Annotated in this window: 422 protein-coding genes, 12 tRNA genes, 3 pseudogenes and 1 riboswitch (2 of these 438 cut by a window edge); of the genes and pseudogenes, 161 read left to right on the top strand and 276 right to left on the bottom strand. The window is 58.0% G+C overall.

All coding sequences use genetic code 11. The features are described from left to right. A protein-coding gene (locus ACZ5RG_RS06525) for an alpha/beta fold hydrolase (RefSeq protein WP_464448081.1) crosses the window boundary here: on the top strand, nt 1-20 show its final stretch. Its footprint begins 793 nt before the window's first position; 20 of the gene's 813 nt are visible here — the last part of the coding sequence; its start codon lies off the left edge, out of view; it ends in the stop codon at nt 18-20. A gap of 10 nt (nt 21-30) precedes the next feature. Beyond that, nucleotides 31-246 (top strand): DUF3820 family protein, encoded by a 216-nt coding sequence (locus tag ACZ5RG_RS06520; protein WP_298597082.1) that lies wholly within the window; start codon nt 31-33, stop codon nt 244-246. Nucleotides 247-279: 33 nt separating this feature from the next. Here ACZ5RG_RS06520 and serB read toward each other — a convergent pair whose 3' ends face one another. Then, the gene (serB, locus tag ACZ5RG_RS06515; RefSeq protein ID WP_464448080.1) at nt 280-996 is read right to left on the bottom strand and encodes a phosphoserine phosphatase SerB; all 717 of its coding nucleotides are present in this window, start codon (nt 994-996) and stop codon (nt 280-282) included. A 30-nt stretch (nt 997-1,026) separates the two neighbouring features. Continuing rightward, the gene (mfd, locus tag ACZ5RG_RS06510) at nt 1,027-4,521 is read right to left on the bottom strand and encodes a transcription-repair coupling factor (protein ID WP_464448079.1); all 3,495 of its coding nucleotides are present in this window, start codon (nt 4,519-4,521) and stop codon (nt 1,027-1,029) included. A gap of 166 nt (nt 4,522-4,687) precedes the next feature. Between mfd and ispD the strand changes: the two genes are divergently transcribed. Next, complete coding sequence (gene ispD / locus ACZ5RG_RS06505) at nt 4,688-5,410, top strand: 2-C-methyl-D-erythritol 4-phosphate cytidylyltransferase (protein ID WP_464448078.1); 723 nt, start codon at nt 4,688-4,690, stop codon at nt 5,408-5,410. Further along, the gene (gene ispF / locus ACZ5RG_RS06500; RefSeq protein WP_298597848.1) at nt 5,407-5,886 is read left to right on the top strand and encodes a 2-C-methyl-D-erythritol 2,4-cyclodiphosphate synthase; all 480 of its coding nucleotides are present in this window, start codon (nt 5,407-5,409) and stop codon (nt 5,884-5,886) included. The genes ispD and ispF overlap by 4 nt, the downstream gene beginning before the upstream one ends. 22 nt (nt 5,887-5,908) lie before the next feature. On the opposite strand, the gene ACZ5RG_RS06495 is transcribed toward ispF, so the two are convergent. From ACZ5RG_RS06495 to ACZ5RG_RS06485, 3 genes are read right to left on the bottom strand one after another with little or no spacing between them, the layout of a single operon-like run. Beyond that, nucleotides 5,909-7,294, bottom strand: coding sequence for an ATP-binding protein (locus ACZ5RG_RS06495; protein WP_312260609.1), 1,386 nt, complete (start codon nt 7,292-7,294; stop codon nt 5,909-5,911). Further along, nucleotides 7,291-8,022: an osmolarity response regulator transcription factor OmpR gene (gene ompR, locus ACZ5RG_RS06490; RefSeq protein WP_312260610.1), complete on the bottom strand. Its 732-nt coding sequence runs from the start codon at nt 8,020-8,022 to the stop codon at nt 7,291-7,293. The genes ACZ5RG_RS06495 and ompR overlap by 4 nt, the downstream gene beginning before the upstream one ends. 4 nt (nt 8,023-8,026) lie before the next feature. Then, complete coding sequence (locus ACZ5RG_RS06485; protein ID WP_298597841.1) at nt 8,027-8,797, bottom strand: 3-hydroxybutyrate dehydrogenase; 771 nt, start codon at nt 8,795-8,797, stop codon at nt 8,027-8,029. Between the two features lie 100 nt (nt 8,798-8,897). Here ACZ5RG_RS06485 and ACZ5RG_RS06480 point away from each other — a divergent pair, with 100 nt between their 5' ends. From ACZ5RG_RS06480 to ACZ5RG_RS06470, 3 genes are all read left to right on the top strand, one after another. Continuing rightward, nucleotides 8,898-9,839: an alpha/beta fold hydrolase gene (locus ACZ5RG_RS06480; protein WP_298597838.1), complete on the top strand. Its 942-nt coding sequence runs from the start codon at nt 8,898-8,900 to the stop codon at nt 9,837-9,839. A 100-nt stretch (nt 9,840-9,939) separates the two neighbouring features. Beyond that, nucleotides 9,940-12,123 carry a RelA/SpoT family protein gene (locus ACZ5RG_RS06475; RefSeq protein WP_464448077.1) on the top strand — a complete coding sequence of 728 codons (2,184 nt, stop codon included), beginning with the start codon at nt 9,940-9,942 and terminating at the stop codon, nt 12,121-12,123. A 65-nt stretch (nt 12,124-12,188) separates the two neighbouring features. Next, nucleotides 12,189-12,265, top strand: a tRNA-Val gene (locus ACZ5RG_RS06470). 154 nt (nt 12,266-12,419) lie between these two features. Here the strand turns inward: ACZ5RG_RS06470 and ACZ5RG_RS06465 are convergent. From ACZ5RG_RS06465 to ACZ5RG_RS06445, 5 genes are all read right to left on the bottom strand, one after another. Next, nucleotides 12,420-12,803, bottom strand: a complete 384-nt coding sequence (locus ACZ5RG_RS06465; protein WP_312260612.1) for a DUF2237 family protein — start codon at nt 12,801-12,803, stop codon at nt 12,420-12,422. A gap of 89 nt (nt 12,804-12,892) precedes the next feature. Further along, nucleotides 12,893-14,932 (bottom strand): M3 family metallopeptidase, encoded by a 2,040-nt coding sequence (locus ACZ5RG_RS06460; RefSeq protein ID WP_464448076.1) that lies wholly within the window; start codon nt 14,930-14,932, stop codon nt 12,893-12,895. A gap of 217 nt (nt 14,933-15,149) precedes the next feature. Then, nucleotides 15,150-16,001: a bifunctional methylenetetrahydrofolate dehydrogenase/methenyltetrahydrofolate cyclohydrolase FolD gene (gene folD, locus ACZ5RG_RS06455; protein ID WP_312260614.1), complete on the bottom strand. Its 852-nt coding sequence runs from the start codon at nt 15,999-16,001 to the stop codon at nt 15,150-15,152. 77 nt (nt 16,002-16,078) lie between these two features. Next, a complete protein-coding gene (locus ACZ5RG_RS06450; RefSeq protein WP_019428964.1) occupies nt 16,079-16,705 on the bottom strand; it encodes a response regulator transcription factor in 627 nt (208 codons plus the stop codon). After that, complete coding sequence (locus ACZ5RG_RS06445; RefSeq protein ID WP_298600328.1) at nt 16,702-19,233, bottom strand: PAS domain-containing sensor histidine kinase; 2,532 nt, start codon at nt 19,231-19,233, stop codon at nt 16,702-16,704. The genes ACZ5RG_RS06450 and ACZ5RG_RS06445 overlap by 4 nt, the downstream gene beginning before the upstream one ends. 173 nt (nt 19,234-19,406) lie before the next feature. Here ACZ5RG_RS06445 and aceE point away from each other — a divergent pair, with 173 nt between their 5' ends. From aceE to lpdA (ACZ5RG_RS06430), 3 genes are read left to right on the top strand one after another with little or no spacing between them, the layout of a single operon-like run. Beyond that, nucleotides 19,407-22,127 carry a pyruvate dehydrogenase (acetyl-transferring), homodimeric type gene (aceE, locus tag ACZ5RG_RS06440; protein ID WP_464448075.1) on the top strand — a complete coding sequence of 907 codons (2,721 nt, stop codon included), beginning with the start codon at nt 19,407-19,409 and terminating at the stop codon, nt 22,125-22,127. Nucleotides 22,128-22,142: 15 nt separating this feature from the next. Next, nucleotides 22,143-23,795: a dihydrolipoyllysine-residue acetyltransferase gene (aceF, locus tag ACZ5RG_RS06435; protein WP_464448074.1), complete on the top strand. Its 1,653-nt coding sequence runs from the start codon at nt 22,143-22,145 to the stop codon at nt 23,793-23,795. A 57-nt stretch (nt 23,796-23,852) separates the two neighbouring features. After that, nucleotides 23,853-25,700 (top strand): dihydrolipoyl dehydrogenase, encoded by a 1,848-nt coding sequence (gene lpdA / locus ACZ5RG_RS06430; protein WP_464448073.1) that lies wholly within the window; start codon nt 23,853-23,855, stop codon nt 25,698-25,700. Nucleotides 25,701-25,820: 120 nt separating this feature from the next. Here the strand turns inward: lpdA (ACZ5RG_RS06430) and ACZ5RG_RS06425 are convergent, their stop codons facing one another. From ACZ5RG_RS06425 to ACZ5RG_RS06400, 6 genes are all read right to left on the bottom strand, one after another. Continuing rightward, complete coding sequence (locus ACZ5RG_RS06425) at nt 25,821-26,720, bottom strand: hypothetical protein (protein WP_464448072.1); 900 nt, start codon at nt 26,718-26,720, stop codon at nt 25,821-25,823. 82 nt (nt 26,721-26,802) lie between these two features. Further along, entirely contained in the window at nt 26,803-27,417 is a 615-nt protein-coding gene (locus tag ACZ5RG_RS06420) for a 3'-5' exonuclease (protein WP_464448071.1), read from the bottom strand. Continuing rightward, entirely contained in the window at nt 27,414-28,340 is a 927-nt protein-coding gene (ylqF, locus tag ACZ5RG_RS06415; RefSeq protein ID WP_298596718.1) for a ribosome biogenesis GTPase YlqF, read from the bottom strand. Before ylqF ends, ACZ5RG_RS06420 begins: the two co-directional genes overlap by 4 nt. Nucleotides 28,341-28,464: 124 nt before the next feature. Beyond that, a complete protein-coding gene (locus ACZ5RG_RS06410; RefSeq protein ID WP_464448070.1) occupies nt 28,465-29,052 on the bottom strand; it encodes a hypothetical protein in 588 nt (195 codons plus the stop codon). Between the two features lie 190 nt (nt 29,053-29,242). Next, on the bottom strand, nt 29,243-29,524 hold the full coding sequence (locus ACZ5RG_RS06405; RefSeq protein WP_100171317.1) for an HU family DNA-binding protein: 282 nt from the start codon (nt 29,522-29,524) through the stop codon (nt 29,243-29,245). A gap of 290 nt (nt 29,525-29,814) precedes the next feature. Continuing rightward, nucleotides 29,815-30,714, bottom strand: a complete 900-nt coding sequence (locus tag ACZ5RG_RS06400; protein WP_053176218.1) for a DNA-binding protein — start codon at nt 30,712-30,714, stop codon at nt 29,815-29,817. Nucleotides 30,715-30,838: 124 nt separating this feature from the next. On the opposite strand from ACZ5RG_RS06400, the gene ACZ5RG_RS06395 reads away from it, so the two are divergent. The 9 genes from ACZ5RG_RS06395 (at nt 30,839) to arsH (ending at nt 38,029) form a co-directional block, all read left to right on the top strand. Continuing rightward, nucleotides 30,839-31,912 carry a site-specific integrase gene (locus ACZ5RG_RS06395; RefSeq protein ID WP_464448183.1) on the top strand — a complete coding sequence of 358 codons (1,074 nt, stop codon included), beginning with the start codon at nt 30,839-30,841 and terminating at the stop codon, nt 31,910-31,912. 130 nt (nt 31,913-32,042) lie between these two features. Further along, a complete protein-coding gene (locus ACZ5RG_RS06390; protein ID WP_464448069.1) occupies nt 32,043-33,086 on the top strand; it encodes an ArsJ-associated glyceraldehyde-3-phosphate dehydrogenase in 1,044 nt (347 codons plus the stop codon). Next, the gene (gene arsJ, locus ACZ5RG_RS06385; RefSeq protein ID WP_464448068.1) at nt 33,086-34,366 is read left to right on the top strand and encodes an organoarsenical effux MFS transporter ArsJ; all 1,281 of its coding nucleotides are present in this window, start codon (nt 33,086-33,088) and stop codon (nt 34,364-34,366) included. The genes ACZ5RG_RS06390 and arsJ overlap by 1 nt, the downstream gene beginning before the upstream one ends. Nucleotides 34,367-34,375: 9 nt before the next feature. Then, a complete protein-coding gene (locus ACZ5RG_RS06380) occupies nt 34,376-34,720 on the top strand; it encodes an ArsR/SmtB family transcription factor (RefSeq protein WP_464448067.1) in 345 nt (114 codons plus the stop codon). Beyond that, on the top strand, nt 34,717-35,277 hold the full coding sequence (locus tag ACZ5RG_RS06375; protein WP_464448066.1) for an ArsI/CadI family heavy metal resistance metalloenzyme: 561 nt from the start codon (nt 34,717-34,719) through the stop codon (nt 35,275-35,277). The genes ACZ5RG_RS06380 and ACZ5RG_RS06375 overlap by 4 nt, the downstream gene beginning before the upstream one ends. Nucleotides 35,278-35,288: 11 nt before the next feature. Next, nucleotides 35,289-35,783 carry an arsenate reductase ArsC gene (locus ACZ5RG_RS06370; protein ID WP_464448065.1) on the top strand — a complete coding sequence of 165 codons (495 nt, stop codon included), beginning with the start codon at nt 35,289-35,291 and terminating at the stop codon, nt 35,781-35,783. A 67-nt stretch (nt 35,784-35,850) separates the two neighbouring features. After that, a complete protein-coding gene (gene arsB, locus ACZ5RG_RS06365) occupies nt 35,851-36,864 on the top strand; it encodes an ACR3 family arsenite efflux transporter (RefSeq protein WP_464448064.1) in 1,014 nt (337 codons plus the stop codon). A gap of 15 nt (nt 36,865-36,879) precedes the next feature. After that, entirely contained in the window at nt 36,880-37,302 is a 423-nt protein-coding gene (gene arsC / locus ACZ5RG_RS06360) for an arsenate reductase (glutaredoxin) (RefSeq protein WP_464448063.1), read from the top strand. Next, on the top strand, nt 37,295-38,029 hold the full coding sequence (gene arsH / locus ACZ5RG_RS06355) for an arsenical resistance protein ArsH (protein ID WP_464448062.1): 735 nt from the start codon (nt 37,295-37,297) through the stop codon (nt 38,027-38,029). Before arsC ends, arsH begins: the two co-directional genes overlap by 8 nt. 25 nt (nt 38,030-38,054) lie before the next feature. Here arsH and ACZ5RG_RS06350 read toward each other — a convergent pair whose 3' ends face one another. The 4 genes from ACZ5RG_RS06350 to ACZ5RG_RS06335 all read right to left on the bottom strand — a co-directional run bounded on the left by ACZ5RG_RS06350 (nt 38,055) and on the right by ACZ5RG_RS06335 (nt 42,219). Beyond that, on the bottom strand, nt 38,055-38,519 hold the full coding sequence (locus ACZ5RG_RS06350) for a cation diffusion facilitator family transporter (protein ID WP_464448061.1): 465 nt from the start codon (nt 38,517-38,519) through the stop codon (nt 38,055-38,057). Between the two features lie 84 nt (nt 38,520-38,603). Further along, nucleotides 38,604-39,911, bottom strand: a complete 1,308-nt coding sequence (locus tag ACZ5RG_RS06345) for a sigma-54-dependent transcriptional regulator (protein ID WP_464448060.1) — start codon at nt 39,909-39,911, stop codon at nt 38,604-38,606. Further along, nucleotides 39,908-41,311 (bottom strand): sensor histidine kinase, encoded by a 1,404-nt coding sequence (locus tag ACZ5RG_RS06340; protein ID WP_464448059.1) that lies wholly within the window; start codon nt 41,309-41,311, stop codon nt 39,908-39,910. Before ACZ5RG_RS06340 ends, ACZ5RG_RS06345 begins: the two co-directional genes overlap by 4 nt. 41 nt (nt 41,312-41,352) lie before the next feature. After that, a complete protein-coding gene (locus ACZ5RG_RS06335) occupies nt 41,353-42,219 on the bottom strand; it encodes a PhnD/SsuA/transferrin family substrate-binding protein (RefSeq protein WP_464448058.1) in 867 nt (288 codons plus the stop codon). Nucleotides 42,220-42,387: 168 nt separating this feature from the next. Between ACZ5RG_RS06335 and ACZ5RG_RS06330 the strand changes: the two genes are divergently transcribed. From ACZ5RG_RS06330 to ACZ5RG_RS06295, 8 genes and pseudogenes are all read left to right on the top strand, one after another. Then, nucleotides 42,388-42,912: an arsenate reductase (azurin) small subunit gene (locus tag ACZ5RG_RS06330; RefSeq protein ID WP_464448057.1), complete on the top strand. Its 525-nt coding sequence runs from the start codon at nt 42,388-42,390 to the stop codon at nt 42,910-42,912. A gap of 10 nt (nt 42,913-42,922) precedes the next feature. Continuing rightward, nucleotides 42,923-45,406 (top strand): arsenate reductase (azurin) large subunit, encoded by a 2,484-nt coding sequence (locus tag ACZ5RG_RS06325; protein WP_464448056.1) that lies wholly within the window; start codon nt 42,923-42,925, stop codon nt 45,404-45,406. An 89-nt stretch (nt 45,407-45,495) separates the two neighbouring features. After that, entirely contained in the window at nt 45,496-45,786 is a 291-nt protein-coding gene (locus ACZ5RG_RS06320) for a c-type cytochrome (protein ID WP_464448182.1), read from the top strand. Between the two features lie 9 nt (nt 45,787-45,795). Continuing rightward, on the top strand, nt 45,796-46,488 hold the full coding sequence (locus tag ACZ5RG_RS06315; RefSeq protein WP_464448055.1) for a nitroreductase family protein: 693 nt from the start codon (nt 45,796-45,798) through the stop codon (nt 46,486-46,488). A gap of 66 nt (nt 46,489-46,554) precedes the next feature. After that, nucleotides 46,555-47,700 carry a GTP 3',8-cyclase MoaA gene (gene moaA / locus ACZ5RG_RS06310; RefSeq protein WP_464448181.1) on the top strand — a complete coding sequence of 382 codons (1,146 nt, stop codon included), beginning with the start codon at nt 46,555-46,557 and terminating at the stop codon, nt 47,698-47,700. 5 nt (nt 47,701-47,705) lie between these two features. Then, nucleotides 47,706-48,326 carry a molybdenum cofactor guanylyltransferase MobA gene (gene mobA / locus ACZ5RG_RS06305; RefSeq protein WP_464448054.1) on the top strand — a complete coding sequence of 207 codons (621 nt, stop codon included), beginning with the start codon at nt 47,706-47,708 and terminating at the stop codon, nt 48,324-48,326. Between the two features lie 36 nt (nt 48,327-48,362). Then, nucleotides 48,363-49,649, top strand: coding sequence for a molybdopterin molybdotransferase MoeA (moeA, locus tag ACZ5RG_RS06300; protein WP_464448053.1), 1,287 nt, complete (start codon nt 48,363-48,365; stop codon nt 49,647-49,649). Nucleotides 49,650-49,732: 83 nt separating this feature from the next. Further along, nucleotides 49,733-49,978, top strand: a pseudogene (locus ACZ5RG_RS06295) (transposase); the annotation flags it as partial. Between the two features lie 257 nt (nt 49,979-50,235). Here the strand turns inward: ACZ5RG_RS06295 and cadR are convergent. After that, nucleotides 50,236-50,685 (bottom strand): Cd(II)/Pb(II)-responsive transcriptional regulator, encoded by a 450-nt coding sequence (gene cadR, locus ACZ5RG_RS06290; protein WP_108354073.1) that lies wholly within the window; start codon nt 50,683-50,685, stop codon nt 50,236-50,238. A gap of 89 nt (nt 50,686-50,774) precedes the next feature. Between cadR and ACZ5RG_RS06285 the strand changes: the two genes are divergently transcribed. The 8 genes from ACZ5RG_RS06285 to ACZ5RG_RS06250 all read left to right on the top strand — a co-directional run bounded on the left by ACZ5RG_RS06285 (nt 50,775) and on the right by ACZ5RG_RS06250 (nt 60,764). After that, the gene (locus ACZ5RG_RS06285) at nt 50,775-53,021 is read left to right on the top strand and encodes a heavy metal translocating P-type ATPase (RefSeq protein ID WP_464448052.1); all 2,247 of its coding nucleotides are present in this window, start codon (nt 50,775-50,777) and stop codon (nt 53,019-53,021) included. 103 nt (nt 53,022-53,124) lie between these two features. Further along, nucleotides 53,125-53,478: a cation efflux protein, CzcI family gene (gene czcI, locus ACZ5RG_RS06280; protein ID WP_315138585.1), complete on the top strand. Its 354-nt coding sequence runs from the start codon at nt 53,125-53,127 to the stop codon at nt 53,476-53,478. A 152-nt stretch (nt 53,479-53,630) separates the two neighbouring features. Next, nucleotides 53,631-54,911, top strand: coding sequence for a TolC family protein (locus ACZ5RG_RS06275; RefSeq protein WP_089957647.1), 1,281 nt, complete (start codon nt 53,631-53,633; stop codon nt 54,909-54,911). Between the two features lie 32 nt (nt 54,912-54,943). Then, nucleotides 54,944-55,480 (top strand): hypothetical protein, encoded by a 537-nt coding sequence (locus ACZ5RG_RS06270; protein ID WP_291913187.1) that lies wholly within the window; start codon nt 54,944-54,946, stop codon nt 55,478-55,480. Between the two features lie 11 nt (nt 55,481-55,491). After that, the gene (locus tag ACZ5RG_RS06265) at nt 55,492-56,622 is read left to right on the top strand and encodes an efflux RND transporter periplasmic adaptor subunit (protein WP_108353990.1); all 1,131 of its coding nucleotides are present in this window, start codon (nt 55,492-55,494) and stop codon (nt 56,620-56,622) included. Nucleotides 56,623-56,634: 12 nt separating this feature from the next. After that, nucleotides 56,635-59,754 carry an efflux RND transporter permease subunit gene (locus ACZ5RG_RS06260; RefSeq protein WP_291913185.1) on the top strand — a complete coding sequence of 1,040 codons (3,120 nt, stop codon included), beginning with the start codon at nt 56,635-56,637 and terminating at the stop codon, nt 59,752-59,754. A 49-nt stretch (nt 59,755-59,803) separates the two neighbouring features. Beyond that, complete coding sequence (locus tag ACZ5RG_RS06255; RefSeq protein WP_053176209.1) at nt 59,804-60,178, top strand: hypothetical protein; 375 nt, start codon at nt 59,804-59,806, stop codon at nt 60,176-60,178. A 58-nt stretch (nt 60,179-60,236) separates the two neighbouring features. After that, nucleotides 60,237-60,764, top strand: a complete 528-nt coding sequence (locus ACZ5RG_RS06250; RefSeq protein ID WP_133239944.1) for a hypothetical protein — start codon at nt 60,237-60,239, stop codon at nt 60,762-60,764. Between the two features lie 223 nt (nt 60,765-60,987). On the opposite strand, the gene ACZ5RG_RS06245 is transcribed toward ACZ5RG_RS06250, so the two are convergent. The 8 genes from ACZ5RG_RS06245 to mltG form a co-directional block, all read right to left on the bottom strand. After that, nucleotides 60,988-62,841, bottom strand: coding sequence for a hypothetical protein (locus ACZ5RG_RS06245; protein WP_464448051.1), 1,854 nt, complete (start codon nt 62,839-62,841; stop codon nt 60,988-60,990). 4 nt (nt 62,842-62,845) lie between these two features. Continuing rightward, nucleotides 62,846-63,859: an ATP-binding protein gene (locus ACZ5RG_RS06240; RefSeq protein ID WP_100120316.1), complete on the bottom strand. Its 1,014-nt coding sequence runs from the start codon at nt 63,857-63,859 to the stop codon at nt 62,846-62,848. Continuing rightward, nucleotides 63,859-65,928 carry an integrase core domain-containing protein gene (locus ACZ5RG_RS06235; RefSeq protein ID WP_464448050.1) on the bottom strand — a complete coding sequence of 690 codons (2,070 nt, stop codon included), beginning with the start codon at nt 65,926-65,928 and terminating at the stop codon, nt 63,859-63,861. The genes ACZ5RG_RS06240 and ACZ5RG_RS06235 overlap by 1 nt, the downstream gene beginning before the upstream one ends. Before the next feature lie 208 nt (nt 65,929-66,136). Continuing rightward, nucleotides 66,137-66,865 carry an ankyrin repeat domain-containing protein gene (locus tag ACZ5RG_RS06230; protein ID WP_464448049.1) on the bottom strand — a complete coding sequence of 243 codons (729 nt, stop codon included), beginning with the start codon at nt 66,863-66,865 and terminating at the stop codon, nt 66,137-66,139. 6 nt (nt 66,866-66,871) lie between these two features. After that, entirely contained in the window at nt 66,872-67,678 is an 807-nt protein-coding gene (locus ACZ5RG_RS06225; RefSeq protein WP_464448048.1) for a TatD family hydrolase, read from the bottom strand. A gap of 3 nt (nt 67,679-67,681) precedes the next feature. Further along, a complete protein-coding gene (locus ACZ5RG_RS06220; protein WP_464448047.1) occupies nt 67,682-68,686 on the bottom strand; it encodes a DNA polymerase III subunit delta' in 1,005 nt (334 codons plus the stop codon). Continuing rightward, nucleotides 68,683-69,324, bottom strand: a complete 642-nt coding sequence (gene tmk, locus ACZ5RG_RS06215) for a dTMP kinase (RefSeq protein WP_464448046.1) — start codon at nt 69,322-69,324, stop codon at nt 68,683-68,685. Before tmk ends, ACZ5RG_RS06220 begins: the two co-directional genes overlap by 4 nt. A gap of 85 nt (nt 69,325-69,409) precedes the next feature. After that, nucleotides 69,410-70,411, bottom strand: coding sequence for an endolytic transglycosylase MltG (gene mltG, locus ACZ5RG_RS06210; protein ID WP_464448045.1), 1,002 nt, complete (start codon nt 70,409-70,411; stop codon nt 69,410-69,412). Nucleotides 70,412-70,481: 70 nt separating this feature from the next. Here mltG and ygfZ point away from each other — a divergent pair, with 70 nt between their 5' ends. Further along, entirely contained in the window at nt 70,482-71,438 is a 957-nt protein-coding gene (gene ygfZ / locus ACZ5RG_RS06205) for a CAF17-like 4Fe-4S cluster assembly/insertion protein YgfZ (protein WP_464448044.1), read from the top strand. Nucleotides 71,439-71,538: 100 nt separating this feature from the next. Here the strand turns inward: ygfZ and ACZ5RG_RS06200 are convergent, their stop codons facing one another. Continuing rightward, the gene (locus ACZ5RG_RS06200) at nt 71,539-72,399 is read right to left on the bottom strand and encodes a YbgC/FadM family acyl-CoA thioesterase (RefSeq protein ID WP_464448043.1); all 861 of its coding nucleotides are present in this window, start codon (nt 72,397-72,399) and stop codon (nt 71,539-71,541) included. A 4-nt stretch (nt 72,400-72,403) separates the two neighbouring features. Continuing rightward, complete coding sequence (locus ACZ5RG_RS06195; protein WP_464448042.1) at nt 72,404-73,375, bottom strand: alpha/beta hydrolase; 972 nt, start codon at nt 73,373-73,375, stop codon at nt 72,404-72,406. Nucleotides 73,376-73,584: 209 nt separating this feature from the next. On the opposite strand from ACZ5RG_RS06195, the gene ACZ5RG_RS06190 reads away from it, so the two are divergent. Continuing rightward, a complete protein-coding gene (locus ACZ5RG_RS06190) occupies nt 73,585-74,721 on the top strand; it encodes an iron-containing alcohol dehydrogenase (protein ID WP_312260146.1) in 1,137 nt (378 codons plus the stop codon). Nucleotides 74,722-74,782: 61 nt separating this feature from the next. Here ACZ5RG_RS06190 and ACZ5RG_RS06185 read toward each other — a convergent pair whose 3' ends face one another. From ACZ5RG_RS06185 to ACZ5RG_RS06170, 4 genes are read right to left on the bottom strand one after another with little or no spacing between them, the layout of a single operon-like run. Beyond that, nucleotides 74,783-75,178 carry a TfoX/Sxy family protein gene (locus ACZ5RG_RS06185; protein WP_464448041.1) on the bottom strand — a complete coding sequence of 132 codons (396 nt, stop codon included), beginning with the start codon at nt 75,176-75,178 and terminating at the stop codon, nt 74,783-74,785. A gap of 24 nt (nt 75,179-75,202) precedes the next feature. Then, complete coding sequence (gene trhO / locus ACZ5RG_RS06180; RefSeq protein ID WP_298596683.1) at nt 75,203-76,156, bottom strand: oxygen-dependent tRNA uridine(34) hydroxylase TrhO; 954 nt, start codon at nt 76,154-76,156, stop codon at nt 75,203-75,205. Nucleotides 76,157-76,212: 56 nt separating this feature from the next. Further along, the gene (locus ACZ5RG_RS06175; RefSeq protein ID WP_464448040.1) at nt 76,213-77,304 is read right to left on the bottom strand and encodes a patatin-like phospholipase family protein; all 1,092 of its coding nucleotides are present in this window, start codon (nt 77,302-77,304) and stop codon (nt 76,213-76,215) included. Between the two features lie 5 nt (nt 77,305-77,309). Further along, nucleotides 77,310-79,682, bottom strand: a complete 2,373-nt coding sequence (locus ACZ5RG_RS06170) for a Tex family protein (protein WP_464448039.1) — start codon at nt 79,680-79,682, stop codon at nt 77,310-77,312. A gap of 385 nt (nt 79,683-80,067) precedes the next feature. Between ACZ5RG_RS06170 and ACZ5RG_RS06165 the strand changes: the two genes are divergently transcribed. Next, complete coding sequence (locus tag ACZ5RG_RS06165) at nt 80,068-80,289, top strand: hypothetical protein (RefSeq protein ID WP_298596671.1); 222 nt, start codon at nt 80,068-80,070, stop codon at nt 80,287-80,289. Nucleotides 80,290-80,343: 54 nt separating this feature from the next. Here the strand turns inward: ACZ5RG_RS06165 and ACZ5RG_RS06160 are convergent, their stop codons facing one another. The 15 genes from ACZ5RG_RS06160 to ACZ5RG_RS06090 form a co-directional block, all read right to left on the bottom strand. Then, nucleotides 80,344-81,249, bottom strand: coding sequence for an SDR family oxidoreductase (locus ACZ5RG_RS06160; protein ID WP_464448038.1), 906 nt, complete (start codon nt 81,247-81,249; stop codon nt 80,344-80,346). After that, on the bottom strand, nt 81,246-82,181 hold the full coding sequence (locus ACZ5RG_RS06155; protein ID WP_298596665.1) for a glutathione S-transferase family protein: 936 nt from the start codon (nt 82,179-82,181) through the stop codon (nt 81,246-81,248). The genes ACZ5RG_RS06160 and ACZ5RG_RS06155 overlap by 4 nt, the downstream gene beginning before the upstream one ends. 10 nt (nt 82,182-82,191) lie before the next feature. Next, nucleotides 82,192-83,208 carry an NADP-dependent oxidoreductase gene (locus ACZ5RG_RS06150; protein ID WP_298596662.1) on the bottom strand — a complete coding sequence of 339 codons (1,017 nt, stop codon included), beginning with the start codon at nt 83,206-83,208 and terminating at the stop codon, nt 82,192-82,194. Between the two features lie 32 nt (nt 83,209-83,240). Then, entirely contained in the window at nt 83,241-83,663 is a 423-nt protein-coding gene (locus ACZ5RG_RS06145; RefSeq protein ID WP_298596659.1) for a PaaI family thioesterase, read from the bottom strand. Nucleotides 83,664-83,682: 19 nt separating this feature from the next. Continuing rightward, a complete protein-coding gene (locus tag ACZ5RG_RS06140) occupies nt 83,683-84,474 on the bottom strand; it encodes an SDR family oxidoreductase (protein ID WP_298596657.1) in 792 nt (263 codons plus the stop codon). 13 nt (nt 84,475-84,487) lie between these two features. After that, nucleotides 84,488-84,793: a Dabb family protein gene (locus ACZ5RG_RS06135; protein ID WP_298596655.1), complete on the bottom strand. Its 306-nt coding sequence runs from the start codon at nt 84,791-84,793 to the stop codon at nt 84,488-84,490. Then, nucleotides 84,793-86,622 carry an acyl-CoA dehydrogenase gene (locus tag ACZ5RG_RS06130; protein WP_464448037.1) on the bottom strand — a complete coding sequence of 610 codons (1,830 nt, stop codon included), beginning with the start codon at nt 86,620-86,622 and terminating at the stop codon, nt 84,793-84,795. Before ACZ5RG_RS06130 ends, ACZ5RG_RS06135 begins: the two co-directional genes overlap by 1 nt. 160 nt (nt 86,623-86,782) lie before the next feature. Further along, nucleotides 86,783-87,958, bottom strand: coding sequence for an acetyl-CoA C-acyltransferase (locus ACZ5RG_RS06125; protein WP_019428999.1), 1,176 nt, complete (start codon nt 87,956-87,958; stop codon nt 86,783-86,785). A gap of 60 nt (nt 87,959-88,018) precedes the next feature. Beyond that, nucleotides 88,019-90,130 carry a 3-hydroxyacyl-CoA dehydrogenase NAD-binding domain-containing protein gene (locus ACZ5RG_RS06120; RefSeq protein ID WP_464448036.1) on the bottom strand — a complete coding sequence of 704 codons (2,112 nt, stop codon included), beginning with the start codon at nt 90,128-90,130 and terminating at the stop codon, nt 88,019-88,021. Between the two features lie 120 nt (nt 90,131-90,250). Continuing rightward, a complete protein-coding gene (locus tag ACZ5RG_RS06115) occupies nt 90,251-90,946 on the bottom strand; it encodes an ABC transporter ATP-binding protein (protein ID WP_298596840.1) in 696 nt (231 codons plus the stop codon). Continuing rightward, nucleotides 90,946-91,722, bottom strand: a complete 777-nt coding sequence (locus ACZ5RG_RS06110) for an ABC transporter ATP-binding protein (protein ID WP_019429002.1) — start codon at nt 91,720-91,722, stop codon at nt 90,946-90,948. The genes ACZ5RG_RS06115 and ACZ5RG_RS06110 overlap by 1 nt, the downstream gene beginning before the upstream one ends. After that, a complete protein-coding gene (locus ACZ5RG_RS06105; protein WP_312260136.1) occupies nt 91,719-93,011 on the bottom strand; it encodes a branched-chain amino acid ABC transporter permease in 1,293 nt (430 codons plus the stop codon). The genes ACZ5RG_RS06110 and ACZ5RG_RS06105 overlap by 4 nt, the downstream gene beginning before the upstream one ends. Nucleotides 93,012-93,014: 3 nt before the next feature. Continuing rightward, complete coding sequence (locus ACZ5RG_RS06100; protein WP_298596956.1) at nt 93,015-94,049, bottom strand: branched-chain amino acid ABC transporter permease; 1,035 nt, start codon at nt 94,047-94,049, stop codon at nt 93,015-93,017. 205 nt (nt 94,050-94,254) lie between these two features. Further along, complete coding sequence (locus ACZ5RG_RS06095; RefSeq protein ID WP_298596959.1) at nt 94,255-95,487, bottom strand: branched-chain amino acid ABC transporter substrate-binding protein; 1,233 nt, start codon at nt 95,485-95,487, stop codon at nt 94,255-94,257. Between the two features lie 125 nt (nt 95,488-95,612). Then, a complete protein-coding gene (locus ACZ5RG_RS06090) occupies nt 95,613-97,241 on the bottom strand; it encodes a 3-(methylthio)propionyl-CoA ligase (protein ID WP_464448035.1) in 1,629 nt (542 codons plus the stop codon). A gap of 134 nt (nt 97,242-97,375) precedes the next feature. Here ACZ5RG_RS06090 and ACZ5RG_RS06085 point away from each other — a divergent pair, with 134 nt between their 5' ends. From ACZ5RG_RS06085 to ACZ5RG_RS06060, 6 genes are all read left to right on the top strand, one after another. Continuing rightward, entirely contained in the window at nt 97,376-98,923 is a 1,548-nt protein-coding gene (locus ACZ5RG_RS06085) for a protein adenylyltransferase SelO (protein ID WP_464448034.1), read from the top strand. Next, entirely contained in the window at nt 98,920-99,327 is a 408-nt protein-coding gene (gene msrB, locus ACZ5RG_RS06080) for a peptide-methionine (R)-S-oxide reductase MsrB (protein WP_464448033.1), read from the top strand. Before ACZ5RG_RS06085 ends, msrB begins: the two co-directional genes overlap by 4 nt. Before the next feature lie 56 nt (nt 99,328-99,383). Continuing rightward, a complete protein-coding gene (locus ACZ5RG_RS06075) occupies nt 99,384-99,926 on the top strand; it encodes a septation protein A (protein WP_298596967.1) in 543 nt (180 codons plus the stop codon). After that, on the top strand, nt 99,923-100,201 hold the full coding sequence (locus ACZ5RG_RS06070) for a BolA family protein (protein WP_464448032.1): 279 nt from the start codon (nt 99,923-99,925) through the stop codon (nt 100,199-100,201). The genes ACZ5RG_RS06075 and ACZ5RG_RS06070 overlap by 4 nt, the downstream gene beginning before the upstream one ends. A gap of 83 nt (nt 100,202-100,284) precedes the next feature. Next, the gene (locus ACZ5RG_RS06065) at nt 100,285-101,058 is read left to right on the top strand and encodes a peptidylprolyl isomerase (RefSeq protein WP_464448031.1); all 774 of its coding nucleotides are present in this window, start codon (nt 100,285-100,287) and stop codon (nt 101,056-101,058) included. Nucleotides 101,059-101,262: 204 nt separating this feature from the next. Then, nucleotides 101,263-103,236, top strand: a complete 1,974-nt coding sequence (locus tag ACZ5RG_RS06060) for a peptidase U32 family protein (protein WP_464448030.1) — start codon at nt 101,263-101,265, stop codon at nt 103,234-103,236. Here the strand turns inward: ACZ5RG_RS06060 and ACZ5RG_RS06055 are convergent, their stop codons facing one another. Together ACZ5RG_RS06055 and purL are read right to left on the bottom strand one after the other, a co-directional pair. Then, nucleotides 103,237-106,674 (bottom strand): DEAD/DEAH box helicase, encoded by a 3,438-nt coding sequence (locus ACZ5RG_RS06055; RefSeq protein WP_464448029.1) that lies wholly within the window; start codon nt 106,672-106,674, stop codon nt 103,237-103,239. Nucleotides 106,675-106,713: 39 nt separating this feature from the next. Next, nucleotides 106,714-110,736 carry a phosphoribosylformylglycinamidine synthase gene (purL, locus tag ACZ5RG_RS06050; protein WP_464448028.1) on the bottom strand — a complete coding sequence of 1,341 codons (4,023 nt, stop codon included), beginning with the start codon at nt 110,734-110,736 and terminating at the stop codon, nt 106,714-106,716. A 198-nt stretch (nt 110,737-110,934) separates the two neighbouring features. Here purL and ACZ5RG_RS06045 point away from each other — a divergent pair, with 198 nt between their 5' ends. From ACZ5RG_RS06045 to ACZ5RG_RS06030, 4 genes are read left to right on the top strand one after another with little or no spacing between them, the layout of a single operon-like run. Beyond that, the gene (locus ACZ5RG_RS06045; protein ID WP_464448027.1) at nt 110,935-111,195 is read left to right on the top strand and encodes a CopG family ribbon-helix-helix protein; all 261 of its coding nucleotides are present in this window, start codon (nt 110,935-110,937) and stop codon (nt 111,193-111,195) included. Continuing rightward, complete coding sequence (locus ACZ5RG_RS06040) at nt 111,188-111,457, top strand: type II toxin-antitoxin system RelE/ParE family toxin (RefSeq protein ID WP_315235418.1); 270 nt, start codon at nt 111,188-111,190, stop codon at nt 111,455-111,457. The genes ACZ5RG_RS06045 and ACZ5RG_RS06040 overlap by 8 nt, the downstream gene beginning before the upstream one ends. Nucleotides 111,458-111,508: 51 nt before the next feature. Further along, entirely contained in the window at nt 111,509-112,324 is an 816-nt protein-coding gene (gene map, locus ACZ5RG_RS06035) for a type I methionyl aminopeptidase (RefSeq protein ID WP_298599147.1), read from the top strand. Between the two features lies 1 nt (nt 112,325). Then, nucleotides 112,326-114,974: a [protein-PII] uridylyltransferase gene (locus ACZ5RG_RS06030; RefSeq protein ID WP_298599149.1), complete on the top strand. Its 2,649-nt coding sequence runs from the start codon at nt 112,326-112,328 to the stop codon at nt 114,972-114,974. 6 nt (nt 114,975-114,980) lie between these two features. Here the strand turns inward: ACZ5RG_RS06030 and ACZ5RG_RS06025 are convergent, their stop codons facing one another. Beyond that, entirely contained in the window at nt 114,981-115,697 is a 717-nt protein-coding gene (locus ACZ5RG_RS06025; RefSeq protein WP_464448026.1) for a GntR family transcriptional regulator, read from the bottom strand. A gap of 89 nt (nt 115,698-115,786) precedes the next feature. On the opposite strand from ACZ5RG_RS06025, the gene ACZ5RG_RS06020 reads away from it, so the two are divergent. Genes ACZ5RG_RS06020 through ACZ5RG_RS06005 form a run of 4 tightly spaced genes read left to right on the top strand, consistent with a single transcriptional unit; the run spans nt 115,787 to nt 119,188 of the window. Next, nucleotides 115,787-116,944, top strand: coding sequence for an LLM class flavin-dependent oxidoreductase (locus ACZ5RG_RS06020; protein ID WP_464448025.1), 1,158 nt, complete (start codon nt 115,787-115,789; stop codon nt 116,942-116,944). After that, entirely contained in the window at nt 116,941-117,867 is a 927-nt protein-coding gene (locus tag ACZ5RG_RS06015) for an aldo/keto reductase (RefSeq protein WP_464448024.1), read from the top strand. Before ACZ5RG_RS06020 ends, ACZ5RG_RS06015 begins: the two co-directional genes overlap by 4 nt. An 11-nt stretch (nt 117,868-117,878) precedes the next feature. After that, nucleotides 117,879-118,412, top strand: coding sequence for a flavin reductase family protein (locus ACZ5RG_RS06010; RefSeq protein ID WP_312260119.1), 534 nt, complete (start codon nt 117,879-117,881; stop codon nt 118,410-118,412). After that, on the top strand, nt 118,409-119,188 hold the full coding sequence (locus tag ACZ5RG_RS06005; RefSeq protein WP_312260118.1) for a sulfite exporter TauE/SafE family protein: 780 nt from the start codon (nt 118,409-118,411) through the stop codon (nt 119,186-119,188). Before ACZ5RG_RS06010 ends, ACZ5RG_RS06005 begins: the two co-directional genes overlap by 4 nt. 14 nt (nt 119,189-119,202) lie before the next feature. On the opposite strand, the gene ACZ5RG_RS06000 is transcribed toward ACZ5RG_RS06005, so the two are convergent. Then, nucleotides 119,203-121,596, bottom strand: a complete 2,394-nt coding sequence (locus ACZ5RG_RS06000) for a YgiQ family radical SAM protein (protein WP_464448023.1) — start codon at nt 121,594-121,596, stop codon at nt 119,203-119,205. A 154-nt stretch (nt 121,597-121,750) separates the two neighbouring features. Here ACZ5RG_RS06000 and ACZ5RG_RS05995 point away from each other — a divergent pair, with 154 nt between their 5' ends. From ACZ5RG_RS05995 to ACZ5RG_RS05985, 3 genes are read left to right on the top strand one after another with little or no spacing between them, the layout of a single operon-like run. Then, a complete protein-coding gene (locus ACZ5RG_RS05995; protein WP_464448022.1) occupies nt 121,751-122,350 on the top strand; it encodes an IMPACT family protein in 600 nt (199 codons plus the stop codon). Nucleotides 122,351-122,363: 13 nt separating this feature from the next. After that, on the top strand, nt 122,364-122,969 hold the full coding sequence (locus ACZ5RG_RS05990; RefSeq protein WP_298601315.1) for a chromate transporter: 606 nt from the start codon (nt 122,364-122,366) through the stop codon (nt 122,967-122,969). Further along, entirely contained in the window at nt 122,966-123,568 is a 603-nt protein-coding gene (locus tag ACZ5RG_RS05985) for a chromate transporter (RefSeq protein WP_298601312.1), read from the top strand. The genes ACZ5RG_RS05990 and ACZ5RG_RS05985 overlap by 4 nt, the downstream gene beginning before the upstream one ends. A 16-nt stretch (nt 123,569-123,584) precedes the next feature. Here ACZ5RG_RS05985 and ACZ5RG_RS05980 read toward each other — a convergent pair whose 3' ends face one another. The 3 genes from ACZ5RG_RS05980 to ACZ5RG_RS05970 form a co-directional block, all read right to left on the bottom strand. Next, on the bottom strand, nt 123,585-123,935 hold the full coding sequence (locus tag ACZ5RG_RS05980) for a hypothetical protein (RefSeq protein WP_298601309.1): 351 nt from the start codon (nt 123,933-123,935) through the stop codon (nt 123,585-123,587). A 107-nt stretch (nt 123,936-124,042) separates the two neighbouring features. Further along, nucleotides 124,043-124,777, bottom strand: coding sequence for a 23S rRNA (guanosine(2251)-2'-O)-methyltransferase RlmB (gene rlmB, locus ACZ5RG_RS05975; protein ID WP_298601306.1), 735 nt, complete (start codon nt 124,775-124,777; stop codon nt 124,043-124,045). A gap of 60 nt (nt 124,778-124,837) precedes the next feature. After that, nucleotides 124,838-125,527 (bottom strand): ABC transporter ATP-binding protein, encoded by a 690-nt coding sequence (locus tag ACZ5RG_RS05970; protein ID WP_464448021.1) that lies wholly within the window; start codon nt 125,525-125,527, stop codon nt 124,838-124,840. On the opposite strand from ACZ5RG_RS05970, the gene ACZ5RG_RS05965 reads away from it, so the two are divergent. Together ACZ5RG_RS05965 and mnmH are read left to right on the top strand one after the other, a co-directional pair. Continuing rightward, nucleotides 125,526-126,176, top strand: coding sequence for an arylesterase (locus ACZ5RG_RS05965; RefSeq protein WP_464448020.1), 651 nt, complete (start codon nt 125,526-125,528; stop codon nt 126,174-126,176). The genes ACZ5RG_RS05970 and ACZ5RG_RS05965 overlap by 2 nt on opposite strands. Beyond that, nucleotides 126,173-127,246, top strand: coding sequence for a tRNA 2-selenouridine(34) synthase MnmH (gene mnmH, locus ACZ5RG_RS05960; protein WP_464448019.1), 1,074 nt, complete (start codon nt 126,173-126,175; stop codon nt 127,244-127,246). Before ACZ5RG_RS05965 ends, mnmH begins: the two co-directional genes overlap by 4 nt. A gap of 40 nt (nt 127,247-127,286) precedes the next feature. Here the strand turns inward: mnmH and ACZ5RG_RS05955 are convergent, their stop codons facing one another. From ACZ5RG_RS05955 to ACZ5RG_RS05850, 22 genes are all read right to left on the bottom strand, one after another. Next, nucleotides 127,287-127,496 (bottom strand): hypothetical protein, encoded by a 210-nt coding sequence (locus ACZ5RG_RS05955; RefSeq protein WP_298601297.1) that lies wholly within the window; start codon nt 127,494-127,496, stop codon nt 127,287-127,289. 10 nt (nt 127,497-127,506) lie between these two features. Next, nucleotides 127,507-128,379 (bottom strand): DUF2189 domain-containing protein, encoded by an 873-nt coding sequence (locus ACZ5RG_RS05950; RefSeq protein WP_464448018.1) that lies wholly within the window; start codon nt 128,377-128,379, stop codon nt 127,507-127,509. 120 nt (nt 128,380-128,499) lie between these two features. After that, on the bottom strand, nt 128,500-129,750 hold the full coding sequence (locus ACZ5RG_RS05945; RefSeq protein WP_464448017.1) for a PLP-dependent transferase: 1,251 nt from the start codon (nt 129,748-129,750) through the stop codon (nt 128,500-128,502). A gap of 72 nt (nt 129,751-129,822) precedes the next feature. Next, a complete protein-coding gene (locus ACZ5RG_RS05940) occupies nt 129,823-130,347 on the bottom strand; it encodes a phosphoribosyltransferase (protein ID WP_019429037.1) in 525 nt (174 codons plus the stop codon). Nucleotides 130,348-130,406: 59 nt separating this feature from the next. After that, entirely contained in the window at nt 130,407-131,735 is a 1,329-nt protein-coding gene (locus ACZ5RG_RS05935) for an adenylosuccinate synthase (RefSeq protein WP_298601290.1), read from the bottom strand. Between the two features lie 17 nt (nt 131,736-131,752). Beyond that, a complete protein-coding gene (locus ACZ5RG_RS05930; RefSeq protein WP_464448016.1) occupies nt 131,753-132,913 on the bottom strand; it encodes an ATP phosphoribosyltransferase regulatory subunit in 1,161 nt (386 codons plus the stop codon). A 66-nt stretch (nt 132,914-132,979) separates the two neighbouring features. Further along, the gene (locus ACZ5RG_RS05925) at nt 132,980-133,165 is read right to left on the bottom strand and encodes a DUF2065 domain-containing protein (RefSeq protein ID WP_464448015.1); all 186 of its coding nucleotides are present in this window, start codon (nt 133,163-133,165) and stop codon (nt 132,980-132,982) included. A 3-nt stretch (nt 133,166-133,168) separates the two neighbouring features. Next, a complete protein-coding gene (gene hflC, locus ACZ5RG_RS05920; protein ID WP_312260111.1) occupies nt 133,169-134,068 on the bottom strand; it encodes a protease modulator HflC in 900 nt (299 codons plus the stop codon). Nucleotides 134,069-134,079: 11 nt separating this feature from the next. Further along, entirely contained in the window at nt 134,080-135,456 is a 1,377-nt protein-coding gene (gene hflK, locus ACZ5RG_RS05915) for an FtsH protease activity modulator HflK (protein WP_464448014.1), read from the bottom strand. Between the two features lie 56 nt (nt 135,457-135,512). Next, nucleotides 135,513-136,709: a GTPase HflX gene (gene hflX, locus ACZ5RG_RS05910; RefSeq protein ID WP_298603229.1), complete on the bottom strand. Its 1,197-nt coding sequence runs from the start codon at nt 136,707-136,709 to the stop codon at nt 135,513-135,515. A gap of 43 nt (nt 136,710-136,752) precedes the next feature. Then, complete coding sequence (gene hfq, locus ACZ5RG_RS05905) at nt 136,753-136,998, bottom strand: RNA chaperone Hfq (RefSeq protein ID WP_019429044.1); 246 nt, start codon at nt 136,996-136,998, stop codon at nt 136,753-136,755. 89 nt (nt 136,999-137,087) lie between these two features. Beyond that, a complete protein-coding gene (der, locus tag ACZ5RG_RS05900) occupies nt 137,088-138,428 on the bottom strand; it encodes a ribosome biogenesis GTPase Der (RefSeq protein WP_298603233.1) in 1,341 nt (446 codons plus the stop codon). Nucleotides 138,429-138,447: 19 nt separating this feature from the next. Beyond that, nucleotides 138,448-139,581: an outer membrane protein assembly factor BamB gene (gene bamB, locus ACZ5RG_RS05895; protein ID WP_464448013.1), complete on the bottom strand. Its 1,134-nt coding sequence runs from the start codon at nt 139,579-139,581 to the stop codon at nt 138,448-138,450. Further along, a complete protein-coding gene (locus ACZ5RG_RS05890) occupies nt 139,581-140,252 on the bottom strand; it encodes a YfgM family protein (protein ID WP_464448012.1) in 672 nt (223 codons plus the stop codon). The genes bamB and ACZ5RG_RS05890 overlap by 1 nt, the downstream gene beginning before the upstream one ends. A gap of 21 nt (nt 140,253-140,273) precedes the next feature. Beyond that, nucleotides 140,274-141,569, bottom strand: a complete 1,296-nt coding sequence (gene hisS, locus ACZ5RG_RS05885; RefSeq protein ID WP_312260170.1) for a histidine--tRNA ligase — start codon at nt 141,567-141,569, stop codon at nt 140,274-140,276. A gap of 38 nt (nt 141,570-141,607) precedes the next feature. Continuing rightward, nucleotides 141,608-142,879 carry a flavodoxin-dependent (E)-4-hydroxy-3-methylbut-2-enyl-diphosphate synthase gene (ispG, locus tag ACZ5RG_RS05880; protein WP_464448011.1) on the bottom strand — a complete coding sequence of 424 codons (1,272 nt, stop codon included), beginning with the start codon at nt 142,877-142,879 and terminating at the stop codon, nt 141,608-141,610. After that, nucleotides 142,876-143,769: a helix-turn-helix domain-containing protein gene (locus ACZ5RG_RS05875; RefSeq protein WP_464448010.1), complete on the bottom strand. Its 894-nt coding sequence runs from the start codon at nt 143,767-143,769 to the stop codon at nt 142,876-142,878. The genes ispG and ACZ5RG_RS05875 overlap by 4 nt, the downstream gene beginning before the upstream one ends. Beyond that, complete coding sequence (rlmN, locus tag ACZ5RG_RS05870) at nt 143,762-144,913, bottom strand: dual-specificity RNA methyltransferase RlmN (protein WP_298603245.1); 1,152 nt, start codon at nt 144,911-144,913, stop codon at nt 143,762-143,764. Before rlmN ends, ACZ5RG_RS05875 begins: the two co-directional genes overlap by 8 nt. A 33-nt stretch (nt 144,914-144,946) precedes the next feature. Further along, nucleotides 144,947-145,372 carry a nucleoside-diphosphate kinase gene (gene ndk / locus ACZ5RG_RS05865; RefSeq protein ID WP_019429052.1) on the bottom strand — a complete coding sequence of 142 codons (426 nt, stop codon included), beginning with the start codon at nt 145,370-145,372 and terminating at the stop codon, nt 144,947-144,949. Nucleotides 145,373-145,495: 123 nt separating this feature from the next. After that, the gene (locus tag ACZ5RG_RS05860) at nt 145,496-146,704 is read right to left on the bottom strand and encodes a pseudouridine synthase (protein ID WP_298603248.1); all 1,209 of its coding nucleotides are present in this window, start codon (nt 146,702-146,704) and stop codon (nt 145,496-145,498) included. Beyond that, on the bottom strand, nt 146,701-147,453 hold the full coding sequence (gene scpB / locus ACZ5RG_RS05855) for an SMC-Scp complex subunit ScpB (protein WP_298603251.1): 753 nt from the start codon (nt 147,451-147,453) through the stop codon (nt 146,701-146,703). The genes ACZ5RG_RS05860 and scpB overlap by 4 nt, the downstream gene beginning before the upstream one ends. Nucleotides 147,454-147,593: 140 nt before the next feature. Further along, nucleotides 147,594-148,595, bottom strand: coding sequence for an RluA family pseudouridine synthase (locus tag ACZ5RG_RS05850; protein ID WP_464448180.1), 1,002 nt, complete (start codon nt 148,593-148,595; stop codon nt 147,594-147,596). 52 nt (nt 148,596-148,647) lie between these two features. Here ACZ5RG_RS05850 and ACZ5RG_RS05845 point away from each other — a divergent pair, with 52 nt between their 5' ends. Beyond that, entirely contained in the window at nt 148,648-149,454 is an 807-nt protein-coding gene (locus ACZ5RG_RS05845) for an outer membrane protein assembly factor BamD (RefSeq protein ID WP_298603254.1), read from the top strand. Here ACZ5RG_RS05845 and ACZ5RG_RS05840 read toward each other — a convergent pair. The 9 genes from ACZ5RG_RS05840 to ACZ5RG_RS05800 form a co-directional block, all read right to left on the bottom strand. Continuing rightward, a complete protein-coding gene (locus ACZ5RG_RS05840; protein WP_298603300.1) occupies nt 149,432-151,432 on the bottom strand; it encodes an ATP-dependent DNA helicase in 2,001 nt (666 codons plus the stop codon). The two genes, ACZ5RG_RS05845 and ACZ5RG_RS05840, sit on opposite strands and share 23 nt — an antisense overlap. A 95-nt stretch (nt 151,433-151,527) precedes the next feature. Further along, a complete protein-coding gene (locus ACZ5RG_RS05835; RefSeq protein WP_298603257.1) occupies nt 151,528-151,746 on the bottom strand; it encodes a DUF465 domain-containing protein in 219 nt (72 codons plus the stop codon). Further along, entirely contained in the window at nt 151,743-152,081 is a 339-nt protein-coding gene (locus tag ACZ5RG_RS05830) for a hypothetical protein (RefSeq protein WP_298603258.1), read from the bottom strand. The genes ACZ5RG_RS05835 and ACZ5RG_RS05830 overlap by 4 nt, the downstream gene beginning before the upstream one ends. After that, nucleotides 152,078-153,175 carry a cell division protein ZapE gene (gene zapE, locus ACZ5RG_RS05825; protein ID WP_312260104.1) on the bottom strand — a complete coding sequence of 366 codons (1,098 nt, stop codon included), beginning with the start codon at nt 153,173-153,175 and terminating at the stop codon, nt 152,078-152,080. The genes ACZ5RG_RS05830 and zapE overlap by 4 nt, the downstream gene beginning before the upstream one ends. 113 nt (nt 153,176-153,288) lie before the next feature. Further along, a complete protein-coding gene (lpdA, locus tag ACZ5RG_RS05820; RefSeq protein WP_312260103.1) occupies nt 153,289-154,716 on the bottom strand; it encodes a dihydrolipoyl dehydrogenase in 1,428 nt (475 codons plus the stop codon). A 59-nt stretch (nt 154,717-154,775) separates the two neighbouring features. After that, a complete protein-coding gene (gene odhB, locus ACZ5RG_RS05815) occupies nt 154,776-156,032 on the bottom strand; it encodes a 2-oxoglutarate dehydrogenase complex dihydrolipoyllysine-residue succinyltransferase (RefSeq protein ID WP_464448009.1) in 1,257 nt (418 codons plus the stop codon). Nucleotides 156,033-156,076: 44 nt separating this feature from the next. Beyond that, on the bottom strand, nt 156,077-158,944 hold the full coding sequence (locus ACZ5RG_RS05810; RefSeq protein WP_298603270.1) for a 2-oxoglutarate dehydrogenase E1 component: 2,868 nt from the start codon (nt 158,942-158,944) through the stop codon (nt 156,077-156,079). A gap of 209 nt (nt 158,945-159,153) precedes the next feature. After that, complete coding sequence (locus tag ACZ5RG_RS05805; protein WP_464448008.1) at nt 159,154-161,052, bottom strand: propionate--CoA ligase; 1,899 nt, start codon at nt 161,050-161,052, stop codon at nt 159,154-159,156. A gap of 174 nt (nt 161,053-161,226) precedes the next feature. Further along, complete coding sequence (locus tag ACZ5RG_RS05800; RefSeq protein ID WP_298603275.1) at nt 161,227-161,832, bottom strand: isochorismatase family protein; 606 nt, start codon at nt 161,830-161,832, stop codon at nt 161,227-161,229. A 90-nt stretch (nt 161,833-161,922) separates the two neighbouring features. On the opposite strand from ACZ5RG_RS05800, the gene ACZ5RG_RS05795 reads away from it, so the two are divergent. Next, on the top strand, nt 161,923-162,630 hold the full coding sequence (locus ACZ5RG_RS05795; RefSeq protein WP_298603278.1) for a VOC family protein: 708 nt from the start codon (nt 161,923-161,925) through the stop codon (nt 162,628-162,630). Nucleotides 162,631-162,640: 10 nt separating this feature from the next. Here the strand turns inward: ACZ5RG_RS05795 and ycaO are convergent, their stop codons facing one another. From ycaO to ACZ5RG_RS05775, 4 genes are all read right to left on the bottom strand, one after another. Further along, the gene (gene ycaO, locus ACZ5RG_RS05790; protein WP_312260099.1) at nt 162,641-164,386 is read right to left on the bottom strand and encodes a 30S ribosomal protein S12 methylthiotransferase accessory factor YcaO; all 1,746 of its coding nucleotides are present in this window, start codon (nt 164,384-164,386) and stop codon (nt 162,641-162,643) included. Continuing rightward, on the bottom strand, nt 164,383-164,898 hold the full coding sequence (locus ACZ5RG_RS05785) for a hypothetical protein (protein WP_315235382.1): 516 nt from the start codon (nt 164,896-164,898) through the stop codon (nt 164,383-164,385). Before ACZ5RG_RS05785 ends, ycaO begins: the two co-directional genes overlap by 4 nt. 101 nt (nt 164,899-164,999) lie before the next feature. After that, on the bottom strand, nt 165,000-167,099 hold the full coding sequence (locus ACZ5RG_RS05780) for a RecQ family ATP-dependent DNA helicase (protein ID WP_464448007.1): 2,100 nt from the start codon (nt 167,097-167,099) through the stop codon (nt 165,000-165,002). Between the two features lie 208 nt (nt 167,100-167,307). Further along, a complete protein-coding gene (locus ACZ5RG_RS05775) occupies nt 167,308-168,489 on the bottom strand; it encodes a YbfB/YjiJ family MFS transporter (RefSeq protein WP_464448006.1) in 1,182 nt (393 codons plus the stop codon). Nucleotides 168,490-168,790: 301 nt separating this feature from the next. Between ACZ5RG_RS05775 and ACZ5RG_RS05770 the strand changes: the two genes are divergently transcribed. Beyond that, nucleotides 168,791-169,411: an excisionase family DNA-binding protein gene (locus tag ACZ5RG_RS05770; RefSeq protein ID WP_464448005.1), complete on the top strand. Its 621-nt coding sequence runs from the start codon at nt 168,791-168,793 to the stop codon at nt 169,409-169,411. Between the two features lie 17 nt (nt 169,412-169,428). On the opposite strand, the gene ACZ5RG_RS05765 is transcribed toward ACZ5RG_RS05770, so the two are convergent. From ACZ5RG_RS05765 to aceA, 8 genes and pseudogenes are all read right to left on the bottom strand, one after another. After that, a complete protein-coding gene (locus tag ACZ5RG_RS05765) occupies nt 169,429-170,340 on the bottom strand; it encodes an LD-carboxypeptidase (protein ID WP_464448004.1) in 912 nt (303 codons plus the stop codon). A 15-nt stretch (nt 170,341-170,355) separates the two neighbouring features. Continuing rightward, nucleotides 170,356-171,726 (bottom strand): tRNA adenosine(34) deaminase TadA, encoded by a 1,371-nt coding sequence (gene tadA / locus ACZ5RG_RS05760; protein ID WP_464448003.1) that lies wholly within the window; start codon nt 171,724-171,726, stop codon nt 170,356-170,358. Further along, nucleotides 171,723-172,073 (bottom strand): hypothetical protein, encoded by a 351-nt coding sequence (locus ACZ5RG_RS05755; protein WP_464448002.1) that lies wholly within the window; start codon nt 172,071-172,073, stop codon nt 171,723-171,725. The genes tadA and ACZ5RG_RS05755 overlap by 4 nt, the downstream gene beginning before the upstream one ends. A gap of 3 nt (nt 172,074-172,076) precedes the next feature. Next, nucleotides 172,077-172,733: an FMN-binding negative transcriptional regulator gene (locus ACZ5RG_RS05750; protein WP_464448001.1), complete on the bottom strand. Its 657-nt coding sequence runs from the start codon at nt 172,731-172,733 to the stop codon at nt 172,077-172,079. A gap of 206 nt (nt 172,734-172,939) precedes the next feature. Further along, nucleotides 172,940-173,695: a hypothetical protein gene (locus ACZ5RG_RS05745; RefSeq protein WP_464448000.1), complete on the bottom strand. Its 756-nt coding sequence runs from the start codon at nt 173,693-173,695 to the stop codon at nt 172,940-172,942. A gap of 53 nt (nt 173,696-173,748) precedes the next feature. Continuing rightward, nucleotides 173,749-173,976, bottom strand: a pseudogene (locus tag ACZ5RG_RS05740) (isocitrate lyase); the annotation flags it as partial. Between the two features lie 148 nt (nt 173,977-174,124). After that, entirely contained in the window at nt 174,125-174,763 is a 639-nt protein-coding gene (locus tag ACZ5RG_RS05735) for a nuclease-related domain-containing protein (protein WP_464447999.1), read from the bottom strand. A gap of 170 nt (nt 174,764-174,933) precedes the next feature. Continuing rightward, on the bottom strand, nt 174,934-176,265 hold the full coding sequence (aceA, locus tag ACZ5RG_RS05730) for an isocitrate lyase (RefSeq protein ID WP_298601473.1): 1,332 nt from the start codon (nt 176,263-176,265) through the stop codon (nt 174,934-174,936). Nucleotides 176,266-176,838: 573 nt separating this feature from the next. On the opposite strand from aceA, the gene ACZ5RG_RS05725 reads away from it, so the two are divergent. Beyond that, nucleotides 176,839-177,240 (top strand): SWIB/MDM2 domain-containing protein, encoded by a 402-nt coding sequence (locus ACZ5RG_RS05725; protein WP_298601484.1) that lies wholly within the window; start codon nt 176,839-176,841, stop codon nt 177,238-177,240. An 89-nt stretch (nt 177,241-177,329) separates the two neighbouring features. Here ACZ5RG_RS05725 and ACZ5RG_RS05720 read toward each other — a convergent pair whose 3' ends face one another. The 3 genes from ACZ5RG_RS05720 to clpB all read right to left on the bottom strand — a co-directional run bounded on the left by ACZ5RG_RS05720 (nt 177,330) and on the right by clpB (nt 183,058). Beyond that, complete coding sequence (locus tag ACZ5RG_RS05720; protein ID WP_464447998.1) at nt 177,330-179,030, bottom strand: thiamine pyrophosphate-binding protein; 1,701 nt, start codon at nt 179,028-179,030, stop codon at nt 177,330-177,332. A 66-nt stretch (nt 179,031-179,096) separates the two neighbouring features. Further along, the gene (locus tag ACZ5RG_RS05715; protein ID WP_464447997.1) at nt 179,097-180,317 is read right to left on the bottom strand and encodes an MFS transporter; all 1,221 of its coding nucleotides are present in this window, start codon (nt 180,315-180,317) and stop codon (nt 179,097-179,099) included. Between the two features lie 134 nt (nt 180,318-180,451). Next, the gene (gene clpB, locus ACZ5RG_RS05710) at nt 180,452-183,058 is read right to left on the bottom strand and encodes an ATP-dependent chaperone ClpB (protein ID WP_298601464.1); all 2,607 of its coding nucleotides are present in this window, start codon (nt 183,056-183,058) and stop codon (nt 180,452-180,454) included. A gap of 86 nt (nt 183,059-183,144) precedes the next feature. Between clpB and ACZ5RG_RS05705 the strand changes: the two genes are divergently transcribed. Then, complete coding sequence (locus tag ACZ5RG_RS05705) at nt 183,145-183,699, top strand: hypothetical protein (RefSeq protein ID WP_464447996.1); 555 nt, start codon at nt 183,145-183,147, stop codon at nt 183,697-183,699. 13 nt (nt 183,700-183,712) lie between these two features. Here the strand turns inward: ACZ5RG_RS05705 and ACZ5RG_RS05700 are convergent, their stop codons facing one another. The 6 genes from ACZ5RG_RS05700 to ACZ5RG_RS05675 are packed head-to-tail and all read right to left on the bottom strand — an operon-like array spanning nt 183,713 to nt 189,788. Then, the gene (locus ACZ5RG_RS05700; protein ID WP_315137653.1) at nt 183,713-184,201 is read right to left on the bottom strand and encodes a molybdenum cofactor biosynthesis protein MoaE; all 489 of its coding nucleotides are present in this window, start codon (nt 184,199-184,201) and stop codon (nt 183,713-183,715) included. A gap of 4 nt (nt 184,202-184,205) precedes the next feature. Continuing rightward, nucleotides 184,206-184,457: a molybdopterin converting factor subunit 1 gene (moaD, locus tag ACZ5RG_RS05695; protein ID WP_298601455.1), complete on the bottom strand. Its 252-nt coding sequence runs from the start codon at nt 184,455-184,457 to the stop codon at nt 184,206-184,208. Continuing rightward, nucleotides 184,454-185,713, bottom strand: coding sequence for a molybdopterin molybdotransferase MoeA (locus tag ACZ5RG_RS05690; protein ID WP_315137656.1), 1,260 nt, complete (start codon nt 185,711-185,713; stop codon nt 184,454-184,456). The genes moaD and ACZ5RG_RS05690 overlap by 4 nt, the downstream gene beginning before the upstream one ends. A gap of 5 nt (nt 185,714-185,718) precedes the next feature. After that, the gene (gene thrC, locus ACZ5RG_RS05685; protein ID WP_464447995.1) at nt 185,719-187,164 is read right to left on the bottom strand and encodes a threonine synthase; all 1,446 of its coding nucleotides are present in this window, start codon (nt 187,162-187,164) and stop codon (nt 185,719-185,721) included. Further along, nucleotides 187,164-188,486, bottom strand: a complete 1,323-nt coding sequence (locus ACZ5RG_RS05680; RefSeq protein ID WP_464447994.1) for a homoserine dehydrogenase — start codon at nt 188,484-188,486, stop codon at nt 187,164-187,166. Before ACZ5RG_RS05680 ends, thrC begins: the two co-directional genes overlap by 1 nt. A gap of 60 nt (nt 188,487-188,546) precedes the next feature. Continuing rightward, complete coding sequence (locus ACZ5RG_RS05675; RefSeq protein ID WP_298601446.1) at nt 188,547-189,788, bottom strand: pyridoxal phosphate-dependent aminotransferase; 1,242 nt, start codon at nt 189,786-189,788, stop codon at nt 188,547-188,549. 132 nt (nt 189,789-189,920) lie between these two features. Between ACZ5RG_RS05675 and ACZ5RG_RS05670 the strand changes: the two genes are divergently transcribed. The 3 genes from ACZ5RG_RS05670 to ACZ5RG_RS05660 all read left to right on the top strand — a co-directional run bounded on the left by ACZ5RG_RS05670 (nt 189,921) and on the right by ACZ5RG_RS05660 (nt 192,787). After that, on the top strand, nt 189,921-190,298 hold the full coding sequence (locus tag ACZ5RG_RS05670; protein ID WP_312260871.1) for an Mth938-like domain-containing protein: 378 nt from the start codon (nt 189,921-189,923) through the stop codon (nt 190,296-190,298). A 157-nt stretch (nt 190,299-190,455) separates the two neighbouring features. Beyond that, the gene (locus tag ACZ5RG_RS05665; protein WP_026036456.1) at nt 190,456-190,941 is read left to right on the top strand and encodes a peroxiredoxin; all 486 of its coding nucleotides are present in this window, start codon (nt 190,456-190,458) and stop codon (nt 190,939-190,941) included. A 157-nt stretch (nt 190,942-191,098) separates the two neighbouring features. Next, complete coding sequence (locus ACZ5RG_RS05660) at nt 191,099-192,787, top strand: PhoH family protein (protein ID WP_464447993.1); 1,689 nt, start codon at nt 191,099-191,101, stop codon at nt 192,785-192,787. Nucleotides 192,788-192,814: 27 nt separating this feature from the next. Here ACZ5RG_RS05660 and dnaB read toward each other — a convergent pair whose 3' ends face one another. The 9 genes from dnaB to uvrC all read right to left on the bottom strand — a co-directional run bounded on the left by dnaB (nt 192,815) and on the right by uvrC (nt 201,675). Beyond that, the gene (gene dnaB / locus ACZ5RG_RS05655) at nt 192,815-194,233 is read right to left on the bottom strand and encodes a replicative DNA helicase (RefSeq protein ID WP_312260877.1); all 1,419 of its coding nucleotides are present in this window, start codon (nt 194,231-194,233) and stop codon (nt 192,815-192,817) included. Between the two features lie 173 nt (nt 194,234-194,406). After that, nucleotides 194,407-194,482: transfer RNA gene (locus ACZ5RG_RS05650), tRNA-His, on the bottom strand. Between the two features lie 26 nt (nt 194,483-194,508). Next, nucleotides 194,509-196,440 carry a SurA N-terminal domain-containing protein gene (locus tag ACZ5RG_RS05645; RefSeq protein ID WP_464447992.1) on the bottom strand — a complete coding sequence of 644 codons (1,932 nt, stop codon included), beginning with the start codon at nt 196,438-196,440 and terminating at the stop codon, nt 194,509-194,511. A gap of 62 nt (nt 196,441-196,502) precedes the next feature. After that, nucleotides 196,503-196,578: transfer RNA gene (locus tag ACZ5RG_RS05640), tRNA-Val, on the bottom strand. Nucleotides 196,579-196,594: 16 nt separating this feature from the next. Next, nucleotides 196,595-196,867 (bottom strand): HU family DNA-binding protein, encoded by a 273-nt coding sequence (locus ACZ5RG_RS05635; RefSeq protein WP_298599400.1) that lies wholly within the window; start codon nt 196,865-196,867, stop codon nt 196,595-196,597. A gap of 167 nt (nt 196,868-197,034) precedes the next feature. Next, nucleotides 197,035-198,120 carry a tartrate dehydrogenase gene (locus ACZ5RG_RS05630; RefSeq protein WP_298599403.1) on the bottom strand — a complete coding sequence of 362 codons (1,086 nt, stop codon included), beginning with the start codon at nt 198,118-198,120 and terminating at the stop codon, nt 197,035-197,037. A gap of 94 nt (nt 198,121-198,214) precedes the next feature. Further along, a complete protein-coding gene (locus ACZ5RG_RS05625) occupies nt 198,215-199,123 on the bottom strand; it encodes a DMT family transporter (RefSeq protein ID WP_298599406.1) in 909 nt (302 codons plus the stop codon). After that, the gene (gene pgsA, locus ACZ5RG_RS05620) at nt 199,120-199,689 is read right to left on the bottom strand and encodes a CDP-diacylglycerol--glycerol-3-phosphate 3-phosphatidyltransferase (RefSeq protein ID WP_026036455.1); all 570 of its coding nucleotides are present in this window, start codon (nt 199,687-199,689) and stop codon (nt 199,120-199,122) included. Before pgsA ends, ACZ5RG_RS05625 begins: the two co-directional genes overlap by 4 nt. A gap of 54 nt (nt 199,690-199,743) precedes the next feature. After that, nucleotides 199,744-201,675 carry an excinuclease ABC subunit UvrC gene (gene uvrC / locus ACZ5RG_RS05615; protein WP_464447991.1) on the bottom strand — a complete coding sequence of 644 codons (1,932 nt, stop codon included), beginning with the start codon at nt 201,673-201,675 and terminating at the stop codon, nt 199,744-199,746. Between the two features lie 91 nt (nt 201,676-201,766). On the opposite strand from uvrC, the gene earP reads away from it, so the two are divergent. The 5 genes from earP (at nt 201,767) to ACZ5RG_RS05590 (ending at nt 205,516) form a co-directional block, all read left to right on the top strand. After that, nucleotides 201,767-202,870, top strand: coding sequence for an elongation factor P maturation arginine rhamnosyltransferase EarP (earP, locus tag ACZ5RG_RS05610; RefSeq protein WP_464447990.1), 1,104 nt, complete (start codon nt 201,767-201,769; stop codon nt 202,868-202,870). Nucleotides 202,871-202,964: 94 nt separating this feature from the next. Next, nucleotides 202,965-203,447 (top strand): YeeE/YedE family protein, encoded by a 483-nt coding sequence (locus ACZ5RG_RS05605; RefSeq protein WP_298599418.1) that lies wholly within the window; start codon nt 202,965-202,967, stop codon nt 203,445-203,447. Then, nucleotides 203,444-203,884: a DUF6691 family protein gene (locus tag ACZ5RG_RS05600; protein ID WP_464447989.1), complete on the top strand. Its 441-nt coding sequence runs from the start codon at nt 203,444-203,446 to the stop codon at nt 203,882-203,884. Before ACZ5RG_RS05605 ends, ACZ5RG_RS05600 begins: the two co-directional genes overlap by 4 nt. A gap of 96 nt (nt 203,885-203,980) precedes the next feature. Beyond that, complete coding sequence (efp, locus tag ACZ5RG_RS05595) at nt 203,981-204,535, top strand: elongation factor P (protein WP_019428864.1); 555 nt, start codon at nt 203,981-203,983, stop codon at nt 204,533-204,535. 102 nt (nt 204,536-204,637) lie between these two features. Further along, nucleotides 204,638-205,516 carry an LOG family protein gene (locus ACZ5RG_RS05590; protein WP_464447988.1) on the top strand — a complete coding sequence of 293 codons (879 nt, stop codon included), beginning with the start codon at nt 204,638-204,640 and terminating at the stop codon, nt 205,514-205,516. A 31-nt stretch (nt 205,517-205,547) separates the two neighbouring features. Here the strand turns inward: ACZ5RG_RS05590 and ACZ5RG_RS05585 are convergent, their stop codons facing one another. The 5 genes from ACZ5RG_RS05585 to pncB are packed head-to-tail and all read right to left on the bottom strand — an operon-like array spanning nt 205,548 to nt 211,644. Next, nucleotides 205,548-206,720, bottom strand: a complete 1,173-nt coding sequence (locus ACZ5RG_RS05585; protein ID WP_298599426.1) for an MFS transporter — start codon at nt 206,718-206,720, stop codon at nt 205,548-205,550. Between the two features lie 28 nt (nt 206,721-206,748). Continuing rightward, nucleotides 206,749-208,134 carry a DNA recombination protein RmuC gene (locus ACZ5RG_RS05580; protein WP_298599429.1) on the bottom strand — a complete coding sequence of 462 codons (1,386 nt, stop codon included), beginning with the start codon at nt 208,132-208,134 and terminating at the stop codon, nt 206,749-206,751. Then, nucleotides 208,131-209,117 carry a 2-hydroxyacid dehydrogenase gene (locus tag ACZ5RG_RS05575; protein ID WP_464447987.1) on the bottom strand — a complete coding sequence of 329 codons (987 nt, stop codon included), beginning with the start codon at nt 209,115-209,117 and terminating at the stop codon, nt 208,131-208,133. Before ACZ5RG_RS05575 ends, ACZ5RG_RS05580 begins: the two co-directional genes overlap by 4 nt. A gap of 31 nt (nt 209,118-209,148) precedes the next feature. Beyond that, nucleotides 209,149-210,432, bottom strand: a complete 1,284-nt coding sequence (gene nhaD / locus ACZ5RG_RS05570; RefSeq protein ID WP_312260902.1) for a sodium:proton antiporter NhaD — start codon at nt 210,430-210,432, stop codon at nt 209,149-209,151. A gap of 18 nt (nt 210,433-210,450) precedes the next feature. Then, complete coding sequence (gene pncB / locus ACZ5RG_RS05565) at nt 210,451-211,644, bottom strand: nicotinate phosphoribosyltransferase (RefSeq protein ID WP_464447986.1); 1,194 nt, start codon at nt 211,642-211,644, stop codon at nt 210,451-210,453. A gap of 173 nt (nt 211,645-211,817) precedes the next feature. On the opposite strand from pncB, the gene ACZ5RG_RS05560 reads away from it, so the two are divergent. Beyond that, nucleotides 211,818-213,083, top strand: coding sequence for a putative Na+/H+ antiporter (locus ACZ5RG_RS05560; protein ID WP_315235668.1), 1,266 nt, complete (start codon nt 211,818-211,820; stop codon nt 213,081-213,083). 7 nt (nt 213,084-213,090) lie between these two features. Here ACZ5RG_RS05560 and ACZ5RG_RS05555 read toward each other — a convergent pair whose 3' ends face one another. The 6 genes from ACZ5RG_RS05555 to ACZ5RG_RS05530 are packed head-to-tail and all read right to left on the bottom strand — an operon-like array spanning nt 213,091 to nt 218,571. Further along, nucleotides 213,091-213,726 carry an ABC transporter ATP-binding protein gene (locus ACZ5RG_RS05555; RefSeq protein ID WP_298600244.1) on the bottom strand — a complete coding sequence of 212 codons (636 nt, stop codon included), beginning with the start codon at nt 213,724-213,726 and terminating at the stop codon, nt 213,091-213,093. Continuing rightward, nucleotides 213,713-214,567, bottom strand: a complete 855-nt coding sequence (locus ACZ5RG_RS05550) for an ABC transporter ATP-binding protein (RefSeq protein WP_464447985.1) — start codon at nt 214,565-214,567, stop codon at nt 213,713-213,715. The genes ACZ5RG_RS05555 and ACZ5RG_RS05550 overlap by 14 nt, the downstream gene beginning before the upstream one ends. Further along, entirely contained in the window at nt 214,564-216,429 is a 1,866-nt protein-coding gene (locus ACZ5RG_RS05545) for an ABC transporter permease (protein WP_464447984.1), read from the bottom strand. The genes ACZ5RG_RS05550 and ACZ5RG_RS05545 overlap by 4 nt, the downstream gene beginning before the upstream one ends. 29 nt (nt 216,430-216,458) lie before the next feature. After that, on the bottom strand, nt 216,459-217,196 hold the full coding sequence (locus tag ACZ5RG_RS05540; protein WP_464447983.1) for a nitroreductase: 738 nt from the start codon (nt 217,194-217,196) through the stop codon (nt 216,459-216,461). Then, the gene (locus ACZ5RG_RS05535) at nt 217,193-217,645 is read right to left on the bottom strand and encodes an acyl-CoA thioesterase (protein ID WP_298597073.1); all 453 of its coding nucleotides are present in this window, start codon (nt 217,643-217,645) and stop codon (nt 217,193-217,195) included. The genes ACZ5RG_RS05540 and ACZ5RG_RS05535 overlap by 4 nt, the downstream gene beginning before the upstream one ends. Then, nucleotides 217,642-218,571 (bottom strand): histone deacetylase family protein, encoded by a 930-nt coding sequence (locus tag ACZ5RG_RS05530; RefSeq protein WP_464447982.1) that lies wholly within the window; start codon nt 218,569-218,571, stop codon nt 217,642-217,644. The genes ACZ5RG_RS05535 and ACZ5RG_RS05530 overlap by 4 nt, the downstream gene beginning before the upstream one ends. Before the next feature lie 193 nt (nt 218,572-218,764). Between ACZ5RG_RS05530 and ACZ5RG_RS05525 the strand changes: the two genes are divergently transcribed. Beyond that, complete coding sequence (locus ACZ5RG_RS05525) at nt 218,765-219,298, top strand: phasin family protein (RefSeq protein ID WP_298597068.1); 534 nt, start codon at nt 218,765-218,767, stop codon at nt 219,296-219,298. A gap of 14 nt (nt 219,299-219,312) precedes the next feature. Here the strand turns inward: ACZ5RG_RS05525 and ACZ5RG_RS05520 are convergent, their stop codons facing one another. Together ACZ5RG_RS05520 and ACZ5RG_RS05515 are read right to left on the bottom strand one after the other, a co-directional pair. Beyond that, entirely contained in the window at nt 219,313-219,468 is a 156-nt protein-coding gene (locus ACZ5RG_RS05520) for a hypothetical protein (RefSeq protein ID WP_162131420.1), read from the bottom strand. Nucleotides 219,469-219,674: 206 nt separating this feature from the next. After that, on the bottom strand, nt 219,675-220,607 hold the full coding sequence (locus ACZ5RG_RS05515; protein WP_464447981.1) for a patatin-like phospholipase family protein: 933 nt from the start codon (nt 220,605-220,607) through the stop codon (nt 219,675-219,677). Between the two features lie 78 nt (nt 220,608-220,685). Here ACZ5RG_RS05515 and ACZ5RG_RS05510 point away from each other — a divergent pair, with 78 nt between their 5' ends. After that, on the top strand, nt 220,686-221,729 hold the full coding sequence (locus ACZ5RG_RS05510) for an extracellular solute-binding protein (protein WP_298602190.1): 1,044 nt from the start codon (nt 220,686-220,688) through the stop codon (nt 221,727-221,729). 239 nt (nt 221,730-221,968) lie between these two features. Next, nucleotides 221,969-222,415: pseudogene (locus ACZ5RG_RS05505) on the top strand (TonB-dependent receptor plug domain-containing protein); the annotation flags it as partial. Between the two features lie 352 nt (nt 222,416-222,767). On the opposite strand, the gene ACZ5RG_RS05500 reads toward ACZ5RG_RS05505, so the two are convergent. The 3 genes from ACZ5RG_RS05500 to ACZ5RG_RS05490 form a co-directional block, all read right to left on the bottom strand. After that, nucleotides 222,768-223,094 carry a LacI family transcriptional regulator gene (locus ACZ5RG_RS05500; protein ID WP_194944739.1) on the bottom strand — a complete coding sequence of 109 codons (327 nt, stop codon included), beginning with the start codon at nt 223,092-223,094 and terminating at the stop codon, nt 222,768-222,770. 80 nt (nt 223,095-223,174) lie between these two features. Then, nucleotides 223,175-224,596, bottom strand: coding sequence for a heavy metal sensor histidine kinase (locus ACZ5RG_RS05495; protein WP_089957701.1), 1,422 nt, complete (start codon nt 224,594-224,596; stop codon nt 223,175-223,177). Further along, entirely contained in the window at nt 224,597-225,280 is a 684-nt protein-coding gene (locus ACZ5RG_RS05490; protein ID WP_089958025.1) for a heavy metal response regulator transcription factor, read from the bottom strand. It abuts the gene before it with no gap. A gap of 210 nt (nt 225,281-225,490) precedes the next feature. Between ACZ5RG_RS05490 and ACZ5RG_RS05485 the strand changes: the two genes are divergently transcribed. Genes ACZ5RG_RS05485 through ACZ5RG_RS05460 form a run of 6 tightly spaced genes read left to right on the top strand, consistent with a single transcriptional unit; the run spans nt 225,491 to nt 229,993 of the window. Beyond that, nucleotides 225,491-225,757 (top strand): hypothetical protein, encoded by a 267-nt coding sequence (locus tag ACZ5RG_RS05485; RefSeq protein WP_228769235.1) that lies wholly within the window; start codon nt 225,491-225,493, stop codon nt 225,755-225,757. Then, entirely contained in the window at nt 225,754-227,187 is a 1,434-nt protein-coding gene (locus ACZ5RG_RS05480; protein ID WP_464447980.1) for a TolC family protein, read from the top strand. Before ACZ5RG_RS05485 ends, ACZ5RG_RS05480 begins: the two co-directional genes overlap by 4 nt. Before the next feature lie 15 nt (nt 227,188-227,202). Next, entirely contained in the window at nt 227,203-228,615 is a 1,413-nt protein-coding gene (locus tag ACZ5RG_RS05475) for a multicopper oxidase family protein (protein WP_089958022.1), read from the top strand. A gap of 22 nt (nt 228,616-228,637) precedes the next feature. Then, complete coding sequence (locus ACZ5RG_RS05470; protein WP_089957691.1) at nt 228,638-229,132, top strand: cupredoxin domain-containing protein; 495 nt, start codon at nt 228,638-228,640, stop codon at nt 229,130-229,132. A gap of 26 nt (nt 229,133-229,158) precedes the next feature. Next, complete coding sequence (locus ACZ5RG_RS05465) at nt 229,159-229,641, top strand: DUF411 domain-containing protein (RefSeq protein ID WP_089957688.1); 483 nt, start codon at nt 229,159-229,161, stop codon at nt 229,639-229,641. Between the two features lie 7 nt (nt 229,642-229,648). Beyond that, nucleotides 229,649-229,993 carry a copper-binding protein gene (locus tag ACZ5RG_RS05460; RefSeq protein ID WP_089957684.1) on the top strand — a complete coding sequence of 115 codons (345 nt, stop codon included), beginning with the start codon at nt 229,649-229,651 and terminating at the stop codon, nt 229,991-229,993. Between the two features lie 708 nt (nt 229,994-230,701). Here the strand turns inward: ACZ5RG_RS05460 and ACZ5RG_RS05455 are convergent. After that, on the bottom strand, nt 230,702-231,445 hold the full coding sequence (locus ACZ5RG_RS05455; protein WP_089957680.1) for a hypothetical protein: 744 nt from the start codon (nt 231,443-231,445) through the stop codon (nt 230,702-230,704). A 573-nt stretch (nt 231,446-232,018) separates the two neighbouring features. Between ACZ5RG_RS05455 and istA the strand changes: the two genes are divergently transcribed. From istA to hemP, 9 genes are all read left to right on the top strand, one after another. Beyond that, on the top strand, nt 232,019-233,557 hold the full coding sequence (gene istA / locus ACZ5RG_RS05450) for an IS21 family transposase (RefSeq protein ID WP_464447979.1): 1,539 nt from the start codon (nt 232,019-232,021) through the stop codon (nt 233,555-233,557). Then, on the top strand, nt 233,554-234,306 hold the full coding sequence (gene istB, locus ACZ5RG_RS05445) for an IS21-like element helper ATPase IstB (RefSeq protein WP_100117900.1): 753 nt from the start codon (nt 233,554-233,556) through the stop codon (nt 234,304-234,306). Before istA ends, istB begins: the two co-directional genes overlap by 4 nt. A gap of 135 nt (nt 234,307-234,441) precedes the next feature. Continuing rightward, entirely contained in the window at nt 234,442-236,253 is a 1,812-nt protein-coding gene (locus tag ACZ5RG_RS05440; protein ID WP_464447978.1) for a TonB-dependent receptor, read from the top strand. A gap of 13 nt (nt 236,254-236,266) precedes the next feature. Next, entirely contained in the window at nt 236,267-236,956 is a 690-nt protein-coding gene (locus ACZ5RG_RS05435) for a Fe2+-dependent dioxygenase (protein ID WP_464447977.1), read from the top strand. Nucleotides 236,957-236,991: 35 nt separating this feature from the next. Next, nucleotides 236,992-238,095 carry an alpha-hydroxy acid oxidase gene (locus ACZ5RG_RS05430; RefSeq protein WP_464447976.1) on the top strand — a complete coding sequence of 368 codons (1,104 nt, stop codon included), beginning with the start codon at nt 236,992-236,994 and terminating at the stop codon, nt 238,093-238,095. 20 nt (nt 238,096-238,115) lie between these two features. Further along, on the top strand, nt 238,116-238,853 hold the full coding sequence (locus ACZ5RG_RS05425) for an energy transducer TonB (RefSeq protein WP_464447975.1): 738 nt from the start codon (nt 238,116-238,118) through the stop codon (nt 238,851-238,853). Between the two features lie 58 nt (nt 238,854-238,911). Continuing rightward, entirely contained in the window at nt 238,912-239,640 is a 729-nt protein-coding gene (locus ACZ5RG_RS05420; RefSeq protein ID WP_464447974.1) for a MotA/TolQ/ExbB proton channel family protein, read from the top strand. Between the two features lie 28 nt (nt 239,641-239,668). Then, nucleotides 239,669-240,082: an ExbD/TolR family protein gene (locus ACZ5RG_RS05415; protein ID WP_298599162.1), complete on the top strand. Its 414-nt coding sequence runs from the start codon at nt 239,669-239,671 to the stop codon at nt 240,080-240,082. Further along, complete coding sequence (gene hemP, locus ACZ5RG_RS05410) at nt 240,079-240,303, top strand: hemin uptake protein HemP (RefSeq protein WP_315235644.1); 225 nt, start codon at nt 240,079-240,081, stop codon at nt 240,301-240,303. The genes ACZ5RG_RS05415 and hemP overlap by 4 nt, the downstream gene beginning before the upstream one ends. 72 nt (nt 240,304-240,375) lie before the next feature. Here the strand turns inward: hemP and ahpF are convergent, their stop codons facing one another. The 3 genes from ahpF to ACZ5RG_RS05395 form a co-directional block, all read right to left on the bottom strand. Continuing rightward, nucleotides 240,376-241,926 (bottom strand): alkyl hydroperoxide reductase subunit F, encoded by a 1,551-nt coding sequence (gene ahpF / locus ACZ5RG_RS05405; protein ID WP_464447973.1) that lies wholly within the window; start codon nt 241,924-241,926, stop codon nt 240,376-240,378. A 192-nt stretch (nt 241,927-242,118) separates the two neighbouring features. Then, nucleotides 242,119-242,682, bottom strand: coding sequence for an alkyl hydroperoxide reductase subunit C (gene ahpC, locus ACZ5RG_RS05400; RefSeq protein WP_298599154.1), 564 nt, complete (start codon nt 242,680-242,682; stop codon nt 242,119-242,121). Between the two features lie 137 nt (nt 242,683-242,819). Further along, nucleotides 242,820-243,242: a DUF423 domain-containing protein gene (locus ACZ5RG_RS05395; protein WP_464447972.1), complete on the bottom strand. Its 423-nt coding sequence runs from the start codon at nt 243,240-243,242 to the stop codon at nt 242,820-242,822. Between the two features lie 128 nt (nt 243,243-243,370). Here ACZ5RG_RS05395 and ACZ5RG_RS05390 point away from each other — a divergent pair, with 128 nt between their 5' ends. Further along, complete coding sequence (locus ACZ5RG_RS05390) at nt 243,371-243,499, top strand: DUF3149 domain-containing protein (protein WP_019428843.1); 129 nt, start codon at nt 243,371-243,373, stop codon at nt 243,497-243,499. A 10-nt stretch (nt 243,500-243,509) separates the two neighbouring features. Here ACZ5RG_RS05390 and cfa read toward each other — a convergent pair whose 3' ends face one another. Further along, entirely contained in the window at nt 243,510-244,679 is a 1,170-nt protein-coding gene (cfa, locus tag ACZ5RG_RS05385; RefSeq protein ID WP_464447971.1) for a cyclopropane fatty acyl phospholipid synthase, read from the bottom strand. A gap of 217 nt (nt 244,680-244,896) precedes the next feature. On the opposite strand from cfa, the gene ACZ5RG_RS05380 reads away from it, so the two are divergent. Continuing rightward, nucleotides 244,897-245,655 carry a 3-hydroxyacyl-CoA dehydrogenase gene (locus tag ACZ5RG_RS05380; RefSeq protein ID WP_298599575.1) on the top strand — a complete coding sequence of 253 codons (759 nt, stop codon included), beginning with the start codon at nt 244,897-244,899 and terminating at the stop codon, nt 245,653-245,655. A gap of 87 nt (nt 245,656-245,742) precedes the next feature. Next, nucleotides 245,743-247,548 carry a gamma-glutamyltransferase family protein gene (locus tag ACZ5RG_RS05375; protein ID WP_464447970.1) on the top strand — a complete coding sequence of 602 codons (1,806 nt, stop codon included), beginning with the start codon at nt 245,743-245,745 and terminating at the stop codon, nt 247,546-247,548. A 99-nt stretch (nt 247,549-247,647) separates the two neighbouring features. On the opposite strand, the gene acs is transcribed toward ACZ5RG_RS05375, so the two are convergent. After that, entirely contained in the window at nt 247,648-249,609 is a 1,962-nt protein-coding gene (gene acs / locus ACZ5RG_RS05370; RefSeq protein WP_298599569.1) for an acetate--CoA ligase, read from the bottom strand. Nucleotides 249,610-249,777: 168 nt separating this feature from the next. Between acs and ACZ5RG_RS05365 the strand changes: the two genes are divergently transcribed. Genes ACZ5RG_RS05365 through murI form a run of 3 tightly spaced genes read left to right on the top strand, consistent with a single transcriptional unit; the run spans nt 249,778 to nt 252,878 of the window. After that, nucleotides 249,778-250,389 (top strand): TIGR00645 family protein, encoded by a 612-nt coding sequence (locus tag ACZ5RG_RS05365; RefSeq protein ID WP_298599565.1) that lies wholly within the window; start codon nt 249,778-249,780, stop codon nt 250,387-250,389. A gap of 39 nt (nt 250,390-250,428) precedes the next feature. Further along, nucleotides 250,429-251,982: a fumarate hydratase gene (locus tag ACZ5RG_RS05360; protein WP_298599563.1), complete on the top strand. Its 1,554-nt coding sequence runs from the start codon at nt 250,429-250,431 to the stop codon at nt 251,980-251,982. Nucleotides 251,983-252,026: 44 nt separating this feature from the next. Further along, on the top strand, nt 252,027-252,878 hold the full coding sequence (gene murI, locus ACZ5RG_RS05355) for a glutamate racemase (protein WP_315235633.1): 852 nt from the start codon (nt 252,027-252,029) through the stop codon (nt 252,876-252,878). Here murI and ACZ5RG_RS05350 read toward each other — a convergent pair whose 3' ends face one another. The 5 genes from ACZ5RG_RS05350 to ACZ5RG_RS05330 all read right to left on the bottom strand — a co-directional run bounded on the left by ACZ5RG_RS05350 (nt 252,879) and on the right by ACZ5RG_RS05330 (nt 255,664). Beyond that, nucleotides 252,879-254,180, bottom strand: a complete 1,302-nt coding sequence (locus ACZ5RG_RS05350; protein ID WP_298599556.1) for an MFS transporter — start codon at nt 254,178-254,180, stop codon at nt 252,879-252,881. 11 nt (nt 254,181-254,191) lie between these two features. After that, nucleotides 254,192-254,821, bottom strand: coding sequence for a DUF6806 family protein (locus ACZ5RG_RS05345; protein WP_298599553.1), 630 nt, complete (start codon nt 254,819-254,821; stop codon nt 254,192-254,194). Between the two features lie 19 nt (nt 254,822-254,840). Further along, nucleotides 254,841-254,933, bottom strand: a tRNA-Leu gene (locus ACZ5RG_RS05340). A gap of 39 nt (nt 254,934-254,972) precedes the next feature. Beyond that, nucleotides 254,973-255,365: an MAPEG family protein gene (locus ACZ5RG_RS05335; protein ID WP_298599550.1), complete on the bottom strand. Its 393-nt coding sequence runs from the start codon at nt 255,363-255,365 to the stop codon at nt 254,973-254,975. Between the two features lie 128 nt (nt 255,366-255,493). Next, a complete protein-coding gene (locus ACZ5RG_RS05330; RefSeq protein ID WP_019428833.1) occupies nt 255,494-255,664 on the bottom strand; it encodes a hypothetical protein in 171 nt (56 codons plus the stop codon). A gap of 128 nt (nt 255,665-255,792) precedes the next feature. On the opposite strand from ACZ5RG_RS05330, the gene ACZ5RG_RS05325 reads away from it, so the two are divergent. After that, a complete protein-coding gene (locus tag ACZ5RG_RS05325) occupies nt 255,793-256,326 on the top strand; it encodes a hypothetical protein (RefSeq protein WP_312262336.1) in 534 nt (177 codons plus the stop codon). Then, nucleotides 256,323-257,108: a hypothetical protein gene (locus ACZ5RG_RS05320; RefSeq protein WP_464447969.1), complete on the top strand. Its 786-nt coding sequence runs from the start codon at nt 256,323-256,325 to the stop codon at nt 257,106-257,108. Before ACZ5RG_RS05325 ends, ACZ5RG_RS05320 begins: the two co-directional genes overlap by 4 nt. Nucleotides 257,109-257,146: 38 nt before the next feature. Here the strand turns inward: ACZ5RG_RS05320 and ACZ5RG_RS05315 are convergent. From ACZ5RG_RS05315 to ACZ5RG_RS05270, 10 genes are all read right to left on the bottom strand, one after another. Continuing rightward, nucleotides 257,147-257,220 (bottom strand) — tRNA-Cys (locus tag ACZ5RG_RS05315). An 80-nt stretch (nt 257,221-257,300) separates the two neighbouring features. Further along, a tRNA-Gly gene (locus ACZ5RG_RS05310) sits at nt 257,301-257,376 on the bottom strand. Nucleotides 257,377-257,559: 183 nt separating this feature from the next. Beyond that, nucleotides 257,560-257,635 (bottom strand) — tRNA-Gly (locus tag ACZ5RG_RS05305). A gap of 96 nt (nt 257,636-257,731) precedes the next feature. Further along, nucleotides 257,732-260,155, bottom strand: coding sequence for an endopeptidase La (gene lon, locus ACZ5RG_RS05300; RefSeq protein WP_312261864.1), 2,424 nt, complete (start codon nt 260,153-260,155; stop codon nt 257,732-257,734). 100 nt (nt 260,156-260,255) lie between these two features. Beyond that, nucleotides 260,256-261,521, bottom strand: coding sequence for an ATP-dependent Clp protease ATP-binding subunit ClpX (gene clpX, locus ACZ5RG_RS05295; protein ID WP_019428829.1), 1,266 nt, complete (start codon nt 261,519-261,521; stop codon nt 260,256-260,258). A gap of 108 nt (nt 261,522-261,629) precedes the next feature. Then, nucleotides 261,630-262,238 carry an ATP-dependent Clp endopeptidase proteolytic subunit ClpP gene (gene clpP / locus ACZ5RG_RS05290; RefSeq protein WP_026036449.1) on the bottom strand — a complete coding sequence of 203 codons (609 nt, stop codon included), beginning with the start codon at nt 262,236-262,238 and terminating at the stop codon, nt 261,630-261,632. 122 nt (nt 262,239-262,360) lie between these two features. Further along, complete coding sequence (tig, locus tag ACZ5RG_RS05285; RefSeq protein WP_298596184.1) at nt 262,361-263,674, bottom strand: trigger factor; 1,314 nt, start codon at nt 263,672-263,674, stop codon at nt 262,361-262,363. 64 nt (nt 263,675-263,738) lie between these two features. After that, a tRNA-Leu gene (locus ACZ5RG_RS05280) sits at nt 263,739-263,825 on the bottom strand. Nucleotides 263,826-263,940: 115 nt separating this feature from the next. Further along, nucleotides 263,941-267,096, bottom strand: a complete 3,156-nt coding sequence (locus ACZ5RG_RS05275) for an efflux RND transporter permease subunit (protein ID WP_298596186.1) — start codon at nt 267,094-267,096, stop codon at nt 263,941-263,943. A gap of 4 nt (nt 267,097-267,100) precedes the next feature. Next, on the bottom strand, nt 267,101-268,276 hold the full coding sequence (locus ACZ5RG_RS05270; protein ID WP_409418276.1) for an efflux RND transporter periplasmic adaptor subunit: 1,176 nt from the start codon (nt 268,274-268,276) through the stop codon (nt 267,101-267,103). An 81-nt stretch (nt 268,277-268,357) separates the two neighbouring features. On the opposite strand from ACZ5RG_RS05270, the gene ACZ5RG_RS05265 reads away from it, so the two are divergent. Together ACZ5RG_RS05265 and hpnD are read left to right on the top strand one after the other, a co-directional pair. Continuing rightward, nucleotides 268,358-269,440, top strand: a complete 1,083-nt coding sequence (locus tag ACZ5RG_RS05265) for a phytoene/squalene synthase family protein (protein ID WP_464447968.1) — start codon at nt 268,358-268,360, stop codon at nt 269,438-269,440. A 31-nt stretch (nt 269,441-269,471) separates the two neighbouring features. After that, nucleotides 269,472-270,311: a presqualene diphosphate synthase HpnD gene (gene hpnD, locus ACZ5RG_RS05260; RefSeq protein ID WP_464447967.1), complete on the top strand. Its 840-nt coding sequence runs from the start codon at nt 269,472-269,474 to the stop codon at nt 270,309-270,311. 25 nt (nt 270,312-270,336) lie between these two features. Here hpnD and ACZ5RG_RS05255 read toward each other — a convergent pair whose 3' ends face one another. Continuing rightward, on the bottom strand, nt 270,337-270,987 hold the full coding sequence (locus tag ACZ5RG_RS05255; protein WP_464447966.1) for a glutathione S-transferase family protein: 651 nt from the start codon (nt 270,985-270,987) through the stop codon (nt 270,337-270,339). 67 nt (nt 270,988-271,054) lie between these two features. Then, nucleotides 271,055-271,753: an HAD family hydrolase gene (locus ACZ5RG_RS05250; RefSeq protein WP_298596195.1), complete on the bottom strand. Its 699-nt coding sequence runs from the start codon at nt 271,751-271,753 to the stop codon at nt 271,055-271,057. 18 nt (nt 271,754-271,771) lie between these two features. Between ACZ5RG_RS05250 and hemH the strand changes: the two genes are divergently transcribed. Continuing rightward, nucleotides 271,772-272,872, top strand: a complete 1,101-nt coding sequence (hemH, locus tag ACZ5RG_RS05245; RefSeq protein WP_464447965.1) for a ferrochelatase — start codon at nt 271,772-271,774, stop codon at nt 272,870-272,872. Between the two features lie 54 nt (nt 272,873-272,926). Here hemH and ACZ5RG_RS05240 read toward each other — a convergent pair whose 3' ends face one another. The 12 genes from ACZ5RG_RS05240 to ACZ5RG_RS05185 form a co-directional block, all read right to left on the bottom strand. Then, on the bottom strand, nt 272,927-273,556 hold the full coding sequence (locus ACZ5RG_RS05240) for an HAD-IA family hydrolase (protein WP_464447964.1): 630 nt from the start codon (nt 273,554-273,556) through the stop codon (nt 272,927-272,929). 14 nt (nt 273,557-273,570) lie between these two features. Continuing rightward, the gene (locus ACZ5RG_RS05235) at nt 273,571-274,626 is read right to left on the bottom strand and encodes an ABC transporter ATP-binding protein (RefSeq protein WP_464447963.1); all 1,056 of its coding nucleotides are present in this window, start codon (nt 274,624-274,626) and stop codon (nt 273,571-273,573) included. 17 nt (nt 274,627-274,643) lie between these two features. Further along, the gene (locus tag ACZ5RG_RS05230) at nt 274,644-276,845 is read right to left on the bottom strand and encodes an ABC transporter permease (protein WP_464447962.1); all 2,202 of its coding nucleotides are present in this window, start codon (nt 276,843-276,845) and stop codon (nt 274,644-274,646) included. Between the two features lie 13 nt (nt 276,846-276,858). Beyond that, complete coding sequence (locus tag ACZ5RG_RS05225; protein ID WP_298596205.1) at nt 276,859-277,881, bottom strand: ABC transporter substrate-binding protein; 1,023 nt, start codon at nt 277,879-277,881, stop codon at nt 276,859-276,861. A gap of 121 nt (nt 277,882-278,002) precedes the next feature. Next, nucleotides 278,003-278,863 carry a substrate-binding periplasmic protein gene (locus tag ACZ5RG_RS05220; RefSeq protein ID WP_464447961.1) on the bottom strand — a complete coding sequence of 287 codons (861 nt, stop codon included), beginning with the start codon at nt 278,861-278,863 and terminating at the stop codon, nt 278,003-278,005. Further along, nucleotides 278,823-279,206, bottom strand: a complete 384-nt coding sequence (locus tag ACZ5RG_RS05215) for a hypothetical protein (protein ID WP_298596209.1) — start codon at nt 279,204-279,206, stop codon at nt 278,823-278,825. The genes ACZ5RG_RS05220 and ACZ5RG_RS05215 overlap by 41 nt, the downstream gene beginning before the upstream one ends. A gap of 20 nt (nt 279,207-279,226) precedes the next feature. After that, nucleotides 279,227-279,616 (bottom strand): hypothetical protein, encoded by a 390-nt coding sequence (locus ACZ5RG_RS05210; RefSeq protein ID WP_298596211.1) that lies wholly within the window; start codon nt 279,614-279,616, stop codon nt 279,227-279,229. Between the two features lie 88 nt (nt 279,617-279,704). Beyond that, entirely contained in the window at nt 279,705-281,318 is a 1,614-nt protein-coding gene (guaA, locus tag ACZ5RG_RS05205) for a glutamine-hydrolyzing GMP synthase (protein WP_464447960.1), read from the bottom strand. Nucleotides 281,319-281,388: 70 nt separating this feature from the next. Then, entirely contained in the window at nt 281,389-282,858 is a 1,470-nt protein-coding gene (guaB, locus tag ACZ5RG_RS05200; protein ID WP_019428804.1) for an IMP dehydrogenase, read from the bottom strand. 96 nt (nt 282,859-282,954) lie between these two features. Continuing rightward, the gene (locus ACZ5RG_RS05195; RefSeq protein ID WP_464447959.1) at nt 282,955-283,863 is read right to left on the bottom strand and encodes a class I SAM-dependent methyltransferase; all 909 of its coding nucleotides are present in this window, start codon (nt 283,861-283,863) and stop codon (nt 282,955-282,957) included. Nucleotides 283,864-283,871: 8 nt separating this feature from the next. After that, nucleotides 283,872-284,240 (bottom strand): RnfH family protein, encoded by a 369-nt coding sequence (locus ACZ5RG_RS05190; protein WP_298598546.1) that lies wholly within the window; start codon nt 284,238-284,240, stop codon nt 283,872-283,874. Continuing rightward, nucleotides 284,233-284,673 (bottom strand): type II toxin-antitoxin system RatA family toxin, encoded by a 441-nt coding sequence (locus tag ACZ5RG_RS05185; RefSeq protein WP_464447958.1) that lies wholly within the window; start codon nt 284,671-284,673, stop codon nt 284,233-284,235. Before ACZ5RG_RS05185 ends, ACZ5RG_RS05190 begins: the two co-directional genes overlap by 8 nt. A 94-nt stretch (nt 284,674-284,767) precedes the next feature. On the opposite strand from ACZ5RG_RS05185, the gene smpB reads away from it, so the two are divergent. Beyond that, nucleotides 284,768-285,262 (top strand): SsrA-binding protein SmpB, encoded by a 495-nt coding sequence (gene smpB / locus ACZ5RG_RS05180; protein ID WP_019428800.1) that lies wholly within the window; start codon nt 284,768-284,770, stop codon nt 285,260-285,262. A 97-nt stretch (nt 285,263-285,359) separates the two neighbouring features. On the opposite strand, the gene ACZ5RG_RS05175 is transcribed toward smpB, so the two are convergent. The 12 genes from ACZ5RG_RS05175 to ACZ5RG_RS05120 form a co-directional block, all read right to left on the bottom strand. After that, nucleotides 285,360-286,442 (bottom strand): enoyl-CoA hydratase/isomerase family protein, encoded by a 1,083-nt coding sequence (locus tag ACZ5RG_RS05175; protein ID WP_464447957.1) that lies wholly within the window; start codon nt 286,440-286,442, stop codon nt 285,360-285,362. Then, nucleotides 286,435-287,319, bottom strand: coding sequence for a DMT family transporter (locus ACZ5RG_RS05170; RefSeq protein WP_464447956.1), 885 nt, complete (start codon nt 287,317-287,319; stop codon nt 286,435-286,437). The genes ACZ5RG_RS05175 and ACZ5RG_RS05170 overlap by 8 nt, the downstream gene beginning before the upstream one ends. Nucleotides 287,320-287,332: 13 nt before the next feature. Next, a complete protein-coding gene (gene typA, locus ACZ5RG_RS05165) occupies nt 287,333-289,150 on the bottom strand; it encodes a translational GTPase TypA (protein ID WP_298598555.1) in 1,818 nt (605 codons plus the stop codon). Between the two features lie 13 nt (nt 289,151-289,163). Further along, entirely contained in the window at nt 289,164-290,144 is a 981-nt protein-coding gene (truB, locus tag ACZ5RG_RS05160) for a tRNA pseudouridine(55) synthase TruB (RefSeq protein ID WP_298598558.1), read from the bottom strand. A gap of 2 nt (nt 290,145-290,146) precedes the next feature. After that, complete coding sequence (gene rbfA / locus ACZ5RG_RS05155; RefSeq protein ID WP_298598561.1) at nt 290,147-290,521, bottom strand: 30S ribosome-binding factor RbfA; 375 nt, start codon at nt 290,519-290,521, stop codon at nt 290,147-290,149. Next, on the bottom strand, nt 290,522-293,521 hold the full coding sequence (gene infB / locus ACZ5RG_RS05150; protein WP_464447955.1) for a translation initiation factor IF-2: 3,000 nt from the start codon (nt 293,519-293,521) through the stop codon (nt 290,522-290,524). 23 nt (nt 293,522-293,544) lie between these two features. Continuing rightward, nucleotides 293,545-295,029 carry a transcription termination factor NusA gene (gene nusA, locus ACZ5RG_RS05145; RefSeq protein ID WP_298598566.1) on the bottom strand — a complete coding sequence of 495 codons (1,485 nt, stop codon included), beginning with the start codon at nt 295,027-295,029 and terminating at the stop codon, nt 293,545-293,547. Between the two features lie 70 nt (nt 295,030-295,099). Beyond that, nucleotides 295,100-295,663: a ribosome maturation factor RimP gene (gene rimP, locus ACZ5RG_RS05140; RefSeq protein WP_298598569.1), complete on the bottom strand. Its 564-nt coding sequence runs from the start codon at nt 295,661-295,663 to the stop codon at nt 295,100-295,102. 151 nt (nt 295,664-295,814) lie between these two features. Next, nucleotides 295,815-297,428, bottom strand: a complete 1,614-nt coding sequence (locus tag ACZ5RG_RS05135; RefSeq protein WP_464447954.1) for an ABC transporter ATP-binding protein — start codon at nt 297,426-297,428, stop codon at nt 295,815-295,817. Continuing rightward, nucleotides 297,425-298,480, bottom strand: coding sequence for an ABC transporter permease (locus ACZ5RG_RS05130; protein WP_298598574.1), 1,056 nt, complete (start codon nt 298,478-298,480; stop codon nt 297,425-297,427). The genes ACZ5RG_RS05135 and ACZ5RG_RS05130 overlap by 4 nt, the downstream gene beginning before the upstream one ends. Next, entirely contained in the window at nt 298,477-299,514 is a 1,038-nt protein-coding gene (locus ACZ5RG_RS05125; RefSeq protein ID WP_464447953.1) for a microcin C ABC transporter permease YejB, read from the bottom strand. Before ACZ5RG_RS05125 ends, ACZ5RG_RS05130 begins: the two co-directional genes overlap by 4 nt. A gap of 3 nt (nt 299,515-299,517) precedes the next feature. Beyond that, on the bottom strand, nt 299,518-301,437 hold the full coding sequence (locus ACZ5RG_RS05120; RefSeq protein ID WP_464448179.1) for an extracellular solute-binding protein: 1,920 nt from the start codon (nt 301,435-301,437) through the stop codon (nt 299,518-299,520). Between the two features lie 49 nt (nt 301,438-301,486). Here ACZ5RG_RS05120 and fabI point away from each other — a divergent pair, with 49 nt between their 5' ends. Beyond that, nucleotides 301,487-302,302, top strand: coding sequence for an enoyl-ACP reductase FabI (fabI, locus tag ACZ5RG_RS05115; protein WP_464447952.1), 816 nt, complete (start codon nt 301,487-301,489; stop codon nt 302,300-302,302). Between the two features lie 425 nt (nt 302,303-302,727). Here the strand turns inward: fabI and ACZ5RG_RS05110 are convergent, their stop codons facing one another. Next, nucleotides 302,728-305,001, bottom strand: coding sequence for an arginine/lysine/ornithine decarboxylase (locus ACZ5RG_RS05110; protein ID WP_298598580.1), 2,274 nt, complete (start codon nt 304,999-305,001; stop codon nt 302,728-302,730). A 197-nt stretch (nt 305,002-305,198) separates the two neighbouring features. Here ACZ5RG_RS05110 and ACZ5RG_RS05105 point away from each other — a divergent pair. After that, nucleotides 305,199-305,289, top strand: a tRNA-Ser gene (locus ACZ5RG_RS05105). Between the two features lie 105 nt (nt 305,290-305,394). Here the strand turns inward: ACZ5RG_RS05105 and ACZ5RG_RS05100 are convergent. The 4 genes from ACZ5RG_RS05100 to ACZ5RG_RS05085 form a co-directional block, all read right to left on the bottom strand. Further along, nucleotides 305,395-306,561 carry a branched-chain amino acid ABC transporter substrate-binding protein gene (locus ACZ5RG_RS05100; RefSeq protein ID WP_464447951.1) on the bottom strand — a complete coding sequence of 389 codons (1,167 nt, stop codon included), beginning with the start codon at nt 306,559-306,561 and terminating at the stop codon, nt 305,395-305,397. Between the two features lie 119 nt (nt 306,562-306,680). Next, entirely contained in the window at nt 306,681-306,944 is a 264-nt protein-coding gene (locus ACZ5RG_RS05095) for a hypothetical protein (RefSeq protein ID WP_464447950.1), read from the bottom strand. Further along, nucleotides 306,941-307,375 (bottom strand): DNA polymerase III subunit chi, encoded by a 435-nt coding sequence (locus ACZ5RG_RS05090; RefSeq protein ID WP_464447949.1) that lies wholly within the window; start codon nt 307,373-307,375, stop codon nt 306,941-306,943. Before ACZ5RG_RS05090 ends, ACZ5RG_RS05095 begins: the two co-directional genes overlap by 4 nt. Before the next feature lie 10 nt (nt 307,376-307,385). Next, a complete protein-coding gene (locus tag ACZ5RG_RS05085) occupies nt 307,386-308,873 on the bottom strand; it encodes a leucyl aminopeptidase (RefSeq protein ID WP_464447948.1) in 1,488 nt (495 codons plus the stop codon). Between the two features lie 23 nt (nt 308,874-308,896). On the opposite strand from ACZ5RG_RS05085, the gene lptF reads away from it, so the two are divergent. The 5 genes from lptF to ACZ5RG_RS05060 are packed head-to-tail and all read left to right on the top strand — an operon-like array spanning nt 308,897 to nt 313,673. Beyond that, nucleotides 308,897-310,006 carry an LPS export ABC transporter permease LptF gene (lptF, locus tag ACZ5RG_RS05080; protein WP_464447947.1) on the top strand — a complete coding sequence of 370 codons (1,110 nt, stop codon included), beginning with the start codon at nt 308,897-308,899 and terminating at the stop codon, nt 310,004-310,006. After that, on the top strand, nt 310,003-311,109 hold the full coding sequence (gene lptG / locus ACZ5RG_RS05075; RefSeq protein WP_298598592.1) for an LPS export ABC transporter permease LptG: 1,107 nt from the start codon (nt 310,003-310,005) through the stop codon (nt 311,107-311,109). Before lptF ends, lptG begins: the two co-directional genes overlap by 4 nt. Further along, on the top strand, nt 311,106-311,498 hold the full coding sequence (locus ACZ5RG_RS05070; RefSeq protein WP_312260367.1) for a sirohydrochlorin chelatase: 393 nt from the start codon (nt 311,106-311,108) through the stop codon (nt 311,496-311,498). Before lptG ends, ACZ5RG_RS05070 begins: the two co-directional genes overlap by 4 nt. A gap of 44 nt (nt 311,499-311,542) precedes the next feature. Then, complete coding sequence (locus ACZ5RG_RS05065) at nt 311,543-312,484, top strand: CysB family HTH-type transcriptional regulator (RefSeq protein ID WP_312260368.1); 942 nt, start codon at nt 311,543-311,545, stop codon at nt 312,482-312,484. A gap of 19 nt (nt 312,485-312,503) precedes the next feature. After that, entirely contained in the window at nt 312,504-313,673 is a 1,170-nt protein-coding gene (locus ACZ5RG_RS05060; protein WP_312260369.1) for a pyridoxal phosphate-dependent aminotransferase, read from the top strand. Nucleotides 313,674-313,738: 65 nt separating this feature from the next. Here the strand turns inward: ACZ5RG_RS05060 and def are convergent, their stop codons facing one another. Genes def through smc form a run of 4 tightly spaced genes read right to left on the bottom strand, consistent with a single transcriptional unit; the run spans nt 313,739 to nt 321,011 of the window. Continuing rightward, nucleotides 313,739-314,278 (bottom strand): peptide deformylase, encoded by a 540-nt coding sequence (gene def / locus ACZ5RG_RS05055; RefSeq protein WP_464447946.1) that lies wholly within the window; start codon nt 314,276-314,278, stop codon nt 313,739-313,741. Continuing rightward, nucleotides 314,275-316,404, bottom strand: a complete 2,130-nt coding sequence (gene ligA / locus ACZ5RG_RS05050; protein ID WP_464447945.1) for an NAD-dependent DNA ligase LigA — start codon at nt 316,402-316,404, stop codon at nt 314,275-314,277. The genes def and ligA overlap by 4 nt, the downstream gene beginning before the upstream one ends. Nucleotides 316,405-316,421: 17 nt before the next feature. After that, complete coding sequence (locus tag ACZ5RG_RS05045) at nt 316,422-317,459, bottom strand: cell division protein FtsZ (RefSeq protein WP_464447944.1); 1,038 nt, start codon at nt 317,457-317,459, stop codon at nt 316,422-316,424. A gap of 24 nt (nt 317,460-317,483) precedes the next feature. Beyond that, nucleotides 317,484-321,011, bottom strand: a complete 3,528-nt coding sequence (gene smc, locus ACZ5RG_RS05040; protein ID WP_464447943.1) for a chromosome segregation protein SMC — start codon at nt 321,009-321,011, stop codon at nt 317,484-317,486. Between the two features lie 198 nt (nt 321,012-321,209). Here smc and dapC point away from each other — a divergent pair, with 198 nt between their 5' ends. From dapC to ACZ5RG_RS05020, 4 genes are all read left to right on the top strand, one after another. After that, nucleotides 321,210-322,424: a succinyldiaminopimelate transaminase gene (gene dapC, locus ACZ5RG_RS05035; RefSeq protein ID WP_464447942.1), complete on the top strand. Its 1,215-nt coding sequence runs from the start codon at nt 321,210-321,212 to the stop codon at nt 322,422-322,424. Nucleotides 322,425-322,427: 3 nt separating this feature from the next. Next, nucleotides 322,428-323,597 (top strand): succinyl-diaminopimelate desuccinylase, encoded by a 1,170-nt coding sequence (gene dapE, locus ACZ5RG_RS05030; RefSeq protein WP_298597647.1) that lies wholly within the window; start codon nt 322,428-322,430, stop codon nt 323,595-323,597. Further along, complete coding sequence (gene prmB, locus ACZ5RG_RS05025; RefSeq protein WP_464447941.1) at nt 323,594-324,472, top strand: 50S ribosomal protein L3 N(5)-glutamine methyltransferase; 879 nt, start codon at nt 323,594-323,596, stop codon at nt 324,470-324,472. The genes dapE and prmB overlap by 4 nt, the downstream gene beginning before the upstream one ends. A gap of 162 nt (nt 324,473-324,634) precedes the next feature. Beyond that, nucleotides 324,635-326,653, top strand: coding sequence for an ABC-F family ATP-binding cassette domain-containing protein (locus ACZ5RG_RS05020; protein WP_312260376.1), 2,019 nt, complete (start codon nt 324,635-324,637; stop codon nt 326,651-326,653). A gap of 106 nt (nt 326,654-326,759) precedes the next feature. Here ACZ5RG_RS05020 and ACZ5RG_RS05015 read toward each other — a convergent pair whose 3' ends face one another. From ACZ5RG_RS05015 to ACZ5RG_RS04990, 6 genes are all read right to left on the bottom strand, one after another. Beyond that, the gene (locus ACZ5RG_RS05015; RefSeq protein ID WP_019428767.1) at nt 326,760-327,011 is read right to left on the bottom strand and encodes a hypothetical protein; all 252 of its coding nucleotides are present in this window, start codon (nt 327,009-327,011) and stop codon (nt 326,760-326,762) included. A 372-nt stretch (nt 327,012-327,383) separates the two neighbouring features. Next, on the bottom strand, nt 327,384-327,824 hold the full coding sequence (locus ACZ5RG_RS05010) for a DUF6641 family protein (RefSeq protein ID WP_464447940.1): 441 nt from the start codon (nt 327,822-327,824) through the stop codon (nt 327,384-327,386). A 185-nt stretch (nt 327,825-328,009) separates the two neighbouring features. After that, the gene (locus tag ACZ5RG_RS05005; RefSeq protein ID WP_464447939.1) at nt 328,010-329,215 is read right to left on the bottom strand and encodes a serine hydrolase domain-containing protein; all 1,206 of its coding nucleotides are present in this window, start codon (nt 329,213-329,215) and stop codon (nt 328,010-328,012) included. Between the two features lie 133 nt (nt 329,216-329,348). Further along, on the bottom strand, nt 329,349-329,528 hold the full coding sequence (locus tag ACZ5RG_RS05000; protein WP_464447938.1) for a hypothetical protein: 180 nt from the start codon (nt 329,526-329,528) through the stop codon (nt 329,349-329,351). Between the two features lie 53 nt (nt 329,529-329,581). After that, nucleotides 329,582-330,781 carry a serine hydrolase domain-containing protein gene (locus ACZ5RG_RS04995; protein WP_464447937.1) on the bottom strand — a complete coding sequence of 400 codons (1,200 nt, stop codon included), beginning with the start codon at nt 330,779-330,781 and terminating at the stop codon, nt 329,582-329,584. 84 nt (nt 330,782-330,865) lie between these two features. Beyond that, nucleotides 330,866-331,318 carry a hypothetical protein gene (locus ACZ5RG_RS04990; protein WP_464447936.1) on the bottom strand — a complete coding sequence of 151 codons (453 nt, stop codon included), beginning with the start codon at nt 331,316-331,318 and terminating at the stop codon, nt 330,866-330,868. Between the two features lie 792 nt (nt 331,319-332,110). Between ACZ5RG_RS04990 and ACZ5RG_RS04985 the strand changes: the two genes are divergently transcribed. Then, nucleotides 332,111-332,677, top strand: coding sequence for a tyrosine-type recombinase/integrase (locus ACZ5RG_RS04985; protein WP_464447935.1), 567 nt, complete (start codon nt 332,111-332,113; stop codon nt 332,675-332,677). Between the two features lie 5 nt (nt 332,678-332,682). Here ACZ5RG_RS04985 and ACZ5RG_RS04980 read toward each other — a convergent pair whose 3' ends face one another. Next, nucleotides 332,683-333,696 (bottom strand): hypothetical protein, encoded by a 1,014-nt coding sequence (locus ACZ5RG_RS04980; protein ID WP_464447934.1) that lies wholly within the window; start codon nt 333,694-333,696, stop codon nt 332,683-332,685. Nucleotides 333,697-333,844: 148 nt separating this feature from the next. On the opposite strand from ACZ5RG_RS04980, the gene ACZ5RG_RS04975 reads away from it, so the two are divergent. The 5 genes from ACZ5RG_RS04975 (at nt 333,845) to ACZ5RG_RS04955 (ending at nt 337,280) form a co-directional block, all read left to right on the top strand. Continuing rightward, complete coding sequence (locus ACZ5RG_RS04975) at nt 333,845-334,810, top strand: hypothetical protein (RefSeq protein WP_464447933.1); 966 nt, start codon at nt 333,845-333,847, stop codon at nt 334,808-334,810. A 58-nt stretch (nt 334,811-334,868) separates the two neighbouring features. Next, nucleotides 334,869-335,519 carry a hypothetical protein gene (locus ACZ5RG_RS04970; RefSeq protein WP_464447932.1) on the top strand — a complete coding sequence of 217 codons (651 nt, stop codon included), beginning with the start codon at nt 334,869-334,871 and terminating at the stop codon, nt 335,517-335,519. Nucleotides 335,520-335,536: 17 nt separating this feature from the next. Then, nucleotides 335,537-335,854, top strand: a complete 318-nt coding sequence (locus ACZ5RG_RS04965; protein WP_464447931.1) for a hypothetical protein — start codon at nt 335,537-335,539, stop codon at nt 335,852-335,854. A gap of 743 nt (nt 335,855-336,597) precedes the next feature. Further along, nucleotides 336,598-336,957 (top strand): DUF6876 family protein, encoded by a 360-nt coding sequence (locus ACZ5RG_RS04960; RefSeq protein WP_464447930.1) that lies wholly within the window; start codon nt 336,598-336,600, stop codon nt 336,955-336,957. 59 nt (nt 336,958-337,016) lie between these two features. Next, entirely contained in the window at nt 337,017-337,280 is a 264-nt protein-coding gene (locus ACZ5RG_RS04955) for a hypothetical protein (protein ID WP_464447929.1), read from the top strand. 149 nt (nt 337,281-337,429) lie between these two features. Here the strand turns inward: ACZ5RG_RS04955 and ACZ5RG_RS04950 are convergent, their stop codons facing one another. The 9 genes from ACZ5RG_RS04950 to tolB all read right to left on the bottom strand — a co-directional run bounded on the left by ACZ5RG_RS04950 (nt 337,430) and on the right by tolB (nt 344,527). Beyond that, nucleotides 337,430-337,870 carry a hypothetical protein gene (locus ACZ5RG_RS04950; RefSeq protein WP_464447928.1) on the bottom strand — a complete coding sequence of 147 codons (441 nt, stop codon included), beginning with the start codon at nt 337,868-337,870 and terminating at the stop codon, nt 337,430-337,432. Between the two features lie 49 nt (nt 337,871-337,919). Next, entirely contained in the window at nt 337,920-338,345 is a 426-nt protein-coding gene (locus tag ACZ5RG_RS04945) for a hypothetical protein (RefSeq protein WP_464447927.1), read from the bottom strand. 112 nt (nt 338,346-338,457) lie between these two features. After that, nucleotides 338,458-339,723 carry a tyrosine-type recombinase/integrase gene (locus ACZ5RG_RS04940; RefSeq protein ID WP_464447926.1) on the bottom strand — a complete coding sequence of 422 codons (1,266 nt, stop codon included), beginning with the start codon at nt 339,721-339,723 and terminating at the stop codon, nt 338,458-338,460. A 116-nt stretch (nt 339,724-339,839) separates the two neighbouring features. After that, a tRNA-Lys gene (locus tag ACZ5RG_RS04935) sits at nt 339,840-339,915 on the bottom strand. A gap of 44 nt (nt 339,916-339,959) precedes the next feature. Next, nucleotides 339,960-340,748: a tRNA threonylcarbamoyladenosine dehydratase gene (locus tag ACZ5RG_RS04930; RefSeq protein ID WP_464447925.1), complete on the bottom strand. Its 789-nt coding sequence runs from the start codon at nt 340,746-340,748 to the stop codon at nt 339,960-339,962. Continuing rightward, on the bottom strand, nt 340,745-341,860 hold the full coding sequence (locus ACZ5RG_RS04925) for a YeeE/YedE family protein (protein WP_464447924.1): 1,116 nt from the start codon (nt 341,858-341,860) through the stop codon (nt 340,745-340,747). Before ACZ5RG_RS04925 ends, ACZ5RG_RS04930 begins: the two co-directional genes overlap by 4 nt. A 19-nt stretch (nt 341,861-341,879) precedes the next feature. Continuing rightward, entirely contained in the window at nt 341,880-342,653 is a 774-nt protein-coding gene (gene ybgF / locus ACZ5RG_RS04920) for a tol-pal system protein YbgF (RefSeq protein WP_298599792.1), read from the bottom strand. 5 nt (nt 342,654-342,658) lie between these two features. Then, a complete protein-coding gene (gene pal, locus ACZ5RG_RS04915) occupies nt 342,659-343,195 on the bottom strand; it encodes a peptidoglycan-associated lipoprotein Pal (RefSeq protein WP_315136046.1) in 537 nt (178 codons plus the stop codon). Between the two features lie 39 nt (nt 343,196-343,234). After that, on the bottom strand, nt 343,235-344,527 hold the full coding sequence (gene tolB / locus ACZ5RG_RS04910) for a Tol-Pal system beta propeller repeat protein TolB (protein ID WP_315235577.1): 1,293 nt from the start codon (nt 344,525-344,527) through the stop codon (nt 343,235-343,237). 99 nt (nt 344,528-344,626) lie between these two features. Between tolB and msbA the strand changes: the two genes are divergently transcribed. Further along, complete coding sequence (gene msbA, locus ACZ5RG_RS04905; RefSeq protein ID WP_464447923.1) at nt 344,627-346,399, top strand: lipid A export permease/ATP-binding protein MsbA; 1,773 nt, start codon at nt 344,627-344,629, stop codon at nt 346,397-346,399. Nucleotides 346,400-346,418: 19 nt separating this feature from the next. On the opposite strand, the gene rng is transcribed toward msbA, so the two are convergent. The 9 genes from rng to ACZ5RG_RS04860 form a co-directional block, all read right to left on the bottom strand. After that, the gene (gene rng / locus ACZ5RG_RS04900; protein ID WP_298599803.1) at nt 346,419-347,891 is read right to left on the bottom strand and encodes a ribonuclease G; all 1,473 of its coding nucleotides are present in this window, start codon (nt 347,889-347,891) and stop codon (nt 346,419-346,421) included. 92 nt (nt 347,892-347,983) lie between these two features. Beyond that, nucleotides 347,984-348,586, bottom strand: a complete 603-nt coding sequence (locus ACZ5RG_RS04895) for a Maf family protein (RefSeq protein ID WP_464447922.1) — start codon at nt 348,584-348,586, stop codon at nt 347,984-347,986. Beyond that, nucleotides 348,583-349,050 carry a 23S rRNA (pseudouridine(1915)-N(3))-methyltransferase RlmH gene (rlmH, locus tag ACZ5RG_RS04890; protein WP_019428759.1) on the bottom strand — a complete coding sequence of 156 codons (468 nt, stop codon included), beginning with the start codon at nt 349,048-349,050 and terminating at the stop codon, nt 348,583-348,585. Before rlmH ends, ACZ5RG_RS04895 begins: the two co-directional genes overlap by 4 nt. A gap of 6 nt (nt 349,051-349,056) precedes the next feature. After that, entirely contained in the window at nt 349,057-349,851 is a 795-nt protein-coding gene (gene rsfS, locus ACZ5RG_RS04885; protein ID WP_315235573.1) for a ribosome silencing factor, read from the bottom strand. Next, the gene (gene nadD, locus ACZ5RG_RS04880) at nt 349,851-350,492 is read right to left on the bottom strand and encodes a nicotinate (nicotinamide) nucleotide adenylyltransferase (RefSeq protein WP_312260382.1); all 642 of its coding nucleotides are present in this window, start codon (nt 350,490-350,492) and stop codon (nt 349,851-349,853) included. Before nadD ends, rsfS begins: the two co-directional genes overlap by 1 nt. After that, a complete protein-coding gene (gene hemF, locus ACZ5RG_RS04875) occupies nt 350,483-351,403 on the bottom strand; it encodes an oxygen-dependent coproporphyrinogen oxidase (protein ID WP_315136034.1) in 921 nt (306 codons plus the stop codon). Before hemF ends, nadD begins: the two co-directional genes overlap by 10 nt. Before the next feature lie 22 nt (nt 351,404-351,425). Next, the gene (locus ACZ5RG_RS04870; protein WP_298599818.1) at nt 351,426-352,082 is read right to left on the bottom strand and encodes a 1-acyl-sn-glycerol-3-phosphate acyltransferase; all 657 of its coding nucleotides are present in this window, start codon (nt 352,080-352,082) and stop codon (nt 351,426-351,428) included. A gap of 15 nt (nt 352,083-352,097) precedes the next feature. Next, nucleotides 352,098-353,378 carry a phosphoribosylamine--glycine ligase gene (purD, locus tag ACZ5RG_RS04865; RefSeq protein WP_464447921.1) on the bottom strand — a complete coding sequence of 427 codons (1,281 nt, stop codon included), beginning with the start codon at nt 353,376-353,378 and terminating at the stop codon, nt 352,098-352,100. Nucleotides 353,379-353,387: 9 nt separating this feature from the next. Further along, nucleotides 353,388-354,113, bottom strand: coding sequence for a YebC/PmpR family DNA-binding transcriptional regulator (locus ACZ5RG_RS04860; protein WP_298599823.1), 726 nt, complete (start codon nt 354,111-354,113; stop codon nt 353,388-353,390). Nucleotides 354,114-354,184: 71 nt separating this feature from the next. Between ACZ5RG_RS04860 and ACZ5RG_RS04855 the strand changes: the two genes are divergently transcribed. Further along, nucleotides 354,185-355,708 carry a helicase HerA-like C-terminal domain-containing protein gene (locus ACZ5RG_RS04855; protein ID WP_464447920.1) on the top strand — a complete coding sequence of 508 codons (1,524 nt, stop codon included), beginning with the start codon at nt 354,185-354,187 and terminating at the stop codon, nt 355,706-355,708. Between the two features lie 72 nt (nt 355,709-355,780). On the opposite strand, the gene rplI is transcribed toward ACZ5RG_RS04855, so the two are convergent. The 6 genes from rplI to ppsA all read right to left on the bottom strand — a co-directional run bounded on the left by rplI (nt 355,781) and on the right by ppsA (nt 361,833). Next, nucleotides 355,781-356,233: a 50S ribosomal protein L9 gene (rplI, locus tag ACZ5RG_RS04850; protein ID WP_019428751.1), complete on the bottom strand. Its 453-nt coding sequence runs from the start codon at nt 356,231-356,233 to the stop codon at nt 355,781-355,783. A gap of 11 nt (nt 356,234-356,244) precedes the next feature. Beyond that, nucleotides 356,245-356,526: a 30S ribosomal protein S18 gene (gene rpsR, locus ACZ5RG_RS04845; RefSeq protein WP_019427495.1), complete on the bottom strand. Its 282-nt coding sequence runs from the start codon at nt 356,524-356,526 to the stop codon at nt 356,245-356,247. A gap of 14 nt (nt 356,527-356,540) precedes the next feature. Next, the gene (gene priB / locus ACZ5RG_RS04840; protein WP_464447919.1) at nt 356,541-356,828 is read right to left on the bottom strand and encodes a primosomal replication protein N; all 288 of its coding nucleotides are present in this window, start codon (nt 356,826-356,828) and stop codon (nt 356,541-356,543) included. Between the two features lie 17 nt (nt 356,829-356,845). Next, nucleotides 356,846-357,211, bottom strand: a complete 366-nt coding sequence (gene rpsF / locus ACZ5RG_RS04835) for a 30S ribosomal protein S6 (protein WP_019428749.1) — start codon at nt 357,209-357,211, stop codon at nt 356,846-356,848. A gap of 94 nt (nt 357,212-357,305) precedes the next feature. Next, a complete protein-coding gene (locus tag ACZ5RG_RS04830; protein ID WP_464447918.1) occupies nt 357,306-359,408 on the bottom strand; it encodes a VC_2705 family sodium/solute symporter in 2,103 nt (700 codons plus the stop codon). A 34-nt stretch (nt 359,409-359,442) separates the two neighbouring features. Further along, a complete protein-coding gene (ppsA, locus tag ACZ5RG_RS04825) occupies nt 359,443-361,833 on the bottom strand; it encodes a phosphoenolpyruvate synthase (RefSeq protein ID WP_312260386.1) in 2,391 nt (796 codons plus the stop codon). A 144-nt stretch (nt 361,834-361,977) separates the two neighbouring features. On the opposite strand from ppsA, the gene ppsR reads away from it, so the two are divergent. After that, nucleotides 361,978-362,799 (top strand): posphoenolpyruvate synthetase regulatory kinase/phosphorylase PpsR, encoded by an 822-nt coding sequence (ppsR, locus tag ACZ5RG_RS04820; RefSeq protein WP_026036438.1) that lies wholly within the window; start codon nt 361,978-361,980, stop codon nt 362,797-362,799. 45 nt (nt 362,800-362,844) lie between these two features. Here the strand turns inward: ppsR and glmM are convergent, their stop codons facing one another. The 4 genes from glmM to ACZ5RG_RS04800 all read right to left on the bottom strand — a co-directional run bounded on the left by glmM (nt 362,845) and on the right by ACZ5RG_RS04800 (nt 367,897). Beyond that, on the bottom strand, nt 362,845-364,173 hold the full coding sequence (glmM, locus tag ACZ5RG_RS04815) for a phosphoglucosamine mutase (protein WP_312260388.1): 1,329 nt from the start codon (nt 364,171-364,173) through the stop codon (nt 362,845-362,847). Between the two features lie 87 nt (nt 364,174-364,260). Then, nucleotides 364,261-365,148 carry a dihydropteroate synthase gene (gene folP / locus ACZ5RG_RS04810; protein ID WP_464447917.1) on the bottom strand — a complete coding sequence of 296 codons (888 nt, stop codon included), beginning with the start codon at nt 365,146-365,148 and terminating at the stop codon, nt 364,261-364,263. A 63-nt stretch (nt 365,149-365,211) separates the two neighbouring features. Continuing rightward, nucleotides 365,212-367,128 (bottom strand): ATP-dependent zinc metalloprotease FtsH, encoded by a 1,917-nt coding sequence (ftsH, locus tag ACZ5RG_RS04805; RefSeq protein ID WP_464447916.1) that lies wholly within the window; start codon nt 367,126-367,128, stop codon nt 365,212-365,214. Nucleotides 367,129-367,234: 106 nt separating this feature from the next. Next, complete coding sequence (locus tag ACZ5RG_RS04800; protein ID WP_298600092.1) at nt 367,235-367,897, bottom strand: RlmE family RNA methyltransferase; 663 nt, start codon at nt 367,895-367,897, stop codon at nt 367,235-367,237. A gap of 31 nt (nt 367,898-367,928) precedes the next feature. On the opposite strand from ACZ5RG_RS04800, the gene ACZ5RG_RS04795 reads away from it, so the two are divergent. Beyond that, the gene (locus ACZ5RG_RS04795) at nt 367,929-368,402 is read left to right on the top strand and encodes a YhbY family RNA-binding protein (protein ID WP_019428741.1); all 474 of its coding nucleotides are present in this window, start codon (nt 367,929-367,931) and stop codon (nt 368,400-368,402) included. 70 nt (nt 368,403-368,472) lie between these two features. Here ACZ5RG_RS04795 and greA read toward each other — a convergent pair whose 3' ends face one another. The 13 genes from greA to bamA form a co-directional block, all read right to left on the bottom strand. Beyond that, on the bottom strand, nt 368,473-368,949 hold the full coding sequence (gene greA / locus ACZ5RG_RS04790) for a transcription elongation factor GreA (protein ID WP_298600097.1): 477 nt from the start codon (nt 368,947-368,949) through the stop codon (nt 368,473-368,475). Nucleotides 368,950-369,052: 103 nt separating this feature from the next. Next, a complete protein-coding gene (carB, locus tag ACZ5RG_RS04785; protein ID WP_464447915.1) occupies nt 369,053-372,313 on the bottom strand; it encodes a carbamoyl-phosphate synthase large subunit in 3,261 nt (1,086 codons plus the stop codon). Nucleotide 372,314: 1 nt separating this feature from the next. Beyond that, nucleotides 372,315-373,478 (bottom strand): glutamine-hydrolyzing carbamoyl-phosphate synthase small subunit, encoded by a 1,164-nt coding sequence (gene carA / locus ACZ5RG_RS04780; RefSeq protein ID WP_298600103.1) that lies wholly within the window; start codon nt 373,476-373,478, stop codon nt 372,315-372,317. Nucleotides 373,479-373,678: 200 nt separating this feature from the next. Then, on the bottom strand, nt 373,679-374,452 hold the full coding sequence (locus tag ACZ5RG_RS04775; RefSeq protein ID WP_464447914.1) for a TrmH family RNA methyltransferase: 774 nt from the start codon (nt 374,450-374,452) through the stop codon (nt 373,679-373,681). Then, entirely contained in the window at nt 374,449-375,066 is a 618-nt protein-coding gene (rnhB, locus tag ACZ5RG_RS04770; RefSeq protein WP_464447913.1) for a ribonuclease HII, read from the bottom strand. Before rnhB ends, ACZ5RG_RS04775 begins: the two co-directional genes overlap by 4 nt. Then, on the bottom strand, nt 375,038-376,219 hold the full coding sequence (gene lpxB / locus ACZ5RG_RS04765; RefSeq protein ID WP_464447912.1) for a lipid-A-disaccharide synthase: 1,182 nt from the start codon (nt 376,217-376,219) through the stop codon (nt 375,038-375,040). The genes rnhB and lpxB overlap by 29 nt, the downstream gene beginning before the upstream one ends. Continuing rightward, complete coding sequence (locus ACZ5RG_RS04760; protein WP_464447911.1) at nt 376,219-377,319, bottom strand: DegT/DnrJ/EryC1/StrS family aminotransferase; 1,101 nt, start codon at nt 377,317-377,319, stop codon at nt 376,219-376,221. The genes lpxB and ACZ5RG_RS04760 overlap by 1 nt, the downstream gene beginning before the upstream one ends. A 25-nt stretch (nt 377,320-377,344) precedes the next feature. Beyond that, entirely contained in the window at nt 377,345-378,286 is a 942-nt protein-coding gene (locus tag ACZ5RG_RS04755; protein WP_298600117.1) for a Gfo/Idh/MocA family protein, read from the bottom strand. Nucleotides 378,287-378,338: 52 nt separating this feature from the next. Then, complete coding sequence (gene lpxA / locus ACZ5RG_RS04750) at nt 378,339-379,154, bottom strand: acyl-ACP--UDP-N-acetylglucosamine O-acyltransferase (protein ID WP_298600120.1); 816 nt, start codon at nt 379,152-379,154, stop codon at nt 378,339-378,341. A 6-nt stretch (nt 379,155-379,160) separates the two neighbouring features. Next, on the bottom strand, nt 379,161-379,601 hold the full coding sequence (gene fabZ, locus ACZ5RG_RS04745) for a 3-hydroxyacyl-ACP dehydratase FabZ (RefSeq protein ID WP_298600123.1): 441 nt from the start codon (nt 379,599-379,601) through the stop codon (nt 379,161-379,163). A 2-nt stretch (nt 379,602-379,603) separates the two neighbouring features. Then, nucleotides 379,604-380,590: a UDP-3-O-(3-hydroxymyristoyl)glucosamine N-acyltransferase gene (gene lpxD / locus ACZ5RG_RS04740; protein WP_464447910.1), complete on the bottom strand. Its 987-nt coding sequence runs from the start codon at nt 380,588-380,590 to the stop codon at nt 379,604-379,606. Nucleotides 380,591-380,613: 23 nt separating this feature from the next. After that, nucleotides 380,614-381,132: an OmpH/Skp family outer membrane protein gene (locus ACZ5RG_RS04735; RefSeq protein WP_315235553.1), complete on the bottom strand. Its 519-nt coding sequence runs from the start codon at nt 381,130-381,132 to the stop codon at nt 380,614-380,616. Beyond that, a complete protein-coding gene (gene bamA, locus ACZ5RG_RS04730; RefSeq protein ID WP_464447909.1) occupies nt 381,132-383,450 on the bottom strand; it encodes an outer membrane protein assembly factor BamA in 2,319 nt (772 codons plus the stop codon). Before bamA ends, ACZ5RG_RS04735 begins: the two co-directional genes overlap by 1 nt. Between bamA and ACZ5RG_RS04725 the strand changes: the two genes are divergently transcribed. Then, nucleotides 383,449-383,610: a hypothetical protein gene (locus tag ACZ5RG_RS04725; RefSeq protein WP_298600132.1), complete on the top strand. Its 162-nt coding sequence runs from the start codon at nt 383,449-383,451 to the stop codon at nt 383,608-383,610. The genes bamA and ACZ5RG_RS04725 overlap by 2 nt on opposite strands. Before the next feature lie 59 nt (nt 383,611-383,669). On the opposite strand, the gene dxr is transcribed toward ACZ5RG_RS04725, so the two are convergent. The 6 genes from dxr to rpsB form a co-directional block, all read right to left on the bottom strand. Beyond that, nucleotides 383,670-384,863: a 1-deoxy-D-xylulose-5-phosphate reductoisomerase gene (gene dxr / locus ACZ5RG_RS04720; protein ID WP_464447908.1), complete on the bottom strand. Its 1,194-nt coding sequence runs from the start codon at nt 384,861-384,863 to the stop codon at nt 383,670-383,672. A 16-nt stretch (nt 384,864-384,879) separates the two neighbouring features. Continuing rightward, nucleotides 384,880-385,728: a phosphatidate cytidylyltransferase gene (locus tag ACZ5RG_RS04715; RefSeq protein ID WP_464447907.1), complete on the bottom strand. Its 849-nt coding sequence runs from the start codon at nt 385,726-385,728 to the stop codon at nt 384,880-384,882. Between the two features lie 73 nt (nt 385,729-385,801). After that, nucleotides 385,802-386,362: a ribosome recycling factor gene (gene frr, locus ACZ5RG_RS04710; RefSeq protein WP_019428724.1), complete on the bottom strand. Its 561-nt coding sequence runs from the start codon at nt 386,360-386,362 to the stop codon at nt 385,802-385,804. A gap of 24 nt (nt 386,363-386,386) precedes the next feature. Next, nucleotides 386,387-387,109 (bottom strand): UMP kinase, encoded by a 723-nt coding sequence (pyrH, locus tag ACZ5RG_RS04705; RefSeq protein ID WP_019428723.1) that lies wholly within the window; start codon nt 387,107-387,109, stop codon nt 386,387-386,389. Between the two features lie 59 nt (nt 387,110-387,168). Then, nucleotides 387,169-388,062 carry a translation elongation factor Ts gene (gene tsf, locus ACZ5RG_RS04700; protein ID WP_298599705.1) on the bottom strand — a complete coding sequence of 298 codons (894 nt, stop codon included), beginning with the start codon at nt 388,060-388,062 and terminating at the stop codon, nt 387,169-387,171. A gap of 78 nt (nt 388,063-388,140) precedes the next feature. Further along, nucleotides 388,141-388,890, bottom strand: coding sequence for a 30S ribosomal protein S2 (rpsB, locus tag ACZ5RG_RS04695; protein WP_019428721.1), 750 nt, complete (start codon nt 388,888-388,890; stop codon nt 388,141-388,143). A gap of 210 nt (nt 388,891-389,100) precedes the next feature. On the opposite strand from rpsB, the gene ACZ5RG_RS04690 reads away from it, so the two are divergent. Beyond that, nucleotides 389,101-390,456, top strand: a complete 1,356-nt coding sequence (locus tag ACZ5RG_RS04690) for an amidase (RefSeq protein WP_464447906.1) — start codon at nt 389,101-389,103, stop codon at nt 390,454-390,456. 5 nt (nt 390,457-390,461) lie between these two features. Then, complete coding sequence (locus tag ACZ5RG_RS04685) at nt 390,462-391,958, top strand: NAD(P)H-hydrate dehydratase (protein WP_464447905.1); 1,497 nt, start codon at nt 390,462-390,464, stop codon at nt 391,956-391,958. Between the two features lie 106 nt (nt 391,959-392,064). Here ACZ5RG_RS04685 and rnr read toward each other — a convergent pair whose 3' ends face one another. Beyond that, nucleotides 392,065-394,341, bottom strand: a complete 2,277-nt coding sequence (rnr, locus tag ACZ5RG_RS04680) for a ribonuclease R (protein WP_464447904.1) — start codon at nt 394,339-394,341, stop codon at nt 392,065-392,067. A gap of 18 nt (nt 394,342-394,359) precedes the next feature. Between rnr and ACZ5RG_RS04675 the strand changes: the two genes are divergently transcribed. Then, nucleotides 394,360-394,444: transfer RNA gene (locus tag ACZ5RG_RS04675), tRNA-Leu, on the top strand. A gap of 186 nt (nt 394,445-394,630) precedes the next feature. Here the strand turns inward: ACZ5RG_RS04675 and rimO are convergent. Beyond that, nucleotides 394,631-396,028, bottom strand: a complete 1,398-nt coding sequence (gene rimO / locus ACZ5RG_RS04670) for a 30S ribosomal protein S12 methylthiotransferase RimO (protein WP_298599691.1) — start codon at nt 396,026-396,028, stop codon at nt 394,631-394,633. A gap of 57 nt (nt 396,029-396,085) precedes the next feature. Next, nucleotides 396,086-396,628: a polyhydroxyalkanoate synthesis repressor PhaR gene (gene phaR, locus ACZ5RG_RS04665; RefSeq protein ID WP_298599710.1), complete on the bottom strand. Its 543-nt coding sequence runs from the start codon at nt 396,626-396,628 to the stop codon at nt 396,086-396,088. Nucleotides 396,629-396,842: 214 nt separating this feature from the next. On the opposite strand from phaR, the gene ACZ5RG_RS04660 reads away from it, so the two are divergent. The 9 genes from ACZ5RG_RS04660 to tolA are packed head-to-tail and all read left to right on the top strand — an operon-like array spanning nt 396,843 to nt 403,381. Beyond that, the gene (locus ACZ5RG_RS04660; protein ID WP_298599688.1) at nt 396,843-397,493 is read left to right on the top strand and encodes a riboflavin synthase; all 651 of its coding nucleotides are present in this window, start codon (nt 396,843-396,845) and stop codon (nt 397,491-397,493) included. After that, nucleotides 397,490-398,617 (top strand): bifunctional 3,4-dihydroxy-2-butanone-4-phosphate synthase/GTP cyclohydrolase II, encoded by a 1,128-nt coding sequence (ribBA, locus tag ACZ5RG_RS04655; RefSeq protein ID WP_298599685.1) that lies wholly within the window; start codon nt 397,490-397,492, stop codon nt 398,615-398,617. Before ACZ5RG_RS04660 ends, ribBA begins: the two co-directional genes overlap by 4 nt. 2 nt (nt 398,618-398,619) lie before the next feature. Further along, a complete protein-coding gene (gene ribH, locus ACZ5RG_RS04650) occupies nt 398,620-399,126 on the top strand; it encodes a 6,7-dimethyl-8-ribityllumazine synthase (RefSeq protein ID WP_315235544.1) in 507 nt (168 codons plus the stop codon). Next, complete coding sequence (gene nusB / locus ACZ5RG_RS04645; protein ID WP_298599680.1) at nt 399,126-399,662, top strand: transcription antitermination factor NusB; 537 nt, start codon at nt 399,126-399,128, stop codon at nt 399,660-399,662. Before ribH ends, nusB begins: the two co-directional genes overlap by 1 nt. Before the next feature lie 16 nt (nt 399,663-399,678). Beyond that, a complete protein-coding gene (locus ACZ5RG_RS04640) occupies nt 399,679-400,866 on the top strand; it encodes a pyridoxal phosphate-dependent aminotransferase (protein WP_464448178.1) in 1,188 nt (395 codons plus the stop codon). After that, nucleotides 400,863-401,303 carry a tol-pal system-associated acyl-CoA thioesterase gene (locus tag ACZ5RG_RS04635; RefSeq protein ID WP_464447903.1) on the top strand — a complete coding sequence of 147 codons (441 nt, stop codon included), beginning with the start codon at nt 400,863-400,865 and terminating at the stop codon, nt 401,301-401,303. Before ACZ5RG_RS04640 ends, ACZ5RG_RS04635 begins: the two co-directional genes overlap by 4 nt. Further along, nucleotides 401,300-401,998 carry a protein TolQ gene (tolQ, locus tag ACZ5RG_RS04630; RefSeq protein ID WP_019428708.1) on the top strand — a complete coding sequence of 233 codons (699 nt, stop codon included), beginning with the start codon at nt 401,300-401,302 and terminating at the stop codon, nt 401,996-401,998. Before ACZ5RG_RS04635 ends, tolQ begins: the two co-directional genes overlap by 4 nt. An 11-nt stretch (nt 401,999-402,009) precedes the next feature. Further along, nucleotides 402,010-402,429, top strand: coding sequence for a biopolymer transporter ExbD (locus tag ACZ5RG_RS04625; RefSeq protein ID WP_108313180.1), 420 nt, complete (start codon nt 402,010-402,012; stop codon nt 402,427-402,429). Between the two features lie 25 nt (nt 402,430-402,454). Then, nucleotides 402,455-403,381: a cell envelope integrity protein TolA gene (gene tolA / locus ACZ5RG_RS04620; RefSeq protein ID WP_464447902.1), complete on the top strand. Its 927-nt coding sequence runs from the start codon at nt 402,455-402,457 to the stop codon at nt 403,379-403,381. A gap of 13 nt (nt 403,382-403,394) precedes the next feature. Here tolA and dnaE read toward each other — a convergent pair whose 3' ends face one another. From dnaE to ACZ5RG_RS04600, 4 genes are all read right to left on the bottom strand, one after another. Continuing rightward, nucleotides 403,395-406,919, bottom strand: a complete 3,525-nt coding sequence (dnaE, locus tag ACZ5RG_RS04615) for a DNA polymerase III subunit alpha (protein WP_464447901.1) — start codon at nt 406,917-406,919, stop codon at nt 403,395-403,397. Between the two features lie 59 nt (nt 406,920-406,978). Further along, a complete protein-coding gene (locus ACZ5RG_RS04610; protein ID WP_298599663.1) occupies nt 406,979-407,674 on the bottom strand; it encodes a DUF599 domain-containing protein in 696 nt (231 codons plus the stop codon). A gap of 163 nt (nt 407,675-407,837) precedes the next feature. Continuing rightward, the gene (locus tag ACZ5RG_RS04605; RefSeq protein WP_298599660.1) at nt 407,838-408,371 is read right to left on the bottom strand and encodes a flavodoxin family protein; all 534 of its coding nucleotides are present in this window, start codon (nt 408,369-408,371) and stop codon (nt 407,838-407,840) included. 188 nt (nt 408,372-408,559) lie between these two features. Next, on the bottom strand, nt 408,560-409,261 hold the full coding sequence (locus ACZ5RG_RS04600; RefSeq protein WP_312260023.1) for a pirin family protein: 702 nt from the start codon (nt 409,259-409,261) through the stop codon (nt 408,560-408,562). 107 nt (nt 409,262-409,368) lie between these two features. Here ACZ5RG_RS04600 and ACZ5RG_RS04595 point away from each other — a divergent pair, with 107 nt between their 5' ends. The 5 genes from ACZ5RG_RS04595 to ACZ5RG_RS04575 all read left to right on the top strand — a co-directional run bounded on the left by ACZ5RG_RS04595 (nt 409,369) and on the right by ACZ5RG_RS04575 (nt 414,131). Next, nucleotides 409,369-410,307 carry a LysR family transcriptional regulator gene (locus ACZ5RG_RS04595; protein ID WP_312260022.1) on the top strand — a complete coding sequence of 313 codons (939 nt, stop codon included), beginning with the start codon at nt 409,369-409,371 and terminating at the stop codon, nt 410,305-410,307. Between the two features lie 75 nt (nt 410,308-410,382). Further along, nucleotides 410,383-411,429, top strand: a complete 1,047-nt coding sequence (locus ACZ5RG_RS04590; RefSeq protein ID WP_019428700.1) for an NAD(P)/FAD-dependent oxidoreductase — start codon at nt 410,383-410,385, stop codon at nt 411,427-411,429. 8 nt (nt 411,430-411,437) lie between these two features. Then, entirely contained in the window at nt 411,438-412,379 is a 942-nt protein-coding gene (gene gluQRS, locus ACZ5RG_RS04585; protein WP_464447900.1) for a tRNA glutamyl-Q(34) synthetase GluQRS, read from the top strand. Nucleotides 412,380-412,477: 98 nt separating this feature from the next. Next, nucleotides 412,478-413,218 (top strand): tRNA (guanosine(46)-N7)-methyltransferase TrmB, encoded by a 741-nt coding sequence (trmB, locus tag ACZ5RG_RS04580; RefSeq protein WP_464447899.1) that lies wholly within the window; start codon nt 412,478-412,480, stop codon nt 413,216-413,218. A gap of 1 nt (nt 413,219) precedes the next feature. Continuing rightward, complete coding sequence (locus ACZ5RG_RS04575; RefSeq protein ID WP_315236609.1) at nt 413,220-414,131, top strand: pseudouridine synthase; 912 nt, start codon at nt 413,220-413,222, stop codon at nt 414,129-414,131. On the opposite strand, the gene ACZ5RG_RS04570 is transcribed toward ACZ5RG_RS04575, so the two are convergent. The 3 genes from ACZ5RG_RS04570 to alaS form a co-directional block, all read right to left on the bottom strand. Beyond that, nucleotides 414,132-415,250: a transglutaminase-like domain-containing protein gene (locus tag ACZ5RG_RS04570; RefSeq protein ID WP_464447898.1), complete on the bottom strand. Its 1,119-nt coding sequence runs from the start codon at nt 415,248-415,250 to the stop codon at nt 414,132-414,134. It lies immediately after the preceding gene. 162 nt (nt 415,251-415,412) lie between these two features. Further along, complete coding sequence (locus ACZ5RG_RS04565) at nt 415,413-415,961, bottom strand: TlpA family protein disulfide reductase (protein WP_464447897.1); 549 nt, start codon at nt 415,959-415,961, stop codon at nt 415,413-415,415. Continuing rightward, nucleotides 415,961-418,612, bottom strand: coding sequence for an alanine--tRNA ligase (alaS, locus tag ACZ5RG_RS04560; RefSeq protein WP_464447896.1), 2,652 nt, complete (start codon nt 418,610-418,612; stop codon nt 415,961-415,963). Before alaS ends, ACZ5RG_RS04565 begins: the two co-directional genes overlap by 1 nt. A 146-nt stretch (nt 418,613-418,758) precedes the next feature. Between alaS and ACZ5RG_RS04555 the strand changes: the two genes are divergently transcribed. Continuing rightward, nucleotides 418,759-420,237, top strand: coding sequence for an NAD-dependent succinate-semialdehyde dehydrogenase (locus ACZ5RG_RS04555; RefSeq protein ID WP_464447895.1), 1,479 nt, complete (start codon nt 418,759-418,761; stop codon nt 420,235-420,237). 79 nt (nt 420,238-420,316) lie between these two features. Here the strand turns inward: ACZ5RG_RS04555 and ACZ5RG_RS04550 are convergent, their stop codons facing one another. Beyond that, a complete protein-coding gene (locus ACZ5RG_RS04550; protein ID WP_298597042.1) occupies nt 420,317-421,339 on the bottom strand; it encodes a tripartite tricarboxylate transporter substrate binding protein in 1,023 nt (340 codons plus the stop codon). A gap of 174 nt (nt 421,340-421,513) precedes the next feature. Here ACZ5RG_RS04550 and ACZ5RG_RS04545 point away from each other — a divergent pair. From ACZ5RG_RS04545 to ACZ5RG_RS04535, 3 genes are all read left to right on the top strand, one after another. Then, nucleotides 421,514-421,587 (top strand) — tRNA-Gly (locus tag ACZ5RG_RS04545). 75 nt (nt 421,588-421,662) lie between these two features. Further along, the gene (locus tag ACZ5RG_RS04540; protein ID WP_464447894.1) at nt 421,663-423,105 is read left to right on the top strand and encodes a site-specific integrase; all 1,443 of its coding nucleotides are present in this window, start codon (nt 421,663-421,665) and stop codon (nt 423,103-423,105) included. Continuing rightward, nucleotides 423,102-423,359, top strand: coding sequence for a hypothetical protein (locus ACZ5RG_RS04535; RefSeq protein WP_464447893.1), 258 nt, complete (start codon nt 423,102-423,104; stop codon nt 423,357-423,359). Before ACZ5RG_RS04540 ends, ACZ5RG_RS04535 begins: the two co-directional genes overlap by 4 nt. Here ACZ5RG_RS04535 and ACZ5RG_RS04530 read toward each other — a convergent pair. After that, nucleotides 423,356-423,532, bottom strand: coding sequence for a hypothetical protein (locus ACZ5RG_RS04530; protein WP_464447892.1), 177 nt, complete (start codon nt 423,530-423,532; stop codon nt 423,356-423,358). The genes ACZ5RG_RS04535 and ACZ5RG_RS04530 overlap by 4 nt on opposite strands. 338 nt (nt 423,533-423,870) lie before the next feature. On the opposite strand from ACZ5RG_RS04530, the gene ACZ5RG_RS04525 reads away from it, so the two are divergent. Continuing rightward, nucleotides 423,871-424,356, top strand: coding sequence for a replication/maintenance protein RepL (locus ACZ5RG_RS04525; protein ID WP_464447891.1), 486 nt, complete (start codon nt 423,871-423,873; stop codon nt 424,354-424,356). 125 nt (nt 424,357-424,481) lie between these two features. Here ACZ5RG_RS04525 and ACZ5RG_RS04520 read toward each other — a convergent pair whose 3' ends face one another. Further along, a complete protein-coding gene (locus tag ACZ5RG_RS04520; protein WP_464447890.1) occupies nt 424,482-424,823 on the bottom strand; it encodes a helix-turn-helix domain-containing protein in 342 nt (113 codons plus the stop codon). A 140-nt stretch (nt 424,824-424,963) separates the two neighbouring features. Between ACZ5RG_RS04520 and ACZ5RG_RS04515 the strand changes: the two genes are divergently transcribed. Together ACZ5RG_RS04515 and ACZ5RG_RS04510 are read left to right on the top strand one after the other, a co-directional pair. Continuing rightward, entirely contained in the window at nt 424,964-425,272 is a 309-nt protein-coding gene (locus tag ACZ5RG_RS04515; protein ID WP_464447889.1) for a hypothetical protein, read from the top strand. A gap of 3 nt (nt 425,273-425,275) precedes the next feature. Next, nucleotides 425,276-425,572, top strand: coding sequence for a hypothetical protein (locus ACZ5RG_RS04510; protein WP_464447888.1), 297 nt, complete (start codon nt 425,276-425,278; stop codon nt 425,570-425,572). Nucleotides 425,573-425,834: 262 nt separating this feature from the next. On the opposite strand, the gene ACZ5RG_RS04505 is transcribed toward ACZ5RG_RS04510, so the two are convergent. The 3 genes from ACZ5RG_RS04505 to ACZ5RG_RS04495 are packed head-to-tail and all read right to left on the bottom strand — an operon-like array spanning nt 425,835 to nt 427,692. Beyond that, entirely contained in the window at nt 425,835-426,218 is a 384-nt protein-coding gene (locus ACZ5RG_RS04505; RefSeq protein WP_464447887.1) for a hypothetical protein, read from the bottom strand. 57 nt (nt 426,219-426,275) lie between these two features. Next, complete coding sequence (locus tag ACZ5RG_RS04500; protein WP_464447886.1) at nt 426,276-427,433, bottom strand: site-specific integrase; 1,158 nt, start codon at nt 427,431-427,433, stop codon at nt 426,276-426,278. Beyond that, on the bottom strand, nt 427,417-427,692 hold the full coding sequence (locus ACZ5RG_RS04495; RefSeq protein WP_464447885.1) for a hypothetical protein: 276 nt from the start codon (nt 427,690-427,692) through the stop codon (nt 427,417-427,419). The genes ACZ5RG_RS04500 and ACZ5RG_RS04495 overlap by 17 nt, the downstream gene beginning before the upstream one ends. A gap of 282 nt (nt 427,693-427,974) precedes the next feature. On the opposite strand from ACZ5RG_RS04495, the gene ACZ5RG_RS04490 reads away from it, so the two are divergent. Both ACZ5RG_RS04490 and ACZ5RG_RS04485 read left to right on the top strand, forming a co-directional pair. Then, a complete protein-coding gene (locus ACZ5RG_RS04490; RefSeq protein ID WP_464447884.1) occupies nt 427,975-428,892 on the top strand; it encodes a hypothetical protein in 918 nt (305 codons plus the stop codon). A 279-nt stretch (nt 428,893-429,171) separates the two neighbouring features. Further along, the gene (locus ACZ5RG_RS04485; protein WP_464447883.1) at nt 429,172-429,960 is read left to right on the top strand and encodes a plasmid replication/partition related protein; all 789 of its coding nucleotides are present in this window, start codon (nt 429,172-429,174) and stop codon (nt 429,958-429,960) included. 62 nt (nt 429,961-430,022) lie between these two features. Here ACZ5RG_RS04485 and ACZ5RG_RS04480 read toward each other — a convergent pair whose 3' ends face one another. The 3 genes from ACZ5RG_RS04480 to ACZ5RG_RS04470 all read right to left on the bottom strand — a co-directional run bounded on the left by ACZ5RG_RS04480 (nt 430,023) and on the right by ACZ5RG_RS04470 (nt 432,493). Then, entirely contained in the window at nt 430,023-430,976 is a 954-nt protein-coding gene (locus ACZ5RG_RS04480) for a helix-turn-helix domain-containing protein (RefSeq protein WP_464447882.1), read from the bottom strand. Between the two features lie 166 nt (nt 430,977-431,142). After that, complete coding sequence (locus ACZ5RG_RS04475) at nt 431,143-431,784, bottom strand: CoA transferase subunit B (protein WP_298598022.1); 642 nt, start codon at nt 431,782-431,784, stop codon at nt 431,143-431,145. Between the two features lies 1 nt (nt 431,785). Further along, nucleotides 431,786-432,493: a CoA transferase subunit A gene (locus tag ACZ5RG_RS04470; protein ID WP_298598019.1), complete on the bottom strand. Its 708-nt coding sequence runs from the start codon at nt 432,491-432,493 to the stop codon at nt 431,786-431,788. A 95-nt stretch (nt 432,494-432,588) separates the two neighbouring features. On the opposite strand from ACZ5RG_RS04470, the gene ACZ5RG_RS04465 reads away from it, so the two are divergent. After that, entirely contained in the window at nt 432,589-433,149 is a 561-nt protein-coding gene (locus ACZ5RG_RS04465) for a LuxR C-terminal-related transcriptional regulator (RefSeq protein WP_312260002.1), read from the top strand. A 7-nt stretch (nt 433,150-433,156) separates the two neighbouring features. Here ACZ5RG_RS04465 and ACZ5RG_RS04460 read toward each other — a convergent pair whose 3' ends face one another. After that, nucleotides 433,157-433,828 carry a nitroreductase gene (locus ACZ5RG_RS04460; protein WP_464447881.1) on the bottom strand — a complete coding sequence of 224 codons (672 nt, stop codon included), beginning with the start codon at nt 433,826-433,828 and terminating at the stop codon, nt 433,157-433,159. Between the two features lie 83 nt (nt 433,829-433,911). Continuing rightward, nucleotides 433,912-434,337 carry a carboxymuconolactone decarboxylase family protein gene (locus ACZ5RG_RS04455; protein ID WP_464447880.1) on the bottom strand — a complete coding sequence of 142 codons (426 nt, stop codon included), beginning with the start codon at nt 434,335-434,337 and terminating at the stop codon, nt 433,912-433,914. Between the two features lie 139 nt (nt 434,338-434,476). Between ACZ5RG_RS04455 and ACZ5RG_RS04450 the strand changes: the two genes are divergently transcribed. Continuing rightward, on the top strand, nt 434,477-435,073 hold the full coding sequence (locus tag ACZ5RG_RS04450; RefSeq protein WP_464447879.1) for a peroxidase-related enzyme: 597 nt from the start codon (nt 434,477-434,479) through the stop codon (nt 435,071-435,073). A 112-nt stretch (nt 435,074-435,185) separates the two neighbouring features. On the opposite strand, the gene ACZ5RG_RS04445 is transcribed toward ACZ5RG_RS04450, so the two are convergent. After that, on the bottom strand, nt 435,186-435,872 hold the full coding sequence (locus tag ACZ5RG_RS04445) for a TetR/AcrR family transcriptional regulator (protein WP_312260000.1): 687 nt from the start codon (nt 435,870-435,872) through the stop codon (nt 435,186-435,188). Nucleotides 435,873-435,972: 100 nt separating this feature from the next. Between ACZ5RG_RS04445 and ACZ5RG_RS04440 the strand changes: the two genes are divergently transcribed. Beyond that, a complete protein-coding gene (locus ACZ5RG_RS04440; protein WP_464447878.1) occupies nt 435,973-436,869 on the top strand; it encodes a metal-dependent hydrolase in 897 nt (298 codons plus the stop codon). A 53-nt stretch (nt 436,870-436,922) separates the two neighbouring features. Here the strand turns inward: ACZ5RG_RS04440 and ACZ5RG_RS04435 are convergent, their stop codons facing one another. Continuing rightward, on the bottom strand, nt 436,923-437,705 hold the full coding sequence (locus ACZ5RG_RS04435) for an SDR family oxidoreductase (protein ID WP_464447877.1): 783 nt from the start codon (nt 437,703-437,705) through the stop codon (nt 436,923-436,925). Nucleotides 437,706-437,851: 146 nt separating this feature from the next. Between ACZ5RG_RS04435 and ACZ5RG_RS04430 the strand changes: the two genes are divergently transcribed. The 7 genes from ACZ5RG_RS04430 to ACZ5RG_RS04400 all read left to right on the top strand — a co-directional run bounded on the left by ACZ5RG_RS04430 (nt 437,852) and on the right by ACZ5RG_RS04400 (nt 445,110). Further along, on the top strand, nt 437,852-439,543 hold the full coding sequence (locus tag ACZ5RG_RS04430) for an electron transfer flavoprotein-ubiquinone oxidoreductase (protein WP_464447876.1): 1,692 nt from the start codon (nt 437,852-437,854) through the stop codon (nt 439,541-439,543). Between the two features lie 195 nt (nt 439,544-439,738). Further along, nucleotides 439,739-440,710 (top strand): TRAP transporter substrate-binding protein, encoded by a 972-nt coding sequence (locus ACZ5RG_RS04425; RefSeq protein ID WP_464447875.1) that lies wholly within the window; start codon nt 439,739-439,741, stop codon nt 440,708-440,710. A gap of 74 nt (nt 440,711-440,784) precedes the next feature. Next, nucleotides 440,785-441,279 (top strand): TRAP transporter small permease, encoded by a 495-nt coding sequence (locus ACZ5RG_RS04420; protein WP_464447874.1) that lies wholly within the window; start codon nt 440,785-440,787, stop codon nt 441,277-441,279. Beyond that, nucleotides 441,276-442,553, top strand: coding sequence for a TRAP transporter large permease (locus tag ACZ5RG_RS04415; protein WP_464447873.1), 1,278 nt, complete (start codon nt 441,276-441,278; stop codon nt 442,551-442,553). Before ACZ5RG_RS04420 ends, ACZ5RG_RS04415 begins: the two co-directional genes overlap by 4 nt. A gap of 65 nt (nt 442,554-442,618) precedes the next feature. Further along, nucleotides 442,619-442,990 (top strand): glycine cleavage system protein GcvH, encoded by a 372-nt coding sequence (gcvH, locus tag ACZ5RG_RS04410; RefSeq protein WP_298597988.1) that lies wholly within the window; start codon nt 442,619-442,621, stop codon nt 442,988-442,990. A gap of 85 nt (nt 442,991-443,075) precedes the next feature. After that, nucleotides 443,076-443,170: riboswitch (glycine riboswitch) on the top strand. 170 nt (nt 443,171-443,340) lie between these two features. Next, nucleotides 443,341-444,624 carry a D-amino acid dehydrogenase gene (locus ACZ5RG_RS04405; RefSeq protein WP_464447872.1) on the top strand — a complete coding sequence of 428 codons (1,284 nt, stop codon included), beginning with the start codon at nt 443,341-443,343 and terminating at the stop codon, nt 444,622-444,624. Nucleotides 444,625-444,627: 3 nt separating this feature from the next. Then, on the top strand, nt 444,628-445,110 hold the full coding sequence (locus ACZ5RG_RS04400) for a GNAT family N-acetyltransferase (RefSeq protein WP_298597982.1): 483 nt from the start codon (nt 444,628-444,630) through the stop codon (nt 445,108-445,110). A 6-nt stretch (nt 445,111-445,116) separates the two neighbouring features. On the opposite strand, the gene ACZ5RG_RS04395 is transcribed toward ACZ5RG_RS04400, so the two are convergent. Beyond that, complete coding sequence (locus ACZ5RG_RS04395) at nt 445,117-446,313, bottom strand: hypothetical protein (protein ID WP_464447871.1); 1,197 nt, start codon at nt 446,311-446,313, stop codon at nt 445,117-445,119. A 162-nt stretch (nt 446,314-446,475) separates the two neighbouring features. Between ACZ5RG_RS04395 and ACZ5RG_RS04390 the strand changes: the two genes are divergently transcribed. Further along, nucleotides 446,476-448,401 (top strand): B12-binding domain-containing radical SAM protein, encoded by a 1,926-nt coding sequence (locus ACZ5RG_RS04390; protein WP_464447870.1) that lies wholly within the window; start codon nt 446,476-446,478, stop codon nt 448,399-448,401. Between the two features lie 143 nt (nt 448,402-448,544). On the opposite strand, the gene ACZ5RG_RS04385 is transcribed toward ACZ5RG_RS04390, so the two are convergent. The 6 genes from ACZ5RG_RS04385 to ACZ5RG_RS04360 form a co-directional block, all read right to left on the bottom strand. Continuing rightward, the gene (locus tag ACZ5RG_RS04385; protein ID WP_298597972.1) at nt 448,545-449,174 is read right to left on the bottom strand and encodes a LysE family translocator; all 630 of its coding nucleotides are present in this window, start codon (nt 449,172-449,174) and stop codon (nt 448,545-448,547) included. A 72-nt stretch (nt 449,175-449,246) separates the two neighbouring features. Further along, nucleotides 449,247-449,945: an SDR family NAD(P)-dependent oxidoreductase gene (locus ACZ5RG_RS04380; RefSeq protein WP_464447869.1), complete on the bottom strand. Its 699-nt coding sequence runs from the start codon at nt 449,943-449,945 to the stop codon at nt 449,247-449,249. Continuing rightward, nucleotides 449,942-450,739: a formylglycine-generating enzyme family protein gene (locus tag ACZ5RG_RS04375; RefSeq protein WP_464448177.1), complete on the bottom strand. Its 798-nt coding sequence runs from the start codon at nt 450,737-450,739 to the stop codon at nt 449,942-449,944. The genes ACZ5RG_RS04380 and ACZ5RG_RS04375 overlap by 4 nt, the downstream gene beginning before the upstream one ends. A 5-nt stretch (nt 450,740-450,744) precedes the next feature. After that, a complete protein-coding gene (locus tag ACZ5RG_RS04370; RefSeq protein WP_026036419.1) occupies nt 450,745-451,128 on the bottom strand; it encodes a thiol-disulfide oxidoreductase DCC family protein in 384 nt (127 codons plus the stop codon). Next, nucleotides 451,125-451,757, bottom strand: a complete 633-nt coding sequence (locus ACZ5RG_RS04365) for a histidine phosphatase family protein (protein WP_464447868.1) — start codon at nt 451,755-451,757, stop codon at nt 451,125-451,127. Before ACZ5RG_RS04365 ends, ACZ5RG_RS04370 begins: the two co-directional genes overlap by 4 nt. Before the next feature lie 18 nt (nt 451,758-451,775). Further along, nucleotides 451,776-452,435, bottom strand: a complete 660-nt coding sequence (locus ACZ5RG_RS04360; RefSeq protein ID WP_464447867.1) for a DsbA family oxidoreductase — start codon at nt 452,433-452,435, stop codon at nt 451,776-451,778. A gap of 210 nt (nt 452,436-452,645) precedes the next feature. On the opposite strand from ACZ5RG_RS04360, the gene ACZ5RG_RS04355 reads away from it, so the two are divergent. After that, nucleotides 452,646-454,622 carry a YhgE/Pip family protein gene (locus tag ACZ5RG_RS04355; RefSeq protein WP_298600710.1) on the top strand — a complete coding sequence of 659 codons (1,977 nt, stop codon included), beginning with the start codon at nt 452,646-452,648 and terminating at the stop codon, nt 454,620-454,622. On the opposite strand, the gene ACZ5RG_RS04350 is transcribed toward ACZ5RG_RS04355, so the two are convergent. After that, a complete protein-coding gene (locus ACZ5RG_RS04350) occupies nt 454,555-455,511 on the bottom strand; it encodes an alpha/beta fold hydrolase (protein ID WP_464447866.1) in 957 nt (318 codons plus the stop codon). The two genes, ACZ5RG_RS04355 and ACZ5RG_RS04350, sit on opposite strands and share 68 nt — an antisense overlap. Continuing rightward, nucleotides 455,508-455,586, bottom strand: the 3' end of a protein-coding gene (locus ACZ5RG_RS04345) for an MFS transporter (protein WP_464447865.1). It continues 1,100 nt past the right edge of the window; only the last 79 of its 1,179 coding nucleotides appear in the window; its start codon lies beyond the right edge, outside the window; it ends in the stop codon at nt 455,508-455,510. Before ACZ5RG_RS04345 ends, ACZ5RG_RS04350 begins: the two co-directional genes overlap by 4 nt.

Below are 455,586 nucleotides of genomic sequence, written 5' to 3'. Positions count from 1 at the left end.
GGCTAGGCGGCCAAGGATGAGGTGTTCAGCATGAAACCCGAAGACTTGGAGAAGCTGGTCACCCTGCCCATGCCCTTTGGCAAACACAAGGGCGTGCTGATCGCCGACTTGCCCGGCAACTACCTCAACTGGTTTGCGCGAGAGGGTTTCCCCAAAGGCGAAGTGGGGCAATTGCTGCGCTTGATGCAAGAGATCGACCACAACGGCCTCAGCGACCTGCTCAAGCCACTGCGCCAGCGCAAGTAGATCGGGGCTTTAGCCCCGACCTGTGGCCATCATTCAGGGCAGCACCACTTCCAGCAGGCGGTCGAGCCCGCCATCTTGAATGGCCACCATGGCCTGCTCACGCACCTTGGGTTTGGCGTGGTAGGCCACCGACAGACCTGCCGCGCCCATCATGGGCAAATCGTTGGCCCCGTCGCCCATGGCGATGCACTCGTGCGCCTCGATGCCCAGCAAACTGGCCACCTCCAGCAATGTCCGGCGTTTTTCGGCGCCATCGCAAATGTCGCCCCAGCTTTGCATGACCAGGCCACCCGTGAGTTCGCCACCCACGATCTCCAGTTGGTTGGAGCGGGCGAAGTCGATGTTCAGGCGGTCTTTGACCCGGTCTGCAAAGAAGGTGAAGCCACCCGACACCAGCAGCACCTTCATGCCCGCCTTTTGGCAAGCGGCGATCAAATTGGCTGCGCCGGGGTTGATCTGCAGGCGCTCGGTGTACACGCGCTCCATGTCGGCCAGCGTCACGCCCTTGAGCAAGGCCAGGCGGCGGCGCAGGCTTTCTTTAAAGTCGCTGATCTCGCCGCGCATGGCGGCCTCGGTGATGGCCGCCACCTCGGCCTTGCGGCCCACGGCATCGGCAATTTCGTCGATGCACTCGATGCTGATGAGCGTGGAGTCCATGTCAAACGCGATCAGCTTGAACTGGGACAAAGACAGCGGGGCGGTGAATCCCTGAATGGCAAGGCCGGGGGCGAATTCGGTGGCGGTGGTCATGGGCAGGATTATCGAAGATCTTGATGGGGCTCAGGCAGCTGCTGTTTCGGTCTTGGGTTGGCCCAATGAGCGCAGCACATCCCGCACCATCTGCGCCCGCGCCTTGGGGTCGGGCAGTTCGCGCTCAATCCGCAGTTTGTCGTTACCCGCCAGCTTGATGTGTTTGTTCTTTTGGATCAGGCCAATGATGGCCATGGGGTCCACGGGTGGGTTGGATTTGAAGGTGATCTGGATGACGCCCGGGGCGGCGTCGACCTTGATCACGCCGTAGGGCTGGGTCAACACGCGCAGGCGGTGCACGTCCACCAAGGTTTGGGCCTGCGCTGGCAATTTGCCAAAACGGTCCACGATTTCTTCCAGCAGGGCGTCGATCTGGTCGCTGGTTTTGGCAGTCGCCAGTTTTTTGTAGAAGCTCAGGCGCAAGTGCACATCGCCGCAATAGTCGTTGGGCAGAAGGGCGGGGGCGTGCAGATTGATGTCGGTGGTGACCGACAAGGGGCTGAGCAAATCGGGCTCTTTGCCTGCTTTGAGGCTGCGCACCGCTTCGGACAACATTTCGTTGTAAAGCTGAAAGCCCACTTCGAGCATGTTGCCGCTCTGGTTTTCGCCCAGCACTTCGCCCGCACCGCGAATTTCCAGATCGTGCATGGCCAGGTAAAAGCCGCTGCCCAGTTCTTCCATTTGCTGGATGGCGTCCAGTCGCTGTGCGGCCTGTTTGGTCAGGCCTTCGATCTCGGGCACCATCAAATAGGCATAGGCTTGGTGGTGTGATCGGCCCACGCGCCCGCGCAGTTGGTGCAACTGGGCCAGGCCAAATTTGTCGGCGCGGCTGATGACGATGGTGTTGGCCGTGGGCACGTCGATGCCGGTCTCGATGATGGTCGAGCACAGCAAGATGTTATAGCGCTGGGCCACAAAATCGCGCATCACGCGCTCCAGTTCGCGCTCGGGCATTTGGCCGTGGGCCACGGCAATGCGGGCTTCGGGCAAGATTTCTTCAAGTTTTTGCTTGCGGTTTTCGATGGTCTCGACTTCGTTGTGCAAAAAGTAGCACTGGCCGCCGCGCTTGAGTTCGCGCAGCACCGCCTCGCGGATCACGCCCGTGCCTTCGTTGCGCACAAAGGTTTTGATGGCCAAACGCCGTTGCGGCGCGGTGGCGATCACGCTCAGGTCGCGCAGACCTTCGAGGGCCATGCCCATGGTGCGGGGAATCGGGGTGGCCGTCAGCGTGAGCACATCGACCTCGGCCCGCAGGCCTTTCATGGCCTCTTTGTGGCGCACGCCAAAGCGGTGTTCCTCGTCGATGATGAGCAGGCCCAGGTCGTGGAATTTCGTAGATTCGCTCAGCAGTTTGTGCGTGCCGACCACGATGTCCACCGTGCCATCGGCGATGCCTTTGAGGGCGGCAGTGACTTCTTTGCCTGAACGAAAGCGCGAGACTTCGGCCACCTTGACGGGCCATTTGGCAAAGCGGTCTTTGAGGGTTTGGAAGTGCTGCTCGGCCAGCAGCGTGGTGGGGGCCAGCAGGGCGACTTGCTTGCCACCGGTCACGGCCACAAAGGCGGCGCGCAGCGCGACCTCGGTTTTGCCAAAGCCCACATCGCCACAGACCAGGCGGTCCATGGGGCGGGGGCTGATCATGTCCTGGATCACGCAGTGGATGGCGGCCTTTTGATCGGCGGTTTCTTCGAAGCCGAAATCATTGGCAAAGGTTTCGTAGTCCTGCGGGCTGTAACGGAAGGGGTGCCCCTCACGCGCGGCCCGACGGGCGTAGATGTTCAGCAGCTCGGCGGCCGCGTCGCGCACCTGTTCGGCGGCGCGGCGTTTGGCCTTTTCCCACTGGCCGCTGCCCAGTTTGTGCATCGGCGCTTCGTCGGCGCTCACGCCCGTGTAGCGGCCAATCAGCTGCAACTGGCTCACGGGCACATAGAGCGTGGCCTTGTCAGCGTATTCAAGGTGCAAAAACTCTTGCAGGGCGGGCGTGCCGTCTTCGTTTTTCTGCCCCATGTCCATGTTGACCAGGCCCCGGTAGCGGCCGATGCCGTGCGCGCTGTGTACCACCGGGTCGCCCACGTTCAGCTCGCTCAGGTCCTTGATCAGCGCTTCAACGTCGCTGACTTGCTCCTGCTTTTTTCGGCGGCGTGTGGTTGGGCCTGCAGCAAACAGTTCGGTTTCTGTGACCAGGTCGACGTCGTGCTCGAACCAATGAAAACCACTGACCAGCGCTGCGGTGGCCATGCCGATTTTTTCGGCGCTGTCCAAAAACTCCTGCAGGCTGTCAAAAACCGGAGGCGTGAGGCCGCTGGAGCGCACGAAGTCCAAAAGGCTCTCGCGGCGGCCATCGCTTTCGGCCAGGATCAGCACCCGGCTGGCACTGCTGCGGATGTGCGCTTGCAGTCGCGACAGCGGGTCTTCGGCACCACGCACCACGGTCAGCTCGGGCAGGTTTTGGGCCAGGGTGTTGTCGGGCACGTCGGCTGTACCTGAGCGCAGCGCCAGTTGCGCGTGGCCGTTGGTCAGCGTGTAAAACTGCTCGGCGCTCAAAAACAGCGCATCGGGCGGCAGCACCGGCCGCTCGGGGTCACCCTGCACCAGCCGGTAGCGGTCGCGGGTGTCTTGCCAAAAGCGCTGAAAGGCCGGTTCAAGATCGCCATGCAACACGACAGTGGCGGCATCCGCTTGACCCACGCCCAGGTAGTCAAACACCGTGGCAGTTTCTTCAAAGAACAGCGGCAGGTAGTACTCGATGCCCGCCGTGGCCACGCCGTTGCCCATGTCCTTGTAGATACGGCTTTTGGTCGGGTCCCCTTCGAGCAGTTCGCGCCAGCGGCTGCGAAAGCGCGCACGGGCGGCCTCGTCCATCGGGAACTCTCGCCCGGGCAGCAAGCGCACTTCGGGCACGGGGTAAAGGCTGCGCTGGCTGTCGGGGTCAAAGGTGCGGATGGAGTCGATCTCGTCGTCAAACAAATCCACCCGGTAAGGCACCAATGAGCCCATGGGAAAGAGGTCGATCAAGCCGCCACGCACCGCGTATTCGCCGGGGCTGACCACTTGGCTGACGTGCGAGTAACCTGCCAGCGTGAGCTGGGCCTTGAGCTGGGCTTCGTCCAGCTTTTGTTTGACTTTGAACTCGAAGGTATAGCCCGCCAAAAAGGACGGCGGAGCCAGCCGGTACAAGGCGGTGGTGGCGGGCACCAGCACCACGTCGGCGGATTCTGCATGGTCGCGTTGGCGAATGCGCCAGAGCGTGGCCAGGCGCTCGCTGATCAAGTCCTGGTGCGGCGAGAAGGTGTCATACGGCAGGGTTTCCCAGTCCGGAAACATCACGCAGCGCAGGTCAGGTGCAAAAAACACCAACTCGTCCATCAGGCGTTGGGCATCAGCGGCATCGCTGGTGACGATGGCGGTCAGCTTGCCGGCCTTCTTCTCGCGCTGGGCCAGCTGGGCCAGCAGCACAGCGTCCGCCGATCCGACGGGGCAGGGCAGGGTGAATCGTTTGCCGATGGTGAGGCTGGGGAGTTGCATGGCGGGGCGACCGGAAAAAAGCAAAACACCCCCCGCCGGGATGGAGGGGGGTGGAAATGATCAACAGACATTGTCATTGTAGAAGCGAGGCCAGAGAGCCCCCTTGCTGGCCGTGGGCATGGGTGCAGGCTTCGGCCGCCGAGGGGACCTCCTACAATTCAAGCCCATGTCCAAGACCTCTGCCTCCTGTTTCCATACTTTGGTGCCTTGTGCTGGCACGGGCAGCCGTGCGGGCACCGCCCAGCCCAAGCAATACCAGGATGTGGCCGGCCAGCCCATGGTCATGCACACGGTGCAGGCCCTGGCCCGGGTGCCGCAATTGACGAGTGGCTGGGTGATTTTGTCGCCGGTCGATGATTTCAGTTGGCCCGAGCAGGCTTGGCCCAGCCATTTTCGGCGTGTGTCTTGTGGTGGTGCAAGCCGAGCCCAAAGCGTGTTCAATGGCTTGCATGCCATGCGCCAAGCCGGTGTGCCCGACAGTGACTGGGTTTTGGTGCACGATGCAGCGCGGTGCCTGATCACGCCCGAGGCGGTGTCGCAACTGATCGAGGCCTGCCGGGATGACGCCGTGGGCGGTTTGTTGGCATTGCCATTGCCTGACACTTTGAAATCACATGCACTCGACGAGCAGGGCGCACGGGTGGCCAGCACGGTGCCTCGTGCCGACAAATGGTTGGCACAAACGCCACAGATGTTCCGTTTGGGCGCTTTGCACGAGGCTTTGGCCAGCGTGTCGGCCAGCGGTTTTGAAGGCATTACCGACGAGTCCAGCGCGATGGAGCGCCTCGGATTGTCTCCGCGCTTGGTGCCAGGTTCGGCCCAAAATTTGAAAGTCACTTACCCGGCAGACTTTGCGTTTGCCGAGGCAGTCCTGAAAGGCAAAGCATGAATATCCGCATTGGCGAAGGCTGGGACGTGCATGCCCTGGTGCCCGGTCGCAAGTTGATTTTGGGCGGCGTGGAGATTGCCCACACGGTGGGTTTAATGGGCCATTCAGATGCCGATGTGCTGTTGCACGCCATCACCGACGCGGTGTTGGGTGCAGCGGGCTTGGGCGACATTGGGCGGCATTTTCCGGACACGGACGCGCAATTCAAAGGGGCTGATTCGTCAGTGCTGCTGGCAGAAGCCATGCGCAGAGTCCGGGCCCAAGGCTGGGAACTGGTGAATGTGGACAGCACCATCGTGGCCCAGGCACCCAAGCTGGCCCCGCACATGTCCGCCATCAACTCAGGGGTGGCCAAGGCGCTGGGCGTGCAAACCGATCAGGTGAATGTGAAGGCCAAAACGGCCGAAAAATTGGGGCCGGTGGGCATGGGCCAAAGCATGGAGGCGCGTGCGGTCGTGCTGCTCAAGAAGGTTTAAGCGGCCGAATGCCTGAGGTGCCTTACGCCTCGTTTTGTGCCTGCCGGAACTTCATCAGCGCCATCAAACCACCTGAGCTGTTGTTGAACACTGAAAACGTGCCGCCCATGCGCTGCACCGAGCGCTCCACAATCGCCAGACCCAAGCCGGAGCCTGTGGCCGATGTTCTGGCGGCATCGCCGCGAAAAAACGGTTGCGTCAGGTTTTTCAGGGCTTCTTCGGACACGCCGGGCCCTTGGTCGCGCACGCGCAGCAAGACCCAACCTTCGTGCAGCCGGGCCACGATCTCGACCCGTGTCACGCCGTCGCTGGGGCTTTGGCCATAGCGGCGGGCATTTTCCAGCAGGTTGGACAGCACACGCACCAGCTCCACCTGCTCGGCTTTGACTTGCAGGTCTTCGGCCACATCCACATTGATTTCAAAGCGCGGGTTGTTGCGCCAAGGCGCAATGCTGCGGCTGATCACGCCAGACAACAGCACAGGCCCCAAGTCGGTGGGCTCGGGCCGTGCGTAGTCGAGAAATTTGTCGATGATGTCGTCAAGCTGGGCAATGTCAGCCGCCATCAAATCACGGGTTTCAAGGTCGGCAACGCTCAACTCGGTCTCTAGCCGCAAGCGGGCCAGTGGCGTGCGCAGATCGTGCGAAATGCCAGCCAACATCAAGGCCCGCTCTTGCTCGATCTTGGCCAAGCGCTCGGCCATCCGGTTGAAGCCGATGTTGACCTCGCGAATCTCGCTGGTGGCCGCATCTTCGTCCAGTGTGGAGGTGTTGAAATGCCCTTCGCGAACTTGGCTGGCGGCAAACGACAGGCGCTTGAGCGGGCGGTTGATCAGCCCGGCCATCATGGCGGCCCCGGCCAATGACAGCGCCAAAGTGACACCCAACCAAGTCAACCAAGCTGAGCCCCCCAAGGGTTGCAGACGCTCAGGGTCCATTTGCAGCCAATAACTGTCCCGCTCGATCTTGAAACCCACCCACAGCCCATATGTGTCGTTCACGCTAGAAGCGATCAGGGTGCCAGGCCCCAGGCGTTTGACCATCTCTTCGACCAGTCGGTTTTCCATGCCCGATGCCCCAAAGGGGATGATGCGGTCGCCGGGTTCGCGGGTCTGAATGCTGAAGGATTCTTCATCTGCCAGCATTTTGAGCAAGGACACCCGAGCGATCGCGTCGGTGTGAATCAGCGCAGTTTTGGTCAAATTGACCACAGTGGCTATTTGGTGCGCGTTGCGCAAAATGCGGGGCTCGTACTCTTGGGTGCGGAACATCTGCAGCCAAGCCAGGCTGCTGCACAAGATCAACAAACCGAGCAAAAAGAAGGTGCGCCAAAACAGGCTCAGCTTGAGCCTGCGTGCCGGCTTCTCGACCTCTTCGCTGTCGTTTGTGGCGTTTTCAGGCGCGTTCACGGCTGCCCATCAGGGATAAACACATAGCCCACACCCCAGACGGTTTGAATGATTTTGGGGGTAGCCGGGTCGACCTCGATCATTTTTCTCAAGCGCGAAATTTGCACGTCCAGGCTGCGGTCAAACGGCTCGAATTCACGGCCTCGGGCCAATTGCGCCAATTTGTCACGTGTCAGGGGTTGTTTGGGGTGTCTGGCCAAGGCCTTGAGCATGGCAAATTCGCCAGTGGTCAATGGCATGTCCTGCCCGTTTTTGGAGAATGCACGCGTTCCCAAATCGAGTGTAAACGCGCCGAATACGATGACTTCATGGTCACCAGAGGAGGGCGCGCCTGGTACTTCGCTTTGGGGTCTGCGCCGCAGGACCGCATGAATTCGGGCTAACAGTTCACGCGGGTTGAAGGGTTTGCCCAAGTAATCGTCCGCACCGATTTCCAGGCCCGTGATGCGGTCCACATCTTCGACTTTGGCGGTCAGCATGATGACGGGCGTTTTGACACCCGCAGCCCGCAGGCGACGGCAAATACTCAAGCCATCTTCACCTGGCAGCATCAGATCGAGCACCATGAGGTTGATGGTTTCGCGTTGCAAGATACGGTCTAGCGCACGGCCGTCTTCGGCCAGCAACACGTCAAAACCTTCTTGCGACAGGAAGCGGCGCAACAAGTCGCGAATGCGAGCGTCATCGTCAACGATGACAATTTTGTCCAAGCGTGGGGATGTGCTCATGGGTTTATTGAGCGGTCCAGCCGCCGTCCATGTTCCAGGCCACGCCGCGCACGTTGTTGCCTGCGGGTGAACAGAAGAACACAGCCAAGTCGCCAAGCTCTTCGGGGGTGGTGAACTCCATGGAGGGCTCTTTCTCTTGCAACAAAACTTTCTTGGCTTCTTCGTTGGACAAGCCCATGGCTGCGGCCTTGGCGTCCACCTGTTTTTGCACCAGCGGCGTCAACACCCAGCCGGGGCAAATGGCGTTGCAGGTCACGCCCGTGGTGGCGTTTTCAAGAGCGGTGACTTTGGTCAGGCCGACCACGCCGTGCTTGGCGGCAACATAAGCCGACTTTTCTGCCGAACCCACCAAGCCGTGAATGGATGCCACGTTGATGATGCGGCCCCAGTTAGATGCTTTCATGGCGGGCAGTGCCAGACGTGTGGCATGAAATGCACTGGTCAGGTTGATCGCAATGATCGCGTCCCAGCGCTCAACCGGAAAGTCTTCAATCCTGGCCACATGCTGGATGCCCGCGTTGTTGACCAAAATGTCGACGCGCCCAAAGGTGTCAGCGGCAAACTTCATCATGGCTTCGATCTCGCTGGCTTTGCTCATGTCGGCACCGTGATAGGCGACTTTGACACCCAGTGCCGCAATCTCGGCTTTGGGACCCTCGTAATCGCCAAAGCCATTCAAAACGATGTTGGCACCTTGACGCGCCAAGGACTTGGCGATGCCCAGTCCGATACCGCTGGTTGAACCAGTGACCAAAGCTGTTTTACCTTGCAACATGATTTCCACTCCAGAGATGAATTAGGATGTTCAAAAGTCCATTATGGCGCTGCAAAAGCTCAGTTTTAGCTGACGAGCGCCCAGATTGTTTCCGAATGTCATGAACACCCAAACTGGTCAACCTTTGCTTGAATTTGTGTCTTGCCCCCACCCCGAGGGCCAGCACCGCATGGCGTATTGGCGTTGGGGCGATGTCAATGCCCGCCGTCTGGTGGTGTGTGCCCACGGTTTAACGCGCCAAGGCCGTGACTTTGACCGGCTCGCGCAGGCACTGGTGTCTCAAAGCCCGCAAGCGCTGCAAATCATTTGTCCTGACGTGGTGGGGCGCGGCCGCAGCGATTGGCTGAGCGATCCTGCCGGTTACCAGATTCCACAATACGCCGCAGACATGCTGGCCATGTTGGGCCAAGTCAACGCCCAAATGATGGCCCAAACGGGAGATGACAAGCCGATTCAAACGCTGGACTGGGTCGGAACCAGCATGGGTGGCTTGATCGGCATGGTGTTGGCGGGTCAGCCCGGCTTGCCTTTGCCAGCGCCCATTCGCCGCTTGGTACTCAACGATGTGGGTCCGGCGATCACCTGGAGCTCCGTCCAGCGCATGCAGGGCTATGTCGGGCACTTTGGTCAATTTGCAGACCTTGATGAGGCCGCTGCAGCCATGTGGGCACTGTCTCAAGGCTTCGGCCCGGTGGCAGCCGATGTCTGGCTCGACATGTCAGCGCACATGACCCGACCCGGCACAGATGGCAAATTGACCTTGCATTACGACCCCGCCATTGGTGTTCCTGTTCGTGCCATGACGCCCGAAATCGCAGCCGCTGGTGAAGTGGCATTGTGGGCTTTGTACGATCAGATACAGGCGCAAACACTGCTTATTCGGGGTCAAGACTCGGACTTGCTGACGCCAGAAACCGCGACCGTCATGACCCAGCGCGGCCCCCATGCCCAACTGGACACTTGGCCTGGTTTTGGCCATGCACCCACCTTGACGGGTGATGACCAGATCGCGGTGGTGGCTAATTTCTTGCTGGGCGTTTGACACCATGGTCAGCCCTTCATCCAGTCATTCTGCAAGCCCGATATCGGCATCGGGCCGATTGCATGCGCCTCACTCAACCATTACGCATTTGCCGCCTGTGATGCTGGCCACCGCAGACGCGGCTGAGCAAGCTGAAACCCTGGCCAAAGCCCGCGCCTTTGCCGATCCTTTGATCGCCGGTGAAACGCTGGACACCGGAGAAAACATCCTGGTCCATGCCGATGCCGTGGCCGCGATTCTGGCTGACATTGGTGGTTCGGTTGCCATGCAAGCAGCCAGTTATCTGGTCTATGCCTGCCCGCACCTGAACAAGCCCGAAGAGGTCATCGCCAAAGCCTTTGGTCCCAATCTGGCGCAATTGGCCATGCAAACCAACCAACTGGTGCATGTGCAGCGTCTGTCCAGGGCGGCAGAGTCGAAAACCCAGGGTGCCGATAACACGCCGCTCAGCCCGCAGTTGCAAACCGAAAACGTGCGCAAGATGCTGCTGGCGTTCAGCCGCGATTTGCGCGTGGTCATGCTGCGCCTGGCTTCGCGGTTGCAAACCCTGCGCCATTTCGCGGCCACCAAATTGCCCGTGCCCCCTGCATTGGCCAGTGAGTCTTTGCAGGTGTTTGCCCCGCTGGCCAACCGCTTGGGCATCTGGCAGATCAAATGGGAAATGGAAGATTTGTCCTTCCGCTTTCTGGAGCCCGCCACCTACAAAGACATTGCCCGGCTGCTGGATGAAAAACGCGCCGAGCGTGAACGGTACATGGTCGAATTGCGTCAACGCTTGCAACAAGCCCTGGCGAGCCAAGGCATCAAAGCGTCCGTCGAGGGGCGACCCAAACACATCTACAGCATCGTGCGCAAAATGCGCGGCAAGTCGCTGGCGTTTGACCGCGTGTTTGACATCCGGGCGCTGCGCGTGGTGGTACCCAGCGTGGCTGACTGCTACCAGGTGCTCAGTTGGGTTCACGAGCACTTTGCCCCCATTGCAGAAGAGTTTGACGACTACATTGCCAAGCCCAAAGCCAACGGCTACCAGTCTTTGCACACCGTGGTGCGTGATGTTGATGGGGGTCCGATTGAAGTGCAAATTCGCACCCAAGCTATGCACGAACATGCAGAACATGGTGTCGCCGCGCATTGGGCTTACAAAGAAGCCGGTGCCAAAGGCTACGCCGGGGTCTCGGCCAACAGTGAATACGACACCAAAATTGCCGTGCTGCGTCAGCTGCTGGCCTGGGAACGCGACCTGTCGGGCGCAGCGCAGCAGGGCAATGCACAAGGCAACGGCTTGTTTGACGACCGCATTTACGTGCTGACGCCTGAAGCTGCGGTGGTCGAGCTGCCACAAGGCGCTACCCCCATCGACTTCGCTTACACGGTGCATACCAATCTGGGCCACCGATGCCGTGGTGCCAAGGTGGACGGCGTCATGGTGCCGCTGAGCACCCAATTGGCCAATGGCCAGACCGTAGAGATCACGGCCATCAAAGAAGGTGGGCCATCTCGCGACTGGCTGAACCCCGAACTGGCGTATCTCGCCAGTCCGCGTGCACGGGCCAAGGTGCGGGCCTGGTTCAACGCTCAAATCAGCGAAGAAACCATTTCCCGTGGCCGCGAAGCCGTAGAAAAATTGCTGCAACGCTTGGGGCGCACCGCCATCCGCTTGGAAGATTTGGCCAGCCAGCTGGGTTTCAAGTCGGCGGATGGCTTGTTCGAAGTGGTGGGCAAAGACGAATACTCGCTGCGCAACATCGAGGTCTTGCTCAACCCGCCCGAGCCAGCGCTGCAACCAGACGAATATTTTCAAAAGAAGTTCAAAGGCGCAGTGGCCCGAAAATCGCCATCGGGCGTGCTGGTGGTTGGGGTCGATTCACTGCTCACGCAACTCTCGCGCTGCTGCAAACCCGCGCCGCCCGATGCCATCAGCGGCTTTGTGACACGCGGTAAGGGTGTGAGCATCCATCGCCAGGACTGCAGTAATTTTCGCGAACTGGCCTCGCGGTATGGCGAACGCGTAATCGATGTTCGATGGGGTGAGCACAAAGGCGCCAATGCCTCGGTTTATCCGGTCGATGTGGCGGTGGAGGCTTTTGACCGTCAGGGCCTGCTGCGCGATATTTCTGAAGTCTTTGCCAAAGAAAAAATGAATGTGATCGGCGTGCAAACCCAGTCTGTCAAAGGTACGGCCTGGATGACCTTCACGGTAGAAATCAGCGATGCGGTTACTTTGAACAAAGTTTTAGGCAGCGTGAGGGGTGTCAAAGGGGTGAGGGCGGCACGAAGACGCTAAAACACGTCAAATTGAAAAGCGCCCCCGAAAAGAGCGTTTTTTGCAGCTATAATTCGAAGCTCAACAGGCGCGTAGCTCAGTTGGTTAGAGCACCACCTTGACATGGTGGGGGTCGCTAGTTCGAATCTAGTCGCGCCTACCAAATTTGGTAGGAAAATCAAGCACTCGGCAGAAATGCCCGGTGCTTTTTTTTCGCCTGATCGTTAGGAAGTGACATTCCCCAATGCGTTTTTGCCAGCGTCTTGACTCTCGCTGCTGGCGCCCAAACCTTTGTCGGCCTGAGCAGCTTGCTGGGCTTAAGGTTTGTCGGAAGACTGGATCGCATGTGACTGCAGCTGCGCCAGTGTCACAAACAAAAGTGCCCGTTCATGTGTGCATTCCAGAACAACAGGGGGTGCAACGCCAGCTTCCAGGGCTTCTTTCCACCGCATGGCGCACAGGCACCAGCGATCGCCTGCTTCCAAGCCGACAAAGCGGTGTTCGGGTCGTGGGGTGACGAGATCGTTGCCCCGAGCCAGCGAAAAATCCAAAAATTCTTGCGTGACTTTTGCGCACACCACATGGCTGCCCTGGTCATGGTCATCCGTATTGCAGCAGCCATCCCGGTAATACCCGGTTAACGGATCATAGGAGCAGGGCACCAGCGCAGACCCCAGAACGTTCAGTGCATTTTGGCTCATGGTTTCTTTTGACTTTTAGCGCGTTGAAGGCCCGGCCTGAGCCCTAAAACGTCAGGGCGAGGCGCTGGGTTTAACGCTGGGGTTGAGGCTCAGGCAGCGACCATGCCCTGGTGCCGCAGCAAGGCGTCCAGGCTGGGCTCGCGGCCACGGAAAGCTTTGAACGATTCCAGTGCAGGTCGACTGCCACCAGCTTCCAGAATGGCTTTGCGGTATTGGCGGCCGGTTTCCACGCTGGGCGAGCCATCGGCGGCAGCGGTTTCTTCAAACGCAGCATAGGCGTCGGCGCTCAGCACCTCGGCCCATTTGTAGCTGTAATAGCCAGCGGCATAGCCACCCGCAAAAATATGACTGAAGGTATGCACCATGCGGTTGAAGGCGGGTGGACGGATCACAGCAACTTCGTCGCGCACCTGGTTCAACAGCGGCATAAAGTCTTGCGATGGATCGTGCTCGCCGTGTACCAGCATGTCGAACAGCGAAAACTCGATCTGGCGCAGGGTTTGCAGACCGCTCTGAAAATTCTTGGCAGCCAGCATCTTGTCAAACAAGGGGCGCGGCAGAGGCTCACCCGTTTGCACATGCGAGGTCATGTGGCGCAGCACAGACCATTCCCAGCAAAAGTTTTCCATGAACTGGCTGGGCAACTCGACCGCATCCCACTCGACGCCGCTGATGCCCGAGACATCGCGCTCGTTCACTTGCGTGAGCATGTGGTGCAGGCCGTGGCCAAACTCATGGAAGAGGGTGATCACGTCGTCGTGCGTCAGCAATGCGGGTTGGCCGTTCACGCCTTCGGCGAAGTTGCACACCAGATGCGCCACGGGGGTTTGCAGCACGCCCGTGTCGGGGCGCTGCCAGCGGCCACGCACGTCGTCCATCCAGGCACCGCCCCGTTTGCCTGCGCGGGCCGGTGGGTCGAGGTAGAACTGGCCCACCAATTGGCCATCGCGCTCGATGCGGTAAAACGCCACTGCCGGGTGCCAGACAGGGGCCTGGTCGGGGAGGATGTTCACCTCGAACAGGGTTTCGATGATCTTGAACAAGCCGGCCAGCACCTTGGGTGCCGTGAAGTATTGCTTGACCTCTTGCTCGCTGAAGCTGTAACGCGCCTCTTTGAGCTTTTCAGACAGGTAAGGAATGTCCCATGCATTGAGCGCGCTGCTGAGGCCGAGGGCATTGGCTGCAAATTCGCGCAGATCGGCCAGGTCTTTTTCGGCAAAGGGGCGGGCTTTGACCGCCAGATCGCGCAAAAAGCCGGTGACTTTTTCGGGCGACTCGGCCATTTTGGGCACAACCGACACTTGCGCGTAGTTGTCAAAACCCAGCAGGCGGGCCTCTTCCTTGCGCAAGGCCAGAATCTCTTGCATCAAGGCGGTGTTGTCAAAGTGCTTGGCGTCTTCGGACGCTTGGTCCGAGGCGCGGGTGACGTGGGCTTTGTAGAGTTGCTCACGCAGAGCGCTGCTGTCGGCAAACTGCATCACGGGCAGGTACACCGGCATCTTGAGCGACAAGCGATGGCCTTCTTTGCCTTCTTTTTGGGCAGCGTCGCGGGTGGCCTGCATCACATCGGCAGGTACGCCTTTGAGCTGGTCTTCGCTCACGTACAGGGCAAAGCTGTCGGTCGCGTCCAAAGTGTTTTCACTGAATTTTTGGGTGATTTCAGCCAAACGCTCCTGAATGGCGGCATAGCGCTCTTTGTCTGCGCCTTGCAGTTCAGCGCCGCCGAGCACAAATGCACGCAAAGCATTGGTTTGGGCCTGTTTTTGTTCAGCATTGAGGCTGGCAGGATCAATGGCTTTGTATTTGGCGTACAGGCGCTCGTCGCTTCCCAGTCGTGTCCAGAATTCGGTCACACGGGGCAGGGCTGCGTTGTAGGCGGCGCGCAGCTCTGGCGTGTCGGCCACGCTGTTGAGGTGGCTTACAGCACCCCAAGCCATGCCCAGACGCTCAGTTGCAACATCCAGCGTTTGCGCGATCGACTTCCACGCTGCCGGAAAGTCTTTGGCTGTCACGGTGTCCAAGGCTTTCTCGGCATCGGCCAGCAACACATCAAGGGCTGGGGTCACATGCTCAGGGGCAATTTGGTCAAACAGGGGCAGGCCAGTGGTGTCGAGCAAGGGGTTGGTCATGATGTTCTCCAGAGACTGGGCAAATGGGGACGAAGGATGTTGAAGACATGGATCCCGGGTCAAGCCCGGGATGACAAGATGGGCGGGGTCTCACACAGTGGATCTCCTCTTCCACCGTGGATCTGCTCTCACACAGTGGCGCTGCTTTTACACAGTGGATTTGCGCTTGCACAAGGGGTCTGGTGTGACGCAGCGCCGATCTTCGTTTCTTGTTGTATCAGTTAGGGGCGCGCTCGGCGGCTTCAAGGGTGTTGACCAACAACATCGTGATGGTCATCGGGCCCACGCCGCCGGGCACGGGCGTGATGTAGCTGGCAACGTCTTTGACGCCGTCAAAGTCAACGTCACCGCAAAGCTTGCCTTCGTCGTTGCGGTTCATGCCCACGTCCAGTACCACGGCGCCGGGTTTCACCATGTCGCCAGTCAGCACATTGCGTTTGCCCACCGCCGCCACGATCACGTCGGCTTGCAACGTCATGGCTTTGAGGTCGGCGGTGCCACTGTGGCAAATGGTCACCGTGGCGTTCTTTTGCAAGAGCATCAGCGCCATGGGCTTGCCCACAATGTTGCTGCGGCCAATGACCACAGCGTGCTTACCTTTCAGATCGTAGCCAATGCTTTCCAGCATTTTCATGCAGCCATACGGCGTGCAGGGCCAAAAGCCTGGCATGCCGGTCATCAAGGCCCCGGCGCTGGCGATGTGAAAACCGTCCACATCTTTGGCCGGGCTGATGGCCTCGATCACCTTTTGTGCATCGATGTGCGCGGGCAGTGGCAGCTGCACCAGGATGCCGTGGATGGATGGGTCGTTGTTGAGGGCTTCCACCCGGGCCAGCAGGTCGGCTTCGGTCATGTCGGCTTCGTATTTTTCGAGCACCGAGTGCAGGCCGCTGTCTTCGCAGGCCTTGACCTTGTTGCGCACATAGACCTGGCTGGCCGGGTTGTCACCCACCAACACCACGGCCAAGCCGGGGGTGACGCCTTTGGCCTTGAGGGCTAGGGCGCGGGCGGCCACTTCGGTGCGCAGTTGTTTGGACAGGGCGTTGCCGTCGATGATTTGGGCAGTCATGTTTGAAAAACTCGAAAGGTCGGTAAAAAATGCAAAACGCCCGACGGGTGCGGGCGTTTCAGGTGCAGTGCGATCGGTCAGGCCTTGGGTGCGTTTTGCCCCAGGGCAATCTTCAGAAGGTCGGCCACGGTGTTGGCGTTCAGCTTTTCCATGATGTTGGCGCGGTGCGCTTCGACTGTTTTGATGCTGATGCCCAGATCGTCGGCGATCTGTTTGTTCAGACGGCCTGCAACGATGCGCTCCAGCACTTGGGCTTCGCGGCCTGTGAGCTTGGACAGCAGGGCATCGCGGCTGGCGGCTTGCTGGTAGCCCGCAAAAGCGTCACGGGCTTCGTCGAGCATGCGCTCAACCAGGCCCAGCAGCTCTTCTTCTTTGAAGGGCTTCTGGATGAAGTCCATCGCGCCTTTTTTCATGGTGTTCACCGCCATGGGCACATCGCCGTGCCCGGTGATGAACACGATGGGCAAAGGTGAGCGGCGCTCGATCAGGCGGTCTTGCAACTCCAGTCCGGTCATGCCGCCCATGCGGATGTCAGCGATCAGACACGCCACTTCTCGGGGGTCGTAGCGGCTGATGAAAGATTCTGCACTGTCAAAACAACGCACCCGGTAGTCTTTGCCTTCCAGCAACCACTGCAGTGAATCGCGCACGGCCTCGTCGTCGTCAACGACGTAAACAGTGCCTTTTTTCGGAATCAAACTCATTCATTTACCCCAGTGGGTTGTTGTTTGGTCAAAGTGCTTTCGACCGGAATCCAGAAGGAGAACCGGCAACCGGTCACCTCGCCGGCATTGTAGAGGTTCTCGGCAGCGATCCTGCCCTGGTGGGATTCGATGATGCTGCGGCACAAATTGAGGCCAATGCCCATGCCTTCGACCTTGGTCGAGAAAAATGCCTCGTAGACCCGCTCGATGTCTTCCGGTGGCAGGCCTTGTCCCGTGTCTGTGACTGAAAACTCCACCACCGACTGGTTGTCAATCTGTTTGGGCACGATGCGCAATTCGACCTGCCGTTGACCGGTGGGCCGATTGGCGTTATCGATGGATTCGGCCGCGTTTTTCATCAGATTAATCAACACCTGTTCGATCAAAATAGGGTCAACCATCAGTTGAGGCAATCGAGCGGCCACATGGTGGGTCAGGCGCACGTGGCGTCTGCGCATTTCAATTTCAGCCAGCTCCAACGACTCACTGACCATGGCCGACACGTCCGACAAGCTCCGATTGGGCTCGCTGCGCTTCACAAAGCTGCGGATGCGCAAAATGATCTGTCCGGCACGCTGCGCCTGGCGGGCGGTTTTGTCCAGCGCCCACAACAGGTCTTCTTCTTTGACCTGCTGGGTCTTGATGCGCGAGATCATGCCGCTGCAATAGTTGCTGATGGCCGTGAGCGGCTGGTTCAGTTCGTGCGCCACGCTCGACGCCATTTCGCCCATGGTGATCAGGCGACTGGCCGTTTGGGCGCGTTCGGCTTGCTGGGCGGCCAGTTCTTCGGCTTGACGTCTGGGCGTGATGTCGCTGGCAATCACCATCTGGGCCAGTCGGCCATCTGCCCAATTGATGTAGCGAGATCGAACCTCCAGCCATTTGCCGAGTTCCGACACAAAGATTTCGGCATTTTCGGAACTGGCCACCGTCAGGCTTTCGGTGGGCAGACCGACCATGTCATCGACATCGTCAGAACGGGTGGTGGCTTCGGTGGTGCCGGCTTTTTGAACCAAGTGAAGGTGGCCCACGGTGTTTTGCCCAAACCAGAGCCGGTACAACTTGTTGGCAAAAAGCAGTTCTTCGCTGCCCAGAGGGGCCACCGAAACCGAGGCGTCCAAGGCCTCCAGCACGATCGTGAACCGCTCATGCGAATTGGCCAACTGCTCCCGAATCCTGTTGGGCTCGGTGATGTCGGTCATCGACGTCATCCAGCCTGTTTGCTTGCCTGTCGCATCAATCAACGGGGACACGTACATTCGGGCATCAAACAACTGGCTGTTTTTGCGCTTCACACGTACCTGAAATCCGCCCGCTGAATGCTGCCCACTGATCTCTTCTTCCAGCCGCTTCGTCAGCAGTTCCCTGTCCTGGTCAGGCCAATAGGGAAAGGGGGCCACGGCACCCACCAAATCGGACTCACTCCAACCGGTCATTTGGCAAAAAGCAGGGTTCACATAGGTGATCCGGCCACGCAGATCCAAGGCTCGCATGCCCGTCAACATGGAGTTTTCCATGGCACGGCGGAAATTCGTTTCGGCCACCAGGGCCTTTTGGGCTTGAATGCGCCGCCGAGTGTGTCGCCAGTTGCCAATCAGCATCCAGGCTGTCATGACGCTCAAGACACCGACCAACCAAAACAGGCCGCCGCCCACCAAGCCTTGCGAGGTGCGCCATGCTTGCGCACGCAAGATCAAGTCGTTGCCGACAGGCGAGACCGGCACCTCGTAATCGTTGTTGGGTTTGTCGCTGCCGGGCAGCAAGCTCCAAAGCGCAATGCGCCCGGGTATGGTTTGGCCAGCCAGCAAATGGCCTTTGCTGTCTTGCAGTGCCACCGCGTACTTGGCCAAGACCTCGGTAGGAATGCCATAACGCAGCAGGCCTTCCATGGTGTATTCAGCCAGAATCACACCGCTGAAACGACCTTGGTCATTGCTCAAAGGCGAGTGCAGTTGCAGCACGGCCGTTTGCGCGTCTTTGTCTGCGTCGACATCGATTTGGCCGTAAATGGGTTGCATCAAATCCCGAGCCAAGCTGAAGTGGCTTTCTGTTTCACCCACTTTGAGCACGCTACCCGCACGCAAGTACTGGCTTGGCGAAACGCTGGACACCGTTTGGTTGGCGACGATGCGCCTGCGGTCGTCGATCCAGCTCAAGGACATCATTTCGGGGTATTGCTGAACCAGTGCTTCGGCCCGAGACAAAAACTGATCAGGCCGAATTTCTTTGTTGGACACATCGCGGGCCAGTCGCATGACCTGCTCTTGCCGTTCCAGCAAGCGCAAACGCAAGCGTTGCTGGGCGTACTCGACATCTCGTTTGATGGCTTCTTGTTCGCGCTCAATCTCTTCCACCCGCAAATACCAGAAGGCGCTGGCGATGGCAGCCAAAAACAGCACCACGGCGGCGACGGGGGCCAGATTGGCAAACCGATCTTGTTTGTTGGGTGACTGGCGATGCCACCAAGTGCGCCACCACGCCCATGGCCCGACTTTCTTCACGACGGATGCTGCTTTGTTCAATTCCATAGCGGCGAGTTTAGGTGACAACCCTTGCGTAATTCCCCTGAGGGGCTTCTGCAAATCGTGTCAAATAAGGATTAAATTTCACAATACAAAAACAACACGCACGATTTGAAATTCGAGAAAAAATATGTGAAAATTCGGGCATCATTTCTAAACAACAGCAATAGGAGACAAGCATGACAGCGGCAACACCTCAACAGCCGGCGCGGGATCTGGACAGCCAAGAGACCCGTGAATGGATGGACGCACTGTCCGCCGTGATTGAAAAAGAGGGCGGCGAACGCGCGCACTTCTTGATTGAGCAACTGCTCGAACATGCCCGCGAAAACAGCATCGACATGCCGTTTTCAGCCACCACAGGCTATGTCAACACGATCGAACCTAACCAAGAAGCCCGTTGCCCCGGCAACATCGAGATCGAAGAGCGCCTGCGTGCCTACATGCGCTGGAACGCCATGGCCATGGTCGTCAAGGCCAACCGCCACAACCCCGAAGACGGCGGCGACTTGGGTGGCCACATCGGCTCCTTCGCGTCACTGGCCCACATGTTCGGTGCCGGTTTCAACCATTTCTGGCACGCCGAGAGCGAAAACCACGGCGGTGACTGTCTCTACATCCAAGGCCACGTGTCGCCCGGCGTCTATGCCCGCGCCTACCTTGAAGGCCGCTTGACCGAAGAGCAGTTGCTCAACTTCCGCCAAGAAGTCGATGGCAAAGGCCTGTCGAGCTACCCGCACCCCAAACTCATGCCCGAGTTCTGGCAGTTCCCCACCGTGTCGATGGGCCTTGGCCCCTTGATGGCCATCTATCAAGCGCGCTTTTTGAAGTATTTGCACGCCCGTGGCATCGCCAACACCGAAAACCGCAAAGTCTGGGTGTTTTGCGGTGATGGCGAGATGGACGAAGTCGAATCTTTGGGCGCGATCGGCCTGGCCGCACGCGAGAAACTGGACAACCTGATTTTTGTCGTCAACTGCAACTTGCAACGCCTGGACGGCCCCGTGCGCGGCAACGGCAAGATCGTGCAAGAACTCGAAGGCGAGTTCCGCGGCTCTGGCTGGAACGTCATCAAGCTCTTGTGGGGCAGCGAATGGGACAGCTTGCTGGCCCGTGACAAAGACGGCGCTTTGCGCAAGCTGATGATGGACACGCTGGACGGCGACTACCAGGCTTTCAAGGCCAACGACGGCGCTTATGTGCGCAAGCATTTCTTTGGCCGCGACCCGCGCACGCTGGAGATGGTGGCTCACTTGTCTGACGACGACATCTGGAACCTCAAGCGCGGTGGCCACGACCCCCAAAAGGTCTATGCCGCTTACCACGAGGCCGTGAACACCAAAGACCAACCCACCGTGTTGCTGATCAAGACCGTCAAGGGCTTTGGCATGGGCAAAGCGGGCGAGGGCAAAAACACCGTCCACCAGACCAAAAAGCTGACCGACGAAGACATCAAGTACATGCGCGATCGCTTCAACTTGCCGATCCCAGACAGCGAGTTGTCCAAGATCCCGTTTTACAAACCGGCAGACGACACCCCCGAAATGCGTTACCTGCACGAGCGCCGCAAAGCGCTGGGTGGCTACCTGCCCAAGCGCCGCGTCAAGGCCGAAGAAAGCTTCACCGTGCCGTCTTTGGAAACCTTTAAAGCCGTGATGGAGCCCACCGCCGAAGGCCGTGAAATCTCGACCACCCAAGCCTATGTGCGCTTTTTGACCCAGTTGCTGCGCGACCAGGCCTTGGGCCCTCGCGTGGTGCCGATTTTGGTGGACGAAGCACGCACTTTTGGCATGGAAGGCCTGTTCCGCCAGATCGGTATTTACAACCCGGCGGGCCAGCAGTACACACCGGTCGACAAAGACCAGGTCATGTACTACAAGGAAGACAAAGCGGGTCAAATTCTGCAAGAAGGCATCAACGAAGCGGGCGGCATGTCCAGCTGGATCGCGGCGGCCACCAGTTACAGCACCAGCAACCGCATCATGGTGCCGTTTTACGTGTACTACTCGATGTTCGGCTTCCAGCGCATTGGCGACCTGGCCTGGGCGGCGGGCGACATGCAGGCGCGTGGCTTCTTGCTCGGCGGCACCTCGGGCCGCACCACGCTCAACGGCGAAGGCTTGCAGCACGAAGACGGTCACAGCCACATCATGGCCAACACCATCCCCAACTGCGTGTCTTATGACCCGACCTTCGCGCACGAAGTCGGTGTCATCTTGCACCACGGTTTGAAGCGCATGGTCGAGAAACAAGACAACGTCTTCTATTACCTGACCTTGCTGAACGAAAACTACGCCATGCCTGGCCTCACGCCCGGCACCGAAGAACAAATCATCAAGGGCATGTACATGTGCAAGCCCGGTGCCGTGCTACCGAAGGGCACCTCCGATGCCGGCGACAAGCGCGTGCAACTGCTGGGCTCGGGCACCATCCTGCGCGAATCCATTGCGGCGCAAACCCTGCTGGCCACCGACTGGGGCATTCAGGCCGATGTGTGGAGCTGCCCCAGCTTCAACGAACTGACCCGCGACGGTCAAGACGCCGAGCGTTTCAACCTGTTGCACCCGCTGGAAACGCCACGCGTGTCATTTGTGGGCCAACAACTGGCCAAGCACAATGGCCCCGTGGTCGCATCGACCGACTACATGAAGGCCTATGCCGAGCAGATCCGTCCATTCATCCCGAAAGGCCGCACCTACAAAGTGCTGGGCACCGACGGTTTTGGCCGCTCCGACTTCCGCAGCAAATTGCGCGAGCACTTCGAGATCAACCGCCACTACATCGTGGTCGCCGCCCTCAAGGCGCTGAGCGAAGACGGCGCAGTGCCTGTCACGCAAGTGGCCGAGGCGATCAAGAAGTACGGCATCAACACCGACAAGATCAACCCGCTGTACGCATAAATCCGGGAGACACACATGGCATTGGTAGAAGTACAAGTCCCGGACATCGGGGATTTCGATGAAGTGACCGTCATTGAATTGATGGTCAAAGTGGGCGACACCGTGAAAGCCGAGCAATCGCTGATCACGGTCGAATCCGACAAAGCCTCGATGGAAATCCCATCGAGCACAGCGGGCGTTGTCAAAGAAATGCGCGTCGCTTTAGGCGACAAAGTCAAACAAGGCTCGATCGTGTTGGTGGTGGAGGCCGCTGGTGCGGCTGCTGCCCCTGCCGTAGTGGCCGCAGCACCAGCTGCTGCGCCAGCCCCTGTGGCGGCTGCAGTCGCAACTGTTTCCGCGCCTGCGGCCTCGGGCCCCGTGCAAGTGCATGTGCCTGACATTGGCGACTTCAAAGACGTGATCGTGATCGAAGTCATGGTCAAGCCTGGCGACGCCATCAAGGTGGAGCAATCGCTCATCACGGTTGAGTCTGACAAAGCCTCGATGGAAATTCCTTCCTCACACGCTGGCGTGCTCAAAGAGTTGAAGGTCAAAGTGGGCGACAAGGTCAACATCGGTGACCTGTTGGCTGTGCTGGAAGGCACCGCATCGGCAGCCGCGCCTGTGCTGGCTGCTGCTGCTGTGGCCGCACCTGTGGCAGCGGTGTCGGCACCGGCTGCTGTGCCAACACCTGTGGCGTCTGCTGCCGCTGCGGTGGCCGCACCCGCCCACGCCCCAGGCGCTTCGACATTGGGCTTGCCTCACGCCTCGCCTTCGGTTCGCAAATTTGCCCGTGAACTGGGTGTGCCGCTGGAAGAAGTCAAAGGCAATGGCCTCAAAGGCCGCATCACTGTGGACGACGTGCAAGCCTTTACCAAGGCCATCATGTCGGGCGCAACGCAAACCAAAGCGCAAGCGGCCAAAGCCCCTGCGGCTTCGGGCGGTGGTGGCTCCGAGTTGGGTCTGATCCCCTGGCCCAAAGTGGACTTCGCCAAGTTTGGCCCCATCGAGCGCAAAGAGATGGGCCGCATCAAAAAGATCAGCGGTGCCAATTTGCTGCGCAACGCCATCATGATTCCGGCCGTCACCAACCACGACGATGCCGACATCACCGATCTGGAAGCCTTCCGCGTCTCCACCAACAAAGAGAATGAAAAATCGGGCGTCAAAGTCACCATGCTGGCGTTCTTGATCAAGGCTTGCGTGGCCGCGCTCAAGAAATACCCCGAGTTCAACAGCTCGCTCGACGGCGATGCGCTGGTCTACAAAAACTACTGGCACATCGGCTTTGCCGCTGACACGCCCAATGGTTTGATGGTGCCCGTGATCCGTGATTGCGACAAAAAAGGTGTGCTGCAAATCAGCCAGGAAATGGGCGAGTTGGCCAAGAAAGCCCGTGACGGCAAACTCGGCCCCGCCGAAATGACCGGCGCCACCTTCACCATCTCCAGCCTCGGCGGCATTGGTGGCAAGTACTTCACGCCCATCATCAACGCGCCCGAAGTGGCCATCCTCGGTGTGTGCAAGAGCACCATGGAGCCGGTGTGGGACGGCAAGCAGTTTGTGCCGCGCCTGATGCTGCCTTTGTCTTTGACATGGGATCACCGCGTCATCGACGGCGCTGCGGCGGCACGCTTCAATGCGTTCCTCGGTCAAATCCTCAGCGACTTCCGTCGCGTATTACTCTAAACCTTGGGGGCGGACCAAAGCGCAGCTTTGCTCGGCCCCCAACCGATTGAGAAGAACATGGCATTCATAGATATTCAAGTTCCCGACATTGGCGACTTCGACGAAGTGGCCGTGATCGAGTTGCTGGTCAAACCCGGCGACACCGTCAAGGTCGAGCAATCGCTCCTCACCGTGGAGTCCGACAAGGCCTCCATGGAAATCCCGTCCTCCCACGCTGGTGTGGTCAAGGAACTGCGCGTCAAGCTGGGCGACAAGGTCAAGCAAGGCTCGGTCGTGTTGGTGCTGGAAGGCGAGGGCGCTGCTGCGGCTTCGGTTTCGGCAACCGCTGCCGCACCGGCACCCACTTCTGCACCGGCTGCTGCCGTTGCTCCTGTCGCAGCGACTGCTGTGCTTGCACCTGTGGCATCCAGCTTCGGCGGCTCTGCCGACATCGAGTGCGATGTGCTCGTGTTGGGCGGCGGCCCCGGCGGTTACTCGGCTGCGTTCCGCGCGGCCGATCTGGGCCTCAAGGTGGTCGTCGTTGAGCGCTACGCCACTTTGGGCGGCGTGTGTTTAAACGTGGGTTGCATTCCCTCCAAAGCCTTGCTGCACGTCGCGGCGGTGATGGACGAAGTCAGCCACCTGGCTGACCTCGGCGTGGATTTCGGTGCCCCAGCGGTCAACATCGACAAGCTGCGCGGTCACAAAGAAAAAGTCATTGGCAAACTCACAGGCGGCTTGGCGGCCATGGCCAAAATGCGCAAGGTCACCACCGTGCGCGGCTTGGGCCAATTTGTGGGAGCCAACCACCTTGAAGTGTCGGAGACCACCGGCACCGCGCAAGAACAAAACGGCAGCAAAAAAGTGATCGCCTTCAAGAAGGCCATCATCGCTGCAGGCTCGCAAGCCGTGCGTTTGCCTTTCATGCCCAACGACCCCCGCGTGGTCGACAGCACCGGCGCTTTGGAACTCAAAGAAGTGCCCAAGCGCATGCTCATCTTGGGCGGCGGCATCATCGGCCTGGAAATGGGCACCGTTTACAGCACGCTGGGCGCACGCCTGGACGTGGTGGAAATGATGGACGGCCTCATGCAAGGCGCTGACCGCGACTTGGTCAAGATCTGGCAAAAGATGAACGCCAAGCGCTTTGACAACATCATGCTCAAAACCAAGACCGTGTCCGCACGCGCCTTGCCCGAAGGCATTGAAGTCACGTTCGAGAGCGCCGAACCCGGCGGCACAGCCCCCGCGCCGCAGGTGTACGACCTCGTGTTGCAAGCCGTGGGCCGCACGCCCAACGGCAAAAAACTCGCCGCTGAAAAAGCAGGCGTGGCGGTGACCGACCGCGGCTTCATCAACGTCGACATTCAAATGCGCACCAACGTGCCGCACATCTTCGCCATTGGCGACATCGTGGGCCAGCCCATGTTGGCGCACAAAGCGGTGCACGAAGCTCATGTCGCGGCTGAAGTGATTGCGGGCGAACTGCAAGGCAACAAAGAACTGGCCTCCGCCGCCTTCAACGCCCGCGTCATCCCAAGCGTCGCCTACACCGACCCCGAAGTGGCCTGGGTGGGCTTGACCGAAGACCAAGCCAAAGCGCAAGGCATCAAGGTGAAAAAGGGCTTGTTCCCTTGGACAGCTTCTGGCCGCGCCATTGCCAACGGACGCGACGAAGGCGTGACCAAACTGCTGTTTGACGATTCACCCGAGGCACACGGCCACGGCAAGATTCTCGGCGGCGGCATGGTGGGCACGCATGCGGGCGACATGATTGGCGAGATCGCTCTGGCGATTGAGATGGGCGCAGACGCTGTGGACATCGGCAAAACCATCCACCCCCACCCCACGCTGGGCGAAAGCATTGGCATGGCGGCGGAGGTGGCGCATGGCAGCTGCACGGACTTGCCTCCAAGCAAGAAGTAAACGCTTCGCGCTGTAAACGAAGAAGCCCGGACGGGAAACTGTCCGGGCTTTTTTGTATTCTGCGAATGTCTGGCAATCACCTCAATTTATGCGGCGATCAAACGGCTTATTCACCACATCTCAATGCGCCCCAAGGTAGCACCCCTCAGCCCGCTCCCCATCCGCGTCATCACCTTCTTCGCTGCACAGCGCAGCAATCAGGGCTTGGTCTGCCACTTGGCCGGGTAAGAGCAGTTCTTCGTTCGTCCAGCGCTTGACCAGGTGGCCATTGGCCACGCCGCCCGTGTGTGGGGCTTGGTATGCGCGGCGGTGTTGCATGGTCACGCCACTGTTGGCGTTGGCAATGAAGCGGCTTTCACCCAAGGCCCAGGGTTCAAAGTAGGCGTTGGCGGCGGCGTCCACTTGGCGGAAGTAGCTGCGAGCGCCTTCGGCGTTGAGCTTTTTGCGCACGGTGCGCGTGATGAGGCCCTGCAATTGGTCGAGCGCGGCATCGTCCATCTGGGCCAGGTCTGCGGTGCTCATGCGTTGACCTGCCAAGGCGGCACTGGCTGCCAATTCGGCGGGCAGCACTTGCACCATGGCTTTGACCACATCGCGGTGCGGTGCCACGGCGGTGGCCACGCCGCGTGTTTGGGGTTGAATGGGGCAGCGGATTTCAACGAATCGCGGTTTCACCGGGCCAGTGCAGCCGTCATGGTGGTAGTACTCGCCTTGGCTGAGGCGGCCTTTGCTGGAGCGCCCGCGCACATCGCGGTAGCTCGGGTGTTGGGTGTGCACGTTCAGGCACACCACCAAGCCGGTGGCATCGACCAATTGGTAAAAGGCCTCGCGCCATTCGGGCAAGAGCAGTTGTTCGTGCAGGTAGTCGCTGGGGGCCGCGCTGTCTTGGCCCACTTCGCCTTCGATCACCAGCACAAAGGGTTTGGGCCGACGCACGCGCCAGTGGCGGTTGGCAAATGCCAGCACCGAGCTGGCATAGGGTGACAGTGGGGCGGCGCTGTGGCCGATAGGGTCAAGCATGGGGTGGATCAATGAAGAGGCCAAGCGCGAACACTGCGCGTGAATTGGCGGAGATTTTAGGGTTCAAAGACACGCCACGGCCTCACGCCAAGCCCAGCGCTTGCCACACCCGAATCGCCGCATACGCGTCGTTGGCCGCATAAACGAGCTGCGATTCGGTCAGTCGCGCATTGGCCCAGTTGCTGGTGGCAGCTTTTTTGGATTTCATGAAACGCTGGTTGAACAGCACGGCCACGGCGCCTTTGACGCCCATGTCTTTGCGGTAGCCGCGTTGGTGGAAGACCGTGTTGAGTTCCAAGATGCCTTGCGGCTCTACGCCCAGTTTGTGGACGATGCGTTTGCGGTCGTCGCCCAGCCCAAAACCGGCTTTGGCGATCCCTTTCAAGGCCAGCAAATCTGCGGCCACGGCGCGGCATTCGGGCTCGTGCAACTGAAAGACCCAAGCCCGCTCAGGCGTGGACAGTTGCAGGATGTGGGGGCCGTCAGACTGTTCGCCCACCTTGAAGGTCGGTTTGGATTCGGTGTCAAAACCCCAAGCTGTTGCGACCACGAGTTGCTCATAGGCTCGACTGGCTTGCGTGCCGGTCGTGACCAAAGTGATGCGGTCCAGTCCGAGCCTCTCGAATGGGGGGAGGAGGGCGATGGCCTCTTTGTCCGGCGTGGTGCGGTGCGTGGGCAGGTTTTGGCCGGGGTTCATTCGCGGGCCTGCTTTTTGGCTTTTTTCGAGCCTTCTTTGCGCTGAGTGCGTTCAGCGTCGGCTTTTTTGCCTTCAGCCAACCAGTGTGCAAATTCTTCGGGCGTTTCCAGCGTGATGCGGCCCAGTGCGGCAGAGCGGAAGTCGTGGATCACCAGCTCTGCCGCCTTGGTCGTGTTCACACGCCCACCGCTTTGGATCGCGCCGCGTTGGCGGGCAATGGCTTCAAGCATGGTTTCGTCGGTGTGGCTGGCCACGTCTTTGATTTTGTAGCGAGTTTCCAGCGCTTGCGGGTAGTTAGGGATCAGGTAGTTCAGCAACTCCAGCGCCACAACTTCTTCGTCAAACGCGTTCACGCCGATGGCACCACTGGCAGCCAAGTTGAAACCGCTTTGCTCGACGATGATGCGTGGCCACAGAACGCCGGGCGTGTCGTACAAATAAAAATCATCGGCCAGCGTGATGCGCTGCTCCAGTTTGGTCACACCCGCTTCGTCGCCCGTTTTGGCGGCGCGTTTGCCTTTGAGGGTGTTGATCAAAGTGGATTTGCCGACGTTGGGGATGCCACAAATTAGCACGCGCATCGGTTTGACCATGCCGCCCCGGTTGGGTGCCAACAGTTGGCAAGCCTCAATCAAGGCCTTCGTGGGCGAGACCATGCTGGTGTCCAAGCCCAAGGCCCGCACATCAGGCAAGGCGTTGTAGTGGCTCAACCAGGCAGTGGTTTGAACCGGGTCGGCCAAGTCTTGCTTACTCAGGATTTTCAGGCCCGGTTTGCCTTGAATCAGCTCGGCCAGCATCGGGTTGGCGCTGGAGCCGGGCAAGCGGGCGTCGAGCATTTCGATGACAACGTCGATGTCTTTGATGCGTTCCCCAATCGCCTTGCGCGTGAGGTGCATGTGTCCAGGAAACCATTGAATCGCCATAAAGCCGCTGCCAACCGAAAGTCAAAGAGCTTGATTGTCGGTCACTTCAGGCATGCACCCAGATTTTCTGCAACGGCTTGCAGGCGAGCAAGCCATTGATCCTGGCCACGCAGGTGGTTTCGCTCTAGCGAACCAAATCTTCCATCGCATCGATCACCATGCTGGTGCCTATGGCAATCAACAAGATATCGGAGGCGACACGGACGTATTTGTAGCCCGGCGGTGGCACGCCCAATGTGACAACCACCGATCTGGGCACGTCGTAATAAACGACACTCTGGGGCAATCGCTCACCCTTGCGCCACAGTTTGGCCTGCCCCGGAGGCAGGCAGCCAGATCCTTTTTTGGCCAAACCCGGTGGGCAAAACCCCATGTTCTCAGGCCTGCTGTAATAGCTTTTTGCTAGCGCCAGATGGTGCGATTGGAAATACTGACCGATCTGAATGTCTGCAACAGGCGAGGGCACAAGCATGTGGTGCGGCATGTCTGTAGACGGTTGATTGGGGTGCCAACGCTCTTTGTGTTGCGGCTTAGAAGCTGGGCGTTGACTCGGTGCTTTCTTCATCTGCGGCGGGTGCTGGGCTGGCTTAACTTGCCGCTGTGCTTTGCGTGGGACTTGATCGTCGGGTCTTTGTGCTTGCACGTTATGCGGTAGCCACAAAGCCAGTAGCGGAGCCAGCCAAGCCATGTAAGCATATTTTTGAGGGGTCATGTTGGGCTTTCTTGGTGGTGAGACAAAACACCAGACCCACACAAGTTATCTCATCGCATGCGCTCGCACAGTTCGCTATCGCGCACAAGCGCGTTGTCAAAAACGGCTGATTGCCCCTTCAGCAAACGGCCATGAAAAAAGGCAGCCAGGTGGATCACCATGGCTGCCTTTCGGCGGAAGCAATTGGAAATTACTTCTTCTTGTTCACAGCGGCTTTGAAAGCGGCACCAGCGCTGAAACGGGGCACGGTTGCCGCTGCGATTTTCAGCTTCTCGCCAGTGCGTGGGTTCTTGCCAACGCGTGCGGCACGCTTGGCAGCTTTGAAGGTACCAAAGCCAATCAGTTGCACGTCTTGTTTTTTGGCAACGGTCTTGGTGATGATGTCAACCAGAGCGCTTACTGCACGGCCGGCAGCGGCTTTGGACATGTCAGTTTCTTTGGCCAACGCTTCAATCAGTTCTGCTTTGTTCAAGATTTTTCTCCAGATGAATAGAACGGCGAGATTTTGCCATGCAACGTGCGCGTGCTCACATAATTTTCTTAAATTAATCAACTTCTTTGACAGATGTCACTTAACATAATATACATCGTATGAACTTATGGGCGGGTGAATTGGTCGTGAATCCAAGGCATCGGACGGTCACACAAGTAAAGTTGACGCTACTTTCCAAGTAAAGTTATAGCTACTCACATATTCCAAGTAAAGTTGACGCTATCAAGGACTGGTGATTTGGCAAGACCAAAACGTTGATGTGCTAACTTCTATCCGATTACGCTTCGTACGGCTTTGTTCTTTGCTGCAGATTTGAGTTTTTTGGGTTGCATGTCGTTGATGCGTGCAAGATAACCTGATGCGCGCTCTGATAGCTGCGTGTTTTGCATCCTCAGCTCGTGCAGTTGCTTGGTCAAATTTCCTGCCACTTCCAGAGCCTCACTTTGATGTCGTATCTGCTTCTTTTTTTCAATCTCCACCTCTGCCTGTAATTTTTTTACTTGTTGGCGCTCGCGATCAATCTCCGCCATCAGTCTTCGTTCTGAAGACACAAACTGTGCCTGAAGCGCTTGGATTTCAGCGCTGTGAGACCGCAGTTGCGCATCGTGACGGCGACGCTCCTCATTGCCTTCGGCAACTTGCTGTTGAAGCGCCAGACGCGATGATGTGAGTTCCTCATCCTTCTTGTTCACAAGCATTTGAAGCTTATGCGCTTGACCTTGTGTTTCGGCATGCTTCAGTTCAAGCGCATCAAGGGCTTGCTTTAATTCTGATGCCTTCTGCGTGAACGCTCCACGCTCAGCTTCAATTTCAGCAAGCACCGTCGTCATTTGCTGTTCTTGCTGACTTGCTGTGTTCGCGAAATCTGCTTTTGATGCTTCAAAAGTACTGTGAGCCTCCTGCAAAGCGCTTTTCCAGAGGGTTTTCATGGCTACTTGCACAGTAGCTGGCAATTCGCTTGTTTTATCGGATTCACCCGTTGGTCCTCTCAAACGCTCTCCCAATGAAGAAAACCAGACCTCCAGCATCGGGCCCACGGTGTTGGGCGATCCACGGCCCAATTTCATGCGAACACGTTCAATGGTCGGTTTGAGTTGCTCACTGAGCAATTCGTCGGCTGCGCCGTTGACATCGGTTTGCTGAACACCCCTTGGACTATTAACTTGCATCGCCCTGCTCCTTGCTGTAAATTTACCGACGATAAGAGATATTTATCGTGATTTAAAGGTTAAAAAGATAAATAATATTACATGCTATGTACGATTTATTCAAAAAAATAACCCCCCCATGAACTTGCGCCTGCCAACGCTCAAAAATACACCCGCCCTGGAGCCAGAGGCCCTGAGCGAAGTCACCCAACGCGCCGTCGAGGAGCTACTGCGCGAAGGTGAATCGAAAAACACCCTCATCAGCTACCGTAGTGCCTTACGCTACTGGGCCGCATGGTTTGGCGCACGCTATGGCCGACAAATCCAGCTGCCCGTGCCCACCGCCTGTGTGCTCCAGTTTGTCGTCGACCACGCTGATAGAACCACGGACAAAGGCCTGGCGCACGAGCTGCCCATCGAGATCGATCAAGCCTTGGTCAAGTCAGGCTTCAAAGGCAAACTCGGCGCACTCGCACACAACACCTTGATTCACAGAATTGCAGTCCTGTCCAAAGCCCACCAAATTGGCGAGTTCAAAAACCCTTGCCACGACCCCAAAGTGCGCGAGCTTCTCTCCCGTACCCGCAAGGCCTATGCCAAACGGGGCGCCCTCCCCCGCAAAAAAGACGCTCTCACCAAAGAGCCTCTTCAAGCCATCCTGCAAACGTGCGATGACACGGTCATCGGCATCCGCGATAGAGCACTGATCTTGTTCGCCTGGTCCAGTGGTGGCCGAAGGCGCTCCGAGGTGGCCAGCGCAGACATGCAGTTTTTAAAACGCACCGGCCCCGATGCCTATCTCTACAACTTGGCGTTCTCCAAAACGAACCAAGCTGGTGTAGAACGCGCTGAAAACCACAAACCCATTTTCGGGCTCGCAGCGCAAGCCCTCTCGGCATGGCTCACCGTCAGCCACATCACCAGCGGGGCGATTTTCCGAAGAGTGCGCAAAGGCGGTCACATCGGTGAAGCGCTCTCCCCTGCCGCTGTCAAAGATATCGTTAAAAAGCGATGCTTGTTGGCAGGCATTGACGGCAACTATGCCGCCCACTCCCTGCGCTCAGGGTTCGTGACGGAAGCCGGCCTGCAAAACGTCCCCCTCGCTCAGACCATGGCCATGACGGGGCACCACAGCGTCGCCACCGTGTTGGGCTATTTCCGCACGACACAAACAGCAGAGGTGGCAGACCTTATGAAAGAGGCGGGGCCAAGAACGTAAAGTTACTGCAGTAGTAAGCATAAAAATTTTCCGGGATATTTCTGATGAGATGAATCTTTCGTCACAGGCTTGTCATATGTTCATGCAATAATTCAATTCATGTTGAATTAATGAATGAAGGACAGTGAACATGAAAGTCGGTATCAACGGCATGGGCCGTGTGGGGCGTCTGGCCCTGCGTGCGGCATGCGGCGCCATCGAACGTGAAACCATCGATCCGCGCATTGGCAACCGATTGGAGGTGGTGCACCTCAATGAAATCAAAGGGGGCGCTGCGGCCACAGCTCACCTATTGGCCTTCGACACGGTGCAGGGTAAGTGGCGTGCAGACATCGCAGCCGAAGGCAGCGACGCCATTCGTATCAACGAACGTCGCCTGTCATTCAGCGAGCACGCCAACGCAGCGGAGATACCCTGGGGTGACTTGGGTGTGGACGTGGTGTTGGAGTGCACCGGCAAATTTTTGACGCCCGAGACCCTGCAGGGCCACTTGGCCCGGGGCGCTAAACGGGTGATCGTGGCCGCTCCTGTCAAGGTCGGTAATGTGCTCAATATCGTGGTCGGTATCAACGAGCAGCATTACAACCCTGCGCGAGACCGCATCGTCACCGCTGCCAGCTGCACCACCAACTGCCTGGCCCCGGTGGTGAAAGTGATCCACGAAGCCATTGGCATCCGCCACGGCCAGATCACCACACTGCACGACCCGACCAACACCAACGTGGTGGTGGATGCGCCGCACAAGGACCTGCGCCGCGCACGCAGCGCGATGGCCAGCCTGGCGCCCACCACCACCGGCAGCGCCACCGCGATCGCACTGATCTACCCCGAACTCAAGGGCAAGCTCAATGGCCATGCAGTCCGCGTACCCGTGCTGAACGCATCGCTGACCGACTGTGTGTTCGAGCTCAATCGCGCTACCACGGTTGAGGAAGTAAACGCCTTGTTTGAAGCCGCTGCCAACGGGCCGCTGGCCGGCATCCTGGGTTACGAGACCCGCCCTCTGGTGAGTGCCGATTACGCCCGCGACACGCGCAGCTCCATCGTTGATGGTTTGTCGACCATGGTGACCGACAACACGTTGCTCAAGGTCTACGCCTGGTACGACAACGAGATGGGCTACGCCACTCGCATGGTTGACCTGGCCTGCCATCTCGAATCGGTGGGCATTTGATGTCTGCAGCAACGCCATCAGCGCCTTCGACAGGCAGCCACGCGATTCGCAACTACGCCATCGTCACCGCCGCCTACTGGGGCTTCACGCTCACCGACGGTGCGCTTCGCATGCTGGTGCTGCTGCACTTCTACAAGCTGGGCTATTCGCCGTTTACGCTGGCCTTCCTGTTCCTGTTGTACGAAGCGGCGGGGGTGTTGGCCAACCTGATCGGTGGCTGGTTAGCCACACGCTACGGCATCCAGCGCATGCTGAGCGTTGGCTTGGTGACACAGATCACGGGCTTCACACTGCTCTCATTGCTGAATCCAATGTGGACTGCCGCCGTGTCGGTGGCTTGGGTGGTGGTGGCTCAGGGCATCTGCGGTGTGGCCAAGGACCTGACCAAGACCGCCAGTAAGTCGGCCATCAAAGTCACGCAGGCGCAGGCCAAGGCTGAAGACGGCGGCAACAACCAGTTGTTCAAGTGGGTGGCCTGGTTCACTGGCAGCAAGAACGCCATGAAGGGTTTCGGTTTCTTCCTCGGTGGCGTACTGCTGCAGGCACTGGGGTTCCAGCATTCGCTCTGGGCCATGGCCGCTTTGCTGCTGTTGGTGCTGTTGGGCGTGGTGTTTGCGGTGCCGCCGATGATGGGCAAGGCCAAGGCCTCCAAGTCGGCCAAGGAACTGTTCGCAAAGAACGCCGGTATCAACGGCCTGGCCGCCGCGCGCGTGGCCCTGTTTGGGGCGCGTGATGTGTGGTTCGTGGTCGGTGTACCGGTGTTTTTGTATTCACAGGGTTGGAACTTCACCATGGTCGGCGGCTTTCTCGCCGCCTGGACGATTGGCTATGGCTTGGTGCAGGCACTCGCCCCCAACTTGGTCAAGCGCAGCCCCGATGGGCTGAGTACCGAAGTGCCGGCGGCGCGAGGATGGTCGCTTGTGCTGGCATTGATTCCCGTGGGCATCGCCGCCGCACTGTGGTTGGAAGTTGCCAACTTGCAATGGTGGGTGGTCGGTGGACTGGGCCTGTTTGGCTTTGCCTTCGCCGTCAACTCCTCTGTGCACTCCTATCTGATCCTGGCCTACGCTGGTAGCGAGAAAGCGGCCGAAGACGTGGGCTTTTACTACGCCGCCAACGCGTTGGGCCGTTTCTTTGGCACTCTAATGTCCGGCTTGCTTTACCAGTGGGGTGGCCTGCTGTACGCGTTGATTGGTTCAGCCCTAATGCTACTGGTTTGCTGGCTGGTCACCCTCGCGCTACCCACCAAGCTGGCCTTGCCCAGTCCGGCAAGTACCTAAGGAGACACCATGCAAGAAATCGAAGTGATCAAGGCCCTTGGTGCGCTTTCGCAGGAGACACGGTTGCGGATTTTTCGTCTGCTGGTGGTCGCGGGGCCTGAGGGATTGAACCCCGGACAAATGGCTGAGGAATTGGGGGTTGCATCCACCGCTCTGTCCTTCCATTTGAAAGAGTTGAGTCACTCCGGGTTGATTTCCTGCGAGCGAGATGGCCGAAATTTGTTTTATCGCGCATCCATTCCATTGATGAACGACCTGCTGGCTTATCTGACAGCGCACTGCTGCCAAGGACAGGCCTGCCTGGAAACGCCCACCCAACACGATTGCGCAAACTGTGGAGATGACCAACCATGAAACGTTTCCACGTTCACCTCCATGTCAATGATCTGCCCCAGAGCATTGCTTTTTACAGCCAACTGTTTGCAGCTGAACCGTCCCGCACCGAGGCCGATTACGCCAAATGGATGCTGGACGACCCACCGGTGAATTTCGCTATCTCCACGCGAGGCGATCAACCCGGGATCGATCATCTGGGCATCCAGACCGACAACGCCGATGAGTTGCAGACCTTGAAAGACCGTGCCATAGCCGCCGACATGAGCCTGATGGATGAAGGCGCTACCACCTGCTGTTACGCCCGCAGCGAGAAACACTGGGTCACCGACCCACAAGGCATCACTTGGGAGCACTTCCATACGCTGGACAACATCCCAGTGTTCCGCGAAAAGGTCGATGAGGTCTCGGCTGTCGCCTGCTGCTCACCTGGCGGCCAGCCTGCAACAAGTTGCTGTACGTCCCCCGCCGCGTCATACGGGTTAGACACCGCGTCTAGCTCACCACAGGCCGCAGTTTCCTCAGGTGCGTGTTGTGCGCCCGTTTCCTCCGTCCCGTCCTCTGCATCTTGCTGCTGAAAGGTTTTGTAATGTCCGTCTACAACGTGCTTTTTCTGTGCACTGGCAACTCGGCCAGAAGCATCATGGCCGAATCCATCCTCAATAACTTTGGAGGGGGACGCTTTCGCGCATTCAGTGCTGGTAGCCACCCTGCAGGTCAGGTCAATCCGCTCGCCATTGAACTTTTGGAACGTAACCACTTCAAAACCGACGGCTTACGCAGCAAGAATTGGAGCGAGTTCGCAGAGGACGATGCGCCGCACATGAGTTTTGTGCTCACGGTCTGCGACAAGGCCGCTGGCGAGGTATGTCCTGTATGGCCGGGGCAACCAATGTCAGCCCACTGGGGTGTACCTGATCCCGCCGAAGTTACGGGTACAGAAGATGCGGTGAAGAAGGCATTTTCGGACGCTTTCATGATCCTCAGCCGCCGCATTGCACTGATGGTCAATTTACCCCTTGAAAAGCTCGACCGCTTAGCCTTGCAAAAAGAGCTGGTGGACATCGGTCGTCAGAAGGCTTGAGCTGTTTATTCGAATCACTGGTCCGGTCGTTCATCGATCGGGCATTTTCATTTTTGAGGTGTGATCCATGGGTGTTTTTGAACGTTACCTGACCGTGTGGGTCGGACTGGGCATTTTGGCTGGTGTAGGTCTTGGTTTGCTCATACCAGGCGCTTTTCAGGTTGTGGCCGCGATGGAAATCGCGCAGGTGAACCTGGTGGTGGCCGTGTTCATCTGGATCATGATCTATCCGATGATGATCCAGATCGACTGGCATGCAGTCAAGGACGTAGGCAAGAAGCCTCAGGGCCTGATGCTCACGCTGGTGGTCAACTGGCTGATCAAGCCCTTCACCATGGCGGGGTTGGGTGTGCTGTTTTTTCAGTATGTCTTTGCGGACTGGGTCGACCCACAGTCGGCCAACGAATACATCGCCGGCATGATTTTGCTGGGCGTGGCACCCTGCACGGCCATGGTGTTCGTGTGGAGCCAATTGGTCAAGGGTGACGCCAACTACACGCTGGTGCAGGTGTCGGTGAACGACCTGATCATGGTGGGGGCGTTTGCACCGATTGCCGCTTTTTTGCTTGGCGTAACGAACGTGACCGTGCCGTGGGAAACGCTGCTCATCGCCACCGTGTTGTATGTTGTGCTGCCGCTGCTGGCCGGTATGGCCACGCGACAACTGCTGGTCAAACAGTCGCCCACAGCCCTGGGTCAGTTCGTGGCACGCCTCAAGCCCTGGTCGGTGGTGGGCTTGATCGCCACCGTGGTACTTCTGTTCGGCTTTCAGGCAGGCACCATTGTTGAAAGGCCCGGGGTGATCGCACTGATCGCCGTGCCGCTGATCCTGCAGTCCTACGGCATCTTCTTCATAACCTGGTGGGGCGCGAAGTGGCTCAAGCTGCCGCATGACATTGCCGGACCGGCCTGCCTGATTGGCACCTCCAACTTCTTCGAGCTGGCCGTGGCTGTGGCCATTTCGCTGTTCGGACTGAACTCGGGCGCGGCACTGGCAACCGTTGTCGGAGTGCTGGTTGAGGTACCCGTGATGCTCTCCCTGGTAGCCATAGTCAACGCCTGGAAACCCCGTGCAATCTGAACCTGAAGTTCACCCATGACCGACATAACCATCTATCACAATCCCGCTTGCGGCACCTCTCGCAACGTGCTGGCCATGATCCGCAACAGCGGCGTGGAACCCAGTCTCATCGAGTATCTCAAGCAACCGCCCAGCACACAGCAGATCCAAACTTGGCTGAGCGCCATGGGCGCCACGGTGCGCCAGGTGCTCCGTGAAAAAGGCACCCCCTACGCCGAGCTGGACCTGGGCAATCCAAAGTGGACGGATGCACAACTGCTGGACTTGATTCAGGAACACCCCATCTTGCTCAACCGTCCATTTGTAATCACGCCGCTGGGCGTGCGGCTGTGCCGCCCATCCGAGGTTGTGCTCGAGATCCTGCCAGCCCCGCAACAAGGCCCCTTCGTCAAGGAAGATGGCGAACAGGTCATCGATGCAAAGGGTCGCCGTGTCTAAATCATCCTCAAAGCCCCTTGCCGACCTGCCACAGGTTCAAGCCGAACATTTCCGCACTCCCGATCCGGCACAACTGCTGCGCCAACACTCGGCACATGCACCGCGCATTTTGCTGATGTACGGTTCCTTGCGACCACGCTCCTTTAGCCGCCTGCTGGTGGAAGAAGCCGCTCGGTTGCTGCATGCCATGGGTGCGCAAACGCGAATTTTCAATCCAAGTGGACTGCCCCTGCCGGACGACGCGCCGGAAACCCACCCCAAGGTGCAAGAACTGCGCGAACTGACACTGTGGTCAGAAGGTATGGTCTGGAGTTCACCGGAGCGCCACGGTGCCATGACCGGCATCATGAAAGCTCAGATCGACTGGATTCCCTTGGCCGTCGGCGCTGTGCGCCCAACTCAAGGAAAGACGCTGGCGGTGATGCAGGTATGCGGTGGCTCGCAGTCTTTCAATGCCGTCAACCAGATGCGCGTGCTAGGCCGCTGGATGCGCATGGTTACCATCCCGAACCAATCGTCGGTGGCCAAGGCCTTCCAGGAGTTTGACGAACACGACCGCATGAAGCCGTCCAGCTACCACGATCGGCTGGTGGATGTGATGGAGGAGCTGGTCAAGTTCACCTGGTTGACTCGCGACGTCTCACCCTACCTCGTGGACCGATACAGCGAGCGCAAGGAAAGCGCCGAAGAGCTGATGCGGCGGGTCAACCTGACCAAGGCGGTGTAAGGAACAACACCGACTGCACAACAGCTCAATGGTGGTGAGCTTGTCCTTGATCGTGCGAATGCCCAGCTTGGGCGAGTTGGGGTGAATGATCACTTGTCCATTCACCGCACGGGGATGTAAAAGGCACCTGCACCACCTGTAGCGTGACGTGGGTGATCCCGAACTGGTCATGTAGCCGTTCGGTGGCATCTTTGAGAAACCCATCGTCGGCTTGTCCATGCGGCATCACCAGGTGGGCCGTCATCGCCACCTGCGAGGTGTCCATGGCCCAGATGTGCAGGTCATGAACCCGACTGACACCTGGCAGTGAAACTAGGCAGTCGTGAACCGCCTGGGGGTCCACGCCATAGGGCACGCCGTCAAACAGCAAATGCAGCGACTGCCTGAACAAGCTCCAGGTGCCCCAAAGAAAGACCGCTGCGATCAGCAGACTGACAACCGGGTCGAGCCAGGCCCAGGCCATCCACAACGTAAGCGCACCGACCACCATAAGTAACGTGAACGACTAGCTGTGGGGGCTCAATTACCCTTTTTCCGAGCTGTGCAACGGTGAGAAGATTTTGTCGGACCAGCGTTAGGCGTGGATTGCCAGTTTCTTCATCTTTTCCCACAAAGTCTTGCGGCTAATACCAAGTACGTCAGCTGTTTTACCCACGCTACCTTCGCAATGCTGCAGCGCCTTCTGGATGTGTGAGCGTTCAACGGTTTCTATGAAGCGCTGCAGGGGTGCGATGCCGGCACTGGGCAGATTGTTCGCACCATCATCTTGGGAAGCCTGGCTTTCTGGATGGTCCAGCAGCCCACCGTCACTGAGCACCACCGCCTGCTCTAGAAAAGAACGTAACTCCCGCACATTACCGCGCCACTCCCGGCGCATCAGGTCACGCAAGAAAGGTTCTGACATGGCCAGGGGTCGCCCCTGCTCCACCACGATCTGGGCCAAAAGCTTTTCTGTTAGCCAGCGAATGTCTTCCGGCCGTTCGCGCAGCGGTGGCAGCTCGATCTTGATGACCGCCAACCGGTAGAAAAGGTCTTCGCGAAACGTGCCTGCATTCATGTCAGCGTACAGATCGCGATTTGTAGCAGCCAAAATGCGAAAGTCGCTCTGCGTAGTGTTCTCCGCACCAATGCGGAAAAAACATTTCTCCTGCAACGCACGCAAAAGCTTGGCCTGCATGCTGGCAGGTAGCTCGCCCACCTCGTCCAAAAACAGTGTGCCGTTGTGTGCACGTTCCAGATATCCCTTATGTGCACGCACGGCCCCTGAGAAGGCACCCTTCTCGTAACCAAAGAATTCTGCCTCCAGCATAGTTTCGGGGATGGCTGCGCAGTTAACCGCCACAAAGGCGCCCTTGCCTACCCTAGAGTCCTGACTGTGGATAAGCTGAGCCGCCACCTCTTTACCAACACCCGACTCCCCAGTCAACAACACCGACACCTTTTGGGTGGCCACCTTGTGCACCATCGCCTCGATACGTTGCATGGCCATAGACACGCCAAGCAGTGCGCCGTCATCGTGGGTGACAGAGAGGTTCACTGCACCACGGATTTTGGAGACAAGAATCTCAATGTCAAACGGTTTGGTGAGGTATTCACGAGCACCGGCGCGTACCGCGGCTACGGCATCATTGACGCTGCCATAACCCGTGAGGAAGAACCAGGGTAAGCCTCTGACGGCCGCTGGCAGGGATACGAACCATTCGGTGGCAAGGCCATCAGGAAGTCGAACATCGCTGACCACTGCAGTCGGCAAGGTGGACAGTGCGGTACGGGCTTCGTTTAGTCTTCGGCACCAACATACCTGAAAACCCTCCAGCTCGAACCTCTGTAAAAGCGATTCCCCCATGATGGGGTCATCTTCGATCAACAATATGGATGTCATGTCTGGCTTTCTGGCGCTTCCCGATTCGGTACTTCGAAAAGGAGTCTGGTGTGTTGGGTTTCAAGGGTGTCCAGCTCGAACCGGCCCCGCAGGTGGTTGGCGAGTTCCTGGCAAACCCACAGGCCGAAGCCGCGAGGGTCTTTGCCACTTTCGGCGGCCAGCGTTCGTTTGAACCGTTCTTCGCTCAAGATAGGTCCGCTGTTGCTGATGCAAAACCGTACACGCATTTCATCGGCCTGAAGCCGCGCAGACACTGTGCCATCATCACCAGCCACTTTGAGTGCATTCAGTAACAAGTTGAGCATGACTTGCCGCAGTGGCGCTGATGGCACGCGCAGGGCAGACTCCACTTCGACTTGAAGCCTGATTTCGACTCTCTGTTTTTCTGCTGTTGCCTTCACTAGGGTGAGGATGTCTTCTAGGTCCCCTGGCTCCAGAGGCCGGTCTTCGATCCGTGCTTGCGGCAACAATGCCGCCACGGTACTTCGGATCTGCTGCAAGCCGCGGTCGAGCAGGTCGATGGTGCGCAGTCGAATGGACTCGGTACCGCCGTGCAGACGCAGCGTCTGGGTCGCAGTCAGCATGCCAGCCAAGGGATTGTTAATCTCGTGTGCAACGGCAGCTGTCATCTTGCCGACTGCGGCCAACCGTTCAGCTGAGAGGGCGCGCTCTTCTGCCGATTTACGACGATCGAGTTCACCCATAAGCTGCTCAATTGCATCTCCGATGCGGCTCAATTCGGGGTCGGTGGTCCTTGGCACTTCAGCACGTAACAGCCCGGGATCATCCCGCCCAATGCGCTCGATCACGGCCACCAACCTGCCCACGGGACGGGTCATCCGCTTGCCCACCCACCAACCGATGGGTACAAGAAGTGTGACGGCCAACAAAATTCCGATCAACGCAGTGCGCAACAGCGACGCCCAATCCGGTGCAAACGCAGCGGCCTCTACCTCGGTGAATACGAAACCTAAAGTCTCTCCGTCTACGCTTTGGACGGGGTCGATGATTACGACGGAACCATCAGACAACGTGAGTTGCTTGCGTTGGTTTACCTCTATCGCAGGGAGTAGCAGTTGCTTGTCCCAGGCTTTACCAAGTACTTGCCGACCGGTCTCCAGCTTCACAGGATCCGAGGCAGCGAACACAGTTCCGTCTGGGCTAAGAATGGCCAGCCGTGCCTTGTCGGCGTCTGCACCAGGGATAAGCTGGGCAGTGTCACGTAACAACGAGAACACGCGCCATGTGTCATCGGCAGCCAGAAGCGGGCGCACCTGAGCGCTTACCAGCACCACCGCGCGGTACAGAAGCGACAGTGTCTCTCGACGCCCGTTTTGCGCTTGAACTTGTGCAGTAACGGCTGTGACCAGGACTGCCGCGAGCAACACGGCCAAAGACAAGCCAAGTGGAATCTGTACACGATATGGCAACCGACGGAGCATCAATTCCCCACACCGCTGCTTGGCACTCGTTGGGCCTGCTGGCGGATGCTGTCGAATAGGCTGGCTTGGCCAGCCACGAAACCGGTCAGATTCAGAGACGCCAAAAGATCACGACCTACCTCGTCGTTATTCATGCCCAGCAAAGCCAAACGCAAAGAGTCCATCTGTGCTCGCGCTTGTCCCTTGCGAACCACCAGCGGAGGAAACCCAAAAGGCTCCGATTTCCAGATCACCTCGGTCTTGGCGACGGAGGGCATGTTCTGGACCCGCATCGTCTCCCATACGTAGCCATCTATAGAGCCAGCGTGGGCCAGACGGGCCGCTACAGCCTCCGCCACATTCTGATGGCCATGGGTGAAAAAGCCACGCTTGAGATCGCGCGAGGTGATACCAAACCTGGCAAGCTGCGCCTGAGCCACCAGCCAGCCAGAGTTGGACAAGGGGTCAGAATAAGCCAATACGCGCCCCTTGAGATCGACCCAACCCTGCACTTGCGTGTTGGGTGTCTTTGACCGAATGAGGTAGGCTTGATAAAACGGTTGCCCCTGATACAGCGGCACTGCAAGCAGGGACAACTTGGCCTCAAAACGCACAAAGGGATAACCACAGACCCAGGCCGCGTCGATATACCCCGAAAAAAGTTGATCCAGGATGCCTTGATAAGACTCGCGAGCCACGAAATCGACTTCGATACCGACCCGGTTACTCAGGTAGCGTCCCCATCGCGAAAGAAAAGCCACTTGATCGGCCAGGATGACCGGGGTCAGTCCGATGCGTAACCGCTGGGCGCCCCAGCTCGACAATGACCCAGCTGCCGCAGCTACACCTAGGCCTGCGGCAAGGCTACTTCTTCTATTAAAAAGCATATCAATGGGCGTTTCACGTTACGTTTTCGTAACCTTCATTTTTTCAGAAGTTACGAAAATCTCCCACAGAACAAACCCTGAGTACGCAAGTCACTGTTTTTAAAGGGGTCGTTGAATGGCATAGCTATTGCTTTGATGAATCACCTTTGTTAAAACCCAGGAGACAATATGGACGACGTCAAAATGGGCCGCCGCTTCTTTCTGAAGTCTGGCGGTGCCGCCGCAGCCGCTGCTGGATCGGTGGTCATTCCCATCCGCAACGCAAACGCTGCCGCCCCAGCCAGCGCCAATGGCACGACCCTACCTTATCCAAAGAAACCCGTTGGCGCAGCAAAGGGCATGCCGCTAAACCAAGCGGTGAGCTTTGCTTATCCCGATGACAGCTCCCCTTGCCTGGCGATCCGTATGGGTTCGCCCGTGCCCGGTGGTGTTGGCCCCAACAGCGATATCGTGGCCTACAGTTCCTACTGCACTCACATGGGCTGCCCGGTTGGCTATGAGCCCGGCACCAAGACCTTCAAGTGCGGTTGCCACTTCTCGATTTTTGACCCTGAGAATGGCGGGCAAATGGTAACCGGCCAAGCAACCGAGGACCTGCCGCGCATCTTGCTGGAGTATGACGCCAAGACAGACAGCGTTCACGCCGTCGGTGTTGACGGTCTGATCTACGGCCGCCAGTCCAACATCCTCTAAGGAGACCAGCATGACCACTCAGATTAACGACCGAATTGCGCTGCCTCCGAAGGACGCGCAGAAGACCAACATGACCTGCCACTTCTGCATCGTCGGATGTGGCTACCACGCTTACAAGTGGGACCACAACACCGAAGGCGGCCGCGCCCCGAACCAGAACGCACTGGGCCTGGACTTCCGCACCCAGCTGCCGCCGTTTGCCACCACCCTGACACGGGCGATGACCAACACCATCACCGACAAGGGCGGCAAGAAGTGGAACATCATGATCGTTCCCGACAAGGAATGTGTCGTGAACAGCGGCCTCTCCAGCACGCGCGGCGGCAAGATGGCCAGCTACATGTACACGCACGACGGCATCGGCCGCGAGCGGCTGAAGCACCCACGCATCAAGCGAGGCGATCAGTGGCTTGATACCAGCTGGGAGCAAGCCCTGGCGATCTATGCAGGCCTGACCAAAAAGATCCTGGACAATGACGGCCCGGATGGCCTGTTTTACGACTGCTTCGACCACGGTGGCGCTGGCGGCGGATTCGAAAACACCTGGGGCACCGGCAAGCTGATGTTCAGCGCATTAAAAACCCCGATGGTGCGTATCCACAACCGTCCATCCTACAACTCCGAGTGCCACGCCACGCGCGACATGGGCGTGGGCGAGCTGAACAACAGCTACGAAGACGCCCAACTTGCGGACTGCATACTGGTTACCGGTGCCAACCCTTACGAAACGCAGACCAACTACTTCCTGAACCACTGGGTTGCCAACCTGTCGGGCTCCACGGTGGACAAGAAGAAAAAGTGGTTCCCGGGCGAAACGGCAGCTGCGGCCAAGATCATCATCGTGGACCCGCGCCGCTCAGCCACGGTGGCCATCTGCGAACAAGTGGCCGGCAAAGAAAATGTGCTCCACCTGGATATCCAGCCCGGTACTGACACAGCGCTTTTCAACACCCTTTTCACCTACGTCGTGCAACAAGGCTGGATCGCCAAGGACTTCATCGCCAAACACACCAGCGGGTTTGAGGACGCGGTCAAGACCAATCGCATGAGCCTGGAGGACGGAGCCAAGGCCACCGGCCTGACCGTGGCCCAGATCAAGCAAGCCGCCGAATGGGCCTACAAGCCCAAAGCCAGCGGCCATCGCCCGCGCACCTTCCACCCTTATGAGAAGGGCATCATCTGGGGCAACGACAACTACGTGATCCAGAGCGCCCTGGTGAGCCTGGTGCTGGCGACCGAAAACGTCGGCCGCCGTGGCACCGGAGTGTGCCGCCTCGGTGGCCACCAGGAGGGCTACACCCGTCCGCCCTACCCCGGCAACAGCAAGATCTACATCGACCAGGAAGTCATCGCCGGCAAAGGCCTGATGTACACACTGTGGGGCACCAACCCCTACCAGACCACGGTCAACGCCGAGCAGCACCGCATGGTGCTGAGCAAGCGCGCCAAAATCGTGGACGAGGCCATCGCCCGCGCCCGCGGTGCCAGCACCGAACAGCTGGTGGACGTGATCTACAACGCCTGCAAGTATCAGGGCGGCATGTTCGTGGCGGCCATGAACCTCTACCCCACTCAGCTCGCCGACGACGCACACCTGCTGTTCCCGGCCACCCACCCGGGAGAGATGAACCTGACCTCCATGAACGGCGAGCGCCGCCTGCGCCTGTCCGAGAAGTTCATGGATCCGCCCGGCTCGGCCAAACCCGACTGCCTGATTGCTGCCGACATCGCCAACACCTTGAAGGCGATGTATCAGAAGGAAGGCAAGGCGGACATGGTCAAGCGCTTCGACGGTTTCAATTGGAAGACCGAAGAAGACGCTTTCAACGACGGCTTCCGCCGAGCCGGACGTCCCGGCGTGGAACCCATTGACAGCCAGGGTGGTGACACCGGCTACCTGGCCACCTACGAACTGCTGCGCAAGGCCGGCAACAACGGCGTGCAACTGCCGATCAAAGCGGTCAAGGACGGCAAGCTTATTGGCACCGAAATGGAATACGCCGATGGCAAGTTCAGCACCGGTGACGGCAAGGCCCATTTCAAGCCTGCACCTTGGAATGGCTTGCCCAAAATGGTGGCAGACCAAAAGGCGAAGTACAAATTCTGGATCAACCAGGGTCGTGCCAACGAGGTCTGGCAAACCGCTTACCACGACCAATACAACAGCTTCGTACGCGACCGCTACCCGATGGCCTACATCGAGATGAACCCTGAAGACGCAAAGGCACTGGGCGTGGTTGCGGGTGATGTGGTCGAGATCTACAACGATTTCGGGAGTACTTACGCCATGGCTTACCCACTCAAGGCACTCAAGCCTGGGCAGACCTTCATGCTCTTCGGCTACATCAAGGGTGTGGCCGGCGATGTGGTGACCTCCTGGGTGGACCGCAACGTGGTGCCCTACTACAAAGGCACCTGGGGTGGCATCAAGCGCGTCGGTAGCGTGGACGACTACAAGAAGTCGATCTCATTTAAGGACCGTCGGTTCGCATAAGACGGGTCGGATGCGGGCAGCAGTCGTGCTGCCCGCCATTTATCAAACCGTGATTCGGAGACAACATGATTCGCAAGTTCAGTGCACTGATGGCACTTGGTTTTTCCATTTTCCTGCCTACTACGGGTCACGCCAGCTTGGAGCTGGCTCAAAAGAACGCCTGCATGACTTGTCACGCAGTAGACAAAAAATTGGTCGGACCAGCCTATTCGGACGTGGCTAAAAAATATGCCGGTCAAAAGGATGCCGAAACGACTTTGGCAGCCAGTATCAAAAAGGGTGGTTCAGGCAAATGGGGAGCGATCCCAATGCCTGCACAAGCGGCGCTTAGTGAAACTGACGCCAAAATTTTGGCTAAGTGGATTCTTTCCATTAAGTGATTTATGGGGATGGCGACGATACAGCATTGGCGCCTCACCAGTGGAGAAATGATCGTGGACCTTTTGGATTCGGCATCTCCTCATTCCAAAACCTTGTTGGCGTACGGCCATGACGTGGACTCTCATACATGCCCGTCAGCTTTTGCTGACGCTTTGATCACATCGCGCCAGAACATCTCGCCTAAACGCCTTGAGTCGCCAGGCCCCAACAGTTCTCAGCTGGCTCAGATCTTTCGCAGCGCGGCTTCCGCGCCCGATCATGGCCTGGTCCGACCTTGGCGTTTTGTTGTAGTGCCCACAGATAAACGTGAACTGTTGGCGGAAGTCTTTGCGATGGCGCTGGTGGACCGCGACCCCAGTGCTACGCTGGAACAAATCGAAACCGCCCGAGAGAAAGCGCACCGCGCACCATTCCTAATGCTTGCGATCGCCCGGCTGGGTACCTGCGAGCCACCCATTCCCCAGCTGGAGCGCATGGTATCGGTCGGCGCTGCAGTGCAAAATATGCTGCTGATGGCGCATGGCCAAGGTTTTGGCAGCAGCCTCACCAGTGGACAGGCTATGCAGTCTCCCCGCATGCGCGAGCTTTTTAGCCTTGAAACGGGCGAAGAAGCAGTCTGCTTTCTAAATCTCGGTACGGTCTCCAAACGCAAAACCCAGCGACTGCACCCAGATGTGAAAAGCTTTGTGACGACTCTGTGACTTCCACGCTCTTGCTGACACATAGTCTTTCGGATTCGTCAACGGAGCTACGCCATGGGTGAACCTTTGCTGGCACGCGTAATCCCACTGGTAGATCATCGCCAGTTACTCGATCGGCAGATCGCGCATTCGTTACCAAACACGCTGCCGACCATCGACGTTTGGGATCGCCTTCAAAGACCCTTACGCGACCTGCGAATCAGTGTGACCGACCGCTGCAATTTCCGGTGCGCTTACTGCATGCCAAAAGAAGTGTTTGGCACTGACTACCCATACCTTCCATATTCATCGCTTCTCAATTTTGATGAAATTACCAGGGTGGCCCGGCAATTTATCGCACTTGGGGTCAAGAAGATCCGTTTAACCGGCGGTGAGCCGCTGTTGCGCAAGAATCTAGAAGTGCTACTTTCGCAATTGGCAAAGCTGCGTACGCCCGAAGGCGAGGCTATCGACCTGACGATGACTACCAACGGCTCTCTGCTGGCCCACAAGGCCAGCGCTCTCAAGGCGGCAGGTCTTAACCGCGTCACGGTCAGTCTCGATGCGTTGGACGACCAAGTGTTCAAGCGCATGAATGATGTGAATTTTCCTGTGGCAAGGGTACTGGATGGCATTGAAGCGGCACAACTCGCCGGCCTCACAAACATCAAAGTCAACATGGTGGTTAAGCGAGGCACCAACGAGCACGAGATCTTGCCCATGGCCCGGCACTTCCGGGGCACGGGCATCGCGCTGCGCTTCATCGAATACATGGACGTGGGCGCGACCAATGGCTGGCGAATGAACGAGGTGCTATCCAGTGCCGAGGTGATCCGCCTGCTGCAAACCGAGTTGCCCCTGGTGCAATTGGACCCGTCTGCCCCAGGGGAGACCGCCGAGCGCTGGGGCTACGCCAATGCACAGGGCCAATATGACCCCGCTTTGGGCGAAGTCGGCGTGATCAGCAGCGTGACCCAGGCTTTTTGCGGCGACTGCAACCGAGCCCGCCTGTCCACCGAAGGCCAACTTTACCTCTGCCTGTTTGCCAGTCAGGGATATGACCTGCGCCAGTTGCTGCGCGATCCGGCGCAGAGCGATGCGCAGCTGGCCGCAGCGGTGAACGCCATCTGGAGTGGGCGCACCGACCAATATTCGGTGCTGCGCAGCCTGCGCGGCCCCGACACCGCCAGCGGCCCCGGCCGCCGGGTGGAAATGAGCTACATCGGAGGCTAAGCGCCATGAACAACACACCGGCCATCACGGGCCTGATTTTGGCGGGCGGGCGCGGCTCGCGCATGGGGGGTATCGACAAGGGCTTGCAAAATTTTCGCGGTCTGCCGCTGGCCCTGCAAACCCTGATGCGCTTGCAGCTGCAAAGCCTGCCTCTGCAAGAGATTTTGATCAACGCCAACCGCAACCTGTCGGCCTACGAGTCGCTGGGCGTGCCGGTCTGGCCCGACAGCATCGATGGCTATGCCGGGCCTTTGGCGGGTTTTCTCACAGGTCTGGAGCGGTGCGAAACTCCGCTCATGCTCACCGTGCCGTGCGACACGCCGCTGTTTCCACTTGATCTGGCGGAGCGCTTGTACAAAGCCATGGAAGCGCAAGACGCCGACCTGGCCATGGCCGCCGCTCCCGAGGCCGATGGCACGGTGCGCCCCCAGCCCGTGTTTTGCCTGCTCAAAACTGAACTGCTCGAAAGCCTGGTCAAGTTCACCCAAGGCGGCGGTCGCAAGATCGACGCTTGGACAGGGCAGCACCGCTGCGCCATCGTGCCATTTGACCAAGCTGGCGACAGTGCCTACGCTTTTGCCAACGCCAACACGCTGGCCGAACTCCAGCAACTCGAATCCCTCTGAAGCCCGTTGCCCAGCAACGACCGTGCCGACCTGACCATGACCACGCCCCTTAGCCTGAACGACATTGCCGAGCGCCTGCAAGGCTACGACCCGCAAGCCCTATCGGCCCGCCACGTGAACGACTTTCTGGCCCAGCTGGTGCAGCCGGTGAGCGAACAGGAAACCGTGCCCCTGATGCAGGCGCACGGCCGCATCCTGGCCTGCGACGTGGTCTCACCCATCAGCGTGCCGCCGCACGACAACTCGGCCATGGACGGCTATGCAATGCGCGGCGCTGATCTGTTGAGCGACCGCCCTACCCCGTTGACCGTGGTAGGCACGGCGTTTGCGGGTGCTGCCTGGCAAGGCCAGGTGCAAGTGGGTGAATGCGTGCGCATCATGACAGGAGCCATCATGCCCGCGGGCCTGGACACTGTGGCCCCGCAAGAGCTGGTGAGGACCGAAGGCGACACGGTGTACATCCTGCCTGGCCTGCTGCAAGCGGGTGACAACCGCCGCTTGGCTGGCGAAGACCTGATGGTTGGGCAGCCCGCCCTGCGTTCTGGCACCCGCCTGAACCCGGCCGCCTGCGGCCTGTTGGCCAGCCTAGGGCTACCGACGGTATCGGTCTGGCGCAGGCCCAAGGTGGCTTACTTCTCCACGGGAGACGAAATACTGAGCCTGGGAGAAGCGCCCCGCGAAGGCGCTGTGTACGACAGCAACCGTTACACCGTGGCGGGCATGGTGCAGGCCCTGGGCTGCGAGCTGATCGACATGGGCGTGGTGCGCGACGAACCTGCAGCACTGGAACAAGCCTTTCGCGATGCCGCAGACAAGGCCGATGCCATCGTCACCAGCGGCGGCGTGAGCGTGGGCGAGGCCGACCACACCAAGGCCATGATGAAAAAACTCGGTGATGTGGCCTTCTGGCGCATCGCCATGCGCCCGGGCCGCCCCATGGCCGTGGGCCGGATCACGCAGGGCGAGCGCTCGGCCGTGCTGTTTGGCTTGCCCGGCAACCCGGTGGCGGTCATGGTCACTTTTGCTGCATTCGTGCGCCCGGCTCTCCAGCAGCTCATGGGCTGGCAAGCGCCACCCTTGCCCCTGCTCAAGGCCAAAAGCTCGGAAACCCTGCGCAAGAAACCCGGCCGCACCGAATACCAGCGCGGCATCGTCAGCACCAATGCGGCAGACGAATTGGTGGTCTGCACCACCGGCAACCAGGGCTCGGGTGTGCTCAGCTCAATGGTGCAGGCCAACGGCCTGATCGTGCTGGGGCACAGCCAAGGCAATGTGGCAGTGGGCGACTGGGTCGAGGTAATGCTGTTAGAGGGACATCTTTGAAAATAGCAATATCTCAAGGTGCCAAGGGTCTAAGTTAACACTAAAAAGCTCTACCGCCGAGAGGTCAGATGCGTTGTATGACAATGAAGCAACATACCTTGGCAGTAGCGGCCGATCAAGGCGCTGGATTTGAGCAATACCGTCGTCCGACCAAACGAGATGTGTTTCTGGCGACGATGGATGAGATCGTTCCCTAGACAGAGCTTTGCGCGGTCATTGAGCCGTGTTACCCCAAGCGGGGCAATGGCCGCCCACCCATCGGACTTGAGCGCATGCTCAGGATGTACTTCGTGCAGCACTGGTTCAATCTGGCCGATGAAGCCTGTGATGTGGGCAAAGCCTGCCTGACGGGCCAGGATGGACTCGCTGACGCACAAAACCATGCAAGAATACCGCCCAAATGTCACATTGCGCAAATGCGGTCCGACTCACGGGGCCAGACTCTGAATTCCGCTGGTTATTCAGCGCTAACCGCGCTAGGAACAGATCCTCAATTTGGAGAATGCTTTGAAAACAGCGCCTTGCTTGCGGATCTCGGAACAGTGTTTACGGGCGCTCAAAGGGACTCGTACCCCTTTGACGCAAATCAGTGCGCCCCATGCACATGGCGCGCGCCTCGCTTGCCCACCGGCCCCACTTCCTTAGAGGCCTGAGCAATTCCGGAAAGCACACCGCACTCACTGACAGAGCCGTTTCCGGCACAACCGGTTCGCAACTCAACAAGTTGCCTTTGCAAGACCTTCAGCTCTCTGATTCGAACCGCCACATGTTTGATGTGCTCATCAACCAAGGCGTTGATGTCAGAACAGTCCTGTGGGGGGGAATCTTTCATGCGCAACAGCGCTCGAATCTCATTCAGGGCCATGTCCAAGCTTCGGCAGTACCGAATGAACGAAAGTCGTTCAACGTGCTCCGGTCCATAGACGCGGTAGTTGCCTTCTGTTCGCCCCGGCTGTGGCAACAAGGCCTCACGCTCGTAGTAGCGAATCGTCTCCACCTGTGTATCGGTGGCCTTGGCGAGCTCTCCAATCCTCATGGTGTCCTCCATCAGCGGTTGACCATATTTTAGGCGCTTGACTCTAAAGTGGCTACAGGGTTTCTAATCGCTGTAACGAGGAAGAAATCATGAGTACAAGTACATCTTGCGAAGGCGCAAAGCCACAGGTCCGCCCGACTGAGAGCGGATGTTCAGCCGCTTCCTGCGTACCCTTGGTGCAATCTGAGCAGGACGTGGCGCATATGAACACAGACCAGTCACAGAAAAGGTTCCGTATCTCCAACATGGACTGCGCCTCAGAGGAGTCCGAGATCCGGCGCGCTGTGGATAGCATCCCGGGAATCGAAGCCCTGCGATTCGATCTTGGGGCACGCCTACTGACCATTTCCGCGAGCCAAGCTGCACTGCCAGACGCACTGCAGGCGATTCGAAAAGCGGGCTTTAAGCCTGAACCCATCGACGAAGACGCCAACACCCCTTCGGTTACGCCTACTGCGCCTGCGACGTTTTTGGACATATGGGGAAAACTTCTGGCTGCGCTCGGCTTGGCATTGGCAGCAGAGGCGATCGCGTACGCCTTCCCTGCGACGACCTGGATCAAAGCCCTGGGCATGGGCATCGCTTTGGGTGCCATCTTCCTTTCAGGATTCGGCGTCTACGGAAAGGGGCTGACTGCGCTGCGGCAAGGACGATTGAACATCAACGCCCTCATGGCAGTAGCCGTCACAGGTGCCTTCCTGATCGGCCAGTGGCCTGAGGCCGCCATGGTGATGGCGCTCTATGCCATTGCAGAGGCCATCGAAGCGCGGGCGGTCGATCGCGCTCGAGGTGCCATCAAAAGCCTTCTTGCCTTATCACCAGAGCAAGCCGAGGTACGCCAGGAGGACGGCGGCTGGCTTCGGATTGACGTCAAGTCTGTTGCATTGAACTCGGTGGTACGTATCTCTCCGGGTGAGCGTGTTCCGCTTGATGGCACCGTGCTGGCGGGTCAGAGCGCGGTGGATCAATCGCCTTTGACAGGCGAGAGCCTGCCCGTGGACAAAGGACCTGGTGATGAGGTGTTTGCCGGAACCATCAACCAGGCCTCTGCTTTGGAAATCCGGGTCACATCGCCCGCCTCAGACAGCACGCTCAGCCGGATCATCAAAGCCGTCGAGGAAGCGCAGGCCTCTCGCGCACCAACGCAGCGTTTTGTTGACCAGTTCGCCGCCGTCTACACACCTGCGGTCTTTGCCCTTGCGGTGCTGGTTGCCGTCCTGATGCCCTGGGTGGCCGGGATCACGTGGCTCGAAGCGGTCTACAAGGCTTTGGTCCTGCTTGTGATTGCATGCCCTTGCGCCTTGGTCATCTCCACACCCGTCACGGTGGTGAGTGGTCTGGCCGCAGGGGCACGGCGGGGTATCTTGATCAAGGGAGGCGTTTACCTGGAGGAAGCCCGAAAGATCAAAGCCGTCGCTTTGGACAAAACCGGCACCATCACCGAAGGGAAGCCCAAATTGGTGGCGTTCGAGCCCATCGCGCCCGACGAGCCTGAGCAAGGGGTAGAACTGCTCGCAAAGAGCCTGGCTGCGCGTTCAGACCACCCGGTCTCGAAAGCGATTGCTCAAGGCCTAGCGGTACAAGCCCAAGAAGTCGAAGCATTTGAAGCTGTCGCAGGTCGTGGCGTCCAGGGGGTGATCGATGGCCACCCCTACATCCTGGCCAATCACCGCTGGATCGAAGAGCGCGGCCAGTGTTCTGCGCCATTGGAAGCACGCCTCGCAGTTCATGAAGAGGCAGGACGAACTGTGACCATTTTGGCCAATCGGGACCGGGTAATCGCGCTCTTCGCTGTAGCGGACACGATCAAACCGTCATCGATCGAGGCCATTTCCGAGATGAAGGCGCTGGGGGTCGTTCCCATCATGTTGACCGGTGATAACGCCGCAACGGCGCGCACCGTCGGACACTTGGCAGGCATTTCAGAAATCCGAGGCAACCTGCTGCCTGAGGACAAGCTCAAGGCGATTGAAGAGTTCCAAGGAAGATACGGTGTGACGGCCATGACCGGTGACGGCATCAATGATGCCCCGGCACTTGCAAAGGCGAACATTGGCTTTGCGATGGGCGCTGCGGGCACTCACACGGCCATGGAAGCGGCCGACGTCGTCGTCATGAACGACGACCTGCGCCGCTTGCCCGAGACGATTCGCCTCTCCAAACGTACCCATGTCATTTTGTGGCAGAACATCACCCTGGCTCTGGGCATCAAGGCGGTATTCCTGCTCATGGCCATCTTTGATGACGCGTCTATGTGGATGGCGGTCTTTGCCGACATGGGCGCAAGCTTGTTGGTGGTTTTCAACGGGCTTCGGCTTCTCAAGGCAGTCAAGTGATGGCTCCTTGGCAGCTGTAAACCTCTTCCATTTCCTCAGGATTACTGAGGCCAACGCCTCGTCCCGTGATCAAGCAAGCCTGAAGCGACTAAACTATCAACTTATGAAAAAGTTCTTGGCAATTTTCTTGCTGGTTCTGTTGCCCTTGCAATACAGCTGGGCAGCAATGGCAAGCTATTGCGAGCACGAAACCAGTGTAACTGCCAAGCACCCTGGTCACCACACCCATGACCACGCGTCAATTGACCAGCAAGAGTCCAGCAAAAATTCCCCTCAATCGGCGGGCATGGACCATGACTGTGCCACTTGCCATATGGGTTGTGCCGCTGCCCTGGTCAGCGATCTGAGCAAGACCACATTAGCAGCCTCTGACGATCACCCACTTCACCTTCAGGTCATTGCTTCTCATATGGCAAGTGAACGTCCTGAACGGCCTCAATGGCCCGTGCTTGCCTGATCGGCGAGCCTCGGGTTTCTTTACCTTTCCCTCTTTTCGAATCCCCTGTGTGCGGATGCACATGACGCTTTGCGCGTTGTGCGTCATCGCCTAGCGACGTGTTGTCGCTGCTCGCTGATCTCCTTGGATGTTTTCACCATTGGAGATGAGCTATGAGTTTGTACAAAAAAAGACCGACACCGATTCGAATCGCGCTGTTGGTCATGACCCTGAGTGGCTTGGTGCTGACGGCCCAAGCACAAGGCACATCCGCCGCCGCGTTGAGTGGCTCGGTGTCCTTGAAAGATGTTTTCGAAACGGCGTGGCAAAGGCAACCCGAGGCGCACGCGCTTCAATCGCGTCGCGATGCCGCCCTGGCCCAGGCCAAAGCCGCGTCGATGCTGTCCCCCGAGCCGCCCTCGCTGGAGATAAGTCAGCGATCAGACCGGATGACAGGCAACAGCGGTGCGCGGGAAGCTGAGGTGGGTATCGCCGTTCCCATCTGGCTACCCGGACAACGCACAGCCAGTGCCGATCTGGCGCAAGCTGAAATATCGTTGGTTGAGCGCAAGCTGCTCGCCTCACAACTTCGGCTCGCTTCTTCCGTCAGGGATGCTTGGTGGGGCTGGTTGCGAGCTCGCGTCGATGCTGAACTGGCGAGCGAACAACTGGCCAATGCACAACGCCTCGCCGCTGATGTTGCCAAACGGACCAACGCGGGTGATCTGGCAAAGTCCGACCAGCATCAAGCCGAAGGCGCTGTCGCTGCGGCCCAAGCGCATGCCGCCCAAGCTCAAGCTGCATCTGCCGCAGCCTTGGCACAAGTGATGGCGCTAACAGGCAGGACGGCACCGGCAGACTTGAAAGTCAACGCGGCGGTGGAGCCAACGCCAGATTCGACCCCACATACGGGTGCGTCAGTGGGGCATCCCTTGTTGGCTGAACTGGAGGATCGCATCACGATGGCCGAGCGGACGGCTCAGCTGATCAGCGCCCAGAGGCGATCCAACCCGGAACTCACGGTGGCCACCACGCGCGGCCGTGGGGCATTTGGAGAACGCTATGGCCAGACTGTGCTGATTGGCATTCGCGTGCCCTTGGGTGCAGGCCCTAGGCATGACGCCCGTCTTGCGACTGCACAAGCCGAAGCGATAGAAGTGCAGTCACAACTGGTCCTCGAGCAGGCGCGCATTCAAGCCGACAAACAAGGCGCTGCTGCTCGTCTGGAGGCCGCACGCACTCAACTTGATGCTGCGCAGCGACGAGCCCAGCTGGCCAACGAGTCCCGCAGCTTTTTTGACAAGTCGTTCAGGCTGGGCGAGTCGGATCTGCCCACCCGCTTGCGCATTGAAGCAGAGGCTGCAGAGGCCGCGAGACAAGCCGCTCGAAGCCGAATTGACCTAGCCTCCGCCATTTCGGCATTGCGGCAGTCCTTGGGCCTGCTGCCTCAGTGATGCTGACACCCCTCAAAAATTCAAGGAACACTATGAAGATCATTCATTCAACAGTCGCCACCTTTATGGCGCTGATATTCACATTACTCAGTCCTATGGCCATTGCCGGTGCGGGTCACGATCACGCGGAAGCTGCGCCAAAAACCCAGGGAACAGCACTGCCGCGTTTCGTCGCGTTTTCAGAGGATCTGGAAATGGTCGGCATTGTCAATGGCAAGCAGCTGACGATTTACCTGGACCGTTTTACAGACAACAGTCCGGTCAATGACGCCCTAATTGACATCGATATTCAAGGCGGCAAATACAAAGCCGAAAAACATGGCGTAGGTGAATACGAAGTCATCCTCAAGGACACGCTCAAACCTGGCGTCATTGCCATCACCGCAACCATTCAGGCCGGTGAACTGAACGACCTGCTGACTGGCGAACTCGATTTGCACGAGGACGAAGATGAACCTGTCAGTGGTTCTTCTTGGAAAGGCATCGCCCTGTGGATCGGCGGGGGGTTATTGGCCCTGATGGCATTAGGCGCGATCGTTCGCTTTCGTCAACAAGCTCGTACGGCCTAAGGAGCCTCAGCATGAAAACAATCAACACTTCAAAAAAACGCCACTGGATGGCACTGGCCACTGCTTTGACCCTTACAGGTGCTGCGCTGCCTACGTACGCGGGCGAAGGCCATGACCACGGCGCTGCGCCTGCGACGGCCAATGCCAATGGTCCACAGCGCATGGCCGATGGCAGCGTGTTTCTGCCCAAACCAGCCCAACGCCAACTGAATGTGCGCACGATGGTGGTGGAAACCGCTGAGCTGCCACGCGCCTTTGAACTCAATGGTCAGGTACTGATGGACCCCAACGCTGGGGGCAAAGTCCAGCCCATCAACGCCGGACGCATAGAACCCGGCCCTAATGGCCTGCCCAACGCAGGGCAAACCGTCAAGAAGGGTCAGGTATTGGCCTACGTGGTCCCTGCGGTCGCCCCCCTAGAGCGGGCCAGCCAGTTGACTCAATTGGCCGAATTTCGCGCTGCCAAAGCGCTTGCTGAAAAGCGTTTGGCACGTTTGCGCGAGTTATCAGATACCGTGCCGCGCAAGGAAGTGGAAGCCGCAGAGAGTGATGTGCTCAGCCTCACCGACCGCATGTCGGCCATTGGTGGCGGCCTCAGCAGCAAAGAAGCACTGGTCGCGCCCGTTTCTGGCGTGATTGCCTCGGCGCATGTCGTAGCAGGCCAAGTGGTGGACACGCGGGAATTGATTTTTGAAATTGTCGACCCGAAGCGGCTGCGTATCGAAGCCTTGGCTTTTGATAGCTCAGTGGCCAACAACATCGGCGGTGCCACATTGGCTGTCGGCGACCAGCGCACACCACTGGTTTTCATGGGTGCAGCGCGCAGTTTGCGAGAGCAAGCTCTGCCGCTGAACTTCCAAGTGCAAAGCCCGGAACTATTAGGCCTGGCCGTTGGACAGCCCGTCAAAGTCTATGTGCAGTCCAAGCAAAAGACACAGGGTATTGCGGTCCCCCAGTCGGCACTGATGAAAAACGCTGCCAATCAGAACGTGGTGTGGGTCAAGTCTGCAGCTGAGCAGTTTGAACCACGCACAGTGACGTTCGAGCCCCTGGATGGAGCGCGTGTCACGGTGATCTCGGGCTTGAAGTCTGGCGATCGTGTGGCGACCCAAGGTGCCACGCTCATCAACCAAGTCCGTTAAAGGGGTCACGATATGTTCAAGTGGCTTCTCGAAAATAGCCTGACCAACCGGCTTCTGGTGTTGATAGCGGGTGCCGTGTTGATGGCTTACGGGGCATTCACATTGTCTCGAACGCCAGTCGATGTCTTTCCCGACCTCAACAAACCGACCGTGACGATCATGACCGAGGCGGGTGGCATGGCGCCCGAAGAGGTCGAGCAACTGATTACCTTTCCTCTGGAGACGGCCATGAATGGCTTGCCTGGGGTCGAATCGGTTCGTTCAACCTCTTCTGCTGGCCTGTCCTTTTTGTATGTCACCTTCAACTGGGACACGGAGATTTTTCGGGCACGCCAACTGGTGTCTGAACGCCTCTCGTCCATGGAAGAAGGTTTGGCTGCCGGGGTAATTCCACGGATGGGGCCTATCAGTTCCATCATGGGTGAGATCATGCAAATCGCTATTCCTGTCGATCCGCAGAAAATCTCCCCTATGGCCGTGCGTGAGTACGCCGACTGGGTGCTCCGGCCACGACTCTTGTCCATACCGGGTGTCGCACAGATCATCCCCATTGGCGGCGAAGTGCGTCAGTTTCAGGTGCAGCCCAATACAGCGCGCATGTCTGACTTGGGCATCTCCTTGGACCAGTTGGAGTCGGCGTTGCGCGGGTTTTCGGCCAACACCTCGGGGGGGTTTCTGGAACTCAACGGGCGCGAGTACCTGATTCGAAATCTTGGTCGCACTTCCCGTCTGGAGGACTTGCGCAATCTGGCCATCACCGCCAAGAACGGTCAGCCCATCTTGTTGCGCCAGATCGCTGAGGTCACTTTTGCCGCAGCCATCAAACGTGGGGATGCAGGCTTTGAGGGCAAGCCCGCCGTGATTCTGGGCGTTCAAAAGCAACCCACCGCTGACACGACCCGTTTGACACAGTCGATTGAAGAAGCGATTACGGATCTCAAGGCATCCCTTCCTGAGGGGATGGAGGCACCCCGTGTGACCTTCCGCCAGGCCAGCTTCATTGAGGCGTCGATCTCGACGCTGCAAGGCAAGTTGATCGGTGCGTCGCTGTTTGTGGCCGCGATCCTTTTCTTCTTCTTGGGCACAGTTCGACCCACCATCATCGCGCTCACCGCCATCCCAGTGTCCATCTTCATCACGGCACTGGTGTTCAAGTATTTTGGCTTGTCGATCAACACCATGACGCTTGGAGGACTGGCGATTGCCATTGGCGGACTGGTGGACGATGCCGTGGTGGATGTGGAAAACATCTTGCGGCGCATGAAAGAAGACCGTGCCAAGGACCCCAGTCAGCGCCTGTCGCTGCTCGCGCTCGTGGCCAAGGCGTCCATGGAAGTCCGCTCGGCGATCCTCTATGCGACGGTGATCATCGTGCTGGTCTTCCTGCCGCTTTTTGCTTTGCCGGGCCTGGAAGGCAAGTTGTTTGTGCCGCTGGGCATTGCCTTCATCATCTCGACACTGGCCTCTTTGTTGGTGTCGGTAACGATGACGCCGGTGCTGAGCTACTACCTCTTGCCGGGCATGAAAAACCTGGACCATGGCGACACCAAAGTGCTGGCATGGCTCAAGCAAGGCTACAAAGGCAGTTTGCAAAAAGTGCTGGACAAGCCACGCGTGGCGATAACCAGTGCATGTGTGGCGGTGGTGTTGGCTGCGGCGGCTGTTCCGTTTTTTCCGACCACCTTCTTGCCTCCTTTTAATGAAGGCACCTTGCTGGTGGGCATACGGCTGAACCCGGGCGTGACCTTGACCGAGTCCTCTGACCTGGCGCGCCAGGCCGAAGTGCTGGTCAAGCAGGTGCCCGAAGTGCTGCATGTGGGCAGGCGCAGCGGACGTGCTGAACTGGATGAGCATGCCGAAGGTGTTCATGTCAGCGAATTGGACGTGGGCATCAAACCCTCAGGCGAGTTGACGCGCTCAATGGATGAGGTCCGTGCCGACATCCGTGCACGCTTGGTCAACCTGCCTGCTTCGATTGAGGTGGGGCAACCCATCTCACACCGCATCGACCACATGCTGTCTGGGGTGCGCTCCCAAATCGCCATCAAGATTTTTGGCGAAGACCTGGACGTGCTGCGCGGGCAAGCCGATGCGCTGCGCTCACGGCTGTCAGGTATCGAGGGCATAGCTGACCTGCAAATCGAAAAACAAGTTCTTGCACCCCAGATCAAGGTACGGTTGGACTATGCGGCAGCGGCGCAATACGGCCTGTCTGGCGCGCAAGTGCTTGCCACACTGCAGACCCTGGTGGAAGGTGAACGTGTCACGCAAATCATGGAGGGAGGTCGCCGCTTTGCGTTGGTTGTGCGTTTACCAGAATCCGCACGATCGCTGGAAGGCTTGGGCCAGGTGTTGATCGAAACACCCTCGGGCAGAATTCCGCTGTCCAAAATCGCAACGATTGAAGACGCCGATGGTCCCAACCAAATCAGTCGGGACAACGGCAAGCGGCGTATCGTGATTTCTGCCAACGCTTCGGGCCGCCCATTGTCAGAAGTTGTGGCCGACATACGCAAAGTGACGGCGGATTCTCGATTGCCAGAGGGCTACTTCATCACCCTTGGAGGACAGTTTCAGGCGCAAGAAGAAGCCTCGCGCCTGATCTCTTTGCTCTCGGTGGTCTCTGTGGTGTTGATGTTTGTGGTGCTTTACAGCCGCTACAAGTCTGCCGTTTTGTCGGCCTTGATCATGGTGAACATTCCCTTGGCGCTCGTGGGTGCCGTGTTGGGTCTTTGGCTGTCAGGTCAGCCCTTGTCGGTAGCCGCCCTGGTCGGGTTCATCACGCTGGCGGGCATTTCGGTGCGCAACGGCATTTTGAAGGTCAGTCATTACATCAACCTGATGCGCTTTGAGGGAGAGTCCTTCACCAAGCCCATGATCTTGCGCGGTTCGATGGAACGTTTGAGCCCGGTGTTGATGACAGCCTTGGTGACTGCCTTCGCATTGGCACCATTGCTCTTCGAAGCCGAACGCCCCGGCACCGAAATTTTGCACCCGGTCGCCGTGGTGATTTTCTCGGGCTTGATCAGCTCGACGCTGCTCGACACCTTTCTGACGCCTGCCATGTTTTGGCTCTTTGGCCGAAAACCTGCCGAGGCGCTTTTGCAAGACAAAGATGCTGAAGCATTCTGACCATTCATTCGTTTCTTCAACCTCAACCAAAACCTCAAAAGGACATCTCATGAAATTCCATACGCTCTTGATCACATCGTCGCTTTTTCTCAGCGGACTCGCATGGGCAGGGCCACACGATGCGGATCACAAACCCATGCAAGGTGGTGTTTTGACCACCGTCAAGGATGTTGACTACGAACTGGTCGCCAAACCTGATGTGCTGCAGTTGTTCGTGCGTGACCATGGCAAACCCGTTGACGTGAGTAAAACGACGGCAAAAGTCACACTGCTTTCTGGCGCTGACAAGCAAGAAGTTGAGTTGAAACCAACAGGCGACAAGCTTGAAGCCAAAGGTAGCTTCAAGGTAGCTCCTGGGACAAAGGTTGTTGCTCAATTCAGTTCAGCTGGGAAAACCACTTCTGCACGTTTTGTTCTGAAATGAGGCGTTTACAACTTACTTGTTTTTGCCACAAATGGTGGATCAATTTTGGGAAAATATTATGAAAACTTGGATTACTAAAACAATCGTCGTCTCAGCTTGCGTACTTGGAATCGCGGGCTGCGCTTCACCGGTTGATCGAATCGCTGAGAAGCCGCATTGCCATACGGATCGAGGAAGAAATGCTTACTGCACCAAAGATCCTGCACCCAGCATTGCCAAAGATGATGAAGCAAAGTTGTTTGCCTCAGTGCCTGAAGCTCTGACGGTTTACGTCGTGCGTTATTGGGGCGACGGACATCATCCGTTGGACATTTCTGTGGATGGTGGCGCAGCGATGGAGACTGTTCCAAACTCCATGATTCGCCTGCGATTAAAAGAGGGGACTCATCAAATCACCTTCAATGTTGGAGGCAAGACCTTTGATCGAACAATTTCAGGTACGAAGGGGGAAGTTCAGTTACTAGGGATTACGGGTACCGATTGGATCTGGGGCAACTCTTCACATTGGTGGACAGATGACTCAGTTGATCAACTCAAACGGCGCGCACTGCGTTCCCGTTTGATCAAAGACATCACTTTGCTTTGATGTTCTGGGGCCCCCGCCATGACTGTTTGTCATTGGCGGTGGGAGTGGCAGTGACGTTCATGGCGCAAACACTCAACACGCTTGGTTTCACAAACGCCTGCAATCAGCCTGAAGCTCAGGTTGATGCAATATCCTTATCGTCCGCTTATGGCCTCTACCTCACCCTCAAGGCAGTGATAGATGACCGGGTCTGAATTGGCCATATTTCAACGAAATCATTTCGCTATGAGACCAACCCGTTCAACCGAAAGGCTTCGATACGACGATCTGATGCGCAAAATCCATGCCGATCAATTTCACGTTCACATAAATATTTATATTGATCAAAACTCCTACATACCGGACTCGAAATAGCCTTCAAAGGGTGAGCAAAATTATGCTCATCGTTGGAGAGCGAGAGGTTGTTCATCTTGCAAAATTGAGCAAATTGCAGGCGCATAAAACCGAACAGGTCGGATGTTCGGACTGAAAAGACTTGAATTTTGTAGTCAACCAACCGTAGGTAAAAGTACCCTCCTGAGTAGACCAGGATTGATTTAATTCGTCGTCTGGGAGCGATGGACACATGGTAGATTTTCCAACCATCACAGAGTTCAACACTTGGCGCTGTGTGCCAACCATCACGCTCGGACCAAGTCAAACAAAGACCTGACCCACACTTTTCTTTCATCGCTTGGGCAAGGTTGTCATGATCCAAAACTCTTTGTGATTTGCTTCGTCCGATTTTTCGTGTCAATGCCAATGGCTCATCCACATAGCTTGTGAACTCCAGACTTCGTGCAGTAGGCCGGGTCACTGTGATCTGGAAAAGGTTCAATTGACGAATGTCATCGGTTGACCAAGTGCATCGTCCCTGTCCGATCTTGTATTCAACAAATCGCTCTGCTTCTTTCCAAACTGCCAGGCAGTAAAGGCCAAAGACGTGACTTTGGACCCATGATGAATATTCGGTTTTTGATGCTCTCTGAAGGTACTGCTCAAATCCAACGGACGCCTCGCCCAAGAACTCTGAAAATTTGCATCTGTACCACCCTACTTCTGGGGGGAATTTCTTACGTTCATCCCAGCGCCTTATGTCCACCGTCGGCTCAACGGTTCTGGCCCAAATCAGCTCTATGAATGCCAGACGGGCTTGCCGGTTGGATCGCAGCAGTGCCGCAATCGCCTCTGGCGTTATGCACTTTCTGAATTGCCACACCCAATAATCAGATCGCGGAACCACGTGCCGACGCAAATACCGCGCTACAGATTTGTAGACATCTGTTGGTACAAAACTCATTCTCCAAAAATCAGTGTGACCACCCTGCTCGAATCCCAGCCGAGGTTTATTTGGTAGCTCTCGAAATTCAATACTCTTAGTTCTGTAGGCGTAACGGTAATTAGGTGTTTCATATTTGATCAATGCATTCGGATATGCGATAGCTTGGATTTCACACAATTCTTTGAGTCGAATGAGCCATTCTTCCTCGTGCAAAGCATCAAATTTTCTGTTCATGTACGAGGCCACATAAATGGCGCTCAACGACGTCAACCAATCGGCAAGAGGCTTGAGTTTTTCGGTGTCGATCAAACGATGATCGTTTCCGTGCAAGCGCGCTGGATCGAAATACTTCAGGCTTGAACATTGGCAGGTATTTGGATAAGCAAGAGACATGGCATCAACACGCTCTCCATCGTTCTTCATGCACGAACATTCGACGTGCAGAGGCTCCTCGTGGATCGGGCACTGATTGAGCAATTTCAGTGAAAAAAGTCTGGTGTGATACCCCAACTCCAAGCACTTTGGGCAGTAGCCGTTTTGGGGTGTGAACAAGAATTGCCAGCAGTATGGAATGAATCGATGATCACAAAATGAAAAAAATTGAACTGGCTCACCCATCAGTCGAGCCAAAACCCGAAGATCAACATTTTGAACCGAACGGCTTTGACTCTGCGCACGTTTCGCCCTGGGTGAAAAACTTTCACTCAGTGGAAAGTCAGAAATTCTGAGTTTGTTCAAGTGGGCCAGTTTTCTCAATGTCAGCCAAAGTGACGTGTAGGGCAACAGCGTGCCTGGCTTCCATATCAGAGTTGTCATGCGCTTACCCCTTTGGTGTTCGTCCCCTTGGTGCCCCCGCTGAAATAATCGCCATCAGGGCACCATGGCCAGAATGCTCGACGATTTCACTGATGGATTTTTTTGACAGCACATCAGACACCGCTCGTCCAGACGCCAGCAAAAGGAGAATCCGTCTGCACACCACAGAGATGGTTTTCATTGGAATTTCATGCGGCCCGTCATAGCGATGCGGCAATTGGTTGATGAACTCTTCCCAAAGTGGTGCCGCATAACTGGCAAGGCGAAATCCATTGCTCCAAAGCTCAGGGATGATGCTGGCAGTAAAAGAAATGCCCGATCCAACAGGCCATTCAGAGCCTTCGTCATACCCGGACATCACGTACCCCAATTGCGCCTCATCGCAAATGCCATGAAACCTGGCAGCGGTAAGCAAGAACCTCGCAGCGACATGTGCACCGCCAGCCATGGCGAGATTGATCGGGTCATCCCGAAATTGAACAGAAGCGATGGAAATCACACACAACCGAATCCTCTTTTTCTCCAGCATGCTGTGCAGCTCGACAAGCCACAACCACTCGCGCATCGTCATGCCTTGTGCTTCGTCAATCACAAGTACAACAAAACGTCCGCCCGCCTGTGCTGACAATTGTTCAAAACGGTCCACGAGCATTCCCAAGCGTTCCGTTGGGCTACGGGTTGATCTGGCCAACCGATGCTTGGCTGCTTCCAGCAAATTTGCATAAAACCGCCCGGATGCGCTGGCACCGCCCGATTCGGTATGACTCCAGATCACCATCGGTATGAATCCTCCATACCTGGCAGCAAGCAAGCCTTCGAGCCAGTTATCCACAGCGCTAGATTTACCCAGTCGAGAGGCCCCATAAATGGTGGCACCATCAAATTGATCGTCCAGCCATCGTCCGATGGTGCTCACCATTTTTTCAATGGCGGGGGTGAACAACGAGTAATCTCTCGTGACCAGGGGATGGTCTTTGGGGATGTGCTCTGGAACGAGCTGAAAGTCTGAGTTTTCCATCACCAGGTCTTTGCCATGCGCATCTTGGGAAGTGGAGCGCTCTGGCTTGCAGATTTGGGTTTCGGCTCAGGTGGCGGTGAGGTGCCCTTCGTTTTCTTGGATGCTCCGGAGACCTTGGTCAGCTCTTCGGGCATGGCCTGACGGTTGATTTCACCCATGACGTCTGGCACCGAAAAGTTCGGCTCTTTCATTTCATCCAGCGCTTGAGTGCTTGTCATCATGATTCGTCGCGCCTGCAGATAGGCCGGATGAACAGGTAGCTTTTTATTGGCATGTATCTCAGCGTATTCAATTAACGCCTGGACGGGATCCCTATTGCCGGTCAGAAATAACAATCGCTTTGTCGCAAGTGCCCGAATGGCTTGCCGCATGTAAAGGGTGTGGGGTGATCGGTGCCACGGCGGTTGAACATGGACGGTTCCGTAGATCAGACCATTTGAATCGGAGACTGTGGCCCAGCGTGCGTCTGTTTCGTCATCCAGTTGAAGCCATAGTTTTTTACCGAGAAGATCCGGACGTTGAACCAGCCACTCGGAGGTGTATTTGGCGTTCTCAAAGTTGAAATACGGTCTTTTGCCCGTGTATTCACCGCCAAGCAATGTGCAGACCTTTCTGCTTCCCGCCATTCTTTTAACGAGCTCTGGGTCAGCGTGACGAATGCGATTTTTTGTTTTGGAAGACAAGAAGTCCATTTGAGCTAGAGGACTGCGATAGCCCAGACCTGTATGTGGCGTGGCGTTGTAGTTCGCGATGGTGACATCCAGCAACTCCTCAGCATAGTCAAGTTGGAACTGGACCTCCGCAGCAATTTTTTCTGGATCTCGTCCTTTCTTATCTTCGTGACTGCTGCCTGTGCTCGGAGAGAGTCGGTGCATGGTGCCAGAGGCCAAAACCCTGAAAAACGACTCAATGAATGGCCGATCATCTTTGCTGCGCCTTGAACTGTAAGACGTAGGGTCTTGGGGTTTGATGACCTTGGCGCCAACAATATGCAGCAATGGCTCCTCGACTCTGGGGCAAACGTTGGCCAATGCGCCATCAACGCTGAACTCATTCCAGCAAGCTGACAAATAGACTTCAGAGTGTGCGGATGGCAAGGCCGCGCCTTCTGCGTACCCATCCTCACAAAACGTCAAGGTTCTTGGGGCCCACTTGGATAAAGCATTTTTGATGGTGATCAGAACGTCGAGCGCACTGCATTCGCGTCGCAAGCTGATGTGATACCCCAGAACTGCACGGGATCTGACGTCAATGATCACGATGATCCAGATGCGGCGGATTTTTCTGGGTTCATAACCGCCGTGAGGAGACGGCACCATGACCACCATTCGGCAGTCCAATTTGTGGGCATCACACTCGACCCGATCAAACAGCTTGAAATCAGGTCGTCGGGTTCCATCGGAGGCTTTGGCTTTTGCAATTGCGTCAGGCCCCCCCATTTTTGACATGGCTAAAAAAGGATGCTCTGCCAAAACCTTCTTGATGTACAGACGAACTGACTCATAGCCGAGCGACTCTGAATTGAATGGCCAGGCTTTCTGATCTTCCAAGCCAGCTTTTCTTAGCTCGTCAATGAACCATCGAAAGATCGTTTGAACATTGATCTTAGGGTGTGCAAGAGAATCGGCGTTATTGAGGATTCGTTTGTGAAAACGATCTTTCAAATCTGTGAACTGTGGACGTTCAAGTAGCCACTTCAACGCGCCGGTTGCTCCAGCCCCATTTTCGTGAACAACAGGTGCAGTTTGACGCTCGTAAGCGGTCACACGGAAATGTGGAAGTGCTCCTCGCCAACCAAAAATATCCCCATCTGAGTGCCTTTGAAGGCATCGGTTTGTGATGATTCGGTAGATATTGGATCGTTTTTCACCCGTTTTCTTCTGCAAAACTGCATCGGTAGCACCCTTGAGATACAGCTCAATGGCTTTTTTTCGGGCTAAAAATTTAGTTTTGCGAGCAGCTGACAAGCTGTTCTCATCCACCATAGGCCAATTGCCAAGGTCAATGCTCTGGCTCGATAGCTCAGAATTCGGAGTTGAGCGATATCCAATTCGTCCCGATAAAGCCATAGAACCTCCTAGTTAAAGGTCTATCCAAGACTCATTAAAAAGGAAGAATCACTTAACGTCAACTTTACTTGGAAAGAGACACCCTCCAGAGGGAAGATCCAGCTGTTCGTAGCATCAAATTTACTTGTGTGAACGTCGGATCAATAATCTGGTTTCGCCGTTTCAATGCAGGTCGGGACGCAGCTGCCGCTGTCGGCAAAAAACGGCGCTAGCGACCGCTTGCGTTGACTGTTGCAGATGGATCGACGGACGCAGGCATTGTCGACTGGGCCTTGGCCGCACGCGCAGCCTCGCGCTGCAGGCCTGTTTCAATCAACTCTTTGGCGTTTTGGCGATTGCCACGCACGGCGAAATCGAGAGCCGTCAGGCCCAACTGGTTTTTGACATTCAAATCGGCACCGGCCTGGATCAAGACCTTGACCGCTTCAGGGCTGCCGTACATGGCGGCCATCATCAAGGGCGTGCTGCCGTTGGGCGATTCAGCGTCGATGTACGCGCTGTTTTCGAGCAAATATTCAATCACGGCCACTTGACCCGTGGATGCGGCGTAATGCAAAGGTGTCCAGCCGGGTTTGTTCACATCGGCGTCGAGTTCGACCAACTGCTTGACCAAGGGCAAATAGCCCTTGAGTGCAGCCAACATCAAAACGCTTTCATCCTTGTCGTTGCGGACTTCGACTTTGACTTTGGGCCAGCCAAGCAACAACGTTGCGACCTTGGGCGAAGGCTCGCGCACAGCCAGCATCAGGCCAGAATGACCTGCCGGATTGACGGTGTTCGGGTCAAAACCGCGTTGCAGCAAAGCCTGAACAGTCCTGACATCGTCGAACTGAACCGCTTTGAAATAATCTTCGTAAGAACCTGCCCAGGAAGACAGGTTAAGAAAAATAAATCCAATTAAAACAATAACTTTTTTAATTAAATGAATCTTTAACATGAGGTTTCAGGCGGCTGTTTTGGCGAACAAATTCAAGAAATTGCGAGTCGTCAACTCGCCAATCGCCTCCGAAGACGAGCCGCGCAGCTCACCCAATAACTTGGCCACATAAGGCACATAAGACGGGTTGTTCAGCTTGCCTCGGTAAGGCACAGGAGCCAAATAGGGGCTGTCGGTCTCGATCAGCAGGCGGTCATCGGGTACAAATTTGGCCACCTCACGCAGATCAGCAGCGGTCTTGAAGGTCAAGATGCCCGACAAAGAGATGTAAAACCCCAAGTCCAAAGCCGCCTTGGCCACTTGCATGCTTTCGGTAAAGCAGTGAAAAACACCCCCGGCCGAACCGGCGCCACCTGACTCGCCCTCTTCTTTCAGGATGGCAATGGTGTCATCCGACGCTTGGCGGGTGTGAATGACCAAGGGCAAGCCAGTTTGACGCGCAGCCCGAATGTGGGTGCGAAACCGCTCACGCTGCCATTCCATGTCCGCGATGGTGCGCCCGCCTTTGCGCTCGTCCATTTGGTAATAGTCGAGCCCCGTCTCGCCGATGGCCACCACCTTGGCCCGGGCCGCACCATCGAGCAAGTCTTGCAAACGGGGCTCGCGCACGCCTTCGTTGTCGGGGTGCACGCCCACCGTCGCCCACATGTTGTCGTGCGCCATGGCCAAGCCGTGCACACTGTCAAAGTCTTCCATCGTGGTGCAAATGCACAGGGCACGGGTCACTTGGGCGGCTTCCATGGCCTGCTGGATGCTGTCCAGTTGGCTCATCAGCTCTGGAAAATTGAGGTGGCAATGGGAATCGGTGTACATCGTTCAGCCCTTGGACAGCAGGGTTTGTTGGGCATCGGCGGTCAGCGCTTCGAGCATCAGACCGGCATTGAAGGGGTGCTCGGCGGTGCGGGCCGATTGCATCAGGCGCTTGAACCAATCGGTCAAGCCCGTGACCGATGCCGAGGTAGCGGGCAACTGGGCAGCATCAAAAAAGCGCGGCGCAGCACCTGCTTGACGCAACACCAGGTCGTGACAAAGCTTTTGCAAAGCGTCAATGGCCTGAGCGGGGCTCATGTCGGCCAAATGCCGCGCATCGCCCTGGCGCATGGCTTTGGGCAATGCTGCCCACCATTCGGGAGACAAACCCGATTCGGCCTGCCGCAAAACATCGGTTGGTCTGCCACCTGCGCTGCGCAGCAAAGCGTGCGCCACAGGCGCTTGCACACCCTGCCCTGTAAGCCATGACAGCGCTTCGTCGGCTTCTGGCCACTTCATGGTGTGGGCCAGGCAGCGGCTGCGGATGGTGGGCAGCAGCATGTGGCTGGCTTCGGTGGCCAGCACAAAGCGCACATCGCCCGGTGGCTCTTCGAGTGTTTTGAGCAAGGCATTGGCCGTGATGGTGTTCATCCGCTCGGCCGGAAAGACCAGCACCGCTTTACCGCGCCCTCGGGCGTCGGTGCGCTGCGAAAACTCCACCGCATCGCGCATCGCGTCCACACGGATTTCTTTGCTGGGCTTGCGGAATTTTTTGTCGATCTCGTCTTGCGCTTTTTCAGACAAGGGCCAGCCCAACTCGATCATCACCGTCTCGGGCATCAGCACAGCCAAGTCGGCGTGGGTGTGCACAGCAATGGCGTGGCAACTGGGGCAATCGCCACAAGCGCCTTGAGGCGTGGGCTTTTCGCACAACCAAGCCGACACCAAAGCCAGCGCCAAATCGTATTGGCCCAAGCCCGACGGGCCTTGCAGCAACCAAGCATGCCCGCGCTGGGCCAGCAAATCGGTGGCTTGGCGGGCGATCCAAGGGGCGTTCAAGGTGGCGCTCATGGGGCAGCCCGATTCAGCCATGCGCCGACCACACGGCTCACGTCAGCCCCGACCGCCTCGATGGACTGGGCGGCATCGATCCGGGCAAAACGGGCCGGCATTTCGGCTTGGCGTTGGGCATAGCCCGCACGCACGGCGGCAAAGAAGTCAGCAGGCTGCGCTTCGAACTTGTCAGGCACACGCGCCGAGGCCAAGCGCTGGGCGGCGATCTGGGGGTCTAGGTCGAACCAGACCGTCAAATCCGGCTGGCGCAAAGCCCCATCGGGCAAAGCCTGCACCATGCGTTCGAGTTGGGCCAGCACCTGCCAGTCGAAGCCTCGCCCACCGCCTTGGTAGGCAAAGGTGGCATCGGTGAAACGGTCACACAAGACCGCATCGCCTCGGGCCAGCGCGGGCTCTATCACCTGCACCAAGTGCTCTCGGCGGGCGGCAAACATCAACAGCGCTTCGGTCAGCGCGTCCATGGGTTCGTGCAACACCAATTCGCGCAGCTTTTCGGACACAGGGGTGCCGCCGGGTTCGCGGGTGAGCACCACCGCCCTGCCCGCTTCCCGGAACAGCTGGGCCACGCGCTCAATGTGTGTGGATTTGCCCGCACCGTCGATGCCCTCAAAACTGATGAATGTGCCGCGTGTCATATAGGTGTGATGTGAATATTCGATTGTCGCTGAAGCCGCGCAAGGGCCAAACGAGGAATTGAGCCTGTCTGCCCGGCGGGCTGCGTCATTGTCCGCGCTGGTAGCGGTTGACGGCCCGGTTGTGTTCATCCAGCGTGGCGCTGAAGTGGCTGCTGCCATCGCCCTTGGCCACAAAGTACAGGGCCTGCGTTTTGGCCGGTTGCACCGCGGCGAGCAAAGCGGCTTTGCCGGGCATCGCAATAGGCGTGGGTGGCAAACCGGCGCGCGTGTAGGTGTTCCAGGGCGTGTCGGAGGTCAAGTGGCCGCGGCGCAAGTTGCCGTCAAAGGCTTCGCCTAAGCCATAAATCACCGTCGGGTCGGTCTGCAATCGCATGCCAATGCGCAGTCGGTTATTGAATACGCCCGAAATCAAAGGGCGGTCAGCGCCTTTGCCGGTTTCTTTTTCGACGATGCTGGCCAACGTCAGGGCTTCTTCGGGCGACTTGACCGACACACCGGCTTGCCGGGCATCCCAGGCGTGTTGCAGTTGCTTGTCCATGGACTTCATGGCGCGTTGCAAAACAGCCAAATCGCTGCTGCCTTTGGCATAGGCATAGGTGTCCGGGTAAAAACGCCCTTCTGGGGCCACGCCCGGGCGACCGAGTTGCGCCATCACAGCCTCATCGGCCAAGCTGCGGCTGTCGGGCTTGAGGTGCTCGGCCTTGTCCAGTACCTGACGCACTTGTCGCCAGTTCCAGCCTTCCACAATCGTCACGGTGCGCAAGCTTTCTTCGCCCCGCACCAGCATGTTCAGCAGGCCTTGGGGCGTGGTGCCCGGCGCAATTTCGTAGCTGCCCGCCCGCATTTGGCGCGACTGACCCGACAGGCGAAACCAGGCGTAAAGCAAGGTGGGCGAGGTCTGCGCACCGGCATCGGCCGCGGCCTGAGCAATCGCTTTGGGCGATGTGCCTGGCTCGATGGACAAATCCAGCGCGGCTTGGCGCGTGTTCAGCGGCTGTTGAAGCCACCAAAAAGCCCCGGCGCCCAGGCCCAGCGCAATCACCAGCAGGCTTGTCAGTAACTTCATCAAGCCTTTGAGCACGGCCATGTCCTTTGTTCGGGGGGTAAAACGTGGGGGGATGATAATTCACGTCCTTGCCAGACGACCGAGCCGCTACATGAACACCCCTGCAAACACCAGCCCCGCCCACCATCTGGCCTTGAACGGCGTCAGCGCCCTGCCCCATTGGGGCGTGATTCAGGCCCAGGGCGAAGACGCTGCCGATTTTTTGCACAAGCAATTGAGCAACGACGTGCTGCTTTTGCCCGTGGGCCAATCGCGTTTGGCGGCTTTTTGCTCGGCCAAGGGCCGCATGCAGGCCAGTTTGATCGTCGTCAAAACCGCGCCAGACACGATTTTGTTGGTCTTGAGCCTCGACTTGTTGGCCCAGACCCTCAAGCGCTTGTCCATGTTTGTGCTGCGCGCCAAAGTCAAAATGACCGATGCCACAGGCCAATGGCAATTGCGCGGTTTGCTGGGCGACCGCGCCAAGGTGCTGCTGGGCGATGCCGCGCCGTGGCACACCGTTGAGATGGCGGGTGCCTATGCCGTGGCCTTGTACCCGTCTGTGCTGAGCAACGACCAAGTGCCTCGCGCCTTGTGGCTGGCACCAGTTAGCAAGGCACTGCCTGAAGGCCCCGAATTGTCCAGCGATGTCTGGCAATGGGCTGAAGTGATGAGCGGCGTGACGCTGCTCACCCAGCCCGTGTTCGAGGCCTTTGTGCCGCAAATGCTCAATTACGAATCGGTGGGCGGTGTCAACTTCAAAAAAGGCTGCTACCCCGGCCAAGAAGTGGTGGCCCGCAGCCAGTTTCGCGGCACGCTCAAGCGCCGTACAGCACTGGTGCACAGCAAAGTGTCACTGATGCCCGGACAAGACGTTTTCACCCCGGCCGACCCAGAGCAAGCTTGCGCCACGGTGGTGCTGAGCGCAGCTCGGCCCGATGGCCAAGGTTTTGATGCGCTGGTGAGCGGCACGCTCGAGAGCATGCAAAAAGGCTGGCATGCGGGCACGGCCGAAGGTGCGGCCTTGGAATTGTTGCCCTTGCCCTACGCCTTGCTTGCAGACATCTAAGTGGCTCAGCTAAGTGGCCCAGCTGGCGCCAACCTTGCTGACGACTTCAGCGATTGGCGTCTGCGAGGCGTCAAGTCCTGAAGGGTCAGTGCCAGGACCGTCAGCTCAATTCACGCACCATCTCGATGTGAGCAATCCCCGCTTCTTCAAAAACCGCGCCATGCGGCCTAAATCCTGAGCGTTTGTAAAAGCCTTCTGCGCTGCACTGCGCATGCAAAACGACTTGGGTATCGCCCCGGTCTTTGGCCGCATTCATCAGGGCTTGCAGCACACGGTGGCCCAAATCGCTGCCGCGCATTTGTTTTTTTACAGCCATGCGGCCAATGCGGGCCACACCAGGGGCGTGTTGCAACAAGCGGCCTGTGGCCAATGGCATGCCCATTCGGTTCAGGGCCACGGCGTGCAAGGCGGTGCTGTCGGCGTGGTCCCACTCCAATTCGGCAGGCACCTTTTGCTCGTGTACAAACACCTCGGTGCGCAGCGGGCTGGCATGTTTCTGAAAGTCGTGCCACGACCCCACATGCACTTGCACCATGTCTTCGCCACGCTCAAAGCCTTCGAGCATGTCGCGCAGCGGGGCCGGAATGGGCTGGCTTTTTTTGGCCACCGGGTCGGCGTACACATAGACCAGCTCGCTGGTGATCAGCAGTTCATCGCCCCTAAAAATCGCTCCCGCAAAGTTCATGGACGAGTTGCCGATGCGGTCGCAGCGCATGCACACCTCCAAAAAATCGTCCATCTCTGCGCTGGCGTGGTATTCGACGCTGGCCTTTTTGACGAACAAATCACCACCCAATTGGTGCATGGTGTCGGCGTAAGGCATGGCCAGTTGCCGCCAATAGTCGGTCACGGCGGTGTCGAAATACATGAGGTAGTGACCGTTGAACACGATTTTTTGCATGTCAACTTCGACCCAGCGCACGCGCATGCGGTGAGAAAAACGGAAATCTTGGCGTTTCATCGGTTCAACTTTCAAAAGCGTGTTTCAGGGCCCTGCCCGCATCAGCATGCGCTTGCAGGGCGTCGGGAATGGCGCGGCCCATGGTGATGAACCCATGCACCACGCCTTTGTAAATTTCAAGGTCGACCGGCACACCCGCCATGCGCAAGGTGTCGGCGTATTGCACGCCCTCGTCCACCAGCGGATCGCATTCGGCCAAACCGATCCAGGTGGGTGCCAGGCCACTGTGGTCGGGGGCGTTGCCGGGGGCAAAGCGCCAGTCGTCCCGGTCGGCTTTGTCGATGTAGCCGTCAAAAAACCAGTCGATGGTCTCTTTGTCGAGCATGAAACCGTCGGCAAATGTGTGGTGCGAGGCCGTGTCTTGCCGCCCGCCGCAGCCTGGATAAAACAACAACTGCAAAGCCAGTTTCAAGCCCGCATCGCGGGCCATCAAGGCGCACACGGCGCTGAGCGTGCCGCCTGCGCTGTCGCCGCCCACGGCCAGGCGAGTGCCGTCCAAACCCAGGGTCTGGCCGTTTTGATGCAACCAGTTCAGCGCATCCCAGCTGTCGTGCACCGCAGTCGGAAATCGGTGCTCCGGCGCCAGACGGTAGTCCAGCGAAACCACAGCGCAGTGCCCGTGGCGTGAGAGCTGGCGGCACAGCACATCGTGGGTCGTCAGGCTGCCCACGGTGAAGCCTCCGCCGTGGATGTAAAGCAACACAGGCAAAGCAGACTCGCCAGTCACTTGTTTGGGGGCGTAAAGCCGGGCGGGCATGGCATGCCCATCGCGGGCCAACAGGGCAATGTCTTCCACACGATCGACGTGCGGTGCGGGTTGCAGGTCCAGCATGGGCCCGCCGATGTCGTAAAAAGCACGGGCTTGAGCAGGTGTCATGGCGGTCATGGGCGGACGACCTGCGCGGTGCACCCGTTCGATCAGGCTGCGTGTGGCGGCGTTCAACAGGGCGCGGGGGTTGGTGTGGTGGCTGCTCATGGGCAAAAAGATCGACAGGGCCGTGGGTGGTGAGATCGGTTCAAACAGCAAAAGTGGCAAGTGAGAAAGGCCAGGGCCAACAAGGGTGACAGCACCTGGATGCCCAAAGGCCATTCCTGCCTCAAAATGGGCTTTGATCGTACAACGCCCTGCCGCCCCAGGTCTGTCACCTGGTCGTTGTTGGGCGCAACAGTTTGGAGTATTGCCCCATGTCCTTCATCAATTACGTCACCCAGATCCAGATCGACTTTGGCGCAGTCAAGCTGCTGCAAGCCGAATGCGAACGCGTGGGGATCCACAAACCCTTGATCGTGACCGACGCTGGCGTCAAGGCCGCTGGCGTGTTGCAAAAAGCACTCGATGCCCTGCCCGGTTTGCCGGTCACGGTGTTTGACCAGACACCGTCTAACCCGACCGAATCGGCGGTTCGCGCCGCAGCGGCCATGTACTCAGAACACGGTTGCGACGGCTTGATCGCGGTGGGCGGAGGCTCGGCGATTGACTGCGCCAAGGGCGTGGCCATTGCCGTCAGCCACGAAGGTCCGCTCAAAACCTACGCCACCATCGAAGGCGGCTCGCTCAAAATCACCGACCGAGTGGCCCCCATCATCGCCGTGCCCACCACCAGCGGCACCGGCAGCGAAGTGGCCCGGGGCGCGATTTTGATCCTGGACGACGGTCGCAAAGTGGGTTTTCACAGTTGGTTCATCGTGCCCAAAGCCGCCATTTGCGATCCCGAACTGACCTTCGGACTGCCGCCCATGCTGACCGCCGCCACCGGCATGGACGCCGTAGCGCACTGCATGGAAACCTTCATGGCCGCGCCCTTCAACCCGCCCGCTGACGGCATTGCGCTGGATGGCTTGGCCAGAGCTTGGGCCCACATCGAACGTGCCACCACCAACGGCCAGGACCGCGAAGCGCGTTTGAACATGATGAGCGCCAGCATGCAAGGTGCCATGGCCTTCCAAAAAGGGCTGGGCTGCGTGCACTCGCTGAGCCACAGCCTCGGTGGCGTGAACCCACGCTTGCACCACGGCACCTTGAACGCCATGTTTTTGCCGGCCGTGGTGCGTTTCAACGCAGCGGCCGAGTCGGTGCAAAAAGACAATCGCCTGAACCGCATGGCTCAGGCCATGGGCCTGCAAAGCGGCTCGGACATCCCCGACGCCATCCGCGACATGTGTGCTCGGCTGGGCTTGCCCACCGGCTTGGGCGCGATGGGTGTGACCGAAGGGCAGTTTGAAGCGGTCATCACCGGGGCATTGGCCGACCACTGCCACAAGACCAACCCGCGCATTGCTTCGGCAGACGAATACCGGGACATGCTGTTGACAAGCCTGTGAGGGCCAACGGGGCCTGGTCAGGTCTTACTTATTTGAGAAGCTTCACCCCTGCGGGTGAGTGTTAGCGCGCTGAAAATGCCCGAACAGAACGGGTTTTCAACCGGGCTTTGGCCTTCTCCCTGGCCTGTGCTTTGGCCAAATGCCCTCGCGCTGCAGCATCCCACGCCGAGCGAGCCCAACGCACGGCCTCGGTGGGATCGTCAAATACCGCATCTGGCGCAGACCAGTAAGACAAAGCAATCTCTTTGCCCTTCATGGGGTAGGTGAAGGGCGTGAGGCCCAGGGCCTCAAATTCAGGGCGGTTTTGCGCATCGGCTTTCAAGAACAGCTGCTGGTTCATGACGATGGCAAACATCAGCCCCTCGTGGTACAGGCCATGTCCGCCAAACATGCGCCGGGCAGACACGGTGCCCCAGCCTTCGAGCAGCTCTTGCACAAAAGGAATGAAGTCGCTCATGCAAGAGGCGGTTTCAAGGCGGTTTCAAGGCGCGTCGTGGCTGGGCATCTTGGCACCCACATGGATTTCGCCCCGCGCTTCGGCCAGCACCACTTGCCGTTGGCGTTCGGCCAGCTTTTCTTTTTGCTCGGGTGTGCGCTGGTCATGGCAGTGCTCGCAGCTGACGCCCAAAACATAGTGTGGCGACAACTTGTCTTGTTCGCTCAGCGGCCAGCGGCAAGAGCGGCACAGATCATGACTGCCCATGCCCAAACCGTGGCCTACGCTCACGCGCTCATCAAATACAAAGCACTCGCCTTCCCAAATGCTTTGCTCGGGCGGAATTTCTTCCAAATACTTGAGGATGCCGCCTTCGAGGTGGAACACCTCATCAAAGCCGCGCATTTTCATGAGCGCGGTGGATTTTTCGCAGCGGATACCGCCTGTGCAAAACATGGCCACCTTGGTCTTTTTGGCGGCGTCGCCCTGCAAATGCGGCTGCGCGTCCAGCCAGGCGGGCAGTTGCACAAAGTTCTTGATGTTCGGGTTGACCGCGCCCTTGAAGGTGCCAATCGCCACCTCATAGTCGTTGCGCGTGTCGATGACGACCACGTCCGGGTCGGCCAGCAAGGCGTTCCAGTCGGCGGGTTTGACGTACTGGCCCACGGTCTTGTTGGGGTCGAGCTCGGGCACGCGCAAGGTGACGATCTCTTTTTTGAGCTTGACCTTCATGCGGGTGAACGGCGGCTTGGGACTCCAAGACTCCTTGTGCACCAAGCTGGCCAGGCGCGGATCGGCACGCAAAAATGCCAACACCGTGCGTATGCCAACTTCGGGCCCGGCGATCGTTCCGTTGATGCCCTCGTGCGCCAAAAGCAAGGTGCCTTTGACCTCGTTGGCCTCGCAACAGGCTTGCAAAGGGCCTTGCAGATCGGTGAAGTCGGGCAGGTCGACGAATTTGTAGAGGGCGGCGGTGAGGTAAGGGGTATCGGGTTGCATGCCCTGATTATCCCAGCCCCGCCATTTGACAGGCCGTTTGCACGGCAACACAGCCGTTAAAGGGGCCGAATGTCCTTCAAATCGGGCCGTGCAAGCCAATGTGCAAACTCATCCGCCAGTTGCTGGCTCGCACTGGCTGCGGCTTGCCACACCTTCACCCGACCCGCCAGATCGCGGTCATAGGTCATGAAATCCTGACGGTCGGGCAGTTTGCCGTTGGGCAGTGTTTTGACCCATTCGGGGTTGGGGGCCAGCACAAGCGTGTTGTCCAAAAACGGGGTGGTGCCGTGCCGCCACTTGAGCGCTTTGTCGAGCCATCCTGGCACCACATTTTTCTGAAAATGGGGGTACAGCACGATGGCGCGTTCGGGGCCCTGTGCAGCCGTGGGTGCCGTCCAGTTCAGGTGCAAGTGGTAGTCGGTGATGCCGCCGTCCCAATACGCGCCAGCCGGTGCGCCGGGGATGTCGTGCACGGCTTTCAGCGCAAACGGGATGGCGCAGCTCGCTTGCAGCGCGGGCATGAAGTTGCCCTCGGTCAAGGCGACCTTGAGGGTGCGGAAATCTTGCGCGTCAAAAGGCAGCGCAGCACCTTGCGCAGAAAAAACCACCCGCTCCAGCCAGCCGCCCAAGGCGCGGCGACTCAGGGCATTGCTCAAAAATGCCCCCGCATACCCCAGTGGCGTGGCCAAGGGGTGTTCGCGGTGCAGCACATGCCGCCCGTGCGAGGTCATGATGTGCAGCCGAAAGCGGGGGTGGCTCAGCGCCTCTTGGATGCGCCCGCCATAAAAGGCCTGCAGGCTTTGTCCAAAAGCATCGCTGACTTGCTGCGCACTCACGCTCTTTTGGCCGGGCAGCGGTTCGTAGTGCTGCTGGATGTAGTCGCGCTCTAGCCGTGCAAACGCCGCCACTGAGTCGTTCAGGCAGGCGGTGGCCATGCGCCATGCACCGATTGAAGCGCCCACCAGGTCCACACTTTGGCTGCTTTGCGCAAGCCATTCGCCAAAAATGAAGCGGTCCAAGGGCCCGAGGATCAATCCTTTCGGCCCACCGGCTGCCCCCGGAATGACGCCAATGTGCTGCGGCTTGAGACCGTGTTCACGGATGTGGGCCAGGGCCTTGGGGCCTGCGTGGATGTGGAGGGCTTGCATGGTGATTACTTCTTCAACCCCTGCAGCTTGGCAAACGCACTGGCCATGGCCGAGCCGGCACCGGCTGCCGGTGGCGAGGTGTAGCCGCCAGCGCCCGATCCTGCCCCACGCTGGCGGTTGTCTCGCCCTGCCCCTTCAAACTTGTTGTCCCTTGGCCCATCGCGCCGTGCAGGGGCCGCGTCGAGTTTCATGGTCAGGCTGATGCGCTTGCGGGCCACATCCACTTCGAGCACTTTCACCTTGACGATGTCGCCGGTCTTGACCACCTCACGCGCGTCGGTGACGAACTTGTTGGCCAATTGGCTCACATGGACCAAGCCGTCTTGGTGCACGCCCAAATCGATGAATGCGCCGAACTGGGCCACGTTGCTCACGGTGCCTTCGAGCGTCATGCCTTCTTTCAAGTCCTTGATGTCTTCCACCCCATCGGCCAGACGCGCCACTTTGAAGTCTGGGCGCGGGTCGCGGCCCGGTTTTTCCAGTTCACCCAAGATGTCTTGGATGGTGATGGTGCCGAATTTATCGTTGGCGAACAGCTCAGGTTTGAGGGTTTTCAAGACATCGGCTCGGCCCATGATCTCTTGGATGGGCTTGGCCGTTTTGACGATGATTTGTTCGACCACAGGGTAGGTTTCAGGGTGCACCCCGGTCATGTCCAAGGGGTTGTCGCCCCCCCGAATGCGCAAAAAGCCCGCGCTTTGTTCAAAGGTTTTGGCCCCCAAGCCCGTGACTTTGAGCAGGTCTTGCCGGGTCTTGAACATGCCGTTGGCATCGCGCCAGCGCACCACCGCCTTGGCCACGCTGCCAGACAGCCCCGACACGCGCGACAGCAGCGGCACACTGGCGGTGTTCAGGTCAACGCCCACCGAGTTCACGCAATCTTCGACCACGGCATCCAAGGTTTTGGCCAACTCGCTTTGGTTCACGTCGTGCTGGTATTGGCCCACGCCAATGGCTTTGGGGTCGATCTTGACCAGTTCAGACAGCGGGTCTTGCAGGCGGCGGGCAATCGAGGCGGCGCCGCGCAGGCTCACATCCACATCGGGCATTTCTTGGCTGGCAAATTCGCTGGCCGAGTAGACCGAAGCGCCCGCTTCGCTGACCACCACTTTTTGAATCTCAGCGCCACCTTGCAGACGGGCCAGTTGCTTGATCAGGTCGCCCGCCAGTTTGTCGGTTTCGCGGCTGGCGGTCCCGTTGCCGATGGCGATCAGGTTGACCTTGTGCTTTTCGCACAGCTTGGCCAGGGTGAACAGCGAGCCATCCCAGTCCTTGCGGGGCTCGTGCGGGTAGACGGTCGAGGTGTCGACCAGCTTGCCGGTGGCATCGACCACGGCGACTTTTACGCCCGTGCGGATGCCTGGGTCCAGGCCCATGACCACGCGGGGGCCTGCGGGGGCGGCCAGCAACAAATCGCGCAGGTTGTCAGAAAAGACCTTGATGGCGACTTTTTCGGCGTCTTCGCGCAGGCGGGTAAACAGGTCGCGCTCGGTGGACAGGCTCAATTTCACGCGCCACGTCCAGGCCACGCATTTGCGAATCAGGTCGTCCGAGGGGCGGGCCGCGTGGCTCCAGCCCAAGTGCATGGCGATCTTGCCTTCGGCGATGCTGGGTTTGCCGGGCTCAGGTTCAACAGGCAGCACCAGCTTGGCGTCCAGCATTTCTAAAGCGCGACCGCGAAACACCGCCAAAGCCCGGTGCGAGGGCACGCGGCCAATCGGCTCGTCGTAATCAAAGTAATCGCGGAACTTGGAAACGTCCGCGTTGTTCTCGTCTTTGCCATCAGACAGCTTGCTTTTGAACAGGCCTTCGTGCCACAGCCATTCACGCAGGGTCTGCACCAACGAGGCGTCTTCGGCCCAGCGCTCGCTCAGCAGGTCGCGCACGCCATCAAGCACGGCGGCTGTGGTGGTGAAGTCCGCGCCTTCAATCGCACCAGCGGCCAGCACAAAAGCCAGCGCCTCGGCGTGCGGATCGAGCATGGGGTTGGCAAACAACATGTTGGCCAAGGGCTCCAGTCCGGCTTCGCGGGCAATCATGCCTTTGGTGCGGCGCTTGGGTTTGAAGGGCAGGTAAATGTCTTCCAGTTCCTGTTTGGTGGGGGCCGCCTCGATGGCGACCAACAACTCGGGCGTCATCTTGCCCTGCTCTTGGATGCTTTTGATGACCGCAGCGCGGCGGTCTTCGAGCTCACGCAAATATGCCAAACGTGCTTCCAGTTCACGCAGCTGGATGTCGTCCAGCCCATCGGTCACTTCTTTGCGGTAACGGGCGATGAAGGGGACGGTGGCCCCGCCATCAAGCAAGTCCACAGCGGTTTTGACCTGGTCAGGGCGGATACGGATTTCTGCGGCCAGTTGGGCCAGGATTTTCTGCATGTCTCAGGTCACATCTAGAGGGGAAAGCGGGCAAGTTTGCCACAAGCGCTGTGTCACAAACCGCCATCAGGACGCTTGTTGTAATTCTCAATTTTCGCGCGCATCAATCCTTGAAAAACAAATAAAACAAATAATTCATCAAAATCATTGACGTCAAACCATCAAAAACATAAACTAACTACAAATTGATAAAACAATTGTCAAAAAGGAGTGATTGATGAATTTGACGCTTAAAAAAATAGTACGCAAGGCACAACGCGCGGGCTGCTTGGCCCTAGCAGGGATGTTCATGGTCGTTTTGACAGGTTGCCAAACCCTGGGTGGCGGTGTGATTCCACCTGAGGAATATGAAAATTTCACGCCTAAATCGCCAGAAAAGCGAATCATGAAAGAGGTCACTGTGCGCTGGGAAATCCGAAACGATGTCGCCCAGTACTGTGCACGGTCGATTGGCATGGGCCGTGAGCAGGCTTACTTCACCCCACCCGTGGCGTGCGCGGTCTGGCAGGTCGATAAAAAAGAATGCGTGATCGTCACGGGCAACCCAACCTCACATGTGGCGCTCGGTCACGAAATTCGCCATTGCTTTGAAGGCCACTTTCACTGACCAGCCTTTAAGCCCCAACGCTGTCCGCGTGGGGGCTCAAAGGCTTTGTGGGCATCAAATGCTGCGCAAGGCTTGGCGCAGGCCCTCGCCCACTTCTGGTTTGGCGGCAAAAGGGTCGGGTGGGTTGCTACCCTGAACAATGGCCTCCATCCGGCTTTGCACATTGCCCAGTGCCTGCGGATGGCTGTAAATGTAGAACTGACCGCTGGCCACGGCATCAAACACTTTTTGCGCCACATCGGCTGCTGACACCTTGCCGCTGCCAACCGCTTTGTCACTCTGGGCCTGGCCAATCAACTGGCTGGCGGTGGGCTTGTCAGCGGCCAGTTCGGTGGGTCGGTTGCGGTGGCTCTGGCTGATGCCGGTGGGCACAAAGTAAGGACACAACACACTGGCGCTGACCTGATCGCTGACCAGCTTCAAATCCTGATAAAGCGTTTCAGTCAATGACACCACGGCGTGTTTGCTGACGTTGTAGATGCCCATATTGGGCGGCGTGAGCAAACCCGCCATGCTGGCGGTGTTGACCAAGTGCCCTTGGTACGCTGGATCGGCCTTGGCTGCTTCGAGCATCATGGGCGTGAACAAGCGCACGCCATGCACCACACCCCAAAGGTTGACGCCCAGCACCCATTCCCAGTCGGCGACCGAGTTTTCCCAAACCAAGCCCCCTGCCCCTACGCCCGCGTTGTTGAACACCAAATGCGGTGCGCCAAAACGCGCTTTCACGTCGGCAGCCAGTTGCGCCATGGCCACCGCATCGGAAACGTCGACTTGGCGTGCCAGCACCTGCGCGCCTTGGGCGGTCATCTCGGCAGCGGCTTTGTCCAGCGCGTCTTGCTGCACATCGACCAGCACAAGGTTCATGCCCAGTTTGACGCCAATGCGGGCACATTCCAGACCAAAGCCCGAGCCCGCACCGGTCAGGACGGCGGTTTTGCCTTTGAAGTTCTCGATCATGCTGATGCCTTTTTCAAAGTGAAGCCCACGCGTGGGAAATGCACATGCACAGTGCCTGCACGTTCATCGCTGCGTTTCAAGGTGTAACGGGTGCGGGTGGCTGCGACCAACTCACCCTCGGTCGGCTCTAGGCCAAAGTTGTCGGCGGCGATCACCACGGCGCTGCCCAGCGCGATGCCGTGCTCATCCTGGAACACCTCGCCTTGCAAAGATGCAGGCGTGGATGTTTGGGCCACTTGCAGCGCTTGTTCAGCACTGCATTTGCCCGGCGTGCCGTGCCCGATGGCTTGCATGCGGGCCATCCAGCTTTTCACTTCGGGTGTGGCGTCCAGAATACCGGCCAAGGCAGGCGTGCGCTCCTGCGTGAACCAAAGGGGGTGGTAAGCCGCAAAGTCGGCCACACAGGGCTGTGCACCGAACAAAAAATCTTGTCCGTGCAGCATGTTGGCCAAGCGGCGCAAGTAGCTTTTGTAGGTGGCTGCGGCGTCTGCAGACGCCATGCGGGCTGCGCCGCCGCGCATGGCACCCCGGTCGGCCACAAAGGCTTGAACGCTTTCAACGGGGGCACCTGCAAACACCTGCGCGACACCTGCGGGCTGGAAGTTGTAGGCCATAGCGGCCGTGAACAAGGCGCTGTCTGCCCATTGCGCCACGATGCGCGCAGCGCCTTTGACGGCGTCAGGGTAAATCGTGGGCTTGGGGCCGATGTGCTCCAGCACATCACAAATGAGCGCGGTGTCGCAATAAATGTCGGCACCCACCTGCAGCACGGGTGTTTTGCGGTAGCCCCCAGTCAGCGCCGTCAGGTCGGGCTTGGGCATGATCATGGGGATGAACACGCTCTTCCAGGCCAATTGCTTGTAGCCAAAAATCAGCCTGATTTTTTCGGCAAACGGCGAGGTCGGGTAGTGGTGCAGGATCAGATCGGACATGTGGCTGGCCTCAGATCAGTTTGACCAGCTGCTTGCCAAAGTTCTTGCCCTTGAGCAGGCCCAAAAACGCCTCAGGCGCAGCAGCCAAACCTTGGGCCACTGATTCGCGCGGACGCAGTTTGCCTGTACCAACCAAGGTGCCCAGCTCTTGCAGTGCTTCGGGCCAGACTTCCATGTGCTCGCTGACGATGAAGCCTTCGATCTTCATGCGGTTCACCAAGATAAGGGCCGGATTGGCCATGGGCAGTGGTGCACCGTCATAGCCCGCGATCATGCCGCAGACCGCAATGCGGGCGAAGGCGTTGGTGCGCAACATCACCGCATCCAGCACCATGCCACCCACGTTTTCAAAATGGCCGTCAATGCCGTTCGGGCAGGCTTCGCGCAATGCCTTGGACAATGAGATGTAGTCCTTGTGCTCTTTGTAGTCGATGCAGGCGTCAAAGCCCAATTCGTTGACCACGTAATCGCATTTGTCTTTGCCACCTGCAATGCCCACCACACGGCAGCCACGTGCTTTGGCCAATGCACCATAAGCGCTGCCCACAGCACCGCTGGCCGCGCTCACGGTCACGGTCTCGCCTGCTTTGGGTGCGATGATTTTCACCAGGCCATACCAAGCGGTCACGCCCGGCATGCCGACCGCGCCGAGGTAATGCGACAAGGGCACATGGGTGGTGTCCACCTTGCGCAAGGCGCCCAACACATTGGCATCAACGACGCTGTATTCCTGCCAGCCCCCCATGCCCACGACTGGGTCACCTGCCTTGAATTTGGGGTGGCAGCTGTCCACCACCTCGCCCACGGTCCCGCCGATCATGACCTCGCCCAGCGGCTGGGGCACGGCGTAGCTTTTGCTCTCGTTCATGCGGCCGCGCATGTAAGGGTCCAAGCTCATGAAGTGGTGTTTCACGAGCACTTGGCCATCCTGCAAAGCAGGAACAGGCGTTGCGACCTGTTTGAAGTTGGCCACAGTGGCCTCACCTTGAGGGCGGTTGTCGAGAACGATTTGGTGGTTGAGGGTCATGTTTGTCTCCAGAAATAAGTCAATGTAAAAAATCAATCGGTCGAGGGTGCTGACGCCTCACGGCGGGCCACATATTTGAAAGTGCCTGTGGCGTGAGCGCACAGTTGCCCTTGGGCATCAAACACACGGCCCTCTGTGAAAGCCATGCTGCGCGTGCGGTGTAAAAGTGCGCCCTTGGCCACCAGCTTTTCAAGGCCCGAAACTTTGGCCGGGCGCATGAATGTGGTTTTCATTTCGATGGTGACCACGCCCATGTCGGGGTCCACACTGCGAGCAGCGGTGGCCATGACCACATCGAGCAAGCTCATCACTGCGCCGCCGTGCGTCACCGCAAACGAGTTTTGGTGTTCGGCAGCAGGCGCGTAATGCAGCTCGGAGTGGCCACCCTCGAATTTTTCGAGGGTGAAGCCCAGAAGGTCTACAAAGGGAATGTGTGCGCCGAAGGGGATGCTCATGCGGAACCTCGGTGAAGGCTCAACCGCCAATGATGGCGCTCACGCCACCATCAACAGCCATCCACTGGCCCGTGATGTGTTTGCCAGCGTCGGAGGCAAACAACAGCGCAAGCCCTTTGAGGTCTTCGTCATCGCCCAGGCGTCGCAGTGGCGCACCTTGGGCCAGCTTGTCGGCACCGAGTTTTTCCAGCAGGCCATAGGTCATTTTGCTGGGGAAAAAGCCCGGGCAAATGGCGTTGACGGTGATGCCGTGCTCGCCCCACTCACCCGCCAGGGCGCGGGTGAAGTTGATGACCGCGCCCTTGGAGGTGTTGTACGCAACGGTTTTCATCTCTGAAGGGTTGCCCGCCAGACCGGCAATGGACGCCACGTTCAAGATGCGCCCCTTGCCGCGTGGAATCATGCTGCGCTTGGCCACTTCTTGCGACAGGATGAAATACCCGCGCACGTTGAGGTTCATCACCTTGTCCCAGGCTTCAACCGGGTGGTCTTCGGCAGGGGCACCCCAAGTGGCCCCCGCGTTGTTGACCAGAATGTCGATCTGGCCCATGCGCTCCAAGGTCTCGGCGGCCAGACGGCGAATGTCTTCTTCCTTGCCGCAATCGGCAGCAATCCATCGGGCATCGATGCCAGCGGCTTGCAGCTCGGCGACAGCTTCTTCGAGGTCAGCGGCCTTGCGCGAGCTGAGCACGACCTTGGCGCCAGCCTCACCCAGGGCGTGGGCCATTTGCAAGCCCAGGCCGCGAGAGCCGCCGGTAACCAAGGCCACTTGCCCGGTCAAGTCAAACAGTTGTTGAACAGTGCGTGCCATGTAAGGTCTCCGTTTATTCGGTGGTGAAATCCATGCAGCGCCGTTCTTTGACGACCGCTTTCATGAAGGGTTTGATGGCCAGATGATCGGGGTGATTCTGGTAAGCCGCTAGCACCTGCGCGTCATCGAGCAACATGTGCAGCACCAAATCGTTGGTGCAGTCCATGCCCGCCGTGGCGGTGGCCACTTCAAAGGTCTGGATGCCGGGCACCACCTTGGCACACGACAAAAGAAGGGCTTTGGCTTTGGCCACATTGACCGATTTGTCGGCCCCTTCGGCGTGGTCGTGAAGGTTCCACATCACGATGTGTCGGATCATCAAAATGCCTCCTCAGGCAGTTCAGCGCAAGTCGGGTCGCGGCTGCTGACCACACGCAGCCAGGCGCCGATCTTGGGCAGTTCGTAGCGGTAAAAGTAGCGGCAGGCCGCGCGCCGGCCTTGGGCTGCGGGGGTCGTATCGCCGTCAAGGCACGCTACATCGAGCCAGATCCAGGCGATGACGGTGTGGCCAAAGGCCTGCAAATACGGCACGGCATTGGCCAACGCTTGCGCAGGTTCGGCCCCAGCCCAGGCTTGCTCGGTGGCATGCCCGACTTGTTTGAGCGCATCGCGCAGCGCGGCGGCTTCGGGTCCCCATGACGCTTCGGCCTTGGCGGCAGTGGCCAGCATGCGCTCTGCCAGCAGTTGCAAGCCCCGACCGTTTTCCATCAACACCTTGCGGCCCAGCAAGTCCATGGCCTGGATGCCGTGTGTGCCCTCATGGATCATGTTCAGGCGGTTGTCGCGCCAGTACTGCTCCACCGGGAAGTCGCGGGTGTAGCCGTAGCCGCCATGGATCTGGATCGCCATGCTGTTGGCTTCCAGGCACCATTCACTGGGGAAGCTCTTGACGATGGGCGTCAGCACCTCCAACAGCAAACGCGCCACATCGGCGTCTTCGGCGTTGCCGGTGTGCTGTTCGTCGACCAAGCGGGCGCTGTACAAAGCCAAGGCCAATGCGCCTTCTGAGTAAGATTTTTGGGCCAGCAGCATGCGCTTGATGTCGGCGTGTTCGATGATGCGTACTTGGGGCTGGCTGGCGTCTTTGCCCCCTGCCCCGCTGGGCCTGCCCTGCGGGCGGTTTTTGGCGTAATCAAGGCTGGCGTAATAACCGGCCATGCCCAGCATGGTGGCGGCCATGCCCACGCCGATGCGCGCCTCGTTCATCATGTGGAACATGCAGCGCAGGCCTTCGCCCGGTTTGCCGACCCGATAGCCCACAGCCCCGGCCACTGCTTGTGCTGAGCCCGCAGAGGCCACCGGGTATTTGCCCTCGCCAAAATTCAAGAGCGTGTTGGTGGTGCCACGCCAGCCGCATTTGTGGTTCAGGCCCGCCAGCGCCACATCGTTGCGCTGACCCGTCAATTGCCCCTGCGTGTCCACCATTTTTTTGGGCACGATGAACAGCGAGATGCCCTTGACGCCGGGCACCAGTTGGCCATTCGCGTCAGGGATCTTGGCCAGCACCAGGTGGATGATGTTTTCCGACAGTTCATGCTCGCCCGACGAGATCCACATCTTGTGGCCCTTGAGGCGGTAGCGTGGCCCCAAAGCATCGGCCTCAAAGCCCTCACCGTCCGGTGTGGCGCGGGTGGTTACATCGCTGAGCGACGATCCGGCTTGCGGCTCGCTCAAGCACATGGTGCCCGAAAAGCGACCCGAAAATTCATGGGCCGCAAACACCTGCTTTTGCAAATCGGTGCCATGCACCATCAGCAAATTGGCATTGCCGCTGGTCAACATGCCCGAGCCGATGCTGACCGAGGCCATGGCAAAAAAAGCGTTGGCAGCAGCTTCGACCGTGTAGGGCAACTGCATGCCGCCCACATCGTAGTCTTGTGCCGCACTCAACATGCCGGACTCGGCGTAGGCTTTGTACGCATCGTGGGTGGCTTGCGGAAGGATGACTTTTTCGCCATCGAACTGCGGCTCTTGTGTGTCCACCAAGCGGTTGAAGGGAGCGTACTTTTCACGGGCGATACGCTCGCAGGTGTCAAGCACCGCATCAAAGGTTTCGCGCGAATGGTCGGCAAAGCGTTCGCGGCTTTGCAGGGTCTCGACCTTCAGCCAGTCGTGCAGCAAAAAATCAACGGTGGGACGCAAACTCATGGCAGCGAACTTTCAAAACGTGGATTCTTGTGGGAGCGAGCCCCTGCTCGCCAATCCTCAGGCCGCAGGAGCGGCCTCCCACACAAAAAAAAGGCAGAGGTCATCATGCCCTCTGCCCTGAATCACATCAGCCATCTGAGCGACAGCCAAAGCGGTGTGCTTACAGCACTTCGAAGATGCCGCAAGCACCCATGCCGCCGCCAATGCACATGGTCACCGCCACGCGCTTGGCGCCACGGCGCTTGCCTTCAATCAAGGCATGACCTGTCAAACGCTGGCCCGACACGCCGTAAGGGTGCCCCACAGCGATCGCGCCGCCGTTGACGTTTAAGCGGTCAGCCGGAATGCCCAGCTTGTCGCGGCAGTACAGCACTTGCACAGCAAAGGCTTCGTTGAGTTCCCACAGGTCGATGTCTTGCACCGTCAGGCCCAGACGCGCCAGTGCTTTGGGCACGGCATACACAGGGCCAATGCCCATTTCGTCAGGCTCACAACCGGCCACGGCAAAACCAAGGAATCGACCCAGTGGCTTGAGGCCACGTTGCTCGGCCAGCTTTTCATCCATCAACACGCAAGCGCCTGCACCGTCCGAGAACTGGCTGGCGTTGCCTGCCGTGACCAAGCCGCCGGGCAGTGCCGAGCGCAGGCCACTGATACCTTCCACGGTGGTGCCTTCGCGCAGACCTTCGTCCGTGCTCACGGTCACTTGTTTGGTGGTCATGCCCATGACCTTGTCGATCACGCCTTGCGTGACGGTGATGGGGGCGATTTCGTCGTTGAACAAACCGGCAGCTTGTGCGGCACAGGCTTTTTGCTGGCTGGCTGCGCCATAAGCGTCCATCACATCGCGACCGATCTTGTAGCGCTTGGCAACTTGTTCGGCTGTTTGCAGCATGTTCCAGTAAATCTCGGGCTTTTGCTTGGCCAGCGCCAAGTCACGCATCATGTGCGTGTTCATTTCTTGCTGGACACAAGAAATGCTTTCGACGCCACCCGCCACATAAACCTGGCCTTCGCCCGCGATGATGCGCTGCGCGGCCAAAGCAATGGTTTGCAGACCCGAAGAGCAAAAGCGGTTCACGGTCATGCCCGACACCGAGATCGGCAGACCGGCCTTGAGGGCGATCTGGCGTGCGATGTTGGCACCCGTAGCGCCTTCGGGTGTGGCGCAACCCATGATCACGTCTTCGACTTCAGCTGCATCAATGCCAGCGCGGGCCACGGCGTGTTGCACAGCGTGGCCACCCAATGTGGCACCGTGGGTCATGTTGAAAGCGCCCTTCCAGCTCTTGGCCAGTGGGGTGCGTGCGGTAGAAACGATGACTACATTCGTCATGATGAAAACCTTTCATGTGAGGGACCGAACACACGATCCAGCCCCTCGAAAATTAAAAAATCAGTTGAATGTCTTGCCTTCGGCCACCAAGCGCTGAATCAGCGGAGCGGGTTGCCAGAACTGGGCGTCGTCGTGCGGATTTTTGGCGAAGCGTTTCATGGCTTCGGCCACATTGAACAGGCCGAGTGTGTCGGCGTAGATCATGGGGCCGCCGCGCCACAGCGGGAAGCCGTAACCCGTCAGGTAAACCATGTCGATGTCGCTGGCCTTGCTGGCAATGCCTTCTTCCAAAATGTGGGCAGCTTCGTTGACCAGCGAGAACACCAGGCGTTGCACGATTTCTTCGTCTGAAATCTTGCGGGGCGTGATGCCCAAAGCGGCACGGTGTTTTTCGATCATCTCGACCACCACAGTGCTGGCAATTGCATCGCGTTTGCCTGTTTGGTAGTCGTACCAGCCCGCGCCGGTTTTTTGGCCATAACGGCCCATCTCGCAGAGCAAGTCAGCGGTTTTGCTGTACTTGAGGTTGGGCTTTTCCTGGTAGCGGCGCTTGCGAATCGCCCAGCCAATGTCGTTGCCTGCCAAATCGCCCATGCGGAACGGCCCCATGGCAAAGCCAAACTTTTCAACGGCTTTGTCGACCTGCGCTGGCGTGCAGCCTTCTTCGATCAGGAAACCAGCCTGACGGCTGTATTGCTCGATCATGCGGTTGCCGATGAAGCCATCGCACACGCCGGAAACCACCGAGGTTTTCTTGATCTTCTTGCCGATGGCCATCACGGTGGCCAACACGTCTTTGCCAGTTTGGGCGCCGCGCACCACTTCCAGCAACTTCATCACGTTGGCGGGGCTGAAGAAGTGCATGCCCACCACGTCTTGGGGACGCTTGGTGAACGAGGCGATCTTGTTCACGTCGAGAGTGGAGGTGTTGGACGCCAAAATCGCACCGGGCTTCATCACACGGTCCAGCTCTTTGAAGACGGCTTCTTTCACGCCCATTTCTTCAAAAACAGCTTCGATCACCAGATCGGCCTGGCCGATGTCGTCGTAACTCAAAGTGGTCGACAACAGCGCCATGCGCTCATCGTATTTTTCAGGCTTGAGCTTGCCTTTTTTGACTTGCGCTTCGTAGTTCTTGCGGATGGTGGCCACGCCGCGGTCCAACGCGTCCTGCTTCATCTCCAGCATCTTGACGGGGATGCCTGCGTTGAGGAAGTTCATCGAGATACCGCCGCCCATGGTGCCTGCACCAATCACGGCAATCGATTTGATCTCGCGCTTGGGCGTGTCTTCTGGCACGTCCGGAATCTTGCTGGCAGCACGGTCGGCCATGAAAATGTGACGCAGCGCACGCGATTCCGGCGTGAGCATCAGATTCATGAAAATTTCACGCTCGAAGACCATGCCATCTTCAAACTTTTTGGTGGTCGCTGCTTCTACGGCATCGACACATTGGGCAGGCGCGGGCAGGTTCTTGGCCATGCCTTTGACCATGTTCCGCGCAAACTGAAAGTAGGCATCGCCTTGCGCGTGCTTGCAAAGCAGGTTGCGCACCAGTGGCAACGGCGATCCGTCGGCGTGGGCAGAGGCCACTTTGCGGGCCAAGGCCAGCGCTTCTTCAGGCAAGCTATCGACCGATTGGGCCATGGCATCAAACAGCTTTTGGCCAGGCAACATGGCCAGCATCTCGCTCTTAATGGCTTCGCCGCTGACGATCATGTTGAGTGCCGCTTCGACACCAATGACGCGAGGCAGACGCTGCGTGCCACCGGCACCAGGAATCAAGCCCAACTTGACTTCAGGCAACGCGATGCTGGTGCCAGGGGCTGCAATGCGGTAATGGCAACCCAAAGCCAACTCCAAACCGCCGCCCATGGCGACCGAGTGGATGGCAGCCACAACAGGCTTGGCCGAGTTCTCGCAAGCACGGATGACACTCAGCAAATTCGGCTCTTGGATCGCTTTGGGCGAGCCGAATTCGCGGATGTCTGCGCCGCCCGAAAAGGCTTTGCCGCCGCCAGTAATGACGATCGCTTTGACGCTGGCATCGTTGTTGGCTTTTTCCAGGCCATCGGTGATGCCGACACGGGTCGACAGACCCAAACCATTGACGGGCGGGTTCATCAAGGTGATGACCGCGACGTCTCCGTGAACTTTGTATTCAGCTGTCATGCTGCACTTCCTTTGCGTGAAATAAAGCGGGGGGCAAAAAAGAACGACCGTTCGTTTTTGAAAGATTGTAGTGGCTGAACAGACAAAAGACAGCGTGCACTGTCTCAATTGGGACGGATTTCAGACCTCCAACCATTCCTTGCGGATGTACGTGTTCTCGCGCAGGGCTTGGGGCGTGCCCTCAAAGACGATGCTGCCATGACCCATGACCAAGGCGCGGTCTGAAATTTTCATGGCAATGGTGAGTTTTTGCTCAATGAGCAATACGGAAATGCCCCGGCTCTTGAGTTGCTCAAGGTATTGGCCGACCAACTCAACAATCTTGGGGGCCAAACCCTCGGTCGGCTCGTCGATGATGATGAGATCAGGGTCGCCCATGAGGGTTCGGCACAGCGTGAGCATTTGCTGCTCCCCGCCCGACAAAACCCCGGCTTCGGTGTGCTCACGTTCTTTGAGACGCGGAAACATGGCATACATGTCTTCAAAAGACCAGCGGCCATTTTTGCCACTGCGCTTTTGCCCTAACTGAAGGTTTTGATGCACCGTCAATTTGGGAAAAATGTCCCGGTTTTCAGGCACATAGCCAATACCCAAATGGGCAATTTCATAGGCTTTCTTGCCCTGAATGGGCTGACCGTTCCAGTCGATCTGGCCCTGGCAATCGACCAGACCCATGATGGCCTTGGCGGTGGTCGAGCGTCCTGAACCATTTCGGCCCAGCAAAGCCACAATCTCGCCTTGGCCGACATCGAAGCTGACGCCGTGCAACACATGGCTTTTGCCGTAATAGGCGTGAAGGTTGTCTATATGCAACATCAATGGCCTCCTGCCTGGCTGTCAGCTACGGATGAGCCCAGATAGGCTTCTTGCACTTTGGCATTGGCCCTGACCGCCTCGGGTGTGTCAAAAGCGATCACTTCGCCATAAACCACCACCGCGATCTTGTCGGCCAGCCCAAACACCACGCCCATGTCGTGCTCCACCGTCAACAAGGTTTTGCCCACGGTGACTTCCTTGATCAGGTGAATAAATCGCGAGGTTTCGCTCTTGCTCATGCCAGCGGTGGGTTCGTCCAGCAAAATCACATCGGCACCGCCCGCAATCGTCACGCCAATCTCGAGGGCGCGTTGCTCGGCGTAGGTCAAGTTCATGGCCAGGATGTCGCGTTTTTTGTCCAAACGAATCATCTCCAACAGCTGGTCTGCACGCTCGTTGGCGTCTTTCAGGCCAGACAAGAATTTGAAGAAGGTGTATTTGTAGCCCAGGCTCCACAGCACCGCGCAGCGGAGGTTTTCAAAAACACTCAACTTCGGGAAGATGTTGGTGATCTGAAAACTCCGCGCCAAGCCCATGCGGTTGATCTCGTAAGGCGTCTTGTGCTGAATGCGTTGGCCATTCAACAGAATGTCACCACTGGTCGGACCAAAGCGCCCACTGATCAGGTTGAACAAGGTGGACTTGCCCGCCCCGTTCGGGCCAATCACGGCCACCCGTTCACCAGGCTCAACGGCCAAATTCACGCCCCGGATGATTTCGGTTTTGCCGAAATTTTTGCGAACGTCTTTCAGCTCCAATGCGTAGGTCGTACTCATACTGCAGTCTCCCGGCGCTTGATTTCTTTTTCGATCTCGGTCTGAATCTCGCCCCACTCGGTCATGTACTGACGGCGAGACAACTCGAACAAGCCCAAGCCGGTCAACATGACAAAGGCACAGCCAAACCAGCTGTCCAGGCCTTTGGCATTGAGTGTGGCCCCCATGAACTTGACCGTGTCACCCAATGCCGAATTGAGCTGCAGGTGATAGACCATTTCGATCATCGCGCCCGCCCCGGCCAACATGACAAAGGCGGTCAGGCCCAGCCCCAGATAACTGGTCCAGATCTGGCGCAGCTTGCCAAATTTGGCCACCCGCAGGTTCATCATGATCAGGCTGGCAATGCCGCCAGGCGCGTACATGACCATGAACAAAAAGATCAGACCCAGGTAAAGCAGCCAGGCTTTGGTCAGCTCGGACAACAGCACGAAGGCGATGATCATCAAAATGGCACCGATGATCGGACCAAAGAAGAAGGTCGCGCCGCCCAAAAAGGTGAACAGCAAATAAGCCCCTGAGCGCCCTGCCCCCACCACCTCGGCGGTCACGATTTCGAAGTTAAGTGCCCCCAAGCCCCCCGCAATGCCTGCAAAAAAGCCCGCGATGATGAACGCGATGTAGCGCACGCGCTGGGTGTTGTAGCCAATGAATTCCACGCGTTCGGGGTTGTCTCGCACCGCATTCAAAATGCGCCCCAGCGGCGTTTGGGTGAAGGCGTACATCAAGGCCACGCACACAAAGGTGTAGGCCGCGATCAGGTAGTAAACCTGAATTTGCGGGCCATAGGTGATGCCAAAGAAAGCCTCACCCGCCACCCGGTTGCCCGAGACACCAGCTTCGCCTCCGAAAAACTCGGAAAACATGAGCGACATGGCGAACACCAGCTCGGCCACACCCAGCGTGATCATGGCAAACGGCGTGCCCGATTTGCGGGTGGTCACCCACCCCAACAAGACTGCAAAGCCCATACCGGACAGACCACCCACAATGGGCAGCACACTGACCGGAATGTGCAATTTGCCACCGCTTACGGCGTTGAGTGCATGAATGGCCATGTATGAGCCCAGCCCGGTGTAGACCGCATGGCCAAAGCTGAGCATGCCGCCCTGCCCCAACAGCATGTTGTAGGACAGGCAGGCGATGATGGCGATGCCCATCTGGGCCAGCATGGTGGTCGACAGGTTGCTGGTGAACACCAACGGTGCCATCAGCAAGATTCCTGCAAATGCGCTCCAGATGATCCAGCGACCGACGTTGTAGGGTTTGAATTTGTAAACAGCAGCCATGTCTTAACCCTCGCGTGTGCCCAAAAGACCCTTGGGCCGGAAGATCAGAATCAGCACCAGGAACAGGTACGGCAAGATGGGCGCGACCTGCGACAGCGTGAGTTTGGCAAACGAATTGTCTTGCGTGGCGGCAGACAAGGCCCAGCCCATGTCTTTGGCCAGCGTCAAGAACGAATAGTCAATGGCCACCGCAAAGGTCTGGATCACACCGATCAGGACGGACGCGAGGAAGGCCCCTGACAAAGAACCCATGCCCCCCACGACGACCACCACAAAGATGACGGAGCCGACCGTGGCGGCCATGGCCGGTTCGGTCACAAAAGTGCTGCCACCAATCACGCCGGCCAAGCCCGCAAGCCCGGTGCCTGCGCCAAACACCAGCATGAAGACACGCGGCACGTTGTGTCCAAGCGATTCGGCCATTTCAGGGTGCGTCAAGGCAGCCTGAATCACCAGACCAATGCGGGTGCGCGTGAGCAACAGCCACAAGGACAACAGCATCAACAAAGCCACCAGCATCATGAAGCCACGGGTAGCTGGAAACGGCGAGCACACCACGCGAATGGCGGCATCGGCTGCAACGCAAGCATCGGCCGTGGCGGTACCCCAGACCACGCTCAGTCCATTGACCGAGTGGTTGATCAGGGTAAAGGCTGAACTGCGCAAAATTTCAGGCGGCGGAAACTCCACCGCTGTGCGGCCCCAAACCAGTTGCACGAGTTCGAGTGCGACATAAGACAGGCCAAAGGTCACCAGCAATTCGGGCACATGGCCGAAGGGGTGCACTTTGCGCAAGGTGATGCGCTCAAACAAGGCACCACAAGCGCCCACCAACAAGGGCGCGATGAACAGTGCCGGCCAAAAACCGATCCAGCCGGTCAGGGTGTGACCGAAATAGGCCCCGACCATGTAAAAACTGGCGTGCGCAAAATTGAGCACACCCATCATGCTGAAAATCAGCGTCAGCCCGGAGCTGAGCATGAAGAGCAACAGTCCGTAACTGAGACCGTTGAGCATGGAGATGATGAAAAACTCCATAAATACTGCCACTTTCCAGGCTCTGAATGAGCCTTACTTCGTTACCGAAAGTGGGTTGGAATGATCAACCCGAGACATCAACACGGGCGCTTGCGCCCAAAAAAAGGCCCGACAACTTGCTTGTTCATCGGGCCTCAGAACCCTTGGCACTTTCAGTGCCAGCCAACCCAGCAGACAGCGCCTACCGGGTCAAGCCCTGCGCAGCTTAGCCTGGACGTTTCATCTGGCAGCTGGTGGGCGTGCTGGACACATACGACGGGAACTCTTTCACGGGTGCCAGAGTCATGCCTGTGTTTTCAGGGCTGTAAGGGTATTTCTTGTCGGCCTTTTGCCAGACGGTCATGAACAGCGGCTGCTGCAGCTGGTGATCGGTCTTGCGCATTTGGACTTCACCGTGGTAGCTCTTGAAGGTCAGACCTTCCAAGGCCGCGGCGACTTTGACAGGATCGGTCGACTTGGCTTTGGCCATGGCCTCACCCAATGCGCTGTAGATCGAGATCACGGAGCCCGTGTAGAAGTCGTCGTTGAACTTGGTCTTGAACTCAGCCATCCACTTGCCAATGTCGCCACCCATGTTGTAGTGGTTGTAGGCAATCTGGAACACGCGACCTGCACCGCCTTGGCCCAGGGCCGTGGGGGTGCCAGAAACGCCTGTGTAGTAAGTGTAGAACTTGCCGGTGTAGCCGCCTTCGTTGGCTGCTTTGACCAGCAGGGCCAGGTCAGAGCCCCAATTGCCGGTGATCACGGTGTCGGCACCGGAAGCTTTGATCTTGGCGATATAGGGCGAGAAGTCGCGTACTTGGGCCAATGGGTGCAGGTCTTCACCCACGATCTGTACATCAGCGCGCTTGCGAGCCAGGTTTTCCTTGGCGAACTTGGCGACTTGATGGCCGTGCGAGTAGTTCTGGTTGAACAGGTAGACCTTCTTGATGGCCGTGTCGTCTTTCATGAAGGTGGTCATGGCCTCGATCTTCATCGACGTGTCGGCATCGAAACGGAAGTGCCAGTAGCTGCACTTGCTGTTGGTGAAATCAGGGTCCACCGCTGAATGGTTCAGGAAAATGATTTCCTTGCCGGGGTTGCGTTCATTGTGCTTGTTGACCGCTTCGATCAAAGCACCGGCCACCGATGAACCGTTGCCTTGGGTGATGTAACGCACGCCTTGGTCCATGGCCGCTTTGAGCGCGTTCAGGCTCTCAGCCGGGCTCAATTTGTTGTCGATGCCAATGACCTCAAATTTGACGCCAGCGGGGTTGGTTTTGCTGAATTTTTCGGCGAAGAACTGGAAGCTTTTGAGTTGGTTGCTGCCCACGGGTGCCATCAGACCCGACAGAGGGTCGATCCAGGCAATTTTGACGGTTTCGCCTTTTTGGGCAAAAGCGCCCATAGAACATGCAGCCAAGGCGGCTGCGGCGATCAAACGGGTTGCGATTTTCATTCAAGGTCTCCTGCGTTGTAAATCAGACATGGCCAGCGTAACCGCTCGCCATTCAAATCGGCTCGGGGTTTGCACCTAAGCCTTATCACCCGCGCGACTCTTCATCCGCACAGGCTTGAGCCGGGTCAAAGACCGGGCAAAACATAGTCGGCCAACTGCTCACGCAAACGGGTCTTGAGCATTTTTCCGGTGCCGCCCAAAGGAATGGCATCCACAAACACCACATCGTCCGGAATTTGCCATTTGGCCGTTTTGCCTTCGTAGAAAGCGATCAGCTCATCACGACTCACCTGAACCCCGGGTTTCTTGACCACACACACAATCGGACGCTCGTCCCACTTGGGGTGGCGCATGCCGATGCACGCGGCCATGGCCACCGCCGGGTGCGCCATGGCGATGTTCTCCACATCGATCGAGCTGATCCACTCGCCCCCCGACTTGATCACGTCTTTGCTGCGATCGGTGATCTGCATGAAGCCGTCGGCATCGATGGTGGCCACGTCGCCCGTCGGGAACCAGCCGCCCACCAAGGGGCTGGCGCCTTCCTGCTTGTAATAAGAGGCAATCACCCAAGGGCCTTTGACCAGCAGGTCGCCAGCCGCCTTGCCGTCATGGGGCAGGGCTTTGCCGTTTTCATCGACGATCTTCATGTCGATGCCAAATATGCAACGGCCTTGCTTCATGCGCAGCTTCATTTGCGCCTCTGCGGGCAAACTCAGGTGCTTGTTTTTCAGCGTGCAAACCGTGCCCAAAGGGCTGAGCTCGGTCATGCCCCAGGCGTGCAACACGTCGACGTTGTAGTCTTGGCGAAAGGCGTCAATCATGGCGGGCGGGCAAGCCGAGCCGCCAATCACCGTGCGGTTGAGCTGGCTGAACTTGAGGCCTGCAGGCTTCATGTGGCCCAACAGCATTTGCCAGACGGTGGGCACGCCCGCTGCAAACGTCACACCTTCAGACTCAATCAGCTCGTACACCGATTTGCCATCCAGCGCGGGGCCAGGAAACACCAACTTGGCGCCCGTCATGGCCGCGCTGTAAGGGATGCCCCAGGCATTGACATGGAACATGGGCACCACCGGCAAGATCGAATCACGCGCCGAAATGCACATCGAATCGGGCAAGGCCGCCGCATACGCGTGCAAGACGGTGGAGCGGTGGCTGTACAAAGCCCCCTTGGGGTTGCCCGTGGTGCCACTGGTGTAGCACAAGCTGCAGGCCGAATTCTCGTCAAGTTGCGGCCAGGCATAGGTGTCTGGCTGTTGGCCCATCCAGGCCTCGTAGCTCACCAGGTTCGGAATGCCGGTCTCTGCAGGCAATTTGTCGGCATCGCACAGGGCCACATAGTGGGTGATGGTGGTGCATTGGGCATGAACCGCTTGTACCAGCGGCAAAAAGCTCATGTCAAAACACAAAACCTGGTCTTCGGCATGGTTGGCGATCCAGGCCAGCTGGTCCGGGTGCAGACGCGGGTTCATGGTGTGCAAAACCCGTCCCGAACCGCTCACCCCAAAGTAAAGCTCTAGGTGGCGGTAGCCGTTCCAAGCCAAAGTAGCGATGCGTGCGCCCTGGGGCAGTTTCTGGCCATCGAGCGCGTTGGCCACTTGACGTGCGCGGCGTGCCACGTCTGACCAAGCGTAACGGTGCAGGTCCCCTTCTACCCGGCGTGACACGACTTCGCTGTCGCCGTGATGTTTCTCTGCAAATTCGATCAACGAAGAAATCAGCAGCGATTGCTGTTGCATCAGTCCCAGCATGGGGTGTCTCCTGTCAGGTGGGTGGTATTGAACCGATTCATTGTGCACCCGGGCCCACGCACAACAGACCTTAAAACGCGCTCTAAAACCCGCCAAACCCCGGGTACTTGTCAAGGACGTGACAATCCACACTTATGGTTTCTGCCCACTTGAACACTTCTGACAGCGCTGACAATCCCATGCCCGTGCTGGACTGGACGCACCGCCTGACCCAACTCGGGCCTCGTTTTTTCACCCGCCTGCAACCCACGCCCGTAGCGGCACCGCGCTGGGCGGCCCGCAACGAAAGCCTGCGGGCCGAACTGGGCTGGCCAGCCGGTATTTTTGACGACGATCACCTCCAAGCCTTCGCGGGCAATGCGCTGATGGTGGGGTCTGACCCATTGGCCACGGTCTACAGCGGACACCAGTTTGGACAATGGGCCGGGCAACTGGGTGACGGCCGTGCGATTTGGCTGGGCGAGGCCGCATCGGCGCAAGGGCCACAAGAGATTCAGCTCAAGGGCGCGGGCCGCACGCCTTATTCGCGCGGTGGCGATGGCCGCGCTGTGCTGCGCTCCAGCATTCGCGAGTATTTGTGCAGTGAAGCCATGCACGGACTGGGTATTGCGACCACCCGGGCGCTGAGCCTGGTGGCTTCGCCCGAGCCGGTGCGGCGCGAAACCATCGAAAGCGCCGCCGTGGTGGCGCGGGTGGCCCCCAGCTTTTTGCGCTTCGGGCACTTTGAACATTTTTCGGCACAAGGCGACACCGACAGCCTGCGAGCGCTGGCTGACCATGCCATCGCACACCACTTGCCGCAGTGCCAAGAACGCATGCAACGTTGGCAAGGCAATGCGTACGCCGCCCTGCTGGACGAGGTGCAAGAGCGCACCGCCCGGCTGCTCGCGCAATGGCAGGCTGTGGGCTTTTGTCATGGCGTGATGAACACCGACAACATGAGCCTGTTGGGCCTGACCATCGACTACGGCCCCTTCCAGTTCATGGACGGCTTTGACCCGGGCCATATCTGCAACCACTCTGACCACCAAGGCCGCTACGCCTATGGGCGCCAGCCCAACGTGGCCTATTGGAATCTGTATGCACTGGCACAAGCCATTGCCCCACTGATCGACGACCAGCCCATGACCTTGCAGGTGTTAGAGGGCTACAAAACCTTGTTCCCCCAATATCTGGGAGACGCCATGCGAGCCAAACTCGGTTTGACGGGCAGCCTGGCCCTCGAATCCGAACGCGAAGCCGACTGGACCTTGGTCGAAGACCTGATGCAGTTGATGGCCACTGAAAACGTGGACTTCACCCTGTTTTGGCGGCAACTGAGCCATGCGGTGGTGTGGCAATCGCGGGCCACGAAGCTGAACAACGAAGGCTGGAGCGCAGTGACGGATCTGGTGCTCGACCGCCCTCGCCTGCTGGCCTGGTTGGAACGCTACACCGCACGCGCAGGTCAGGGCAACTTCGCCGCCATGGGCGCTCGCATGCTGCGCACCAACCCCAAATTTGTGCTGCGCAACCATTTGGCAGAAACCGCCATCCGCCAGGCCAAGGTCGGTGATTTTTCAGAAATCGACACCCTGTACAACTTGCTAAAGTCCCCCTTCGACGAGCATCCCGGCTTTGACGCCTATGCCGACCTGCCGCCCGACTGGGCGAGCCAACTCGAAATCAGCTGTTCATCATGACCCACATCACCAAAACCGACCCAGAATGGCGCGATCTGCTGGCCGCCAAAGGCGCCGAGCCCGTGGCCTTTGCCGTGACCCGACAAGCCGCCACCGAGCGACCATTTACCGGCAAATACGAAAGCCACTGGGCCAACGGCATCTACCGCTGCATGTGTTGCGATGCCGAACTGTTCAAATCCGACACCAAATTTGACGCGGGTTGCGGCTGGCCCAGCTTCTCGCAAGCCTCGGCAGACGGCGCGATTGAAGAACGTGTGGACACCAGTCACGGCATGCGCCGGGTCGAAACCGTGTGTGCCCAATGCGGTGCGCACCTGGGTCATGTGTTCGAAGACGGCCCGGCCCCCACGGGCTTGCGCTACTGCATGAACTCCGCTTCGTTAGACTTCGAGGCTTCCTGACCGAACCCGGTTGCGCCTGCATGGCGCACCCACCGCGCAGTAACCAGACCCATTTCATGAAATTCATCCTCGACTTTTTTCCCATCCTGCTGTTTTTTGGCGCGTACAAGATGGCCGACATCTACACCGCCACTGCGGTCCTGATGGCCGCTACCGTGGTGCAAACCGCACTGATCTACAAGATGGACGGCAAGCTGCAAACCATGCACAAGATCACCTTGGTCTTGGTCTTGGGCTTTGGCGCACTCACTTTGGGCTTGCACGACGAGCGCTTCATCAAGTGGAAACCCACCTTGCTGTACTCGGGCCTGGCCATTGCACTGGCCGTGGCGCATGGCTTGTTGAAGAAAAACTTTTTGCACATGCTGCTGGGTCAACAACTGCAGCTGCCCCACGCGGTCTGGAACCGGCTCAACCTGTCATGGATGCTGTATTGCGTGTTCATGGCCGCCACCAACGGCTATGTGGCGGCGTATTTCAGCACCGAAGACTGGGTCAACTTCAAGCTCTGGGGCTATGCGTTCCCGCTGGTGTTCATCTTGGGACAAGGTATTTACATCTCGCGCTACTTGCCCAAAGAAGGCGTTGACAAAGAATGACGAACTTGCCCTTGCCATTGCCCCTGAGCGAACAGATCCACGCCCGACTGACCGAACGCCTGCAACCAACCGCTCTGAAAGTCATTGACGAAAGCGCCGCCCACGCAGGCCATGTGGGGGCGAACGACAGCGGTCAGGGCACCCACATGCGTGTGTGCGTTGCTTCACCTTTGTTTACAAGCTTGAGCCGCGTTCAGCGCCATCGCCTTGTGTATGATGAGCTGCAAGATTTCATTGACCAGGGCCTGCATGCTCTGGCCATCGAGCTGATCTGAACCTGGGCCGTCACCCATTGGTGGCAGCCCCTTTTTTTGAACCCTTGATTCAAGCCTGACACAACGTCATTGAGGAAAACAAAATGAAAAAGCAAATGCTCAGCGCCGCCCTGGTCGCCTTGCTGGCGGTTCCCGCCCTGGCGCAAAACCTGGCTGTGGTCAACGGCAAGCCAGTGCCTTCTTCGCGCGTGAATGCGCTCAAGCAACAAGTTGAAGCCTCTGGCCGCCCCGTGACACCCGAAGTGCTGGCCCAGATCAAGGAAGAGTTGATCGCCCGCGAAGTGTTCATGCAAGAAGCCAAAAAGCGCGGCCTGGACGCCTCTGACGAGTACAAAACCCAGATCGAACTGGCCCGCCAGACCATCCTGATCCGCCAACTGTTTGCCGACTTCCAAAAGAAAAACCCGGTCACAGATGCTGACATCAAGGGTGAGTACGACAAATTTGTGGCAGCCAACGGTGGCAAGGAATACCGCGCCCGCCACATCTTGGTTGAAAAAGAAGACGAAGCCTTGGCCTTGATTGCCCAGATCAAAAAAGGCGGCAGCTTTGAAGACCTGGCCAAAAAAGCCTCCAAAGACCCAGGCTCCGGTGCCAACGGTGGCGACCTCGACTGGGCTGCAGCCGGCAGCTACGTGCCCGAGTTTTCGGGTGCCATGGTCAAACTGGACAAAGGTCAGATGACCGACGCCCCCGTCAAAAGCCAATTTGGCTTTCACATCATCCGTGTGGACGACGTACGCGAAGCCCAATTGCCTAAGCTCGAAGAAGTCAAACCCCAGATTGCGCAGCAACTGCAACAGCAAAAGCTCAGCAGTTTCCAGGATGCCTTGCGCGCCAAAGCCAAGATCCAATAACTTGGACTTTGCCCTCTGAAAAACGCGACTTCGGTCGCGTTTTTTGTTGGTTCGCATTTCTTTGACGTTCGCTCTGGGCCTGCGGGCACTGGCCGGGGCTCAGAGGCGCTTCGCTTTGCCACATCGCCCCAACCAGAGCCCACAGCCCCAGAGCTGTTGGTCTGCATGAGGTGTAGGCTTCACAAGCTGGGATAATCCCAGCCCATGCAGCCTCACCACCTCGAACTCCTCGCCCCTGCCCGTACCTTCGATATTGGCATCGAAGCCATCCACCATGGCGCCGATGCCGTCTATATTGGCGGCCCCTCGTTCGGGGCGCGGTCGACTGCTGACAACAGCGTGCAAGACATTGCCAAGCTGGTGCAGAACGCCCACCGCTTTCACAGCCGCATCTTTGTCACCCTCAACACCATCTTGCGCGACGACGAACTCGAAGGTGCCCGCAAATTGGCCTGGCAGCTGTTTGACGCAGGGGTGGACGCCCTGATCGTGCAGGACATGGGCTTGCTGCAGATTGACATGCCGCCCATCCAACTGCACGCCAGCACCCAGACCGACATCCGCACGCCCGAAAAAGCCAAATTCTTGCAAGACGCCGGCCTGAGCCAAATCGTGCTGGCCCGTGAACTCACGCTGCCTCAGATCGCGGCTATCCGCGACGCGGTGGACACCGAGCGCACCGTGATCGAGTTTTTTGTGCACGGCGCTTTGTGTGTGGCCTACAGCGGCCAATGCTTCATCAGCCACGCCCACACCGGCCGCAGCGCCAACCGAGGCGACTGCTCGCAAGCTTGCCGCCTGCCCTACGAAGTCAAAGACGCGCAAGGCCGCATCGTGGCCCATGACAAGCATGTGCTCAGCATGAAAGACAACAACCAAAGCGACAACCTGCGCGCTTTGGTCGATGCGGGCATCCGCAGCTTCAAAATCGAAGGCCGTTACAAAGACATGGCCTATGTGAAAAACATCACGGCCCATTACCGCAAGTTGATGGACGAGGTGCTCAACGACCAGCCCGAATTGGCCCCGGCCTCACATGGCCGCACCACCTTCAGCTTTGAGCCCGATCCCAACCAAAACTTCAACCGCGAGTTCACCGACTACTTTGTGCAAGGCCGCCAAGAAGACATCGGCGCCTTTGACACGCCCAAAAACCCCGGCCAAGCGATCGGCTGGGTCAGCCGAGTCACGCCCGAACACGTCGAGATCACCACCGACGACACGGCCACGGTGTTGCACAACGGCGATGGGCTTTGCTACTACGACCTGCAAAAAGAACTGGTGGGCCTGCAAATCAACCGCGCCGAAGCCCAAAAAGCCAAAGGCGTGTGGCGGCTCTTTCCCAAAGACCCGATGGACGGCTTCAAAGACCTGCGCAAAGGCGTGCAGATCAACCGCAACCGCGACATGAGCTGGGTGCGGACCTTGGACAAAAAGTCCGCCGAACGCCGCATGGGTGTGTGGATGCAACTGGCCGAAAGCCCCGACGGCCTGCAACTGACCCTGACCGACGAAGCCGGGCACACCGGCACAGCGCACTTGGCTGTGCGCTGGCAAGCGCCCAAAGACGCCGCACAGGCCCACGCCATCGTCCAAAGCGCTTTGGGCAAACTGGGCGACACCGTGTTTGAGCCGATCGACGTGCAAGTGACCCTGCCCCGCCCTTGGTTTGTGCCACCGTCACAGCTCAACGCCCTGCGCCGCGACGCCGTGCAAGCGCTCGAAGACGCCCGCGCCCAGGGCCTGCACCGCCTGCCGCGTGCGGTGCCCGTGGAGCCACCGGCCCCATACCCCGATGACACCCTCACCTATCTGGCCAATGTGTTCAACCAAAAAGCGCGCGACTTTTATGCCGAACACGGCGTGAAGGTGATCGCCGCCGCCTATGAAGCGCAAGAAGAACTGGGCGAAGTCAGCCTGATGATCACCAAGCACTGCGTGCGCTTCAGTTTGAGCCTGTGCCCCAAACAGGCCAAAGGCGTGACCGGCGTGCAAGGCACCGTCAAGGCCGAGCCGATGCAACTGATCAACGGCAAAGAAAAACTCACCCTGCGCTTTGACTGCAAACCCTGCGAAATGCACGTGGTCGGCAAAATCAAAAAATCGGTGCTGGCCGCCGTGCCCGAAAGCCCGGTGCAGTTTTACAAGACCCGCCCACCCGTGCAGGGCATGCACTGATCAGCCGAGCGGCTTGAGCAACTCGTTCAGGTCAGACTCGCCAAACAGCGGCTCTTTGCGCTTGACGGCACCGGCATACATGTCTTGCGCCAGTTGGGCTTTGCGCTCTTGCAGGGCCAGCATGCGTTCTTCGATGGTGCCTTGCGCCACCAGTTTCACCACCCACACGTTTTTGGTCTGGCCGATGCGGTGGGCGCGGTCGGTGGCTTGGTTCTCTACCGCCGGGTTCCACCAGGGGTCGTAATGGATCACGGTGTCGGCCTGCGGCAGGTTCAGGCCCACGCCTCCGGCTTTCAGGCTGATCAGGAACAAGGGCACCTCACCGCTGGTGAATTTGTCGATGATCGCGTCGCGGTTTTTGCTTTGCCCGGTGAGCTTGACCCAGGGGATGCCCAAGGCGGGCAAGGCTTGCTCGATCAGTCCCAGCATTTCGGTGAACTGCGAGAACAGCAAGATCTTGCGGCCTTCGGCCACCATCTCGGGCAGCATGTCCAGCAGTTGGGTGAGCTTGGCCGACTCGCGCACTTGGCTTGCGGCGCTGAGTTTGAGCAAGCGCGGATCGCAACACACTTGGCGCAATTTGAGCAGCGCATCCAGGATGGTGATTTGCGATTTGCCCAGGCCCTGCGTGCTGAGCGCTTCGCGCACGGTTTTTTCCATGCCCAGGCGGATGGTTTCGTACAGGTCGGCCTGCTGGCCTTCGAGCGGCACCGGCATCAGGGTTTCGATTTTGGGCGGCAACTCACTGGCCACCAGGTCTTTGGTGCGGCGCAGCATGAAGGGCGTGATGCGGGCGCGCAACTGCGCCATTTTTTCGGTGCTGCCTTGGCGCTCAATGGGGTTGCGAAACAGCTCTGTAAAGCGCCGCTGGCTGCCCAAAAAGCCGGGCATCAAAAAGTGGAACTGGCTCCAGAGTTCGCCCAGGTGGTTTTCAATGGGCGTGCCCGACAGACACAAGCGGTGTATGGCCGGAATTTCTGAGACAACCTGCGCTGCATTGGTGTTGGCGTTCTTGATGTTTTGCGCCTCGTCCAACACCAGCATGTGCCAGGGCACTTGCAGCCACATTTCGCGGTCGCGCGACAGGAGCGAATAGGCGGTGATGACGACGTCAAACTGGCAAAGCTCTTGCGCGGTTTCGTGACGCGACAGGCCGTGGTGGATGTGGGTGGCAAGGCCCGGACAAAAGCGTGTCGCTTCGCGCTGCCAGTTGCCCAGCAAGCTCACAGGCGCAACGATCAGCGCCGGTTGCGTCAGCCGTCCGGCCTGTTTTTCGGTCAGGATGTGGGCCAGCGTCTGCAGCGTTTTGCCCAGGCCCATGTCGTCGGCCAAGATGCCCGCCAGCCGGTGTTGGCGCAAAAACTGCAGCCAATTCAGGCCCTGCTGTTGGTAGGGGCGCAGCGTGGCTTGCAAGCCTTCGGGCAAGGGCACGTCGGGCAGCGCCGCCATTCCGCGCATTTGTTGTACCAAGGCCAACAGGCTTTGTGCGCCCTGCCAAACTGCGCCTTCGCCCAGCGATGCGGCGGTGCGCAGTGCATCCAGGCGCGACAGCCGCAGCGAATCGCCATCCCAGTCGTGCCCACGTTCGCCGTGCAACTCCATGAGCATGGAAAGCCATGGCTTGATTTGGGCCGTGGGCAGTTTTACATAGCCTGGTCCTTGCAAATCAGGCAAGTACAGGTAGTCGGGCACGCGGTCGGCGTGCTTGTCGCCCAGCTCGCTGGCCGAAACCCCGGCACGGGCCATGGCCTTTAGGATCTCGGGCACCCAAGGCAGGATGTTCACGCGCTGACCGTCGATGTTCATGCCCAGCGAGAGGTCGAACCAAGGGGAGGTGTCTTCAGCGACATCTTCGCCTTGAACGCCCTGATCGCCCTGCCCGCTCATGCCCACATGCACATCGTCAGCCAGGCGCAGCCAGTGGTTCAGGCCTTCGCGGCTGTGTACTTCAAACCCGGCATCGCGCAGAGGCGAAAAGTCGGATTCCAGCCAGTCCAGCCACAGGGCTTGGCCATCTGGGCCGGGCATGCCCAGCAAGTTGTTGTCCCACAGCAAAAAGCCCAGATCGTCCAGCGTGTCCCAGATCTCGAGCTCGGCCGCCAGATCGCGCACCAACAGGCGGGCTTGGGGGCCTTGGCCAACGACCACGCGTGACTGGTGGTCCGCCCAATAGCCAGAGCAACCGGCATATTGAAACTTCAATTCGGCCTGAAACAGGCCTTGTTCACCGCGCAAGTGTTCTGGCACCGGCACGATGTGCAACACGCCGACAGGCGCAACACCCCGAATTTCGGGCATTTTTTCGATCACGGGTGGCAGGGGCAATTCGCCCATGGCATCCATCAGTTGCTGTTGAAACTTGACCGCCACACGCTCGGGCACCACGGGAGCCTGCGTGAGCAAGAGCAGGTGTTCAGCACTCATGCCTTGCGTGTCCAGCAGGCCGCAGGTGCCTTGTTGCGGATCCACAAACAAGGGGGGCTCGTTCAGGCCGTGCAACACGCCCGCCTGTGACGACTGCATCTGCAGACGCCAGCCTTCGGGGCTGTTGCCTTGCGCAGGCACGGCCTGCCAGTTGCCACTGAAGGCCACAGGCTGATCGCTCCAAACCAACGGCCGCAGGGTTTTGCCCTCGTCCCACATAAGACGGCTTGTGCTGCTGCACATCTTGAGCAACAACTCAGCGGCCATGCCTTGCAACTTGACCGCACTTTGAAAGCCGTAAGAGCTGAAGCTGTTGGTCGCCGGGCAGGCCTTCATCAGGTCAAAAATGCCTTGCTCGCCCGGCGCACAGTTGCGCCAAACCGGGTCGCTGGGGTAAGGCTGGCTGCTGACTTTTTTGGGTTTGCCCCATTCACCGTTCGGCTTCAAAACCGCTTGTTTGATCGTGAGATGGAACACGGGCCTGTGGCCCACAGTTGCGGCCGACAGGCAGTACAAAAAGTGTTCATTGGCTTTGCCTGGCACCGAAAAACCCGAGGGTGCATCGACGGCTTGCAAACGGGTCAACCAGTCGCGCACCTGATATTCGGCTTGTTGCAGCGCTTTTTCTTGGCGCACACGGGTCTGGTGCTCATCGCTTTCAGCGATTTCGGCACCCTCACCCGCCGGGGTCAGCGGATCGCGCATGGCAACGCCTTGCATGGCGACATGAATGCCCAGTGCCGCTCCGTGCTTGCACATGCGCCCCACGGGGCAAGTGCAGGTGGATCGCCAAGCTTGCAGGTTACCGCCATCGGACACGCGCAGATGCGCCGAAACCCGATACGGGTCTTGCGAAGAACCCTGAACCTGCGCATCGACGCGCCAGTCTGTGCCGTCAGGCGTCAGTTGTGCCGACAAAATCTCGTTTCTGAGGTAAAGCGCAGTGCCTTTGGCCCAGGAGTTCGAGTCGAAATAAAACGCCAGCTGAGAGGGCGGGAACCATTGATCAGACATTGCACAACACGCAATTGCCCACGCACACGCAGAACATCATCAAGCCACCCATTTGCGGGCGTTTTGCCACACGCGCAGCCAAGGGCTGGCGGCGTCGATGCCGCCTGAGCGGCCCAGATCGGTCCAGCTCATTTGCACGTTGCGGAACACGCGCTCGGGGTGCGGCATCATGGCCGTGAAGCGCCCGTCTGCCGTGGTCACCGCCGTCAAACCACCCGCGCTGCCGTTGGGGTTGAAGGGGTACTGTTCGGTGGCTTGGCCGTGGTTGTCGACAAAGCGCATCGCGCCAATGGCTTGGCCCGCATCGCCCCGGTGCTTGAAGTTGGCATAGCCCTCACCGTGCGCCACGGCAATCGGCAAGCGGCTGCCCGCCATGCCTTGCAAGAACAAGCTGGGCGATTCGAGCACCTCGACCATGGACAGGCGGGCTTCAAAACGCTCGCTCTGGTTGGTGGTGAAACGCGGCCAAGCCCCGGCGCCAGGAATGATGTCGGCCAGCTCGGCAAACATTTGGCAGCCGTTGCACACGCCCAAACCAAAGGTGTCGCTGCGGCCAAAAAAGCCCTTGAACTGTTCGGCCAGCTGCGGGTTGAAGGTGATGCTGCGTGCCCAGCCAATGCCTGCGCCCAAGGTGTCGCCATAGCTGAAGCCGCCGCAAGCGACCAAGCCCTTGAAGTCGGTCAAGTGGGCGCGGCCTGTTTGCAGGTCGGTCATGTGCACGTCGTGCGACTCGAAGCCCGCTTGGTGGAAGGCATAGGCCATCTCCACATGCGAGTTGACGCCTTGCTCGCGCAAGATGGCCACTTTGGGGCGGGACAGGTTCAGATAAGGCGCGGCCACGTTGACCGCTGGGTCAAAGCTCAGCGCCACGTGCATGCCGGGGTCGTCAGCGCGCCCTGCGGCAGCGTGCTCGGCGTCGGCGCAAGCGGGGTTGTCGCGCTGCTGGCAAATCTTCCAGCTCACGCTGTCCCAGACTTGGTGCAGGTCTTCGAGCTTGGCGGCAAACACCTCTTTGGTGTCACGCCAAATGCTCAGTTCACCCACGCCTTTGCGGATCGTGGATTGGCTTGGACGGGTCTTGCCAATGACGTGCGTGTGTTTGGACAGGCCGTGTTCGCGCAAGGTTTGCAGCACCGCGTTGCGGTCTGCGGTGCGCACCTGGATCACCACGCCCAGCTCTTCGTTGAACAGGGCTTTGAGCGTGAGTTCTTCGCGGCGGGCGCTGACTTGGCCCGCCCAATTTTTGGCGTCGCCATGGTCGGCGCGGCTGTCGCTGATGCCGTCGCCTTCGGTCACCAGCATGTCCACATTCAGCGCCACACCCACATGGCCGGCAAATGCCATTTCGGCCACAGCGGCCAGCAAGCCGCCGTCGCTGCGGTCGTGGTAGGCCAAGATCTGGCCTTGCGCACGCAGGGCATTGATGGCCTTGACCAAATTCACCAAGGCTTGCGGGTCTTCCAAGTCGGGCACGCTGTCACCAAACTGGTCAAGCACTTGGCCCAGCACGCTACCGCCCATGCGGTTACGGCCTTGGCCCAGGTCGATCAAGAGCAAGCTGGTGTCATCGGTTTGCGCGTCCAGCTGCGGCGTCAAAGTGCCGCGCACATCGGGCAAGCTGGCAAAGGCGGTGATGATCAAACTCACGGGCGAAGTGACTTTGTGTGTCTGACCCTTGTCGGTCCACTGTGTGCGCATCGACAAGCTGTCTTTGCCCACCGGGATCGAGATGTCGAGCGCCGGGCACAGTTCCATGCCCACGGCCTTGACGGTTTCGTACAGCGCCGCGTCTTCGCCCGGCTCGCCACAGGCGGCCATCCAGTTGGCCGACATCTTGACGCGGGGCAACTCGATCGGGGCAGCCAGCAAATTGGTGATGGCCTCGGCCACGGCCATGCGGCCCGACGCTGCGGCGTTGAGCGAGGCCAGCGGCGTGCGCTCGCCCATGCTCATGGCTTCTCCGGCAAAGCCTTGGTAGTCGGCCAAGGTCACGGCCACGTCGGCCACGGGCACTTGCCAAGGGCCGACCATCTGGTCGCGGTGCGTGAGGCCGCCCACAGCGCGGTCACCGATGGTGATCAAAAAGCGCTTGGACGCCACGGTGGGGTGGCTCAGCACATCGATCACCGCTTTTTGCAGGCTCACGCCGGTCAAATCCAGGGCGGGCGATTGGCGCGTCAGGGTGGTCACATCGCGGTGCATTTTGGGCGGCTTGCCCAGCAAAACGTCCATCGGCATGTCGACAGGCGATTCACTGCCCTTGTCTTCCAGCACCAGTTGGCGCTCTTCGGTGGCCACGCCGATCACGGCAAACGGACAGCGCTCACGTTCGCAAAAGGCTTTGAACTGGTCCAAAGACGCGGGCGCGATGGCCATCACATAGCGTTCTTGGCTTTCGTTGGACCAAATTTCTTTGGGCGACAGACCGGACTCTTCCAGTTGCACCGCACGCAAGTCAAAACGTGCGCCACGGCCTGCGTCGTTGGTCAGCTCGGGGAAGGCGTTGGACAAACCGCCCGCGCCCACGTCGTGGATGGCCAAAATCGGGTTGGCCGCACCTTGTGCCCAGCAGTGGTTGATGACCTCTTGCGCCCGGCGCTCGATCTCGGGGTTGCCGCGTTGCACCGAGTCAAAGTCGAGGTTGGCGGCGTTGGTGCCGGTGGCCATGGAGCTGGCGGCGCTGCCGCCCATGCCAATGCGCATGCCGGGGCCACCGAGCTGAATCAGCAAACTGCCCGCCGGAAATTCGATCTTTTTTGTTTGTTCAGCATCGATCTGGCCCAGACCGCCCGCGATCATGATGGGCTTGTGATAACCACGCACCACGCCGTCCACGGTTTGCTCGTATTCCCGGAAATAACCCAGCAAATTGGGGCGGCCAAATTCGTTGTTGAAAGCCGCGCCCCCCAAAGGGCCTTCGGTCATGATTTGCAAGGGGCTGGCGATGTGCTCGGGCTTGCCGCCGGGTTGGTCGCTCAAGCCCCCCCACAACTTCGACACGGTAAAACCGCTCAAACCCGCCTTGGGCTTGGAGCCGCGACCGGTGGCGCCTTCGTCGCGGATCTCGCCGCCCGCGCCAGTGGATGCACCGGGGAACGGTGAAATCGCGGTCGGGTGGTTGTGCGTTTCGACCTTCATCAGCACATGGTGCAAGGCGGCCTCGCTCTGGTAAGCAGCGCCCTGCCCATTGCCGTTTGTTGCAGCACGGGCCACAAAGCGCTCAATCGGGTGGCCTTCCATCACCGAGGCGTTGTCGGAATAAGCCACCACCGTGTGCTGGGGGCTGAGCTGCTCGGTGTTGCGGATCATGCCAAACAGGCTCTTGGGCTGGGCCACGCCGTCGATGGTGAACTCGGCGTTGAAAATCTTGTGGCGGCAGTGCTCGCTGTTGGCCTGCGCGAACATCATCAACTCCACATCGGTGGGGTTGCGTTTGAGCCCCGTGAAGGCTTTGACCAGGTAATCGATCTCGTCGTCGGCCAGGGCCAGGCCCCAGGTCTTGTTGGCGTCTTCCAACGCCTTTTTGCCCATTTCGGGGCCACCGCCCAGCACGTCCACGTGCGCCATGGGCGCGGGCTCGAGCGCAGTGAACAAGGCCGCCGCCTCGTCGCGCTTGGGCATGGCCGACTCGGTCATGCGGTCATGCAACACGGCGGCGACTTGGCCCTGTTGCTCAGCGCTCAATTTGGCGGTGCCCAGCAGACCGGACTTCATGGTCAGGCGGTATTCGGTCAGTCGCTCCACGCGGCGCACAGCAAAACCACAGTTGTGCGCGATGTCGGTGGCCTTGGACGCCCAAGGCGACACGGTGCCGATGCGCGGACTGACCACGATCACCGGGCCATCAACGGGGCCTGCATAAGGCTCACCGTAGGTTAAAAGCGCGGACAAGGTTTGCTTTTGGGCATCGGCCAAAGCCTCTTGCGTGGCCACCAAGTGCACAAAACGGGCAGAAATGCCCTGAATTTGCGGCGAAATGTCGGCCAAACGTGGCAAAAGTTGGGCAATGCGAAAGTCGCTGAGGGCGCTGGCGCCTTCGAAAGTCGTGATGTGCAGGGACACGGGGTGGCCTTGTAAAGAGACGGAAAACCGTAGCGCCGGGGCCGCTGACTGGGGCTGACCGGCAAAGGCGTTATTTTAGCGGGGGAAACCCTGATTGGGCGGCCAAAGCAACAGATCAAGAACATGCTTCAAATGCGCTTGACGGCCTATTTTGCATACATACAATGCAATGTATTACAGGCAACACAAAGTAATGCAATGACCACAGTCAACACCAAAGAAGCCGCTACGCGCACCATCAACGTCCGCGTTCCCTCAGGTGTGTACAAACAACTGGAAAGCTTGGCCAAAGCCACCTCGCGCACAAAAAGCTTCGTGGCACTTGAAGCCCTCAGCAGCTACCTCAATGAGCACAGCTGGCAAATCAACGACATTGAAGCGGCCATAGCCGAGGCTGACAACGGCGATTTCGCGACCGAATCGCAAGTCAAGACTGTCTTGGGTCAATACGGTGCTTGATCTGCGCTGGACCCATCGGGCGCTGGATCGGCTCGATGAGATAGCCAGCTTCATCGCCAAGGACAACCCGGCTCGCGCACAAACTTTTGTGACGGAGCTGCGAGACAAATTGGAGATTTTGCGAACGAATCAGTTGGGCCGAGCTGGCCGCGTCTTCGGGACCAAAGAACTGGTTTTGCACAAACACTATTTGGCCGTTTACCGCGTCAAAGGCAAGGAGGTTCAGGTTCTGACCATTTTGCATACCGCGCAAAACCCTTAAGGCACCCCGGTGGGACAAGGGGTGATCAACCCTCTGGGATAATCTCCCCCCATGACCATCACCATCAAAACCGCCGAAGACATCGAAGGCATGCGCCTGGCCTGCCGATTGGCCGCCGAAGTCCTGGATTACATCGAGCCCTTCATCAAACCGGGCATCACCACCAACGAGATCGACAAGCTCTGCCACGACTACATGGTCGATGTGCAAGACTGCATTCCGGCCCCCCTGAACTACGCACCGGGCGGCTACAAGCCCTACCCCAAGTCGATCTGCACCTCGATCAACCACCAGGTCTGCCATGGCATTCCCAACGACAAGCCGCTGAAAAAAGGCGACTCGCTCAACATCGACATCACCACCATCAAAAATGGCTGGCACGGCGACACCAGCCGCATGTTCCATGTGGGCGACGCGTCGATTGCCGCCAAGCGGCTGGCCAGCCTGACCTACGACGCCATGTGGAAAGGCATCGAGCAAGTCAAGCCCGGCGCGCATCTGGGCGACATCGGTCATGCCATTCAAAAATTTGCCGAAGGCCACGGCTTTTCGGTGGTGCGTGAGTTTTGCGGCCACGGCATTGGCAAAGGCTTTCACGAAGAACCACAGGTGCTGCACTACGGCAAGCCCGGCACCTTGGTCGAGTTGGTGCCCGGCATGATTTTCACCATCGAGCCGATGATCAACGCCGGCAAACGCGACATCAAAGAAATGGGCGACGGCTGGACCATCGTGACCAAGGACCACTCGCTGTCAGCCCAGTGGGAGCACACCGTGGTGGTGACCGAAACCGGCTACGAGGTGCTGACCTTGTCGGCTGGCAGCCCAGCGATCCCCGCTTTCATCACCGACAAAGCCGCAGCCTGACATGAACGCGCAGGCACCCTTTGCAGATCTGGCCGATCTGGCCCAGCTGCGCGAGACCTACAAACACGACAAAGCCGTGGTGCTCAACACCCTGGCCAACAGCGGTGCAGTCGCTCGGGGCCTGAAGCAAACCTTGCGGCAACTGTCCATCCTGGCCGATGGGCTGCTGATCCAGCTGTGGCAAAACGCGGGCTTTGCGCCTGAGCTGTGCCTGGTGGCGGTGGGTGGTTTTGGCCGCGCCGAGCTGTTTCCGCACTCCGATGTGGACGTGCTGGTGCTCTTGCCCGATGGCCTGTCGCCAGAAAACTCGCCCGAACTGCAAGGCCAGCTCGAGCGCTTCATTGGCAGCTGCTGGGACACGGGCCTGGAAATCGGCTCCAGCGTGCGCACCTTGAGTGAATGCCTGGCTGAGTCGGCCAAAGACATCACGGTGCAAACCTCTTTGTTGGAGTCGCGTCGCGTGACCGGCAACACCCGGCTGTTCACCGAGTTCCAAAAGCAGTACCAAACCGCCATGGACCCGCAGGCTTTTTGGGTGGCCAAAACGCTGGAGATGCGCCAGCGCCACACCAAGTTCGAAGACACACCCTACGCCTTGGAGCCCAACTGCAAAGAGTCGCCCGGCGGCATGCGCGACTTGCAGGTGATTTTGTGGGTCGCCCGAGCGGCCAATCTGGGCAACAGCTGGGACGAACTGGCCCGCAAAGGCCTGGCAACCCCGCTTGAAGCGCGGCAAATCAAGCGCAACGAAGCCCTGTTGGGCCTCATTCGCGCCCGCTTGCACTTGCAGGCCAAACGGCGCGAAGACCGCTTGGTGTTTGACTTGCAAACCAATGTGGCCGAATCGTTTGGCTACAGCTCAGACGTGACCCCTGAGGGCCGATTGGCCTTGCGGGCCAGTGAAAAGCTGATGCGCCAATACTATTGGGCGGCCAAGGCGGTGACCCAGCTCAACCAGATATTGCTGCTCAACATCGAAGACCGGCTCAAAGCCGATCGGGGCGAATCGGTCAACGACTTCCGACCGCTGAACGAGCGCTTTTTTGAAAAGGCGGGCCTGATCGAAGTGGCCAGCGACGACCTGTATCAAAAGCACCCACACGCCATTTTGGAAACATTCTTGCTGTACCAGGCCACGCCGGGTGTGAAAGGCTTTTCGGCCAGAACCCTGCGCGCGCTGTACAACGTGCGGGCCATCATGAACGGGCGTTTTCGGGCCGACCCGGTCAATCGGCAAACGTTTTTGCAGATCTTGCAACAGCCCCAAGGCATCACGCACGCCATGCGATTGATGAACGAAACCTCGGTGTTGGGGCGCTACCTGTGGGTGTTTCGGCGCATCGTGGGCCAGATGCAGCACGACCTGTTTCATGCCTACACGGTGGACCAGCACATTTTGATGGTGCTGCGCAATGTGCGTCGGTTTTTCATGGCCGAGCACACGCACGAATACCCTTTTTGCTCGCAATTGGCGGGCGGCTGGGACAAGCCCTGGATCTTGTACACCGCCGCTTTGTTCCACGACATTGCCAAAGGCCGAGGCGGCGACCACTCCAAACTGGGCATCGCCGAAGTGCGCACCTTTGCCCGCCAACACAAGCTGGACAAAGACGACGCCCAGCTGATCGAGTTTTTGGTGGGCGAACACCTCACCATGAGCCACGTGGCGCAAAAAGAAGACCTGAGCGACCCCGAAGTCATTGGCCGATTTGCCGCACGCGTGGGCGATGAGCGTCGCCTGACCGCCCTGTATTTGCTGACGGTGGCCGACATCCGAGGCACCAGCCCCAAAGTGTGGAACGCCTGGAAAGGCAAGCTGCTGGAAGACCTGTACAAAGCCACCCTGCGCGTGCTGGGTGGCCGCGCCCCCGACGCCAACGCCGAAGTGGAAGCCCGCAAACGCGACGCCTTGATCGAGCTGGCCCGCCACAGCGAACCCCACGAAGGCCAAAAAGCCCTGTGGGACACCTTGGACGTGGGCTACTTCATGCGCCACGACGCATCTGACATCGCTTGGCACGCCCGGCAGTTGTCGCGCCATGTGGCCAAGCCCGCTGAAGGCCCTGCCAAACCCATCGTGCGGGCGCGCATTTCGCCTGTGGGTGAAGGCCTGCAAGTGCTCGTTTTTACACCCGACCAGCCTGACCTTTTTGCCCGCATTTGCGGCCACTTTGACCAGTCAGGCTTCAGCATTCAAGATGCCCGCATCCACACCACCCGCACGGGCTGGGCGCTGGACACCTTCCAGATCGTCACGCCCATGTTGCCCGAGCACTACCGCGAGCTGCTGAGCATGGTCGAGTCAGGCCTCACGCAAACCCTGGAAAAACAAGGCCCCCTGCCCGCGCCCACCCGTGGGCGGGTGTCGCGGCGGGTCAAGAGCTTCCCGGTCACCCCACGCGTGAGCCTGAAGCCCGACGACAAAGCCCAAAGTTGGTTGCTCAGCATCTCGGCCAGCGACCGCATTGGCTTGCTTTACAGCATCGCCAGCGTGCTGGCCCACCACGGCCTTCACCTTCAATTGGCCAAAATCAGCACCTTGGGCGAACGCGTGGAAGACAGCTTTCTGATCAGCGGCGCCAAGCTTCAGCAAAACAAAGCGCAGATTGAGATCGAGACGGAGTTGCTGGCGGCGCTGCAGCCGGTCTGAGCGGGGTTATTGACTCAGGCGCGAAGAGTACCGGCAGACGGCCGGGTCGAACCAGGTTTTTGAAAACTCGGCGACTTGATTGCCCGACGTCCAGGAAACGCGCTCCACGTAACCAGCGCAGTCACCCGCCAGCAGTCCTATGGGCTGCGCAGCCCAAGCGGGCGCAGGGGCTGCGCTGATCTGGTCTTCTACACGCGCAATCCAGACCCCCAAACGCTGTTGGTAAAACAAATACATCGAGTCTCCCAGCTCGTCGACGCTCAAATCAGGGCAGGCCTTTGCAGAAAACCAGATTTCCTCCAACGCGACAGGCTGCTGACTCAAAAAACGAAGCCTGCGTACGCGCCAGCAAAGTGCACCCACGCTGGCGATGGCAGGAAAGCCGTCCGGGCAAGCCTGCTTGGACACATCCAGAATATGCGCCGTTGGCAGGCCAGGGCCATCAAGCAGTTCCAAGCGAAACAACTCATAAATTTGCTGCTTGCCTTGCACTTGGCGCACATAAGTGCCTGAACCCTGAATGCGTTCGAGCACGCCCTGCTCTTCCAGCAAGGCCAGCGATTTGCGCAAGGTGCCAACGGCGACCGACAAACTCAGAGCCAACTCGGCCTCGGTGGGCAGCCTTTCACCGCCATGCCAATAACCGGCCTTGATTTGACGGGCCAGCAATTCGGCAATTTGCAGGTAAACAGGCAAGGGTTTGGCGGGTCGAGCAGCGTTCATGGTTGACAGTATGACAAACCGGTGGAAACCCGCATACCCAAACCCCTCAATTCATATATGATTCATTTACTTTTAAACAGGAGTCTGACATGAGCATCGTTCCAGTCAAAGGCCAAGACATCCAAGGTGCCGAGGTGGCGTGGTTCGCGCCCCTGTGTTCTGACGATTTTCGCCACCTGGGGGTGCCCGAAGGCGACCTGCGCAGCAACTGGGCCAACACCAGTCGCATCGTGGAGCGGGCCGATGAACTCGGCTTTCGAAACATCCTGTGCCCTTCTTCTTACCAAGTCGGTCAGGACACCTTGACCTTTGCCGCTGCCGTAGCGCACAAAACAAAGCGCATGAACTTGCTCGCTGCCATTCGGTGCGGCGAAGTGCATCCAGCCATGCTGGCACGCACCGTGGCCACGCTGGACCACATTCTTGAGGGGCGCCTCACGCTCAACGTGATTTCGTCCGATTTTCCCGGCCAACAAGAAGACAGTGCCTACCGCTACCGTCGCTCTTGGGAAGTGGTTGAAATCCTCAAGCAAGCCTGGACGCAAGACGAAATCGACTACGACGGCGAGATTTACAAAATCAAGGGCTTGTCAACCGACCCGGTGCGCCCCTACCAGACCAACGGCGGCCCACTGCTTTATTTCGGCGGCTACAGCCCCGACGCACTGGCCTTGTGCGGTGCCCATTGCGACACCTACCTGATGTGGCCTGAGCCCAAAGACATGCTGGCCCAGCGCATGCGCGATGTGCACGCCCAGGCCGAAAAACATGGCCGCTTGCTGGACTACGGCCTGCGCGTCCACATGATCGTGCGCGACACCGAAGCCGAAGCGCGTGAATATGCCGCCGAACTGGTGTCGCAACTCGACGACGAAAAAGGCCGTGAAATCCGCCAGCGGGCCCTCGACGCCAAGAGCCTGGGCGTCTCTCTGCAAAGCGCCAACCGTGATCGCGCAGACGAAGACGGCTATGTCGAACCCCATCTTTGGACGGGCGTAGGCCGTGCCCGCAGTGGCTGCGGCGCTGCTCTGGTGGGCAGCGTCGATCAGGTGCTCAGTGAAATTGAGGCCTACCAAAAAATGGGCATCCGAGCCTTTATCTTTTCGGGTTACCCGCACCTGCAGGAATGCGAAATCTTCGGGGCCAAAGTGCTGCCCCAGATCAAAACAGTTTCCCTCGCCCAAGAATATGGCCGTGTTCCGGCCCAAACACCGCCCACACCATTGGGCACAGGAGTCCGCAAATGAGTTCAAACCACATCGGCCGCATCACGCTGCCCAACGGGCGCAGCCTGAGCCGCATGGCTTATGGCGTGTGGCGTCTGTCCGAGGCTGCAGACCACTCGGTCAACGCCAACCTGGCACGCATTGACGCCTGTCTGGCGCAAGGCATCACCACCTTCGACCATGCCGACATCTACGGCGATTACAGCTGCGAAGAACTGTTCGGGCAGGCCATCAAGGCGCGCCCCAGCCTGAAAGACCAGATCGAGATCGTCACCAAAACCGACATCATGCTGTTGTCCGGCAAATGGCCAGACACCCGTGTCAAGCACTACGACACCAGCCCTGCACATGTCAGGGCCAGCGTCGACCGTTCCCTGTCACGCATTGGCGTGGACGTGATCGACCTGCTGCTGATCCACCGCCCAGACCCGCTGATGGACGCACAAGCCTTGGGCGAATGCCTTGATGGCCTGATCGACAGCGGCAAGCTGCGCGGTGTGGGCGTGTCCAACTTCATGCCCTTTGATGTGGACCTGTTGCAGTCACGCATGAAGCACAAGCTGCAGACCAACCAGCTGGAGCTCAGCCTGTTGAACACCGCCCCCTTCATCAACGGCCAGCTGGCACACGCTCAGCAGCACTGCATGCCCGTGATGGCCTGGTCGCCGCTGGGTGGCGGCCGCCTGCACGCGCAAGCGCACACATCGGGCACCGCAGCAGCCCGACTCGCACCCAAGCTGGCCGCGTTGGCCCAAGCCTCGGGCACCGACACCACGGCAGTGGCCATGGCCTGGCTCATGCACCATCCTGTGCAAGTCTTGCCTGTGATGGGTTCCAACCAGCTGGAACGCATTGCCCAGTTTGCCAACGCAGAGCGTGTGCCCATGGACCGCCAGACCTGGTACGAACTGTACGAGCTCGCCAACGGCCACGAAGTGCCTTAAAGAAAGCCACCATGCGACACATGCACGACGAGTTGTCCAAGCTGCTTGCTCCAGCCGTACCTCAAGATCCTGCCGAATACCGCAAAGCCCTGTCTTGTTTTGCCACCGGCGTCACGGTGGTCACCGCTCACTGGCAAGGCGTGGATTGGGGCATGACCTGCAACTCCTTTGCCTCGGTCTCTCTCGAACCCCGACTGGTCTTGTGGAGCATTCGCAAAGCGGCCAGCAGCCTGGAGGCGTTCACGCAATCGGGGGGCTTCACCGTCAGCGTGTTGTCCAACCAGCAAGAAGCCATCGCACGACAGTTCGCTACCGGCGACATGGCTTCGCGTTTTAGCGGCGTGCAGCTGCAGCGGCAGGTCAGCCAACGGCAACGCCTGACCGATGCCATGGCCTGGTTTGACTGCCAGTTACACCAGCTGGTGGATGCTGGCGACCACCACATTGTGATCGGGCAGGTCCAAGAATTTGGCTGGCATGACGAGGCCCAAGCACTGGGCTTTTGCCGCAGCCGCTTTGGTCAATTCGAGGCACTGTCCGCATGATGCCTTTGTGGCTGATTTTCTTGCTGGTCGGGGCCGCAGGCGGGTTTACAGCGGGACTTTTTGGCGTCGGCGGTGGCTTGGTGATCGTGCCCACGCTCTACTTTTTGTGGCGCGGTGACCCGGTTCTTGGCCCCGAGGTCATGCACTTCGCGGTGGCCACATCATTGGCTTGCATCGTCATCACGTCGGTCACCAGTTCCTGGACACATTGGCGTGCTCGCCGTCTGCAGTTTGATCGCCTGTACTGGCTGGCAGGCTCGGTCAGCCTGGGCTCGGTGTCGGCGGTGTTGCTGGCCAATTGGGTGCCCACCCAATGGCTCAAACTGGGCTTTGGCTTGTTTGCCTTGAGCACCTGCATCACCTTGCTGGGCAAAAAAGCCCAGCAAGCCAGTCAAGCTGCCCCAGCCCGCAACGAACTCTTGGGCGCTGGAACCTTCATTGGTCACGTCTCCACTTTGCTGGGCGTCAGCGGTGGCGCGATGACCGTGCCCTACCTGGTGCTGCGCGGGGTGGACATGCGACAGGCCGTCGTGGTGAGCTCTGCCGTTGCCATCCCCATTTCACTGATCGGCGCCATCGGTTTGGCCATCACCGGCCCACAAACAGCCCAAACTTGGGGTTATGTACACCTGCCCGCATTTGCGGGCATCAGCGCAGTCAGCATGCTATTTGCCAACTGGGGCGCACGCCTGTCACAGCGCATGGACAAACGCAAACTGCAATGGGCGTTTGCCGGTTTTCTGGCATTGGTGGCCGTGCACATGCTGGGCTTTTGAAACGACTCGCTGCCTCAGCCTTTTTTACGCGGCGGCAGCCCCGTGTGTTGCGTGAGCAACTGGCCTTTTTGGGGTTGACCCATGCGCTTGGAGGTCGTTGATAAAGAAACCGACGACTTAGCACCCGCACCCGTGCTGTTTTTGCGCCGGGCGCTTTGGTAGCCCTCTTCGGCCAGCGGCTGCCAGTTCGGAATCAAATGGTGTTTGCCATTACCGATCAAGTCGGAGCGGCCCATGGCTTTGAGGGCTTCGCGCAGCAGAGGCCAGTTGTTGGCGTCGTGGTAGCGCAAAAACGCTTTGTGCAATCGGCGGCGTTTGTCGCCTTTGACCACGTCCACTTTTTCGCTGTCGCGGGTGATTTTGCGCAGCGGGTTGCGGGTGGAGTGGTACATGGCCGTGGCCGTGGCCATGGGGCTGGGGTAGAAGGTCTGCACCTGGTCGGCTCGAAAGCCGTTCTTTTTGAGCCAGATGGCCAGGTTCATCATGTCTTCGTCACTGGTGCCCGGGTGGGCAGCGATGAAGTACGGGATGAGAAACTGCTTTTTACCCGCCTCTTCGCTGTACTTGTCAAACATCGACTTGAAGCGGTCGTAGGTGCCGATGCCCGGCTTCATCATCTTGGACAGCGGGCCGCCTTCGGTGTGCTCGGGCGCAATCTTCAGGTAGCCACCCACATGGTGCTGCACCAGCTCTTTCACGTATTCAGGCGACTGTACGGCCAGGTCGTAGCGCAGGCCAGAGCCGATCAGGATCTTCTTGATGCCCTTGAGGGTGCGAGCCCTGCGGTACATGTTGATCAAGGGGCCGTGGTCGGTCGTCAGGTTCTGGCAGATGCCGGGGAACACGCAGCTCGGTTTGCGGCAAGCTGACTCGATTTCGGGGCTTCGACAGCCCAGTCGGTACATATTGGCCGTGGGGCCACCCAAGTCAGAGATGACGCCGGTGAAGCCCTTGACCTTGTCGCGGATCTCCTCGACCTCGCGAATCACCGACTCTTCGGAGCGGCTTTGGATGATGCGGCCTTCGTGCTCGGTGATCGAGCAAAAGGTGCAGCCGCCAAAGCAGCCGCGCATGATGTTGACACTGAAGCGGATCATCTCCCACGCGGGAATTTTGGTGGCGTGGTCGTGGCTGCCGTTTTCGTCGGCATAGCTCGGGTGCGGGCTGCGGGCATACGGCAGGTCAAACACATGGTCCATCTCGGCGGTGGTCAGCGGGATGGGCGGCGGTGTGATCCACACGTCACGCGCGGTGGTGCCCTCCCCGTGCGCTTGCACCAGGCAGCGGGCATTGCCGGGGTTGGTCTCCAGGTGCAGCACGCGGTTGGCATGGGCATAAAGCACGGCATCTTGCTTGACTTGCTCGTAGCTGGGCAGCCGAATCACGCTTTTGTCACGGGGCGGGACTTTGTGGGTGCCTTTGCCACGCAAGGCAGGGTTGGGCACAAAGTTGAGCGGCTGGATGATGGGTTGGATAGCGGCTTGCACGGTGCGGGCCTGGGCCACAGCGGCGGACAAATCGGCCTCGACGTTTTGTGCGTTGTGGGCATCGGCCACATCCTTGGCTTCTTCCTCACGGGCACAAGTCGCGCCCTGCTCTCGCGCTTGGTCCGAGATCATCAAATACGGATTGATGTGCGCCTCAACGTGTCCGGGCATGTCCACGCTGGTGGAGTCGATCTCGAACCAGCCCAAGGCCGATTCGTCACCTTGGCGGCGCACAAAGGCGGTGCCGCGCACGTCGGTGATTTGCTGCACCGGCTCACGGGCTGCCAGGCGGTGTGCAATCTCGACAATCGCCCGCTCGGCGTTGCCATAAAGTAGCAAGTCGCATTTGCTGTCCACCACCACCGAGCGGCGAACTTTGTCGGACCAATAGTCGTAATGCGCGATGCGGCGCAGGCTGCCCTCAATGCCGCCGAGCACGATGGGGGTGTCCGGGAAGGCCTCGCGGCAGCGCTGGCTGTAAACGATGGCCGCGCGATCAGGCCGCTTGCCACCCATGTCGCCGGGAGTGTAGGCGTCGTCGCTGCGGATTTTGCGGTCCGCCGTGTAGCGGTTGATCATGGAATCCATGTTGCCGCTGGTCACGCCCCAAAACAGATTGGGTTTGCCCAGCGCCTTGAAAGCTTCGGCGCTGGTCCAGTCGGGCTGAGCGATGATGCCGACCCGAAAGCCCTGGTTTTCCAACATGCGGCCGATCACGGCCATGCCAAAGCTGGGGTGGTCCACATAGGCATCACCCGTGACCAGCACGATGTCGCAACTGTCCCAGCCCAGTTGGGTCATTTCGGCCCGGCTCATTGGCAAAAACGGGGCCGTGCCAAAGCGCTGCGCCCAGTACTTGCGGTAACTGGTCAGCGGCTTGGCGTCGCGCGGGAAAAAAGAGACGTCGGTGAAGGCGTTCATGGGCTCAATATCGGGATAACCCGCTAGTGTAGGCGGTTGGGGGTGGGCTTGATAAACCAGCGGGTATTCAGTTCAACAGGATGGGCTGAGCATGCCAGCGCACTATTTTTGCGATTCAGCGACAGGCCAACAGCGCTTGCCGGACAATTGCCCCATGCCGTTTTCCCTCGCCGCGCCAGCCCACCACGAACTGCTCATTAAAAAGAGCCGTTTCATTGCCTGCATCGAGCCCGTTGCAGGGCGCGATGAGGCGCAGGCTCGGGTGGCCCAGCTCAAGGCAGAACACCCTGACGCGGCCCATGTGTGCTGGGCCTTGCTGGCGGGCGGTCAGTCGGCCGCCAACGACGATGGCGAGCCCGGCGGCACAGCAGGCCGCCCCATGCTGGAAGTGCTGAGGCACCAGGAGTTGGAAGGCGTTATGGCCTCGGTGGTGCGCTACTTTGGCGGCGTCAAACTGGGTGCGGGCGGCTTGGTGCGGGCTTACACCGATGCGGTGGCACAAGCGCTGCTGACCGCTGAGAAAATCCCGCTGATCAAGCAAGCACAGCTGGCCTGCAGCGTGCCCTATGCACTCGAAGGTCTGGTACGCCGGGAGGTCGATCTGGCCAAAGCCCAGTTGCAGGAGGTCAAGCACGGCAGCGTGGTGAGCTTGCACTTTGTCCTGCCAGAAACCCAAGCCGCCGCTTTGATGGAGCGCCTGAGTGAAAGCGGGCGGGGCCAATTGGTGTGGCTAGACACTGCGTTGATTGAATGAAAGCACAAGGATAATGCCGGCCATGCCCGAAATCGCCCCTCTGAACAAACCCAGCTCCAAAACCGAGCTTTTTGTGTCGTTCACCCTGCTGGCCCTGCAGGGCTTTGGCGGCGTCCTGGCCGTCGTGCAGCGTGAGTTGGTCGAGAAAAAGCGCTGGATGACCCGTGAGCAATTTGTCGAAGACTGGGCCGTGGCCCAGATCATGCCGGGCCCCAATGTGGTCAATCTTTCGCTGATGATTGGTGGTCGTTATTTTGGTTTGCCCGGCGCTTTGGCCGGTGTAGCGGGCATGCTGGCCGCACCGATGGTGGTGGTTTTGCTGCTGGCCATGGCGTTTGGCGGCGTGTCTGACGAGGCCTGGGCTCAAGGAGCTTTGCGCGGCATGGGTGCGGTGTCTGCCGGATTGATTGCAGCGGTTGGCCTCAAATTGATCAGCGCTCTGCGCGGCAACCCGATGGGCATGCCGGTGTGCATCGCACTGGCAGCGGCCAGCTTTGTCGGCGTGGGCCTGTTGCGCTGGCCTTTGGCCTATGTGTTGCTGGGCACGGGCCTGCTGGCCTGCGGCTGGGCTTACCTGCAACTGGCCAAACAAGCCGTCCATGCCGGAGAAGCGCCATGAACCCCGTGCTTCAATTGTCGGCCCAGGATTGGCTGAGCCTGTTCAACCACTTTGCTTCGCTGTCGCTCTTGGCTGTGGGCGGCGCGATCACCACCGCACCCGACATGCACCGCTATCTGGTGGACGAGACGCAGTGGCTGAGCGACAGCCAGTTCACCTCGTCCATCGCGTTGGCCCAAGCCGCGCCCGGCCCCAACATCTTGTTTGTGGCCTTGATGGGCTGGAACGTGGGGCTGAACGCCGGAGCAGGCTTGGGCGGTGGCTGGATCAGCGCTGGCCTGGCCAGCCTGGGTGTGTTGGTCACCATGCTCGGGATGGTGTTGCCATCCTCGGTGCTGACCTACACGGCCACGCGCTGGGCGCACCAGCACCGAGAAAAACTCGGCATTCGCGCCTTCAAAGTGGGCATGGCCCCCATCGTGATCGCTTTGCTGCTGAGCACCGCTTGGCTTTTGACCATCAGCCACAAGCAGCCCGGCCAGGACTGGCCGCTGTATTTGCTGACTGCGCTGACCACGCTGGTGGTTTGGCGCACGCAAGTTCACATGCTTTGGCTGATTGGTTTAGGGGCTCTGCTGGGAGCACTAGGCTGGGTTTGACCCAGAACTATTTGTCTCAGCGCGGGTTCTCGAAGAACACGGTGTTGGAGAAATCGCTGACCTCAAAATACACCTTCTTCTCGGCGGAGTCGGCAATCATGTTCAGGTTTTCATCGAGCACGCCGTAGCCGTAGCGGTAAGCACGGGGCTTGCCATCGTCAGTGCCCAAGGCGGTGCTGATCTTGTCCACCTTCAAAAAGCGACGAACCACTTTGTCTCCGGCATAGACTTCCAACACACCATTGGTGCCTGTCCAGTTCTGGATGTCACGGCTGATCTTGTTTTGCTGCTCTTGGGTGCAGGCGGCCAGCAAACTGGCGGTGAGGACCAGCGCAGTCAGTGCAATTCGTTTTGTATTTTTGTTCATTGGAAACTCCCTTGTTGATGTATTGCTGTGCTTGTCGGGGCTGAAGCCACCGACCTACAAGATACGCTTATTTGCAGCTTGGATCTTCAGCGCCAAATGGGCGCCATTCAGCTGCGCTGGCGCAGCGCCTCGTACAGGCACACACCGCTGGCCACCGAAACGTTCAGGCTCTCCACCGCCCCGCGCATGGGGATACTGACCAGTTCATCGCAGTTTTTGCGGGTCAGCTGGCGCATGCCATCACCCTCAGCGCCCAACACCAAGGCGGTGGGCACTTTCAAGTCGGCTTGGTAAATGCTGCGTGGCGCGTCGCCGCTGGTGCCGATCACCCAGATGCTGCGCTCTTTGAGTTCGCCCAAAGTGCGTGCCAAGTTGGTGACCATGAAATAAGGCATCGTTTCGGCCGCGCCGCTGGCCACTTTCGCCACAGTGGCGTTGATGCCTGCAGCGTGGTCTTTGGGGGCGATCACCGCGTGTGCGCCAGCACCGTCGGCCACGCGCAAACAGGCGCCCAGGTTGTGAGGGTCGGTCACGCCGTCCAGCACCAACAGCAAAGGCGGGCCTTCGACGGTGTCGAGCAAATCGTCGAGCGAATGGTTTTGGGGAATGGGCGCGACCATGGCCACCACGCCCTGATGACCATGACCACCGGCCAACTTGGCCAGTCGCTCGCCATCGGACTCGATCATGCGCATGCCCGAATCGCGGGCCTTGTCGATGAACTGCCGCATGCGGGCATCGCGGCGGGTGACCTCGTAATGGATTTCAACAATGGATTGGGGGGCGATCTTGAGGCGAACGCCCACGGCATGAAAGCCGAACAGCACTTTATGGGTAGACATGCCAGGATTATCGTTGCTCAGCCACCCGGCATGGCCGCTGGCAGCAAACCGGCACGGGCATTAAGTCTGCGAGACCGTCGATTCAGACAGACGCCCGGCCTGGATCACCAGGCTGCGTTCACAGCGTGCGGCCAACTGGCGGTCGTGCGTGACCAACACCAAGGTCGTGCCTTGCTCGCGGTTGAGTGCAAACATCAAATCCATGATGGCCTCGCCCGTGGCATGGTCCAAGCTGCCCGTGGGCTCGTCGGCCAACAGCAAGTCGGGTTGCACCACAAAAGCGCGGGCCAAAGCCACGCGCTGCTGTTCGCCGCCTGACAGCACTTTGGGCAGGTGCTTGAGGCGCTCGCCCAAACCCACGCGTTGCAGCATGGCCGTGGCGGTGCTGCGGGCATCGGGCCGGTCGGCCAGCTCCAGCGGGAGCATGACGTTTTCTAGCGCCGTGAGGTTGGGCATGAGTTGAAAGCTCTGGAAGACAAAACCCACATGCTGCGCGCGCACCGCCGCCCGTTCGTCCTCGGACAATTCAAACAGCGATTGGCCTGCCAACACCACTTGCCCGGCGGTGGGCGTGTCCAGCCCCGCCAAAATGGCCAGCAAGGTGCTTTTCCCAGAGCCTGAAGCACCGACAATAGAGGCTGTTTCGCCCGCGTTCAAAGAGAAATCGATATCGCGCAAAATAGCCAGCTGACCGCTGGCATCCTGCACACTTTTCGAGACGCCACGCACGGCAATGATGGATTCAGGCATGCACAAACCTTTGTTGAGACGACGCCACTTTAACTGCACCCTGCTGGCCCTTGCCAGCTGGGGCTTTGTCGCGTCCGCGCAAGCTGCACCCGCACAACGCATTTTGGTGGTGGGCGACTCGCTGAGTGCCGAATACGGCCTGCCCCGTGGCACGGGCTGGGTGGCCTTGCTGCAAAAACAACTGGCCCAAGACAAGCCTGGCGTTGAAGTGGTCAACGCCAGCATCAGTGGCGAAACCACCTCGGGTGGCCGCTCGCGCATGGCGGCCCTGCTGCAAAAGCACCAACCCAGCCATGTGGTGATCGAGTTGGGTGGCAATGACGCTTTGCGCGGCCTGCCCCTGAAAATGACCCAAGACAATCTGCAAGCCATGACAGGCCAGGCACAAGCTGCGGGCGCTAAGGTCACGCTGCTGGGCATGCAAATGCCCCCCAACTACGGCCCCGACATGGCACGCCAATTTGAAGCCGCTTATGCCCAAGTGGCCAAAAGCCAAAAAGCGGCACTGGTGCCCTTCTTTTTGAAAGGCATCGGCGATGACCCCGAGCCGCTCAAGTGGTTCCAGGCCGACCGCATCCACCCCAACGAAGCCGCGCAGCCGCGCATGCTGGCCAATGTCTGGCCTACTTTGAAGAAACAACTGAAATGAGCGTTCACCTGATATCGGCCTTTGATGCCATGGCCAAACTGAACCAGTTTGACGCCATCCTGGACGCACGATCTGAAGGCGAACACGCCGAAGACCACCTGCCGGGCGCACTGAGCTGGCCTTCGCTCAACAACGAAGAACGCATCCGCGTGGGCACGCTGTACAAACAGGTCAACCCGTTTGAAGCCCAAAAGGTCGGTGCCGCGCTGGTGGCCAAAAACATCGCCCGCCACATCGAAGCGCATGTGATGGACAAGCCCCGCAGCTGGCAACCGCTGGTGTATTGCTGGCGTGGCGGCAAACGCAGCAACTCATTGGCGCTGATCCTGGGGCAAATTGGCTTCAAGGTGCACTTGATCGAAGGCGGCTACAAAGCGTTTCGCAAAGAGGTCATGGAAGACACGCCACGCCAAGCGCAGCGCTTGCAGTTTCAGGTGCTGTGCGGGCCCACGGGCTCGGGCAAGACCCGCTTGCTGCAGGCTTTGGCCCAACAAGGCGCACAAGTGCTGGACCTGGAGGCCATTGCCTGCCACCGCAGCTCGGTGTTGGGGCTGATCCCCGGCACGCCGCAACCCACTCAAAAAGCCTTTGACACGCAAGTCTGGGATGCGCTGCGCGGTTTCAGTGCAGACCGCCCGGTGTTTGTGGAAGCAGAAAGCAAAAAGGTGGGCAACCTGACAGTGCCCGCCGAGCTGATGGTGGCCATGCGGGCCAGCCCTTGCCTGCGGGTGGATTTGTCGCTGGACAATCGGGTGAATCTGTTGCTGGAGGACTATGCGTTTTTCACGCAAGACCGCGCCTTGTTTGCCGACCGGCTGGAGCGCTTAACGGCCCTGCGCGGCAAAGCCGTGGTGCAAGGCTGGCAAGAAAGAATCGAGCGGGGAGAAATGCGCGAAGTGGTGACCGAATTGCTGTCAGGCCACTACGACCCAGGTTATGAAACCTCGACGGGGAATAACTTTGTGCATTACGCCAAAGCCCCCTTGATCGCGCCTGCCAGCCACAGCATGGCCGACATGCTGACACTGGCCCATGAACTGGTGAAAGTGCCGACTGAAAGCGGTCAATGAGCTTTCAGTGAGCGATCGCCGCAAGCGTTAAAAAGAGGCGTCAGACAGGAGGCGTTTGAGCATCAGCAGCATCGGGCGCTGCCACGGCACCGTCTAAGTTGCCCGCTTCGTCGGCCGCATCCGGATCGGACCCGTCATCTGGAAAGAGGCCTGATTTGCGGTCGGACTTGGCTTTGAGCTTGTCTTCTTTTTTGCGTTTCTTGGCCAATTCTTTCTGGCGCTTTTCGAATCCGTAGTTGGGTGTGGCCAAGATGGCTCCTTTAATTTGAGCTGCCCAATGTAACAGCTTCTTCAGGGCTTTCTTCCCATTCAACGCTGCCACGGTAAGCATGCCAGCTGGCGTGGCCCAACCAAGGGCCTACGACGATGATGCCCAAGGCCCATGGCCACAGGGCAGCCAGCACCAAAACGCTGAGCAACAAGCCCCACAAGAACATGACCCCCGGATGGCTGAAAACCACCCGCATGCTGGTCAGCACAGCAGAAATGGCATCGGTGTCGCGGTCCAAAATCATGGGGATCGACACCACCGACAGGCCATAAACCAGCGCGGCAAAAGCACCACCCACTGCCAGATAGACCATCAAGAGCTCGATGTTTTGCGGATTGAACACGGCTTCGATCACACCCGTGGTGGACGGCATGCCGGTGTTGAAGAACACCGCAAACACCACCAGCGATGCCCTGCCCCACAACAATTCCAGCACCATGAGCACCAAAATCAGCATGGCCATGCTGCGGATATGCCGGTCCCAACACATGAGCGATGTGGCCATATCAGGCAACTCGCCTTGCTCTCTCTTGCGGCTGACTTCGTACAGGCCCATGGCCAAAAATGGCCCCACCAGTAAGCAGCCCGACACCAAAGACAAGGTGTATTCGGGCTTGTGCCTGAACACCAGGGCCAACACCTGTGCCATGAACCAGAAGCTCAAGCCATAAAACAAGGCAATACCGGGATGACGCGTCAGGTCTTGCCAGCCCTTGGTCAACCAGCGGAATGGGTCAGCAAAACCCAACGCACGCATGCGCGACTGCGGGCCTTCGGGGGCTGGAGGCACATAAGGTGCGGCCATGGTGGGCAGATCAGCGGACTGTTCAGTGGGCACGGGAAGCTTAGCGTCTGCAGTCATGGGCAATTGAGTCATCGGTGAAATGCCCAGATTACCCCCGCTAAGCGGACTTGAACAGTCAGGAAACTACCCAGTAGGTCCGCAGTTAACAGGTATTCAGCTTAATTTAAACCGGCCAACTCATGCCCAAGGCAAATGGGCTTGCATGGCTTGACTCAGGTCCATCATCAGGTCTTGCGCCGACTCGAGGCCCGTAGAAAAACGCACCAAGGTGCCATGCTTCAAATGCGCAGGCCAACCCTGCCGCATAGAGTCCAGCTCGTAGGGCACTACCAAGCTGACCGGGCCGCCCCAGCTGTAGCCAATTTTGAACAATTTCAGGTGGTCGCAAAACGCATCCACCTGCGCCTGGGTGTAGCGGGCATCGATCATCACGCTGAACAAGCCTGCCGCCAAACCGGTGCCGGGCTTGCGCTCGCACACGGCTTGCCAATGGGCGTGCCCAGGTGAGCCTTCAAAGGCCGGATGCAGCAGCTGTGCACATTGAGGCTGTGATTGCCACCAAGCCGCCAGTGCCCGTGCGGTCTGGTCGTGCGCTTGGTAGCGCAGAGAAATGCTAGGCAAGGAGCGCAACACGGATTCGGCATCATTGGCCGCAACGCCCAAACCCAAACGCATGTGACACAGCTTGATTTTCATGTGCAAGACCGCGTCACGGGTGATGATGCTGCCCATCAACACATCGCCGCCGCCACTGGGGTATTTGGTCAGCGCATGGGCGCTGATGTCAACGGCCAGACTGCCCTGCCCGCCAAGGTGAACGGCATCCCCCAACAAGTCAAAAGGCTTGAAGGCCAAACCCGCACCCCAGGTGTTGTCCAGCGCACTGCACACGCCTTGGGCTTGGCACACGCGAACCATCTCGGCCAAATCAGGAAATTCCATGCTGACCGAGCCCGGCGCTTCCAGCCACACCAAGCGTGTGCGGGGGCTGATCTTGCGGGCCAGATCAGCGGTGTCCATCGGGTCGTAGACTTGGTGCGTGATGCCGTAATGGCGCAACTCCCCTTCGGCCAGCGCTTTGTTGGGGCCATAGGCGTTGTCTGGCAACAGCAATTCATCGCCGCTCTTGAGCAACGCCAAGGCCACCGTTGCCAATGCGGCCAAGCCACTGGGCACCAGCACGCATTGGACGCCGCCCTCAAGGGTGCACAAGCGCTCTTCGAGCGTGTAGGTCGTGGGCGTGCCGTGCAGGCCGTAGGTATAAGCCGATTTGTCCTTCCATTCCCGTTGGCGCATGTCGGCCACAGTCGGAAAGTACACCGTTGAGGCCTTGAAAACCCCCGGCTGAGGGGCATCAAAACCAGCAGGCGGTTGGTAGGGGTGGTGAATCAACCGGGTCATGCCCTTGGAGAAGTCAGAATCAGTCATCTTGTCATCCTAATGCAAACAGCCTCCCAAAGGAGGCTGTTAAAAGTCAATCGACGCAGCGCGCCCAATGGATCAGACGCTCCACTTTTCCAGCAGCTTTTCGGGGCGCATGTTGTCATACGGCTCGAAGGGCTGGTGAATCCATGGGTTGGTTGGTAACTCTTCGACAGAGTAGTCGGCCTTGAAACCCGAAACGCCCTTGGTCCAGATCACGGCCGTGCGCAATTCTGTGATCGGTGTGTAGTTGTTTTTCAACTGGTCTACGACCGCACGCAAGGTGTGACCGGTGTCGGCCAAGTCGTCCACCAACAGCACTTTGCCGGCGATCTCACCTTTGGGCGTGGTGATGTAACGGGCGATGTCCAGATGGCCCTGCACGGTACCGGCTTCGGCACGGTAAGAGCTGGTGGACATGATGGCCAGTGGCTTGTCAAAAATACGCGACAAGATATCGCCTGGGCGCATACCGCCGCGGGCCAGGCACAGGATGTTGTCAAATTCCCAGCCCGACTGGTGAATCTTAATGGCGAGTTTTTCAATCAGATTGTGGTACTCGTCGTAGCTCACGTACAAGTGCTTGCCGTCTTCGGTCAACATGGGGTTACTCCAAAAAAATCAGGGGTTTGAAATAGGTGTCTGTTTGCAAAACCCGGCGCTCAGGCGCCAAAGGGGTTGTGCAACAAAATGGTGTGGTCACGGTCCGGGCTGGTCGACACCACATGCACAGGGACGCCCGTGACTTCAGCGATGCGTTCCAGGTAACGACGTGCCGTAGCAGGCAATTTGTCCATGTCGGTGACGCCCACTGTGGTCTCGGTCCAGCCGGGAATCACTTCGTAGATCGGCTTGCAACGGGCAATCTCGTCTGCACCCATGGGCAGGATGTCGATGGTTTCACCATCGAGCTCGTAAGCTGTGCACAACAACAACTCTTTCAGCCCATCGAGCACGTCCAGCTTGGTGATGCACAAACCCGACAGACCGTTGACCTGAGCACTGCGCTTGAGCAAAGCGGCGTCAAACCAGCCGCAGCGGCGCGAACGGCCTGTGGTCACGCCTTTTTCAGCGCCGACAGTAGACATGTGGTACCCGGGGGTGCCAGGGGTTTCCCAGTCCAGCTCGGTGGGGAACGGGCCGCCACCGACGCGGGTGCAATACGCTTTGGTGATGCCCAAGATGTAATGCAACATGCCGGGGCCCACGCCAGAGCCTGCCGCCGCATTGCCGGCCACGCAGTTGCTGGAGGTGACAAACGGGTAAGTGCCGTGATCCACATCCAGCAAAGTGCCTTGTGCACCTTCAAACAGCAGATTGGCACCAGCTTTGTGGGCGTCGTTGAGCTCGCGCGAAACATCGGCCACCATGGGCAGCAACTCTTTGGCGTACGCCATGGCTTCGTTGTACGTCGCGTCAAAATCGACAGGCGCTGCACCCAGAATATTGACCAGAATTTCGTTGTGCAAAGCCAAGTTTTCGCGCAGCTTGTTGGCGAAACGCTCGGGGTATTTCAGGTCTTGCACGCGCAGGGCGCGGCGGGCTACTTTGTCTTCGTAAGCGGGGCCAATGCCGCGACCTGTGGTGCCGATCTTGGCCGTTCCGGCCTTTTCTTTGGCAGCTTCGCGGCCCACATCCAATGCCACGTGGTAAGGCAAGATGAGTGGGCAAGCCTCGCTCACGCGCAGGCGCGAACGAACCTCCACACCGGCTTTTTCAAGGCCGGCAATTTCTTCGAGCAATTTGGGTACCGACAAGACCACACCGTTGCCGATGTAGCACTTGACGCCGGCACGCATGATGCCGCTGGGAATCAGGTGCAAAGCGGTTTTCACGCCATTGATCACCAAGGTGTGACCCGCGTTGTGACCCCCTTGGAAACGCACCACGCCCTGAGCGCTTTCGGTCAGCCAGTCGACCAGTTTGCCTTTGCCCTCGTCGCCCCATTGGGTGCCCACGACGACCACGTTACGGCCTTGCTTCATATTCATGCTTGAAATGTTCTTTCTCAAAGAGCTTGTACTACCCACTGCCCTGCTGCTTCAACCAGCTCGCGGTCGCAATGGAATTCGTCAACTTCGCTTTCGTGCCCAGGCAAAACGCACACCACGGTGTCGCCGCGGCTGCGCAAAGAGGCAATGGCCGAGCGCAAGCTGGCCGAGTTGCCCCAGGGTGCCCGGATCGCTGCACGCAGCGCCAAAGGTGTCACAGCGGACACCAATTCTTTCAAATCTAGGCTGAAGCCCACGGCGGGGCGGTCACGGTCAATGCGGTGACCAAACACAGCGCCGACACCGTCATAACGACCGCCACGGGCCAGTGCATCGGAGGCACCTTTGGCGTAAATGGCAAAGCGCATACCGCTGTAATAGGCGTAACCACGGGAATCGCCCAAGTCAAAACTGATGGCGGCACCCGGAATTTGCGCGGCCAGCCAGCGCAGCTGTGTCAGGGCTTCGGTGATGGCGGGTGTCGCAGGCAGGCACTGGGCCGCTTTGTCCAACACAGCGACGTCACCGTACAAGCTCACCAAAGCACGCAAGCCATCGCGGTTGGCGGGCGCAAAGCCGTCCGTCAAACGCGCAATCGCGCTGCCATCTTTGATGGCCAGCGCGGCGTGGATGTCGTGGCGTAAAGCGTCAGAAATAGCCTCAGCCTGCAACAGGCTGTTAACAATGCGGGCATCGGCCAAGTCAACCTGCAAATCGCCGACACGGGCAGCACGCAGGCAGTCCAGTGCCAGTTGAAGAATCTCGAGATCGGCCTCGGGTCCGGCATGGCCGTAAATTTCGGCGCCCAACTGCAAGGGTTCACGAGTGGCATGCGGGCGTGCGGGACGGGTGTGCAAGACGGGGCCGCAATAGCAAAGGCGAGTCAGCCCTGCGCGACCGAGCAAGTGGGCGTCAATGCGGGCCACCTGGGGGGTGGTGTCGGCACGCAAGCCCAAAGTGCGGCCAGAAAGCTGGTCTACCAACTTGAAGGTCTGCAAATCCAGCGCTTCGCCCGTGCCCGTGAGCAGTGACTCCAAATGCTCCAGCAGCGGCGGCATGACCAGCTCGTAGCCATAGCCACGGGCGGTGTCAAGCAGTTCGCGACGGAGTTCTTCGATGTGACGTGCCTCGGAGGGCAAGACATCGGCAATGTGATCCGGGAGGACCCAAGCAGACATGGGAATGGAGGGGGACGGTTAAAACAGGGATTTTACCGGCTTGGAGGCCGATTTCCGGGATTCGATTCAGGAAACAAGCCAGAACAGCAACAATCCCGAAACGACCATGAAAAGACCAAAGAAGCGGATTTGCCCGTCTTCGAGCTGCAGCAGCTGCTCGAAAAGGCGTCGCCAACGCAGTGGCGACATCATCGGCATCAAGCCCTCCAGGATGAGCATGACGCCCAACGCCAGCAGGAGGGTTTCAAGCAAAGTTTACTTTCGTGCAGGCGTATTGCCCGACGAACCGCGCATGCCCTTGAAGAACTCGGAGCTGCCCGGATCGAGCACCATCACGTCGCTTTTGCTGTTGAAGCTGGATTTATAAGCTTCCAGGCTGCGGTAGAACTGCGCAAACTGGGGGTCACGTCCAAACGACTCGGCATACAGACGCGCCGCTTGTGCATCGCCTTGCCCTTTGATTTTCTGGGCTTCGCGGTAAGCGTTGGCCACGGTCACTTCACGCTGACGATCTGCGTCGGCGCGGATTTTTTCGCCTTCAGCACCACCGGTCGAACGAAGCTCGTTGGCCACACGCTTGCGCTCAGCCTCCATGCGGCGATAAACCGACTCGGTGATGGTGTCCACGTAATCGGCGCGGGTGATGCGCACATCCACCACATCCACACCCCAAGGCTTGGCACCCTTGACCACAAGGAGGACGGCCGCTTTCACATCGTCCATCAGCTCTTCACGTTTGAGCGAAAGCAGCTCCTTGACGGTGTGCTTGTTGATCTCTTCCTGGAAGGCGTTGCGCACCACACGGTTGAGCTGGCTGGTACCGGCTTTTTCGTCCAAACCCACGTTACGGATGTAGGCCTGTGGATCGGCAATGCGCCAGCGTACATACCAGTCAATCACGACACGCTGCTTCTCTGCCGTCAGCATCGGCTCATTGTCCGGGCTGTCCAGAGTCAACAGACGCTTGTCAATGTAATTGACGTTTTGCAGCGGGGGGGGCAGCTTGAAGTGCAAGCCGGGCTCGGTGATGACTTCCTTGATTTGACCCAAAGCATAGACCACGCCGAATTGGCGCTGGTCAACCACAAACACGGTAGAGCTGAACAGCACAAAGGCCACCAGCAAAGTCGAAACCCACAATCCAATGCGATTCATTTTCTTTGTCCTTATCGTGGATCGCGCTCACGCGAACGCTGGAGGTCGCGTGAACGTGTGTCCACTGCACCGTTGTTGGCACTGGCTGGTGTGGCGGGCGCGGTGGCATCTACAGTGGGCGGAGCCACTGCAGTGACCTGCTGCATGATCTTGTCGAGCGGCAAATACAACATGTTCGAGCCCTGCTTGCTGTCCACCAGCACTTTGGTCACGTTGCTGTAAATCTGTTGCATGGTGTCGGTGTACATCCGGTCACGCATGACTTGCGGTGCCTTCTGGTACTCGGGCAAGATGGTTTTGAAGCGCTGTGCATCGCCTTCGGCTTGCGCCACGATGCGCTCACGGTAAGCATCGGCCTCTTCTTTCAGGCGGGATGCGGCACCCACAGCACGGGGCACCACGTCGTTGGCGTAGGCCTGGGCTTCGTTTTTGGCGCGTTCGCGCTCTTGGCCTGCCTTCAACACATCGTCAAACGCTGCTTGAACCTGCTCTGGGGGACGCACACCGCCTTGTTGCAAGTTGATGCCCACCACTTCAATACCCACCTTGTAGCGGTCCAGAATGGTCTGCATTTTTTGGCGGACACGGGGGGCAATCTGGTCGCGCTCTTCGGCCAGGGCTGAATCCATCTTCATTTTGCCCACCACTTCACGCACAGCGGTTTCAGCAGACTGCACCACGGCTTCGGTCGGGTTGCGGCTTTCAAACAAATACGCGCGGGCATCGCTCAAGCGGTATTGCACAGCGAACTTGATCTCGACGATGTTTTCGTCTTCGGTCAGCATGGCCGACTCGCGCAAGCCTGTGGCCTTGATGATGTTGTCGCGGCCAATGTCCACCGACCTAATCTGTGTGACGAACACCAACTCGTGACGCTGGACCGGATAAGGCATGCGCCAGTTAAAGCCAGCACCCACAGTGGAGTGGTACTTGCCAAACTGAGTGATCACCGCTTGCTGGCCCTCTTGCACAATGAAGAAGCCCGTACCCAGCCAGACGAGCAAGGCCGCAGCCAGAACCACACCCAGACCCAGGTTTTTAAAGAAAACTGGAATGCCGGGGCCACCAGAACCACCGCCCGAACCACCAGAACCTTGCGGTCCGCCTTTACCGCCAAACAATTGGCCGAGTTTGCGGTTGAAGTCACGCCAGAGCTCGTCCAGGTCGGGCGGACCACTTTGTTGAGGCTGCGAGCCACGGCCAGGCGGTTGTTGCCAAGAATCAGGCTTGGGTCCCTGTGGAGGAGGCACATCGCCTGCAGGCTTGTTGCCTGCATCGGCTGTTGACTTGTCGTCGTCCCGACCCCATCGTGGGTCATTCAGATTGAACATGCCTCGGATCTTTGCAGGAAGCAAGGACCATCGCAGGGCTGGCAGATGAAAATTCATGGTGAAGTGTCTTTGTCGAAATGACGAATCCGCATTGTGCCGAATTCGAGTGGACCTCAATGCAGATCACCCGGATATTCCCGGGTCATGTCACGGGGATCTGCGGGTTCTTGAACGGCTGGGGGTAAGGCGGCCTTGACGATGTCGGACAAGGCCGAACGCAACAAATCAAGCCCCTTGCCAGATTTGGCACTCAAAAATACCCGGGGAACGGCCACACCGTCTTGCTCATACTGGTCCTGCATTTGCAAGGGATAGCGCTCGGGTGCCAGTGCATCCAGCTTGTTAAAGACCAACAACTGCGGCACGGTGTCGGCACCGATCTCGGCCAGCACTTTTTGCACTTCGGCCATTTGCTCCGGGAAATCCGGGTTGGCAGCGTCCACCACGTGAAGCAGCAAATCGGCTTCGGTCGCTTCTTGCAAGGTGGCCTGAAAAGCCTCCACCAGACCGTGCGGCAAATCACGGATGAAGCCCACCGTGTCGGACAAGGACACCGAACGCCCTGCCTCGCCCAGATACAACTGGCGTGTGGTCGTGTCCAGCGTAGCAAACAGCTGGTCTGCGGCGAAGGCGCGCGCTTTGACCAAGGCGTTGAACAAGGTGGATTTTCCGGCGTTGGTGTAGCCCACCAAGGAAATATTGAAAGTGTCACGCCGCTCACGCTGGCGGCGTTGTGTGTTGCGCTGCTTTTTGACCTTGACCAAGCGCTCTTTGATGCGTTTGATCGAGTCGTTGATCATGCGGCGGTCCAGCTCGATCTGGGTTTCACCCGGGCCACCGCGCATGCCGATGCCCCCGCTTTGACGTTCCAAGTGTGACCAGCGGCGCACCAGCCGGGTGCTCAGGTATTGCTGACGCGCCAGCTCAACTTGCAGCTTGCCTTCGTGGCTGCGCGCACGCTGACCAAAGATTTCCAGAATCAGCAAAGTGCGATCGTTGACCGGCAAGCCGATGTGACGCTCCAGATTGCGCTGCTGGGCCGGGCTCAGGGCTTGGTCAAACAAAACCTCGACAGCACCGTGCATCAAGGCAAGCTCTTTGATTTCGTCGGCTTTGCCGCTGCCCACAAACAGGGCCGGATCGGGCGCTTTGCGTTTGCAGGTCAGGCGTGCCACGGGCTTGAGGCCACCCGACTCGGCCAGCAAGCCCAGCTCTTGCAGGTCGGCATCGAAATGCGGCAGCCCAAAGTCAACGCCGACCAATAAGGTCGGCGCGGGTTTGTTGAATGGTGTTTCAGACAATGTCAGCAACCTCCGGCGGTAGCTTCAAACCGCGGGTCGAGTAAAAACCGAATCAAGCGGTGATTTCGCCGGTTTCGGGAGTGCTGAATGTCACAGAACGACCGGGAACAATGGTCGAGATGGCGTGTTTGTAAACCATCTGAGTGACCGTGTTGCGCAAGAGCACCACGTATTGGTCAAACGATTCGATTTGGCCCTGCAGCTTGATGCCGTTCACCAGGTAAATCGAGACGGGCACATGCTCTTTGCGCAGTGCGTTCAGAAAGGGGTCTTGCAAAAGTTGACCTTTGTTGCTCACGATATTCTCCGTGTTCAGAAGTTTTGAAGAGACTGACCTTACCACAGGGCAAGGTGGTGATATTTGAGGAAAATTGATTTCCTCAAATATCAACTGGATTCTTTGTCAGCGTAGGGATTGGTGGATGTCTTCATCTCAATCCGCAGTGGCGTGCCAGCCAAACTGAAGGCTTTGCGGAAGCGCCCTTCAAGGAAACGTTTGTAGGTATCGGTCACGTGCTCAAGAGAATTGCCGTGCACCACGATCACAGGCGGGTTCATGCCACCTTGGTGCGCGTAACGCAACTTGGGGCGGAACATGCCACCGCGCTGGGGGCTCTGGAACTGCACGGCTTCGAGCAGCAGGCGCGTCAAAATGGGGGTGCTCATCTTGCACATGGCCGATTTGTGCGCCTGGACGATCGAAGCCCAAACAGGCCCCAATCCCTGGCGTTTTTTGGCCGAAATAAAGTGCATGTTGGCAAAGCTCAAGAACGGCAAACGGTTCTCAATCGAGCGTTGCACCAACTGGCGCTGGTATTCATCGACCGCATCCCACTTGTTGATGGCCAACACCATGGCGCGACCGCTTTCGAGCGCATAGCCCGCAATGTGGGCATCTTGGTCGGTGACGCCCTGCTCTGCGTCGAGCAGCAACAAGACCACGTTGGCCGACTCGATCGCCTGCAGGGTTTTAACAACCGAGAACTTCTCGATGGCTTCAAACACTTTGCCTTTGCGGCGCAAGCCAGCGGTGTCGATCAACTCGAATTTTTGCCCTTGGCGCTCAAATGGCACCGAAATCGCGTCACGCGTGGTGCCTGGCATGTCAAACGCCACCAAGCGCTCCTCGCCCAGCCAGGTGTTGATCAAGGTGGACTTGCCCACGTTGGGTCGACCGGCTACGGCCAGTTTGATCACCGAGGGATCTTCCTCGGTCTCTTCGGGCTCATCGGGCAGGTTGAGCAACTCAAAAGCCAGCTCCACCAGACCACGCGTGCCTTGACCGTGGGCAGCCGAAATGGCAATCACCTCGCCCAGACCCAGCTCGTAGAACTCGGTCAGCTGAATGCCTTCCAGCATGCCTTCGGCCTTGTTGGCCACCAACAAGCAGGGCTTGCCGATTTTGCGCAGGTATTTGGCGATGTCATGGTCTTGGGCAGACAAACCGCCCCGCGCATCGACCACAAAAATGACCACGTCGGCTTCAGCCACCGCTTGTTGCGTTTGCTTGGCCATCTCTTTGTAGATTCCAGTGCTGGCGTCGGGCTCGAAACCGCCCGTATCGATCACGATGAATTCTTGTCGGCCTTGTTTGCCGTTGCCGTAATGGCGGTCACGGGTCAGGCCCGCAAAGTCGGCCACGATGGCGTCCCGGCTCTTGGTGAGTCGGTTGAACAGCGTGGATTTGCCCACATTGGGGCGGCCTACCAGGGCCAGTACAGGTTTCACTTAAAAATTTTCCGATCCATCATTCAGGGCGAAATCCGAAGACGCCCCCGGTGCGTGTCACCACCACCAAAGTTTGGCCAGCGGCCACGGGTTTGCCCACAATGGCGCTGCCGTCTGTGCTCAATCGTTGCAAAGGCTGCCCATCCTGACGCGACAGAAAATGGAGCAAACCCTTGTCATCACCCAACACCACCGAGCGGCCCAACACCAAAGGTGCCGTCAAGCCTCGAAAGCGCAAAGCTTCTTGCGTCCAGGCGGGCTGGCCACCCTGACGCTGCCAAGCCACGACCTTGCTGTCGGACTCGGTGCCAAAAACCAGATTGTCATCGCCGTCCAAGCCTTCATGGCCTTGGGCTGGACGCGTCCACAAGGTGGTGCCGCGGTTGGCATCCACACACGAAACAGCCGACTGAAATGCGCGCACACACACTGAGTTGCCAAAGCGGCTGGCCCCTGCGACCAAGTCCACCAGACGCTCCACCTCGTTGGTACCCCGAGAAGAACCCACCAGCGTTTCCCAGCGCACCGCACCCGTGTTGGGATTCAAAGAAGCCAAACGCCCTCCCCAGCCTGCCAGCAAGGTGTCGCCAAACGGGATCAGCAAGCCCGCTTGCTGCAACACCAATGGGTCGCCGGTGCGCTGCTGCGTCCAGATCTTTTGACCAGACGCACCATCCAGCGCCGTGACTGCACGGTCAGCGGTCAACACAAAAACACGTGCACCGGCCACCAAAGGCGCGGTGTAGGACAAGGCAGGCAAGCGGTAGCGCCAAAGTACTTTGCCGGCCTCAATGGCCACCACTTCGTTGTTTTGAGTGATCACGGCAAACCGCTGACCGTCTCCACTGACCCCCGTCTGGATGGGTGTGTCGAGCTTGATACGCCAAACATCCTGGCCGGTAGTGGCATTGATCAAGGCCACTTGGCCCTGAGTAGAGGCCACCGCCACTTGCTCGCCGTGAACAGATGCAAACAGGGGCGTAGTCACAGGACCGATGCTGTTGGCCCAGACTTTTTGAACCGCCAACTGGCCTGTCACGGTTGGCAAAGCTGCAGGTTGCGGCTTGTCAGGTGCGCTGGAGCAAGCGGCGATCGTGAGCGCCAAAGCGCCCATCACAGTCAAACGGGCCCAGATGTTCGAAAAAACAATCATCACTTTGGGGTCTCCGAAACAGTGGCCGCATCAGGGTCAATGCCCAATGCATTGAGTTTGGCTTGCACCAAGCGACGGTAGTCAGGGGTGTCTGCCAGTTTTTGCCATGCTTGCAGGTACGCCGCAATGGCTTCGGCATTTTGACCTTTGGCTTGCAACACGTCTCCGCGCAGGTCCGCAGCCAAACCCATCATCGCCGGCGTGAATTCACCGCCCAATTGCTTCAAGGCTTCGTCGTAAGCCTTGGCATCGAGATGCAAAGCCGCCAAACGCATGCGCGCAATGTCGCGATACGCCTTGTCAGAAGCGCCATTGGCCACCCAGCTCAAAGCATCACGGGCTGCATCGGTTTTGCCTTGCGCTTGCAGGGTTTTGGCCGCCAACAAAGCCGATTGCTGGGCAAACTGGGTGCTGCCGAATTTGTCTTTCATGTCGGCAAAACTGCGCTCAACACGGCTGACATCGCCAGAGGACACCGCGCGCTCGACTTCGTCGTAGAGTGCAGAGGCTTTGGCAGCTTGGCTTCGCTCCCAATATTGATAACCGTTCCATGCGGCATAACTGCCCAAAATGGCAATCAGCACCCAGGAAATCAGGTTGCCCCAAGTCTTCCAGAAATGCTTGATCTGGTCGAGTTGTTCTTGTTCTTCAAGGTCGAGTGGAGTGGCCATGGTGTATTACTGCTGTGCGCATCAAAGCGTGGATTGTAGGCTGTGGCCCCAGTCGGCCACGGTGCTCAAAGACTCGGTGCGCTGAGCCCCTTCGCCGTCGCGCAGCGATTTGACCGCGACCCGACCTTGGGCCAATTCTTCGGCACCAAACACCAGCGCAAAACGGGCACCCGAGCCATCGGCTTTTTTGAATTGGGACTTCATGCTGCCCATGCTCTCGCCGCTGCCCGCGTGCATTTGCGCCGATACGCCCTGAGCGCGCAAGGCTTGAAGGACCTGCATGGCCACCGGCAAAGCAGAGGCTTCGGGAATGATGGCGTACACATCGGGGGCCAGATCGGGCAAAGCCTCGCCCTGCTCTTTGATCAGTTCGAGCACGCGCTCGACACCGAGCGCCCAACCCACGGCGGGCGATGGCTTGCCGCCAATTTGCTCGATCAGGTAGTCATAACGGCCACCGCCACAAATGGTGCCTTGCGAGCCCAAGCTGGTGGTGATGAACTCGAACACCGTGAGGTTGTAGTAATCCATGCCCCGCACCAAGCGCGGGTTGATGCTGTAGGCCACGCCATTGGCATCCAAAATGGCTTTGACCGCGTTGAAGTGCGCCAAAGAGGCTTCGCCCAAAAAGTCGAGCAAACGCGGTGCGGCCTCGACCACGCTTTGCATGGCCGGGTTTTTGGTGTCCAGGATGCGCAGTGGGTTGCTGTGCAGGCGGCGCTTGGCTTCTTCGTCCAGCACATCGCTGTGCTTTTCGAGGTGGGCAATCAGGGCTGCGCGGTGGGCCTGGCGCTCAGCGGGCTGGCCCAGGCTGTTCAATTCCAGCCGCACGTCCTTGAGGCCCAGTACTTTCCACAGCTCATGGGCCAACAAAATGAGTTCGGCGTCCACTTCGGCTCCACCAAAACCCAGTACCTCGGCACCGACTTGGTGGAACTGGCGGTAACGGCCGCGCTGGGGACGCTCATGGCGAAACATCGGACCCATGTAGTAAAGCCGTTTGCCGCCTTCGTAGAGCAAGTTGTGTTCGACCACGGCCCGCACCAAGCCTGCGGTGCCTTCTGGGCGCAAAGTCAGCTGTTCGCCATTGAGTCGGTCCTCAAAGGAGTACATCTCCTTTTCAACGATGTCGGTCACCTCGCCCAAGCCGCGCACAAACAGCGCGGTGGGCTCCACAATGGGCAATCGCACATTGCGATAGGCGTAACGCGCCATCAAATCGCGCACCTGGCCCTCCAGCCACTCCCAGCGGGCAGACTCAGGCGGCAAGATGTCGTTCATGCCCTTGACGCCCACCAGCTTCTGGGCTTTTGCCATTTTTTCGGCCTTGGGGGCGTTTTCTTTCGGAAACTCGCTCATTTTTTCTCAGCAGATCCTGAACCAAAACGGTTCTCAATGTAGTTTTCAACCAGCACCTGAAACTCTTGCGCAATGCCATCGCCGCGCAAGGTCAGGCGCTTTTCGCCGTCAATGAAGACCGGAGCAGCCGGGGCTTCGCCCGTGCCCGGCAAGCTGATCCCAATGTCGGCGTGCTTGCTCTCGCCGGGGCCGTTGACGATGCAGCCCATCACGGCCACTTTGAGGTTTTCAACCCCAGGGTAACGCACACGCCAAACGGGCATCTGGGCGCGCAAAAAGTCGTCGATTTGTTTGGCCAGCTCTTGAAAGGTGCTGCTGGTGGTGCGACCACAACCAGGGCAAGCGGTCACGCTGGGCACAAAAATGCGCAAACCCAGCGACTGCAAAATCTCCGAGGCGATCACCACTTCTTGCGTACGCGCTTCGCCCGGCTGGGGCGTGAGCGAGACACGAATCGTGTCGCCAATGCCTTCTTGCAACAAGATCGACAAGGCCGTGGCCGACGCCACCGTGCCCTTGGTGCCCATGCCCGCTTCGGTCAAACCCAAATGCAAGGCGTAATCGGTGCGGCGGCCGAGCTCGCGGTACACCGAAATCAAATCCTGCACACCCGACACTTTGCACGACAGCGCGATTTGCGCGCCATTGAGGCCCATGGCCTCGGCACGCTGAGCAGACGAAATAGCCGAGCTGATCAATGCTTCGTACATGACCTGCCGCGCTTCCCAAGGTTGGGTCCGCTGGCTGTTGGTGTCCATCAATTCGGCCAGCAACTCTTGGTCGAGGCTGCCCCAGTTCACGCCGATGCGGATGGCTTTGTCAAACCGCATGGCGGCTTCGATCATCTGGCCAAACTGCACATCGCGTTTGTCGCCCTTGCCGACGTTGCCTGGGTTGATTCGGTATTTGGACAGCGCTTCGGCGCAGGCCGGATAGTCGGTCAACAGGCGGTGGCCGTTGTAATGGAAATCGCCGATCAAGGGCACGTCGATGCCCATTTTGTCAAGCTGGTCGCGAATGTGCGGCACAGCCTGCGCTGCTTCGGGCGTATTGACGGTGATGCGGACCATCTCAGATCCGGCGATCGCCAGTTCTTTGACCTGGATGGCAGTGCCGATCACGTCCACCGTGTCGGTGTTGGTCATGGACTGCACGCGCACGGGTGCGCCCCCGCCCACGGTGACCACGCGCGAACCCCAGACCACTTTGGACTGGCGGCTGTGGCGCTTGGCTGGCAATGCGATGGCAATCGGGGATGGAGAAATCATGGCTTGACCTCAAATCGGGCAGTGTTCACCACGGTGTACGGCTTGAGGTCAAAAGCTTGACCCTTGACACTCAATTGAACAGCATCAGCACGGCCGACCACCACCGAAACAGGCAAAGCAGCGGGCACGCGCTTGGTTTCGCCCGCATTCAAAACGCCGTTCCAGACCAACTGTTTTTGACCATCCCGGACTTCGATCCAGCTGACATTTTGGGCACTGAACAACAACTCTGACGTGGCTGAGGCCACCGCAACGGACGCCGCAAGAGGTGCCGCAACGGGCGCGGACACACCCAAGGGCGCAGGTTCCGACGCAGACATGGCCAACTCTGTCGGATTCAAGGGTGTGGCCACAGGCACCGAAGTGGCGGGGCTGGTACCGGCCTCTGTTGCAGGCACTGACACGGCCACCCCATCGGGCTGACCATTCAACCAGCCCCACTGTGAGGGGCTGGGCAGCCAGATCAAAGCTGCAATGACGACCAGCATGCCAACGGCTGCCCACAAAGCCTTGCCCGGCACCCCAAAAGAGGAGCGACGCATGCGGCCCAAATCAACGGGCGCGGCGTAGGTATAGCGCACAGCGCCATGCGGCTCCAGGTAGTTGGCAGATTGTGGCAACAGCGCCAAGATCGGGGCTGAATCGACTCGCAACTGTCGGCAGATGCTGGCGGCCAGGCCTCGGGCAAATACAGGACTTGCATCGGTTGGGTACTCGTCCGCCTCCAGGGCCGCCAACTGGCGCACAGGAACCTTCAGATTCGCCGACAAGACCGCCAAATGCACACCGGCCGCTTGCCGGGCCGCTTTCAACAGACTGCCAGCGGTCGCGGCTGTCGCGCCGCTGTCAGACGCGACCGCAACGCTGTCAGGGTTTGTGTTTTCAGGCATCGCCAGGCTCCTGGGCTTGAACAGAAGAAACGGGTACCAAGCGAATGGTGCGTTGCTGCGCCATGCGACTTTGAACTTGCGTGCGGTCTTTCACATCACCGGCCAATTGCCCGCAGGCGGCGTCGATGTCGTCCCCTCGGGTTTTGCGGACGGTGGTCACCAAGCCCGCTTCCTGCAGCTGTTTGGCAAAGGCCTGCACGCGGGCGTTGGACGAGCGCAGCAAGCCAGAAGCCGGAAATGGATTGAAAGGGATCAGATTGAACTTGCAGCGCAGGCCTTGGCGGGCATGCTTTTGCACCAGATCGATGAGCTGGCTGGCGTGCTCGGCTTGGTCATTGACGCCATCGAGCATGCAATATTCGAATGTGATGAAGTCACGCGGTGCGTGTGCCAAATAGCCGATGCAAGCCTGCATCAGTTCATCCAGCGGGTATTTTTTATTCAATGGGACCAGGTTGTCACGCAAAGCATCGTTTGGCGCATGCAACGACACGGCCAGTGCCACAGGACAATCGGCTGACAAACGCTCAATCATGGGCACCACACCCGATGTGGACACAGTGACCCGGCGCCGAGACAAGCCATAGCCGTGGTCATCGAGCATGGCACGCAAGGCGGGCACCAGCGCTGAATAGTTTTGCAGCGGCTCGCCCATGCCCATCATCACCACGTTGGAGATGACACGCTCATCGGTTTGCAGGTGCTTGCGCAAAAAGTGCTCAGCAAACCACAGTTGCGCCAGGATTTCTCCGGTCGTCAGGTTACGACTGAAGCCTTGGTGGCCTGTAGAACAAAAACGACATCCCACAGCGCAACCGGCTTGGGAAGAAATGCACAAGGTGCCCCGATCGTCTTCGGGAATAAACACCGATTCGATGGCGTTGCCATCGCCGACATCGAACAGCCACTTGATGGTGCCGTCGGTCGAGATGTGTTGACTGATCACGGGCAGCGCTGAAACGTGCGCGTGAGATTGGAGTTTTTGGCGCAAAGACTTGGCCAAATCGCTCATCTGATCAAAATCAGCAGCGCCCCGCTGGTGAATCCAGCGGAACAACTGGGTGGCTCGAAAGCGTTTTTCGCCCAAACCCTCGCAAAAAACGGCCAAACCATCCAGATCAAATTCGAGCAGGTTGGCCGTCATGGGGGGCAAGGTCGCGCTGGAGCCGCGACGCTATCAGCGTGCGTAAACGTTCATGCCGGCGAAGAAGAATGCAACTTCAGCGGCAGCAGTTTCAGGGGCGTCAGAACCGTGCACAGCGTTGGCATCGATGCTGTCAGCGAAGTCAGCACGGATGGTGCCTGCGTCTGCTTTCTTAGGATCGGTCGCGCCCATCAGGTCACGGTTCTTGGCAATGGCGTTCTCGCCTTCCAAGGCTTGGATCATCACTGGGCCGGAGATCATGAAATCAACCAGGTCCTTGAAGAAAGGACGTGCGCTGTGAACAGCATAAAACTGCTCGGCTTCGCCACGCGACAAGTGCGCCATTCTGGCGGCAACGACTTTCAGGCCGGCAGCTTCGAAACGGGCATAGATTTGACCGATAACGTTCTTGGCGACTGCGTCGGGCTTGATGATGGAGAGTGTGCGTTCGATGGCCATGGTATTTCCTGTACGAAAGTGTTTTGAAGCATTTTTGCCATGCGGCAAAGCCCGCTATTCTAACCCGAGCAGACCCGCCAAATGACACTGCGGCACCACATGGCCCCACAGTAGAAACTGAAATTATCGGCTGCGTCCACCGCCGCCACGCCCACCACGGCCTGGACCGCCTGGGGCTTTTTTCAAGCGGTTGAAGCTCTCCGCGCCAATGTACTTGGCCTCACTTTTCGGGGCGTCCGACTTGGCATGCAAGCCAGACCCGCCTGCAGCCTGGTTGGGTTTGGCTGCAGGTTTGGCGCGCGGCACAGCTGTGCCCATCCGACCCTGCCCCCCCGTGCGTGGGCGGCGGTCATTGCGGTCGGTTCTTGAAACCGGTCGCGGCACAGCCGTCTTGGTGCGATCAAGGGTGCCCGCAGCGCGCATGAGCGCACGGATATCGGACTCGTCCAGCTCCAGCCAAGCCCCCCGACGCAAACCGTGAGGCAACACCATCGCACCGTAGCGGATGCGGATCAGGCGGCTCACTGCATGGCCCACCGACTCCATCATGCGGCGCACCTCACGGTTGCGGCCTTCAGAAATTGTCACGCGATACCAGCAGTTCGAACCTTCGCCGCCGCCGTCTTCGATGGAGCCGAACTGCGCCGGACCGTCGTCGAGGTTGACGCCATCGAGCAGTTTTTGTTTTTCGTCTTTGCTCAAAGCGCCAAGCACGCGCACTGCATATTCACGCTCGAGGCCGAAACGGGGGTGCATCAACTGGTTGGCCAGCTCGCCGGAGCTGGTGAACAGCAAGAGGCCTTCCGTGTTCAGGTCCAGACGACCCACAGACTGCCATTTGCCGTTTTGCAAGCGCGGCAATTTGCGAAACACCGAGGGGCGGTTTTGCGGATCGTCATGGCTGACGATTTCGCCTGCCGGCTTGTGATAAGCGATCACCCGGGCTGGAGGCGGGTCAATGCGGATGTGAATGGGTTTGCCATTGACCTTGATCTGGTCACCGTATTGCACGCGCTGGCCTACGTGGGCTGGTTCGTTGTTGACCGAAATTCGGCCTTCCGCAATCAGTTTTTCCATTTCCAGACGCGAGCCCATGCCGGCTTGCGCCAGCACTTTGTGCAATTTGGGTGAATCGGTTTGGGGGGCCAGCACGCGCTTGCCCAAGTCGATGGCGACGTCTGCGGCAGCTTCTTCATCGTCAAACTGGCCCGAGACCACATCGGCCAGTTCAATCGGTTTATAGGTCGACTCTGCATGCAGGTCCGCCTTGGGTTGGCGGGCTGCGTTATCGGGTGCGGACGAGCGCTTGTCGTCGTGAGTTTCTTGGTTCATTTGTTGTTGGACTCTTCGCCATGCAGCGGACGGTCAGGGTGGTTATCTGGGTTCGCAGACAGGCTAGGATCATCACTGTGATCGGGGTGAGCGCCAGAGGCGTCGAGGGCACCGGTATCGTCCGAGTCAGCCACGATGGGCATCTCGAAAGGCAAGGCGTTGATCGCGTCTTCAAGCGACAAGGAGGGCTGAACAGGCAGTTCGTCAACCAAACCGGACAAAGCCGACGTTTGACCATCGACCTGCGAGAGCATGGGCAGCTGATCGAGGGAAGAAAGCCCCAAATCATCGAGAAACTGGCGCGTGGTGGCGTACAAACCCGGGCGACCCACGGTTTCCCGGTGGCCAATGACTTCCACCCAGCCACGGTCTTCCAACTGCTTGAGGATTTGTGAGTTGATGGTCACGCCGCGAATGTCTTCCATATCGCCCCGGGTCACCGGCTGACGGTACGCAATGATGGCCAGTGTTTCGAGCACCGCACGGGTGTATTTGGGCGGCTTTTCGGGGTGCAGGCGGTCCAAGAACTGACGCAACTCAGGCCGACTTTGAAAACGCCAACCGCTGGCCACGCTGGTCAACTCAAGCCCTTTTTGAGCCCACTCTTGTTGTATGTCTTGCAGCATTTGCCGCAGGGTGTCGGCCCCGAGCGCATCGTCAAATAACACGCGCATGTCGCGCAATGACAAAGGCTGACCTGCTGTGAGCAAGGCCGTTTCCAGGACACGTTGGGCTTGCGCCGTGTTCATGTGTCGATCTTTCGGGAAAAAAACGCCTCACGGCGTAAAAGGTGCAGAGGTCATGGCCGTTTTCGTGAAAAAACAGCCCCGTTCTGGAGGGGCTTGGTCGCTGACCAAGCCTTGGATTCGCGCGAGCCAGTGAATCTGGCTCAAGCTCCCTGAGGGGGCAGATTGTAGCTGAGACCCCAAAGAGCCAGTGCGTCAGCCATGTCGGCGGGCAAGGAAGACCTCAGATCGATCGATTGTCCGGTGATCGGATGGACAAAGGCCAGATGCCAGGCATGCAATGCCTGGCGCTCCATGCCTGCGGCTTTGACGCCACCGTAAACGGCATCCGCCAGCAAGGCATGCCCGACATGGGCCATGTGAACCCGGATCTGATGGGTGCGCCCCGTGTGCAAGGTGCACTGGACCAGACAACCGAGGTTATTTTGATCAAGCACCTCGATCGTGGTCGCGGCTGTTTTGCCCGATTGGTATGTCAAATCCACCACCGCCATGCGCAGGCGGTTGGCAGGATCCCGGCCAATGGGGGCCTCGACAGTCATGGGGGACGGTGCCGTCCAGGGCTTGTGGGCGATGGCCAGATATTGGCGACGCACGTCACGGGCCGCTATTTGCTGCACCAAGGCATCCATGGCCTGGCGCGTGCGCGCCACCACCATCAAGCCACTGGTGTCTTTGTCCAAGCGGTGGACAATGCCCGCCCTGGGCACATCGGAGGCCAGTGGGTCCAGGGCCAGCAGCCCGTTGAGCAAGGTGCCGCGCCAGTTGCCCGGTGCCGGATGCACCACCAGACCAGCAGGCTTGTTGATCACGCGCAGGTGGGCATCTTCGTAAACCACATCGATCGGCATGTCTTCGGGCACAAAAGCCTGCGACTGGGGCGTGGCCCGCAGTGTGACCTCAACCCGATGCCCCAAACGCACTTTGGTCGACACCTTGGTCACCACGCGCCCGTCAATCAGTGCGTCACCCTGTTCAATGAGTTGCTGTAAGTAACTGCGCGAAAACTCGGGCACCATTTGCGCCAAAGCACGGTCCAGTCGCTGGCCGTGCAAAGTCATGGGCACCTGGGTTGTGCGCACCTCCTCGTCCGCAGCCTCCAGCGCGCGTTCACCGTCTTCCATCAAGGCAGAGGGCTCTTCCATTTCGGGGTCGGTCGATATAATCAAGGGGTTCAACAGTACAAGGGTGTCACAGATGCGAAGCTTCAGATTATCGACGGTTCCAGCTGGCCTGGCTTTGGCCGTGGGCCTGTTTCTGTCGGGCTGCGCCAACACCCAAAAAGATGTGACCGCTGGCTGGACGCCCGAGAAAATTTACAGCGAAGCGCGTGACGAAGCCAACGCAGGCGCTTGGGACAAGGCCATCGGCTATTACGAAAAGCTCGAAGGCCGTGCTGCAGGCACCGTTCTGGCGCAACAAGCCCAAATTGACAAGGCTTACGCCCAATACAAAACAGGCGACAAAATCCAGGCAGTTGCAACCCTGGACCGCTTCATCCGTTTGCACCCTGCCAGCCCGGCCTTGGATTACGCGATCTACCTCAAAGGCTTGGTCAACTTCAACGACAACCTGGGCATGTTTTCGTTCCTGACCAAGCAAGACTTGTCCGAGCGTGACCAAAAAGCGGCGAAAGACTCTTACGAGGCTTTCAAAGAGTTGAGCACGCGTTTTCCTGCCTCCAAATACGCCCCCGAAGCACGCCAGCGCATGCTGCACATCGTGAATGCACTGGCCGCTTATGAGGTTCATGTGGCGCGTTACTACGCCAGCCGTGGCGCGCACGTCGCCGCCGTGAACCGTGCTCAGCAAGCCATTGCGGAATACCCGGGCGTGCCCGCTGTTGAAGAAGCCCTGGGCATTCTGGTCAGCTCTTATGGCGCGATGGGCATGACCGCTTTGCGCGACGACGCCAAGCGCGTGCTTGAGAAAAACTTCCCACAGTCCGATTACCTCAAGGCCGAAGGGGTCAAGAAGTCGACTAGCTGGTGGCGTCTGTGGTGAATTGACGCAAAGTCGATAAAAACTCGGCGTGCCCGCTCAGGCGGCGCATCTCCGGCAAGCCCCGCACCAGCCTGCGTCCATACGACATGGTCGTCAGACGCGTGTCACACACCACCAACACCCCTCGGTCTGTTTCGCTGCGAATCAAGCGCCCTGCCCCTTGCTTGAGCGCCACGGCGGCCTCGGGCAAAGCATGATCGGCAAAGGCACTGCGCCCCTCCCGCGTGACGCGCTGACTTCTCGCCTCGAACAAAGGGTCTCCGGGTGGCGGAAAAGGCAATTTATCGATGACCACCAGCTGCAAGGCATCGCCGGGGACATCAAACCCTTCCCAAAACGAGGCAGAAGCGACCAGCACACAACCCGCACGGCCGTCGCCTGCACCCTCTCTGAAACGCTCCATCAAGCGCCGCTTGGGGCTTTGGCCTTGCACCAGCACCTCGACATTTGCTGCCGGGTCTAAACGGGTTTGCAAATACTCGCCGATCGCGCGCATGGCGTTCAAGGTGGTCGTGAGCACCAGCGTTCTGCCCCCCAACAGCTCCACCGCTTCGACCACCAACTGCGCTACGTGCCCGGCGTGGCCTGGATCACCCGGTTTGGGCAAATGGTCGGGCACATAAAGTGCGGCTTGCAGGGCGTAGTCAAAGGGGCTGGTGACCTGCATCACCTGGGCCGAGGTCAAGCCACAAGGCTCGGTGAACCAGCGCAAGCTGGGCTCATCGCCCAAGGTGGCGGACGTGAAAATCCAGGCGCGTTGCCCCACCCCACTGCCTTGGGGCGCTTGCGGGTCAGATCCGTGGCGGGGGTCACCTGCCATCAAAGCTTGAATGGATTCAGGGTCATTGGCCTCATCGTCCAAAACCAAAGGGGCTTGAACGGGTCTCGTCAAAGCAGAAAAAGCCTGCGCGATGTCCAGCGGCGACTCGACCAAACGCAGTTGAGCGCTGACTTCTGCCCAGCGAACGCCTTCGGGATCGGGTGCCTTTGAAAACAAATCTGCCTTTTGACTCAACTCGCATGCGCGTTCAAGCAAGCGCTGAAAATCCGGTGCCAGTTCGGCCACGGTTTCGAGCCCGCTTTGCAGCTGTGCCAAAGCCTGCAACACATTTTGCAGCGCAGGCGTCCACTCAGACCCTTCGACACCTTCGGGCAAGGTCTCCGTCCATCGCAGACGGACCGAGCCCCGGTGCATGCCAGCCGCCAGACGCAAATCACGGGAAGATTTTTCCAGACGGTCCGTCAACGCATGCCAGTCAACCAAACCACGCGCCAATTGCAAACCCGTGGCCAGCACATCGCGCGACAACTCCAGCAACTGCACAGTTGACAGCTGCTTGCCCAGAAAATTCACACCGATCTCGTTGAGCTGGTGCGCTTCGTCGAACACGGTGACACGCACTGTCGGCAAGAGCTCGGCCACGCCCGATTCACGCACCGCCATGTCGGCAAAAAACAGATGGTGGTTGATGACGACCACATCCGACGCCATCGCCTCTTTACGGGCCAAGTTGACATGGCAGGCCCGGTAACGTGGACAGCTGGAGCCCAAACAATTGTCACGCGTCGAGGTGACCAAGGGCCACAAGGACGAACGCTCGTCCAGCCCCGTCAGCTCGGCCATATCACCCGTGCGGGTGGCCTGCGACCAGGTTTCAATTTTGGCGAGTGCGCGCTGCGCCCCCGGTTGAGCAGACTCGGCACTGTGCCGGGCTTGCTCCATGCGATGCAAACACAGGTAATTGGAACGCCCCTTGAGCAAGGCCACCCGAATGGGCAGGCCCAACACCTCAACCAGCCGAGGGATGTCACGGGAAAACAATTGGTCTTGCAAGGCTTTGGTCGCCGTCGACACCAGTGCCCGCTGGCCACTCAACAACACGGGCACCAGATAAGCATAGGTTTTGCCCACACCCGTGCCGGCTTCAACCACCAGTTGGCCGCCCTGCTCCAGTGTCTGGGTGACCGCCATCGCCATGTCGGTCTGGCCAGCCCTTGGTTGAAACCCGGGCACAGCCTGCGCCAAGGCACCATGGCTTGACAGGGTCTCGGAGACCCTTTGAACGAGCAAGCTCAAGCCGGCTCCTTGGGGTCCAGCATCCACTGCAATTTGGTCATTTGGTCGCGCAAAGCCAAGCGGCGTTTTTTGAGCCGCCGCAAAAGCAGCTCGTCTAAAGGCTGGGTGGCAAGAACAGCTTGGTCAATCAAGGCATCAAGGTCGGCATGTTCTATCTGCCATTCGATCAATTGCCGCTGGGGCGAACGCAAATCCTCGAAATTGTCGGTCGTCATGGTGTGCTGCGGTTTTCTGGCTGCTTACCTTCAAGGCGCAAATTGCGCTGCTCGGTTCGCCACTGGCGCTCTTGTACGTTCAACAACAAGTCTTGCTGGCGCAGTGGCTCCAGTGATGCACGGCGTTTTTTGCGGGCATCACTGAGACAGGCGTTGACCGCAAATTTTTGCCAGCAGGCTTTTGCGTCTTCCTGGTAAACCGCCATGATCAGCCCACGCTGTTGTGCGATCTCTTCGCGCTGCACACGGATGAACTCCGGCACGCCCACCAAGGACTGCGCGCTCAACCCACTGGTGCTCAACGCGGCCAAGACCGCCAACAGGCAACGTTTCATGTGAGGTGCGTGTCCACAGTGCGGTGCTCCAGCGCCAGAAATTCGCTGGACTGCATCTCGTGCAAACGCGAGACCGTACGCGGAAACTCATGCGACATTGGACCCGAGGTGTAAAGCGCCTCTGGCGCGACAGCGGCCGACATGATCAGCTTGACGCGGCGGTCATACAGCACATCGATCAGCCAAGTGAAGCGCCGCGCCTCAGATGCCATGCTGACCGGCATGTGCGGCACGTTGCTGAGCAAAACCGTGTGGTACTGGGTGGCGATTTCGAGGTAATCGTTTTGCGAACGCGGACCGCCGCAAATGGCCTTGAAGTCAAACCAAACCACGTCGCCCGCGCGGCGCTTGGCATTGATTTGACGGGCTTCGATCTGCAACACCGGATCTTCGTCCGGGCCCGTGGCCAGGCGGTTGAATGCATCGTGCATCTCAGCATCGGCCTGTTCGCCCAAAGGCGTGTGGTACAGCTTGACCATCTCGAGCGTGCGACGTCGGTAATCGGTGCCGTTGTCCACGTTGAGGACCTGCATGCGCTGGTTCAGCAAAGCAATGGCGGGCAAGATGCGGTCGCGGTGCAAGCCATCCGGGTACAGGCCATTGGGCTCGAAATTGGAGGTGGTGACAAAGCCCACGCCGTTGTCGAACAGCGCCACCAACAGGCGGTGCAAGATCATGGCGTCGGTGATGTCGGCCACATGGAACTCGTCAAAGCAGATCAAGCGATAGCGCTTGGCCATGCGCTTGCCCAATTCGTCCAGCGGATTCACCGTGCCCTGAATGGCCGTGAGTTCGCGGTGCACTTCGCGCATGAACTCGTGGAAATGCAAACGGGTTTTGCGCTGGATGGGCACCGCCGCAAAAAAGCAGTCCATCAAGAAGCTTTTGCCGCGGCCAACGCCACCAAACATGTAAACCCCTTTGGGGATTTCCGGGCGGCTGAGGAACTTGCCCAGCAAACCCGAACGCTTGGATTTGTAGGCGGCCCATTCGCTGGCGCAGCGCTCCAGCGCTTCGATGGCCCGCAACTGCGCGGGGTCACTTTGATAGCCCCGCTTTTGGAGTTCTTCTTCGTAAACGGCACGAACGGACATGGGTGACTTGCTCTTCGATTCAAAAACAAAACCCGGGACGAAGCCCGGGTTTTCAGGGATGCAGAACTTTAACCCAACTCGCCCCAAACCGCAGTTCAGGACGCGTCATGGGCTCAGAAGTTCAGTGTGCGCTTGTCAACGGCCAAAGCCGCTTCTTTGGTCGACTCGCTCAAGGACGGGTGTGCGTGGCAGATGCGGGCAATGTCTTCTGCGCTGGCGCGGAATTCCATGGCCACCACGGCTTCGGCAATCAACTCAGATGCCATCGGGCCCACAATGTGAACGCCCAAAATCTCGTCGGTTGTGGCGTCGGCCAGCATTTTCACCATGCCGGTCGTATCGCCCAAAGCGCGTGCACGGCCATTGGCCAGAAACGGGAACGAACCCGCCTTGTACGCCACACCGTCGGCCTTGAGTTGCTGCTCTGTACGGCCCACCCAAGCGATCTCGGGACTCGTGTAGATGACCCAGGGGATGGTGTTGAAGTTGACATGCCCGTGCTGGCCAGCAATGCGCTCGGCCACGGCAACGCCCTCTTCTTCGGCTTTGTGCGCCAGCATCGGGCCACGCACCACATCGCCCACTGCCCAAACGCCAGGCAAGTTGGTTTTGCAGTCGCCGTCCACCACAATCGCGCCGCGCTCGTCCAGCTGCAGGCCCACAGCCTCGGTGTTCAAGCCGATGGTGTTGGGCACTCGGCCAATTGAAATGATCAACTTGTCAGCGTCCAGCACCACAGCTTCGCCTTTGGCGTTGGTGTAATTGACGGTCACGCCCTTTTTGCTGTTGACGATCTCGCCGACTTTGACGCCGAGTTCGATCTTCAGGCCTTGCTTGTCGAAAGCCTTTTTGGCTTCTTTGGCGATTTGCTCGTCCACCGCGCCCAAGAAAGTCGGCAGACCTTCGAGGATGGTGACTTCAGAGCCCAAACGACGCCAGACCGAGCCCATTTCCAGACCAATCACGCCGGAGCCGATCAGGGCCAGCTTTTTGGGCACAGTGCCCACGCGCAAAGCACCGTCGTTGGACAGCACATTGACTTCGTCAAACGGCGTGCCGGGCAAAGCGCGTGCATTGGAGCCGGTGGCGATGATGACTTGCTTGGCCGTGATGGCCTCTTCGGTCTTGCCGGCCACGTTGATGGTGTAAGCGCCTTCGGCTTGACCCGCGAAGCTGCCGCGACCATGGAAGAAGGTGACCTTGTTTTTCTTCAACAGGTACAAAATGCCGTCGTTGTTTTGCTTCACGACGTTGTCCTTGCGGGCAATCATCTTGGCCACGTCCATCTTCACGTCTTTGGCGCTGATGCCGTGCTCTGCGAAGTGGTGATTGGCGTGGTCAAAGTGCTCGCTGGACTGCAGCAAGGCCTTGGAGGGGATGCAACCCACGTTGGTGCAGGTGCCACCAGGCGCTGGGCCACCAGCTGCGTTTTTCCACTCGTCGATACAGGCGACTTGGAAACCGAGTTGCGCAGCACGAATGGCTGCAATGTAGCCACCGGGGCCACCGCCGATGACAACGACGTCGAATTGTTTGCTCATGGGATAGGTCTTCTGGATGAAAAACGCCCCCTAGGCAGGGGGCATTCAAAACAAGGGAATCAAATGTCGAACAGCAGGCGGGCTGGGTCTTCCAGCGCCTCCTTCATGGCCACCAAGCCCAGCACGGCTTCACGGCCGTCGATGATGCGGTGGTCGTAAGACATCGCGAAGTAGTTCATGGGGCGAACCACGACTTGGCCGTTTTCCACCATGGCACGGTCTTTGGTGGCGTGAACGCCCAAAATGGCCGACTGGGGTGGGTTGATGATGGGGGTGGACATCATCGAGCCGAAGGTGCCACCGTTGGAGATGGAGAAGGTGCCGCCGGTCATTTCTTCGATGCCCAGTTTGCCGTCACGGGCTTTGACGCCGAACTCGGCAATCTTCTTCTCGATGTCGGCAAAGCTCATTTGGTCGGCGTTGCGCAAGATAGGCACCACCAAACCGCGTGGCGAACCGACCGCGATACCGATGTCGAAGTAGCCGTGGTAAACGATGTCGTTGCCGTCCACCGAGGCGTTGAGCACGGGGAATTTCTTCAGGGCGTGCACTGCGGCCTTGACGAAGAAGCTCATGAAACCCAGCTTGACGCCGTGTTCCTTCTCGAAACGATCTTGCATGCGCTTGCGCATGTCCATGACCGGGGCCATGTTGATTTCGTTGAAGGTGGTCAAGATGGCGTTGGTCGATTGCGATTGCAACAAACGCTCGGCCACGCGGGCACGCAAACGGGTCATGGGCACGCGCTGCTCTGGGCGATCGCCCAATGCCACGGTGGGGGCTGCCACTTGGGCCAACACCTTGGTCGGTGCACCTGTGGGGATCACAGCGGCGGTTGACTTGACGCCACCGACCACGGCAGACAACACATCACCCTTGGTGACGCGGCCATCTTTGCCGGAACCGGCAACCGAGCCAGCAGCCAGGTTGTTGTCAGCCATCAGCTTGGCGGCAGCGGGCATGGCCACGCCAGCCATGTTGCCACCCGTGGCTGGGGCAGCGGCCACAGCAGCAGCAGCAGCGGGGGCTGCGGCCGGAGCGGCGGCGGCTGGTGCAGCGCTGGCGCCTGCTTTGCCTTCGGTGTCGATGCGGGCAATCAGTTGCTCAGCCGCGACGGTGCCACCGTCAGCGACAAGGATTTCACAGATCACGCCAGCAGCAGGTGCAGGCACTTCGAGCACGACTTTGTCGGTTTCGATTTCGATCAGGATTTCGTCAGCAGCAACAGCTTCGCCGACTTTCTTTTTCCACTGCAGCATGGTGGCCTCGGCCACGGACTCGGACAGTTGGGGTACTTTGACTTCTACGATAGCCATTTTGAATTCTCTTTAAAGGTTAAACGCAAGGTTGTTCTGGAAGATCACTTGGTCAGCACGAAGCCCTTGAGCTTCGAGAAGGCCGCTTCGATCAGTGCTTTTTGTTGGTCTTGGTGCAGGTGTGAATAACCCACCGCTGGCGATGCAGACGCTGCGCGACCGGCATAGCCCAGTTTTTGACCTTCGAGCATGTTCTCGTGGATGTTGTGCTGGATGAAGAACCAGGCACCCTGGTTTTGTGGCTCGTCCTGGCACCACACGATGTCGGTGGCGTTGGGGTACTTCTTGATCTCGGCCGCGAAGGCTTTGTGTGGGAAGGGATAGAGCTGTTCCACGCGGATGATGGCGGTGTCGTCAGCGCCTTTGGCTTCACGCTGTTTGACCAGGTCGTAGTACACCTTGCCCGAGCAAGCGATCACGCGCTTGACCTTGTCGGCTTTGAGCGGCTTGTTCTCAGGGATCACGGTCTGGAAGCTGCCTTTGGTGAACTCGGACACCGGCGAAGTGGCGTCCTTGTTGCGCAGCAGCGACTTGGGCGTGAAGATGACCAGTGGCTTGCGGATGTCGCGCACCATTTGGCGACGCAGCACATGGAAGATCTGGCTGGCCGTGGTCGGCTGCACGATCTGCATGTTGGTGTCGGCAGCCAGCTGCATGAAGCGCTCAACGCGTGCCGAGCTGTGCTCAGGGCCTTGGCCTTCGTAGCCGTGTGGCAGCATCAAGGTCAGGCCGTTGACACGGCCCCATTTGACTTCGCCAGAAGCGATGAACTGGTCGATCACGACCTGTGCGCCGTTGGCAAAATCGCCAAACTGCGCTTCCCAGATCACCAAAGTGCTGGGGTCGTTCGAGGCATAACCGTACTCAAAACCCAGCACGGCTTCTTCGGACAGGATCGAGTCGATGACGACAAACGGCGCCTGCTTGTCAGAAACGTTTTGCAGTGCAACGTAAGTGCCTGTGTCCCACTTTTCACGCTTTTGGTCGTGAATCACGGCATGGCGGTGCGTGAACGTGCCACGGCCACAGTCTTCGCCTGACAAACGCACGGGGTAGCCGCTGGCCACCAACGATGCGAAAGCCATGTGCTCGCCCATGCCCCAGTCCACAGGTGTGTCGCCACGGCCCATGGCTGCGCGGTCGTCATAGACCTTCTTGACCAATTGGTGCGGTGTGACCGATTCAGGAATGGTGGTGATCTTCTCGGCCAAACGCTTCCAGTCGGCCAAGGGGATGGAGGTGTCACCCGCGTCGGTCCACTTCTTGCCCATGTAAGGCGCCCAGTCCACGGTGAACTTGGTCTTGAAGTTGGTCAGAACAGGTTCGGTCGTGTTTTTGCCAGCGTCCAATGCCGCACGGTAGGCCTTGGCCATGTCGTCGCCAATGGTCTCGCCCAAGCCTTGTGCAGACAGCTTGTCTGCAAACAACTTGCGCGTACCCGGATGGCTGGCGATCTTTTTGTACATCAGCGGCTGGGTCAAGGCAGGTGTGTCCTGCTCGTTGTGGCCCAGTTTGCGGAAACACACCACGTCCAACACGACATCTTTCTGGAATGTCATGCGGTATTCCAGCGCCAATTGCGTGGCCAGCACGACCGTCTCTGGATCGTCCGCGTTGACGTGCAGCACAGGTGCTTCGACCATCTTGACGATGTCGGTGCAGAACACGCTGGAACGCATGTCGCGGGGGTCAGAGGTGGTGAAACCGATCTGGTTGTTGATGATGATGTGGACCGTGCCGCCTGTGGAGTAACCACGGGTTTGGGCCAAGGCCAGAGTTTCCTGGTTCACACCTTGACCGCCGAAGGCCGAGTCACCGTGCACCAACACGGGCAGCACTTGCTTGCCCAGCGGGTCATCACGGCGGTCCATGCGGGCACGCACCGAACCCTCAACCACGGGGTTGACGATTTCCAGGTGCGAGGGGTTGAACGCCAGCGACAGATGGACGGGGCCACCCACGGTGTTCACGTCCGAGCTGAAGCCCTGGTGGTATTTCACGTCACCGGCAGGCAGGTCTTCGGGGGCGGTGTGGTCGAACTCGGCAAACAGGTCCGCAGGCAATTTGCCCATGGTGTTGACCAGCACGTTCAAACGGCCACGGTGGGCCATGCCAATCACGACTTCCTGCACGCCCTGAGCACCGGCGGACTGGATCAACTCGTCCATGGCGGCAATGAAGCTTTCGCCACCTTCGAGCGAGAAACGCTTTTGGCCGACGTATTTGGTGTGCAAATAACGCTCCAGACCTTCGGCTGCTGTCAAGCGGTCGAGGATCTGTTTTTTCTTGTCAGCGCCAAAGCTCGGCTTGCTGCGGATGCTTTCGAGCTTTTGCTGCCACCAGCGCTTTTCAGCCTGCTCGGTGGTGTACATGTACTCAGCACCCAGCGTGCCGCAATAAGTCTCGCGCAGCGCATTGAGCAGCTCGCGCAAAGACATGTTGTTTTTGCCGAAAAAGGTGTTGCTGGTGTCGAACACGGTTTCCTGGTCGGCGTCAGAGAAGCCGTAGAAAGCGGGGTCGAGATCAGGGATGTTGGGGCGCTCGGTGCGCTTGAGCGGGTCGAGGTCAGCCCAGCGCTGGCCCACGTTGCGGTAAGCGGCGATCAGCTGCTGAACAGCGGTGCGCTTGCGGCCCATTTCGACGTTTTCACTGGCCATGACCACTTTGGTGCCGCCGGCTTTGGCGCGTTCGGCAAAAGCGTTGATGACGGGCAAATGGGGAACGTCTTTGGCGTTGGAGCCGTCCACTGCAGGAACGTGCTGGAGGGCATCGAAGTATTCGCGCCACGAGTCGGGCACGCTGCCTGGATTGGCCAAATAGTTTTCATACATCTCTTCGACATAGGGGGTGTTGCCCCCGAAGAGATGGGTATTGCCTGAGTAGGCAGAGTAGACGGAATTTGTCTCGCTCATATTTCGCTGACCTCCGTTTCCCTCGGGGAAACATTAGTTGGTTGAGATTTACCTTCCGCGACACGGCTGAACCGGTTGGCGGATGCGACTGTGGCAGGGGAAGGGCCTGAGTACAGCGCGCATTGTGCCATGGCTTGTCCGATGTCTAACTTACAGGTTCAAGAAGCATGGATGAAAAAAGACCCCGCCAACGGCGAGGTCCTGTGTCATCACGCTTTGATCAGATCCACGATCTGCTGCAAGGCAGCAGGATCGTCCATCGTGGTCAGATCACCAGGATCGCGGCCTTCGGCCACTGCCTGAATCGCGCGGCGCAACAATTTGCCACTGCGGGTCTTGGGCAAAGCCGTGACAAACAGCACCCGCGAAGGCCGGGCCACCGCGCCCAGTTGCGAGTCCACCACTTTCATCACTTCGGCTTCGAGCGCCTTGCGTGCTGCGGCGTCCGTCAAGCCCGAAGTGTCCTTGGCAATGGCAAAAGCCATGGCCACTTGGCCCTTGAGCTGATCAGCCACACCGACCACCGCCACTTCAGCGATGTTGGAGTGGCTGGAAATGCTCTCTTCGATCTCGCGGGTGCCCAGGCGGTGACCCGCGACGTTGATCACGTCGTCGGTACGGCCCAAGATGAAGAAGTAGCCATCTTCGTCCCGCACCGCCCAGTCAAAGGTGCTGTAAACCAGTTTGCCCGGCACGGTTTTCCAGTAGGTTTTGACGAAACGCTCGTCGTCGCCCCAAATGGTTTGCAAGTTGCCCGGTGGCAGTGGGCCTTCGATGGTCAACACGCCCTTTTGATTGGCGCCGGTCAACTCTTCGCCAGTCTGATCGTCGACCAGCTTGACGTTGTAGCCATAAACGGCCTTGCCGGGCGAGCCAAACTTGCTCGCGGCTTTTTCGACGCCATTGCAAATCGTCAAAATCGGCCAACCGGTTTCGGTCTGCCAGTAGTTGTCAATGATGGCCTTGCCGTTCAGGCCTTCAGAAATCCACTTGGCGGTGGGCTCGTCAAGCGGCTCACCGGCCAAGAACAGCGCTTGCAGGCTGGACAAATCGTATTTGGTCAGCAGCGCGGGGTCTTGCTTTTTGAGCACACGGATGGCCGTGGGCGCGCTGAACATGACGTTGACCTTGTACTTCTCGACCAGGCTCCACCAGATACCGCCGTCGGGTCGGATGGGCAGGCCTTCGTACATGATGGTGGCCATGCCGCCAATCAGCGGGCCGTAAATGATGTAGCTGTGCCCCACCACCCAGCCGATGTCGCTGGTGCAGAAGAACGTGCCGCCGGGCTTGCCCTGGTAAATGTGAGGAATGCTGGAGGCCAGTGCCACGGTGTAGCCACCCGTGTCGCGCTGCACGCCTTTGGGCTTGCCGGTCGTGCCCGATGTGTACAAGGTGTAACTGGGGTGCGTGGATTCAACCCACTCGCAAGGCACCACCGTGTCCATGTGCTTGGCACGCTCGGTGGCGTAATCCACATCACGGCCAGCCACAGGGGCAAACGCCACCAGCTTGCGGTCGACCATGATCACGTTGGCGGGCTTGTGGGCCGATAGCTTGATGGCTTCATCCAGCAGTGGCTTGTAAGGCACGCCTTTGCCGCCACGCGAACCGGCATCGGCGCTGATGATGACTTTGGGCGAAGCGTCTTCGATGCGGGTGGCCAGCGAGTGCGAGGCAAAACCGCCAAACACCACCGAGTGAATGGCCCCCAGACGGGCGCAGGCCAGCATGGCAAACGCCGCTTCCGCGATCATGGGCATGTAAATCAGCACGCGGTCGCCCTTGACGACACCCAGGTCTTTCAGAATCGCCGCCATGCGCTGCACCTCGGCGTGCAGGTCGCGGTAGGTGTAGGTTTTTTCCTGATCGGTTTCGGTCGAGACAAAGATCAGGGCAGGCTGATCGGCACGCTCGGCCAAGTGACGGTCTACCGCGTTGTGGCACAGGTTGGTTTCACCACCCACAAACCATTTGGCAAACGGCGGGTTGCTGTAGTCGCAGATTTGCTGCGGCTGGACTTTCCAGTCCACCCGTTTGGCCTGCTCGGCCCAGAAGGCGTCGCGGTCGTTGATTGAACGTGCGTGAAAGTCAGCAAAGCTGCCCATGAAAGTCTCCTGAATGCCTGCAAATTGAATTCCGGGAGGGTGCGCCGCAAGCCGGTCACCGCTCTTCTGAATTCATAATTATGGGCAGAGGACTTGCAACAAGCTGACTTTAGGCCACGCAAGCCTCAGCGCACGGCAGGTTTCAGTCCAGGAAACCGGCCTGCGCTGCAAGGATCACTTGAACAGGCTTTGCAGCAGCTTGAAGTCGGGGTGCTCGGCGGTGCGGACCCACTCAAAAGCCACCATCTCGGCGGTCACCAGCTCAGCCCCAGCCCCGGCCAAACGGTCATACGCCGCATCGCGGTTGCGTTCGGTGCGCGAGCTGCAGGCGTCGGTCACGACCCAAACCTCGAACTCGTCTTCGAGCAGATCGAGCGCGGTCTGCATCAGGCAAATGTGGGCTTCGCAACCCGCCAGCACGATGGTTTTGCGCTCTTCAGCACCGGCTTGGGGCTTTTGCAAGTGGCGCGGCAAGCTGCGGGCATTGCCACGCGGGGCCTGCACGGGTTCGGGCTGCAGCCATTCGCCCAAGCCCTCCTCCACCGCGCTGAACTGCATCTTGGCCAGCACTTGACGGCAGTGGCTGCGGATTTCGGGCGGCATCTCACCCAGTCGTGACGGGTTTTGCTCGGTGCCCCAAGTAGGCACCGCAAGCGCTTGAGCCAAGGTGGCCAAGCGGGCGGCATTGGCCCAGACCGCATCGGCGTCCAGCATCACGGGTTTCAAACGGGCCTGGAAATCCACCAGCACCAATTGGCTCTCATCTGCATCCAACAACATATCGGCATTCCATTCTGTAATGGCCGTGATTGTCGCAGGAGGCAGGGCGGGCATCCGTTATGCTCAAAGAAACCCCCAACCCCACAAAAAATGAAAACACAAATTGATCACCTGGTGGTGATGGCCTCAACGCTCGATGCGGGCGTGCAATGGTGCGAAGAAACACTCGGCATCACGCCAGGCCCAGGCGGCGAACACGAAAAATACGGCACACACAACCGCCTGTTCAAAATCGCTTCGCCCAAATTCCCCTTGGCTTACTTTGAAATCATCGCCATCAACCCGGCAGCGGTCATTCCCAAACGTTCGCAAGTACCGCGCTGGTTTGACATGGACAACAAAGCCTTGCAAAAAGCAGTGGCAGAGCAGCCACGCCTGGTTCACTTTGTGGCAAGCACCGACGATGTCAAGGCGGCCCGGCATGTGTTGCGCACCCAAGGCATCGAACGCGGCCAGGTGGTGCATGCCAGCCGCAAATCGAGCAAAGGCACGCTCAACTGGCAAATCACCGTGCGCGAGGACGGTGAGCGGCTATTTGACGGCTGCATGCCCACCCTGATTCAGTGGGGCAAGCCCGATGCCACCGAGCCGCTGCGCCTGCACCCGCGCAACAGCTTGCCACGCTCGGGCGTGACCCTGCAAAGTCTGGCCGTGAGCCACCCCAGCGCGGCCAAACTGCAAGCCGCTTATGAATCTCTTGGCCTCGAAGGCCTGGCCATCGAGACTGGCGCGGCCAACCTGGTGGCCACACTTCAGACCCCAAAAGGTCTGGTGCAGTTGCAAAGTCTCGGGGTTTAAGAGGGCACTCTCAGCGCTCAAAGGCCTGCGCCTTCAGCGCTTGCACCTTTCCATACGCCGTCAGCAGTTTCTGGTGCATCGCACAACCGTCCATCTGCAAGCCGGGTGCCGAAATGCCCATAAATCGGTCGGTCTGCGCAATCAAGGCTTGTGCCTGGCCCACGGCAGCCGCGCCGTACAGCTGGCGCAAAGCGGTCAAATAAGGGCCCGTATTGCCGCCGTCTGAAAGCTGAATCAGGGTCTCGACACAGGCGTAAACAGCCTGGCGCTGCGGGCTGATTTGGTCAAAGTGGCGAATCCACTCGCAGCCTTCCAGCGTGGCTTCCTCGTTGCCCGAGGCCAGCGCCAGCAGGGTCTTGAGTTCGCCCACGCGCAAGTCGGCCCAAAACGAGCCCACATCGGCCACCATGCCAATGACCGCCGCCACCGGGCGCTGATCGGCCAGGCTGGACTCGTTCAGGCTGGCCAGCAAATCTTCGCACTCTTCGTCGTCCAGATCGGTCAGGTTCAAGATCGCCTCGCGCATCGGGTTGGCGATGCTGTTGTTCTCAAAATCCAGATCGTCCACCGGGTAAATCTCGGACATGCCGGGCACCAGAATGCGGCAGCCGTAAACCCCCAAATGCTCAAAGTCCGCGATGTAAATGTCAAAACCTTCTTGGTGGATTTTGTTGACCGACCACTCGTAATCCTGCGCCGTGGTGGTGGCAAAGTTCCAGTCCACAAACACATGGTCCGGAATTTCGCTCAAAAAATCCCAGTGGATCACGCCACTCGAGTCCACAAAATGGATCTCGATGTTGGTCGCACTGGCTGCCTCTTCCAGGTCAAACGTGGGCGGCGGAAAGCCCTTGAGCGTGTCCAGCGCCCGGCCTTGCAACAACTCGGTCAGCGCCCGCTCCAGCGCCACTTCAAAGCGCGGATGCGCCCCAAAACTGGCAAAACAACCTTGGTCTTCGGGGTGCAGCAAGGTCACGTTCATGACCGGGTATTGCCCACCCAGCGAAGCGTCCTTGACCAAGATGCCGAAGCCCGCCGCCCGCAATGCGGCAATGCCGGCGGCGATGCGCGGGTAACGCTTGATGACCGCTTCGGGCACGTCGGGCAGGCAAATGCCCTCGCTGATGATCTTGCCCTTGATGTAGCGCTCAAACACCTCTGACAGCGCTTGCGTGCGGGCCTCGGGCGCGGTGTTGCCCGCCGACATGCCGTTGCTCACATACAGGTTGCCAATGATGTTGACCGGAATATAGGCCGTGCTGCCGTCGCGCTGGCGCACGTAGGGAATGGTGCAAATCCCGCGCTCGTCGTTGCCCGAATTGAACTCGACCAAGCTGCGGGCCGGGATGGTGCTGTCGGGGTTGTAGAAGGCGTGCAGCTCTTTGTTCAGGATGCCCTGCGGCCAGACACCGTCTTCGGGCAAGTCAAACCAGCGCTCTTGCGGGTAATGCACAAAGTCGTGATGGGCGACCTGTGGGCCGAGGTAGTAATGGGTCCAGAAATAATTGGTCGACAGGCGCTCAAAAAACTCGCCCAACGCGCTGGCCAGACAAGCCAGACGCGTCGCGCCCTTGCCGTTGGTGAACAAGATCGGGCAATCGCGGTCGCGAATGTGCACCGACCAAATGCCATCGACCGGGTTGAGCCAGCTTTTCTCTTCGATGTGAAAGCCCAACGCTTGCAGCTTGGCCTGCATGGTCTGAATGGTGGCTTCCAGCGGGGCGTCTTTACCGAGAATATAACTTTGCGGATTCACGACAAGTGCCTTGTTTTAAGGGTGCCCGGTTTGGCAAAGTCGGCATCGACCCAAGCTTGGGCACTTTGGCGGTTGAGTTTGAAACCGGCCTCGACCTTGATTTCTGCCAAAACGTCACCGCCTTCGTCCTGCGCAGTCAGCGTCGCGTAGGGGCTGTCCTCGTCGGGCACGATGTCCAGCAACACCGTCACGCGGCCCATCTTCGGCCCTTGGCCGTTCACCGTCACAGATTGGTGCAACTGGGCGTGCAGCTGTTGCTCACTGCGGCGCACAAATTCGCTGGCCGTTTTCACCAGTGTGATGAAGGCGTTGCCATCCAGCGGTTTAGGGTTCTTTTTGTCGCGCCCCATGGTCCACGGGCCAATCAGCGCCGCCTCGGACTCGCCATCCTTGTACATGGCCACCGCCCAACCGTCGTCATCGTCGTTTTTGATGATCTTGGCCGTCCATTTTTCATTTTGCCAAAGGCGAGGTTCCTGGAGCAGGGGCGTATCTTGGGTGTCGTCGGTCATTGTGAAATTACAAAAAAATTTGTGCTGATCATGCACCAAGGTGTACAGGAGTTCGGCACCTTCAAGTCCGCAACCGAGGCCGCATGTGACAGAAACCACCATCAGGGCCGCAAATGCAAAGCCAGCAGCAGCACCTGGCTGACGCCCTGCTCGCGCAAAAGGGCTGCCGCCACGGTAGCCGTCCAGCGGCTTCGAACATCGGTGGCCACCAGCAGCACCGGTCCGGCGGGTATGGCCGCGTCCCCCGCCCAGCGAATGGCCGACTCCAGATGCGCCACCACGGGCGTGGACGCCGCATCGTCTGGCGCTGGCCCACCCGTCCAGCTGAAACCGTCTTGCAACAACAAGCGCCCCTTTTGGGCAATGTGTGCGGCCAAGCGGCGGTTGCCCGCCATGTCGGTTGCAGGCAGTGGCACCACGCACACCGGGCGTGCCGGCCAAGTTTTGGCCCAGCGCCCCAGCATGGCCACCGCCCCGGCCAGCAACTCGTCAGGCACTTCACCCGGCGCAGCTTGGCGCAAAGCCTGCAATTCGGCGACCCAGCCCGGATCGTCGGCAAAAGCCACGGCACGCCCAAGGTCAAAGCCCCGAATCGCGCCTTTGCGCCCTACCCCGGCGGGCCAGCGTTTGCGCGGTTCGATGTCCACGTCCATGCCCCGCAAAAAGTCGCGGGCGGCGAGCAATTTTTCTGGCGAAGGGGCCAGCCCCGGATACGGCAAATGCCCCGTGCACACCGAGCAGCGGCCACACGGCGCGGGTGATGGGTCGTCCAGCGCGGTCTGCAAATACGCCATCAAGCAGCCTTGGCCGTGCGCGTACTGGCGCATGATGTCCGCCTCTTGCTGGCGCACTTGGGCCAGCGCCGACCATTTGGCGCTGTCATGCACATAAGGCACACCCGTGGCCCGCCAGGCGGAACCGTCTTTGTCGACCACGCCCTCGACCGCCAAAATTTTCAAAAGCGCCTCGAGCCTGCCTCGGCGCACGCCCGTGTCGGCTTCGATCTCGATCAGGCTGCGGCCATCGCCATCCAAGCTTTGCAGCACTTTGGCCGCCGTTTGGGGGTCGGGGATCGAGGCGGTGGCAAAGTAATCCCAGATGCGCTCGTCTGCATCCGACGGCAGCAACACCCCTTCGGCATGCGCCACCGCACGCCCTGCCCGCCCCACCTGCTGGTAATAAGCCACCGGGGTCGATGGCGAGCCCACATGCACGCAAAAGCCCAAGTCGGGCTTGTCATAGCCCATGCCCAGCGCCGAAGTGGCCACCACCGCCTTGACCTGGTTGTGGCGCAAACGGTCTTCCACTTGGAGACGGGTGTCGGCATCGATCTGCCCGGTATAGGCATCGACCGCGAAGCCGCAGCTGCGCAAAAACGCTGTGAGCCGCTCGGCCTCAGCAACCGTCAACACATACACAATGCCCGAGCCGGGCAACTGCGCCAGCGCATCGGCGATCCAGGCGTAGCGCTGCAAAGGCGTCAAGCCCGGCACCACCGACAACGTGAGCGATGTGCGGGCCAGCGTGCCGCGAAAAGTCACCGTGCTGACGCCCGATTGCGCTTGCAATTGAGCGCCTATGTCGAGCGTGACGCGCTCATTGGCGGTGGCCGTGGTGGCCAACACGCTGGCCGTGGGGGTTGACAGCAGCGCCCGCGCCAAGCGCTGGTAGTCGGGCCGAAAATCAAAGCCCCAATCGCTGATGCAATGCGCCTCGTCGATCACGATCAGGCCCACGCGGGCCAACAAAGCCCCCAGCCTCGCCGCAAAACGGGGGTTGCCCAAGCGCTCGGGCGAAACCAGCAGCACATCGATCGCATCGGCATCGAGTTGTGCAAACACCTCGTCCCAATCGTCCACATTGGTGGAGTTGACCGTGGCCGCCTTCAAACCCGCACGTTCGGCTGCCGACACCTGGTCGCGCATGAGCGCCAACAAGGGCGACACCACCAACGTGGGGCCAGCGCCCGTGCTGCGAATGGCATGGGTGGCCGCCCAATACACCGCCGACTTGCCCCAGCCTGTGGCCTGCACCACCAACACGCGCGAGGCGGGTTGCAACACGGCGTGCACGGCGTCCACCTGATCGGCTCGCGGCAGTGCAGCTGGCCCGGCCAAGCGGGCCAGGATGGTGTGCATGTGGTGCTCGGCAAAGTCGCGGCTTGGCGACGCTTGCGCCTGCAAGTGGCTCGGTGTGTTCATGGGCTCCCCTGTCCGCCTGGTTTGGCGTGTTTTTGATCAAGGCCGATTGTGCAACGCAGACACGAGGCGGACCCCCCCGGTCCGCTCCTCAAAATGCGCTATCCCAAGCAAGTCAAGACAGGTTGTCATGCCTTGGCCAAATGCGCCTCTAGGCCCCGACGCGGCGTGGCACCAATCTTGAAAAAAGGCACATTCACGCCCAAGCGCATCAGGCTGCGGACTTTTCTTCGGGCAAGGTCGCCAGCAAGGCCATACCTGCGGCCATGACGCCTGCCGTCAGCCAAAGTGCGCCTTTGAAGGTGCCCGTGGCTTGCGCCATGGCACCCGCCACCACAGGGGCCAGCATTTGGGCTGCGCCATAGCTCAAAGTCAGCCGGGCCATGGCCTTGCCCGGGTTTTGCGGGGCTCTGCGGCCCACCAGGGACAGTGTCATGCTGACGATGCCAATGAAGGTGGCACCGTAACCGATGGCCCCCATCAGCGCAGCCGCCAAAGAACCCGACACAGCGGGCAAGACGACCGACAGCGTCTGCAAGCCAAAGGCCAACAGCAAGGCCCGCGTGTCGCCCCAACGGCGGGCCACTTTGTCCCACAAAAAAACCGCAGGCATGGCCGCCAAACCCACCAAGGCCCATGCCAAGGCGCCCTGCCCGGCCAAAGCGGGTTCGCGCTCGACAATGGCCACCGTGAAGGTGGCGCTGATGACAAAACCCCAGCCTGCCGCAAAGTAGCTGCCGGCCATGGTCAGCATCCAGCGGCGCGAAATCAGCGGCACCGCTGCGCCTGACACTGCTGGCGCGGGGGCTGGCGGCACAGGCGGCCGCCACAACCAGGCTGGCACAAAGAAAACCAGACCGATGGCTGCAAAGGCCAGCCACTGGTCAGACCAACGCGTCCAATAAAACGACAAGGCCCAAGCCCCGGCGGCAGAAACCACCACGCCCAGACCAATGCCGATGAAATACAGCCCCAGCTCAGGGCGACGGCCCTGCCGCATCAACCACCCCAGCACCAAGCCCGAGCCCAGCAGCATGCCGGCGGCACCACTCAATCCCCCCAAATAACGGGACAAAGCCCAAGCCGGCATCCAGGTGGTGAGCGCCATGGCGGCGGTGGTCAGCAAGGCCAGCCACAGGCCCAGGCCATACAAGCGATGTCGCCACCGGCTGTCATCGATCCAGGCCACTGCCAAGGCCCCCGAGATGTATCCCGCGTAGTTGATGGCAGCCAGCCCGCCAGCAGCGGCGTCGGTCAGCCCTGTTTGCAACTGCATGACGGGCAGCAAGGGCGTAAACACAAAACGGGCCAGCCCAAGAGTCAACACCAGACCGCAAATGCCGCCCGTGATGACTTGCCAGGGTTGTAAAGGGGAGGTGTGGGCGTCAGACATGGGTTTGGCATGTTAGCGGACTGGGGTGATTCGGCGAGTCACCCTCGCTGCGCGACCCATCTGTGAAAATAATTGTGATTTTTGTTGATTTTTTAACAAATTCAATGCAAACATCCCCAATTGGGGATGTTCTTGAAAATTTATTGGCCTGAAAATGTCAAATGTAAGAATTGTGGAAGTTTTGTTGATTCGGGATTCAACTCAACAGACCCACAGACCGTGCTGAAACGTGTGCATGCCAAGCCCATCGGTGGCAGCCACAGCCCCAAAATATTGAACCGTTCATTTGAGACCCCCCGACATGTCTACAGAGACTGAGACGCTAGAACCCGAAATTGCTGAATTTGTAACCAGCTCCCAAGCAGCCAAACGCCTGGGCTTGTCGATGGCGACCATCCAAAAACTGGTCGACAACAACATCTTGCAGGCCTGGAGAACATTCGGCGGTCACCGCCGCATTGCCATGTCGTCGGTCTTGAACTACCAAAACGCCAACAGCTTTGAAAAGATCACGCGGCCTGCGTCAGATCGTCTCTATAAAGTGGTGATGGTCATTGAGTCGCAAGAGCTGGCCACCCGCCTGCGCAAAGAGGTTGCGCAATGGGGTTTGCCTGTTCAGGTCTCATTTTTTGAATCCTTGACCGAGGCTTTGCTGGAGTTGCTGAACGACAAGCATGAGTTGCTGGTGGTTCAAACCACTGCCCCCAGAAAAGAGCAAGAAAAGTTTCTGGAAATTTTGCAAAAATTCATCAACTCTCGGCACACCGTGGCCCACACCTTGGTCTTGAGTCGAGAAGAAGACTTGGTGGCAGCTTTGAACCCCGATGCAAACCCTGTCAGCGTTCAGGTGCTCGACAAAGACTTGTCACCCCTTTGGATGTCAGCATATCTGGCGGGATTTGTCGCCCAGCGGCGCGGCTAAGCCAGCCAAACAGCCACTCAAATGTGGCCCCAAACCATCAAGGCATCACGCCCTTCGGTAACAAGGTCCACCTTGGCGCCCACGGGCAGCAGCACCTTGGTTTCGACGTGGCCAAACGGCAGGCCGGTCAACACAGGCGCCTTGATCTGCGTGCGCAGCCAGTCCACCACGGTGGCCAGCTTGAAGCCTTTGTCGTGCGCTGGCACCAGTTTGTAGTTGCTGAATTGCCCCACGAGCACCGCCTTTTGCTGGGCCAACACGCCCGCATGCAAAAGCTGGGTGAGCATGCGTTCGACGCGATAAGGGTGTTCGCCCACGTCTTCCAGGAACAGCACACCGCCCTTGACCTGCGGAAAATACGGTGTGCCCAGCAATGAAGTCAGCACCGTCAGGTTGCCGCCCCACAGCGGCGCGTCTTTGACCAACACCCGGCGTTCGGCCTCGGGCTTGGGCAGTTGCCAGCCGGTACCCTCGCCTTGCTCCAACAACAGGTCGTCAAAGCACGCTTGCATGATGTCGTCGGGCTCTTGGCTGGGGCCAAAGTCTTCGCCCAAAGCAGGGCCTTGCCAGCTGATGCGCCCGGTTTTGGCCAACACCGCTTGGTTGAAGGCGGTGAAATCGCTCAGGCCCACAAACTGCATGCCGCCATCAATGGCTTTGGCAATGGCCTTGTAGGGCAAGGCGGGCAAGATGCGCGTGAGGCCGTAGCCACCGCGCGAGATGAGAGCCACATCAGCGCCACTGGCGGCGGCGCGGCCAATCGCTGCGATGCGGGTGGCGTCATCGCCCGCAAAGCGCATGTGGCTCGCCAACGCGGCTTCATCGACTTCCACCTGGTGCCCTTGGGCTTGCAGGCGTTTGAGGCCCCGGCGAAAAGCGGCTTTGTCACGCACTGCGCTGGACGGAGAAAAAATGTAAATGTGGGCCATGGGCTGTGTTCTTTTTCAGGGCTTGAAGTGTCGCACAGCCGCCTCGGCGATCGCCCTGCCCTGCTCCTGCACAAAATGGCCCGCATCGGGCAGCAGCATGGGCTCGGGGCAGCCACGGATCTGACTTTGCAAATGGCGCATCACCGACTCGCCCAGCACCGGGTCTTGCTGGCCAATTGCCATCAGACTTTGGCCTTGCCAATCGCCTTGCCAAAAGGCTTGGGCTTGGCGCGAAATGGCCGCGCCGGGCGCATCGGCCAGGGCCGGCACCATGGGCGGAAAGGCCCTGAGCGCGGCGCGAAAGCCTTTGTCTGGGAATGGCGCGTTGTAGGCCGCTGTCTCAGCGGGCGTCATGCGGGGGTTGCCCCGCGCAAACAGCTTGCCCACATCGAACTGCGGCTGGCTTTGGCACCAGTCGCGCCAGGCCAAAAAGCCCGCACTCAGGGGCTGCTCGCCCGTGGCCAAGGTGGTGTTCATGACCAGCAGGCCCTTGTAACGCTCTGGCGCGGCCATCGGCAAGGTCAGGCCCAAGATGCCGCCCCAGTCTTGCACCACCAACACCACGCGCTGCAGATCCAGCCGCGCCAGCAAATCCAGCAAGGACTGGCGGTGCGTTTCAAACTGGTGAAAGCTGTCTTTTTTGGGCTTATCGCTTTTGCCAAAGCCAATCAGGTCGGGCGCCACCACGCGGTGCCCCGCCGCCAGCCAGACCGGGATCATCTTGCGGTAGAGGTAACTCCAGGCCGGGTTGCCATGCAGGCACAGCCAAGTCAGTGGCGCGTCTTGGGGGCCTTCGTCCAGGTAATGCATGCGCAGGCCAGCGATGCTGGGCAGGTCATTCACGTAACGGGGCGGCCAAGGGTAGTCAGGCAAACCGGCAAACGCCGCATCGGGCCTGCGCAGCGCGTCTTCGCGCACGGGGTCGGCGTTCACGCGCTTGGGTTTGAAAAAATCTTTGAGCAACTGAGCACACGCATCGGCCAGCACCCCGCCCGTCACCTGCGTCTGGTGGTTCAACTGCGTGTGGCCAAACAGGTTGAGCACCGAGCCAGCCACGCCGGTGCGCGGGTCGGCTGCGCCAAACACCACACGGTCTACCCGCGCGTGCAGCATGGCCCCACTGCACATGGCGCAAGGCTCCAGCGTCACATACAGGGTGCAGCCGTCCAGTCGGTAATTGCCCAACACACGGGCCGCTTCGCGCAGGGCCACCACCTCGGCATGCGCGGTGGGGTCGTGGCTGGCGATGGGGGCGTTGCGCCCGGTGGCGATCACCTGGCCGTTCTTGACAACCACCGCCCCCACAGGCACTTCGCCTGCGTCTGCGGCCAAGCGGGCTTGGTCCAAGGCCAGACGCATGCCGTGCTCATCGTTCAAGGACGTCATGCGTCAACGTCCTCTTCAAAATGAAAGCGGTGCAAAAAACGGTGCAGCACGGGTGCGCCCAACACGCCCACGCAGATCAGGGCCACAAAGCCGCTGTACAGCGCATAAGTGCCGGAAAACAATTTGCCCGCCATGCTCAGAGGCTCGCCCACCGGCCCCATGCCAGACAAAATCATGGCGGCACTCAAATAGGCATCCACCCAGGACATGTTTTCGAACTCGTGATAGCCGAACATGCCTGCCAACAACGACACGCCAATCAACAACAAAGCCAGACCCACCGCTCCGATCAAACGTCGGTGGTAAGCCGCCCGGGGAATCAGGGGTTTGCTGTAGTGTTCAAACATGAGTCATACCTTGCTTGGGGTCTGTGGCAGCAAACCGAGATCTTCCATCCAACGGGCCAAAGTCTGTTCGGTCGAAGTGCCTGCGGCATACGCGGCATGCATGGCGACATGGGCTTCGGGGCGGTGCTGGTTGAGTTTGACGGCGCATTGCAAATCTGCGATCTGCATTTCAAAAGCCACAATGCCGTTCAGCATGGCCGTGGTGTAACTGGCGGGCAATTCACGCCATTGCTGTGCATAAGAAGGCTCGTGGTCGGCAATCAGGCACTTGAGCAAACGATCCCGGTCGGCCTGTGGGTCGATGATGCGCACCTGCACCTTGGCCTGGACCGCCAGATAAGACCAGGTGGGCACGCGCTGTTTGTCGGCATAAACGCCCGGCGACATATAGGCCTGCGGCCCCATGAAACTGACCAATGCCTGCGATTGCGAGGCCAGCAACTGCGCATGCGGATTGGCCCGTGCACAGTGGCCCAACAAAACGCCATGTTCGGACGCCGATTCACCCCACAGTGACACCGCTTGCCAGTGCAGCGGAATGTGGCTGAGCACCGGAAAGCCGTCGTCGCCCACCGACACGATGGACGCCAAAGGATGCTCGCGCATGATGCGCTGCGCGATGGCTGGATCGGTGTTGTTGAATTGTTTGGGCAGGTACATATCAGGATGAATGTACCAAAACAAAGGCAGCCGACGGTGCCCTTGTGGCGGACCGCAGTGACTGTGTCAATAACAGCGATCGTCACTTCGTGTGAAAAACGGTTCGATTTCTTGCTCATGGCTCCATCTTCTAAAAGTGTGGGGCCTCCTCAAAACTCGGGGCGATTCACCATGGCCCATTTGCTGGGCAATCCGGCCTTCATACTTCATTTCTCCAAGCAAAGATAAGGAACCTTCGCTTTGTCGCAGGTCGTCTTGATCACATCCTCACGAGTCGGCACCTTCTGCCCACACAGGTCTGGATTCTCTTCACCCTGCCCCATGGCCAGCAATAGCGTATTGAAATCCTTCATAGTTTGACAAGCATCGTAAATGTCCATGGTTGTCATGGCCAGTGTCACACCGATGCCAACAATAGGGACTGCCTCACTGGGAATCGAAGCCAGATTTCTAGATATGCCTTTGGCAAGCCGCTTGTGAACAACACCCACCGTAGCTTTAGCCTGCGTACCATTCAACTCAATCTGCTGTGCCAGTTTCCGATTCTTGACGTGGACGTCCTCCAGTTCCTTGGCCTGGAGCCTGTTCTTCGCATCCAGATCAGCCGTCTTTGCTTTGACGGTTTGGTCCAGCTTCGCCTTGGGACTGTTTGCCAATGCACGATCTGCCACGGCCTGACCGCCAATGGAAAGGACGCGCCATAAAGCGCTGTGCATCCAGTCATGGGCACCAGCACTCACCAGACTGGCAACATTGCTTACCAGCAAGCCCACCAGGGAAAAGGACACCAACAGCGTCTTGAAGGCCAAGAATCGGTGCCATAGGTTGGGCTTCTGGGGTGTAGTGGTATCACGGTACATCGGCTCTCCTGTCCTGCCTGAAGGGTAAAACATTTTTTGCATGTATGGATCGCCCACAAACCCACCACCTTCCCACGCAAAAAAGCCACCCAAGGCTTTCACCTCAGATGGCTTTTCTACCCACCGGGCACCCACCTAAGGGCACCCAAAGTCGATCAGTGGAACTGCTCTTCTTCAGTAGAACCCGTGAGGGCTTTCACAGAAGACGAACCGCCCTGGATCACGGTGGTCACGTCGTCGAAGTAGCCCGCGCCGACTTCTTGCTGGTGCGACACGAAGGTGTAACCCTTGTCGCGGGCTGCGAACTCGGGCTCTTGCACCATTTCTGTGTAGTGCTTCATGCCTTCGCCACGGGCGTACGCGTGGGCGAACTGGAAGGTGTTGATTCTGCCAACCCTCTCGAAAAATCCAATAATTTCATCAGCTTAGTGCCGGAAACGCCCATCCATTTCAGTACCACTCTCCGCCCCCTCAAACTCACACTGTTCAAAGGTCACTATTTGTGCCCTTTGATCCGTTGCAAAGAAACCCTCAGTCTCGGAGTCCATGTCGTTGACGCAAATAACTCACATGATCCAAATCAGTCCGACCAGTGACTGCAAGGCGTGCCGTCTCAAGTCGGCCAACACAAAACTGCATGCGATTGGTCGTCATAACTTCATCATTGCAGCTGCGAAGGTGATCAAGCAGTTCCGGGATACTGAATACGCCACTTGGTTTATCCGTCTTAAACTCAGCCTCACCAGCAAAGACCACCAATGACTGAATTGCATCAGCAGGTAAAAAATCAAGAAGTTCTCCCACAGCCTTCAAGTGAAGCCTGTTCTGAACAAGAGGATTTTGAAATCTAAACTTAACTTTGAAGAGCACTTGCGTCCATTGCGCGTGTTGAGAATTTGCAAAAATCCAACCTTTGTAATTCTTTGTCTCAATCACAAAGACACCAAACCGAGAAACCAAGATGTGATCAACCTGAGTGGTCCCATCCTTCAATTTCAGCGTGATGTGGTTCAACAGGTGGTAATTCGACGATCCGAATTTCGCTTGAATTGCATGAGAAACAAGCGATTCACCACGATTCTGAAATGAATGCGATCGGTAACGGGCGAACCCATATCCAAGCAAACATCCAATTGCCAGCGCACCAAGAATGTATGAATAGTTGATCACAGTTCAAATATTCTACGAGTCTGCCGAAGACTCGAATCAGGCTTCGCCAATCCACCCGCCTCCGCCCCCCCTCAACGAAAAAAGCCACCCAACACAAATGTGTCAGATGGCTTTTGGGAGCAAATGCCTTTTCAGGCACGCTTTAATTCAGCAGAAGGCAGCGCAGCTGATCAGTGGAACTGCTCTTCTTCAGTAGAACCAGTGAGGGCTTTCACAGAAGACGAACCGCCCTGGATCACGGTGGTCACGTCGTCGAAGTAGCCCGCGCCGACTTCTTGCTGGTGCGACACGAAGGTGTAACCCTTGTCGCGGGCTGCGAATTCAGGCTCTTGAACCATCTCGGTGTAGTGCTTCATGCCTTCGCCACGGGCGTACGCGTGGGCGAACTGGAAGGTGTTGAACCAGTTGATGTGGATGCCGGCCAGCGTGATGAACTGGTACTTGTAACCCAAAGCCGACAAGTCGTCCTGGAAGGAAGCGATTTGGCTGTCGTTGAGGTTTTTCTTCCAGTTGAACGATGGCGAGCAGTTGTATGACAGCAACTTGCCAGGGCATGCGGCATGCACGGCTTGAGCGAATTCGCGTGCAAAGCCAATGTCTGGCACACCGGTTTCGCACCAGACCAAGTCGGCATAAGGCGCGTATGCAACACCACGGCTGATGGCTTGCTCCAAGCCGTTCTTGACTCGGTAGAAGCCTTCTTGTGTGCGCTCACCGGTCAAGAAAGGTTTGTCGTTGGCATCGTGGTCCGACGTGATCAAGTTGGCGGCTTCTGCATCGGTACGGGCCAACACGATGGTCGACACGCCCATGACGTCGGCTGCAAAACGGGCAGAGATCAATTTTTCGCAGGCTTCTTGTGTTGGCACCAAGACTTTGCCGCCCATGTGACCGCACTTCTTGACTGCTGCCAATTGGTCTTCGAAGTGCACGCCAGCTGCGCCGGAGGCAATCATGTTCTTCATCAATTCGAAAGCGTTGAGCACACCACCGAAACCGGCTTCTGCATCGGCCACGATGGGCAAGAAGTAGTCGATGAACTCTTTGCTGCCGGGTTCGATGCCACGGCCCCACTGGATTTCGTCTGCACGCTTGAAGGTGTTGTTGATGCGACGGACCATGGTGGGCACCGAGTCATACGCATACAGCGACTGGTCGGGGTACATGGTTTCGGATGTGTTGCCGTCAGCAGCCACTTGCCAACCGGACAGGTACACGGCTTCCAGGCCGGCCTTGGCTTGCTGCATGGCTTGACCGGCGCTGATTGCGCCGAAAGCATTGACGTAGCCCTTTTTGGCACCGCCGTTGATTTTGTCCCAGAGCTTCTCTGCACCACGCTTGGCCAAAGTGTGTTCAATGGGCATGCTGCCACGCAGACGCACCACGTCCGCAGCGGAGTAACCGCGCTTGACGCCTTTCCAGCGTGGGTTGGTCGCCCAGTCTTTTTCGAGGGCGGCGATTTGCTGTTCACGGCTCAGTTGTTGAGTGAGGTTGGCTGGCATGGTGGGACTCCTGAAGTCAAGTTGAAATCGGGCGATTTGGGCAGCGGATTCTGCTTCGTCGTTGCTGCAATCTTAACTCTTGTACAAGACTAATTTCAATTCTTATGTCTTATACAAGACATATTTTTATTTGTTTTAAATCAATGACTTGCAAATGCTATTTTGCAATGTGATTTGTAGTTTTCCATATTGAGAAAATTTGCAGCACTGCAGCATAAGAATATTTCAAATTATGAAAGACAAAAACAACTGATGAAATGGGCACATCTTCAGCCTAGTTCAAGTCCTTCCAAAGCGACGGCAAATGACAGGTGACGCCTCCCCATAGAACTTCACAGCGATCTCCAGCACATAGGAAATTCAGAACTCTTGTGCATCGCCTGCGCACTGAGAAGGTGCAAAGTGCGGTGCATCCTTCAAAAAATGAATCATTGCCTCTGAAAATCAGGAACAACCCTTACAGAAAAATGATGATTCAGCTTGGAAACTGCCTGTTTCTCCAGTAGCATGCAGTCAGCTGCAAACAAACTGTTACTCAGCGACGAACCCACTTCCGATCAAAGGAATTTCATCATGGCAACTGCGAAAAAAACCCCGGCAACAAAAGCTGCACCCGCTAAAAAAGCAGCACCGGCCAAGAAAGCTGCTCCAGCGACAAAAGCTGCAGCGCCCGCTAAACAAGTAGCGGCAAAAGCACCAGCCAAAAAGGCTGCTCCTGCTAAAAAGCGTACTCCCAACCCAGCCTTCATGAAGGCATTGACACCTAGTGCTGCTTTGGCTGCTGTTGTGGGTGCAACCCCACTGCCACGCACTGAAGTGGTCAGCAAGATGTGGGTTTACATCAAGAAACACAACCTGCAAGACAGCGTGAACCGCCGTGCGATCAACGCTGACGACAAGCTCAAGGCCGTGTTTGGCAAGGCGCAAGTCACCATGTTCGAAATGGCTGGCTTGATCGGCAAGCACCTGAAGTAATTCAGACCCCGCCGCATAAAAAAACCCGCTTCGGCGGGTTTTTTTATGGCCTCAATGCAGCACGTAGCTGTGATGGTTAAAACGACAGATCAAACCTTTGGCTTGGCCAGTGCCGCCTGGGTGATGGCTTGCAAGGTGCCTCGGGTGGTGATCACTTCAGGATCGAGCAAGACCTCGATCAAGGTCCCTTCGGGGCGGGCCAAGGCAGCCAACAACAGCGCTTCAAATTGATCTGTTTTGTGCATGCGGACCCCAACATAACCATAAGCTTGCGCCAAGGCCGTGAAATCCGGATTCTTCAGCTGTGAGCCCGTGACGTGTGTGGGGTACTCACGCTCTTGGTGCATGCGGATGGTGCCGTACATGCCGTTGTTCAACACCAGAATGATGCTTTTGGCGCCGTGCTGCACAGCGGTCGCCAGTTCTTGTCCATTCATTAAAAAATCACCATCACCAGCGATGGTGAAAGCCACACGCCCAGTCAATATATTGGCGGCAATCCCTGCCGGGACCCCATAGCCCATGGCACCCACAGTGGGGGCCAATTGCGTCTTGTGACCTTTGACCAAACCATGGTGTTTGAAGAAGCGGTGCATCCAACTCGCAAAATTACCCGCGCCGTTGGTGACCACCGCATCCACAGGCAAATGCTTTTGCAGCATGGCCACGATCTCGGGCATGTCCACATCGCCTGGCAAGGTTTGTGGCTTCAGATTGTCAAGATAGCCTTGATGCGCCTGTTTCGTCCAATTGCCCCAAGTCACCTCTGGGGGTGCGGCCAACACTTCTAGGCTGCGTGCTGCCGCGTTCATGGTGGAGAGGATGGCCAAGTCGGCTTGGTAAACACGGTTCAACTCTTCGGCGCTGCCGTGAATGTGAACCAGCTTTTGCACTGTCTTGGGGGCTTGCAGCAAGGTGTAACCCCCGGTGGTCATTTCGCCCAAACGGGGGCCAATGGCCAAAACCAGGTCGGACTCGCGCACACATTGGGCCAAAGCCGGGCTGATGCCTATGCCCACATCGCCGGCATATTGGGCGTGGTGGTTGTCAAAGGTGTCCTGAAATCGGAAGGCATTGGCCACAGGCAATTGCCAGTTTTCGGCAAAACGCTGCAAGGCCTGCGCGGCTTGTACCGTCCAGCCGCCACCACCACAAATGACCAATGGCTTTTGGGCGGCCAGCAGCAGGTTTCGCAAGTCACGCAAAGCGCCAGGGTCGCTCCAGGCTTGCACAGGTTCAACCCGTGGCAAAGCCTGCGCCTTTTGGACCGGCTGGGTCAACATGTCTTCAGGCAACACCAACACCACGGGGCCAGGACGGCCGTTCATGGCCGTGGCGAAAGCGCGTGCAATGTATTCGGGCAAGCGCTCGGGGTCGTCAATGCGTTCGACCCGTTTGGCCATGCCTTTGGTCGATGGTCCAAAAAAATGGGTGTAATCCATTTCCTGAAAGGCTTCGCGATCGCGCGTGTCACTGGCCACATCCCCCACAAAAAGCACCATGGGTGTGGAGTCTTGAAACGCCGTGTGCACACCAATCGAGGCGTTGGTCGCGCCAGGCCCTCGCGTCACAAAGCAAATACCGGGACGACCAGTGAGTTTGCCCTGTGCTTCGGCCATGAATGCAGCGCCGCCCTCTTGCCGGCACGTCACAAAACGAATGGCGTCGCTGTGCAAGTGAAAGCCGTCCAGCACAGCGAGGTAGCTTTCACCGGGGACACCAAACGCATGGGTAACACCTTGGGCCAGGAGGCATTCAACGAGCAAGTGGCCAGCTATTTTTGTCTTCATGTGCGCATTGTGCACAAGCCATCAGGATGGTGCTGTCACCGTCGTTGGGTTTGACTCAAATCAGAATCAGGCCGGCACTGAGGTGCGACGTCCCACACCGAGGGCGGCAACAACGCTCAGCAAAAGCACAAAGGCAGCACCCAGCAATGTCGCGCTGTACCAGCCCCTGTCCATGAAGAATCCAAACACAAGTGGAGACAGCGCAAACCCCACATCCAGGCCGGAATAAACCAAGCCATAAACCCGGCCTGTCGCGCCTTTGGGCGTCGCTTTTTTGATCATCAAATCGCGGCTCGGACCACCGACGCCGACTGCAAATCCGGTCATCGCCAAAACCCACAGCGTTCCGATGTGTCCAAATAAACCGCTGGCGCACAAAGCCATCAAGATGGCGGCGCTGCTCATGCAGGCAGCCACCACACGATCGCTCATGGCTGGAAATCGTGCGGCCACAAAACCACCCACCAGCATGCCCAAAGCACCAAACAGCATGTAGGCTGTCAGGGTCATGGATGCCACTTCAAGGCTTACGCCGTGCAGTTCTTTCAAAATAGGAACCGAAAAATTCTGTACCACCGCCAAGGTGACCGTGGACAACAAAAAGAAACCAAAACACCACCACACCACAGGCAAGCGCATGAACGCCAAATCACTGGGGACAACATCCGCACTGGCTGAATGTTGGGACGTTGTGGTCAGCAAATGCGCCCTGTTCCAGACCAACACGGCCAAGACCACGGCATACACACAGGCTGCGGCCAAAAAAGCATGCCGCCAGTCCCACAGCGCCGTGGCCAGCGTGAAAAATGCCGGGGCAACAGCCCAGCCTAAATTGCCCGTCAAGCCGTGCACACTGAAGGCGTAACCCAGCCTTGCGGTAGAAACGCGTTGGTTCAGGATAGTGAAATCGACGGGGTGAAACGGTGCATTGCCCAAACCAGCCAAAACGGCCACGGCCATCAAAGTGACATAGCTGTCCGCGGTAAAAGCCAGCAAACACGCTGCCATGAACAACATTTGCGACATGAACAGCACGGGTCTTGCGCCCACCCGGTCCACCACAAAACCCGCACAGGCTTGACCTGTGCCGGACACCACAAAAAACAAGCTACTCAGAAGCCCCAGCTCCGAAAAGCTCCAACCAAAATCCTGCATGAACACAGGAAACATCAAAGGCAAAAGGAGGTGTGAAAAGTGGGAGCTGGCATGGGCCATGCCAACCAGCCCCATCACCTTGGCATCGTCGCGCCACGGCGCAGCAACTACAGCGGAAGAACCCAATGGCATATGCGTCACATTCAAGGCGGATGCAGCGGTACGCAAGTTCCGAAAATGAACGCATTCACCCAACTGTCCTGAACACAGTTTAGCTTTGAAAAAACAAAGGGGCCCGTGGGCCCCTTTGGTACATCACGTCGCGTTCAAGCTGCTGCTTCAACCACTTTGAAGTCGAACTGTCCGGGGTGACGCACCGGATCCACCGAAACTTCAATTCGGCACTTTGGCGGAAAACGCCCTTCCAGCAACAAGCGGGACAAGGGGTTTTCCAAGCGTTGCTGAATCGCCCGCTTGAGTGGCCTCGCACCAAAGACCGGGTCAAAACCCACTTTGGCCAACTCGGACAAGGCAGCAGGCGTGACCTCCAAGTTCAGATCCATGCGCAGCAACCGGTCCTTGAGCACTTGCAACTGGATCGATGCGATCGATGCAATGTGGTCCGCATCCAGACCATGGAAAACAACCGTTTCGTCAATGCGGTTCAAGAACTCAGGCCGGAAATGGGTCTTCAGCTCATCCCAAACCGCATCCTTGATGTCTTCAGCGGGCTGCCCCACCATCGACTGGATCAGGTGCGAGCCCAGATTCGAGGTCATCACGATCACGGTGTTCTTGAAGTCCACCGTGCGCCCTTGACCATCTGTCAATCGGCCATCGTCGAGCACCTGCAACAAGATGTTGAAAACATCGGGGTGGGCCTTTTCGACCTCATCAAGCAGCAGCACACTATAAGGCTTGCGGCGCACCGCCTCGGTCAGGTAACCGCCCTCTTCGTAGCCCACATAGCCCGGGGGCGCACCGATCAATCGGGCCACCGAGTGCTTCTCCATAAACTCGCTCATGTCGACACGGATCAGATGGTCCTCGCTGTCAAACAAGAAACCCGCCAAGGCTTTGCACAGCTCCGTTTTGCCCACACCTGTGGGGCCCAAGAACAAGAATGACCCCGTTGGGCGGTTCGGATCGGACAAGCCGGAACGCGAACGGCGAATGGCGTTGGCCACGGCAGCAATGGCTTCGTCTTGTCCCACCACGCGCTGATGCAACTTGTCTTCCATCTGAAGCAGCTTTTCGCGCTCGCCTTGCATCATTTTGGACACCGGAATGCCCGTTGCGCGAGACACGACTTCGGCGATCTCCTCGGCACCAACCTGGGTGCGCAACAAGCGGTGTACCGGTTTTTCTCCGGGTGCCGCCTCTTTGGCCTGCACGTCCTTGAGGGTTTTTTCAAGTGCCGGCAATTTGCCGTATTGCAGCTCCGCCACTTTGTTGAAATCGCCCTTGCGGGTCAGGTCTTCAATTTGCTGACGCAGTTGGTCAATTTGCTCGCGCACCTGTTGACCGCCTTGGGCCTGGGCTTTTTCTGCCTGCCAGATCTCTTCAAGATCGGCAGCTTCTTTTTTTAGCTTAACGATCTCTTCTTCGATCAAGGCAAAGCGTTTTTGCGAAGCCTCGTCATGCTCTTTGCGCACGGCTTCACGCTCAATCTGCAACTGAATCAAACGACGGTCGAGCTTGTCCATGACCTCGGGTTTGGAGTCAATTTCGATCTTGATCTTGGCCGCAGCCTCGTCGATCAGGTCAATCGCCTTGTCGGGCAAGAACCGATCGGTGATGTAGCGGTGGCTCAATTCTGCAGCGGCCACGATGGCCGGGTCGGTGATGTCAACGCCATGGTGGATTTCGTACTTCTCTTGCAAACCACGCAAGATGGCGATGGTGGCTTCGACGGTGGGCTCATTGACCAAAATCTTCTGAAAGCGGCGCTCCAAAGCGGCGTCTTTTTCGATGTACTTGCGATATTCGTCCAGCGTGGTGGCCCCCACACAATGCAACTCGCCCCTCGCCAATGCGGGCTTGAGCATGTTGCCGGCGTCCATGGCCCCCTCGGCCTTGCCTGCGCCAACCATGGTGTGCAGCTCGTCGATGAACACAATGGTCTGACCTTCGTCTTTGGCCAGTTCGCTCAAAACGGTTTTCAGGCGTTCTTCAAATTCACCCCTGAACTTCGCGCCAGCCAGCAAGGCAGCCATGTCGAGCGACAAGACCCGCTTGCCCTTCAGCGAATCAGGCACCTCGCCCGCCACGATGCGTTGCGCCAAGCCCTCCACAATCGCGGTTTTGCCGACGCCTGGCTCACCGATCAACACCGGGTTGTTTTTGGTTCGGCGCTGCAAAACCTGAATGGCCCTGCGAATTTCGTCGTCGCGACCAATGACCGGGTCGAGCTTGCCGATGCGGGCGCGTTCGGTCAGGTCAATGCAGTATTTTTTGAGGGCTTCGCGCTGGCCTTCGGCATCGGCATTGCCTACCGTCTGCCCGCCGCGCACGGCATCGATGGCTGTCTCCAGGCTTTTGCGACTCAGGCCATGCTCTTTGGCCAAACGCCCGATATCACCCTTGTTATCGGCAATGGCCAACAAGAACAATTCACTGGCGATGAAAGCGTCGCCCCGCTTGATGGACTCTTTTTCTGCACCTTGCAGCAACTTGGCCAGTTCAGGCCCCACCTGAACCTGGTCTTGCCCGGTCACTTGTGGCAAGCGACCCACTGCGGCTTCTGCCGCCATCAGCAAACCTTGAACCTGCACACCCGCACGCAGCAGCAAGGCTTTGGGCCCCTCATCCTGCTTGAGCATGGTCACCAAAACGTGGGCTGGCTCTATATAGGCATGGTCACGGCCCAAGGCCAGTGACTGGGCATCAGACAAAGCTTCGTGAAATTTGGTCGTCAATTTATCAAGGCGCATGAGAATTCTCCAGTGACCTTCATTTTGGGCATCATTGCCCATTTTCAAGGCTTGGAGGGCATTGCCGTGTTGCCTAAAATCAAGGAATGAACATTCACCAGCTGTCCGTCAGCCACGACGAACGCCAAGATCGGCTCTTGCTCCGACTGAACACCCAAGACGGTCAGGAGTTCCGGTTCTGGCTGACCCGCCGAATGGCCGTACGCCTGCTTCCAGCCATGGACCACTCTGTTGCACGCCTCGAAGCCGCTCAACCCGGACTGGCCGCAACCGATGCGTCATCGCAACAAATGCTGACTGAACTGAAACGCGATGCTTTTTTACAAACAGCTGACTTTGCCACCCCCTACGCGGCAGAGCCGTTGCAATTGCCTCTGGGTGACGAGCCATTTTTGGTCACCGATGCGCAACTGAGTCTGCAGACCAACGGCAATTTGCAGCTCATTTTCCAGAAAAAAATGGCCACCGCCACCGAATCTTGCCAGCTCAACTTACAAGCGCCACTGGTTCACGGCATGATCCATTTGATTAAACAGTCCATGGCAAACGCAGATTGGGGCTTTTCGAAACAGGACAGCGAGAAACGGCAAGACGAAACGCCTGAAGCCAGCTTGGTGCTTCAACAGCTCTACAAGCACTGAGGCCAGCGCCTCTTCAGCCGTTGTTGGCCTCGATGCCCCACCGCGCCAAAGCCGCATCGTCAGACACTCGTGCATCGACCCATTGCGCACCTTGCGGCGTCTGCTCTTTTTTCCAAAAGGGTGCCTGTGTCTTCAGATAGTCCATCAGGAATTCACAGGCCTTGAAGCTTTCGCCCCGGTGCGCCGAGGTAACGGCAACAAACACAATTTGGTCGGCGGGCAAAAGACGCCCAACACGGTGCACCACACGCGCCGCGTAAAAATCAAAGCGCTTGTGTGCTTCATCGATCATGGCTTCGATCGATTTTTCGGTCATACCCGGATAGTGCTCAAGCGCCATCGCCTGAACTTCATCTGTGGCGATGCCTGTCAAAGCCCGGGTATCCCGCACTGTGCCGACGAAACTGCACACGGCCCCCACGCGCAAATCTTGCGCCCGCAAGGCGTTCAGTTCTTGAGAGACATCGAAGTCTTCGGTCTGGATAGCGACGCGTTGAAACACGGTTTCATCCTCCTGTGACCGGCGGGAAAAACGCCACTTCGCAATCGCCAGGCAGCGGCGTGTCGTCATTGGCCATGACCTGATTGACCGCCACACGCACGGGGCGTCCGATGGCCAGACACTCGGCATGAACACCGCCAAGCGCGATCAGTTGCTGCCTGAAGCTGGCCACGTTGTCGCAGGCCGTTTCCACCGACTCACTGGCCACGCCAATGGTCTCTCTTAGCGAAGCAAAGTAACGCACCTGGATCTTCATGACAACCACTCCGCAAATGGCCAAAAATTAACGCTGTCGCCGCGGGCAATCGTGTGGCCAGCAGGGTTGTCCACCACACCATCGCCCCAAACCACAGAGGTCAGAACGCCGGAGCTTTGGTTTGGAAACAGATCCAAACCGCCTTGCGCATTGCGTCGAACGCGCAAAAATTCGCGCCGTTTGTCGGCCTTGGGCACATCAAAATGGGCGGGCAAAGTCATGCAAACAGGGGCCACTTGTTCCGCCCCTTGCAGCGCCAAAATCAAAGGTTTAACCAAGAGCAAAAAGGTCATGAAGCTCGACACGGGATTGCCCGGCAGGCCGACAAAATGTGCCATACCGGGTGCTGTTTCGCGCCGAACATGGCCATACGCAAACGGTTTTCCGGGCTTCATGCCGATCTGCCAGAGCGCCAATGCACCCAAAGCTTGCACGGCAGGTTTGACATGGTCCTCTTCGCCCACCGAAACGCCGCCACTGGTCACGATCAGATCGTGGTGGTCAGCCGCTGTTTTGAGGGCAGCGATGGTGGCTTCGCGGCGGTCAGGAACAATGCCGAGATCGCTGACTTCGCAACCCAAACGGTGCAACAAAGCCCGCAAGAAAAACCGGTTCGAGTTGTAAATAGCGCCAGGCAACATGTCTGCCGGAGCCACATCTCCGGGCATGACCAACTCATCGCCGGTTGAAAACAAAGCCACTTTGGGGCGCGACATGACCTGAAGATGAGCCAAACCCAGGCTGGCCGCCAAACCCAATTCAGCAGGGCCCAGTTTTTGCCCACGCTTCAAAACGGTATCGCCCATGCGGACGTCTTCGCCACTGCGGCGCACCCACTGTCCCGCTTCGGCTTGCGTCAAAAAACGAACCCGATCGGGGACGTCTGCTGACACCCGTTCGGTTTGCTCTTGCATCACGATGGCGTCTGCACCCGGGGGCACAGGTGCCCCGGTGAAAATGCGCGCAGCTTGCCCTGGCAGCAAAGGTTGCCCAAAATGACCTGCGGCAATGCGCTGTGTCACTGTCAACTCGACGCCAGCTTCCTGCACATCGGCGCTGCGCACCGCGTACCCGTCCATGGACGAGTTGTCAAAAGCAGGCACCTGCAAAGACGAAACCAGGTCTTGCGCCAGAATGCGGCCGTCGGCGTCCAGCGTCGCCACCGACTCATGGCCCATCAAGGGGCTGATTTGAGCCAACAGCGTTTTCAGCGCTTCATCAAGTGACATCAAGGGGGCGCGTGGTGCTGTGGTCATGAGCGTCAATCGCAGTGTTGCGTGATGAAGGACTTGATCAGATCCACATCCGCCTTCATGATCAGCACGCGCTTGGGCAGGGACTCGATGCCTTCAAATTGGGCGGGGCGATCAGGTTGACGGCCTAAGGCCTCGACGATCGTCGATGCAAATTTGATGGGCAAAGCTGTCTCCAGAACGATCATGGGCACTTGTGCATTCAGGTGCTCTTTGGCCACCTTCACACCATCGGCGGTGTGCGTGTCGATCATCACGCCATAACTGGCAAACACTTGCTGAATCGTTTTCAGACGGTCGACATGGGTGCTGCGACCGCTGTCGAAACCGTACACCGTGGCCGCCTTGGCAAAGCGGGCATCGCCTGACAGATCGAAAAAACCCTCGCGACTGAGGCCTTCGCCAAAAATGGCTTTGGTTCGGCCGCCATCGCGCTCCAGCAGGTCGAACACAAAGCGCTCGAAATTGCTGGCCTTGGAGATGTCCATTGAGGGGCTGGAGGTTTCATGCGTGTCGGCAGTGCCACGCACACGGTAGATGCCCGTGCGAAAGAACTCGTCGAGCACATCGTTTTCGTTGGTGGCGACCACCAAACGGTCAATCGGCAAACCCATCATGCGGGCCACATGGCCTGCACAAACGTTGCCAAAATTACCGCTCGGCACCGTGAAGCTGACCTTCTGATCGTTGTTTTGCGTGGCCTGAAAGTACCCTGCAAAGTAGTACACCACCTGGGCCAGCAAGCGGGCCCAGTTGATCGAATTGACCGTGCCGATCTTGTAACGGCGTTTGAACGCCAGATCGTTGGACACGGCTTTGACAATGTCCTGGCAATCATCGAACACGCCGTCAATGGCGATGTTGAAAATATTCTCGTCCAACAGACTGAACATTTGGGCTTGCTGAAAAGGACTCATGCGGCCATGTGGGCTGGTCATGAAAACCCGCACGCCTTTTTTGCCGCGCATCGCGTATTCGGCCGCACTGCCCGTGTCGCCTGATGTCGCACCCAAAATGTTGAGCTCTTCGCCGCGCCGCGCCAACTCGTATTCAAACAAGTTGCCCAGCAGCTGCATGGCCATGTCCTTGAAGGCCAAGGTCGGGCCGTTGGACAAGGCTTCCAGATACAAATCAGCTTGGAGCTGACCTGCGGCCTGCAAGGGTTTGAGCGGGACGATCTCTTTCGTGCCGAACACCTCTTGGGTGTAAGTCTTGCGACACAGGGCCTGCAAGTCATCGCTGGGAATGTCGTCAATGTAGAGCGACAAAACCTCGAAGGCCAAAGCCGCGTAGCCTTGGCTTGTCCAGACTTCGCGCAAACGAGTCAGCGCAGCCGCATCCAGCTTGGGATAGCTTTCTGGCAGGTACAAACCACCATCAGGGGCCAAGCCTTCGAGCAGGATTTCACAAAATTGTTTGCGGTCTGCATGGCCGCGTGTCGACAGGTAACGCATCAGTTCAACTCTTCCTTGCGAATGCGCACAATCGGCGCCATCACGGTGGGCAGCGCCTGCATTTCGGCCAAAACAGCATTCAGGGTGCCTTCACGCGTGTCGTGAGTCAGGATGATCACATCGGTCTGGTTCTCGCCTGCCTGGCTGACCTGATCGGCCTCGCGCTGCAAAACGGCATCGATGCTGATGTCGGCCTGGGCCAAAAGGCCAGTCAACTTGGCCAACACGCCGGCCTGATCGGCCACGCGCAAACGCAGGTAATAGCTGGTCACCACCTCGGACATCGGCAACACCGACAAACTGCTCATGGCATTCGGCTGAAACGCCAAATGCGGCACACGGTTCAGCGGATCGGCGGTGTGCAAACGGGTGATGTCAACCAGATCGGCAATCACGGCGCTGGCTGTCGGCTCTGAGCCTGCGCCTTTGCCGTAATACAAAGTGGTGCCCACGGCATCGCCTTGCACCATCACGGCGTTCATGGCACCTTCGACATTGGCGATCAATCGCTGTGTAGGTACCAAGCTGGGGTGCACGCGCAACTCGACACCTTGTGCCGTGCGCTTGGTGATGCCGAGCAGCTTGATGCGGTAACCCAGTTGCTCGGCGTACTTGATGTCTGCGGCGCCCAATTGGGTGATGCCTTCCACGTAAGCTTTGTCAAACTGGACCGGAATACCAAAGGCGATCGCGCTCATCAAGGTCACTTTGTGCGCAGCATCGACACCCTCGATGTCAAAGGTCGGGTCGGCTTCGGCATAACCCAGACGCTGGGCTTCCTTGAGCACCACACCAAAATCCAGACCCTTGTCGCGCATCTCGGACAGGATGAAATTGGTGGTGCCGTTGATGATGCCCGCCACCCACTGGATGCTGTTGGCCGTCAGGCCTTCGCGCAGCGCCTTGATGATGGGAATGCCCCCGGCCACAGCGGCCTCAAAAGCCACCATCACGCCTTTGGCTTGCGCTGCGGCAAAAATCTCTGTGCCGTGCACGGCCAACAAGGCCTTGTTGGCGGTGACCACATGCTTGCCTGCGGCAATGGCCTCAAGCACCAGCACTTTGGCAATACCGTACCCGCCAATCAATTCAATGACGATGTCGATTTCAGGGTTGGCAATGATCTCGCGGCCATCGGCCACCACTTGAACGCCCTCGCCCACCAGCTCTTTGGCCCGCGCCACATTGAGGTCGGCCACCATGGTGATTTCGATACCTCGGCCAGCCCGTCGCTGAATTTCACCCTGGTTGCGCTTGAGCACATTGAATGTGCCACTGCCCACAGTGCCCATGCCCAACAGGCCTACTTTGATCGGTTTCATTTTTCGACTTCTTTACTACAGTAAGGTGAGCCCGAAAACTCGGGCATTGATTTTGTGAATTCAGGCCACCAAGGCTTCAGTGCCAAAACGTTGGCGAGCACCTTGCAAAAAGCGCGCAACGCGTGCGATGGCTTCGCGCAAATCGTCTTCGTGCGGCAAAAATACGATGCGGAAATGATCTGTATCAGGCCAATTGAAGCCCGTACCCTGGACCAACATGACCTTGGTTTCTTCCAGCAGTTGCAAGAAAAAATCCTGGTCATCCTTGACCGGATAAATCCGAGGATCGAGCTTGGGAAACATGTACAGCGCCGCTTGCGGCTTCACGCAAGTCACACCCGGGATGGCCGTGATCAGCTCATACGCCAGGTCGCGCTGCTTGCGCAAGCGGCCACCTTCGCCAACCAACTCATTGATGCTCTGATGCCCGCCCAGTGCCGTTTGAATGGCCCATTGGCCCGGCACATTGGCGCACAGGCGCATGTTAGAGAGCATGTTCAGGCCCTCGATGTAATCGCGGGCGTTCTTTTTATCGCCAGAGATCACCATCCACCCGGCCCTGTATCCGCAAGAACGGTAGCTTTTGGACAGCGAGTTGAAGGTCAAGGTCAGCACGTCCTGCGACAGACTGGCCAAAGGCGTGTGCTTGACACCATCGTACAAAACTTTGTCATAAACCTCGTCAGCAAAAATCACCAAGCCGTGCTCGCGTGCAATGGCCACAATGCCCTTGAGCAACTCGTCCGAGTACAGGGCACCCGTCGGGTTGTTCGGGTTGATCACCACAATGCCCTTGGTACGGGGCGTGACTTTGGCACGGATGTCGGCCAGATCCGGCATCCAGCCATTGGCCTCTTCGCAGCGGTAATGCACGGGGGTGCCGCCAGACAAACTGGCCGCCGCCGTCCACAGGGGGTAGTCAGGCGATGGCAAGAGCACTTCGTCGCCGTTGTCCAGCAAACCATTGGTGGCCATCACAATCAATTCGCTCGCACCGTTGCCCAGATAAATATCATCCAGGGTCACGCCCAAAATGCCCTGTTTTTGGGTCTCATGCATGACGGCTTTTCGGGCAGCAAAAATACCTTTGCTGTCTGAGTAACCTGCCGAATTGGGCAAGTTGCGAATCATGTCTTGCTGAATTTCTTCTGGCGCATCGAAGCCGAAAACTGCCAAGTTTCCGATGTTCAATTTGATGATCTTTTGCCCGTCCTCTTCCATTTGACGAGCGCGGTCCATGATGGGACCGCGAATGTCATAACAAACGTTGGCGAGCTTGGCAGATTTTTGAATGGGCTTCAAAGTGCCTCCAAAGGCAGTTGCGAGAGGGGAAAACCTATAATTTGACCACATTTCACAGCCGTTTCGGCCCCACAACCCAGAGCCGCGCCCCTAATGTTGGACTGAATACGCCCAGCCAGCCCAGATCACCCCATGAAATTACAACCCGACAAATCAAACAGCCTCACCATCAATGCCTATGGCGAAGGATGGATTGAGGTCAATGGACAAAAATTCGACCACTCCCTGATCGTCAGCAGCCTGCCGGGCGCTGCGCCCAAGGCATGGGAAGTTCACCGTTTTGAAGTGCTTAAATCAGAAAATTTTGAAACATTGGCCTTGAGCGGAGCGGAGCTGGTGATATTTGGCAGTGGCCAGCGCCTGCGGTTTCCGCAGCCAGCCTGGCTCAGACCCCTGATTGAGCGCGGTATCGGCGTGGAAACCATGGACACTCCCGCCGCCTGTCGCACTTACAACATTCTGGCCAGCGAAGGACGCAAAGTTGTGGTCGCTTTGCTGCTGGAAACTTAAAGCATGCGTTTGCCACTTAGCTTGTTTCCGAGGGTTCGGGCGATGGGGCCCCTCATTCAGAGTAAAATCTAAGGTTGCCAAGGCCCACGGCCTTTAGCGAACCTGACGCCAGTTGATGGCGGCAAGCGCTCAACCTGTCAAGCGAGATCAAAGTTTTATGGCGATCGTTCTTAACAAACCCCTCCCCGAATTTGAAGCGAACGCGACCAGCGGCCTGAAAGTTTCGAACATCTCCCACCTCGGTCAACCCGTGGTTTTGTTTTTCTACCCCAAAGACAACACCCCTGGCTGCACCACCGAGGCCATGCAGTTCCGGGACAAATACAAGGATTTCGTCAAAGCCGGCGCCTTGGTTCTGGGTGTGTCGCGTGACAACATGAAATCGCACGACGATTTCAAAGCCAAGCTGGAATTGCAGTTTGAGCTGATTGCCGACACAGAAGAAAAAATGTGCCACATGTTTGGCGTGGTCAAAAATAAAATCATGTACGGCAAAAAAGTCAAAGGCATTGAGCGCAGCACCTTCTTGGTTGGCGCAGACGGCACACTCAAGCAAGAGTGGCGTGGCCTGAAAGTCCCAGGCCATGTAGAAGAAGTACTCAAGGCCGTTAAAGACCTGAAGAAAGCCGCTGCAGTGGCTTGATTCAAGCCCGCGGGTTTTGTCATTCGGCTCGTGCATAATGATTTCATGCCGCTGAACATCAGCCCCCTCACCGCTCTCTTAAAAAGCCGCCTTGGCCTCCAGGCGGCTTTTTATTTTTCGGCGTCAGATTTTTTCACTTATCAAGAGGCCTTCGCTCATGCCACTGCCACCTGCCCCCACCCAACGCGCCAGTCGCTTGACCCATACCGCTTTCGAAGCCCAAACTACTGAGGCAGAAAACGCGCCAGTCATGGAGCAAGTCGAAACCAAGGCAGCTGCGCCTGTAGCACCTGTATCTCGGACCGCATCCGCGCAAACACCCGTTGCCACGGAACCAAAACGGACAGCACGCAACCGCAAAGCATCCAATGCCGTTGTGACTCCCCCAGTTGACACTGCACCCGCTGCCACGAAGCCCAGCTTTGCGCCTGTGAGCCGCCCCAAACGCCGAATCGGGCCGAGCAAACTCTTTGTGCTCGACACCAATGTGCTGATGCACGACCCCATGAGCCTGTTCCGCTTCGAGGAGCACGATGTCTTCTTGCCAATGATCGTGCTCGAAGAGCTAGATGGCCATAAAAAAGGCATGACCGAAGTGGCGCGCAATGCGCGCCAAGCCAGCCGTTCACTGGACGCTTTGGCCAGTGCTCAAGGTGCCGATTTGGGCAAAGGCTCACCCTTGAGTGCCACGGGCCATACCGATGCCATGGGCCAGTTGTTCTTCCAGACCCAGGCACTCGATCTGAGCCTGCCCTTGGCCCTGCCACAAGGCAAGGCAGACAATCAGATTCTGGGCGTTGTCAAAGCATTGGGCCAATTACAAGCCCCGCGCGAAGTGGTCTTGGTGTCCAAGGACATCAACATGCGGGTCAAGGCGAGGGCTTTGGGCCTGCAGGCTGAGGACTACCAAAACGACAAAACCCTGGAAGATGGCGACCTGCTTTACCCAGGATCACTGGCATTGCCAGCGGATTTCTGGATCAAGAACGGCAAAACCGTGGAGAGCTGGCAGCAAGGCACGCACACGTTCTACCGCATCAGCGGCCCCATTGTGCCCAGTCTGTTCATGAACCAGTTTGTCTATTTCGAGGCGCCCGGCGAACCCAGTTTGTATGCACGCGTGACCGAGATTCGAGGCAAAACAGCGGTATTGCGCACTTTGAGAGACTTCACCCACCAGAAAAATGCCATCTGGGGCGTCACCACCCGCAACCGCGAACAAAACTTTGCGATGAATCTGCTGACCGATCCGGACGTCGATTTTGTGACGCTGGCGGGCACTGCGGGCACAGGCAAAACCTTGATGGCCCTGGCTGCGGGCTTGACACAAGTGCTGGATGACCGCCGATACACCGAAATCATCATGACCCGCGCCACGGTGAGCGTGGGCGAAGACATCGGCTTTTTGCCGGGCACAGAAGAAGAGAAAATGGGCCCCTGGATGGGCGCTCTGGATGACAACCTTGAGTTTCTGGCCAAAGGCGATGGCGGCAATGCCGGCGAATGGGGCCGTGCCGCAACCAATGAATTGATCAAGAGCCGCATCAAGATCAAGAGCATGAACTTCATGCGAGGACGGACCTTCATGAACAAGTACGTGATCATTGACGAGGCACAGAACTTGACGCCCAAGCAAATGAAAACGCTGATCACGCGCGCAGGCCCAGGCACCAAAATCATCTGCATGGGCAACTTGGCCCAAATCGACACGCCCTACCTGACGGAAGGCTCATCGGGTTTGACCTATGCGGTGGACCGCTTCAAGGGCTGGGCTCATGGAGGCCACATCACCCTGGCGCGTGGTGAGCGTTCGCGCTTGGCAGACTTTGCCAGCGAGGCGCTTTAAGCGCTCGCCTGCGAAACCCGTCGGGTCTCAGTAATCGTCGCTCAGACCCGACGCCAGGCTTTCAAAACGAGTCAGGTTCTTCAGGAAGGTCAAACGGACCGTGCCTGTGGGGCCGTTACGCTGTTTGCCAATGATGATTTCTGCCACGCCCGGATCTTTGGAATCCTTGTTGTAGTAGTCATCGCGGTAAATGAACATGATGATGTCGGCATCTTGCTCGATCGCGCCGGACTCTCGCAGGTCGCTCATCATGGGGCGCTTGTCGGTACGTTGCTCGACACTTCGGTTGAGCTGCGACAGCGCAATCACCGGGCATTGAAGTTCTTTGGCCAGCATTTTGAGGCCACGTGAAATTTCACCCAACTCGGTCGCACGGTTGTCGCCACCCGAGCCGCCAGAACCGCTCATGAGCTGCAAATAGTCCACCACAATCAAACCCAACTTGCCGCACTGCCGCGCCAGGCGACGGGCGTTGGCACGCAGTTCAGACGGTGTCAGGCCCGGCGTTTCATCAATGTGCAAAGACACCGTGCGCAGCTTCTCGATGGCTTCGGTTAAGCGCGGCCACTCTTCGTCGCTGAGCTTGCCTGTGCGCAAATGGCCTTGGTCGATGCGACCGATCGAGCCGACCACGCGAACAGCCAATTGAGATGCGCCCATTTCCATGGAAAACACGGCCACCGGCAAACCCTCGTTCAAGGCCACGTGCTCAGCGATGTTGATCGCAAAGGCCGTTTTACCCATGGATGGACGTGCCGCCAAGACCACCATGTCGCCCGGCTGCAAACCGGATGTCATGCGGTCCAAATCGTAAAAACCTGTTGGCACACCCGTGATGTCATTGGGGTTGTCGGCCATTTCCTGCACGCGGTCAAGCAGTTCGACCACCAGCGTGTCCATCGACTGGAAACCCTGCTTCATGCGCGAGCCTTCTTCACCGATGTTGAAGATTTTTTGCTCTGCTTCGTCCAGGATGCGGTCAATCGCTTTGCCCTGCGGGTTAAACGCGTTGGTCGCGATCTCGTCACTCGCCGTCACCAGCTTGCGCAAAATTGAACGTTCGCGAACGATCTCGGCATAGCGACGGATATTGCTGGCACTGGGCACGTATTGCGCCAAGGAATTCAGGTAAGCCAAACCACCCATTTCTGCGGTTTTGCCCTGGTTTTGAAGATGCTCACTGACAGTGATTACGTCAGCGGGTTTCGAGGCGTTGATCAATGCACCAATCGCGGCATAGATCAACTTGTGCTCGTGCCGGTAAAAATCTGAATCAACCAGCAAATCACCCACCCGATCCCAAGCTGCGTTGTCCAGCAACAAACCACCCAAGACACTCGATTCGGCCTCGATGGAATGGGGTGGAACGCGCAACTTGGCAATTTGGCTGTCAGAGGACAGGTCCGAGGGAAATTCGCTCAAATGGGGGGAGAAAACAGCAGACATTTAGAACCGGCAAATCAAAAGGCCATGTTAGCCCCCGCCGCGCTGGGCGTCACGGGATAACCCTGTGGATAAACAGGGGGTATCAAGTGATCAACAGGGGACAAGTCGGCACCACAAACAAAGTGATGCACAAAAAAAAGCCCCACCGGATTCGGAAGGGCTTTTTAAATTTTTGGGGTGGCTGATGGGGCTCGAACCCACGACAACAGGAATCACAATCCTGGACTCTACCAACTGAGCTACAGCCACCGTAGATCGATATTATAGCCTGAAGCTCAGGGCTTTTTAGCGGCTAAGTCGCCCATCTTTTGGGGTTTTTCAGCCAACATTTCAACTTTGAACTGCGCCTTCAAGCTGGCCAAGTAGGCTTGCGATTCCGCCTGACCCCACAAGCGTGCAAATTGCTCGCGGCTCTGCTCTGACTGCTGCGCATTGACCTCAGGCCGGGGCACGATTTTGTTGACCCGAACAACGGCATAACCCTGTGCGCCCAGATCGACCCCCATCAAGGCGGGCATTTTTGAGGGGTCAGCACGCAAAGCAGCATCCATCACAGCCTGAGGCAACGTTTGAGCTTGATCCCGAGACACCGTCACAGCACCGCCCAAGTTGGCCTGTGATGGATCGGTCTTCCAAGAGGCCAATCGGGCTTGACCCTCGGCTTTGGCCAACTCAGCCGATTTGGCCTGGATCAAAAGCTGTCGCACGTCGGCTTTGACTTCTTCAAACGGACGCACAGCGGCCGGGCGATGTGTGACAACACGGGCAGACACCAAGGTGTTGGAAGCCACCTCAACGGCGGCGGTGTTCCGACGTTTGACCAGAGCATCTTCAGAAAATACCGCTTGCAACAATTTAGGGTTGTTCAACACACCCTGGGCACCCGCTGCAGGAGTCATGGTCAGGCCTTGGGCTTTTTGAACCGCCAATTTCAAGCGCTCGGCCACAGGTGCCAAGCTGTCAGATTGCTCATAAACACTGTTGCTGAACGTCTCGGCCAATTCAGCGAACTGGCGCTGGGCTTGTTGCTTGCGCAGATCGGCTTCTAGCTGGGGGCGCATGGACTCGAACGAAGGCGCTTGAGGCAATTTGATGTCGGTCAGTTGAATGATGTGGAAACCGAAATCCGACTCAACGATGTCGCTGACATCGCCTTTTTGAAGCGCAAATGCGGCATCTTCGAAAGGTTTGACCATCGCACCGCGTGCAAAAAAGTCGAGATCTCCGCCACGGCTGGCAGAACCCGTGTCGTCCGAATTATTGCGAGCGACATCAGCAAAAGTTTTGGGTGCCTTGCGCACTGCATCCAGCAGGCTTTCGGCCTTGGCGCGGGCTTTTTGCTTGTCTGCCGCTGGCAGGTCTTTCGCTGCGTTGATCAAAATATGGCTGGCACGGCGCTGCTCTTGGCCACCCAAGCGCTGTAGATTTTGTTCGTAATAGGCCTTCAGGTCTTGCTCAGGCAAATTGATCTTGGCTTGCAATGCCGCCACATCCAAGACCAAAAATTCAACATCCACGTTTTCAACCGTGCGGAAAAGCTCTGATTTGTCTTGGTAAAAACGCTGCAGGTCTGCATCGACCACTTCAACCTTGGCCGCAAAGTCAGAAGGAGCCCACCGCTTTAGCTGAATTTCGCGGCGCTGCAAATACGCATCCAGGGCCATGTCGGTTTGGCGCTGCGTGGCAAACACCGAGCCTTGCAAACCTGCAAGAACTTGCTGATTGGACAGATCGCGACGCACGCGAGCTTCCAGCATTTCTGGCGTCATGCCCTGGCTGGCCGCCAGTTGACGGTAGCGTTCCATGTCCAGTTTGCCGTCTGCGCCACGCAAACCTGCAATGGACGGATCTTGTTGCAGGTAACGCGCCAAACGCTGGTCACTGGTGACCAAGAGTTGTTTCTCAGATGCGCGAGCGATCAAGCGCTCATTGACGATTTTGTCCAACGTGGCGTAACGGGCTTGCGCAGAGTCGAGCAGTTTGGGGTCCAAATTAGGGACCGAAGCACGAATGCGATCCACTTCAGCCTGATGGGCAGCATCCCACTCGGACTGCGTGATTTTTTGACCATCGACCTTGGCAACCACGGCACCTTTGTCTTCAAACTGGCTGTAGCCCTCAATGCCGAACAGCACAAAAGAAGGAATCACCAGCAAGAACAACAACCCCATCAAGATTTTGGAGTTATTGCGAATGGAATCAAACATGTTTGAAGTCTCGTGTTGTCAAGAAAAAAGGCGAACACTGGGTTCGCCTTTACTTTATAGGGTGGTGGGCGCTGACGGTCTCGAACCGCCGACCTACTCCGTGTAAAGGAGCCGCTCTACCAACTGAGCTAAGCGCCCCACCTGAAAAGTGTTGTCAGTTCAAAGCATCCTTCAAGGCTTTGCCTGGACGGAATTTTGGAACTTTGGCTGACTTGATTTTAATCGCTGCGCCAGTGCGTGGATTGCGACCGACTCTGGCTGCACGTTTTCCCACGGCAAATGTACCGAACCCGACCAAAGACACCGTGCCGCCTTTTTTCAAGGTAGCACGCACGGCGCCCATTGTGGCTTCCAATGCGCGACCGGCAGCAGCTTTGGACAAGTCTGCTTGTTTTGCAATGTGTTCGATCAGTTCTGTTTTGTTCACAAGAAACCTCTTGAAGTGACAAACCGGCACAACCGGCAGTGGACTGGAAATGGGGTTCACAGTACGACTGTGGGGCTTGAATTCTAGCCTCGAAAACACGCAATCAGCGAAGCACGCCACAGTTTTTGATCAGGAAACAAGCGCCACCTGCCGTCATTCACGCCCCTTTAAAGCGCATCGACAATGGCGCGACCCACGTCAGCGGTTTTTGCAGTGCCGCCCAAATCGGGGGTTCGTGGTGCATCCTTGCCTGCGGCCAATACCTTTTCGATGGCCCCCAACACCGCATCGTGTGCGTCTTTGTGGCCCAAAAATTCCAGCATCATGGCGCCACACCAAATCTGGCCAATGGGGTTGGCAATGCCTTTGCCCGCGATATCTGGCGCGGAGCCATGCACAGGCTCGAACAGCGATGGAAACTTGCGGTCGGGGTTCAGGTTGGCGCTGGGCGCGATGCCAATGGTGCCCGTGCACGCAGGGCCTAAATCACTGAGGATGTCGCCAAACAAATTGCTGGCCACCACCACGTCAAAAAAGTCGGGGCGTTGCACAAAATGTGCGGTCAGGATGTCGATGTGAAACTTATCGACGTTGATGCCGGGATAGGCTTGGGCCATCTCGGCCACTCGTTCGTCCCAATAAGGCATGGTGATCGCAATGCCATTGGATTTGGTGGCGCTGGTCAGGTGCTTTTTGGGGCGGCTCTGGGCCAATTCAAAGGCGAACTTCAGGACACGGTCCACCCCGATGCGGGTCATGATGGATTCTTGCATCACGATTTCGCGCTCGGTGCCGGGGAACATGCGGCCGCCTACGCTGGAGTATTCGCCTTCGGTGTTTTCGCGCACGATGTACATGTCGATCTCGCCGGGCTGGCGTGCGCTGCCGTCGCGCCGCACCACGGGCGCGATGATGCCGGGCATCAACCGGGCCGGGCGCAGGTTGATGTACTGGTCAAACTCACGGCGGAACAGCAGCAGCGAGCCCCACAAAGAGACATGGTCGGCAATTTTGTCAGGCCATCCCACGGCACCGAAGTAAAGCGCGTCGTGACCACCGATCTGGTCTTTCCAGTTGTCAGGCAGCATCTGGCCGTGCTTTTCGCAATAGTCCCAGCTGGAAAAGTCAAAGTGGTCGAAGTGCAAATCAATGCCAAATTTGCGGGCAGCAGCGTCCATGACGCGCAAGCCTTCAGGCATGACTTCTTTGCCAATGCCATCTCCGGGAATCACGGCAATGCGGTGTTGGGTCATGAAAAAACTTTCTGGTTCAAAGAATAAAAAAGGGGATCGAAGGGGCATCGCCTTCAAGCGGCATCAGCTTAGCCACAAAGCCCCGCGAGGGCTTTCACGTACGTGACGGCCTGACCACCAAGCTCACACCCAGTGCGGTGAGGGCTGTGCCTGCCAAAGTGGCCGCTGTGATGGTCTCGCCAAACAGCAGCCAGGCGATGATGGCCGTTGTGGGGGGCACCAGGTACATCAGGCTGGTGACGGACGCTGCCGCACCGCGCTGGATCAAGATGTAAAGCAAGGAGCTGCCACCCAGCGTCAGTCCCAGCACCGACCAGGCCATGGCCCCGGCCAATTCAGCGTTCCAGCGCATGGCTTCGGGCTCCATCAGGGCCAGCGGCAAGGTGACAACCCATGCGGCCACGAGCTGCACGGTGTTGGCCGAGCGCACATCACAAGGCTGCACAAAGCGCTTTTGATAAAGGGTGCCGATGGTGATGCTCAGCAAGGCGGCGATGGCAAAGGCCATGTTGACCGGCGTCACGTGGTCCATGGGAGAGCCCAAAGTCAGCTTGCGCCAAACCACCATGAGCAAACCCACGAACCCGAGCAACAGCCCCAGCCACTGACGGCGTGACACGCCCGGCTGATCTGAACCGCGCAGGCTGTAAGACAACCAAATGGCGGTGAGGACTGGCTGAAAGCCCACGATCAGAGACGACAAACCCGAGCCCATGCCCGCCTTGACCGCAGCCCACACGCCGCCCAAGTAGCCTGCGTGCATCAGAATGCCCGTGACCGCCAAGTGCAACAACTGCATTCGGCTTTGCGGCCACTTGACGCGGGCCAGAAAAATCCAGGGCAAAAAACACAGGATGGAGAGCAGATAACGGACCAGCAAAAAGCTGAACGGCGGTGCGTGCGGCATGCCGTAACGGGCGACGATGAAGCCAGTGCTCCAGATCAGAACGAACACGACCGGCATGGCCTTGATCCAGGCCGTTGTCTCTTGCGAATCGGTCATTTCACCCGTGCCCGGATTTCAGGCAGGGCCTTTTGCATGTAATAAACCATGGACCAGATGGTCAGCACGGCGGCGATCAAGATCAACACCGCCCCCCAGATGCGGGTGTCGATCACGCCAAACAGCATGCCGTCGAAGAGCAAAAACGGAATCGCCACCATTTGCACCGTGGTCTTGAGCTTGCCCACCATGTGCACGGCCACACTCTTGCCCGCACCGATCTGGGCCATCCACTCGCGCAAAGAAGAAATGGCGATTTCGCGGCCAATGATGACCAAGGCAATCAGCACATGCACACGATCCAGCTGCACCAACATCAACAAAGCGGCACACACCAAAAACTTGTCGGCCACCGGGTCCAGAAAAGCACCGAAAGCCGAGGTTTGATTGAGTTTGCGGGCCAAAAAGCCATCGAGCCAATCGGTGATGGCGAACAGCACAAACATGATCGTGGCGATCGTGTTTTGGGTTTCCACCGTCAGGCTTTGCAGGTAATACACGCCAATGATCAAAGGGATCGCGACAATGCGCGTCCAGGTCATGATGGTGGGGATCGTGAAAAACATGGTCTTCATTGTGGCACGCCAAACAGGGTTTTGATGGGCTGAATGGCCAAGAACTCAATGCAAGGCGTTGTAAATGCTCTCGGCCAACTCGCGTGAAATCCCCTCCACACCCACCAAGTCTTCCACGCTGGCACTTTCCACGCCGCGCACTCCCCCAAAACGCTGGAGCAATTTGGCACGTTTGCGCGGGCCAATGCCGGGAATCTCTTCAATCTTGCTGCCCCCCATGCGCACCTTGGCCCGCTGCGCCCGCATGCCGGTGATGGCAAAGCGGTGCGCCTCGTCCCGAATTTGGGCCACCAGCATCAGGGCCGCCGAGTCCTTGCCCAGATAAACCTTGTCGCGGCCATCGGCAAACACCAGCTCTTCCAGCCCCACTTTGCGGCCCTCGCCTTTTTCGACGCCCACAATGCGCGACAAATCCAGGCCCAGCTGGGTGAACACCTCTTTGGCCATCGAAACTTGGCCCTTGCCGCCATCGATCAGCACCAGATCGGGCAAGCGGGCGGTGCCTTCGGCACTGCGCAATGCCTCGGCCAACTTGCCGTAGCGCCGCATCAGCACTTGGCGCATGGCGGCGTAATCGTCACCGGGCGTGATGCCCTCGATGTTGTAGCGGCGGTACTCGCTGCTTTGCATTTTGTGTTGGCGAAACACCACGCAAGAAGCCTGCGTGTTTTCGCCCGCCGTGTGCGAGATGTCGAAACACTCGATGTGCAAGGCATCCAAATCGTCCGGGGCCAAATCGAGGGCATCGGCCAGCGCACGGGTGCGGGCCTGCTGTGAACCTTCTTCGGCCAACAACCGGGCCAGCTGGATGTCGGCGTTCTTTTCGCTCATCGACAGCCACACCCGGCGCTGCTCACGCGGGTTGTGCACTGCGGCAATCTTGTACCCCGCTTGCTGCGACAAGGCGGCCACCAGGCCCTTGTCCACCGCCACGCTGGTGATCAAGGCTGCAGGCACGGGAATGCCGATGTAATGCTGGGCCATGAAGGCTTCAAGCACCTGAACGTCAACCGGCACCTGCGGCTGGCCATCGTCCTCGACCGATTGCAAGGCATGCGCATCTTCGACATGCGCCGGGAAATAGGCCCGGTCACCCAAATGCCGTCCACCGCGCACCATGGCCAAGTTCACACAGGCGCGACCGCCCTGCACACGCACCGCCAAAATGTCCACGTCGGTGTCGATGCCCGTGTCCACCGACTGCTGGTGCAACACCCGCGACAGCGCCGACATCTGGTTGCGCACCTCGGCAGCCAGCTCAAACTCCAGCCGTTCGGCGTGCGCCATCATCCGCGCTTCCATTTCTTGCAACAGCGCCTGAGTCTCGCCCTTCAAAAAGCGCTCGGCGTGCTGCACGTCGTCGGCATAGGCCTGCGGGCTGATCAAGTTGACGCACGGGCCTGAACAACGCTTGATCTGGTACAGCAAGCAAGGCCGGGTGCGGTTGGCAAACACCGTGTCTTCGCAGGTGCGCAGGCGAAACACTTTTTGCAGCAGCTGAATCGACTCTTTTACCGCCCAGGCACTGGGAAACGGGCCAAAGTAGCGGTGCTTTTTCTCGACCGCTCCCCGGTAATACGCCACTCGGGGAAATGTCTGCGGCTCAGGGCCCTCGTCCACCGCCTTCAAAAACAGCGTGCCATTGCCCGTGAGCTTGAGGTAGGGATAGGTCTTGTCGTCCCGAAACAAGATGTTGAAGCGGGGGCTCAGCGTCTTGATCAGGTTGTTTTCGAGCAGCAGCGCCTCGGCTTCGGAGCGCACCACCGTGGTCTCCATGCGGGCAATTTTGCTGACCATGTGGCCAATGCGCGTGCCGCCATGGTCTTTCTGAAAATAGCTCGACACCCGCTTTTTAAGCTGCTTGGCCTTGCCGACATACAACACATTGCCCTGCGCATCAAAGTAGCGGTAAACCCCCGGCAAAGCCGGAAGCGCAGCCACTTGGGCAAGCAGGGATTCGTCGTGTTCGGCCATCATGGCGCGTATTGTGGCGGCAAACAGATGCCCACATTCGAACCCGCTGCTTGTCGGCAAGCCCATCCACGCAACCCGGCGACAATCCCCCACCATGAACACGCGCCAGCCCCCCAAACAATGGGACCTCTTTTGCACCGTCATCGACAACCACGGCGACCTGGGTGTGTGCTGGCGGCTGGCCCGTCAACTGGCCGATGCAGGGCAATCGGTGCGCCTGTGGGTGGACGATGCCTCGGCTCTGGCTTGGATGGCCCCGGACAATTGGCAAGCCCAATGGCCCCACATCCGGGTGCGGCCTTGGGCAGACGCCAGCGATCTGGCCTTGTTGGCCAGCTTGCCGCCGGGCGATGTTTGTGTCGAAGCCTTTGGCTGCACCCTGCCCGAAACCTTTGTGGCCCACGCTGTCGCCACGCGCTCCAAGCAGCCCGCCTGGATCAACCTCGAATACCTGAGCGCCGAAAGCTGGGTGCCCCGCATGCACGGCCTGCCCTCACCCGTGATGAGCGGCCCGGCCAAGGGCTGGAGCAAGGCTTTCTTTTATCCTGGCTTCACAGCCGATACCGGCGGCTTGCTGCGTGAGGCCGACTTGCTAGCCCGGCAACAAAGCTTTGACAGCGCTGCCTGGCGTGAACAACACGCCCCCAATCTGGCCCCTGACGGCCTGCTGATCAGCTTGTTTTGCTACGAGCCCGCAGCACTGCCCCAGCTGCTGAGCCAATTGGTGGGCACACCGCACCACCTGCTGGTCACCCCTGGCCGACCGCTGGCAGCCGTGCAACAAGCCGTGGCCCACATGACCGCGCAGCCGAGCTGGAGCACCCTGCCCTACACCGACCAAAACGGCTTTGACGAGATGCTCTGGGTCTGCGACTTGAATTTTGTGCGCGGCGAAGACTCGCTAGTGCGCGCCCTCTGGGCAGGCCAGCCCTTCATTTGGCACATCTACCCACAAGACGACAACGCCCACCACGCCAAGCTGGAAGCGTTTTTGGATTGGCTGCAGGCCCCTGAAAGCCTGCGACAGGCGCACCGGGTTTGGAATGGGCTTGAGGGGGGCGAATTGACCATCCCCCATGCTGGCCTGCTGGCGGAATGGACCGCTTGCGTTCATACAGCGCGGCAACAGCTGTCCAGTCAGGCCGATTTGGTGAGCCAATTGATCGCGCACATGGCCCCCCCGCACACAGCACCGTGACTGGGCGCATGGCTTACAAAATCGCGCACACCGGTCTTTGCCTCGACCCCTTCATACAACGGTGCCCTCAAGCACTCACCGATAATCCGGCCCCATGACATTGATTGACACCCTCTTCCCCCTCGGCTGGCAGCACTATCTGCTGGGCGGCTTGACGATTGGCGCTGGCGTGGCGCTGCTGTACCTGTTCAACGGCTGGGTCGGCGGCATGAGCACCGTTTTTTCCAGCAGTTGGTCCTTTGTGTTGAAACGTGACTTTTTTCGGCAAGACCGCTTTTTGAACACCCGCAACTGGCGCTTGATTTATGCCTTGGGTGTGGTGCTGGGGGCCTTGGTCTGGCGCTTTGCGCTGGCGGGCGGTGAAGCGCAGCACACCAGCGTGCCCGCGTGGCAGCTGTTGCTTGGCGGCTTTTTGGTGGGTTATGGTGCCCGTCTGGGCAATGGCTGCACCTCGGGCCACGGCATTTGTGGGCTGGGCTCATTGCAATTGCCGTCCTTGGGCGCGGTGCTCACTTTCATGGCCACCGCCTTTATGACCGCCAACCTGCTGGCGATCACCACGAAAGGCCTGGCATGAACACACAGACTTTGAACCCTCACACCCTCACCCTGCCCAAAGCGTTGATCACTTTTCTCGCCGGGGCCTTATTCGGCTTTGGCCTGTCGCTGGCCACCATGGTTCAGCCCGAAGTGGTCTTGAGTTTCTTGCGCTTTCAAGACTGGGGGCTCATGTTGGTGATGGGCGGCGCAGCGGGGCTGGCCCTGCTGGCCTACAAAGGCTTTCCGCGCTGGTTTGCTCGCCCCTTGTTGGGCGGTCAGTTCCTCACCCAGCCTGCCAGTTGGAACCGCCAAACGGTCATTGGTTCGGCCATTTTTGGCATGGGATGGGGCCTCAGCGGCGTTTGCCCTGGCCCGGCCATTGCGGCTTTGGGCACGGGCAACACCGACATTTTGTGGGCCTTGGCTGGCATTGTGCTGGGCGGCCTGGCGCATGGCCTGACAGCTCGGGATTGATCCCCGCCCACCTTGCCCGCCAAAAAACCGAGCTCCAGAGGTTAGAATAATGGGCTTGGCTTAAGGCCATCCCTCTTCATTCCAGATTCAAATCCTATGAAAACCGCTCAAGAAATCCGCGTCGGCAACGTCATCATGCACGGCAAAGACCCCATGGTCGTCCTGCGCACCGAATACCAACGCGGCGGTCGTGGCTCGTCCACCGTGCGCATGAAGCTCAAAAGCCTGATTGCCAACTTCGGCACCGAAGTCGTGTTCCGCGCCGACGACAAGATGGACCAAGTCATTCTGGACAAGAAAGAGTGCACCTACTCTTATTTTGCTGACCCGATGTATGTCTGCATGGACACCGAGTTCAACCAGTACGAAGTCGAAGCCACCAACATGGGCGACGCCCTGAACTACCTCGAAGACGGCATGGAACTCGAAGTGGTGTTCTACAACGAGAAAGCCATCTCGGTCGAATTGCCGACCAGCGTGGTGCGCGAGATCACTTGGACCGAGCCAGCCGTCAAAGGCGATACCTCCGGCAAAGTGCTCAAGCCCGCCAAGATCGCTACTGGTCTGGAAGTGCCCGTGCCTTTGTTTGTGGCCCAAGGTGACAAGATCGAAATCGACACACGCACTGGCGAATACCGCAAGCGCGTCTAATCGAGGACGAACCCTGAAGAAAGCCCCGCAAGGGGCTTTTTTCATGGGCGCTTGCCCAAACAAGCCCACTCGACCGCCACAGTGCAAAGGCACAATGGCTGCATGCAATCGATCCAAGACCTTCAAGCGCCCTCTTTGCCCAACGCCTGGGCTGAAACGCACACCGAGTTTCACGATGCCGGTTTGCTGGAGCCGCAAGCCAGCCGACTGGCCTTTGCCGACCCTGAATTTCTGCTGCGCCGCGAAACCCGGGGCATCCGTTTCCAGCTGGAAATGCTCAAACCCGATTTGGCCCAGACCGAGGCCAAGATTGAACACACGGTGGTGGTTTTTGGCAGTGCCCGCTTCCCCGACATGGCCACGGCGCAGGCCAAACTGCAGGCAGCGGCACTGAGCGGTGAACCGCAAGGCATCACCCAAGCCGAAACCGGGGTGCGCAACGCACAACATTACGAAAATGCCCGGGTCTTTGCCCAGTTGGTGGCGCAGTCTTGTTCTTGTTTGCCCGATGACGAAAAACTCTACATTTGCACAGGCGGCGGCCCCGGCATCATGGAAGCGGCCAATCGGGGCGCCAAAGAAGCAGGTGCGCCCTCAGTCGCACTCAACATTGCCCTGCCCCACGAACAACATCCCAACCCTTATGTCACGCCCGAGCTGAGCTTCAAGTTTCATTACTTTGCGCTGCGCAAAATGCATTTCATGATGCGCGCCAAGGCCTTGGTGGCCTTTCCGGGAGGATTTGGCACGCTGGATGAGCTGTTTGAAGTGATGACGCTGGTGCAAACGCGCAAAGCACGGCCCGTGCCGATCTTGTTGTTTGGCAGCGATTACTGGAAACGCCTGATCAACATGGATGTGCTGGTGGAGGAAGGCACCATTTCACAAGAAGACCTGAAACTGTTTCGCTACGTGGATACGCCCGAGGCTGCTTGGCAGGTGATTTGTGCCTTCTACCAGTTGGCTGTGACTGGCCTGTAAACGGCAGTCCGGACAAAAAGGACCCGAGTGATCAGTGGCGCTGGCCGGGACGAAGCCGCCAAGCGGCACGCGATCCCAAACCCACGACACTGCCCACCACCCAGAACACCGGGGCCACACCCGCCACAGCGCCTGCCGCCCCGAACAGCATGGGCATGAGCACGCTGGACGCGTTGATGCTCATCAGCCGCAAACCCAGCGCTTCGCCTTGGCGGTGCTGTGGCGTGATCTGGTGCAAGGTGCTCATGATCATGGGCTGCACTGTGCCCAACACCAAGCCCAGCAGCACCGAGCACAGGCCCATGCTCCAGGGCGTGGGCATGAAAGGGTAAAGGCCAAACAACAGGGCCGTGCACACCATGGCCCCCGTGATGATTTGGTGCTCTTGCACATGGCGCGAGATCCAGGGCAAACACACCCGGATGAACGCTGCAGCGATGGCGAAAGCGCCCAGTATGGTGCCCACCACCGATGCACTGAAGCCCCGCTCGTGGCCCAACACAGGCACCACAAAGGTGTGCACGTCCCAGCAAGAAGACAGCAGCCAATTGACGCCAAGCAAGCGCCGCATCATGGGTTCGGCCAACAGGTCCATGGCACGGCGCGGCGCGGCATGGTCAATCGATTTGGGCGTGTGCAGTTCAGGCACCTTGCGCACCCAAAACCAAGTGCTCAAAGGCAGCACCGCCATGCACAAAAAGGCCCAGCGAAAGCCCGTGACATGGGCGGGCTCTGGCCCGGCGTAGTCGATCAACACGCCCGCCAGTACCGGCCCCAAAAAGTTGGAAATGGCCGGGCCAATCGACAACCAGCTGAAGGCAGCCTTGAGTTCTGCCGGGTCTTGGGCCATGCGCCCAACGTGGCGTTGCAGTGAAATGACGGCCATGCCCGTGGCACCGCCAGTGGCCAGAGCGCTCAGGCACATGACCGGAAAAATCGGCCACAAGACCGATAGACCGGCCCCCACAGACGACATGACCACACTGATCAGCAAGGGTTTTTTGAGGCCCTTGCGGTCGGCATAACGCCCCGCAGGCAAAGCCAAAAACACCTGAGTCAGGGCAAACAAAGCCAATAAGGCGCCCACCGCCATGGCGCTGAAACCCTGTTTAAGGGCCAGCAAGGGGATCGCCATGCGCATGCCCGCCATGCACGCGTGCAAAAAAACCTGCCCTGCGATGAGCCGTGGCAAAGGGTTTTTCATGTCAGGTCAGCCTGCCCCAACGGCGTTGTCAAACGTCACCGCCAGGCAAAAGCGCTTGCGCTTCGGGTTCGGGCAAAGCATCGACCTGGCGCAAAGCCCGGTTCATCACGTTGCTGCGGGTCTGGGCCTGGTCCAGGGTGTTGAGCACGGTTTGAGTCTGGTTGCGGACTTTGTCCAGCACATCGCCAAACTTGCCAAACTCGGTCTTGACCGCGCCCAGCACCTGCCAGACCTCGCTAGAGCGTTTTTCAAGGGCCAAAGTCCGGAAACCCATTTGCAGCGCGTTGAGCAAGGCCATCAAGTTGGTCGGGCCCGCCAGCGTGACGCGGTGGTCGCGCTGCAAGGTTTCCATCAAACCGGGGCGGCGCAGCACTTCGGCGTAAAGACCTTCGGTGGGCAAAAACAAGATGGCAAAGTCGGTGGTGTACGGTGGCTCGAGGTATTTTTCGGCAATGGACTTGGCTTCGAGCTTGATGCGCGTTTCCAGCGCCTTGGCGCACAGCTCGGCCTGCACCGGATCGGCACGGCCTTGTGCTTCCAGCAAACGCTCGTAGTCTTCGTTGGGAAACTTGGCGTCGATGGGCAACCAAACCGGGTCACCGCTGTCCGATCGGCCAGGCAGCCGGATGGCAAAGTCCACCCGGTTTTTGTCGCCAGGACGCGTGGCCACCTGCACCGCGTATTGCTCGGGCGTGAGCACCTGCTCGAGCAACGAAGCCAACTGCGCCTCGCCAAACATGCCTCGGGTTTTGACGTTGGTCAGCAGGTGCTTGAGGTCGCCCACGCCCTGGGCCAGGTTGTGCATTTCGCCCAAACCTTTGTGCACTTGTTCCAGCCGCTCGGCCACTTGCTTGAAGCTTTCACCCAAGCGGGCTTGCAGCGTGGCCTGCAGCTTTTCGTCCACCGTCTGGCGCATTTCGTCCAGCTTGGCGGCGTTGCTTTGCTGCAGTTGGGCGAGTTGCGTCTCCATGGTGCCGCGCATCTCAGTCAAGCGCCGGGCGTTCGACTCTGACAGCGCATTGACCTGTTGCGCCAGGCTGTCGGTCAGGCTTTTTTGCAGCAAGGCCAGCTGCTGGGCCAGCGCGTCAATCTGTTGGTTTTGCGTGCGCGTGGCTTCGGCGCTTTGCTGCAACAGCGATTGCTGAAACAGCGTGAGCGTCTGCATGGCCTCTTGCCGCCCTTGCACGCCGGACTGGTTGATTTCGGTGCGCAGCTCGCGCTCCAGCCGTTCGGTCTGGGCTTGCACCGCCGCAAACTGTTGCAGCTGCCACGCCATTTGCTCGGCGGTTTGGTCTGCTGCGATCTTGGCTGCGGCGTCCGTGTCTTCCTGTGGGGCCGTTTTGGAGCGGAACAACAACACCAACACCACCAGCAGGTTCAAGCCCACCAAGGCCAACAAAACCCATTCGTTCATGCCGCAGCGCCCGGCAAAGTGTTCAGCGGGGTCAGCGCTTGGCCACGGGTCAGGTAAGCGATCAGGTTGTCGGCGGCCAACTGGGCCATGGCCCGTCGGGTCTTGACCGTGGCGCTGGCGATGTGGGGCGTCAACACCGCATTGGGAACCTTGAGCAAATCGGGGTGAACTTGGGGCTCGCCCTCGAACACATCCAGACCCGCCGCTGCGATCTGGCCCGCGGCCAAGGCCTTGGCCAAAGCCGCATCGTCCACGATGCCGCCGCGAGCGATGTTGACCAAGGTGGCGCTGGGCTTCATCAGCGCCAACTCGGCAGCGCCGATGGTGTGGTGCGATTCGGCGCTGTAAGGCACCACCAGCATCACATGATCAGCGGTTTGAAGAAGCTCTTGTTTGGACACATAGCGGGCTTTGCATTCGGCCTCCAACTCGGGGCTCAAACGCGAGCGGTTGTGGTAAATCACGTTCATGCCAAAGCCATGTGCGGCGCGGCGGGCAATGCCCTGTCCGATGCGGCCCATGCCGATGATGCCGATGGTCGAGCCATGCACCTCGGCCCCGGCAAACATGTCGTAGCTCCACTTGGTCCACTTTCCGGCACGCAAAAAGTGTTCGCTTTCGGTGATGCGACGGGCCGTGGCCATGAGCAGTGCAAAGCCGAAATCAGCCGTCGTCTCGGTCAAGACATCGGGCGTGTTGCTGGCCAACACGCCTGCAGCGGTCATGGCGGGCACGTCGAAGTTGTTGTAGCCCACGGCCATGTTGGCCACGATGCGCAACTGCGGGTTGGCTTGCAGCAACGCCGAGTCGATGCGCTCGCTGCCGGTGGTCAATGCGCCCACTTTGCCTTGCATGCGGCGGCTCAGCTCGGCGCCAGACCAAACCTCGTCGGTCTGGTTGCTCTCGACTTTGAAGTGCGCGGACAAGGCATCCAGAACATCCGGAAAAATCGCACGGGCGACCAAAATTTCAACTTGATTCAAGATACTTCTCCGATGGGATGGCCCTGGGGCCTCAATGTGTCAGCTGGAACTGAACCATGTAAACAACAGCACCTGCCAAGTAGCCCAACAAAGCCCAAATGCTGATTTTTTTGGCATACCAGACAAAATCAATTTTCTCAAGGCCCATGGCAGCCACACCGGCGGCAGAACCGATGATCAGGATCGAGCCTCCGGTCCCGGCGCAATAAGCCAGAAATTCCCACAAGAAACTGTCGGTGGGGTATTGCTGCAAGCTGTACATGCCCATGGATGCGGCGACCAAGGGCACGTTGTCAACCACCGCGCTCACCAAGCCGATAAGCACCACAATGACATCCAACCGCCCCACGCTACGGTCCAACCATTGGGCCAGGGACGACAGGATGTGGGTGTGCTCCAACGTGGCCACAGCCAGCAAGATGCCGACAAAAAAGAGCACTGCGCTCATGTCGATGCGGGTCAATGCGCTGACCAAGGTGAGGTGCGATTTGGCATCGTCTTCCTTGTCTTTATGAACCACATCGCCCACCATCCACAAAAGCCCGAGGCCCAGCAAAATGCCCATGAAAGGCGGCAAATGGGTCACCCCTTTGAACACCGGGACGGCCACCAAAATACCCAGCCCCAAGAAGAACATGAGGTTGCGCTCAAAGTCGGTGGTGCCAGCACCCCCGACTCCGTCCTGGCGAACGGGTGCTTGCACAGCACGCCCACGCAACAACCAAGCCATGACCGACAAAGGGACCAGCAAACTGACGATGGACGGCAGGAACAAGCCCTTCATGATCTCCAGTGCGGTGATCTGGCCACCGATCCAAAGCATGGTGGTGGTCACATCACCAATAGGCGTCCAAGCGCCACCGGCATTCGCGGCGATCACAATGGCACCCGCAAAAAAGAGGCGGTCTTCGCGTTGGTCGAGCAACTTTTTCATCAAGGACACCATCACGATGGCCGTGGTCAGATTGTCCAGCACCGCGCTCAAAAAGAACGTCACCAAGCCGACCAGCCACATCAACCGCGACAGTGAGCTTGTCTTGATGCGCGAGGTCAACACCTCGAAACCATTGTGCGCATCGATCACCTCAACGATGGCCATGGCCCCCATCAGGAAAAACACGATTTGCGCTGTGGACATCAAGGACTCGCCCAATTCTTGTGACACTGCAGCTGGGTTGTTGGCCCCCATGGCATAGAGGGTCCAAAGTAGCCCGGCAGCCAACAGGGCCGTGGCGGTTTTGTTCACCTTGAGCGGGTGCTCCAGCGCAATGGCGGCGTAGGCCAGCACGAATACAAGAATCAAAAGGGTCAACATGAATGGCGTCTTTCAGTATCAGTGCAGAGAGATCAACGGGTCAATTTCAAATACCTGGCGCAAATAGGCCAGATACTTTTCGTCGTCGCACATGCCCTTGCCGGGTGTGTCGGACAATTTGGCCACGGGTTGGCCATTGCAACGTGTCATCTTGATGACGATCTGCAAGGGCTCGTAGCCCAGGTCATTGGTCAGGTTGGTGCCCACCCCAAAAGCCAATTGGCAGCGGCCCCTGAACTGCTCGAACAGCTCAATGGTGCGGGGAATGGTCAGACTGTCGCTGAAGATCAAGGTCTTGGTTTTGGGGTTGACCCGGTTGTGCTGGTAGTGGGCGATCATGCGCTCGCCCCAGCTGAACGGGTCGCCGCTGTCGTGGCGAGCGCCGTCAAACAGCTTGCAAAAATACAGGTCAAAATCGCGCAAAAAGGCGTTGAAGCCGTACACATCGGACAGTGCAATGCCCAAATCGCCCCGGTATTCTTTGGCCCACGACTCAAAAGCAAAAATCTGGCTGTCGCGCAAGCGTGGCCCCAGCGCCTGACAGGCCTGCAAATACTCATGGGCCATGGTGCCCAGCGGCGTCAGACCCAGCAAATAGGCGTAATAAACGTTGCTGGTGCCCGCAAACTGGCCAGAAGGCCCGGTGCCCAAACGGGCCGACAAGACGCGCAACACTTCTTCGTGCCAGGCCCGTGAAAACCGGCGGCGCGTGCCGTAGTCGGCAATCTTCAGGGTCTCAAAACCGGGGGCCTGCAGTTGCGCGATTTTGGTGTCCAGGCGGCGGCGGCCCTCCATCAAATCGGGCACCTTCTGGGTGTTGCGGAAAAACACCTCGTTGACGATGGCCAGCACCGGAATCTCGAACAAGATGGTGTGCAGCCAAGGGCCCTTGATGGTGATGTCGATCTCGCCCGAGGGCAGAGCCGTGACCATGATGTACTTTTCGTTGAGCTTGAACAAATCCAAGAAATCAACAAAATCACTTTTGATGAAGCGCAAGGAGCGCAGGTACTGCAACTCGCCCTCCTTGAAAGTCAGGCTGCACAAGGAGCGGATCTCTTCGCGGATCTCTTTGGCAAACGGGGCCAACGGCACACCCGGGTTACGGCACTTGAACTTGTATTCGACCTGCGCACCCGGAAACTGGTGCAGCACGACCTGCATCATGGTGAATTTATACAGGTCGGTGTCGAGCAAACTGGTGATGATCATGGCAGGGGGTATCTGCCCACAAGACCGGGGCGACGCAAAAGGCTGGAAGGCTGATATTAACCAAATATGACAGCCGCCCCGTTCGATCCGATAAGATCGATGCGGGTGCTGCCCCAGACACGGGGCAACAGGTTTTTTGCGAAGGTCGGGCCGCCTCGCAAGCGAGGTTTTTCATGCCCCCCCACGTGCCCATCTATTTGCAATGGCTTGCCGCTGCCTTTTTCGCGCTTGCCCTGATCCATTCGTTTTCCACACGCCACTTTGAACGGCTGGCGCACAAGCACCCGCGCCATGCGGGGTTTTGGCATTTGCTGGGCGAAGTCGAGGTGGTGTTCGGCCTTTGGGCCAGCTTCTTGATGGCGCTGATGTTCATGCTGTTGGGGCAGGCCCACACCCTGACTTATCTGGAGTCGCGCAACTTCACAGAGCCCTTGTTTGTTTTTGCCGTGATGGTGATCGCGGGCACGCGCCCGGTGCTGAGCCTGGCACGCCAAGGGGTCGTGCGTTTGGCCGCTTTGTGGCCCGGCCCGCAAAACTTGCCCATCTACCTGGTGGTCTTGGCATTCGTGCCGCTGCTGGGGTCGTTCATCACCGAGCCTGCTGCCATGACCTTGGGGGCATTGTTGCTGCGCGACACACTGTTTGCCAAAGTGGTGTCTGAACGCTTGAAGTACGCCACATTGGGCGTGCTGTTTGTCAACGTGTCGATTGGGGGCACGCTCACCCCGTTTGCTGCGCCACCGGTGCTCATGGTGGCCCATATCTGGCAGTGGGATTTTGCGTTCATGCTCCAGACTTTCGGCTGGAAAGCCGCGCTGGCGGTGCTGGTCAATGCCTTGGGGGCCAGCTGGCTGTTTCGCCGAGAGTTGACAGCGCTGCCCAAGAGCCCGGCCCCACAAGAGGCCGCCGTTCCGGCCAGCATCATGGTCGTGCATGTGCTGTTTTTGGCAGGCGTCGTCTTTTTTGCCCACCATCCTGTGGTTTTCATCGGACTGGTTTTGTTGTTTTTGGGCTTTGTCACGGCCTGGCAGCAACACCAAAGCCCGCTCATCCTGCGCGAGGCACTGTTGGTGTCGTTTTTTCTGGCGGGGCTGGTGGTTTTGGGGGGCTTGCAGCAGTGGTGGCTCGAACCTTTGCTGCTGGGTTTGCCATCCGACGCCGTCTTTTACGGCGCTTTGGTGTTGACGGCCATCACCGACAACGCGGCTATCACCTATTTGGGCTCGCTGGTGCCGGGCTTGAGCGATGACTTCAAGGTGGCGCTGGTGGCCGGGGCGGTGACGGGCGGTGGCCTGACCTTGATCGCCAACGCGCCCAACCCGGCGGGTGCGGCCATCCTCAAGGCGTATTTCCCCAACAACACCATCGCGCCCTTGCGGCTTTTGTTGGCGGCCATCCCGCCCACGATGGTCGCTGCGCTGGCCTTCCGATGGCTTTGAAGTCGGTTCAGGCCAGACGGCCACCGACCAGCGTCAAGACCCGCTGCGCGTGAGCGGCCAAAATTTGGTTCTGTTCGGCCACCAACATGGCCACCCCTTCTTGGGCCAGCTGCAGCAGGGCATTGCGCAAAGACGCCACCAACACCGGGGCAATGCCTTCGCAAGGCTCATCCAACAACAACAAGCGTGGGCCGGTCATGAGGGTGCGCGCCAAAGCCAGCATTTGCTGCTCGCCCCCGCTCATCTGGCTGGCAGGCCGGTGCAGCATGGTTTGCAATTGCGGAAACAAGCCCAGCACCCGCTGGTAACGCGCTGCGGGCGTGCCCTGCCCTGCGGTCTGTGCAGCGATCCAAAGGTTGTCATGGACCGACAGGCTGGTGAACAAACGGCGGTCTTCGGCCACAAAACCCAGACCTGCCTGCGCACGACGGTGAGCAGGCCATGCCGCGATGGGCTGACCGTCCCAACAGATCTGGCCTTGCACACGCGGGCCAATGCCGATCAAGGCTTGCAATAGGGTGGATTTGCCTGCGCCATTGAGGCCTTGCAGCACCACCAGCTCGCCCTCGCCCACATGCAAGCGCACGTCAAACAAGGCCTGCGCTTGGCCATAAAAGGCGTTCAGGCCTTCAACGTTCAGCATGTTGCAGGTCTTTCATGTCGAAATCGAGCCCCAGATAACGCTCACGCACCTGCGGGTCTTGCGCCACGGCTTCGGGCGTGCCGTCGGCCACCAGCCGCCCTTGCATCAGCACCAACACCCGGTCGGCCACGCCAAACACGGCATCCATGTTGTGCTCGGTGTACAGCACCGTGACGCCTTGCGCCGCCACTTGACGCACCAAAGCCATCATGTCGGCCCGCTCGGCCATGGCCAGCCCAGCAGCGGGCTCGTCGAGCAACAGCAACGATGGGCCTGGGTCGGTGGCATTGTTGGCAACGGTTTTGGCCCCGGCTTCGGGCAGGCCCGCCAGCGCCATGGCCAGCTCGAGCCGTTTTTTGGCCCCGTAAGGCAAATCGGCCACGGTGGCGCGGACCACCCCTTGCAGCCCGGCTTGGGCCGCCAACTGAAAGGCCCGCTCGGGTTGGCGTTGGTTCAAGCGGTCCCACCAAGCCAGCGGCGCAGCCCCGCGCAGCACCAGCTGAATGTTTTGCAGCACGGTCAAAGCCTCGAAAGTCTGGGCCACCTGAAAGGTGCGGGCGACGCCTAAGCGCTGGCGTTCGGCCGGCGTTAGCCCCAACAAGGGCTGGCCTTGCCAAAACACCTGCCCGGCGGTAGGCGCGTGCTGCCCAGCCAAACAGGCAAAGCAGGTGGATTTGCCCGCTCCGTTGGGGCCAATCAGGGCCACGCACTGGCCTGAAGGCACATCAAAATCGACACCATCGAGGGCACGAACGCCACCAAAATGCTTGGCCAAGCCCCGCACCTGCAAGGCGGCGTGTGTCGAGGGCGGCAAAGGCGTGTGGTTGTGTGTCGGGTTCATGCCGTTCGCCCTTTGGAAAAACGTGCCAGCCCAAGCTGCAAACCGCCCAGCACACCGCTGGGGGCCAACACCATCACGGCCATGATCACCAAGCCCAAAACGCCGCGCCAATAATCCAGGCCCTGACCCAGCTCGGCCCCGCCCCAAACCAAGAGCGCACTGCCCACGGCCGCACCCCACAGCTGGTGCACACCGCCGAGCAAAATGACCAACAAAGCGTCCACCGACATGGCCACCGAAGCGACCGATGGGAAAACCGCGCCCTTGAACGCCGCCCACAAGCCCCCAGCCAAACCGGCCAAAGTAGCACTGCCGACAAACACCTGGTAACGCAAAGCCTGCACCGGCAAACCACTGGCCGCCGCCCGCAGCGGCGCGTCGCGCAAGGCCTGCAAAGCCGCCCCTCGGCTTGACCCCACCACCCGCGCCATGCCCACCAAGGCCAGCAAGACACCGGCGCACAGCAGCGCGTCCCACAGTGGCCGCTGCTCGGGCTCGATCAAGCGCAGACCAATGAGGCCGTTGTCACCGCCCGTCAGGCCCACCCATTGCGTGGCTCCCGCCCAAACCATTTGGGCCAAAGCCAAAGACAACATGGCCAGGTACACGCCGCTGCTGCGCACCACCAAAGCCCCAAACAGCAAAGCCACCGCCAGCGCCAGCGCCATGCCTGCCACCAAGGCCAGTGCCCAACCCGCGCCCACCTGCAGGTGCGCCAGCGCTGCGCCGTAAGCGCCCAGCGCAAAAAAGGCGGCATGGCCAAAACTGACCAAGCCGCCCAAAGCCATCATCCACTGCAGGCTCAGGCCAAACAGCATCATCACCATCACGTCTTCGGCCAAGCTGCGGCCATAGTCGCCCTGCCCCCAAGCCAAAAGCGACAGGCCCACAAAAGTGGCGACAAAAACAGCACGGCCTGCAACGCCCACTGGCCACAGCGAAAAGACCGACACGCTTTCGCGCTGCTCGGCGTGCACAGCAGAACCGGCCAGCCCTTGCGGACGCCAGACCAGCACCACGGCCATGGTCAAAAACACCAGCACCAGCGTGGCTTGCGGGAAAAAGCTCAGCCCCAATGCATGGATCACCCCGATCAGCACAGCTGCCGCAAAAGCCCCACCAATGCTGCCCAGCCCCCCAGTCACAACCACCACAAAAGTCTCGACCACCACGTTCACATCCATTTGCAAGTGGGCCGGTTCGCGCGGCAACTGCAAGGCACCAGCCAAACCCGCCAGACCGCAACCCAACATCACCACGCCCAGCATGAGGGGCGCTGGGTTCACGCCCAGGGCAGCGAGCATGTCGCGGTCTTGCGTGGCGGCTTTGACCCGCTGCCCCCACAGCGTGCGCGTGAGCAAAAGATGCAGGCCCAGCCAGACCAAAGGGCCCAGTGCCAAGGTGAACAGTTGCCAGGTGGGGAAATACGACTCGCCCAGCGCGATCGCTCCCTTGAGGCCGGGAAAGCGCGGGGCAAAGACCTCTTCAGGCCCGAAGTACCAGCGCATGGCGTCGTGCAGCGCCAGCGTCAGGCCAAAGGTGGCCACCAGTTGGTAAAGCTGCGGCGCATGGCGCATGCGCTTGAGCAACAGCACCTCGGTGACTGCGCCCAGCAAGGCGGCCAGACAAGCGCCCATGAGGATCACCGCGCCATAACCCCAAACCGACTCGGCCATGGCGGGCCACCCGTGGGTGACGGCATGCGCCGACCACAAAGCACCCAGCATGAAGAAACTGCCGTGCGCGAAATTGACGATGCGGGTCACGCCAAAAATCAGCGTCAAACCCGAGGCCATCAAAAACAAGGTGGTGGCGTGGCTCAAACCATTGAGCAGTTGAAGCGCCAGTGCGTCGAATCCCAAACCAGGCCCTTGTCTTTAAATCAAAAGCTTCACTCCACCCAGTGGGTGAAGTCTTGTGCCGGAACGCGGGTGGTCTGAAAGGTGTTGACCTGGGCCGACTCGTCGGCATAGCCCAGCGCCATGCCACAGACCACCATCTCGTTTTCACCCGCGCCCACATGGGGCAAGATGATTTTGGCAAAGCCATTCCAGGCCGCTTGTGGGCAGGTGTGCAGGCCTCTTGAACGGGCCGCGACCATGACCGTTTGCAAGAACATGCCGTAGTCGAGCAAGCTGCCCCGGCCCATCACTTTGTCGATGGTGAAGATCAGGCCCACCGGCGCGTCAAAAAAGCGGAAGTTCTTTTGGTGCTGCGCGTGCATCAGGGCTTTGTCGCCCTTGCCAATGCCCAGCACGCCATAAAGACCAAAGCCGCACTCGCGGCGGCGGTCAATGTAGGGGCTGACCCATTTTTCGGGGTAATAGTCGTACGACTCGGCGTATTCAGCCGCCAAGGCCGGGTTGGCCGAAATGGCATCGTGCGCGGCGCAGGTCTTGGCCACCAGTTCATCGCGCTTGGCACCTTGCAGCACATAGACCTTCCAGGGCTGGGTGTTGGTGCCGCTCGGGGCGCGGGCGGCCATGTACAGCACCTCTTGCAACACGCTGCGGTCAACCGCTTGGGGCAAATAAGCGCGGGCCGAAAAGCGGCTCAAGATGGCGGCATCGACGCTGGCCGGGTCGCTCACACGGGTGCTGACTTGGGTGCCGATGTTCAGAATGCTCATGTCAATGTCTCCAAAAATGCTTTAAGTGCGGTGGGCAGCGGCACCGGGCGGCGGGTCTCGCGGTCCACGTACACATGCACAAAGTGGCCCCGCGCGGCGCTCAACTCTTCACCTTGGGCGAACAGGCCCACCTCGTAGCGCACGCTCGACGTGCCCAGCTTGGCCACCCGGATGCCCGCCTCTATGGTTTGCGGGAAGGCCAAGGGCGCGAAGTAAAAGCACTGGGTTTCCACCACCAGGCCGATGGTCGATCCAGCATGGATGTCGAGCACACCTTGCTCAATCAGCGTGGCGTTGACGGCGGTGTCGAACCAGCTGTAATAAACCACGTTGTTCACGTGGCCGTACACGTCGTTGTCCATCCAGCGGGTGCTGATGGCGCGAAACGCCTTGTAGCTGTTGCGTGCGTCGGCTTGGGGCTTAACGGAAGGTGTGGCTGTCGCGTTCATGGCTGCTGATTGTGCCAGCGTTGCCAATAGCCCAATGCCACGTCCCACGTCTGCATTTGAACCTGCACCGTGGTCTCGATGTCGTGGCCATAACCCCCGCCCATGCACATGACCACGGGCAGTTTTCGCTGCCAAGCCCAGTCCATGACCACCCGGTCGCGCTCTTGCATGCCGTCGGCTGTCAATTTCAGCCGGCCCAGCCGGTCGCCTTCGTGCGGGTCAGCGCCCGCCAGGTAAATCACCAAATGCGGGTCAAAACGGTCTTGCAAGGTCTGCAGCGCTTGGTGCAAAGCGGCCAAATAGGGCTCGTCGGTGCAGCCGTCGGGCAGGCCCACGTCGAGGTCGCTGGCCTCCTTGCGAAACGGAAAGTTCTTTTCGCCGTGCAGCGACAAAGTGAACACCGTCGGGTCCTTGGCAAAGATGTGCGCGGTGCCGTTGCCTTGGTGCACGTCCAAATCGATCACGGCCACCCGCATTTTTTGGCGGTGCAGCCGCCAGGCTTCGGCCTGCATCAGGCGGGCGGTGACGGCAATGTCGTTGAACACGCAAAACCCGCCGCCCTTGTGTGCGTAGGCGTGGTGCGTGCCGCCTGCCAAATTGCCCGCCACGCCTTGGGTCAGCGCATCTCGGGCAGCGACCACGGTGGCACCCACCGAACGGCGCGCCCGCTCGGCCATGGCCGGGCTCCACGGAAAACCAATTTCGCGCTGCACTGCGGCATCCAGCCCACCCGTGGCCACGCCTTGTATATAAGCGGGCGTGTGCACCAGCGCCAACTCGCCGTCGCTGGCGGCGGGGGCTTCGCACATCTGCACGCCCGGCAGTTCAGCGCTCAGCCGGTCACGCAGGCGGCTGTACTTGTGCATGGGAAAGCGGTGGCCTTCGGGCAAGGGCAAGACAAAGTGGTCGGCGTAATAGGCGTGCATGGGTCTGTTTGATAAGACCCCGATTCTAGAAAACCCTCTCTAAACTGAGCAGCCAACCCGCCAATCCCCTTGCAATACCTCATGGAAACCCTAAAATTCAAACCATGCTGCACTGCAACAATGTTGTACGGCCCCGGCCAGTTTCGGCGCAGTCTTTTGAAACCCCACTTAATTTTTTGATCTGGAGATCCTCATGATGACCGCTGAACAAATCGTCGCCTCGCACAAAGCCAACGTTGAAACCCTGTTTGGTTTGACCGCCAAAGCCTTCGAAGGCGTGGAAAAGTTGGTCGAGCTGAACCTGAGCGCCGCCAAGGCCGCTTTGGACGAGTCCGCCAACAGCACCCAAGCCGCTCTGAGCGTGAAAGACGCCCAGGAATTGGTGGCCATGCAAGCCAACTTGTTCCAGCCTTTGGCCGAGAAGACCGCTGCTTACAGCCGTCACCTGTACGACATCGCCTCCGGCACCGGTGGCGAGTTCACCAAAGCTTTCGAAGCACAAGCTGCGGCTGCTCAAAAGCAGTTCGCCACCTTGGTGGACAGCGCTGCGTCCAACGCACCTGCAGGCTCCGAGCAAGCCGTGGCCATGATGAAGGGCGCCGTGACTGCCGCCAATTCCGCTTTCGAATCCGTTCAAAAAGCCGTCAAGCAAGCCACTGACATGGCCGAATCCAATCTGGCTTCGGTGACCCAGTCTGCTGCGCCCAAAGCTGCCAAAAAGAAGTGATTTTTTGAGGTCAGTCAAGATGCCTCGGCTCTTGACTGCTCTTTTTGCAAGTTGTCTCCTCGGATCTCTTTGAATTTCGTCTGGGAAACAGGGATCCCTTCAAGGGCTGATCGCAAGATCAGCCCTTTTTTTGCGCTGATTTTCTGCGTCTGCTTGCCTTCGACCACCATGGATACCCGCATGCGCGGGTATGACAAATAGCCGACCCGATCGGGGGTCCACGCCCAAACCCTGTCACGCCCGAACCCTGTCACCCCCGACCAGATCGGGGGTCCATGTCTGCTTGCCTTCGACCACCATGAATACCCGCATGCGCGGGTATGACAAATAGCCGACCCGATCGGGGGGCCATGTCTGCCTCGGCGTTTGGGGAAGATCAGCGCCCCGCTTCAAAATCCGCCAGCCGCGCTTTCAGGCTGGGCAGCATGGCCCGCATGGCCACGCGGCCCGCTTCTATGGAGCGCATCCGGGCTCCAAAGTCGGCACTTTTGACGCCCGACAGAGCGGGACGGACCACAAAATCGGCGTCTTTCAAGGCCAAGGTGTTGATGCTTTTGCCCATGATGGCGAAGGTCTGCATCAGGATCTGGAAGGTATCGCCCGACGGATTGCCTTCGGGGTCGCTGGAAATGTCGACCGCGATCACAAAATTAGCCCCCATGTCCCGCGCTTGACGTACCGGCACCGGGGCCACCAAACCGCCATCCACGTATTCACGATCCCCAATGCGCACGGGCTGGAACACAGCGGGCACGGCACTCGATGCGCGCACAGCCGCCCCCGTGTTGCCACGTCTGAAGGTGATGGATTCACCGCTGCCCAGATCGGTGGCCACAATGCCCAAAGGGATCTTCATTTGCTCAAGGCTGCGGCCGCCCACCTGCGTATTGACATATTTGGCCAGCGCCTCGCCGCGCAGAGCGCCCCGGTTCAGTATCGGCAGCATCCAGTCCGTGATATCGGCTTCTTGCATGGTTTCGGCCAAACGGGCAAGTTCGGTCGTGCTTTTGCCACTGGCATACAAAGCGGCCACCAGACTGCCCGCCGAGGTGCCGGCCACATGGCTGGGGCGCAAGCCCGCTTCTTCGAGCACCTGAATCACCCCCAAATGGGCGAAACCACGGGCGGCACCTCCGCCCAAAGCCAAGCCCAGCTTGATCTCGCGGCGCTCTACGGCATGCGGCACGGTGCTATTTTCCCCTGCAGGCCCTTTGCCCACACTGCCGCAACCGGTCAGTACCAAAGCCAAGAGCATGGCCCCCAATCCCGTCCATTTGCGGGCTCGCCCAAATCGCTTCACTGATTTCATCTTTTCACTCAAATCTTATTGATAATGATTCGCATTTGGATTAAACTCCAGCCATCGACGAACCAAGGCCTGAAGACCATGACACTTTCCAAATCCCTTTTGAGCATCGCTTGCCTTATGGCCGCCTCCTCGGGCATGGCGCAAGACAAAGTCCTGAACATTTACTCAGCCCGCCATTACCCGACCGATGAAGCGCTTTACAGCGACTTCACCAAAGCCACGGGCATCAAGATCAACCGGGTCGATGCCGACGATGCCGGTATTCTCGCCCGTCTGAAGGCCGAGGGCGCGGCCTCACCTGCCGATGTGATTTTGCTGGTGGATGCCGCCCGCCTGTGGCGAGCCGAGGTCGATGGCCTTTTCCTGCCTGTCAAATCGACCAAACTCGAAGATGCCATTCCGACCCACTTGCGTGCCAAACCCACCGACAACGGCGGCACCGCCTGGTTTGGCCTGTCCACCCGCGCGCGCGTGATCGTGTACGACAAGATCAAGTACAAAAAAACCGACTTGGACAGTTACGAAAAGCTGGCCGATCCCAAGCTCAAGGGCAGTTTGTGCATCCGCTCGGGCTCGCACCCTTACAACCTGAGCCTGTTTGGTGCCATGACAGAGCACCTGGGCCCCGCCAAAACTGAGATTTGGCTCAAAGGCATGGTCGACAACATGGCCCGCAGCCCCAAAGGCGGTGACACCGATCAGATCAAAGGCGTGGCCTCTGGAGAGTGCGGCGTGGCTGTCACCAACACCTATTACTTGGCCCGCATGATGCGTTCGACCAACCCGGCGGACAAAGCGGTGACCGAAAAAATCGGCGTGGTCTTCCCCAACCAAAACAGCTGGGGCACGCATGTGAACGTGGCTGGTGGTGCCGTGGCCCGCCACGCTAAGAACACGACCAACGCCATCCAGTTCCTGGAATACCTAGCCAGCCCATCAGCGCAAAACCACTTTGCCAACGGCAACAACGAGTGGCCTGCCGCCAAAGGCGTCAGTTTTGACAACCCGGCACTCAAAGCCATGACAGGCGGCAGCTTCAAGAGCGAGCTGATCCCCATCAGTGCCGTGGGCATGAACCAAGTCAAGGTACAGCAGATGCTGGACCGCGTCGGCTTCAAGTAAAGCCCGGCAACACCCAACAGCCTGCCTGATTTCAGTCCTCTGAAATCCTGCAGGCGCGAATAAACAGCCAGCCATTCACGCCGAGCAGCGCTCGGATGGTGATAGCCAGCCATTGAACCCAACGGCAAACCCGGTTTGCCATTTCCTCTCACTCAATGACTCGCATCGCCATGACTCAAAGAAACAAGCACGTCCAAAACACGCAGCCCCAGGCCAAACTGTTGCCCCTGGCCGCCGTGATGCTGGCTGGCTCACTCTCGGCCACGCCTTACGCCATGGCGCAAGAAAACAAGCCGGAAGAAAAAACACTCAAAGCGGTGACGGTGAAAGACAAAGCCGAAGTCGACATGGCTGAAGGCAAAAACAGCGTCCGCGCCACAGAGACCCGCATGGGCAAAGGCCAACAAGCGCTGCGCGACATCCCGCAATCGGTGACGGTGGTGACCGAAAAACTCATGGACGACCGCAACCTGGACACCTTCAAAGATGCCCTGAAAAACACGGCGGGCATCAGCTTTTTGGCGGCCGAAGGCGGTGAAGAAGACATCCGCTTGCGCGGCTTTTCTTTGCAAGCCACGGGCGATGTGTTTGTCGACGGCGTGCGCGACCCGGCTTTTTATGAGCGTGACACCTTCAATCTGGACCGCCTGGAAGTCTTGCGCGGATCGGCCTCCATGCTGTTTGGCTGCGTATTCCAGTGATGTTGACCAATCAACCCAGCAACGTGACCAACTAGTCCAATCGTTGTAACCATCGACAGCTATCGGCCAAAAGCGGACGATGCTGTTGTTGTATCAATCTGTGATTTAGGCTGGTTGTAGTCACTCGCGGTAAGTGGACGTCATAGTTGCGGCGATTACTACCGGTCATTTAAGCGGGAGGAGCTACGAGGACCGTTGTAATTGAAATACCGGTCACTCGACATGCCGCGTATGCGATCCGTGCTTATGCGAACATGATCGGGCGGTCTGGTGCTGGCTGTACAGACACCCCGCTGTCATGGAGTCAGTCGCCATCACTATCTTTTACAGTCCCGTCTCACCAAATCCGTAACCGCTGCTCCTCCCACAGCGCAGGCGGGTCCACCGCAAGATCAAACAGCGTCAGGTGATCCGGCAGCGTATCCTCCAAAATCGCCTCGACGATGTCCGGTGCCAGCGTAGTCAAATTCACCATCCGGCTGACGTAGCTGTTGTCGACTCCCTCCAGCGCTACATTTTCAGTCAGGTTTTTCAACTTGCCGTACTCCAGCATTGCCAACCACCGGTGGCCCCTGGCCAGCGCCAGTTCCAGCGGTGTGGCCGCCACGTCCCACGGCCGCAGCAGTTTCCCCGGTCGCCTTGATTGCTCATTGGGCAGTCTCATTTGTTTGCGCCCGCTGCGGCGGTTGTTATGAATCGGTACAGCGCGATCCGGCCCTCTCTTGTTCACGCAAAAGGCGTTATTCAGGGCCGACTAAGTAGTTCAGTCGCTTGCCTCATCCTTGCTTGAAGCCCTGGAAAAACAAGCCTGAATCGAGTCCACTCCTGGTCTGAAGTAACCGAGATCGCCCCGCCATGGGCCTCGACGATGGCTTTGGTAATCGACAGCCCCAAGCCTGCCCCGTCAGAAGCTGGGTGCCTGCGTGCTGAGTCTGCGCGATAGAAGCGCTCGAAGACTCTCTGCTGGACATCCAATGGAATCTCCTTGCCCGTGTTTTTGACAGTGACTTCAATTCCACGCGACGAACTTTCGATTCTGACGCCCACGACACCGCCGACTGGTGCATGCCTGAGCGCATTGGATAGGAGGTTGCTCAAGGCACGTCTGAACATCAAACGATCGCCATAGATTCGCCCATCACCTTCCACGCTCATCAAGATGCGTTTTTCGTCCGCAACGGCTTCATAAAATTCAACGAGTTCGCGAGCTCCTTGTGCTGCCGAGAAGGACTCCTTATGGGGCAGGTCTACCCCCCGCTCTGTCTTGGCGAGGAATAGCATGTCTGATACCACCCGAGCCAAACGCTGCAATTCCTCTGCGTTGGACGCCAGCGTATCTTGGTATGTCTTAAGGTCGCGTTGGGTGGACAGCGTCACCTGTGTTTGGGTGAGGAGATTGCTGATGGGTGTGCGAAGTTCATGTGCCAAATCCGCCGCAAAATCAGCAAGCTGTTTGAAGTCGTTCTGCAGGCGACCCAACATCTCATTGAGTTCCCTTGCCAAATCTGCCATTTCAATCGGGACGGCATCCTCGGGCATGCGCTCTTGCAACTGTTGGCCTGTCACTGCAGCGGCGCGACGTTTCATTGCGCGCAGCGGAGACATGCCTTGATGAGCCGCGAACCAAGCCAAGAATCCGCTTAGAAGAATGGCCAGCACAGCATAGATCGCAATGCTGCGCCGGAGCTCCCTCATGAATTCTTGGTGGTGCTGCGTATCGACGGCGAGTGATATTTGGAGCGGCCCGGCCATTCCCTGAACCATGCCAGCAGTAAAGCTCATCTCATGGAACTCGCGACCGCCACTCCTCCAAGACTGAAGCCCGTGGCCGTCGTCATTCGTGATGAATGATGCTTGCGTAGTCGGGCCGCTGTATCCGTTGGTCTGGTACAACTTTTCACCCTGCGGTCCTTTGACCAGAGCGTAAAGGCTGTGGTGATGGCTCAATGCTTCGTTCAGGCGACTGCGAGCTTCTTCATGGGATCGAGAACTGGCCAGAATGCCCTCGATCAGGTGCTTTTTATCATCCAAGGCGGCGCTATCGAGGTCGACGAAGTGCCTATCAGCCTCTACCATGAAAAGAAGCGCCAAGCCCAGGATGACCGAACTGGCCAGCGCTATAAAAAAGATGGTGAGGCGGGATGTCAGTGACAGCCTGCGAAACATCTAGCGACCCTCCGGCGCTTCGAGCACGTAGCCCATGCCGCGTACAGTTTGGATCAGCTTGAACTGGTGATCATCATCGATCTTGACGCGCAGACGCCTCATGGCCACCTCGATGACGTTAGTGTCGCTGTCGAAGTTCATGTCCCAAACCTGAGAGGCGATCAGCGACCTGGGCAGGACTTCTCCCTGCCTACGCATCAGCAGTTCTAGCAATCCAAACTCCTTGGCGGTGAGATTAAGGCGCTTGCCGTCTCGGGTGACGCGGCGGCGTAGCAGATCAAGTTGGAGGTCTGCCACCTGCAAGATCGTGGATTCGGTGCCACTACGACCGCGGCGCACAATGGTGCGAACTCGGGCCAAGAGCTCGGCAAAGGAAAACGGCTTGACGAGGTAATCGTCGGCGCCTAATTCAAGCCCCTTCACGCGATCTTCCACCTGATCGCGGGCGGTGAGAAACATGGCTGGCACTTGTAGGCCTTCATGACGTATCGCCTGCAGGACCTCCCAACCGTTCATGCCCGGCATCATCACATCCAGGATCGCGAGATCGTAGTTACCGCCAAGAGCTAGGTGAAGGCCGTCGGGCCCATTTCTGGCCAAGTCCACAACGAAACCGGCCTCGATCAGTCCCTGGCGCAGATATGCCCCGGTCTTAGGCTCATCTTCCACAATCAAAATTTTCATTGGCAACTGACCCTCTTTGGCAGACCTGAGTATGACGACTTCCATTTGTTGCGATGGCAAGATGACAAATATGTAATCTTTTCGACATCGTGCTGACGACTTGGTATTTTAATAATTCCCCCTATCTATGTTACCGATCACATTGAGGAAACCATGCTCGTCAGACGTTCACTATTATTCGCACAGACATGTCTCGCCCTGAGTTGTGCCATGTTAGCTGGTGTAGCCGCGGCCCAAGCCACCAGCGAGCCCGTGAAAAATCTTTCGGTGGTGGAAGTTGAGTACAAGTCTGCACTTAGTGACTTCCGCCCCTATAACGACCAGGCCATTCAGTCATGGGTCAAAGCCAACGACTTGGTAGGTCGTATTGGAGGCTGGCGCAGCTATGCCAAGGAGGTCGCGACAGGTGAGGCCCTGAAGGACGCCTCTGACGTGCCTGATACGCAATCTGGTCATCATGGGGGAGTCAAGCCATGAAGCGCATCCCAAGCACCTCGCTAGGGAAACTGGCGCTATCCGCGATCGCCTTGGCCACGCTTGCCGGTTGCGCCACTGTTAGCCTCGAACAAAACGTTGCCCGGGTGAACGAGGAGGCCAAGAGTTTTGCCGAAGGGCAGATTTCTCTCGCGCGGACTGCCGATGAGCGCGAACAGCGTGCGCAGGCGGCCCAGAAGCTGCTTCAAAACATTCTGGGTCAGCGCGAGGCGGTCCAGCTGGCGCTCGTCAACAGCCCATCGCTCCAGGCGTTGCTGGCTCAAGGTTGGGCGGAGTCCGCAGATGCGGCACAAGTGGGCACGATTGCAAACCCGGTCTTCTCCCTGGAACGCATGGTGGCCGGTGATGCGCTGGAGTTAAACCGTGCGCTTTCCTTTGGTCTGCTCGATATTCTGACCCTCCCTAGTCGCCAGGGAATCGCCAACCGTCGCATCGAAGTGGCCCATCTGCGACTGTCGAGTGATGTGGTCGACCAGGTCACCCGCGTGCGCCAGGCATGGGTCCGCGCCGTGGCTGCCCAACAGACGCTTCAGTATGCCAAGCAGGTGTATGAAAGCGCTGCAGCGAGTGCCGAACTGGCTCGCAGGATGCAGGCCATAGGCAACTTCAATCGCCTCACACGGGCTCGTGAGCAGGCCTTCTATGCGGACGCAGGGACCCGATTGGCAACAGCAACTCAGCAAGTAACTGCTGCCCGCGAAGAGTTCGTACGCGTACTCGGTCTGGATGCCCAACAGGCCCAGATGCTCAAACTGCCGGACCGCTTGCCTGAACTACCCAAACAGGCGCTCGATCCGCAGGGCGTTGCGACGTTTGCTACGCGTAACCGCCTCGACATCCGTCTTGCCCAAAGCACACTGGATGCTTCCGCCAGAGCCCAGGGTTTGAACATGGTCACCAGCATCACCGACATTGAACTGAGGGCCATGCGCAACACCAGCACGAACAGCGTGGCGGGTGAGCGCAGCGTAGCGCGAGGGTATGAAATCGCGGTACGCCTGCCCATCTTTGATTGGGGGGGCATGCAGCGCGATGCCATGAACGCACGCACCTTGGCCGCAGCCAATCAGCTTGAGGCGACCGTCCGCTCGGCGGGTTCAAGCTTGCGAGAAAGCTACTCATCCTATCGCACGGCTTATGACATTGCACGGCACAACCGGGACGAGGTGATACCGCTTCGTAAGGTGATCTCAGAAGAGAACCAACTGCGCTACAACGGAATGATCATCGGCATCTTCGAGTTGCTGGCGGACTCACGTGATCAGGTCTCTACGGTCATGGCTGCGATCGGAGCCGAGCAGCAGTTTTGGCTAGCGGATGCCGCGCTACAAGCCTCACTGGTCGGGCGACCGATGAACACTCCGCTGGCAGCCATGCCCAGTGCGCCAGCCGGTGGCGCTGCGCCTCATTGAATGAAAGATACAACGATGACTTCCAGAAGAGACTTTTTTAAGTACGCCGGGATTGCTGGTGGTGCCGTGGCCGCCAGCGCGGTCAGCCGCGTGGCGATGGCCGCTCTGCCTGAGCCTGTAATACAGACCAGCCCTAACACCATGGCGCCGCTTGTCCCCAACAGCGGACGCGCCTACAACCCGGTGGTGACGCTGAATGGATGGACTTTGCCATGGCGCATGAATCAAGGCGTCAAGGAATTTCACCTGGTCGCCGAACCAGTAGTGCGGGAAATGGCCCCTGGCTTTAAAGCCCATCTCTGGGGCTACAACGGCCAGAGCCCGGGGCCCACGATTGAAGTGGTCGAGGGCGATCGCGTACGGATCTTCGTGACCAACAAGCTGCCAGAGCATACCTCCATTCACTGGCACGGGCAGCGCCTGCCCAACGGCATGGACGGTGTGGCCGGACTGAACCAGCCGGCTATTCCCTCCGGCAAGACGTTTGTTTACGAGTTCGTCGCGCGCCGGCCTGGCACCTTCATGTACCACCCGCATGCTGATGAGATGACACAGATGGCCATGGGCATGATGGGCTTTTGGGTGACCCATCCTAAGGTCAAGAATGATCTGATTGATGAGGTCCAGCGAGACTTCTGCTTCCTACTCAACGCCTATGACATCGATCCGGGCAGCTACACCCCCAAGATCATGACAATGCTGGACTTCAACCTGTGGAGCTGGAATAGCCGGATATTTCCAGGCATTGACAGCCTCAATGTTCGCCTGAACGACAAGGTGCGTATTCGCATTGGCAATCTGACGATGACGAATCACCCCATACATTTGCACGGCCATGAGTTCCTCGTCACTGGTACGGACGGTGGCCCGACACCCAAGAGCACCCGCTGGCATGAAGTGACGACCGATGTGGCCGTCGGTCAGATGCGACAGATCGAGTTTCTGGCAGATGAGGAAGGGGACTGGGCCTTCCACTGTCACAAAAGCCATCACACCATGAACGCCATGGGCCATAACGTTCCGACATTGATTGGTGTGGATCACCGTGGCATCGCCAAGAAGATCAATAACCTGATTCCAGACTACATGGTCATGGGTGAGCGTGGTATGGCCGACATGACTGAGATGGAAATGCCCATCCCTGACAACACCGCTGCGATGATGACTGGCCAAGGCCCCTTCGGATCGGTCGAAATGGGTGGCATGTTCAGCGTTCTGAAGGTCCGCCGTAATCAAAAGCCGGGGGACTACAAGGACCCGGGTTGGTACAAGCATCCCGAAGGCACGGTAGCCCATGAGTACACCGGGCCGTTGACTGAACCAGCGCGCTTCAAGGCGGAGGGTGGGCAGTCCATGCCTCGCGCCCAGATGCCCGCCAAGACGACCGAAGTCAAGGTGCGCAAGCCCTCATCACATAGCAATCACTGAATTTTTTTTCCGGAGTTAACGAATGAAACCCAAGCACATCACTTCTCGCCAAATCTTTGTTTTGGTTGCTCTGACCCTGTCAGCGTCGGCTTTTGCGGCTGGAAAGCACGCCGGTGGGCATGGCCATGCTGACGAGGAAACCGCAATTGGCAAACCAGGTGTTGCCTCCAAGGTAACGCAGACCATCAATGTCGATATGACGGATAACATGCGTTACACACCCTCATCTATTCAGGTCAAGCAAGGAGAGACGGTCCGCTTTGTTGTCAAGAATCAAGGAAAGGTCAAGCACGAATTGAGTCTGGGCACCCAGAAGGAATTGCTCGAGCATCTGGAGCAGATGAAAAAATTCCCAGATATGGAACATGACGAACCTGGCAAAGTGACACTATCTCCAGGACAGCAAGGCGAAATTGTTTGGCAATTCACGAAGACTGGAACCGTAAATTTTGCCTGCTTGATGCCAGGCCACTACGAAGCTGGGATGAAGGGCGCGATCAAGGTTGGCAAGAAGTAATTTCATTACAGGATAGGGCTGCTGAAATGACTGACAAAAACAGTTCAAAAAATTCAACGAGGCGGTTGCTATTGTTGGGAATAGCTTCAATGTGCTCGTCCTCAATTGCTATTGCAGCCAGCCCAAACGCTATAGCTATACAAGTCTGGAAAGACCCTAACTGTGGCTGTTGCAAAGACTGGATTATTCATTTAGAAAAGAATAATTTTTCTTTGAAAGTAAACGATCAAGGTAATAACGCAGCGCGGGCTCGACTGGGTATGCCTCAAAAGTTCGCTTCATGTCATACAGCTCTGGTCGGTGGATATGTGATTGAGGGGCATGTGCCAGCCGAAGACATTCAACGTTTACTCAAAGAAAAACCACAAGCGTTAGGTCTTGCCGTTCCGGGGATGCCTATCGGATCTCCTGGAATGGACGGTCCTGTCTACGGCGCAAGGCGTGACGCGTATCAAGTCTTGCTAATCCAAAAAGACGGATCATCAAAAGTTTTTAACTCTTACTCATGAGGAAAATATGAAAAATATTCAAACGAAAATTGCAATTGCACTATTGACCATTGGTGCGGCTCTTCCCTTAAGCAGTTTTTCCCAAGCTGTCATGGATCACAGCAAGATGAACATGTCTCAAATGACGCCGTCTTTAACCGACGGAGAGGTCAAGAAAATTGATCTCGAAACTGGCAAGGTCACGATCAAACACGGCGAAATCAAACATATGGATATGCCGGGAATGACAATGGTATTTACTGCTAAAGATAAGAGTTTATTGACCAGCATCAAGCCAGGCGAAAAAATTAAGTTTATGGTGATCAATGAAGGTGGCAAGATGATCGTCACTGACATCCAGCTAGTTCAGTAAGAAAACGTCGCTGCATCGAAAATGTGCAGGGCTCCCTGTTCATTGGGCGTCATAGCCTGTTGTGCAAATTGGCCCATGCATCAATGGATCCTATCCGTCAGCACTGGATAGGATGTGTGGTAGCGGTCATTGGCCTATGACCGAACTGACCGGCTGCCGAGCCTGATGGTTAAAGATCGACCGACCGCTACTGGCAGAAAGCCCACAAATGACTGCGGGACACGACCGGCAGCAACCGCTACAAACAAGTCAACGTCTTAAAAGATGTGACCGGCTGCAATGGGTCGGAAGCTGACTGACAAAATTTGTGTTGCGAAATAGGAATTTGACATTAAATGCGGGGGGGGGGCTACCGTCCAACCCATGGAAGAGTTAGTGTTAAAGCCATTGATCTCATTGACTGTCCACTGACACTAATTTTGGAACCCACACACGCAGAAACACGTTTAAGAATGGCTGAGGCACAACGCGGCAAACCAATCTGGGAGACGTGGGTTGACCGGGCTGGGCCTGTCAAGCTCTTGAAACGAGCCGACTATGGTCAGACTGCTTTTGGCTGGGGTGGGAGCAACGGCCCTTGAAGAAAGACGGCGGTAATGGGGGCCTCGCTGGTTGAAAACCAGGTTGACCAAGGTCGGTCCAGAGAAAAACCATTGACCAGATGCCCAAGTTTCAGATGTCGGTTTGATTTGATGTGCGACCAAGGGGTCATCGATTGATCTCACGGGAGAAGATGACCACTTCCATTCGCCATTCAGGGGATGGGTAGATCCAGTGTTTGCACTTGAGATCAATTTCATGGAATAGATCGAGTGCGATAGGCGCAATCTCTGGCAACACCTTCACCCAAGACTGGCAATGGTGGTAAGCGTTAAGCGCCAACTCTCGTAACTCTTGAGAGGAAATCAATTCTGATTTTTTGACGAGCAAGATGAGCGCAACCAACGCTTCAAATGTTCCGATTTCTGCCAACCGATAGGCCGTTTTTTCATCAAATTTCTGGAAACGATCTGGTTGCGGGATGGCCTGAAGCATTGGAGGTGCTGAAACCATCAGGAGATCCGTGATAGCAGGGGCTAATGCTTTCAGCTGATCGTCAATCCATCTCTGATTGAGCTGATCCCCACGCAACACAGCCCAAATAGGCGAATCAAAGTAGGACGCAGTACCGGGATAGTTTTGATCGGCAATATCAACTGAATATGGCTTGCCGACCATTCTTCGCGGGACACGCAAACCCGTTTGATAGCCATCCCATTTACGCGGGCGTACCACCCCTGCCTCTTTGTGTTTAACGATGGACGGCTCTATTGCCAACTCAATGGCGTAGGCACTTGGCAAACCCGACCTGGCTTTGACGGCATAAAACCAGACCTTCGTGCGCAAGACATCAATCGGATTTCGCTTGGGGCGACCCGGCTTTGGCGGTTGCAAAAAGGTGGGCATGGTCATGGTGTACAGAAACTCCGATTATCCGTTCGGGTTCCACAATTGCTAACTTTCGGAAACACTGCGTGACAACCGTAGAGAGACCCGAACAAATGACCACGAGTTCATGCGAGCCAGGCACCTTGGCTGAAAAATTGAAAACAGAAATGGAGCAAACCCATGGCCCACTGCTGGGAGGCCTGCGGTTGGCCAACGCTCTGGGACACGCCAGTGTGGCGGGGCTAAGACAAGCCAGATACCGTGGTCAAGTCGCCGTAACGCTGTTCACGTTGCCACATCGACGAGGTTTTTATGCACTCACCAGAGATGTCGCCCACTGGCTTGCGCAGGCACGGATCACGTCTAGCACTGAATAAAACGAGGAGGAAAAAACCAGAACGACGCTAAATCTAGCCACCCAGAAACGCAAAAGCCCGAGGCGGACACCTCGGGCCTAGCGTCCGACCGAAGCCGAATCAAGTAGTACCTTGTGGGTTGGAGTATCGGTCGAGCATCCCCTCATGTCAAGTGGGCGGGAGTGGGTTAACTCACCCCGAGTGCATGCCTCCTGCACTCGTTTGACCAAAGGAGCAGCCCATGAGGCTACCCGTTCATTTGCAGCGTGACATTGCACGCCAGCACTTTTATGACCCGACGTTGGCTCACCGAGCAATTTCAAGAACAACAGGGACGCACCACGACACGATCCGAAAATTTCGACAGCAAGTGGATGCCTCTGGCTTGAGTTGGCAAGAGCTTTCGCCGTTAGATGATGATGCCTGGCGGGCAGCACTTGGAACCCAAGATCGATCTATTGCGCAACTCAAGACGCATCCAGATTGTGAATTGATTCATGCCGAAATGCGGCGACCCGACGCAACTCTGGAGCGTCTTTGGCGAGAGTGGCGCGAGACCACCCCCGACGGGGTGGGCTACTCACAATTTGCCATGCTCTATAGAGCTTGGACAAAAAATCAACATGTGGTGATGCGACGCACGCACCGACCAGGTGAAAAGCTGTTTGTGGATTTTGCGGGCCGGACCGTTGAAATCCGAGATCAAAACGGTGGCCCATCGACCTTTGCTCAAATCTTTGTGGCTGTGCTTGGGTACTCAAACTACACGTACATCGAAGCTACGGCGAGTCAGACCACCAAAGACTGGCTGAAATGTCACGCTAATTGTTTCGAGGCTCTGGGTGGTGTGCCAGAGTGGGTCGTCAGCGACAACCTTAAAGCGGCCGTTTGGCGGCGTGAACGGGATCGAACGGTGATCAACCCCGCCTACAGAGATTGCCTGAGCCATTACGACACGGCACCTTTACCAACGGGGGCACGAAAACCCAAACACAAAGCCAAGGCTGAAGTGGGAGTGCAAATCGCTCAACGATGGGCTTTGTTTTCACTTCGTGATCGCATTTTCTTCAGCCTTGCCGAGTTGAATGCAGAACTCCGGATCAAGGCCGAAGAAATGAATCGCCATCCATTTAAACGGCTCCCTGGCTGTCGATTGGATCGCTTTTTGGAAACAGAAAAAGCGAGCCTCAAGCCATTGCCTGGAACGGCATTTGAATTGAGTGATTGGCGATATAGCGTCAGGGTACAGGATGACTATCACGTCGAACATCAAAGACGCTTCTATTCAGTGCCTCACACGCTTGCACGAGAAAGCGTGGACCTCAGGTTTACAGCCACTGTGATTGAAATTTTCCACCGAGGTCGAAGGGTTGCCCTTCACCCTTTGATTGAGATACAAGGAAATGCCAGAACGATACCAGAGCATCGGCCCGTCATACACAGCCGAGTGCTTGATGCCGAACCTCGGGCATTGTTGGCATGGGCGATGAACGTCGGCGGCAATGTGGAGTTGATGATTCGGCATCAACTTGAAAACCGAAGCGACATCACAAACGGCGTCAAAGCTGCACTACGAATGCGTGACCTCGCAAGGGACTACGGTGAGGCCCGATTTGAAGAGGTCTGCGCCTACGCGATGCCATTGAATATCACCTCACTTCGCAGCATCACATCCATCCTCAAAGAGGATGCAGACAAACGTTTTTCTATCACTCAAGCACCCAAAGTCAAAATCATTGGTGAATTGCGTGGTCCTAGTTATTTTGGAGAATCAGCATGAGCAGCACGCAACAAACCATCGCTCGCCTTCGAGAGCTCAAGCTCGTTCCAATGGCTGATGCTTACGACATGCAGCTTCAGCAACCCAAATTGCATGATGTCAGTTTTGATGATCGCTTTGCAATGCTTGTTGATCACGAGGCATCCGAGCGAGAGGGCCGAAAGTTGAAGCGTTTGATCCGAGGCGCAGGGATGCCTGAATTGGCTTCATTTGAGGATGTGGAATACAAGGTAAACCGTGGACTAGACAAGGCACAGTTGGCATCTTTGGCAAGCTGTGATTGGATAAGGCGTCAGCAAAATCTGATCATCCAAGGCGCTACGGGTGTTGGTAAGACGTGGCTTGCGTGTGCATTTGGCCAGCAGGCGTGCAGGCTAAAAATGCCAGTCCTGTTCTATCGCGCCAGTGATCTTTATGGGGCAATCACAGAGTCATTGCTTGATGGCTCATTGCCCGCTCTGAAGCTGTCATTGAGCAAACCAAGTATGTTGATACTTGACGATCTGGGTTTGGGTGAGATGAATCAACATGCGTCGCAGTTCTTGCTTGATGTGATTGATCGGCGAATGCGCACAGGATCATTGCTCATTACAACGCAATACCCAACTGACCAATGGCATGGGTTCTTTCCTGATCCCACGTTGGCTGATGCGATATTGGATCGCGTGGTGCATCAATCGCATCGGTTATCTCTGAAAGGGGAGTCCATGCGAAAAACAATGGCTCGCAAAAAAATGCAATCCAGCTGATAGTCTGAGTAGTCAGATTGACCATGTCAGTCTGACTACTATCTGGTCAAATCGCCATACTTTTTTCTTTGGTCAACTTGCTGGACTGAGTGGTCAGCTTTGACTGGAATTGATGGTCACGAGGGATTGGAGCGGATGGTCAATAGGTTCTGGAATACGCAGTTTGGCCGTGGCTCCACGGGCGGCGCGGTCAACCAAGTGAGCAAAACACCCCGCTTGATGGACGAAAACCAGTTGGACTTGACCTTGGGATCGCACAACCATGTGCGTGTGGTGGGCGATTTCAACAAGCAGACGGGTGAGAGCGCCGCGCTGCGCCTGAACGTGATGAAAACCCAAGCCGACAACAACGGCTCGGGCAGCTCACTCGACAAGGAGGGCATCGCCGGGGCTTATCGCTGGGGCATTGGTGAGAAGGACGAGTTCCAAGTCGGGCTGTACCACCTGAACAACAACAACGGCATGAACTATGGCTTGCCCTGGATTCGCTCCACCCCGACATCCTCCGCGCTGGAGTCCACCGTCTTGCCGCTGGACCCCACGGCCTACTACGGTGCCGCCAGCGACTACAACGCGGGCAGTGCCACGCATCTGAGCGCCAGCCACACGCACCGATTTTCAGCCGACAGCGAGCTGAGAACGCAAATCCGCAGGGGGCAGTACGAACGGGATCAAAGGGCCGGCACGGTTCGGTTTGCAAACGCCGCCAGCCAACCGGGGGGCCAAGCCGTCAGTTTGGCTACATTCGACCCCAACACGGTCATCAACCGGGGCAACAACCTGAAGATCCAGGACATGGACACGCTCCATGTGCAAAGTGATTTCAGCAAGAAGTTCCAGGCACTGGGCTTAAAACACGAACTGCTGACCGGGTTTGATCTGGCCACCGAAGACAAAACCGTCTACGCCGCCCGCACAGCGGGTGCGCAAGGCGGGGTGACCATCAACAAACCCACGACCACCATCGGCGCCCCGAACGATGGGGCCTGGGTGGATGAAAGCACCCGCGTGCTGCGTGTGAATAACCAGTACAGCAGCACCGGATGGGGGGCCTACCTGCAAGACCTGGTGCAAGTGGCACCGCACTGGAAAGTGCTGGGCGGCTTGCGCTACGACAGCCTGAAAGGTGACTACGACCAATTCGGCAACCCCACGAACGCCACCGACAACGGCACCAAAACCAGTTACCAAATGAGGGTGGGCGAGTGGAGCAAACGCGCAGGCGTGCTGTTCCAGCCCAACGAGTTACAGTCCTTCCATTTGTCTTACGGCACGTCGTTCAACACCTCGGGCGACACCTATTCGCTGGGCGCATCTAACGTGGACACGCCGCCCGAGCAATCGGAAAACTGGGAGTTGGGGGCCAAACTCGACTCGGCCGACAAACGCTTCACCACCCGTCTGGCCCTGTACCGCGCCACCAAAAAAAACGAGCGGAACACCGACCCCTTGTTGCCCGTGGTCACGCTGACCGGCAGCCGCTATGTCTCCGGACTGGAAATCGATGTGGCCGGTCGCTTGACACCGAAATGGGAAGTGTTTGGCTCCTTCACCTGGATGCCCGACGCCAAAGTCAGCAAGGCGGCACCCTGCCCCGCCACAGGCTCATGCAGCCAAGCCACAGCGGGTGAACGGGTAGGCGATCGTCCGGCCCTGACCCCCGTGCACAGCGGCAGCGCATGGACCACTTACCAAGTCAGTAGCCAATGGCGTGTGGGTGGTGGCGTCACTTTCCGTGGCCGCCAGACCCCGACACGGTCCGAGTTTGAAGTGCGTTCCTTCGTGGTCGGTGACCTGATGGCCGAGTACGCCTACAGCGATGCATTGACCATCAAGGCCAATATGAGCAACGTCACCAACAAGTTGTATGCCGATGCTTTGTACCCCGGTCATTACATCCCGGGTGCGGGACGTTTAACGCAAATCACCGCGTCCTACAAATTCTGAGGACGCCACCCACATGATCCGTTTCCTGCCCGAATTGCTCAGCGCGGACACCGTGCGCCAGGCCCGCGACCTGTTGCTGGCCTTGCCCGAATCGGACTGGGCCGACGGGCGAGGCAGTGCAGGCCCCCAAGCCCGCACGGTCAAAGACAACTTGCAACTGCCGCACGACCACCCAGTGGCGGCGCAAATTCGCCACGCGGTGCTCGGTGGGCTGGACCAGTCGAGCACCTTTTTTTCAGCGGCCTTGCCATTGAAGGTATTCACACCCCGGATCAACCGCTACACGCCTGAATTTCCACATTACGGCTGGCACATTGACAACGCGATTCGACTGCGTGCCGACGGCCAGAGGGTGCGCTGCGACCTGTCGTGCACCGTCTTTTTGAACGCCCCCGACGACTACGAAGGCGGCGAGCTGAGCGTGCAAGACCAAGATGCCGTCCACCGCGTGAAGCTGGCCGCAGGCCACGCCGTGCTGTACCCCGGAAACACCTTGCACGAAGTCACACCCGTCACACGCGGCCAGCGGCTGGCCTGCTTTTTCTGGGTCGAGAGCATGGTGCGCAGCGATGAACAGCGCCGCATCCTGTTTGACCTGGACATGAACCTGCTCCAGCTGCGCGAACAACACGGCGAGACACCCGAGACCACGGCTTTGACCGGGGTTTATCACCAGCTGTTGTGCCAGTGGGCCAACACCTGAACGGCCCTGCATTGCCCTTTGTATCTGCACAGACCATGACCACGTCCATCATCACCCTGCAAGACCACGAGCACGCCGCGCAAGCGGCGCTGGGCGAGGCGGCGTGGGCCTATTTCAGCGGTGGCGCGGGCGATGAGATCACACTGCGACGCAACGTGGATGCTTGGCAACGCCTGAATTTGTCGCCGCGCGTGCTGCAAGACCTGGGCGGCGGCCACACCCGCTGCCACTTGCTGGGGCGCGAATGGCCCATGCCGCTGCTGGTGGCCCCCATGGCTTACCAGCGCTGGGCGCATGCCAATGGCGAATCGGGCATGGCGTTGGCCGCAGCCGCGCAAGGTTGCGGCATGGTGCTGTCGCACCAAACCAGCACGCCTTTGCACGATGTGGCGGCGCTGGTGGCCACCGACGCCGAACGTGGCCCGTTGTGGTTTCAGCTGTACTGGCTGGCCGATCGGGGAGCCCTGCGCGAGCTGTTGGCACAGATCGAAGCCGCTGGTTTTGAAGCACTGGTGCTGACTGTGGACGCCCCGGTGCACGGCGTGCGAGACCGCGAACGCCGCCATGGCATGCCTTTGCCCGAAGGCGTGAAGGCGGTGCATTGGCCGACATCGGCCCCCCAAAAGAAACCCAGCACAGGCCTGTGCGCCGGCTTGGCCGATGCCGCCCCCACGTGGGCCGATGTGCACTGGCTCATCGGCCAGACTCGACTGCCCGTGCTCCTCAAAGGCATCACGCACCCACAAGACGCTGTGCAAGCGGTGAGTTTGGGCGCAGCGGGCGTGATCGTCAGCAACCACGGTGGCCGCGTGCTGGACACCCTGCCCGCCACAGGCGAATTGCTGCCGCGCATCGTGCAAGCCGTTCGACAGCAGCACCCGCAAGCGCTGGTGCTGGTGGACGGTGGCCTTCGGCGCGGCACCGACTTGTTCAAAGCCCTGGCCTTGGGGGCCGATGCCGCGCTGATTGGCCGCCCCGTCCTGTATGGCCTGGCCCATGCGGGCGCACACGGCGCGGCGCATGTGCTGCGCCTGATGCGCGATGAGTTCGAAGCCACCATGGCCCTGACGGGTTGCGCCCAAATCCAAGACATTGGCATCGACCGCTTGTGGTCTCCAGAGCCGGTTTATGTCGCTTGATTTCCTTTGAGCCCCACTTTATGCAAGCAGCCCATTTTGAAGACCCGATGCGTCAGCCCTACCGCATCCACAAAAGCCGCACCTGGCGCGTGACCGGTGCGGTGATGCTGGGCCACGCTGGTGTGGCCTGGTTGGTCAACAGCGGTGTGTTGACCAGCGTGGTCCCAGCGAGCGCGCCCGACAACGTGATCATGGCCAGCGTGGTCATGGATGCCCCCGCACCACCCGCACCCAAACCGGAGCCGGCGAGACCCCCAATCCAACACCAAACAAAACCTGAACCAAAGCCGCAGACTGTGGCCAAGCCCATCAGCACTCAGGTGCAACCCGCGCCTGTGCTGTCACCCACGGCCCCCAGCAATGTCGCGCCCATCGTGTCAAACGCTGCACCTGCACTGACACCTGCTGCACCCGCCACGCCTACCGCACCGCCGGCAGGCAACCAACGCCCTGCCTCCAACGCCACAGCAATAGCCGTGGTGCTGCCGTCCACAAGCGCCGACTACCTGAACAACCCTGCCCCACCCTACCCACGCCAGAGCAAACGCTTGGGCGAAGAAGGCACGGTTGTCATTCGTGTGTTGATCACGCCCGAAGGCCGCGCCGAAAAAGCCGAAATCCGCACCTCGAGCGGCTATGCCCGCCTGGACGACACGGCCTTAACGACCGTCAAAGCTTGGCGCTTTGTGCCCGGCCAACGCAACGGTCTGCCCGAGGCCATGTGGTTCAACGTGCCCATCCGTTTTGTGCTGGACTGATCTGCACCCCGTCCGAGCCTCACCCATTTTTTCCATCCCATTCACAGGAGTTTTTGTCATGCCCGAATCATTTGGCCTCGCCCACATCTGGACCCAAGGTGACGCGGTCACCCGGCTGATCCTCATCGCCCTGATCGGCATGTCGGTCATCAGCTGGGTCGTCATCGTGCTCAAGGCGCTGGACGTCTGGAAACACAAACAAAGCGCCTTGGGCAGCGAGCAGTTTTGGCACACCACCAGCCTGGCCGAAGGCTTGGCCGTGCTCAGCCACCGCCAGGACAACATGTTCCACACGCTGGCCCAAGTGGGCCAAGAAGCCACCGAGCACCACTTGGCCGCGCAAAAACAACTGCACGACCGCCTGGACATCAGCGACTGGGTCACACGCAGCCTGCGCAACTGCATCGACGACAACACCAGCCGCCTGCAAAACGGCTTGGCCATCTTGGCGTCCATTGGCTCGACTGCACCCTTCGTGGGTTTGTTTGGCACCGTCTGGGGCATCTACCACGCGCTGGTCGCCATCGGTGCCACAGGCAATGCCAGCATCGACGCGGTGGCAGGCCCGATTGGCGAAACCCTGATCATGACAGCGCTGGGCCTGGCCGTGGCCATTCCGGCGGTGCTGGGCTACAACACGCTGGTGCGTGGCAACAAATTCATCATCGCCCGCATGAACCGCTTTGCGCACGACCTGCACGCCTATTACGTGACCGGTGCCCGCGTGACGCCATCGTCGCAAGCCTTGGGTCAAACCCATGTCGGCCAGCCACACACCGGCCACTGAGCGCTTAACCGCCCACAAGGAAACCCGCATGTCCTTTGAAATCAACGACAACGACGACGACGTGATGAACGAAATCAATATGACGCCCCTGGTGGACGTCATGCTGGTCTTACTCATCATCTTCATCATCACCATACCGGTGGTGCAACACGCCGTGAAGGTGGAACTGCCCCGCACCAGCAGCAGCCGCGACCAGACGCCGCCCGACAACCTGCAATTGGCCATCGACAGCCAGGGCCAGTTTTTTCTGGGCAAACAAGCTGTCACGGCCGATGCACTGGAAAACGCCTTGCGCGAGCACGCGGCCAAAGACCCACAGCCACAGCTCTACATTCGGGGTGACAAAAAAGTCGCTTATGAACATGTGGCCCAGGCGATGACAGCCGCACAACGGGCAGGCTTGGCCAAAATCGGCTTTGTCACCGAAGGCCAAAAGCCATGAGTTTGAAGCCCGCTGTGGCTGCGTCCACAGAGCTGACAACGCCGGGCAAGGCCCACCCGTCGCCATTGCCTGCCCATCCCACACCGATCAAGTCCAACGGGCCGCAAACCCTGGACAGCCGTGAACTGCTGGGCGACCAGGCCATAGTGTTGATTCAGCACCAGGGAGAAATCTACCGGCTGCAAACCACGCGGCAAGGCAAGTTGATCCTGACCAAATGAAGCCTTGATCTGTCAGGTCCCATGAAAAAACCGGACGCGAGGTCCGGTGTTTTCATGTCGGCACGAAGCCAATCAAGAGCGGATCAGGTGGTCAAAAGCGCTGAGTGCGGCCTTGGCGCCCTCGCCTGCAGCGATCACGATCTGTTTGTACGGTACGGTGGTGCAGTCTCCTGCCGCAAACACCCCAGGCACATTGGTGTGGCCCTTGGCGTCCACCACGATCTCGCCAAACTTGCTCAGCTCGACCGTGCCTTTGAGGAACTCGGTATTGGGCACCAGGCCAATTTGCACGAACACACCCGCCAGTTCCACATGGTGCTCGGTGCCGGTTGCGCGGTCTTTGTAGCGGATGCCATTGACCTTGCTGCCGTCGCCCGTGATCTCGGTCGTCTGGGCGTTGGTGTGCACCGTCACGTTGGGCAGGCTGTGCAACTTTTTAACCAACACCGCATCGGCTTTCAATTGCTCAGCGAATTCGATCACAGTGACGTGTTCGACGATGCCCGCCAAATCGATCGCCGCTTCGATGCCGGAGTTGCCGCCGCCGATCACGGCGGTGCGCTTGCCCTTGAACAACGGACCATCGCAATGCGGGCAATAGGCTACGCCTTTGTTTTTGTACTCGGCTTCGCCGGGCACGTTCACATTGCGCCAGCGGGCTCCGGTGGACAAAATCACGGTCTTGGCCTTGAGTGTGCCGCCGTTTTCCATCTGCACCTGCACCAAACCGTCTGCGCCCGCCGGGATCAATTTGTCAGCGCGTTGCAGGTTCATGATGTCCACACCGTACTGTCGCACTTGGGCTTCGAGCGCGGCGGCAAACTTGGGGCCATCGGTCTCCAGCACCGAGATGTAGTTTTCGATGGCCATGGTGTCGTTGGTCTGGCCACCAAAGCGCTCAGCAGCCACACCCACGCGAATGCCCTTGCGGGCGGCGTACACAGCCGCAGCCGCACCAGCGGGTCCACCACCCACAATCAAAACCTCAAACACGTCTTTGGCGTTGAGCTTGACGGCTTCACGCTCCCCGGCGTTGGTGTCCAGCTTGGCCACGATTTCCTCAACAGACATGCGACCGGAGCCAAACACTTTGCCGTTCAAGAACACCATGGGCACGGCCATGATCTGGCGCTCTTCCACTTCTTTTTGGAACGCACCGCCTTCGATGACCACGGTCTTGACCTTGGGGTTCATGATCGCCATCAAAGACAAGGCCTGCACCACATCAGGGCAGTTGTGGCAAGACAAGGACATGTAAACCTCAAAGCTGAAGTCACCCTCCAAGGCCTTGATGCTGTCGATCACATCCTGCTCGACTTTGGGTGGGTGGCCGCCAGTCCAAAGCAGCGCCAACACCAGCGAGGTGAACTCGTGCCCGAGCGGCAGACCGGCAAAACGCACGCCTTCGGTTTGCCCATCGCGGGCAACGACAAAAGACGGCTTGCGGCTGTCATGGCCCGAAGTGTCCAAAGTGACCTTGTCAGACAGGCTGACGATGGTCTCCAACAGGCTCTTCATGTCGGTGCCAGTTTCACTGTCGTCCAGCGAAGCGATCAAGCGAATCGGCTGGCGCAGCAAGGCCAAATATTGCTGCAATTGGGCTTTGAGGGTGTCGTCGAGCATGGTTTTCTCCGGTTTCAGGCTACAAAAATCCCAGACCCTCGCTTGTGACGGGGCCGATTTTTAAGGGGTTGGTGGGAATCGTTGAGGGCAGCTCACGGCAGGCTTGTGACCTGAATGGGCTGCGCTCAACGTCCTGCAATGCAGGCCGTCGGCTCAAGACTGCCCTGATTGAACAGGGCGTCCGATCAAGATTTAGATCTTGCCGACCAGGTCGATGGAAGGAGCCAAAGTCTTGGCGCCTTCTTTCCACTTGGCTGGGCACACTTGGCCGGGGTTGGCGGCGGTGTACTGGGCAGCGGTCAGCTTGCGCAGGGTCTCAGACACGTCACGGGCGATTTCGTTGGAATGGATTTCCACTGTCTTGATCATCAACTCGGGGTTGATGATGAAAGTGCCGCGCAGTGCCAGGCCTTCTTCGTCAATGTGCACGCCAAATGCGCGTGTCAGCGCGTGTGTAGGGTCGCCCATCAATGGGAACTTGGCTTTGCCCACGGCAGGCGAAGTCTCGTGCCAGACTTTGTGCGAGAAGTGGGTGTCGGTGGTCACGATGTAGACCTCGGCACCGGCTTTCTGGAAAGCCGCATAGTTGTCGGCCGCGTCTTCGATTTCTGTGGGGCAGTTGAAGGTGAACGCAGCGGGCATGAAAATCAGCACGTTCCACTTGCCTTTGAGGCTTTGCTCGGTGACTTCGATGAACTTGCCGTTGTGAAAAGCCTGGGCTTTGAAGGGCTGAACTTGTGTGTTGATCAGGGACATGGTGTTTCCTTTGGTTGGTTTAAAAAAACTATCGAATGAGAAAACTCATTGGTAGCAATCATAATGCAGCCCAGGTCGATGAGCCATGAATAGTTCCTATCAAACCGATAGGCAAAACCTTCAGCCGCGTCAACCCTTCATGGCCGCTTGGCATTTCGGGCTGGGCCAACAGCAAACCCGAGTGCCAGGCACAGCCAAGCCAAAATCCAGGCCCCACCACCCCAAGGCACCATGGCCCGCAGCGCGTCAAACCCCAGCACATTGCGTGCATACAGGTTGAAGCTGAACAAGAGCAAGCCCACGAGCATCAGCCAGCCAGCGGCTTGCAGCCATCGCGAAGCGCCCAACCAGCTGCTGGCCAAACCCACAAGCACTAAGCCCAGCGAATGGAACTGTTGCTGGGTCAGCGCGGTTTGCACCATGGCCGGCACGCCGCCAGCAAACACAGGCAAATGCGCGAATGCCGCGCTGAACACCACGCTGGAGCAAGCGCTCAGGGCACCCAACGACAAGAAAATGCGGGCGGATACGGGCAAAGAATGCTGCGGGTTCAAATTCATGGGGGGCCTGTCTAAAAACAACAAAGCACATTGGAGCATGGCTTTGTGCCAAGCCCTTGACCTTGATCAGGGCTTTCGCGAGCCTTTTGGCGCACAGTGAATCACCCAAACCCATTCAAGGATGCCCCATGAAAATGCTGATTGACCTGTTTTCGACCGACTATGGCTTGATGAGTTTGGGCGTGATCGTGTTCATGCTGCTCATGGCCGCTTTTTTCTTGCGCATGTTTGTGCACAAAATGAACCACAACGAATAAAAATGCGCCCTCAGAGCAAGGGCCTGCGGTAGCCACCAGCATGGCCATTGGGCGAGAAAACAACTTGCCAAAGTTGGTTGTCTCGGGCCCGAAAGGTGCCCGCACAGCACAACAGGTAATAACGCCACATGCGGTAAAAACGCTCGCCATACCGGCCTTGCAGTGAGGGCCAAGCGTCTTCAAATCGGGCGTTCCAAGCCATCAAGGTTTTGTCGTAATCTTCGCCAAAGTTATGCCAGTCCTCCATGACGAAGTGGTCTTCGCTGGCCAAAGCGAGGTCCGATGACGACGGCAAGACCCCGTTGGGGAAGATGTATTTTTCAATCCAGCGGTCAATGCCCGCCCCCGACCGGTTCTTGCCAATGGTGTGCAGCAAAAACAAACCATCGTGACGCAAGCTGCGCCGTGCCATGTCAAAGTAAGCGCGGTAGTTTTTGTGGCCCACATGCTCGAACATGCCCACTGAGGCGATGCGATCAAAGCGTTGTTCACCGTCAGGGTTGAAGCGCCGGTAATCCAACAGCTCAAACCGGACTGGCAAATCTCGTGCTTTTTCTGCACCCAAGCGGGCTTGCTCTTTGGAAACAGTCAGCCCCACGCACTGCACGCCGTAATGCTTGGCGGCAAAGCACATCAAACTGCCCCAGCCGCAGCCAATGTCCAGCAAACGCATGCCCGGTAGGAGCTGCAACTTTTGACAAATCAGGTCCAGCTTGGCCTCTTGCGCCTGTGCCAAGGTTTGCGCCACGGGCCAATAGCCACAGCTGTAAGCCATGGTCGGGTCGAGCATGGCTTCGTACAAATCGTTGCCCAAGTCGTAATGCACCTCGCCCACCTGCCACGCACGGCTTTGGGATTGCAGGTTGGTCAGGCGCGCCTTGAGCGAGGCCCACAGCCAGCCGGCACGGCCAACCTGTTCGTCCAGCCGCGCTCGCAAAATGCGGGCAATGAATTCGTCGAGCTGGTTACAGTCCCACCAGCCGTCCACATAGCTCTCTCCCAAACCCAAACTGCCCTGCGTCAAGATGCGGTCAAAGGTGGCCGGATGGTGCACACGCATGTCCCAGGGTCTGCCACCCCCAACCCGAATGTCGGCGGTGGCCAACAACTGAGATGCCCTGCGCCAGTTGTCGTCGGTGTTGACCAGCGACTGTGTTGACCACGCGATGCCTGAACCCATGCGTCTCTCCTGAACCGATGCCCCCGGCCGTGTTGGTCGGGATGAAGTTCATGCTAGAGGGCCTCAGCTCGATTGGGTATTCAAGCTTTCAAGTAGTGCTTTACCCCAAAACCATTAGCCGGAGTGCTTTCTGGCGGGTCTTTCGGCCTGCTGGACGTGCATGCCAGATGTGCATAATTGACGTTGACGTAACGTCAATCAAATTCAGGAGCTCAACATGGACATTCAAGGCAAAGTTTTCATCGTCACAGGTGGCGCATCCGGTCTGGGCGAAGGCACCGCCCGCATGCTGGCAGCCCATGGGGCCAAAGTCGTCATTGCCGACATGCAGGCCGAAAAAGGCGCGGCTGTGGCCAAAGAACTGGGCGGCGCGTTCGTCAAGTGCGACGTCAGCAACGAAGCCGATGGCCAAGCCGTGGTGGCCCAAGCCGTGGCCATGGGCAAGCTCATGGGATTGGTCAACTGCGCGGGCATCGCCCCCGCAGAAAAAACCGTGGGCAAAAACGGCGCGCACAGCCTGGCCGTCTACACCAAGACCATCATGGTCAACCTGGTCGGCACCTTCAACATGATCCGACTGGCATCGGAAGCCATGTGCAAAAACGAGCCCGAAGCCACAGGCGAGCGCGGCGTGTTGATCAGCACCGCCAGCGTGGCTGCTTATGACGGCCAAATTGGCCAAGCCGCCTATGCCGCATCCAAAGGCGGCGTGGTCGGCATGACACTGCCCATCGCCCGCGACCTGGCCCGCAACGGCATCCGCAACATGACCATTGCCCCCGGTATTTTTGGCACCCCCATGCTGTTTGGCATGCCCCAAGAAGTGCAAGACGCGCTGGCGGCAGGCGTGCCCTTCCCCAGCCGCTTGGGCACTCCCCAGGACTACGCCAAACTGGCCAAGCACATCATCGAAAACGACATGCTCAATGGCGAAGTGATTCGGTTGGATGGGGCGATTCGCTTGGCACCCAAGTGAACTAAAACTGCTCACAATGGCTTGCGGTCCAGGCCTGCTGGCTCTCGGATAAATTTACCGATAGCATGCTCCTGTCACGGAGAACACATGGAAAAAACCCTGCCATTCAGCCTGATTTGTCTTTCGCTCTTGAGCGCCTGCACCGTCCCGCCCACCAGCCCTTGGCGCTACAGCGTGCCCGAGCAACCCGAAGCTGCCAGTGGCAACACCGACAAACCCGGCTGGGCCTATGCGCGGCAGGCTGTGGCCGCCGCCAACCCGCTGGCCACCGATGCCGGGCAGCAAATTTTGCAGGCTGGGGGTTCGGCCATGGATGCCGCCATAGCCGTGCAGCTGGTGCTGGGTTTGGTGGAGCCGCAGTCCAGTGGTATCGGCGGCGGGGCTTTTTTGCTGCACTTTGATGGCCAGAAAGTCACGGCGCACGACGGGCGCGAGACCGCCCCGGCGGGTGCCCAGGGCGACATGTTTGTGGGTGACAACGGCAAGCCCCTCCTGTTTGACGATGCGGTCTTGAGTGGCCATTCCGTGGGCGTGCCCGGCGCGATGCGCATGCTGGAAGCCGCACACCGGCAGCACGGTGTCTTGCCTTGGGCCCAGTTGTTTGCGCCCGCCATCACGTTGGCCGAACAAGGCTTCAAGGTCAGTGCGCGCCTGCACGCCCTGCTGCAAGCCGATCCACACCTGAAAAAAGACCCTCTGGCCCTGCGCTTTTTCTACAACGCACAAGGCCAGGCTTGGCCTGTGAGCCATGTGCTGCGCAACCCCGAATACGCCCATGTGCTGCGCCGCATGGCCAGCGAAGGCAGCCGTGCCCTGCACGAAGGGCTTGTGGCCCAGGCCATTGTTCAGCGCACACAAGCCGCGCCACGCCCCGGAAGTTTGAGCCTGCAAGACCTGGCCAACTACCAGCCCCGTGAACGTGAAGCCTTGTGCTTCGATCACACCGCGCGGTCTCGCGCGTACCGCATCTGTGGTTTTCCACCGCCGTCATCGGGCCAGATCGCCATTGGGCAGATCCTGGGCGTGCTGGCCAACACAAGCGCTCAGGGTGCCGAATTTGCAGACGGTTTGCCCTCACCCGACTGGTTGCACCGCTACACCGAGGCCTCGCGCCTGGCCTTTGCTGACCGGGCACAGTACGTGGCCGACCCCGACTTTGTGCGTGCACCCGCTGGCGATTGGCGCAGCTTGCTCGGGTCAGCTTATCTGCGCGAACGCAGCCAACTGATCGGCAACCAGTCGATGAAAGTTGCCACAGCCGGACGGCCAGGCGGCACCCCCACCAGCTTTGCACCCATGCCTGCGCAAGCCGAATACGGCACCAGCCACATCAGCGTGGTCGATGCCCAAGGCCGGGCTGTGGCCATGACCACCACCATCGAGGCCGCCTTTGGTTCGCGTCGCATGGTCACCACCGACCCCACCCGGCCCGGTGGCTTTTTGCTCAACAACGAACTGACCGATTTCAGCTTTGTGCCCTCCGACGCGCAAGGCCGGCCCATTGCCAACCGGGTCGAACCCGGCAAACGTCCACGCTCGTCCATGTCGCCCACGCTGGTGTTCGACAAAGCCACGGGGCAGTTGGTCATGAGCGGCGGCAGCCCGGGCGGGGCACTCATCATTCACTACACGGCCAAGCTCTTGACGGGCACGCTGTACTGGGACCTGAACGCCCAGCAGGCCGTCAGTCTGCCCAACTTTGGCTCACTCAATGGCCCCACGCTGCTGGAGGCCAAACGCTTTCCACCCAGCACCGCAGATGCGTTGAAAGCCCGAGGTCATGATGTGCGTGAGATGGACATGACCAGCGGCCTGCAAGCCATTGAGCGCACACCTCAAGGCTGGTTTGGTGGGGCTGATCCACGCCGTGAGGGTGTGGTGTTGGGGGACTGAATCACCAAGCCGTACAGCCCTCAAAACCAGAAAGCAAAACGGCAGCCTAAGCTGCCGTTTTGCATGGATGCCGGCTCAAGTCCGGCATGACAGGTGAGATCAGTACGCCTGACCCAACTGGCTCAGGATGCCAGGGTTCTCCAGGGTGGAGATGTCTTGCGTGATCTCTTCGCCTTTGGCCAGCGAGCGCAGCAAGCGACGCATGATCTTGCCGGAACGGGTCTTGGGCAAGTTTTCGCCAAAGCGGATGTCTTTAGGTTTGGCGATCGGGCCGATTTCTTTGGCGATGTGATCGCGCAGTTGCTTGGCAATCGCCTTGCCCTCTTCGGTGTTGGGCAATGAGCGCTTGAGCACCACAAATGCACAGATGGCTTCGCCTGTGGTGTCATCAGGGCGGCCCACGACAGCGGCTTCAGCCACCAGCTCGGTGCAGCCAACCAAGGCGGATTCGATTTCCATGGTGCCCATGCGGTGACCCGACACGTTCAGCACGTCGTCAATGCGGCCAGTGATGGTGAAGTACCCGGTCTTTTCGTCGCGGATCGCGCCGTCGCCAGCCAGGTAGTACTTGCCCTTGAAGTCGTCCGGGTAGTAGCTCTTTTTGAAGCGCTCAGGATCGCCCCAGATGTTGCGGATCATGGAAGGCCATGGGCGCTTGACGACCAGAATGCCGCCTTGGCCATTGGGCATGTCTTCGCCTGTTTCGCTGACGATGGCGGCCTGGATACCAGGGAACGGCAGTGTGCAAGAGCCGGGCACCATGGGGGTCACACCGGGCAGCGGCGTGATCATGTGACCACCGGTTTCGGTTTGCCAGAAAGTGTCCACAATCGGGCAACGGCTGCCACCCACGTGCTGGTAATACCATTCCCACGCAGCGGGGTTGATTGGCTCGCCGACCGAGCCCAGCAAGCGCAGGCTGGACAGGTCATAGCTCTTGGGGTGCACGGCGTCGTTGGCTTCAGCCAGTTTGATCAACGAACGGATGGCGGTGGGAGCGGTGTAGAAAATCGAGACTTTGTGGTCTTGGATCATTTTCCAGAAGCGGCCAGCATCCGGGTAAGTGGGCACGCCTTCGAACACGATCTCGGTGCCGCCCAAGGCCAGAGGGCCGTAGGTGATGTAAGTGTGGCCAGTGACCCAGCCGATGTCGGCGGTGCACCAGAACACGTCGTCTGCCTTCAAGTCGAAGGTCCACTTGGTGGTCAAGGCCGCGTGCAGCAAATAGCCACCGGTGCTGTGTTGCACGCCTTTTGGCTTGCCAGTCGAGCCGGAGGTGTAGAGCAAGAACAAAGGGTGCTCGGCGCTCACCCACTCTGGCTCGCAGGTGGTGGCTTGCTTGTCGGCCAAGTCGGCCATCCACAGGTCGCGGCCTGCGGTCATGGCGATTTCATTGCCACTGCGCTTGATGACCAAGACGTTTTTGATGCTGTCGCAGCCGCCCAAGTTCAGGGCTTCGTCGACGATGGATTTGAGGGGCAGGTGCTTGCCGCCACGCACTTGGTGGTCAGCGGTGATCACGGCCACAGCGCCAGTGTCTTCAATGCGGTCACGCAGCGATTGGGCCGAAAAGCCCCCAAACACCACCGAGTGGGTCGCACCAATGCGGGCGCAGGCTTGCATGGCGGCCACGCCTTCAATCGACATCGAAATGTAGATGACAACGCGGTCGCCCTTTTGGACACCCAGGGATTTCAAGGCGTTGGCGTATTGGCAGGTTTTGGCCAAGAGTTGGCTGTAAGTGATCTTGGTCACTTCGCCCCCATCGGCTTCAAAAATGATGGCGGTCTTGTCGCCCAGGCCTTTTTCGACGTTGCGGTCCAGGCAGTTGTAAGAAGCATTCAAGGTGCCGTCTTCGAACCACTTGAAGAATGGGGCATTGGACTCGTCCAGCACTTGGGTGAAGGGTGTCTTCCAAGTGATCAGCTCTTTGGCCAATCGACCCCAATAGCCTTGGTAATCTGTTTCAGCTTCTTTGCACAGCGCTTCGTAGGCGGGCATGCCGGAAACGTGGGCGTTCTTGACGAAGTCTGCACTGGGTTGGTAAATGTTGGCGCTCATCTGATTTGTCTCCTCAATGACATGGCGTTTTTGAAACTGGTGCAAATGTCTGCTTTCGCTCTTACAAAGCACTGACTGACAGCAGGCTTGCACAAACAAGGCCTGCGACAGGAGATCTACCGCCTAAAATCGCGGTTTGTCTGAAGTCGCCCACTGTCAAAGAAATTCATGAAGCCCACACCCAAACAGCCCCTCCCACGCAAAAGCTCTTTGAGCTCGTTGAACAGCTTCATCTTTGCCAGCCGGTGGCTGCAGTTGCCTTTGTACTTGGGCCTGATTGCCGCGCAAGCCGTGTACGTGTTCCACTTTTGGGTAGAACTGGTGCATTTGCTCGAAGCCGCTTTTGGCAGCCAGACAGCGCTGCAAGCACTGATCAACGGCATTGGCTACAAAACCACGGCCCCCATCACCTCGCTCAATGAAACCGTGATCATGCTGGTTGTGCTGGGCCTGATCGACGTGGTCATGATCTCCAACTTGCTGATCATGGTGATCGTGGGAGGCTACGAAACTTTTGTCTCACGCTTGAACCTCGAAGGCCACCCCGACCAACCCGAATGGCTGGACCATGTCAACGCCTCGGTGCTCAAGGTCAAGCTGGGCACGGCCATCATCGGCATCAGCTCGATCCACTTGCTCAAAACCTTCATCAACGCCGCCAACTACGACGAAAAAGTGTTGATGTGGCAAACCGTGATCCACATTGCCTTTTTGCTCAGCGCGATCGCCATTGCCTATGCCGACCGATTGATGTCGCACCACGACAAATCCGGCCATTGAATTCCCTCGTTTTTTGACCCTCCACTGGACCACCTCACCATGACCACTGTGATCAAACAAGCCGACCTGATCGAATCCGTCGCCGCCGCCCTGCAGTACATCAGCTACTACCACCCGGCCGACTACATCGCCCACTTGGCCAAGGCCTATGAGCGCGAACAAAGCCCGGCCGCCAAGGACGCAATCGCTCAAATCCTGACCAACAGCAAGATGAGCGCCACAGGCCATCGCCCGATCTGCCAAGACACAGGCATCGTCAACGTGTTCCTGAAAGTAGGCATGGATGTGCGCTGGGACGGTTTTACCGGCAGCTTGGACGACGCCGTCAACGAAGGCGTGCGCCGTGGTTACAACCACCCAGACAACACCCTGCGTGCCTCTGTGGTGGCTGACCCGCACTTCAACCGCAAAAACACCAAGGACAACACGCCCGCCGTGATCTTTACCGAGATCGTGCCGGGCAACAAAGTCGACGTGACCGTTGCAGCCAAAGGCGGTGGCAGCGAAAACAAATCCAAGATGATCATGCTCAACCCCGGCGACAGCATCGTCGACTGGGTGCTCAAAACCGTGCCCACCATGGGCGCAGGCTGGTGCCCACCTGGCATGCTGGGCATCGGCATTGGCGGCACCGCTGAAAAAGCCGTGCTCATGGCCAAGGAAAGCCTGATGGACGACCTGGACATGTACCAATTGCTCGAGAAATCCAGCAAAGGCGAGAAGCTCGACCAAGTCGAAGAAATGCGCCTGGAGCTGTACCACAAAGTCAACGCCTTGGGCATTGGCGCACAGGGTCTCGGCGGTTTGACCACCGTGCTCGACATCAAAATCAAGATGTACCCCACCCACGCAGCCAGCAAGCCCGTGGCCATGATCCCCAACTGCGCGGCCACCCGCCACGCGCACTTTGTGCTGGACGGCTCTGGCCCCACTTACCTCGAAGCGCCATCGCTGGACCTGTGGCCCAACGTGAACTGGACACCCGACACCGAGAAAAGCCAACGCGTCGACCTGAACGCCCTCACGCCCGCCGAAGTCGCGAGCTGGAAACCTGGGCAGACGCTGCTGCTCAACGGCAAGATGCTGACAGGCCGCGACGCCGCACACAAACGCATCCAGGACATGTTGGCCAAGGGCGAGCCCCTGCCGGTGGACTTCACCAACCGCGTGATCTATTACGTGGGCCCAGTGGACCCCGTGGGCGACGAGGCCGTGGGACCCGCAGGCCCGACCACCGCCACCCGCATGGACGGCTTCACCGAAATGATGCTGGCTAAAACAGGCCTGATTGCCATGATCGGCAAAGCGGAGCGCGGCCCGGTGGCCATCGAAGCCATCCAAAAACACAAGTCGGCCTACCTCATGGCTGTGGGCGGCGCGGCTTACCTCGTGTCCAAAGCCATCAAGCACGCCAAGGTGGTGGGATTTGCCGACATGGGCATGGAAGCCATCTATGAATTTGACGTGGTCGACATGCCCGTGACGGTGGCGGTAGACGCGGGCGGCACCAGCGCCCACATCACCGGCCCGGCCGAATGGCAAAAGCGCATCGCCACAGGCGAGTTCAAGGGTATTGGCGTGACCGCGGGCTGAATGTGAAGCGGCGGTGGTCACCAGCCATCGCGCTCACCTGATCCATGACTGAATCACCCATCGGCGTTTTTGACAGCGGCATCGGCGGCCTGAGCATCTTGCAGTCTCTGCTGGCTGCTCTGCCTGCCGAACACTTTGTCTATTGGGCAGACAACGGTCATGCACCCTACGGAGAAAAAACCGATTTGTTCGTACGCCAGCGCAGCCTGGCCATTGCAGATCACTTGATCAAACGGCACCACATCAAAGCCTTGGTGGTGGCCTGCAACACAGCCACCGCGGCGGCCATACATGAGTTGCGCACACAGCACCCGCACCTGATCCTCATTGGTGTCGAGCCGGCCCTGAAACCCGCCTTAAAAATCAGCCAGACTGGGCATATCGGGGTCATCGGTACACGGGGCACACTGGGCAGTGAAAAGTTCCATCGTCTGCTGACCAGCCTCGAAGACCAGGCCCAGTTCACCGTGCAGCCTTGCAACGGACTGGCGCTGGCCATCGAGCAAAGCACCCATCTGACGATGGGGGCCCCTGCGACCGAGCGAATCACCGAATTGCTGCAAACCTATACCCGTGAGATGGGTGATTTCGGACAAGCCCCCGGCCAGATGGACACACTGGTTCTGGGATGCACCCACTATGTATTTGCCGAAAGTGCACTGCGCGAACTGCTCGGACCGCAGGTGCATCTGGTCTCTACCGGCCAGCCTGTAGCGCGGCAAACGCGGCGCTTGCTGGAGGCAGCCGCCCTGCTGCGCAGTGGCCCTGGCCCACACGCATTGGCCAACCGCATCAGCCTGCTGAGCAATGGTGACTTGGCCAGCCTGCAAGCGGCAGCACAACGCTGGCTGGGTCTACCGCACGCTGTCTGCCAGCGGGCAGACGCACACGTTTAATCAGTCTTGCCCCAAGGCCATGCGCCGTCCACGGGCCACATTGACGGGCATGAGCAAAACCAGACCCAACACAAACAAGAGCGAGGTCGAGCCAATGGCCAGGCGCTGATTGCCACCGCTCAGCCAAGTGATCAGGCCATAGCTCAAGGGGCCGACGATGCTGGCCAGACGGATCGCAAAAGTCCAAAGACCAAAGAACTCGCCCAAGCGCTCAGGTGGCGCCATCAGGCCTGCCATGGCCCGACCAGAAGACTGACTCGAGCCCATGCAGAGGCCCGCAATGGCGGCAGCCCACCAGAACACCTCCTTGGTGCTCGACAAAGCCGCGATCACACACGTCAATATCCAACCCAGCAAAGTCAAGGACAACGCCAACTTGTGGCCCATCCGGTCTTGGGCATAACCAAACACAAAAGCGCCCACAAAGGCTGCGATGTTCAGTACAAAGATCAGAACCATGGTCTCTTGTGCTTGAAACCCAATGACCTGTTCGGCGTAAATGGCCGCCAACGAAATGGCCACCGCCACCCCGCCCTGATAGGCCACCGCGCATGCCATCAGTCGGGTGAAATCTTTGTACGGGCGTGCGTCGCGGAATGTTTGAGCCAAACCTTGCAAGCTTGCCAGCATGCCCACAACAGGCGCGTCTGGCTGGGGTTTAGCGTGCTCACGCATCAAGACAAAAGTCACGCAAGCCGCAACGCCATAAACCGAGGCGGTGATCAACATGGTCACCGGCACAAATTGACCGCCTGTCTCACCCCGTGCTTGCGCTGCCAATACATAGGCCAAGCAGACACCCAGCGTGAGCATGCCGCCGATGTAGCCCACCGCCCAGCCCCAACCGCTGACGCGGCCCATGGCCTGGGGTTGGGCCAGTTCGGGCAAAAATGAAGCGGTCAAAGACTCGCCATAAGAAAAGAATGTGTTGGAGATCACCAGGATCAGCAAACCCAAAGCCACCTGCCCCGGTCCCACCAGGGCCAATGCCGCCGTGCTGATCACGCAGCCCGCAGTGACCCACATCAGCAAACGCCTTTTGCCCGCCACACGGTCAGCCCATGCACCCAGCCCCGGCATGGTCAGCATGACGATCAGATAAGAAGTACTCAGGGCCGATGTCCAAGCGAGCGTGGCCCAAGGTGCGCCACCCGCCACGCCCCCAACAAAATAGGCCGCAAACACAGCGGTGATCACCACGGTGGTGTAGCCAGAATTGGCGAAGTCGTACATCGCCCAGCCAAACACCTCACGCAATCGAACACCTGGGTTAAGAGCTTCGCGCGAGAACATGGCAGTCATGAATGGGGCTTTCAGTGAAGGTGTCTTGGGCGGCGACCGCCGCCACCATGGCCGCTGCTGTTGCCGCCCGAGCCTCTGGGCGGCTTGCCCAGTTCAAGCGAGCTGACTAAATTGTCAAAACGCTGACTGAACAACTTGTCGATTTCGGCCACGACACCAGACAACTCGGAACCATCAAAATGACGCTCCATCATGTTCACCACATCGTGAATCAACAAGTCGCGCTGGGCTTGCATGATCGCGCCTGGATCCGGGCCGACAAACAGCATCACAAAATCATCGCGCGACTCAGCGCCACTGGCTTCATCTTCGTCGTCAAATTCAGTGTCGTAAAAAGTGACCTCAATCTGAGTGCCCGCAGCAGACAACTCGTTGAGGTTCATGCACAGGTCTTCCATGACCATGCGAAAGTCTTCGTCACCTCGGACCGTCCAGCACATTTGCAGACGGTGCAAGCCCGCATCAAAACGGATGCCGGGTTCTTCCTCGTAAAGACTGGGTGAGCCTTCGCTCAGACTGCGAGTTCCTGCGTAACGCCAAAGCGGCTTGAGCGCTTCCTGAATCGCCTGGATGTCGGTGCCGGGTTTGATCGGCACATCACCATGCACATGAATTTCAAGCGGTGCGTTGTCGTTTTTCATGATGGTGCTTTTGTAACGGTGGTGCCCCGAGCCGGAATCGAACCGGCACGCCCGTTATTCACGAAGCAACGGATTTTAAGTCCGGTGTGTCTACCGATTTCACCACCGGGGCATAGGCTCTATTGTGCCTTGATAAAAACGATTTTTCGGCTCAATTAAGCTGCAAGTTCTGCATGGCCAAAACATAAAAAGCGATCACACTGAAATAGCCAACAGCCCAGAAAATGGACCGAAACAAGGCTTTGTCAGCCAGATAACAAGCGACATAAGCCACTCGCGCCGCCACAAAAAGAACCGCCAACAAATCAACCACGAAAGGATCGACACCCGTCAGCAGCGCCAACACCAAGCCAACGGCAAAAAATGGAAAGGCCTCCAAGCTGTTCGCCTGAGCGGCATTGGCCCGCGCTCTAAAGCCACTTTGCTGTGCCAGCCAAGCACGGGGGTTGTGGTTGTCATAGCCCTTGGCGCCCGCCTTGGCAATGCCCGCACAAAACACAGGCATCAAGCCAGCGACCAAAACACAGGCGTAAGAAATCACCATTGCAGCTCACATTTCAATTTGACAGCGCCGGATCGCCAAACAACACCTTGTGCGCGAACCAACAAAAAAGCCACTGAGGATCAGTGGCTTTGGGCATTAAAGAACCGGCTCACACCAGGTCCGTTCAATCAGCCGCCTTTTTTGGAGCGCTTGCCGGGGTTCTTCTTGTTGCGAGTTGAAACACCACGCTCCAAACTCACTCGCTGACCGCGGCCATGCGTAGGCAAGGTCACGCCAGGCAATGCAGGCAGGGGTGCTGTGAATTTACGATCTGCTTCGGTAACGATTTTGTTGCCCATCTATGGCTCCAGATAAATAATGCAAAGCGATATTAGGCCACAAGAATGCACTGTTTTGAGCGGTGATCGCGTCAAGTTGACATCGATCCGCATGGCTTGGGTCATTGAACAGGCGATAAACTGGCCACATGGACTTCACTCCCCTGTTGATCGTGGCCTATTTCGCCTTGTTGGCGATCACCCTTCGCAAACGCGGGGGCAGCATTGAGGGGCCCTGGCTTTTTTTCTTTCGCGCGTTTTTCCCCAACTGGAAGTTCTTCCACGGCATCAACCTCACCCCTCGCCTGTATGTTCGTGGCCAATCGAAAATGGGCAACTGGTCCGACTGGTGCCTGGTTTATCCAAGGTTGCCTCTCAGACCACAGCATCTGGTCCACAACCCGGCCGTCAACTTGGCACTCACGCACCAAAACCTGGTTGATCACCTGGCCAACGACATCAACGACTTGCCCGATGGCACAGACATACGGCAACGGGTAACTTACCAGTTGGTCAGTCGTTTGGCCCGGCAAGCCATTGCAGGCGGGCAATGGGGTGATCGCCCCATGATGGCCGAAGAACCGCTACGCGACCTTTCGGCTTTCCAGTTTGAAGTGCGAATGGAAATGCCTGGAACTCAAAGCAGCCATCTCATGCTGCAATCGCCAGAAATACCCACATGAGCTTGACACTGGCCATTCGCATTTTTGAAGTTCTGCTGGGCTGGAGCCTTCTGCTGCAAACGCTTGAATACCTGCGTGTGCAGTCACTGGACCGCGTGGCCGTCTGGCCGATTCTTCAACAAGAAATTCCCGCACGACCCGCCTGGATCAAATTTTGTCTGAACAAGCTGTTCCAGCCACGCCCCTACAAAGCATTGCTGGGCTTGCGTCTGGCGCTCGCGATTGCATTGATGTTGGGGCACATCGGATTGATCGGAGCCCTGCTGCTCTTTTTGATCGCGATGCTCTTGCTTTTGCGCTGGCGCGGGGCGTTCAATGGCGGCAGCGACTTCATGACCCTGGTCGCCATCACAGGACTCTTGCTGGCGCACATTGTGGGCAGCCTGACAGACAGCCCCCTGGGCTGGCGAGCCGGTCTTTGGTACATCAGCTTGCAAACGATCAGCTCGTATTTCGTCTCCGGCTGGGTCAAGCTCATGCGTCCAGAGTGGCGGTCAGGCCGCGCCATGACGCTCTTTTTAGACACCGGCGTTTATGGCCCATTGCCTGCCAAGAGCATTTTCAGGAACCCCACTGTCGCCAGGATCTGTTCCTGGTCGTTTACGGTTTGGGAAGGCTGCTTTCCAATCGCGCTGCTCGATGTTCGAATGGCCTGGATGTTTTGCGCTGTGGCGGCCCTCTTCCACTTTCTGGTGTTCGTGTTCTTCGGCCTCAACCGGTTTTTCTGGGCTTGGACAGCCACGTTCCCGGCCGTTTTGTATTGCTCGGGTGCCAAATGGTAAAAAGCCGCTACGGCATGAAGCAGTAGCGGCTTTTTATCTGGAGGCGCGACCCAGAGTCGAACTGGGCTAGACGGATTTGCAATCCGTTGCATAACCGCTTTGCTATCGCGCCAGAATCAAAATCATGCTGACAAAAATGGGAAGCTGGTGCTTCCCATTTTTTTGAAAGACGTTGAAACTTCTTTCAATGTTTGGAGCGGGAAACGAGACTCGAACTCGCGACCTCAACCTTGGCAAGGTTGCGCTCTACCAACTGAGCTATTCCCGCATTCTAAGCCTTGAATTATACATCGAGAAAATGCAGTTTTCTCCATCACGGGAATCAAAAAACCATGTTCTTGGTCAATCGAAACGCCGAACTTGAGGGCACCATTTTTGAGACCCAACAAACAAAAAAGGGAAGCGATTGCTTCCCATTTTGCTGAAAGATATTGGTACTTCTTTCAATGTTTGGAGCGGGAAACGAGACTCGAACTCGCGACCTCAACCTTGGCAAGGTTGCGCTCTACCAACTGAGCTATTCCCGCATTTCAGTGAACTTGGCATTGTATGCTTTGTTCGCTGCGTTGGATGAATTGTAATGCAGATTTCAGGGCATTTTGAGGTGCCCCGAAAAATTTGCATCAATGTTTTACAGCATCCACTTTGGCTGTGGCTGCCACGGCGGGCACAGCAGCTGCGGCGACCTCTTCGTCACTCAATGGCACTGGTTTGGCTTCCAAAGCAATGTCCAAAACTTGGTCAATCCATTTCACAGGCACGATCTCCAAACCATTTTTGACATTCTCAGGAATGTCTTGCAGGTCTTTGACGTTGTCTTCTGGAATCAACACGGTTTTGATACCACCGCGCAAAGCGGCCAGCAGCTTTTCTTTCAGGCCACCAATAGCGGTCACTTCACCACGCAACGTGATTTCACCCGTCATGGCGACATCTGCACGCACGGGGATGCCTGTCATGGCCGACACCATCGCTGTTGTCATGGCCGCACCCGCGCTCGGGCCGTCTTTGGGCGTTGCCCCATCAGGAACGTGGATGTGCAGGTCTTTCTTTTCAAAGACTTCGTCCTTGATTCCCAACAAACGCGATCGGCTGCGCACCACGGTGCGGGCTGCCTCGACAGATTCTTTCATCACATCGCCCAGCGAACCGGTACGGGTGATGACGCCTTTGCCAGGCATCAAAGCCGCCTCAATGGTTAGCAAATCGCCGCCCACTTCGGTCCACGCCAAACCCACCACCTGGCCAACCTGGTTCTTTTGCTCGGCACGGCCGTAGCTGTACTTGCGCACGCCCAGAAAGTCGTTCAGGTTGTCAGCGTTCACCACAACCTGTGGCTTCATTTGCTTGAGCAGCAAGGCCTTGACAACTTTGCGGCAAATTTTGCCCAGTTCGCGTTCGAGCGAACGCACACCTGCCTCGCGAGTGTAATAACGCACCACATCGCGCACAGCGTCTTCGGTCACGTTCAACTCGGCATCTTTCACACCGTTGTTGGTCATTTGCTTGGGCAGCAAATACTTCATGGCGATGCTGGTTTTTTCGTCTTCGGTATAGCCAGACAAACGAATGACTTCCATGCGGTCCAACAGGGCCGAGGGAATGTTCATCGAATTGGACGTTGCCACAAACATCACATCGCTCAGGTCAAAATCGACCTCAACATAGTGGTCACCAAAGGTGTGGTTTTGTTCGGGATCAAGTACCTCGAGCAACGCGCTTGATGGATCACCCCGGAAATCCGTGCCCAGTTTGTCGATTTCATCGAGCAAGAAAAGCGGGTTTTTGGTACCGACCTTGTTCAGGTTCTGCAGCACCTTGCCGGGCAACGCCCCGATGTAGGTGCGGCGGTGGCCGCGAATTTCGGCTTCGTCACGCATGCCGCCCAGGGCCATGCGCACGTATTTGCGACCCGTGGCCTTGGCAATAGATTGACCCAGCGAGGTCTTGCCCACACCCGGAGGCCCAACCAGACACAAAATGGGGGCCTTGACCTTGTCAACGCGTTGCTGCACAGCAAGATATTCAAGGATGCGGTCTTTGACTTTGTCCAAGCCAAAATGGTCCTGGTTCAACACGTCTTCGGCATTGGCCAGGTCATGCTTGAGCTTGGTTTTTTTGCCCCAGGGCAGGCCAATCAACACATCCAGATAGTTGCGCACCACCGAGGCTTCGGCCGACATGGGCGACATCAGCTTGAGTTTTTTCAGCTCGCCTTCGGCCTTTTTACGGGCCTCGGCAGACATCTTGGCCGCTTTGATCTTCTTTTCGATTTCTTCGATGTCAGCGCCCTCTTCGCCTTCGCCCAGTTCTTTCTGGATGGCTTTGACCTGTTCGTTCAGGTAAAAGTCGCGCTGGTTCTTTTCCATCTGGCGCTTGACGCGACCCCGGATGCGCTTGTCAACATTCAGGATGTCAACCTCGTGCTCCAACTGGGCAAACAGGTTTTCCAAACGCGCCTTGATGCTGGCCAAATCCAGAACCTGCTGTTTGTTCTCGAGTTTGAGCGGCAAGTGCGCGGCAATCGTGTCCGCCAATCGGCCCGGATCGTCGATGCTGGAGATCGAGGTCAGGATCTCGGGTGGGATTTTCTTGTTGAGCTTGACGTACTGGTCAAACTGCTGCATCACAGCACGGCGCAGCGCTTCGATTTCGCTGCTGGGCTCTGCCTGCTCGGCCGATGGTTCAACCGGGGTGACCGTGGCCACAAAGTGCGCCTCGCCATCGACAATCGACTTGACCAAGGCGCGCTGCTGGCCTTCGACCAACACCTTAACGGTGCCATCAGGCAGTTTGAGCATTTGCAAAATGGTCGAAACACAACCCACTTCGAACATATCGTCCGTAGCGGGCTCGTCCTTGGCGGCGGTTTTTTGGGCCACCAGCATGATGCGGCGCTCGGCGGCCATGGCCGATTCGAGGGCCTTGATGCTCTTGGGACGCCCCACAAACAAAGGAATCACCATGTGAGGGAAAACGACCACGTCACGCAGCGGCAACATGGGCAGTTCGATCGGGGTGGGCGGTAAAGGTGTGTGTCCAGACATGTGTGTCCCTCAGGTCAATTCAGCTGCACATGGATGCTGCGGCCGCGATTTCAACCCATCCAAGAAAAAAGGGGCTCCATCGCGGTGCTGCGCATGTGGGTCAGGCCTGTTTGGCCGACTCGCGGTAAACCAGCAGCGGTGGCTTGTTGTCATCGATGACGGACTCGTCCACCACCACTTTTTCAACATTGACCGCATTGGGCAATTCAAACATCGTATCGATCAAGGCCTGCTCCATGATGGACCGCAGACCACGGGCACCGGTCTTGCGGGCCAAGGCCTTGCGGGCCATGGCTGCTAGCGCGTTGGGGCGGACTTCGAGCTCCACGCCCTCCATGGCCAGCAGTTTGGTGAACTGCTTGACCACTGCGTTTTTGGGCTCGGTCAAAATTTGCACCAAAGCATCTTCGCTCAGCTCAGCCAAAGTGGCCACCACAGGCAAACGGCCCACCAGCTCGGGAATCAGACCAAACTTGATCAGATCTTCGGGCTCAACTTCATTGAACACGTCCGTGATGGAACGTTGCTTCTTACTCTTGACTGTTGCACCAAAACCGATGCCACCAGACTCGGTGCGGTTTTCAATGACTTTTTCAAGTCCGGCAAATGCACCGCCGCAAATGAACAGGATGTTGGTGGTGTCGATCTGCAAAAAGTCTTGATTGGGGTGCTTGCGGCCGCCCTGCGGAGGCACGCTGGCCATGGTGCCTTCGACCAGCTTGAGCAAAGCCTGCTGAACGCCCTCACCCGACACATCACGCGTGATCGAGGGGTTATCGGACTTGCGGGTGATCTTGTCGATCTCATCGATGTAGACGATGCCGCGCTGGGCACGCTCCACATCGTAATTGCAGGTTTGCAGGAGTTTGGCGACGATGTTCTCGACGTCTTCACCCACATAACCCGCTTCGGTCAAGGTGGTGGCATCGGCCATAACAAAAGGCACGTCCAGCATGCGTGCCATGGTCTGTGCCAGCAAGGTCTTGCCAGAACCCGTGGGGCCGATCAGCAAGATGTTACTTTTGGCCAGTTCGACGTCGTCTTTCTTCGCACTTTCTTTGTGCTTGAGGCGCTTGTAGTGGTTATAAACCGCCACCGCCAGGCTTCGCTTGGCCTTTTCCTGGCCAATCACGTAGTTGTCCAAGTTGGTCTTGATGTCCAGTGGAGTAGGCAAGCCTTCTTTGGCCCCATCGGCCACAGTCGTGGTGGCCAGTTCATCGCGCACGATGTCGTTGCACAAGTCAATGCATTCGTCGCAAATGAAAACCGATGGACCTGCAATCAGCTTTTTGACCTCGTGCTGGCTTTTGCCGCAAAAGGAGCAGAACAGGTTTTTCTCAGTAGTTGAGCCTTTTTTATCGGCCATAAATGTCGCCTCGGAATCCGGAATTCATCAATGATAACGAAAGAAAAACGGCGCTCACCCGTTCAAGGTAAACGCCGTCAGCCAGGGAGCCGGATGAACCGGCCGCCCTCAAGCGCGTTTGGAAATGACTTCGTCCACCAAACCGTAGTCTTTGGCTTCGGTCGCAGACAGGTAATAGTCGCGCTCGGTGTCAAGCTCAATCTTTTCCAGCGGCTGGCCCGTGTTCTCGGACAAGATGCGGTTGAGGTGTGCACGGGTCTTCACGATTTCACGGGCAGCGATCTCGATCTCTGTGGCCTGACCACGGGCACCGCCCAGAGGCTGGTGAATCATGATCTTGGAGTTGGGTAGCGAAAAGCGCTTGCCCTTGGCACCCGATGACAGCAAAAACGCGCCCATGCTGGCGGCCATGCCGTTACACAAGGTGGACACATCGGGCTTGATGAAGTTCATGGTGTCGTAAATCGCCATGCCGGCGCTCACCGAGCCACCTGGCGAGTTGATGTACAGCGAAATGTCCTTTTCGGGGTTTTCGCTCTCCAAAAACAGCAACTGGGCGACGATCAGGTTGGCCATGTGGTCATTGACCTCACCCACCAAAAAGATCACGCGCTCTTTGAGCAAACGCGAATAGATGTCGTAGGCGCGTTCGCCACGTCCCGACTGCTCAACGACCATGGGTACCATGCCCAAATTTGTGATTTCCAGTGCGCTCATCATTTCTCCAAGAATGTCACAGATGACTTTAACCCGAGTTTTCAACCCACCAAAGAGATGGGGCTTGTTTGCCAGACTGCAAGCCCGGCACAAGCCCCATTCTCAATAGAATCAAAGTTCTATCAGGCTTGTTGGCCCATCAGCTCTTCAAAAGTGATGGCTTTTTCGACCACTTTGGCCTGGGCCAGGACGAAATCAGACACATTGCTCTCGATGACCACGGCTTCGACTTCGGCCAAACGCTGGTTGTCGCTGTTGTACCAACGCACCACGTCATCGGGACGCTCGTAACTGGCGGCCAGTTCTTCGATGTGGGCTTTGATCTGTTCTGGCTTGGCGTGCAGTGTGTTGCCACGCACGACTTCGGCCACGACCAGGCCCAGGCGCACGCGCTGCTCGGCTTGAGGACGGAAGATGTCGTCAGGGATTGGGGCTTTGTCGGCGTCCTTGATGCCGCGTTGCTTCAAGTCAGCGCGGGCGCCGTCTTTCAGGCGCTCAATTTCGGACTGAACGATCGACTGGGGCAAGTCCAGCTCGGCCTTGGCCACCAAAGCGTCCATGGCGGCTTGCTTGTTGCGGGCCAGCAAGCGGAATTTGACTTCGCGCTCGAGGTTTTTACGGATATCAGCACGCAGACCTTCAACGGTCGCATCGGCAATGCCCAAAGACTTGGCAAGTGCTTCGTTGACTTCAGGCAGGTTGGCCGCTTCGAGTTTCTTGACGGTCACCATGAAGTCGGCTGTTTTGCCAGCCACGTCTTGGCCGTGGTAGTCGGCAGGGAAAGCCAGCGGGAAAGTCTTGCTTTCGCCAAACTTCATGCCACGCACGGCATCTTCAAATTCCTTGAGCATCTGGCCGTCGCCCAAAATGAACTGGAAGTCTTCGGCTTTGCCGCCAGAGAACACTTCACCGTCGATCTTGCCTTCGAAGTCGATGGTGGCGCGGTCGCCGTCTTGCGCAGCGGCGTCTTGGGCACGCTGGGCAAAAGTGCGGCGCTGCTTGCGCAAAATATCTACGGTCTTGTCGATGGCGGCGTCAGAGACTTCGGCGGTCAGTTTTTCAACTTCGGTATCGGCCAAATTGCCCAGCTTGACTTCGGGGTACACCTCAAAAATGGCTTCGAAGTTCAACTCGCCTTCAGGTGCGCCTTCTTTTTCAGAGATGCGGGGCTGACCGGCCACACGCACTTTGGCTTCGTTGGCGGCCACAGCAAAAGCTTCGCCGACTTTGTCGTTCAGAACTTCGTACTGAACCGAGTAGCCATAGCGCTGGGTGACCACATTCATGGGTACTTTGCCTGGACGGAAACCGTCCATCTTGACGGTGCGTGCCATTTTCTTCAGGCGTGCATCCACTTCAGACTGGATGGCCGTCACGGGCACAGTCAGGGTGATCTTGCGTTCCAGCTTTTCAAGGGTTTCAACAGTCACAGTCATCGTCGTTCTCGGTTAATTGAATGTCTCTCAGGCCGCTGGGTTGCCCCTTTGGCCAAAAGTCGGTTGGTGCGCGGGGCGGGACTCGAACCCGCACAGTGTTGCCACCGTCAGGACCTAAACCTGGTGCGTCTACCAATTTCGCCACCCGCGCAGGTCCAAACAAAAAGGGCGTCAGGACCGTCAGTCGGCACAAAGCCGCCTGACGCACCTGACCGCCCGGTTGAAATCGGTCAACTTTCTATTTTAGCCGCTTCAATTGGCCAAATTCAGGCACGGGCTTCATTTGGGCGTGGAATCCTGAACCAGGCCGCGTACATCGCAGGCAGCGCCAGCAGTGTGAGCGCCGTGGCCACGATCAAGCCGCCCATGATGGCGACCGCCATAGGGCCCCAAAAGATGCTCCTTGACAGGGGAATCATGGCCAAAACAGCCGCCGCTGCCGTGAGCACAATCGGGCGCAAACGCCGCACGGCCGACTCGACAATGGCTTGCCAAGGCGCCACGCCAGCGGCACGGTCTTGCTCAATCTGGTCGATCAAGATGACCGAATTGCGCTGAATCATGCCCATCAGCGCGATCACACCCAGCAAAGCAACGAAGCCAAACGGACGGTTCAACACCAGCAAAGCACCCGCCACGCCGGCCATGCCAAGAGGGCCTGTCAAAAACACCAGCATGGCACGGCTGAAACTTTGCAGCTGCAGCATCAACAGCGTGAAGGTGATGAAAAGCATGACCGGGACACCTGCCGCAATCGAGGCCGAGCCCTTTGAGCTTTCTTCCACCGCGCCCGCCACCTCAATGCGATAGCCACTCAGGCCCTGCCCTTGCCATGTGGCTTCGGTCTTTTTCAGAGAGGGCAGCAATTGAGACGTGACCGTGGCCCCCTGCAAACCTTCGGCGATGTCTGCTTGCACCGTGATGGCGTATTGACGGCCTTCGCGCCACATGACGCCGGGTTCCCAAGCAAACACAGGGTTGGCGACTTGCAGCAATGGTATGGACCGCCCAGACGCAGTGGCTACATAAGCTTGCCGCAGATCGGACAAGGCATCGCGTTCGGCCAAGGGTTGGCGCAAAACGATGTCGATCAACTTGTCACCCTCGCGAAATTGGCCCACCGTCGAGCCACTGAGCAAGGTACGCGAAGCCTGCGCAATCGACTGGCTGGTCACGCCCAAAGCGCGGGCTTTGGCTTGGTCCACTTCGAGTCGTACCGACTTGACCGACTCGTTCCAGTTGTCGTTCACACCCCGGGTGTTGGCGTTCAGGCGCATCTCGGCTTTGATCTCGTCGGCCTTCAGACGCAACACCTTGGGGTCTGGCCCCACCACACGAAACTGCACCGGGTAAGGCACGGGCGGGCCGTTGGGCAGCAACTTCACGCGGCCACGCACCTCGGGGAACTCTTGCGCCAGCAAAGCGGGCAGCTTGGCACGCAACACCTCGCGGGCTTTCAGGTCGTCAGGCAGCACGATGAGCTGCGACACGTTGGTCTGAGGAAACACCTGGTCCAGTGGCAAATAAAAGCGCGGCACGCCCGAACCCACCCAAGCCGTGACGGACTTGACACCGTCTTCTTGGGCCAAGCGTTGCTCAACGCGTTTGGCCATGTCCTCGCTGGCCTTGAAGGGCGAACCCTCGGGCAGCCACAAATCCACCATGATTTCGGGGCGGCTGGAGTCAGGGAAGAACTGCTGCTGCACCTTGCCCATGCCGACAATGCCCATGGCAAACAAGAACACGGTGATGCCAATCGTCTTCCAGCGGTGTGTGACACACCAGGTCACCCAAGTGCGGAAATGCCGGTAAAAGGGTGTGTCAAACATCTCGGCCGAATCCAGATGCTCGGCCGACACGGCATGCGCTGGCGGCTTCAACAGCAAAGCACCCAGATAGGGCACAAAGTAAACCGAAGCCACCCAGCTGACCAGCAAAGCCACCACGGTGACCGCAAAAATCGCAAAAGTGTATTCACCGGTCATGGACTTGGCCATGCCGATCGGCAAGAAACCCGCAGCAGTGATCAAGGTGCCCGTGAGCATGGGCATGGCCGTGAGCTCATAGGCAAAGGTGGCTGCGCGTACCTTGTCGTAGCCCTCTTCCATCTTGCGCACCATCATCTCCACCGCGATGATGGCGTCGTCCACCAGCAAACCCAGGGCAATGATGAGCGAACCCAGCGAGATTTTGTGCAAGCCAATGCCAAAGTAATGCATGGCCAAAAAGGTCACCGCCAGCACCAATGGGATCGTGATGCCCACCACCAGGCCAGGCCGGATGTCCAGCGTCCAGCGCCGCCACAAGGGGTTGTTGCCTGGCCGCTTGTGCAGGCCCAGTGCCAAAAAGCTCACCGCCAGCACGATCACCACCGCCTCGATCAACACTTTGATGAATTCATTGACCGAATTGGACACTGCGCTCGGCTGATCTTGGACTTGCGTCAGGATCATGCCCGCAGGCAAGGCGGCCTCCATGTTGGCCACTGTCTGGCGCAAAGACTTGCCCAAAGCGATGATGTCGCCGCCCTTGGCCATGGACACGCCCAGTGCGATCACCTCCTGACCCTCATGGCGCACCTTGACAGACGGCGGATCCACGTAGCCACGGGTCACGACGGCGATGTCCGACAAACGGATTTGGGCTCCCGAGACGCCGCGAATCGGCATGGCCTGCAAGGCCTCCAGGCTCTGAAACTGCCCTCCCACACGCACCTGCACCACATCCACAGGTGACTGCAAACTGCCCGCCGATTCCACCGCGTTTTGCTGACCCAGCTGCGCCAGTACCGCGCCCATGTCCAGGCCCATTTGGGCCAGCTTCTTTTGCGACACTTCAATAAAGACTTTTTCGTCCTGCGCACCAAACAGCTCGACCTTGGCCACATCAGGCACGCGCAAAAGCGACTGGCGCAGGCTATCGGCCTGGGTTTTGACCTCTGCCGCCGTAAAGCCCTGACCACTCAAGGCATAGATGACGCCATAGACATCGCCGAATTCGTCATTAAAAAACGGTCCCACCACGCCAGGCGGCAAACTGCCACGCATGTCGCCGATTTTTTTGCGCACGGAATACCAGACCTGGGGCACATCGCCCGGCTTGGAGTTGTCCTTGATCTGGAAAATGATCTGCGCCTCGCCCGGCTTGGAATAACTGCGGATCTTGTCGGCAAAAGGCACCTCTTGGAGGGTTCGCTCCAGCTTGTCGGTCACCTGCTCGGCCATTTGCTCTGCCGTCGCGCCCGGCCAATAGGCCCGCACCACCATCGCCCGAAAAGTGAAAGGTGGGTCTTCGTCCTGCCCCAGTTGAAAATAAGACGCCATGCCCAGCACCATCAGCACCACCATCAGGTAGCGGGTCAGGGCCGGGTGCTCAAGCGCCCAGCGCGAGAGGTTGAATTGGGTGTTGTCAGTACTGCTCATGCGATCACCGTTGCGCTGTAGATGCAGGAGCTGATGCGGGTCCGGCAGGTGCAACTGCTGGCGCTGCGCCACTGGCAGCAGCGCCATAAACCGTGACTTTCTGGCCAGGCGACAGGACATGCACACCTGCGCTCACCACTTTTTGCCCGGGCTTCAAGCCAGACTGAATGACCACCTCATTGCCATCGACCATGCTCACTTCTACTGCTTGGGTGTTCACCGTCATGCTGGCCTCATCCAGTACCCAAACCACAGTGCCTTGGCCTTCCTGGCGCAATGCGCTGGTGGGCAACTTGATCACCGCGGGCTGACTGCCTGGCAAATGGGCCGCCAACACGTTGACCGTGGCCCCCAAAGGCAATCGCTCCGAGGCGTCCAGCGCCAGCTTGACGGCATAGGTGCGCGTGACCGGATCGGCGCTGGCCGCCAATTCGCGAACTGTGCCTTTCAGGGGCTGCCCGGTACTGACCAATGTGGCTTGCATGCTCTGGCCCACTTTGAGGGCCAAGGCCATCTTCTCAGAGACCGCAAACACCGCATCACGAGGACCATCGTGGGCCAGGCGCACCACAGGCTGACCTGCGGAAACCACCTGACCAACTTCAGCTTCAACCGCCGTGACGACTCCAGCATGGCTGGCCGTCAAGCGGGTGTAACCGGCTTGGTTGCTTTGAGCCTGCGCCTGCGCTTTGGCCTGATTCAGGGCCGCATCGGCCGCTTTCAGTGTGGTGTCGCGCCGTTCCAACTCGGCACCACTGATGAAGTTTTGCGCCTTCAAGGCTTCATAGCGTCTGAGTTCTGCCGCCGCCAGATCGCGCTGGCTTTGCGCCGCACTCACCTGAGCCAATGCCGCTTGCGCAGCCAATTGGTAGTCTTGTGCGTCAATTTGGGCCAGCAACTGGCCTGCGTCCACCCGCTGTCCCTGCTCGGCAGGGCGCTGCACCAGTTTCCCACCCACACGAAAACCCAGTCTCGACTCAACCCTTGCCCGCACCTCGGCCGAATATTCGCCCTCGACATTCAATGCACTACCCGCCACCGTGATCAACTTGACCGATCTCAACGGCTCTTTGGGTGGTTCTGTTTTGGAACACGCCACCAAAGTACTCACACACAGAGCGATCGCGCACAAACGGAAAACTCGCCCAGTGGCGAGTGACAAAGTTGAAGACATGGGCATTCCCGAGAAAATAATAATGACTGACTGGTTAGTAATCTATTCAAAGTCGTCCGGTCTGTCAAGCGACAATAGCGATTGACCATGCACATCACCACTTTATTCGAGCGCAAAAAGCACAGCGTCATGAGCACGACACAGCGCCAAATCTTGCGCGGCGTGTCTCGCTCGTTTGACTTGACCATTCGCCTGTTGCCGGGCACTTTGCAAGCGCCAGTGGCCATTGCTTACCTGCTGGCCCGTGCCACCGACACCGTGGCTGACACCACCACCTTGCCTCTGGCAGAGCGTCAAGTCTTGCTGGATCTCATGACGAAAGTCATCACCGCGCCGGGCGCATCAACCGAACACCACAGTGAACTGGCCCGCCTGACTCAAGCTTTTGCCGCGCAACAAACCGACCCGCACGAACGTGCCTTGATGCAGGCCCTGCCCCAATGCCTGCCATTGCTGCAAACGCTGGGCGAAGCCGATCAGGCCAGCGTTCGTCTGGTGCTGAGCCACATCACCCAAGGCCAGCAACAGGACATGGCCCGCTTTGGCCACGGCCCACAAACCATTCAAGCCCTCGACACAGAAACCGAGTTGGCGGACTACACCTGGCTGGTGGCTGGCTGCGTGGGCGAATTCTGGACAGAACTGTGCGGTCGGCATCTGCCCGGTTACGCCCGCCTGCCTCAAGCCGAGATGATGCACATCGGACGCCAATACGGCATGGGTTTGCAACGCCTGAACATCGTGCGCGACGTCGGTGCCGATCTGGCCGCCGGGCGTTGTTATTGGCCCGTTGAGACTTTGGCCAGCGTGGGCCTGACCCCGCACATGCTGGCCCACGCCGCCCAAACAGGCCACATCGAAACGCTGCAAAAAATGGCACCTCTGTACACCCAGTGGCTGGACCGCACCCAAGCACAACTGGCCGATGGCATGCGCTACGCCCTGGCCCTGAAGCCCTTGCGCCTGCGCGTGGCCACGGCTTTGCCCGCACTCATCGGTGCACGCACCGTGGCACTGCTGCGCCAAGCTGGGCCCTCGGCACTGACCCGGCGCGTGAAAATGCCGCGCCATGAAATGCGCCGTCTGATGTGGCACATCACCGTGGGCTGGGCTTCGCCCTCGGCGCTGGAGAGCCAATTCCGACAATTGTCCGGTGACACCCCGGCTTGAGCGCTGCATTTGGGTGCGAAAATCAGCGCCCATGAACCCGCAAGACTACGTCCAGCAAAAAGCCGCCGCATCAGGCAGCAGCTTCTATTACGCCTTCCTGTTTCTGCCCCCAGAACGCCGCGCGGCCATCACGGCCTTTTATGCGTTTTGCCGGGAAGTGGACGACGTGGTCGACGAAATCAGCGACCCTAGCGTGGCCGCCGCCAAACTCGGCTGGTGGCAAAAGGAAGTGCAGCAAGCCTACGCAGGCCAGCCCACCCACCCGGTCATGCACGCCCTGATGCCGCTGGCCCCTGCTTTTGGCATCGAAAGCCGTCACCTGATGGCCGTGATCGAAGGCTGTCAGATGGACTTGAACCAGACCCGCTACCTCGACTTTGCGGGCCTCACAAAATATTGCCACTTGGTCGCGGGTGTAGTGGGCGAAGTCGCCGCCAGCATCTTTGGTCAAACGGATGGGGCCACCACCGCCTATGCACACAAGCTGGGGCTGGCCTTTCAAATGACCAACATCATTCGCGACGTGGGCGAAGACGCGCTGCGCGGGCGCATCTACCTGCCGCTGGACGAACAGCAGCGCTTTGGCGTCAAAGCGCAAGATCTGATGCAACGTACTTACTCTGACGGCTTCACCGCGCTGATGAAGTTCCAAACCGAACGCGCCCATGCCCTGTATGACGAAGCCCTGGCCTTGCTGCCCGCCGCAGACCGACGCGCACAAAAACCGGGCCTCATGATGGCCAGCATCTACCGTACCCTGCTGCGTGAGATCGAAGCCTCGGGATTCCAGGTGCTGCACCAGCGCATTGCGCTGACACCTCTGCGCAAGCTGTGGCTCGCTTGGAAGATGCAGGCGCTGGGACGTTTCTGAACGCCCTGCGCACGATCACCTCGATTTACTTCATGCCCCGCGCCTGCTTGTGTGCAGGGCGCTCTGCGCAAGCATGCAGCCAAGCCGACACCCTCGGGTGTTGCGCGAGCAGCCCCGCTGCCGGGCGAATCCAACTGGCCACACTGGCCACGCACACATCGGCCACAGTAAAGCGGTTGGCGGCCAGGTAAGCCTCACCTTTGGTGTGTTGCGCTTGAAGGTGCTCTTCCAGCACCGCCAGAGGTACTTTGATGCGGCTTTCGGCTTGATCGGCGAGCTCGGGTTTGCGTTGCGCTTCGGGCATGACCATGCGGTGCATCAGCACGGTGAGCGCGTCTTTTTCAAGTTCGGACACCGTCCAAAAGCCCCATCGCAGGGCTTCGGCTTCTTCACGGGCGTTGGCAGGCGCGATCGAGAGACCATCGGCTTGGCCATGAACGCGGGCGATGTAAAGGGCGCAGGCCATGCTCTCCCAAACGGTGACCGCGCCTTCGGGACGCTCGTCCACCACAGCGGGGATGTGGCCGTTGGGGTTGATCGCCAAAAATTCGGGCGAGCGGGTTGCGCCACCGGCATAAGGCGTGGCGATGTGCTCAAAAGGCACACCCAACTCCAACGCCGTCCAAAGGGGACGCACGGCGCGAGAGGCACCAATGCCGTAAATTTTCAATGTCATGTCAACCTCCAGATTGCTCACGCTGTGCAGCGGCCTTATTGGGGCTAAAGCTGCCGACCTAAAAATCTCATTCGCGCCAACAGGCGCACAGCGCGTGCAAGTCTCGCACCTCCAGGTGCGGGCGGGTGTCGCCGTGGCTCCAGTCGTGGCCTTCGCGGTTGAGCCAGGCCACTTGCATGCCTGCGGCCAGCGCACCCACACAGTCGGCGTGCGCGTCGTCACCGATGTGCAGCACCTCGTGCGGGGCAACGCCTGCGGCCTCAGCACCCGCCAAAAAAACGCGCAAGTCAGGTTTGGCGACGCCCATCGACTTGGCGCTCACACTGGCGTGAAAGTGCTGGCCAATGCCCACGCGGTGCACATCGGCATTGCCGTTGGACAGCGCCACCACCGGGTATCGCTGGCTCCAAAAAGTCAAAGCGGGCAGCGCGTCGTCAAACAGGTCGACCCGCTGGCGCTCGGCAAAAAAGACCTCGAATGCGGGCTCAGCCAAATGGGTCGGGTCACCGGCTTGCAGCAGCAACGCACGAATGGCTTCCAGCCGCAAAAAAGACAGGTCGTGCGCCCGGTCGGCATGGCGGGCATTGATCTCGGCCCGCACGGCTTTTTTGACCTCAGACTGTTTGGACAGTGCCGCCGTGGCAGGCGCATGCTGCATCAGCCAGTCGGTCAATACCACCTCGGCGCGGTGGATGGTCGGCCAGACGGGCCACAAGGTGTCGTCCAGATCAAGGGTAATGGCGCGGATGCGGGAGATGTCAAGCATGGTGAGGGAGAATACCGCATGGCATTCAACAAAGAACCCTCCTTCCAGCATGGGCAGCCCGGCGCCCATTCGCCCCGCACCGCCGTGATCTATTGCAACCTGGGCACACCCAGTGCGCCCACGGCCCCGGCCCTGCGGACCTACCTCGCCGAATTTCTGGGGGACAGCCGCGTGGTTGAGATCCCCAAGCCCATCTGGTGGCTGATCCTGCACGGCATCATCTTGCGCGTGCGCCCTAAAAAATCGGCCGCCAAATACGCCAGCATCTGGACCGAGGGGGGCTCGCCGCTCAAAGTATTCACCGAACAACAAGCCCAATCGCTGGGCACCGCCTTGCAAGAGCGCGGCCACAGCGTGACTGTGCGTTACGCCATGCGCTACGGTCAGCCGTCCATCCCCGAGCAACTGAATGAACTCAAGGCCCAAGGCGTGCAGCGCGTGTTGATCGTTCCAGCCTACCCACAATACAGCGGTACCACCACGGCCAGCGTGTTCGATGCCGTCTACCGCTGGGGCCTCAAAACCCGGCTGATCCCCGAGATGCGCTTTGTCAACCACTATCACGACGACCCGCGCTACATCAACGCACTGGCCCAAACGGTGCGCGAACATTGGGCTGCCCACGGCCAAGCCGAAAAGTTGGTGATGAGCTTTCATGGCGTGCCCGAGCGGACACTGCACCTGGGCGACCCCTACCACTGCGAATGCATGAAGACCGGCCGCCTGCTGGCCGAAGCACTGGGCCTGAGCAAAGACCAATACAAACTGACCTTCCAATCCCGCTTTGGCAAGGCCAAATGGCTGGAGCCTTACACCGAGCCGTCACTGATTGCCATGGCCGAGCAAGGTGTCAAAAAGGTTGATGTGATCTGCCCAGGGTTTACGGGCGACTGCCTGGAAACGCTGGAAGAAATTCAGCAAGAAGCGCATGAAGCGTTCTTGCATGCGGGCGGCGAAAGCTTCAGCTACATCCCCTGCCTGAACAACAACGCGCAATGGATCGAGGCGCTTGCCGACATCAGCTTGGACCACATGCAGGGCTGGGATTTGTCAGCACCCGATGCAGCGGCACTGGCTGCTAGCCGTGCGCGGGCGTTGGCCCACGGCGCCAAAGCTTGAGCTCAACTTTTTCGCAGGAGCGATCTTTGCAAGAGATCGCTCTTGCGGGATAAGTCAACCCGCTAAATACCCCTGCCCCACCAACGCCGCCCTCACTTGCGCAGGCGTTTCAAAACGGATACCTTGCCAGCCGTGCTGTTCAGCGGCGTCGATGTTGTGCTGCACATCGTCGATGAACACAGGCTTACCGCGCAGAGGCCAGCGGGCCTGTGCGGTGGCAAAAATATCGGGCAGCGGTTTGATCTGTTGCACATGCGCTGAAAAAATACCTTCTTCAAACTGGCTGAAAAAGCTGTTTTCACGCACCAGATGATCGGCATAGCTTGCGGGCATGTTGGACAAAAAGTACAGCCGATGGCCTTGCGCTTTGAGGTCGTGGATCAGGTCCACGGTGCCTTGCATGGGCAACAGGTGTGCTGGGATGTTGGCAATCAGGTGCCGCAAATCGGCCTCGGCGAGACCGGTGCGGGCTGCGATGCGCTGGGCCAACGGCTCTGGATCGATGCGCCCGAGGTCAAACAAGGCCCAATCGGCATCGGGATGAAAAGTCTGAAAAATCTCACCCGACCACTGCTTTGCCACCGCCTCGTCGGTCACTTGCTTCGGAAAAAGCGTTTGCAATACCACCAACGGCTCCCAGCGAAAGACCACACCGCCCAGATCAAACACGACGTCTTGGCTCATGACTGCACTTTCTTTCAAACCGCCACCACCGAGACGCCTTGCCCCGGCAAACTCAGGGCCAACACCTGGCCGATGCGCCAGTCGCGCTCGACCTCAGGCGAGACCACAAAAACCGGACCCAGCTCGGTCTCGAATGTCAGCTCGAAAAAGCTGCCCAGATAGGCACATTGCTTGAGTTGCGCAGGCAACATTTGCGCGGGCTGTTCGCCGCCGGCCAGTTCGCGCCCCACCAGCCAGGCTTCAGGGCGCACCGCTGCCCGAACCGCACCAGATGCCACCGGATGGCGAGGCAACAAACGCAGTGGCCCCAACTGCACCGAACCATCGGCTAGGGACTGGCCGTCAAACAACACCGCCTCGCCCATGAAGCCCGCCACAAAAGCGGATGCAGGCCGTTCGTACAAGTCTTGCGGCGTGCCCGCCTGCGCGATGCGCCCGGCCTCCATCACGATGATCTGGTCACTCACCGCCAACGCTTCGCTTTGGTCGTGCGTGACATAAGCCACCGTCAGGCCCAGGCGCTGCTGCAGGTGGCGAATTTCGTCGCGCATAGACCGGCGCAGCCGAGCGTCGAGATTGGACAAAGGCTCGTCAAACAACAAGACGGATGGCTCCAACACCAGGGCCCGAGCCAGGGCCACGCGCTGCTGCTGCCCGCCCGACAGCTCGCTGGGCAGGCGCTCTTCGTAGCCCGCCAGGCCCACCAGCGCCAAGCTTTTGTGGGCGCGCTCCAAAGCCTCTGTTTTGTGCACACCGCTCACATCCAGCCCGTAGCGCACATTGCCAATCACGTTCATGTGCGGGAACAGCGCATAGCTCTGAAACACCATGCTCACGTTGCGCTCGGACGGCCCCAAGTGCGTTACATCCACACCGTCAATCGAAATTAGTCCGCCCGTGGGCGCTTCCAGCCCGGCGATCATGCGCAAGGTGGTGGTTTTGCCGCAGCCCGAGGGGCCAAGAATGGTCGTCAGGCTGCCCTTGGGTACGACAAAGTCGATGCCCTGCACCACCAGCGGCGAATCTGCACCGCCATAGCGCTTGGTGACTTGTTTGAATTGAATGCCCATCGCTTTAAGTCCTTGTTTCAAGCCGGGGTGGATGCAGCGGTTCGGCGACCCAATTGCCGCTGGCCCACCAACTTTTGAATGCCCCAGGTGATGACAGACATGAGCAGCATCAGCACGGTGCAATAGGCCAGCGCCACGCCGTAGTCGCCATTGCCCACGCGGCCAATGATGTAAGTGGTGGCCAGCTCGTACTGCGCCGTGACCAAAAAGATCACCGCCGATACCGTGGTCATGGAGCGCACAAAGCTGTAGACCAAGGCGGCCACCAGCGCAGGCTTGAGCAGCGGCAGTACCACTCGGCGCAGCGTGGTGAGCGTGCTGGCCCGCAGCATTTGCGAGGCTTCGTCCAGTGAGCGGTCGAGCTGCTTGAAGGCCGCCGTACCCGCCCGCACGCCCACCGGCAAGTTGCGGAACACAAAGCACAGCACGATGACCAAGCCGGTGCCAGTCAGCTCCACCGGCGGCACATTAAAGGCCAGGATGTAGCTCACACCCAGCACCGTGCCCGGAATGGCAAAGGTCAGCAACGCAGAGAACTCAAACGCCGCCTTGCCCCGGAACTCGGTGCGTGCCAGCAACCATGCCATGAGCAAGCCCAGGCCCGCACAAATGGGCGCGGCCATGGCAGAAAGGCTGAGTGTGGTGAACAGCGACTTCCAGGCGGTGCCTGCAAACACCCAGCCAAACTCGCCCAACTGCACATCAAACGCAGTTTTAAAGTGCCCCAGCGTGAACGTGAAGTCGCGCCCCCAGGTCTGCACAAAGCCACCCGCAAAGGCAAACAGGTACACCACCACAGTGAACAACAACCATGGCCCTGCGATGCTGCGGCACACCCGTAACACGGCGGGCGGCAAAGCCATGGCCACGCCTGCGTCGCCCTTGCCCGAGACCGTGGTGAAGCTGCTGCCAGCCAACACCTGGCGCTGAACAAAAAACACCGCCAGCGCAAAACCAGTCAACACCAACGCCAACGCCGCCGCCATGCCGGGGTCAAGCGCCGCGCCCACGATGGCAAAAAAGATTTCGGTGGACAGTACCGCATACTGCCCGCCCACGATGATGGGGTTGCCAAAGTCGGCCATGCTCTCGATGAAGCCCACCAAAAATGCGTTGGCCAGACCGGGCTTGAGCAGGGGCAACGTCACCGTCCAGAAGGTTTGCATGCGGCTGGCACGCAGAGTTTGCGCGGCCTCTTCCATGCTGGGGCTCACGCCCTGCACCACGCCGCGCATGATCATGAAGGCAATCGGCGTGAAGGCGAACATCTGCGCCAGCCAGATACCGAACACGCCGTAAAACCAGCGGCCCGGCTCAACGCCAAAAGCCCACTCAAGCGCCTGATTAAAAAGGCCCGCACGGCCAAACAGCAAGATCAAACCCAGCCCCACCACGAACGGCGGTGTGATGATGGGCAGCATCGCCAAAATGTTCAGCGGCTTAGCCAGACGCGTGTTGCCACGTTCGGCCCACAACGCCAACAGGGTGCCCATGACCGTGGTGCCAGTGGCGGTGATGAACGCCAGCCACAAGGTGTTCCAGGCCACACCGCAGCGCCCTGCCCCTTGCACACAGCCAAAACCCCAAACCCGTTCAGTGGCTACCCGTTCAAGCAGGTGCATCCAGGCATAAGCGCCGGTGTCGTCCACCCAGGCAGCCACCAACGAGCGCAGCACCGGGTACACCACAAACAGCGCGAGCAAGGCGCTGCACAGCACCACAGCAGAGGCCACAAACACATCACCCCGAAACGCGCCCAACCGGGCCAGCGCCGCGCCCAACAACACCACAAGGCTAAACAAAACCAGGGCAGCGCCCCAGCCCATGCCGTATTGGCCTGTGGGCAAGACGCCCCACAGGGTGGTGAGCGATTCAAATACCCAGCCTGTAGCCCCAATGGCAAACCCGCTGCTCAGCAAGCCCAGCAAACCGATCAGGCTGCCCAGCAACAACAGCCAGCCTTGAGTGCGGGCAGTCCAAGGCACCAGCACTGCCAGCCCGCACACCAGCAAGCCCGCCAATCCCGACCACAGCCAAGGCCGTCCATGCCCGCTCGACTGCACCCAGCCACTGGCCGTTTCGGCGCCTGCCCAGATGCCAGGCAAAGCGTCCATCAGGGACATTTGTTGCAGAAAATACCAAGGCAGCAGCGCAAAGCTCAGCAGGCCCAAAAGCACCCAGCCTTGCAAAGCGCGCTGCAAACGCAGCGCTGGATTCATCTCAGTTTCTCACTCAACGCGGCAGACTGTTGACGTCTTTTTCCCAACGCTGAATCAAGCGCTTGCGCTCTGCCGTCTGGCCATATTTGGCGTAGTCGTAGTCGATCATTTTGATTTTGCGGAAGTCCGGCACACGCGGATCGACCTTGGCCGCCTTGTTGGATGGCAACTGAAATTGCAAGGTCGCTGCGGCCAACTCTTGCGCTGCCGGCGTCAAGGCCCACTCGTAAAACTTCTTGGCGGCTTCCAGATTGCGGCTACCGCGCACGATGGACATGGAGCCGATCTCGGCCCCCGTACCATCGGCCGGAGTGATGGTTTCAATGGGAAAACCTTGGGCTTTTTCGCCAGGGCCGTCATGCACAAAGCTGATCGACACGGCCGTCTCGCCACGAGCCACGGCCTTGATGGGGCCAGTGCCCGAGCGGGTGTAGGTGCCGATGTTCTTGTGCAGGCTCTTGAGGTATTCAAAGGCTTTGTCTTCGCCCATGAGTTGAACCAGCGTAGCGATCATGGTGTAAGCCGTGCCGCTTGAGGCCGGGTTGGCCGATTGAATTTCGCCTTTGTATTCGGGTTTAAGCAGATCGCCCCAAGTCTTGGGCACTGGCATTTTTTTCTTAGCCAGCAATTCGGTGTTGTAGCCAAAACCCAAGGGGCCGGAATAAATGCCCACAGTTTTGTAGCCCGATTGCGCAGCCTGCTTTTGAGCCCAGTCGTGCAATTTGGACAATGCGGGCGATTTGTATTCGAGGCTCAGGTTTTGCTCGGCGGCCTGCAAGTGCGGATCACCCGTCCCACCAAACCAGATGTCGGTCTTGGGGTTGGCCTTTTCAGCGGTCAGTTGGGCAATGGCCTCGCCGGAGCCCTTGGCCGTCATGTTGACTTTGATGCCCTGGCTCTTTTCAAAAGTGACGGCGATCATGCTGCACCAAGCCGCTTGGGCCGAGCAGATGATGTTGACTTCACGGTTTTGTGCTTGCACTTGGGCACTGGGCACCAAAACGGCCAACAGAGGGAGTAATTTAAACAGGCTCATTAAGTTTCCTTCGCGAAAAAATCATTGTCCAATGAAACCTTTGGATTGCGAGAGAGTAGAAACACTCAGAAGTCCATGCAGGCGTTGCTAAATGCCTGACACTGCCGACGCGCCAAGCGGTTTATTGACTGGAGGCGTGAGACACCCTGGGCCGGCTGACATCGTAACCAAACCAGCGCATCGAAATCGCTTTGAAGCTTTTGTCATTGACGAGGGTTTGTACACCCAGGGACAAGCGCTGCTCAAGGCCTTTATTGCCTTTTGTAACAGCCATGCCCACACGAAGGGGCGCCGCAAAAGGAACGCCCACCTTGAGCGGCAAATCGCCCTTTTCTATGTGGTACTCGGCAATCAGGTTTTCTTCGAGTACGGCATCGAGTTTGCGGTCAACCAATGCACGAAAAGCGTCCTCAATGCGCTCAAAAGTCTGTACTGAATTACCCAGAGCCCCTCGGGCTTGGGCAGCAATGCCGGTGTTGGCCAGCACACCCAGTTTCTTGCCCAAAAAATCATCAAGGCTCATCAGATCGCGCTCATCGTTTTCGTGCAGCACACTCACCAATTGAATCGTCGCATAAGACTTTACAAAATCAAAATGGCGACGATTTTCTGGTGTAACCAACAGTTGATTTCCAATAAAGTCAATTTCGCCGTTTTGCAGTTTTTTGCGTAAGTTGGTCAAGGTATCGGTCACTGGCACCATCGCGAGGCCTAATGCACCCAGCAATGACCTGACCACCTCCACATCAAAACCCGTCAAACTGCCATCGGTCTGCAAAAAACTATAGGGCTGATAGCGGGAAATAAAACCCACGCGCATGCGTGGTTTGTCCTGCGCCGGGGCATTCAACAACATGCCCGAACAAGCCAGCAGCAAGAACTTTTTCAGCCATTCACGCCTTAGATTGACCGTCCTTTGTGACATTTGAGGCGAACATGAATCAATCATGAAAAGCCCCCTCAAAGCAATGACGGACTTCATGCCCTACATAGTTGTAGCCCGTCACTTCAGGTGTGATGACTGTGCACTCTTTGCGTTTAACGTTCCAGTAAGCACAAGCCATGGGACGTGATGTGGGGCTGATCGGAACCCCTGTAATGCGAGAGCAAAATTCATAGCCGTCCTTGCGGACCAACAGTTTTACTTTGGGTTCATTGAGCATGCGCTGCTCGGGCGGTAAAGGCTCAAAACGCATGCGATCCACCATGGGCGGGCGAAATTTGCGCAACAAAATAGCATCTGGCAGGTCATTGACATCCTGGGTTTGGGCCAGAAGAACAGGCGACATCAAAGCCAATAAGCCACCAAAAAGAACCGTGCTCATCCAACAACCCCGCGAGCAAATCATGCAGGCTCTCCTGCCGTCAAACACAACAAAAATAAACGCCCTACCTGTGAATGAGTCGTGCGGCCTGTGGTCACAATCGTGCAAGTTGCTGGCGCACGAGTCCAGAAAACGCAGCCTTCTTGCCAGACCGCAAAACCGTCGTGGTCTTTGATTTGCTCGCAGTGCACAGGGGCATCCGGCTTGATGAGCCAATGAACCTGAGGCTGCAAGATCTGGTGTTTGTCAACTGCTGGCGGGACGACAACCGAGAAGTCCAACAACAAGTCGCGTGACTGAGCCCACACCAATGAGGATGCAAAACTCAATAGAAAACACGCCAAACGATTCATGCCCAAGCCAAACGGGAAAATGCGTATTTTATTACCAATAAAGTAACGCAAAACCATCACACAACAGTCGCGACAAATGTGTGTGATGCGGTCCTGAACTTGGGCGCAAACAGTTGCGCTTTTTAGCCGCTACAGCCTTGAAACGTCATTCCCACTCGATCGTCGCCGGTGGTTTCGAGGACACGTCGTAGGTCACTCTGTTAATCCCGCGCACCTCGTTGATGATGCGCCCCGACACTTTCTTGAGCAAGGCATAAGGCAGTTCGGCCCAATCAGCGGTCATGAAGTCGCTGGTTTGCACCGCACGCAATGCCACCACGTAGTCATAAGTGCGGCCATCGCCCATCACGCCCACGCTTTTCACGGGCAGGAACACAGTGAAGGCTTGGCTGGTCAAGTCGTACCAGCTCTTGCCGGATTCGTCCGTGAAGTTGCGCAGCTCTTCAATGAAGATGGCGTCGGCACGGCGCAGCAGGTCGGCGTATTCTTTCTTTACTTCACCCAAAATCCGCACGCCCAAGCCAGGGCCTGGAAACGGGTGGCGATAGACCATTTCGCGCGGCAGACCCAAGGCCACGCCGAGTTCACGCACTTCGTCTTTGAACAACTCGCGCAGCGGCTCCAGCAGTTTCAGGCCCAGTTGCTCGGGCAAACCGCCCACGTTGTGGTGGCTCTTGATGGTGACGGCCTTCTTGCTCTTGGCACCGCCGGACTCGATCACGTCGGGGTAAATCGTGCCTTGGGCGAGGAACGTCGCGCCCTTGTGACCACCATCGCCTGCCTTCAATTTCGCAGCCTGCTCTTTGAACACGTCGACAAACAGGCCGCCAATGATCTTGCGCTTGGCTTCAGGTTCGCTCACACCCGTCAGTTTGCCCAAGAACAGGTCACTGGCATCAACGCGAATGACGTGCGCGTGCAATTTGCCGACAAACATGTCCATGACCATGTCGCCTTCGTTCAGGCGCAGCAAGCCGTGGTCCACAAACACACAGGTCAACTTGTCGCCGATGGCGCGGTGGATCAAGGCGGCAGCAACGGATGAATCCACACCACCGGACAAGCCGAGGATGACTTCTTCGTCACCGACTTGCTCGCGGATCTTGGTAACGGCTTCTTCGATGTAGTCGCCCATGATCCAGTCTTGGCGGGCCTTGCAAATGTCGAGCACAAAGCGGTTGAGCAGCGCCTGCCCTTGAACGGTGTGCGTGACTTCGGGGTGGAACTGCACCGCGTAAAAGTGGCGGGACTCATCGGCCATGCCGGCAATCGGGCAAGCCGGTGTCGAGGCCATGACCTTGAAGCCTTCAGGCAATTGGGTGACTTTGTCACCGTGGCTCATCCAGACCTTGAGCATGCCGTGACCTTCAGCCGTGGTGAAGTCTTCAATGCCCTTGAGCAATTCGGTGTGGCCGTGGGCGCGAACTTCGGCGTAGCCAAATTCGCGGGTGTGCCCAGCTTCGACCTTGCCACCCAGCTGCTCGGCCATGGTTTGCATGCCGTAGCAAATGCCCAGCACCGGGATGCCCAGTTCAAACACGGCATCAGGAGCGCGGTCATCGACTTCGTAGACGCTGGCGTGCGAGCCCGACAGGATCACGCCTTTGAGGTTGCCGTCTTTGGCATATTCACGCACCCAGTCGCTGCTCACATCGCAGGGATGCACTTCGCAAAACACATGCGCTTCACGCACGCGGCGGGCGATCAGCTGGGTGACTTGCGAACCGAAGTCGAGGATCAGGATTTTGGAGTGCTGCATGGCAGGCGTCGTTCCTTGAGAAATGAAAAGGCGTCTGGAGTGCAGACGCCTTGGTGGTCAGAGACAGATTTTAATCAGCCCGGTAGTTCGGCGCTTCTTTGGTGATCTGCACGTCATGGACATGGCTTTCGCGGATGCCCGCAGCCGTGATTTCCACAAACTGCGATTCATTGTGCATGGCCTCAATGGTGGCGCAGCCGCAATAGCCCATGCTGGCACGCAAACCGCCTGCCATCTGGTAAATGATGGAGACGACCGAGCCTTTGTAGGGCACGCGGCCTTCAATGCCTTCGGGCACCAGTTTGTCAGCATTGGGGTTGCCAGTGCTGGACTCTTGAAAGTAGCGGTCGGCACTGCCTTGCTGCATGGCACCAATGGAGCCCATGCCGCGGTAGCTCTTGTAGCTGCGGCCCTGGAACAAGACGATTTCGCCAGGTGCCTCTTCGGTGCCGGCAAACATGCCGCCCATCATGACCGTGCCTGCGCCTGCGGCGATGGCTTTGGCGATGTCGCCGCTGTAACGAATACCGCCGTCAGCGATCAGGGGCACGCCCGTGCCTTTGAGGGCCGTGGCCACGCTGTCCACCGCCATGATTTGCGGCACACCCACGCCCGCCACGATGCGGGTGGTGCAGATGGAGCCTGGGCCAATGCCCACTTTCACGCCGTCGGCACCGGCTTCGACCAATGCCAAGGCGGCTGCGCCCGTGGCGATGTTGCCGCCAATGACTTCAATGTGCGGGTAGTTTTGCTTGACCCAACGGACTCGGTCGAGCACGCCTTTGCTGTGGCCGTGCGCGGTGTCCACCACGATGGCGTCCACGCCAGCGCGAGACAGGGCCTCAACGCGCTCTTCGGTGCCCTCGCCCACGCCCACAGCGGCGCCCACGCGCAGCTTGCCTGCGGCATCGCGTGCGGCGTTGGGGAAGTTGAGTTGTTTGGTGATGTCCTTGACGGTGATCAGGCCCTTGAGCTCAAAGGCGTCGTTGATCACCAGAAGGCGTTCCAGCTTGTGTTTGTTGAGCAGGTGTTTGGCTTGCTCGGGGGTCGTGCCTTCGGGCACGGTGATCAAACGCTCACGCGGGGTCATGATTTCGCTGACCTTTTGGTCATAGCGGGTCTCAAAGCGCAAATCACGGCCGGTGACGATGCCGACGACTTGTCGACCATCGCAGACCGGGAAGCCGGACACGCCCAGCTCGTCGCTCAGGGCCATGACCTGGCGCACCGTGGTGTCGGGGGTAATGACGACCGGGTCGCGCAAAACACCCGATTCGTAACGCTTGACCTTGGCCACTTGGGCGGCCTGTTCTTGCGCCGTGAGGTTTTTGTGCACGATGCCAATGCCGCCTTCTTGCGCAATGGCAATGGCCAAACGCGCTTCGGTGACCGTGTCCATGGCGGCAGACACCAGGGGCAGGTTCAGGCGGATGTTGCGGGTGAATTGCGTCGCAAGCGACGTGTCCTTGGGCAGGACTTGGGAGTAGGCGGGGACGAGGAGAACGTCGTCAAAAGTAAGGGCTTTACCGAGTAGGCGCATAAGCTAAGGCTCCAAAAAATGGATTGTACCCGCGCAGACCAAGGGATTTCCCGTGCCAACCCCCTCAAATGGGCGCATGCAAAACGCAAAAAAGGATCAGGCGTTTTGGTAATGCAGCACTTTGAGGGATTTTTCAGGGTCGATGTCGACGAAAGCCACCGGATTGGCCAGCCGCTCGACAAAACGCAAGGCAGGTGCGGCCTCGGCCACTTGGCTGTGCAAAAACCGCGTATCCAACTCGGGTGCATTCAGGCACAGCAGCACATGGCCTTGTGGCTCCAGCAAATCGGGCAAGCGCCGGATCAGCTTGATGTAGTCTTTGGTGGCGATGAAGCTGCCTTTTTGGTAGCTCGGGGGGTCGATCACAATCACACCATAAGGCCCCATCTTGCTGATCTTGCCCCAGGTTTTGAAGACGTCATGCCCCAAAAACCGGGCCTTGGCAGGCAACTCATTCAGGCGGTGGTTTTGCTGCCCCACCGCCAGCGCGGCTTGGCTCATGTCCAGGTTGACGACTTGCGCCGCCCCACCTTGCAACGCCACCACCGAAAACGCACAGGTGTAGGCAAACAGGTTGAGCACGTTTTCATGCTTCGAATGGTTTTTAAGCCACTCGCGGCCATGGGCCATGTCCAGAAAGAGGCCGTGGTTCTGCCCGCGCATCACATGCACCAGGTAACGGGCACCCTGCTCTGTCACCACATGCACCTCGGGCACGCTGCCAGCCATGAGGCGGGTTTCAGTTTGACCTGTGGCACGGCACTGAAAAACCCAGTTGAGTGCTTCACCCGGCGCCAATGTGTCCCAGCGGGCTTGCAACGCACTTTGGCACTGGGCCAATTCATCATCGGTCGCAGGCTTGAAGCTGGTCAGCACCCACACGGGTGCAAACCAGTCCAGCGCCCAATGTTCGCAACCGGGGTACATACCCCCGCGACCATGAAACACCCGGTGCGCATCGGCGGTGTTGTGCATCTGAGAGATGGCGTTCAAAAGGGCTTGCATGGTGAGTTTCAATAACCGGCGGCCGAGCCGCTTTTGCGATTGGCAAACAGGCCAGTGCGCCCCTTACCCTGGCGTTTGAAGCGCTGGCGGCGCGCGACCTTGGGGTCGACTTTGAGGGGGCGGTACAGCTCGATGCGATCGTCGGTTTTCACAACTTCCGTCCAAGACACTTTTTTGCCCCAGATGCCGGGCTGCTGAAACTTGAGAGAGGACAGGGTCGCGGCATCGGCTGAACCCTGACTTTGCAGCCACTGGGCCACGCACAGATCCAGCACAGCCTCAACAGTGCTGCCCACGGGCACCGGCAGGATGATTTCCTGCACATGCCGAGGCGCCAGACTCCAGCAAAGCGTGACCTGAATTGTCGGCTCAGCCATAGACGGCTTCGGCGCGTTTGACAAACGCATCGACCAGGCTAGCTGCAATCTTGTCAAACACAGGGCCCACCAGTGCAGCCAAGGTCTTACTGGAAAAACCGTATTGCAAGTCCAAATCGACCTTGCAGGCCCGCTGCGTGCCATCGCCTACAGGGCTAAACCGCCACATGCCGCTCAGGTTGGAGAACGGGCCTTTGACCAGGCTCATCCCAACCGAGCGCCCTTCTTCGTGCGTGTTGCGGGTGGTAAAGGTTTGTTGGATGCCGGCCAGGCTGATGCCCACTTCGGCCACCATGCCTTGCGCGTCGGTCTCCAGCACGCTGGCGTGGTCACACCAAGGCAAAAACTCGGGGTAACGGGCCACGTCGGTGACGAGGTGAAACATTTCCTCTGGGGCATACCAGATGAGGACGGACTTGTGGATATTCTTCATACAATGCACCGATTGTAGTTTTTCGATCTGCCTGTTTGCTTATCGCCGGGCTGCACACTCTTGCGAACGGCCAGCCCGTCCTTATCTGCTCACCATGGCCACCACCAAAAAGTCTCCCGCTGCCCCCGTTTTTGCCAAGATTGCCGAGAACAAAAAAGCGTCCTTCGACTATTTTTTCGAAGAACGCTACGAGGCAGGCATGGTGCTGGAGGGTTGGGAAGTCAAGGCCATCCGCGAAGGCAAAGTGCAACTGACCGACGGCTATGTGGTCATTCGCAACGGCGAACTGTTCATCATCGGCTGCTTGATCAACCCGCTCAAAACCGCCTCAACCCACATCAGCCCCGAAGCCGCCCGCACGCGCAAACTGCTGCTGAACAAGGAAGAGATCAAGCGACTGATCGGCAAGATCGAACAAAAGGGCTACACCCTGGTGCCGATCAATCTGCACTGGAAGTCGGGCAAAGTGAAGTGCGACATCGCACTGGCCAAGGGCAAGGCTGAGCACGACAAACGCGACACCATCAAGGACCGCGAAGGCAAACGCGAAGTCGAACGTGCCATGAAGAGCCGACACCGCGACCGCTGAGCGTCAGCTCTCAGGGTTCGGTTGGCAGGTCGGCGGCTTCAGACCCGACACAACGGACTCACAAGACAAGTCGGGGCTAAAGCCGCCGACCTACTCGTCACGCCAAATCGCGCAAGGGGTGGTGATCCGAAGGCCAGGGACTCGCAAAGAAACGTGCAGCTTCGGCCGCATCCACCTCTTCGACACGCGCAGGCTTCCAGTTCGGGCTGTGGTCCTTGTCGACTGCCAGCGCCCTAATGCCTTCCACGGTGTCACTGTCGCCGACGGCGCGCAGGTGGAAACAATGGTGCACCATGTCGCGCTCCATGCGCAGGTCGTCGGCCAAACTCATTTGGCGGGCTAGGCGGATTTGCTCCAGCACCACATGCAGCATCAAGGGCGAACGGTGGCGCAAGGCGTGGGCCGTTTTCTGGCTCCACTCGTCAGAGGCAGATTCCAGCTTTTGCAACATCTGCGCAATGCTGGGCAAACCAAACACTTCGTCTATTTGGGGTTGAGGGGTCAGCTTTTCTGGCGTCATGGCGCCGGCTTGGGCCAACACCCAACGCTCCACTGACTCCGCGTTTTCAAAGGGGCTGCTGATCAAAGTTTGCCAGATCGGTTCCAGCATGCCACTGGGCAGCGCGATGTCAGCCAGCTTGGCAGCAACCGCCTGCGTACCCCCCAACATGTGGCCCGTGAGCCCCAGGTATTCGCCCAAACGTCCCGGGCAACGGCTCAGAAAATAGCCACCGCCCACATCCGGAAACAGGCCTATGTGGGTTTCAGGCATGGCCATCTTGGTGCGCTCGGTCACCACGCGCACGCTGGCGCCTTGGCTGATGCCCATGCCACCGCCCATGACAATGCCGTCCATGAAAGCGATGTAAGGCTTGCTGTAGGTGTGAATCAAGTGATTAAGGCGGTACTCTTCTGTGAAAAAGTCGCCCAAAGAAGCATCGCCAGCGTGTGCTGCTTGGTGGAAATATCGAATATCACCACCTGCACAAAAAGCGCCAAAGGGGCCTTCTTTGCCCGTGCCGCGCACCGCGACAGCCAGCACTTGCGGGTCACTCTGCCAGGCCAACAGCGCTTGGGTCAAGGCGCGAACCATCTCCAGCGACAAAGCGTTGAGTGCCTTGGGTCGGTTCAGGGTGATGCAGCCGATACGGCCTTCAATTTGCGCGATGACATCAGACATTGTTTTGTCTCCAGCCTAACCATTCATTGAGAAGCAAGGCACCCAAAACCAGGGCACCTCCCAAGAGCACACTCAACTGGGGTGCCTCATTGGCGCCCCACCAAGCCAGTGCGATGCCAAAAACGATTTCGAGCAAGGCCAGCAAAGCCACTTCCGGCGCTTTGAGCACGCGGGCACAAACCACCGACAAAGCGCAAGGGATAGCCAGCTGGAACAAACCCAGAATGGCCAACAAACCCACATCATGCGCCGAAGCCTGAAACGGCATGGACAAAGGTAGGGTCAGCAATGAGGAAAGGAGTGCGCCCAACAAGACAGAAGGTACGAGGTCCAGATTCTGCCCCTCGCTCTGGCTTTTTTGCACCAGCGTCCACTGCACCGAACCCGCGATGGGCACACACAGAGCCACCATGGAGCCGATCAAGAAATTCGGATCACCCAAGCTGAGTTGTGAACCATACATCCAACCGATTCCAATGCCGGCCAGCACAATGGCCAGCCAGGTTCGTGCGGGCAAACGATGTCCCAAAAACACCCGTGTGATCAGCGCAGTGAGCAAAGGCCCTACCGCCATGGTGATCAGCACGTTGGCCACCGCCGTCAAGGTGAGTGCCACCATGAACGCTGTGAACATGACACTCCAGCACAAACCAGAGAACCAAAAGTAACGGCTGCGCAAAGGCAGCCGTGTCCAGACACTTCGGCCCTGCCATAAGGGCAGGATGATCAGCAATGAAACGACAGTGAAGAAGCTCCGCCAGAAGGTAACTTCAAAGCTGCGGGCTTGCTCCAGGTGTCTTGTCACCACGCCGGCCATGGACCACAGGGCGGTCACGCCCACCATGGTCCAAACGGCCAAACCGTGCGTCAAACGCATGATCGTCAGCCGATCACTTGTTGCGCTTGCGGTCGCTTTCCTTCAGGAAACGCTTGCGCAGACGCACGCTCTTGGGCGTGATTTCGACCAATTCGTCGTCCTCGATGAACTCGACGCCGTATTCCAGAGTCAGGTCAATGGGGGGCGTGATCTTGATCGCGTCTTCTTTGCCGGACACACGGAAGTTGGTCAGCTGCTTGGTGCGTGTAGCGTTGACGACCAAGTCGTTGTCACGGCTGTGGATACCCACAATCATGCCTTCGTACACCGGATCGTTCGCCTTGACGAACATGCGACCCCGGTCGTCCAGCTTGCCCAGGGCGTAGGTGAAAATTTCACCGTCGTCCATAGAGATCAACACACCGTTCTTACGGCCACCGATATCACCCTTGTGGGCTTCGTAGCTGTCGAAGATGTTGGAGATCAGGCCGGAACCACGGGTCAAGTTCAGGAATTCGTTGGTGAAACCAATCAGGCCACGTGCTGGAATGCGGTATTCCAGACGGACACGACCACGGCCATCGGGTTCCATGTTGACCAACTCGCCCTTGCGCTCGCCCAAAGCTTGCATCACGCCGCCCTGGTGTGTTTCTTCGATGTCGGCAGTCACCAACTCGATAGGCTCATGACGCTCGCCGTTGACATCACGGAACACCACGCGTGGCTTGGAGACAGCCATTTCGTAGCCTTCGCGGCGCATGTTTTCGAGCAAGATGGTCAGGTGCAATTCACCACGGCCCATGACTTCAAAGATACCTTCTTCGTCGGTTTCTTTGACACGCAATGCGACGTTGTGTTGCAACTCTTTTTGCAAACGGTCCCAGATTTGACGGCTGGTGACGAACTTGCCTTCACGGCCCGCCAAGGGGCTGGTGTTCACGCAGAAGTTCATGGTCAGTGTGGGCTCGTCCACCTTCAGCATCGGCAGCGGTGCAGGGTTGGCTGAGTCGGTCACGGTCACGCCGATGTTCAGTTCGGCAATGCCGTTGATCAACACGATGTCGCCAGGACCGGCTTCGGTCACTTGCACACGGTCAAGACCTTGGAACTTCAGCACTTGGTTGACGCGGCCTTTGATGGCTTTGCCGTCCGGGCCTTCCATGACGACCACGTCCATTTGTGGCTTGATGGTGCCTTGGCTGATGCGGCCCACACCGATGCGACCGACAAAAGTCGAGAAGTCGAGCGCGGAAATTTGCAATTGCAAAGGTGCCGCTGGATCGCCTTTTTGTGCTGGCACATGCTTGAGCACGGTGTTGAACAGGGCCGACATGTCGGGGCCCCACTGCTCGCCAGGAGCGCCTTCTTCGAGCGATGTCCAGCCGTTGATACCCGAGGCATACACCACGGGGAAGTCCAGCTGTTCGTCGTTCGCACCGAGTTTGTCAAACAAGTCAAAAGCGGCATTAACCACTTTGTCCGGGTTTGCACCGGGCTTGTCGACCTTGTTCACCACAACGATTGGCTTGAGACCCAGGGCCAAGGCCTTCTTGGTCACAAAACGGGTTTGTGGCATAGGGCCTTCTTGCGCATCGATCAACAAGACAACGCCGTCGACCATGGACAAGGCGCGCTCGACTTCACCACCGAAGTCGGCGTGACCGGGGGTGTCGACGATGTTGATGTGGGTGCCTTCCCAGCTCACGGCGCAGTTTTTGGCCAAAATGGTGATGCCGCGCTCACGTTCAATGGCGTTGTTGTCCATCACGGTGTCCACGATTTTTTCGTGGTCAGCGAATGTGCCCGATTGGCGCAGCAGCTGGTCAACCATGGTGGTTTTGCCATGGTCAACGTGAGCGATGATGGCGATGTTGCGGATTTGCTTGGTCATGCTTTCTCTTCCTTTAAACCTGCTCGGCCAGCAACGGCTCGGTGGCAGGTGATTTTTCCAAAATCTGTTGAATTTCGATCGGGCTCAACAATCGACCCGGAACCAATTCGCCGCCATGCACAACAGCTGTTCCCAGCAAGGCACGAGGATGTTCTCCATACACCACGACTTGATCACAATCAACCCAAGGGCCGCGTCTGCGCACCCCATTCAAAAAACGACCAGTGCTGTCGCTGTCCAGGCTCACTTCTGTGTAGCCTGGCAACAAAACATCAACTGGCAGCAAAGCACCCAGGCGCTTGGCTTCATCCATCGCTTCCAGATCCTGCAGCGTCACGCACTGTGATGCCACAAAAGGACCGGTGACCACACGGCGCAATGCGCTCAAGTGGCCGCCACAACCCAAGGCCTCGGCGATGTCTTCGCCCAGAGTCCTGATGTAAGTTCCTTTGCTGCAACGCACACGCAAGCGCAAAAAAGGCACATCGCCTTGCAGTTGCATGTCCAGCAAATCCAGATCATGTATCACCACGTTGCGCGCTTCGCGCTCAACGGTTTCGCCCTTGCGGGCATATTCGTACAAGGCCTTGCCGTCCTTTTTCAAGGCACTGTGCATCGGCGGAACTTGGCTGATCGGTCCCATGAACCGGTCCAGCACCTCCACCACTTGGCCTGGGGTGCAACGCACCTCACGCACTTCAATCACGTCACCCTCAGCGTCGGCTGTGCTGGTTTTCAGCCCCAGACGCACTGTGGTCTCGTAAGTCTTGTCTGCATCCAGATGCTGCTGACTGAATTTGGTTGCCGCACCAAAACACAAGGGCAACACACCACTGGCCAACGGGTCCAGCGTCCCCGTGTGCCCTGCTTTCTCGGCCCGCAGCAACCACTTGGCTTTTTGCAAAGCCTGGTTGCTGGAAAGACCCAGCGGTTTATCAAGCAACAGCACCCCGTGCACAGGGCGCCGCTGCACCCTGGTGCGTGGCGCGTTCATGCTCAGTCCTCTTGGGCGCGAGACGACACCGCTTTGGCGATCAGCGCATTCATATCGGACGCACGCTCTGTCGTACGGTCAAACAAGAAATGCAATGTCGGCACCGTGTGGATATGCAAACGCTTGAACAGGCCATTGCGCAGAAAACCCGCAGCCGCATTCAATCCTTCAGTGGCTTCTTCGGGATTGCCCGTCAAGACACTGAAATAGACCTTGGCGTGCGCGTAATCGGGCGTCACCTCAATCGCATTGATCGTGATCATGCCCACACGCGGGTCTTTCAACTCGCGTGCGATCAACTCGGCCAGATCGCGCTGGATCTGGTCGGCCACGCGGAAACCGCGATTGGGAACGGACGATTGCTTCTTGCGCGCCATTTACAGCGTTCTCGCAATTTCCTTGACGTCGAAGAATTCGAGGTAATCGCCTTCTTTGATGTCGTTGTAGTTCTTGAGCTTGATACCGCACTCGAAGCCTTCTTTGACTTCGCGCACGTCGTCCTTGAGTCGCTTGAGCGAATCGAGCTCGCCGGTATAGATGACCACGTTGTCGCGCAGCAGACGGAACTTGGCGCTGCGGGTGACTTGACCCGAAGTGACCATACAACCTGCAACCGTACCGATCTTGGAGGCCACGAACACAGTGCGAATCTCGGCCATACCCATGATTTCTTCGCGTTGCTCTGGTGCCAACATGCCCGACATGGCCGCCTTGAGCTCGTCCACAGCGTCATAAATGATGTTGTAGTAATGCAAATCAACGCCATTGCCTTCGGCCAACTTGCGCGCACCGGCATCGGCACGCACGTTGAAACCGATCACGATCGCTTTGGAAGCAATCGCCAAGTTGATGTCAGATTCGCTGATACCGCCCACGCCGGAGTAGACCAACTGCACTTTGACTTCTTCGGTCGACAGCTTGAGCAAGGATGCACCCAGGGCTTCTTGCGAACCCTGCACGTCGGCCTTGATGATGATCGGCAGCATCTTGACTTCGCCCGCGGACATGTCTGTGAACATGTTTTCGAGCTTGGCAGCTTGTTGCTTGGCCAGCTTGGTGTTGCGGAATTTACCGGCTCGGTAAGTCGCGATTTCGCGGGCACGGCGCTCGTCGCCCATGACCATGAACTCGTCACCGGCTTGCGGCACCTCGGTCAGACCTTGAATTTCGACTGGAATCGATGGGCCTGCCGACTTGATGGCGGCACCATTTTCGTCCAGCATGGCACGCACGCGGCCAAAGGTCTGGCCTGCCAACACCACATCGCCGGTGTTCAAAGTACCGGACTGCACAAGAATAGTAGCCACAGGACCACGACCTTTGTCCAGACGAGCCTCGATGACCAGACCCTTGGCAGCGGCTTGCACCGGCGCCTTGAGTTCCAGCACTTCAGCTTGCAGAAGCACTTGCTCCAACAAGGCATCGATGCCCATGCCGGTTTTGGCAGACACAGAGACGAAAGGAGAGTCGCCACCGAATTCTTCGGGCACCACTTCTTCGGCGATCAATTCGCTGCGAACACGCTCAATGTTGGCATCGGGCTTGTCCATCTTGTTGATGGCGACCACGATCGGCACACCGGCTGCTTTGGCGTGCTTGATGGCTTCTTTGGTCTGCGGCATCACACCGTCGTCACCGGCCACCACGAGGATGACGATGTCGGTAGCTTGTGCGCCACGGGCACGCATGGCCGTGAAAGCCTCGTGACCGGGGGTGTCCAGGAAAGAAATCATGCCGCGAGGCGTTTCGACGTGGTATGCACCAATGTGCTGGGTAATGCCACCGGCTTCGCCCGAAGCCACTTTGGCTCGGCGAATGTAGTCCAACAACGATGTTTTACCGTGGTCAACGTGGCCCATGACGGTGACCACAGGGGCACGCGGCAAAGACTCGGCGTTTTGTTCTGAAACTTCGTCGTCGGTGAAAGCTTCTGGATCGTCCAGCGCAGCAATCACGGCCTTGTGACCCATTTCTTCCACCACGATCATGGCGGTGTCTTGGTCCAACGGCTGGTTCATCGTGGCCATCTGGCCGAGCTTCATCAAGTGCTTGATGACTTCGGAAGCCTTGATGGCCATTTTGTGGGCCAATTCGGCCACAGTGATGGTTTCTGGCACGTGCACTTCGAGCACACGCACTTCTGCGGGGGCCTGTTGTGTGTGTGAATCATCGCGATCGCGCTCATTGCCACGGCGACCGCGTGGCCCGCCGCGCCAGTTGTTGCGTCCCACACCACCGCTGCTGTCGCCGCGGGTTGGAATGGCTTTCTTTTTGGCTGGATCACCCGCCCAGCTGGATGAAAGCTTGGCAGATTTGACTTCTTTGTTGCCTGCCGGACCCGCAGGTGCGGCGGCTTGCGCAGCGGCGGCACGTGCACCGGGTGCAGGTGTGCCTGCTGGTTTGTGCAAAGTGCCTTTGACAGCCGCTTTGGGCTCAACCTTGGGCTCTTCTTTTTTAGCAACCAATACCTTTTTAGGGGCATTCATCATGTTGCGAATAGCCTCGGCTTCGGCCAATGCCTTGCGACGACGCGAGTCAAGATCGGCAGCTCGGGCGGTGTCTTCGTCGGCTTTGGCCTTCGAGTCAGCTGCCGCTTTTTGCGCTGCAGCTTCGCGTGCTTCCTGATCGACTTTGGCTTTGGCAACAGCCGCTTCTGCAACTTGCGCGGCTTTGGCAGCGGCAACATTTTCGGCAGAAATAACAGGTGCTGTTGGCGCAGCAGGTGCAGTTTTCGCTTGCGATGCCGCATTGATGCTGGCGGCTTCAGCGCGGGCCAATTGCTCACGCTCTTCGCGGCTCAATTGAGGCTTGGCCGGAACGGCCTGACCTGCAGCCAATGCAGCCGCTTCAGCCAAGGACTGTGCCTCAGCACGGGCTTTAGCCTCTTGTGCTGCCAACTCAGAGCGTTGTTGAGCTTCTTGTTCTTCGCGCACACGGCGCTTTTCAACCAATTCTTCTTCCTGGCGGCGAATCAGTTCGGCCTGACGGCGTGCTTCTTCTTCGCGGCGAGCCAGATCGGCATGGTCGATCACGGGCTCTTGCGGCTCTTCGGCTTGCGCCTCTTGCACCGGCTCGTCATCGCGTTTGATCAGGGTGCGTTTTTTCCGCACTTCCACCTGGATCGTGCGGGCTTTGCCAGAAGCGTCGGCCTGCTTGATCTCGCTGGTGGACTTTTTCACCAAGGTGATTTTTTTGCGGTCACCGGCCACGGTGCCGTGACTCGCTTGCAGGTAACTGAGCAATTTTTGTTTGTCAGCATCGTTCAGCGTATCGCTGTCCGAAGCTTTGGCAACACCGGCTGATCGCAATTGATCAAGCAGGACGTCGGCAGATTTTTTGAGTTCGTTTGCGAACTCGGCAACAGTGGTACTGGACATATTGTGTTCAAGCCTCCATAGCTTCAGGCCTGGCCAGCGAACCAATGTTCGCGGGCTTTCATGATCAGGGCGGTCGCCTCTTCAGCTGTCTGAGCAGTGATGTCAGTCAGTTCATCGGTGGCCAAGTCAGCCAAATCGTCACGGGTTTGAATACCCGCTTCAACCAGCTTGGAAATCAGCTCAGGCGTCAAGCCTGGCAAGTCACGCAAATCCTGAGAAACGTCTTCAACGCTCTCTTCACGTGCAATCTCAAGGGTCAGCAACGCATCTTTGGCACGCGTACGCAACTCGTTGATGGTGTCTTCGTCGAAGCTTTCGATCTCCTGCATTTCCTGGATTGGCACATAAGCCACTTCTTCCAGGCTAGCGAAACCTTCGCCAATCAGGATGTCGGCAATCTCCTGGTCCACATCGAGCTTTTCCATGAACAACTGGCGGATGCCCGTGGTTTCTTCGGCTTGCTTCTGGGCAGACTCGGCTGCGTCCATGATGTTGATTTTCCAGCCCGTGAGGTCGGAAGCCAGACGCACGTTTTGACCACCACGGCCAATCGCAATCGCCAGGTTTTCTTCATCAACCACGACGTCCATGGCGTGTTTTTCTTCGTCCACCACGATCGACTGCACGTTGGCCGGAGCCAAAGCGCCAATCACGAACTGGGCAGGGTCCTCGCTCCACAAGACAATGTCGACGCGCTCGCCAGCCAATTCGTTGGTGACGGCATTGACGCGTGTGCCACGCACACCGACGCAAGTGCCGATGGGGTCCACACGTTTGTCATGCGACAACACAGCGATCTTGGCGCGGGAGCCTGGGTCGCGGGCGCAGGTTTTGATTTCCAGAAGGCCTTGCTCAATTTCGGGCACTTCCTGGCGGAACAACTCGATCATGAACTCGGGGGCCGAACGCGACAGCAAAATCGGCGCGCCGCGCAAGGTCAAGTCCACCTCCATGATCATGGCGCGCACACGGTCGCCACTGCGCAGGTTTTCCTTGGGGATCATTTCGCTGCGACGCAGACGGCCTTCAATGCGACCGGACTCGCAAATGATGTCGCCCTTGTCCATGCGCTTGACGGTGCCGACAAAAATCTTCTCGCCACGGGACATGAAGTCGTTGAGCAGCATTTCGCGCTCGGCATCACGGATTTTTTGCAAGATGACCTGCTTGGCCGCCATGGCACCAATGCGGCCGATGGGCAAAGACTCAATAGGCTCTTCGATGTACTCATCGACTTCGATGTCCGGGATTTGCTCTTTGGCTTCGAACAGCAAAATCTCCTGCTCGGGCAACTGAAGACCAGCTTCATCGGGAACCACGTGCCAGCGGCGGAAAGTCTCGTAATTGCCGTTATCGCGGTCCACCGCAACGCGGATGTCCACTTCACCGGAATACAATTTTTTGGTAGCTTGGGCCAAAGCGGCTTCCACAGCACCAAACACCACGTCGCGCTCAACGTTCTTTTCACGTGAGATGGCTTCGACCAACATCAGCATTTCGCGATTCATGACTTGACTCTCCTGTTCCACTGGGCCTGCGGTTCAGACCCGATATAAATGCTCAAAACCCGACACCAGGTCAGGCTTCAACCTTTGGCTTGCGCCCTTTGAAATCCACCACGGGCGCCAAACGGGCCTCGCGCAATTCGTCCAATGTGAAGCCCAGCACATTCAAAGGTGCTGGGATCCTTTTTTTACTGATTCTTTGACCGGGCTTGCCGACAGGCTCATCGCTCCAGACGATTTGCCAACCTTCGCCGGTAGCTGTTCGCTCGAGAGTGCCGCGGAATTTTTTGCGGCTGGCACTGACAAGCCCTACAGCGTTTTCGCCCATGGGCGCTTTGAGCGTGATGTCAATCAACTCGCCGACAAAACGCTCGAAATCTTTTTCGTGACGCAATGGGCGATCAATACCGGGAGAGGAAACCTCAAGCCGGTTGTACGCAACGCCATCGACTTCGAGGGCAAACTGCAGTTGCCGATTGACTTTTTCGCAGTCTTCCACGTTGATGAAGAGCTCAGAGCCCGGCTGCCACGGAAAATCGATGGTAATGCGCAACAATCCGCCCGCAGTGCGGTCAATCTCAACCAGGTCATAACCCAGTCCAGTCACGGTTTCTTGAACAATTTGCTGCAATGCCACAGAGCTTCGGAATATCAACGTTAAAAAAGAAAGACCCAAAAAAAACGGGCGGTGAAAACCCGCCCGTTTGGTCGTGAAGCCAGTATTCTAGCCGAAAAACGCGCTAAGTGCGTGATTTCTAAGGAAAATGAAGCCCTGTTTACCGTGAATTTCACTCGTTTGGAAAGGCGGCCAGCAAACTCCGGGTGTAGGCATGGCGGGGCTCATACAGAACTTGCTCGGCCTTCCCCGCCTCGGCGATTCGCCCCCCCTGCAGCACCATCACTTGGTGGGCCATGGCACGCAAAACGTCGATATCGTGGGTAATCAGCAAATAAGCCATGCCCCGCTTGCTCTGCAATTCTTGCAGCAATTTCAGGATTTGCTTTTGTACCGTCACATCAAGTGCGCTGGTGGGTTCGTCCAGCACCAGTAAATCAGGGCCCACCACCAAGGCCCTCGCCAAAGCAATGCGTTGCCTTTGGCCACCCGAGAACGAGTGAGGGTATCGGCTGAGCAAATCCGGGAAAGCAGCAATGCTCAGGCCGACTTCGGCCAAAGTGGCCACAACCTGGGCCTCGATTTGGCTTGCAGAGGCCTGACCATGGTGCAGGCGAAGCCCCTCCGAGACGATTTCGCCCACCGTCATGCGCGGAGACAGGCTGCCATAAGGGTCCTGAAAAACCACCTGGACACGCCGCCGCAGGGCTTTGTCGCGTGCGGGGATGTTTTGCCAGGCCTGCCCGCCAAAAGACAATTCCCCATCAAAAGGGATCAATCCAAGAACCGCTTGCGCCAAGCTGGATTTGCCCGAGCCCGACTCGCCCATCACACCCAAGGTGCTGCCCGGCATGATGCTGAAGTCGACGTCGTGCACGGCCGTGAAATGGTTTTTCTGAAACCAAGCCCGCACGCCGGGCACCGCCATGGGGTATCGCACCCGCAAGGCTTTGGCTTCGAGCAGTGGCTTGGCAGCAGAATGGGCAGACACATGCACCAAACCTTCCCGGCTGGGTCGACTGTCCAGCAGCTTTTGGGTGTACGGGTGCTGCGGTCGCGCAAACACCTCCGACAAAGTACCCTGCTCCACCATGCGGCCTTTTTCCATCACAGCCACATGGTCGGCGAAGTGGCGAACCAAGGCCAGGTCATGGGTGATCAAGAGCACAGCCATGCCGGTTTTTTGCTGCAAATCGGCCAACAAATTCAGCATTTGCAAGCGCAGACTGGCGTCCAGAGCGGTGGTTGGCTCATCGGCCAGCAGCAATTGGGGTTCTGAAGCCACGGCCATGGCCATCATGGCGCGCTGCCTTTGCCCACCCGACAGTTGATGCGGATAAGCGTCAAAGCGACGGCGCGGGTCATCGATGCCGGTATCAAGCAACCACTGCACGGCGCGGGCATCGGCGTCGCGCCGAGTCAGCCCTTTTTTGAGTTGCAGCACCTCCGAGATTTGCTGCCCCACCGTCATCAAAGGGTTGAGCGCGGTCATCGGCTCCTGAAAAATCATGGCGATCTCGTCGCCTCGGATGCGCTGCATCTCGGCAGGCGACTGTTGCAACAAATCACGCCCTTGCCACAGCACCTGGCCCGTCAGCTTTGCCGACTCCAGCAAGCGCAGCACAGACAAGGCCGTGACCGACTTGCCCGAGCCCGACTCACCAACCAACGCCACACGCTCACCGGCTCGAATGCTCAGATTCACACCATGCACCACCGACTGCCCGGCAAAGGCCACATCCAGGTCTTTCAACTCCAGCAAAGGCTGACTTGGGTTCGCGTTCATGCGTCCACCTTTCGCGGGTCCAGCGCGTCACGCAAGGCATCGCCCATAAAGGTCAGCAGCAGCAAGGTCACCACCAACACACCGAAGGTAGAGATCGAAATCCACCAAGCATCGATGTTGTTTTTGCCTTGGGCGAGCAGTTCACCCAAAGACGGTGTGCCGGGTGGAACCCCCAGACCCAAAAAATCAAGCGATGTCAAAGCCAGAATGGCGCCACTCATGCGAAAGGGCAAAAAGGTGACCACTGGGGTCATGCTGTTGGGCAGCACATGCCGCCACATGATTTGCCAATGCCCCAAACCCAGAGCACGAGCCGACTTGACGTAATCGAGTTGGCGGTTGCGCAAGAACTCGGCCCGCACATAGTCGGACAAGCCCATCCAGCCAAACAGACTTAACAGGACCAGCAACAAACCCACGCTGGGCTCGAATACCGCCGAGAAGATGATGAGCAAATACAGCTCAGGCATGGCGCTCCAGATCTCGATAAAACGCTGGAACACCAGATCGATCTTGCCCGCAAAGAAACCCTGTACAGCACCCGTCAACACGCCCAGCAACACGCCAAAAATGGTCAGGGCCAATGCGAACAAAACGGACACGCGAAACCCGTACAGCAACCGTGCCAACACATCGCGCCCACGGTCGTCGGTGCCCAACCAGTTGCGTGCGCTGGGTGGCGCAGGGTTGGGCAGAGGGGCAAAGTAATCGAGCGTGCTGTGGTGGTAGGGGTTTGGCGCTTGCAAAGCCCAGTTGCCATCCTTGCTCAGTTGTTGCTGGATGAAAGGGTCCAGGTAATCGGCGGGGGTTTCAAAGTCGCCACCGAACAGCTTTTCGGGCAAGGTCTGCACGACAGGAAAGTACCACTGCCCCTGAAAGCGCACGACCAGCGGTTTGTCGTTCGACAAGAACTCGGCCCCCAGGCTGAGAACGAACAGGGTGACAAAAATGAGCAGACTGCCCAAACCCAGGCGGTTGCCCTTGAAGCGCTGCCAAGCTCGGGCCGATGGCGAGGCCTGAGGTGCCAAACAGGAAGATGGAGATGCGCTCATGTGTCGAACTTCACGCGGGGGTCCACCCACACATAACAAAGGTCGCTGATCAGCTTGGTCACCAAGCCGATCAGTGTGAACAAATACAAAGTGCCCAGCACCACCGGATAGTCACGCCGGATCACCGATTCGTAGCTGAGCAAACCCAGACCGTCCAGCGAGAACAAGGTTTCGATCAGCAAAGAGCCCGTGAAAAATGCCCCGATGAAAGCGGCAGGAAAACCGGTGACCAACGGGATCAAAGCGTTGCGCATGACATGGCGGTACAGCACCCTGTTTTCGCTCAAGCCCTTGGCACGAGCCGTCAGCACATATTGCTTGCGGATTTCTTCCAAAAATGCGTTCTTGGTCAGCATGGTGATGACCGCAAAAGAACCCAGCACACTGGCCGTGACCGGCAGGGCGATGTGCCACAGGTAGTCGACCACTTTGCTGCCCCAACTCAATTGCTCCCAGTTGGACGAAGTCAGGCCACGCAGAGGAAACCACTGCAACTGCCCACCAAAGACCACCAGCAAAGCCACCCCCAGCACAAAGCCCGGGACCGCGTAACCGACCAGCACCAACAAGCTGGTGAGCGTGTCAAAGCGCGTGCCCGCACGCACGGCCTTGGCAATGCCCAAAGGCACTGACACCAGGTAACTGAGGAAAAACGTCCACAAGCCCAGGCTGATCGAGACCGGCAGTTTTTCTTGGATCAGGCTCCAAACGTCTTTGGGGTAGAAAAAGCTTTTGCCAAGATCGAACTGTGCAAACTGTTTGAGCATCATCCAAAAGCGCTCCGTCGGGGGCTTGTCAAAACCATAGAGGGTTTTGATCTCGGCAATGCGGGCTGCATCCACGCCCTGCCGGCCCCGGTAAGCACTGCCCGCAGCAGCGGCGCCCTCCCCGCCTGTGTCACGCCCTTGCAATTGGGCCACCATTTGTTCCACCGGACCACCGGGCACAAACTGGATCACCGCAAAAGTCATCAGCAAGACGCCCAACAAGGTGGGGACCATCCACAACAAACGTTTGAATATGTAGGCCAGCATGGATCAAGGGCCTTTCTTGGCAGCGGCATCGCCGACAGTCGGGATGACAGACGCAGACGCAGACGCACGGGCGGACAAGGCCGCAGGCGCTGCCCCCGCCCGCTTGGACCACCAGACCGAAGTGACCAAGGCCTCTGGCTGGTAATAACGCGGCAAGCTGGCAGGCCGCGCAAAAGCAGCGTCGCGCCAAGACACGCGGTGCACCGCACCGTACCAATGCGGCACCACGTAATGGCCGTGGCGCAACACGCGGTCCAGTGCCCGCAAGCTGGCGCCCAACTCGGGGCGGGTGGTGGCGCTCACCACTTTGTCCAGCAGTGCATCAACGGCTGGGTCTTTCAGGCCCAGCACATTGCCCGAGCCTTCGACATCGGCTGACTTGCTGCCAAAGCGCTCCAGCAATTCGGTACCCGGCGCTTCACTGCCCACGGTGCGGTTGCTGACGATGTCAAAGTCAAACACATCCATGCGTTTTTGCAGCAGCGCAAAGTCGATCACTTTGTACTGCACCTGAATGCCCAGCTTTTCCAGGTTTTTGGCAAACGGGGTGACCACACGCCCCATGGAACCCGAACTGTCCAAAAATTCGATGGCCAGCGCCTGGCCAGTGCCGTTGCGCAAAGCGCCATCGCGGTAAGTCCAACCGGCATCCCTCAGCAAATCACGCGCTTGGCGCAGGTGGTCGCGCAAGGTGTGCCCAGAATCGACGGCCAGATCCGTCTTGGGAGGCTGAGGAACGTCTTGTTCGAACACAGCGGCAGGCAACTTGGACGTCAAAGGCTGCAGCAAAGCCAATTCATCGTTGCCGGGTCGGCCTTTGGCCTCGAAGTCGCTGGCCACAAAGTACCCACGCACGCGGCTGTAGGCGTTGTAAAACAGCTGGCGATTCAACCACTCAAAGTCCATGGCCAGCGCGATCGCTTGGCGCACACGCACATCCTTGAACTTGTCGCGGCGCAGGTTGAACTGAAAGCCCTGAAAGTCACCCGCATTGCCGTGCGGCAACTCGGCCTTGATCAACTCGCCGCGCTCGAATGCGCGGCCCGTAAAGGCCCTGGCCCACTCCCGCGCAATGAAAGACTGCATGTAATCGAACTCCCCCGCCTTGAAGGCTTCGAGCTGCGCGGTGCTGTCTTTGTAAATTTTGTAGGTGATGCGGTCAAAGTTGAACAGTCCCTTGCGCACATTCAGGTCTTTGGCCCAATAAGCCGTATCGCGCACATAGGTGATGTCTTTGCCAAATTGCACAGGGCCGATTCGGTAAGGGCCTGACGCGATGGGAACCTCCATGACCATCTGGTCAAGCGGTGTGTGCACTTTGCCTTGCAAACCCCACTTTTGACTGAACACCGGCAAGCTGCCCACGATCAAGGGCAGTTCGCTGTTGGGCCGAACAAAATCAAATCGGATGCTGCGCTCGCCCAAAACCGTGGCGGCTTTGACCTCAGAAAAATAGGTTCGGTACTGTGGGGCCGCTTGCTTGCTGGTCAGTCGCTCAAAGGTGTGGCGCACATCGGCAGCCAGGACCGGGTCACCGTTGTGAAAGCGGGCTTGCGGATGAATCTGAAAAGTCACCGACATGCGGTCAGACGCCACCTGAATGTCCGAAGCCAGCAAACCATAAGCCGTGGTCGGCTCGTCCATATTGCCCACCAGCAAGGTGTCAAACAACATGCCCAACATGGCCGGGGGCGCACTGCCTTTGAGGGTAAAGGGGTTGTATTTGTCGAAGTTGGATTGCCGTGTGGGAGGCACCAAAGCGATCTCACCGCCTTTTGGCGCGTCAGGGTTCACATACGAGAAATGGGCAAAACCGGCCTGGTAACGAATGTCGCCAAACTGCGCATACGCATGCGCCGCCCACGCGGTGTTCGTCGTCAAGAGCCCGAGGGCCAGCCAGCAGTGAGTCCAAAATCGGGCCATGGGTCTTCGCATGCGACAATTCTGCACACATTTTCCAGGAGTTGAAGACATGACTACAAAAACAGGATTTCTGTCGGGCAAAAAGCTGTTGATCACCGGCGTGTTGTCCAACCGCTCGATCGCCTATGGCATTGCCAAGGCTTGCCACGCGCAAGGCGCTGAACTGGCCTTCAGTTACGTGGGCGAGCGCTTCAAAGACCGCATCACCGAGTTCGCAGCCGACTTTGACTCCAAGCTGATCTTTGACTGCGATGTAGGCAGCGACGAACAAATTGAAAAACTGTTCACCGACTTGTCGGCCACTTGGCCCAAGATCGACGGCTTTGTGCACGCGATTGGCTATGCTCCGCGCGAGGCGATTGCAGGCGACTTCTTGGACGGTTTGTCACGTGAAGGCTTCAAGATCGCACACGACATCAGCGCCTACAGCTTCCCTGCCATGGCCAAAGCAGCCCTGCCCTACCTGAACGACAAATCGGCCTTGCTGACCCTGACCTATCTGGGGGCCATCCGCACCGTCCCCAACTACAACACCATGGGCTTGGCCAAGGCCAGCTTGGAAGCGTCGGTGCGCTACTTGGCTGAATCACTGGGCAGCCAAAACCGTGGCCTGCGGGCCAACGGCATCTCGGCTGGCCCCATCAAGACCTTGGCCGCCAGCGGCATCAAAGGCTTTGGCAAAATTTTGTCGGTGGTGGCCGAAGCCTCGCCGATTCGCCGCAACGTGACGATTGACGATGTGGGCAATGTGGCGGCTTTCATGTTGAGCGACTTGGCCGCAGGCGTGACCGCTGAGATCACGTATGTGGACGGTGGCTTCAGCCAAGTGGTCGGTGGGATTGCGGAGCCTGCTGCGGCTGACTGATTGGGCTGTGAGCTTCCGGGTCTGCGCCGTCTTGGAGAGCGCCCGAGAGCAGGCGGGCGCTGCCCGGGCTCATCACTCGCTTCGCTCGCCAAATCGCCCGGTTCAGCGCCCGCCTGCTCTCGGGCTAAGTGGATGCTCTTGTGTCCATGGGCTTGGTCGAGGTCGCCTCACTGCCTCAACACGCTGATTTGATCAAGCTGGCCTGTGTGCTGTTGGCAGTCAAGATCGACGCTCAACCGGCGCATCTTCCAGAATTGAAAAAGCGGCCTAGGCCGCTTTTTCAATTCTCCCCCCGCAGGTGAGTTGGGGCCCTGTGCGGAGGCGATGTGGCAAAGCGAAGCGCCTCTGAGCCCTCGCACAGGGCCCCAACTCACCTGCCATCCCACTTAGCCCAAACACGAAGAGCCACACACCCAGCGCAGGGTTTAAGCCTTCACGCAATCCGCAAAGTACCGCTTCTTGCCATCCTCGTCCTTGATCTCCACCAAACCATGGATATCCGTCTCGAAGCCCGGGCACTTCTCGTTGAACTCGCGGGCGAACTTGAGGTAGTCCACGATCTTCTTGTTGAAGACCTCGCCGGGAATCAACAGCGGAATGCCTGGCGGGTAAGGCGTGACCAAACCCACCGTGATGCGGCCTTCCAGGTGATCAATTTCTACGCGCTCAGTCTTGCGCTGCGCGATGTGGGCATAGGCATCTGACGGACGCATGGCCGGAGCCAAATCCGACAAATACATCTCAGTAGTCAAGCGGGCAATGTCGTACTTGGCGTACATCTCATGCACGTGCTGGCACAGATCGCGCAAACCCATGCGCTCATAGCGCGGGTGCTTCTGGCAAAACTCCGGCATGATTTTCCACATAGGCTGGTTCTTCGCGTACTCGTCCTTGAACTGCTGCAAAGCCGTCAGCAGCGTGTTCCAGCGGCCCTTGGTGATGCCGATCGTGAACATGATGAAAAAGCTGTACAAGCCGGTTTTCTCGACCACCACACCATGCTCGGTCAGGAACTTGCTGACGATCGAGGCTGGAATGCCGGTCTTGTCAAACTTGCCATCCAAATCCAGGCCTGGCGTGACGATGGTTGACTTGATCGGGTCCAGCATATTGAAGCCGTCCGCCAACTGTTGGCCAAAGCCGTGCCACTTGCTGGCCTTCTTGCGGGGATCATTGCGCAAGATCCAGTCATCGGCGCGGCCAATGCCTTCTTCGGCAAACTTCTCAGGACCCCAAACCTTGAACCACCAGTCTTTGCCGTATTCGGCATCGATTTTTCGCATGGCACGGCGGAAATCCAAGGCTTCAGCAATGCTTTCTTCGACCAGTGCAGTGCCGCCAGGCGGCTCCATCATGGCAGCAGCCACATCACAGCTGGCAATGATGCTGTACTGTGGGCTGGTCGAGGTGTGCATCAGGTACGCCTCGTTGAAAAGAGGGCGGTCCAGCTTGGTGTTTTGCGCGTCTTGCACCAGCACATGGCTGGCTTGGCTGATGCCTGCCAACAACTTGTGGATGGATTGTGTGGCGTACACCATCGACTCTTTAGGACGTGCGCGCTTTTTGCCCATCGAATGGTAAGGGCCATAAAACGGGTGGAATGCCGCGTGCGGCAGCCAGGCTTCGTCAAAGTGCAGGTTTTCCACATAGCCATCAAGCATGCTTTTGATGGTTTCGGTGTTGTACAAAACACCGTCATAAGTGGACTGCGTGAGCGTCATCACGCGGGGCTTGACCTTTTTAGGGTCCACGCCTTTGAGCAAAGGGTTGGCCTTGATCTTGGCCATGATGGCTGCGGGCTCGAACTCGCTTTTGGGAATCGGGCCGATGATCCCGAAGTGGTTGCGCGTGGGCTTCATGAACACGGGGATCGCGCCGGTCATGATGATCGAGTGCAAGATAGATTTGTGGCAGTTGCGGTCCACCACCACCACGTCACCTGGAGCCACTGTGTGGTGCCAAACAATCTTGTTCGAAGTACTGGTGCCGTTGGTCACAAAGAAGCAATGGTCTGCATTGAAAATGCGGGCCGCATTGCGCTCGCTCTCGCCGATCGCGCCATTGTGGTCCAGCAACTGCCCAAGCTCTTCGACGGCGTTGCACACGTCGGCACGCAACATGTTTTCGCCATAAAACTGGTGGTACATCTGACCGACGGGACTCTTCAGGAAAGCCACACCACCGGAATGGCCTGGGCAGTGCCAAGAGTAAGAACCGTCTTCAGCGTAATCAAGCAAGGCTTTGAAGAAAGGCGGTTGCACACCTTCCAAATAACTCTTGGCCTCACGAATGATGTGACGCGCCACAAACTCTGGCGTGTCTTCAAACATGTGGATGAAACCGTGCAGCTCGCGCAAGATGTCGTTGGGCAAGTGGCGCGATGTTTTTGTTTCACCGTAAATGTAGATCGGCACATCGGCGTTCTTGCGACGCACCTCGTCAATGAACGCTCGCAAATTGATCACGGCCGGATCCAGATCAGGTCCGGGAGAAAACTCTTCATCGTCGATCGACAAAATGAAAGCGCTGGCCCGGCTTTGTTGCTGGGCAAACTGCGACAAATCGCCATAACTGGTCACACCCAAAACCTCTAAGCCCTCGCTGACGATGGCATCTGCCAAAGCCCGAATACCCAGGCCCGATGTATTTTCAGAGCGGTAGTCTTCGTCAATGATGATGATGGGAAAGCGAAATTTCATGGGCTTGTCGGGCTGTGCGCCAAAGAAGGGACAAAGGAATTGAAACAGAGGCGAAGTTTAAGGATAAAAAGGGCTGCTTGAGCGATGCAGGTCAGAATTACGCAAAAATCCCGCAACTTGTCGACAACGCCGACATGACAAGAATTGCGAACCCGGCCATCGATTAGCGTTTTTACGCTGCTACAATACGACGCTTCGGAGCGGTGGATGAGTGGTTTAAGTCGCACGCCTGGAAAGCGTGTGTGGGTTAATAGCCCACCGCGGGTTCGAATCCCGCCTGCTCCGCCAAAACAAAAAAGCCTGCACAATGTGCAGGCTTTTTTTCGTCTGTTTGTTCATCCCAAGCCCGAAAGCCTTGGATGAACGAGCCCCCGACTCGCGGGGGCTGCCAGATCAGCGAACCACGGCGAGTTGCGAACGCTCACCACCTTTGTAGGTGTACAAGGTCAAAGCGCCATTCTTGATGTCGCCTTTTTCGTCAAACGCGATGTTGCCAGTCACGCCTTTGTAGTTGATGGCCTTCAAAGCAGGCAGGTACTTGGCTGGATCAGCAGAACCTGCAGTCACCATGGCTGTAGCCATGACTTTGACAGCGTCATACACGTAAGGGGCGTACACCTGAACGTCTGCATTGAATTTGGCTTTGAAGTCGGTGCGGAACTTGTCCATGCCGGCTTTTTGCTCGCCTTCAACACCACCGGCTTCAGCACAGAAGACCGACTCGTCTTTCATGGCGTCGCCAGCCAGTTTGGCCAACTCGGAAGTGCAGATGCCATCGCCGCCCAGGAACTTGGCTTCAATGCCCAAAGATTTCATCTGGCGCAGCATCGGGCCAGCCACAGCGTCCATGCCACCAAAGAACACGACGTCAGGCTTCTTGGCCTTCAGTGTGGTCAGGATGGAGTTGAAGTCGGAGGCTTTGTCGGTGGTGAATTCGTGACCGACGATGGTGCCGCCAGCAGCTGTCGCGCCCTTCTTGAATTCTTCAGCCACGCCTTGGCCGTAAGCAGTACGGTCATCGATCACAGCGATGTTTTTGCCCTTGAGGGTTTCCACAGCGTACTTGCCGAGGGTGCCGCCGAGGTGCACGTCGTCAGCCACCACGCGGAACGCGCCTGTGTAACCTTGACGGGTGTACTTGGGGTTGGTAGCGGATGGGGAGATCTGTGGAATACCTGCCGTGTTGTAGATCTGCGAGGCAGGAATGGTGGTGCCGGAATTCAAGTGACCGATCACGCCGTTGACTTTGGCGTCGACCAGTTTCTGAGCAGCAGCAGTGCCTTGCTTTGGATCGGCAGCATCGTCTTCAGCCAGCAACTCAAACTTGACAGCCTTGTCACCAATTTTCAGGCCAGCAGCATTGAGTTCCTCGATGGCCATACGGGCACCGTTTTCGTTGTCTTTGCCCAAGTGAGCAATGGCACCGCTGACAGGACCCACGTGACCGATCTTGATCACTGTGGCGTCAGATGCGGCATCTTTTTTGCCGCAAGCAGCCAACACGACTGCAGCAACGGCCACAGAAACCAGGGTCAAAGAACGCACACCAAAAAATTTCATAGAAACTCCGAAAAATAATTTGCTTCAATTAAGCAAGCCGTAAAGATACTGCAAAAACAACTGTTTGGGGATTAGGGAAAACCAAAATTCTCTCTAGAACAGGTGGGATATTGATAATTTCAGTCCCCGTCAAGCTTGAAACGACTGGCCCATGCCTGACGCAAGCTGCGCTGCACCAATTCGGTGGTCAAACGCTCCAATTCAGGGCGCAAAGACTGCACCAACTCATCCCCCAAAGCCATGAAAGTGGTTTGTTCCAAGTCACGGGCATCCAGCGCAGCACGCAAAGCATCCGGTATTTGTGAATCAGGAATAACCGTACTCAAAACAGGTACGACCGAAGCTGTCTTATCAGAGAAATAGTCGATTTCAGGCGATGTCATGGGGGCGCAATTTTGGACAAATCATGTTGCAGCAAATCGTAGCGTTGGGCCGTGTAATGACGCCAGCGTTGGCGAGCGGTCATACGACCATGGTCATCTGTTGCCACGATTTCAATCAAGCGTTCGAATTTCTCAAATCCTTGGGGTACGTCATCACCCAGATTCACCAGGACATCGAGCCCAACGCATTGCGCTGGATCGGCATGCAGCCGAATGGGTGACGCTGTCTGCACGTCTTGGGTATCGGCAAATGTGCTGTGCGGCAAAAAGTCGAACTCCGAAAACACCCACAACGCAGTGTCCAACTGTCGCAAGGCCACATCGGAGCCCACCACGCCTACACGCAAGTTGCGAGCGTGCGCTTTTCGCAAGAGTCGGCAGACATATTGCAAACGCTCTGGCGCGTTGAAGTGAAATTCAATCTGGGTCATCACCAACCCATCAACGGCGACGAACTGGAGGTGCCTTCACCGATTTATTGCCGACTTGCGCCAACAAATAATGCAACAGCAAGCCCACTGGGCGGCCCGTAGCGCCCTTGGCGGCACCACTGCGCCAAGCGGTGCCGGCAATGTCCAGATGCGCCCAGGGGTAACGCGATGAAAAGCGCTGCAAAAACTTGGCTGCCGTCACGGCGCCTGCCTGACGGCCTGCCACGTTGGCTACGTCTGCATAGCGCGACTTCAAGCCTTCGGCATAGTCGTCGTCCAGGGGCATCCGCCAGCAAGCATCACCCGAAACGTCACCTGCCAACTGAAGAGAATGCGCCAACGCGTCGTCGCCAGAGAAAAGCCCCGAACGAACAGCACCCAGAGCAATCACGCACGCCCCGGTCAAGGTCGCGATGTCGATCACGGCCTGCGGTTTGAAACGCTCGGCATAGGTCAAGGCATCACACAACACCAAGCGCCCTTCAGCGTCGGTGTTCAGAATTTCAATGGTCTGGCCGCTCATGCTGGTGACCACATCACCAGGCTTGACCGCCAGGCCATCGGGCATGTTTTCGGTGGCCGGGATCAGCCCTACCACGTTGATCGCGGGCTTGAGTTCGCCCAAGGCTTTGAACACCCCCAACACACTGGCCGCACCGCACATGTCGTATTTCATCTCGTCCATTTCGGCGGCCGGCTTGATGGAAATACCGCCGGTGTCAAACGTGATGCCCTTGCCCACCAACACCACAGGGGCCTGGGCAGCAGCTGCGCCGTTGTAGCGCATCACAATGAACCGCAAAGGCTCTGCAGCACCACGGGCGACCGCCAAAAAAGCCCCCATGCCCAGTTTGGTGACTTCTTTGGGTCCCAGCACTTCGCATTTGAACGCTGCACCTTTGGCAATCGACTTGGCCGCGTCCGCCAGCATGGCGGGGGTGCAATGGTTAGCGGGTCGGTTGGCCCACTCTTTGGCCACCTCAACGCCGGCCACAAGCGCTTGCGCCTGGGCCAATGCGGCTCGCAGCTCGGCACTGACCTGGCCTGCACTGACAACAACCTGTTTCAGGGTTCGTGGCTTGGGTTTGCTCAGTGTGCTGGTGTAGCTGTAGCTGGCATCGGCCAAAGCCGACACGGCAGTTTGCAGAGCGGTCGCAGACAATTCGGCCGCGGCATGAAGGCCGATGCGCTTGATCTTGGCAGATTTGAGGGTATTCCAGGCCGCCGTCAGGGCACTGCGCACATGCGCTGCAGTGCCGTCAACAGTGCAAGCAACCACGAGATGACGTGCCTTGATGCCCGGATGTGCGTACAAAGACAACACGGCACCGGGCTTGTGCTCAAAATCGCCATGTTGGATGGCCGCCCGAACCAAGGAGGCAATCGGGTCTTGGCCCGAGACGACGTCTTTGTCTTCCGAGGGCCACAAAACAAGCAAGGCGTCCAGATCGTCACGAATCACACTGGACAGAGCGCGCTTTTGGATTTCGAAGTTCATAATTCAGCTTTTCCTTCGCACCGATGTTATTCCATTCTTCTTTACGCAAAGACCTTGCCCGCAATTTCGGGGCCACGCTGGTGGTTTTGGTCACCATTGTGATCACCATCATCCTGATCCGGACACTGGGCCAGGCCAGTCGGGGCAGCGTCAACCCGTCCGAGGTCCTGCTGGTCATGGGTTTCAGTGTGCTGAGCCAGCTCACGACGATCATCACGCTGAGCCTGTTCATCGCCGTGGTGGCCACCCTCTCGCGCATGTACAGCGACAGTGAAATGGTGATTTGGTTTTCGAGCGGGCAGGGTCTGGGCCATTTTGTCCGTCCACTTTTTGGTTTCGCCTGGCCTGTGCTCTTGATCGTGAGCTTGCTGGCCCTTTTTACCTGGCCTTGGAGCAACCAGCAAATCCAAGACTTGAAGGTGCGCTTTGAAAAACGCAACGACATTGAACGTGTGGCACCCGGGCAATTCCAGGAATCATCAGGTGGTCAACGTGTGTTCTTTATTGACAAAGACACGCCCGACAACCGTTTTGGTCGTCATGTGTTCATCTCAAACCAGGACGGAGAGATGGAAAGTGTGACCACAGCACAACAAGGGCGCATCGAGCTGACGGGCAATGACCGCTTCCTGATTCTCGACAAAGGCCAACAGTGGCTGACCAACCGGGAGACTGGCGAGACAAGGCTGACCCAGTTTGAGCACTACGAACTGCTGATCGACGACGAGGTCAATCTGCCCTCTTCGGGCATGAACAGCCGCTACACCGCCACATGGGACTTGTTGAAACAACCCCATCTGGAAAACCAAGCAGAACTGTCTTGGCGCTTGGGACTGGGGCTGGCTGGCATTAATTTGTTACTGATCGCCTTGGCCGTTTCGGCAGTCAACCCGCGAGCTGGACGCAGTTACCACCTTGGACTGGCCTTGTTTGTCTTCATTGCTTACTACAACATGCTGAACGTGGGCCAAAGCTGGATCGGCACCGGGCGCTTTGCGTTTTTGCCTTTCATGGTGATGTTGCATGGCGGCGTCTTTTTGATCGCCATTCTCTGGCTCTCGATTCGCCATTACAACTGGTCCTGGCGCTTCCTTTTGAATGCCGGAGCAACCCACAACAAAGGCCATGCATGAAAACCGTTCGCAGTTTGCTGCATGGCGAAATCATCCGGGCCGTGAGCTTTGTACTGGTCTGTTTTTTGGCATTGTTCTTGTTCTTTGACCTGGTCGACGAGCTGCAGAATCTGAGCCGTCTGGCCAGCCAGGGTTACAAACTCCACCACGCGCTCTTGTATGTGGCCCTCAAAACACCCACGCACATCTACGAACTGCTGCCGATATCGGTCTTGATCGGCTGCATCTTTGTCATGGCGCGACTGGCACAAAGCTCCGAATTCACCATTTTGCGCACAGGCGGCCTGGCCCCCCTGAAAGCCCTGAGCACCCTGCTCCAACTGGGACTCGTTTTTGTCGTGATGACTTTTTTGATTGGCGATTACGCAGCCCCTTGGGCCGACCGGCAGGGCGTGCAGGTCAAAGCAAAATTCCAGGGCAACTTGACGGTGGGTCAGACGGGCGCATGGCTGAAAGAGCGGCAGGGAAACCGCCATTTTGCTGTGAACGTGCGCAGCTTTGACGGCATCAGCCACATGCAAAACGTGCGGATTCATGAGTTCACCGAAGCGGGACTTCTGCTGGCGATCACCACCGCCCCGCAAGCCGAGATTGAGCAAGGCGTATGGCAACTGCAGCAAGCTGAAGAAAAGTCGATTCAGACAACGGCATCGTCAAAAACACTGCAATACAGGGCCGTAGAACACACCAAACTGGCCTGGCCCACAGAGATCAGCGCCGACATGGTGGCCGCAGCCGTGCTCAGTCCGGACCGCATGAGAACGTGGGAGCTGTTCAATTACATGCGGCACTTGTCCAGCAACAACCAAAACGCTCAGCGCTACGAAATCGAGTTCTGGCGCAAGGTTTTTTACCCTCTGAGCTGCTTGGTCATGCTGGTCATGGCCCTGCCCTTCGCCTATTTACACTTCCGATCGGGTCAGATCGCTGGATACGTCTTTGGCGGGGTTCTGGCGGGTATCAGTTTTTCCCTCTTGAACAATCTGTTCAGCTTCGCTGGCAACTTGCAAAACTGGCAACCCTGGCTCACGGCCGCGGCCCCGGCTTTGATCTACAGCGCAATTTCCTTGTTGGGTTTTTGGTGGATGGTGTTACGACAATGACAACTGATTTGAATCCTCACACGGGTGTGATTTTGTTTGCCCACGGTTCTCGCGATCCGCTTTGGCGTTTGCCGATAGACGCTGTCGCCCAGCAAATGCGCTTGCGGTGGCCGGGTTTGGTGGTGGAATGTGCGTTTCTGGAACTGACCACCCCTGACCTGTCCAGCACCGTCGAGTCCTTGATGATGCAAGGCAAAACGCATTTGCGCATCGTGCCCATGTTTCTTGGCGTTGGCCGGCATGCCCGGGAAGACCTGCCCAAACTGGTTGCCGACTTGATCGAGGCTTATCCCCAAGTACAGTTTGAACTGGTGCCCTCTATTGGCGAGCACCCGGCCATGACGGCGCTGATGGCAGAAATTGCGGCCAAGCAAGCCACAGCAGCATAGACCCGATAAAGCATAATGATGTGAGTCAATATGGCATTTAACGTATGAACCTGCACCAATTTCGCTTTGTCCAAGAGGCTGCACGCCGCAACCTGAACTTGACCGAAACAGCAAAGGCCCTGCACACCTCGCAGCCCGGGGTGTCCAAAGCCATCATCGAGCTGGAAGAAGAACTGGGCATCGAAATCTTTGCGCGTCACGGTAAACGCCTCAAACGCATCACGGAACCAGGTCAGCACGTGCTGCAAAGCATCGAAATCATCCTGCGTGAAGTGGGCAACCTGCGCAAAATCGGTGACCAATACAGCGCGCAGGACAACGGCACTCTGTCGATCGCGACCACCCACACCCAAGCCCGTTACGTGCTGCCACTGCCGGTAGCCAAGCTGCGCGAAAAATACCCCAAGGTCAACATCAGCCTGCACCAAGGCGCGCCCGATCAGGTGGCCAAGATGCTGCTCGACGACACGGCTGAAATTGGCATCGCTACCGAATCCCTCTCGGCTTACGAAGAACTGGTCACCCTGCCCTGTTACGAGTGGCAACACGTGCTGGTCTTGCCGCTGGACCATCCACTGGCACAAAGAGAGCACTTGTCGCTGGAAGACATTGCCAGTGAACCCATCATCACTTACCACCCTTCGTTCACAGGGCGTGGCCGCATTGACCAAGCTTTTGCTGCCAAAAAACTGCACCCCCGCATTGCGCTCGAAGCCATCGACTCGGACGTGATCAAAACCTATGTCAGGCTGGGCTTGGGCATCGGCATCGTGGCCGAGATGGCCGTCAAAGACGACCCGGTGAAAGACCTGGCAGTGAGGCCACTGGGCGCACTGCTGGGCATGAACGTGGCCCGCGTGGCCTTCAAGCGCGGCGCTTATTTGCGCCACTTTGTCTACCATTTCGCCGAATTGCTGAGCGACCGCCTGACCGCACCGTTGATCGCCAAAGCCATGAATGGGCACGTCAACGATTACGAACTTTGAGCCCTGAACTTTGAACACCATGCACGCACGCACCCCCAGTCTCACCTCCAAAGCGCCCCACATGGGCACCACCATTTTTACGGTCATGTCGGCGCTTGCCACCGAAAAAAATGCCGTCAACCTCGGCCAAGGCTTCCCGGATTTCCCGTGCGATCCCAAACTGCTCGATTTGGTGAACGACGCCATGCGTGAAGGCCTGAACCAATACCCGCCGATGACGGGTGTGGCCCCACTGCGAGAAGCGGTGTCGCGCAAAATCGAAACGCTGTATGGCCGTCATTACGACCCCGCCAGCGAGATCACAGTGACCGCGGGTGCTACCCAAGCCATTCTGACCATCATTTTGGCCATCGTGCACCCCATGGACGAAGTCATCGTGCTGGAGCCCTGCTACGACAGCTATGTGCCCAACATCGAGTTGGCGGGTGGCGTGGTCGTGCGTGTGCCCCTCACACCCGGCACCTTTCGGCCCGACTTTGACAAAATCCGCGCCGCAATCACACCCAAAACCCGCGCCATCCTGATCAATTCGCCACACAACCCCAGCGGCATGATCTGGTCCAAGCAAGAGATGCTCTCACTGCAAGAGATCCTGGCCCCCACCGACATCGTGCTCATCAGCGACGAGGTTTACGAGCACATGGTCTACGCGCCTAACCGGCACTGGAGCGCCGCGCATTTTGACGGCCTGGCCGCCCGCGCCTTCATCGTGTCGAGCTTTGGCAAGACCTATCACGTCACAGGCTGGAAAGTGGGCACTGTGGCCGCGCCTGCGGCCTACACTGCCGAATTTCGCAAGGTGCACCAGTTCAACGTGTTCACGGTCAACACCCCGATGCAGCACGCCCTGGCCCGCTACATGGCCGACCCGGCCCCCTATGTGGAACTGCCTGCGTTTTACCAGCGCAAGCGAGATCTGTTTCGGCAAGGCTTGGCACAGACCCAGTTCAAGCTGCTGCCCGGCGAGGGCACCTATTTTCAGTGTGTGGACATTTCTGACCTGAAAGTCCCCGAGAAAAACCTGAGCGAAGCTGATTTTTGCAAATGGCTGACCACCGACATCGGCGTGGCCGCCATCCCGCTGTCGGCCTTTTATGGCCAAGGTTTTGACCAGAAAGTCATCCGGTTTTGCTTTGCCAAAAAGGACGACACCTTGCTGGCTGCGCTGGAAAAACTGAAAGGACTTTGAAGCCCCATTGGCGAAGTGGGCTGCGCCCCTCGCCCCGACAAGCGCCCCCCAGGATGGCCGCTTGCTCAGTCGTCTTCAGCAGCGCTGATACCGGGGAAAAGCACTTCGGTGAATCCAAAACGCGTAAAGTCGCGCACCCGCATCGGGTACAGCTTGCCCACCAAATGGTCGCATTCGCGCTGCACCACGCGGGCGTGAAAGCCATCCACCGTGCGGTCGATCGGCTGGCCCTTCTCGTCGAACCCGGTGTAACGGATGTGCGACCAACGCGGCACCACGCCGCGCAAACCCGGCACCGACAGGCAACCTTCCCAATCTTCCTCTTCTGCCTCACCCAAAGGCGTGATCACAGGGTTGATGAGCACCGTAGGCGGCACTTGAGGACGGTCGGGGTAGCGCGGATTGAGCGCCGTACCGCCAAAAATCACCAGTTGCAAGTTCACCCCGATTTGCGGAGCGGCCAGACCTGCACCGTTGACCGCAGCCATGGTTTCGCGCAGGTCAGCGATCAATTCATGCAACTGTGGCGTGTCAAAAACCTGCACCGCGTCAGCCACGCGCAGCAGTCGGGCATCGCCCATTTTGAGGATGTCTCGAACGGTCATGGTTTTTTTCCAGTCAACAGCACTGCCAGCCCGGCATCGTCCAACACGGGCACGCCCAGCTGCTGCGCCTTGTCGAGCTTGCTGCCCGCCTCGGCACCCGCCACCACGTAGTGGGTTTTTTTGCTGACCGAGCCCGCCACTTTGGCGCCCAAGGCTTCGAGTTTTTCTTTGGCCTCGTCGCGGCCCATGCTTTGCAATGTGCCGGTCAACACCACCGTGATACCAGCCAAGGGCATTTCGGTCGGTGCCAAGGCATCGCCTTCCGCCCAGGTGATGCCTGCATCGCGCAGGGCTTGGACCACCTCGCGGTTGTGCGGCTGGTCAAAAAAAGTGCGAATGCTGTGCGCCACAACAGGGCCGACATCGGGTACTTGCAGCAAGGCGTCTTCGCTGGCAGCCATCACAGCGTCCAGCTGACCGAAATGACGGGCCAACTCTTTGGCCGTGGCCTCGCCCACATGGCGAATACCCAGGCTGAACAAAAAACGGCCCAAGGTGGTCTGCTTGGATGTTTCCAGCGCTTCGAGCAGGTTGACCGCCGACTTTTCGGCCATGCGGTCCATATTGGCCAGCGAATCGAGCTTCAGGTGGTAAAGGTCGGCCAGCGTTTTGACCCGACCTGAATCCACCAACTGGTCGACCAACTTGTCGCCCAAACCGTCCACATCCATGGCGCGGCGGTGGGCGAAGTGCCAGATCGCCTGTTTGCGTTGGGCGCTGCAAAACAGCCCGCCCGTGCAACGGTGGTCGGCTTCACCGTCTTCGCGTTCGGCCAAACTGCCGCACACCGGGCAGTGGCTCACCATGGTGAACAAAGGCGCATCGGGCGGGCGGCGCTCCAGCACCACCGACACCACTTCGGGAATCACATCGCCAGCTCGGCGCACGATCACCGTGTCGCCCACCCGCACGTCTTTGCGGCGGGCCTCCAGTTCGTTGTGCAGCGTGGCGTTGGTCACAGTCACGCCCCCCACAAACACCGGCGCCAGCTTGGCCACGGGGGTGAGCTTGCCGGTGCGGCCGACCTGCACATCGATGGCCAGCACCGTGGTCATCTCTTCTTGTGCCGGGTATTTGTGCGCGACGGCCCAACGTGGCTCGCGGGTCACAAAGCCCAAGCGGGCTTGCAGCGCCAGCTCATTGACTTTGTAGACCACGCCGTCGATGTCATAGGGCAAAGCATCGCGCTCGGCGGCCATGCGCTGGTGAAACGCCACCAGCCCTTGGGCGCCTTGCACGCAGGTGGTTTGCTCGGCCACTGGGAAACCCCAGGCCTTGAGCTGCCGGAGCATGTCGTCATGGGTGGTCCATTGCGGCCCGCCTTCGGTTGGTGGCGTGATGTCGCCAAGGCCATAGGCAAAAAAGCTCAAAGGCCGTTCGGCCGCGATGCCCGAATCGAGCTGGCGCACCGCACCAGCTGCCGCATTGCGCGGATTGACAAAGGTTTTTTCGCCCTTGGTGCCCGCCGCTATGCGTTCACGTTGGCGTGCGTTCAGGGCTTCAAAATCGTCGCGCCGCATGTAGACCTCTCCGCGCACTTCCAGCACGGCAGGCGCATCGATCGGCAAACGCAAAGGAATCTGCCCGATGGTGCGGATGTTGGCGGTGACCTCTTCGCCGGTTTCACCGTCGCCCCGAGTGGCCGCTTGCACCAGCACCCCGTTTTCGTAGCGCAGGCTCATGGCCAGACCATCAAATTTCAACTCACCCACATAGCTCACGGCTGGATCGGCTTCGCTCAGGCCCAACTCTTTGCGGATGCGCGTGTCAAATGCTTGCGCACCACTGGCTTCCGTGTCGGTTTCGGTGCGAATGCTGAGCATGGGCACGCGGTGCGTGACCTGCGCAAAGGCATCCAGAATTTGGCCGCCCACACGTTGGGTGGGCGAATCGGGCGTCAGCAGCTCGGGATGGGCCGACTCCAGCGCCTGCAGTTCGCGGAACAACCTGTCGTATTCGGCATCGGGGATTTCAGGCGCATCGAGCGTGTAATAAGCGTGTGCATGCTGGTGCAATACCGACCGCAATTGCGCTGCTCTTTCGGCTGGCGGCACAGACTGGATGGCCCGTGCAACTTTGGCAGGTTCGCCCAATGGCAGTCCGCCAAACAAGTCCGGATGGGACATGGTGAGTGCTGCCCGAATCAGGAGAAAAGACGACGCGCTTGCGGGGTGCCCGCTGACAACTCACGCGCATCCAGCGCGTCATACAGCTGGTGCAGGTCGTTGGCGATTTGGTCCAGCACGTCTTCGCCCAACATCTGCCCGTTGCCGTCCGTGACCACACCGTCCATGTGTTCGGCCAACAAGCGGGCGACTTCACGCAAGCGACCAAAGGGCTGATCTTCACGGGCAATTTGCGGCACATCCAGACTGAGCGAGCACTCGCGAATGGCAGACAAAGCCGGGTCATCGGCCATGGCGGCCTGCGTATCAAATGTCAAAGACAAAATAGGCGGCAAACCGGCTACGGCGGCAGGCAGCACCATGCGGCCGGGAATGACCCCCGCCACAAAACCCAAACGCGCGGCATGTTGCTGGATATAACCCGGGCTCCAGGCCGACGCACGCGCGCACAGAGTGAAGCTCAGCTGGGCATCGTGCGCACTGGCAAATTGGTCCAATTCACGCGCACGGGCCACCTCTTCGAGCATGTCGCTGAAGTTGGCGGCACCGCCCACGGCATCGGCAAAGGCCTGGGTTTTGACCACAAATTCAGAAAACTCGATGTTGTTCAGCGCTCCCACACGGTTGGCCAACTGCACACCGGCCTGAAAAGCAGAATACCGACGCCCCGTCACCAAAGCCTCCCATTCACCGCTCAGATCGCTGCAGCCTTCCACATGGAACGGCTTGGTACCCACGCGACGCGTCACGGGCAAAGCGGCCAAGGCGGCATCACCCGACACAGGGTGATCTACCTCGATGGTCGCAATGACATCAATCAGGGCATCCAGCTGGGGTTTGCGATCAGGCTGAGGCAAGCTGGAAAAGTCGTCGGTCAAGATGGACTCTGTCTGCGCAGACGCCTCGGGCAGGGTGTCTGGCGTGCTGGCCACGGGTTCGATCTGGGGATCGGCCTGCCTGGGCTCATTTTTGCGCGATGTCCAATAGTTGTAGACCACCACCGCCCCCAAGGTCAGCGCACCGATACCGGCCAAACTCAATTGCAACGAACTCATTGAAGCCAACATAAATTAAAAACCTCAGGCCACGTCGGCCATAGACACTGCGGATTCCATGTCCACAGCCACGATGCGTGACACGCCCTGCTCTTGCATGGTCACGCCAATCAATTGTTCGGCCATTTCCATGGCGATCTTGTTGTGGCTGATGAACAGGAACTGGGTCTCTTTGCCCATGCCCTTGACCAGTTTGGCGTAGCGTTCGGTGTTGGCGTCGTCCAGCGGCGCGTCCACCTCGTCCAGCAAGCAAAACGGTGCGGGGTTGAGCTGAAAAATCGCAAACACCAACGCGATGGCCGTGAGGGCTTTTTCGCCACCAGACAGCAAATGAATCGTCTGGTTTTTCTTGCCCGGCGGCTGCGCCAGCACCTGCACACCCGCATCCAGAATTTCGTCACCGGTCATCACCAGCCGGGCATTACCGCCGCCAAACAGCTCGGGGAACATGCGGCTGAAGTGCTCGTTGACGATCTTGAAAGTCCCGCCCAGCAGCTCACGCGTCTCGCCATCGATCTTTTTGATCGCGTCTTCCAGCGTGTTCATGGCGTCGGTCAGGTCGGCGCACTGCGAGTCGAGGAACACCTTGCGCTCTCGTGAAGTGGTCAGCTCTTCCAGCGCGGCCAGGTTGACCGGGCCCAAAGCGGTGATTTCTCGGTGAATGCGGTCGATTTCGCCTTGCAGGCCCGTGACACGCACTTGGCCCACTTCGATGGACTGCGCAACGGCCTCCAGATCGGCTTTCGCATCGGCCAACAGCTGGGTGTATTGCTCCAAGCCCAGCCGGGCGGCTTGCTCCTTGAGCTGCAAGTCGGTGATGCGCTGACGCAGCGGGTCCAATTCGCGTTCAAAGCCAACACGGCGTTCGTCGCTGGCACGCAATTTGGCCGTGAGGTCGTCATAGGCGCTGCGACAGGCACCCAAGGCTTGTTCGCGCGCCAGCTTGACGGCCAGCACGTTTTGCAAGCCAGCTTGGGCTGCGGCATCGGTCAGCCGACCGAGTTCATCGCGGGCACGCTGCATTTCGGCATCGATGCTGGTGACTTGCTGCTGTGCGGTTTCAATGGTGCGGTTCAGTTCCGCGCGGCGGGCGTCCAGGCTGCGCTGCGAAAACTGCGCCTCTTGGGCTCGGCGCTCCAGGCTGCGTTGTTGTTCGCGGCATTCAGCCAGCTTGCGCTCGGACTCAATGACCCGCTCGTCCAGCTGAGCGTGGCGCTCTTGCGTATCGGCCAGCTGCATGTCCAGCTCTTCAAAGCGGGCTTCGGCTGTAACGCGGCGCTCTTGCAGCTCGTCCAGCAAGGCCTCGACTTCGGCCAAATCGTTGCTGATCTGCTCGCTGCGGGCACGGGTTTGCGCCACCAACTGAGACAGGCGCAGGGTTTCAACTTGCAATTCGTGCGTGCGTGACTGGCTTTCGCTGGCTTCACGGCGCACCGTGATCAGGCGCTGCGAGGCGTCGGCATAGGCCGCTTCGGCCCGCACCAAAGCGCTGCGGCTTTCTTCGGAAATCAGGGTTTGGGCACGCAGCTGCTTTTCGAGGTTGTCGATCTCTTGGGCGCGGCCCAACAAACCGGCTTGTTCGGAGTCCTGGGCGTAAAACACCACGCTGTTCAGGTCGACCGCGTGGCCAGCCTGCACCAACAAGGTTTCACCGGGTTTGAGCTGGCTGCGCCAGGCCAGGGCATCTTCGATGCTGGGGGCCGTCAGGCAGCCTTGCAACCAGTCGGTCAGCAAGGCTGACAATCCGGCATCGGGCACGCGCAGGTAATCTGCCAAAGGGCGGCAACCACTGGGCAAACCGCCGCGCTGCGTGGTCACAGAAGCCAAAGGCGAGCTGAAAAACGACAGTTTGGCGGGCGGCGCATCGCCAGCAAACGAGCGCACCATGTCCAGGCGTGAAACTTCGAGCGCCGACAGGCGTTCGCGCAGAGCCGACTCCAGGGCGTTTTCCCAGCCGGGTTCAATTTGGATGCGGCTCCACAGGCCTTCCAGTCCGTCCATGCCGTGCTTGGCCAGCCAGGGTTTGAGCTTGCCGTCTGTGCGCACTTTTTCCTGCAAGGCCTTGAGCGCCTCGATGCGGGCGCTCAGGTCTGCCAGCTTCGACGATTCCTGGTTGACGGCGGTTTGTCGGGTGCGCCGGTCTTCGTCCAGCGCGGGCACCTGTTCTTGCAACTCATGCAAACGGGCTTCTGATTCAGCCGCCAAGGCCTCAGCCTCGGCCAGTTGTTCTTGCAAGTTGTTCAGTCGAGCCTCGTCGGGCGCGGCCAGGGCGTTGCGGTCGGTCAGCAGGCGTTCGCGGCGTTGGTCGAGCTGGCGCGATTGTTCTTCGACGTTGCGCTGGTCTGCGGCCAGCACGCCAATTTGCTGCTGCACCTGCACCACGCTGGCGCGTTGGGCGTTGGCATCGTTTTGCGCTTTGCGCAAGGCTTCCTCCAGATCGGGCAAGGCCGTGGCTTGGTCTTCGACCTGCGCGGCCAGCGTCATGCTCTGGTCTTCGGCCATGGCCGCTTGCTCGGACAAGGTTTCCAGCTCGATTTGAGCATCTTGGCTGCGAGTGCCCCACTGGGCGGTTTGCTCTACCAACTGTTGCAGACGCTGCTCGGCACGTTGCCGGCCCTCGACCACAAAGCGGATTTCGGCTTCCAGACGGCCCACTTCGGCGCTGGCCTCGTACAAAGCGCCCTGCGCTTGGTTGACTTGGTCGCCTGCCGCGTAATGGGCCTGACGGATGGTCTCCAGATCGGCTTCGACATGGCGCAGATCGGCCATGCGCGACTCCAAAGCATTGACGGCCTGGTCCACATCGGACTTCATGCGACCTTGGTCCGACTCGGCATCGCGGCGCTTCAAAAACCACAGCTGGTGCTGTTTCAGGGTGCTGTCAGCCTGCAAATTGTTGTAGCGGTGGGCCACTTCGGCCTGTTTTTCGAGCTTTTCCAGGTTGGCGTTCAGCTCGCGCAGGATGTCATCGACCCGGGTCAGGTTCTCGCGGGTGTCTGACAGGCGGTTTTCAGTCTCGCGGCGGCGCTCTTTGTACTTAGAGACGCCTGCGGCCTCTTCGAGAAACAAACGCAGCTCTTCGGGGCGCGACTCGATGATGCGGCTGATGGTGCCCTGACCGATGATGGCGTAGGCACGTGGCCCCAAGCCTGTGCCCAAGAACACGTCCTGCACGTCGCGGCGGCGCACCGGTTGGTTGTTGATGTAATAGCTGGAATTACCGTCACGCGTTAGCACGCGCTTGACCGCGATCTCGGCAAACTGCCCCCACTGGCCACCGGCGCGGTGATCTTCGTTGCTGAACACCAGCTCAACGCTGGCGCGACTGGCGGGTTTGCGGGTGGTGGTGCCGTTGAAAATCACGTCCTGCATGGACTCGCCGCGCAACTCGGACGCTTTGGACTCGCCCAGCACCCAACGCACGGCGTCCATGATGTTGGATTTGCCGCACCCGTTAGGGCCAACCACGCCGACCAGCTGCCCGGGCAGCAAGAAGTTGGTCGGCTCAGCGAACGATTTGAAGCCCGAAAGCTTGATGGAATTGAGGCGCACGGCGGTATCGAATCGGTTAGTCGGGCCAGCCAGAGGAGCCAGCACAGATCAAAGGGGCAATGTTACCCGAGGGGAATGCCCAAATCCCGCCCCAAGAGCCGGCGCGACAGGATTCACCAAAGATGAATTCCCCCTGGATGAAGCAAGCCAGACCTGTTTCACGCCCATTGCAGGCACTTCATCCCGGATAATCGGGGGATGAATCCCCTTCTTTCCAAGCTGCAGCCCTACCCTTTTGAACGGCTCAAACAGCTGTTCGCCAGCGTCACACCCAACCCCGCCTTGAAGCCCATCAGTCTGGGCATCGGCGAGCCCAAGCACACGACGCCGGCCTTCATTCAAGAAGCACTCAAGGCATCGGTCACCACCGGCTTGTCGGCCTACCCGGCCACGGCGGGCGAGCCTGCGCTGCGCAAGGCCTGTTCTGCCTGGCTGCAAACCCGCTACCAGCTGGCGCTGGACCCGGCCACGCAGGTGCTGCCAGTCAATGGCTCGCGCGAAGCCCTGTTTGCCCTCACGCAAACCGTGATCGACCCGGCCCGTCCTGGCGCCACCGTGGTCAGCCCCAACCCGTTCTATCAAATCTACGAAGGTGCGGCCTTGTTGTCGGGGGCCGAGCCCTATTACGTGCCCAGTGACCCGGCACGCAATTTCGGCAACGACTGGGACAGCGTGCCCGCCGCAGTCTGGGCCCGCACCCAACTGCTGTTTGTCTGCTCGCCCGGCAACCCCACGGGCGCGGTGATGCCGCTGGCCGAATGGGCCAAATTGTTCGCCCTGTCCGACCAGCACGGTTTCGTGATCGCCTCGGACGAGTGCTACAGCGAGATTTACTTCCGCGAAGAAGCTCCTTTGGGTGGCCTCGAAGCAGCCCACCAGCTGGGCCGCACCGACTTCAAGCGCCTGATCGCCTTCACCAGCCTCAGCAAACGCAGCAATGTGCCCGGCCTGCGCAGCGGTTTTGTGGCCGGCGATGCGGCCATCATCAAACAGTTCTTGTTGTACCGCACCTACCATGGCAGCGCCATGAGCCCAGTGGTGCAAGCGGCCAGCATCGCCGCCTGGGGCGACGAAAGCCATGTGGTGGACAACCGCAACCAGTACCGCACCAAGTTTGCCCAGGTCACGCCTGTGCTGGCCGATGTGCTGGACGTGAAGCTGCCCGACGCCAGCTTTTACCTGTGGGCCGGTGTGCCGACCGGATGGCAAGGCGACGACGTCGCGTTCGCCCAGGCTTTGTACGCGGCCGAAAGTGTGACGGTGCTGCCCGGCAGCTATTTGGCACGCGACTTCAACGGCAGCAACCCCGGCCGAGGCCGCATCCGCATGGCACTGGTGGCCGAAACCGCCGAGTGCCTGGAAGCGGCAGAGCGCATTGCCCGATTTGTGCGCGCCCACCCCAGCAAGGTCTGAGCCATGAACACAAGCACCTGTCACGACACCCTGCGCCTGGCCGAACAGCTGATCTCCAAACCTTCCGTCACCCCCCATGACGCGGGTTGCATGGACCTGATTGCCGAGGCATTGACCCCCCTTGGCTTTGTCTGCGAATACATGGACTCAGGCCCCGACACTTTCAGGGTGCGCAACCTCTGGGCCAAACGCGCCGGAAAAAGCGGCCAAGTCCTGGCGTTTGCCGGACACACCGACGTGGTGCCCACAGGGCCACTCGCGCAATGGCACAGCGACCCCTTCACCCCCACGCACAAAGACGGCAAGCTGTTTGGCCGCGGCGCGAGCGACATGAAAACCTCGCTGGCCGCCATGGTCGTGGCTGTGCAGGAATTTTTGGCGAGCCATCCAGACCCTGAACTGGGCATCGCCTTTTTGTTGACCAGCGACGAAGAAGGCCCAGCCCTTGACGGCACGGTGGTGGTCTGCAAGCAGCTGGTGGACCGGGGCGAAGCACCGCAGTTCTGCATCGTAGGCGAGCCCACCTCGGTGCAGCAGACGGGCGACATGATCAAGAACGGCCGACGCGGCACCATGAGCGGCAAGCTCACTGTGCATGGGGTGCAAGGCCACATTGCTTATCCGCACCTGGCCGACAACCCGATCCACCGCCTGGCCCCGGCGCTGGCCGAATTGGTCAGCATCCGCTGGGACGAAGGCAACGCCTTTTTCCCGCCCACCAGCTGGCAGGTCAGCAACATCCACGCGGGAACGGGGGCAAGCAATGTGATTCCGGGCGACTGCGTGGTGGATTTCAACTTCCGCTTTTGCACCGAATCAACGCCGGACAGCCTGCAGCAGCGCCTGATGGCGGTGCTCGACCAACATGGCCTGAAGTACGACCTGAACTGGACCATCGGCGGCTTGCCGTTTTTGACCACGCCAGGCACCTTGGTCGCCGCCGTGCAGCGGGCCATCGCCGACGAAACGGGCCTCACCACCGAGCTCTCCACCACGGGTGGCACCAGTGACGGCCGCTTTATCGCCCAAATTTGCCCCCAAGTGATCGAGTTCGGCCCGCCCAACGCGACCATCCACAAAGTCAACGAGCATGTGGCGCTGGCTGACATCGCGCCGCTCAAAAACATCTACCGCCGCACACTGGAACAACTCAACTTGGGCTTGTCGGTATGAGCACTCTGAATTTGTCTGCGCTGATCGCGCAGTCGGCCCAGCGCCTGACCGAGTCCAATGTGGCCTTTGGCCACGGCACCCAGAGCGCCTTCGACGAAGCTGTCTGGCTGGTGCTTTGGCGACTGGACCTGCCGCTGGACACCGACTTGGACGAAGTGGCGGATCAAGCCATCACGCCAGAACAGCAGGCGGCCTGCACTGCGCTGATTGAAGAACGCATCACCACCCGCAAGCCCGCCGCTTATTTGACGCGCGAAGCTTGGTTGCAGGGCGTGTCGTTTTACATTGACGAACGGGCCATCGTGCCGCGCAGCCTGATTGCCGAAGTGCTGGCCGACGGTACCATCGACGCCTGGCTGAGCGACCAAACCACACAAGTGTTGGACCTGTGCACCGGCAACGGCAGTCTGGCCGTTCTGGCGGCGCTGGCCTGGCCAGAAGTGCACGTCACTGGGGCCGACATTTCTGACGATGCCTTGGCCGTGGCCACCATCAACGTCGAGCGCCACGCGCTGCAAGAGCGCGTGAACCTGGTGCACAGCGACGGGCTGTCAGCCCTTGCGGGCCCATTCGATTTGATTCTGTGCAACCCGCCTTATGTGTGCCAGGCCAGCATGGACGCACTGCCCGCCGAATACCGGGCCGAGCCTGAACTGGCGCTGGCAGGTGGTGCCGACGGCATGGATTTTGTACGCCAACTTCTGCGGGATGCCCCAGCCCGAATGACTGAAAACGCCGTGTTGGTGCTGGAAATCGGCAACGAGTGCGAGCACTTTGAAGCGGCATTCCCCGACCTGGACGTGGCCTGGCTCGACACCAGCTCAGGTGAAGACCAGGTTTTGCTGCTCACTCGAGAGGCCCTGATGGCCCTCTGAGTGTCATCCCGGTGAACGCAGGCATCCATGAAAGACAAAGACATGCAACAGCCACCTCACCGATGCCCGTATCGGCGAAAATAGCAGGTTATCGAATTTTCAAAGCCAGCTTTGACGCTGGCCATGCCCCTATCCCGGATCGGTTCCGGACATTCGCTCTTCATGATCAACCTCAAAAACGTCACCCTCCGCCGCGGCACCAAAGTGCTGCTCGACCAAGCCTCGGTCACCCTTAACCCCGGAGAAAAGGTCGGTCTGGTCGGGCGCAATGGCGCGGGCAAATCCACTTTGTTTGCCCTGTTCAACCGAACACTGATTGAAGACGGCGGCGACTTCGAAATCCCCAAAGCCTGGCGCATGGCGCAAGTCGCGCAAAACATGCCCGAGACCGACCAGCCCGCCGCCGATTTTGTGCTGGAAGGCGATACCCGTTTGGCCGAATTGCGACAGCGCCTGGTGCTCGCCGAAGAAAGCGGCGACGGCATGGAAATGGCCCACGTTTACACCGACCTGGCAGACGCCGGCGACCACGACGCTCTGCCCCGCGCCGAAGCGCTGATTTTGGGCTTGGGTTTTCGCGTTGACGAACTCAACAACCCGGTCAACAGTTTTTCGGGTGGCTGGCGCATGCGTTTACAGCTGGCCCGTGCGCTGATGTGCCCATCCGACATCCTGATCCTGGACGAACCCACCAACCACCTGGATTTGGATGCCTTGGTCTGGCTGGAAGCCTGGTTGCAGCGCTACGCAGGCACCATGATCGTGATCAGTCACGACCGGGAATTTCTGGACGCGGTGACCGATGTCACTTTGCACATCGACCACGCCAAACTGACGCGCTACGGCGGCAATTACAGTGCGTTTGAGATCTTGCGCTCGCAACAAATGGAGCTGCAACAAGCTTCTTTTTCCAAGCAGCAAGACAAGATCGCTCACCTGCAAAAATTCATCAACCGCTTCAAGGCCCAGGCCAGCAAGGCCAAGCAGGCACAGAGCCGGGTCAAGGCTCTGGAACGCATGGAAAAAGTGGCCCCACTGTTGGCCGATGCCGAATTCACCTTCGGCTTCAAGGAACCCAACAACCTGCCCAACCCGATGCTGGCCATCAGCGAGGCGAACTTTGGCTACATCGTGGACGACGAACCCAAAGCCATCTTGCAAGGCGTCAGCAAATCGGTCTTGGCAGGACAGCGCATTGGCATTCTGGGTGCCAACGGTCAGGGCAAATCGACCCTGGTCAAAACCATTGCCCGCACCATGCCGCTGCTGGGTGGCACGCTGACCGAAGGCAAAGGCCTGAACATCGGCTACTTTGCACAGCAAGAGCTGGACGTTCTGCACCCGCAAGACACACCGCTGGAGCACATGATCCGGCTGGCCAAAGAGCTGGGCCCCAACAGCGGCGAACCCAGCCGCGAGCAAGACCTGCGCAACTACCTGGGCACTTTCAACTTCTCAGGCGACATGGTCAAACAGGCTGTGGGCACCATGAGCGGTGGTGAAAAAGCCCGACTGGTGCTGGCCATGATCGTGTGGCAACGCCCCAACTTGCTGCTGCTGGACGAACCCACCAACCACCTGGACTTGGCAACGCGTGAGGCGCTGTCGATGGCACTCAACGAATTTGAAGGCACCGTCATGCTGGTCAGCCACGACCGGGCCTTGCTGCGCGCCGTGTGTGACGAGTTCTGGATGGTGGGCCGGGGCAAGGTCGAGCCGTTTGACGGCGACCTGGACGACTACCAGCGTTACCTGTTGGAAGAGTCCAAGCGCCTGCGTGAAGTGGCCAAAAATGCTGCTCGCGACTCAACGGGCTCGGTGGCAGTGCCCGCTGTGGAGACAGCAGCCCCCCTCATCGCGATGGCCGCCGCACCCGCGCCGATCAGCGCACCGAGCAGCAACCCCGGCATCAGCAGTGCCGAACAGCGCAAAGTCGATGCCCAAAAACGCCAGCAACTCGCCGCGCAAACCCGCCCCTTAAAACGCGAGCTGGAGCAAAACGAGCAACGCATGGCCAGCATCGAAGCAGAGAAAACCCAACTCGAACAACAACTGAGTACGCCGTTGCCACCCACAGAAATTGCCGAGGCTGGTCGCCGCCTGAAAGCCTTGTCGGACGAAGTCACCACGCTGGAAGAGCGCTGGCTCGAACTGACGCATTTGCTAGAAGAAACGGCTTGAGCCCGTTCAACTCACCAAAAACAAAGGGGCCCATGTCAATGGGCCCCTTTTTTTAAGCGCATGAATCACTGCAATTCGGCCACCGCTGTGGGCCGCTCACTCAAGTTTATTCGCCCACCACGGACCAGCCTGCGTGCTGATTGGCTTTGTTGTTTTCGTATTCCCACGCTGTGCCGCAGCGATCGCAACGGTACGCGGTGATGGTGGCTTGACCCGACTCGCGCTGCTCCTTGCGGTTGGCACCTTGCACCAACTCGGCATGGCCAGGCGCACGCCGCCAATGGCGCTGGATGCCCGAGCAAGGCTCGCACAACGCCTTCTTGTTCAATGCATTCTGGCTGTTCAATTCGCTGGTCATGGAAGCTCTTTCAATGGGTATCCGGGTACACAATGCGTGCGCCCATGAAAAAAGCACTTTGTACCGAGATACAAAGTGCTTTTTAGTTTTTTTGGTGGGACCAGCGGGGGTCGAACCCACGACAAACGGATTAAAAGTGCTGAACTCTGTACCACTATTCACAACATTATCAACGAGTTTCAGCGTGGATAAAAAGTGGTGTGCGAGTTTTTGCGTTGTCTGTACCGCTGGAAAAATGAAAACTTTGTACAAGGGTATTTTAACTATGCCTGTCATCACAGTAGCCATAAATTTTCTCCACATCCAATGTGAGCGTATTTGAGCGAAACAACTCGTCAGCAACGATGCATTGACGCTCCAACACGCTGCAGATTATTTTGAAAAACCTGCGCGAAGCTTGTTGGATGCAGCATCAATCGCTGAGTCCAACTCACCAGCCAAAACAGCTGCTTTAATGATTTCAAGCGTGGATACAAGCTCCTTCTCGCTGGCAACTTCCACAGCAAATTTACCCTTGGCAAGTTCAAGCACCTTCGTACCATAACGAACACTGAGCGCCAACTTGCCGTTATCTGCAATGAACCACCATTGCTTTACCCGCTTGGACACTTCAACCTGCTTGCGTAAGCCAGTGCCTGGATCAGCGATGCTGCGAAACTTGGTGGGTGCGAACTGTGTGCCTGACTGCTGAGCTCGTGCCAACTCAGCTTGCTCCCACAGGCGTTTGGCCAATTTGTTGCGCCGCACTTGGACTGCGGGCATATGTGTGGGTTTGATTGCTGTGCTCAGCTTGAGAGTTGCGAGGGTTGCCATATGCATTGCCTTTCAGATGTTGTTAATGCATAGACAACTTTAAGTTCGGCCACCAAGAAAGAGCAACCGAAGTCCGGTCAGTTTGGCGGGTCGATCTAGTGAAGTTTTAGAACGACAGCTGCACTAGCTAGCGCTGTCACCACCCTTGCCACTACTACCGTCGTTATTCGGGACGCCGCACACGCCTACTGCGGGTTGATAGCAGCAATCACGCTCTGGAAGAGTCGATAGGTCCTCAATGAACGCAGGCTCGCAGACGCTACGTGATCTGCTGAGTTAATCACTAGTATCGTTTTGGTATCACGATCAATTCCGATGTACTGCCCGTACACGCCTTGCATAAAGTAGCGTCCAGGCTTCTCGCGTAACCAAAACTGGTAGCCATACCCTGTAGCCATTTGTGCTTGATTGAACTTGAAGCCATCCGGTTGCCGCTCAACATTGGTGGCTTGGTCAATGTATTCAGCTGACAGCACGCGCTTGCCATTGATTTCGCCCATATTGGCAAGCATCATTGCAACCTTCGCGTAGTCAGCTTGAGTAGCGTTGAAGAAAGCGTGACCAAGCTCAAGGCCTTCACCGTCAGTGCCCCAAAAAGCATCCTGCTCTGCACCGAGTGGCTCCCACAGCTTTTCCTGCATATATTGACAAATGCTCTTGCCAGTTGCGCCACGCACCACTTCAGCAAGCACACCAGTCTCGACACTGGCGTAGTTAAATTTTTTTCCTTCGTCAGAGATGCTACGCTGCATATTGTTGAGCGTCCTGATTACACTGGGATTGCCCCCCATTCGTACGCCCTGTTCGTAATAGTAAATATCATTTTTACCGGTGTAAGTCTCATTGAATTGAATGCCTGAGGACATACGCAGCAACGAACGAATTGAGACCTTGCTGTAACTAGAATCGTTGATACGACTTGTGTAGCGGGAGACTGGGTCATCCAGGCTCTTGATCAATCCCTCATCCAAAGCAGCGCCGATCAAAATGCTGATCATCGACTTTGCCATCGAAAACGATGTGAACAGGTCCGTTTCTCGGCGCTCGCTGCGGTAATGCTGATCGATGATCTTGCCGTCACGCACCACCATCAAGCCCATCACATTGTTTTTTTCGATGTGCTCTTTCAGGCTGTAGTTGAAAACTGCTTCATATTTCACGCTGGACAAGTCAGTTGGGCTACGTTGCAACAACACTGGAGAAGATGACTTCCGTACTTTGCAGCTTGGCATTGCCTCTGCCATATGCGTGAAAAGCCCAACCTTGTGTGGTGTCGTCGTATCTGAAGAATTTGGCACCAAATACCGCTTATCTCGCTCTTCGTGTTCGATGAATTGCGCTTGTGCAGCCAACGCCGCAACTGACACAAATGCGAGTACAAGCTTCTTCATTGGCGCAACTCCAGTTAATTGAATGCAGTTTAGCTTCTGCAAGTTAGACGGTTTGCACGGGCGCAGCGCTAGCTAGCGCTGTCACCACACTTGCCATCTTCAGCGTCGTTTTTCGAGACGCTGCATAAAGGCGTTATGCCGCTTTGGCAGTGCTGTTCAAGCTGGCAAGCTGATGCACAGCCTTCAGCCGCTTCTGTCTGTCACGCTCTGCCTTGAGCCGCTGTGCTGCGGCATCCTTCTGCTTCTTCAGGCCATCGATCTTGGCCTGATCTAGTGTGAGTGGCTTGACGGTCGTTATTTCTGCGATCTTCATAAAAAACTCCTTGTCCTGTATTTACACAAGAGCAAGGATCAAGCTATCGATTTTCAATTTGTCGCATCAATAAGACTTTGGAAAAGTCTAACCGTCCTCAAGCCACGAATATTGTTGACACGAACAGGGTCTGCCGTATGTATTACGATTACAGACTTCGTATCACGATCGATGCCAACGTATTGGCCGTAACTACCACTCATCAAATATCGCCCCGGCTTTTGCAGCAACCAGAACTGATAGCCATACCCCACACCTTTTTGCGCCTGATTAAATCTAAAACCCTCGGGTTGTCGCTCAATATTAGTAGCTTGATCTATGTATTCAGTTGAAAGCACACGTTTACCGTTGATTTCCCCGTTATTGGCTAGCATCACTCCAACTTTTGCATAATCTGTTTGCACAGCATTAAATCCAGAATATCCAATCACATTACCTTGACCATCAGTCTCCATTCGAGCATCGAACTCCGCCCCAATCGGCTCCCATAATTTTTCTTGCGCATATTGACATATGTTTTTACCTGTAGCACCGCGGAGCACTTCTGCGAGCACTGCTGTTTCGATACTTGCATAATTAAATTTTCTTCCCTCGTCATAAATATTACGACGCCATTTATTTAATTCTTGCGCTAGATTTGAATCTCTACCCAGGCGAATTACCTCATCAAAGTAATGCGCATCAGATATTCCAGTATCTGGCTCACTATATGGAACGCCGGATGACATTCGAAGAAGCGATTTAATCTTAACCTTGCTATAACTCGAATCATTAATTCTATTAGTGTATTTAGAAGCAGGATCATCTAGACTTTTTATCAATCCTTCATCAAACGCGATGCCAATCAATACACTGATTATTGATTTTCCCGCCGAGAACGAAGTGAACAAATCATCAGCCCTGCGCTCATATTGATAGCGCTGATCAACAATCTTTCCATCCCGTACAAAGGTTAACCCCATCACGTAATTCTTCTCTAGATGTTCTTTCAAAGTGTAATTAAAGATTGCCTTGTAATTCACATCGGACAAGTCACGTGGCGCACGCTGCAACGGTATAGGCTGAGAGGACTTGGCAACAACACAGGTACGCGTAATTTCGCCCATATGCGTAAACATACCAATCTTGTGGATTGATCCGCGATCCCAAGTGGCAGGCACCGGATAACGCTTATCGCGATCCTCACGCTCTATAAACTGCGCTTGGGCAGAAAAATTTAGCAGCACGAGCAAAGCACAGGTCAGCTTTTTCATATGGCGTTGGTTGTAAATTCGATTTGCAGTTTAACGCCGTTACGAAAGCAGCGCTAGCTAGCGCTGCTTTCAGTTATACACATCTCACCCCAACACTATCGGCAACGGTGCAAGGGCATTGTCAACACGACTGCCCTGCACCTTTGCCACGGCCTTGACGATCATCTGCCGTACAGCCCAGTTGCTGCTGCTGTTGATGCTTTGCATTCTTCGGGCCACTTCTTCCGCAATCATCACCAGCGCTGTACCAAGTGCGTGGCTTGGCTTGATCTGTTGCATATGGGTCAGCACTTCCGCCAGATGGATCAAGGCGTTTGTTGATACAGGCAGTGCTTGTGCTGTGATGCTGCCGTAGTAGCCTTCGCTTTTGCCGCAGTACCTGCTGAATCTGCGCACAGTCATATCTGGCACTGCGGCTTTGATCTTGTCGTATAAGTCGTTTGTAAATGTCATATTATCCCCTTTGTAGTTGTATTGGTGTTTCATTGTTTTACTTGCTGACGCAAGTGCAATATCGTTTTCTTCCAGAAAACTCATTGCTTTTATAAAATATTCAGGCTTGATAAATTGTGATGCAAGTTAACGCAATCAATCAATATTGAAGCTGATTTACTAGGAAGCGAAGATCCACGCCTATTCAGGCGCTGGATTGAGGTTTACTGAGGTATTCTCGATCTGCATATACACAACTTGTTTGAACAAGAAAGGCAGGTTTTGCGATCTCCTTTTATGTGCGCTTAACGCAAGCAGTAGACGGCATATGCAGCGGCCGGTGTCTATGCTTTGTGGGGTAGTGTGGTATCCCATCTCACTCGGCGATTGAAAACAAATCGCCGTTATTGATTGAACCTTATGCGGTTCATTCTCTGCAACGTTTACACGCTGCCCAACTCAATAAGACATCGCAAACGGTTCTACCACAGAGGGGCGTCGTTTAAGCATCCTGCCATCAGCAGGGTAGTGCAATGAATCACGTAACAAGCACCGCATTGCCTACCGTCGCACATCAGAACGGATTCAACAGCACTATTTTCAATCGGCGTGCCAACCTTAATCTTGTTTGTATAAGTTATTTATGACGCAGCCAGTTTTTTAGCGCGTTATGCGCGTTTTTTAGAGGTTCCGAAGGCCTGGGCAGCAGGAGCACCAATAAAACGCTTGCAGGGCTTTGTGCAGCGTCTAGAAAAACGACGCCGCCAAAGAAAATAGCAATATCCTTTACCGCCATTGATTTTATTGAGGATTTTTATTCGCCAATTCCGGTTGCCCATTTTGACAAAAGAATAAACACTTACATAAAAGTTTTATTTGATTTGGAGCAGGCACAAAATGGCACAAGCAAAAACGCTGACCGCAGAAGAGTTGCAGCAAGTTTTCGACTACACCGCACAGCACTCCCACGCAATGCGTAACCGGATGATGTTGCTGTTCAGCTTCTGGGCCGGGATGCGTGTGGGGGAGATCGCCAGCTTACGTGTTGGGGATGTGGTCGATGCAGGCGGCAAGGTCAAAGCCGAAATCAAGCTCAGTGCAGAGCAGACAAAGGGCCGACACGCACGCACCGTGTTTCTGCCGCAAAAGTTGCGTGATGAACTGCAGGGCTACTGCGACATTCGGGCCGTGCAGGACCGCAAACAGTCATTTTTCTTGACCGCCGGAGGCAAGCCGTTCTCAGCGAATGTGATGGCACAGCACTTTTTCTGGCTGTACAAGAAAGCAGGCCTTGAAGGCGCAAGCAGCCACAGTGGTCGCCGGACATTTATCACAACCCTTGCAAGCAAGGGCATTGGGGTGCGGGTGTTGGCCAGTCTTGCAGGACACCGCAGCATTGCCGTGACCCAGCGCTACATCGATGTGAACGACGAGATGAAGCGCAATGCGGTGGAACTGGTGTGAGAGCGTCAAGCGTCGCGAAAAATGACGCTGCGCTCACCTTTGCCGCCCTTGTAGGAGTCACGAATTTTGAGTTCTTCTTCGTAATGTATCTTGCGGGCCTTTTCCAACTTGCCAGCGCTCAGCTCTGATTGCAAGTCCAGCGCCCACCACTGCGCCTCAAGCTCTTTGTGCATCTCAAGTTGGCGTGTGTTGAAACGCGGGCGATCTGGCGGTAGAACAGGGCTGTAGCTCGGAAATAGACCACGTTCGACATTGGCGATCAGCAGATCGCACTTGCCCAATAGCCTGCTGACACTGACACGCATCCGGTTCTGACGTTTGTGTATCTCGGCAGGCTCTCCACGCAGCGCCTCATTGCTTGGACTAACTCCCAATGCTTTGCCGATACGAAACAGGTCGGTACGTTGCTGCAAATTGGCCCGGCCATCGGGCATTCCTGCTTGGGCTTTGGGCTTGGCAATCAGTTCCCTGTGCAAGCTATGCACTTCGTGGATTTTTTGCAGTGCGTGCACCCCGAACTTGGCTGGCAGTAACTGAAATTCTGCCGTGGTCAACTCAAGCCGGTTACTGAGCCGCAGGCTTTCGTACTTATCGAGGATTTCACCGATCTTTCGCTGAATTGTTCGACGGCTGAGCTTGAGGGGGATGTCTACCCATATGTGATCAGGCCGCAGCTTGAACTCAGCCCTGTCACGTGGCGCACGGGGCAGCTCTTTGACGTTAGGGAATTTCTCCACTTCCCGAAATATCCGTGTGCCGTGCTCAAGAAACCAGTCATCAAAACTGCCTTGGTGCACGTTGCCGAAGCGCCTGTACACCCGAGCCAGTTCCCGGTCTTGAGTCTCGACCTTGCCATCTTTCGACGTTTGGCACACCAACCAATAGTCTTTGCTGAGCCGCAAGTACTCCCACCACCACCGCCGTTCATTCGTGCGTGCCTCACTCAACGCCTCTTCTGGCGACCTGAATTTGAGCCTAGAGAAGCCCTTTAGTACTAATTCTTGTTGAGTTGTGTCCATATCTGGCATTTTATTAGCCAGCTTATGTCACCACAAGTACTTTGATAGTTAAGGACCTATATTTCTTTTTGTTGCCAGTCAACACCTGTGCTGATCGCAGTGCAAACAACAGTTCTTTAACAACTTACACGTTGCATTTATCGCATTTATGCGACCGCTTGCGGCCGCATTGCGATCAGACAAAACCGGCGACCACACATTCCGTGCGGCCGTCATTTACTTAATTTGCATTTATAGGAGAACCAATATGCAAAACACTATGAACCAGGCTCCGGCCTCCTCTACAACTCCCGCCGCTAACAGCGTCCCGAAAAACGACGCTGCTCAGCAGCAGTTGACCCCGGCCACGGTCATCGACCGTGCCGACACCTTGTTCAAGGATCGTGAACGCTTCGAAGGCGCTGAACTGGCCCGCAGCAACAAGGCGCTGTATAAGCTGCTGACGCAGGTTTACGAACTGTTCGAAGCAGCCCGTGCCGATGTCAAGTGCTTGAAGGCCGCTGTGAAAACGATGAGCGAAAAGCTCAAAGAGCGCGGCGTCAAGATTCAAAGCAACACCCCTGCTTTGACTGTGTTCGTGCGCTACGTGTTCAACAGCGACCGCAAGCGTGCCTATGCATACACGCAGACGCTGATGGCTGCAATTCAGCAGGAAGTCCAACCGACAAAACTGGCGAATTTCATCGAAAGCCAAAACGGCGTCGAAGAATGTCGCAAGCAGCTCGTCAAAAAAGACGAGGCAGTTCAGAAAGCGGCAGAGATCAAAGCCGCCAGCACCGACGTTTGCGACACGCTCAAATCAATGCGCGCCGTGGCAACTGTGACCTTGCCTAAATCAAGCGTCTCGTTTTCGGACGGTGCCGAGTTTGCTTTCATCGTTGCTCGTAGTTTGGGCAACGGCCAGTTTGAGCTGCTGCGCGCAGTGCCCCACAGCACCAAAGCGATGCACTCATCTGCGGTCAAAGAATTGGCCAAAGACTTGATCGTGCAGCGCAATGCTGTCGACAAGGAGTCCAAGGACGAAGCTGTCGAGGACAGCATCAACGAAGCCGCTAATGGCGCAAGCCGCAAGGTCAAGTCCGGCGTAACGATGAAGGAACTGCAGGCCGCCTGAGGGTCTGGGTGCGGGCAAAGTGCCCGCACCATTTAAATACATACATAAAGAAATAGCTATGCCAATTTACATCAACTCACAATACAAATATCGCCCCCAAAATTTGGCCGAATTTATCTTTCCGAACGACAAGGTCAGGGACGTTGTTATGGGCTATGCAAGCGGCAACATCCGTCGTCCTTTATTACTTTCAGGACCTAACGGCACGGGGAAGTCACTCCTGTCCCAGTTGATCCCTTGCGCTATCGAGGGGCGCAATATTGAAGTCAAAAAGTGGACTGCCGACGACCTGCAAAAATCGGAGAAGCTCTCACAAGCGTTCGACTACAGCGCCCATTTTTCACGACTGTTTGCGCCCGATGGGCAAAGGATGCGCTACCACTTGATCGAAGAGATGAATTCCAAGATGCGTCAGACAGACAAACTGAAGGTGATCCTGGACACTGAAAGCGAACACGACCTGACGTTCATCACCACCAACGCAGTCAACAACATTGACATTGGCCTTCGCAGTCGATGCGAAATTTTGACCGTCGAGCCTTGTACGCCCAAACTGTTCCTGCCACACGCGATGAAGATTTTCGAGAAAGAAAAGATCGACATTGACGAGACTTTGGTCTTACGTACTTTGCGCAGCGTCTACAACAGAAGACCTGACAACCGCAAATATTACGAAGCAATCGACACAATTTTCCGAAAACTTCCCTAAACACAAAGGAGATACAAATGGCACATACCGATCCACTGCTGCTGTCCGATGCAGCGCTTGAAGAATGCGTTGACGGCTGCACTGACCTTGACCTGCTACGCAGAATTTTGCGCAAACCTGATGTTGTCGAAGACAACGTCGTAGACGAGTACCTGTTTGGCGACCATTTCCAAGAGGCACTTGAAGGCTTTGCCGATGACGAGGAAGCGAGCGAGAACAATTATCAATGGGGCTGCTTGATTGCCGAGAACATCAACCTGGCGACCACCGTCAAAAAATCAAGAAGACGAAAAGTCGCCAACCCGCAAGCTGCTTGGCCTATGCCAAAGCCCTAAAGCGTCCCGAAAAATGACGCTCCACAGCCCGCCTCGTGCGGGCTTTTTTTCGTCTGTACTTTTTTTTGGGGGGGAACTACAGCCGACAAGTGCACCTGTCGTTCCGGCACGACCACACATCACACGGCACGCAAATTCACCCTACAGCAGCGTCCGTGCGGGTGCTCTGCTTGAGGCTATTCGGCGGCGACCTGCGCAGCATCAGGATGACCTTTCCATTTGTCACAGAGATTTTCGAGCTCAACCTCTGGGTAAGTGTCCATCCTTGCCGCTTTTCGTTCTTTTGGTGGAACTGAAAAATAAGCCTGCCCACATCGGTAGCCGTGGGCTGCTGTGTCGGAGTAAAGCAGGTACGAGCAATTCAAGCAATTATTGATTTTTGACTGGCCCATATGACCTGTGGATTCCGATCGCGCACGCTGCGCAAAGCTCTCGCCGATGCTGTTGCGAAGCGCTCGAGTCTAATACACATTAGAGTTTGCTGATGTTTGTAAGTCAGCAGCAAGGGCACGCTGGGCGCAGCTAGTGCACCTGTCGTTCCTACACGACCCAGCATCACACGCGCATCAAATCCGCCGTACAGCAGCGTCCGCGCGGATGCTCTGCTTGAGGCTATCCGGCGGCGGTCTGCACAGCTTGTAGGGCTTGCATTCTGAGTCCGTCCAATCCTTCGGGTCATAGGTTGCCCAGACCATCGTTCCGAAAACACACTGTGTCCATAGCAACCCATAAAGGACACAGCGATGGACAAAAATTACGACCTTTCCCGGCTATGCCTGTTCACAGGGACAGTGCACTACCACCGACTCAATCGGAAATGCTTGCTTACCGACGGAGCCAAATATCTTGCGGAAGGCGCTGGAGCGTTTTGGCTGATGGATGCGGCAGCCAGCTATCTGCTTGAGCTTGGCACAGATGACTGGTTTGTGCAGGTCGTGCTCAAGGTCACCGGCTCAAGCGCTGTGCTGACACTGGAAGATGGCAACGGCGGTGTTCGTGCACGACAGGAAATCCCGTACACAGACTTCCCTATTCCGCACTACACCCTCTATGCCTGCTGGAATGGTGAGCATTGGGTGTTGATGCTGCCCAGTGAGTATTGATCGCTGCACAGCACAAAAGTGAGCCACAATCATCAAAACTTGTAAAAAGGACAAAAGCGATGAAACTGACCACTGCCACCCTCTTTGTGCTGCTGACCAGCGTGGGCTTGGGAACCACGTCTTTCGCTCAAACGCCAGCCCCAACCTGCAATGCTGCAGCTCAAGAAAAGAAGCTTGCTGGTGCGGCCAAATCCTCGTTCCTGAAAAAATGTGAGCGCGAGGCAACCGAAAAATGTGAAGCTGCCGCAGCGGAACGCAAGCTGGCGGGCGCTGCCAAAAACAGCAATATCAAGAAGTGTTTGAAGGACACTGTTGGCGAGTAAGCGTCTTTTTTTACGATACTTGCTCAAGCCGAACAGTGTCTCTGCAAACAGAAAGTCGGCACGCCCTAAACGCCGTTAAAGATTTTAAATCTCACAATTGAAAATCCCGCATCGTACGAGCTCATTTTGGTTTGAATGATTGATCTATTTTACAACTTAGAACAGATAGACTTACTGAGAACTATTTGAAATAGCAAATCACCATTAGTGTTTTGATATCTATCAAAAATATCAACATCAGCCTCCAATAACTTTTTTTTCATCGCATCATCACAAGCCTGCTTTGTTATTGATGGTTTAATTTTATCTAAAAATTCACTGCTAATGCTGTACGTGCCAAGCTCGTACACACTTAACACATTGTTATTTTCATATCCAATAGAAATCAAGGTTGTTTGACTGTCTATTTTGTGAGGCAATTTTTTATTGATTTCAGGCAATTCATTTAAAAAACTGCCGACAACATAATCCCTAAGGCTAACTAGAACTTCTTTGCTTGAATCTTCTCTTTTTTGCGAAAGAGAATATACCAAACCAGCAAGTAAAATTGTTAAAATTATTAAAAATTGGAATTTTTTGCTTTTAGTCATATTGAATAAGCACCCAAGTTCAACACTCAGGCACCTATATTAACAACACTTATTGCGAACCCTCTTTAATGGTTGAATCTTGTCCCATTGTGAGCTTCAAAACTGGCGGATAATCGTAAGCGCTACCATTATTATGGTCAATAATGGCACCTATACCACCACCAAAAATGATGTTCCCAAACATATTGCCTTTGGTCTTTGATACTACATTTGCACGAGCATCTGAAAAACCAGATTTCGTACATTTAACCATCAAATCTTTGTTCGAGCGACGAACCATCACTGTGGTGGGCGTCACAGCAGACCAAGTACCTTCGTCATTTTTAAGCTCACACTGTGCTCCGACCAGATCTTTGTTGTCAGTTGAATAGGTCATTACGGACAGGTTTTGGCTTGTGCCATCGCCCGTAAGTGTTGAACAACCAGAAGCCAAGGCTGAAATAGCAACAACTGTAACCAATGAAAATTTATTCATTTTTGATACTTTCGATAATTTTTAACAAATGAATTTTGAATTTAACATTAACTAACATTTTTAGCAAGAGAAGTGTGACGAACGCTCATCATCACAATTCGCTCCCCACCCCTCAAGCCAACCTGTCTGCTGCCATCGTTGCCGTCAACTTAGAGTAATGCTTTTCTATCATTGCCGCGCTGTTGCCCATCTGTTTTGACAGGGTGTGTATGTCCACCTCACCCCGCAGCATCGCCAGCGTCGCATAGGTGTGCCGCAACGAATACAACGTGCGTGTCTGCCCTTGCTCGTTCTTCAGCAAACCCGTGTCTCGCATCAGCCGCCTAAATGTGCCGTTTAAACTTGGCGGTTGGTAGCCGTCAGCAAAACGGAACAACTTATAGGGCACACGTTCAGCAAACAAGTTGTCAAGAGCAACGGATGCGATGTCCGTTTGTCGTGCGTGTAGTCGCTTCAGCACATCAACTGCCCTGTGTTTTGCTATCAACCAACGCCCGCCAGTCTTGCCATCAACCCAAATACGCAGGTACTTAACGCCCTTGTCCGTGTGCCACTCCAAGTGCCGCCAGCAAATGCCCATTGCTTCTGTGCCGTGCCGCATACCCGTTAGCAACAGCATCTCCACATAGTCACGCAGCAAGGGACGCATTTCCTTTTCCACAGCACGCAATCCCTCGTGTTGCCAAGTTTCCATAAATGCCAACAACTGAGCAATTTCTTCTTCGCTAAACGCTGGGCGTGTTGTGCCCTTCTCCCCTCGCGTTGTGAGTTTGGGCACTGGCACACGCTCGCTGATGTAGCCACGCGACACAGCAACAGACAACAACTTGTTCCAAGCACTGGCGAAGTTCATCAGTGTGCTTGCTTTGGGTTTGCGTCGCATCTGCCTGTCCCGCCACAATTCAAACTCCGCAATGTCTGTGTGCGTGAGTTCTTCCAGCCGCTTGTCTTTGAAGTAGGGCAAAAAATACTTCTCAATACAGCCCACGTAGTCGCTGTAGGCAGTTCTGCCAGTACTTGCGTCAATCTTTACTCGCAGTTCTGCCAACGCAACCGCCGCTATTTGTGCGAAAGAGTGTGTTTGGTGTGCTAAACCCAACCGCTGTCTGTACCTGGCTTCGTCATACAAGTCGCAGGCAACGGCAACGGCGTGTTCTATGCTGGCTTTGCGTGTGCTCTGCCTGTACCAAGTGCCATCAGCAAGTTTGTAGCGGCACTGGTACAGCAGACTGCGGCTTCGTCTGTACAGCACCACTTCACCGTCACGCAAGTGAATGTGTTGTGGGTTGGCTGTGGGCAGCAACGCAAGTGCGAGTGGCGTTTTTTTAGACGTGACTTGCTGCTGTGTGTTTTTGGTTGTGCGTTGCTGGTGTGACATTTAGCAACGACGACGAACAGCGTGAGATTCAAAGTGCTCGCAGAGTGTTTTTGTTGTTGAGCACAGACGAAAAAAAACACCCCATACTTTCGTACAGGGTGTTTTTACTTGATAACTGGTGGGACCAGCGGGGGTCGAACCCACGACAAACGGATTAAAAGTCCGCTGCTCTACCAACTGAGCTATGGTCCCTTTGCTACAGTGTTGTGCACTGTAGCAAGACTCAAATTATAGCGTTATTTTTTGGCCTTCTGAAGACAGCTTGCTAAAAAATTCAAAATTTCTGAGACTGCACACATGCCAAAGGTCGCAGTCACGCTGACCACCGATCCATAGCCGTGGCAGTTGAGCGAACCATCGCCTTCGATGGCGCAAGAGGCGTCTGGCGGGGCAACGGCTTCACGACTGAACACGCCTTGAATGCCGATACGCTTGTCGCCGCGAGCAGCGCCGTACTGCTTGCGCAACCGATAACGCAATTGCGCCAACAAAGGGTCGTGCGTGATCTTTGACAAGTCATCTATATCGACCTTGTGCGCCAACCGTTTGCCACCCGCGGCCCCCACCGTGATGAATCCCACTGGGTTGATCAACGCCCACTGAGCCATAGCAACTTTGGCCTTGACTTGGTCACACGCATCGATCACCGCATCGGGCAGGCAAGGCAAGACACTTGGCCAATTTTCAGGCGTGACAAATTCATCGATCGCATCAACCTGGCATTCCGGATGAATCAGGGCGATGCGCTCGCGCATGGCATCGACCTTGGCCTGACCTGTGGTGCTGGTCAGGGCATGAATCTGGCGGTTGATATTGGATTCGGCGATGTGGTCCATGTCGACCAAGGTGAGCCGGGCCACGCCACTGCGTGCCAAGGCTTCGGCGGCCCAAGAGCCCACACCACCAATGCCCACCACCACGACATGCGCCCGACGAATCTGGCGTGCACCCTGCACGCCATACAAACGTTGCAAGCCGCCAAAACGGCGTTCGTCGCTGGATTCTTGCAGCAGCAAATCACTCATTCCAAAGCCTCCGCACGTCGCAATTGCCACTGCAAAGACACAACGGCCCCGAGCACGATGCCGAACACAGCAATGAAACTGCCCAGACTGAGGGTAGACAAACCCGACAAGCCTTGGCCCACGGTGCACCCCATCGCCATGACGCCACCAATGCCCATCAGTGTGCCGCCGAGCAAATGCAAGGCCAGATCAGGTGTCTGGGTAAAACCCTCCCAGCGAAAGGTGCCCTGCGATTGGGCACTGCCAAGCGCCCCGACCAGCAAGCCCAGCACCGTGGCCATGCCCAGTGTCAACCGTTTGCTGCCATCGCTGAAGTACATGAATGCATCCCACCAATGCGCTACGGGTGCCGTCAAGCTCATGGATTCCATGCGGCCACTGGCTGTGGCCAGAAAAATGGGCTCCAGTGTTTCGGGGTGCTCGGGCACAAAGCCCAACACGCCACTGACCCACCAAAGTGCCACGACAGCGGCGCCGACACACAAACCCGAAAAAGCAACAGACCGGGGCATGAACTGACGGTCTTTGAAAATCCAGACCAGCAGCAAACCGGACAACACACACGCCGAGATCAGCCAGGCCAAGGGCAGTGTCAAACCAGTTGCACTCGCCAGCCATTGGCCCATAAAAGGGCCCGGCCCCGTGCCCAGCGTGACTTGATCGATTGAATGAACTCGCCACACGGCGGTTAGCCCGCGCAAAGTGGCCAAGCCCGAAATACCCATGGCCATCAAGACCACCAACGATTTCAGGTTGCCGCCCCCCAAACGGATCAGAGACTTGCTGGGACAGCCCGAGCCCAGCACCATGCCCGCGCCAAACAGCGTCCCACCAAAGAGCAAGGAGAGCCAGGTCAGCTGACTGCTGGCATAAATCGTGTTGAGCGGGCTGATCCAGCCGCGCCAGGCCATCAGGCCAAAGCCCAATATGGCCACAGCCACCGCCAATGCCCACTGCTTGGCGCGGGTGCGGTCGCCCATGATGACCCAATCACTGACGGCCCCCATGGTGCAAAAATGGCTGCGATGAAACAACACCCCGGCCAAGGCTGCCAACAAGAAAGTCAGCCCCAGAACCGCGAATGTTTGAAGCTGAAGCTGCTCGAGCGTCATCACCCGAAAGCCCTGGAGGTCAACGCAAGCGCGCCAAGCGATCGCGTGCCGTTGCCGCGGTCTCGGATGCCGGGTAAGTCTTGACCAACTCTTCCATCGTTTTGCGGGCCGCTTTGAGGTCCTTCAATTCGATCTGAATGTTGGAGACGGCCAGCATGGCTTCGGGCGCGCGCGGGTGCGTGGGTGAGGACTTCAGCATTTGCTGAAAATTCACCATCGACTCTTTGTAGTCCTTGTTGGCATATTGGGCATTGCCCAGCCAGAACAGGGCCGAAGGTGCATAGCCGCCTTTGCGGTATCGCTGAACAAATGCGCTCAAAGCCGCTTGCGCCGCCACAAAGTCGCCTTTGCGGAAGGTGTCCATGGCCGCCTCGTAGTCGCGCTTTTCGGCGGGCTCGGCCATGAATTCGACACCATCAAGAGAGACCTTCAACGGCTCGAAACGGCGCAAACGCTCGTCCACACCATTCACCATGTCTTTTTGGCGCAATTGCACTTCCGACAAATCGCGGGCCAATTGCTCTTGCGCGCCACGGCCTTGAGACAGTTCGGTCTTGAGACTTTCGATCTGGCCTTGGAAATCGAGCAAAGATCGGCGCAACCGGGCGTTCTCTTCGCTCAGGCCTTTGATGGCCGCGTTCGATTGCTCGACGCGTTGTCGCAAATCAAGAATGGCCTTGCGGGCCTCATCGTCTTCAAAAAGCGCTGCATGCGCCGTGCCCAGCAAACCGGACACCACGCAAACCAACGCCCATCGGGACCATGCCCAGCTTGAAACCACGCGCGTGCTCATGGCGTTCAATACCGGATTTCGACGCGGCGGTTTTTAGCCAAGTCAGCTTCGGCAGAGCCTTGAGCAGCCGGTTTTTCCTTGCCGTAGCTGACCGCTTCCAGTTGGCTGTCGGACACACCCAGCAAACTCAAAGCCTGACGCACAGACTCGGCCCGCTTTTGGCCCAGTGCCAGGTTGTATTCGCGGCCACCGCGCTCGTCGGTGTGACCTTCCAAATTGGCTTTGCGTTGCTTGTTGGCCTGCAAGAAACGGGCGTGGTTTTCGATCACAGGACGGGCTTCAGCGCGAACCACAAAGCTGTCGTAATCAAAATAGACCACATGCGCCACGCCCACAGGGCCAATGCTCGAACCCGACTTGTCAACCACCACGCCGCTCACACCTGTTTGTGCGCCGTTTTGGTCGTTGCCAATGCCTTGCGTAGACACGCCAGAGGATGTGGCCGACTTGTCTTCAACCGGCACATCGTCCAGTTTCACGCCCGATGCACAACCTGCCAACAGCGCCACAAACAACAAACTGGCCAAAAATTTCTTCGTCATGATTTACCTCGTCAATTTAAAAAGTGAATGTTCAAAAATTCATTTGCGCACCGGGCCCCAGTGGGGTTCCCGGATATCGCCGCCCTGCCCAGCCAAGCGGGCTTTGATGCGCCCATCCAATGTGGTGGTCATCAAGGATTCGCGTCCTTGGAAAATCGTCGCATAGACCAGCAAGCGGCTGTTCGGTGCGAAACTGGGGCGCTCGTCCGCCGATGTGTCGGTCAGGGCCGTGACTTGACCAGAAGCCAGATCCATCAAGTGCAAGCGAAATGCACCGCCGATGCGAGACACATAGGCCAACCAACGACCATCTGGACTGACTGCAGGCGAAATATTGTAGGTGCCCGAGAATGTCACGCGCTCGGCTGGCCCACCCTGAGCAGGCATGCGGTAAATCTGGGGGCTGCCGCCCCGATCACTGACGAAGAACAAAGCGCTGCCATCCGGTGAGAATGCGGGCTCTGTGTTGATGCCGCCGGATGACGACAAGCGGCGCGGTTCGCCGCCGTTCAGGTCAATCCGGAAAAGCTGGGAGCCGCCATCGCGGCTGAGTGTCGCGGCCAGTGATTTTCCGTCAGCGCTCCAGGCTGGCGCACTGTTAGAGCCTTTGAAATTGGCCACTGCCCGCCGTTGGCCAGTGGCCAGTTCGTGCACATACACGACGGGCTTACGCAGTTCAAATGAAACGTAAGCCAACTGGGTGCCACTGGGCGACCAGGATGGTGAAATGATGGGCTCTGGACTGGTCAAAGCCGACTTGGGATTTTCGCCGTCGGAGTCTGCAATCCACAAAGAATAGCGGTCGCCCGCCTTGGTCACATAGCTGATGCGCGAGGCGAAAGCCCCCGGAGTGCCCGTGAGCTGCTGGTAAATCCAATCGGCCATACGGTGCGCCGACAAACGCAACTCGCCCGCAGAAACGGTGTCTTTGAAATCGCTTTTTTCCTGGCCCTTGACCACATCCCACAAGCGGGCGCGGACATCAAAACGACCATCGGCCAATCGGGTCACAGAGCCGGCAACCAAGGCCTCGGCGGACAACTGGCGCCAAGGCGACCAATCCGGCCGGCTGGTTTCGTCCAGCAGGACAGAACCCGCAGCCAAGCCCTTGAACTGCCCACTGCGCTCCAGATCAGCTTGGACAATGCTGGCCAGCTTTTGCGGGGCAGCCGCCTCGCCTTTGAAGGGTGCAATCACGACCGGCAATTGGGTCATGCCCACGCCGGTCACTTCCACACGGAATTGCGCCCAAGCTGGCACCGCCAGCGCACTCAAAACAAGCAGCTTTAGCAAGCAGGACAACAGGCCAATGCGCAAAAAAACAAGCTTCATGTCGGTGGGGTGATCAGTGAAATCGCGGAACCCGTGATCGTACACCGTAGAAACCCATTTACGGCCCTTGGACCCGCTGCTCTACTTACAATCTAGGCCATGAGCCTGCCCTCCACCCCTCCCACTTCTCAGTCCAGTATTCGGGAACGCTTGCGACGACTGGCGCCTTATTTTGGGAATCAGCGCGGGATTTGGGCCATAGCCGTTTTGGCGACCCTGATCGCCGCATTGACCGAGCCGATGATTCCGGCCTTGTTTCAGCCTTTGCTGGACAAAGGGTTTTCTGAGAACAAACTGCCTTTGTGGGCCATCCCGGCGGCTGTAGTCGGCTTGTTCACGGTCCGCGGCATGGCCAACTTCGTCGCGCAATACGCCCTCTCCAGGTTGACCAATGACGGTATGGAAAAGCTCCGGTCACAGTTGTTCGCACAACTCATGAAGGCCGATCTATCCCTCTTTTCAAAGCAATCAGCCAGCGCCCTGTCGAACACCCTTGTTTACGAGGTCCAGAATGGCTCTTCGCAATTGGTGTCCGCAGTGATCGCATTGGCGCGTGACGGGTTCACGCTGATCGCCCTGTTGGGTTACTTGATGTGGCTGAACTGGAAGCTCACCCTGGTGGTGTTTACGGTGGCCCCAGGCTTGAGCTGGATCATGAAAGCCCTGTCTCGGCGACTGTACAAATTGACCAAAGAAAGCCAAAACGCCACCGACAACCTGGCCTATGTGGTCGAAGAAAACGTCTTGGCCCACCGTGTTGTGCGACTGCAAGGGGGCCAAGCCCACCAAATTGCGCGTTTTGCCCAACTGGCCCAGGTGCTTCGCCGTCTGGCCCTGAAGACCACCGTGGCCTCTGCAGCCATGACACCATTGACCCAAATCATGGCGGCTTTGTCACTGTCCATGGTGCTGGTGTTGGCGCTGTACCAAAGTCAAAACGGCGCATCAGGCGCAACCGTGGGCGGCTTTGTGGCGTTCATCACCGCCATGCTGATGCTGGTCGCCCCCATCAAGCGTTTGGCTGAGATTTCCAGCCCCATCACCCGGGGGCTGGCAGCCCTCGAAAGAGGCCTGACGTTAATTCATGAGGCCAAGGAAGAAACGCAAGGTGACTACACCAGCACCCGAGCCCAGGGTGCAGTGTCTTGGCAGGAGGTGCATTTGAAGTTCTCCGCTGAGGGGCAACCGGCTCTGTCAGGGGTCAACCTCGAGGTCAGCCCTGGAGAAACCGTGGCCCTCGTGGGCGCATCAGGGGCCGGCAAAACCACCCTGATCCAATTGCTGCCCAGGTTCGTGCAAGCCAGCTCTGGCAAGGTGTGCATCGATGGCGTGCCCATTCAGGATTGGGCGCTGGACAGTTTGCGGCGGCAAATCGCCATGGTCAGCCAGGATGTGGTCATGCTCAACGACACAGTGGCCGCCAACGTCTGCCTGGGTCATGACGCGAACAGGGATCGGATCCAGGCCAGCCTGGAAGCGGCCAACCTGTGGAGCCATGTGTCGCAAATGCCCCAGGGCATGGACACGCTGTTAGGCCACAACGCCAGCCAGCTGTCTGGCGGTCAGCGCCAGCGACTGGCCATTGCCAGGGCGCTCTACAAAGATGCGCCGATTTTGATTCTCGACGAAGCCACATCGGCGCTGGACAACGAGTCTGAACGGCTGGTTCAGGATGCCTTGCAAAAACTCATGCAAGGCCGGACCACCTTGATCGTGGCGCACCGCCTGTCCACAATCGAGCATGCAGACCGTGTGGTGGTCATGGAGCAGGGCCGAATTGTGGAACAAGGTGCACCAGCCCACTTGCTGGCATCGGGTGGCGCTTATGCGCGGTTGCACCACCGTGGCGAATGGGCCAACGAGGCCGCTTAACAGCCCAGCTCAGCCAAGCTCAGAGCAGCACGACATCGTATTGTTCAGGCCCCATGGCGGGCTCGACTTGCAGCGAAATTGGCTTGGCGATGAAGTCCGACAAGCCCGCCAGGTGCTGGCTTTCTTCGTCCAACAACAAATCGATCACCGCCGAGGTGGCCAAAATGCGGAACTCTCGGGGGTTGAACTGACGCGCTTCGCGCAGAATTTCTCGCAAGATGTCGTACACCACCGAGCGTGGCGTCTTGACGATGCCCTTGCCCTGGCAGCTGGGGCATGGCTCGCACAGCATGTGAGCCAATGACTCGCGGGTGCGTTTACGGGTCATTTCAAGCAAGCCCAGCGACGAAAAGCCACCGGCCATGGTTTTGACACGGTCCCGTGCCAATTGCTTGCGAAACTCGGCCAACACGGCATCCTGATGGTCCGCGCGGGACATGTCGATGAAGTCGGCAATCACAATGCCACCCAGGTTGCGCAGACGCAGCTGACGGGCAATGGCCTGAGCCGCCTCCAGATTGGTCTTGAAGATGGTGTCTTCAAAATTGCGCGCCCCGACATAACCGCCCGTATTCACATCCACCGTGGTCAGCGCTTCGGTCTGGTCAATGATCAGATAGCCACCTGATTTGAGGTCCACCCGACGGCCCAATGCCTTGGCGATTTCCTCGTCAATCGAGTAAAGGTCGAAAATCGGCCGCTCTCCTTTGTAGAGTTGCAGGCGCTCGGCCGCTTTGGGCATGAACTCAAGACCAAAGGACTGCAGTTTGGCAAACTGCTCTTGTGAATCGATGCGGATACTTTGCGTGACCTCGCCCACCAGATCGCGCAACACACGCTGCAACAGTGTGAGGTCTTGGTGCAACAAGGACGCGGGCGGCAAGCGCATTGAGGCTTCCTTGATACGGGTCCAGGTTTTGCGCAAATAAGCGATGTCGTCTTGCAATTCTTCGTCGCTCGAATCTTCCGCATTGGTGCGCAAAATGAAGCCGCCACCCGCAGGGCCCACCAGCGCCTGGAGCCTTTTGCGCAGCGCATCGCGTTGGTCAGAAGGGATTTTTTGCGACACGCCAATGTGGTCGTCTTGGGGCAAAAACACCAGATGACGTCCCGCAATGCTGATTTGCGTAGACAAACGAGCGCCCTTGGTTCCCATCGGGTCCTTGATGACCTGCACCAAGATCGCTCGGCCTTCAAACACCTGTTTTTCAATGGGTACCAGCGGCTGGCCTGTGCGTGCAGCAGCGGCCTCGCCTTCGGCATGTTTTTGCCACACATCGGCCACATGCAAAAAGGCCGCTTTGTCCAGACCGATGTCGATGAAAGCCGACTGCATGCCGGGCAAGACCCGGGCCACTTTGCCCAAGTACACATTGCCCACCAGACCGCGCTCCAGCGTGCGTTCGACGTGCAGCTCTTGCACGGCACCAAATTCGACCACCGCGACCCGGGTTTCCTGGGGCGACCAATTGACCAAAATATCTTGTTGCATGGATGGAATCAGGTTGAAAAATGGGGGGCTGCTCACAGCATGTCAACACACAAGGCACGGGGCAAGGGCCTCGAAAGCGTCCCGTCAACAGCTCAGCAGCGAACGCCTAACGTGCGCAGCAAACGGGCCGTCTCGAAAAGCGGCAGGCCCATGATGCCTGAATAACTGCCTCGAATCTGTTCAATGTGGGCAGCCGCCCTGCCCTGTACACCGTAGGCGCCGGCCTTGCCCATGGGCTCGCCAGTGGCCACATAGGTCTTGATCTGTGTGAGGGTCATCGGCGCGAAACGCACCCAGGAAGCCGACACGGCAGACACGCGCCGGCTGCCTTTTTGCAGCGCCACCGCCGTCAACACCCGGTGGGTTTGGCCCGAGAGTAATTGAAGGATGCGCAGGGCATCGGCTTCGTCTGTCGGTTTGCCCAAAATGTCACGACCCAGACACACCGTGGTGTCGGCGCACAGCACAGGTGCTGCGGGCAGGCCTTGACGCTGAAGGCGCTGCACAGCGGCGTCCAGCTTCAAGCCCGTAACACGAGCCACATAACGCGCTGGCGCCTCGGCTCCGCGCACGTCTTCCAACGATTCGGCGTCTTCCTCCTGCCCGGCCAACAGCAAAGTGTGAGCCACACCGATTTGGTCCAGCAACTGGCTGCGCCGGGGGCTTTGGGAGGCGAGGTAAATGAAATCGCTCATTCGCGGTGATAGGGGTGGTTGGCGTTGATCGACCAGGCGCGGTAGAGCTGCTCGATCAGCAGCACACGGGCCATGGCGTGGGGCAAGGTCATGTCGGACAGGCGAATGCGCTCATGAGCGGCTTGCCTGAACTCTGGCTCCAGTCCATCCGGCCCGCCAATCACCAAGGCCACATCGTCGCCCCCCAACTGCCAGCTGGTCAGGCGTGTGGCCAAGGCCTGGGTGGTGAGGTTGGTGCCACGCTCGTCCAACACCACAATGCGGGTGCCGCGTGGAATGGCTGCTTCGATGCGCTGGCGCTCTGCGGCATACAGCGTGGGCAGGGTTTTGGAGCCACGGGGCTCGGTTTTCACGGCCTTGAGCTCGACCTTGAGCTCAGGCGGAAAACGTTTGGCGTAGTCGTCCCAGGCAGTTTGAGCCCAGTCGGGCACACGCAGGCCGACCGCAACGATCAGCAACTTCATGCAGGATCAATCGGCTTTACGGCGGGTCGTGGCTTGCACGGCCTTGCGAGCGGGTGCTTTTTTGGCCGCGGGCTTGGCGGCCGCTTTGGCAGCGGGTTTGACCGTTGGCTTGCCCACTGTTTTCAAGGTGGGCTTGCTGGTGGTACTGGGCTTGGCCGCTGACTTGCTGGCTGGCTTGGCAGCGGTTTTGGCTGCCGTTTTAGCGGGTGCCTTGGTCGCTGTTTTGACAGCAGTCTTGGAGGGTGCTTTTGCCGCTGCTTTGGGGGCTGCTTTGGCCGGCGTTTTCGCAGCCGGCTTGGCTGGCGCCTTCAAGGCGGGCTTGGCCTTTGCCGCAGGCTTGGCGCTTGTGGTTTTTGCGGCCGAGGCTTTGGTGGCTTTTTTGGCCACGGAGTTCTTGATGTGGCCTTTGACTTCAGCGGTCGCCACAGGCTTGGGCGCACCGAACTTCAAGCGGACTGGCGTGCCGCCCCAGATTTCTTCGAGGTTGTAGTAAGTGCGGATGGTGGGCTGCATGACATGCACCACGGCTTGGCCGCAATCCACGATGATCCATTCGCCGTTGTCTTCGCCTTCCATGCGGGGCTTGCCAAAACCAGCGTTGCGTACTTTGTCGCGCACACTGGCGGCCAAGGCTTTGGTCTGGCGGTTCGAGGTGCCGGATGCAATGATGACCCGCTCAAACAAGGAGGACAGGTGCTCGGTGTCAAACACCTGGATTTCTTGGGCCTTGACGTCCTCCAAGGCGTCCACAATGGCCCGCTGGAGTTTTTGAATGTCTTTTTTAGCGGCGTTTTCGGTCATCAATGGGGCCTGTAAAGGTGGTGTTCGTGAATATAGCGCTCAACAGCGGGGGGCACCAGGCTTGTAATGGCCTGCTCTTTGGCTAGCAGCTCACGGATGTCCGTGGCACTGTGAGGCATCAGCGGCATCTCCAGAGTCCGAATGCGCGCTTGCAGCTTGTCAGAAAGAGGCGGAGTTGTCTGTAGCGCACCCAACTCTTCGTTCCAGGCACGCACGGCCATATCACGCCCTGCGGCGCAGATTATAGCGATGCGCCCGATTTCGTCGATCTGGTGCCACGATGGCAAGGCGCGGCGCTGGTCATCACCCAGCAACAAATACAGCTGTGCCTGTGGAAACTCGGCCTGCAATTCGCGCAGCGTGTCCACGGTGAAGCTGGCGCCCGAGCGCCGGATTTCCCGATCGTCCACCACCACCTGTGGCAGGTGCTGGTAGGCCAATCGGGTCATGGCCAGTCGGTGATGGGCTTCACTCAAAGTACGTGTTTTGTGCCATGCCAGCCCAGTGGGCAAGACACGCACTTGGTCAAGTTGCAGCGCGGCCACCGCGGCTTCTACCAAAGCCACATGTGCCAGGTGCGGCGGATCAAAGGCCCCACCAAAAACACCCAGCCTGTTGACTGGCGGCAGACTCAAACCCAATCCTTGGGTACCAAAAAGTGGCTCAGCAAACGTGCTTCTGGTGAACCAGGCTCGTCCTGGCGCTGGTAAGACCAGCGCACCTCGGGCGGCATGGACAACAAGATCGACTCGGTGCGACCGCCAGACTGCAAACCGAAATGCGTGCCCCGGTCCCAGACCAAATTGAACTCCACATAGCGGCCCCTGCGGTACAGCTGGAAGTCTCGCTCACGTTCACCATAAGGCGTGTCTTTGCGACGCTGGACGATGGGCATGTAGGCGCTCAGCAAGGCGTCGCCCACGCTTCGCAGCATGGCAAAGCTCTGGTCCATGCCCAGCTCGGCAAAATCGTCAAAGAAAATGCCGCCCACACCGCGCTGCTCGTGGCGGTGCTTGTTACAAAAGTAATCGTCGCACCAGGTCTTAAAACGGGGGTGCAAGCCATCGCCAAAAGGCCCCAGCGCATCTTTGCAGGTTTGGTGAAAATGCACCGCATCTTCGTCAAAACCATAGTAAGGCGTCAGGTCCATGCCGCCGCCAAACCAGGCCACGGGGGCTTTGCCTTCGGGCTTGGCCGCGATCATGCGCACGTTCATGTGCACCGTGGGCACATAGGGGTTTCGGGGGTGAAACACCAGCGACACACCCATGGCCTCAAAGGCCGAACCCGCCAACTCTGGCCGATGCTGCGTAGCTGAAGGCGGCAGCTGCGGCCCGCTCACATGAGAAAAGCCACAACCGGCACGCTCAAACACAGGGCCACCTTCCAGGATCTGGGTGATGCCGTTGCCCTGTAGCTTTTCACCAGGCTCTTTTTGCCAGGCGTCCACCAAAAACGGGGTGCCGTCGATGTCGGTCAAGGCCCCGGTGATACGGGACTGCAGACCGACAAGATAGTTCTTGACCGTGTCGAGTTCAAACGATGTGCTCATGGGGTTTACCAACGCAAAAAAATCAGGAAGGATGTGAGGCCGAGGAGACGTTCACCGCTTTGGGGCTAGCCTGCGGACTCCAGGGTGTGATCGGCCCCATCTGCTTGGCATGAAAACCCTGGACCCCGGCAAACACTTGGGCCATGTGCGCGTAATCCTCCTCGACTTGCCCTGTCAGGTCGTAAAAGTCCACCACACTGAAACAACGTTGGCCCCAGTCGAGTTTGACCAAGGCCAACGGCACTTGGGCCCCTGCTGCCACTTGGTAAAAACCACTGCGCCAGCCGGGCGTGAGGCTGCGTGTGCCCTCAGGGGCCAGCCCCAGCCAGAGCAACTGGTCATTTTGCTTGTGCTGTTCGAACTGATGGACCATCTGGCCCACCACGCCACGCGAAGAGCTGCGGTCAATCGGAATGCCGCCCACCCAGCGCATCCAACGCCCGATCAAGGGAAACTTGAACAGCGAATCTTTCCCCCAGAAATGCGCCGGAATGCCCAATGCCCATTTGGCCAACATGCCGATCGGAAAATCCCAATTGCTGGTGTGCGGGTAGACGATGGCCACGCCCTGGCGCGTGGGAAATCCCTCAAACTCCAGACGCCAGCCCAGCATCTTCAAGATCCAGCGGGCCAAGCGAGAGCCTTGAAAATTCACAGGGTGTGTTGACGGTGCGCTCATATCGGGTATCCGTGTTCAGTTCTTGATAGCGCGATAACCAATGTCCTTGCGCATCTGCATTCCGTCAAAAACAATGGGGCTGGCTGTCTGATACGCCTTTTGTTGCGCCTGACGCACGGAATCGGCCAAGGCAGTGACGCACAGGACACGCCCACCCGAGGTCTGGATCTGGCCGTCTTTTTCAAGTGTGCCAGCGTGAAAAACCATCGCATCGTCCTCGTCTTTGGGCAAGCCGCCGATGACGTCACCTTTGCGCGGGTTCATGGGGTATCCAGCTGCAGCCATCACCACGCCCAAGGCGACACGGCGATCCCATTCCATTTCAAAACTCTCAAGGCCTTCTGATGTGGCCGCCAACAGAACTTCAAAAAAGTCTGATTTCAGGCGCATCAAGATGGGCTGGGTTTCAGGGTCACCCATGCGGCAGTTGAATTCGAGGGTCTTAACGCGCCCTTGAGGGTCGATCATCAAGCCCGCATATAAAAAGCCGGTGTAATTGATGCCGTCTTTTTCCATACCCCGAATGGTGGGCAAGATGACTTCGCGCATGGCCCGAGCATGCACTTCGGCCGTGACCACGGGTGCGGGCGAATACGCGCCCATGCCACCTGTATTAGGGCCTTCGTCGCCGTCCTGCAGGCGTTTGTGGTCCTGGCTGGTGGCCAGTGCCGCCACATTTTTGCCATCGCACAGCACCATGAAGCTGGCTTCCTCGCCTTGCAAAAACTCCTCGATCACCACCCGTGCACCCCCTGCGTTGTGGGCGACACCCAAAGTGTTGTCGAGCAACATGAAGTCGATGGCTTCGTGGGCCTCGGTCAGCGTCATGGCCACAACCACGCCTTTGCCTGCAGCCAGGCCATCGGCCTTGACCACGATCGGTGCCCCCTTAAGGTCCACATAGGCGTGCGCCAGGGCAGCATCGGTGAAGGTTTCAAACTCGGCCGTGGGAATGCCATGCCGTTGCATGAAGGCCTTGGAAAATGCCTTAGAGCTTTCGAGCTGGGCGGCCGCTTGCGTGGGGCCAAAAATCCGCAAACCGTGGGCACGGAAATCGTCCACGATGCCTGCGGCCAAGGGCGCTTCCGGACCGACCAAGGTCAAGCCAATGTCGTTGTCAATGGACCACTGGCGCAGTTGCGCCAAATCGGTAACCGGGACATTGATCAGGTCAGGGTCTTTGGCTGTGCCACCGTTGCCAGGGGCCACATAAACCTGTTGAATTCGTGGCGATTGCGCCAATTTCCAGGCCATGGCGTGTTCACGGCCACCATTGCCGACTACCAATACTTTCATCAAACTTCCTTAATCTTCAAATTCGGCGTTATGGAAAACGTTTTGCACATCGTCCAAGTCTTCCAGCACATCCAGCAATTTTTGCATTTTGACCGCATCGTCACCACCAAGGGCGATGCTGTTCTCTGCACGCATGGTGACTTCGGCCATCTCAGCGACCAGCCCGGCGGTCTCCAGCGCATTTTTGACAGATTCAAAATCAGTCGGGGATGTCAGGACTTCGATGGCCCCCTCCTCGTCCGTGATCACGTCCTCGGCACCGGCCTCAAGGGCCACTTCCATGACCCTGTCTTCGCTCGTGCCCGGCGCAAAAATCAGTTGGCCGCAATGCTTGAACTGAAACGCCACAGACCCTTCGGTGCCCAAGTTGCCGCCATGCTTGCTCAAGGCGTGGCGCACCTCGGCCACGGTGCGCACCCGGTTGTCGGTCATGGTGTCCAAAATAATGGCCGCGCCCCCAATGCCATAGCCTTCGTAGCGGATTTCCTCGTAGCTCACACCCTCGAGGTTGCCTGTGGCTTTGTCCACGTTGCGCTTGATGGTGTCGGCGGGCATGTTGGCCGCTTTGGCTTTCTCAATGGCCAGGCGCAAGCGCGGATTGGCGCTGACATCGCCGCCTCCGGTTCGGGCTGCCACCATGATTTCACGAACCACCCGGGTCCAGATGCGCTGACGTTTTTCGTCTTGCCGCCCCTTGCGGTGCTGAATATTTGCCCATTTACTGTGGCCAGCCATCGGGAATTCCTTGAATGTTGATTTAACCTACAGTCTGGATTTTACTTTTCACAAGCGGGAGAAAAACGAACATGACTGAACCCATGCTGATTGCGCAAAATGCCCAGGTGCAATGTCACCTCCTCCCGGGTCTGGCCAACCGCCATGGCCTGATCACAGGCGCCACAGGCACAGGTAAAACTGTGACCCTGCAAACCTTGGCCGAGAATTTCTCGCGCATGGGTGTCCCCGTCTTCATGGCCGACGTCAAAGGCGATCTGACCGGCATCAGTCAAGCCGGAAAAATAGGAGACAAGCTGGCCGCCGTGCTCAAGGACCGGGGCATTGCCATGCCCGTGCCCATGGCCTGCCCCACAACCCTTTGGGACGTGTTTGGCGAACAAGGTCACCCGGTGCGCGCCACCATTTCTGACATGGGCCCCTTGCTGTTGACCCGCATGCTGGGCCTGAACGACACCCAAGCCGGGGTGCTGAACCTGGTGTTCAAGATCGCCGATGACAACGGCTTGCTGCTGCTGGACATGAAAGACCTGCGGGCCATGCTGCAGTATGTGGGTGACAACGCCAAGCTGTTCACCACCGAATACGGCAACATCAGTGCTGCGAGCATTGGGGCCATTCAGCGCGGCCTGCTGCAGATCGAAAGCGAGGGCGGCGACCGTTTCTTTGGCGAGCCCATGCTCAACATTGAAGACTTTATGCAGACCGACGCCAAAGGCTTGGGGGTCGTGAACATTCTGACGGCCGACAAGCTGATGAACTCGCCCCGCTTGTACGCCACCTTCTTGTTGTGGATGCTGTCCGAGCTGTTCGAAGTGCTGCCCGAAATCGGCGACCCCGAAAAACCCAAGCTGGTGTTCTTCTTTGATGAGGCGCACTTGTTGTTCAAGGACGCTCCTGCGGCGCTGGTCGAGCGCATCGAGCTGGTGGTGCGCTTGGTGCGGTCCAAAGGCGTAGGGGTGTACTTTGTCACCCAGAACCCATTGGACATCCCGGACAGCGTGCTCGGTCAATTGGGCAACCGGGTGCAGCATGCTTTGCGCGCCTACACCCCACGCGACCAAAAAGCCGTGGCCGCCACGGCGCAGACCATGCGCCCCAAGGTCGGACTCGACATCGAGGCAGCCATCACCGAGCTGGCGGTAGGCGAAGCCTTGGTGAGCTTTCTGGATGCCAAGGGACGCCCATGCGAGACCGAACGCGTGTTTGTGCTGCCGCCAGCCAGCCAACTGGGGCCCATCACACCCGCACAACGGCAAGACTTGATCCAGAATTCCTTGGTGGCAGGCGTTTACGAAAACCACCATGACCGGGATTCAGCCTACGAGAAGATCAAGGCAGGCGCGTCTCAGGGTCAGACCAGCGAAGCACCCGCGCTACCGGGTCAGGCCACAGCACCTGCCGACAAGGAAGGCAGCCTGATGGGCGGCTTGTCCGACATGCTGTTTGGCAGCTCAGGGCCCCGAGGCGGACAACGCGATGGCGTGGCCCAGTTGGTGGTCAAGAGCGCGGTACGCACTGTGGGATCGGCCATTGGGCGTGAAATTGTTCGCGGTGTGCTGGGCAGTTTGTTGGGTTCAAGCCGCCGCCGCTGACCGCTGATTTCAGACGAAAAAAAAACCGCCGGGTGAGGCACCCGGCGGTTTTATGGGAAGGTCTGTCGACGATCAGGCAGTTTCGCCCAACACAGTCACAGTCACGTCCACCACCACGTCGGTGTGCAAAGCCACTGACACTGCGGACTCACTCACTGTTTTGATGGGGCCATGAGGCATGCGGATCTGGGACTTGACCAGCTTGTAGCCTTGCTTGTTCAACTCTTCAGCGATGTCGTGGTTGGTCACAGAACCAAACAAACGGCCATCGACGCCAGCTTTTTGCGACAACTTGACGACCAAACCAGACAATTTCTCGCCTTGAGCTTGGGCTTCGGCCAATTTGGCAGCAGCTGCTTTTTCGAGTTCAACACGGCGAGCTTCGAACTCGGCCTTGTTGTTTTCGGTAGCACGGCGTGCACGGCCTTGTGGGATCAGGAAGTTGCGAGCGTAGCCGTCTTTGACTTTGACGATATCGCCCAGATTACCCAGGTTCACAACCTTTTCGAGCAGAATGATTTGCATGGTTGGACTCCTTAGACTTTGTGCTGGTCGGTGTAGGGCAACATGGCCAGGAAGCGTGCGCGCTTGATGGCTGTGTTGAGCTGACGCTGGAAAATGGCACGGGTGCCAGTCAGGCGTGCGGGAATGATCTTGCCGTTTTCGGCGATGAAGTCACGCAATGTGTCCACATCTTTGTAGTCGATTTCTTCGACGCCGGTCACAGTGAAGCGGCAAAAGCGCTTGCGCTTGAACAGCAGTGACTGGGTGTTGCGCTTAGGGCGCTTGTCTTTGTTGAATTTTTTGAACGTGGCCATGGGGCCTCCTGAAATTAATCTTGCTGAAACTCTTGAATGTGCAACACGACACTTTTGCCTTGTCGAGGGGTGGCCAAAAAGCCTTTGAACGTCCAGACACTGCCTACCGCTTGCTTGACCAGCGTTTCTGCCAAAGACCCGAAGGCCAAGGCACGAAGCTTAAGCTGGACTTTGCGGGCTTGTCCTGCCTCTTGTACTTCAGAGGCATGCCCCAGAATCAAGTCCAGAGCGGGCAACCCGGCGGGTGTGTATCGCAAAGCGGCTTGCTCGGCAATACAGGCGGTCAGTTCTGTAAGGTTCACTCCTCAACAGGTCAGTATCAAGCGGCGAATTCGGCTTGTTGTGACTTGCGGGCTTCTTCGCGCTCAACAGTTTTCATCATCGATGAAGGAGCGGTGTCGGCTTTTTTCTTGAGCACAGTCAGGTGACGCAAAACAGCATCGTTGAACTTGAAGGCATGCTCCAGTTCAGCCATGACGGCTTGGTCGGCTTCAATGTTCACGCACAGGTAGTGGGCTTTGCCCAGCTTGTTGATCTGGTATGCCAACTGACGGCGGCCCCAGTCTTCAACACGGTGGATATTGCCACCGCCGGCAGTGATCATGCCTTTGTAACGCTCCAGCATGGCTGGAACTTGTTCGGACTGATCGGGATGGATCAGCAAAATGATTTCGTAATGACGCATTGAGACTCCTTGCGGTTAACCCAAAAGGTTGGAAAAGCCGCCCCCAGCGTCTGTCGGGGTGCGGCAAGGCGAAGCCTGCGATTATAGCGTTAATTCAGAGGCCGGGATAGCCGCTGTCAGGCACGACAAGCTGCGTGCGCGGCACAACCCAACGGGTTGGCAATAGCAAAGTCAACAAAACCATCACCAGCAGGCCTGCGGGCACACCAAAAACACCCGCCGACAAGGGCTGAATGCCAAACCACAGCCCAGCACTGGGGTCCAATCCCCAAAAATGTCTGAAGCCGGGGGCATTGACCACCATGTAATAAAGGGTCAGACCCAAACCCGCCAGCATGCCGGCGACGACGGCGGGACGATGGACTTTTTGCCAAACCATGCCCAAAACCATGCCGGGGAAAAATGCGGCAGCTGCCAAGGAAAAAGACGTGGAGACCAACGCAAGGATTTCCGCAGGCTTGAAAGCGGCCACCACAGCGGCCAGCATGGCAACGGCCAACAATGCAAACTTAGACAAAATAACGCGCCCCTCCGCAGATTTGGGTTTGCGTTCACGCCCTGGCCCAATGTCATGCACCAAGGCATTGCTGATGGTCAACAACAAGCCATCGGCGGTTGACAAGGCGGCCGCCACCCCCCCGGCAGCCACCAAGCCTGAGACCACAAAAGGCATACCGCCCAATTCAGGGGTGGCCAGCATGATCATGTCGGCTCCCAGCTTCAACTCACCCAACTGCAAGACCCCGTCACCGTTGACGTCCGAAAACTCCAGCAGCGCAGAATCAAGACGGGCCCATTGCGCCATCCAGCTCGGCAAATCCGCAAAACTGCTGCCCACCAGGTTATTCAGCACCTCGAACTTCACCAGCACAGCCAAAGCCGGAACACTCAGGTAAAGCAAGCCAATGAAGAACAAGGACCAAGCCACCGAAGTGCGGGTCTCGGCAACCGAGGGCAATGTGTAAAAGCGCGTCAGCAAGTGAGGCAAGCCAGCTGTTCCGACCATGAGGCAAAACACCAGCGCCAGAAAATTCAGCCTCGACTCATCGAACAACTTGATGTCTTGCGCACTGCCATGAGGGTTGCCTGCAAATGCCTGAGCGTGGGCAGGCATTCCCCCCAAAGGTCGGGCCCGGTCACGGTTGTCGTGCATGGCTCGGGTCCATTGTTCACGTGCTGTCGCAGCATCGCGAGGTACCGCCAAAAGTGCGCGCCGAGCTTGTGCAATGGAAGCGTAATCAGCCGATTGGGCCTTGAGCATGCGGATTTTTTCCTCCAGCTCCAGACGCAGCTCGGCCATGGATCGTTCGACATTTTCAAGCCGCGCCTCAAACATTTTGGCCCGACGTGCAAACTCTTGACGCACCTCGATTTCGGCTGGATCGTTGATCAGCTTTTTTTCGATGGCTGCAATGTGCGCAAGCTGCTGGCCGTAGACCAAGGGAGCGAACGGTGTTCCAAGTTGCTTATAGGCAAGCCAGGACACAGGAATCATGAAGGCCAGCAGCAACATGATGTATTGCGCCACCTGCGTCCAAGTGATGGCACGCATGCCCCCCAAAAATGAACACAGCAAAACCCCGCCCAAACCGAGCAAGATGCCAATCTCGAACTGAACGCCCGTCAAACGGGATGCGATCAACCCGATGCCATAAATCTGGGCCACAACATAGGTGAATGAACACAACACCGAAGCCAATGCGGCGATGATGCGGGGCCAACGACCGCCATAACGGCGGTCAAAGTAGTCCGGCAAGGTGTAAAGCTTCATGGCCCGCAAATGGGGGGCAATCAACAATGCGACCAGGCAAAAGCCGCCGGTCCAGCCCATCACATAAGCCAAGCCACCAGGCTGCTGCCCGCTGCCAGAGAAGCCCTGCAAATAAAGTGCCCCCGCCAAGCTGATGAAAGAGGCTGCACTCATCCAGTCGGCGGCAGTGGCCATGCCGTTGTACATGGCCGGAATACGCCTACCCGCGACGTAATACTCGTCTTCGTCCGTTGTCCTGCTGGAAATGCCAATCAAGGCATAGATCATCACCGTGCTGAACAAAAAAATGGGGCCAATCAAATTGCGTGACAGTCCCCACCGTTCAGCCGAAGCCATGGCCCCCATCAAAGTGACGAGGATGCCGATGTAGATCAGCACATTGCGGTGAATCCGCCAGTGGTAAGCCGCAGTTCGACGGTTTGCCATCGGTTGAGTCATCGCAAGGCCCCGGATTGAAGAATCAGCGACCCAAATTGGTCCAGGTTTCGATCACCGTGTCCGGGTTGAGCGAGATGGAGCTGATGCCCTTGTCCATCAACCAGCGCGCGAAATCAGGGTGATCGCTGGGGCCCTGTCCGCAGATACCGATGTACTTGCCTTTGGCCAGGCAGGCCTTGATCGCTTGCTCAATCAAGGCGGTCACAGCGGGGTCGCGTTCGTCAAAGTCCATTGCCAGCAATTCCAGGCCAGAATCACGATCAAGGCCCAAAGTGAGCTGCGTCAGATCGTTGGAGCCGATCGAAAATCCATCGAAAAACTCAAGGAATTGTTCAGCCAGGATGGCGTTGCTGGGCACTTCGCACATCATGATGACTTTGAGATCGTGTTCGCCACGACGCAAACCTTGAGTGGCCAGCAGTTTGGTGACCTTTTCGGCTTGTCCCAAGGTGCGGACAAACGGCACCATGATCTGGACGTTGGTCAATCCCATCTCGCCACGCACGCGTTTGATCGCTTCGCATTCCATGGCAAAGGCCTCGCCAAAATCTGCGCTGATGTAACGCGCAGCGCCACGAAAACCCAGCATCGGATTTTCTTCTTCCGGCTCGTAGCGGCTGCCACCAATGAGCTTGCGGTATTCGTTGCTCTTGAAATCCGACAAACGCACGATCACTGGTTTAGGCCAAAAAGCCGCTGCGATGCTGGCCACACCTTCGGCCACTTTGTCGACATAAAACGCACGGGGTGACGCATGGCCACGGGCGACCGATTCCACAGCTTTCTTCAAGTCGGCATCGATGGCCGGGTAATCCAGGATCGCCTTGGGGTGCACGCCGATGTTGTTGTTGATGATGAATTCCAGACGCGCCAGGCCCACACCGGCGTTGGGCAGTTGTGCAAAATCGAAGGCCAACTGGGGATTGCCCACGTTCATCATGATTTTGGTTTTGATCTCGGGCAACACGCCACGCTGGATTTCGCTGATTTCAGTTTCCAGCAAGCCATCGTAAATGTGACCGGTATCGCCTTCGGCACAGCTGACGGTGACCAAGGTGCCCTCTTTCAGCTGTTCTGTGGCGTTGCCGCAGCCCACCACGGCAGGAATGCCCAACTCACGCGCAATGATGGCAGCGTGGCAGGTGCGACCGCCCCGGTTGGTGACGATGGCGCTGGCACGCTTCATCACGGGTTCCCAATTAGGGTCGGTCATGTCGGTCACCAGCACGTCGCCGGGCTGAACCTTGTCCATCTCGCTGATGTGATGCACCAAGCGCACAGGGCCCGTGCCGATCTTTTGGCCAATCGCCCTGCCCTCGGCCAAGATGGTGCTTTTGCCTTTGAGCTTGTAACGCAGCTCGGGCGTGCCTTTGGCCTGGCTTTTCACGGTTTCAGGACGTGCTTGCAGGATGTACAAAAGGCCATCCGTGCCGTCTTTGCCCCACTCGATGTCCATCGGGCGACCGTAGTGCTGCTCGATGACCACGGCATAACGGGCCAACTGCTCAACCTCGTCATCGGTCAGGCTGTAGCGGTTGCGCAACTCAGCGGGCACATCGGTGGTTTTGACCAGCTTGCCCGAAGCCGCTTTTTCTTCTGGCGTGGCAAACACCATCTCGATCAATTTAGAGCCCAGATTGCGTCGGATGACACATCGCTTGCCCGCAGCCAACATGGGTTTGTGCACGTAGAACTCATCCGGGTTCACCGCGCCCTGCACCACGGTCTCACCCAAGCCGTAGCTGGAGGTGATGAACACCACATCTTCGAAACCCGACTCGGTATCGATGGTGAACATGACACCCGCAGCCCCCAAATCAGAGCGCACCATGCGTTGCACACCTGCCGACAAAGCCACATCAGCGTGTGCAAAACCTTTGTGCACGCGGTAGCTGATGGCGCGGTCGTTGTACAAAGAGGCAAACACCTCTTTCATTTTGTGCAGCACGTCAGCGATGCCGACCACGTTCAAAAAAGTCTCTTGCTGACCCGCAAATGAAGCGTCAGGCAAATCTTCGGCGGTGGCCGAAGATCGCACAGCAAAAGAAGCCTCGGGGTTGCTGCCTTGCAGGCGGACAAACGCCTCGCGAATGGCCTGCTCAAGATCGGACGGAAAAGGCTGGGCTTCGACCATGGCGCGGATTTCTGCCCCCGCTGCGGCCAAGGCACGGACATCTTCTGTGTCCAGCGCGTCCAGCCGGGCATTGATGCGCTCAGTCAAGCCGCCAAAAGCCAGAAACTGCCGAAAAGCATGGGCGGTGGTGGCAAAACCCGTCGGCACACGCACGCCCGAGGGCAATTGCGAAATCATCTCCCCCAAGCTGGCGTTTTTGCCACCGACCGACTCCACATCGGTCATGCGCAATTGCTCAAAGGGAACGACCAAAGCGGTCTCACTGAAAAGATCAGACATGCAAAGCTCCAAAGTTAAAACCGGGCTCCATGGGTCAGGACGGGATTTTGTTGTTCTTGGAATTCAACCGCCGAGCGGGGTGCCATGGATAATCGAATCATTTTAGGGGGCTTGGTGCCGCCTTCATTTGAAATTTTTGCATCCATGTCCAAACGCACTGTTTTTTTCGTCTCTGACGGCACCGGCATCACAGCAGAGACTTTTGGCAACGCCATCTTGGCCCAGTTCGACATGAAGACGCGGCATGTGCGCCTGCCTTTCACCGACACCATCGACAAGGCGCACCAAGCGGTCAGGCAGATCAACCACACCGCCGATACCGAGGGCAGCAAACCCATCGTGTTCACCACCTTGGTGAACATGGACGTGCTCAAAGTGCTGCAAGAGCATTGCCAAGGCATGTTGCTGGACATGTTTGGCACCTTTGTGAACCCGCTTGAAAACGAGCTGGGCATCAAGTCGCACCACCGGGTCGGGCGTTTTTCGGATGTGAGCAAAAGCAAGGAATACCACGACCGCATCGAGGCCATCAACTTTTCACTGGCCCATGACGATGGCCAATCCAACCGGGACCTTGAGTCGGCAGATGTGATTTTGGTGGGCGTGAGCCGCAGCGGCAAAACCCCGACCAGCTTGTATTTGGCCATGCAGCACGGCCTGAAAGCCGCCAACTACCCCTTGATTCCTGAAGACTTTGACCGCAAGCAGTTGCCCCCAGCCCTGGTGCCGCACCGCAAAAAAATCTTCGGCCTGAGCATCCATCCTGATCGCCTGGCCGAAATCCGCGCAGAGCGCAGACCCAACTCGCGTTACGCCAGTCTGGAAAATTGCCGCATGGAAGTCTCTGAAGGGGAAGCCATGATGCGCCGCTCCGGCATCCGCTGGCTGTCGACCACCACCAAGTCGATCGAAGAGATCGCCACCACCATCCTTCAGGAAATCAAACCAGAGCGGCTGATTTACTGAGTAGGCTGTACGCCCGGTGCTGGGCTCAGCAAGCGAGGTGACAGATCAAGACAGGGTTGCCGCAATCCGTTCGGCACATTGGCGTGCTTGCACCGCATCACGCGCCTCGACCATGACCCGCACCAAAGGCTCAGTGCCACTGGCCCGGATCAAGACCCGGCCCGAATCGCCCAACTCGGACTCTGCGGCCCGAGTGGCATCCCACAAAGGCTGATGGCCTTGCCAATCAAAGCCCGGCGTCAAACGCACATTGATCAACGTTTGCGGGAACAGCGTGATGCCCTCCAGCAATTGGGCCATGGTCTGTCCGCTGCCCACACAGGCTTGCAAAACCTGCAAAGCGCTGACCAAGCCATCGCCTGTGGTGTGCTTGTCCAAGGCCAACAAATGGCCCGAGCCCTCGCCACCCAGCAACCAACCCTTGTCGTGCAAGACCTCCAGCACATAACGGTCACCCACCTTGGCCCGCACAAATTGCACACCGCGTTGCTTGAGTGCCACCTCGATCGCCAAGTTGGTCATCAAGGTGCCCACGGCACCCGGCACAGCTTCGTCTCTTGCCAAACGGTCTGCGACCATGAGGTACAACAACTCATCGCCGTTGAACAATCGGCCTGTGGCATCCACGAATTGCAAGCGGTCAGCATCTCCATCAAGTGCAATGCCGTAATCAGCGCCTTGGTCTTTGACGGCTTGCACCAAAGCCTCAGGGTGCGTGGCTCCCACGCCTTTGTTGATGTTCAGGCCGTCCGGGGCGCAGCCGATCGCGATCACCTCGGCACCCAACTCGTGGAAAACCTTGGGCGCGATTTGATAGGCCGCGCCATGGGCGGCATCCACCACAATCTTCAAGCCCTTGAGGGTCAAATCGTTCGAAAAGGTGCTCTTGCAAAACTCAATGTAACGACCCGCTGCGTCGTCCAGACGCCGGGTTTTACCCAAAGCGGCAGAGTCCACCCAGACCGGGTCTTCCAGCAAAGTCGCCTCAACGGTTTCTTCCCAAGCATCGGACAGCTTTTTGCCTTGGGCGCTGAAAAACTTGATGCCGTTGTCGGCAAACGGGTTGTGGCTTGCGCTGATCACCACACCCAGAGAAGCGCGCTGCGCACGGGTCAAATACGCCACCGCTGGCGTGGGCACAGGCCCCAACAACACCACATCAACCCCTGCCGAGTTGAAACCTGATTCGAGCGCACTTTCCAACATATAGCCAGAAATTCGGGTGTCTTTTCCGATCAGTACCACCGGGTGCGCCTCTTGAGCTTTCAAAACACGACCTACTGCATGCGCCAAACGCAAAATGAAATCCGGCGTGATGGGGCTTTGACCTACCGTGCCCCGAATGCCGTCCGTTCCGAAATATTGACGCGCCATGCTCACCATCCTTGTTTTTTTAATAAGTCAAAGAATTCTAGCGGCCGGATCGGCCCCCCATCCTGACAAAAGAGAGTATTCAGCGGTTTAGTCCACACCGATATGAGACTGCATGGCCTGCCAGACTTTGAGCGCATCCACTGTGGGCTTAACGTCGTGCACGCGCACCACACGTGAGCCCCTGTCAACCGCCAACAACGCGGCGGCCACACTGGCCGCTTGGCGTTGCGCGGGCTCAGGGATCTGTCCTTTGTCACTCAACACCGCGCCCAAAGAAGATTTGCGGGACCAACCGGCCAAAACCGGATAGCCCAAACGCAATAAATCGGACTGCCTGGCGAGCAACTGGAAGTTCTGCGCAACGGTTTTGCCAAACCCGATACCAGGATCGAGCATCAATCTGGATGACGCAACGCCCTGGGCGGTGAGTGATTCGACGCGCCCCTTCAAGAAAGCAGCGACCTCGGCCAGCACGTCCCCGGTCATGGTCTGCATTTGCATGGTTTGAGGTTCTCGGTGCATGTGCATCAAACACACGCCACAAGCGGGATGCGCGGCAATCACACGCTCAGCCCCCGGCTGGCGTAAAGCCCAAATGTCATTGACGATGTCGACGCCCAGATCCAGCACCACCTGCATCACTTCAGGCTTGTACGTGTCTACCGATATCGGCACTTGCCAACGAACCGCCTCTTTCAAAAACGGGACAAGGCGCGCCAACTCTTGCGACAAAGGCACAAGGTCTGCGCCTGGCCGCGTGGACTCGCCGCCCACATCCAAAATGCCTGCGCCATCGCGCAGTAATTGCTCGGCATGCCGCAGAGCCTGTGTCACATCGCCGTGCTGCCCTCCGTCAGAAAAAGAATCGGGTGTGACATTCACAATGCCCATGACCCAGGGGTGAGAGAGGTCCAAATCGAACCGCGTGGTCTGCCAACGCGTGGCGCGGTGCAGTCCTGTTTTTTCAGCTTCCATAAGGCTTGTTCCATGAAAAACGGAGCCCGAAGGCCCCGCTCTTGTGACACCGGTCTTGAAAAATCAAGCGGCCGTGGTCGCTGGCTCTGCTTGAATCTCAGGGGTACCGCCGCCGCTGCCGCCACCGGTGGGCGGTGTACGAGGCGTCCAGTCTTTGGGTGGCATGGGGTCGCGCCCAGCCATGATGTCGTCGATCTGGTCCTTGTCGATGGTTTCCCACTCCAGCAAGGCTTTGGCCATGCCGTGCATCTGGGCGCTGTGCTCTTCAATGAGCCGACGGGCCAAACTGTACTGCTCGTCGATGATGCGTCGCACTTCCATGTCCACCTTTTGCATGGTGGATTCGCTCATGTTAGTGGTCTTGGTCACCGAGCGGCCCAAGAACACTTCGCCTTCGTTTTCGGCATACACCATCGGCCCCAACGCATCCGTCATGCCGTAGCGCATGACCATGTCGCGGGCAATCGAGGTGGCCCGTTCAAAGTCGTTGCTGGCACCGGTGGTCATTTGGTGCATGAACACCTCTTCGGCAATGCGGCCACCAAACAACATGCTGATCTGGTTCAGCATGAATTCCTTGTCGTAACTGTAGCGGTCCTTTTCGGGCAAGCTCATCGTCACACCCAAGGCACGGCCACGGGGAATGATCGTGACTTTGTGCACCGGATCGCACTTGGGCAACAATTTACCGATCAAGGCATGGCCAGCTTCGTGGTAAGCCGTGTTGCGACGCTCTTCTTCGGGCATGACCATGCTCTTGCGCTCAGGCCCCATCAGGATCTTGTCTTTGGCTTTTTCGAAGTCAACCATCTCAACCACGCGTGCATTGCGACGGGCAGCCATCAAGGCAGCTTCGTTGCACAGGTTGGCCAGATCAGCACCGCTCATGCCAGGTGTGCCACGCGCAATCACACCGGCATTGACGTCTTGGCCAATAGGCACCTTGCGCATGTGCACGTTCAAGATTTGCTCGCGTCCGCGGATATCGGGCAGCGTCACATACACCTGACGGTCAAAACGGCCCGGACGCAACAAAGCGGCATCCAGAATGTCTGGTCGGTTGGTCGCGGCCACCACGATCACACCCAAATTGGTCTCAAAGCCATCCATCTCCACCAGCATCTGGTTGAGGGTTTGCTCGCGCTCGTCATTGCCACCGCCCAAGCCTGCGCCACGTTGGCGGCCAACTGCATCGATTTCATCGATGAAGATGATGCAAGGCGCGTTCTTTTTAGCGTTTTCGAACATATCACGGACACGGGCTGCGCCCACGCCGACAAACATCTCGACAAAATCAGAACCCGAGATGCTGAAAAAGGGCACCTTGGCTTCGCCTGCGATGCCTTTGGCCAGCAGTGTTTTACCGGTGCCTGGTGGGCCTACAAGCAGCAGACCACGAGGGATACGACCGCCCAGTTTCTGGAACCGCTGAGGGTCTTTCAGGAAATCGACGACTTCCTTGACTTCTTCTTTGGCCTCATCGCAACCGGCCACGTCGGCAAAGGTGACCTGGTTGTTGTTTTCGTCCAGCATGCGTGCTTTGGATTTGCCAAAGCTGAAGGCACCGCCTTTGCCTCCGCCTTGCATCTGGCGCATGAAATACACCCAGACACCGATCAAGAGCAACATCGGGCCCCAGCTGACCAACAGGGTCATGAGCAGGGAGCCTTCTTCGCGGGGCTTGACATCAAATTTGACGCCACTGTTGATCAAATCGCCGACCAAACCGCGATCCAAATATGTGGCCGTGGTCTTGATGCGACGATCGTCGTTGGTGACAGCCAAAATTTCGGTGCCACCAGGGCTCTCAGAAATTGTGGCGCTCTTGATCCGGTTGCCGCGAACCTCTTCCAGAAAGTCAGAATAACCAATGGCATTCGCACCTGCGACGCCACGGTTGTCAAACTGCTTGAACAAGGTGAACAGCACCATGGCAATCACCATCCAAACGGCAATTTTGGAAAACCAAGGGTTATTCAAGAGACACTCCAATCGAAAAAAATGACTGTTCTCATTCTAGGCCTGCGGCATGGACCCAAACGCCAGTGATGAAGTTTTAGCCCTCAAAAACAGAGGAATTAGCCCCTTAAAGCGAGCTGATAAGCCCCATGCCCACCAAAAAAGTCTCGGAGGACTTGTCGCGCGAAGCTTTGGGCTTGATGGGCTTGACCACCTTGAAGGTCTCTTTGAACATTTTCACGATTTGGCTGTAACCACTGCCATGAAAGACTTTGACCACCAGAGCACCTTCGGGTTTCATGTGATTTTGGGCAAACTCGACAGCCAACTCGATCAAATGCGTGATGCGGGCTGCATCCGAAGACTCAATGCCCGACAAATTGGGCGCCATGTCGGAAACAACCACATCCGCCTGACGGCCCTGCAGCGCGGCCTCAAGCAAAGTAGCGACCTCGTTTTCACGGAAATCCCCTTGAATGAACTGAACCCCTTCCACAGGAGCCATCGGCAAAAGGTCCAGCGCAATGATGGTCCCGTTGAGCGCCCCCACCGCCGCACCATCGGGCGACAGCCGTCTGCGCAGGTATTGGCTCCAGGCGCCAGGTGCCGAGCCCAGATCGACCACCAGATTGCCTGGACGGATCAAACCGAGCGTTTCATCGATCTCTTTCAATTTATAGGCAGCCCGTGCCCGATAACCCTCTCTCAGGGCCAGTTTGACGTAGGTGTCATTGACATGGTCGTTCAACCAGGCTTTGTTCACCTTTTTACTTTTGGTTTTGACTTTCATTCTTCTGCGTCCTTGCGGGGATAATACGGGGATGCCCCAAATACAACTCACACCTTCCGAGCGCAAAGTTTTTCGCGCCGATGCCCATCACCTGGATCCGGTCGTCATGATCGGGGGCGATGGCCTGACTCCTGCTGTCGTCAAGGAAACCGAAGCGGCACTGAACGCCCATGGCCTGATCAAAATCAGGGTTCTGGGCGACGATCGCGCTGCGCGCGAGGCCATGTTTGCACAACTCGCCGACCAACTCAATGCTGCGCCTATCCAGCACATCGGCAAATTGCTGATCCTCTGGCGCCCTCAGCCCGAGAAAATCAAAGAGGTTGACGAGGACCGTAAAGCCGGCCCACGCGATTTCAAGATTCTCAAATACAGTTCACGCGGTGGTCAACGCCCCGAAGTCAAAACTGTTCGTGTGTTGGGCAACCAACGCCTGGCGGCCGGCGGTCAAATCAAACGGGCAAAGCCCAAGCAAAAATCAGTCAAAAAAGGTCGCCACGACTGATACGCTTCCTGCCTGAACAAGCTCAAACCACTTTGAAGGCCGTTTTGATACGGCCTTCATTTTGGATGATTCAGATGTACGAGACACCTACGATTTCATAGCGACGCACACCACCCGGTGCTTGCACTTCAGCCACATCGCCCTCTTCTTTGCCGATCAAGGCGCGGGCAATCGGACTGCTGATGTTGATCAGCCCCAATTTCAAGTCGGCCTCGTCCTCGCCCACGATCTGGTATTTCACAGCTTCGCCTGAGCTCTCATCTTCTAGCTCTACGGTCGTGCCAAACACCACTCGACCACCCGCATCCACCGATGTCGGATCGATGACTTGTGCAGCAGACAACTTGCCTTCAATTTCCTGGATCCGGCCTTCGATGAAGCCTTGACGGTCTTTGGCTGCATCGTATTCGGCGTTCTCACTCAGGTCTCCCTGTGCACGTGCCTCGGCAATGGCTTGAATCACGCCTGGGCGGTCGACTGTCTTGAGGCGGTGCAACTCGTCTTTGAGCTTTTCAGCGCCGCGTTTTGTAATCGGGATGGTTGACATATTCAGTTCTCCAAAAGCAAACCGCCGAGCGTTGAGACTCGGCGGTCATTGTCTGCATTATGCCTTGCACCAAGGTGCCGGACACAGGGCTTAGGCAGCGATTTCAGGACGCCAATTGCGCGTGCATTTCTTGAACCGAAATCACATCCAATTGGTCCATGTACTTCATGCCCTCGACCGCTGCTTCAGCACCGGCAATGGTGGTGAAGGTCGTGACACGGTTGAGCAAGGCCGACGTGCGGATGTGGCGCGAATCAGCAATCGCATTGCGACGCTCTTCGACCGTGTTGATGACCAACACCACTTCGTTGTTCTTGATCATGTCCACAATGTGAGGGCGACCTTCGGTCACCTTGTTCACCGTGGCACAAGCCACGCCCGCAGCGTTGATGGCACTGGCTGTGCCCTTGGTGGCAATCAGCACAAAACCTTGCGTCATCAGTTGACGCGCCACTTCAATCGCACGAGGCTTGTCGTTGTTTTTCACCGAGATGAAGACCTTGCCCGAGGGCGAGCCGTCGGCCTTTGCGGGCCGTGGCAGCTTGGTTCCTGCACCCAATTGGCTTTTCACAAAAGCTTCACCAAAGGTCTTACCAACACCCATGACTTCGCCCGTGGACTTCATCTCGGGGCCGAGAATGGTGTCTACGCCCGGGAATTTCACGAATGGGAAGACGGCTTCTTTCACACTGAAATAAGGTGGTGTGACTTCTTTGGTGATGCCTTGCGAAGCCAAGCTTTGACCAGCCATGCAACGCGCTGCCACTTTGGCCAACTGGATGCCCGTGGCTTTAGAGACATAAGGCACGGTGCGTGAAGCGCGCGGGTTCACTTCGAGTACATAAATAACGTCTTGGCCATCGATGTTTTGAATCGCAAACTGAACGTTCATCAATCCGACCACATGCAAGGCACCCGCCATGGCTGCTGACTGGCGCTTCAGTTCGTTGACGGTTTCCGCCGACAGAGAGTAAGGCGGCAAAGAACAAGCCGAGTCACCGCTGTGCACGCCCGCTTGCTCAATGTGTTCCATCACGCCACCGATAAAGGTCTTGCCTTCGGAGTCGCGGATGCAATCCACATCACATTCGATAGCGTCGTTCAGGAAACGGTCCAGCAACACTGGGGAGTCGTGCGAGACCTTGACCGCTTCGCGCATGTAGCGCTCGAGGTCACGTTGCTCGTGCACGATTTCCATGGCACGGCCACCCAGCACGTAGCTGGGGCGCACCACCAAGGGGTAGCCCAAAGCAGCCGCTTTTTCCAGGGCTTCTGGCTCGGTGCGGGCTGTGGCGTTGGGCGGCTGACGCAGACCCAGCTCTTGCAGCAACTGCTGGAAGCGCTCGCGGTCTTCGGCTGCGTCGATCATGTCCGGGCTGGTGCCGATGATCGGCACGCCAGCGGCTTCCAAATCAAGCGCCAACTTCAAAGGCGTTTGACCACCGTACTGCACGATGACGCCTGTCGGCTTTTCCTTGTCCACGATTTCCAGCACATCTTCCAACGTGACAGGCTCGAAGTACAAGCGGTCCGAAGTGTCGTAATCGGTCGACACGGTCTCGGGGTTGCAGTTGACCATGATGGTTTCATAACCGTCTTCGCGCATGGCGAGAGCTGCATGCACGCAGCAATAGTCAAATTCGATACCCTGGCCGATGCGGTTCGGGCCGCCGCCAAGCACCATGATTTTCTTGTTGGCAGTGGGCTCGGCTTCGCATTCACCGTCGCCATTGCCTTCGTAACAAGAATACATGTAGGCGGTGTCAGTCGAGAACTCGGCTGCACAGGTGTCCACGCGTTTGTAAACAGGGCGAATGTTCAGGGCATGGCGGCGCTCACGCACCACATGCTCAGTGGTTTTCAGCAACTTGGCCAAGCGGCGGTCGGAAAAACCCTTCTTCTTGAGCGCACGCAGTTCTTCGGCCGTGATCGCTTCCAGCGTGGTGGTTTCCAGTTCGAGTTCGATCTTCACGATCTCTTCGATCTGCACCAAGAACCAAGGGTCGATCTTGGTCAAGGCGAACACCTCGTCCACACTCAAACCCATGGCAAAGGCGTCGCCCACGTACCAGATGCGCTCAGGACCGGGCTCGCCCAGTTCTTTTTCCAGGACTTCACGGTCCTGGGTTTTTTCGTTCATACCGTCCACACCCACTTCCAGACCGCGCAACGCTTTCTGGAAAGATTCTTGGAAAGTGCGGCCCATGGCCATCACCTCGCCCACCGACTTCATTTGGGTGGTCAAACGGCTGTCAGCTGTCGGGAATTTCTCGAAAGCAAAACGCGGAATCTTGGTGACCACGTAGTCGATGGATGGCTCGAAAGAAGCAGGCGTTGCACCGCCCGTGATTTCGTTGCGCAATTCGTCGAGCGTGTAGCCCACAGCGAGCTTGGCAGCCACTTTCGCAATAGGGAAACCGGTGGCCTTGGAAGCCAACGCCGATGAACGCGAGACACGCGGGTTCATCTCGATGACGACCATGCGCCCATCCACCGGATTGATGGAGAACTGCACGTTCGAGCCACCCGTGTCTACACCGATCTCGCGCAGCACAGCCAATGAGGCGTTGCGCAAAATCTGGTATTCCTTGTCGGTCAAGGTTTGCGCAGGGGCCACTGTGATGGAATCACCTGTGTGCACGCCCATGGGATCGAGGTTTTCGATCGAGCAGATGATGATGCAGTTGTCCGCCTTGTCGCGCACCACTTCCATCTCGTACTCTTTCCAGCCGAGCAAAGACTCTTCAATCAGCAACTCGGTCGTAGGCGAAGCCTCTAGGCCGCGTTTGCAAATGACCTCGAATTCTTCGGGGTTGTAGGCGATGCCACCGCCGGTGCCGCCCAAAGTGAAGCTGGGGCGAATGACCGTAGGGAAGCCCAATGTCTTTTGCACATCCCAAGCCTCTTCCATGCTGTGGGCGATCCCGGAGCGCGCTGAGCCCAAACCAATTTTGGTCATGGCATCTTTGAACTTCAGGCGGTCTTCGGCTTTGTCGATGGCCTCTGGCGTGGCGCCGATCAGCTCGACCTTGTACTTTTCAAGCACGCCGTTGTGCCACAAATCCAAAGCGCAGTTGAGCGCGGTCTGGCCACCCATGGTGGGCAAGATTGCATCAGGACGCTCTTTGGCAATGATCTTCTCGACCGTCTGCCAAGTGATGGGCTCGATGTAGGTCACGTCGGCCGTGGCCGGGTCGGTCATGATCGTGGCGGGGTTGCTGTTGATCAGGATGACCTTGTAACCCTCTTCACGCAAAGCCTTGCAGGCTTGCACGCCGGAATAGTCAAACTCACAGGCCTGACCAATGATGATCGGGCCAGCGCCAATGATGAGGATACTTTTGAGGTCGGTGCGCTTTGGCATGTTAAGAAGCCTCCATCAGGTTGATGAAGCGGTCAAAGAGGTAAGCAATGTCATGCGGTCCGGGCGAGGCTTCTGGGTGACCTTGGAAGCAGAACGCCGGCTTGTCGGTGCGGGCAAGGCCCTGCAGGGTGCCGTCAAACAGCGACACATGGGTGGCACGCAAATTGGCGGGCAAAGACTTTTCGTCGACAGCAAAACCGTGGTTTTGGCTGGTGATGGAGACGCGCCCTGTGTCGAGGTCTTTCACGGGGTGATTAGCGCCGTGGTGACCAAACTTCATCTTGAAGGTTTTGGCACCGCTGGCCAAGGCCATGATTTGGTGACCCAGGCAAATACCGAAAGTCGGAATGCCGGTTTCGATCAACTCAGCAGCCGCCGCAATCGCGTAGTCGCAAGGCTGTGGGTCGCCAGGGCCGTTGGACAAGAAGATGCCGTCGGGTTTGTGTTTGAGCACTTCAGCTGCAGACGTTTTGGCAGGTACCACGGTCACTTTGCAACCGCGTGCAGCCAACATGCGCAAAATGTTTTTCTTGACGCCAAAGTCATAGGCAACCACATGAAACTTGGGCGATGCCTGAGTGCCGTAGCCCTCGCCGAGCTTCCACTCGGTTTGCGTCCAGTCGTAAGACTGGGTAGCCGTCACTTCTTGTGCCAAATCGAGGCCAGCCATGTTGGGCGCCGCTTTGGCGGAGGCAATCGCATCGTCGATCAGGCTCTGCGTCACTTGCTGGCCTTTGGCCAAACCCACAATCGCACCGTTTTGGGCACCCTTGGTGCGCAAAATTCGAGTCAACTGGCGGGTATCGATGTTCGCAATGGCCACCGTGCCTGCGTCCACAAGATAGGACGAAAGGGTCTGGCTTGAACGGAAGTTGCTCGCAATCAATGGCAGATCTTTGATGATCAAACCTGCAGCATGGACTTTGTCAGCTTCGATGTCTTCCACACTGACGCCGTAGTTGCCGATGTGCGGGTACGTCAAAGTGACGATCTGCTGGCAGTAGCTGGGGTCGGTGAGGATTTCCTGGTAGCCGGTGAGCGAGGTGTTGAACACCACTTCGCCGACTGTGGAGCCAGTAGCTCCAATCGAGTTGCCGATAAAGACCGTGCCGTCTGCGAGCGCCAAGATGGCGGGCGGGAAGGTTCCCTGAAGAGACAAAAGCACTGGGTTCTCCGGAATAGTTCGGGTACGCCTCAGCACTCACCAGAGATGCGATCTCTTTTTGGCTGCTTGTTCGAGGATTGGGCCTGGGATGGACTGTGGCGTACAGGTTGATGCGGGAAAGCCTCTCATTATAGCTGAGGACCACTCGAAAACCCTGACAAAGCGACGACAAAACTGCCGGACACAGGCCCTTCGGCGACTCAAATCGCAGCCGTTGCGCTGGCGTGCAGGCAAATGGCTGCGGCAGTCGCCACATTCAACGACTCTTCCCCTCCGGGCTGTGCAATTCTGACTTTTTGTCGCGCCAAAGCCATCAAGCTGTCGCTGACGCCCTGCCCTTCGTGTCCAAAAACCCACGCACACTTTGGTGTCAACTCCTTGCGTTGCAATAATTCATGCAAAAAAGGGCCTTCATGGGAGCTGGTGGTCAAAACAGGCACGTCTAAAGCGGCCACATCCGCTTCGCTGACCGATTCGATTAGATGCAAACCAAAATGCGCGCCCATGCCAGCCCTGAGCACTTTGGGTGACCACAGAGCCGCAGTCCCTTTGATGGCCAGCACCTGGCGATATCCAAACGCCGAGGCGCATCGCAAAATCGCCCCCACATTGCCTGCGTCCTGTAAACGATCCAAAACCACGGTAGAGGCTTCCGACGAAATTTGCCCCTGCGCCGACCATGCCACGACAAACCCCATTTGGGCAGGTGACTCAAGACCGCTCAGGCTGGCAAACAAAGCATCAGGCAGGACAAACAAGGCGTCGGTCAATCGGGCCCACTGCGGGCCTTGCTCTTCAAAGCAAGTGGCACTCAACACGATTTGCAAAGGATTGACACCCCGGACGATGGCGGCACGGCACAGATGATCACCCTCTAGCCAAAACTGCCCCGCCTTACGGTAAGCCGTGGTGTCTTGGGACAAGCGCCGCCAAGCTTTGACATGGGGGTTATCTCGCGAAGTGATCAGATTCATCGCACGCTCCTGGCCACCGGGGCAAAAGTCATTCTGTGGCAGTCTGCCGGGCCATGCACCTGCAAAGCGGCAAGGTGTTGAGCCGTGCCATAACCTTTGTGTTGGTCAAAGCCGTAGACCGGGTAACGTGCATGCATCTCTTCACACAAACGATCACGGTGCACCTTCGCCAAAATGGATGCGGCAGAAATGGCAGGTACGAGTGCATCGCCCTGCACAATGGCCTCCGCCAAGATGTCCAACGTCGGCAATCGGTTGCCATCGACCAGGACCATTTGGGGCTTCAAACGCAAGCCTTCGACAGCACGCTTCATGGCCAGCATCGTGGCTTGCAAAATATTGAATTGGTCAATTTCCTGTACCGTCGCTTCGGCAATCGAAAAGCACAAAGCCCGCGCACGGATTTCGTCAAACAAACGCTCACGACGCTTTGCCGACAGTTTTTTGGAGTCGTTCAAACCAGCGATCGGCTGCAAATCGTCCAGAATCACTGCAGCGGCCACCACAGGCCCCGCCAGCGGGCCGCGCCCAGCCTCATCCACGCCAGCCATCAGACCGGCGGTATCCCAATTCAATGTTTTTTGCTCAAGCGGCAAGGACTTTTTGGATCGCATGGTTTGCCAGCGTCGGCATGTCCTGACGCAGTTGGTGGTGAAGCTCGGTGAATCGCTGTTGAATTTTGGCCACAGCGTCAGGATCGTCGAGCCATTCCAAAACGGCCTTGGCCAACGCTACGGGCTGCACCTGCTCTTGCAAGAATTCAGGGACCAAGCTCTCATTGCACAAAATATTGGGCAAACCGACCCAGGGCAGCAAGCGCTTGCGGTTGGCGATCTGCCAGGACAGCCATTGCATTTTGTAAGCGATGACCATCGGACGCTTGTGCAAAGCGGTCTCGAGTGTGGCAGTGCCGCTGGCCACCAAAGCCACATCGCAGGCAGCCTGCACTTCGTGCGAACGCCCCATGACCAGGTGCACACGGCCTTGCATGCCGGCACGGGCAATGGCCGCCTCGATCATGGCTTGCAGAGGGCCGTGGGTCGGCAGCACAAACTGCAAGTCGGGCCGCAGCGACAACATGTGCTTGGCAGCCTGAAGAAAAGGCAAGGCCAAACCTTTGATTTCAGATGGTCGACTGCCCGGCAACAAGGCAACGATGTTGGCATCCACGGGCAAGCCCAATGCTTGACGGGCTTTCAGGCGATCGGGCGCCATGTCGATCACGTCGGCAACAGGGTGTCCCACAAAAGTGCCTTGTATACCGTGTTGTGCCAGCAAAGCAGGTTCAAACGGATAGATGCACAAAACATGGTCCACGCTCTCGCGGATTTTTTGCACACGTTCAGGTCGCCATGCCCAAATGGATGGGCACACCAATTGAACCGTGGGCACACCTTTTTGTCGCAGCAAACGCTCAACAGGCAAATTGAAGTCAGAGGCATCCACACCGATGTACAAGTCAGGTGGCGAAGCCAATACATCCTGAATCAAGGTCTTGCGAATGCCCGTGATGTGGCGGTAACGCCAAAGGGCTTCGACCAAACCACGCACCGACAATTCGTCACAAGACCAGCGGGAGACAAAGCCAACCGCATCCATCTGCGGACCACCAATGCCAAAGGCTTGCAGTTGAGGCCAGCTTTTGCGCATGCCCTGCAGCAACAAAGCCGCCAACATGTCCCCCGAACGCTCAGCAGCGACCATGCACAAACGCAGATCTTGCGCAGGTGCAGATTCAGAAAGTGGCCGTGCTTCTTTCTCGTTCATCACGCCGTCAAAGCCTGACGAATGACACCGCAAATTTCGTCCACGGCTTCGTTGCTCAGCTCTGGATAAATGGGCAAAGACAAGCAACGCGCAGCAACCGATTCAGTCACAGGGAAGCTGGACCCGGCAGCAATCGAAGCAAATACCTTTTGCTGGTGCAAAGGCACTGGGTAATAAATGGCGCTGGCAATTTTTTGCTCAGTCAATGCTTGCTGAATGGTGGCACGGTTATCTGTCAACAAGGTGTACTGGTGGTATACGTGTAAACCCACACCATCTTCAAAAGGCGTTTGCAAATTCAGGCCGGCCAAACCGGCGTTGTAGCGGTGCGCGACACGGCGACGCTCTTGGTTGTATTGGTCAATCAGCGGCATCTTGGCACGCAGTACAACCGCCTGCAACTCATCAAGGCGGCTGTTGTAGCCAATGATGTCGTGGTAGTAGCGCACCTTGCTACCGTGGTTGCGAAGCATGCGCAATTTTTCTGCCATCGCATCCGACTGGGTGGTCACCATGCCACCGTCGCCATAGCAACCTAAATTTTTGCTGGGGAAAAAGCTGAAGGCCGCCACATCACCCATCGCACCGGTTTTGCGACCACCAATGTCGGCACCAAATGATTGCGCGCAATCTTCCACCAACTGCAGTTGATGTTCTTTGGCCAAGGCCATCAGTGGGGCCAGATCAGCAGGTTGCCCAAACAAATGCACGGGCAATAAGGCTTTGGTTTGGGGCGTGATCGCACGGCGTGCTTGCTCGACGTCGATGTTGAAGGTGCGCGGATCAATGTCCACAAACACCGCTTTGGCGCCCACATAGGCAATCGCCTCTGCTGTGGCAATGAAAGTGAAGGGTGTGGTGATGACCTCGTCACCGGGGCCGATATCGGCCGCCAGCAAAGCCAGGTGCAAAGCATCCGTGCCGTTGGCACAGGTGATGGCGTGCGCCACCCCCAAATAAGCTGCCGCTTCTTTTTCAAACGCTTGAACGTTGGGTCCTAGGATGAACTGCGCCGCGTTCAAGGCGCTCAAAAATGCAGGTTCCAGCTGAGGCTGGAGATCGCGGTATTGCGCGACCAGATCGACCATAGGGATGCGCATGGCGTACCTTTCAAATATTCAGTGCTCAGGAAATCAGGCGGGTGGCTTCGGTGATGCGCTGCACGGCTTCCAGTGCACGGCGTCCGGCTTCTCCGCTGACTTTGGGGGGGCGATTGTGGCGAATGCTGTCCACGAAATCCACGATCTCGGCAAACAAAGGATCGGCCTCGCCAAACGATTGTTCGTGCCGCTCAATGGACTGCTCAGGTTCGGCCTGTGGATCGGTCGTGCCTCGGTAAGTGGTCAGCGTACGCGCCTGGAAATCCAGCGAGTGGCACGCTTGATTTTGGAAAACGCGCATTTTCCGCTCGCTTTTCGCGCTGACACGGCTGGCCGTCACATTGGCCACACAGCCATTGGCAAAACGAATGCGTGCGTTGGCGATGTCGATGTCCGATGTCAGCACCCGGGCACCCGAGCAATCCACACTTTCGAGCTCACTGTCCACCAAGGACAAGATCAAATCCACGTCGTGGATCATCAAATCGAGCAAGACACTCACATCGGTGGCACGGGGCTTGAAGGGTGCCAGACGCGAACTGTCGATGAACCGTGGATCTGAAAGCAAAGGCTCCAGTGCCAGCGCCGCAGGGTTAAAGCGTTCCAAATGCCCCACGGCCAAAACGCAATGGTTTTCTTTGGCCAGTCGGATCAATTCATCGGCTTGCGCCAAGGTCGTGGTCATTGGTTTTTCAACCAAGACATGAACTCCTGCACGCAAAAATTCAGCACAAACGTCGTAATGACCTTGTGTTGGCACCACGATACTGACCGCATCGACCTTGCCCAACAAAGCCCGGTAATCCGTCAGCGCCGCGCAGCCCAAGGGGGCAGCGACCGCATCGGCCTGCTCTTGCCGACTGTCCACCACAGCCACCAGTTCACACTCAGGAATCTTGGCGTACTTTTGAGCATGAAATTTGCCCAGATAACCAACGCCAATCACGGCGCAACGCAACAGGGCCACGGGGCCCTCCTTTCATACTCGGGGCAGGAAAAGCGCCTGCCCCTTTGAGTTTTCAGTCCACCGAACGGCGGCGCGAACGAACAATGCCCACTTTGGGCGAAACGCCCGCAAGGAAGTTCAACATCATCTCCACATCCACCTGAGCCTCGGGTTTGTCCTTGGCGATTTGGAGAATGCGCTCTTTAGCCGCTTCGAACGTCAAATTTTCACGGTACAAGGCTTTGTGCATGGCGCGCACGGCAGCAATGCGGACCGGAGAATACCCACGACGTCGCAGACCTTCGGCGTTCACGGTCCGCGCGGCAGCAGGTTGGCCCTGGCAAGTCACATACGGTGGCAGATCGGCAAACAGCAAAGTGCACATGGCAGTGAAGCTGTGAGCACCCAAACGCAAGAACTGACGCACCACCGTGAAGCCACCCAGGATGACCCAATCACCCACGACGACGTGACCGGCCAATTGGGAGTTGTTGGCAAAAATGGTGTGACTGCCAATATGGCAATCGTGCGCCAAGTGCACATAGGCCATGAACAGGTTGTCATCACCCACTTGAGTGACGCCACCACCGTTGACCGTTCCTGCATTGAAGGTGCAAAACTCGCGAATGGTGTTGCCGTTGCCGATCACCAAACGGGTCGGCTCACCTGCGTATTTTTTGTCTTGCGGCGCAGCGCCCAGGGATGTGTAGCTGTGAACATGGTTGTTCAAGCCGATGGTGGTGTAACCCTCGATGGTGCAATGCGAGCCCACTGTGGAGCCTGCGCCGATCGTCACATTCGGGCCAATGATGGTGTAAGGACCAACGGTCACGGAGTCGTCCAGCTGAGCAGCCGGATCAACCAATGCAGTGGAATGGATAGTCGCCATAGGTCCTCAGGCAATTTTGCGCATGGTGCACATCAACTCGGCTTCACAGGCCAGCTCATGACCTACTTTGGCTTGGGCTTTGAACTTGAAAATACCGGCTTTCATGCGATCCAACTGGACCTCGAGGGTCAACTGATCACCTGGCTCCACGGGCCGCTTGAAGCGGGCGCCATCGATACCGGCAAAGTAATAAACCGTGGTGTCATCAGGGGCGGTATCCAGCGTGTCAAAGGACAACAATGCAGCAGCCTGCGCCAGAGCTTCGAGCATCAACACACCCGGCATGACGGGGCGGTGTGGAAAATGGCCAGTGAAAAATGGCTCATTGATGGTCACATTTTTCAAGGCCTTGATGCGCACGCCTTTTTCAATTTCTAACACGCGATCGACCAGCAAAAACGGGTAGCGATGCGGCAACTGTTTGAGAATTTTATGAATGTCCATCATGGTCAGGTTTCCTTGTTGTTTTGAATGTCAGCCTCTAAGGCTTTGATGCGATCACGCAATCGAGACAATTGTTTGAGACTGGCGGCGTTTTTTTCCCAATTGGCATTGCTGTCCAGCGGGAACATACCGGTGTACTGCCCTGGCTGCAGGATGGAACGCGTGACCACCGATGCTGCCGAAATATGCACATGGTCGGCCAGGCTCAAATGGCCCAGCACCACAGCACCACCACCCACGGTGCAATGCGCGCCAATGCGCGCACTGCCTGCCACTCCCACACATCCGGCCATGGCGGTGTGACGCCCCACACGCACGTTGTGTCCGATCTGAATCAGGTTGTCGAGTTTGACGCCATCTTCGATCACTGTATCTTCGAGAGCACCACGGTCTATGCAGGTGTTGGCACCGATTTCCACATCGTTGCCAATGCGCACGGCACCCAGTTGCTCGATTTTTTCCCACGTACCTTGGTGCGGGGCAAATCCAAAACCATCGGCACCGATCACGACGCCTGAATGCACCAGGCAACGCTCCCCGATTGTGCAATCCTCGCCAACGGTCACGCGCGATTTGAGAACGGTTCCAGCCCCCACTTGGGCCCCGCGCTCCACCACACACAAAGGTCCGATCACAGCATCATCGGCAATGCTGGCATCTGGGTCGATGACTGCACTGGGATGGATCCGTGGGCCTGTGGCTTTATGGTGCGCGCCTTTCCACAAACGGGTCAAACGGGCAAAGTACAAATACGGGTCATCGGTGATGATGGCCGCAGGGCGGTGTAAAACCCGTGACTCAAAGGCCGGGCCCACAATGACACATCCAGCGAGACTGGGAGCCAACTGATTTTGGTATCTGGCTTGGCTCAGAAAACTGATTTGGCCAGGCTGGGCAGTCTGCAAAGGCGCCAATCCCGATATCTGCATATCGGAAGCTCCCAACAGACGGCCGCCAAGTGCCTCTACGATAGCGCCAAGCGTCAGCGACACGGTCTCAAACAGGCGTACGCCTGTTATTTGCCAACCGAGGCGTTGAGTGCCTTGATGACTTTTTCGGTGATGTCGTGCTTGGGATTGAAGTAAGCGGCATCTTGCAATACCAAGTCGTACTTCTCGGACTCCGCGACTTGCTTGACCGCGCGACCCGCTTTTTCGAAAAGCATTTGATTTTCTTCGTTCTTGCGCGCGCCGAGATCTTCCTGAAATTCCCGCTGGCGACGCTTCAAATCGCGGTCTTGCTCGATCAATTGCTTTTGTTTGGCCACGCGCTGCGTCTCAGCCAGTGTGGGCGCATCACGCTCAAACTTTTCTGCTGATGCCTTGAACGAGCTGATGGCCTCGTTGAGGTCTTTTTCGCGCTTCAAAAACTCGGACTCCAACTTGGCCTGAGCAGCTTTGGCCACATTCGAATCACGCAAAATTCGATCTGTATTGACAATGCCAATTTTGAAATCTTGTGCTTGCACCAAGCCAGTAAAAGCCGATGCACCCGCCAAAAGAGCGACGAGAAGGTTCTTGCGAATCGTTTTCATTAGAAGGATGTTCCGATTTGGAATTGAAGTCGTTGGATTTTATCGCCTGTCTGTTGGCGGATGGGCGTTGCATAAGAGAAGCGCAAAGGACCCATGGGTGAAATCCAGCTCAGGCCGATGCCGGCGGAGGCACGCAATTCGCTCAGCGACAGCTTTTCGCTGTCGTCAAAGGCCCTGCCCACATCGGTAAAACCGTACAAACGCAGCGTTTTGTCGTTACCGGCGCCAGGGAAAGGCATCATGAACTCTGCATTCAGGACCAGCTTTTTAGCCCCCCCTAGGTAAACAGGGGTCAAATTGGTCGTGCTTGTGGGCTTGGATGGACCCAATGTGGATTGCTCAAAACCCCGAACGCTGCCCAAACCACCGACGTAGAAGTTCTTGAACAGGGGGAACACCTGACCATTCAAGCCCGTGCCCCAGCCCAGATCAGCATTCAGTGCCAAAGTGTATTTCTTACTCAAAGGAAAGTATTGCTGGTACTGGTAATTGCTGCGGAAATAACGCACGTCACCGGCAAGACTCAGATCCGCATTCAGGCGCTGAAGAGTTCCTTTGCTAGGCACCAGAGCACTGTCACGCCCATCACGGGCCCAGCCCAAGGTCAAAGGCAAAGCCGTACTGGTGCTGCCAAATTTGTCTGCATACTCCTTATAGGGTGTTGGCAAGCCCGTCCCTTCTTTGATCTGCGTCTGCTCGGCATTGGCGCCAACAAAAACGGTATCTGTTTCTGTCACCGGCACGCCAAAACGCAAACCCAAGCCAGAGTTGATCAAACTGTATGAGTTGACATCACCCAAATAAGGCCGCGTTGTCCGCTGGAACACATCGAGCGTCCTGGAAATGCCGTTTTGCGTGAAATAAGGATCGGTGGTGCTCAGCACCAGATTGCGGTTGTACTTGCTGGTATTGACCTCAACAGCCAGGTAATTGCCTGAACCGAACGCATTTTCCTGGCGAATGCCAAAACTCAAGGTCACTTTTTCGGCAGAAGAGAAACCTGCACCCAAAGAGATGCTGCCAGTGGGCTTTTCGGCCACGGTGAAGGTCAAATCAACCTGATCGGGGGTGCCCGGGATTTCGATGGTTTCCACGTTCACGTCAGTGAAGAAGCCCAAACGGTCAACACGGTCACGTGACAGGCGGATTTTGTCACCGTCATACCAAGCCGCCTCGAACTGGCGAAACTCGCGACGAATCACTTCGTCCCGCGTGCGGTTGTTGCCCGCCACCAGAATGCGCCTGACATACGCGCGGCGTGATGGTTCTGCCTGCAAGACAAATTGGACACGGTTGTTTTGTCGGTCGATCTCTGGCTTGGCTTCGACCCGGGCAAAGGCAAAACCAAACTTGCCAAAGTAATCGGTGAACGCTTTGGTGGTTTCGGCCACGGTTTCTGCGTTGTAAGGCTTGCCAACACCGATCTTGACCAAGGCCTTGAACTCTTCGTCCTTGTCGAGGTAGTTGCCCTCGAGCTTGACGCCAGAGACCACAAAACGCTCCCCTTCGGTCACGTTGATGGTGATCGCCATTTCCTGCTTGTCTGGAGACATCGCCACCTGGGTCGAGTCAATCCTGAACTCCAGAAAACCACGGGCCAAGTAGTAAGACCGCAAAGCTTCCAGGTCGGCGTTGAGCTTGGTGCGGGCATAGCGGTCAGACTTTGTGTACCAGCTCATCCAGCCACCGGTATCCAAGTTGAACTGGTCACGTAAATCGGATTCTGAAAAAGCCTTGTTGCCCACGATCTGAATTTGCTTGATCTTCGCAGGTCCACCTTCGGTGATGGTGAAGCTCAAATTCACACGATTACGGTCCACTGGCGTTGCTGTGCTCACCACTTCGGCACCGTACAGGCTGCGGCTGATGTACTGCCGCTTGAGTTCCTGCTCAGCCTTGTCAGCAAGCGCTTTGTCATAGGGTCGACCTTCGGCCAAACCCACATCTTTCAAAGCCTTGACCAAGACATCCTTGTCAAACTCCTTGAGCCCAATGAACTCTACTGCGGCCACCGATGGGCGCTCTTCAACCACGACAACCAGCACATCACCTTGGGTCTCGAGGCGCACATCCTTGAACAAACCGAGTGCAAAAAGAGCGCGAATGGTTGCAGCGCCTTTCTCATCCGAATATTGATCGCCCACCCGCAACGGCAAAGAAGCAAAAACAGTACCGGACTCAATGCGTTGCAAACCCTCAACGCGGATATCGCGCACAGTAAACGGATCCACAGCCCAGGCAGGCATACAAGCCATCAAGGACGCCACCACTGTCAGTGCAGCAGGTTGAATGCGCGAACGAAGATCTAAAAAATTCATGGAGCAACCATTTAAAGGTCAAAGGCCGAATGGTCACGCACCACAATCGGTCAAAAAACCATTTGAAAAACCAAGCAATGTGCCACCTCAACGGGGGCGGCTCATCATTTTTACCGGCACCATCAAGGCCACAGCAGTCAAAGCAATGAAGCCAAGATAATACACCTCAGTGAAGGGGCATGACAGGTCTGTAGACAGCTTGCACCCTGCCCAAAAACATCAACTCAGTCTTGCCACCACTTCACGTGCCGCCGCACGACTGCGGTGGTCAAGAACCAGCAAATCATCCAGGTTTTCAGGCCGAACACTGACCACGGTCTGAAGGGTTGCCTCATTGACGTGGTGAATATGGTCAAAACGTATCTGCCGATTCAGAAATGCCTCCACCGCAATTTCGTTGGCCGCGTTCAAGACGGCACAGCTGCCAGGCGCTCCTTTCAAGGTGGCCCACGCCAGCTTCAACCCAGGGAACCTCTCGGGATGACCGTGATCGTCCATCGACTCAAATGTCATGGCCGCCAAGGCATGAAAATCCAATGCGGCGGCACCTGACACCATCCGCTCAGGCCAGCTCAGGCCAAAGGAAATCGGGACCCGCATGTCGGGCGTGCCCAGTTGGGCCACCACAGAATTGTCTTTGTACTGCACCATGGAATGGATCACGCTTTGGGGGTGAATCACGACCTCCAGCTGGTCCGGGTCCAAGCCAAACAAATAACGCGCCTCAATGACCTCAAGGGCTTTGTTCATCATGGTTGCCGAATCCACCGAAATCTTGCGACCCATCACCCAGTTGGGGTGAGCGCAGGCCTGCTCAGGGCTGACCTCATGGAGAGTCGATGGGTCTCGACCACGAAACGGCCCACCCGAGGCCGTCAAAATGATTTTGTCGACCCGCCGCTGCCAAGTAGAGGGGTCTTCGGGCAGTGATTGAAAAATAGCGGAATGCTCGCTGTCAATCGGCAACAACACCGCTCCGCCCTCACGCACGGCCGCCAAGAACACTTCACCGCCCACCACCAACGCTTCTTTGTTGGCCAACAACAGCTTTTTCCCTGAACGTGCTGCCGCCAAACAAGGTGACAAACCTGCCGCCCCCACAATGGCTGCCATGACAGCATCCACCTCAGGCGCAGAGGCCACCGCATCCAAAGCGGCAGCGCCCCATCGGACCTCGGTGTTCAAACCTTCGGCCTTCAGCTTGTCTGCCAACAAGCGTGCCGCATCTTCGCGGACCATGACAGCGACCTCAGGCCGGAACTGGGCACATTGGGCCAACATCAAGTCAACCTGCTTCGAGGCCGTCAATGCATACACCCCAAACTGCCCCGGATGACGGGCCAAAACATCCAATGTGCTTTTGCCAATCGAACCGGTTGAGCCCAAGATGGTGATGCGTTGTTTTGTTAGCATGAAATGCGCTCTTAACTTAAATCCAGAAAACCAGCATCATCGCCAAAGGCAAAGCAGGCAGCAATGCATCGACTCGGTCCAGCACGCCGCCGTGTCCGGGCAACAAGCCCGAGCTGTCTTTCATGCCTGCACTGCGTTTGACCAAGGACTCCACCAAGTCACCGACCACGCTCATGGCGGACATGAACAACAAGGCGGGTAAGGCAACCCACCAACCTTTGGCAAACAACAAGGAATAAAAGCTCGAGTCAGGCAACGCCAAGCTACGGTCAACCTCGACCCACACAAGGGCGACCAGCAAAACCCCGAGCATGCCGCCCAAAACACCTTCCCAACTTTTGCCGGGACTGATGCTGGCTGCCAGCTTGGTCTTGATCCAACGCCCGCCCAAGGCTTTGCCAAAAAAATAGGCAAAAACATCGGCCGCCCAGACCAGGACCAGGACCGACAACAGAAAATTCACCCCTCGCTGGTGGGCTTGTGCCATGGCCACCCAGGCCAAGGTCAAAAGCAACAAGCCGGCAATCCAACGAACACCGCGTGGCCAAAGCCCCCAGCCAGCAACCCCTCGCTGAATCATCCAGGCACCCAGCAAAACCCACATTGCACCAGCCAACAACCAAACGAGCGGCGGCGTGCGCTGAACCCAGCCCAACTGTTCAGCCACTGCGCAAGCCAACAAACAGATGGCTGCACCCGACCAAGCTAGCCAAGCAGGCATGCCATTCAAGCGGCCCCACTCCCATGCACCTGCTGCGATCAACACCACCGTCAAGCCCATAAAGGGCCAAGGGTTGGATGCAAACAAGGCGGGCAAAAGCAAGGCCAGCAAGGCCAGTGCAGTGATGACTCTTTGCTTGAGCATGGGTTCTCCAGAAAAAAAGGCCGCCAATGGGCGGCCATTCAGGCCGCGGCATGCCACGGCAAGGGATTCAAACTCAAACCGCCATGATCTCTTGTTCTTTGGCAGTCACCAACTGGTCAATCTCGGTCATGCGCTTGTCGGTCAGTTTTTGGGTGTCGGCTTCAGCGCGTTTTTGATCGTCTTCAGAGGCCTCTTTGTCTTTGACCAGCTTTTTAACCGACTCGTTGGCATCCCGGCGCAGATTCCGAATGGCAATCTTGGCGTTTTCACCTTCTGTGCGGGCCAACTTGGTCATTTCCTTGCGACGCTCTTCACTCATGGCCGGCATGGGAACACGGATCAGCTCGCCCATCGAAGCAGGGTTCAGACCCAATTCGCTCTCACGAATGGCCTTTTCGATTTTGGCGGCCATGGACTTTTCCCAAGGCTGAACGCTGATGGTGCGCGAATCCATCAAGGACACATTGGCCACCTGGGACAGGGGCAACATCGAGCCGTAATAGTCAACCTGAATCGTGTCCAACAACGCAGGGTTGGCACGGCCCGTGCGAATGCGCGTCAGGTTGTTTTTGAAAGCCGCAATGGACTGTTCCATTTTGGTTTCGGTTGTTTTTTTGATGTCTGCAATCGTCATGAAGTTCTCCTCGTCAGAACGGGTTCAAGCGTAAACCAGCGTGCCTTCGTCTTCACCCAGAACCACGCGCTTCAAAGCACCGTTCTTGATGATCGAAAACACCTTGATGGGCAATTTTTGGTCACGGCACAAAGCAAACGCTGTTGCATCCATGATGCCCAGATTGCGCGAAATGGCTTCGTCGAAGCTGATTTCGCTGTAACGGGTGGCCGAAGGGTCTTTTTTAGGGTCAGCAGAATACACGCCGTCCACTTTGGTGGCCTTGAGGACCATCTCTGCACCGATTTCAGCCCCACGCAAAGCCGCAGCCGTGTCCGTGGTGAAAAACGGATTGCCCGTGCCCGCCGCAAACACCACGACTTTTCCCTCTTCGAGGTATTGCAAAGCTTTAGGGCGAACATACGGCTCAACCACTTGGTCAATGCCAATCGCCGACATGACGCGTGCCGTCAAACCCGCTTTGTCCATGGCATCAGCCAAGGCCAAAGAGTTCATGACCGTAGCCAGCATGCCCATGTAATCGGCCGTGGCACGGTCCATGCCCACCGAACCACCGGCCACACCCCTGAAGATGTTGCCGCCACCGATGACCACAGCCACTTGCACACCGAGGCGCGTGATTTCGGCGATTTCCTCGGCCATGCGCACGATGGTGGCACGGTTGATGCCAAACGCATCGTCCCCCATCAGCGCCTCGCCGGACAGCTTGAGCAAAATGCGCTTAAAGGCTGGCTTGGCTGAAGACATGATGGGCTCCTTGAATATCAATGTGGACGATGGAATGGCAACGCAACAGGTGCGTGAACTCAGGCTGCGGCTTGAGCAGCAGCCACTTGGGCCGCCACTTCAGCGGCGAAGTCGTCAACCTTCTTCTCAATGCCTTCGCCAACCACGTACAAGGTGAATGCCTTGACGGTGGTGCCTGAGGCCTTGAGCATTTGCTCAACGGTTTGCTTGTCGTTCTTGACGAAAGACTGGTTGAACAAAGACACTTCTTTCAGGTATTTCTGAACAGAGCCTTCAACCATCTTGGTCACGATGTCGGCAGGCTTGCCGGACTCGGCGGCCTTGGCTGCAGCGACTGAACGCTCTTTTTCGATCAGCTCGGCTGGCACTTCGGCGCTGGTCAGGGACACAGGCTTCATAGCGGCAACGTGCATGGCCACATCTTTGGCGGCCGTTTCGTCACCTTCGTACTCGACCAACACGCCGATGCGGGTGCCGTGCAGGTAATTGGCGATCTTGGCGCCACCAGCAGCACGCTTGAAGCGACGGAAGCTCATGTTCTCGCCGATCTTGCCGATCAGGCCTTTGCGCACTTCTTCCAGTGTGGGGCCGAAACTGTCTTGGCTGTAAGGCAACTCGCCCAAAGCGGCAAGGTCAGCGGGATTGTGTTCAGCCACCAACTTGGCCGCAGCGTTGGCCAAAGCCAAGAAGCTGTCGTTTTTCGTCACAAAATCGGTTTCGCAGTTCACTTCGATCATGGCGCCTGTGGTGCCGTTGACGAAGCTGGTGACAACGCCTTCAGCGGTCACGCGCGATGCAGCTTTGCCAGCCTTGGTGCCCAACTTGACGCGCAACAACTCTTCCGCTTTGGCCATGTCGCCTTCGGCTTCGGTCAATGCTTTTTTGCACTCCATCATGGGAGCGTCGGTTTTTGCGCGCAGTTCAGCGACCATGCTTGCGGTAATTACAGCCATTTGATTTCTCCGTATTCAGTCTAAAAGTCAGATTAAAAAAAAGGGGCCACAAAGCCCCTTTCATCGAGTCTTGGAAACTCAGGCAGAAGCGTTGGCTTCTTCGACGAATTCGTCAGCGCCTTCGGTGACGGCCTTGACCACGTCGTTGACCGCATTGGCGCGGCCTTCGATGATCGCGTCAGCAATGCCACGGGCGTACAAAGCCACAGCCTTGGCCGAGTCGTCGTTGCCGGGGATGATGTAGTCGATGCCTTCTGGCGAGTGGTTGGAGTCAACCACACCGATCAATGGAATGCCCAGCTTCTTGGCTTCCGAGATGGCGATTTTGTGGTAGCCGACGTCGATCACGAAAATGGCATCAGGCAAAGCAGCCATGTCTTGGATGCCACCGATGTCTTTTTCGAGCTTTTCCATCTCGCGTTTGAACATCAACTGTTCTTTTTTGCTCAGGCTTTCGAGGCCGACTTCTTGCTGAGCCTTCATGTCCTTCAGACGCTTGATCGAGGTCTTGACGGTTTTGAAGTTGGTCAGCATGCCGCCCAACCAACGCTGGTCGACGAATGGCACGCCTGCGCGCTGGGCTTCAGAAGCGACCATTTCGCGAGCTTGACGCTTGGTGCCAACCATCAGAATCGTGCCGCGGTTGGCAGACAACTGCTTGGCGAACTTGATCGCGTCCTGGAACATCGGCAACGATTTTTCCAGGTTGATGATGTGAATTTTGTTGCGGTGGCCGAAGATGAAGGGAGCCATCTTGGGGTTCCAGAAGCGGGTTTGGTGACCAAAGTGGACACCGGCTTCCAGCATTTCGCGCATGGTAACGGACATAGTAAGTACTCCAAAGGTTGTGTCTAAAACCAATCCACTGATTCAGCTTGCTGTAAAAACAAGCAAAACACCTTGACGGGACGGGTTTGCGAATGAACTTTGCTGGCTTGAAAAGGATCTTTTGGGGTTGACACCCAAAAGACACGGATCGCGCTGCACAAAGCCTTAGGATTATAGCATCCTGACGTCCCTTTATCGAGGTGCCACCCCATGAAATCAGACCTGATAACCACGCGCCAAGCCCTATTGGACGGCCGCAAGCAGCCTTTAGAGGTGGCGCAGGCATGCCTGGATGTGGCGCAAAGCGATGCATGCCAGCATGCATTCAGGCTCATCACCGCCGACAACCTGATCAACACGGCCACCCAAGCGGGTGCGCCCAGGCACGCCTTGGCAGGTTTGGCCGTCTCCGTCAAAGACTTGTTTGACGTTCAAGGTCAAAACACCGCCGCGGGCTCTGCTGTTTTGCAAAACCAGCCGCCTGCCGCCAAAGATGCCACCGCCGTCGCGCGTTTGCGCGCGGCAGGTGCTGGCTTCATTGGACGCACCCACATGGTGGAATTCGCCTTTTCTGGCGTCGGGGTCAACCCGCACCATGGCACACCGGCCGCCTGGGACGCCTTGACCGACACACCCGCCGGATCACGCCACGCAGCCCACGCCCCCGGCGGCTCCAGCTCGGGCGCAGCGGTTTCCGTCGCCACCGGTGCGGCATTCATTGGACTCGGTTCGGACACGGGCGGCTCCATTCGCATCCCTGCTGCCCTGAATGGCATTGTTGGCTTTAAAAATACCGCCAGACGTGTGCCTACACACGGCGCCGTGCCTTTGTCCAGCACGCTGGACACGGTGTGCGCCATGACCCGCTCGGTCAGAGACGCGGTTTTGGCCCATGAAATTTTGTCAGCCCGAAAAGTTCCTACATCCAAACGCCCCCTGTCGTCTTACCGTCTGGCCGTGGCCAAAAGCGTAATGCAAGACGACATGGACAGCTGCGTGGCCCAAGCATTTGAGCGGGGCTTGAAAAATTTGCGCGCTGCTGGCGCTCAAATTGAAGACATTCCCCTCACCGAGCTGCTGGACATTGCCCCAATGATGGCCACGGGCGGCTTCAGCCCCGCAGAAAGCTTCGCCTGGCACCGTGATTTATTAGCGCAACACGGCGATCAGTACGACCCCCGTGTAGCGCACCGAATCCAGCGGGGTGCCCAGATGGCCGCTCATGAATACATCCATTTGCTGCAAGCTCGGACTGACTGGATTCGCCGCATGGAAAACCGGCTGCAGCGCTTTGACGCGGTTTTATCGCCCACCACACCCATCACCGCCCCGCTGCTCAGCAACGTGGCACCCGGTGCAGAACGCGATGCGGCGTTTTTTCGAGTCAACGCCATGCTGCTGCGCAACCCCAGCGCCATCAACATGCTGGATGGCTGTGCCATTTCATTGCCATGCCACGCGCCGGGTGAACTGCCTGTTGGCTTGATGGTCTGGCACTCGGCGATGCACGACGATGCCATTCTTCAATTGGCTCTCCTGCTGGAACCCATCCTGCAACCCCATTAAGCGCCATGCAAAAGCTGTCCAACACCTCAGCTTGGCCTGTGTACGAACGGGACAGCATTCGCGAACTTGAAGCACAACTTCAAGGCAGCAACTCGACCCCGCTCATGCAGCAAGCCGGCTTGGCTACGGCTCAGCTGGCCTTGGCGATGGCACCGCACGCCCAGCGCATTTGGGTCGCCGCGGGTCCAGGCAACAACGGCGGAGATGGCTTGGAAGCAGCGATGCACCTGCACCGCTGGGGAAAATCGGTTCACGTCAGTCTGATGGTGCCCGCTGCGAATCTGCCGGCCAACGCACATGCTGCTTGGCTAAGAGCACAAACAGCTGGCGTTCACATCACATCGGACTTGCCCACAGAGTGGCTGGCCGAAATGGTGCCGCAAGACTTGTGCATCGACGCCCTTTTGGGCATTGGGGCCACACGCCCGCTCAGCGCAGGTATGCAAACCTGGGTAAAAGCCATCAACCAATGCAAGGCCAAAGTACTGGCCATTGATGCACCAACCGGGCTGGCCCCGGATTCTGGGCAACTGCTGGGCGGGCCCACGGATGCAGCTCTTTGTGTTCAAGCCGATCAGACACTCACATTCATCGCAGCCAAACCCGGCCTGTTCATGGGTCATGGCCGCGATGCGAGCGGGCAACTCTGGCTTGAAAGCTTGGGGCACACGAGCACAAGCTCGAGCAACACCATCCCACCACAAGCCTGGCTCAACACGCCGCAAGCTTCTCTACCCAAAAGACATGCCAGCCACAAAGGCAGTCATGGCGATGTGGCCGTGATTGGCGGCGATGCCATGGCTGCAAGCGGCATGGGCATGACCGGAGCCGCTGTTTTGGCGGCCTCAGCCGCTTTGCATGCAGGTGCAGGCCGCGTCATTTTGAGCCTGTTGTCAGGCCAAGCCACGCAGAGTGCACCACCCGATGTGATGCAACGCGAATGGCAGCACCTTGATTTGGAAAAACTGCATGTGGTCTGCGGCTGTGGCGGTGGCCAAGCCGTGCAATCGGTCATGCCAGAGGTCTTGCGACGCAGCGCGCAATTGGTACTGGATGCCGATGGACTGAACGCCTTGACGCAAGACGACCGCCTGCAAGCGGGGCTGCGCCAACGAGCAAGCGCGCAACCGAGCGTCATCACACCCCACCCCCTGGAAGCGGCACGGCTTTTACAGATCAGCACCACTCAAGTGCAAAACGACCGTTTGAAGGCCGCTCAGAATCTGTCAGACCGATTTCAATGCACTGTGGTCTTGAAAGGTTCAGGCACGGTCATCACCGCACCCGGGCAAACCCCTCGCATCAACACCACAGGCAATGGCCGCCTGGCCATCGGCGGCACGGGTGATGTGCTGGCAGGACTCATCGGCGCACGCATGGCAAGAGGCATCAGCGCATTTGAAGCCGCTTGCATGGCCGTAGCGCAGCATGGTCAATTGGCGGACGATTGGCCCGAAGCGTATGCGCTGACGGCCAGTCGATTGGCCGAACGCTTGACCTGACCGATTGCCACAGAGCACAAAAACAAAAAGCCAGACTGAGAGTCTGGCTTTTTGACAGATGGCGTGTCGCCCACCAACAAAATGATGACGCCCCTTGGCCCCAACGTCAGCGACGCGGCTTGGTGGTACGCGGTCCCTTTTTCTTGGCGGCCGCCTTCTTCACCGAGGCTTTGAGTGCCTGAATCGGAGAACGGTTGCGCTCTGCATCGGCCAGACGACGATCTTGCGAACCGTGTTTTTTGCCACGCTCGCCTTCCACAGGCGCAGACACACCCTTGTCTCGCATGGCGCGTGGCACCAAGTCGTCCCCCGCATGCACCAATCGGAAGTCGATTTTCCGGCCATCCAAATCGACACGGCTGACCTGCACCTGCACACGGCTGCCAATGGCATAACGGATACCTGTGCGCTCACCGCGCAACTCTTGGCGCAACTCGTCAAAGCGGAAATATTCCCCGCCCAGTTCGGTGATGTGCACCAGCCCTTCCACGTACAAAGAGTCCAAGGTCACAAATATGCCGAAGCTGGTGGCAGCAGACACAACGCCACCGTACTCCTCACCCAAATGCTCGCGCATGTATTTGCACTTCAGCCAAGCTTCCACGTCGCGGCTGGCCTCATCGGCACGGCGCTCGTTGGCGCTGCAATGCAGACCTGCCGCTTCCCAGGAACGCTGATCGGCTGCCGACATGCGCACACGAGGGGCTTGAGACTCGGGTGAATCACCTTTGGCCGCGCGGCTTTTCTCTAGACGCTTGCTCAATTTTGCATGCGCCTCGCCGGGCACAGGCAAGCTGGGCAGCGTGTATTTGCGCCCCAACAAAATCGACTTGATGACCCTGTGCACCAGCAAATCGGGGTAACGCCGAATCGGGCTGGTGAAATGGGTATAGGCCTCATAAGCCAAGCCAAAGTGCCCGCTGTTGACAGGCGTGTAAATAGCCTGCTGCATGGAACGCAGCAGCATGGTGTGGATCTGCTGCGCGTCCGGTCGGTCCTTGGTCGCCAGCGCGATTTTTTGGAACTCGCTGGTGTGAGGATCGTCACTGATGCCCAGCCCCAAGCCCAGTGCCTTGAGGTAATTGCGCAGGATGTCTTTTTTCTCGGCCGTGGGGCCTTCGTGCACGCGGAACAAGCCGGGGTGCTTGCCCTGCTGAATGAAGTCAGCACTGCAGACGTTGGCCGCCAGCATGGCTTCTTCAATCAAGCGATGCGCTTCGTTGCGAACGCGCGGCACAATTTTTTCAATGCGACCGCTTTCGTCGCACACGATTTGCGTTTCAGTGGTTTCAAAATCCACCGCACCACGCACCGCGCGTGAAGCAAGCAAAGCTTTGTACACGTCCTGCAAATTCATCAGGTCAGTCACGCGCTCTTTGCGTTTGGCCGCTTCCGGCCCACGCGTGTTGGCCAAAATCGCCGCCACTTCGGTGTAGGTGAATCGCGCATGGCTGTGCATCACTGCCGGGTAAAACTGGTAGGCATGCACATCGCCCTTGGCATTGACCAGCATGTCGCACACCATGCACAAGCGGTCCACATCCGGGTTCAACGAGCACAAGCCGTTCGATAACTTCTCGGGCAACATGGGGATGACCCGGCGCGGAAAATACACGCTGGTCGCACGGTCATAAGCATCGATGTCGATGTCGCTACCGGTTTGCACATAGTGGCTCACATCGGCGATGGCCACCAGCAAGCGCCAGCCTTTGCCACGGCCGACTTTGGCGGGTTCGCAATACACGGCATCGTCAAAGTCGCGAGCATCTTCGCCATCAATGGTCACCAAAGGCACGTCGCGCAGATCGATACGGTCCTTGCGGTCCTTGGCCAGCACTTTGTCGGGCAAGCCTTTGGCCTGCTCAATACAGCCCGCCGAAAATTCGTGCGGCACGCTGTACTTGCGCACGGCGATCTCGATCTCCATACCGGGGTCGTCAATTTCGCCAAGCACTTCCTTCACGCGTCCCACGGGTTGTCCAAACAAAGCGGGTGGCTCGGTCAACTCCACCACCACCACCTGCCCCGGCTTGGCCGCACCAATGGCCCCTTTGGGAATCATCACATCCTGGCCATAACGCTTGTCTTCAGGCGCAACCAGCCACAATCCGCCTTCGTTCAGCAAGCGGCCAATGATCGGCTGCTCGGGGCGTTCGACGATTTCGACGATGCGGCCTTCCGGCCTGCCCTTGCGGTCCTGACGGACGATGCGCACCTTGACACGGTCCTTGTGCAACACGGCACGCATCTCATTAGGAGACAGGTAGATGTCTGATTCACCGTTGTCACGGATCAAAAATCCATGGCCATCCCGGTGCCCCTGAACACTGCCTTCGATTTCTTCCAGCAATCCGCTGGGTGGAGCTACTTTTTTGATATACAATCCTTTTATTCCTGAGGCGCCCAGATGGCGGAATTGGTAGACGCACTAGTTTCAGGTACTAGCGAGTAACATCGTGGAGGTTCGAGTCCTCTTCTGGGCACCAATCTTATCGAATCAGATAAGTTAAAAACACAACAAGCCGTTGATTTCTGATCAACGGCTTTTTTGTTGCTCAAGCCAAACCCACCGCTTGCAAAGCCAAAAGCATCCGAGCCCAAGGCTTGGAAATACAAAGCCATGCGGCGCAAGCCGACAGCCCGAAGGCTGCACGGCGGCTTGACACGCAACATCAAACCGGAACCCCCACCAAGTCGTGACCTTCGACGCTCACAATGCGTGCACGTGTGAACTCGCCCACTTTGAGGGTTTTGCTCAGCTTCTCGGGCGGTAGCAAACGCACCACGCCGTCGATCTCAGGGGCATCGCCAAAGCCGCGCCCCACACCCCCACGTCGGCCCATCGCTGGCGCAGAGTCCACCAACACCTGCATGGTTGAGCCCACACGCTGCTGCAAACGCGCAATCGAGACTTCTTCGGCCACCGCCATGAATCGGGCACGTCGCTCTTCGCGCAGCGCTTCGGGCAACATGCCCGGCAACTCGTTGGCCGTGGCACCTTTGACGGGGCTGTAGGCAAAGCAACCCGCCCGGTCGATTTGCGCTTCGCGCAAAAAGTCCAACAGGTGCTCAAATTCTTCTTCGGTCTCACCCGGAAAACCGGCAATGAAGGTGCTGCGAATCACCAACTCAGGGCACAGTTCGCGCCAGCGCTGAATGCGCTCCAGGTTTTTCTCGCCGCTGGCCGGTCGCTTCATGCGCTTGAGCACATCGGGGTGGCTGTGCTGAAAAGGCACATCCAAATAGGGCAACACCAAGCCTTGCGCCATCAAGGGAATGATGTCGTCGACGCTCGGATACGGGTAAACATAGTGCAGGCGCACCCACGCATCGTGCTCGCGGGCCATCTCGCCCAGCGTCTGCACCAGTTCCAGCATGCGGGTCTTGACGGGCTTGCCGTCCCAAAAACCAGTGCGGTATTTCACATCAACGCCATAAGCAGACGTGTCTTGGCTGATGACCAGCAGCTCTTTCACGCCGCCTTCAAACAAGGCCTTGGCTTCTTTCAGCACATCACCAATCGGGCGCGAAACCAAATCGCCCCGCATCGACGGGATGATGCAAAACGTGCAGCGGTGATTGCAGCCTTCGCTGATCTTCAAATAGGCATAGTGGCGCGGCGTGAGCTTGAGGCCCGCCTCACCAAAACCGCCAGGCACCAAGTCCAAAAACGGATCATGGGGCTTGGGTAAGTGGGTGTGCACTGCGTCCATCACCTCTTGGGTGGCGTGCGGTCCGGTCACAGCCAGCACGCTGGGGTGCATTTCAAGGACCATATTGCCGCCGCCTTCGCCTGTTTTCGCACCCAAGCAACCGGTCACGATCACTTTGCCGTTCTCGCTCAAGGCCTCGGCAATCGTGTCCAGGCTTTCCTTGATGGCTTCGTCGATGAAGCCGCAGGTGTTGACGATGACCAGGTCAGCGCCTTCAAAGGTTTTGGAAGTTTGATAACCCTCGGCGCTCAGTTGCGTCAGGATCAGCTCTGAATCGGTCAGCGCTTTGGGACAGCCCAAGCTGACAAAACCCACTTTAGGGGTGGGAAGGGGTGCGGTTGCGGTCATTTCACTCATGCCCGCATTGTCCCCGGAAAAACGACTGGCTTGTGACAAAAGGGCATGAAGCGCCCATCAAGTCCTTAAACCCATGACGCCGAGCAGCTGCTCCGCGTTCTTCTGGATCTGTTTTTGCATTTGTTCCTGCATTTGCGTCATGACGTTTTGGGACGGGTTAGCCAAACCAGAGAACATGTTTTGCATCAGCGGGGTCTGCCACTTCATGAACTGGGCCCAGACCTCGGGGCTGAGGGTCGGACTGGATTCACCCAGCTTGCTTTGCCAATCCATGAAAGACTGGACATGGTTCTCTAAATACGAGCCCATGTGTCCCTGCATGGAGTGGCCATAAAAACGGATGATGTTGGACAACACCGCTTCGCTGAACATGGGCACGCCCGCGGATTCCTCTTCCAAAATGATCTGCAGCAAAATGGCGCGTGTCAGGTCTTCGCCCGTTTTGGCGTCGAGCACCACCACAGGGGATGCGGCCATGACCAATTTTTTGATCTCGGCCAGGGTCACGTAGGTGGAGGTTTGCGTGTCATACAAGCGCCGATTGGGGTATTTCTTGATGGTCCGGACGCTCCCAGAGACTGGAACGCTGGCTGACTTGATGGACTTGACTGGGGGCTTGACCGGCAATGAAAACTCCTGGTGACAGACTGCAAATTGCAAATCTGCTGCAATGCACCATTCTAGGCACACGCCCGGGCGGCTCAAGCCTTGGTTAACCCTGATTTGGCGAGGCCGCCGCAGTTGCAAGGCTTGTGGGCGTTTTTTTGTTGACGCCCTCCCGATTAACCCTCATTACCTGCGAAAATAGACAGCTATGTTCACCGGAATCATCACCGGCGTGGGGCGAATCGTCGCCATTCACGACCTGGGTCGCTCTTTACTCCACGGCAAGCGCCTCACCATCGAGGCCCCCGCCGGGTACCTTGACGATGTGGGCTTGGGCGACAGCATCGCCCTTAACGGCGCTTGCATGACCGTCACCACCTTCAACCCCGAGAGCCGTCAGTTCACCATCGACATCTCGGCGGAATCGCTGGACAAAACCAGCGGTCTGGACAGCGAAGGCACCGTCAACCTCGAAAAAGCGCTGCGTGCCCACGACCGCTTGGGCGGACACATCGTTTCCGGCCATGTGGACGGTGTCGGACAAATCAGCCACTTTGAGCAAATTGGCGAAAGCTGGGAGTTGCGCATTCTGGCACCCCATGCCCTGGCCAAATACCTCGCCTACAAAGGCTCCATCACCGTCAACGGCGTGAGCCTCACGGTCAACCGTGTGGCCGATCTGGCCGATGGCTGCGAGATCAGCATCAACCTGATCCCGCACACCGTGGACAACACCGCCCTCGGCAGCCTGAGGGCAGGAAGCCGGATCAACCTCGAAATCGACACCGTGGCCCGCTACGTTGAGCGCATGCTCAGCCTAGAAGCAGCCGGATCAGCCCACCAACAGGACAAGCCATGAACGCCCCAGCGCAACTGACACCCGTGGCGATCTCGCCCGTTGAAGAGATCGTGGCCGACATGAAGGCCGGTCGCATCGTGATCCTGGTCGACGAAGAAGACCGTGAAAACGAAGGCGATTTGGTGTTGGCGTCTGACCACGTCACGCCCGAAGCCATCAACTTCATGGCCCGCTTTGGCCGAGGCCTGATCTGCTTGACGCTCACCCGCGAGCGCTGCGAGTTTTTGAAGTTGCCCCCCATGGCCGCCCGCAACGGCACCGTCTACAGCACCGCTTTCACCGTCTCCATCGAAGCCGCCGAAGGCGTCACCACGGGCATCTCGGCTGCCGACCGGGCCAAGACCGTGCAAGTGGCCGTGGCCAAAAGCAGCCAAGCCACCGACTTGGTGCAACCGGGTCACATCTTCCCGCTGCAAGCGGTCGATGGCGGCGTGCTCATGCGTGCCGGTCACACCGAAGCCGGTTGTGACTTGGCCGCCATGGCCGGTTGCTCACCGTCTTCCGTGATCTGCGAGATCATGAAAGACGACGGCACCATGGCCCGCCTGCCCGACCTGCAGCTGTTTGCCGCCGAACACGGCCTCAAAATCGGCACCATTGCCGACCTGATCGAATACCGCAGCCGCAACGAATCGCTGGTCGAGCGCATCGGCAGCCGCACATTGCAAACCGCCCACGGCGAATTCACCGCCCATGCCTTTCGCGACCAACCCAGCCAAACCGTGCACCTGGCACTCGTCAAAGGCCAGTGGTCGGCCGACGCCGAGGTGCCCGTGCGCGTGCATGAACCCCTGTCGGTGCTGGATGCTCTCGAAATCAACCGGTCCATGCACTCGTGGAACCTGGACACCAGCTTGCAATACATCAACCAGCATGGCTGCGGTGTGGCCGTGCTGCTCAACTGCGGCGAATCGGCCGAGCAACTGCTGGCCCAATTTGAAGGCCGTGCCCGCTCGGCCCAAGCGCCCGAGCGCGGCAAGATGGACCTGCGCACCTACGGTGTGGGTGCACAAATTTTGCGCGAGTGCGGCGTGCACAAAATGAAACTCATGGGCCAACCCCGCCGCATGCCCAGCATGACCGGTTACGGCCTCGAAATCACCGCTTACATCCCCAAGGAATAAACATGCTCGAAGCCAACAAAGGCCTGGTCGAAGAACTCGACGGCCAATTTCTGCACATCGGCATCGTGCAAGCCCGTTTCAACGAAGACATCACCAACGCCTTGGCCAAAGCCTGCATCGAAGAGTTGCAAGCCTTGGGCGTGACCAGCATTGACCACGTCATGGTGCCCGGCGCACTCGAAATACCCGTTGCTCTGCAAGCCATGGCCGAACGCGCCGAATATGACGCGCTGGTCGCGTTGGGATGCATCATCCGCGGCGAGACTTACCACTTTGAGTTGGTGGCCAACGAGTCGGGCGCAGGCGTCAGCCGCGTGTCGCTCGACTACAACCTGCCGATCGCCAACGCGATTTTGACCACCGAAAACCTGGAACAAGCCATCGTGCGCCAGACCGAAAAAGGCCGTGACGCGGCCCGCGTGGCGGTCGAGATGGCCTGCATCATGGATGACCTGGCCGCCGACATGGCTGAGCTGGCCGACGAACTTGACGACGAAGAGACCGCGTGATGACCGACGAATCCAGCACCCCGGACAGCGCCACAGAGACAGCCACAGACAACGCCAAGCCGGCCACAACCGGCACGCGTAAGTCATCGGCCAAGCCCGCCCGTAGCCGCTCACGCGAGTTTGCTTTGCAGGGTCTGTACCAGCACATCGTGGGACGCAACGAAGCCTCAGACATCGACGTTTTCACACGCGATTTGTCGGGCTTTCACAAAGCCGATTCGGCCCATTACGACGCCCTGCTCTACGGCTGCATCGAGCAAGCCAAGGCACTGGACGCATTGATTGCGCCCAAGCTGGACCGCAACTTTGCCGAAATCTCGCCTGTCGAGCACGCGATCATGTGGATCGGTGTGTATGAAATGCAGCACTGCCTCGATGTGCCCTGGCGCGTGGTGCTCAACGAATGCATCGAACTGGCCAAGGACTTTGGCGGCACAGACGGTCACAAATATGTGAACGCCTTGCTCGGCGGCCTGGCCCCCGAGCTGCGCAGCGCCGAAGTGCAAGCCGACCGCCAGTCCGGTCGCGCCAAATGAAGGTGTGTTGAACACCATGCGCATCTCTGAGCGCGCCGAGCGCGTCGAGCCGTTTTATGTGATGGAGGTGGCCAAGGCCGCCTCGCAAAAAGCCCGCGAAGTCGCGCACACCGACCGACCCGTGGTGTTTTTGAACATCGGCGAGCCCGACTTCACCGCACCGCCCTTGGTGCAAAAAGCGGCACAGGCCGTGATCGCCTCTGGCCAAACCCAATACACCCCCGCGCTGGGCTTAGATGCCTTGCGCCAAGCCATCAGTGGCTGGTATGCGCAGCGCTTTGGCGTGCAGGTGCCCGCCAGCCGCATCGTGGTCACGGCAGGCGCATCGGCGGCGCTGCAGTTGGCGTGTCTGGCACTCATCAACCGGGGCGATGAAATCCTCATGCCCGACCCCAGCTACCCCTGCAACCGCCACTTTGTGAGCGCGGCTGAAGGCACCGCCGTGTTGCTGCCCACCACCGCGCAAGAGCGCTTTCAATTGAGCGCAGCCAAAGTGGCCGCTGCCTGGCGCCCCCAAACCCGAGGCGTCTTGTTGGCCTCGCCCTCTAACCCCACCGGCACGTCGATTGACCCTGCTGAATTGGCCCGCATCGTGCAAGTGGTGCGGGGCCATGGCGGCATCACCCTCATTGACGAGATCTATCTGGGCCTGAGCCATGACGACGCCTTTGGCCAAAGCGCCCTGGCCTTGGGCGACGACATCATCAGCATCAACAGCTTCAGCAAATACTTCAACATGACCGGCTGGCGGCTGGGCTGGTTGGTGGTGCCCGAAGCGCTGACCCCCGTGCTGGAGCGGCTGGCACAAAACCTTTTCATTTGCGCCAGCACCGTGGCCCAACAAGCCGCCTTGGCCTGCTTTGCGCCCGAGAGCCTGGCCGAATACGAGCGCCGCCGCGCCGAATTCAAAGCCCGTCGCGACTACTTCATCCCCGCCCTGAACGATTTGGGCCTGACGGTGCCCGTGGCCCCCGATGGGGCGTTTTATGCCTGGGCCGACTGCACAGCGGCCTGCCAAAAGCTGGGCCTTAAAGACAGCTGGGCATTTGCCTTTGCTGCGCTGGAGCACGCCCATGTCGCGATCACGCCGGGGCGCGACTTTGGCACCGACCAAACTGCGCGCTTTGTGCGTTTTTCGACCGCCAACTCGATGGCCGAATTGCAAACCGCCATCGCCCGCCTGAAAGCCTGGTTGCAAGCATGAGCCTGATCCCGCCCCTCAACGCCCCGTTTCAGCACCCCATCCGCATCTATTGGGAAGACACCGACGCGGGCGGCATCGTGTTTTATGCCAACTACCTCAAGTTCTTTGAGCGTGCCCGCACCGAGTGGCTGCGTGCCCTGGGCTTTGGCCAACAGGTGCTGCGCGACGAATCGGGGGGCATGTTTGTGGTCTCTGAAACCACCGTCAAATACCATTCACCCGCCCGCTTGGACGACACCCTGCTCGTCACCGCCGAGCTGCAAACCGGCGGCAAAGCCAGCCTGACCATTGCCCAGCGTGCCTACCTGTGCACAGCGGGCCAAACGACAAGCAACGACCGACTGTTGGCCGAAGGCACCATCCGCCTGGGCTGGGTCGACGCCACCACCTTGAAACCTGGCCGCATCCCGGCCCCCGTTCTGGAAGCCCTCAAATGAACCAAGACATGTCCATCGTCTCGCTGCTGTTGCACGCCAGTTTTGTCGTTCAACTGGTGGTCTTGCTGCTGCTGGCGATTTCGGTGGCCAGTTGGGCCGCCATCGTGCGCAAGCTCGGGGCCATCAAGCGCATCAAAAACCTCAACGAAGAATTTGAACGCGTCTTCTGGTCTGGCACCAGCCTGAACGAGCTGTTCAACTCGGCCAGCCAAAACGCCAAGCTGTCCGGCCCCATGGAGCGCATTTTTGCCAGCGGCATGCGCGAATATCAAAAACTGCGCGAACGCCAGATCAGCGACGCAGGCACCCTGCTCGACGGCGCACGCCGCGCCATGCGGGCCAGCTTCCAGCGCGAGATGGACGTGGCCGAATCGCAACTGGCTTTTTTGGCATCGGTCGGCTCGATCTCGCCTTATGTCGGCTTGTTCGGCACGGTGTGGGGCATCATGCACGCCTTTACCGGGCTGGCCAGCTTGCAGCAAGTGACCTTGGCCACCGTGGCACCCGGCATTGCCGAAGCGCTGATTGCCACTGCCATTGGCCTGTTCTCGGCCATTCCGGCCGTGCTGGCCTATAACCGTTTTTCACACGACGTGGACCGCATTGCCATCAAGCTGGAAACCTTCATCGAAGAGTTCTCCAACATCTTGCAGCGCAGCCTGGGCGGCGCCAACAGCTCGGCCTCGGGCCACTGAAGGAAGCACGCATGCCTGCCGTTTCATCCCGAGGTCGCGGACGCCGCACCATCGCCGAAATCAACATGGTGCCCTTCATTGACGTGATGTTGGTGCTGCTCATCATCTTCATGGTGACCGCACCCATGATCACGCCCAGTGTGGTGGACCTGCCCAGCGTGGGCAAAGCCGCCAAGCAACCGGACAAAGTCATCCAGATCGTGATCCAAAAAGACGAACGACTCGAACTGGTGAGTGACGGCAAGACCGACAGCGCCACCTTGCCCAGCGTGGCCGCCAGCGTCAAGCGACTGGTCGGCGATGAACAGAACACGGCGGTCGTCATCAGCGCCGACCGCACTGTGAAATACGAGACCGTGGTGCAAGTGATGGACAGCCTGCAACGCGCGGGCATTGCCCGTGTGGGTCTGTCGGTTCAGCTGGCACCTTGAGGGTTTGGGTTTGAACGCCAAGACCATGCATCACCTCGAATTTGCGCCCCCGGCGCAACCCGGCACGGGGCGTGCCTGGGTGATCGCCGGTCTGGTGCACGCCTTGCTGTTCATGGCCTTGGGCTTGGCTACGGCCTGGAAGACCCAACCGCAAACCGTGCAAGCCGAAGCCGAACTGTGGTCGGCCACGCCGCAAGCTGCGGCCCCAAGACTGCAAGAGCCGCTGCCAGAGCCAGAGCCGGAGCCCGCGCCACAGCCCAAACCCGCCAAACCCACGCCACCACCACCGCCTGCGCCTGATCTGGCGCAAGAGCGGCTGGACGCTCAAATCGCGCTCGAAAAGAAAAAACAGCAAGACAAGAAAAAAGAAGCCGACAAAGCTGAAAAGCTGAAGGCCGAAAAAGAAAAAACGGCCAAGTTAAAAGCCGAAAAAGAAAAGGCTGAGCTCAAGCGCAAGGAACGCGAGAAAGAAGACAAAGCCAAGGAAAAAGCGGCCAAAGAGAAAAAAGCGCAGGAAGAGAAAGAACGCGACAAGAAAAAAGCCGCAGAAAAGGCCAGCGCTGAGAAGGCGGATGCCGCCCGGGCTGATGCACTGCGCAAAGAAAACCTCAAACGCATGCAAGGCATGGCCGGTGCCTCGGGCGGCGAAAACGCCAGCGGCACAGCGCTCAAATCATCAGGTCCCTCGGCCAGCTACGCGGGCCGCTTGGTGGGCCGCATCAAGCCCAACATCACCTACCCCGGCGATGTGGTGGGCAACCCGCGTGCCGAAGTCGAAGTCAAAGTCAGCCCCGACGGCACCATCCTCAGCCGCCGCATCGTGCAAACCAGCGGCAACAAAGCCTGGGACGATGCCGTGCTTCGGGCCATCGACAAAACCGAAATATTCCCCAAAGACAGTGATGGGCGGGTGCCGCCTGTGATCGTGCTGGGGTTCAGACCACAGGATTGAGGCCAGCGCAGCTTCAGTCGTACACAATCCGCGCCTGCCCCTGATCGGCCTGCGCCATCCAGCTGGCCAATGCCGCATCGGTCGGGAAGAATTTGGCGGCTTCGCCCAGCGCCAGCTCGGCGCGGGCAGCCAGCTCGTCGTTGCGCCGCTCCAACACCAAGCGCACCGGCAAGCCGCGCACCAAATCGCCTTGATCGGTCTGCTCGCGTTGCGCCGGGAATTCTTTGACCAGGCGCGCGATGTCGGGGGCGCGGCCATTCACAGCCACGCGCAGGTATTTGCCATAGCGACAGCGGGCTGCGCCCAAGTCCATGACCTGCTCGATCTTGAGACGGAAACCACCCGAGAAACGGTCAGCCTGCATCTTGGCCGTGACGATGATCAGCTCATCGTCTTTGAGCAAATGCTTGGCCGAGTTGATCAGGGCTTCGTCGGCTGTGGCCTCCATCACGCCCGATTTGTCATCGAGCTTGAAGATGGCCACCTTGCCCCGCTGGCCGTTGATGATGCGCAAGTCGCTCACAATCCCGGCCATCAACTGCGGCTCACGGCTGTCGATCAGGTCGTCGATCTTGCGGCGGGCAAACTGGCGCACCTCGCGTTCCACCGCATCAAACAAATGGCCAGACAAGAAAAAGCCCACAGCGGTTTTTTCGAGCAGCAGGCGTTCCTTGATGCCCCAGGGCATGACTTCGACCAATTCAGGCTCTTGTGTGCTGGAGCCGTGCGAGTCGTCGCCCAGCATGTCGAACAGGCCGCCTTGGTTGGCATTGGCCGTAGTGGCGCTGGAGAACTCGAACGCCCGGTCGATGCTGGCCGACAAGGCGGCGCGGTTCATGTGCAGCGAATCAAAGGCCCCCGCCTTGATCAGCGCATCCACCGTGCGTTTGTTGATGCGCGAACGGTCCACGCGCACGGCAAAGTCAAACAGGCTGGTGAACGGGCCGCCCTGGTTGCGAGCCGCCACAATGGCGTCGATCGCTTGCTGACCTGTGCCTTTGATGGCACCCAGGCCATAGCGGATCACCTTGTCGGTGACGGGTTCAAAACGATGGGTGCCCCGATTCACGTCCGGTGGGTCGAACGTGATACCGAACTTGACCGCGTCTTCATAAAGCACCTTGAGCTTGTCGGTGTCGTCCATTTCCACCGTCATGTTGGCGCAAAAGAACTCGGCGGTGTAGTGCACCTTGAGCCAGCCTGTGTGGTACGCCAGCAAAGAGTAAGCGGCAGCGTGCGACTTGTTGAAGCCATAGCCCGCGAACTTTTCCATCAAGTCAAAAACCTCGTCGGCTTTTGCTTCGGTGATGTCGTTCTTGGCTGCACCTGCGCGGAAGATGGCGCGGTGCTCGGCCATTTCTTCGGCCTTCTTCTTGCCCATGGCACGGCGCAGCATGTCGGCGCCGCCCAGGCTGTAGCCACCCAAAATCTGGGCGGTCTGCATCACCTGCTCTTGGTAAACCATGATGCCGTAGGTCTCACTCAGCATCTCGGCCACCAACGGGTGCGGGTACTCAATGACCTCACGCCCATGCTTGCGCGCCACAAAACTGGGAATCAGGTCCATCGGGCCGGGGCGGTACAGCGCGTTCAGCGCAATCAGGTCTTCCAGGCGGCTGGGCCGCGCATCGCGCAACATACCCTGCATGCCACGGCTTTCAAACTGGAACACGGCTTCGGTCTTGCCGTCCGAGAAAAGTTTGTAGGTCGGTGTGTCGTCGAGCGGGATATTTTCAAAGGCGAAGTTCTCCTGGCCCTTGTGCCGCTTCATGATGAACTCGCGGGCAATCTCCAAGATCGTCAGCGTGGCCAAGCCCAAGAAGTCGAACTTCACCAGGCCTGCAGCCTCCACGTCGTCTTTGTCGTACTGACTCACCGCCGACTCGCTGCCGGGCTGTTGGTAGAGCGGGCAAAAGTCGGTCAACTTGCCGGGCGCGATCAAGACGCCCCCGGCGTGCATGCCGATGTTGCGCGTCATGCCTTCGAGCTTTTGCGCCAGCTCGATGAGCGTCTTCACATCCTCTTCGCGCTCGATGCGCTCGGCCAAGATGGGCTCCATGGCGATGGCGTAGTTGTTCTTGTCGCCCTCTTTGGGCGTGGCAGGCGGGTATTGCAGCGTGACCGACATGCCCGGCTTGTTGGGAATCAGCTTGCTGATGCCGTCGCAAAACATGTAGCTCATGTCCAGCACACGGCCCACGTCGCGAATCGCCGCACGCGCGGCCATGGTGCCGAAGGTGGCAATCTGGCTGACCGCGTCACGCCCGTATTTGTCCTTCACATAGTCGATCACCCGGTCACGGTTGCCCTGGCAAAAGTCAATGTCGAAGTCAGGCATCGACACCCGCTCGGGGTTCAAAAATCGCTCGAACAGCAGGTTGTATTGCAGTGGATCGAGATCGGTGATCTTGAGCGCATAGGCCACCAGCGATCCCGCACCCGAGCCCCGGCCAGGGCCGACCGGACAGCCATTGGCCTTGGCCCACTGAATGAAGTCACCCACGATCAAGAAGTAGCCCGGAAAGCCCATCTTCAAGATGGTGTTCAACTCGAATTCCAAGCGCTCCACATAACGCGGGCGTTCTTCGTTGCGTTTGGCTTCGTTGGGGTACAGATGCAGCAGGCGGGCTTCCAGCCCTTCGTGCGAGACATGGCGAAAATAGTCGTCCACGGACATGATCACGCCATTGACAGGCGGAATCGGGAAGTTGGGCAACTGTGGCTTGCCCAGCACCAAGGTCAGGTTGCAGCGCTTGGCGATCTCCAGCGTGTTGGCGATGGCGCTGGGCACATCGGCAAACAGCGCACACATTTGCGCGGCGGATTTGAAGTATTGCTCGCGGGTAAAGCGGCGCACCCGGCGCTGATTGGCCAAGATTTCGCCTTCAGAGATGCACACCCGGGCTTCGTGGGCCTCGTAATCTTCGGCCTCGTGAAACTGCACCGGGTGCGTGGCCACCACGGGCAAACCCAAGCGTGCGGCCAGGGCCACCGCGCCCGCCACCTGCGGCTCGTCTTCGGGGCGGCCTGCGCGTTGCAGTTCCAGGTAAAAACGGTGCGGAAAAATCGAGCCCAACTGCAAAGCCACATCGGCGGCTTTGTCGCTATCGCCCTGCACCAAGGCCTGCCCCACCGGGCCAGCCTGCGCGCCGGACAGCAATATCAAGCCCTCAGACAGCTCCTTGAGCCAAACCAGCTTGACCACGGCCACGCCTTTGAGCACGTTTTGAGTCCAAGCGCGGGCCAATAATTCGCAAATATTCAGATAGCCTTGGTGACTTTGCACCAACACCACCACCCGGCTAATGGCCCCCAGATCACCCCCCAGACCTTCCAGGTTGATTTCGGCACCCAGGATGGGCTTGACGCCCTTGCCCCGGCCTTCTTTGTAGAACTTAACCCCACCAAACAGGTTGTTCAGATCGGTGATGGCCAAGGCAGGCTGACCGTCTTTGGCCGCGATCTTGACCACGTCGTCGATACGGCATGTCGAGTCAACGACAGAAAATTCGGTGTGTAGGCGCAGGTGAACAAACATAGCCTGCCATTGTAGGAGGTCACCCCTGCCGCCGATGGTGCGGCGGCGGGGTAATTGGCTCAGTCGCGCAAAACCTGCAGCACGTCAGACCTGAACTCTCGCCCGTAAAGAATCAGCACCACCAAGGCCGTCCCCATGACCAGCGCCAAGGGTGAAAAAAACCAGGCCATGGCGGCAAAAGAAAAGTAATAGGCCCGCAAACCATCGTTGAAAGTCTCGGCAGCCGCACTGACCAGGTTACCCGCGCGTTCGGCAAAGTGCTGGCGGTCAAAACGATGATTTTCAAAATCTTTAGGCGGAGGCATGGCACCGATGACTAAAGCTACGAAGGTGTATTGCCGCATAGACCAAGAAAATCGGAAAAACGCGTAAACAAAAATACCAACCAAGACCAGAATCTTGAACTCAAAAACGAGCAAGGGCGTAGGCTGCGCGAAAGGGATTTCTCCCACAAGCTCAGCCGCCTTGTCGGTGGTGCCCATCAGTGCGAACAGGCCACCGATGATGATGATGCTGGTCGACGAAAAGAATGCCGGTGTTTGCGACAGATTTTGCGTGATCAGGCCATCCAACATGCGTGGATCACGGGCGGTGGCTTGCATCATCCACATCTGGCGATAACGGTTGGTGGTGGCAATCAGACTTTGGTCGCGCAGGCCGCGCACTTTGGCCACCCAGGCATAACCCACCCACAAGCTGAAAAAAGTCAGCACAGCAAGCCAATCGGCCCACGGCAACATCGAGATGATTTTCATGACGAGATGCTACCCGAGATCAACGCATTTCTTAAATTGCACACCGCCCACCGGCAAACCTGAACTCGGAGGAACGAGCGCCCGCTTGCCCATGAATGGTGGTGCCGGAACATTTGCCCGCAGAGTGGCCTCCAACCAGACGGAAGCCCCCTGCAAAGATGCATCAAGCGCGCAGTTTGGCGGCCACAGCGGCCACGCGCTCGCCATAGGCTTTGGCGGTGTCCAAATCGCCCTGAGGAATGTCTTCGGCAGGGCTGGTGGGGCCCACTTGCGCCATCACTCCGGAGTTGGAGCCGATGCGGTTGATGGTGCCGTCGTTCATGGCAGGCTGACCGACCCAAACCATGCCTTGCTGCATGGCCAATGTGATGAAGTACTGGATGGTGGACAGCTTGTCACCGCTGGGGCTGGCCGAGATGGTGAAGCCGCCAGCGACTTTGTCTTTCCAGGCGCTGGTGAACCAGCGCTTGGAGGTGGCGTCGGCAAACTTCTTGAACTGCCAAGAGGCCATGCCCATGTAGGTGGGCGAGCCAAAGATGATGGCATCAGCGGCGTCCAGCGCGGCCCAGTCGGCCTCGGTAATGTTGCCGTCGGCATCGATGGTGATCGACTGGGCGTTGGCGCCTTGGGCCACAAATTGAGCCACGCGCTGGGTGTGGCCGTAGCCAGAATGGAAAACAACAACGGTTTTAGCCATGAGAAATACTCCTTAAAAAAAGAACACAGAGAAGCGAAATGGATTCCCGCCTGCGCGGGAATGACAGGGGATTGGATTCCCGCCTGCGTGGGAATAACGGGGGATTGGATTGCCGCCTGCGCGGGAATGACGAGGGGTTGGATTGCCGCTTGCGCGGGAATGGCGAAACGATCGCGGCATGCTGTGTGTCAGGCGCACAGATCAAACACCAGCACTTCGGCGTTCTGGCCTTGGGCCAATGCCAACGAAGACTCGGCTTGCAGCAGAGCGGCATCGCCGGCCTGAAGTGGCTGTCCATTGACCTGCAAACTGCCGCGCACCAAAAACACATAGGCCTTGCGCGCGGGGTTGAGCGCCAGGCTCGCATGCTCGGCGCCATCGAACAAGCCTGCATACAAGCGGGCATCGGCGTGAATTTTGACGGTGAATTCGCCTGAATCGGGGGCGGCCACCAGCGCCAGCTGCCCGCGTTTGGCGGCTTCGGGCACGGTTTTTTGCTCGTAACCGGGGTCAATGCCCATCACATTCGGCTCGATCCAGATCTGCAAAAAATGGGTTTGCTCACCCTCGGCGTGGTTGAACTCACTGTGGCGCACACCGCTGCCTGCGCTCATGCGCTGCACATCACCGGGCGGTATGCCCTTGACGTTGCCCATGCTGTCTTGGTGAGCCAGATTGCCCGACAACACGTAGCTGATGATTTCCATGTCGCGGTGACCATGCGTGCCAAAGCCAGTGCCGGGCGCAATGCGGTCTTCGTTGATGACGCGCAAATTGCCCCACCCCATGTGGGCCGGGTCGACATAGTTGGCAAAAGAAAAGCTGTGAAACGACTTGAGCCAGCCATGGTCGGCATGGCCGCGTTCGGAGGATTTGCGCAAAGTCAACATGGTTTTTTCCTGAGTGATTGACCGTGACTTTAAGGAATGAACCGCTGGCTACGGTGCAATTGGTTTGCCGCCATCATTCAAATTAATTGAAATAAAATACAAGCACCATGCAAAGTCCCAAAGATTGGCTCACACCTGACGCCCTGTTCATGCTGCAAACCATCGACGAGCAAGGCAGTTTTGCCGCCGCCGCCCGCAAGCTCAACCTGGTACCCAGCGCCCTGACTTACCGAGTGCGCCAGCTCGAAGATGCCTTGGATGTGCTGCTGTTCGACCGCAGTTCGCGCCAGGCACGCCCCACCGCCGCAGGCCAAGAGCTGCTGCGCGAAGCGGGCCGTTTGCTGCAAGACATCGACACCGTGGCCAACCGCGTCAAGCGCGTGGCCACCGGCTGGGAAGCCGTGCTGACGGTGGCGGTGGACAGCATCGTCTCGCGCAGCGTGGTCATGGATTTGTGCGAAGCCTTTTTGGCCCTGAACAGCCCCACGCGTTTGCGCATTCGCCACGAAACCTTGTCCGGCACCATGGCGGCCTTGACTTCGGGACAAGCCGACTTGGCCTTGGGTGTGGCGCTGGGGCAGCACATGGCCGCAGACATCCAGCACATGGCGCTGGGCGAAGTGCCTTTTGTGTTTGCCGTAGCGCCACAACACCCTTTGGCCCTCGCCGCCGAGCCCTTGAGCGATGCCCAGTTGGTGCAGCATCGCGTGGTGGCCGTGGCCGATTCGGTGCAACGCGGCAGCGGCCTGACCGTCGGGCTTCAAGGGGGTCAAGACGTCTTCACCGTACCCGATATGGCCAGCAAGCTGCAAGCCCAACTGCGCGGTTTGGGGGCTGGCTTTCTACCCCAAAGCCTGGCCGAACCTTATGTCAAACAAGGCCTGCTGGTGGTTAAAAAAACCGACCAATCGCGTCTGAGCCCGGTACACGCCGCATGGCGCGACAGCCGCCTCAGCCCTGCTGGACATGCCTTGTTGTGGTGGACCGCCCAGCTTGACAAACCCGCCACGCGCTTGGCCTTGTTGCAAAAGATGCATGCGGCCTGAAGTGCATTGCAAAAGTGCATTGGTACTAACCCACCCGGTCGACATCGGGCGTCGTTTCTCGGCTAAAGTGGCTGCATGACTACACAACACATCGCCATCATCGGAGTCGGCCTGGCCGGCGTGACTTGCGCGCGCACACTGCGCCAAGCCGGTCACAACGTCACGCTTTTTGAGAAAAGCCGGGGCTTGGGTGGGCGCATGTCCACCCGCGCCAGCGCGTTTGGCAGCTTTGACCACGGCGCCCAATACTTCACCGTGCGCGACCCGCGTTTTGAGCTGGCCATTGGCACCGCCCCGGGCGTCTGCAAACCCTGGAGCGCCAACGCCGTGCGCGTGCTCGACCCCAATGGCCGGGTGATCGAAGCGGGCTTACCCGGTGGCGAGCGGCACTGGGTCGCCACGCCCGGCATGAACGGTTTGGTCAAAGCCTGGGCTGCGCCCTTGGTCGAAGACGGCAATGTGCAGCTGCAAACCCGGGTCACCCAGATCATGGCCGACCCACTGAAGAAAAACGGCTGGCAACTGCAGACGGAAACCGAAGACGGCGGTCAGCACATCTTTGCCGGCTTTGACAAAGTCATTTTGGCCATCCCACCCGCCCAAGCCGCCGCGTTGTTGAACGCCTCAGGACTCAGCACCTTGGCTGCCCCCTTGGACAGCGTGCGTGTGGACCCCTGCTGGACCTTGATGCTGGCCTATCCTCAGGCCGTGCAACCCGACTTGATCACTCTTGGCCCCCAATGGAACGCGGCCCGCAGCACACACCACCGCATCGCCTGGATGGCGCGCGAATCGTCCAAACCAGGGCGCGAACGCATCGAACGCTGGACGGTGCAAGCCAGCGCCCCTTGGTCGGCAGAACACGTCAATGACACGCCCGAGCGCATCACCGGCAAGCTGATCAAGGCTTTTGCCGAAATCACCGGCATCCGCGCCACTCCGGCACACGCCGAGGTGCACCGCTGGCTGTACGCCAAGACGGCCCAGCCTTTGGGCCAAAGCCACCTGTGGTCAAAAGACCAAGGGATTGGCCTGTGCGGCGACTGGTGCCTGGGCCACCGGGCCGAAGACGCGTTTGTCTCGGGCCTGGAGTTGGCCTTGGCGGTACTCAAAAAACGCTGATCCATCGCATGACAGTGCGGTACACAGGCCGGTTTGCGCCTTCGCCAACCGGCCTTTTGCATGCTGGCTCGCTGGTGGCGGCACTGGCCAGTTGGCTGGATGCCCGCGCCCACGGTGGGCAATGGCGCTTGCGCATCGAAGACGTGGACACCCCGCGCTGTGTGCCGCAGGCCGATGCGGCCATCCAGCAACAGCTGAGCGCTTGTGGTTTGGTGCCCGATGGCCTCGGTGCCGATGCTCAAAATCCATTTGGTCCCGTATGGCGGCAAAGTCAGCGTGCACACGTCTACCAACAAGCGCTTGACACCCTGGTGACCCATGGTTGGGCCTATCCCTGCGGCTGTTCGCGCAAAGATATCGAGGCCGCTATCGAAACGGCACAAGCCCCGTCTGCGGCACGCCACCAAGCTGCGATTTACCCCGGTACATGCCGCGATGGGCTGAAAGGCAAACCTGCCAGGGCTTGGCGTTTGAATGTGCGCGCCGTACAAACCGCGCTCGACTTGCCCCAAGTCAAGCACTGGCAAGACCGGCGTTTGGGGCCACAACAACAAAACGTGCTCACAGAAGTGGGCGACTTTGTGCTTCGCCGCGCCGATGGCCTGTGGGCCTACCAAATGGCAGTCGTGGTGGACGATGCCGAACAAGGCATCACCCACGTGGTGCGCGGGGAAGACCTGGCCGACAACACCGCGCGACAAATCTTGCTGCAACGCGCCTTGGGCCTGCCCACGCCGCAGTACCTGCACACACCTTTGGTGCTGGGCGCCAATGGCGAGAAGCTCAGCAAGCAAAACGGGGCACTGGCGCTGGATTTGCGCGTGCCACTGAACGCACTCAATGCGGCAGCGCAAGTGCTGGGGCTGCCTGTCGTTTGCGATAAAACGGCCATCACACAAGCCTTGGCACAGTGGGTACAGGTCTGGCGCTCAAGCAATAAACTGAGTTGATACTTCGATGCCAACGGCCAGGCAGGCGCGCCGGGCCAGCAAATGGCAACTTTGGGAACCGCGATAATCACAGGGTTTGCTTACTCACCCTGCCCCTCATGACGACGCCTGAAGACACCACGAACGCCCCGGCCATCGACGCCACACAAGCCAAAGACGCCCCCTTCATGCGCACCATCAAGACCTATGTGCTGCGTGCCGGGCGCATGGGCTCGGGTCAAGTACGGGCGTTTGAGCAATTCGGGCCGCTTTTTTTGATCCCTTACAGCGCCGAGCGTCTGGACGTACCGGCCGCGTTTGGGCGCAGTGCCCCGCTGATTCTTGAAATCGGTTTTGGCATGGGTGACGCCACAGCCAAGATCGCGCAGGTGCGCCCGAACGACAATTTTTTGTGCTGCGAAGTGCATGAACCGGGTGTGGGCGCCCTGCTCAAACGCTGCGGCGAAGAGCACATTGGCAACATCCGCATCGTGCAGCACGACGCGATTGAGGTCATGGACAACATGCTGGGCACCGACAGCCTGGACGGCGTGCATATTTTCTTTCCGGACCCTTGGCACAAAAGCCGCCACCACAAGCGCCGCCTGATCCAGTCGCCCTTCATCCATCGTTTGGCCCAGCACATCAAGCCCGGTGGCTACCTGCACCTGGCCACCGACTGGCAGCCTTACTCTGAGCAAATGATGGGCGTGCTGGGTGCCGAACCTTTGTTGGTGAACACCAGCGATGCCGCAGACGGCTTTGCCGCCAAACCCGACTACAGGCCCCTGACTAAATTTGAGAACCGGGGCCTCAAGCTGGGCCATGGCGTGTGGGACTTGGTGTTCCGCCGCGTCTGACATGAGCCAAGCGGGCCAAGGGCCTCAATTGCCCATGCGCGATGGCGTGAGCGCCAGCGTGGTTTCGGTCCCGCCAGCCTGCACGCTCAATGTGCTCGATTTTTTGGCTGCACGCATGCCCAGCATCGCGCGCAGCGAATGGGCACAGCGCTTGCAGCAAGGCTTGGTCTTGCAAGAAAACGGTCAGCCCGCCCTGCCCGACCAAGCCTGCCAGCCGGGTCAACGCTTTTATTACTACCGCAACCTGGTCGATGAACCGGTCTTGCCCGTGCAAGCGCGCATCGTGTTTGAAGACGATCACCTGCTGGTGGCCGACAAACCGCATTTCATGCCCGTCACCCCCAGCGGGCGCTATGTCCAGCAAAGCCTGTTGGTGCAGCTCAAACGCCTGACCGCTTGCGCCGACTTGGTGCCTCTGCACCGCATTGACCGGGAAACCGCAGGCTTGGTGCTGTTGGGCAAACGCCTGCATGAGCGCGATGCTTATCACGCCCTGTTCCGCGACAAACACATTCACAAGACGTACCACGCCGTTGCAGCATGGCCACCTGAGGTGGCTTTGCCACGCGTACACACCAGCCGCTTGGTGCCGGGCGAGCCCTTCTTCAGAACCCAAGAAGTTGCTGGCCAAGCCAACAGCGAAACCCGCATCAGCCTGCTGCGCACCGCAGGTGAACGGGCGCTCTACCAACTTGAACCCATCACCGGCAAGCGCCATCAGCTGCGGGTGCACATGAACGCTTTGGGCATGCCCATTGAGGGCGACTTGTTTTACCCGACCGTGCTGCGCGGGCCGGATGCCCCGGAAGACTTTAGCCAACCCTTGCAGTTGCTGGCCCAATCGGTGCAGTTCACCGACCCACACACGGGGCAAGCCCGTGTGTTTGAAAGCCAGCTGCAACTGCAGCTGTGATCAGCCCTTGATTTCTGTCGCCGTGATCGTGTACTTGAACGCGTCTGGTGCGTAAGAGTCCAAACGACCTTCAGCCGTCTCGGCCACCGGGTACATCAAGAAATTGACAGGGCCGGCTTTGGCCCCAGGCAAGCTCACATCGTGCGATGTGTTCCAAGCCATCCAGTTGCCTTCCCAGCCGCCAAACAAGTGCTTGTACACCGGGGCCACCACGGGGTGGTTGGTTTTCTTGATCCAATCGGCGGTTTCGAGACGCATGACTTTGGCCACGTCGGCGGGGTCCATCGCCACCCAACCATGGGCTTGCAAATACACCTCAGCGCGGCAATGTTGTGCTCCCTTGAGGCTGGCCGGGTTGCCCGACAGCTCTTTGTAGCCAAACTCCGAAGGCGCCAATCGAATGCCGTACACATCACGGGCTGGCACGCCCACCGCACGGCACAGGCCCACAAACAAGGCGTTCAAGTCGGCGCACTTGCCGCCAAGGTTGCCGGTTTCCAGCATGGTCTTGATGTCGCCCTCGCCGCAGCCGCGTGTCTTGGGGTCACGAAAGGCGTTGCTCACCACCCAGTCATAGACTGCCCGGGCTTTTTGTTCGTCCGTCTTCGCGCCCTTGGTGGCTTGCAGTGCGGTGGTGCGCACAATGCCATCAAGGGGCAGCATCTGGGTGGCGCGCGTGTAGTGGCGCAGGGTGTCGGCCGCTTCGGGCGCGAAGCTGCGGCCCGCCGACAACTCGGCCGCACGGTTTTGGGTTTGCACACGGCTGGTGATTTCGATGACTGGACGCACGCCTTCAGCGAACTCGGCCACCACAAAGCGGGCCCCTTCCACCAGATCGCTGCCCATCCGGGCCGTGCCGTTGCTGCTGAATCGGGTGTCCAGGGAATTCTGCCAGGCGGTGTTCATGCTGGGCACAGGCAACCACACGCGCGTGGCACCTTGTGGTTCGGCGATTTCCACGCGGGTGGTCACATCAAACGTGCGCCAATTGCCCACGGCGGGGGCAAAGCGGCGTTCAGCCGATGGGGCCGTGGTTTGGGCATGCAACCAAGTGGGTGCAGCGATCATGGCGCTCAGAGCGGCGCCTCCTTTGAGCAAAGAACGGCGGGCAGTGGTCATGGAAAGAACTCCGAAATAGGGGATGAGACCTGTCGGCACATGCAAGGCGTGATGAAAAACAGCCAATGCCCCGAAGGCAGGTCGCCCTGCACAAAGCGCGCAGAGCCCGGCGATTATGACCGACCGACGAATCGCCCGATGGGGACGCCCGGAAGGCCTTGCTTAGGGGTGGCGAACCGCCTGAGACACAGGCTGTACTCGCAAATCATGGAGCCAAGCCCGCGAGATGGGGCCGTTCCAGTCCACCTCGCCAACCACACGCCAACGCGCTTGACCATCTGGCCCGATCAAGACCGTGGTCGGGTAAATGCGCACGCCCCACTGCCGGGTCAAATCGCCTTGCGCATCCAGCACCACGGGCAAATCCAAGTGCTGCGCAGACATGAACCGGCGTACCGTGCTGGCGGTTTCTTTCACGTTGATGCCAATCACGACGGCATGAGTGGCATCACTTTGGCCATCGACTCGGCCTTTGTGCAGTGCCTGCAAGGACGGCATTTCTTCTTTGCAAGGGCCGCACCACGTAGCCCAAAAGTTGAGCACGACCACCCGGCCCTTGAGGTCGGCGCTGGTCCAGCGCTGGCCTTGCACATCCACCACGTCCATCTTGGGCGTGGCTTGCGACCGAGGCCAGGGGGTTTTGTCAAACTGGGCATGGGCCAGCAGCGGTGCCCAAAGCACCACAGAGACCCAAGCACGCCCAAGCGTCATCAAAGCCGCTCGGTCACCCAAGCCTGCACGCTGGCCATCGCAGCAGGCAGTGCCGCAGCATCGGTGCCACCGGCCATGGCCATGTCGGGCTTGCCGCCGCCTTTGCCACCCACTTGTTGAGCCACATAGTTGGCCAGCTCACCCGCCTTGACCTTGCCTGTGCTGTCGGCTGTCACGCCAGCGGCGATCTGGACCTTGTCGCCATCCACGGCGGTCAAGACAATCACGGCGGTCTTGAGCTTGTCTTTCAACTTGTCCACGGTGTCACGCAGGGTTTTGGCATCGGCACCTTCCAGCTTGGCCACCACCAATTTGATGCCCTTGATGTCCACCGCCTGCGTCATCAACTCGTCGCCCTGGGCTGAAGCCAGCTTGCCTTTGGCAGCAGCCAGTTCTTTCTCGAGCGCTTTCACCTGGTCCAGCACTTGCGCAATCCGGGCGTTCAACTCAGAGGGCTGGGCCTTGAGCGTACCGGCGGCTTGGGTCACCGTGTCTTCCAGCGATTGCAGATAAGCCAGCGCGTTCTGACCGGTCACGGCTTCGATGCGGCGCACGCCTGCTGCCACGCCACCTTCGCCAACGATCTTGAACAGGCCAATGTCACCGGTGGCTTTGACGTGGGTGCCGCCGCACAATTCGCGGCTTGTGCCAATGTCGAGCACGCGCACGGTCTCGCCGTACTTCTCACCAAACAACATCATGGCGCCGGTTTTCTGGGCACTTTCAATGTCCATCACCCGCGCTTGTGCAGCGGCGTTGGCCAAAATTTCGGCGTTCACACGCGCTTCGATTTCGCGGATTTCGGCGTCGGTCACAGGCGCGTTGTGCGCAAAGTCAAAACGGGTGCGCTCAGGCGTCACCAAACTGCCCTTTTGCTGCACGTGGCTGCCCAGCACTTCGCGCAGAGCCTTGTGCATCAAATGCGTGGCGCTGTGGTTGCGCACGGTGGCCGCACGCAGGGCCGTATCCACATGGGCTTGCACCGCGTCGCCCACTTTGAGGCTGCCTGATTTGACTTCGCCGTGGTGGCCAAATACATCGGCCTTGATCTTGAGGGTGTCGGCCACATTGAACTGACCGCCCGCGTTGTGCAGCATGCCCTGGTCGCCCGCCTGACCACCCGACTCGGCATAAAACGGCGTTGTGTCCAGCACGACAACACCCGCTTGACCGGCCTTGAGTTCGGTCACGGCAGCGCCATCGGCAAACAAAGCCAACACTTTGGCGTTGGACATCAGGTCTTCATAGCCCACGAAGTCGTTGCCCGCACCGGCGTAGTCCAGTGCTTTGTCCATCTTGAATTTGCCTGCAGCACGAGCCTGGGCTTTTTGCTTTTCCATGGCAGCGGCAAAACCGGCTTCGTCCACGCTGAGGCCGCGCTCACGGCACACGTCGGCCGACAAATCAAGCGGAAAGCCGTAGGTGTCATGCAGCTTGAACGCCACTTCGCCGGGCAACACTTTCACGCCACCTTCAAGGGCTGCGTCCAGAATTTGCATGCCGCTTTGCAAGGTCTCAAAGAAGCGCACTTCTTCAATCCGCAAGATCTCGGCAATGCGTTCGGCTTGATTGGCCATGTTGGGGTAAGCCGCGCCCATCAGTTGGACCAGATCGGGCACCAGCTTGTGAAAGAACGGGGTTTTCTGGCCCAGCAAATACCCGTGCCGAATGGCGCGGCGAATGATGCGGCGCTGCACATAGCCCCGGCCTTCGTTGCTCGGCACCACGCCGTCGCTCACCAAGAAAGACGTGGCGCGGATGTGGTCGGCGATCACACGCAAGGACTTGTGACCCAAATCGGTACAGCCGGTTTCGCGCGAAGCGGCTTTGATCAGCGCGTCAAAAATGTCGATCTCGTAGTTGCTGTGAACATGTTGCAAGATGGCCGCCAGGCGTTCAAGGCCCATGCCGGTGTCCACGCAGGGCGCTGGCAGCGGGGTCACGGCACCGGTCTCGTCCATGTTGAACTGCATGAACACGTTGTTCCAGATCTCGATGAAACGGTCGCCGTCTTCGTCGGGGCTGCCGGGCGGGCCACCAGGAATATGGTCGCCGTGGTCGTAAAAGATTTCAGAGCAAGGGCCGCAAGGGCCGGTGTCGGCCATCATCCAGAAGTTGTCAGACTTGTAGCGCCCGCCTTTGTTGTCGCCAATGCGGATGATGCGGGTTTCCTGCACGATGCGCTCGGGCGTCCAGCCCGCCTTGACAAAAATGGCCTCCCAAATGGCATAAGCCTCATCGTCTTCCATGTACACGGTGGCGTACAGCTTGTCAGCGGGCAGCTTGTAGACCTGTGTCAAGAGCTCCCACGCCCACTCCAGCGACTCGCGCTTGAAGTAGTCGCCAAATGACCAGTTGCCCAGCATTTCAAAGAAGGTGTGGTGACGGGCGGTGTAGCCTACGTTCTCCAGGTCGTTGTGCTTGCCACCGGCACGCAGGCAAGCCTGCACAGACGCGGCACGCACATACGAGCGCTTGTCCGAGCCCAAAAACACGTCCTTGAACTGGACCATGCCCGAGTTGGTGAACATGAGGGTCGGGTCGTTGCCCGGCACCAGGGGGCTGGACGCCACCACGGTGTGGCCCTTGGACTCAAAAAAGTCCAGGAAAGTCTTGCGGATGTCGGCGACGGAAATAACGGTTTGGCTCATGGTGTTCTTTGCTTTAGATGCAACCGGTCATTATAAGTTTGCCCCCGCAGGCAGTTGTTTGCGTGACAGGCGGCATGCGCCAACTGCGATATGGTCCGTAGCATGGCACAATTTATTTAACAGGTTAAATAATCACAGGAGACCCCATGAACGCCCTCACATCGCCCCTCGCCCTGCTCAACGACCCCACTTTGTTCAAAACCGATGCCCTGATCAACGGCCAATGGGTCGCAGGCAGCCAGCGTTTTGAGGTGACCGACCCGGCCACTGGCGGCCACTTGGCCAGCGTGGCCAACCTGGGCGCGGTCGAAGCCGAAGCCGCCATTGCCGCCGCCAACACAGCCTGGGGCCCCTGGAAAACCAAGACGGCCAAAGAGCGCAGCATCATCTTGCGCAAATGGTTTGACCTGCTGATCGCCAACACCGAAGACCTGGCGCGGCTGATGACCGCAGAAAACGGCAAGCCAATCGCCGAGTCGCGTGGCGAAGTGGCTTATGGCGCGAGTTTTGTGGAGTGGTTTGCCGAAGAGGCCAAACGCGTCAATGGCGAGACCTTGCCGCAGTTCGACAATAACCGCCGCCTGCTGGTGCTCAAGCAGCCCATTGGTGTGTGCGCGGCCATCACGCCCTGGAACTTTCCGCTGGCCATGATCACCCGCAAGGTGGCCCCTGCTCTGGCCGCTGGCTGCCCCGTGGTCATCAAACCCGCCGAGCAAACCCCGCTCACCGCCCTGGCGGCTGCCGAGTTGGCCATCCGCGCGGGCATCCCGGCTGGCGTGCTCAACATCATCACCGCCGACGGCAACAACTCGATCGCCATTGGCCAGGTTTTGTGTGCCAGCGATGTGGTGCGCCACATCAGCTTCACTGGCTCTACCGAAGTGGGCCGCATCTTGATGGCGCAATCGGCCCCGACGGTGAAAAAAATGTCTTTGGAGTTGGGGGGCAACGCGCCCTTCATCGTGTTTGAAGACGCCGACATCGACAGCGCCGTCGAGGGTGCATTTGCCAGCAAATACCGCAACGCGGGCCAGACCTGTGTGTGCTCCAACCGTTTTTATGTGCAGGAATCGGTGTACGAAGAATTCGCCACCAAGTTCGCAGCCAAGGTCAAAACGGCCAAAGTCGGCAACGGCTTTGCCGATGGTGTGAACCAAGGCCCGCTGATCGAGCCTTCGGCCCTCGACAAAGTGGAGCGCCATGTGAAAGACGCTGTGGCCAAAGGTGCCCGCGTGCTCACCGGTGGCAAGCGCCTGGACGGCCAGTTCTTTGAGCCCACCGTGGTCGCCGACGCCACCGCCGACATGGTCTGCGCCAAGGAAGAAACCTTTGGCCCCTTCGCGCCGATCTTCAAGTTCAAGACCGAGCAAGACGCCATCTTTGCGGCCAACAACACCGAATTTGGCCTGGCCAGTTACTTTTACAGCCGCGATGTGGGACGCATCTTCCGCGTGAGCGAGGCGCTCGAATACGGCATGGTCGGCATCAACGTGGGCATTTTGGCCACCGAACACGTGCCCTTTGGGGGCGTCAAGCAATCGGGCCTGGGCCGCGAAGGCTCCAGCCACGGCATGGACGACTATGTCGAGATCAAATACCTCTGCGTGGGCGATATCCTGAAATGACTGCCCGAAGCGACAAAAGCCGCCAGCAGCACTGACGGCTTTGCGTGGTTGAAATCAAGGCACCCCAGGGTGCCTTTTTTCATGACTTTTTGGCCAAACCCAAGCGTTCAATCGTGCCACGCTCGGCCTCGAAGGTGCGCTGTCCATACCGGGTGTATTCCTCGGTGCCCATGTAGATCACAGGCTGGAAGAAACGGTCCAGGGTCTCGAGCACCTTGGGGTCTTCCAGCGTTTTCTTGAACGCGTCGTGCAACACCCGCACCACGGCAGGATCCATGCCCTTGGGGCCGCCAATGCCAAAGGGCGATTCGCTGATCGTGTCCCAGCCGCTTTCCTTCACCGTCGGAATGTCCGGGAATGCCTTGGTGCGGTTACGACCCAGCGTGGCCAACAGGCGCAGCTTGCCCTCTTTGACCAGTGGTGCGAATTCGGTCGTGCCGCTCATCACGCGAATGTGCCCGCCCAAAATAGCTTGCATCAACTCGGCCGAGCCTTTGTAGGGAATGTGATTGAGCTCAATACCCGCTTTTTGCGAAAACTCTTCGATGGCCAGGTGCGGCGTGGTGCCGGTCCCAGTGCTGCCGTATTCCACTTTGCCCGGGTTGGCTTTGGCATAAGCCACCATCTCCTTGAGCGTCTTGAAGGGCGCGTCCATGGTCGCCACCAAGCCAAAGGTATAGCCCGTCAGGCACGCGATGTGGGTGAGGTCTTTCACCGGATCAAACGCCATTTTTTGCATGTGCGGCAGACGGTAAATGCCCAGCGGCAATTGCGTGAGCATGTAGCCATCGGGCTTGGCGTTGACCATGGCGGTCGCGCCCAAAGTGCCGCCTGCGCCGGGCCGGTTGTCAACGATCACCGAAACGCCCAAGGCGCGCGAAGCGCTTTCGGCAAAAGCACGCATCACAGCATCGCTGCTGCCGCCCGGTGGCCAAGGCGCAATCAGCGTGATGGGTTTGTTGGGGAATGCGCTCTGAGCCCACACGCTGCTGCTCATCAAAGCGGGCGCGGCCATGCCCGCCAAAATGCCGGCCATGCCTTGCAGTGTTTGACGACGTGGGCGGTCAGGGTTCAGGTCATGGGGTTCGGTAGGGACTTTCATGTGCAGGCGCTCCTTGAGGGCTGAAAACATTCAATTTAAAGACCCACAGCCCCTGCGTCCATCGGGTAAGCCCCCAGCCAAGCCCAATCAGGTCACACGCGTGACAAATCGAACACGCAAGCGCCCGCATGAGCGCCTGCCTTGCCGTGTTTTCAGGCAGTACAATCAAACCACGCGGGTGTCGTTTAATGGTAGGACTCTTGCTTCCCAAGCAAATAACGTGGGTTCGATTCCCATCTCCCGCTCCAAGTTTCATAACTTGTTGATTTACAAAGGATTTTTCACCTCTTCGCGGCCTCTGGTGTCCCGAATAGGTGTCCCGAGTGATCAAAGTTCCACGGCTCAAAACGAACCGACATGGCGTTTTTTGTGTTCGCGTCTACTGGCGCGACGAGGCAGGCAGGCTTCGTGAAAGCCTCTATAGCCTAGGAACAAAAGAACCTTCTATTGCCCGAGTGCTTGCGCTAAAGTTCAATGAAACACTTGAACGACAGCGCATGACACGAAACAAGCCCCCCGCCCTCTTGGAAGCCTTGGACAAGGCATCCCATCGGTTTGAATTCGATATATCCAAAGGCATCATGAAGGCGGACGGTCCCGAAGACCATGCTCGATTGATGGAGGCCATCCAAGCCTATAAAGAGCTTCACGGCACCGCCCCAAGCCTTCAAGAAGCCATGAACATGGGCAGGCCTGCCCTACCCCAGTCCACCACCCCTAAACGCCTGATCACGCGATCCAAAAAGTTCTCCGAGGTGGTGGCCATCTATCTGGAAGAACGCAAGTTAGACAACAAGGAAAACACACGCAAAGAGAAGGCACGCACCTATGCCGACTTTCAAGACCTGCTGGGTGATGTGGAGATCAATTTGTTCACCAAGGCCGAGGGCGTGCAGTGGAAGACCCACGACATGGGACGAGGCCTCAAAGCCAACAGCGTGAACAGTCGAATTGGTGAACTGAACGACCTGTTCAAATGGGCCATCAATAACGGCCATTACACGGCCAGCGACAAAAGTCCCGTGGACGGCTTACGCATTGGCAAAAAAAGCCAGCTTGCAGCCAAGACGCAAAGTTATGAACCGTTCACCAATGACGAGTTGAAGAAAATCTTTGGCACGGGTTATCTGAAAAAGTTCAACAAACCCGATTTCTATTGGGTGCCATTGGTGGCCCTTTTCACAGGCGCAAGGCGTGAAGAACTCGCCAGCCTCAAAGCGGTCAACGTCAACACCGTGGACGGCATCCCATCCATTCAAATCGAAGACGGCAAAAACCAGAACGCCCGACGACTGGTGCCCATCCATCCCCAATTGATTGAACTGGGCTTCATGGACTACGCCCAACACGTTCAAGGGCTAGGTGCTGAATATCTGTTTCCCTATCTGGTGGACGGCCCGAACGGACGAGGCAAGAACGTAGGACGACACTTCTCCAACTGGCTGGGCGAGCTGGGTATTAACAGCCCCCGAAAGGTGTTCCACTCATTCAGGCACACCGTGATCACCCGACTACACGCCACAGGAGCCAACCCCGCCCATGTGATGCAGATCGCAGGCCATGCTGACGAGGCAAAGGGCGTTCACTTCAACACTTACACCCACGATGTGGGCCTGAAAGCATTGGCCGACACGCAGGGCGTGTTGCGGTATGCTTTGGACTTCCAAACGTTGAGGATTGAAGACCCGAGTTTTTCTAAAATCCTTCACCGCTGGAATATGCAGAAAGAACGAAAGCTCCGATTCACTCCCAAAGGATATATATGACTTCAGCAACCTTTATTACATTTGAAAATACAAATGTGACGATTAACGTCAAGGAAATTTTTTTATTATCCGCCCGATCAAGTGGCGCCAAATATATTTTGGCAGTTTCAGAAAATGGACTCACTCACACTTTCCCATTTGATGAAAACAAAGATAATTCAGGAATCCCATCTGAATTTTTGAGCAACATTCATAAAAGCGCACTCACCTTAGAACATGGTGATGCTTTTAAATCTAGAAAAAATGTTCTTTAAAATTTTTGCTTTTTTGGTATCGAAATGGGGGTGATTTGAACCGAATTTTCAAGCATAGGCTTTGCTGCCTTGAGAAATTCACAAACCTCCTCCATAGTATCGCTTAGCAAATTCACTTGCTCAACTATTGCTTCGATCTTTTTTTTCATTTCTTCGATTTCTTTTTTATCCATATCCACCTCTTCTTTACAACACTACCAAGGCTACTGATTTTTGTCAAGTTTGGGCGCGCAAGCAAAAGCCGAAATTTATTACTTTTAATTTTGGGAAATATCCTCACCCTAATATAAAGATAAAGATAAAGATAAAGATAAAGAAATAGAGGGATTTTTGAACACCGCATGGATAGGGGCTTTCAGCGCAGGCATTATATCATAGACGATATACGATTATATCGTGTAGGATATAGCTTTATGCCTTCTTTGACATGTTCAGAAAATTTTTATGCGAAAAAGCTTGACATGAAAGATATAATTTTTTATAAGTTTTATATGCTTATGAAAGGCTTGATATGAATGAAGATTTTGATTTTACGAAAGGTGTTGAGTTCGCGACTTTGCGTGAATTACCTCAAATTTTGACCGAAAAATCTGACATACAAGATAAGAGGATCACTGTTATTGTTAAAAAAGGGACCGTAAAGACCAATAGCGAGTTCGTTATTATGTTTTACAAAAATGTCCTCGCCGATATTTTGGCTTCAAAACTTACTTTGACGGATGTAAAGGTTTTGCTCGGAGTTCTGGATCATGTTGGCCGTGGCAATGTGATCAACTTAACTCAGAATCAAATTGCCACTGAAATTGGAATTACACAGCCTCAGGTTTCAAAATCATGGAAGAAATTGATTGACTCCAAGATTTTTTTGCAAAATATACATGGAAGTGTCTTTTTGAATCCCCATTACATGGCAAAACAAAGCCTTAGAAGCGTCAAAAACTCAGAGTCCTATACCTTGGCAAAGTACAGAAATAGTTCGTTAACGCCTCCGTTTTAAGGGCTCGCGCCCTCGTCGCTTTGCTCCTCACCCCGACAGGCTACGCCTGTCAGTTTTTTTGGATGGTTTGAACCTCTCAAAACCGAAAAACGGGAGCGAAGCTCCCCGCCCGAAGGGCGGAATCTTCAAAGGGTGTGCGCTGACCGCTTTGGCTTTTTGTTGCCCAAAAACTGCTTGTTCAAGGCCTTGCGTTCTCGCTCGGCCAGCTCCTTGGCTCGCCAGTCGTGCCTCTTGTCCTTGTCCAGCCCCCTAAAAAAATCGGATGGCTCCATATCCAAAGCCTGAACAATGCGCACGATATTTACCAAGGCCAAATTACGCTCACCACGCTCAACCCCTCCCATGTAGCTGCGATCAATCTCGCACGCATCGGCGAAGGCTTCCTGTGAAAGGTTGCGCTCGATGCGGTAGGCCCGCACCATGGCCCCAAAGTCTTGAAGGATGGGGAGTTTTTCAGTTTTTGGCATGCCTCTAGTCTGCGTAATTCAGGCCAAACATGCCACGTTCTAACGGTTCGCGTTTTATAAGTTCGCGGTTTATGAGCACTTTTTTGATATGATCCATCTACAGGCCGCACGGTGCAGCCTGCACCTGAAAGGATGAGACGATGAAACGCGCACTTTGTGCCATCGGATGGACGCTCTTGGTCTCCACGGGTATGGCTCAGTCCATGCCTCCAAAGATTTCCAAAGTTGAAGGCAGTTGTGCCAATGGCAACGACCACTTCGTGATGACCATCCACCATGATCGCTTCACTGACACCAAGCATGGCTCCATGCACCTCTATGTCTATGAAGGTCCTCTAGGTAATGGTTGGATTAGATCCAAAGTGAATTTAGACCAGGCAAGGAGCTTCGTGTGCAAAGAAACCCGCACCCGTTGGCTACCCGACGACAGCACACCCATTGACGAATGACCTATGCAGATTTCTGAGTCAGTGATCCATGGCATTTTTTTGATCTACCTGGTGGTCAGTGCTGGCCGCATCGCCTTCTATTGGCCTCAGATCTCCGCGATTTTGAAATGTCAGAACGGCGCTTCTTCTTCCAGCGCTCTATCACAGGGCTATTTTGCGATGGCGTTCTGGATTTCTACTCTGTATTTCTGCACGGTCAAACCAGATTTATGGGCAGGCTTAGTCGCGGCAGGCAATGCCTTGGCCTCGACTTTCACCACCTTCTGCATTCTGTGGAAACGGCATCCACAAAATGAGTGATCAATTTTTAGTCAACATCAATTCAAGGGGAGGAGACATCCGCCTACAGTCAAACAACGCATTTCAAATCCAAATCTCAACTTTTCAAGAAGGAAATTCAGATGTTCACCAATTTGATCAATCGCAAAACCACGTTGGAGCGTTGCAATTACTGCTATGGCTCTGGCAAAGAATCAGACGGCTATCGCTGCCGAACTTGCAACGGAAGAGGCACCATTTGAAAAAGGCCCTAAAGGGCCTTTTTTGGTGGGTTCCTGTCGTCTCACCCTAAACGAGGTTTCAACTTTGGCGCTGCTACGTTTTCGGCTTGCTGTTGAGGGCGTGCGATGTTGGCCAAATTGGCTTTCATAGATGCTTCAAGGTTAGCCGTCGATGTGGCGTTGATGGTTTCGTTCAGGGTGTTGATGATTCTGGTGGTCTCCAAAATCTGAGAAAGACTCATGGCCCCACCTGATTGACTGGCTTGATCAATTTCAAATCGTTGGCTAAACGCCTCCATGATGGAGTCCGCCAACAAGACCCCAATGCATGCCGTATTGTCTTTTGCATGCGGATCATAATAATTACCAGCGCGATTACATGCCAATATATGCAGCAAAACAATAATCAACCAATTTTGGCTCAAATTCACATTAAATTTTCCCATTATATTCTCCTTAAATAAAATAATGAATAAATACAATGGGTGATTTTTAATATAATGTCAATATCTCATGCTGGGTTTCAATTTCCTGCTGATGGTATATGCGGGCATTGGCACTTTTGGCGCGTTTGGGCTTGGCATGGACACCGCTGGTGGCTGGAATTCTTTTAAAAGGGCCTTTTTCCGTGTTTTATGTGGCGTTCGAATGACATCCGATGCCTTGGCCTTACAGGACACGCCACCGCCACCGCTCTTGGCGTAGCCATACCCCTGCTGGGTTTTCGTGCTGGCATGGCCCAAAGCTGCCGCCGTGTCGTCGGAATCTTCTCCGTTCACGGCTTTCAATTCAGACGCGAACGCATGCCGAAAACTGTAGGCCGTGGGTTTATTGCCCAAGTTGGGAAACGCTTTTTCACTGGCGTTGATCACAGTGTCTCTGATGGCGTTGGCTTTGGCCATCAATTCCATGTTCTTCTTGCCGTTCATGGCCCTTTCCAATGCGATGAACTCAGGCCTGACCTGTCCGTGTTTGTCCAGATCGTCCAGCCGTGAGATCGTCAGAACGCGCAAACTTTGGCCCGTGGTGAAGGTCTTGCCATCCTTCGTTCGTGGCCCTGTTTTTTTGCCTGCAATCGTGAATTCATAGGTGTCCTGATCCACCTGTTTAACCAAGACGCCGTTTTCAAACTCAGAAGGACGACAACCACACAGGGCCATCGCTGCCACATGTGCACGATACTTTGACCCCTTGGGCACCGCTCCCAATACGTTTGTTTTCCACTGCGGTGGCAGTTTGCCCACGGCACGTTTGCCGTGGGTTTTCTGAATCATTCCCTTTGCTGACCCCATGAAGGGGCCAGCATTTTGCACGGCATCCAAACGATTCAAGCGTTCCACAATTCCCAAGCGCTCCACCTCACGCATGAAGCCGCTTTCAGTTCCCTTCAAGGCGCCGCCGTTATTTTCGACGGCGACCTTTCGCCACTTGTCCAATTCGTTCAAACTCGACCGCAATGCCTTCGCTTCTAAATGCAAATACGCCGCCCTCATGCCGTAATAGGTGCGCTTGCATGTCGCTGCCTCCATCGGCAAGCGACCATTCAAAGCAGCATACTTTTGCTGATAGTCCCGCCTTGTCGTTTCCGACAAGGCTTTCCATTCGGTCGTTGACTTCATCATCGACCTGGCTGACTTGATCTGTTCAAATAATTTTTCCATCGTCATCTTGTCCCCCTTCCTCTTCTAAAAAAATCCGACACGCGCAGCGTGTCCGTCCACCCCCTTGGGGGGTGAGACGGAAGGGGGGCAGGCCAACGCTGTTGGCCGAGGCGCTTTGCGCCTCATGTCTTTGCGTCTTCAAGACGTCAGCCGCCTTCGCTTCCCTGACGACTTGAATCCCCAAAGACAGAAAAGGCACACAAGAAACCATCGTGCTGGCTCGCCCGATGTTTCCTTGTGTGCCTTTTGCTTCGCTCATCTCTTCGTCCTCCGTCCTTCGTTCTTCGCTGCGCGTTTTGTGGCCGCCTTCGCTTCCCCACAAAACTTGCCTTCGGTTTGCTCACTCCGTTCCCAAACCTGCGCGCCTCTGTTATCCTTTCACTTCGTTCCAGGATGAGGCTTGCGGGCATTTCACTTCGTGATTTATTCCGTTCGTTTCACTCTCTTCATAAAACATGCCCATATTCTGTAGTATTCCCGTTGGTCATACATACAGAATATGAAATTTTTTCATTTTTTGCAAATGTAAAAGTAAAATGACATGACCGACGAAATACCAGCAAACCACCCTCATTACATTTTTAAAAATCTCAAAAGGATCGAGCGATGGGTGATAAATATTGTATATTTCAGTGTCTGGCGGAAATACGTCAAGACAGCTAAATTAAAAATAAATGAAAGAAAATATTTTGAACATTATTTCAAAGAGCTACATGTTAGATATTATTTAAAAGTCTACCAAGGCGGCAACTACATCACCGTAGATCGTCTAATTTTAAATTTTTTACTTTCACGCGTTAATGAAAATATCAAAATTCTTTTATCATCAGCAAATCCTTATAACATGGCTGGATTTGTATTTGCAATTCGATCACAGATTGAGATTAATGCTCTGGCAAATAAGTATGTATCGGATAAGTCGTATCATGAAAAATTTATAAAACTCAATGAAGATCGCGCTAAAGTAACCGAGTTAGATACGGTAATTAATATAAATACATTGGTAAGCAAAATGGATCAATCCTTCATTCCTTATAGGAAAATATATGATGCCCTTAGCTTATTTCTACACCCCAATCCATCTGCACTTGGATTTTATGCACAGTACCGCGACTCAAAATATCCCGATTCTTTTGGGCACCCTATTATTAAAAAATATTTTGATGCATCCGTATCAATAAACCCAGAATCCGAGCAATGGTTTAATAAAAATTTGTGGAATTTTTTAACTCTACTAGAGCACTTCATTTTGATTTTTGATGAAATTAATCATAAGTTTTATGTAGACGATGCCGATAAGGAACATCATCATATTTTTGTGCAGGCTACCTTTATGAACAAACATCAAAAAGAGATATTGAAAGCAATAAATGAAGCTGCTAGCAACGGTGAGGATCAACAAGAAGCCTTCAATAATATTTATAAAAAAATTATAAATGAATATAAATTGAAAAAATGATGATAAATTCACCATAGAGCTTAGTTGTGATAAATGAGTTGTATGCTAGAATTTTAAATTCGGGACCCGTTCCCGAGTAGGTGTCCCGATAAACTGACCAGATCCGTGCGTTTTTCGGTGAAAAACCTAATGTAATCAAAGAGATGCGGATGTTGTGGATTGATCTCCCATCTCCCGCTCCACACAAAGAAGGCCCCGAAAGGGGCCTTCAGCGTTCAGAGCCCCTCGGTCTTTGCGACCGCCGAGCCTCTTGCACGTCCCACTGCCCTATTTTTCCCCATGAACATCACCGTCAACGAAGAACTCAAAGCCTACATCGACCCCTTGACGCCCGATGAACACGTGGCGCTGGAGCGCAGCATCATGGCCGAGGGTTGCCGAGATGCGCTTGTGCTGTGGGGTGATGTGTTGGTAGACGGACACAACCGCTACGGCATTTGCCAAAAACATGGCCTGCCTTTTCAAACCGTGCAAAACACGCGCTTTCAGTCGATGGAAGACGTGCACCTGTGGATGATTGACCAGCACTTGGGAAGGCGCAGCGTGTCAGATTTCCAGCGCGGCGTGCTGGCACTGAGAAAACGCGAAATTTTGGCCGAGCGGCGGGCGAATGCCATCGCCGCAACAGATGACGCCCATGCGGTGCCGTTTTCAAGCGACAAAAACACCGAAACAGCCGAAACCAATCCACTCAAAAGCCGAGCCGACATCGCCAAAGCCGCCCGCTTGAGCAGCAGCCAGGTGGTGCAAATCGAGAAAATTCAGAAACAAGCCGCACCAGAGTTGGTGGCCGCCATCAAGGCCGGCGCGATCTCCATCAACGCCGCAGCCGCTGTGGCCAGTCTGCCTGCCGAAGAACAAAAATCGGCGGCTTTGGCGGGCAAGGACCAATTAAAGCAAGCCGCCAAACGGGTGCGCGACATCAGCCGCAAACCTGCCCAAGAAGACGCCACAACGGCGTCTGTGGATGAGGTTCAAAGGCTGAAGGAGCGTGTGGCCGCCTTGAGCGCAGAAAACCAAGAACTGCGTGCCCAAGTGGCCGAGCTTCAAGCCCGTTTGATCGGCTGAAGACTTGACAACGCCTCTTTGAATCCAACGCCCCATCTCTGCGCGGGTTCATCTGCCGGGTGTCAGTAGGAGGTGCTGCCCTCTTGCAAAGCCAAAGTGGTCACTTGCGTCTCGGGCAGGCGCAAACGCACCCCTTGAAAATACAGTTGGGCTTGCTGGGGTTGCTCAAAATGCACGCGCCAAGGCGGCGGACCATAAACACTGCGGGTCTCATGGGTTTTGAGCGCCAAGACGGTGCTCGCACCAGAGGCATCAACCACGCACACAGCGCCATCTTTTTGGGCCACGATGTAAACCATATTGCCCGATTTGCTGGGGCGAGTGGGCACAAGCACGGTGCCGGCTTCGACCTTGCCGCACAGACCCAAGGCCACATGTCGGCTCTGAACGGGTTCGGCCACTTGTGTCGCCATGGCAGCTTGGGCCAATGTGGGGACATGTTTGTCGGCTTCCACGGCTTGGGCCAATGGCGCAGCAGGCGCATCAGCAGGCAAAGCAAGGGCAGGCGTTGCAAGCGCTGGTGCTGCTGAAGACGGCTCGACCGCAAGGGTTGCAAAAACGCTGGGGGTTTCGCGCCAAAACTGCTGAGAACCACCGTGTTGCCATTTTTGCTGAAGCCAACCCGACGCCGAAACCACGGCCATCAAGATCAAAATCGGCGCTGCGATCAGTCCGGGTTGTCGGTAAAAGACCGAAGTCGGCTTGCGTGGCACCGATTTTTGCCCAAACAAGTGCGTCAAATCCTGAATCACCTTTGGCTCGTCCTGCGCCTGGAAGTCATCCAATGGTTGAACCACGACAGCAGGATCACCACCCAATAAGCGGGCCAATTTGCGGGCTGCACTTTCCTTGATCGCAGGTGTGTAAAAAAGCGAGTGTCCCCCGCCTTCCAGTTGCCGTATTTGGGCCACCGACAAATTGGATTTGCTCGCCAATGCGCTCACTTCCAACTGCTGAGACACACGCCACTCGTGCAACAACTCTCCACGGACTCGATCTGCGTACGGATTGGACATGCTGAAGTCAAAAAACTGCTATTTTGTATTGCTTTTGTGAGATTTGTACTCAGTAGAAACCCATAATCAAGTTATTTTTTGACCATAGGAATTAAATTAATCAAAAAATTCATCAAAAATAAAAAACCGCAACAAGTTGCGGTTTTCAGATGACGCTCAAGCCCAATCAGAAGATCAACTTCACACCCGTCTTGCTTTGCAGCGCCTCAGGCGTCACGCCCGGGGCCAGTTCGACCACTTTGAGGCCTGCCTCGGTCACATCCATCACCGCCAAGTCGGTGATGATGCGGTCCACCACGCCTACGCCAGTCAATGGCAAGGTGCACTGGGGCAAAATTTTCAAATCCTCGGTGCCGTCTTTCTTTTTGGCCACGTGCTCCATCAAGATGATCACGCGCTTGACGCCTGCGACCAGGTCCATTGCGCCGCCCATGCCCTTGACCATCTTGCCGGGGATCATCCAGTTGGCCAAGTCGCCTTTTTCGCTCACCTGCATCGCGCCCAGAATCGACAAGTTGATCTTGCCGCCCCGAATCATGGCAAACGACTGCTCGCTGCCAAAAATCGACGAGCCCTTGATGGTCGTGACGGTCTGCTTGCCCGCGTTGATCAGGTCGGCATCGACCTCGTCTTCGGACGGGAACGGGCCAATGCCCAGCATGCCGTTTTCGCTTTGCAACCACACCTCTTTGTCGGCGGGCACAAAGTTGGCCACCAGCGTGGGGATGCCGATGCCCAAGTTCACATAAAAACCGTCTTCCAGTTCGTGGGCCGCACGGGCGGCCATTTGGTCTTGACTCCAGCTCATATCAGATACCCGCCTTTTCAGTGATGGTGCGTTTTTCGATGCGCTTTTCAGGGTGCTGGTTCAGCACAATGCGATGCACATAAATGCCAGGCAGGTGCACGCTGTCTGGGTGCATGGCACCGGTTTCCACAATTTCATCGACCTCAACCACACAGATCTTGCCTGCCATGGCCACGGCCGGATTGAAGTTGCGCGAGGTGTAACGGAACTGCAGGTTGCCGGACTTGTCGGCCCGGTGAGCTTTGACCAGCGACACATCGGGCACCAAAGAGCGTTCCATCAAATAAGTCTCGCCGTCAAACTCGCGCAGCTCTTTGCCCTCGGCCACCAAAGTGCCCACACCGGTCTTGGTGAAGAAGGCCGGGATGCCCGCACCGCCCGCGCGCAGCTTTTCGGCCAGCGTGCCTTGGGGTGTGAACTCCAGCGCCAGCTCGCCTGCCAAGTACTGGCGCTCGAATTCTTTGTTCTCGCCCACATAAGAAGAAATCATCTTCTTGATCTGGCGGGTCTGCAGCAGCTTGCCGAGGCCAAAGTCGTCCACGCCCGCGTTGTTGGAAATCGCAGTCAGGTTTTGCACGCCGCTGTCACGCAACGCGTCAATCAGGGCTTCGGGGATGCCGCACAGGCCAAAGCCACCCACGCCAATGAGTTGCCCGTCAGCCACGATGCCTTTCAAGGCCTCTGCTGCGGAAGGAAAAATCTTGTTCACGCCAATCTCCATGAGGGGTTGAGAGCGTTACGATACTACGTAATCCCATACGTAGTTTTTCGTAGAGGGCAGCCCTATTGCAAAGCCAAGCCTTGATGACCCCGGACATCGATTACCGACTCGCCTTCGACCTCGCCCCCATCGGCATGGTGCTGTCGCGCAACCGCGCCATCGTTGACTGCAACCAGCGGGTATGTGAGATGTTTGGCTTGACACGCGAACAACTCATCGGCCAGAGCTTTCAACTGCTCTACCCCAGCGCAGATGAATACGAACGCACAGGGCAACGCATTGCACCCATCCTGAATGCCAACGGTGTGTACGCAGACGACCGGGTGATGAAGCGGGTGGATGGCCGCCTCAAAGGCGAAACTTTCTGGTGCCATGTCACGGGCAGGGCACTCAACCGCGAGGCCCCACACGCAGCGGGCATCTGGACTTTTGAAGACTTGTCGGCCCGTAAACCGGTCAGGGCCGAGCTCACCGCCCGCGAACGCGAAGTCGCGGCCCACCTGATGGACGGTCTGACCAGCAAGGAAATGGGTCGCGCCTTGGGCATCAGCCACCGCACCGTCGAAATTTACCGCGTCAAGTTGATGCGCAAGTACCAGGCCTCAGGAGCCGCTGATTTGATTCAGAAGCTGGTGCGGGGGTGAACTTGCCTCAGAAGCCCACGTAGCGCACGAATTTCTCTGAACTCTCGCGGACCGACTTCACGCTGTTGGCCACAAAGTCTTCGTCCGGATAACCCATGGCAATGCAGATCATGATGTTTTGGTCGTCCGGAATGCCCGCATGCTCGCGCACCACAGCAGATTGCATGATGCCCTGCCCATTGATCACGCTGCCCAAGCCTCGCTCCCACGCCGCCAACACCAGTGCGTGCGACAAAGCGCCCAGGTCAAACTGGCTGATGGCGGCAGGCTCAAGGTATTTGTCGTAAGTCAGCACCAGCGACACCGGCGCATCAAACTGCCTGAAACCCCGCATGACCCAATCGGTGCGGCGAGCTTTGTCGTCACGGGCAATGCCCATGACATCGAACAACTGCACAGCAATGCCCACCTGGCGTTCGCGGTGAATGCCCTCATAGGATTCTTTCATCGGGAAATCGCGCTGGGGTGGCACCCCCTTGCGCATGTTCTCGGTGTTGCCCTGGCGAATGCGCTCCAAGGGTTCACCGGTCACCACATGCACATGCCAAGGCTGGGTGTTCATGGACGACGGTGCCCATTTGGCCACCTCGATGATTTCTTCGATCACCTCGCGGGGCACGGGTTTGGGCAGGTAGCCGCGAATGCTTTTGCGGGCCTTGATGAGTTCTGAAAATTCCATGGAAGGTCTCCTCATTCAAGGATGTGTGAAAAGCATTGCACCGTCAATGCGGCCCTGTTGCATCGGTTACATGCCGCTTGTGCTCAAGCCAACGACTCGACCACCTCGGTCACCGTGCGAAACGCATCGATGGCGGTGGGAAATCCGCAGTACACCGTGGCGTGCAACATCACTTCGCGCAGCTCTTCGGGCGTGACCCCATTGTTGAGTGCGCCGCGCACATGGCCTTTGAGCTCATGCTGTTTGCCCAAAGCGGTGAGCATGGCCACAGTCACCAAGCTGCGGGTTTTGAGGTCCAGACCCGGGCGCTGCCACACATTGCCCCAGGCATTGCGGGTGATGAACTCCTGCATGGGCAAGGTGTATTCGGTGGCGTTGCCAAAGGCGCGGTCCACAAATTCGGCCCCCATGACCTGCGTGCGGGTGTCGATGCCCGCCTGGAAGGTGGCGTCATCCATGCGCTCGGCACGGGCTTGTTGCGAGGGCGAAAGGGGTGGTGTTGTGGACATGACAGGCTCCTGAAATGGTCGTCAGCATAATCTGTCGCGTGGCCGCACATGGACAAGCTCAGCGCATCAGGCATGGATACCCGTCTTGGCGGGCATCACAGAATTGCTTTTTTCAGACATGACACAACAAAGGACTTTTATGAGCAACCGCTACCCCGCACCCGAGATCAAGGACTTGCCCGAGGACATCAGAGCCAAAGTGCTCGAAGTACAGGAAAAAGCCGGTTTTGTGCCCAATGTGTTTTTGGCCTTTGCCCGACGCCCGGCCGAGTGGCGTGCGTTTTTTGCATACCACGACGCGCTGATGGTGCCCGAGTCGGTGGGTCGCGAGAGTGGCCTGAGCAAGGGTGAACGCGAGATGATTGTGACCACCACCAGTGCGGCCAACCACTGCCTGTATTGCGTGGTGGCGCATGGTGCGATTTTGCGGATTTATGAAAAAAAAACGCTGGTGGCCGACCAAGTGGCCATCAACCACCGCAAGGCCGACATCAGCCCACGCCAACGCGCCATGCTCGACTTTGCGCTCAAAGTTTGCGACCACTCCGACCAAGTGGAGGAAGCCGACTTTGCCGCCCTGCACACGCACGGCTTTGACGACGAGGACATCTGGGACATCGCGGCCATCACCGCCTTTTTCGGTCTGAGCAACCGCATGGCCAGCTTCAGCGGCATGATGCCCAACCCCGAGTTCTACCTGATGGGCCGCGCGCCCAAAGCCAAACCAACGGCCTGATCGAGCGCCAGGGCCTTCTGCAACCACGAATACCCGCATGCGCGGGCATGGCGGACGTTTGTCACCCCGACCTGATCGGGGGTCCATGCCTTGGGTCGGCATGGACAGCAGGTCAAGCCTTGTTTGACAAATGTTGCCGCGCGAGCAAGGCCCAAGCCATTTGCACCAAGACCTCTTCAAACGCGGGGCTGCCCAGCAAAGGTGACTTTTCGAGACTGGCACTGCGCAGGGTGCCAATCACCGAACGGGTCAGCACGAACATTTGCGCGGGACTGGGCGTTTGCAGCGCGGGATGGTCGATGCGCTCAAAAAATATGGCCAATCGATCGGCCACCTGGCGCACAGCGCTGGCGGTTTCCTCGGGTTTTTCAAGTGTCCAGCACAGATGAATCAGGCTTTGACTGAGGCCCTTGCCGGTGGCAAAGCCCCGTACCAGAATGCGAACGGCCTTGGCCAACAGTTCACGGCCGTCCAGTTGGCGCACTTCGGGCAGGGTTTCCAACTCGCTCAAATACCGCCCCAACTCTTGCAGCACCATCTCTTGGCCGCGTGTGGCCATGGCCCGCACCAGTACTTCTTTGCTGGGAAAGTACTGGTACAGCGTCCCGATTGAAAACCCGGCTGCTGCGGCCACTTTATTGGTCGTCAATCCACCCTCGCCTTCCTTGTCCAGAATCTGAGCAGCGGCCTTGAACAGGGTTTGCATGGTTTGCTGCGCCCGCGCCTGCGAAGGTTGACGACGCAGGCCAGGAGCGGCTTGCGGCTTGGTAGCCGCTTTGTCAGGTTTGGCTGTAGCCATGAAAAAGCCTTTGGAAAAATGTGAGCAGATAGCGAGTTGCAAGGTTTTTGCAAAACCTGAACAATGCTCATATTCTGAACGATCACAAGAGAGAAGTTCCATGAACACCCATCCCAACGCCCCCACCGAATTGACCGTTCGACGCTTGAGCGTAGACCTGAGTCAAGGCTTTTCTCGCCACTGGAACGGCGGCGATGCCTTTTTAACGGCTTACGCCAACGCCTTGTCGATGAGTTTTCCTGTCGGCGAACAGGCTTTCATTGACGCGGTTAAAGCTGGGGCCAAAAACCTACCAAACACGCCAGAAAACGACGAACTCAAGCACATTGCCAAGGGCTTTGTTGGGCAAGAGGCCACTCACCGCCACCTGCATGGCTTGTACAACGCCCATCTGGAAAAACAAGGCTTGGTTAATCACTGGGGCCCACGTGCCGAGCAGCGGTTGAAAAAAGGCCGCGAAGAATTTTTCAGCAAAAGCGACAAAGGCTATTTGCATGAGTTGGCCATCACCGCCGCCTTTGAACACTTCACCTCGATTTTTGGCGACCTGACTCTGGATCGCATGGACCAGCCCGGTGACTGGTTTGCCGGCGCCGAGGAGCCGCTTAAAACCCTGTGGCGCTGGCATGCAGCTGAAGAGTCCGAGCACAAATGCGTGGCCTTTGACCTGTATCAGCGCCTGGGTGGCAACCACACTTGGCGCATGCGCTGGTTCTGGTTTGTGACCGTTCAGTTCAGCACCGATGTGCTGCGCCAAACCATCAACAACCTCTGGCACGACAAGACGCTGTTCAAGCCCTCAACCTGGTGGTCTGCGGGCCAGTTTTTATTCGGTCGCCACGGCATGGTTTGGCGCATTGCCAAGCCTTTGTGGGCCTACACCCGCAAAGACTTTCACCCCATGCAAGTGGGCAGCGCCACGCTGTCGCAAGACTGGCTGCAAAGCCACGCCGATCAGTGGCGTGCGGTAGGGACACCAGCACAGTCGGCTGCGTAAAAACCTGATTCATTGACCCAGGCCCGCACCCAAACGGGCAGGGTCAATGGGTTTTAGACCGCGAAACCATCGTCAGCTGAAATCACAGCGCCATTGATGAAGTGGCTCTGGTCGCTGGCCAGCAGCATCAGCAAAGCGTCCAAGTCTTGCGGCTGGCCCACGCGCTTGCGTGGCAGCATGCTGATGAGTTTTTGGCCTTGCTCGGTTTGCCAGTGGTGGTGATTGATTTCGGTGTCGATGTAGCCGGGGCAAATCGCATTCACGTTGATGCCAAACTTGCCCCACTCCACCGCAAAGGCCTTGGTCATCTGCACCACGGCCGCCTTGCTCATGCAATAAACACCAATTTGCGGCAGCACTTTCAGCCCCGCCATAGAGGCGATGTTGATGATCCGCCCACCCGTAAAACTGCCCGGTGCAGCCCCCTTGGCCCGTGCCAACATGCGTTTGCCCACCTCTTGCGCCACAAAGAACGCACCGCGTACATTGGTGTTCATGATGAAGTCGTAATCTTCCTCCGTCACATCCTGGATGCGCTGGGTGGTGCTCACCCCAGAGTTGTTGACCAAAATGTCGATGCTGCCCATCTTGGTTTCGGCATGGGCAACGGCGGCGGCAATGCTGTGCCGGTCGGTCACATCCATTTCGACCACATCGGCGTCACCGCCCGCAGCTTCGATTTCTGCACGCAGGTCTTTCAGCTTGTCAAGCCGACGACTCGCCAGAACCACCCCGGCGCCGGCGGCAGCCAGAGTTTTGGCAAATTGGGCACCCAAGCCACCCGACGCCCCGGTGACCAAGGCCACGCGGCCCGACAAATCAATTTCATAAGCCATGGCAAATTCTCCAAAGAGGTTCATCCCCGTTGCTGCCAACGGGTGACACCATTGTGCGGGGCAAGCGCCTTTCTGCCGCATAAAATGAGTCACACGCCCGACACGCCCGTGCCGGCCCGAATCCACAACTTCAAACAGAGACGTTCATGAGCCCCGAAGAAATTTTGAGCACTTATGGCCCGCGCGAATCCATGGAATACGACGTGGTCGTGGTTGGTGGCGGCCCCGCAGGCCTGTCCACGGCCATCCGTCTGAAGCAGCTGGCGGCAGAAAAAGGCAGCGATGTGTCTGTTGTGGTGCTGGAAAAGGGCGGTGAGCCTGGTGCCCACATCCTCTCGGGCGCGATCATGGACCCCAAGGCCCTGACCGAACTTTTCCCGGATTGGAAAGAACGCGGAGCGCCGCTCAATCAGCCCGTGACCGATGATGCCTGGAGCTTTTTGAGCGAAACCAGCGCCACCCGCACCCCCGGCATGTTCTTGCCCGAATGCGCACAAAACCACGGCAACTACATCATCAGCCTGAGCAACTTCACACGGTGGTTGGGCCAGCAGGCCGAAAACCTGGGCGTGGAAATCTTCCCCGGCTTCACCGCTGCCGAAGTCCTGTACACCGAAGACGGTTCAGTCAAGGGCGTGGCCACTGGCAATATGGGCGTAGGCAAAGACGGCGAGCCGACAGAGAACTTCCAGCTGGGCATGGAATTGCACGCCAAATACACGGTGTTTGCCGAAGGCGCACGCGGCCATCTGGGCAAGCAACTGATCGCCAAGTACAAACTCGACGAGGGCCGTGACCCTCAAACCTACGGCATCGGCATCAAAGAAGTCTGGGAAATTGACCCTTCTCGCCACACCCCTGGTTTTGTGATGCACACCGCTGGTTGGCCCATGAACAACGACACCTATGGTGGCGCGTTCATGTACCACATGGAAGACAACAAGATCGCCATCGGTTACGTGGTAGGCCTGGACTATGCCAACCCCTGGTTGAGCCCGTTTGAAGAGTTCCAACGCTGGAAAACCCACAACAACATCAAGTGGTACTTCACCAATGACAAGGGTGAGGTCAATGCCAAGCGCATCGGCTACGGCGCACGCGCCATCACCGCAGGCGGCTTGATGAGCCTGCCCAAGACTGTGTTCCCCGGTGGCGCATTGGTCGGCTGTGATGCCGGTTATCTGAACGTCAGCCGCATCAAGGGCAGCCATGCCGCCATTAAAACCGGCATGCTGGCGGCCGAAGCCGCTTACGACGCGCTGCTGGCAGGTCGTCAGCACGACGAATTGGCCGCCTACCCCGAGGCCTTCGAAGCCAGTTGGCTGCACACCGAACTGAACAAGTCGCGCAACTTCAAGAGCTGGTTCAAAAAAGGCCTGACCGTGGCCACACTCATGAACGGGTTCGAGCAGTTCGTGCTGCGCGGCCACATTCCCTGGACGCTGCGTCGTAACAAAGCCGACCACACCTACCTCAAACCCGCCGCCGAGTGCGAAAAAATCGAGTATCCCAAACCCGATGGCAAGCTCACGTTTGACCGTTTGAGCAGCGTCTTTATCAGCAATACCAACCACGAAGAAAATCAACCGGCGCATCTGACGCTCAAAGACGCCTCGGTGCCTGTGGCCATCAACCTGGCCCAATTTGCCGGGCCAGAAAGCCGCTACTGCCCGGCCGGTGTGTACGAATACGTCAAGAACGCAGACAACAGCGACCGCTTGCAGATCAACGCGCAAAACTGCGTGCACTGCAAAACCTGCGACATCAAAGACCCCACCCAAAACATCGTGTGGGTCACACCCGAAGGCGGCGGTGGCCCCAACTACACCGGCATGTGAGATTGCCCTGTTTTTAAAGAGGCCCCGAGGGGCCTCTTTTTTTGGCGATTCACTGTGCTTTTTTAGCGTCACCTTGGCATCACCACCCCCTCGAAAACCCGTAGCCCATCTGGCCAAAGAGCCCTCCATAATCAAACTTGTATGACAAGTTGATCCGCAACCTGTTATCGTCCACTCATCCACGAGGAGCTTCGAATGAAATTGAACAAATTGATGCTGGGCCTGACTTTGGCCATCGGCTTCATGTCCGCCGCCTCTGCTCAAACCGTCATGCGTAACAGCATTTCGATCGCACAAAATTCACACCAAGGCGAGGCCATCGATACCTTGGCCAAAGAAGTGGAAAAGCGCACCAACGGTCGCATCAAGATCCAGAACTTCTACTCTGGTTCTTTGGGCGGCGAGCGTGAGTCCATCGAATCAGTGCAACTGGGCACCCAAGAGTTGGCCACCACCTCCACAGGTCCCGTTCCCAATTTCGTTCCCGAGGCACGCATCCTTGACGTGCCTTTCTTGTTCCGTGACAAAGCGCACGCTCGTGCGGTGCTGGACGGCCCCATCGGCCAGGAGTTGCTGACCAAGTTCGAATCCAAAGGTTTCAAGGCCTTGGCCTGGGGTGAAAACGGCGTGCGTCACATGACCAACAGCAAGCGTGCCGTCAACGAGCCAGGCGATTTGAAGGGCCTGAAAATGCGCACCATGGAAAACCCCGTGCACGTAGCCGCTTACAAAGGCCTGGGCATCGTGACCACGCCCATGGCGTTCCCTGAAGTGTTCACCGCATTGCAGCAAGGCACTGTGGACGGCCAAGAAAACCCCTTGTCAGTGATCATGGCGTCCAACTTTGACCAGGTCCAAAAGCACTTGTCGCTGACTGGCCACGTCTACTCACCTTGCATCATCTTGATGAACAAAGCCAGCTACGACAAATTGAGCGCTGCGGACAAACAGATCTTCCTGGATGCGGCAAAAGAAGCCGTCAAGGTCAACCGTGCACGCGTTGACAAGGACGACGCCAACGGCGTAGCCGAGTTGCGCAAAAAAGGCATGAACGTGATCGAGAACGTGGACAAATCCAAGTTCGTCGCCACCTTGGGCCCCATCAACGCCGAGTTTGAAAAGCAGTTCGGCAAACCCAACCTGGATCGCATCCGCAATTTCAAGTGATTTAACGCTTGTACAAAACGCCCGACCAATTCTGGATTGGCGGGCGTTTTTGATTCTGTTGTGAAGGAATTTTTATGCGATCGCTTTATTTGAGCGTGGAGAAGTGGACCACCGCTTTGTCCATGCTCGTGGCCTGTTTGATGCTGACCGTGGCAGCCTGCTTGGGCATTTTGCAAATCTTCACCCGCTTTGTGCTGGAGATGCCGCTCGAATGGACCGAGGTCATCATCCGCTTCAGCTTGATCTGGATGGTTTTCATGGGCATCCCCATGGCCTTTCGTCAGGGCTCCATGGTGAGCGTGGACGTGCTGTACCGCTGGAGCGGGCCGCGCATGAAAAAAGTCCTGGACACCGCCGTGGCTGTTGCCGCGCTGACTTTGGTGTGCATCATCATTTGGTGGGGTTGGGACTATGCCAATCGGGGCAAAGTCCAGTCCATGATCGGTCTGGAAGATGTGTCCATGTTTTGGGCCTACATGGCTTTGCCAGTGGGCGCGTGCTTCAGCGTGATCAGCATCATCGGCAATTGGCTTGATCCACAGCGCCTTGAACTGGAGACCGCACAATGAGCGTCGTCATGCTTTGCACCATGGTGCTGTGCTTTGCACTCACCATTTCCGTGGCCGTGTCCATTGGTTTGTCGGCCATCGTCGGCATTCAAATCGGCAATGCCAACATGCTCATCTCCGTCAAGGAGATGTTCAATTCGATCAACAAGTTCCCGCTGGCCGCCATCCCCTTCTTCATCCTGGCAGGCAACATCATGGAGACCGGCGGCATCTCGCGCCGCCTGGTGGAGTTTGCCAAGAGCATCGTAGGCGGCGTGCAAGGCGGCTTGCCCATGACCTGCGTGCTGACTTGCATGATCTTTGCTGCGGTGTCAGGCTCATCGGTGGCCACCACCTTCGCCATCGGCACCATCCTGATTCCCGCGCTCATCAAGCACGGCTACCCAACCACCTATGCGGCTTCATTGCAGGCCACATCGGCCGAGCTGGGGGTGATCATTCCGCCCTCGATTCCGATGATTCTTTACGGCGTCAGCGCCGAGGTGTCGATTGGCGAGTTGTTCATTGCCGGTTTTGGTCCAGGCCTGTTCATTGGTGCAGCCCTGATGTTCTGGGTCTGGGTGTATTGCAAATACAAAGGCTGGGGCAAAAACGATGGCGATGGTCGCCTCAGTTTTGGCAAGGCCACATGGCAGGCCGGTTGGGCGCTCATGATGCCGGTGATCATTTTGGGCGGTATTTACGGCGGGGTGTTCACGCCCACCGAAGCCTCGGCGGTCGCGGTGTTTTATGCGCTGTTGGTCGGCACGCTCATCTACCGCGAGATCAAGCTCAAAGATCTGTTCACGATCATGCGCAAATCTGTACTGTCCAGCGCGGTGATCATGTTCATCATTGCCAATGCAGGTTTGTTCGCCTTTTTGATCACCCGCGCAGGCGTGCCCGAAGCCATCGGTCACTGGTTGCAAGACGTGCTCAAGTCGCCCGCTTATTTCCTGTTGGGTGTCAATGTGGCCTTGTTCTTCATCGGCATGTTCATCGAAACCAGCGCCGCCATCATTGTGCTGGCCCCCATCCTGGCCCCTGTGGCCGTGCACTTCGGCATCGACCCTGTGCACTTTGGTTTGGTCATGGTGGTCAACCTGGCCTTGGGCATGATCACACCGCCTTTTGGTGTGAACCTGTTCGCGGCCTGCACCGTTGCCCGTATCTCGCTGGACCGGATGATCAAAGACTTGATTCCCTTCGTTCTGGTGATCCTGGTCTGCCTCATGGTGGTGAGCTACGTGCCTGCCTTGTCGTTGACTTTACGTGATTTGGTTTACGCCAAATAAAGCTAGAATTCAGCGCATTCATACAGAGCCTGGCCCATTCGGGCCAGGCCTTTTTATTGCCTACCATGCCCATCCAATACTCCGAAGACCACACTTGGCTCCAAATCGAAGGTGACGGTGACACCGCTGTCATGGGCATCACCCTGCACGCCCAAGACACCTTGGGCGACATCGTTTTTGTCGACCTGCCTGCCATTGGCAAAACCTTTGCCGCCAAAGAAGTGGCTGGCGTGGTCGAGTCGGTCAAAGCCGCCGCCGACGTGCACATGCCTGCCGGTGGAGAAATCATCGAGGTCAATGAGGCTCTGCGCGCAGACCCGTCCCTGGCCAACTCCGATCCTTTGGGTCAAGGTTGGTTTTTCAAAGTCAAGCTGACCCAGCGCGCCGACTTGGACGCTTTGCATGACGAGGCCAGCTACCAAAAATTGACAGCCTGAGCGCTGTCTGTAGAATCCAGTTTTTCAGCTTCCAAGTGGGGTGACGCCGGTTTTGCAACCGTCACCCCGAGTCGGACCCAATCCGACGTTCACCGTGGGAGAGATTGAAGGCCCCAAGCCTTCAACGCCGAAGGAGCAACCACCCCGGAAACTCTCAGGCAAAAGGACCGTGGTGAACAATGCACTCTGAAGAGTTGCCGGGATTCGTCCCCCGGCACACCGCAGGAGCAAACCCATGCCCCATCCGGGCCGGGTGAATCTCTCAGGTTTCAAACAGAGGGGGTCGTTCTGCACACATCCGGTGTGCAGTTCGTCCATCCGTTTGAGACGCTTTTATTGAGAGAACTCCCATGACAAACAGGGTCAAAAAACACATGGTGATTGTCGGCGGCGGCATCACGGGCATCACCAGCGCCTATGCACTGGCCCAACAAGGCATCCAGGTCACCCTGATCGAGAAAAATCGCTACCCCGGCATGGAAACATCCTATGCCAATGGCGGTCAGCTCTCCGCATCCAACGCCGAGGTCTGGACTCACCCGTCGACCATCATCAAGGGCCTCAAATGGATGCTCAAGAGCGACGCCCCGCTCTTGATGAACCCAGCGCCCACTTGGCACAAACTCAGCTGGATGGCCGAATTTGTGGCCGCAATTCCCAAGTACAAAGAGAACACCATCGCCACGGCCCAACTGGCCATCGCGTCGCGCGAACACCACTTTGCGTGGGCCAAGGCCGAAGGCATCGACTTCGACCACAAGCGCGAAGGCATCTTGCACATCTACCGCGACAAAAAAGGTTTTGACCACGCGGGCCAAGTGTCCAAACTGCTGGCGCAAGGCGGCCTGCCACGCCAAGCCGTGACACCCTCTGAAATGAAAGCCATCGAACCCACATTGCAGGGCCAGTACTACGGCGGTTATTTCACCGAAAGCGATTCAACGGGCGACATCCACAAGTTCACTTTTGGCTTGGCCAAAGCTTGCGAACGCTTGGGCGTGAAGATCTTGACTGAACACCAAGTGCTGAGCGTTGATGCCAATGGCCAAACCGCCACGGTGCAAGTGCAGCACCAAGGCCAAACCGAGACCCTCAGCTTTGACGGCATCGTGATCTGCGCTGGCGTGCACGGACGCAAGTTGGCCGCTCAATTGGGCGACCGTTTGAACATCTATCCGGTCAAGGGCTACTCGATCACCGTCGGTCTGAACGACGAAGCCAGCCAGGCCGCAGCACCCCAAGTGAGTTTGCTGGACGACGAAACCAAGCTGGTCACCAGCCGTCTGGGCACAGACCGTTTCCGCGTGGCGGGCACCGCCGAATTCAACGGCATCGACCTGGACATTCGCGCCGACCGCATCAAGCCCTTGGTCAACTGGGTCAACGAATGCTTCCCGGGCGTAGACACCCGTCGCGTGGAGCCCTGGGCCGGTTTGCGTCCCATGATGCCCACCATGCTGCCGCGTGTCGGCGCAGGCAAAAAGGCCAACGTGTTCTACAACACCGGTCACGGCCATTTGGGTTGGACTTTGTCGGCCATCACGGCGCACCAACTGGCTGGGCATGTGCTGCAAAGCATGGGGCAAAATGCGCGTTCGTTTGCTACACCCACCACCGCTGCAGCAGCGGCTTGAACCATGACCCTTCACGTCCTGCCTGTCAATTACCGCCACCCCGCCGATCGCGATGCACTGGTCATGCTGCTTGATGCCTATGCGCGCGACCCGATGGGCGGTGGTGAAGGCCTACAGCAGGATGTGAAGGCACGCCTGTGCGATGACCTGGCTGCGCGGCCTGCTGCCGCCAGCTTCATTGCCTGGCTGGGCGATGCGCCTGTGGGCCTGGTCAACTGCATCGAAGGCTATTCCACCTTCAAGGCAAAACCTTTGATGAACATCCACGACATCGCCGTGCTGCACAGCCACCGTGGGCAAGGCGTGGGCCAAGCCTTGCTGGCCGCCGCCCAACAGCATGCCCAATCGCGCGGCTGTTGCAAGCTCACGCTCGAAGTGCTGACAGGCAATGCGCAGGCTCTGAAAAGTTATTTGGGTTTTGGTTTTGAACCCTATGCCTTGGACCCCGCAGCGGGCCAAGCCAGCTTCATGCACAAGTGGCTTTAACGCGGCTCAAAAATCAGTAGAAGTCACAACGGCTTCCTTGGCCATCTGCCACTGCTCTTTCAGCCAACGCTTGAGTTCTGCCTCGTTTTGAATCCGGCGCAAATCACGGGCCAGGCTGTCTGCGCTGTGGCGCTGATCGGCTTGGATGCGCTGCAATGACTGGCTCAGCAAGGCCTCGTCGGCGTCGGCCCGTACCGGCACACACAACTCACGACTCAGACGGCTTTGCAACTGGTCCAAGTCGTCTTCCAGCGCGGCCACCTGCTCTTTGAGCAACAGGCACATGGCGAGCAATTTGTCGTCGGCCATGCGTGCGGTGCCTGCCTTGTTTTGGGGGTTGACTTGGCTCACCTGCATTTGCAGACGCAGCAAAGTCGTCAAGTCATTTCTCTCATAAGCGGCATTGACCTCGCTCATCAAACCGGTTTTGCGCAAACGCGCTGACTCGTCGGGTTCGCGGTCCGGGTGCAAGGCGCTGGCCAGTTGCCGAAAAATCGTGCGAATCGCGCTTTTGGCATCGGCTTCGCGCAGCATGGCCACCGGCACTTGGCCATTGTCGGCGGCAGTGCTTTTCTTTTGGGCCTCTTTTTGCGCTTGTTTTTGCGTTTTTCGGGCCGCACGCTTGGCGGCCTTGCGGTCATCGTCGGCTTGCTGCTGGCGCTGCCACTGGCGCATGCCCGCCTGCATCATTTCTTCAGGCGTCTGATACTGGCTGGGTTTTTCAAGCGGCTGGCCCAGCGCTTCTTCGATGCGTTCACGCAGGCGCTGGGCCGCCTCGGCCTGTTCTTCGGCGGCCTCTTGGGTGTCCTCTTCGCTCACGTACAAATCGGCCAACGCCTGCACTTGTGGATCAGCAGTGGCAGACAGTTGTTCGATCAGGCTGCGCAGCTTGCCACGGGCCATGCGTTGCTGTTGTGCCGTCAGGTCTGCCGCCTGCAAGCGTTCATGCACAAACAACAACAGACTTTTTCGGTGGGCCTGCGCTTGTTGCACCGACTCACGCAAGGCCTGAATGTGGGTGTAACGGTGCTGGTCTGACCAAACTTCCAAGCGTTGAATCTGGCCCGAGAGCAACTCGATGCGGGCCAACAAGGCATTGAAACGCTGCTGCGCCGGGCTCAGTGGGGTGTGAGCATCAGGCTGAACCGCCAAGGCGGACAGAGACAGCGGTGCATCTACAGGCGTATCGGGCAAGGAGGTCATCGGAAAAAAGTCATGGGTACAGTCTGTGCAGGCGCTGGGCTCGCTGAAAGGGCTGCCAGATGTTAACGCCCCTATTGCACAAATGGCGGCCCCTGTTGCCGACTCAGGCCAATGGCTGCGCCCGTTGATAATCCCCCTCACTGTTTGAAAATCGCTTGCCCCATGCCCAGCCCCGCCCCCTTCAAAATCCTGAGCCTCATCCCGCCGATGACGCAGCTCAACACGCCCTACCCTTCCACGGCTTACCTGACGGGGTTTCTGCGTTCGCGGGGTTTCGATGCGGTGCAAGAAGACCTGGCGCTGGCCACGGTACTGGCCTTGTTGAACAAACCAGGGCTGACCGATTTACGCGATGCCGCCATGGCCTTGCCCATCGAAGACCGATCGGGGCCGGTGAACTTTTTCCTTGACCACTTCAAGGACTACGCCGCCAGCATCGAGCCCGTCATTGCATTTTTACAAGGCCGCGACAGTACCTTGAGCCACCGCATCGCAGGCCGGGGCTTTTTGCCCGAAGGCCCACGCTTTGCAGCACTTGACGCTTACGAAGACGATGGAACGGGCGACCCCATTGGCTGGGCCTTTGGTGCACTGGGCCAGACCGACCGTGCCCGGCACCTGGCCACGCTGTATTTGAACGACTTGGCCGATGTGCTGCGCGATGCCGTGGACGAAGGCTTTGAATTCGTGCGCTATGCCGAGCGCCTGGCCGCCAGCCAACCCAGCTTTGACGCACTGGCCAGCGCCTTGGCCGAACCGCCCAACCTGATCGACACCACGCTGGAGCGCTTGGCCTTGCAGGCGGTTGAGCGCCACCAGCCCACGCTGGTGCTGCTGTCGGTGCCCTTCCCCGGCTCGGTCTATGCGGCCTTTCGCATCGCCCAATGCATCAAGCGGGCGCACCCACACATTCGCATCGGTTTGGGGGGTGGCTTTGTCAACACCGAGCTGCGCGAGCTGAAAGACGCGCGCGTGTTCGACCATGTGGATTTCGTCACGCTGGATGGCGGTGAACGCCCATTGCTCAGCCTGATCGAGCACCTGCAAGGCCAGCGCGGCGTGCAGCGCCTGCAGCGCACTTTCCTCAAAAACGAGGCGGGCCAGGTGCAGTACATCCACCTGCAAGAGCCCGACATCGCCTTTGAAGACGTGGGCACGCCCACTTGGGATGGTCTGCCGCTGCACCAGTACCTGTCGTTGCTGGACATGCTCAACCCCATGAACCGGCTGTGGAGCGATGGACGTTGGAACAAGCTCACGGTGGCGCACGGCTGCTACTGGAAGAAGTGCAGCTTTTGCGATGTGAGCTTGGACTACATCAGCCGCTACGAAACCGCGCAGGCCAGCACCTTGGTCGACCGCATCGAGCAGATCGTGGCCGAAACAGGCCAAACCGGCTTTCACTTTGTGGACGAAGCCGCCCCCCCCAAAGCCCTCAAGGCCTTGGCCGAAGAACTGCTGCGCCGGGGCGTGCAAATTTCATGGTGGGGCAATATCCGCTTTGAAAAAACCTTCACCCCCGAGTTGTGCGAACTGCTGGCCCAAAGCGGCTGCATCGCCATGTCGGGCGGGCTTGAAGTCGCGTCTGACCGCCTGCTTCAGCTGATGAAAAAAGGCGTCTCGGTCGAACAGGTGGCACAAGTGACCAAAGGCTTTGCCGATGCGGGTGTGCTGGTGCACGCCTACCTGATGTACGGCTTTCCGACGCAAACCGTGCAAGACACGGTGGACGCGCTCGAATACGTGCGCCAGCTGTTTGAAAACGGCTGCATCCACAGCGGGTTTTTTCACCGCTTTGTCTGCACCGTGCACTCCCCCGTGGGGCAAAACCCACAGGCTTACGGCGTCACGCTTTTGCCGCTGCCCGAAGGCACGTTTGCCCAAAACGATGTGGGCTTTGTCGACCCGACCCCCATGCCCCCGGGCGTGGACCACGACCTGCTGGGCCAAGGCCTTAAAAAAGCGATTTACAACTTCATGCACGGCGTGGGCGTCGACAACGATGTGCGCCAATGGTTTGAGTTGCCCAAAGGCCAATGCCCCAAACCCACCGTGCCGCGCCACAAAATCACCAAAGCGCTGGACTGAGTCCGTGCTGCCCATTATTTAATCACCATGCGCCAGGCTATGAGGCATGCGGGTCTCAGGGCTTGTTCATGGACTTATCCACAGCTTGGCGCACAGTTGGCGGGGGTAAATCGGATGCCAAGTCAGTCAGAGTACTGAGAAATTCAACGACTGGCCGCCATCAAGGCGGCAAAACCCACAAACACGCCACCCGTGATGCGGTTGAAATTTTTCATGACATGGGTTTGCTGCAAAAATCGCGACAGTTTGTGGCCGCTGACCGCGTAAATCAAATACCAACTCACCTCGATCACCGTGAAGGTGGCCAGCAAGATACCGAACTGCATCAGCGCAGGCCGATCAGGCTGAATGAACTGCGGGAAAAACGCGGCGGAAAACACAATCGCTTTCGGGTTGCTGGCCGCCACCGCCAAGCCCTGCCTGTAAAAAGACCCGCCGCTGCGAAAAGCTTGGTCTGGCACAGGGACATCCTGGTCCGACTTGGCCGCCACGCCAGCACGCCACAACTTGTAGCCCAGATAAGCCAGATAGGCCGCGCCTAAATAACGCAAGGCGTCAAACACCGCTGGAAAGGTGTGCAGCAAAGCGCCCAATCCCGCAGCCGAAATGCTCATCATGCACAGCAAAGCGCTCATGCAACCAGCCATGGTCATGACCGCAGATCGCAGGCCAAAACGGGCGCTGTGACTCATCACCAACAACATATTGGGCCCCGGCGTGGCCGACACCACAAAAGTCATCACAACAAAAAGCCACCACGCTTGCAAACTCATGAACCACTCCCTGATTTTTTAATAACAAGGATTGTCCATCACACCGCTCTTGTTGAAGCCCGCATTGGCGCATCACCAAGGAATGTGTTGCCCCTGATGGTCCACAAACTGCGCACGCCCAGTGGGCTGCAAGGCATCCAAAACAGACAGCAAACGACCGGCCGAATCGTCTGGACGCAGGGCGTCGTCGCCCACAAATGGCTGGCTCAAGGCCGATTGCACGGTGCCGGGTTGCAAGGCCGACACCACGGCCAAGGGCTTGCGCCGCGCGACCTCGATGGCCGCGGTTTGCAGCAGCATGTTGAGCGCGGCTTTGGCGGCGCGGTAGCCATACCAGCCACCTTTGCGGTTGTCTTCGATGCTGCCCACACGCGCTGACAGCTTGCCCCAAATGACACGCTCACCCGAAGCCAGCAAAGGCACAAAGTGCTTGAGCAAGAGGCCCGGACCCACCGCGTTCAACTGCAGCGCCGCCAGCAAATGCGCGGCGTCCAGTTCGTCCAGCCGTTTTTCGGGTCCACGACCGTTCAAGGTGAGCGCCCCGGTGGCGTCCAGCACCAAATGGAATGGCCCTTGTGCTGCCAGCGCCTGCGCGCAGGCCGCGATGCTGGCCTCGCTCAGCAAGTCCAGCCCCGGCGTGCTTTGGCGCGACACGCCCAGCACGGCCACGCAGCGCGAGTCGCTTTGAAGGCGCTGCAGCAAAGCGCTGCCTATCGCGCCGCTGGCACCGATCACCAGGGCGCGGTAGCCCTCAGGCAAGGAATACATCATGGTCGGGACTTGTTCTCGGTATTGGCTGGGGTAAAGGTATTCGACTTTTGGAGGTCATAAGCGCAGCGAAAGCCAATGTAGACCGCGTAAAAATCGGCCGGTTTGAAAGCCTGCACATCGGCCTTCATGTTGAAGGCGCCGTACCACCAAGAACCGCCCACAGTTCGGCGTTCGCCGCCCCGTGCGTCGGTGGTCCACTCCCACACATTGGCCCCCATGTCGTACAAGCCGTTCACACCTTGGCGTGTGGCCCCGGCGGGCGCGGCCCGTGGCCAAGGGTCGGCGTCGCTGGTATTGGCGCCTTGCGGGCTGTCGCCCGTGCTCCAGGGGTAAGTGCGGCCCTTGACCCACGGTGCCGGGGGCGCATCGCGCAGCTCGGTAAAACCGGCCTTTTGCCATTCAGCGCCTGTGGGCAAGCGCCCGCCGGCCCAATGGCAATAGGCCTGCGCCTCGGCAAAGTCAAGATGGACAGCAGGCAAGTCCGTGTTGACTGGCACACCATCGGATCGACCGTCAGGAAAACGCCAAGACCAGCCGGGACGCCGCTCCCAGCCTGCGCCGTATTCAAAGCCGCCGCCTTCTTTTTCGGCGCGGGTAACAGTGCCTGTGGCCCGCACATAACGATCAAACTGGCCCATGGTGACTTCGGTACGGTCAATGGCCCAGTCACCCAAAGTCACCCGGTCTGCGACCTTGTTGCCCATCGGCTTGACCGCTTGGGCCTGCGCCAAAGGCATAGAGAGCAAGGCCAGCCAAACCATGCAAACGGGGATGCACTTCGGAAAGCGCCCCATCTTCGTCACGGCGTCTCCTCACCAGACCATCGCCGCACCCACCTTTGCAAGCGCGGGCGCATGGGCAAAAACAAACGGTAAGCCAACTCGAACAACCACGACATCGGTGGCCAGGCTGACAACCATCCCAACCAGCACCAGCCCGGAAACAGCCGCCACATTTGCGAAAACGCAGCAGCGCCGCTGAACAAGCGCCCCTGTTGGTCGCGCACATGAAAACGGGCCATGGCCTGCGCACAACTGAGCGAGTCACCCAGTTCGGCTCCGGCGCTCACGTCCACCCAGTCAAGCGCAGCGGCCTGAGGCAAGCGGCGGTAAATGGCGATTTCGCGCCGACACATCGGGCACGAGCCGTCAAAGTAAACCGTCAGACGGTGTAACGTGCTCATGCGGCCAGGTCCGCGCGCAATCGCAAACGACCTTGACGGTCCACCAAAAAGCCTTCTCCCAGCCCCGGATAAGCCCCAGTTAGCCCGGTCATGATGACCTGGTGCGTGACCCAAACCTCGGTGCGGCCAACGGGCAGGGCCAGCAGGCGCTCGCGCAAAACCTGTTGCTGGGCGGCCGAATCGCCCTGCCCGGCAAAGGTGCTGTTGAGTGCAGGCCAGTCTTCGTGCCCGCCAAAAGCCAATCGTGCGGTGTCCTGGCAGCGGCACCATTGGCTGCTGCGCACAGCGTCGGGCTTGAATTTTTGTACTTGCAGCCAAGCCCCCAAGGAACGCGAGGCTTGCCTGCCGGCCTCGCTCAGGTTGCGCTGGGTGCGACACTCTCCGATCACAAAGCCCGGCGGATCGCCCAGCCCCGACTCGGTGGCGGCATGGCGGATGATCAGCACCCCACCACCTTGCCGCCAAGCAGAGAACAGCTCGGCCATGGCTGCATGGCGATCGGTTTGCGCCCCGGCTGTACCACTCAAGCCCCACAGCGGCAAAACCATGGCTGTGCTCAGGCGGGCCAATATGGCCCGTCGCTGCGGGCTATTGAGCGCGGACGATGGGTCCGGAAAATCAGTCGTCATCGGATCAGGGCGCATGGTTCAAGCGACCTCGCCAGATGCGATGCGGCGCAGGGCCTGCTCAAACACCTCGACCGGCTGCCCGCCCGAAATCAAATGCTTGTCGTTGATGATGATGGCGGGCACAGATCGGATCCCAGCTTGGGCGTACAACTGCTGGCGCTCTCGCACTTCGGCAGTGTGGGCGTCGCTGGCCAAAACCTCACGGGCGGCGGCGGCATCCAAGCCAGCGGCGGCCACGCCAGCCAGCAAAACTTCAGCGTCCTCCATGCACTCAGCGCGGCCCTGATAGGCCTGCAAGAACGCCTTTTTCAAGGCATGTTGCGCACCCGCCCCTTGGCCCTCTGCCCAATGCAACAAGCGGTGGGCGTTGAAGGTGTTGTAAACCCTGCCACGACCGCCCGGGTGGAATTCGAACCCCACCTCGGCACCCCGATCGGCAATCGTCTGGCGAATTTGAGCCTGCTGTTCAGGCGTAGATCCGTACTTTTGCGTGAGGTGTTCACCCAAGTCCTGGCCGCCCGGCCCCATGTGTGGGTTCAGCTCAAAGGGCTGAAAGTGCAGATCGGCCTTTACCTCACCGTCCAGATTGTTCAAGGCTTTTTCCAGTGCCCCCAAGCCCACGGCGCACCAGGGACAGGCAATGTCAGATACGAAATCAATTTTCAAAGTGGTGGTCATGGGGCGCTTTCTTCAATCAAGGGCGAAAACCAGAGCTACTGGCTGATTGCCCATTTTCCATGGGGCAACGCATCGATGCTCACCGCGCCTCAAAATACCTGTCTGCACAAGGGGTGACCGTCTCGGCCCCGGAGGGATGCAAGCGCCTGGGGCGCACACAGGACTGAACAAAAAAACATCGGCTACCGGCACACGGGTACAGTTGAGGAAATGCTGCCCCCCTTACAAGCCGACACCCGGCGAACCGCCACACTGCCACAGCTCCTGCGACAAGCCAGATCAATCGCTCGCATTGACGTTGGCTTCTTCTTTCGCCGAGCCAAATTCGTCTGGTCGATCGCCGCCATCGCCCTGATTCCGGCCCTGTATTCAGTGATCTATCTGTCAAGCCTGTGGGACCCTGCTTCTCACAGCCAGGCTTTGACTGTGGGCATCGTCAACCTTGACCAAGGCTTGGTCTACCGTGAGAGCAATTTCAATGTCGGGCAAGAACTCAGCCAAACCTTGCAAAATGCCGCCCGCTTCAACTACCGCACAATGCGCACGGCCGAAGAGGCCCGACTGCAAGTGCGGCAAGGCAAATTGTCCTTTGCATTGATCATTCCGGCCAACTTCAGCTCAAATGCCGTTCCCGGTGAGCAAGCTGGCGCAGGCCAATTGGTGGTCTTTGCATCGCAAGGCAACAATGTCGAAACCGCCAGAATCGCCCAACAGTTCGCCGCTGAGCTGGGTCACAAAGTCAACGGAAGTCTGAATGCGCAGCGTTGGTCCCTGGTCCTGTTGAATGCGGCAGGCTCGCAACAAAGTGTGAGCCAACTCAACCGAGGTCTGAAAGAGCTTCACCAAGGGGCCACTGAACTCAGCGTGGCGGCCAGCAATGCCGCCATCGGCGCAAAGTCTGTCCAGACTGGCGCCCGGCAGCTGAGCGACAACGTCGCACAGCTGACTCAGAACTCCAAAAAACTCGGTGCTGGTTTACGCCAAATGGAAACCAGCCGTCCCCGCAACGCCGAATTGAGGCGGCTCGATGCCGGCACTGATGCCCTCGTCAACGGTGTATCCGAGTTGGGTCAAGGCCTCCAACAACTCAACAAAGGCAGCCGCGAACTCGCCACGCAAGTCAGCCTGTTCAAGGAAGAATCAGACAACAGCTTTTTAGTCAGCGCCACGGGTAAAGGCAGCGTCACTCAGGCAGCACAAGGTGTGCAACAACTCGACCAAGGCCTGCACACTGCGGTAGACAGTGGGCAAAAACTCGAAGATGGAGCCAAGACCCTGCGCGCGGGTGTCAACACACTCACGGCGGGCGTTCGTGGCATGAACAATGCATTGCGTACGGCCGTCGGACAATTTCCGGAAGACGCTCAGTTGGATGCCTTGGAGTCGGGCTCCGCTGAATTGACACTGGGCACAACCCAAATGGCGCAAGGCACCGAACAACTGAGCAGCGGCAGCAAACGCTTGCAAATGGGTTTGGGGCTCGTCGAAAAAGCCATTCCCGACATGGGCGAAACCCCTGAAGGCAGCCCCGAAGGCTTGGCCGACTCCGTGCGCCCGGTGGTTGAAATGGACGCCGCCGTGCAAAACAACGGCATTGGCTTTATCGCCAACGTGATTCCTGCCGCCCTGTGGTTAGGGGCGAGTATTGCGGTGTTTGTGGTGAACCTTCGTTCACTTCCCAAGCAGGCCAAGCCCTACCATCCAGTGGCCCAATGGCTGGGCAAGTTGCTGCTGCCTGGCAGCCTTGTTTTGCTGCAATGCCTGCTCATTCTTTTCACTGTGTTTGTGGTGCTGCAGGTGAATGTGGTCAATCCATGGGCCTTGACGTGCACCATCGTGAGCGCCGGGCTGGCGTTTTTGTGTGTGATCAGTGCCCTGACCTGTTTCATGGGCGATGCCGGCAAAGCCACGGCCATGGTGTTGTTGGCATTGCAGATGACCTCCTCTGGCGGGGTCATGCCCGTGGAACTCAGCGGCAGTTTCTTCGCCACATTGAGCCCATGGCTGCCCATCACTTGGTTGGCACACGGTCTCAAAGCCAGCTTGTTTGGTGCTTACGAAGGTGCCTGGCTGCTGGATTGGGTACAAGTCAGCTGCGTGGGCCTGGGCGCTGCGGCGCTCACCATGCTGTTCGGGCGTTGGCGTTTTGTGCCTGTACGGCAATTAAAGCCACAGCTGGATTTGTAGGCTCACTCAGAATACCCAGCAAAGCCAAATTGAACGCACTCGCCGCCTCGTAGGGCACCCAATGTCCGGCACCGGGCACCGTTTGCCATTGCCCCCAATGCGGGGCGAGTGATTGCATAAGCCCTTGCAATTCGGGCAAACGGCCCCGGTACAAAGCGTCATGTTCACCATAAATGGCGCTCACCTTGGCCTGCAACTTGGGCAAAGTGCGGGCCACGATGTCGGTGGACGACAAGCGCCTGCGGGTGAGGCGGTCACGCGTCACGTTAGCGGTGTGCAGGGCCAGAGCCAGATCGTCCAGACTGTCTGGTCGTTGCAGCATCAAGGCCATCAAGTTGTGACGGTGAATGTGGGCTTGTGCCTCGGGGCTGGGCAAATGCCGCCAGCCTTTGAGCGGGATGCGTTCAGGCACCGTCAGGCCCATGCCCGGCGCCCCCACCAGCACCAAATGCTGCACGGATGGCAGCGTCGTTTGCGGTTGAGCCGCAAGCCACAAAGCTGCTGTCATGCCCCCAAATGAAAAACCCACCAAACTCACGGGGCCGTCAGTTTGCAATTGCGTCAAACCGGCCTGCAAATGGGGCGGCATGTCGTCGGTGTCCACGCAGCCTGCGGGCAAGTCAGAATCGCCAAATCCGGGCAAATCGGGCACCAGCACACGCCAGCCCGCATCGCGCAGCGGTGCGATGTTACGCACCCAATGCGTCCAGCTGCCGCTGCCGCCGTGCAGCAAGACCACACAAGGCCGATGCGCATCACCCCAGGTATGCCAAACGGTGTCGGCCCCGTCAAAACGGGTGACCCAACGTTCTCCCCCCGCCAGCGCAGTGGCCAAATCGGGCGGCAAAAAGGCGGGCAAGCATGCCAGTGATGGCACAGCACCCGTCATGGCAACACCTGGCGAGGGTGTTGCAGACGCCAGACTTTGTACGCCGCGGCTGTGGCCACGCCACTGGTCAACACG

This window comes from Limnohabitans sp. TEGF005, assembly GCF_055394835.1.
Note: the sequence above shows the minus strand (reverse complement) of the source record. Positions and strands in the feature narration are given on the sequence as shown.

Excerpts from the sequence above, each read along its gene's own strand:
- ACZ5RG_RS05590 (WP_464447988.1), top strand. The coding sequence starts at position 204,638 with ATGCAATCGATCCAAGACCTTCAAGCGCCCTCTTTGCCCAACGCCTGG.
- ACZ5RG_RS06055 (WP_464448029.1), bottom strand. The coding sequence starts at position 106,674 with ATGTCTGATCAATGGTTCCCGCCCTCTCAGCTGGCGTTTTATTTCGAC.
- rpsR (WP_019427495.1), bottom strand. The coding sequence starts at position 356,526 with ATGGCCACGTTCAAAAAATTCAACAAAGACAAGCGCCCTAAGCGCAAC.
- ACZ5RG_RS04440 (WP_464447878.1), top strand. The coding sequence starts at position 435,973 with ATGAACACCCATCCCAACGCCCCCACCGAATTGACCGTTCGACGCTTG.
- ACZ5RG_RS06380 (WP_464448067.1), top strand. The coding sequence starts at position 34,376 with ATGCAAGAAATCGAAGTGATCAAGGCCCTTGGTGCGCTTTCGCAGGAG.
- ybgF (WP_298599792.1), bottom strand. The coding sequence starts at position 342,653 with ATGAGCACGCGCGTGGTTTCAAGCTGGGCATGGTCCCGATGGGCGTTG.
- ACZ5RG_RS06220 (WP_464448047.1), bottom strand. The coding sequence starts at position 68,686 with ATGAGCGCCACCTTGAACGCCCCTTGGATCGCCCGCCAAGCCACCGAT.
- ACZ5RG_RS04985 (WP_464447935.1), top strand. The coding sequence starts at position 332,111 with ATGGCACAAGCAAAAACGCTGACCGCAGAAGAGTTGCAGCAAGTTTTC.
- prmB (WP_464447941.1), top strand. The coding sequence starts at position 323,594 with ATGAGCACTCTGAATTTGTCTGCGCTGATCGCGCAGTCGGCCCAGCGC.
- rpsB (WP_019428721.1), bottom strand. The coding sequence starts at position 388,890 with ATGTCCGTTACCATGCGCGAAATGCTGGAAGCCGGTGTCCACTTTGGT.
- ACZ5RG_RS04530 (WP_464447892.1), bottom strand. The coding sequence starts at position 423,532 with ATGGATAAAAAAGAAATCGAAGAAATGAAAAAAAAGATCGAAGCAATA.
- ACZ5RG_RS04860 (WP_298599823.1), bottom strand. The coding sequence starts at position 354,113 with ATGGCTGGCCACAGTAAATGGGCAAATATTCAGCACCGCAAGGGGCGG.
- ACZ5RG_RS06390 (WP_464448069.1), top strand. The coding sequence starts at position 32,043 with ATGAAAGTCGGTATCAACGGCATGGGCCGTGTGGGGCGTCTGGCCCTG.
- ACZ5RG_RS04565 (WP_464447897.1), bottom strand. The coding sequence starts at position 415,961 with ATGACGCTTGGGCGTGCTTGGGTCTCTGTGGTGCTTTGGGCACCGCTG.
- ACZ5RG_RS04435 (WP_464447877.1), bottom strand. The coding sequence starts at position 437,705 with ATGGCTTATGAAATTGATTTGTCGGGCCGCGTGGCCTTGGTCACCGGG.
- dapE (WP_298597647.1), top strand. The coding sequence starts at position 322,428 with ATGAACACAAGCACCTGTCACGACACCCTGCGCCTGGCCGAACAGCTG.
- ACZ5RG_RS05630 (WP_298599403.1), bottom strand. The coding sequence starts at position 198,120 with ATGACCCAACACCGCATTGCCGTGATTCCCGGAGATGGCATTGGCAAA.
- ACZ5RG_RS05230 (WP_464447962.1), bottom strand. The coding sequence starts at position 276,845 with ATGAATCCAGCGCTGCGTTTGCAGCGCGCTTTGCAAGGCTGGGTGCTT.
- ACZ5RG_RS04495 (WP_464447885.1), bottom strand. The coding sequence starts at position 427,692 with ATGAGCGAAGCAAAAGGCACACAAGGAAACATCGGGCGAGCCAGCACG.
- rbfA (WP_298598561.1), bottom strand. The coding sequence starts at position 290,521 with ATGGCGCGCAAGAAGCAATCGTCCGTTCCCAATCGCGGTTTCCGCGTG.
- ACZ5RG_RS06315 (WP_464448055.1), top strand. The coding sequence starts at position 45,796 with ATGGCGACGATACAGCATTGGCGCCTCACCAGTGGAGAAATGATCGTG.
- ACZ5RG_RS05490 (WP_089958025.1), bottom strand. The coding sequence starts at position 225,280 with ATGAAAATTTTGATTGTGGAAGATGAGCCTAAGACCGGGGCATATCTG.
- ACZ5RG_RS06155 (WP_298596665.1), bottom strand. The coding sequence starts at position 82,181 with ATGTCCGATCTGATCCTGCACCACTACCCGACCTCGCCGTTTGCCGAA.
- ACZ5RG_RS04970 (WP_464447932.1), top strand. The coding sequence starts at position 334,869 with ATGCCAATTTACATCAACTCACAATACAAATATCGCCCCCAAAATTTG.
- ACZ5RG_RS05935 (WP_298601290.1), bottom strand. The coding sequence starts at position 131,735 with ATGAATATGAAGCAAGGCCGTAACGTGGTCGTCGTGGGCACCCAATGG.
- ahpF (WP_464447973.1), bottom strand. The coding sequence starts at position 241,926 with ATGCTCGACGACACCCTCAAAGCCCAATTGCAGCAATATTTGGCCTTG.
- ACZ5RG_RS05135 (WP_464447954.1), bottom strand. The coding sequence starts at position 297,428 with ATGAACGCGAACCCAAGTCAGCCTTTGCTGGAGTTGAAAGACCTGGAT.
- ndk (WP_019429052.1), bottom strand. The coding sequence starts at position 145,372 with ATGGCCATCGAACGCACACTCTCCATCATCAAGCCCGACGCAGTCGCC.
- ACZ5RG_RS05195 (WP_464447959.1), bottom strand. The coding sequence starts at position 283,863 with ATGCAAGCCCTTTTGAACGCCATCTCTCAGATGCACAACACCGCCGAT.
- ACZ5RG_RS05380 (WP_298599575.1), top strand. The coding sequence starts at position 244,897 with ATGGACATTCAAGGCAAAGTTTTCATCGTCACAGGTGGCGCATCCGGT.
- ACZ5RG_RS05770 (WP_464448005.1), top strand. The coding sequence starts at position 168,791 with ATGTCTACAGAGACTGAGACGCTAGAACCCGAAATTGCTGAATTTGTA.
- ACZ5RG_RS05980 (WP_298601309.1), bottom strand. The coding sequence starts at position 123,935 with ATGAACAAAAATACAAAACGAATTGCACTGACTGCGCTGGTCCTCACC.
- ACZ5RG_RS06240 (WP_100120316.1), bottom strand. The coding sequence starts at position 63,859 with ATGGAAAACTCAGACTTTCAGCTCGTTCCAGAGCACATCCCCAAAGAC.
- ACZ5RG_RS05525 (WP_298597068.1), top strand. The coding sequence starts at position 218,765 with ATGATGACCGCTGAACAAATCGTCGCCTCGCACAAAGCCAACGTTGAA.
- ACZ5RG_RS05275 (WP_298596186.1), bottom strand. The coding sequence starts at position 267,096 with ATGAGCAGTACTGACAACACCCAATTCAACCTCTCGCGCTGGGCGCTT.
- lpxB (WP_464447912.1), bottom strand. The coding sequence starts at position 376,219 with ATGAACGAGAAAGAAGCACGGCCACTTTCTGAATCTGCACCTGCGCAA.
- ACZ5RG_RS06150 (WP_298596662.1), bottom strand. The coding sequence starts at position 83,208 with ATGACCCTCAACCACCAAATCGTTCTCGACAACCGCCCTCAAGGTGAG.
- ACZ5RG_RS04420 (WP_464447874.1), top strand. The coding sequence starts at position 440,785 with ATGCGATCGCTTTATTTGAGCGTGGAGAAGTGGACCACCGCTTTGTCC.
- ACZ5RG_RS05125 (WP_464447953.1), bottom strand. The coding sequence starts at position 299,514 with ATGCTGGCCTACATATTCAAACGTTTGTTGTGGATGGTCCCCACCTTG.
- map (WP_298599147.1), top strand. The coding sequence starts at position 111,509 with ATGACCATCACCATCAAAACCGCCGAAGACATCGAAGGCATGCGCCTG.
- ACZ5RG_RS06115 (WP_298596840.1), bottom strand. The coding sequence starts at position 90,946 with ATGTTGCATATAGACAACCTTCACGCCTATTACGGCAAAAGCCATGTG.
- ACZ5RG_RS06025 (WP_464448026.1), bottom strand. The coding sequence starts at position 115,697 with ATGAACGCTGCTCGACCCGCCAAACCCTTGCCTGTTTACCTGCAAATT.
- ACZ5RG_RS05065 (WP_312260368.1), top strand. The coding sequence starts at position 311,543 with ATGAACCTGCACCAATTTCGCTTTGTCCAAGAGGCTGCACGCCGCAAC.
- odhB (WP_464448009.1), bottom strand. The coding sequence starts at position 156,032 with ATGGCTATCGTAGAAGTCAAAGTACCCCAACTGTCCGAGTCCGTGGCC.
- hemP (WP_315235644.1), top strand. The coding sequence starts at position 240,079 with ATGAGTTTGAAGCCCGCTGTGGCTGCGTCCACAGAGCTGACAACGCCG.
- moaD (WP_298601455.1), bottom strand. The coding sequence starts at position 184,457 with ATGAAGATCCAGGTGCGTTACTTTGCTTCGCTAAGAGAGACCATTGGC.
- ACZ5RG_RS05950 (WP_464448018.1), bottom strand. The coding sequence starts at position 128,379 with ATGACTGCAGACGCTAAGCTTCCCGTGCCCACTGAACAGTCCGCTGAT.
- ACZ5RG_RS06410 (WP_464448070.1), bottom strand. The coding sequence starts at position 29,052 with ATGACCCCTCAAAAATATGCTTACATGGCTTGGCTGGCTCCGCTACTG.
- ACZ5RG_RS04610 (WP_298599663.1), bottom strand. The coding sequence starts at position 407,674 with ATGAAAATCATCTCGATGTTGCCGTGGGCCGATTGGCTTGCTGTGCTG.
- gcvH (WP_298597988.1), top strand. The coding sequence starts at position 442,619 with ATGCCCATCCAATACTCCGAAGACCACACTTGGCTCCAAATCGAAGGT.
- aceA (WP_298601473.1), bottom strand. The coding sequence starts at position 176,265 with ATGCCAGCCAACCTCACTCAACAACTGAGCCGTGAACAGCAAATCGCC.
- ACZ5RG_RS05515 (WP_464447981.1), bottom strand. The coding sequence starts at position 220,607 with ATGAAATCAGTGAAGCGATTTGGGCGAGCCCGCAAATGGACGGGATTG.
- ACZ5RG_RS05430 (WP_464447976.1), top strand. The coding sequence starts at position 236,992 with ATGACCACGTCCATCATCACCCTGCAAGACCACGAGCACGCCGCGCAA.
- ACZ5RG_RS05325 (WP_312262336.1), top strand. The coding sequence starts at position 255,793 with ATGGACTTCACTCCCCTGTTGATCGTGGCCTATTTCGCCTTGTTGGCG.
- ahpC (WP_298599154.1), bottom strand. The coding sequence starts at position 242,682 with ATGTCCCTGATCAACACACAAGTTCAGCCCTTCAAAGCCCAGGCTTTT.
- ACZ5RG_RS04605 (WP_298599660.1), bottom strand. The coding sequence starts at position 408,371 with ATGGCTAAAACCGTTGTTGTTTTCCATTCTGGCTACGGCCACACCCAG.
- hflK (WP_464448014.1), bottom strand. The coding sequence starts at position 135,456 with ATGAATTTTCATCTGCCAGCCCTGCGATGGTCCTTGCTTCCTGCAAAG.
- ACZ5RG_RS06175 (WP_464448040.1), bottom strand. The coding sequence starts at position 77,304 with ATGCAAGCCCTCCACATCCACGCAGGCCCCAAGGCCCTGGCCCACATC.
- ACZ5RG_RS05560 (WP_315235668.1), top strand. The coding sequence starts at position 211,818 with ATGCCCCCCCACGTGCCCATCTATTTGCAATGGCTTGCCGCTGCCTTT.
- ACZ5RG_RS06020 (WP_464448025.1), top strand. The coding sequence starts at position 115,787 with ATGAGCATCGTTCCAGTCAAAGGCCAAGACATCCAAGGTGCCGAGGTG.
- ACZ5RG_RS04955 (WP_464447929.1), top strand. The coding sequence starts at position 337,017 with ATGAAACTGACCACTGCCACCCTCTTTGTGCTGCTGACCAGCGTGGGC.
- ACZ5RG_RS04480 (WP_464447882.1), bottom strand. The coding sequence starts at position 430,976 with ATGTCCAATCCGTACGCAGATCGAGTCCGTGGAGAGTTGTTGCACGAG.
- ACZ5RG_RS04500 (WP_464447886.1), bottom strand. The coding sequence starts at position 427,433 with ATGGAAAAATTATTTGAACAGATCAAGTCAGCCAGGTCGATGATGAAG.
- uvrC (WP_464447991.1), bottom strand. The coding sequence starts at position 201,675 with ATGATGGCCGAACACGACGAATCCCTGCTTGCCCAAGTGGCTGCGCTT.
- ACZ5RG_RS04355 (WP_298600710.1), top strand. The coding sequence starts at position 452,646 with ATGCTGCCCCCCTTACAAGCCGACACCCGGCGAACCGCCACACTGCCA.
- ACZ5RG_RS04635 (WP_464447903.1), top strand. The coding sequence starts at position 400,863 with ATGAGCCTGATCCCGCCCCTCAACGCCCCGTTTCAGCACCCCATCCGC.
- ACZ5RG_RS06325 (WP_464448056.1), top strand. The coding sequence starts at position 42,923 with ATGACCACTCAGATTAACGACCGAATTGCGCTGCCTCCGAAGGACGCG.
- ACZ5RG_RS04430 (WP_464447876.1), top strand. The coding sequence starts at position 437,852 with ATGAGCCCCGAAGAAATTTTGAGCACTTATGGCCCGCGCGAATCCATG.
- ACZ5RG_RS04380 (WP_464447869.1), bottom strand. The coding sequence starts at position 449,945 with ATGATGTATTCCTTGCCTGAGGGCTACCGCGCCCTGGTGATCGGTGCC.
- ACZ5RG_RS04505 (WP_464447887.1), bottom strand. The coding sequence starts at position 426,218 with ATGGGAAAATTTAATGTGAATTTGAGCCAAAATTGGTTGATTATTGTT.
- ACZ5RG_RS04960 (WP_464447930.1), top strand. The coding sequence starts at position 336,598 with ATGGACAAAAATTACGACCTTTCCCGGCTATGCCTGTTCACAGGGACA.
- ACZ5RG_RS04460 (WP_464447881.1), bottom strand. The coding sequence starts at position 433,828 with ATGGAATTTTCAGAACTCATCAAGGCCCGCAAAAGCATTCGCGGCTAC.
- ACZ5RG_RS04455 (WP_464447880.1), bottom strand. The coding sequence starts at position 434,337 with ATGTCCACAACACCACCCCTTTCGCCCTCGCAACAAGCCCGTGCCGAG.
- ACZ5RG_RS06275 (WP_089957647.1), top strand. The coding sequence starts at position 53,631 with ATGAGTTTGTACAAAAAAAGACCGACACCGATTCGAATCGCGCTGTTG.
- tig (WP_298596184.1), bottom strand. The coding sequence starts at position 263,674 with ATGACTGTGACTGTTGAAACCCTTGAAAAGCTGGAACGCAAGATCACC.
- ACZ5RG_RS05130 (WP_298598574.1), bottom strand. The coding sequence starts at position 298,480 with ATGAGCGCATCTCCATCTTCCTGTTTGGCACCTCAGGCCTCGCCATCG.
- folD (WP_312260614.1), bottom strand. The coding sequence starts at position 16,001 with ATGACTGCCCAAATCATCGACGGCAACGCCCTGTCCAAACAACTGCGC.
- ACZ5RG_RS05465 (WP_089957688.1), top strand. The coding sequence starts at position 229,159 with ATGACTGACAAAAACAGTTCAAAAAATTCAACGAGGCGGTTGCTATTG.
- ACZ5RG_RS05985 (WP_298601312.1), top strand. The coding sequence starts at position 122,966 with ATGAACCCCGTGCTTCAATTGTCGGCCCAGGATTGGCTGAGCCTGTTC.
- ACZ5RG_RS06235 (WP_464448050.1), bottom strand. The coding sequence starts at position 65,928 with ATGGCTTTATCGGGACGAATTGGATATCGCTCAACTCCGAATTCTGAG.
- pgsA (WP_026036455.1), bottom strand. The coding sequence starts at position 199,689 with ATGTTTTTCACGATCCCCACCATCATGACCTGGACGCGCATTGTCGCG.
- ACZ5RG_RS05990 (WP_298601315.1), top strand. The coding sequence starts at position 122,364 with ATGCCGGCCATGCCCGAAATCGCCCCTCTGAACAAACCCAGCTCCAAA.
- ACZ5RG_RS05100 (WP_464447951.1), bottom strand. The coding sequence starts at position 306,561 with ATGAAATTTTTTGGTGTGCGTTCTTTGACCCTGGTTTCTGTGGCCGTT.
- ACZ5RG_RS04830 (WP_464447918.1), bottom strand. The coding sequence starts at position 359,408 with ATGGCAAACCGTCGAACTGCGGCTTACCACTGGCGGATTCACCGCAAT.
- ACZ5RG_RS05930 (WP_464448016.1), bottom strand. The coding sequence starts at position 132,913 with ATGTCTGCTTGGGTCCTCCCGGATCACATTGCCGATGTCTTGCCCTCC.
- ACZ5RG_RS04735 (WP_315235553.1), bottom strand. The coding sequence starts at position 381,132 with ATGAAAACGATTCGCAAGAACCTTCTCGTCGCTCTTTTGGCGGGTGCA.
- ACZ5RG_RS04525 (WP_464447891.1), top strand. The coding sequence starts at position 423,871 with ATGAATGAAGATTTTGATTTTACGAAAGGTGTTGAGTTCGCGACTTTG.
- ACZ5RG_RS06045 (WP_464448027.1), top strand. The coding sequence starts at position 110,935 with ATGACCACAGTCAACACCAAAGAAGCCGCTACGCGCACCATCAACGTC.
- ACZ5RG_RS06120 (WP_464448036.1), bottom strand. The coding sequence starts at position 90,130 with ATGACAGCTGAATACAAAGTTCACGGAGACGTCGCGGTCATCACCTTG.
- ACZ5RG_RS06140 (WP_298596657.1), bottom strand. The coding sequence starts at position 84,474 with ATGGCACGCACTGTTCAACAACTGTTTGACTTGACCGGGCAAGTGGCC.
- ACZ5RG_RS04365 (WP_464447868.1), bottom strand. The coding sequence starts at position 451,757 with ATGACGACTGATTTTCCGGACCCATCGTCCGCGCTCAATAGCCCGCAG.
- bamA (WP_464447909.1), bottom strand. The coding sequence starts at position 383,450 with ATGAATTTTTTAGATCTTCGTTCGCGCATTCAACCTGCTGCACTGACA.
- lpxA (WP_298600120.1), bottom strand. The coding sequence starts at position 379,154 with ATGGCGACTATCCATTCCACTGCATTGGTTGATCCGGCTGCTCAGCTG.
- ACZ5RG_RS05860 (WP_298603248.1), bottom strand. The coding sequence starts at position 146,704 with ATGAACCAAGAAACTCACGACGACAAGCGCTCGTCCGCACCCGATAAC.
- ACZ5RG_RS05875 (WP_464448010.1), bottom strand. The coding sequence starts at position 143,769 with ATGCCTGAAAACACAAACCCTGACAGCGTTGCGGTCGCGTCTGACAGC.
- ACZ5RG_RS05775 (WP_464448006.1), bottom strand. The coding sequence starts at position 168,489 with ATGTCTGACGCCCACACCTCCCCTTTACAACCCTGGCAAGTCATCACG.
- ACZ5RG_RS04550 (WP_298597042.1), bottom strand. The coding sequence starts at position 421,339 with ATGAAAGTCCCTACCGAACCCCATGACCTGAACCCTGACCGCCCACGT.
- ACZ5RG_RS06090 (WP_464448035.1), bottom strand. The coding sequence starts at position 97,241 with ATGCTGGGACTGATGCAACAGCAATCGCTGCTGATTTCTTCGTTGATC.
- ACZ5RG_RS04760 (WP_464447911.1), bottom strand. The coding sequence starts at position 377,319 with ATGCGCATCCCTATGGTCGATCTGGTCGCGCAATACCGCGATCTCCAG.
- ACZ5RG_RS06460 (WP_464448076.1), bottom strand. The coding sequence starts at position 14,932 with ATGACCAACCCCTTGCTCGACACCACTGGCCTGCCCCTGTTTGACCAA.
- thrC (WP_464447995.1), bottom strand. The coding sequence starts at position 187,164 with ATGCGTTACCTGTCGACACGCGGCCATGCAGACCGCAAACAATTTTGT.
- ACZ5RG_RS06060 (WP_464448030.1), top strand. The coding sequence starts at position 101,263 with ATGCAGCCTCACCACCTCGAACTCCTCGCCCCTGCCCGTACCTTCGAT.
- ACZ5RG_RS04570 (WP_464447898.1), bottom strand. The coding sequence starts at position 415,250 with ATGACCACTGCCCGCCGTTCTTTGCTCAAAGGAGGCGCCGCTCTGAGC.
- fabZ (WP_298600123.1), bottom strand. The coding sequence starts at position 379,601 with ATGATGGACATTCATAAAATTCTCAAACAGTTGCCGCATCGCTACCCG.
- ACZ5RG_RS05045 (WP_464447944.1), bottom strand. The coding sequence starts at position 317,459 with ATGAGTTCGTTGCAATTGAGTTTGGCCGGTATCGGTGCGCTGACCTTG.
- ACZ5RG_RS05500 (WP_194944739.1), bottom strand. The coding sequence starts at position 223,094 with ATGAGACTGCCCAATGAGCAATCAAGGCGACCGGGGAAACTGCTGCGG.
- ACZ5RG_RS05475 (WP_089958022.1), top strand. The coding sequence starts at position 227,203 with ATGACTTCCAGAAGAGACTTTTTTAAGTACGCCGGGATTGCTGGTGGT.
- trmB (WP_464447899.1), top strand. The coding sequence starts at position 412,478 with ATGACGACGCCTGAAGACACCACGAACGCCCCGGCCATCGACGCCACA.
- ACZ5RG_RS05090 (WP_464447949.1), bottom strand. The coding sequence starts at position 307,375 with ATGACCCAGATTGAATTTCACTTCAACGCGCCAGAGCGTTTGCAATAT.
- ACZ5RG_RS06425 (WP_464448072.1), bottom strand. The coding sequence starts at position 26,720 with ATGCTTGACCCTATCGGCCACAGCGCCGCCCCACTGTCACCCTATGCC.
- ACZ5RG_RS05215 (WP_298596209.1), bottom strand. The coding sequence starts at position 279,206 with ATGAGCACGGTTCTTTTTGGTGGCTTATTGGCTTTGATGTCGCCTGTT.
- ACZ5RG_RS04385 (WP_298597972.1), bottom strand. The coding sequence starts at position 449,174 with ATGAGTTTGCAAGCGTGGTGGCTTTTTGTTGTGATGACTTTTGTGGTG.
- ACZ5RG_RS06095 (WP_298596959.1), bottom strand. The coding sequence starts at position 95,487 with ATGAAAATCGCAACCCGTTTGATCGCCGCAGCCGCCTTGGCTGCATGT.
- bamB (WP_464448013.1), bottom strand. The coding sequence starts at position 139,581 with ATGATTGTTTTTTCGAACATCTGGGCCCGTTTGACTGTGATGGGCGCT.
- ACZ5RG_RS06165 (WP_298596671.1), top strand. The coding sequence starts at position 80,068 with ATGAAAGAGGTCACTGTGCGCTGGGAAATCCGAAACGATGTCGCCCAG.
- ACZ5RG_RS05750 (WP_464448001.1), bottom strand. The coding sequence starts at position 172,733 with ATGTACCTGCCCAAACAATTCAACAACACCGATCCAGCCATCGCGCAG.
- ACZ5RG_RS04725 (WP_298600132.1), top strand. The coding sequence starts at position 383,449 with ATGGAGCAACCATTTAAAGGTCAAAGGCCGAATGGTCACGCACCACAA.
- ACZ5RG_RS05780 (WP_464448007.1), bottom strand. The coding sequence starts at position 167,099 with ATGAACACACCGAGCCACTTGCAGGCGCAAGCGTCGCCAAGCCGCGAC.
- fabI (WP_464447952.1), top strand. The coding sequence starts at position 301,487 with ATGACTACAAAAACAGGATTTCTGTCGGGCAAAAAGCTGTTGATCACC.
- ACZ5RG_RS04940 (WP_464447926.1), bottom strand. The coding sequence starts at position 339,723 with ATGTCACACCAGCAACGCACAACCAAAAACACACAGCAGCAAGTCACG.
- ACZ5RG_RS04520 (WP_464447890.1), bottom strand. The coding sequence starts at position 424,823 with ATGCCAAAAACTGAAAAACTCCCCATCCTTCAAGACTTTGGGGCCATG.
- rplI (WP_019428751.1), bottom strand. The coding sequence starts at position 356,233 with ATGCAAATCATTCTGCTCGAAAAGGTTGTGAACCTGGGTAATCTGGGC.
- ACZ5RG_RS05250 (WP_298596195.1), bottom strand. The coding sequence starts at position 271,753 with ATGCTTGACATCTCCCGCATCCGCGCCATTACCCTTGATCTGGACGAC.
- ACZ5RG_RS05360 (WP_298599563.1), top strand. The coding sequence starts at position 250,429 with ATGACCACTGTGATCAAACAAGCCGACCTGATCGAATCCGTCGCCGCC.
- ompR (WP_312260610.1), bottom strand. The coding sequence starts at position 8,022 with ATGAGCACATCCCCACGCTTGGACAAAATTGTCATCGTTGACGATGAC.
- lpdA (WP_312260103.1), bottom strand. The coding sequence starts at position 154,716 with ATGAGCAAACAATTCGACGTCGTTGTCATCGGCGGTGGCCCCGGTGGC.
- ACZ5RG_RS05070 (WP_312260367.1), top strand. The coding sequence starts at position 311,106 with ATGACAACTGATTTGAATCCTCACACGGGTGTGATTTTGTTTGCCCAC.
- trhO (WP_298596683.1), bottom strand. The coding sequence starts at position 76,156 with ATGCAACCCGATACCCCTTACCTCACCGCCGCCCTCTACAAATTCGTC.
- lon (WP_312261864.1), bottom strand. The coding sequence starts at position 260,155 with ATGTCTGGACACACACCTTTACCGCCCACCCCGATCGAACTGCCCATG.
- dapC (WP_464447942.1), top strand. The coding sequence starts at position 321,210 with ATGAATCCCCTTCTTTCCAAGCTGCAGCCCTACCCTTTTGAACGGCTC.
- ACZ5RG_RS06170 (WP_464448039.1), bottom strand. The coding sequence starts at position 79,682 with ATGCAGAAAATCCTGGCCCAACTGGCCGCAGAAATCCGTATCCGCCCT.
- ACZ5RG_RS06010 (WP_312260119.1), top strand. The coding sequence starts at position 117,879 with ATGCGACACATGCACGACGAGTTGTCCAAGCTGCTTGCTCCAGCCGTA.
- ACZ5RG_RS05805 (WP_464448008.1), bottom strand. The coding sequence starts at position 161,052 with ATGGGCAGCTTTGCTGACTTTCACGCACGTTCAATCAACGACCGCGAC.
- tolB (WP_315235577.1), bottom strand. The coding sequence starts at position 344,527 with ATGAAGCTTGTTTTTTTGCGCATTGGCCTGTTGTCCTGCTTGCTAAAG.
- ACZ5RG_RS04475 (WP_298598022.1), bottom strand. The coding sequence starts at position 431,784 with ATGAGCTGGAGTCAAGACCAAATGGCCGCCCGTGCGGCCCACGAACTG.
- ACZ5RG_RS04390 (WP_464447870.1), top strand. The coding sequence starts at position 446,476 with ATGCCCAGCCCCGCCCCCTTCAAAATCCTGAGCCTCATCCCGCCGATG.
- lptG (WP_298598592.1), top strand. The coding sequence starts at position 310,003 with ATGAAAACCGTTCGCAGTTTGCTGCATGGCGAAATCATCCGGGCCGTG.
- ACZ5RG_RS06005 (WP_312260118.1), top strand. The coding sequence starts at position 118,409 with ATGATGCCTTTGTGGCTGATTTTCTTGCTGGTCGGGGCCGCAGGCGGG.
- ACZ5RG_RS06350 (WP_464448061.1), bottom strand. The coding sequence starts at position 38,519 with ATGGTGGTCGGTGCGCTTACGTTGTGGATGGCCTGGGCCTGGCTCGAC.
- ACZ5RG_RS06185 (WP_464448041.1), bottom strand. The coding sequence starts at position 75,178 with ATGAGCGACTTCATTCCTTTTGTGCAAGAGCTGCTCGAAGGCTGGGGC.
- ACZ5RG_RS05470 (WP_089957691.1), top strand. The coding sequence starts at position 228,638 with ATGAAACCCAAGCACATCACTTCTCGCCAAATCTTTGTTTTGGTTGCT.
- ACZ5RG_RS04995 (WP_464447937.1), bottom strand. The coding sequence starts at position 330,781 with ATGAAAAAGCTGACCTGTGCTTTGCTCGTGCTGCTAAATTTTTCTGCC.
- ACZ5RG_RS04590 (WP_019428700.1), top strand. The coding sequence starts at position 410,383 with ATGACTACACAACACATCGCCATCATCGGAGTCGGCCTGGCCGGCGTG.
- ACZ5RG_RS05600 (WP_464447989.1), top strand. The coding sequence starts at position 203,444 with ATGAACACACAGACTTTGAACCCTCACACCCTCACCCTGCCCAAAGCG.
- ACZ5RG_RS05185 (WP_464447958.1), bottom strand. The coding sequence starts at position 284,673 with ATGAAGAATATCCACAAGTCCGTCCTCATCTGGTATGCCCCAGAGGAA.
- ACZ5RG_RS04930 (WP_464447925.1), bottom strand. The coding sequence starts at position 340,748 with ATGAGTGATTTGCTGCTGCAAGAATCCAGCGACGAACGCCGTTTTGGC.
- guaA (WP_464447960.1), bottom strand. The coding sequence starts at position 281,318 with ATGCAGCACTCCAAAATCCTGATCCTCGACTTCGGTTCGCAAGTCACC.
- hemH (WP_464447965.1), top strand. The coding sequence starts at position 271,772 with ATGGCATTCAACAAAGAACCCTCCTTCCAGCATGGGCAGCCCGGCGCC.
- frr (WP_019428724.1), bottom strand. The coding sequence starts at position 386,362 with ATGACGATTGCAGACATCAAAAAAACAACCGAAACCAAAATGGAACAG.
- ACZ5RG_RS05220 (WP_464447961.1), bottom strand. The coding sequence starts at position 278,863 with ATGAAGTCCGTCATTGCTTTGAGGGGGCTTTTCATGATTGATTCATGT.
- moeA (WP_464448053.1), top strand. The coding sequence starts at position 48,363 with ATGACCACGCCCCTTAGCCTGAACGACATTGCCGAGCGCCTGCAAGGC.
- ACZ5RG_RS05420 (WP_464447974.1), top strand. The coding sequence starts at position 238,912 with ATGCCCGAATCATTTGGCCTCGCCCACATCTGGACCCAAGGTGACGCG.
- ACZ5RG_RS04895 (WP_464447922.1), bottom strand. The coding sequence starts at position 348,586 with ATGAGCGATTTCATTTACCTCGCCTCCCAAAGCCCCCGGCGCAGCCAG.
- alaS (WP_464447896.1), bottom strand. The coding sequence starts at position 418,612 with ATGAGCCAAACCGTTATTTCCGTCGCCGACATCCGCAAGACTTTCCTG.
- ACZ5RG_RS06335 (WP_464448058.1), bottom strand. The coding sequence starts at position 42,219 with ATGCTTTTTAATAGAAGAAGTAGCCTTGCCGCAGGCCTAGGTGTAGCT.
- ACZ5RG_RS06110 (WP_019429002.1), bottom strand. The coding sequence starts at position 91,722 with ATGAGTACGACCTACGCATTGGAGCTGAAAGACGTTCGCAAAAATTTC.
- ACZ5RG_RS06480 (WP_298597838.1), top strand. The coding sequence starts at position 8,898 with ATGAACACCCAAACTGGTCAACCTTTGCTTGAATTTGTGTCTTGCCCC.
- ACZ5RG_RS05005 (WP_464447939.1), bottom strand. The coding sequence starts at position 329,215 with ATGAAGAAGCTTGTACTCGCATTTGTGTCAGTTGCGGCGTTGGCTGCA.
- lptF (WP_464447947.1), top strand. The coding sequence starts at position 308,897 with ATGTTATTCCATTCTTCTTTACGCAAAGACCTTGCCCGCAATTTCGGG.
- czcI (WP_315138585.1), top strand. The coding sequence starts at position 53,125 with ATGAAAAAGTTCTTGGCAATTTTCTTGCTGGTTCTGTTGCCCTTGCAA.
- ACZ5RG_RS05120 (WP_464448179.1), bottom strand. The coding sequence starts at position 301,437 with ATGGCCCGATTTTGGACTCACTGCTGGCTGGCCCTCGGGCTCTTGACG.
- ACZ5RG_RS04625 (WP_108313180.1), top strand. The coding sequence starts at position 402,010 with ATGCCTGCCGTTTCATCCCGAGGTCGCGGACGCCGCACCATCGCCGAA.
- ACZ5RG_RS06260 (WP_291913185.1), top strand. The coding sequence starts at position 56,635 with ATGTTCAAGTGGCTTCTCGAAAATAGCCTGACCAACCGGCTTCTGGTG.
- ACZ5RG_RS05580 (WP_298599429.1), bottom strand. The coding sequence starts at position 208,134 with ATGAACGAATGGGTTTTGTTGGCCTTGGTGGGCTTGAACCTGCTGGTG.
- acs (WP_298599569.1), bottom strand. The coding sequence starts at position 249,609 with ATGAGCGCCAACATTTACCAACCCAGTGCAGACTTCGTCAAGAACGCC.
- ACZ5RG_RS05540 (WP_464447983.1), bottom strand. The coding sequence starts at position 217,196 with ATGAGCATTCTGAACATCGGCACCCAAGTCAGCACCCGTGTGAGCGAC.
- ACZ5RG_RS05210 (WP_298596211.1), bottom strand. The coding sequence starts at position 279,616 with ATGGTTTTGCGTTACTTTATTGGTAATAAAATACGCATTTTCCCGTTT.
- ACZ5RG_RS04975 (WP_464447933.1), top strand. The coding sequence starts at position 333,845 with ATGCGACCGCTTGCGGCCGCATTGCGATCAGACAAAACCGGCGACCAC.
- ACZ5RG_RS06015 (WP_464448024.1), top strand. The coding sequence starts at position 116,941 with ATGAGTTCAAACCACATCGGCCGCATCACGCTGCCCAACGGGCGCAGC.
- ACZ5RG_RS05830 (WP_298603258.1), bottom strand. The coding sequence starts at position 152,081 with ATGAAACGTTGCCTGTTGGCGGTCTTGGCCGCGTTGAGCACCAGTGGG.
- ACZ5RG_RS05440 (WP_464447978.1), top strand. The coding sequence starts at position 234,442 with ATGGTCAATAGGTTCTGGAATACGCAGTTTGGCCGTGGCTCCACGGGC.
- rlmH (WP_019428759.1), bottom strand. The coding sequence starts at position 349,050 with ATGAAGTTGCTGATCGTTGCGGTCGGCCTGCGTGTGCCCGACTGGGCT.
- ACZ5RG_RS05720 (WP_464447998.1), bottom strand. The coding sequence starts at position 179,030 with ATGAAGACAAAAATAGCTGGCCACTTGCTCGTTGAATGCCTCCTGGCC.
- ACZ5RG_RS06125 (WP_019428999.1), bottom strand. The coding sequence starts at position 87,958 with ATGACGAATGTAGTCATCGTTTCTACCGCACGCACCCCACTGGCCAAG.
- ylqF (WP_298596718.1), bottom strand. The coding sequence starts at position 28,340 with ATGGCGATTCAATGGTTTCCTGGACACATGCACCTCACGCGCAAGGCG.
- ACZ5RG_RS04400 (WP_298597982.1), top strand. The coding sequence starts at position 444,628 with ATGACCCTTCACGTCCTGCCTGTCAATTACCGCCACCCCGCCGATCGC.
- ACZ5RG_RS04490 (WP_464447884.1), top strand. The coding sequence starts at position 427,975 with ATGACCGACGAAATACCAGCAAACCACCCTCATTACATTTTTAAAAAT.
- ACZ5RG_RS05240 (WP_464447964.1), bottom strand. The coding sequence starts at position 273,556 with ATGAGCCAAGACGTCGTGTTTGATCTGGGCGGTGTGGTCTTTCGCTGG.
- istB (WP_100117900.1), top strand. The coding sequence starts at position 233,554 with ATGAGCAGCACGCAACAAACCATCGCTCGCCTTCGAGAGCTCAAGCTC.
- scpB (WP_298603251.1), bottom strand. The coding sequence starts at position 147,453 with ATGAACACGGCGCAAGCCCAACGTGTCCTGGAAACGGCCTTGCTCACA.
- ACZ5RG_RS05255 (WP_464447966.1), bottom strand. The coding sequence starts at position 270,987 with ATGACATTGAAAATTTACGGCATTGGTGCCTCTCGCGCCGTGCGTCCC.
- ACZ5RG_RS05375 (WP_464447970.1), top strand. The coding sequence starts at position 245,743 with ATGGAAAAAACCCTGCCATTCAGCCTGATTTGTCTTTCGCTCTTGAGC.
- ACZ5RG_RS05435 (WP_464447977.1), top strand. The coding sequence starts at position 236,267 with ATGATCCGTTTCCTGCCCGAATTGCTCAGCGCGGACACCGTGCGCCAG.
- arsB (WP_464448064.1), top strand. The coding sequence starts at position 35,851 with ATGGGTGTTTTTGAACGTTACCTGACCGTGTGGGTCGGACTGGGCATT.
- ligA (WP_464447945.1), bottom strand. The coding sequence starts at position 316,404 with ATGTCCCATCCGGACTTGTTTGGCGGACTGCCATTGGGCGAACCTGCC.
- tolQ (WP_019428708.1), top strand. The coding sequence starts at position 401,300 with ATGAACCAAGACATGTCCATCGTCTCGCTGCTGTTGCACGCCAGTTTT.
- ACZ5RG_RS06255 (WP_053176209.1), top strand. The coding sequence starts at position 59,804 with ATGAAATTCCATACGCTCTTGATCACATCGTCGCTTTTTCTCAGCGGA.
- ACZ5RG_RS05945 (WP_464448017.1), bottom strand. The coding sequence starts at position 129,750 with ATGACTGATTCTGACTTCTCCAAGGGCATGACCCGGTTGATTCACCAC.
- ppsA (WP_312260386.1), bottom strand. The coding sequence starts at position 361,833 with ATGTCTGATCTTTTCAGTGAGACCGCTTTGGTCGTTCCCTTTGAGCAA.
- ACZ5RG_RS06105 (WP_312260136.1), bottom strand. The coding sequence starts at position 93,011 with ATGGCTGCTGTTTACAAATTCAAACCCTACAACGTCGGTCGCTGGATC.
- ACZ5RG_RS06465 (WP_312260612.1), bottom strand. The coding sequence starts at position 12,803 with ATGAGCCAAAATGCACTGAACGTTCTGGGGTCTGCGCTGGTGCCCTGC.
- ACZ5RG_RS05660 (WP_464447993.1), top strand. The coding sequence starts at position 191,099 with ATGCCACTGCCACCTGCCCCCACCCAACGCGCCAGTCGCTTGACCCAT.
- rng (WP_298599803.1), bottom strand. The coding sequence starts at position 347,891 with ATGCAACAAGATATTTTGGTCAATTGGTCGCCCCAGGAAACCCGGGTC.
- ACZ5RG_RS05785 (WP_315235382.1), bottom strand. The coding sequence starts at position 164,898 with ATGACCGACGACACCCAAGATACGCCCCTGCTCCAGGAACCTCGCCTT.
- ACZ5RG_RS06265 (WP_108353990.1), top strand. The coding sequence starts at position 55,492 with ATGAAAACAATCAACACTTCAAAAAAACGCCACTGGATGGCACTGGCC.
- ACZ5RG_RS06345 (WP_464448060.1), bottom strand. The coding sequence starts at position 39,911 with ATGACATCCATATTGTTGATCGAAGATGACCCCATCATGGGGGAATCG.
- arsJ (WP_464448068.1), top strand. The coding sequence starts at position 33,086 with ATGTCTGCAGCAACGCCATCAGCGCCTTCGACAGGCAGCCACGCGATT.
- ACZ5RG_RS04965 (WP_464447931.1), top strand. The coding sequence starts at position 335,537 with ATGGCACATACCGATCCACTGCTGCTGTCCGATGCAGCGCTTGAAGAA.
- ACZ5RG_RS05765 (WP_464448004.1), bottom strand. The coding sequence starts at position 170,340 with ATGGCCCACATTTACATTTTTTCTCCGTCCAGCGCAGTGCGTGACAAA.
- ACZ5RG_RS06195 (WP_464448042.1), bottom strand. The coding sequence starts at position 73,375 with ATGAGCAGCCACCACACCAACCCCCGCGCCCTGTTGAACGCCGCCACA.
- pyrH (WP_019428723.1), bottom strand. The coding sequence starts at position 387,109 with ATGTCTTCAGCCAAGCCAGCCTTTAAGCGCATTTTGCTCAAGCTGTCC.
- ACZ5RG_RS04395 (WP_464447871.1), bottom strand. The coding sequence starts at position 446,313 with ATGACCTCCTTGCCCGATACGCCTGTAGATGCACCGCTGTCTCTGTCC.
- dnaE (WP_464447901.1), bottom strand. The coding sequence starts at position 406,919 with ATGTTTGTTCACCTGCGCCTACACACCGAATTTTCTGTCGTTGACTCG.
- arsC (WP_464448063.1), top strand. The coding sequence starts at position 36,880 with ATGACCGACATAACCATCTATCACAATCCCGCTTGCGGCACCTCTCGC.
- aceE (WP_464448075.1), top strand. The coding sequence starts at position 19,407 with ATGACAGCGGCAACACCTCAACAGCCGGCGCGGGATCTGGACAGCCAA.
- msrB (WP_464448033.1), top strand. The coding sequence starts at position 98,920 with ATGACCCACATCACCAAAACCGACCCAGAATGGCGCGATCTGCTGGCC.
- mobA (WP_464448054.1), top strand. The coding sequence starts at position 47,706 with ATGAACAACACACCGGCCATCACGGGCCTGATTTTGGCGGGCGGGCGC.
- ACZ5RG_RS06270 (WP_291913187.1), top strand. The coding sequence starts at position 54,944 with ATGAAGATCATTCATTCAACAGTCGCCACCTTTATGGCGCTGATATTC.
- ACZ5RG_RS05840 (WP_298603300.1), bottom strand. The coding sequence starts at position 151,432 with ATGGCGATGGCGGTCACCCAGACACTGGAGCAGGGCGGCCAACTGGTG.
- ACZ5RG_RS05455 (WP_089957680.1), bottom strand. The coding sequence starts at position 231,445 with ATGACCATGCCCACCTTTTTGCAACCGCCAAAGCCGGGTCGCCCCAAG.
- ACZ5RG_RS05535 (WP_298597073.1), bottom strand. The coding sequence starts at position 217,645 with ATGAACGCGACAGCCACACCTTCCGTTAAGCCCCAAGCCGACGCACGC.
- clpP (WP_026036449.1), bottom strand. The coding sequence starts at position 262,238 with ATGAGCGCACTGGAAATCACAAATTTGGGCATGGTACCCATGGTCGTT.
- ACZ5RG_RS05670 (WP_312260871.1), top strand. The coding sequence starts at position 189,921 with ATGAAATTACAACCCGACAAATCAAACAGCCTCACCATCAATGCCTAT.
- ACZ5RG_RS06100 (WP_298596956.1), bottom strand. The coding sequence starts at position 94,049 with ATGGAGTTTTTCATCATCTCCATGCTCAACGGTCTCAGTTACGGACTG.
- clpX (WP_019428829.1), bottom strand. The coding sequence starts at position 261,521 with ATGGCCGATAAAAAAGGCTCAACTACTGAGAAAAACCTGTTCTGCTCC.
- ACZ5RG_RS05170 (WP_464447956.1), bottom strand. The coding sequence starts at position 287,319 with ATGCGTTTGACGCACGGTTTGGCCGTTTGGACCATGGTGGGCGTGACC.
- nhaD (WP_312260902.1), bottom strand. The coding sequence starts at position 210,432 with ATGTTGACCCTTTTGATTCTTGTATTCGTGCTGGCCTACGCCGCCATT.
- ACZ5RG_RS05995 (WP_464448022.1), top strand. The coding sequence starts at position 121,751 with ATGCCGTTTTCCCTCGCCGCGCCAGCCCACCACGAACTGCTCATTAAA.
- ACZ5RG_RS04510 (WP_464447888.1), top strand. The coding sequence starts at position 425,276 with ATGCAGATTTCTGAGTCAGTGATCCATGGCATTTTTTTGATCTACCTG.
- efp (WP_019428864.1), top strand. The coding sequence starts at position 203,981 with ATGAAAACCGCTCAAGAAATCCGCGTCGGCAACGTCATCATGCACGGC.
- hflC (WP_312260111.1), bottom strand. The coding sequence starts at position 134,068 with ATGAATCGCATTGGATTGTGGGTTTCGACTTTGCTGGTGGCCTTTGTG.
- ACZ5RG_RS05020 (WP_312260376.1), top strand. The coding sequence starts at position 324,635 with ATGATCAACCTCAAAAACGTCACCCTCCGCCGCGGCACCAAAGTGCTG.
- ACZ5RG_RS05415 (WP_298599162.1), top strand. The coding sequence starts at position 239,669 with ATGTCCTTTGAAATCAACGACAACGACGACGACGTGATGAACGAAATC.
- cfa (WP_464447971.1), bottom strand. The coding sequence starts at position 244,679 with ATGGGTTCAGGCATCGCGTGGTCAACACAGTCGCTGGTCAACACCGAC.
- glmM (WP_312260388.1), bottom strand. The coding sequence starts at position 364,173 with ATGGCGCGTCAATATTTCGGAACGGACGGCATTCGGGGCACGGTAGGT.
- ACZ5RG_RS05330 (WP_019428833.1), bottom strand. The coding sequence starts at position 255,664 with ATGGGCAACAAAATCGTTACCGAAGCAGATCGTAAATTCACAGCACCC.
- ACZ5RG_RS05555 (WP_298600244.1), bottom strand. The coding sequence starts at position 213,726 with ATGCTGAACGTTGAAGGCCTGAACGCCTTTTATGGCCAAGCGCAGGCC.
- smpB (WP_019428800.1), top strand. The coding sequence starts at position 284,768 with ATGGCCACCACCAAAAAGTCTCCCGCTGCCCCCGTTTTTGCCAAGATT.
- ACZ5RG_RS06190 (WP_312260146.1), top strand. The coding sequence starts at position 73,585 with ATGTCCTTCATCAATTACGTCACCCAGATCCAGATCGACTTTGGCGCA.
- ACZ5RG_RS06230 (WP_464448049.1), bottom strand. The coding sequence starts at position 66,865 with ATGTTAAAGATTCATTTAATTAAAAAAGTTATTGTTTTAATTGGATTT.
- ACZ5RG_RS06030 (WP_298599149.1), top strand. The coding sequence starts at position 112,326 with ATGAACGCGCAGGCACCCTTTGCAGATCTGGCCGATCTGGCCCAGCTG.
- ygfZ (WP_464448044.1), top strand. The coding sequence starts at position 70,482 with ATGAACACCCCTGCAAACACCAGCCCCGCCCACCATCTGGCCTTGAAC.
- ACZ5RG_RS04685 (WP_464447905.1), top strand. The coding sequence starts at position 390,462 with ATGCAAAAGCTGTCCAACACCTCAGCTTGGCCTGTGTACGAACGGGAC.
- msbA (WP_464447923.1), top strand. The coding sequence starts at position 344,627 with ATGAGCCTGCCCTCCACCCCTCCCACTTCTCAGTCCAGTATTCGGGAA.
- ACZ5RG_RS05705 (WP_464447996.1), top strand. The coding sequence starts at position 183,145 with ATGAACATTCACCAGCTGTCCGTCAGCCACGACGAACGCCAAGATCGG.
- ACZ5RG_RS05235 (WP_464447963.1), bottom strand. The coding sequence starts at position 274,626 with ATGGGCATTCAATTCAAACAAGTCACCAAGCGCTATGGCGGTGCAGAT.
- zapE (WP_312260104.1), bottom strand. The coding sequence starts at position 153,175 with ATGTCCGTTCGTGCCGTTTACGAAGAAGAACTCCAAAAGCGGGGCTAT.
- tsf (WP_298599705.1), bottom strand. The coding sequence starts at position 388,062 with ATGGCTGTAATTACCGCAAGCATGGTCGCTGAACTGCGCGCAAAAACC.
- ACZ5RG_RS04990 (WP_464447936.1), bottom strand. The coding sequence starts at position 331,318 with ATGAGTTTTCTGGAAGAAAACGATATTGCACTTGCGTCAGCAAGTAAA.
- nusA (WP_298598566.1), bottom strand. The coding sequence starts at position 295,029 with ATGAATCGCGAAATGCTGATGTTGGTCGAAGCCATCTCACGTGAAAAG.
- ispF (WP_298597848.1), top strand. The coding sequence starts at position 5,407 with ATGAATATCCGCATTGGCGAAGGCTGGGACGTGCATGCCCTGGTGCCC.
- aceF (WP_464448074.1), top strand. The coding sequence starts at position 22,143 with ATGGCATTGGTAGAAGTACAAGTCCCGGACATCGGGGATTTCGATGAA.
- ACZ5RG_RS04445 (WP_312260000.1), bottom strand. The coding sequence starts at position 435,872 with ATGGCTACAGCCAAACCTGACAAAGCGGCTACCAAGCCGCAAGCCGCT.
- rimO (WP_298599691.1), bottom strand. The coding sequence starts at position 396,028 with ATGAGTGAAATGACCGCAACCGCACCCCTTCCCACCCCTAAAGTGGGT.
- ACZ5RG_RS05225 (WP_298596205.1), bottom strand. The coding sequence starts at position 277,881 with ATGAGCCTGTTTAAATTACTCCCTCTGTTGGCCGTTTTGGTGCCCAGT.
- ACZ5RG_RS04925 (WP_464447924.1), bottom strand. The coding sequence starts at position 341,860 with ATGACGCTCGAGCAGCTTCAGCTTCAAACATTCGCGGTTCTGGGGCTG.
- ACZ5RG_RS06370 (WP_464448065.1), top strand. The coding sequence starts at position 35,289 with ATGTCCGTCTACAACGTGCTTTTTCTGTGCACTGGCAACTCGGCCAGA.
- ACZ5RG_RS06485 (WP_298597841.1), bottom strand. The coding sequence starts at position 8,797 with ATGTTGCAAGGTAAAACAGCTTTGGTCACTGGTTCAACCAGCGGTATC.
- ACZ5RG_RS05645 (WP_464447992.1), bottom strand. The coding sequence starts at position 196,440 with ATGTTTGATTCCATTCGCAATAACTCCAAAATCTTGATGGGGTTGTTG.
- ACZ5RG_RS04350 (WP_464447866.1), bottom strand. The coding sequence starts at position 455,511 with ATGACGGGTGCTGTGCCATCACTGGCATGCTTGCCCGCCTTTTTGCCG.
- ACZ5RG_RS06420 (WP_464448071.1), bottom strand. The coding sequence starts at position 27,417 with ATGAACCCCGGCCAAAACCTGCCCACGCACCGCACCACGCCGGACAAA.
- ACZ5RG_RS06065 (WP_464448031.1), top strand. The coding sequence starts at position 100,285 with ATGAAAAAGCAAATGCTCAGCGCCGCCCTGGTCGCCTTGCTGGCGGTT.
- ribBA (WP_298599685.1), top strand. The coding sequence starts at position 397,490 with ATGAACGCCCCAGCGCAACTGACACCCGTGGCGATCTCGCCCGTTGAA.
- ACZ5RG_RS05725 (WP_298601484.1), top strand. The coding sequence starts at position 176,839 with ATGGCAACTGCGAAAAAAACCCCGGCAACAAAAGCTGCACCCGCTAAA.
- ACZ5RG_RS05715 (WP_464447997.1), bottom strand. The coding sequence starts at position 180,317 with ATGCCATTGGGTTCTTCCGCTGTAGTTGCTGCGCCGTGGCGCGACGAT.
- ACZ5RG_RS06375 (WP_464448066.1), top strand. The coding sequence starts at position 34,717 with ATGAAACGTTTCCACGTTCACCTCCATGTCAATGATCTGCCCCAGAGC.
- ACZ5RG_RS06085 (WP_464448034.1), top strand. The coding sequence starts at position 97,376 with ATGGTTTCTGCCCACTTGAACACTTCTGACAGCGCTGACAATCCCATG.
- ACZ5RG_RS04595 (WP_312260022.1), top strand. The coding sequence starts at position 409,369 with ATGCAAAGTCCCAAAGATTGGCTCACACCTGACGCCCTGTTCATGCTG.
- def (WP_464447946.1), bottom strand. The coding sequence starts at position 314,278 with ATGACCGTTCGAGACATCCTCAAAATGGGCGATGCCCGACTGCTGCGC.
- ACZ5RG_RS06000 (WP_464448023.1), bottom strand. The coding sequence starts at position 121,596 with ATGAACGCCTTCACCGACGTCTCTTTTTTCCCGCGCGACGCCAAGCCG.
- ACZ5RG_RS06520 (WP_298597082.1), top strand. The coding sequence starts at position 31 with ATGAAACCCGAAGACTTGGAGAAGCTGGTCACCCTGCCCATGCCCTTT.
- tolA (WP_464447902.1), top strand. The coding sequence starts at position 402,455 with ATGCATCACCTCGAATTTGCGCCCCCGGCGCAACCCGGCACGGGGCGT.
- ACZ5RG_RS05085 (WP_464447948.1), bottom strand. The coding sequence starts at position 308,873 with ATGAACTTCGAAATCCAAAAGCGCGCTCTGTCCAGTGTGATTCGTGAC.
- ACZ5RG_RS06475 (WP_464448077.1), top strand. The coding sequence starts at position 9,940 with ATGCTGGCCACCGCAGACGCGGCTGAGCAAGCTGAAACCCTGGCCAAA.
- ACZ5RG_RS06070 (WP_464448032.1), top strand. The coding sequence starts at position 99,923 with ATGACGAACTTGCCCTTGCCATTGCCCCTGAGCGAACAGATCCACGCC.
- ACZ5RG_RS05510 (WP_298602190.1), top strand. The coding sequence starts at position 220,686 with ATGACACTTTCCAAATCCCTTTTGAGCATCGCTTGCCTTATGGCCGCC.
- ACZ5RG_RS05680 (WP_464447994.1), bottom strand. The coding sequence starts at position 188,486 with ATGAAACCGATCAAAGTAGGCCTGTTGGGCATGGGCACTGTGGGCAGT.
- carB (WP_464447915.1), bottom strand. The coding sequence starts at position 372,313 with ATGCCAAAGCGCACCGACCTCAAAAGTATCCTCATCATTGGCGCTGGC.
- ACZ5RG_RS04370 (WP_026036419.1), bottom strand. The coding sequence starts at position 451,128 with ATGAGCACGTTACACCGTCTGACGGTTTACTTTGACGGCTCGTGCCCG.
- ACZ5RG_RS05605 (WP_298599418.1), top strand. The coding sequence starts at position 202,965 with ATGACATTGATTGACACCCTCTTCCCCCTCGGCTGGCAGCACTATCTG.
- typA (WP_298598555.1), bottom strand. The coding sequence starts at position 289,150 with ATGACCAAGCAAATCCGCAACATCGCCATCATCGCTCACGTTGACCAT.
- ACZ5RG_RS05480 (WP_464447980.1), top strand. The coding sequence starts at position 225,754 with ATGAAGCGCATCCCAAGCACCTCGCTAGGGAAACTGGCGCTATCCGCG.
- ACZ5RG_RS04405 (WP_464447872.1), top strand. The coding sequence starts at position 443,341 with ATGACAAACAGGGTCAAAAAACACATGGTGATTGTCGGCGGCGGCATC.
- ACZ5RG_RS06330 (WP_464448057.1), top strand. The coding sequence starts at position 42,388 with ATGGACGACGTCAAAATGGGCCGCCGCTTCTTTCTGAAGTCTGGCGGT.
- ACZ5RG_RS05485 (WP_228769235.1), top strand. The coding sequence starts at position 225,491 with ATGTTAGCTGGTGTAGCCGCGGCCCAAGCCACCAGCGAGCCCGTGAAA.
- lpdA (WP_464448073.1), top strand. The coding sequence starts at position 23,853 with ATGGCATTCATAGATATTCAAGTTCCCGACATTGGCGACTTCGACGAA.
- ACZ5RG_RS05690 (WP_315137656.1), bottom strand. The coding sequence starts at position 185,713 with ATGACCACAGCACCACGCGCCCCCTTGATGTCACTTGATGAAGCGCTG.
- infB (WP_464447955.1), bottom strand. The coding sequence starts at position 293,521 with ATGTCCAGTACCACTGTTGCCGAGTTCGCAAACGAACTCAAAAAATCT.
- ACZ5RG_RS05190 (WP_298598546.1), bottom strand. The coding sequence starts at position 284,240 with ATGGCTGAGCCGACAATTCAGGTCACGCTTTGCTGGAGTCTGGCGCCT.
- ACZ5RG_RS05335 (WP_298599550.1), bottom strand. The coding sequence starts at position 255,365 with ATGGTGATTTCTTACGCCTGTGTTTTGGTCGCTGGCTTGATGCCTGTG.
- tmk (WP_464448046.1), bottom strand. The coding sequence starts at position 69,324 with ATGACACGCGGCACATTCATCAGTTTTGAGGGCATCGACGGTGCGGGC.
- ACZ5RG_RS05965 (WP_464448020.1), top strand. The coding sequence starts at position 125,526 with ATGCACAAACCTTTGTTGAGACGACGCCACTTTAACTGCACCCTGCTG.
- ACZ5RG_RS05365 (WP_298599565.1), top strand. The coding sequence starts at position 249,778 with ATGAAGCCCACACCCAAACAGCCCCTCCCACGCAAAAGCTCTTTGAGC.
- earP (WP_464447990.1), top strand. The coding sequence starts at position 201,767 with ATGAACACGCGCCAGCCCCCCAAACAATGGGACCTCTTTTGCACCGTC.
- greA (WP_298600097.1), bottom strand. The coding sequence starts at position 368,949 with ATGTCAACCATCCCGATTACAAAACGCGGCGCTGAAAAGCTCAAAGAC.
- ACZ5RG_RS05625 (WP_298599406.1), bottom strand. The coding sequence starts at position 199,123 with ATGACCGATTCGCAAGAGACAACGGCCTGGATCAAGGCCATGCCGGTC.
- ACZ5RG_RS05495 (WP_089957701.1), bottom strand. The coding sequence starts at position 224,596 with ATGTTTCGCAGGCTGTCACTGACATCCCGCCTCACCATCTTTTTTATA.
- ACZ5RG_RS05810 (WP_298603270.1), bottom strand. The coding sequence starts at position 158,944 with ATGAGCGAGACAAATTCCGTCTACTCTGCCTACTCAGGCAATACCCAT.
- ACZ5RG_RS04465 (WP_312260002.1), top strand. The coding sequence starts at position 432,589 with ATGACCCCGGACATCGATTACCGACTCGCCTTCGACCTCGCCCCCATC.
- ACZ5RG_RS06160 (WP_464448038.1), bottom strand. The coding sequence starts at position 81,249 with ATGATCGAGAACTTCAAAGGCAAAACCGCCGTCCTGACCGGTGCGGGC.
- ACZ5RG_RS06135 (WP_298596655.1), bottom strand. The coding sequence starts at position 84,793 with ATGATCCGACACATCGTGATGTGGAACCTTCACGACCACGCCGAAGGG.
- ACZ5RG_RS05425 (WP_464447975.1), top strand. The coding sequence starts at position 238,116 with ATGCAAGCAGCCCATTTTGAAGACCCGATGCGTCAGCCCTACCGCATC.
- ppsR (WP_026036438.1), top strand. The coding sequence starts at position 361,978 with ATGTCCAAACGCACTGTTTTTTTCGTCTCTGACGGCACCGGCATCACA.
- ACZ5RG_RS05755 (WP_464448002.1), bottom strand. The coding sequence starts at position 172,073 with ATGTTTGAACACTACAGCAAACCCCTGATTCCCCGGGCGGCTTACCAC.
- ACZ5RG_RS05395 (WP_464447972.1), bottom strand. The coding sequence starts at position 243,242 with ATGAATTTGAACCCGCAGCATTCTTTGCCCGTATCCGCCCGCATTTTC.
- dxr (WP_464447908.1), bottom strand. The coding sequence starts at position 384,863 with ATGCTAACAAAACAACGCATCACCATCTTGGGCTCAACCGGTTCGATT.
- ribH (WP_315235544.1), top strand. The coding sequence starts at position 398,620 with ATGCTCGAAGCCAACAAAGGCCTGGTCGAAGAACTCGACGGCCAATTT.
- ACZ5RG_RS04575 (WP_315236609.1), top strand. The coding sequence starts at position 413,220 with ATGAGCCAAGCGGGCCAAGGGCCTCAATTGCCCATGCGCGATGGCGTG.
- ACZ5RG_RS05350 (WP_298599556.1), bottom strand. The coding sequence starts at position 254,180 with ATGACTGCCATGTTCTCGCGCGAAGCTCTTAACCCAGGTGTTCGATTG.
- ACZ5RG_RS05550 (WP_464447985.1), bottom strand. The coding sequence starts at position 214,567 with ATGAACCCGACACACAACCACACGCCTTTGCCGCCCTCGACACACGCC.
- ACZ5RG_RS04855 (WP_464447920.1), top strand. The coding sequence starts at position 354,185 with ATGACTGAACCCATGCTGATTGCGCAAAATGCCCAGGTGCAATGTCAC.
- ACZ5RG_RS06250 (WP_133239944.1), top strand. The coding sequence starts at position 60,237 with ATGAAAACTTGGATTACTAAAACAATCGTCGTCTCAGCTTGCGTACTT.
- pal (WP_315136046.1), bottom strand. The coding sequence starts at position 343,195 with ATGACGAAGAAATTTTTGGCCAGTTTGTTGTTTGTGGCGCTGTTGGCA.
- ACZ5RG_RS04360 (WP_464447867.1), bottom strand. The coding sequence starts at position 452,435 with ATGACCACCACTTTGAAAATTGATTTCGTATCTGACATTGCCTGTCCC.
- istA (WP_464447979.1), top strand. The coding sequence starts at position 232,019 with ATGAGGCTACCCGTTCATTTGCAGCGTGACATTGCACGCCAGCACTTT.
- rpsF (WP_019428749.1), bottom strand. The coding sequence starts at position 357,211 with ATGCGTCATTACGAAATCATTTTGCTGATCCATCCCGATCAGTCCGAA.
- ACZ5RG_RS06200 (WP_464448043.1), bottom strand. The coding sequence starts at position 72,399 with ATGAAACGCCAAGATTTCCGTTTTTCTCACCGCATGCGCGTGCGCTGG.
- dnaB (WP_312260877.1), bottom strand. The coding sequence starts at position 194,233 with ATGTCTGCTGTTTTCTCCCCCCATTTGAGCGAATTTCCCTCGGACCTG.
- ACZ5RG_RS06320 (WP_464448182.1), top strand. The coding sequence starts at position 45,496 with ATGGCACTTGGTTTTTCCATTTTCCTGCCTACTACGGGTCACGCCAGC.
- ACZ5RG_RS04690 (WP_464447906.1), top strand. The coding sequence starts at position 389,101 with ATGAAATCAGACCTGATAACCACGCGCCAAGCCCTATTGGACGGCCGC.
- tadA (WP_464448003.1), bottom strand. The coding sequence starts at position 171,726 with ATGACGTCCTTGAACGATGAGCACGGCATGCGTCTGGCCTTGGACCAA.
- ACZ5RG_RS05800 (WP_298603275.1), bottom strand. The coding sequence starts at position 161,832 with ATGTTGTTGGATGCAGATGAGAGCCAATTGGTGCTGGTGGATTTCCAG.
- ACZ5RG_RS04425 (WP_464447875.1), top strand. The coding sequence starts at position 439,739 with ATGAAATTGAACAAATTGATGCTGGGCCTGACTTTGGCCATCGGCTTC.
- ACZ5RG_RS05015 (WP_019428767.1), bottom strand. The coding sequence starts at position 327,011 with ATGACCAGCGAATTGAACAGCCAGAATGCATTGAACAAGAAGGCGTTG.
- ACZ5RG_RS04555 (WP_464447895.1), top strand. The coding sequence starts at position 418,759 with ATGAACGCCCTCACATCGCCCCTCGCCCTGCTCAACGACCCCACTTTG.
- ACZ5RG_RS05270 (WP_409418276.1), bottom strand. The coding sequence starts at position 268,276 with ATGCCCATGTCTTCAACTTTGTCACTCGCCACTGGGCGAGTTTTCCGT.
- folP (WP_464447917.1), bottom strand. The coding sequence starts at position 365,148 with ATGGAAGCTGAAAAAACAGGACTGCACCGCGCCACGCGTTGGCAGACC.
- ACZ5RG_RS05940 (WP_019429037.1), bottom strand. The coding sequence starts at position 130,347 with ATGTTGACCGAAGACGGCAAGCACTTGTACGTGAGCTACGACGAGTAC.
- ACZ5RG_RS04450 (WP_464447879.1), top strand. The coding sequence starts at position 434,477 with ATGAGCAACCGCTACCCCGCACCCGAGATCAAGGACTTGCCCGAGGAC.
- ACZ5RG_RS04950 (WP_464447928.1), bottom strand. The coding sequence starts at position 337,870 with ATGACTAAAAGCAAAAAATTCCAATTTTTAATAATTTTAACAATTTTA.
- ACZ5RG_RS05175 (WP_464447957.1), bottom strand. The coding sequence starts at position 286,442 with ATGTCTGATGTCATCGCGCAAATTGAAGGCCGTATCGGCTGCATCACC.
- ACZ5RG_RS05970 (WP_464448021.1), bottom strand. The coding sequence starts at position 125,527 with ATGCCTGAATCCATCATTGCCGTGCGTGGCGTCTCGAAAAGTGTGCAG.
- ACZ5RG_RS06445 (WP_298600328.1), bottom strand. The coding sequence starts at position 19,233 with ATGGAATTGAACAAAGCAGCATCCGTCGTGAAGAAAGTCGGGCCATGG.
- ACZ5RG_RS05390 (WP_019428843.1), top strand. The coding sequence starts at position 243,371 with ATGAAAATGCTGATTGACCTGTTTTCGACCGACTATGGCTTGATGAGT.
- ACZ5RG_RS04870 (WP_298599818.1), bottom strand. The coding sequence starts at position 352,082 with ATGAGCGCACCGTCAACACACCCTGTGAATTTTCAAGGCTCTCGCTTG.
- ispG (WP_464448011.1), bottom strand. The coding sequence starts at position 142,879 with ATGATTTCTCCATCCCCGATTGCCATCGCATTGCCAGCCAAGCGCCAC.
- hpnD (WP_464447967.1), top strand. The coding sequence starts at position 269,472 with ATGAACCCGCAAGACTACGTCCAGCAAAAAGCCGCCGCATCAGGCAGC.
- hemF (WP_315136034.1), bottom strand. The coding sequence starts at position 351,403 with ATGAGCACATCGTTTGAACTCGACACGGTCAAGAACTATCTTGTCGGT.
- ACZ5RG_RS05010 (WP_464447940.1), bottom strand. The coding sequence starts at position 327,824 with ATGGCAACCCTCGCAACTCTCAAGCTGAGCACAGCAATCAAACCCACA.
- ACZ5RG_RS04945 (WP_464447927.1), bottom strand. The coding sequence starts at position 338,345 with ATGAATAAATTTTCATTGGTTACAGTTGTTGCTATTTCAGCCTTGGCT.
- ACZ5RG_RS05320 (WP_464447969.1), top strand. The coding sequence starts at position 256,323 with ATGAGCTTGACACTGGCCATTCGCATTTTTGAAGTTCTGCTGGGCTGG.
- ACZ5RG_RS05520 (WP_162131420.1), bottom strand. The coding sequence starts at position 219,468 with ATGGTGGTCGAAGGCAAGCAGACGCAGAAAATCAGCGCAAAAAAAGGG.
- ACZ5RG_RS04515 (WP_464447889.1), top strand. The coding sequence starts at position 424,964 with ATGAAACGCGCACTTTGTGCCATCGGATGGACGCTCTTGGTCTCCACG.
- ACZ5RG_RS05060 (WP_312260369.1), top strand. The coding sequence starts at position 312,504 with ATGCACGCACGCACCCCCAGTCTCACCTCCAAAGCGCCCCACATGGGC.
- cadR (WP_108354073.1), bottom strand. The coding sequence starts at position 50,685 with ATGAGGATTGGAGAGCTCGCCAAGGCCACCGATACACAGGTGGAGACG.
- ACZ5RG_RS05890 (WP_464448012.1), bottom strand. The coding sequence starts at position 140,252 with ATGGCCACTCCACTCGACCTTGAAGAACAAGAACAACTCGACCAGATC.
- purD (WP_464447921.1), bottom strand. The coding sequence starts at position 353,378 with ATGAAAGTATTGGTAGTCGGCAATGGTGGCCGTGAACACGCCATGGCC.
- ACZ5RG_RS06075 (WP_298596967.1), top strand. The coding sequence starts at position 99,384 with ATGAAATTCATCCTCGACTTTTTTCCCATCCTGCTGTTTTTTGGCGCG.
- pncB (WP_464447986.1), bottom strand. The coding sequence starts at position 211,644 with ATGATCATCACCAGTTTGCTCGACACCGACCTGTATAAATTCACCATG.
- gluQRS (WP_464447900.1), top strand. The coding sequence starts at position 411,438 with ATGACAGTGCGGTACACAGGCCGGTTTGCGCCTTCGCCAACCGGCCTT.
- ACZ5RG_RS04535 (WP_464447893.1), top strand. The coding sequence starts at position 423,102 with ATGACTTCAGCAACCTTTATTACATTTGAAAATACAAATGTGACGATT.
- ACZ5RG_RS05845 (WP_298603254.1), top strand. The coding sequence starts at position 148,648 with ATGCGAAGCTTCAGATTATCGACGGTTCCAGCTGGCCTGGCTTTGGCC.
- ACZ5RG_RS04640 (WP_464448178.1), top strand. The coding sequence starts at position 399,679 with ATGCGCATCTCTGAGCGCGCCGAGCGCGTCGAGCCGTTTTATGTGATG.
- ACZ5RG_RS06285 (WP_464448052.1), top strand. The coding sequence starts at position 50,775 with ATGAGTACAAGTACATCTTGCGAAGGCGCAAAGCCACAGGTCCGCCCG.
- rlmN (WP_298603245.1), bottom strand. The coding sequence starts at position 144,913 with ATGACGGCCAACCTGCTCGAATTTGATCTGGATGGTTTGGCCGTTTTT.
- rsfS (WP_315235573.1), bottom strand. The coding sequence starts at position 349,851 with ATGACCGAAAACGCCGCTAAAAAAGACATTCAAAAACTCCAGCGGGCC.
- ispD (WP_464448078.1), top strand. The coding sequence starts at position 4,688 with ATGTCCAAGACCTCTGCCTCCTGTTTCCATACTTTGGTGCCTTGTGCT.
- ACZ5RG_RS04660 (WP_298599688.1), top strand. The coding sequence starts at position 396,843 with ATGTTCACCGGAATCATCACCGGCGTGGGGCGAATCGTCGCCATTCAC.
- ACZ5RG_RS04600 (WP_312260023.1), bottom strand. The coding sequence starts at position 409,261 with ATGTTGACTTTGCGCAAATCCTCCGAACGCGGCCATGCCGACCATGGC.
- ACZ5RG_RS05110 (WP_298598580.1), bottom strand. The coding sequence starts at position 305,001 with ATGAAATTTCGCTTTCCCATCATCATCATTGACGAAGACTACCGCTCT.
- ACZ5RG_RS06145 (WP_298596659.1), bottom strand. The coding sequence starts at position 83,663 with ATGAGCATCCCCTTCGGCGCACACATTCCCTTTGTAGACCTTCTGGGC.
- truB (WP_298598558.1), bottom strand. The coding sequence starts at position 290,144 with ATGAACGCGCCACGCACCAGGGTGCAGCGGCGCCCTGTGCACGGGGTG.
- ACZ5RG_RS05460 (WP_089957684.1), top strand. The coding sequence starts at position 229,649 with ATGAAAAATATTCAAACGAAAATTGCAATTGCACTATTGACCATTGGT.
- ACZ5RG_RS05265 (WP_464447968.1), top strand. The coding sequence starts at position 268,358 with ATGCACATCACCACTTTATTCGAGCGCAAAAAGCACAGCGTCATGAGC.
- guaB (WP_019428804.1), bottom strand. The coding sequence starts at position 282,858 with ATGCGCCTACTCGGTAAAGCCCTTACTTTTGACGACGTTCTCCTCGTC.
- ACZ5RG_RS05345 (WP_298599553.1), bottom strand. The coding sequence starts at position 254,821 with ATGAAAAACGACAACGCACCGCTTGAAATTCATGTGCATGGTGATGTG.
- ACZ5RG_RS04980 (WP_464447934.1), bottom strand. The coding sequence starts at position 333,696 with ATGGACACAACTCAACAAGAATTAGTACTAAAGGGCTTCTCTAGGCTC.
- ACZ5RG_RS06450 (WP_019428964.1), bottom strand. The coding sequence starts at position 16,705 with ATGAGTTTGATTCCGAAAAAAGGCACTGTTTACGTCGTTGACGACGAC.
- ACZ5RG_RS05000 (WP_464447938.1), bottom strand. The coding sequence starts at position 329,528 with ATGAAGATCGCAGAAATAACGACCGTCAAGCCACTCACACTAGATCAG.
- serB (WP_464448080.1), bottom strand. The coding sequence starts at position 996 with ATGACCACCGCCACCGAATTCGCCCCCGGCCTTGCCATTCAGGGATTC.
- mnmH (WP_464448019.1), top strand. The coding sequence starts at position 126,173 with ATGAGCGTTCACCTGATATCGGCCTTTGATGCCATGGCCAAACTGAAC.
- rlmB (WP_298601306.1), bottom strand. The coding sequence starts at position 124,777 with ATGTCTACCCATAAAGTGCTGTTCGGCTTTCATGCCGTGGGCGTTCGC.
- ACZ5RG_RS06130 (WP_464448037.1), bottom strand. The coding sequence starts at position 86,622 with ATGAGTTTGCGTCCCACCGTTGATTTTTTGCTGCACGACTGGCTGAAG.
- ACZ5RG_RS04775 (WP_464447914.1), bottom strand. The coding sequence starts at position 374,452 with ATGAATCTGATCACTTCGCGAGATAACCCCCATGTCAAAGCTTGGCGG.
- ACZ5RG_RS06245 (WP_464448051.1), bottom strand. The coding sequence starts at position 62,841 with ATGACAACTCTGATATGGAAGCCAGGCACGCTGTTGCCCTACACGTCA.
- ACZ5RG_RS05585 (WP_298599426.1), bottom strand. The coding sequence starts at position 206,720 with ATGAAAAACCCTTTGCCACGGCTCATCGCAGGGCAGGTTTTTTTGCAC.
- ACZ5RG_RS05835 (WP_298603257.1), bottom strand. The coding sequence starts at position 151,746 with ATGACGACCGACAATTTCGAGGATTTGCGTTCGCCCCAGCGGCAATTG.
- clpB (WP_298601464.1), bottom strand. The coding sequence starts at position 183,058 with ATGCGCCTTGATAAATTGACGACCAAATTTCACGAAGCTTTGTCTGAT.
- nusB (WP_298599680.1), top strand. The coding sequence starts at position 399,126 with ATGACCGACGAATCCAGCACCCCGGACAGCGCCACAGAGACAGCCACA.
- ACZ5RG_RS04795 (WP_019428741.1), top strand. The coding sequence starts at position 367,929 with ATGCCCCAAATACAACTCACACCTTCCGAGCGCAAAGTTTTTCGCGCC.
- ACZ5RG_RS05665 (WP_026036456.1), top strand. The coding sequence starts at position 190,456 with ATGGCGATCGTTCTTAACAAACCCCTCCCCGAATTTGAAGCGAACGCG.
- ACZ5RG_RS04415 (WP_464447873.1), top strand. The coding sequence starts at position 441,276 with ATGAGCGTCGTCATGCTTTGCACCATGGTGCTGTGCTTTGCACTCACC.
- ACZ5RG_RS05530 (WP_464447982.1), bottom strand. The coding sequence starts at position 218,571 with ATGCACGCCTATTACGCCGACCACTTTGTCTTGCCCTTGCCCGAAGGC.
- rnhB (WP_464447913.1), bottom strand. The coding sequence starts at position 375,066 with ATGCGATCCAAAAAGTCCTTGCCGCTTGAGCAAAAAACATTGAATTGG.
- murI (WP_315235633.1), top strand. The coding sequence starts at position 252,027 with ATGACTGAATCACCCATCGGCGTTTTTGACAGCGGCATCGGCGGCCTG.
- ACZ5RG_RS05795 (WP_298603278.1), top strand. The coding sequence starts at position 161,923 with ATGAAAACACAAATTGATCACCTGGTGGTGATGGCCTCAACGCTCGAT.
- ACZ5RG_RS05095 (WP_464447950.1), bottom strand. The coding sequence starts at position 306,944 with ATGACATCGCCTGAAATCGACTATTTCTCTGATAAGACAGCTTCGGTC.
- ACZ5RG_RS04800 (WP_298600092.1), bottom strand. The coding sequence starts at position 367,897 with ATGAAAGTCAAAACCAAAAGTAAAAAGGTGAACAAAGCCTGGTTGAAC.
- mfd (WP_464448079.1), bottom strand. The coding sequence starts at position 4,521 with ATGCAACTCCCCAGCCTCACCATCGGCAAACGATTCACCCTGCCCTGC.
- ACZ5RG_RS04485 (WP_464447883.1), top strand. The coding sequence starts at position 429,172 with ATGAACATCACCGTCAACGAAGAACTCAAAGCCTACATCGACCCCTTG.
- ACZ5RG_RS05850 (WP_464448180.1), bottom strand. The coding sequence starts at position 148,595 with ATGGAAGAGCCCTCTGCCTTGATGGAAGACGGTGAACGCGCGCTGGAG.
- ACZ5RG_RS04375 (WP_464448177.1), bottom strand. The coding sequence starts at position 450,739 with ATGGGGCGCTTTCCGAAGTGCATCCCCGTTTGCATGGTTTGGCTGGCC.
- ACZ5RG_RS06225 (WP_464448048.1), bottom strand. The coding sequence starts at position 67,678 with ATGTACACCGATTCCCATTGCCACCTCAATTTTCCAGAGCTGATGAGC.
- mltG (WP_464448045.1), bottom strand. The coding sequence starts at position 70,411 with ATGGCCGTGCTCAAAGGCTTGATGAAGTTACTGACAAGCCTGCTGGTG.
- hisS (WP_312260170.1), bottom strand. The coding sequence starts at position 141,569 with ATGGCAAAAGCCCAGAAGCTGGTGGGCGTCAAGGGCATGAACGACATC.
- ACZ5RG_RS06400 (WP_053176218.1), bottom strand. The coding sequence starts at position 30,714 with ATGCAAGTTAATAGTCCAAGGGGTGTTCAGCAAACCGATGTCAACGGC.
- ACZ5RG_RS04715 (WP_464447907.1), bottom strand. The coding sequence starts at position 385,728 with ATGCTCAAGCAAAGAGTCATCACTGCACTGGCCTTGCTGGCCTTGCTT.